Raw genomic sequence first — 461373 nt, 5'->3', positions numbered from 1 at the left:
AATTTTGCCGCTTTCAATAGCGCTGGTCATGGCGCTTTCGCTATTGGCTTCGCGCGCATTGTCATCGTCGCCATAGGCGGTGCGGACAGCCTTGAATGTGTTTGGCAGGCGTCGGGCAGACAGCGCGCCGACTTCGATGCCGGGCATACGGGCGACCTGTGTGACGATATCCGTGCCCATTTCACCCGCACCGATAAGACCGATGCGGATTGGTTTTCCGGTTTCGGCGCGTAATTGTAAGTCTCGCGCCAATCCAACCAGTGCCACATTCGTCGTCATGAGAGTCTCCGCAAATTACTTAATTATCTATTCCGCGATAATTTTGTCACGCTTATATTGTTATAGATGCGCAATGGACGAACAGTCTCTATATCAACACTGACAGACGCGCACCCCCAAACTGCGCGACAAAATATGCATGCCACTGGAGCCTTTATGAGCAACGCATCCCCCTTCGATCTCGTTATCTTCGATTGTGACGGTGTTCTCGTCGATAGCGAGCCGCTTTCCTGCCGCGCGTTTGAACAGGTATATGCCAATCACGGTATGATGCTGCCGCAAGGCACCGTTGCCAAAGGCATCGGCATGAAGCAGGCAGATATTCTAGAAATGATCGCCGGTTTGACTGGCCATCGCCTGCCAGAAGAAGCTTTGAGCCAGTTCTGGCCGGAAACGAAGGTTCTGTTTGCCGAACATCTGCAGCCTGCGGTCGGCATTGCTGATTTTCTGAAAGTCCTGCCGCACAAGCGTTGCGTTGCATCCTCCTCGCAACCGGAGCGCATCGCATTCAGCCTGGAGAAGACCGGTATCAATCATTATTTCGGCGATGCAGTCTATTCATCGAGCATGGTCAAGCGCGGTAAGCCTGCACCCGATCTTTTCCTCTTTGCGGCTGACAAAATGGGTGTTGATCCGGCGCGCTGTGTGGTTATCGAAGATTCGCCTTTTGGCGTTGAAGGTGCAATTGCAGCCGGCATGACGGCTTTTGGTTATACGGGTGGCGGTCATACTTATGAAGGCCATGCTGAACGCTTGTCTTCCAAAGGTGCGAGCCACGTTTTCGGCCATTGGGATGATATTGCACGTGAAATACTGGTCGCAGCCTGATCAGCGGCCTTGCGTCTTGTGATCAGAGTGGTTCCAGTTAAGATCGAATCGTTGGAGCCACTCTAATTGTTTGTTTTTACGCACTATCCCACGCAAAACCGCTTCGCACTTTTGGCTCAAATGCTTTAATGGATAACAAGAGAGTATCAGTTCAGCAGAAAGTTTCATGGAATGAAAGACGCAATTACGCTCGACCAGTTGCGCGAAGCAATCGGTACGGAAGTTGGATGCTCCGAGTGGCGTGAAGTCACGCAGGCGATGATTGATCAATTCGCAGATGCGACGGACGATCATCAGTTCATTCATGTTGATCCAGAGCGCGCAGCCAAGGAAACGCCTTTTGGCGGCACGATTGCGCATGGCTTTCTGACGCTGTCGCTGCTTTCAACCCTGGCATTTGAAGCGCTGCCGATGCTGCAGGGTGCCACTATGGGCATCAATTATGGCTTCGACAAAGTGCGCTTCATGTCACCGGTGAAGACTGGCGCACGCGTGCGCGCCCGGTTCAAGCTGGCAAATGCTGATATTCGTCCATCGGGCCGCGTGGTCAACCATTACGAAGTGACGCTGGAAGTTGAGAATATGGTCAAGCCAGCACTGACAGCGACGTGGCTTACCATCGCAGTGGTAGAGCTACCGCAAGCATAACAGCTTCGTGTATTACGAAATTAGGAGCCGTCCTTCTTCATCAAGAGGGGCGGCTTTGTCTTTATACGTCGTCATCAGTTCGCGGAAAAAGAACGGGCCGTGCAGAAACATGCCAAAGTCGTAAAAGTTCTTTTTCTCCGCACCGCGCATATAAAGCAGATGCATCAGGAAGAAATTGCCCTTTGAACGTTTATAGCGGTTTTCGCTATGAACATTTTTGAAGCGGATACGGTGGATCAGCGGCGGATTTGTGGTCTTGATTTTGAGCGTTTTCGCAGGATCAGAACCGTAGAAGTGGATGATGTCCGTTAAAACCTGGAATTCAGACCAAAGAACCGGGCTTTCTTCCATCACCACACGCACATCTTCGCGCAAACTGCGCGCCTTGGGGTGTAAAGCAATCATCAGGAGGCATGAGCCGATGCCGAGCAAAGAGACAGGTTGCTTGCGCAACAGGTCTGGACGCTCGCGCTGAACGTCGGCAAGAGCTTCTGCAGCAGGAACCGTGCCCAGACTATGCGCGACGATGATGACCTCATCGGCGCCACTTTCTTCGATTTTCTTTTTCAGCGCTTCAGCAAAAGCTTTGCGGCGTCGCACGAGCTTTTCATTGCGATTATGGATGCGGTCGTAGGCTGCCGACCAGTCATCGAGCAGATAGGACATGAAAAAGCGATCGCCCGGCCAGCGCACGAGCAATGTCGCGATAACAGCAGCCAGTGGAAGCGACCAGACGAAATTCCACAATGGGAAGCCCGCAAGCATGGGCGCAGAGGCAATCAGGGCTGCGGTTGCTATGATGACGATGGACAATAGAAATGGCCACATGAAGAACATCACGAAGCGCCAGCTTGTCCGCAGATAGCGCAGCAGGGTGCCGGTGAAGACTATGTTCATGAAGGCATAAAAGCCTGTCAGCATCCGCTTCGGTGTCGAACGGGCAGCATAGTCATCGAAGATATCAGCGGTGCCGAACTGGCAGAACTCTGTCTCGGTTTGCCAGCCGTTGCCCTGCGTTGTCGCGATCAGCGTTCCACAATCATTCGGCTCGTCGATCATGGGCGAGAGCTTCGTCTTGGCTTTCCATAACCGGTCAAAATCCTTCAGCGCTTGCGCATGGCGTATGCGCACGGCTTTGGGGTGCAGGCCCTCATAGCCTGTGAACTGAATAACGAGTCGTTTGCGTAGGGACATGAATCTTGAGCGATGGAATCAATCGAAAGGGGAAAATGGCTGTGAATTGCCTGACTGCTCCTATGCTGGAGCAATGAGGCTGAATTGTGCGGAACGCGCGTGGCAGATAGCGTATTCGAGACCTGTCAGTCATTATAAATCGATATAAGACCATTATTTATCTGCAACGGTGGGCAAAGTTGCATCTGGAGGTGGACAGGGGGTGGGCTATCTGGTAATAGCCACCACCAATTTGCAGCGTTTAAGCTGCGAAGCTTGGGAGCCTTTGGGCGTTTACCGGTTGACTCGATTAGCTGGAACTCGTTAAGAGACGCCCTTAATGCCTCAGGCTCAATCGAAATTCTAACCGATACGGGATTACACGTGCAGGTACTCGTCCGCGATAACAATGTTGATCAGGCTCTCCGCGCTCTCAAGAAAAAGATGCAGCGCGAAGGTATCTTCCGCGAAATGAAGATGCGTGGCCACTATGAAAAGCCATCTGAAAAGCGCGCCCGTGAAAAGGCTGAAGCCGTTCGCCGCGCACGCAAGCTGGCTCGCAAGCGCGCGCAGCGTGAAGGTCTCATCGGCGGCGGTCGTCCTGCTGCTCGTTGATTGATCTGAAATTGGCGCTGCCTGTGCGGCGCCTTTTTGCATTCCGGTGCGGCTTATGGCTTGCGCCGGTTTTTGCATGTCTGGAGGTCGAAGAGTAATCTTGGTTTGTTTCACGAGATAAAACAAGCCGATTTGATTAGTCAGCGGACTGCCATATACAGACCTTTATTGTAGCGTTGATCCATCCGGAGCGAAGATCCGATAGCATCAGATCTATGCTTCAATGAGTTGAATTAACGCGTATCTTATCCGAAGGACGTTTTCGGTTTTCGGATGCGTTTGAGGGCGCAGTTTTTCTGCTGCCTTTTGCTGTGCTATAGAAGCAATTATAGTATTGTGGCTGTTGTATCAGTCGGGGACAAAGTTGACGGAAGTTTTGGGTTTCAAATCCCTCGCTCCGATCAAGCAGAAAGGAACGCTGTCGTTGCCAAAACGCTTTAAGGTGATGCATTCGTCCGGGAACTTTGTTGTGAGGGCCGGAAAGTCAGCAAGCTCTCATTTTGCACGAAACAGCCTGTTGGCGGCCACGGCGTTTCTGGCACTTGCTGTCGCCGGTTGCCAAAGCTCCAGCACCCATAGTGCGTTGAGTACGGTCGATCGTGCGCAGGGCTCGAGCGAAAACATCAGCTCGCTCACCAGCGTTATCCAGAGCAACCCACGCGACCCTGAAGCTTACAACGTGCGCGGATCGGCTTACGGTAAGGCCCGTCGTTATAAGGAAGCGCTGCGTGATTTCGATCAGGCTATTGCGCTTAACCCGAACTTCTATCAGGCCTATGCAAACCGCGCGCTGATTTATCGCTATATGGGCGACAGCGGCAAGGCAGCTCAGGATTATAGCCGCGCGATCCAGATCAATCCGCAATATGATGCGGCTTATGTCGGGCGCGGCAACGTCTATCGTCTGGCCGGACGTCTCGATCAGGCGCTTAGTGACTTCAATCAGGCGATTTCGCTGCAGACGACCGATGGGCGCGCTTATCACAATCGTGGTCTGATCTATCAGGCTAAAGGCCAGCATCAACAGGCGATTGAAGATTTCTCGAAAGCGATTTCGCTCAATTCGACGGCGCCTGAGCCTTATAATGGTCGTGGCATTTCCTATGTCGCTCTTGGCGACTATGACAATGCGTTTGACGATTTTAATACGGCTATCACCCTTGATGGGAACATTGCTGAGAGCTGGTCCAATCAGGCGCTGGTTTATGAACAGCGTGGCGACAAGGCGAAGGCTGCAAATTCCTATTCGCGCGCGCTTCAGCTCGATGCAAATTACCAGCCAGCCAAGACGGGTCTGGCACGCACACGCGGCTGATTTTGACGTTCCAATAATAATAAAGGCGGCGCTCTCCAAAATTGGGAGTGCCGCTTTCCTTTATCCAAAGCCGACATATAATAGACCCTATGTCGCTCTTCGATCACATCGGCTTTCAAAGCAGAAATCTCCACCGCAGCCTTTCTTTCTATGAAAGCTGTATGCCCAAGCTTGGGTTGGCCGTTATTGCCCATTCGGACAGCGGTTTCTTTGTCAGTGGTGGGGAGAGGGCACCTGTACCGTTTCTATGGATACATAGCGGCCCAAAACCGGGCGCTGACGAGCCTGGCGGCAAGCCGGGCAATCATCTGCATCTGATGTTCAATGCGAGCAGCCGTGACGATGTGGAAGCGTTTCACCGTGCGGCTCTTCAGGGCGGCGGCAGTGAAAGCGGAGCGCCAGCTTACCAGGGGCCGGAAGAGATGGGCTATTATGCAGCCCTTGTCTTTGATCCAGACGGTAATACGCTGGAAGCGGGCTTTCGTCAGAGGGTAAGATAAGAGCGGCATCGAGCCGCTCTGATTATTTGTTTTTACGTATTACCCCGCTTTTCGGGATGCGCTTTAGGCTCTCGAACGCAGATTACGCTTGTCGAGACGGTTGACCAAACGATCACCGATCCACTGAACACCACAAACCATAATGATCAGAATGATCACAACTGCGATCATGATGGTGGTTTCGAAGCGCTGATACCCGTAGCGGATTGCAAGATCGCCGAGGCCGCCTGCACCAATTGCGCCAGCCATTGCGGAAGCGCCAACAAGTGTGATGATGGTGACGGTGAAGCCTGCAACGATTCCTGGCAGCGCTTCCGGCACCAGCACTTCGCGAACGATTGTCCAGCGGTTTGCGCCCATGGAGCGTGCAGCTTCAATAAGACCGTTATCCACTTCGCGCAGCGAAACTTCCGCAATACGCGCATAATAAGGAATAGCGGCAATCGACAGTGGTACGATGGATGCCCATGTGCCGATGGACGTGCCAACGATAAAGCGTGTGACCGGAATAAGCGCCACCAGCAGGATGATGAATGGTACTGAACGGAAACCGTTGATGATTGCACCCAGAATGGTGTTGAGCGTCAGGTTCTGCGCCAGTCCGCCACGTTCAGTCAGGATCATGATGAGCGCGAGCGGCAAGCCAACCACCAGAGAGATCAGGCTCGAAAAGCCTGTCATGATGATGGTTTCCCAGAAGGAGCGCCAAAGAAGATCAAGCATCGCCTGAGACATAACCAAGTACCTCCGTGGCGTCTGCGTGGGTTTTGATGTAGCTGATGGCGGCGTCGAGTTTTGCCTTGTCCAGTGCGGGCAGGGCAACGAAAAGTGTGCCAACCGGCTCACCCTGAATGGTATCCATACCACCGTGAATAAGGCGAGTCTCAAGACCCGTTGCGGCCGTGATCTCGTTGAAGAAGGCGCTTTTTGCCGCCTGGCCGGAAAGTCTGATTTTAATGACTGCCTGATCGCCTTTTTCACTGACCAGTTGTTCGCGCCAGGAGGCAGGCAGTTCCGGCGTCAGCACATGCAACAGACTTTGCGTGACCGGTGCCTGTGGCCTTGCAAAAACCTGCCAGACCGGACCTTCCTCAGCAATTGCGCCGTGATCAAGCACGATCACGCGATCGGCGATACGGCGGATTACGTCCATTTCGTGGGTAATCAGCAGGATCGTGAGGCCGAGCTTTGTATTGATGTCTTTGAGCAAAGCCAGAATGGATTGTGTCGTTTCCGGATCAAGCGCAGACGTCGCTTCATCGGAAAGGAGTACTGCCGGTTCTGCCGCCAATGCGCGCGCGATACCGACGCGCTGCTTTTGACCGCCTGAAAGCTGGGCTGGATAATGGTTGGCCTTGTCGGACAGGCCGACCAGTTCCAACAGTTCTGCAACACGTTTCACGCGTTGGGCTTTCGGCTGGCCTGCGATTTTCAACGGCAAAGCAATATTCTGTGCAACGGTCTTTGCCGACAACAGATTGAAGTGCTGGAAAACCATGCCGATGCGGCGACGCACCGGCTGCAGGCTGTTTTCCGTAAGCGCAGTAATTTCGCGGCCTTCGATTTTGATTGAACCGGCATCGGGCTTTTCAAGACCATTAATGCAGCGGATCAGCGTGGATTTACCAGCGCCGCTGCGACCGATGATGCCGAGGATCTCGCCGCGCGCAACCGAAAGAGAAACGCCGTTAATAGCTGGCGTTTCACCGAACATTCGGCGCACGTCTTTCATTTCGACGATGGGCGCTAAAGCGGCGGTTTGCGGTTGAGTGGTCACGATCGTATCTTCTGCTTCTTGTGCCGCGGAGAACCGCGACTTTCTAATCGGTAAGGCTTCAATGAAAATGATGCCAGAGGGGCTCATATGGGCAATGCCGCATTGTATGTGAGCCATCGCCGATGCTTTTGGGCAATTTTTTCACACACGTCAATAAAAGCCGCGCCGGAAATGCTTCCCGGCGCGGTCTTTCAAACACTAAAAGTGCCTTAACACCTTATTTCTACACATGTATTAATTCCAGGCTGGAATGCCTGTGCCTTTGTAAACACGGTCGAGTTCGGCCTTCACAGCGTCGTTCTGGAACGAAGCTACGAGATTCTTGACCCACTCAGCGTTTTCATCTTCGGTGCGGATCGCGATGAAGTTGTTGTATGGGTTGTTTTCCTTCGATTCCCAACCGATCGCTTCTTCTTTCTTGAGACCGGCCTTGCCTGCCCAATCGTTGTTAACGATTGCCACATCAAGATCATCAATCGAACGACCGACAACACCGGCGTCGAGTTCCTTGATTTCGATCTTCTTTGGATTTTCAATGACATCGATTGGCGTTGCAAGGATGCCTGCTTCCGGCTTCAGCTTGATGAGGCCGCTTGCTTCGAGAACGCGGAGCGCACGGCCTTCGTTCGATGGATCGTTCGGAACGCCAACAACTGCGCCTTCTTTCAGTTCATCAAGGCTTTTGATCTTGCGTGAATAGATGCCGATTGGCCAGACTGCGGTGTAACCGGCAACGCCGATCTTGTAGCCGTGCTGCTTGATCTGTTCGTCGAGATAAGGCTTGTGCTGGAAAGCGTTTGCGTCGATTTCCTTGCGTTCCAGCGCTTCATTCGGCTGGTTATAATCATTGAAGGTCACGCGCTCAATGTTGAGGCCGTGCTTCTTGCCTTCTTCGGCAACAACCTTCCAGACGTCTTCGTCTTCGCCGCCCATGATGCCGACCTTGATGGTCTTGTCTTCGGCGTGGCTTGGTGCGCTCGCAAAACCCACGGTGAGGGCTGCTGCGGTGAAGAGGGCAGCTTTCAGACCGGCACGGCGGGTCAATGAATAGCGGGAAAGGACTGACGACATTCTTATTTTCCTTGTCTAAAGTTTTTTGGAGAGCCGGTCCCGGAAAGCGATCATGTTAGATGATCTTTCTCCCCCTGCCCACCTTGATGCCGATAATTCCCGTTTGCACGGCAATAAACAAGGAAAATTATTTCAGTTTAATAAGATTCGACGATTGCGAAATTGCGTTCACAGAAGGGTGAGCGGATTGCCATTTCCGCTCATGGGGTTGATCAGAATCTGGTTCTAACGATTGTCCGAAATTATCATCTGGGCCGCCTTCTCTGCGATCATCAAAGTCGGTGAATTGGTATTGCCGGAAGTGATTCCCGGCATGATAGACGCATCTGCCACCCGCAGCCCCTGAATGCCGTTTACCCGCAAACGTGGATCAACCACAGCATCGGTATCCGATCCCATGCGACAGGTGCCGACAGGGTGGAAAATTGTTGTGCCGATATCGCCAGCCGCCTTTTCCAGCTGCTCCTGCGTTTCATAGCTCGGGCCTGGCTTGAATTCCTCAGGGCGATACTTTTGCAGAGGTGCCTGCGCCACGATATTGCGGGTCAGACGAATGGCATCAGCAGCAACGCGACGGTCGCTCTCAGTTGCCAGATAATTGGGTCTGATTGCGGGTTGCGAACGATGATCTGGTGATTTCAGATGTATCGATCCGCGACTGTCAGGGCGGAGATTGCAGACACTGGCAGTGAATGCCGGGAAGGGATGAACCGCATCGCCGAATTTTTCCAGACTCAGTGGCTGCACATGATATTGCAGATTGGCGGTTTCGTAGGACGGATCAGAACGCGTAAATACCCCAAGCTGGCTTGGCGCCATCGACATGGGCCCTGACCGGCGCACCAGATATTCAAGCCCGATCATCGCCTTGCCGGTAAGTTTGCTGGCTTTTTCGTTGAGCGTCGGAATACCTGTAACCTTATAAGCGCAACGCAATTGCAGATGATCCTGCAGGTTCTCGCCAACTTGCCTGCGTTCCAGAACAACCTGAATGTCTGCCTGTTGCAGAACATCACCGCGTCCGATGCCCGACAATTCGAGGATGTGCGGCGATCCGACTGCGCCTGCGGCAAGGATGACCTCGCGTTTCGCTTTCACTGTGCGGGTGATGCCGTTCTGATCGAAGGTTACGCCGGTGGCGCGCAGCTCTTCGATCTCGACACGGCGCACATGCGCGCCAGTTTGGACGGTCAGGTTCTTGCGATCGAGTGCCGGGCGCAGAAAGGCCTTGGCCGTGTTCCAGCGGATGCCGCGCTTCTGGTTGACCTTGAAATAAGACACGCCTTCATTGTCGCCGCGATTAAAATCATCGGTCGCGGGGATGCCCGCAGCGACGGCAGCATCACGAAACGCATCGAGAATGTCCCAGTGCAGGCGAGCGGTCTCCACGCGCCATTCACCGCCTGCTCCATGCAGATCATCGGCGCCTGCATAATTGTCCTCGGATTTTTTGAAGAGGGGCAGGACATCGTCCCAGCCCCAGCCGTAGCAACCCGCCTGACGCCACAGATCGTAATCGCGCGCCTGTCCGCGCATGTAGATCATGCCATTGATTGACGAGCAGCCGCCGAGCACTTTGCCGCGCGGATAGCCAAGTGCGCGCCCATTCAGACCTGGCTCTGCTTCGGTTGTGAAGCACCAGTCGGTGCGCGGATTGCCGATGCAATAGAGATAGCCGACGGGGATATGAATCCACGCGTAGTTGTCTTTGCCGCCTGCTTCGAGGAGGAGCACGGAGTGGTCCGGATTGGCCGAAAGGCGGTTCGCAAGGGCGCAGCCAGCCGTGCCCGCGCCAACCACGATGTAATCGTAGGTGTCGGTCATGATTTTATATCCAGTAAAAAGGTGGAGCCGCTATCGTATGAACATGCGGCTCCGTCGGTTATCCGAACAGTTTCTTTCCAAGCCGCGATGCATAGAACTCACCTACGATGCCTTTACGGAAGAGCAGAACGCAGGCCATGAAGATGACGCCGGTGACAATTGTCACGGGGAAGTCTGAGGTTGCAAGGTAGTTCTGCAGAGCCACCACAAAGGCTGCACCGACGATGGGGCCGATCAGTGTCCCGATGCCGCCGAGCAGAGTCATGAGGATCACTTCGCCCGACATCTGCCAGCCCACATCGGTCAAGGTTGCGAACTGGAAGACGAGCGCCTTCATGCCACCCGCAAGCCCCGCAAGCGCCGCCGACATGACGAAGGCGGCAAGCTTATAGTGATTGACGGAATAGCCCAGCGAAACGGCACGGCTTTCATTTTCACGCACGGATTTGAGGATCATGCCGAAGGGCGAGTTGATAATGCGCCAGATCGCAAAGACCCCGATTACAAACACTGCCAGCACAAAATAATACATATTCATCGGCTGGTTGAGATCGATGATGCCGAAGAGATAGCCACGTGGCACACCCTGAAGACCATCTTCGCCATGGGTGAAAGCCGCTTGCAGACAGAAGAAGAAGAACATCTGTGCCAGTGCCAGCGTAATCATCGTCGAATAAATGCCCTGACGACGAATGGCGAGATAGCCAATGACGAGGCCGAGTGCTGCAGCGGTTAACATGCCAAGCAGGATGCCAATTTCAGGCGTCACCCCCCAAACCTTGACGGCATGGGCCGTCACATAGGCCGCACCGCCAAAGAAGGCTGCATGGCCAAAGGACAGAATGCCGGTATAGCCGAGCAGCAGGTTGAAGGCGGAGGCAAACAGCGCAAAGCACAGCATCTTCATCAGAAAGATCGGGTAGACCATGAAGGGCGCTGCGATTAATCCGATAACGGCGATGACGAGGATGACAGCAGAAAAGCTGTTGAGAGCAGGTGCCCTAGCTTCGTGCGGCACTGCGGTTGCTTTAAGAGCGGTATCAGCCATATCAGGCCTCCTTCCCGAACAGTCCGGCGGGTCGCACCAGAAGGACGATAGCCATGATGACGAAGATGACGATGCTGGAAGCTTCCGGGTAGAAGACCTTGGTCAGACCTTCGGCCAGCCCCAGCACATAGCCGGTGATGATGGCGCCCAGGATTGACCCCATGCCGCCGACGACCACCACGGCAAAGACCACAATGATGATGTTGGACCCCATCAGCGGGCTGACCTGATAGATGGGCGCTGCCAGAATACCGGCAAAACCTGCAAGAGCTGCGCCCAGAGCATAGGTGAAGGTGAGGAGCAGTGGCACATTGATGCCGAAGGCTTTCACAAGGGTTGGGTTTTCCGTGGCAGCACGCAAGTAAGCGCCAAGCTTGGTCTTCTCGATCAGTAACCATGTGCCGATGCAGACGATGAGTGAGGCGACGACCACCCAGGCGCGATAGTTGGGCAGGAACATGAAACCGAGATTGCTGCCACCTGCAAGCGATGGCGGGACGGCATAAGGCTGACCGGCAGCGCCATAATAATAGCGGAACGTGCCTTCGATCACGAGTGCTAAGCCAAAGGTGAAGAGCAGGCCATAGAGCGGGTCGAGATTATAGAGCCTCGAAAGCGCTACGCGTTCGATGATCGCGCCGCCGAGGCCCACGATCAGCGGAGCGAGAATAAGGGCTGGCCAATAGCCGATGCCGAGCGTGCTCAACAACAGATAGCCGACAAAAGCGCCGAGCATATATTGTGCACCATGGGCAAAGTTGATGATGCGCAGAAGGCCGAAAATGATGGCAAGGCCAAGGCTCAACATGGCATAGAAAGAACCATTGATCAGGCCGACGAGCAATTGCCCGAGAAGCGCCTGCAAAGGGATGCCGAAAATCATTGTCATTGTTTCAGACCCCCAATGCTTCGTTCAGCTCTGCCATGCGGGCAGGCAGTTCAGTGGTTGGGAAGTTTTCCGTTACCACGCCATGATCCATCAGATAGAAGCGATCAGCGACCTTGGCGGCAAAGCGGAAATTCTGTTCGACAAGAAGCACGGTCATGCCGCGTTTTTTCAGCTCTACCAGCACATCACCGATACGCTGGATGATAACGGGCGCTAGGCCCTCAGTCGGTTCGTCAAGCAGTAGCACCTTGACCCCGGTGCGCAGGATACGGGCAATGGCCAGCATCTGCTGTTCGCCACCCGAAAGTTTGGTGCCGGGGCTGTTACGGCGCTCGTAGAGATTGGGGAAGAGTTCGTAAATCTCATTGAGCGACATTGCCCCACCACCTTTGGCAACAACCGGTGGAAGCAGCAGATTTTCATGCACATTGAGCGTCGCGAAGATACCGCGCTCTTCTGGCACAAAGCCAAGCCCTGTCCGGGCAATGCGATGTAGCGGCACGCGCAGAAGGTCTTTGCCGTCAAGCGTGATGGAACCGGTACGCTTGCGAATGATACCCATAATGGCGCGCAGAGTTGTGGTCTTGCCGACGCCATTGCGGCCAATCAGCGTGATTGTCTCGCCGGGCCAGATGTCGAGGTCGACGCCATGCAGGGCATGGCTTTCGCCATACCAGGCATTGAGCCCGCGCACGGATAGCAAGGGTTGGCCTCTATTCATGTTCGGTTCCCATATAAGCGGTGCGCACGCGCTCGTCTTTGGAGACGGTGGCATAATTGCCCGACGCGAGGATCTCGCCGCGTTGCAGCACCGTGACGTGATGGGCGATATCGGCCACCACTTTGAGATTGTGTTCGACCATCAGCACCGCACGATCCCTGGCCACATCGGTGATGAGGGCTGCAATGATGTGCACGTCTTCGTGCCCCATACCGGCCATCGGCTCATCAAGCAGCAGCACTTTTGGGTCGAGTGCCAGTGTGGTGGCAATTTCGAGCGCACGCTTGCGGCCATAAGACAGGTCAGCCGCCAGAGCATGACGGGCATCAGCCAGACCGACGCGCTCCAGAAGCTCAATCGCTTTTACGTCAAGCTGATCGAGTGCGGACAACGAACGCCAGAACTGCGTTGCAAGACCGCTGGGGCGTTGCAGGGCGACTTTCACATTTTCCAGCACCGTCAGATGGGGGAAGGTGGCCGAAATCTGAAAAGAGCGCACCAGCCCCATGCGTGCAACCTTGGCCGGATCAGTTTTGGTGATGTTCTCACCAAGCAGTGTGATCTCGCCGCTTGTCGGCTGGAGAAATTTTGTAAGCAGGTTGAAGACGGTCGTCTTGCCCGCGCCATTGGGGCCAATCAGCGCATGAACCCGCGCATGATCCACATCAAGATCGACATTCTTTACCGCATGAAAGCCGCCAAATGATTTGCCGAGCCCACGTGCCGACAGAACCGTCTGCGTGCTTGTTTGCGCCACATCTGGCCCTGCTTCACGCAGGGCCGTAACGGTTTGAGTGTTATTCGCCATTAAATTACACCCTTACTGCGTGACCAGAGGGCAGCCGCTTTCTTCGGGCTTCATGTAAGCCTGATCGCCGGGGATGGTGGCCAGCACTTTGTAGTAATCCCAAGGTGCCTTGCTCTCGTCAGGCTTCTTCACTTCCATCAGATACATGTCATAGATCATGCGTCCGTTGGCGCCGACCTTACCGTGACGGGCAAAGACATCTTCGACAGGCATTTCATGCAGCTTCTTGGCAACCGCTTCTGTTTCGTCGGTTCCAGCTTCCTTGATCGCCTTCAGATACTGAAGAACCGCAGAGTAAGTGCCTGCCTGAACCATGTTCGGCATGCGGCCCGTCCGGTCGAAGAAACGCTTGCCGAATTCACGCGATTCATCGTCGCGATCCCAGTAGAAGCCTTCCGTCAGCGTCAGGCCCTGTGCGGCATCAAGGCCAAGGCCATGAACTTCTGCAAGCGTGAAGAGCAATGCTGCAAGACGCTGACCACCAGCCACGATACCGAATTCAGCGGCCTGTTTGATGGCGTTGGACGTATCAAGACCGGCATTGGCAAGGCCGACAACTTTGGCACCTGAAGACTGCGCCTGCAGCAAGAAGGATGAATAATCGGTCGTGCTCAAAGGATGACGAACGGAGCCGAGAACTTTACCGCCTTTTGATTCGACGAATTTCGAAGTCTGTTCTTCCAGCGAATAGCCGAAAGCATAGTCGGCGGTCAGGAAGTACCATGTGTCGCCGCCCTGTTCGACGAGCGAACCGCCGGTGCCGACAGCAAGGGCATGGGTATCATAAGCCCAATGGAAGCCGTAAGGCGTGCATTGCTTGCCCGTCAGTTCAGATGTTGCGGCACCAGTATTGATGGTGATTTTCTTCTTGTCTTTGGAGAGAGCCTGCACTGCCAAGCCGACAGAAGAACTGGTCAGTTCCATGATGGCATCGACCTGCTCTGTATCATACCACTGGCGTGCAATGTTCGAAGCCACGTCAGGCTTGTTCTGATGGTCGGCAGTGATAATCTCGATGGGTGCATCAAGCACCTTGCCGCCGAAATCTTCTGCAGCCATTTTTGCAGCTTCGAACGACCACTTGCCACCGAAGTCGGCATAGACGCCGGATTGGTCGTTCAGGATGCCGATCTTGACCTTACCGTCCGATATTTCTGCTGCAGATGAAATTGCGGTTGCAGCAAAAAGTGCAGCCGTTGCAAGTGCGAAAAGTTTCATTCAGTGCTCCTCCCAATAAGCCCATAAACCACCACGAAAAATCGGGCGGCAACCTCCAGTAAATATGCCTTTCGGATCGGGTCGATGGCTTTCCTCTAAGCCATTTCCCCCTCTGCTTCTGCCCGATCTGTTCCTCCACTCGGGCAATTAATTAGGACGGTAGCATTGACAAATGCGTACACGAACAACAATTTTTGAACACAGTCTGTACAAAAATGCACAGACAGAGGCAGGGAGGAACAGTTGCGCCAATTTACCTGGGATGACCTGCAATATTTTCTGGCTGTCGCACGGACAGGCCAGCTTTCGACCGCGGCGAGACAATTGCGGACAAGCCATGTCACGGTTCTGCGCCGGATTGATCGGCTGGAGCAGTCGCTGGCGACCAAACTCTTTGAGAGAAACCCGCGCGGCTATCTTTTGACGCCGGTCGGGGAGCGGCTTGTCGAGTCGGCCGAGGTGATGGAGCGCGAGGCCATGAAATTCCGAACAGAGGCGACCGGCAATCTTTCCGCGCTCTCGGGCGTGGTGCGGCTTTCCACACTTGAGGGGTTCGGCAACTTCTTTTTAGCCGACCGCCTGCCGGTGCTGGCGCAATCTTATCCCAGTCTGTCAGTCGAAGTGGTTACAATCCAGCAGATCATGTCGCTCTCGCGCCGCGAAGCGGAATTATCCATTACATTGCATATGCCGCGTACCGGTCCCTATCACAGCGAACGGCTCACGCCTTATCGACTGTTCATCTATGGGCACCGTGATTATCTGAACGCTCATCCGCCGATCAAGTCGCGTGAAGATCTGACGGGGCATCCATTCATTGGCTATATCGATGATATGGTGTTCACACCCGGTCTCGATTACATGCGCGAAATATTGCCGGGGCAGCGCTGCAGTTATCAGAGTTCCAGTATTCATGCACAGCTGACAGCCACGCTGACTGGTTATGGGCTTTGTGTTCTGCCGTATTACATTGCCAGCCTGCACTCAGAACTGGCGCCAGTACTACCTAAAGAAATGCATCTTGAACGCGAATATTGGATGAATTGCCATGTTGATGTCATGGCCGCGCCGCGTATCAGAGTGATTAGCGATTTTATGCTTGGTGCGGTGCGCGAGGCTTCAGCAAGCTTTTTGGGTGAGGAGCTTCTTCGATCCTGATTATGAGTTCAGATCAATCCGCCGCCAATGGCGTAGATGCACGTTATGACAAGTGCGCTGAAGCCAAAACCAATGATGAATAGATTAAGTGTTCGCAATTTACCCTCCCATTTGCAACCCGGGCGGGTTATCTGCGACTTGCACGGGAATGTCTACCCTAAATTGTATTCGACTCAACTAAAGTTGTATTGGTCGGATTTGAGGCCATTTCACGCACGACATCGCGGTGAAGCTCCATGATTTTAGGGAGATTCTCTAAATTTAAATGGATTGAAATCACCTCAAACGAGGAGCGCCGGGTTCTCACGAGGGTGAAAACCCGGCCTGAAGCAGAAAGTAAACAGAACCGTTAAACCGGCCCCACTTTGGGAGACACGCTTTAACGCTGCTTGGCCAGTCCCTGTTCACGCATCTGGCTCAGTGTCATTTTGGGTGAAAGCGCTTCCGGATCGATACGGATTTCAATGAGACCCGGTTTGCCAGATTGCTCGCACCGCTTGAAAGCTTCCGCAAAATCTGCGGTTTTTTCCACCGTTTCCCCATGCAGGCCATAGGCGCGGGCAAGTGCTGCAAAGTCAGGGTTTGCAAGGCCTGTGCCTGAAACACGGCCCGGATAAGTACGCTCCTGATGCATACGGATCGTGCCATACATACCGTTATTGACGACAATGAAAATCGCGTCGGCACCATATTGGGCAGCCGTTGCGAGTTCCTGACCGTTCATCAGGAAACAGCCGTCACCAGCGAAACAGACGACGGTTCGCTCCGGTGCCGTCAGCTTGGCAGAAACCGCTGCAGGCACACCATAGCCCATGGAGCCATTGGTTGGCGCTAACTGGCTGCGATAGGTGCGGTACTGATAGAAGCGGTGCGGCCATGCCGAATAATTGCCTGCGCCATTGGTGATGATGGCATCATCAGGCAGATGTGCGCGCAACCATTCCATGATCTCGCCCATCTGAACATTGCCGGGAATGGTGGGCGTTTTCAGATTGTCGCGATAGTCGGCATTGGCGCTTTCCGCCCATGCTTTGAATCCGGGATTGGTGATAGGCTCAAGTTCTGCCGCTGCTTTTGTGAAAGCGGGCATGCTGGCATTGATCGGAATATCTGCATGATAGACGCGACCAAGCTCTTCGGCTCCCGAATGGACGTGGATGAGCTTCTGCTTGGGGACCGGAATGTTGACCAGCTCATAGCCTTGTGTGGTCATTTCGCCAAGGCGTGCACCGACGACCAGCAAAAGGTCCGAGTCTTTGACACGGGCTGCAAGTTTCGGGCTGATCGATGTTCCCATTTCACCGGCATAGAGCGGGTGGGTATTGTCGAACATATCCTGACAGCGGAACGAGGCTGCAACGGGCAAGGACATGTTTTCCGCAAATCTTTGCAGGTCGTGGACGGCTTGCGGGTTCCAGCCGCCACCACCGACGATCATCAGCGGACGTTCGGCTTTTTCGAGAAGCGTTCTCATGTCCTGTAACTGCTCAAAGCCCGGATGCATCTCGACATGCTTGTATGCCGGTGTATCACTGACCGTTGCGTGTGATGTCAGCATATCTTCCGGCAGGGCGATGACCACAGGGCCGGGGCGTCCATTGACTGCGCGGTGGAAAGCCTGACTGACCAGTTCCGGGATACGGGCGGCATCATCGATCTGCACTACCCATTTAGCCATCTGGCCGAACATGCGACGGTAATCAACTTCCTGAAATGCCTCGCGTTCCACCTGATCGCTCGCGACCTGCCCGATGAACAGAAGCATCGGCGTGGAATCCTGAAAGGCTGTATGAACGCCTACGGAGGCGTTGGTTGCGCCGGGACCGCGCGTGACAAAGCAGATGCCGGGTTTTCCGGTCAGCTTGCCGTAGGCATCAGCCATGTAAGCAGCTCCACCTTCCTGACGGCAGACGATGAGGTCAATCTCGTCGCTGACATCGTGAAAGGCATCAAGTGCTGCAAGATAGCTTTCGCCAGGCACGCAGAAAACGCGGTCGACGCCGTGAATGCCAAGTGCATCCACCAATATCTGACCACCCGTCCGCATGTTGCTGTTGGTTGTGGATTTGTGCATTTCCCTACTCTCAAAATGTCTGAAAGACTTTGGCGCATATGCGCTCTATTTCGGAGGCATACGCAGCGCACCATCGAGCCTTATGGTTTCGCCATTGAGCATGCTGTTTTCGATAATATGCAGTGCGAGCGCCGCATATTCGTCTGGCCGACCCAGACGTGGGGGGAAAGGAACCATTTTCCCAAGCGCATCCTGTGCCGGTTGCGGCAGGCCTTTGAGCATTGGGGTTTCAAAAATACCGGGTGCGATGGCGCACACGCGAATGCCGAGTGGCGCAAGTTCACGCGCGGCAGGCAGTGTCAGGCCGACAACGCCGCATTTAGACGCTGCATAGGCCGTCTGGCCAATCTGACCGTCAAAAGCCGCAACAGAGGCGGTATTGATCACAACGCCGCGCTCGCCGGTTGGCAGAGCTTCGCTTTTGGATGCGACATCTGCAAATAGCCGCAACAGATTGAATGAACCGATGAGGTTGATTTCAACAGCACGGCGGAAATCATCGAGCGGCATAACGCTGCCATCGCGAGCGAGCATTTTCTTTGCCGGGGCAACGCCTGCACAATTCACCAGAATATATGGTGTTCCAAGCTTTTGGCCGATTGTCTGAAACGCCGCTTCAGCACTTGCCGCATCCGAGACGTCGCATTGAACGGCGATGCCACCAATCTCAGAAGCGACAGTATTGGCACCATCGATGTTGAAGTCGAGGAGCGCAATTTTTGCGCCTTTGGCAGCCAATGCCCGCGCTGTCGCAGCACCCAGACCCGATGCACCACCGCTGACGATGGCGATTTTTCCTTCAATATCCATAATGCCCCCTCAGATTGTCTCAACTGCAATGGCAGTTGCTTCGCCGCCACCGATACAGACTGAAGCCATGCCGCGTTTGAGATCGTTCTGCTTCATGGCATGAAGCAGCGTGACGATGATGCGCGCGCCAGAGCAGCCAATCGGATGGCCCATAGCGCAGGCACCACCATGGATATTCACCTTGTCGGCGGGAAGGTCGAGTTCCTGCATTGCAGCCATAACAACAACGGCGAAAGCTTCATTGATTTCAAACAAATCAACGTCGCGTGCATTCCAACCGGTTTTCTCGAAGAGTTTCTTCATCGCAAAAATCGGTGCCGTGGTGAATAAAGCAGGCTGTTGCGCATGGCTTGCATGACCGCGAATAATGGCAAGCGGTTCTATGCCAAGCTTTTCAGCTTTGGACAGGCGCATCAGGGTGAGGGATGCGGCACCATCCGAAATCGAGGAAGAATTGGCAGCGGTGATAGTGCCGCCTTCACGAAAGGCAGGCTTGAGATTCGGTATCTTTTCAGGCTTGGCGCGGGTTGGCTGCTCATCGCGGTCAAGCTCTGCAACACTGACCAGCTCATTCGCGAAATAGCCTGCCTCGGTAGCTTTGAGTGCGCGCGACAGCGAGCGCAGAGCAAACTCGTCCTGCTGCTGACGCGTGAACTGGTAATGGTCTGCGGTTTCTTCCGCGAATGTTCCCATGGCGCGGCCTTTGTCATAAGCGTCTTCAAGGCCGTCGAGGAACATGTGATCGTAGATTTTGCCGTGGCCCATGCGATAGCCACCGCGTGCTTTTTCAAGCAGATAAGGTGCATTGGTCATGCTTTCCATGCCGCCAGCAACCACGATTTCCGCACTTCCTGCGGAAATGAGATCGGCGCCCAGCATGACGGTCTTCATGCCCGATCCGCAAACCTTGTTGATGGTCGAGCAGGGCACATCCTGCGGGAGGCCAGCATGAATTGAGGCCTGACGCCCAGGTGCCTGTCCCAGCCCTGCGGGCAATACGCAGCCCATAAGCACTTCGTCAATTTGATCCGGGTTGAGCTTGGCGCGGCTGACTGCTTCCCTGATCGTAACAGCGCCCAGTGCTGTTGCAGCCTCTCCCTTGAGCGCTCCCTGAAAACTTCCGATCGGTGTTCGTACCGCACTGGCGATAACGATCGGATCTTTTGTTTCTGACATTTGTTTCCTCCTCACAAACGCATTAGAGATAACAGCATAGTGGACGATGTGAATACAGCGTAAACATGATGAGCAACGCTCATGAACTCATGTCGTGGAGGTATGGATAAAATGCGTGAGACAAATTCAGGCAAAATCCGCGTGGGTATTGGCGGCTGGGCTTTTGAGGAATGGGACAAGAGTTTTTATCCAGAAAAGCTCTCCAAAAAGCGCCAGCTCGAATACGCTTCAAGCAAGCTGACTTCTATCGAAATCAACAGCACCTATTATGGCCCGCAGAAACCTACGACTTTTGCCAAGTGGCATGACGAAACGCCGGATAATTTCGTTTTTTCGCTGAAAGCACCTCGCTTTTCGACCAATCGACGGGTGCTGGCCGAAGCAGGCGGGGGTATCGAGAAATTCGTGACCGGCGGCCTGCTTGAGCTGAAAAACAAGCTCGGAGTCATCAACTGGCAATTCATGGGCACGAAGAAGTTCGATCCAGTCGACTTTGAAGCTTTCCTCAAGCTTCTGCCAAAACGTGTTGATGGGCGTGATCTGCGCCATGCTGTCGAAGTGCGTCACGACAGTTTCAACTCGCCAGATTTCATTGCACTGCTGCGGGAATATGGGGTGGCGGTTGTGATTGCGGGTGACAGCAAATTTGTCGAAATTGCCGACATGACAGCGCCTTTTGCCTATCTGCGCATCATGGGTACGCAGGAAGACAAGAAGCTCGGTTACAGTGAAGCTGAACTTGATCATTGGGCAGAGCGAGCCAGAGCGATTGCGGTAGGACACGTACCCGACAGTCTTAAAACAATTAAGCCGCCAATGCCTGATAATGTGGCCCGCGATGTCTATCTCTATGTGATCAGCGGCCATAAGGCGCAGAATCCGCACGCGGCTATGGCCTTGATAGATCGGGTAAAATGATGCGTGTTTAGGCATCATTTTTATCTGAGTCGCCTCGTGAATCTTGAGTAAATCATGTCCAAGCTTGATACGTCTGCCCTTGAAGCCTTCGTTCGCCAAATTCCGCAAAACTACAAAGGACCGGGCGGTGTCGTTGCCGTCGTCAAGGATGGCGAGGTTGTTCTGCGACACGCTTGGGGCTTTGCCGATCTTACTACGCGGCAGGTGATGACCGCAGAAACGCGGATGCCGATTTGCTCGATCAGCAAGCAGTTCACTTGTGGCGTGTTGCTTGACGCTGTTGGTGAACCGGAATTGCTGGACGATGCTCTGGCAGCCTATCTCGACAAGTTCGAAGAAGAGCGCCCGAGCACTCGTGATCTTTGCAACAACCAGTCAGGTTTGCGCGATTATTGGGCGTTGACGGTTTTGTGCGGCGCGGATCCTGAAGCCGTGTTTTTGCCAGAACATGCGCAGAGCCTGCTGCGACGATTGAAAACCACGCATTTTGAACCGGGCTCGCACTATTCCTACTGCAATGGCAATTTCCGTATTTTGGCGGACCTCATCGAAGCCCATACCGGACGCACGCTGGTCGATCTTCTGTCCGAGCGTATTTTCAAGCCGGCGGGCATGAAGACAGCCGAGTTGATCCCGGATACAGCGCTTTTCAATGAATGCACCGGATATGAGGGCGATACTGTTCGCGGCTTTCTGCCCGCGATCAATCGTCTTCACTGGATGGGGGACGCAGGCATCTGTGCGTCCCTTGATGACATGATCGCCTGGGAACAATTTATCGATGCAACGCGGGGCGATGAGACCGGCTTGTATCGCCGTTTGAGTGGGCCGCAAACATTCATCGATGGTGCGAATGCGCCTTATGGCTTCGGTCTCAAATTTGAGGAAACAGGTGGTAAGAGGCTGACTGGCCATGGCGGCGCTCTTCGCGGTTGGCGTTGTCAGCGCTGGCATTGTGCTGATGAGCGGTTATCGACGATTGCCATGTTCAACTTCGAGGGCGGAGCTTCGGACGTTGCCTTCAAATTGATGAATATCGCGTTGGGCGTATCGACTTCTGAATCACAGCGCGCGGAAGCGGATGCAGCCTGGTTCGGTTCATGGTTGTGTCAGGACACTGGTCTTGTTCTGAGCCTAGAAGATGCTGGACTTGGCCGCTTGAAGGCACGTTTTGGCACAGGATCGGAAATGATGGATGTGGAGAGCGCGAATGAAGCGCGTTCGTCCATGACAACGATCCGGCGCGATGGCGATGTGATTGAGCTTTTGCGCGACGACGAGAACCTACGCCTCATGATGAACCGCATCAAGGGAGAGGCCAGGCAGGACATTATTGGTTGCTATCATAGTGACGAGCTCAATGCCGATATTTTGCTCGTCTCTGAAGGCAATACGATCTATGGCGCTTTTGAAGGTTTCCTTGGCAAGAGCGATATGTACCCGCTTTATAGTGCCGGGGCGGATGTCTGGCTGTTGCCGGTGCAACGCTCACTGGATGCGCCGTCGCCCGGTGAGTGGAAACTTGTTTTCCGTCGTGATGACAAGGGTGCGATAACAGATGTGAGCGTTGGCTGCTGGCTTGCGCGCGGTGTCGAATACAGGAGAGTTCTGGCATGAGTGAGTTGAAGGTTAGAACCCGTGAAACCGGTGCAGTTGCGGACATGCCGCACGGCAAGCTTCCAACGATCACCACGCCGACAGGCGGCACGGTGGAGCTTGTAACGAGCGTCAGTCAGGCGGGCTTTAATCCGCTTGACCTGATCTATGCATCCGTTGCTGCCTGCATGGCGCTGAGTGCGCGCATTGCTGCCACCAAACTCGAATTGCGTGAAAAGCTCACCGATGTTCGGGTGGAAGTAAAAGGCGATAAGGCACATGAAGGCCCGTCACGCATCGAACGGTTCGATATAACGTTCCATTTTGATGGTGATCTCACAGCAGATGAAAAGCATCGTCTTGCGGAGATGGCCGAGGAAATCTGCACTGTCAGCAATACGTTACGCGGCGATCCGAAGTTTGATCTGAAGGTTTCGTAACAAGCTGATTATATCGCAACGCGGATGCGTTCGACGCCAAGAGTGATGACACTTTCCATGGCTGCGCGCGCTTTCTGGCGATCGCGTGACGCGATTGCGTGAGCAATGCGCAGGTGGTTGGCGGCGCACTCCGCAATGCCTTCAGGGGACGTTGCTGGTGAGGATAGCTGAAACGAGATGGCGAGAGCTGCCTCGATCAAGCTGCTGACTGAGCGCATGAATGGATTACCAGACATGCGCGCAATGGCGAGATGAAATTCGAGATCGACCTTGGCAATCGATTCCGGTGTATGTGTTGGGTCATCGAATTTTGCGGCCAAGGCATAGAGCTCAATGAGTTCATCGCTCGTTGCATGCACTGCGGCTGCGGCTGCGGCTGCAGGTTCGAGCGCCATACGCATTTCTGCAAGGTGATCGACAAAGACTTCATCAAAACCCGCCTCAAAGCGCCATGTCAGCACATCGGGATCAAAGAAGTTCCAGCTTGCGCGACCTAGAACGCGGGTGCCGACCTTAGCTTTGGCTTCAATGAGACGCTTTGCGGCAAGGGTCTTCATCGCTTCACGCAGAACAGTGCGGGAAACGCCAAAACGCAACGAGAGTTCGTTGTCGCCCGGCAGGATCGAGCCTTCGGGGATGGTACCTGCCACGATGCCACGACCAAGCTCACCCACGACAACCGAGTGGCTGTTATGGCGTTTACGCCCCGTTATAGCCGTTTCCAGCAATCCCAATTCAGGCCTCCTTCATACGTTGGCGAGCTAGCCTCAAATCCGCAAACCAGACAAGTCCCCGCTGTAGCGCAATGAACAGGAACAGCAATATACCGATTGCGATTTTCGTCCACCAGGAAGACAGCGTGCCGTCGAAAACAATATAGGTCTGTATCAGACCCTGTATCAGAATGCCCACAAAAGTACCCGCCACAAGTCCTGCGCCGCCGGTCAGAAGTGTTCCACCGATAACCACAGAAGCAATGGCGTCAAGCTCTACACCGACGGTTGCCAGCGAATAGCCAGAAGAAGTGTAGAGCGTATAGACAATGCCAGCGAGACCCGAAAGCACACCGGACATCGTATAGATGCCGATTGTTGTGCGACCGACGGGTACGCCCATCAGTTCTGCTGATTGCTGATTGCCGCCAAGTGCATAAATATTAGCACCAAAGCGAGTGCGATGCGCGATAATACCGCCGATGATAAAGACGGCCAGCATCACCATTGCGATGAATGTCAGTCTGCCGCCGCCTGGAAGTCGGAAATAAAGCCCCTGAAGCGTATCGAGGAATGGGTGTGAGATCGGCACGGATTGTGTCGAGATGAGGAAGGCCGCGCCACGTGCCAAAAACATGCCTGCCAGCGTTGCCACGAAAGGCGGGATTCCAAGGTAATGGATCATCATGCCCATCCACGCACCGAAAAGAGCGGCAAGCACCAGAACAAGGCCGAAGGCCACAAGAGGATGTACGCCTAGCTGACCGACAAGGACCGCCACAAAAACGCTGGTGAAAGCGATAACTGATCCAACGGACAGGTCGATCCCACCGGAGATGATAACAAAAGTCATCCCAACCGCAGCAATGCCGAGAAAGGCATTATCTGTCAGCAGATTTCCAATGACCCGCGTTGAAAGCATGTTTGGAAACTGGATGACACAAATCGCATAGGCGAGCAGAAAAATGCCGACTGTGGTCAGAAATGGAAGATTGCGAAGCACTCTCATTATTGTGCTCCCTGCTGGTTGTGATGTGTCGCTTTGGCGGTATTGCCTTTGCGTTCAGAACGCAGGAAAGCGATCAGGTTGACAATCGCCGGTGACTGGAATGTCAGCACGACAATGATGATGCCCGCCTTGATGATCAGGTTGAATTCCGGTGGGAAACCCGCCATCAGAATGCCGGTATTGATCGACTGGATGATGAGCGCGCCAAGCAGCGAGGCCATGATCGAGAAACGCCCGCCATTCAACGATGTGCCGCCGATGACGACAGCCAGAATGGCGTCGAGTTCAAGCCAGAGGCCTGCATTGTTGGCATCTGCGCCCCGAATATCGGCAGTTGCGATCAGACCTGCGAGTGCTGCACCGACACCTGAAACAGCATAGACACTGAATAGAAGAAAACGCGCTTTTACTCCGGCGAGCATCGCTGCGCGGCGATTGATGCCGGTTGCCTCGATAAGAAATCCGAGCGCACTTGAACGCACTGCGATGCCGACGACGATGCCAGCAAGTAACCAGATCAGCACTGGAATGGGGACACCAAGCAGCGAGCCTGAACCGAGCGCCGCGAATGAATCATTATTGAAGGTGAGGATCGCACCTTCAGTGATGAGCTGCGCGATGCCGCGCCCTGCAACCATCAGAATGAGTGTCGCGATGATGGGTTGGATGTCGAAGACCGCTACCAGAAAACCGTTCCACAACCCGCATAGAAGGCCAACGCCGAGTGCTACGGGAATGACAATTGCGAGCGGATAGCCAGAGACGACGAGTGAAGCGGCACAGGCGCCGCTTATCGCCATCACTGCGCCCACGGATAGATCAATGCCACGCGTGGCGATCACCAGTGTCATGCCGATGGCGAGAATGGCAACAGGCGCTGCGCGTACCAAAATATCGATCAGGCTTCCATAGAGGCGCCCATTTTGAAATGAAATATCCAGAAATCCCGGCGAAATGATTGTGTTTATGGCAAGGATCACAGCAAGGGCCGCAAGCTGGGGCGCTAGTCTTTTGAGTTTTTTGAGCAGGCGAGCGATCATGCTGCAGCTTCCTTTTCGCTCACATGACCGGTCTCGGCAATCGCGCGAACGATATTGTCGGCGGTGATTTCTTCGCCTTTAAGTTCTGCGACATGGCGTCGGTCGGAAAGCACGATGACACGATTGGCGACGGCAGCCAGTTCTTCGAACTCCGAAGAGATGATGACAAGTGACATGCCTTCAGTACAGAGTTCGCCAATCAGTTTCAGAATTTCCGCATGTGCGCCGATGTCGATGCCGCGCGTCGGCTCATCGAGGATCAACAGGCGTGGATCGGTTGCGAGCCAGCGCGCCAGAATGGCTTTCTGCTGGTTGCCGCCGGACAAAAATTTGATCGGCTTGTTGGGGTCAGGCGGTCGGATATCGAGCGCCTTGATATAGCGCTGGGCGAGGGCATCTTTTTCACGGGAGGAGATTGGCTTTGACCAGCCGCGCTTTGCTTGTATGGCGAGCGCGATATTCTCCGCCACAGAAAAATCGCCGATGATGCCATCCGTCTTGCGCTCTTCAGGGCAAAATGCAAAGCGTTCAGCGATGGCTGCCACGGGTGTCGGCAGTTTTGTGTCTTGGCCGTCCACCGTCAGTCCGCCGCTGTCGGCTTGATCGACGCCGAACATCAGAAGTGCGGTTTCGGTGCGTCCAGAGCCGAGCAATCCGGCAATTCCGACGGCTTCGCCCGGTTTGATCGCAAGATCGAAAGGCGCAACGCTACCCTTTTTGCCAAAATCCGAAAAGCGAATGGGCGCAGTTGTGTCATCGTTTATTTCTTCAGTGAGCTGTCGGCGCACGGTCTCTTGCAGCTGATGGCCGAGCATCATCGAAATGAGATCGGTTCGCGGCAATTCCGACAAGTTGCGGCTGCCAACCAGCCGTCCGTTGCGCAATACGGTGGCGCAATCGGCAATAGCATAGACCTGATCCAGAAAGTGGGTGATGACGATAATGCCGAGGCCTTCGGCTTTCAATTGCCGCAACACCCCGAACAGCATTTCGACTTCCCGCGCGTCAAGGCTGGCGGTGGGTTCATCGAGTACCAGAACCTTGCCGGAAAGATCGACTGCGCGGGCGATCGCGATGATCTGGCGTATGGCGACAGAATAGGCTGAAAGGGGCGCGCTGACATCAATCGTCAGGCCGTAGCGTGCGAGAAGCGCACTTGAATCCCGTTCCATCTGGCGGCGATCGACAAAGCCGAACCGGCTTGGCTGGCGACCGAGGAAAAGGTTTTCGGCGACCGTCAGGTTTTCGAGAAGATTGACTTCCTGATAGACCGTGCCAATGCCAAGTTTTTGCGCATCCGTAACGGAGGCTGGGGCAATCGACTGCCCTTCGAGCAGGATCGTACCGTCAAAATTATGATAAGCGCCGGTCAATATCTTGATCAGTGTCGATTTGCCTGCGCCGTTCTCGCCAAGCAAAGCGTGGATTTCACCATTCGCGAGGGCAAAGTCGACATGATCAAGCGCTGTGACGCCGAAAAATGATTTTGTTATTCCACGAGCTTCAAGCAGCGGTGTCGCCAGTGCCGACGCCGCGTTGGTATCAGAGCGAGCCATATTGTTTTCCGCCTGCTGATTTGCGAATTCTATCCGGGCTACGCCTCTGCGTAGCCCGGATCAGATGATGCGATCAGTAGCCGAGACCCTTCTTGGCCTCATACACAGCCTTCGGATCGTCAGCCTGCGTGTAAAGCTTGGATTCGGTCTGGATCCATTTTGGTGGAACGGTGCCCTTCTCCTTGAAAGCTTCGATGGCATCGAATGCCGGGCCTGCCATATTTGGCGTCAGTTCGACGGTTGCGTTGGCTTCACCACTGGCCATTGCCTGGAAAATATCCGGCACTGAATCGATGGAGACAATCTTGATGTCGGTGCCTGGCTTGAGACCAGCTTCCTTGATTGCCTGAATTGCGCCTACAGCCATGTCGTCATTATGTGCGTAGACGGCGCAGATATCCTTGCCGCCGCCTTCGGCCTTGATAAAGCTTTCCATGACTTCCTTACCCTTGGTACGGGTGAAGTCACCGGTCTGCGACCGGGAAATCTTGATATTGTCGTGACCTGCAAGTGCTTCTTCGAAGCCCTTCTTGCGGTTGATTGCAGGGGACGAACCCGTGGTGCCCTGAAGCTCGACCACATTGCACGGCTTGTCGCCCACGTCTTTCACCAGCCACTCGCCAGCGACTTTGCCTTCATGGACCTGATCCGAGGTAACGGCGGTAAGATAAAGGTCTTCCGGCGCATCAATCTGACGATCGAGAAGCACGACAGGAATTTCAGCTTCCTTTGCTTCTTTCAGAACAGCATCCCAGCCGGTTGCGACAACGGGCGCGATCAGGATGGCATCGACGCCCTGCGCGATGAAGCCACGAACGGCCTTGATCTGATTTTCCTGCTTCTGCTGTGCGTCGGCAAACTTGAGGGTGTGGCCACGCTTTTCAGCTTCCTGCTTTGTTACGCTTGTTTCGGCGGCGCGCCAGCCCGATTCCGAACCGATCTGCGAAAAGCCGACAGTCAATGAGGCTGCAGATACGCTTGAAATCAGGGCAAAAGAAAATGCGGCCGTCAGGGCCGTCAAACTGCGTTTCATAATAGTTCCTCCCAATAAAAGGCCCTCCCGGCCTTGGCGATTATGAAGCATATAATATTACTTTATGGCAAGCGCATTTCGGTTGTTCGCTGAAAATTGGGGGTGCGACAAACGTGCATATCCGTCAATTCCATATGCAAATCATAGGTTTAACTGTCCAGTGGGGGTGGCGTCTCTTGGAGGGTGATCTGAGCTGTGTTTCGCTTGCTTGACAAGTGGGTGTTTGACAAAATAGTCATATTAATAAGAAGGAACCGTTGATTGACACATCAGTGCTTTTCAACGGTTGGGAAGAATGTTTCGCGTGAGTTTCGCGGAAAATGGGAGGTTCAATGTTACGTCTGATACAGTTCCGCGATCTGCGCGGAGAAACACGTGTGGCTGCTTGCGATGATGAGGGTGCTGCACATGTCGTCAATGGCGTGACTACGACTTACGAACTGGCATGGGCTGCAATTTCGGCAGGCATCAGTCTCACCGAACAGGTAGAGCGCAATGGCAAGGGCGAGGCTGTCGATATTCATGCAGCACTTGCAGGCGGTCAGGTTGGCCTGCCGATTACGCATGAAGATCCAGCACATCTGATTGTTGCAGGCACGGGCCTCACACATCTTGGCTCTGCTGACGGTCGCGATAAGATGCACAAGGCAGCACAAGCTGCTGAAAAGCCGACTGACTCCATGCGTATGTTTCTGATGGGTGTTGAAGGCGGCAAGCCAAAGCCCGGCGAAACCGGCGTGCAGCCGGAATGGTTCTATAAGGGCGATGGTTCGGCGCTGGTTGAAACAGGTGGTGATCTTGTTTCGCCATCTTTTGCCGAAGATGGTGGTGAAGAGCCGGAACTCGCAGGCATTTATTTGATCGGCCCGGATGGTACGCCGTTCCGCCTTGGCTTCTGCCTTGCCAACGAGTTTTCCGATCATGTGACGGAAAAGCAGAATTATCTCTGGCTGGCGCATTCCAAGCTGCGTCAGGCATCGCTTGGTCCTGAGCTTTATGTGGGCGCTCTGCCGGATCATGTGGAAGGTGTTTCGCGTATTCGTCGCGGCGATCAGGTGATCTTTGAAAAGCCGTTTCTTTCAGGCGAAGCGAACATGTCGCACACGATCGCCAATCTGGAACATCATCATTTTAAATATGAACTGTTCCGTCGTCCGGGCGACATTCATGTGCATTTCTTTGGCACCGCGACACTGTCCTTCTCGGAAGGTGTGAAGACGGAAAATGGCGACCAGTTCGAAATTTCGGCAAAGCCTTTCCGTTATCCGCTGGTCAACAGGCTGGCGCAGGCGAAAGCCGCAGACATTGCCGTGAAGGCGCTCTGAAATGGCGACCGCATCCAATATCAATCTGGCAATTGTTGGTCTCGGCAAGATTGCCCGCGATCAGCATCTGCCATCGATTAAAGCTGTTGATGGCATTGAGCTCAAAGCCATTGCCAGCCGCAATGCTGGTCTTGATGGTGTGCCATCGTTTCACGATATCGACCAGCTGTTAGGGAGCGATGTCGCCATTGACGCGGTGTCGCTTTGCACGCCGCCGCAGGGGCGATTTCAGCAAGCCTATGCAGCACTTAAGGCGCGCAAGCATGTGATGCTGGAGAAGCCTCCGGGTGCGACGATTTCGGAAGTGCAGGCGCTGATGCGTTTTGCTGAAAAGCAGGGCGTTACGCTTTATGCGACATGGCATTCACGCGAAGCCGCAGCGGTTGAACCTGCCCGCGAATTTCTGAAAGGCGCTGCAATCAAGTCCGTTGTGGTCGTCTGGAAAGAAGATGTGCGCCATTGGCATCCGGGTCAGCAGTGGATTTGGGAGCCTGGTGGTCTTGGTGTGTTTGATCCGGGCATCAATGCGCTGTCGATTGTCACGCATATTTTGCCGGAACGGTTTTTCCTGACGAAGTCCGATCTCTATTTCCCTGAAAATCGTGCGGCACCGATTGCAGCTGATCTCGCGTTTGAGACGGAAAGCGGTGTTCCGGTTTCCTTTGAACTCGACTGGCGCCAGACTGGTCCGCAGACATGGGATATTCGTGTCGAGACCGATAAAGGAATGCTGCTGTTGAGCCATGGCGGCAGCCGTCTGACCATTGCAGGCACGGAGAAAATGGCCGAGCCTGATCGTGAATATCAGCGTCTTTACCAGAATTTTGTGAAGCTGGTTGGCGAAGGGCAGAGCGATGTTGACCTGGCACCTCTGACCCATGTTGCCGATGCCTTCCTTCTGGGACAGCGGCATGTGGTTGAAGAATTTATAGACTAGGAATTGGGACCGCCCGGCGGTCTCTTACCCACGCAGGACAGTGAAATGAATAAGCCCGTTACTCCTCAGACGCCAAAGTTCCGTTCACGCGCATGGTTCGATAATCCAGACAATGTGGATATGACCGCGCTCTATCTTGAGCGCTACATGAATTACGGTCTCAGTCAGGAAGAGCTGCAATCCGGTCGGCCGATCATCGGCATTGCGCAGACGGGCTCGGACCTCTCACCTTGCAACCGTCACCATCTGGAACTGGCCAATCGCGTGCGTGAAGGTGTGCGTGAAGCGGGCGGTATCGTGATCGAATTTCCGGTCCATCCAATTCAGGAAACCGGCAAACGTCCGACTGCGGGCCTTGACCGAAACCTCGCTTATCTCGGCCTTGTCGAAGTGCTTTATGGCTATCCGCTCGATGGCGTTGTGCTGACGATTGGTTGTGACAAGACCACGCCTGCCTGCCTGATGGCTGCTGCAACCGTCAATATTCCGGCGATTGCGCTGTCGGTTGGGCCGATGCTCAATGGCTGGTTCCGTGGCGAACGCACGGGTTCGGGCACCATCGTCTGGAAGGCGCGTGAACTGCTCGCCAAGGGCGAAATCGACTATGCGGGCTTTATCAAGCTGGTTGCGTCTTCCGCTCCGTCGACCGGCTATTGCAACACGATGGGTACGGCGACCACGATGAACTCGCTTGCCGAAGCACTCGGTATGCAGCTGCCGGGTTCGGCTGCAATTCCGGCACCTTACCGTGATCGTCAGGAAGTGTCTTATCTGACCGGTCGCCGTATTGTGGAAATGGTCTATGAAGATCTGAAGCCGACAGACATCATGACCAAGGAAGCCTTCATCAATGCAATTCGAGTCAATTCCGCGATTGGCGGCTCGACCAATGCGCCGATCCATCTGAATGCACTGGCGCGTCATGTGGGCGTCGATCTGACGATTGATGACTGGCAGAAATATGGTGAGGAAATTCCGCTTCTGGTCAATCTCCAGCCAGCGGGTGAATACCTTGGCGAAGATTATTATCATGCAGGCGGTGTGCCAGCGGTCGTTAATCAGCTGATGGGGCAGGGCCTCATTCATGAAGACGCGCTGACTGTTAACGGCAAAACCATCGGTGAAAACTGCAAGAACGCGACCATTGAAGACAGCAATGTCATCAAAACCTACGACCAGCCATTGAAGAGCCATGCCGGGTTCCGCGTGCTGCGCGGCAATCTGTTCTCGTCGGCGATTATGAAGCTGAGCGTTATTTCGGAAGAGTTCCGCAATCGCTATCTGACGGATGAGAAAGACCCGAATGCCTTTGAAGGCAAGGCAATCGTCTTTGATGGTCCGGAAGATTATCATCATCGCATCGACGATCCGTCGCTGGAAATCGATGAGCGTTCGGTGCTGTTCATGCGTGGTGCTGGCCCGATTGGTTATCCGGGTGCGGCGGAAGTGGTAAACATGCGCGCTCCTGATTACCTTCTCAAGAAGGGCATCAGCTCGCTGCCTTGCATTGGCGATGGGCGTCAGTCGGGCACGTCGGGTTCACCATCAATTCTCAATGCATCGCCGGAAGCTGCTGCTGGCGGCGGTCTGGCGCTGCTCAGAATGGGTGATCGCGTGCGCATTGATCTTGGTCGCGGCACGGCAGATATTCTGATCTCTGACGAAGAACTGGCAGAGCGCCGCAAAACACTGGAGGCTGCTGGCGGTTACAAATATCCGGAAAGCCAGACGCCGTGGCAGGAAATTCAGCGCGCCGTTGTTGGCCAGATGGAAACCGGTGCGGTTCTCGAAAATGCGGTCAAGTATCAGGACATTGCGCATACGCGTGGCCTGCCGCGAGATAACCATTGATGTCCGGCGCTCAGATACCGTTTGCGGCAGTTGCGGACTGGGGAACAACCCGGTTCCGCCTCTGGACGTTAGATGCGGCTGGTAATGTGCTTAATGAAAGCCGTGGTGACGACGGGCTGCTGCACGCAAAAGAAGCCGGCTTTGAGGTAACACTCGAACGGCATCTGGATTCCGTTGAGGCGCCGGATGATCTCCCGGTTGTGATCTGCGGCATGGCGGGTTCACGCACGGGCTGGATCGAAGCACCCTATATGAGCTTGCCTGCCGGTCTGACAAGTATCGTTGCTGCTGCGGTTCGCGTGCCTGCACGACGGCATGTCATCATGCTGCCGGGTGTTGCACGGCGCAGCGAGGACGCGCCTGATGTGATGCGCGGCGAGGAAACCAAGCTTCTTGGACTTGTGCATCGCGGAACACGGGATGCTGTAGTGGTGATGCCTGGCACTCATGCCAAATGGGTGCGAATTGCCGATGGCGGTCTCGCCGATTACCGAACCTTCATGACCGGCGAAATGTTCGCTCTTTTGAAGGACAAATCGGTGCTGGCGGGAGCGCTGGAAGGTGCAGCGGTGGTAGATCCGAATGGTGCGGCTTTTGCTGCCGGGGTCAGAGCTTCACTCGAAAACCCGGCGCTGATTTCCAATGCTCTTTTTTCCATTCGCGCGGGCTGGCTCGTCCATGATCGCAAGCCGACCGACCAGCTGGCTCGTTTGTCGGGCTTGTTGATCGGGCTGGAAGTCGCAGGCGGGCGTACGCTTTACGGCAAACCCGAAGAAGTACTGCTCCTCTCGGACGACACGATGGGCGCGCTCTATGCCAGCGCGCTTGAAATCGCCGGGCTAAAGGTCAGGCGCGTTGCAGCCGATGAGCTGGTGCGCGACGGCCTGTTCATGGCTGCAAAACACGCTTTCGGAGGAGCGGCACGATGAGCGACCGCATCGCATGGCCAAAGCTGCGTTATCCGTTGGTGGCAATCCTGCGCGGCATTCGGCCAGAAGAAACGGAAGGTGTTGTCTCCGCTCTGATCGAGGTGGGTTTTGAGGCGATTGAAATTCCACTCAATTCGCCGGAGCCTTTCGTTTCAATTGAGAAGGCGGCGAAGCTTGCACCTGCGGGCGTGTTGATTGGTGCTGGCACTGTGCTTTCGGTCGAGAATGTGGACCGTCTGCATGATGTTGGCGGCAGGCTTCTGGTCAGCCCCAATGTCGAGCCTGATGTCATTCGCCGCGCGAGCAGACATGGCATGGTGACTATGCCCGGCGTGTTTACACCGACCGAGGCTTTCAGCGCCATTCATGCAGGTGCATCGGCGCTGAAATTCTTTCCGGCCAGCGTGCTGGGCGCGGATGGCATCAAGGCTATATACGCCGTCTTGCCCAAGGATATTCCGGTGGGCGCCGTGGGTGGTGTCTCGGAAACTGATTTTGCAACTTATCGGGCAGCGGGAGTGAGCTGCTTCGGGCTTGGTTCCAGTCTTTACAAGGCTGGATTGACTGTCGCTGACGTGCGCGAACGCGCGCAGCGTGCGGTTGAGGCATGGGACAAGATCGCAGGCTGAGGCTCATTAAGACCTTTGCTGGGCGACTTGTTTTTGGAGGAATTCCGCAGGGCCTAATGGCGGGGGCGGAAATTTTGGGAGAACGACAGGCAGAAAAGCCTGTCCCAATTTGGGAGTGAGACAATGGCAGGCATGAAATCATTAACACTGGCAGTCGCGATGGCCGCGCTTGCCTTTACCGGCTTTGCACAGGCAGAGGACAAAGGTCTTGTGGGTGTAGCAATGCCAACCAAGTCGTCGGCGCGCTGGATTGCAGACGGCGACAACATGGTAAAAGTGCTTCAGGAGCGCGGTTATCAAACCGATCTTCAATATGCTGAAGACGATGTACCGAACCAGCTGGCACAGATCGAAAACATGGTCACCAAGGGTGCCAAGGTTCTGGTTGTGGCATCTATCGACGGCACTACGCTTTCCGACGTTTTGGCCAAGGCCAATGAAGCAGGCATCAAGGTCATCGCCTATGATCGCCTGATCCGCGATACACCGAATGTGTCCTATTATGCGACCTTCGACAATTTCCAGGTCGGTGTGCTGCAAGCGCAGTCGATTGAAAAAGCGCTTGATCTTAAGAACAAGGAAGGCCCGTTCAATATCGAGCTCTTCGGCGGCTCGCCTGACGATAACAATGCCTATTTCTTCTACAATGGCGCAATGTCCGTTCTGCAGCCATATATTGATAGCGGTAAGGTCGTCGTTGCCAGTGGCCAGACTGGTATGGATAAGGTAGCAACCCTGCGCTGGGATGGTGCAACGGCTCAGGCGCGTATGGATTCGATCCTTTCGGCCTTCTATTCAGACAAGAAACTCGACGCCGTGCTTTCGCCTTATGACGGCATTTCCATCGGTATCCTGTCGTCGCTGAAGGGTGTAGGTTATGGCAGTGGTGACATGCCTATGCCGGCTGTTTCCGGTCAGGATGCGGAAGTGCCTTCGGTCAAGTCGATCCTTGCTGGTGAGCAGAACTCGACCATCTTCAAGGATACGCGCGAACTCGCCAAGGTCACGGTCGATATGGTTGACGCGCTGATGACTGGAAAAGAACCAGAAGTGAACGACACCAAGACCTATGACAATGGCGTCAAGGTTGTGCCGTCCTATCTGCTCAAGCCGGTAATCGTCGACAAGTCGAACTGGAAAGAAGTTCTGGTCGATAGCGGTTACTACAAAGAAGACCAGATCCAGTAAATTTGTGCCCGGACGCGTGCTGAAAAGCGCGTCCGGAATGCCTGCTCATTGTCATCATCCCCGCCGCCCAGTTTTCGAACTGGGTTAGGCTAACAGATTGACAGCGTTGTCTTTTTGAGAGCTGAGGGTTCGCAGAATGGTGGCATGGCAGGCTTGTAATGGGAGCGAGCGATGAATGTAGCCAATCCTGTCCCGCTTGAGCAGAACAGCGGCCAGCCGGATATCACCGGTAAACCACTCCTGGAGATGCGCGGCATCAGCAAATCCTTCGGTGTTGTAAAAGCGCTGAGTGATGTCAATTTTACCGTGATGCCGGGCGAGATTCATGCCTTTGTCGGCGAAAATGGTGCGGGCAAATCCACGCTGATGAAAGTGCTGTCGGGTGTTTATCCCTCTGGCAGCTATGAAGGTTCGATCTTCTTCGACGGAGAAGAACGGCACTTCCGCGATATCAATGATTCCGAAGCGCTTGGCATTGTCATCATCCATCAGGAGTTGGCGTTGGTACCGCTCATGACGATTGCCGAGAATATTTTTCTCGTCAATCCGCCGGCAAGCTATGGTGTTATTGACCGCAGCGAAGTGCATCAACGCACCAAGGCGCTTTTGAAGAAAGTCGGCCTGACGGAATCCCCTGATACGCTGGTGACGGATATCGGCGTTGGCAAGCAGCAGCTTGTGGAAATTGCGAAAGCACTTTCCAAGCGTGTGCGACTTCTGATCCTTGATGAGCCGACAGCCAGCCTCAACGAAACGGATAGTGCGGCCTTGCTGGCATTGCTGCGCGAGTTTCGCGCGCAGGGCATTACGTCGATCTTGATTTCGCACAAGCTCAATGAAATTCGCGAAGTGGCCGACAAGATCACTGTGCTGCGTGACGGTAAGGCTGTAGCGACACTTGATTGTCATGCGGGCGAGGTGGAGGAAGACGATATCATCCGCAAGATGGTCGATCGTGATCTCGAAAGTCGTTATCCAAAGCGCGACCCGAAGATTGGTGATGTGATTTTCGAAGTCGATAACTGGTCCGTTTACCATCCGCTGCATCCGGAGCGCCACTCGGTCAAGAACGTTTCGTTTAAAGTACGTGCCGGTGAGATCGTTGGCATTGCGGGCTTGATGGGCGCTGGCCGCACCGAATTTGCCATGAGCCTGTTCGGGCGCTCATGGGGCACGAATATTTCCGGTGAAGCTCGTATGAACGGCACTCCGGTTGATATTTCCACGGTCGCCCGCGCCATCAAATCGGGACTCGCCTATGTGACTGAGGACCGTAAAAAGCTGGGCCTTGTTCTTGGCGAGAATATCTCTCGCAACATATCGCTTGCACATTTGCGCGGTGTCAGCCCCAAGGGCGTGATCGACAGTATTCGCGAAATGAAGGTTGCGAACAGCTATCGCGATCAGATGAGCATCCGCTGTCACAATGTCTATCAGGAAACCGGCACGCTTTCAGGCGGCAACCAGCAGAAGGTGGTGCTGTCGAAATGGCTCTTCACCGGGCCGGATGTACTCATCCTTGATGAACCGACGCGCGGCATCGATGTGGGCGCGAAATACGACATTTACACAATCATCAATTCACTGGCTGACAGCGGCAAGGGCGTGGTCGTCATTTCATCCGAAATGCCGGAACTGATCGGTATCTGCGACCGCATTGTCGTCATGCATGAGGGAGCTTTCGTTGGCGAGGTGGCTGGCGAAGGAGCGACGCAGGAGAACATCATGCGCGCCATCATGCGGAACAAGGGAAAACAATAATGAGCGAGAACGTAATTCAGAGCGGCCCGAAAGCGCCGAGCGGTGTGGGGCGTTATCTCAAAAACAATCTGCGTGAATCGGGAATGTTGCTCTCGCTCATCGCGATCATGATCTTTTTCCAGATCGTAACCGGCGGTGTGCTGATGAAGCCGCTGAACCTGACCAATCTCGTGTTGCAGAACAGCTATATCGTCATTATGGCGCTCGGCATGTTGCTGGTAATTGTGACGGGGCATATCGATCTGTCGGTCGGCTCTGTCTGTGGCTTCATCGGGGCGCTTGCAGCCGTGATGATGGTTAAATGGGGTATTCCGTTCCCGATTGCTGCCATTTTGTGCCTGCTAGCGGGTGGTATTATTGGTGCGATGCAGGGCTTCTGGGTCGCTTATTTCAACATTCCTTCTTTTATCGTTACGCTTGCAGGTATGCTGGTCTTCAAAGGCTTGATGCTGGCAGTGCTGGGCGGTCAGTCAGTTGGTCCGTTTCCGCAGGTCTTCCAGAAGCTTTCGTCCGGCTTCATTCCTGAATTTCTGGGAACAACGTCAGGCGGTATCTATCTCACATCGCTGATACTGGGCGTGATCATTGCGGCATTTCTTGTTTGGCAAAGTGCCAAATCGCGCGCCCGCCACATCGCGCATGAGGTGGAGACAGAGCCTTTCGGCCTTTTTGTCATCAAGAACATACTGTTCTTTGCAGGTATTGCTTATCTCGCGCTGCTGATTTCATCGCATCGGGGTATGCCGAATGTGCTGATCATTATGGCGGTATTGATTGCAGCTTACGCGTTTCTCACCAACCGCACGGTGATAGGACGCCAGATTTATGCGGTTGGCGGCAATCGTCACGCGGCCAAGCTTTCGGGCGTTAAAACCGAGCGGCTGACATTTCTTGTATTCGTGAATATGGGCGTGTTGGCTGCTCTTGCAGGTCTCGTTTTTGCAGCGCGTCTTAATACTGCGACACCAAAGGCCGGCCTTGGCTTTGAGCTCGATGTGATTGCGGCCTGCTTTATCGGTGGCGCATCGGCTTATGGTGGCGTTGGGCGCGTAACAGGTGCTGTGATCGGTGCGCTCATCATGGGTGTAATGAACAACGGCATGTCGATTCTTGGCATCGGCATTGACTACCAGCAAGTGATCAAGGGGATTGTTCTGTTGGGTGCTGTCTGCATCGACGTCTATAATCAGCGCCGATGAAAGTTTGATTTTTCGCCTGGTGGGAGAGGCAGGCGAAAGCAATCGGGTCGGAACTTTGTTCCGGCCCGATTTGTATTTTTAGATGGCTGTGCGGCGGGCGTGGTCAAGATAAATCTGGCGCAAACGCGCTGCGACCGGACCGGGTTTGCCATCTGCGATCGGCTTACTGTCGATCACGGTGATCGGCGTCACAAAGGTGCCAGCACTGGTGAGGAAAGCCTCCTTTGCGGCATAAGCCTCATCGATGGTGAAAGCGCGTTCTTCAAGCTTGATGCCGGTCTCGGCGATCAGTTGCAGGAGCGACAGGCGCGTGCAGCCGGGCAGAATGGAATTGCTGTTTGGGCGCGTGACGATGACATCGTCCTGCGTCACGATGTAGGCAGTCGATGAGGCACCCTCGGTCACATAGCCGTCTTCAATCATCCATGCTTCTTCGCAGCCAGCATTTTTGGCGATTTCCTTGGCGAGCGCTTGCGGCAGGAGGCAGACGGTTTTGATGTCGCGACGCTTCCAACGCAGGTCTTCAAGCGAAAGCACGCGGGCACCGGTTTTCAGCACAGGCTTGTCGAGAAGCGATACCGACTGTGTGAAAAGAACCACGGAAGGTTTCATGTCTTTTGAAGGAACAAAGTCACGGTCGCGACCATCGCCGCGTGTCACCTGAAGATAGACCAGCCCCTCTGTCAGATTGTTGCGGCGGATCAGTTCGCGCTCGATCGTGACGATTTCGTCTTCGCTCATCGGCATCGGAATACCGATTTCACCGGTCGAGCGGCGCAGACGCCTCATATGTGGCTCGCTGTCGATAAGCTTGCCTTCAAGCACGGCGGTTACTTCGTAAATACCGTCGCCGAACAGGAAGCCACGGTCAAAGATGGAAATGCGCGCATCGCGGGCGGTGATATAGTCGCCATTGACATAGACGATGCGATTTTCAAGTTCTTCTGCTGAAACGGCCATGATGGGATAAGTCCTGAAATGAAAGGGCCGCGACAAAGGTCGCGGCCCTTTCATAATTCACTCGATATTCTCAAGGAACCATTAATTTCAGGCGGCCTGATTGGCCGCCGTGATTGCCTCACCGCGGATTTCCTCGGTCAGTTTCAGGCGGAGTTCGGAAAATTCCGGGCTGGCTTTGACCTGATAAGAACGCGGATGCTCGATATCGACCGGTGTGATCGATTTGATCTTGCCGGGGCGTGCCGTCATCGTGACCACGCGTGTTGCCATGAAGATCGCTTCTTCAATGTCATGGGTGACGAAGATCACGGTCTTCTGCTCACGTTCCCATATGCCGAGCAAAAGCTCCTGCATCAGTCCGCGCGTCTGATTGTCGAGCGCGCCGAATGGTTCATCGAGAAGCAGAATTTTGGGATCGTTTGCGAGTGCGCGGGCAATCGCCGTGCGCTGCTGCATGCCGCCCGAAAGCTGCTTGGGCCAATGATTTTCAAAACCACGCAGGCCGACCTTGTCGATGTAATTATCGACGATTTCGCGCGCCTGCTTTTCCGGCACACCTTTTTCACGAAGCCCGAAGCCGACATTCTGCCGGATGGTGAGCCATGGAAAAAGTGTGTAGGACTGAAACACCATGCCGCGATCAGCACCGGGACCTTTGACGGATTGACCTTCGAGCGTCACCGTGCCGGTGCTTGGCTTGTCGAGGCCCGCAATGATGCGCAGAAGCGTGGACTTTCCACAGCCTGAAGGGCCCAGAATGGTGACGAAATCATTTTTTGGAATGATGAGATCGGTTGCCTGTAGCGCCAGTGTCGGCTTGCCACCGTGTACGCCCGGGAATGTGCGGCTCACACCCTTAATAACGAGTTCCTGTTCGGTTTTCGTAACCATTACGCAAACCTCCATGCGAAGAGCCAGCGGTTGAAATATTTGAAGGCGAGATCAGAAATCAGGCCAATGACACCAATCACGATGATGCCGAAGATGATCTGGCCAGTGGCCATCAGCGCCTGCGAATTGATGATCATGTAGCCGATGCCGGACGATGCGCCGATGAGTTCTGCGACGATCACATAAGTCCAGGCCCAGCCGAGTACCAGACGTAGCGTTTCGGCGATATCTGGTGCACTTGCAGGCATCAATACGCGGCGAATGATACCGCTGTCTTTCGCACCGAGTGTGTACGCGGCCTCAACGAGATCGCGACGCGTATTGGATACAGTGACCGCGATCATGAGAATGATCTGGAAGACGGCACCAATGAAAATGACCAATAGTTTCTGAGTTTCTCCGATGCCGGACCAGAGGATCAACAGCGGAACGAAGGCGGATGCCGGCAGATAGCGGGCGAAAGAAACGAACGGCTCCAGCAGCGCTTCAATCGGCTTATATGCACCCATCGCAATGCCGAGCGGAATGGCGACGAGGCTCGCGAGAATAAAACCGCCGAGCACGCGCCAGACTGTCATTCCTATATCGGACATAAAGCCTTGATTGGCGATGAGATCCCATCCGTCTCTGACCATAGTGATCGGGTCCGCAAGGAAGGTGGACGAGACAAAACCGCCAAGTGTGGCAACGCCCCAGAAGAGGAAGAAAAGCACGAAGAACAGAATTCCCAGAAAAATCCGGGCTCCGTTTCCGATGGGTTGCATAGGCTGCATAGACATATCCGTTCAGTCAGACGGTTGCCTCAAGGGGGAGGCGGAAATGAAACAGACCCGGAGCCAACTCCGAGTCTGCGTTGTGAGCTCATTTACTTGATAAAGCTGATATCGACAATCTCGTCGAGATTTGGCTTCGTCTTGATTACACCAGCGTCAAGCAGGAGCTTTGCTGCTTCTTCCGAAAACTCCTTGAACTCGCCTTCAAAGAACTTCTGGTTGGCGGCTTTGTCCTGCCAACGCAGATAGGCTGCCGATTTGCCAAATTCCTCACCCGACTGCTTCACGTCCTTGCCCATGATTTCATAGGATTTGGCTGGGTCAGCAGCGATCATTTCAAGCGCTTCAAAATAGCTGGTGGCGAGTGCCTTTGCAGCTTCCGGGTTCTTTTCGAGGAAGTCTGGTGTGCAGCCAACCGTATCCATCACTGCCGGATATTCGAGCGTGGTGGCGAGAATTTTGCCTTTGTCTGGTGCTGCGCGAACTGTCGAAAGATAAGGCTCGTAGGTCATGGCCGCATCGTTCTGGCCTGCAACGAAAGCCTGTGCTGCTGGTCCCGGCTCCATGTTGACGATCTTCACGTCCTTGGTCGTCATGCCGTTCTTGGCCAGCATATAGGCCAGGAAGAAATAGGGCGATGTGCCGGGGGCCGAAGCTGCGATCGTCTTGCCCTTGAGATCAGCGAAGGAATTCACATCGCCGCGCACGGCAATACCGTCCGCGCCATAGGACTTGTCCATCTGGAAAATCTGCTTGGTTTTGACGCCAGCGGAGTTCCAGATAATCCATGTTTCAACGGTGGTCGCTGCACACTGAATGTCGCCGGACGCCAGCGCGAGATGGCGGCTTGCTTGCGGAATTTTATTGAGCGTGACGTCGAGGCCGTTCTTCTTGAAGATGCCTGCTTCTTTAGCAAGTGTCAGCGGACCAAAACCAGTCCAGCCCGAAAAGCCGATTGCGACTTTTGTTTCTGCCTGTGCGGCAGAAGCGAAGGTGAGAGCTGCGAGTGCTGCACCTGCCAGCCATGAAGTTTTCATATGTGAACCCCTTTTTTGTTTTAAGCATATACATATTCTTGCAGACAAATTAGCAGGACCATGATTTCTGTCCAGAGAGATATGCAAAGAAGCCTTTGCTTTGTCGTCTGGTAAAATACAACATAAGACGTTGATTATAGTTGTATAATCGAAATCTTATAGACGATCCCCTTACCAATAAGTTCTACAGAAAACTGAGCCTCTCCCGATAGGATCAGGCAGTCATGCTGGCCGAGATGTGCGATTCTGCTGTCGCTTTTTAGCTCAAAATTTCCTTCTGCACAGAAAACAAGCATAGTGCCGCGATCTGATGCAATGACCGCCGAATCATTTGTGACAATACGTTCGACCTGATGCGTGAAGCGCCCGCGTCGTGTCATGACGTTGAGATCGGTGATTGTTCCGTCGATGAGGCGGGCACCAGAGCTGGCGTCGGCGGCAAAAGCAAAGGGTGCTGTCTCGCGGCTGAGAGTCGTTTCTAAACCTTCAACGTCGAGAACAATGCCGATGCCTTCCAGCACCGACAATGTGCGATCAATGTCGGGAAAGACCGAAAACGGGCCGTCATTGGCAACGGTTGCAGTGGAAATGCGCCAGTCGAAATTATCGACTGACGCATTGATCGGATGGATTGCGATTTCGACCGTGACACCGCCGCCGTTTTTCCACGGCATGCGGCGATGATCCTGCGCTTTAAGGACTTTGAATTCCATTAATTCAGCCAGCCGTTTGATACTGCCCAGAAAGCAACGGGTGCGGTGAGCAGAATGCTCAAAGCCGTGCGAATGTACCAGATGACGATCAAATCACGGAATTTGAGCGGTACTGATGTCGCCAGAACGCATGGGATAGAAGCGGACAGGAAGAGAACCTGACTGACCGAAACCACAGCAGCAACAAACTTCAAGGCGACGTCTGCATCTTTCAGAAGAATGGCGGGTAGGAACATTTCAGCAAGACTGGATGCCATGGATTTCGCAGCAAGCATTGGATCGGAAAACTGCGCGAGCCATGTGAACGGATAAAGCGCAAGGCCGAGGACGTCGAAAATCGGCGTATATTTTGCTGCAAGCAGGCCAAGAAGGCCGACGGCCATGATGCTTGGCAAAATCATCGATGCCATGCGCAGACCATCAAGGAAAGTTGCCCAGAGCAGAGGTAAAAGCTTTGGTGCGCTCTGTGCCTGAGTAATGCCCGCATCAATCGCAGTTTCAATGCGACCTTTGCCTGCTGGCAGCGGCACGTCGCGGTCTTCTGGATGATCCATACGGCTTAGCGGCCACAGGCGCGCTGCAATCGCTGAGACGATGAATGTGACGAAGAAGGTCGTCCAGAAATACAGATTCCATGACTCCATCAGACCAAGCGTCCGTGCGACGATAATCATGAAGGTTGCAGAAACTGTCGAAAATCCCGTTGCAACGATTGCAGCTTCTCGTGCTGTGTATTTGCCTTCTTTATAAACGCGGTCAGTGATCAGAAGTGCCAGCGAATAGCTTCCAACGAATGAAGCCACAGCATCAATTGCCGACCAGCCCGGTGTGCGCCAGATGGGGCGCATCACAGGTTGCACAATAACGCCGGTGAATTCGAGCAGGCCGTAACCGATCAGAAAAGCGAGCGCCAGTGCACCGATTGGCACAATCAGGCCGACGGAAAGCACCAGTTTGTCAAACAGGAAAGGCAGCATGTCTGGAGTGAACAGCAATGCCGGACCGACATTTGCCAGATACATGGCCGTTGCAACAAGTCCGAGCAAACGCAATACCGAGAAGATTTTTTCCGTCAGGTTTTTCTTCCATGTGCCCGTGACGAACGGTCCAAACGCACCATAAGCAATAAGCAGGCAGACAAACACCAGAGCGACAGGGCGTAGTTCTGTTGCCAGTGCCGTTGCGGCATGATCGAGCAGAATGGTGGATTTGCCGCCAATAGTAACAGGAACGAAGAAGAAAAAGATTCCTATGAAGCTGTATATCACCAGCTTTAGTGCCGCCGTTCCGCGTGAGGGTTCCTGGCCGCTAAGCGTTGTGTCCGTCATCGATATTCCCCGGTATTACGTGTATTTTTGAACATGAAAAAAAGGCGGCCCCATAAGGGCCGCCTTTGATTGGGTTCTTAGTTTCCAAGGATCGCCGGAAGGCGAAGACCCTGCTGCTTTGCCCAGTCGAGCGCTTCTTCATAGCCCGCATCGGCATGACGCATAACGCCGGTAGCCGGATCATTCCACAGCACGCGACCGATGCGCTGGTCGGCATCTTCCGAACCGTCGCAGCAGATGACCATGCCCGAATGTTGGGAGAAGCCCATGCCGACGCCGCCACCATGATGGAGCGATACCCATGTCGCACCCGATGCGGTGTTGAGCAACGCATTGAGCAGCGGCCAGTCGGAGACTGCGTCCGAGCCGTCTTTCATGGATTCGGTTTCACGGTTTGGCGAAGCGACGGAGCCGCTATCCAGATGATCGCGACCAATGACGATAGGTGCTTTCAACTCGCCGTTGCGAACCATTTCGTTGAAGGCAAGGCCGAGGCGGTGACGATCTCCAAGGCCAACCCAGCAGATGCGGGCTGGCAGGCCCTGAAATGCGATGCGTTCTTTCGCCATGTCGAGCCAGTTGTGCAGGTGCTTGTTGTCTGGCAGCAGCTCTTTCACCTTGGCATCGGTCTTTGCAATATCCTCTGGATCGCCGGAAAGCGCTGCCCAGCGGAAAGGTCCAATGCCGCGGCAGAACAATGGGCGGATATAGGCCGGAACGAAACCGGGGAAATCGAAGGCGTTTTCAAGACCTTCTTCGAGCGCCATCTGGCGGATATTGTTGCCGTAATCGACCGTTGGAATGCCCTGATTGTGGAAGTCGAGCATGGCCTGAACCTGCACCTTCATCGAAGCGCGGGCAGCTTTTGCGACAGCCTTCGGGTCGCTTTCCTGCTTGGCGCGCCATTCAGCGACGCTCCAGCCGATTGGCAGATAGCCATGCACCGGATCATGCGCCGAGGTCTGGTCCGTCACGATGTCAGGGCGCACGCCGCGCTTGACGAGTTCCGGGAAAATTTCGGCAGCATTGCCGATCAGCGCAATGGACTTGGCTTCGCCTGCCTTGGTCCATTCGTCGATCTTTGCCAGAGCTTCATCGAGGCTATGGGTCTTTTCATCGACATAGCGGGTGCGCAGGCGGAAATCAGCGCGGGTTTCGTCGCACTCGACTGCGAGGCAGCAAGCGCCAGCCATGACGGCTGCGAGAGGCTGTGCGCCGCCCATGCCGCCCAGACCGCCGGTCAGAATCCACTTGCCCTTGAGGTTGCCGTTATAATGCTGGCGACCGGCTTCCACGAAGGTTTCATAGGTGCCCTGAACAATGCCCTGTGCACCGATGTAAATCCACGAACCGGCGGTCATCTGGCCATACATGGCGAGACCCTTCTTATCCAGTTCGTTGAAATGATCCCAGGTCGCCCAATGCGGCACGAGATTGGAATTGGCGATGAGAACGCGCGGTGCATCCTTGTGGGTGCGGAACACGCCCACCGGCTTGCCCGACTGCACCAGCAAGGTTTCGTCTTCATTGAGCGTCTTGAGGGTCGCGACAATCTTGTCGAAATCATCCCATGTGCGCGCAGCGCGGCCAATGCCGCCATAGACGACCAGCTCATGCGGGCGTTCGGCGACATCCGGGTCAAGGTTGTTCATCAACATGCGCAGGGGGGCTTCGGTGAGCCAGCTCTTGGCGTTGAGTTCGGTGCCGCGTGGAGCGCGTACATCGCGCTCATTATGACGTGGGTTGGACATGGTGTTCTCCTCAGGATTTCAGTTCTGCGGCAATGTTTTCGAGCCGCTCAAGAATGGTTTTGAGATGTACGCGAAGCTTGTCCGCCTTGGCCTCGTCGTAGGCGAAGGGAACCGCTTCGGTCGCAAGATGAGTCGATTGCGCCAGTTCCATCTGGATAGCGTGGACGCCGTTTTCGGGCTTGCCATAGTGGCGGGTCGTCCAGCCGCCTTTGAAACGTCCATTGAGAATGGATGTGTAGTCGGTGGCGTTTTGGGTCGCTTCCACGGCTGCTGCTTCGATTTCCGGTGCGCAGGTCTTGCCCAAATCTGTGCCGATGTTGAAGTCCGGCAGCTTGCCTTCAAACAGGAACGGGATATGCGAGCGGATCGAGTGGCAATCATAAAGGATCGCCACGCCATGGATCGCCTTCACGCGCTCGATTTCGGCTGTAAGTGCATCGTGATACGGCTTGTGAAAACGGGTGATGCGATCGGTGATGTCAGCTTCTTTCGGCGCTTCGCCGCCTTTCCAGATGGCAAGGCCGTCAAAGTCTGTGTCCGGGATCAACGTCGTTGTGTTCTGACCCGGATAGAGGCTGACGCCTGCCGGATCGCGATTGGCATCGATGCAATAGCGATGAAAGGTTGCGCGGACGGTCGTTACATTGTCCAGCAGCCCGTCATAGAGCTGATGGATGTGCCAGTCGGTGTCGGCGAGAATACGACCATTGTCATTGAGCCGTGACCAGATATCGTCGGGAACATCCGTGCCCGTGTGGGGAAGGCCGAGAATGACGGGCGACGTGCCCTGCCTGACTTCAAAGACGCTCATATCAGGCCTCCAGTGCAGGCAGGATATTGGCGCTGATGCTGCCGGTGAACGAGCCGTCGGCGATGATGGTGCTTGCGGCTGCAAGATCGTTGGCCATGTAGCGGTCGACATCCAGCGTCGAAACTTTGGCGCGCAGAACGGCGATGGCGCTTTTCAGTTCTGGACTGGTTTCAAGCGGGCCGCGCAGCTCGACGCCGAGCGCGCCGGTCAATGCTTCAATGCCGATGATTGCGTTGAGGTTTTCGGTCATCTGTAACAGGCGGCGTGCACCATGGCAGGCCATGGAAACATGGTCTTCCTGATTGGCAGACGTTGGTGTGGAATCAACCGATGCCGGATGCGCCATCTGCTTGTTTTCGCTCATCAGCGCTGCCGAAGTGACTTCCGCAATCATAAGACCCGAATTGAGGCCCGGCTTTTTTGCAAGGAAGGCAGGCAGGCCGAAGGAAAGCGCAGGGTCAACCAAAAGAGCAATGCGGCGCTGGGCGATTGCACCGATTTCGCAGACAGCAAGCGCGATCTGGTCGGCTGCGAAAGCAACTGGTTCGGCATGGAAGTTGCCGCCTGAAACCACACTGTCATCGGAGAGGACAAGCGGGTTATCGGTAACGGCATTGGCTTCGATTTCAAGTGTGCGTGCAGCTTGGCGTAGAATGTCGAGACAGGCACCATCGACCTGTGGCTGACAGCGAATGCAATAAGGGTCTTGTACGCGCTGGTCGCCTTCAAGATGGCTTTCACGAATGACCGAACCGGAAAGGAGATTGCGCAGTGCTGCGGCCGTATCGATCTGGCCCTGATGGCCGCGCAGGGTGTGAATATCGGGATGGAACGGGGCAGTTGAACCCATGGCCGCATCGGTCGACAATGCGCCGGTGATGAGGGCTGCCTGCAATGCGCGATGCGCGCGGAACAGGCCGGCTAATGCCAGTGCAGTCGAGGTCTGTGTGCCGTTGATGAGGGCGAGACCTTCCTTCGCAGCTAGAACGACGGGCTTGAGGCCAGCCTTCTTAAGCGCATCAGCGCCCGAAAGGCGCTCACCCTGATAGAAGGCTTCGCCTTCGCCGATCATGGCCGCGGCCATATGAGCGAGCGGTGCGAGATCGCCAGAAGCGCCAACCGAACCCTTGGCCGGGATCATCGGGATCACGCCTTTTTCGAGCATGGCTTCGATGAGGATAATGAGTTCGAGCCGCACACCCGATGCCCCGCGACCAAGCGAAATGAGCTTCAGCGCCATGATGAGGCGCACGATGTCTTCGCTCAACGGTTCGCCAACGCCGCAGCAATGCGACAGGATCAGATTGCGCTGAAGCGTTGCCACATCTTCGGGCGCGATACGGATTGAGGCGAGCTTACCAAAGCCGGTATTGATGCCATAAACCGGTGCATCGCCCGCGGCTATTTCGGCAATGCGTGCTGCTGCTTTTTCAACGCCGGCATGAAAGGACGGATCAATACGGACGGCGAGGTTTTCACGATAAATCTGTTCCAGCGTGCTCAGTGCAACGCTGCCGGGCTTCAATATGAGGGTCATGGAAAGCTCCATTGAGATATGAACTAAATGTGGCCTTTGAAAACCCGCTTCCAGAGCGGGTTGAAGCCAATACGGTAAACGAGCTCTGCCGGATGCTCGACGCTCCAGATGGCAAGGTCAGCATCCTTGCCCACTTCCAGCGTTCCAGTGTGGTCAAGCACGCCAAGGGCACGGGCTGCTTCGCGGGTGACGCCCGCAATGCATTCATCGACCGTCATGCGGAACAGGGTTGCGCCCATGTTCATGGTGAGCAGAAGCGAGGTCAGCGGCGAGGTGCCGGGATTGTTGTCGGTGGCCAGTGCCATCTTTGTGCCAGCCGCACGGAAAAGATCGACCGGCGGCTTTTGCGTTTCGCGGATGAAATAATAAGCGCCGGGAAGCAGAACTGCGACGGTTCCGGCCTTGGCCATCGCGGCAGCACCATCCGCATCGGTATATTCCAGATGATCGGCTGAAAGCGCATTGTAAGAAGCGGCAAGAGCTGCGCCATGCAGATTGGAAAGCTGGTCTGCGTGGAGTTTGACCTGAAGGCCGTGCGCCTTTGCAGCATCGAAAACGCGGGCGATTTCATCCGGCAGGAAGGCTATGCCTTCGCAAAAACCGTCAACCGCATCGGCCAGATTTTCAGCGGCGATAGCCGGAAGCATATCGTTGATGACGCGGTCGATATAGGCGGCCTTGTCGCCATTCATTTCCGGCGGCAGGGCATGCGCGCCAAGGAAGGTGGTGCGGACCGTCACGTCACGTTCTTCGCCAAGACGGCGGGCGGCTTTCAGCGACTTGATCTCGCTGTCACGGTCGAGGCCATAGCCCGACTTGACTTCAACGGTGGTGACGCCTTCGGCAATCAGCGCATCAAGGCGGGGCAGGGTTTCACGCACCAGATCATCTTCGCTGGCCGCACGCAGGTTTTTAACGGAGGAAACAATGCCGCCGCCCGCCCGCGCAACTTCTTCGTAAGTGGCACCATTCAGGCGCAGCTCAAATTCATGCGCGCGATTGCCTGCGTGGACCAGATGCGTGTGACAGTCGATCAGGCCGGGCGTGATCAGGCGGTTTTCGCAGTCGATTTTCTCGAAGGATGCGTATTCGGCGGGGAGAGCATTTTCCGGACCGACATAAGCGATCTTGCCGTCTTTCACGGCGAGCGCTGCATTGTCGATGAGCCCCAGACCTTCGGCGTTTTCATCCAAGGTGGCGATGCGTGCCTGCGTTAAAACGAAGTTGGTTTTCTGTGTCATGAGCGTTTTCTCGCTTCCCCTGTTTTTCGATAATGTATATACATAATAGCGAAGTCGCCAAGAGAAAAAATGCATCCGATTGCGATCTGTTGAAAAGTGATGCAGCAAAATGGGCGGAAAGAGGAGCGGAACATAATGTCAGCCACGGTCGAAAAAACGCAATTTATCCATGCCGGACAGGCGCTTCTGCAAACGGGGTGGGCGGATGATGTGCGGCTTGGCATTGTCGATGGAAAAATCGCATCTGTGGAAACTGGCGCCAGCGCGCAGTCGGGCGACGAACATCATGCAGTGATTGTTTCTGGCATGCCAAATCTGCACAGCCATGCGTTCCAATATGGCATGGCGGGACTTGCCGAACGGCGTGGACCTTCCGCGGACAGCTTCTGGAGCTGGCGCGAGATCATGTACAAGTTCGCGCTGACCATGACGCCGGAACAGGCGGAAGCGGTCGCGTTGCGGCTTTATGTCGATATGCTGGAAGCCGGTTTCACGCGCGTCGGTGAGTTTCATTATCTGCACCATGATTGCGATGGCACGCCTTACAGCAATATCTCGGAAATGGCAGATCGTATTGTCTCGGCAGCGCAAACTGCTGGTATCGGGCTGACATTGTTGCCGGTGCTTTACGCACATTCGACATTCGGCGGTGCCGATCCGAATGAAGGCCAGCGCCGTTTCATCAATGATGAAGCAAGCTTTGCGCGCCTAATCGAAGGCTGCCAGAAGGCGCTTGCCGGTTTCGATGGTGCCGTACTTGGCGTAGCCCCGCACAGTCTGCGTGCTGTCACCCCGGATGAATTGACATTTGCGGCAAAGCTTTTGCCGGATGCGCCTGTGCATATTCATATTGCCGAACAGGTCAAGGAGGTGGAGGACTGCATTGCGTGGTCCGGACAGCGACCTGTTGAATGGCTGCTTGACCATCAGGAATTGTCGTCGCGCTGGTGCCTCATCCACGCGACCCATATGACCGACGCGGAAACCATGCGCATGGCTGAGACGGGCGCGATTGCTGGTCTTTGCCCGGTCACGGAAGCCAATCTGGGTGACGGAACCTTCAATGCTACGGTCTTTCACAAGGCAGGCGGCAAGTTCGGCGTTGGCTCGGATTCGAATGTGCTGATCGGTATCAGCGATGAGTTGCGCCAGTATGAATATTCGCAGCGTCTCCTGCACCGCGCGCGTAATGTTCTGGCCGAGAACGAGGGATCGACAGGCCGCGCACTTTTCGATGGCGGGGTGACCGGCGGCAATATCGCTATGGGACGCGCAGGCGATGGCTTGAAAGTGGGGGCTTCGGCCGATTTTGTATCGCTTGATGTTGAGCGTCTGCCCCATGCAAAAAGGGATGCGGCTCTCGATGGCTGGATTTTTGCCGGTCGTGCGCGTGCCTCTGATGTGTGGGTGCGTGGCGTGAAACAGGTGGAGGGTGGACATCACCGCTTGCGCGATGAAGCCGAGCGTGCTTTCCAGAAAGTGATCGGCGAATTGTTGGATTAAAAGGGGCGTATGATGCAGGACAATTCATCCAGAAATGGCGATCCGACCATATCGCTGCACCAGCGCATTCTGGATGATATCGAAACACGCATCATTTCCGGCGAATGGCAGCCGGGGCATCGCATCCCGTTTGAACATGAACTGACTGAGCACTATAATTGCTCACGTATGACCGTGAACAAGGCGCTGACGCAGCTGGCAAAGGCCGGTCTGATTGAGCGCAAGCGCCGTTCGGGCAGTTTCGTGTCTTTTCCGCAATCGCAGGCAGCGATCCTCGAAATCCACGATATTCGCGATGAAGTGGCAGCGCTTGGCGTTCCCTATCGCTATGAACTACTGACACGACGCGACCGTCTGAGTGGCCCAGCGGATGCCAAACATATCGATATGCCGCGCCATACGCCGTTAATCGAACTCGTCTGTCGACACTATGCAGGCAAGCGTGTGTTTGCGTTGGAAGAACGCTTCATCAGTCTCGATGCTGTGCCGAGTGCAGATACTACCAATTTTGCAGAGCAATCGCCTGGACCTTGGCTGGTTGCCTGCGTGCCATGGAGCAGTGCACAGCATTCGATTCGGGCAGTTGTGGCCACACAGGATAATGCTGCAACGCTCGGTGTCGCGGCTGGATCGCCCTGTCTTGTGGTCGAACGCCAGACATGGAATGCCGATCAACCGGTCACGCATGTGCGCTTCACCTATCCCGGTGACAGCCACGCGCTGGTGGCGAAGTTCACCCCTTCGCAGAGTTGATTTTTGCAATGTAACGTAACGTTATTACGCTTTTGGTTGCCTCGCGCTTAGTGGCCGCTAAAATGATAATGCGCAGAATCCTTTGCGCGACATTCTAGATAATGCGATTCATAAAAAAGCCGCCGCAAGGGAAGAAGCGGCGGCCAAGTTGCGGCGTCTCTGGGTGGTGATCACGCCGCGCGTTTGAGAGCATCTCCGATCATGGAAACGATGGTGTCGATCTGTTCTTTTTCCACGATCAAAGGTGGCGAAAGAGCAATCACATCGCCAGTCACGCGGATCAGAAGGCCTTTCTTGAAGCAATCGGTAAACACGTCATAAGCGCGTGCGCCGACGGCGCCTTCGCGTGACGAAAGTTCGATTGCACCAACGAGGCCGAGGTTGCGGATGTCGATGACATTTGGTGCATCTTTGAGCGAATGAAGAGCATTCTGCCAATGCTCAGCTAGTTCAGCACCACGGGTCAGAAGCCCTTCTTCAGCGTAGATTTCAAGTGTTGCGAGACCGGCAGCGCAAGCGACCGGATGACCGGAATAGGTGTAGCCGTGGAAGAGCTCGATGGCGTTTTCCGGACCGGTCATCAGCGCGTCGTGCACTGCGCGGCTTGCAAAGACTGCACCCATCGGGATTGCGCCGTTGGTGAGGCCCTTGGCGGTTGTGACGAGGTCAGGTTTTACGCCGAAATAATCAACTGCGAATGGTGTTCCGAGACGACCGAAGCCGGTGATGACTTCGTCATAGATCACCAGAATGCCGTGCTTGTCAGCGGTTGCGCGGATGCGTTCGAGATAGCCCTTCGGCGGGAGAACGACACCGGCAGAACCGGACATTGGTTCGACTATGACGGCGGCAATCTTTTCTGCGCCGTGCAGCTGAACCAGACGTTCCAGATCATCAGCCAGTTCAATGCCGTGTGCTGGCAAGCCCTTGGAGAATGCATTGCGGCCAATATCAAGCGTATGACGCATATGGTCGGCAGGAATCTGCGGGAAGACGCGGCGGTTGTTGACGAGGCCACCGACAGAAATACCGCCAAAGCCAACGCCGTGATAGCCTTTTTCACGGCCAATCACGAGGGTACGGGTGCCCTGACCGATTGCACGCTGATAAGCGATGGCGATCTTGAGCGCCGTATCGACCGATTCCGAACCGGAATTGGTGAAGAACACGCGGTCGAGTTTGGCATCCGGGCCGCCGGGCGCAATGGCTGCGAGCTTTTCTGCAAAGTCGAATGCAACATTGTGGCCCATCTGAAAGGTCGGCGCGAAGTCCATGGTCGAGATCTGGCGTTCAACAGCCTGTGTGATCTGTTTGCGGCCATGACCGGCATTACAGCACCAAAGACCAGCCGTGCCATCCAGAACCTGCTTGCCGTCGACATCGGTGTAATACATGCCCGAAGCGCTTGCGAGCAGGCGTGGAGCGGCCTTGAACTGGCGGTTCGCAGTGAACGGCATCCAGAAGTTATCAAGGCTTGGCGCGTTGGTGTTATTCAGCATTAGGACCTCCTATTTTGAGAACAGGAGGACACGCTTTGCCGAAGGCAACAAGTCCTTTTCTCTATAAATTTAACTCATTGAAATCACGTGGTTTGGAATTGTAGTTTGTGCTATATCGAACATCATAAACAGTATGGGGGACTGTCGATGAGCATCGATATTGGCGGCCGACTTCGCTATGTGCGTATGCGGCAGAATCTGTCGCAGCGAGAGCTGGCAAAACGGGCTGGTGTGACCAACTCTACCATATCGCTGATCGAGGCCAACCAGTCCAATCCATCCGTTGGCGCATTAAAACGCATTCTTGACGGTATTCCTATTGGTATGGCTGAGTTTTTTGCGCTTGAGCCGGATGCGCCGCACAAGGTCTTCTATCAGGCGGACGAGCTGGTGGAGATCGGAAAGGGACCTATTTCCTATCGTCAGGTGGGCGATCATCTCTTTTCGCGATCGTTGCAAATTCTCAAAGAACGCTATGAGCCGGGTTCAGACACGGGCAAGGTTCTGCTCATGCATGAGGGCGAGGAGGGGGGCATCGTCATGTCTGGCCGCATTGAAGTGACGGTCGGAAGTGAGCGCCGGATCCTGGGGCCGGGGGATGCTTATTATTTCTCAAGCAAGCTGCCGCACCGTTTTCGCTGTGTCGGTCCGGTCGCCTGCGAAATTGTCAGCGCCTGTACCCCGCCAAGTTTCTAACTATTTGTTCTAACAGATTATTTTAAGAAAATTTGGTTCCCGATTTTTCTGGAAATGCTCTATATCGGCACGACCCACGAGCGTTTGATCTGCTGCATTGGAATTTCGGATTTGATATTCCGAACGCCCTTTATCTTGCCGATATATTCCATCTGGAATTTTCTAAAGCCTTCAAGATCCGGTGTGATAACACGCAGCAGAAAGTCGCAATCGCCCGCCATCAGGTGGCATTCAACGATCTGTGGCAGCTTCTCAATTGCTTTGACGAAAGTCGTGACGGTTTCCTCATCCTGTCCCGTCAGCCATATGCGGACATAGACCGTAAACCCCATACCGAGCCTGGCTGCATCGACCAGTGCAACATAGCGTTCGATGAAGCCAGCATCTTCCAATTGCTTCACCCTGCGCAGACAAGGCGAAGGTGACAAGCCAACACGCTCGGCAAGCTCGGTGTTGTTAATCTTACCTTCCTGCTGGAGCACTCGGAGAATCGCACGGTCGATTGCGTCAATTGATATTGGCATTTTAATGCGCCTAATTAATTATTGTTGGCATTATCCATCAATATACTGTGCATCGAGAGCGTAAAAGCAACAAAAATCTGTGTGGGTTGGCGTATTTTCCCGGTTCAGAATGAGCGACATTGCCGCTCTTTCCAGAAGGAAATAATTGATGCGTAGTATGGATTTTGTCGAGGGACAGAGCGGCATCTCCCGGCAATCAGAGGCCTTGCGTGGCTTGCGGGAAGCCGTTCCTGTGTTTTTAAGTTTCGTTCCGTTTGCTCTGCTGCTCGGTGCGCAAGCAACCCAGAAGGGACTGAGCCCGGTTGAAGTGCCGATGATGACGGGCCTGAATTTTGGTGGTGGTTCCGAGTTTGCGGCCATTGGTTTGTGGACATCGCCGCCGCATATTCTGCTGATTGTTGCGATAACATTTCTGGTCAATAGCCGACATTTTCTGATGGGTGCAGCCCTTGCGCCTCTCATCAAGCATTTGCCGAAACGCAAGGCGTTTCTAACGCTGTTCTTCATGTGTGACGAGAGCTGGGCCATGGGGCTAGCCGATGCACGCAAGTCTGGTGGAAACTTCAGCATTCGTTATTATTTTGGCGCGGCCCTTGGCCTTTATGTGACGTGGATTTTCTTCACCACCGTCGGCGCACTCGTTGGCCCGGTATTGGGTGACGTCAAGCGCTTTGGCTTTGATATGGCGTTTCCTGCCGTCTTCATCGTGATCCTCGCCGGTATGTGGAAAGGGCCTGTTGCGGCACTTCCCTGGCTGGTCAGCCTCATTGTGGCAGGCATAACCTATCTCACTATTCCGGGCGCCTGGTATGTGCCAGCAGGTGTAATCGCTGGACTTATGGTTGCATGGCGGCAGGCGAAACCAGAATGACGATTGAACCTTCACACGCGATCACGATCCTGCTCATGGCTTCCGTGACCTATATGACGCGCATTGGCGGATATATTTTTCTACGCAATCGTACACTGAGCCCGCGGGCCCTGCTATTGCTGGAAAGTGCGCCGGGCTGTGTTCTGATCAGCGTTATTGCGCCGGAGTTTTTCACCGGCAAGCCTGCTGATATGATTGCTCTCGCGCTGACGATTGCCGCTGCAACCCGGTTCCCCATGCTGGTAACTGTGGCCGTGGCCATCACTTCCGCTGGGTTGCTACGCCATCTCATCGGCTAAAAGCGAAGCGGAGGGGTTTACTCCGCTTCCTCGACGCCGTCGATTTATGCGTAACGCGCAATGCTGAGATCGTCTGCTTTGATATCTGGTGTGTTACCGGAGATGAGATCGGCCAGCAGCTTGCCCGACCCCGGACCCATGGTCCATCCAAGTGTGCCGTGGCCCGCATTGATAAACACATTGTCGAAGCGGGTCGCGCCGATGATCGGCGTTGAATCAGGCGTCATCGGGCGTAGGCCTGACCAGAAGGTTGCAGCCTTGAGATCACCGCCGGGGAACAGATCGCTCACCGAGAGATCGAGCGTTGCACGACGCGCTGCGGGCAGATCCTTGGTGAAACCTGAGACTTCGGCCATGCCGCCCACACGGATACGGTCGCCAAGGCGGGTGATAGCAATTTTGTAGCTTTCATCCAGCACGGTCGAGACTGGAGCCAGATCTTCATTGATGATTGGTGCGGTGATCGAATAGCCTTTGACCGGATAGATCGGCGCATTGAGGCCGAGCGACTTGACCAGAGCAGGTGTGTAGCTGCCGAGTGCCACGACATAGCGATCAGCCGTCAGAATGCCTTCCGAGGTTTCGACGCCGGAAACCTTGCCACCAGTCATCAACAGCGATTTGATGTCGACACCAAAGCGGAATTTTACGCCGAGTCCTTCGGCGATTTTTGCCAGTGCATTGGTGAATTTGAAGCAGTCGCCGGTTTCATCATGCGGCAGACGCAGGCCACCGACGAATTTATCTCTGGCGCGAGCAAGCGCAGGCTCAACGCGCACGCAATCTTCGCGGTCGAGAACTTCAAACGGCACGCCATCCTGACGCAGTACTTCAATATCTTTGCCAATACCGTCGAGCTGGTACTGCTCGCGGAACAGTTGCAAAGTGCCCTGCGTGCGCTGGTCATATTGAATGCCGGTTTCTTCGCGCAGGGCGACAAGGCAATCGCGGCTATATTCTGCCACCCGAACCATGCGGGTTTTATTGACCTTGTAGCGGCTCTCAGTGCAGTTCGCGAGCATCTGCAAGAGCCAGCTGTACTGCTTTGGATCGGACGTCAGGCGCAGAACCAGCGGCGCATGCTTCTGAAACAGCCACTTGGCGGCTTTCAGAGGCACACCGGGTGCAGCCCATGGCGATGCATAGCCGGGTGAAACTTGCCCTGCATTGGCGAAGCTTGTTTCCAGTGCAGGGCCTTCCTCGCGATCAACGACAGTGACTTCATGGCCAAGCTTGGCCAGATAATACGCCGTGGTGACGCCGATAACGCCGCTGCCTAGGATGGTGATCTGCATGTTCGCCTCTTATAATTATGCTTGTTTGTCTGCCGCCAGACTATCCACGTAAACACGGGCATAGCGGTGGCCTAACGAAGTCAGGATTTCATAAGGAATGGTGTCGCAATCACGCGCCACATCTTCGAGCCGCTGATGCGGACCAATGAGTTCGACCAGACTGCCGAGCTTGAGTGTGCCTTCCGGCAGGGCTGTTACATCGAGCGTGATCGAATCCATTGAAACACGGCCGACAATCGGCAGACGCGTATCGCCGTAAAAGGCCGAGCCTTTGTTGCTCAAAGCGCGGAACCAGCCATCGGCATAACCGACTGCAATTGTTGCGACCCGCATTGGCTTGCTTGCAACGAATGTGCCGCCATAACCGACGGCCGCACCTTTATCGATGTCACGCACCTGAATGACACGCGCGGATAGCTCCAGCACCGGCTTGATTGGGCTTTCAGTCCCTTCCGGACCGACGCCATAGAGAACAACGCCCGGACGTGCGAGATTGAAATGATAAGTATTGTCGAGGAAGCAACCACCGGAATTCGAAAAAGCCACCGGCATTTTTGGCAGACGTGTGAGCGCTGCGTTCATGGCCGCAAGCTGGCGGGCATTGGCCGGATTTTTCGGTTCATCGCCGCTCGCCAGATGACTGATGACGAATTTTACATCGATATGGTCGAGCAGATGCTGGTTATCGACCAGTTGGTCGAGTTCTTTGGCTGACAGGCCAAGGCGTGACATGCCGGTATCGATCTGAAGCAGAGCGGGCAGCTTTTCATTCAGGCTTATAGCAAGTGCCGACCAGTTTTCGATTTGTTCCAGCGAGTTGAGAACGGGCAGAATTTTTTCGCGTGCACAGGCAGCTTCCGTGCCGGGTTGCAGGCCGTTCAGCGCGTAAAGCGTTGCATCAGGATTGAGAAAAGGGCGCAGAGAAATTGCTTCGCCAAGATGGGCGACGAAGAAATCGCGGCAGCCTGCTTCATAAAAAGCCGGTGCGACACGGTTTGCACCCAAGCCATAGGAATCGGCTTTGACAACAGCAGCTGCGCGGGTCGGCGCAATGCGTTTTGCGATAGTTGAATAATTGTGGCGCAAAGCTGCCAGGTCGATGGTGAGCACGCCGCCTGCGGCGAGGTCACGTTCAGTTTGAGAAAAATGCATCGACATATCGGTCATTTCCAGCGCACTCGGTTTGTTCGTGGGAGTGACTGGACTCTAATCCGCTTCCTCCCAAAAGCACATTGCTCTGGTGGTGCGGATCACAATTCCTTGCCCCCAAAGCGTTAGACACAATGATAATCGAAGACTATTCGAATGTTTTTGCATTTTGTCGTAGATTATGCGAATTTTAGCATGATTTACGCACTTATTAGCTCATAATTCGAAGAATATTCATGGCGACACTGGATAGCATCGACCGCAATATCATCCGTTCCCTAAGGCGCGATGGCCGTATGACGAACAGTCAGCTTGCAGCGGAAGTCGGCCTTTCGCAGTCGGCCTGTCTGCGGCGTGTACAGATACTCGAAGAAAGTGGCGTTATTCGGGGGTATACAGCGATTGTCGGCTCATCCGGCGGGGATGAACGGCTGGTTGCGATCGTTCGCATCACGCTGGACCGACAGACGGAAGAATATCTCAACCGCTTTGAGGAAGCCGTGCGCAGGCACCCGGAAGTACAGGAGTGCTATCTGATGACCGGAGATGCTGACTATATTCTGCGGGTCGAGGCGGAGAATGCGGCTTCCTATGAAATTATTCATAAGGAAATTCTGTCGCGGCTGCCTGGCGTCGCGCGCATTCATTCGAGCTTTGCAATCCGCACCGTGCTTCTCTCAAAAGCACCGCCGCCACGCGCATAAAAAACCCGGCAGATGCCGGGCTTTTAGTTCATAGCAGGGCTGTTGCTTAGCGGAATTCGTAGCGAAGACCGGCACGAACAGTGTGGATGTTGAAACCGTTGTCTTTGGCTTGTGTTCCGGTTGCACCCGGACCTTCAGCGTTACCAAACGGGTTTGTGCTGCGATCTGCTGCATCGTAGCCATAGGCCTTGCCGCCATTGACGCGCAGATAGCGATAACCCAGGTCAAGCTTGAGCTGATCGGTCAGATCGTAGCTGACACCAGCCATCAGAGCCATGGCGAAGCGCCAGCTGTCGAGGCCATCCTTGTCACTGGTATAGGTGCATATCGAGCAGACTTCCTGAGTCTTCCACGTGTCGTACTTCACGTAAGCTGCACCCAATCCGGCGCCGAGATAAGGTGTCACCATACCCATTTTCGGCAGGTCGACATAGGCATTGGCCATTGCCGTCCAGACATTTGCCGTTGACGAGTCTTCATAGTGGCAATTGTCTTCAACCGGGTTGAAGCCGAGCGAGGATTTTATATAGCTTGGGCAATCGGTCCTGCCCTTGATGCCAGCGCGGAAAAAGTCCAGCGTTGCGTCTGTGCGGAACATTTCATTGAAACGATAGCCGACACCCACGCCATAGGATGCACCGCCTTTGAGCTTGAAGTTGTCATAACGTAAGGTGTCGTCGATACCACGATACGGCGGATCAAACTGATTCCAGAAAGCCCAGTCGCCGTCTGTGTTCGACTTGAAATTATAGCCAATATCGCCTCGAATGTACCAGCCTGAGGCGAGAGGGACAGGTGCAACCGCGACCGGCTCTTCAAAAATAATGTCAGCTGCGTGCGCGCCATTTGCACCGATCAACATGCCACATGCCATGAGCGCAATCGCGGAAACATATTTCATCTACCCAACTCCAACCGAAAATGATCGCGGTTCCCGAACCGTTGGCTGAAGGTAGTAAATGAATATGCTTAAGCTATCGTTACTTCTTATTAGCGAGCACTAAACTTGCGGTAGTAATTTTGGGCAATAACGCCACGTTACAGGCAATGAAAAACCCGGCCTGAGCCGGGTTCTGCAATTCTTACTTGAAATCGACCGAGTGGATGATTGACTGGTCGATATCGTTAATATTGCGCTTGCCGCAAAGCGCCATGGTGATATCGAGTTCTTTGCGGATGATCTCCAGCGCCAGTGTCACGCCTTCCTTACCCATCGCACCAAGGCCGTAAAGGAATGGACGACCGATGAACACGCCCTGTGCACCAAGAGCACGGGCTTTCAGCACGTCCTGACCCGAACGGATGCCCCCATCCATATGCACTTCGATTTTATCGCCAACAGCATCAACAATTGGCTTGAGCATCGAAATCGAAGAGACTGCACCATCAAGCTGACGGCCGCCATGGTTGGACACGATAATCGCATCGGCGCCGGATTTGGCTGCCATCCGGGCATCTTCTTCATCGAGAATGCCTTTGAGGATCAGCTTGCCGCCCCATTGTTCCTTGATCCACGCGACATCGTTCCAGTTGAGCTGAGGATCGAACTGTTCCGCTGTCCATGATGAGAGCGAAGAAAGGTCGGTTACATTTTTCGCGTGACCGGCAATGTTACGGAATGTGCGGCGCTGCGTACCCATCATGCCCAGGCACCAGCCGGGACGGGTCGCCATTTGCCAGATATGCTTCGGTGTGAATTTTGGTGGGGCCGAAAGTCCGTTACGCAGATCCTTATGGCGCTGGCCCAGAATCTGAAGGTCAAGCGTGAGGACCAATGCCGAGCAACCCGCAGCTTTGGCGCGGCTGATCAGGTTTTTTACGAACTCACGGTCTTTCATCACGTAAAGCTGGAACCAGAATGGCTTCTTGGTCACTGATGCAACATCTTCAATGGAGCAGATGCTCATCGTCGAGAGCGTGAAGGGAACACCAAACGCCTCTGCGGCCTGGGCTGCGAGCATTTCACCGTCTGCATGCTGCATGCCGGTGAGCCCGGTCGGGGCGAGGGCAACTGGCATTGCGACCTTTTCGCCGATCATCGTTGTTTCAAGCGAACGATTGGTCATATCGACCAGCACGCGCTGACGCAATTTGATCTTGGCGAAGTCGGCTTCGTTTGCCCGATAAGTAGACTCAGTCCAAGCGCCGGAATCTGCATAATCGAAGAACATTTTCGGGACACGGCGTTGTGCAAGCCGTTTCAGATCGGCGATCTCAACGATGTTGGGCATTCTCCCACCCCTTGTGGTCAGTTTTCTTTACCAATCGCATGACGGATTGTGGGCCTGAAATCAAGTGCGAACCGATAGCGCAACTGCAATGTTTTGATTCACTGGGCATCTCTCCGAAACCTGTTTCATGCTTTTGGGGGAGTGCTTTATTTAATTATTTGATTAATTCAACTACACTATAAACCGATTTCTATGGTTGGTATTTTCATATCATCAGGAGCGGGCAAAAGTATTTTTGCGACAGCGACGGGCCATTTTTGGCGCATAGTGGATGCTGAAAGTGTGAAAAATATTGCATAGTTATGTAATGCTTGTTGAGCGTGAAAAGCTATGCAATTGAGGATGATAACATGAGCAAAGCTTCCGGAACCAAGTTCATCGGCAAGCGGTCAAGTGCCGCAGGTGGATGGGGCGCATTGAAGAGCTGCGGCAAGCAATTGCTGGCCAGCGGCGCACCGCTCACTGGTGCACGTGCTCTTCTCAAGGCTAACCAGCCCGACGGTTTTGATTGTCCCGGTTGCGCATGGGGTGACCCGGAGCATGGCTCATCGTTCGAGTTCTGCGAGAATGGTGTGAAGGCGGTGGCTTGGGAGGCAACCGAGCGACGCACAACGCCGAAGTTCTTCACGGAGCACACGGTTTCTGAACTACAGTCCTGGACCGATTATGCGCTGGAAAATACCGGGCGGCTAACGCATCCGATGCGTTACAATGCGTCAACCGACAAATATGAAGCGGTTGAGTGGGATGAAGCTTTTGACGCTATTGGCGACATATTGAAGAGCTTCGATACGCCGGATCGTGTGGAGTTTTATACCTCGGGCCGCGCATCTAATGAAGCGGCATTTCTCTATCAGCTTTTCGTGCGCGCTTATGGCACAAACAATTTTCCTGACTGTTCGAACATGTGCCATGAGGCCAGCGGTGTGGCGCTCAAACAATCGGTAGGGGTTGGCAAGGGAACTGTTCTGCTTGAGGATTTCGAGCAGGCTGACGCGATTTTCGTCGTTGGGCAAAATCCTGGCACCAATCATCCCCGCATGTTGGGTGATTTACGTCGCGCTGCGGAACGCGGTGCCCAAATTGTTGTTTTCAACCCGGTCCGCGAACGCGGACTTGAGCGCTTCGCGGATCCTCAGAACAAGCTCGAAATGATGCATGGCGGCAGTGAAGCTATCGCCAGCGATTATTATCAACCACGTCTGGGAGGCGATCTTGCCGCGTTCCGTGGCATGGCCAAAGCGGTGTTCGCCGCTGATGATGCAGCTCTTGCTGCCGGAGAGCCGTCTGTACTCGATAGAGCGTTTCTGGCCGAACATACGGCAGAATTTGAAGCCTATCGGGCTGCAGTCGATGCAACTTCATGGGACGAAATTGAAGATCAGTCCGGGCTGTTGCGTCAGTCGCTGGAACATGCTGCGCGTATTTACATGAAGGCGGGCCGCGTTATCTGCACGTGGGCGATGGGCATAACCCAGCATCGCCATTCGGTGATCACGATTCGCGAGATAACCAATTTCATGCTGCTGCGCGGCAATATTGGAAAGCCCGGCGCGGGGCTGTGTCCTGTCCGCGGTCATTCCAATGTGCAGGGCGATCGCACGGTCGGGATCAACGAACGTCCGTCAGCTGCGTTTCTTGACGCGCTGGAAAAGGAATTCGCTTTCAAAGCGCCGCGCGAGCCGGGCCATAATGTGCTTGGTGCAATTGGAGCCATGCTTGACGGATCGGCAAAAGCCTTCATCGGTCTGGGCGGCAATTTCGCCCGTGCGACGCCTGACAGTCCGATGATTATCAAGGCACTTTCCAGCCAGAGACTGACCGTTCACATCGCAACGAAACTCAACCATTCGCATCTTTTGCCGGGGCAGGATTCGTTCATTCTGCCATGTCTGGGGCGCACCGAGATTGATCTGAATTCCAAAGGCGTGGCGCAGATTGTAACGGTCGAAGATTCCATGAGCATGGTTCATGGATCAGGCGGTATCAATCATCCGGCTTCGGCGTTGCTCCGCTCGGAAGTTGCAATCATTGCTGGCATGGCAAATGCAACATTGGGCCCAAATCCAGTCGATTGGTTGGAACTGGCGGATGACTACGACCTCATCCGCGATCATATTTCGCGGGTCCTGCCCGATTTCTATGACTTTAATGTACGTGTCCGCGTGCCGCGTGGTTTCCACTTGCGTAATACCGCGCGCGAACTGGAATGGGTAACGCCAAACGGTAAAGCAACCTTCTGGAGCGGGGCAATGCCAGAGGCCGTCGAGCATCAACAGGCACGCGGAAAGCCGGGCCACTATGTCTTGCAGACCTTCCGCAGTCATGATCAGTACAACACGACGATTTATGGTATGGATGACCGTTATCGTGGTGTTTATGGCGAGCGGCAGGTGGTTTTCATGAACCCTGCCGATATGTCAGACATTGGTGTTGAAGCAGGTGATCGAGCCGATGTTGTCGGTGATTTTGCAGACGGTGTTGAGCGTGTTGCGCGTGATTTCCGCTTTGTTCCCTATGATATTCCGCGTGGTTGTATTGCCGGTTATTACCCGGAAATGAATGTGTTGGTGCCGCTTGGTAGTGCCGGTGATGAGAGCTACACCCCAACCTCAAAATCGGTGATTGTTTCATTCCGCCCGGTTCAGGCGGTCAACGCCTGATGGAAGAAGCCGAGTATATGGCATTGGTGGATGCGCTTGAGGCAGCATCGGGTAAGATCTCGCGGCTTGGTGCCGGTATTATTGCTGCGCTCGCGCTCGATATAGCATCGGACAGCCGCAGTTTTTCACGAATACTGGGTATTGCTCACGCTCTTGTGTTGCGGGAGGTTGTAGTTCTTAGTGCTGAGGGGGGCTATATCCGCATCCGACAGCGAGATGAACGGACGCAACGCACACGTTATGAGCTGAGTGCAACAGGTCATCGGCTTGTTGAAGAAATGCGGCTATAAATTATTCTGATTTGTTATTTAGATTTCAGTGTTTTCCCAAAGTCTGTTTTGAGCGCGCGTTTTATATGTGAGCATGACGATTAATGATGTTTTTAAAGCATGCTTTTCGCGGCATTATTTTGGTTGCATTGTGCTCTCCAGGAAAAGAGCGAGAATCGTATAGATGGCCACAAAATTTTATCCTCTTGTGAACGTGCTACATAGTGCGCTTCAAGCGATTATCGGCGTTCTCGTTGTAACGACAGCGGTTATGACTTCAGCGTTCTATGCACATGCTGAAACCAGCGGCGTCGTTGCTGTTGCCGTGACAGAAAGCAAGTTGATCGACTATCAGCCAAAGCTCACGCTATCGGGTGCGATTGCGGCCAGATCACTTGTCAATGTATCATTCCGTGTCAATGGGCAGGTTGTGGAACGTATGGTTGAAATCGGCCAGCACGTTGAAAAAGGCGCAATCCTTGCACGGATCGACAATGCCGAGCAGCAGTCCAATATGCGCGTTGCGCTGGCGTCCAAAGATGCTGCACAGGCTCAGCTTGTGCAGGCTGAGGCCAGCTTCAAACGCCAGCAAGCCTTGCTTGCGCAAGGATTTACGACGCGGTCTCAATACGATCAGTCCGAGCAAGTCTACCGTACGGCGCAAAGCACGCTCATGAATGCTGAAAGCCAGCTTGGCAATGCGCGTGACGAGCTTTCCTATACTGAACTCCATGCCCCGGTTTCTGGTGTGCTCACAGCTCGCAATATTGAAACCGGGCAGGTGGTGCAGGCTGCGCAAACGGCGTTTTCGATTGCCGAAGACGGTCCCCGTGACGCGATCTTCGACGTTCAGGAAACACTCGTCAATTATGCCAAGATTGGCATGGACGTTACTCTGGCTTTGTTGTCGGACGATAAGGTTCAGGCGGAAGGTAAAATAAGGGAAATTTCGCCGGTGGTTGATGCACAGACCGGTACTGTGCGGGTGAAGGTTGGTATCGCCAATACGCCTGAACAGATGGCGCTCGGCGCGACGGTGACAGGCACCGTCCATATGGACAATCAGAAAGTTGTCATCCTGCCTTGGAGTGCCATGACGTCCGATTCAGGCCGTACAGCTGTCTGGCGCGTGGCGAAGGACACACAAGTCGCAACCCTCGTGCCGGTCAAAGTGCTCGCCTATGAAAAAGAACGAGTGATCGTTGCTTCCGGTTTGGGTGTTGGAGAACTGATCGTCACCAAAGGCGCGCAAATGCTTCGTTCAGGTGCTCAAACAGAGATTGTTACGGGTCTTGAAGGAGCGGGCGCACAATGAAGCCGACCATGAAGCTCTTAAGCTGCCTTGCTATTGCTGGTTCGCTTGTAACACTTACGGCATGTGGCAAGGATGATGACAAATCATCTGAAGCGGAGCCAATTCGCCCTGTGCTTTACACGATTGTAACGCCTAAGCCCGCCATTCAAACCAGTTTCGCCGGTACGATCGAACCGCGATATTCAACGGATCTTGCCTTCCGCGTTCTTGGTCGCATCATAGCGCGTCCGGTTAACGTGGGCGATCTCGTCAAGAAAGACGAAATGGTAGCGATGCTCGATCCTTCCACGCTTGATCTTTCGGTGCAGTCCGCAAAGGCTGACCTTTCAAGTGCTGGAGCGCAATATGCCAACGCAGCTGCCAGTGAGGAGCGTCTGCATATCTTGCTTGAAGGCAACAACATCTCACAAGCTGATTATGATGCTGCAAAGCAGGCGCGTGACAGTGCTCAGGCCGGACTTGAAAAGGCACAGGCTGGTTTGCGTAAAGCTGAAGATCAGCGCGGCTATGCTGTTTTGAGCCCGGATTTCGATGGCGTCATTTCAGCAACCAATGCTGAAGTTGGTCAGGTCGTGGCCGCAGGGCAGGCGGTGATGACGGTCGCAAGGCCAGACATTCGTGAAGCTGTTCTCGATATCCCCGACAGCATGACGGAATATTTCGTGGCGGGAACGCCATTTTATGTGCAGCTGCAAGCTGATCCTGCGGTGACTGGAAATGGCACTGTGCGCGAGGTCGCGCCCCAGGCAGATGCTCAAACCCGTACACGTCGGGTTCGGATTGCACTTGAGAACCCGCCGGAAGGTTTCCGACTTGGCGCGACCATCAGGGCGGGGCTTGCAAGAGCGGAGAAAGACCACGTGATTTTGCCGATACAGGCCTTGCTTGAAAAAGACGGCAAAACTGAAATCTGGGTCATTGATCCAAAAACACAGACCGTAAGCCTCCAGGACATTCAGGTTGTCGAACGTCGCAGTGAGAATTTTGTTGCCGATAACGTTGAAGTCGGCAGCTATGTGGCGATTGCCGGAGTGAACGAACTCAAGCAAGGGCAAAAAGTCCGTCTGGATGCGAAGGGAAGCAGCCTATGAAAAAAGGTTTCAATCTTTCTGATTGGGCTTTGAACCACCGGTCGCTCGTCTGGTATTTCATGCTTGTCTTTCTGGTCGCAGGGTTTGTCTCCTATCTCGATCTCGGCCGTGCGGAAGATCCGGAATTCACCGTGAAGACGATGGTGGTGCAGGCCAACTGGCCGGGCGCATCCATCGACGAAACAATGAATCAGGTTACAGATCGTATCGAGAAGAAACTCGAAGAACTCGACACACTCGACTATACGCGCAGTGTCACTACAGCAGGTAAGTCGGTCGTATTTGTTTTTTTGAAGGATACGGTTCGCAAGGAACAGGTCACAAAGGCCTGGTCCGAAGTGCGTCATATGCTTGATGATATCAAGCCGAACATGCCGGAAGGCGTCTACGGTCCTTATTACAACGACAAGTTTGGCGATGTTTTTGGGAATATCTTTGCCTTCACCGCAGATGGACTGTCGATGCGACAGCTGCGTGATTATGCGGAAGATGTACGCACAAAAATTCTGACCATCCCCAATGCTGGTAAGGTTGAACTGATCGGCGCGCAGGATGAGGCAATCTATCTCGAGTTCTCGACCCGGCAGGTGGCAGCCCTTGGCCTCGACCAGCAGGCTATTCTGAAGGCGTTGCAGGACCAGAACGCCATCACGCCATCAGGTGTTGTGCAGGCGGGACCTGAACGCATCAGCGTTCGCGTAAGCGGTCAGTTTGACTCGGAAGCTGATCTTCGTGCGGTCAACCTTCGTGTGAATGATCGCTTCTTCCGCCTGTCGGATGTCGCAACAATCACGCGCGGTTATGTCGATCCACCATCATCGATTTTTCGGGTCAATGGCCATGATGCGATTGGTCTTGGCATCGGCATGAAGCCTAACGGCAATCTGCTTGAGTTTGGCGAGAAGCTGGACACACTGATGCAGCAGGTGAAGGCCGAACTGCCGGTCGGCGTTAATGTATTTAAAGTGGCCGATCAGCCAGAAGTGGTTCAGGACGCGGTCTCAGGCTTCACAAAGGCACTCTTTGAAGCGGTTGTAATCGTTCTGGCAGTGAGCTTCATCAGTCTTGGTTTGCGCGCAGGCTTCGTGGTGTCGTTGTCGATCCCGCTGGTGCTGGCAATCACCTTCCTCGCCATGTCGCTCATGGATATTTCGCTGCAACGTGTGTCTCTCGGTGCACTGATTATTTCGCTTGGGCTTCTGGTCGATGATGCGATGATCGCGGTTGAAATGATGGTTGCCCGGCTCGAGCAAGGGGACCCCATCAACAAGGCTGCGACCTATGTCTATTCGCACACCGCCTTTCCGATGTTGACGGGTACGCTTGTCACGATTGCGGGCTTCATTCCGATTGGACTGAACTCGAGTCAGGCCGGCGAATATACATTCACGCTTTTTGTGGTGATTGCTGTTTCGCTGATTGTTTCGTGGATCGTGGCCGTGTTGTTTGCACCACTCCTCGGCGTGACAGTGCTTCCTAAGAAAATGAAGCATCATGAGGAAAAGCGCAGTCGCTTTTTCCAGGCCTTTTCGAGAACACTGCTTCTTGCGATGCGGCACAAATGGATTACGATTGTCACGACGATCGCTCTGTTTGTGGTCTCAGTTTTCGGTATGGGTTTGATTGAACGGCAGTTTTTCCCTCAGTCCGACCGTCCGGAACTGGTAATCGACTGGACTCTGCCGCAAAACAGTTCCATCGCCGATACGAAGGCACAGATGGAGCGTTTTGAACAGACGATGCTCAAGGATAATCCAGATATCGAGCATTGGAGCACCTATGTCGGCCAGAGCGCGATCCGTTTTATTCTGTCTTTTGATGTGCAGCCAGCCAATCCCTATTTCGGGCAGATGGTTGTGGTGGCTAAAGACGTCGAAGCGCGTGATCGCCTGAAGGTGAAATTCGATGAAGTCCTGCGTAAGGATTATGTCGGCACAGATACGTTTGTGAAATTCCTTGAACTTGGACCGCCGGTCGGACGCCCGGTCCAGTACCGCATTTCAGGCCCGAATATTCAGAAGCTGCGCGGTATTGCGCAGGATTTTGCAGGCATCATGAGTGCGGATAAGCGGCTCGGTGTTGTCAACTACAACTGGAATGAACCGGGACGTGTTATCCGTGTGGATGTGATGCAGGACAAGGCGCGCAAGCTTGGCATTTCATCGAAGGATATTGCGACAACACTGAATGGCGTGGTCGGCGGCATCAATATCACCCAGGTTCGGGATTCGATCTATCTGATCGATGTGATCGTGCGGGCACAGAAGCATGAACGCGATTCCATTAACACGCTGCAGAGCCTGCAGATCGCAACCGGCAACGGCAGTTCTGTGCCGCTCGCAGCCATCGCCAATTTCCGCTATGAGCTTGAACAGCCGGTTATTTATCGCCGCTCACGCATTCCAACCATAACTGTTGCTGCCGGTATCGTTGATAAAACGATGCCGGACACGATTGTTAAGGAGCTTGAACCTGCGGTGAAGGCATTTGTCGATAAGCTTCCGGCAGGTTATTCCATCGCGACAGCCGGCACGGTTGAAGAAAGCGGCAAGAGCCAGGGACCGATTGCAGCTGTCGTGCCGCTGATGCTGTTCGTGATGGCAACCGTTCTGATGCTGCAATTGCAGAGCTTCCAGCGCCTGTTCCTCGTGGTTGCCGTGGCACCTTTGGGGCTGATCGGTGTGGTAGCGGCACTGCTTCCGAGTGGCAAACCGCTCGGCTTCGTGGCTATTCTCGGTGTGCTGGCACTGATCGGTATTCTTATCCGAAACTCGGTCATTCTGATTGTGCAGGTCGAAGAGCATATCACCGAGGGAATGCATCCATGGGATGCAGTTGTTCAGGCAAGTCAGCATCGTATGCGGCCGATTGCATTGACGGCAGCGGCTGCAAGTCTGGCGCTGATCCCGATTGCGCGCGAAGTGTTCTGGGGGCCGATGGCCTATGCCATGATGGGCGGTATCATTGCCGGTACGGGCATCACCTTGCTTTTCCTTCCAGCACTTTACGTGGCCTGGTTCCGCATTAAGGAACCTGATGCTGAAAAGAATGAAACAGCGGTGGAGCCACAGCCACAACATTGATAAGAAGAAGGCCTGCTTTATGCGGGCCTTTATTTTGGTTTTGGAGAATGAACATGCAAACCGCTCCATCGCTTATGCTGCAAGAAACCGAACAGTCACCTTCTGTTGTGGCAAAACTTCTTGAAGCAGAAGTCGGAACATTTGCTGAAATTGGGCGCTTGTTTGAAAAATCGCCATCAGTGATTACCACGGCTGCGCGCGGCTCGTCTGACCATGCTGCGACCTTTTTCAAATATCTGATGGAGATCGCCACCGGTATTCCGGTTGCCTCCATCGGTCCATCGGTGGCTTCCGTTTATGGTGCCGAGCTCAAACTGAAAGGTGGTCTGCATTTCACGGTGTCGCAATCGGGTGCAAGCCCGGACATTATTGCGGTGCAGGATGCGGCAAAGCGTGGCGGGGCTGTGACGGTTGCCGTTGTTAACGTGACCGATAGTCCGCTTGCGAAGGGTGCCGATATTGTGCTCGCCCTTCATGCAGGCGAAGAGAAAAGCGTTGCCGCTACCAAGTCTTTCATTGCGTCTGTCGCAGCGCTTTCAGGCGTGGTGGCTGCAGCCAGCAACGACCCGAAACTGAAAGATGGTTTGATCCGCTTGCCAGAAGCGTTGACCGCAACAAGGCCGGAAGGCCGTGAGGTGGCGGAAGACCTGTTGGTCGAGGCAAAGTCGCTGTTCACGGGCGGACGTGGCACCGCCTATGCCATTTCACTTGAAGCTGCACTCAAGGCCAAAGAAACTGCCAATATTCATGCGGAAGCATTCTCGCTTGCCGAGCTGATGCATGGACCGATGCGGCTGGTGGAAACCGGCTTCCCAATTCTGTCGTTCATACCGCAGGATGAGGCGCTTGAAACAAGCATTCAGGCGCTTAACAGGCTTGGATCGTTTGGCGCAAACCTGGTGTCGTTTGGTGATGCGGAGGTGCCGGGACATCGGGTGCCATCAGCAAGCACAGGAAATGGTCATCTCGACCCGCTGGTTGCGCTCATCAACTATTATCGGATCATCGAAACAGTAACGCGCTGCAAGGGCTATGATCCCGATAAACCACGTCATTTGAACAAGGTCACATCGACGGTCTGACGAATTAACCTACAATTCCATTCTTCACGCATTATCGACTTGATAGCGCAATCCGGTCAGTGCATTACGCATTCTGGCATGGTTGGCGCTGCATCGTAGAGTAAAAAATCACGATGTAGCTGCGCCTGCGTAATAGAGGAAGTTCGATGCATAATTTTGTCCTGACCGTCACCTGCAAATCCACCCGCGGTATTGTTGCCGCCATTTCGGGTTATCTTGCGGGCAAGGGTTGCAACATCATCGATAGCGCCCAGTTCGATGATCTGGACACCGGTCGCTTCTTCATGCGCGTCAGCTTCATTTCGGAAGACGGCGTGGCGCTTGATGTCCTGCGCGAAGGCTTTGAGCCAATCGCGGCACCGTTCGAAATGGATTTCGATTTCCACGACAATGCCCATCGCACGAAGACGCTGCTTATGGTGTCGCGTTTTGGTCATTGCCTGAATGATCTTCTTTATCGCTGGAAGATCGGTGCTCTGCCAATCGATATCGTTGGTGTTGTATCGAACCACTTCGATTATCAGAAGGTTGTCGTCAATCACGACATTCCGTTCCATCATGTGGCCGTCACCAAGGCGAATAAGCCGGAAGCCGAACAGCGTCTTCTGGATATTGTCGATAATACGGGCACCGAGCTGGTGGTTCTTGCGCGTTACATGCAGGTTCTGTCCGATCAGCTCTGCCAGAAAATGTCGGGCCGCATCATCAATATCCATCACTCGTTCCTGCCGTCTTTCAAAGGGGCAAACCCTTACAAGCAGGCTTATGAGCGTGGTGTGAAGCTGATTGGCGCCACGGCGCATTATGTGACCGCCGATCTCGATGAAGGTCCGATCATCGAACAGGATGTTGCTCGCATCACCCACGCGCAGAGTGCGGCGGATTATGTGTCGATTGGCCGTGATGTTGAAGCGCAAGTTCTGGCGCGCGCCGTTCACGCGCATATCCATCACCGTTCATTCCTCAACGGAAATCGCACCGTCGTATTCCCGGCTTCGCCCGGTTCATTCGCCTCCGAACGCATGGGCTGATATTGCGGTTCTGACGGCCTGCAAATCGCGTCTTTTTGCGCTTCCGGTGCTCACGTACTCAAGTACGCTGCGCGCCGGTTCTCAAAAGCCACGATTTTCGGCATGTCATAACCACAATCTCGCTAATCGCAAATGTTGAGATAATAAAAAAACCCCGCTGAAAAGCGGGGTTTTCTTTTAGTCTTTATAAAGTTAGTCGATGTCGAAGGAAACGCCCTGTGCGAGCGGCAGAGCCTTCGAGTAGTTCACAGTGTTGGTTGCGCGGCGCATATAGCCCTTCCACGCATCCGAACCCGATTCACGGCCGCCGCCGGTTTCCTTTTCGCCGCCGAATGCGCCGCCAATTTCAGCACCCGAAGTACCGATATTGACGTTTGCAATGCCGCAATCCGAACCTTCAACCGAAAGGAAGCGTTCTGCTTCCTGCAGGTTGAGCGTGAAGATCGACGAGGACAGGCCTGCGCCAACTTCGTTGTGGCTCGCCAGCACGTCGTCGAAGTCGGAATACTTCATGACGTAAAGGATCGGTGCGAAGGTTTCTTCGAGAACCGGGCCTTCTTGGCGTGGCATTTCGACAATAGCCGGACGCACGTAGTAAGCGTTTTCATGGCCAGCGTCGACGCGTTCACCGCCCTGTACCTTACCGCCGTGAGCGGCTGCTTCCTTGAGTGCCTTCTGCATGTTGTCGAAAGCAACCTTGTCGATCAATGGACCAACCAGAGCTGTGGTTTCGAGTGGCGAACCAACGGTAACGCTGGCATATGCCTTCTGCAGACGTGGAACGAGAGCGTCGTAAACGCTTTCATGCACGAACAGACGACGGAGCGTGGTGCAACGCTGACCAGCGGTGCCCATTGCACCGAAAGCGATTGCGCGCAGCGCCATGTCGAGATCGGCCGATGGGCAGACGATACCGGCATTGTTGCCGCCGAGTTCGAGGATTGCGCGCGCAAAACGCTTTGCAAGACGTGGACCACTTCGCGGCCCATGCGGGTCGAACCGGTTGCCGAAAGAACAGGAACCTTCGGGCTGTCAACGAGAACTTCACCAACCGTACGGTCGCCGAGAACGACTTCAGCCAGACCTTCTGGAGCATCGCCAAAACGCTTGATGGCGCGCTTCAGGATCGCGTCACATGCAATAGCGGTGAGCAGGGTCTTTTCCGATGGCTTCCAGACAACCGAGTTGCCGCAAACGATAGCGAGAGCGGAGTTCCATGCCCAGACAGCAACAGGGAAGTTGAAGGCCGAGATAACGCCGACAACGCCAAGCGGATGCCAGGTTTCCATCATACGATGGCCAGCGCGTTCGGTAGCGATTGTGAGGCCGTAAAGCTGACGCGACAGACCAACTGCAAAATCGCAGATGTCGATCATTTCCTGAACTTCGCCGAGGCCTTCCGAAGGAATCTTGCCAGCTTCGAGCGAAACGAGACGGCCGAGATCTTCCTTGGAAGCACGCAGTTCTTCACCCAAGAGACGGATCAGTTCGCCACGCTTTGGTGCTGGAACAGTGCGCCAAGCACGGAAAGCTTCATCAGCCTTGTCGATGATCTTGGCTGCATCTTCCTTGCTGTGGGTCTTGACCGAAGCAATCTGCTCGCCGGAAACCGGGCTGAAACCAGCAAGGTCGCCCGATGTGTAGATCGAGGCGTCAACGCCAAGCTTGGACAGAAGATTTGCAGCTTCCTGCTTCACGTCGAGTTTTTTAACAGCGGTGTTCATGGTTTTCCTCTTAAGTCAGTATTGGTTTATTCGGCTGCTTCAAGACCGCTCAAGCGGGCAAGTACAGCTTCAATAGATTCGCGTTCGATGCGAGCATAATGCTCGAATTCATTGAGAACCTTGGCGCCAAGGTCTTCCTCGAAACGCTTCTGGTTCGGGCTTTCCACAAAATCCTGTGCGTCGTCGTCGCCCAGATTGGACTGGAAGATACCAGCAGCACTAACCGGCAGGAAGTCTTCATAGATAATCGGATCGAACTGGACTGCGCCGCCTTCGATCAGAGTTTCAATATCGGTATTAGCCGGGAAGGCTGCAAGACGTGCAGCATCCTTCACCGAATAGGCGAAATAGCCAAGGGCTTCTTCGCGCACGCCAGCCCATGTGTCAGGGAAAGCGGCAAAGGTGTCGCTTAGTGCCTTCACATATTCAGCCGAGTTTGAGCCATCCGGAGCAGGGCGGGCAACTGCACGGGTGTCGTTGAGCAGCTTGTCATAGAGCGCACGGCCCTTTGGTGTTAACGCTACGCCACGCTGTTCGATTTCACCGAAACGGGCAGTGTGGGAGCCTGGTGTCCAGGTGCCGTCTGCGCTGACAAACGAAACTTCTTCTTCCAGTGCCTTGAACGAGGTCTGGCGCAGAAGGATCGGGCATTTGCGGGTTGGCGGACCTTCGACAACTGCCTTCGGGTTGATGCCGCGATCTGGCATCTGAACCTGCACGGCGTCGATGTCGAGCGTGCGTGGTGTCAGATGGTTGATGTGCGGACCCTTGAAGGAAACAACGTCGGCGATCAGGCGATGCGCATCGTGGAGGCGATGGTAAAGCTCGGCGCTGACATTGGCATGATCATGCCAGCGGAAAGTCTCCAACACTTCTGCAACGAAGATCTTCGCATCACCTTCATCAAGGCCACCATCGGCTTCTGCCTTTTCGACAAGCGCAATTGCGCCCGGCGTGAAGATTTGGCGCTTCGCGAGAACCTCTTCCGATTCTGCACGCAGCTTTTCGTCCGAAATCAGGTCAAGGCGCAGGAGCGACGTGAACACACGGAATGGATTGTGCTTGAGTGCTGCATCGTCGATCGGGCGGAAGGCGGTGGAATGCACTGGCACGCCAGCCGCACTCAAATCGTAGTAACCAACCGGAAACATGCCCATGACGGAGAAAACGCGGCGCATCATCGAGAGTTCAGCAGCAGTGCCGAGACGGATTGCACCGTGACGTTCTTCGGAAATGCGTTCAAGCGAATCTGTTTCCGTCAGACGCTCATGCAGATGCGCATCGTCTGCCAGAACTTTCGCGTTCACATCGGAGACGAGTTCCATCAATGTGCCATAAGCAGGCACTTCTTCCTTATACATGGCCGACATGGCTGCCGAAAAGGCAGAGCGAATGGCGTCCGGCGAAATGAATTTATGCTCGTTCATTGCGAAAGCTTCCGTAGAACTTGTGTCATCTTGGGGACGGACATGTTATTTGCGGGAGGAACATGCCTGGATTATGATGAAAATGTATCATATCAGCCGTTTTGCCGTTATGATTGCGACGAACGCAACTATGTTAATGCGAGATTGGAATGAAGCTTAGCAGGAGACTGATCCCCGACATTGCCACGCTACAGGCGTTTGAATGTGCGGCCCGGCATGGCAGTTTCACGCAAGCCGCCAATGAACTTAATCTCACGCAGAGTGCTGTCAGCCGTCAAATCAAGGATCTTGAAAGCCAACTTGGCGTGCTGCTGTTTGAGCGCATCCGTCAACGCATTCTTTTGTCTGATGCCGGGCGTAAGTTCCTGCCGGAAGTGCGGCGTTTGCTCAACCAGACGGAAGACACGATGCTGCGTGCAATGGCGTCGGCACAATCGACCTCTTCATTCAGTGTTGCAACCCTGCCGACCTTTGGCACACGCTGGCTGATGCCGCGTATTCCGGATTTTATTGAAAAGCATCCCGGGATTGCAATCAATGTCGCCTCGCGGTCCGGCGTTTTCGACTTTGAAGAACAGCCATTCGATCTCGCTATTCACTATGGCCAGCCGGTCTGGGCACATGCGACATGCACATTTCTGTGCAGTGAAGTCATTGTGCCGGTGGCCAGCCCAAGTCTACTCAAAGCACGACATCCCGCCAATCCCGAAGAACTTGAAAACGAGCCGCTGCTGCATCTCGCGACCCGCCCGAAAATGTGGGCGCAATGGTTTGAAAGCTGTGGCATTGAAGGCAAGTCCGCCTATCGCGGCCATCGGTTCGATCAGTTTTCCATGGTAATTGGCGCTGCGCTTGCGGGGCTCGGCTTCGCTTTACTGCCGCTTTATCTGATTGAGCAAGAGCTGCGTAACGGCGAACTGGTCATGCTTTTCGAGCAGCCGATGCGGACCGAGAATGACTATTATCTGGTGGTTCCGGAAGGCAAACTTGAGAACCCGCTGACGCAGGTTTTCTGTCAGTGGATCGCAGGGCAGGTGGGGAACGTTGTCCTATAGGGTAAGTTCATTCCCAACCGGCATGAATTGTTGCATAAATATTGCTGTCATTGAGACTTCCAGCGCGTGAAATAGTTTTGGCGGTAAAAGCCGTCTGTTTTTCATTCTATGAAATGGTTGCCGTTCATGCTCAACGATCCACGCTCTCATGGCCTTTGGGAAAAGACCGCTCCAGCTGCACCAAAAACAACTGCTCTTAAAGGCGATCTGACTGCCGATGTGGTGATTGTTGGTGGTGGTTTCACCGGGCTTTCCACTGCGTTGCATCTCGCGGAAAAGGGCACGAAAGCAATCGTGCTGGAAGGTATCGAAATCGGCTATGGCGGTTCGGGCCGTAATGTTGGTCTGGTCAATGCGGGCATGTGGGTCATGCCTGACGATCTGCCGGGTGTTCTGGGCCAGAAGCACGGCGACCGTTTGCTCGACGTTCTCGGTAATGCGCCGAAGCTGGTTTTTGAACTGATCGAAAAACACAAGATTGCTTGCGAAGTTGAAAAGCAGGGAACGCTGCATTGTGCCGTTGGCAAGAACGGTCTCAAGGAACTTGAAGATCGCTATGAGCAATGGGCACGTCGCGGCGCCAATGTGAAGCTGCTCGACGCCAGGGAAACTGAAGCCAAGGTTGGCACCAAGGCTTATGCCGGATCTCTGCTCGATCTGCGTGCTGGTACAATTCAGCCACTTGCTTATGTGCGCGGTCTGGCACATGCGGCGGTTGCTGCAGGTGCACAAATCTTTACGGCAAGCCCTGTAACGGGTGCCAGCGAGCAGAACGGCAAGTGGGTGGTGAAGACCGCTGCCGGTACTGTGACAGCTGACTGGGTTGTGGTCGCAACCAACGCCTATACCAATGTACCATGGGCAGAGGTGCGCGCGGAACTGGTGCATCTGCCTTATTTCAACATGGCGACCAAGCCGCTTTCTGACAATTTGAAAAAGAGCATTCTGCCAGAACGTCAGGGTGCGTGGGATACGAAGGAAGTTCTCTCTTCTTTCCGCTTCGATCAGCAGGGCCGTCTCGTGTTTGGTAGTGTTGGTGCGTTGCGCAATACTGGTGCTGCCGTTCATACGGTATGGGCTAAAAAATCATTGAAGCGCCTGTTCCCGCAGATCGGAAATGTCGAGTTTGAAGCCGAATGGTATGGCAAGATCGGCATGACCAATGACAGCCTGCCGAAGTTCCATCGTCTTGGACGTAATGTCGTTGGCTTCTCTGGCTATAATGGCCGTGGCATTGCGCCGGGTACGGTATTCGGGCGCTTATTGGCACAACTCGTTTCAGGCGTAATTTCCGAAGACGATCTGCCGTTGCCTGTCACTGATCCAAAGGCGCAGAATTTCCGCGGCTTGCGCGAGGCTTATTATGAAGCCGGAGCACAGGTAGCGCACGCGGCTGAGATAATCATCTGAAGCTGGCTCACACTGTCATATAATTGAAGCTAAAGCCCGTTATGGCATCCGCGTCGCTTCCGAATGGAAGAGATGCGGAAGGTAAAACGATCAAGTGATCAATGCCCTTCTGCGGATCAAAAATCTGCCGGAGGGCATTTTGCTTTCTGAAATCAGTTCCGATTTTCTGGCGGATGTTTTAGAGATTTGTTTGACAGGTGAGTCATGAACAGGAATGATCGCGCTTCTCGATATGACAGTATCTGCGCCATTTCAGCTCGCATGCAGCGTAATCACGCCGGAGCAGCGGCACATACTGCCGAAAACCACACAGAAATTCGAGGAGCCAACTCCATGACCAAGATGCTGAAGCGGGCCAGTGCTATTCCTGCTCTTCTTGCTCTTTCCATCGCCGTGGCGCAGGCCGATACGCTGACGCTCTATACGTCGCAACCGGAAGCGGATGCGACCAAAACGGTTGAAGCTTTCCGCAAAGCCAATCCTGATACGGATGTGCAGATTTTCCGTTCGGGAACGAGCGAACTCCTCACCAAGCTTGCCGCCGAGTTTTCCGCTGGCGCGCCACAGCCTGACGTTCTACTGATCGCTGATGCGGTGACAATGGAAGGTCTCAAGAAGGACAAGCGCCTGCTTCCTTATACGGATGCCAAGGTTGATGGTTTTTCTGCTGATAGCTACGACGCAGACAAGACCTATTTCGGCTCCAAGCTGATCACCACCGGCATTGCCTACAACACGGGCGCGTCCCAAAAGCCTGAACATTGGGCCGATCTCGCCAAGGCTGATTATAAGGGTCAGGTGGTCATGCCAAGCCCGCTTTATTCGGGTGCTGCCGCCTATCTCCTGAGCGGTTTTGCGCTCGATAAGGATCTTGGCTGGGATTATTTCAAGAACCTCAAGACCAACGAACTCGCAAGCGTCAAGGGCAACGGCGCCGTGCTGAAGTCGGTTGCGAGCGGCGAAAAGCCTTACGGCATTTTGGTTGATTTCATGGCGCTCAATGCCAAGGCCAAGGGTTCGCCGATTGAGTTCGTCTTCCCGTCGGAAGGCGTGCCTGCAGTGACTGAACCGGTTGCGATCATGGCAACCGCCAAGAACGTTGATGGCGCAAAGAAGTTCGTCGATTTCATCCTGTCGGATGATGGTCAGAAGCTGGCACTTGAGCAGGGCTATCTGCCTGCCAAGGACGGCGTTGGTCGCCCTGCGTGGCTGCCAGAAGGCACCAAGATCAGCATCATGTCTATCGACACCCAGAAGGTTCTCGATCAGACTGATGCCGACAAGAAGCAGTTCTCCGAGCTGTTTGGTGGATAAGGCATTTTAATGCGCATGTTTCGAGATATTCAGGGCCGTGATGCGGCCCTGATTGTTGGTGTAACGCTGATTGTTGCAGTGCTTTCGCTTCTGCCGATGGCGCGTCTGCTCGTTGAACTTGTTGCGCCGCAGGGACAGTTTTCGATATCGGTGCTCACTGAAACGCTGAGCAGCCGCTCGACATGGATTGCCACATGGCATTCGCTTCAGATCGGTATTGGCGGCACGCTGCTGGCGCTGGCGTTTGGCATTGTGGCGGCGTTGCTCGTCGGCCTCACCGATATGCGCGGGCGCAATGTCTTCGTTCTTTTCTATGTGACTCCGCTGCTGATCGCCCCGCAGGTAACAGCGCTGGCGTGGCTCCAGCTTTTCGGGCCTTCCAGCCAGTTCCTCAAGATCATCGGCATGGCGCCGCCGCTGGGAAGCCGTAATCCGCTTTATTCCGTCTGGGGCATCATCTCTCTGCTTGGCGTGCAATATGGACCGCTGGTCTTTCTGATTGTACGGGCGGGCCTGCGCAAACTCCCACGCGAGCTGGTGGAAGCCGGTCTGAGTGCCGGTGCCAGCAAATGGACCGTTCTGCGCACCATCATTCTGCCGCTGATGACGCCGTCTATCATCGGTGCCGCCGCCTTGGCCTTTGTTTCCTGCGTCGGCAATTTCGGCATCCCGGCATTTCTGGGGATTCCATCGAATTATCTTGTTCTGCCAACGTTGATTTATCAGCGCCTTGCGGGCGGTGGGCCTGCTGTACTGTCGAGCGTCGCCGTGCTTTCAGTGCTGATTGGTCTGATCGCCATGGCAGGGATCGCAGCACAGGATTATGCTTCGCGCCGCCGCGATTTTCGCATTGTTTCAACGTCGCTGCCCGCTGCACCTTTTGCGCTTGGCGTATGGCGCATGTGGGCGGAGCTGGCTGCATGGCTGTTGATCGTGGTGGTGCTATTCTTGCCCTTGATTGGTTTGACCCTTTCAGCACTGGTTCCAGCCTATGGCGTGCCGCTTACGTTTGCCACGGCAACGCTTGAAAATTTCCGCTTTGTCATGCTTGAACATGCGGGTTCGGCGCGCGCCTTTGGTAATAGCCTGATGCTGTCCTTTGCTGCGGCAGTGTTTGCGGTGCTGATAGCCGTTCCGCTTGCCTATATGCTGGCATGGCGCAAACGGCGCTGGACGCCGATCCTGAATTTTGCAGCCGAGATGCCTTATGCGTTACCGGGCGTGGTGCTGGCCATCGCCTGTCTGCTGATGTTCTTAAAGCCGCTGCCGCTGGTGGGTTTCAGTCTCTACAACACGCTGTGGATCATCCTGTTTGCCTATCTTGCACGCTTCTTCGTGCTGGCATTGCGGCCAACGGTTGCGGGTCTCCACCAGATTGACCGTGCGCTGGAAGAAGCCGCGCGAATTGCGGGTGCGGGGCTTTTCTATCGGCTCAGGACCATTATATTTCCTCTTGTCGCACCAGCGACGCTTGCAGGCGGCGTGCTCATTTTCATGACCGCATTCTGTGAGCTGACGGTTTCAGCGCTTCTCTGGGCGTCTGGATCGGAAACGCTGGGCGTGGTGATGTTTTCTTTTGAACAGGCGGGCGATTCCGCCTATGCGGCTGCCATATCCATTTTGGCCGTTGCGGTGACATTCATGCTGATGCTTGCAACAAATCTGTTTGCGCGGCGTCTTCCAAACGGGGTGCTGCCATGGCGCGACTGAAAATCGCTTCTGTTTCCAAGGCCTTCAACGAGTTTCAGGCCCTGTCTGAAGTGTCGCTCGATGTGAAGGACGGCGAGTTTGTTGCCATTCTCGGACCATCGGGCTGCGGCAAGACCACGCTTCTGCGGATGATTGCAGGTTTTGAAGAACTTGACGGCGGCGAAATCCATATTGGTGACAGCCGCGTTTCCCATGTGGATGGCAATGTGCCACCGGAAAAGCGTCAGGTCGGTATCGTTTTCCAGAATTATGCGCTCTGGCCGCATATGACCGTGGCGGAAAATGTCGGCTATAGTCTGCGGGTGGCAAAGGTTGCCAAAGCGGAGCGTGAGGCCCGTGTGAAGCAAGCGCTTGCGCTGGTGGATCTTGACGGCTTTGGTGATCGTCGCCCGGCCAATCTTTCGGGTGGTCAGCGGCAGCGTGTGGCTTTGGCCCGCTGTCTGGTGGCAGCGCCGTCACTGGTGCTGTTTGACGAGCCGTTAGCCAATCTCGATGTGCACCTGCGGGCTTCGATGGAAGACGAGTTTGCGGCTTTCCACAAGCGCACCGGCACGACGATTATTTACATTACGCATGATCAGGCGGAGGCCATGGCGCTTGCTGACCGGATTGCGGTGCTTGATCATGGCAAGCTTCAGCAGTTTGATACGCCGCGCAAACTCTATGAGGAACCAGCCAGCGAAATGGTCGCGTCCTTCATCGCGCATGGCATGGTGTTGCCTGCGGAGGTTGTGTCCTTTGCGCAAGCGGGACATTGCGAGGCGCTGGTGCTTGGAAGCCGTGCGCAAGTGCGTTGTTCCGGTATTGAAATGCCGCGTGCCAATGCGCAGCTCTGCGTTCGGGCAGAGGATTTGCAGCTGACTGAAACAGGCGGCATTGCGGTGCGGGTTAAGCGGTCCGTCTATCGGGGTGGCGGTTCGCGCATTGAAGCGCATCCGGTGGCAAAGCCGGATATTCACCTGCATTTTGAAGTGCGTGATCCGGTACGACTGGAAGAAGGCGATGAGGTTCGCGTCACCATTCACAATGGCTGGATCATTCCCACCGATGAAATGCCGGTGAGAAAAGTCTCAACCGGCTTTCCAATTGGCAACAAGATTTGATTGTGAAAAGGGCGGCTTTTGTAGCCGCCCTTTTTGCTTATTTCTTCTTCATCGCTTCGAGAAGGGCTGCACCAAAACCGCCGGTTGACGGCTGCTCCTGCTTGCGTGGCGTGAAATTCTGTTTCGGCGCAGGTTTCGCGTCGCGCTGCGCATTGTTGCGCGGGGCAGGGGCTTCTCCGCCGTCTTTGCGCATTGTGAGGCCGATGCGCTTGCGTGGCACATCCACTTCCGTCACGCGCACTTTCACTACGTCGCCAGCCTTGACCACTTCATGCGGGTCTTTGATAAATTTATCAGCAAGCTGCGAAACATGCACAAGTCCGTCCTGATGCACGCCGATATCGACAAAGGCACCAAAGGCCGCAACATTGGTCACTGTGCCTTCCAGCACCATGCCGGGTTTGAGGTCTTTGATGTCATCAATGCCATCGGCGAAGGTCGCGGTTTTAAAGCCCGGACGCGGATCGCGGCCCGGCTTATCAAGCTCGGCAATGATGTCGCGCACGGTTGGCAGACCAAAACGCTCATCGACAAAGACGCGCGGATCGAGGCTTTTAAGCGCAGCGCTATCGCCCATGAGGCTGCGTACATCACGGCCACAGGCAGAAACAATCTTTTTTGCAACGCCATAGGCTTCCGGGTGAACGGAGGACGCATCAAGCGGCTCGGTGCCGTTGGCGATACGCAGAAAGCCTGCGCATTGTTCAAAAGCGCGGTTGCCGAGGCGAGCGACTTTCAGAAGCTCCTTGCGGTTCTTGAAAGCGCCGACTTCGTCACGATGTGCGACGATTGCTTCGGCGAGAGAATTTCCAAGACCGGACACACGCGCGAGGAGCGGCGCGGATGCCATGTTGAGATCGACGCCAACAGCGTTCACAGCGTCTTCGACCACAGCGTCCAGCGAGCGGGCAAGGCGGACTTGATCGACGTCATGCTGATACTGGCCGACGCCGATAGATTTCGGTTCGATCTTCACGAGTTCCGCCAACGGGTCCTGCAAGCGGCGGGCGATGGAAACGGCACCGCGCAGCGACACATCAAGTTGCGGGAATTCAGCCGCAGCGGTTGCTGAGGCTGAATAGACCGATGCACCTGCTTCCGACACGATGACTTTGAGCGGCTTTGGCGCTGGCAGCTCGTTGAGCATATCCACGACGAGGCGTTCGGTCTCGCGGCTGCCTGTGCCATTGCCGATGGCAATCAATTCGATCTTGTGTTTGCGGATCAGGCTTGCGAGCTCGGCCTGGGTACCACGCACATCGTTCTTTGGCGGAAACGGATAGACCGTCGTTGTGTCGAGCAGCTTGCCGGTGTCATCAACGATTGCGACCTTCACGCCGGTGCGGATGCCCGGATCGAGACCCATGGTGGCGCGCGAACCGGCAGGGGCGGCGAGCAACAGGTCTTTGAGGTTGCGGGCGAAGACGTTGATGGCTTCTTCCTCGGCGCGTTCACGCAGGTCGCGCATGAGGTCGAGCGACAGGGAGAGCGAAAGTTTGACGCGCCAAGCCCAGCCTGCAACTTCCATCAGCCAGCGGTCGCCGGGCAGGGTTGCGCCGATATTATAGGCGGCTGCAATTTTGCGTTCGACCGGCTTTACCGGTGATGTGTCGTCGGCGTCGATTTCAATATCGAGCGACAGAAAATCCTCGTTGCGACCGCGCAGCATAGCGAGAGCGCGGTGGCCCGCAACATTTGCCCAGCGTTCGGAATGGTTGAAATAATCCGAGAATTTTGCGCCAGCTTCCTGTTTGCCATCGACAACGCGCGAGCGCAGCACGGCGCGATCTTTGAGATAGTTACGCAGATTGCCGATCAGTTCGGCATTTTCGGCAAAGCCTTCGGCAATGATGTCGCGTGCGCCTTCAAGGGCTGCCTTCACATCGGCAACTTCACCGGTGACATATTGCGCAGCAATCCCTGTGGGAACCAGCCTGCGGTCGGTCAGAATGGCTTCGGCAAGTGGTCCAAGACCGCGCTCGCGAGCGATTTCCGCTTTGGTGCGGCGCTTTGGTTTATACGGCAGGTACAGGTCTTCAAGTTCGGCCTTGGTCTGAACGCCAGCGATTTTCAGTTCGAGTTCCGGCGTCAGTTTTTCCTGCCCGCGGATCGATTCCAGAATTGAAGTGCGTCGCGCTTCAAGCTCGCGCAAATAGGAGAGGCGCTCGTCCAGCATGCGCAACTGGGTGTCGTCAAGCCCGCCGGTGACCTCCTTGCGGTAACGCGCAACGAAAGGCACGGTTGAGCCTTCATCCAGCAGACCAATGGCGGCGATTGCCTGTTCCGGCTTTGCGTTGATTTCCGCTGCAATGATTGCGGCAATGCGCTTGATGTCGTTGGCCATTAATTATTCCAATCCAAAATATCTGCTGCGAACATAGTCGGATAGTGCTTTGACGCAATCAAGGCGGGCATATTGGTCCACAGGAAAGGCGTGAGTTGGAGCGGTTCCAGCTAGGAATGAATTGTCGGAACCGCTCTAATTATTTGCTTTACGCATTATCCAACGCAAAACCGCTTCGCACTTTTGCTGGAAATGCTTTTTACCTGCTCACGCGCATGTGAACGACCTCCCTCTTTTCAAATCGAATACAAACGATACTTATATCGTGAAATGACGATATGAACGAAGATCAGCGAGGTGAACGTGATGTCGGACATTCAAACCATAGCATTAGCTATGCCTTTGGACGAAATACTCAAGGCGCTCGCTCATCCTGTTCGTCTCGACATTTTGAGCTGGCTCAAGGAACCGGAGAATCATTTCTCCGATCAGCACATGCCTCTGGAGATGGGTGTGTGTGCGGGCCAGTTCGAACGGTGTGGTCTCTCCCAGTCCACCGTTTCTGCTCATTTGTCCGTGCTGACGAAAGCGGGGCTGATCATGCCCCATCGTGTTGGCCAATGGACCTTCTACAAGCGCGATGAGGAGGCGATTGCCGCCTTGCTCAAATCGCTGTCCGATCTTTAATCCCATTTGCCCAATCGTTCCCACTTGAAGGAAATGTATCTATGGCCACATTGTTCGATCCAGTTACAGTCGGCGATCTCAAGCTTGCCAACCGTATCGTTATGGCACCGCTGACGCGCAATCGCTCGCCCCGCGCTGTGCCAAACGACCTCAACGTCACCTATTATGAACAGCGCGCAAGTGCTGGTCTCATCATCACCGAGGCAACGCCGATCAGCCATCAGGGACAGGGCTATGCCGATGTGCCGGGCCTTTATTCCGATGAGCAGCTCGCCGGCTGGAAGCGCGTGACCGACGCAGTTCACACCGCGGGCGGCAAGATCGTCGTGCAGATGTGGCATGTGGGCCGTATTTCGCACAACACGTTGCAGCCAAATGGCGGCAAGCCGGTTGCGCCTTCGGCCATTACGGCCAAGTCGAAGACCTATCTCGTGCATCCGGACGGCACCGGCGAGTTTGCGCCAACATCCGAGCCGCGCGCGCTTGAAAAGAGCGAGCTGCCGGAAATCGTTGCGACCTATGCTAAGGCCGCGAAGGATGCTGTTGAAGTGGCTGGTTTTGACGGCGTCGAAATCCACGCAGCAAACGGTTATCTGATTGATCAGTTCCTCCGTTCGGACAGTAATCACCGCACTGATGAATATGGTGGCTCTATCGAAAACCGCGCGCGTTTCCTGTTTGAAGTGGTGGATGCAATCACCAAGTCGGTTGCACCGGGCAAAGTTGGTATTCGTCTTTCGCCGGTAACGCCTGCCAATGACGCGTCAGATTCCGATCCGCAGCCACTGTTTGACTATGTGATTGAGAAGCTTGCCTCTTACGGTCTTGCATATGTTCACATCATCGAAGGTGCGACCGGCGGCCCACGCGATTTCCAGCAGGGTCCGCAGCCGTTCGATTATGCTCGTCTCAAGCAGGTTTATCGCGATGCCGGTGGCGAAGCTGCCTGGATGGTCAATAATGGCTATGATCGCGAGCTGGCTGAACAGGAAATCGAAAGCGGCCGCGCTGATGTGGTTGCCTTTGGCAAACCATTCATCTCAAACCCCGATCTCGTTCGCCGTTTGAAGGATAATTCGTCGCTCAATGAGCTGGATCAGCAGCATATGTATGGCGGTGGCGCCAAGGGATATACGGATTATCCGATCCTTGCCTAACCGCGAAAACAAACAAGCCCGGCAAATTGCCGGGCTTTTTTTATTACAGACGCGCCCGTGTTGAGCGTGGGGTAGCAAGCAGTAGATTGGTTTCGCTGGCCTTGATGCCTGGCACCAATCGGATGCGACGGAGCACGGCATCGAAATCGGTCAGTGTTGCAGCACCCAGTTCCACCACCAGATCGAAACGACCATTGGTGGTGTGGATGGCTGAAATTTCGGAGAAGCCGCCAAGTGCCTTGACCACACGGTCGGCGACATGGCCTTCGATTTCAATCATCATGATACCGCGCACCGGCAGATCTACCGCATCAGACCGCAGGATCACCGTATAGCCAATGATGTCGCCGGACTGTTCCAACCGTTCCATGCGCGAGCGAACAGTCGCACGCGAAACACCAAGATCAATTGCCACGTCCGAAATGCTGCGTCGGCCATTGTGACGTAAAAGCGTGATTAGCTTTTCATCCAGATCGTCCATGTTTTCTCCATTTTGAAAAGCCAAACCGACATTATGATAAACCAAACCGTTAAAATTGCCAATCCGGTTGCTTCACATCGCCAAGCGTAAATGGTCAATCTAAGAGAATAATTTCTCAGGAGTAGCACTTTATGCATTGCAAGATTTTGGGATTGCCTGTTCAGGAAGGCACTGGTCGTCTGGGCTGCAATATGGGCCCCGACGGTTATCGCGCCGCGGGCATTGCGGAGGCGATTCGCGAACTCGGCCACGAGTTTACCGATCTGGGCAATCTGGTGCCGGCCGAACTGCGCCCTTTGACCCATCCCAATCCTGCGATCAAGGCTTTGCCGCAGGCTGTCGCCTGGATCGAAGCAATCAGCGAAGCTGCTTATCGTGAGAGCGAAGACGGTTTTCCGATCTTTCTCGGTGGCGATCATCTGCTTGCAGCAGGCACTGTTCCCGGCATCGCGCGCCGCGCGGCAGAAAAGGGTCGCAAGCAATTTGTGCTGTGGCTTGATGCTCATACGGATTTCCACACGCTGGAAACAACAGGCAGCGGCAATCTGCATGGCACGCCTGTCGCCTATTACACCGGCCAGAAGGGCTTCGAAGGCTATTTCCCGGAACTGGCGGCACCGATTGATCCTGCCAATGTCTGCATGATGGGTATTCGCAGTGTTGATCCGGCAGAACGCGCCGCGATCAAGCAGACGGATGTTGCCGTCTATGACATGCGCCTCATCGATGAGCATGGTGTGGCAGCCCTGTTGCGACGTTTCCTGCAGCGCGTAAAGGACGAAAACGGCCTTCTGCATGTGAGCCTTGATGTCGATTTCCTTGAGCCTTCGATTGCGCCAGCTGTCGGCACTACGGTTCCGGGGGGCGCGACCTTCCGTGAAGCACATCTCATCATGGAAATGCTGCATGACAGCGATCTGGTGACGAGCCTCGATCTCGTCGAGCTCAATCCATTTCTCGATGAACGCGGACGTACCGCAACTGTGATGGTCGACCTGATGGCGAGCCTTTTGGGCCGCAGCGTCATGGACCGCCCAACCATCAACTATTGATTTCAAAACTGCATTCACTGCTGGCGGGATCAAATGGTCTGCCGCTGAATGTTAAGGAGCAAGAATGACCCAACCGAACCTGAATATCGTCCCTTTCGTCAGTGTCGATCACATGATGAAGCTGGTGCTTTCCGTCGGCGTCGAGACCTTCCTCAAGGAACTTGCCGATTACGTGGAAGAGGACTTCCGCCGTTGGGAAAGTTTCGACAAGACGCCACGCGTGGCTTCGCATTCCGATGAAGGCGTGATCGAGCTGATGCCGACAAGCGACGGTACGATGTACGGCTTCAAATATGTGAACGGCCATCCGAAGAATACGCGTGACGGCCTGCAGACAGTGACGGCTTTCGGTGTTCTTTCGGATGTTGGCAGTGGCTATCCGATGCTTCTGACCGAAATGACCATCCTGACGGCGTTGCGCACGGCTGCGACCTCAGCAGTTGCCGCAAAGCATCTTGCGCCAAAGAATGCGCGCACGATGGCGATTATCGGCAACGGCGCACAGAGCGAGTTTCAGGCCTTAGCGTTCAAGGCAATTCTCGGTATCGACAAGCTGCGTCTTTACGATATTGACCGCACGGCTTCAGAAAAATGCGCGCGCAATCTCGAAGGCGCAGGCATTGATATCGTGATCTGCAAAGATGTTGAAGAAGTGGTCGAGGGTGCGGACATCATCACGACCGTAACGGCCGACAAGCTCAATGCGACGATCCTGACCGACAACATGGTTGGTGCTGGTGTGCATATCAACGCGGTCGGCGGTGATTGCCCTGGAAAGACCGAACTGCACGGCGATATCCTTCGCCGTTCGGACATTTTTGTCGAGTACCCGCCGCAGACTCGCATTGAAGGTGAAATCCAGCAGCTGCCGGAAGATTATCCTGTCAATGAACTGTGGGAAGTGATCACCGGCAAGACTGAAGGCCGCAAGGATGCGCGTCAGATTACGCTGTTTGACTCGGTCGGCTTTGCAACGGAAGACTTCTCGGCCCTGCGCTACGTTCGCGACAAGCTGAAGGATACAGGCTTCTATGAGCAGCTGGATCTTCTTGCTGATCCGGATGAGCCGCGCGATCTCTATGGCATGTTGCTGCGACACAAGCAGCAGCTTCAGGCAGAAAAGTCTAAACCTGCTGCATAAAAGCGCGCGTTCCGAAAAGTGTTTATAGCGGTTTTCGGATAAGACGCGCGTTGAAAACTATTGAACCGCCTGCTTCTGTTATCAGAGGCAGGCGGTTTCTTTTATAACGGCTTGCGTGAATGGCGTGGTGCTGCGATCTGCCCGGAATGCGTGGCGATTGCCATTTCAAAACTATCGGCAATCCGGCGGGCGCGATCAATGAAAACAATTGCTCCGTCAGGTGGGAAAATGTCCCGCGCTGTCTGCTCAAACAATTGCAACCAACGATCAAAATGTTCGTTTTTAAGGCCCAGGCGAATGTGTGGGGGCATAGGCCGCCCATCGTAACGTCCGGTTTTCAGGATAACGGATGACCAGAATTCGCTGATGCGTTCAATATGGTGATCCCAGTCATCCACTGCCTCTGAAAAGATTGGGCCGATAACGTCGTCTTCGCGGGCTCTTCCATAAAAAGTGCTGACCAATTTGTCGATGGACGCTCTGTCTATGGATGGGTGGGGCTGATTGATAAGAACGGTCATTCTCTCTTGCCAGTTTGCGTTGCGCCAAGGGTGCGCAACCAACTCTGATATAGTCCGGCGCCACGGTTCTATCCAGTGAAGCATTGCCGCATCATTGTGTTGAAACAAGTGGTTCATCGCTGCAGGTGGTGACTAAGCTAAAAGCCGCTCGCACCGCGCGCGTTCAACATAGAGACAAATAGGGGGGAGATTAGGCTTCCAGAGCCTGAAGTAGCTGAAACACTGTTGCTGGGTGCTGTTGGTAGCGGAGGACGGATTCGAACCGCCGACACAAGGATTATGATTCCTCTGCTCTAACCTACTGAGCTACTCCGCCACACATTGCAGTGAAACAGTTTTCGGCGCTGTCTCCAGCGTTTCACGAACCGCGTTCATGCAAGGAATGGCGGCGGTATATGTGGGGAACGGGACCCTGTCAAGCACTCTTCGCATAGCTTTCGTCTTGTTTTCCACGATTTGCGTAGATAAGTAACTAGCGGAAAGCAAAGGCTTAGTTTTATGGCACCTCGTATTGCGGTTTTGGGTTGTGGCTATTGGGGCGGCAACCATATTCGTACCTTGAAGAGCCTCGGGGCCCTTCATGGTGTTTCTGACGCCAATCCACAGAATGCGGAACGATTCGCTTCTGAGTTCGGTGTTCCCAACATTCCGGTCGACGAACTTTTCTCGCGCGCCGATATTGATGGCATCGTTTTGGCGCTGCCTGCGCAGTTTCACGCGCAATACGCAATTGAAGCAGTGAAGAACGGCAAGGACGTTCTGGTTGAAAAGCCGATCGCGCTGGAAGTTGCCGATGCAGAAGCAGAAGTTGCGGCTGCACGCGAAAATGGTCGCGTGTTCATGGTTGGGCATATCCTGCGTTTCCATCCGGCATTTGAGAAGCTGCTCGACATGGTGAAGAGCGGTGAGCTCGGCGATATTCGCTACGTGCATTCACACCGCGTCGGTTTCGGTAAGTTCCACGACAAGTTCGATGCGCTCTGGGACCTTGCACCGCACGATCTTTCGATGGTTCTTGCCATCACCGGCGAAGAGCCTTCAGCTGTTCGCGGTGAGGGCACGGCAATCATCGATAAGATCAGCGATTTCGCCCATGTGCATCTCGAATTCCCAAGCGGCATTCGCGGCCATCTCTTCGCTTCCCGAATGAATTCCTATCGTGAGCGTCGCCTGAGTGTGACCGGGACCAAGGGTATGCTTGTCTTTGACGATGCCGAGCCTTGGGATCGCAAGCTTGCATTCTACAAGCACGAAGTATGGCGCGAGAATGATCAGTGGGCTTTCAAATCGGTCGATCCGATCTATATCCCCGTCGAAGAAGGAATGCCGCTGACACGCGAGTTGCAGCATTTCCTGCACTGCATCGAAACACGCGAAAATCCGCGCACCGATGGGCAGGAAGCAATCAACGTCTTGCGTATTCTGACCGAAGGATCGGTCAATCATTCCAGATAATCCGCTTTTGACAGAAGTTTCTGTCAAGCGGTGTTACGGGAATAGCAAAACTTTGAACGCTCCACCCATGGCAGGGCGGGGCGTGAAGGAATAAACAGGTTGCCGTGGATTCGCTTTTGATAGGGCGAACCAGATAAATTGGAGCCAACATGCAGTTCATTGATCTTGGAGCGCAACGCGCGCGTATCGAAGACCGTCTTAATGCCGCCGTTTCCAAGGTAGTTGCGGAAGGCCGTTATATTCTCGGTCCTGAAGTCGCTGAGTTCGAAAAGAAGCTCGGTGAATATCTGGGCGTGGAACATGTGATCGCCTGCGCTAACGGCACCGACGCTTTGCAGATGCCTTTGATGGCGCGCGGCATCGGCCCGGGCCATGCGGTTTTCGTTCCGTCGTTCACGTTCGCTGCGACCGCTGAAGTCGTTGCCCTTGTTGGCGCAGAGCCGGTTTTCGTTGATGTCGATGCCGACACCTACAACATGAATATTGAACAGCTGGAAGCCGCTATTGCCGCCGTCCGCAAGGAAGGTCGTCTTGAACCAAAGGCAATCATTCCCGTCGATCTGTTCGGTCTCGCTGCCGATTACAACCGTATTAGTGCAGTTGCAGATCGCGAAGGTCTGTTCGTGATTGAAGACGCGGCTCAGTCGATTGGTGGCAAGCGCGACAACGTCATGTGCGGTGCTTTCGGTCATGTCGGCGCAACGAGCTTCTACCCTGCCAAGCCGCTTGGTTGCTATGGCGACGGCGGTGCAATGTTCACCAACGACGCTGAACTGGCCGACACGCTACGCTCCGTGCTGTTCCACGGCAAGGGCGAAACGCAGTATGATAATGTTCGCATTGGCCTCAACTCGCGTCTCGACACGATCCAGGCAGCTATTCTTCTGGAAAAGCTGGCGATCCTTGAAGACGAAATGGAAGCGCGCGACCGTATTGCCAAGCGCTACAATGAGCTGCTCAAGGACGTGGTCAAAGTTCCGGGCCTCCCTGCTGGCAATCGTTCAGCCTGGGCACAGTATTCGATTGAAAGCGAAAACCGCGACGGTCTGAAGGCATATCTTCAGGCAGCCGGTATTCCATCGGTCATCTACTATGTGAAGCCGCTGCATTTGCAGACCGCATACAAGCATTATCCGATTGCACCGGGCGGTCTGCCTGTTTCGGAAGCGCTGCCTGCACGCATTTTGAGCCTGCCGATGCATCCTTACCTTTCGGAAGAAGATCAGGACAAGATCATCGGCGCGATTCGTGGTTTCCACGGCAAGTAAGCCTGATTTATCAGTGATTGTGAAAGGCCCGGCGAAAGCCGGGTTTTTTATTTTTGCCTTTTGGCAATGCGCGAAGCGACAAAGCGGGCAATTGCCGGGCCTGCAAGCAGCACAATGAAAAAGCGGCTGGTTTGCATGGCGATGATAAAGGGCAGATCGACATTGCTTGATGCTGCAATAATGGCCACGGTATCTGCGCCGCCGGGGCTGGTGGCGAGATAAGCGGTGAGGGGATCAAGACCCAGCACATGACCGAGCGTCATGCCGAACAGGCCACAAACGGCAATCAGAATAAGCGCTGATGCAAGCACTGCCGGGAAGGCGCGTGCCGCATGTGCAATGATCGCACGGGTAAAGCCAAGGCCAATGCGCCAGCCGATGAAGATGTAGCTTGCAGCCAGCAGCCATGGTGGCAGGTCAATGACCATAAGGCCCAAATCCTGCAACAATGCTCCGAGTGCGAGTGGCACGAGCATCGCTCCCGTTGGAATGCGAGATAATTCGCCCAGAAAGGCGCCACAGACGATCAAAGCGAGGGTCGGGCCCAGAGTGTGCCAGTTTATCGTTGGAAACCACTCTACGGCCGCTGGAGCGACTGTTTGGATATCGGCGGTAAACATCACCACAAGCGAAGCGGTGGTTGCGACAAGCACCACGCGCAAATATTGCATGAAGGCGATGAGCCGTGCGTCAGATCCGAAGGATTCGGCCATCAGCACAATTGCTGTTGCAGCCCCCGGTGAGACACCCCATACGGCAGTTGTTCCGGGCAAAACGCGAAAGCGTGCCAGAAGATAGCCGATCGTCGTGCTGGCGAGCAGCGTGAAGCCTGTCGAAAACAGGATTATCGGCAGATGTTGGCCCATATTGCTGAAGAATTCAGCCGTCATTGCCCGCGCGATCAGCAGGCCGACGATTGCCTGCGCGAGCAGTGAGAAATTTTTGTGAACTCTGATCGTGCTTTCACGAGAAGCAAGGATGATCGCTCCAAGCATAGCGCCGAGAAGCAGTGCGGCTGGCAGTCCCAGCTTCTCTCCGATGAAGATAAGAAATGCAGATATGATCAGCAGCACACCCCATTGAATGGGCTTAGGCGTCTTGCTGAAATTGAATTTATTGTGGGCTTCTTCTTGCCCTGAGGAGACGAGTTTCTGCATCGCGCTTCTTCCCTACAACTGTGTATGGGAAAAAGGCAAACCAAGAATTTGTGTCGAAAGCCAAAAAAGAGCCACAGCCTTCTGACGGGCTAAGCTGCGAATATTACTTCATTGCGACGCGAAGCGCCGACGGATCGGCGCTCCAAGCCCATTTTTCCAATCACAATCTGATCGGTACGCGTTTCGCGCTGGTCAGATTATGCTTTAGCCGATCATCGCGCGTCGCTGGTTCACCGGGCGCTCGACGATTTCACGAGGCGCTTTACCGCCGTCACGTTCTTCGAGTGCTTCAGCCTTTGACAGCTCGGTTTCCGCATAGACCAGTTCTGCTTCTGCAGCTTCTTTCTGAGACATCAAATCGCGAATCGATCCGAACAGGTTGTCGCGTCGCTGACGTGCAGCCTTCGCGAAGGTCGGGTAGGCGAAATGATTGATGTCAGTGATGCCTGCCTTCTTCTCTTCCGATAGAATCTGAGCGTCGAGTTCTCCCGCCATACGTTCGAACTCGCCGATCATCAGGTCGAGCTGGCCCAGCTGACGGCGCTTTTCCTTCACCTGGAACAGTTTAAGCCTGACGAGGCTTTCACGTGGCTTCATACGCAATACTCCTTGAACACCAACCAGCTTTATCAGAGCTCCTCTCGATCTGATTTGACCAGATCGGCGCCCTAACATTTTGTATTAACGCGCATCTTATCCGAAAACCGGCTCGCCCTTTCCGGGATGCGCTCTAATGTTGGGGCGTTCCCCCCGACTTTATTAACAGGCATATATGCTGGCGATTTTCCTGCAATATGCCGCGAAATCCGTTGCAATGCCTTGCTTTTCAGGGCTTCGGCTTTGCCGCCAAACATAAGAACAGTCTCCATAAGCGAAACAAAAAGTTAAGATTTTGCTCTTTTGGTAACCATTCCTTTACCGGCAACGTTAATCATACGCGTTAGGAATTAAGGCTCGGTAAATCTTGTGTGGTTTTTGGGTAACAGGTGAAACATAGAGTCGAATGAATCACTTAAGAGGACTTCTTAATGTGATTCATAAGGGTCAATCGAATTGAATAATCACATATGATTCAGTTGGATAAGAGTTTTTTCTAAACAGGATAGAATTATGCTTGCCAACAGGAATCATATTTTGTTAACCATTTGCAGGCACCTTCATGCTAAGGCAACGACAGTTCCGTCAGCTGCCGTGAGGGAAAACTGGTCAGCGGCGGAAAGGGGATAAGATATGCGCGTCCTTTTAATTGAAGACGACAGTGCTATCGCACAGAGCATTGAGTTGATGCTGAAGTCCGAGAGCTTCAATGTCTACACCACCGATCTGGGTGAAGAAGGCATCGATCTCGGCAAGCTTTATGATTACGACATCATCTTGCTGGACCTGAACTTGCCGGATATGTCCGGTTACGAAGTTCTGCGTACCTTGCGCCTCTCGAAGGTCAAGACGCCAATCCTGATCCTTTCCGGTATGGCCGGTATTGAGGATAAGGTTCGCGGTCTGGGCTTTGGCGCAGATGACTATATGACGAAGCCGTTCCACAAGGACGAGTTGATCGCCCGTATTCATGCGATTGTTCGTCGTTCCAAGGGCCATGCCCAGTCGGTCATTACCACTGGCGACCTGATTGTTAACCTCGACGCCAAGACGGTTGAGGTTGGTGGTCAGCGCGTTCACCTGACCGGCAAAGAATATCAGATGCTCGAGCTTCTCTCGCTCCGCAAGGGCACGACGCTCACCAAGGAAATGTTCCTCAACCACCTTTATGGCGGCATGGACGAGCCTGAGCTGAAGATCATCGACGTGTTTATCTGCAAGCTGCGCAAGAAGCTTGATGCCGTTTCCGGCAGCCAGAGCTACATCGAAACCGTTTGGGGCCGTGGCTATGTGCTGCGTGAACCGGATGGCAGCGAGCTGCGTGAAAGCGCGTAAGCGTTTTTCAGGTGATGAAATGAAAAAGGCTCCGTTTGTGCGGGGCCTTTTCTTTTGGAACTGAGCCAGCAAAAAAAAGGCGCAGGTTTTATCCTGCGCCTTTCTTGTGTTTGATCGGAAAGGGTTATTCAGCGGCGAAAACGATGTCTTCTGCAGTCGCGTGAATAGAAATCTTCATGCCAGCTTCTTCGGCTAGCAGCAGCGTATAATATGGCTGCACCGAATGCGCATCAATCGGCTCTTCTGGTTCTGCACCTGAATGCAGTTCCAGGAATTTCGGTGGTACGCGGAGCATACGACCCTTCACAGTAATGACGAAGCGCGGGTCGGTATCACCATTTTCAAGACGAACGGCCAGCGAACCACCGCGCGGGATAGCGGCATTGCCGATCAGCAGCATATTGAGCAGAAGCTTGACCTTGTTCTTTGGCAGCAGGACGCGTGAGCCTTCCCAAGTCAGTTCAGGCTTTTCATTTGCGAAATATTGTGTGGCAACATGCTGGGCATCACCGGTATCGATCTGCACACCAGCCGATCCGGCTGCACCAAAAGCGATACGGGCAAATTGCAGGCGGGCCGAAGCATTGCGCGCGCTCGATTTGATAAGCGCCATCGCGTCTTCGTCTGCACCGCCTTCTTCCAGCAGCTCGAGACCGTTGTTGATCGCGCCGACCGGCGAGATGATGTCATGACAGATCCTGCTGCACAGAAGCGCACCGAGGTCGAGTGCGGAAAGGGTAACGGGCAATGGCATGGTGATTTCTCCAGGCACGAACCGACCCTGAAAATCGACATTCAAGTCGAATGACGGGCCGCTATCAGTTGGTGAGCGTAAACCCCGACGAATCATCGTCAGGAACCTTGGGAATCTGGATACACGCGACATCCGGTTGCCGCAACAAAGCTGTTTTTTGCCGCCATTCTAAAGCCAATTTCGCGGCATAAAGATTTAGACAATAAATTCGCGGTTAGAATAAGCGCGATTCGGCCAAAGCGTTCGCAAGAGACGTAGTAGCCAGGCTTTTAACAGGGCCGTCAGACAGAGAAGCTGGTAGGCAAAAGGAATTATAAATGGCCATACCGTCCCTGTCGCAGATCAGGTTCCGCAACGCGGCGTATTTTGTAGCGTTTTTTGCGGCATTTCTGATTTCCATTATCGTCGTGCCGCACAAAGCGCAGGCACAGAGCAGCAACGCATACACAGCCGAGGAAGTCGTTGAATCGGGGCACCGGTTCTTTGGTTCGACGTCTGGTGGAATAGCCAGTGCCGTCGAAAAAGCATTTCAGAGTTTTGGTCTTCCGAACGGATATATTCTGGGCGAGGAAGGTTCCGGCGCGTTCATAGGCGGTCTCACCTATGGTGAAGGCACGCTCTATACGAAGAATGCCGGTGATCATCGCACATTCTGGCAGGGTCCATCGCTGGGCTGGGATTTTGGCGGGCAAGGCTCACGCGTGATGATGCTTGTCTATAATCTCGACGACATCCAGAGCCTTTACGGTCGTTATGCAGGTGTTGCAGGCTCGGCCTATGTGATCGCGGGTGCAGGCTTTAACGTGCTCAAGCGTCAGAACATCATGCTGGTGCCTATCCGTACGGGTGTTGGCGCAAGGTTGGGTGTCAATATCGGGTATCTTAAGCTTTCGGCTGCGCCGACCTGGAACCCATTCTGATACGTGTTGCGCGATATGAGTCGCATGGGCGGAGTGGTTCCCCATTGAAACCGCTCTGCCGGTCTGTTTTGAAACATTCATCTCGCGCAAAACCGCTTCGCACTTTTGCTGAAAATGTTCTAGCATCGCGGGTGACGATCTATGAATAGTTGCCAGCCATTATCCTTTGGCTGGTCCTTTTTCCTTTTTGTGACAAAGTCGTGATCCAGTCTGCGCTCATTTTCATACTTGGCGTTCTCGTGGCGGTTTTCGTCGTGGTTCTGCTTGGCCCTTCGGTTTGGCGCCGTGCCTTTTTTCTGGCACGACGGCAGGTGCATGCCGAACTTCCGGTAACGCTTGCCGAAATAAGAGCGGATCGTGACGGTTTACGTGCCGAGCATGCCGTGGCTTTCAGCAAACTTGAACGGCAACTCAAGCAGGAACGGGAAAAATCGTCCGAGCAACTGATCAAGCTTGGAAAGCAGCATGACGAACTCAGGCGCTTCGCATCGCTTGAGAACGACATCGCCCAACTGAGAAAGACGTTGGACGAACGGGAAAAGGCCGTTGAAGAGACGGTTGTCGAACGCGATAATGCTGCGGAAAAAGCCGAAATCGTCGAGGCTGAAGTGGAACGACTTCAGAAACATCTTTCATCTCTGCAAGATCTGGCCGATACGCTTCGTATCGAGATAAGCGCCAAGGAGGTCGAACACGGCCGTCTGGTGAATGAGATGAGCGAGATGCGTCGGGAACGTAAAGATGCATCTGCCCGCTATAATGAGGTTTCGACGCAATTGACTGCAGCACAAACTGAACTGAAAAGCGAAAGACGCCGCAACACAGAGCTCCAGCAAAGATTGGATAAGCTGATTTCCGATTTTTCTGACGCGCAGGAGAGGCTGGAGCGTTATACGCGTAACGGCTCGACCTTTGTTGCAGGGGGCGTGCAGTCTGCAGAGCTCTCAAAGGAAAATGCTGCACTCCGAGAGGAAATGGCGGCCCTGGCTGCTCGGATGGTTGCTGCGACTGCCGAAAAAGAGGGCGAAGATTCGCCCATCGACGCTCTCGTGAATGCCGACAGATCGGAAGGCAGAGACGAGGTCAATGAAGGGCGCCCTCAAAGCCTCGCAAGCCGGATTCGCGACTTGCGCTAGAGCGCATCCCGAAAAGTGGGAACCGGTTTTCGGAACAAGATGCGCGTAAAAACAAAGAGATAGAGCATTTCCAATGATTCAATTTAAACTGGAAATGCTCTAAAGCCTGAAAACCAAAGGCGCACTTCAGAACTGCACTACCTATTCTGTCTCTATGACATCGGACCAGTCGGAATGCCGTTTGACCTGTGCCTGCATGAAGCTGCAGCGCGGCACAATCTTCCAGCCGGTTTTGCGAGCATCTTCAACAGCATTCAACGCCAGGGCCTGTGCGACACCTTTGCCGCGCATCGAATCAGGCACGAATGTGTGATCGATGGAAATCAGCGCTGGACCCAGCTTCGTGTAGGTCATTTCTGCTTCGTCGCCGTTGATGACGACAAAGTAACGTCCGCTATCCGTATTGTCACTTTTCCGAATCTGGATGTTTTCGCTCATCTGAGAACTCCATCAAAAGGCTTGGCTGCTCTCTTCATATAGGTGGGATTGATCAAAGAAAAACCCCGGCCGATTGACCCGGCCGGGGCTTAATTTGCGTATCTGATGTTTCCGAAGAAACCGGCAGAATCTTAGTGTCTATACTGCTGGATACGTGTGGTCCTTAGACCGGCGAGACCATGCTCATCGATCGAGGACTGCCAGCCAAGAAATTCCTCCACCGTCAACGTGTAACGCTGGCATGCCTCCTCAAGGCTGAGAAGGCCACCGCGTACAGCGGCGACTACTTCAGCCTTTCGGCGAATGACCCAGCGCCTCGTAGTGGCGGGGGGGAGGTCTGCGATGGTCAGCGGACTGCCATCAGGACCAATAACATATTTTATACGCGGTCTTGTCAGATCGGTCATTGTACTCTCTACACAACACTCAAGGACCTAATCGAGACCGAGACTAGCGCCACAGCTTTAAGAATTACCTAAACAGCCGGTAACTCTCTGGTAACACTTGCAAAAAAATGCCTCATTTAGAGAGAAAGTCATAAAAAAACCCGCTTATGCCGATATTTTTCTGAATGTCTCACGCGAAATTGTGACTGCAACGCTACAAAATGCGCGTTGTTTTTGCTGCGACATCTTGGCAATCACCCTTTGTGTGACCTATATAGGGCGCAAACCTAAACTTTGAGAAGCAGGGCATTTGCCCGGAAGCTGGAATCAATCATGAGCCTGAACAGCCTCGATCTGCCGGGAAAGCCGGAAGACACGCGCGTTGTCGTCGCCATGTCGGGCGGCGTCGATTCATCCGTTGTGGCGGGGATACTCAAACGTGAAGGCTATGATGTCGTTGGCGTGACGCTGCAGCTTTACGATCATGGTGCGGCTGTGCATCGCGCTGGTTCGTGCTGCGCTGGCCAGGACATCGAAGATGCCCGCCGTGTTTCTGAAAGCCTCGGCATCCCGCATTATGTACTGGATTACGAAGCGCGCTTCCGTGAAGCTGTTATTGATCCATTTGCAAATTCCTATGTGAGCGGTGAGACGCCGATTCCTTGCGTTTCCTGCAATCAGACCGTCAAGTTTGCTGATCTTTTGCAGACGGCGCGCGAGCTTGGTGCGGATGCGCTGGCAACCGGACATTATATCCGCAGTCGGCTGAATGGCGCGCATCGTGCGATGTTCCGCCCGGAAGATTCCGATCGTGATCAGAGCTATTTCCTGTTTGCGACCACGCAGGATCAGGTTGATTATCTGCGCTTTCCGCTCGGGCATCTGCCAAAGGCGCAGGTGCGTGAAATTGCCGAAGAAATGGGACTGACCGTTGCTAAGAAGCAGGACAGTCAGGACATTTGTTTCGTGCCGCAGGGGAAATATTCCGACATCATTTCCAAGCTGAAGCCGGAAGCAGCGACCCCGGGCGACATCGTGCATATCGATGGTCGCGTACTGGGCCGCCATGACGGCATCGTGCATTATACGGTTGGTCAGCGTCGCGGCATTGGTGTTGCAACGGGTGAGCCGCTTTATGTGGTGCATCTTGATGCCGCCAATACGCGCGTTATCGTCGGTCCGCGTGAAGCGCTCGAAACGCACAAGGTGTTCCTGCGCGACGTGAACTGGCTGGGTGATGGTTCTCTTGATGCGCTGCCAGAAGGCGGGGTCGAGGTCTTCGCCAAGGTTCGCTCGACGCGTCCGCCACGTCCTGCTGTTCTGCATCATGCTGATGGAAAGACATGGGTAGAGCTCGTTGACGGTGAAAGCGGCATCGCGCCCGGACAGGCTTGTGTTCTTTATTCTGATGACAGCAATACGGCACGCGTGTTTGGCGGCGGATTTATCGGGCGCTCAGAGCGCGAACCGCAGGCTGAAGAAATGCTCCGTCGTCTGGTTGCCAATACGTCGAAGGAATCTGCAGCCTAAACAGCGCTACATGAGTTTGAATTTTGAAGCCTTCGGACATTGTTCGGAGGCTTTTTATTTTAGAGTTTATTTTAGAGCGCGTTTCGACCTGATTGGATCAGATCGGCGCTCTAAATATTTGTTTTAACGCGCATCTTTGTCCGAAAACCGTTTCACACTTTTCGGAATGCGCTCTAATCGAACCGGCTGAAGTGGGATAATGCGATGCCGGAAGCGGTCGCCACATTCAGGCTGTCGAACTCTTTGGACATAGGGATACGGGCTCCGGTCAGTCGCTTCAGCAGATGAGCCGGAAGGCCTTCTCCTTCCGTGCCGAGCAGCAGAGCTTGGCGCCTATGGTGCGACGCCTGATAAATGCTCATCGAAGAAGAAGGGCTCAATGCCAATATGTCAAAATCGGATGACTGCAATGTGCTGATAATGTCTTCGATGGCTGAGCCGTGGAAATAGGGCATCTTTAGCGTGGCACCTACAGAAACGCGGATTGCTTTTCGATAAAGCGGGTCGCAGCAGGTTTCGTCAAGGAGGACGCAGTCAGCTTCGAATGCAGCAGCATTGCGAAAGATGGATCCCACATTATCATGGTTGGAAATGCCGCACAAAACCACCACGAGCGCCGTTTCCGGTAGGCGGCTGATCATCTCGGAAAGTGTGGGCTGGGCTTTTCGTCGTCCAACGGCAAGAATTCCGCGATGGACATGGAATCCCGCAACCTCATCCATGACGGATTGAGGCACGGAATAAACCGTAACTCCCGCAGGCAAATGCCTGAATTGCTCTTTTAACCCACTCAGGCGATTTTCGAGGACGAGCAGTGACTCTGTCTCGAACCGGGCATGAGCCGAAAATAGGACATTCAGGACAACCTTGCCTTCAGCAATGAAGCGCTGTTGGCGGCCTACCAGGTCTTTTTCGCGAATATTCGTATAGGGGGATAAACGACTATCGCCAGAATCGGAAATTCTTACGACAACGCCGTGCGATCCGGTTTCTTCTTCCTTCATCGCACGACGTATGCCTCATGGATGTGCGTTACTGATGTACGACCGCCGCCAATTCACGTCGGCGTGGAACAGGACTCATATAGAGACTTGAAAGCGTAGACAACATCAACTCAATGTGGGGTGAAGATACCATATAATAAATTGTCTGCGCATCACGTCGCGTGGATACGAGGTCAAGTGCCCGTAGTTTTGCGAGGTGCTGGGACAGCGCCGATTGGCTAAGATCAATTGCTTTTGCTAAAGCACCAACAGACATTTCATTGTGAAGTAACTTGCACAAAATGAGTAGTCTTTTGTTGTTGGCAAGAGCTGAAAGAAAATCAGCTGCTTCATCAACATTTTCTATTAAATCAAAAAAATTATTTTCATTGGTCATTTGCAGTCATACCCCCGTAAGACAGCATTAGGTTAAAAAATGCCCATACAACATTTGTCGAAGGCATCTCAAAATTAATACTATACGGAGAAATTGAAAAGGGCTTGCTTATATTTACCGGCTAAAAAAACTGGAAATTTGTCCCAAAACTATCGGGGTTTTGTTTCAGTCGTCGGTTTTAAGCGCACCTGTCAACATTTTCAGTGCTACGTCGCCAGAATCGGCTTGTACTGGAAAATGAGATCGAATGATGTGGTCCCCATTGGACAGATTGAAGCCATCGGGATCGAGGCTCGTTATTTTCCAGCGACCCGCCGCTTCATTGTGACGTTTCGCATGCAGGCCGATCTCGGTTTCGAGTTTGCCGTTGAGGTCATCAATGTCGTCTTGCTCCGACAAGGCAATGACACTCGCCATTTCTGGCGAATTTATAAGGTCGGCGTGACTAAGATTGAAGGCCTTGCCGAAGCCGCCATTGAGGCTGGCAGACTCTACAGCCAGTCGGAAAAAAACGAAGTCGCCCAAGTTTACATAGAGCGAACCCTTGGGATTGTGATTCAGATAACGTCGTCTTGTATGCGAGTAATCTGCCGAGTTCCGCTCAACCTTGCGAGCCGTGCAATGGAGCGTAATGCGCGGATGAGCAAGAGGGTCTCCCTTTCCTGCCTCTCCAAGTAACAACGAGCAGGCCGGATGAGCGATCAGAGCTGGTGTATGTGCTGCCAGTCCGGAAACAAGAATGATGGGTGTCCCGTTAACATCAGTGGCGACAGCGACGCGACTGGCCAGAGGTCTGCCCGTCAATGAATCAAGTACGGCGAGTGCACCATAGCGGGAGGTGCGCATCAGTGCTTTCGCCAGCTGGATTGCTTCCGGAGTGGTGGGGCGGATGGGGCTTTTGTCTTCTGACATGAAAACCGGCTCAAATATGAGGGTGGTTCACCAGTTAATAGCTGGTGAGGATGCAGGAGTACAGCGCTATATCAATTTTTGTTTATCCTGGACCGGAATCTGGCCGGGGTACAATCGTCGCGCTGCATTGGATGAGACAGTTTTGTATATATTTTAAGCATGAAGATTATTATAATTTGACGGCAGTTAGCGCAATTTTCTAAAACATACCGATGTCGCGGAATAAAAATCTAATAATTTCGGGCAAAATCGGTTGAGAATATGACGGGATTCTAAAGATTGCGCTTGCAATGTGACATGGCAAGCGTTTCGATAAGGGCAGGTTGCGCGCTTAGGGTGCGCGCAATATTATTTCCGTGGAGGCGGGCACTAAATGAAATTCTATAAAACACTTCTGGCGGCAACGGCAGTTGTCGCTCTGATGAGCGGCGCGGCATCGGCAAAGACCTTTGTATATTGCTCGCCAGCATCTCCTGAGGGTTTCGATCCAGCAGCTTATACCGGCGGTGACACGTTCGATGCATCGGCGCATCCGGTCTATAACCGCCTTGCAGAATTCAAGAACGGCACGACGGAAGTTGTACCGGGCCTTGCAGAAAGCTGGGAAGTTTCGGAAGACGGTAAGGAATATACCTTCCATCTGCGTAAGGGCGTAAAGTTCCATTCGAGCGACTATTTCACGCCAACCCGTGATTTCAACGCCGATGACGTGATCCTTTCCTTCGACCGTATGGGCAACAAGGAAAATCCTTGGCACGAATACACCGCTGGCATCACCTACGAATATTTCGATTCGATGGAAATGGGCACGCTGATCAAGGAAATCCAGAAGGTTGACGACAACACCGTCAAGTTCATTCTGAACCGTTCAGAAGCTGCGTTCCTCGCCAACATCTCGATGCCTTTCGCTTCGATCATCTCGAAGGAATATACCGACAAGCTCGCAGCTGACGGTAAGAAGGACGATCTCAATCAGGTTCCAGTTGGCACCGGTCCTTTCCAGTTCGTAGCCTACCAGAAGGACGCCGTCGTCCGCTTCAAGGCTAACCAGGACTATTGGGGCGATAAGCCGAAGATCGACGATCTGGTTTTCGCAATCACGACCGATCCTGCAGTCCGCGCGCAGAAGCTCAAGGCTGGCGAATGCCACCTGATGTCTTATCCTGCTCCAGCAGACATTAAAGATCTTCAGGCCGATTCCAACCTCAAGGTTGACGAACAGGCTGGTCTGAACATTGCTTACTTCGCTTACAACACGACTGTCGCTCCATACGACAAGCCAGAAGTTCGTAAGGCTCTCAATCAGGCTGTGAACAAGCAGGCAATCGTTGATGCAGTGTTCCAGGGTCAAGGACAGGTTGCCAAGAACCCAATCCCACCGACAATGTGGAGCTACAACGACAAGATCGAGGACGACAAGTACGATCCGGAAGCCGCCAAGAAGGCTCTCGAAGCCGCTGGCGTCAAGGATCTGAAGATGAAGCTCTGGGCTATGCCTGTCAGCCGTCCTTACATGCCAAACGCACGTCGTACTGCTGAACTCATGCAGTCTGATTTTGCCAAGGTTGGCGTAAACGCTGAAATCGTTTCGATGGAATGGGGTGAATATCTCAAGAAGTCCGGCGAAAAGGACCGCGATGGTGCAGTTATTCTTGGCTGGACCGGTGACAATGGTGATCCGGACAACTTCCTCGGCACGCTTCTCGGCTGCGCCGGCGTTGGTTCGAACAACCGCGCACAGTGGTGCTACCAGCCATTCGAAGACCTGATCCAGAAGGCAAAGGTTTCGACCAACCACGAAGAACGCGTCAAGCTTTATGAAGAAGCTCAGGTGATCTTCAAGGAACAGGCGCCATGGAACACCATTGCTCACTCGACTGTCTTCGTGCCGATGTCTGCAAAGGTTACGGGCTTCAAGCAGAGCCCGCTTGGTGATTATCGCTTCGAAGATGTCGATATCTCCGAGTAAAATCTGACAACACCAGCGGCCGGGTGTGGAGGTTTCCTCCGCACCCGGTCGGAGTTTTTGTATGTTTCGTTTTATTTTAAACAAACTCCTCTATCTGATACCGACTTTCATCGGCATCACGATCGTTGCTTTCGCCTTCGTCCGCGTATTGCCGGGCGACCCGGTGCTATTGATGGCAGGTGAACGCGGCGTCAGCCCCGAGCGCCATGCGCAGCTATTGGCCCAGCTCGGATTTGATCGTCCGTTGTGGGAGCAATATATCAACTATGTCTGGAACCTTCTGCATGGCGATTTCGGCCAGTCTCTGGTCACGAAAAAGCCGGTGCTTGTGGAATTCTTCACACTGTTCCCAGCAACGATTGAGCTTGCTGTCTGCGCCATCATCGTAGCGATTCTGTTGGGTATTCCGGCAGGTGTTCTTGCCGCTGTAAAGCGCGGCTCATGGTTCGATCAGGGTCTTATGGGCATCTCGCTCGTTGGCTATTCGATGCCGATCTTCTGGTGGGCCTTGTTGCTGATCATCATGTTCTCAGGCGTTCTGCAATGGACGCCGGTTTCAGGTCGCATCTCGCTGCTTTATTATTTCCCACCGGTAACGGGTTTCATGCTGATTGACAGCCTTCTGTCGGGGCAGAAGGGCGCGTTCGCTTCTGCGGCTTCGCATCTCATCCTGCCGACCATCGTGCTTGCAACGATCCCGCTTGCGGTGATTGCGCGTCAGACACGTTCGGCGATGCTGGAAGTGCTCGGTGAAGATTATGTGCGTACTGCACGCGCGAAAGGCCTGCCGGTTCGCCGCGTTATCGGTCTTCATGCGCTGCGCAATGCGATGATCCCTGTCATCACCACAATCGGCCTCCAGGTCGGCGTGCTTATGGCGGGTGCAATCCTGACCGAGACGATCTTCTCATGGCCTGGAATCGGCAAATGGATGCTCGATTCCATTTCGCGTCGCGACTATCCGGTCGTGCAGAGCGGACTGCTGATTATCGCGTTCATCATCATGATCGTGAATCTGGTCGTCGATCTGCTTTACGGTCTGATCAATCCGCGTATCCGGCATAAGTGAGGGTATCATGACACACTCAGCAATTCAGCCGGAAGCCGTAAACGAAGTCGGAAAAATCCGTGCTTTGAAAGATTTCTGGTTCTATTTCAGCGTCAATCGTGGCGCTGTCATCGGTCTTTTCGTATTCCTGGCGCTTGTCATCGTTGCAGTTCTCGCGCCACTTATCGCTCCGCACAACCCTTCGGAGCAGTTCCGTGACTTCATGTTGGCTCCTCCTTTCTGGGAAGAGGGCGGTTCAACGCAGTTTCTGCTTGGCACAGATGCCGTCGGACGCGATATGCTCTCTCGCCTCGTCTATGGCGCTCAGTATTCACTACTCGTGGGCTTTGTCATCGTCATCATTTCGATGTGCCTGGGCATCACTATTGGTCTCATCTCCGGCTATTTCGGCGGTGGTGTCGATACGATTTTCATGCGTATCATGGACGTTATTCTGGCGTTCCCGTCGCTGTTGCTCGCACTGGTTCTGGTGGCGATTCTGGGGCCAGGCCTCATCAACGCCGTTCTCGCAATCACGCTGGTTCTGCTTCCGCACTTCTCGCGTCTGACCCGTGCAGCTGTGATGGCCGAAAAGGAACGTGAATATGTGACAGCTGCCAAGCTTGCCGGTGCAAGCAAGCTGCGTCTCATGTTCAAGACCATTCTGCCAAACTGCCTTGCACCGCTGGTTGTTCAGGCAACCATGTCGTTCTCCAACGCTATTCTCGACGTTGCAGCACTTGGCTTCCTTGGCATGGGTGCGCAGCCGCCGACACCGGAATGGGGCACAATGCTTGCAGAAGCGCGTGAGTTCATCATGCGTGCATGGTGGGTTGTGACTTTCCCGGGTCTTGCGATCCTGATCACTGTTCTCGCGATCAATCTGGTCGGCGATGGTCTGCGCGATGCGCTTGACCCGAAATTGAAGAGGAGCTGATCGATGGCTCTGCTTGAAATCAAGAACCTCACGGTTTCGTTCGATACCTCGACTGGTCCTTTCAAGGCGGTCGATGGCATCGATATCTCGGTGGACAAGGGCGAAGTACTTGCCATCGTGGGTGAGTCGGGCTCTGGCAAATCGGTCGGTATGCTTGCAGTCATGGGCTTGTTGCCTAAGACCGCAACAGTGACTGCCGATAGCATGATGTTTGACGGACAGGACCTGAAAGGGATGTCCGACAAGGAACGTCGCAAGATTATCGGACGCGATATTTCGATGATCTTCCAGGAACCGGTTGCCAGCCTCAATCCGTGCTTCACGGTGGGGTATCAGCTCGAAGAAGTTCTTAAACGCCATCTGGGGCTTAAGGGTTCTGCGAGTCGTGCCCGCGCGATTGAACTGTTGGAGCTGGTTGGTATCCGCGATGCCGGTGAACGCCTGTCGAGCTTCCCGCATCAGATGTCGGGTGGCCAGTGCCAGCGCGTGATGATCGCGATTGCGATTGCGTGTAACCCGAAGCTGCTGATTGCTGACGAGCCGACAACGGCGCTTGATGTGACGATCCAGAAGCAGATTCTGGATCTGCTGATGAACCTGCAGGTTGAGCACGGCATGGGGCTTATCATGATCACTCATGATATGGGTGTTGTTGCTGAAACAGCCGACCGCGTGATCGTGCAGTATAAGGGCCACAAGATGGAGGACTCCGACGTGTTGTCGCTGTTCTCTGCACCAAAGCATCCTTATACGCGTGCGCTGCTTTCGGCCTTGCCGGAAAATGCGACCGGTGATCGTCTGCCGACGGTATCCGATTTCGTTTATCAAAACAGTGCCGCAGGAGAAGCGTGATGAGCGAGATCGTTCTCGAAGCGCGCGATATCAAGCGCGATTACCATGTTGGTGGCGGTCTTTTTGGCAAGCCAAAGGTTGTTCATGCCGTCAAGGGCGTGAGCTTCAAGCTTGAAAAAGGCAAGACGCTGGCAATCGTCGGTGAATCGGGTTGTGGCAAGTCAACACTCGCCCGCATTCTGACCATGATCGACCCGCAGACATCCGGCAATCTGATGATTGGCGGCAAAGATGTGAACATTGCCCGTGACGGTCTGACAGCCGAAATGCGCCAGAAGGTGCAGATCGTGTTCCAGAACCCTTACGGTTCGCTCAATCCGCGTCAGAAGATTGGCGACGTGCTGGCTGAGCCTCTGTTGCTCAACACCAATATGTCTGCTGCTGAGCGCCGCGAAAAGTCGATGGAAATGTTGCTCAAGGTTGGTCTTGGCAAGGAGCATTTCAATCGTTACCCGCATATGTTCTCGGGCGGTCAGCGCCAGCGTATCGCGATTGCGCGCGCGCTGATGCTCAATCCGAAGCTGCTCATTCTCGATGAGCCGGTTTCGGCGCTTGATCTTTCCGTGCAGGCGCAGGTGCTCAACATTCTTGCTGATCTGCAGGAAGAGTTCGGCCTGACTTACGTTTTCATCAGCCACGATCTTTCGGTCGTGCGTTACATCGCTGACGATGTGATGGTGATGTATTTCGGTGAAGTTGTTGAATATGGCTCGCGTGACGACGTGTTCAACAACCCGCAGCACGACTATACGAAGAAGCTTTTTGCAGCCACGCCGCGTGCGGATGTGGATGCGATCCGCGCCCGTGTTGAAGCACGTGCCGCAGCGAGACAGGCAGCACATAGCTGACCCCTATCTATAAGTAGCCTGAAAACATAAAAACCGCACATGAAGATGTGCGGTTTTTGTTTGTAAAGCGGAAATATTGCGATCCGTACCTTTATGAAGTATAGGTGTGATTGTTTTGATCACTCAATTTATCGGTACTGCAATGCTTTTTTATTTAATTGTTTCTTTTGTTAGTGTGTTGTTGTCAGCTATTTTTTGGGTAACAAACTCTACTCCAGCGTCTTTTGTTTAAGTAGATGTTCCGCGTTGCTGATGCCAGGCGAGCGCCCGCACGATGTCGTCGGCGGCAATTTTGCCGATGATGGCACCGTTCTCGACAATGCCCACATCGCCGCTGCTGTCTGCAATAACACCCATCAGTTCACGGATAAGCGTTTCGCGTCGAGCAGTTGCCGCAAACGGCCGAGGCGCGGCATTTCGATCAAAGGGCATCATGATATCGCCTGCGCACAAAACGCCCAGCGGGTTCATATGCGCCACGAAATCGGCGACATATTTATCCGCCGGCTGCAGAAGAATTTCCTGCGGGGTACCGCATTGAACAATGCGCCCGCCTTCCATGATGGCAATGCGATTGCCTATTTTCATAGCTTCGTCGAGATCATGACTCACGAAAACGATTGTTTTCTTGAGCCGCGACTGAAAAGCCAGTAGTTCGTCCTGCAAACGCGTGCGGATGAGCGGATCGAGCGCTGAAAACGGCTCATCCATGAGCAGGATAGGTGCGCCGGTTGCAAAGGCACGAGCCAGGCCGACGCGCTGCTGCATGCCGCCGGAAAGTTCGCCGACCTTGCGCTTGGCCCAGTCCTGCAGGCCTACAAGTTCAAGCTGCTTGCGTGCCTGTGCGAGCCGCTCTTCCTTGCGCATGCCGGAAATTTCCAGCCCGAATGCCACGTTCTCTTCAACCGTGCGCCATGGCAGCAGACCAAATTGCTGAAACACCATCGAGACGAGTTCGGTGCGCAGATGACGAAGCGTTCCCCGATCGGCTTTGCCGACATCGATTGTCCGCTCACCGTCACGCACCAGAACGCGGCCGCGTGAAATTGGATTGAGCCGGTTGATGGCGCGCAGCAGTGTTGATTTTCCGGAACCAGAGAGGCCCATCAGGACGAGAATCTCGCCTTCCTGAATATTGAGCGCGCAGTCATGCACGCCCAGAACGAGATCGGTTTCAGCCTGAATTTCCGAACGTGAAGCGCCACGATCTGCCAGTTCCAGCGCACTATCGACATTCTCGCCGAAAATGATGCTGACATCTTCCAGTGCGATGATCGTCATGGTCGTGTCTCCTATTTCTCGCGTCCGGCGCGGAAGATGCGGTCAAGCACAATGGCGACCACGACAATGACGAAACCTGACTCAAAACCCAGTGCGGTATTGACCGAGTTCAGGGCTCGGACCACCGGCACGCCAAGACCATCAGCCCCCACGAGCGCTGCAATCACCACCATGGATAGCGACAGCATGATCGTCTGTGTCAAGCCGGCAAGAATTTGCGGCATGGCATAAGGCAGCTCGATTTTCCAGAGAAGCTGTGTGCGGGATGCGCCGAAAGCTTCACCGGCTTCTATGAGCGAGGAAGGCGTCGATGAAATGCCAAGATGGGTAAGTCGCACCGGCGCGGGCAGCACGAAGATCGCTGTTGCCAGCAAGCCCGGCACCATACCGATGCCAAAGAAGACGATAGCCGGGATCAGATACACAAAGGTCGGCAATGTCTGCATCAGATCGAGAATCGGCCTCAGGACTGCATAAAGCGTAGGGCGATGGGCGGCTGCAATGCCGAGCGGTACGCCTATTGCCATGCAGAGGAAGCAGGCTGACAAAACCAGCGTCAGCGTTTTGAGCGTGCCGTCCCAATAGCCTTGATTGATGATGAACAGAAAGCCGATGACGGTGAGGATCACCACCGAAATGCGGCGCTGGATGAACCAGGCGATCACGGCAAAAATGGCGATCAGGATGAGGGGATGGGGGAACTGCAATAAGTATAACAACCCATCGATGAGCCACTGCATGATCGCAGCAAGCGTATCGAAAAAACCACCCATATTGTTCGTAAGCCAATCGACCACCGACTTCGCGGTTGGTCCGACTGGAATCTTATAGTCCGTCAGCCAGTTCAACGATCATGTCTCCTGCTGCGTGCTTTTTGTTTATCTTAACGCGCATCCTGTCCGAAAACCGCTTCACCCTTTTCGGGATGCGCTCCGATAGTTTACTCACAAAAGAGTAGGCCGCGGTGATCCGCGGCCTGTGGCTTTAAAGATTACAAGCCGAGTTCCGACTTTACGGCTGGCAGACCTTCCTTGCCATCGGCGGTGGTCACACCGTCGAGCCATTTGTCGAGAACAGCAGGATTTGCCTTGAGCCAAGCAGTTGCAGCCTTCGCTGGGTCTTCGCCGTCGTCAAGAATCTTGCCCATGATCTCGTTTTCCATTTCGAGCTGGAATTCGAGATTGGTAAGGAATTTGCCGACGTTCGGGCATTCCTGCGCATAGCCTGCACGGACATTGGTTTCGACTGTCGCGCCGCCGAGGTTCGGGCCGAAGAAATCGTCGCCACCGGTCAGATAGGCGATTTCAAAGCGCTTGTTCATCGGATGCGGCTCCCAGGCGAGGAAGACGATCGGCTCTTTGCCGCGGACGTTCTTGCCAACCTGTGCAAGCATGCCCTGTTCGGACGATTCAGCGAGTTCAAACGACTTCAAACCAAAAGCATCCTTGCTGATCATGTCGAGGATCAGACGATTGCCATCATTGCCGGGTTCGATGCCGTAGATCTTGCCGCCAAGCTTGTCCTTGAAAGTGGCAATATCTTTGAAGTCCTTGAGGCCTTCATCATAGGCATATTTTGGTACGGCGAGGGTGTATTTCGCGCCCGTCAGATTGGTGCGGAGCGTTTCGACGGTCTTGTCATCCAGATAAGGCTTGAGATCGGCGCTCATGGACGGGTTCCAGTAGCCGAGGAACACGTCGATGTCCTTCTTACTGAGCGACGCATAGGTCACCGGCACAGAAAGAACCTTGATGTCGGTCTTGTAGCCGAGGCCTTTCAGAATTTCGGTGGCTACCGCTGTGGTGGAGGTGATGTCGGTCCAGCCCACATCGGAAAAGCGAACGGTGGAGCAGCTTGCCGGTTCGGCCGCAAAGCTGGTACCGGGCAATGCAACAATAGCTGTCGTGAAGGCTAGCGTGCTCAATGCAAACTTGAGTGTGGACGTCGATGTGGACTTCATTTCTCTCTCCATTAACCGGGCCGTTTTGACGGTTGATTGTTTTTCCGGTTCCGGCTGTTAGCAAACACCAAAGATTTCGCCGATCAAGTACCATTGCGGCGAAAATATTTCTGATTGCGACTTTGGGGTGTGTTGTACTCGTTTTTCTGGACCGTCAGTCAAAAAGGTTCTGCAGATGAGGCTTTTAAAGCCGAAGCAGTGCGAAGTGGCGCCATGTTACGCAAGGGGCATCTTGTTTCAACCCTTGAGCGCTGAAAACACGCGATAAAGTCGGAGACAGACTGGTTCAAGGTTGTCGAAAAGCTTGCCGCACTCTATTTGAGATGTGTGAAGCTCATCAGAATATGCTGATCATTGGTCAGTGGCTTTTCGGGCCAGTTGCCCGGATAGATCAAAGTGTCGGATAGCCTGCAATTGCAGGCAAGAGGAAGGAATTTTTACGGTGTGGAATGCAGTACGGGGCGTTTTCTCCTTCCTTGGTCGATTTATCGCGGCATTGGCCCGCTTGATAGCAGTACCGCTCGGCGGTTTATGGGGGCTTTTTCTTAAATTGGGAAATTTGTGGAAAGTTGCGATTGCCGTCATCGTGATCGGACTTGGCGGCCTTTATATTTATTTTATCTGGCAAACGCAGGTCTGGACTAATTTCAATCCCGACTATCCCGCCAAGTACAGCTACCAAACGGCGGTAACACCCGGCGAAGCAGTTCAGACGACGCCTGTGCCGCTCGCGGCAACGCCCGAACCTGCAACGTCAACACCTTCCGAAAAAAGCTCTGGCGGCACGGATACGACACCTGCTGCTGGTAACGGCGACACAAGCACGCAATCCGAAACCCCGACAGAATCACAGGCGCAGCCGATGCAGGCCGCGCAGATTCCATCGACTGCGCGTAAGTGTTCGCCTTCTGCAATTGCCGAAGTTGCGGCTGATCTCACTGATTTCAACGTGAACCAGAATGCGTGGATTTCCTCCATGCTGCTCTACAAGGTTGGCTTCTTTGGAATCGATTGGGATCGCACGCCTTTCCTCGACAACAAGGCGTCGTTCCAGCGCGGCATCAATGCAGCTGTGCGCCGCACGGCAATCGAGTTGGTGGACAATATCGGCCGTCTGCGCGGCACCTCGCAAATCGATGGCGATCTTCAAAAGGCACGCGGTAATCTGCAGTTTGCCGAAGATGCCTGGTATTTCGGCCTGAGCCCGTTTGGTCCTAAGACCCCGACGCCAAGCTATTATCGCTCGGCCATCAAGGACCTGCGTTCGTTCAACACGCGTCTTGAAAACTGTCAGGCCACGTTTGATGCGCGCGCCGACAATCTGATTCAGTTTGTCGACCGTATTGCCAGCGATCTGGGTTCGACCTCAGCAATCCTCAAGGATCGTGCCGAAAACTATCATGCCGGTTGGTTCGATACGCGTGCCGATGATCGCTTCTGGTTCGCCTATGGCCAACTCTATGCCTATTACGGTCTGCTGCGTGCTGCCCATTCGGATTTCCGCGGTGTTCTGGCTGAAAAGCATCTTGATGGTGTGTGGGACGAAATGGAGCGGCAGTTGCGCTCGGCGCTCGATATGCAGCCATTCATCGTTTCCAATGGAAGCCCTGATGCTTGGTTTACGCCATCGCATCTGACGACAATGGGCTTTTATATCCTGCGTGTTCGGTCCAATCTGGTCGACGTAAAGCAGGTTCTGGAGCGCTGATCTGCGATGGAATTGCCGTCACTATTGCGTCAGGCTGTGGACGCGTCGCTTGAAGGGGTAGCTCTGGCTGACCTCAAGCGTGCGTCTGAGGTTCTTTCGCGGCGCTATCGCGCGGAAACGCGCGATGGACGTCTGCATATTTCTGATGAACTTGCGGCCAAGGCTTATCTTGCTGCACGACTGCCTGCGACCTATGCCGCAGTGCGCGCAAGCCTTGAGAGTGTTGCAGAAGTGTGCCCGTATTTCACACCTCAGACTATGCTTGATGTTGGCTGTGGGCCGGGGACTGCACTTTGGGCTGCGCGCGAATGCTGGTCTGATCTCAAGTCTGCGACCATGATCGAAGCAAGCCCGGCGATCCGTGCTGTGGGCAGCAAGCTTGCAGAAAATGTGGGGTTTCAAACCGAGTGGCGCGCAGGCGATCTGGTCAAGGAAAAGCTTGATTTGCCGCAGGCGGATCTCGTGACGATTGCCTATGTTCTTGATGAGCTCGCTCCCCTTGATCGCAAGGTGCTTGTCGAGCGGCTATGGGCCTCGGCCCGTCATTTGTTTGTGATTGTCGAACCGGGAACACCTGCAGGCTGGCAACGTATTCTCGATGCACGCGCAGCGCTCATTGAACAGGGCGCGCATATTGCGGCGCCATGCCCGCATCAGCTCGAGTGCCCGTTGGTTGCACCTGACTGGTGCCATTTTTCGCGTCGTGTTGCCCGTTCGCGTATTCATCGTCTGACCAAGGATGCCGAGGTGCCATGGGAAGACGAGAAGTTCATCTATCTGGCTGCAACACGTGATCCGTCGCTTGCTGTATCAGCGCGGGTGATTGCGCCAACGCGTATCGGTGGCGGCAAGGTCGCATTGAAGCTGTGCAATGAAGATGGAAGTGCTGAAGAACGTCTTGTCACCAAGCGGGATGGCGAGTTTTTCCGCTGGGCGCGTCGTGCCGATTGGGGCGATGCGGCACTTGGAAGTTAGGCTATGAAAATCAGTCTCGTCCAGTTGCGCTTGCTCGAAGCAGTAGCCGAAACCGGCAGCGTGGGCGCGGCAGCGCGCAAGCTTGGCCTCACTCAATCGGGTGCCAGTCAGGCGCTGGCGACGCTGGAAAAAATCCTCGGACTGGATCTGCTTGCCCGCAAACGTGATGGTGCGATGCTGACTGCTTTCGGGCAGACTATTCTTGATGATGCGCGCAGTGCTTTATCGGCTGTGGACCGGATCGAAGCGCAGGCACGCAAGATGGTAACGAATGTGCCAGACAGGCTGCGCGTGGCGGCTATTCCCAGCCAGCTTGAATATGTTGTGCCTGATCTGCGTAAAACGTTTCTGCGGCTTCATCCGCGTGTGGAGTTAAGCACCTTTGAAGGTGGTCATGACGATGTGAGTCTCTGGGTCAGCGAAGGTATCGCCGATTTGGGTATTACCTCGTTACCGGCTTCAGGTCTTGAAGCAACAGAAGTGGGGCAGGAGGAGCTGGTCGCCGTGGGGCGCCGTGATGATCCATTCATGCGGCGTGATCTGGTTGCTCCAGGTGATTTGCGTGATCGACAGCTGATTGCGGCTGCTGGATGCGAGCTGATCATCGATCGTATCATTCATGCGGATAGTGGCGCACGCAGCGAGCAGGTCAGAACGAGGGACGTCGCTACCGTGCTCGAAATGGTGCGGCATGGCATCGGTATGACACTGCTATCGGAAATCAGTCTTCCGGGTTCCGATCTGCATGATCTGCGGGCGATCAGGCTCGATCCACCAACGTTCAGGACGGTCTATATCGTTTATCGTGCGGATAGCCCGGTAAAGCACTTGATCGACAGTTTCTGTGCGGTTGCCAAAGAAGCAAATATCAAAGCGGCATAAGAATTTCTAATATCTCATATTTGGCTTATCCGTGCCGTCTGCATTTCGGGTTTCTGCAATAGTCGCCCCACTATTCACGAAGCAGGGCACAGCAGATATGACGGCCACCACAGATACGACTATCTCGGTTTCAACATCCAATACGATAAGGGGCTTGGTCTGGGGGCTTTCGGGCGTCCTCGTCTGGTCAGGTTCATTCGTGCTGACCCGCTTTGGTTTTAAAACAGCACTCATGCCATCGGACATCATTGCATTACGCTTTGGCGTGGCAGGGTTGGTGCTGTTGCCGGTGGTCTTCGCGAAAGGGTTTGGCTTCCGGCAATTGGGGCCGCTTGGCTTCGTGCTGCTCGCGTCCGGCGCAGGCTTTCCCTATGCGCTTCTGACGGTTTATGGGCTGCAATTCGCGCCTGCATCGCACGCGGCAGCGCTTATCCCTGGCCTGATGACAGCACTCGTCGCTATCCTGGGTGTTCTTTTGCTTCAGGAACGGCTGGCGCTGTCGCGTTGGGTCGGGGTGGTGCTGATCCTGATTGGAAGCGGGTTGATCGCAGGCCTTTCACAATTGGGCGGGCAGGAGATGATGGGGCATCTCTCCTTTTTTGCAGCTGCGCTGGTCTGGTCGATCTACGTGATGGTCTTTCGCCGGAAAGGCATGGATGGTCTTCATGCTACGGCGATTGCAGCCGTTGCCTCTGCTCTGGTGTTCCTGCCGATTTACGTGCTTTTTCTTAACAAGGGCATTAGCGAAACCGCTTGGGGCGACATCGCTCTGCAGGGCTTTTATCAGGGCGTTCTGACCTCGGCCTTCGGTGTCTTTGCTTTCAATCGTGCAGTCGTGCTGTTGGGAACAGCGGCAGGAGCAGCCCTGTCCGCTCTCATCCCGGTTGCGACGTTGGTATTGGGGCTTTTGCTGCTTGGTGAGGTGCCGGGATGGACCGACACTGCTGCTGCCCTTCTGATCAGCCTCGGTGTGCTGGCGCTGAACAGAAAGGGCAGGAGACGATCCGAGTGCTGACCTGATTTCAATCAGATCGGCACTCGGATCATTTTTCTTTAGCGCGCATCTTTTCCGAAAACCGCTTCACACTTTTCGGAATGCGCTCGAGTGGATTGAATTTGACGTTTGAATCCCGACTGACATCAATGCCGTTTCAAACGTCAAATTCGAAAAATCCACTAGATTCATAAAGTTGCTAGTGGTCTTCGCGATTCCGACATTTGTTCGGTGCTTGTAACTGCGGGATCCAAATGTCGGAATCGAACCACTAGCATCATGATGCCTGAAGCACAGCACGTCTCGACGGGCGATTGATGAGAAACACCATCGCAGCAGCAGCGAAACACATAGCACCTGCCAGAATAAGTGCTGGTGTGTAGCTATCGTAATCGGTGCGGACATAGCCTGCGAAAGCCGCAGCTGCAGCCGCGCCCACCTGATGGCCAGTGAATACCCAGCCAAACACCATGCCAGCCTTTTCAGGGCCGAACTGTTCAGCCGCAAGCTTTACGGTTGGTGGCACGGTGGCTACCCAGTCGAGGCCATAGAACACTGCGAAGAGTGCAAGCTCGTAGAGTGTGAAATCTGTGAACGTCAGATAGATGAGCGACAGGCCGCGCAGGGCATAGAACCAGAACAAGAGCCAGCGATTGTCGAAGCGGTCGGTAAGCCAACCAGACGCAATCGTGCCGATGAGATCGAAGGCACCGATGACCGCGAGAATGCCCGCTGCACCAACAGGAACAATTCCGAAGTCTCCGCAAAGCGCAATCCAGTGGGTCTGGATCAAGCCGTTTGTGGAAAAACCACAGACGAAGAATGTGATGAATAGCACCCAGAAGGTGGTTGTGGATGAGGCCTCACGCAACGTTACCAGAGGCGAGAGCAACATCGATGCAAAGCGCTTCTTTGGTTCTGCTGCAGGCATGGGCGCTGTACGACCATATGGCTTGAGGCCAATATCGGCCGGATTGTCGCGCATCAGCGCCAGAACCAGCAAAAGGGCTGCCAGCAGGAAGGAAATGACAATTGTAAGCGACATGCGCCAGCCGATGTTTTGGCTTACACTGGCCAGAATTGGCATGAAAATAAGCTGTCCGGTCGCGTTGCTGGCCGTCATCATGCCGACGACGAGGCCGCGGCGCTTTTCAAACCACCGTGCGGCAACGGTCGCGCCCAGCACGAGCGCGGTCATGCCTGTGCCAAGTCCGATGACGACGCCCCAAAGTGCCACCATCTGCCATTGCTCCGTCATGAAAATCGAGCCGACAAGGCCCAATGAAATCATGATCAATGCTGTCATGACCACCCGACGAAGACCAAACTGGTTCATGAAGGCAGCTGCAAATGGCCCCATCAGCCCGAACAGAACCAGACGCAGAGCCATGGCGAAGGAAATATCCGCGTTGGTCCAGCCGAACTCACTTTGAAGTGGCTCAATCAATATGCCTGCTGATCCCATCGCCGCAGCCGTTGCCAGCATGGTGAGGAAGGTGACAGCAGCGACGACCCATCCATAATGGATGTTTCGTTGCGCAAGAAAACTGGCAAGGCTGGCTGAAATCATTCTCGGCGCTTTCGGACACTGGCTGATTTTTGAACAGCCGCAAAGTTGAAAATCAACCCAGTTTGCCAGTTACAGGCTGAATGGGCTTTTGGTCATTGTTTTCAGTCAAAGGCGCGGAGAAGGGTAAGCAATTGCTCCACTCCCTCGCTCCCAAGTTTTGCTTCTATTTCTTCCTGTGCCTCATCCCATAGCGGTGCGCCGCGCTCGACAAGGTCGCGGCCCATCGCCGTCAAAGCGATGTGGGTCTCACGATGATCTTCACCCGGCGTCTGTTCGACGAGGTCCATACGCTGCAGCACCTTCGCATTGCGGCCCATGGTTGACCGATCAAGATCGGCAAGCCGGGCAAGTTCGGTCAATGAGATCGATTGCGCGCGCGAAATCTTTCGCAGCAGGCTGAACTGGGCAACATTGATGCCAAGCGGCGCCAGCGCTTGGTCGTAAACGCTGGAAGATTTTCTCGCCGCCTGGCGCAGAAGGATGCAGAAACATGGATTGGACATTATGCGGGTATATACCCGTAAATAATTATTGGCAAGCGGATATCGGCAACGTGCCGTCTCATACTGTCATCACGCTGGCAGTAGGTTTATACGGGTTGCCGATGATTCCAGTGTCACACAGCGATGTGCGACGTTTCTTTGACCTCTTCCATAACCGCGTAGGTGTGGGACTCTCGCACGCCGGGTAACGACAGCAGCGCCTCCGACAAAAACCGCCGATAATGATCCATATCGGATACGCGTGCTTTGATCAGATAATCGAAGCCACCTGCAACCATGTGGCACTCCAGAATGTCGGGATTGCCACGTGTGAAAGTAGAGAATGTTTCAAAGACTTCCGGTGTGGTGCGGTCGAGTTTGATCTCGATAAAGACCAACATTGAGCGATCGAGCATTTTGGGCGACAGATGCGCTGAATAGCCGAGAATATACCCCTCTCGCGTCAGGCGCTTGACGCGTTCTGCGGTTGCAGTCTGGGAAAGATTAATGCGATCAGCGAGTTCAGTGTTGGTCAGTCGGCCGTTTTCCTGAAGCGCGTGCAGAATACTCCTGTCCATCGCATCGATATTTTTCATCGTTGTCCCCATTTGACTGCCTGCTTCGGCGTCTTTTTATTGATTAATTATAAATGATTTGCTTGCGAAATGAATCCGAATTCTGCGTTTGGCGCAAGGTAAAACTTTTGACGCACACATAAGTTGGATCCCTTTCATGCGGTTGAAAAGAAGGGATCAACGATAGAACTAACAGTTGCCAGCTATATACAACCTATAGTAGTATGCGGGTATACTTAAAGTGATATTGCACGTATAAAGTCATGACGTCTGGCAGGTGTTATACCTACTGCTCGCCGGTAAAGGTACGCCGACCATAAGTCGAGTAGTCCTGAACAAGGGCGAAAGCAGTTTCAGTTGAGGCTGAAGCTGCTCTATCTATTTGTTTTGGCGCATTTGCGTCACGCAAAGTCGCTTTGCGTTTTCGGCTCAGGTCCTGGTGGATAGTCTCGACCGGTTCATATGTCCGGATTTTCTCCTCACCGTTCTATCCGGCATAGTCTGAAAAATTTCGTTCTGCAGCGAAACTGACAAGTATGACAGGAGTGGGATGACAGGAACGGGATGGCAGGCATGGTGTGCTCCGTTCAGGAGTTCAATTTTCCAGTTGCAAGCGATGCGAGGGAAGGCTAACAGTATCGCCATGAACATTTCGCGCATTGATACAAAAATCTGGTGGTGGGCTCGCTAAAAGCGGCCACGCAGGCGTTTGTGCATTTGCGTTTTAGATAAGGCCGCTGGGATTATCCGGGCGGCCTTTTTGTTTGGCTATCCGAATAATGCCGGGTTTTGGAAGTGCTCGATAACGTATAACACTTGGGAATTGCCAGTCATGAATGCGAAGATTGCGGATAGCGAGATATTCAGGCACGAGACAGCGGGCGGCGTTGTTGTCGAACGCGTGCGCCATCTGACTGCTTATAAGGGAGCCATCGAAACTTATATCGATGCTCTCAATGAGCGGCGGGGCGCGGTCTTTTCTTCCAACTACGAATATCCTGGCCGCTACACGCGATGGGACACGGCAATTGTCGATCCGCCAGTCGTGATCACCTCGCGTGCTCGCCAGATGCGTATCGAAGCGCTAAACAAGCGCGGCACGATCCTGCTGCGTCCGATCCTTAAGACGGTGCAGGCGCTTGCCGAAGTGAAGGTCGATAAGGCCGACGAAGATCTTATCGAGCTGACGATTGCTGAACCCACCGGCACCTTCACCGAAGAAGAACGCTCACGTATGCCGTCGGTCTTTACCGTGCTGCGTGCGATTGTCGGCCTGTTCTTCTCTGAAGAAGATGCAAATCTCGGCCTTTACGGTGCTTTCGGCTATGATCTCGCATTCCAGTTCGATCCAATCCAGTACAAGTTGAAGCGCCCGGACGATCAGCGTGATCTGGTGCTTTTCATTCCTGATGAAATCTTTGTGGCGGATCATTATTCGGCACGCGCCTGGGTAGATCGTTACGAGTTTGTTTGCGGCGGTTCATCCACACACGATCTTGATCGGGCCACACCAGTGCAAGCTTTCAAGCCTGCTGAACGGGACCTGGAGCGCGGTGATCACAATCCTGGCGAATATGCCAAGCTGGTCGAGCGTGCCAAGGCCAGCTTCCAGCGTGGTGATCTGTTCGAAGTTGTGCCGGGACAGACGTTCTATGAACGCTGCCACACGGCACCCTCCGAGATTTTCCGACGCCTGAAGACGATCAATCCATCTCCATATTCCTTCTTCATCAATCTCGGTGAGAACGAGTATCTGGTTGGCGCTTCGCCGGAAATGTTCGTGCGCGTCAATGGCCGTCGCATCGAGACCTGCCCGATTTCGGGCACAATCAAGCGCGGTGAAGACGCGATTTCAGATTCCGAGCAGATCCTGAAACTGCTCAATTCCAAGAAAGACGAGTCTGAGCTGACCATGTGCTCGGACGTGGATCGCAACGACAAGAGCCGCGTCTGCGAGCCGGGTTCTGTACGCGTTATCGGTCGTCGTCAGATCGAGATGTATTCGCGTCTGATCCACACGGTTGACCATATTGAAGGCCGTCTGCGCGATGGCATGGATGCGTTTGACGGCTTCCTCAGCCACGCATGGGCTGTAACGGTAACCGGTGCGCCGAAGCTCTGGGCTATGCGCTTCCTTGAAGAAAACGAACGCAGCCCCCGTGCATGGTATGGCGGTGCTATCGGCATGATGCATTTCAACGGCGACATGAATACCGGTCTCACGCTTCGCACGATCCGTGTGAAAGACGGCGTGGCTGAAATCCGTGCCGGTGCGACGCTGCTGTTTGATTCCAATCCGGAAGAGGAAGAAGCAGAAACCGAACTGAAAGCATCTGCAATGATTGCCGCCGTGCGTGAAGCGCAGAAGAGCAATCATGTGGTAGAAGAGCGGGTGGCGGCAAAAGTGGGCGAGGGGATTTCGATCCTGCTTGTGGATCACGAAGATTCTTTTGTGCACACACTCGCCAATTACTTCCGCCAGACCGGCGCAACAGTTGCGACCGTTCGTTCGCCGGTTGCTGAAGAAGTGTTCGATCGCATCAATCCTGATCTTGTCGTGCTGTCGCCCGGACCGGGTACGCCTCAGGATTTTGATTGTAAGGCGACCATCGACAAGGCGCGCAAGCGGGAACTGCCGATCTTCGGTGTCTGCCTTGGGCTTCAGGCGCTGGCCGAAGCCTATGGCGGTACGCTGCGCCAGCTGCGCATTCCGATGCATGGCAAGCCGTCGCGTATCCGGGTTTCAAAGCCGGAACGCATCTTCTCAGGCTTGCCGAAGGAAGTGACGGTTGGGCGCTACCACTCGATCTTTGCCGATCCTGAACGTCTGCCGGATGATTTTCTGGTAACGGCGGAGACGGAAGACGGCGTCATCATGGCATTCGAACATAAGAAAGAGCCTGTGGCAGCCGTTCAGTTCCATCCCGAATCCATCATGACGCTGGGGCATAATGCGGGGATGCGAATGATCGAAAATGTTGTGACGCATCTGGCAAGAAAGCATAAAGCGCGTCGTAGCAACTACTAACAGCATTTCTGTTCGACAAAACAATCAACCGGCCGTGGTGAAAACTGCGGCCGGTTTTGCATTTAGGGCCTTATAAAACCATAGTTTTCCGGAGCTGCTTTAGCGAACCATTTGCAACTGTAATGCCTTGCATTTGCAGGAGAAAATTAAATGCGATAAGTGCAGAAGAGGGGTTCGATACTTGAGCTTTCTAGGCTATAGAACGGCTATCGAAATGCTGCTGACTGGCTTGGCCAGAGTGAATGCGCAGTGAGCTTCATATTGAGCTCAACCCGCTGGTCGGGACAAGAATTTAAGTATCTGAAGGTTCGTGATGGACGCGAGTGTAAAAGTTCGGCGGCTCGCCGCTTGGTCGATTCCTGTTGCGCTGGGCGTAATGGGGCTGAAATATCTGGCCTATGCGCTGACTGGCTCCGTGGCACTCTATTCGGATGCTCTGGAATCGATCGTCAATGTCATTGCGGCACTCGGTGCATGGTGGGCAATCAGTGTCAGCTACAAGCCAGCCGACGAAAACCATCCGTTTGGTCATCATAAGGCAGAGTATATTTCGGCAGTTGTTGAAGGTGTGCTGATTACGATTGCAGCCCTTTTGATTGCAAAAGAAGCATGGTCTGCGCTTGAGAATCCGCGTCAGCTTGATGAGCCGTGGCTGGGTCTTGCGATCAATACGGGCGCTGCTGCGATAAATGCTTTCTGGGCTATGCTGCTCATTCGCACGGGTCGCAGTGCGCGTTCGCCTGCTTTAGAAGCAGATGGCCAGCATATTATGACTGACGTGTTTACGTCGGTCGGCGTTCTGGTTGGCCTTGTCGGTGCCGTCATTACGGGTTGGGCGATACTCGATCCGCTGCTCGCAATTCTGGTTGCGATCAACATTCTCTGGCAGGGCTGGGGCGTTATCAATAAATCAGTGCAGGGCTTGATGGATATTGGGGTCGAGCCTGCCGAGGAAATGCGCATTCGCGATGTGATTTCAGCGAATGCCGGTGGTGCGCTGGAAGTTCATGATCTCAAGACCCGCATTGCAGGCCGTGTCACCTTCATCGAGTTTCATCTGGTTGTGGTCGCCGATATGAGCGTGGGCGACGCACATATCATATGCGACCGAATCGAAGATGCACTGAAAGCGCAGATCGAAAGCGCGCGCGTCGTGATCCACGTTGAGCCGGAAGATGAGGCAAAACTGCCGCTGGGCACGAGTTCCGTGCCTTTTGCATAGAGCGCGTTTCGATCTGATTTTATCAGATCGGCGCTCTAATCTTTATATTTGATGCGCATCCCATCCGAAAACCGCTACGCACTTTTCGGGGTGCGCATAAAACAAATAGCAGCTTGCGCGTTTTGAACCTCGAGTGTAAAAGCGTCTCCATGGTTATGAAGAACGCAACATCTCTGGAACATTCCGCCGCCGCTTCCAGCGCGCGCGTAAATGTTTGCGTTCTAAACTCGCTTCTTACCCTCGGCCTTAGCGGCGATCGCCGGGCTCGTTGAAAGGAGCGTCCGGCGGTCGATTGAAGTCCCGCTGACGCATGCTCCTTTCTCAAAATCCACATTTGAATTTTAAGACGAGATATCCGTGTCGTTATGACAGTGCAGAACTGTTTGCGCCGGGAGGATGAGAAGACCATGAACCATAATCCAAATACGACTGTCTCCGCTGCAAAGCCTAAAGGCATGCCTGACGCGGCTGTAAAATATTCGCCGTTTCCATTTCCAAAGCTTGATGACCGTACATGGCCTGCAAAGCGCATCGAGAAGGCGCCAATCTGGTGCTCGGTCGATCTGCGCGACGGCAATCAGGCCTTGGTTGACCCAATGGGCCACGACCGCAAGGAGCGCATGTTCCGCCTGCTGGTCGATATGGGTTTCCCGGAAATCGAAATTGGCTTCCCATCGGCTTCGCAGACTGATTTCGACTTCTGCCGCTGGGCAATCGAACAGGGCGATACGCCTGACGAAGTTGATTTGCAGGTGCTGGTGCAGTGCCGCCCTGAACTGATCACGCGTACTTTTGAAGCGCTGGAAGGTGCGAAGACGCCAATCATCCACTTCTACAATTCGACCAGTGAATTGCAGCGTCGCGTCGTTTTCAACAAGGACGTCAAGGGCATCAAGCAGATTGCGACCGATGCTGCAAAGATGATCATGGATATGGCTGCGAAAGCAGCCAATGCTGAAGGGGGTGGCTATCGCTTCCAGTATTCGCCGGAAAGCTTCACCGGCACCGAGCTGGAAGTGGCGCTGGAAATCTGCAATGCGGTGACAGAAATTGTCAAACCGACTGCTGAGAACAAGCTGATCCTCAATCTGCCTTCAACAGTCGAAATGAACACGCCAAATGTTTATGCCGACCAGATTGAATGGATGTGCCGCAATCTCGATAATCGCGAAAACCTGATCATTTCGCTGCATCCGCATAATGACCGTGGCACGGGCATCGCTGCGACCGAACTGGGTCTGATGGCCGGTGCTGACCGTGTTGAAGGTACGCTGTTCGGCAATGGCGAACGCACCGGCAATGTCGATGTGGTGACGCTGGCGCTCAACATGTACACGCAGGGTATTGATCCTGAGCTGGATTGCACAGACATCAATCGCATGAAGGATGTGTACGAATATTCGAACCAGCTGAAGATTGCAGAGCGTCACCCTTATGTGGGCGAGTTGGTCTATACGGCTTTCTCAGGCTCGCATCAGGATGCGATCAACAAGGGCATGAAGGTTCGCAAGACTGCCAATTCACCGGTCTGGGAAGTGCCATATCTGCCAATCGATCCGCAGGATGTTGGCCGTTCCTATGAAGCGATCATCCGCATCAATTCGCAGTCGGGTAAGGGCGGTATCGCTTACATTCTCCAGGCCGATTACGGCCTGAATCTGCCACGCAATCTGCAGGTGGAGTTCCGCGAAATCATCCAGAACATTACGGATGAAGAAGGTAAAGAGTTGCCATCCAAGCGTATTCATGAAGAGTTTCAGAAGCTCTATGTGGAGCAGGCGGAAGGCCGCATCAAGTTCGTGGATCACCACACCTATCCTGATCCCGAGCAGAAAGGCCGTCGCATTCTGACCGCTGAAATCACTGATAATGGCGTGACCAAGAATATCGAAGGCAAGGGTACAGGCCCGATCGATGGCTTCATCGATGCGCTGTCGAAATATCTCGGCGTGAAAATGTCGGTTGTTGATTACTCCGAGCATTCACTCAAGCAGGGTTCGGACGCAGCGGCAATTTCTTATGTCGAAGTCGCATATCAAGACGGCAAATTGTTCGGTGCCGGTATCAACGACAATATCGTCAGCGCTTCACTGGAAGCCATTGTTTCGGCTGCCAATCGTGTGATCGGTAAGTGATCGAAGAAAAAGGCGGCAGAAATGCCGCCTTTTTCATTTATAGTGTCAGAGCGACCTTTGTGGGCCCAATTAGGCCCACGGCGCTCTAATAAAGCTTCTGCTCTGAAATTTTGATGATGCGCTCGCTCGCATCTTCGATACCGTGCTGTTCCCATAAACACAGCCAGCCACCTTCCGGCTTACGGTCGATATTGAAGATATTATACCGTGCAGGTGGCTTATGCCCACCGAAATTCTGGCTTGCCGATGGCACGCAAACCACAGGAACCTTGTTGCCATTCGGCCCATCAATGTCATAGCGCGTGGCGAGATGCGTGTGTCCATGAATGACCAGTTCTGCGCCATGTTGGCGAATGACTTTCTGGAAACGACGGATACCATAGAGCCGCTTATGCGTGGGCGTTGCACCGTGGATTGGCGGATGGTGGATCATCACAACACGGAAAAGACCCCGCGAACCAGCTTCGTCAAGCAGTTGCGCAAGGCGTTTGGCCTGAGCGGAGCGAAAATCGCCACTGGCCATAAAAGGTGCCGTGGCGCGTGCCGATGAAACGCCGATCATGGCGACCGGACCGCGCGCGCGCATGTACGGGAATACCGGTCGCTCGTCGTGGTTGTCGATGCCATCGCCACGCATCCATGGTTCCCATTTGCGGCAGGATCTATCGAGCGCGCCCGGAACATATGCATCGTGATTGCCGGGCACAACGGAAACATCGTCGGGGTTACCGAGGCCGGTAAGCCAATCGCGGGCGATGTCGATTTCCAGATTGAGCGCCAGATTGACAAGATCGCCGGTGACCGCAATATGATCAGGGTTCTGCGCCAGCATATCGGCAATCAGGCTGTCCAGCACTGTGCCATGCATTGCGTTCTTACGGTTTCGCAGCCAGTTGATGTAGCCGGTAATGCGTTTTGACGCTAACTCGCGATAGCGAATGCGTGGCAGAGGCGACAGATGGATGTCTGAGATATGGGCAAGCCGAAACATATAGTCGGTGTACTGTATTATTTTTTAAACTGAAACCGTGTTTAGCGACTTTTTGTTGAGGTCTTTGCTGCAATGATCTCATCAGGAATATTTGTTCAGGATCGACGGTATGCGCTTCCGCCATTTTTTGTTTCATACGTATTTCTTATTGAGGCGCCCCATGACCTTGGGTGTCAGGGCAATTGTATTTGATGAAAAGAAAAACTCCGTATTTCTGGTGAAGCATACTTATGTCCCCGGCTGGCAATTGCCGGGCGGTGGTGTTGATAGCGGAGAAACATTCGGGCAGGCGCTTGAAAAGGAATTGCGTGAGGAAGGCAATATTTACCTCACCGGTCGGCCCGAGCTTTTCGCCCTTTACAAGAATGCTCATGCGTCACCGCGAGATCATGTAGCGCTTTATGTCTGTCGGGCCTTTGAACAGACAGAGCCGAAAAAGCGTGACAGAGAAATTGCGCAGGCGGGCTTTTTTCCGCTCGATAACTTGCCCGAAGGCACAACACCTTCGACCAAGCGTCGCTTGCAGGAAGCGCTTCATGATCTCGATCCGCTTCCGACGTGGTAATGAAAAGGGCGCTTTCGCGCCCTTATTTATTAGAGCATTTCCAGCAAAAGTGCGAAGCGGTTTTGCGTCGGATAATGCGAAAAAACAAAGAGATAGAGCATTTCCAATGTTTCAAGAAAAACAGGAAATACTCTAAAGATCAGAAGCGGTATGTAATACCTGTACCGATCAGCCAGGGATTGAGCTTGGCCTTGCCGCTGACCTGAGTACCACCAGCCAGTGTGGCGTCGAATTTTGGTTCGAGGAAGAGCTTCTTGACGTCGAAGTTGATACCCCAGTGTTCATCAAGCATATAGTCGAAGCCGACCTGAAGCGCGCCGCCAAACGTGTTCTTGACCTTGAGATAGTCAACGCCTGCTGCATCCTGATTGTAGAAGATCGTGTAGTTTACGCCTGCACCGACATATGGCTTGAATGCGCCAAAATTGGTGAAATGATATTGCATGGTCAGGGTCGGAGGCAGCATCCAGACCTTGCCGATCTTGCCCAGACCTTCGATGGAACCAGTGCCATTGATATTGGCATAGGTCGTGCCGAGGATGAGTTCAGCAGCCAGATTGTCGGTAAAGTAATAGGTGATATCGAGTTCTGGGGTGATCGACTTCGAGTAATCAAGACCAGAGCCATCAACGCCGTTTACGTAACCCTTGTTTTCAGCGATGACGCCGAGAGCGCGCACACGGATCTGCCACGGTGACAGGGCCTGCGGAACGGCAACGATTTCGGTTGCTGGCTGGGCGACAATCGCATCGGCAGCAAATGCTGCTGGTACTGCAAAGCTGAGCGCGGTTGCAGCCAGAAGGCCTTTGGCAAAGCGGTTCATCATTCTCTCCTTCAAGTCTTGGGTAGTGATGCGCGCAATCTGGACTGCGCCGCAGGACGCCCCATTGATCTAGATCAAAGAGGCGCCCAAGATTTGAGGAAGTGCTGATGTTCTCGTCAGACTGTTGCAGGAAAGGCTCAGTTGCCTAGTCTATCCCGATCATGCGGGGCTGAGAAATCGATATCCGGGCCAAGCGGAACGATGCCTGTGGGATTGATCGTCTTGTGACTGCGGTAATAATGGCCCTTGATGTGCTCCATATCGACGGTCGAGGCTACACCCGGCACCTGATAGAGTTCACGTGTGTAGTTCCAGAGGTTCGGGTAGTCCGCGATACGACGCAGATTGCATTTGAAATGTCCGACATACACCGGATCAAAGCGTAAGAGCGTCGTGAACAGGCGCCAGTCGGCTTCGGTCAGGTTCGATCCGGTCAGATAGCGCTGTGTTGAAAGCTTATCTTCCAGTTTATCGAGTGTGTTGAACAGCTGACCGAAGGCTTCTTCATAGGCATCTTGCGTTGTGGCAAAGCCGGCACGATAGACGCCATTGTTGATGTTTGGGTAGATGAGGTCGTTGAGTGCATCGATCTCACCGCGCAATTGCTCCGGATAGAAATCAAGCGTTGCATCACCAAACTCATCAAAGGCGCTGTTGAGCATACGAATGATTTCAGCCGATTCGTTGGAAACGATTGTTTCGCGTTGCTTGTCCCACAGAACTGGCACCGTCACGCGACCGGAATAATGCGGGTCGGCGCGGGTATAGATTTCATGCAGGCGGTTTGACCCGTAGAGAGCGTCGCCAGTGCTGCCGGTTGTGCCGTAGAACGTCCAGCCTTCTTCGAGCATGAGATAATCGACAACCGAGACGGAGATGACGTCTTCAAGTTTCTTCAATGCGCGGAAGATCAGCGTACGATGTGCCCACGGGCAAGCGTAGGATACATAGAGATGATAGCGGCCGGGCTCAGCTTTGAAGCCACCTTCACCGCTCGGACCTGCGCTACCATCCTTCGTCACCCAGTTACGAAACTGCGATTTTGAGCGTTCAAAGCGGCCCTTTGTATTTGCGGTGTCATACCAGACATCATGCCACTTGCCGTCTACCAGAAGTCCCATGTGATTTCTCCTTTTGATAAGGAAAATAGTCCGAAAACTACCGTTTGACAGCCTCCCAAGCCGTGAACAGTGCGTAACGGTGCCAAAAAGGTAAGTTTAATCCGCCGTTTTGAAAGAAATTGTTTTACCTCTGACCAATTTGGTGTTAGGCAACTGTCAAATTGCGGCACTATCCATTTTTCCGCCGCGAAGGAGAGACCTATGACCGGAATGCGTTTCATCCGACGATGAAATTGAAACTGTGCTCAACGCGCACAGAATGCATTCCATTGGCTTCCTCTGGCCATCGACTTCTCTCTTCAGGCAATTCTCCCATGCAACAGCTTGAACTGACCTACGCGCAGGAAGATCCTGCGCACGACATCGAGATCGAGGATATGAATGCGGAAGCGTTCGGTCCCGGTCGTTTCACCCGTGCAGCGCATTTTATTCGGGAAGGTGGGCCACACGACTACAACCTGTCTTTTGTGGCACTGATGGGCGGTATCGTTATCGGGTCGCTGCGTATGACGCCGGTTGTGGCTGGTAAAACACCAGCTTTGTTGCTTGGCCCCCTTGCTGTGCGCCCTGATTGGAAAAAGCGCGGCATTGGTGGCACACTGATGCGGATGTCATTGGAAGCGGCCAGGAATGCCGGTCATAAGCTGGTCATTCTTGTTGGCGACCAGCCTTATTATGGTCCGTTCGGATTTAATATGGTGCAGCCGGGTTCGATGATTATGCCTGCGCCGGTCGATCAGCGCCGGATGCTCGCTTGCGAGCTTGTGCCCGGCGCATTGAGCGGCGTTGGCGGCGTCGTGCGCCACGCCAATAGAGCTTAGCAGTTATAATATGGTCTGCGTTCGCGAAGGCGCTTTACCGCCCTTCGCGATACCACATGCTGCCGAATATGAAGAGCAGGGCTGCGAGAGCAGCCAAACCAGAGAACAGCGGCAGGCGGTTTACGCTTTTGAGTTGAGTATCGGTTGTCTCACGCAAACCAATCCAGTCATTGCCACTTGCGGAACGACCAGCACCGACAGCTGTGATCGCAGGCACCTGAACTGCGCTGTTGGCACTCGCATGCACGCGATGGACTGAGCCGCCGGTTGCATCGGCAAGTGGCTTCAGACGATCTGGGGTCGAGATACTGTCCAAGAACTCAGGCGCGTCGACCGGACCTACATGGGCAAGTGTTTCATAGTCGCCGTTTTTAATGCGGAAGATGCCGATTTCATCCGTCTGCAATGTGCCGTCGAACAGGCCCGGTTTGTTTTGTGTGAGATTGATCTGCAGTTCTTTGCCGGATGGTGTGGTGACTGAGGCTGTGCCCGGATTATCGCCCATCGTCTGACGATGAATGGTCAGCGTACGACCATTTCCGCCAGCAGTAAGTGCTTCTTCTTCAAGCTCCGGTTCCTGCATCAGCCAGTGGGCGATGCGGCGATAAAGTGCTGCATAAGGACCGCCGCCTTCAAACCCGCGCGCCCAGAGCCAACCCTGATCCGAAAGGAACATGCCGACGCGACCCTTGCCGACACGGTCGAGTACCAGAAGTGGCTTGCCATCGGCCCCGCTCATGACGGTTTCACCTCGTGGCTGGCCGATATCGATCGTGCGGAACCAGCGGCTCCAATGTGGCGGCTCCTGCTCGCTGCCATCAAGGCCGCGTGTGACGGGGTGGCGTTTGCCAAGCTCAGTCAGGCGCGGATAGAAGGCTTTTTCCGTGAGCGTGCCGGTGGGCATGGCGGGCAGGGCGCTATAAAGCGGTGTGCGTGCAATCGACATGTCGCCCGCATATTCGGGACCGGCGGCAACCAGCAAAGCGCCGCCATTTTCCACATACTGCGCGATGTAATCATAATAAAGCAGCGGCAGCACATCGCGATGCTGATAGCGATCAAGAATGATGAGATCGAACTCATTGACCTTGTCGACGAAAAGCTCGCGCGTTGGGAAGGCGATCAGAGAAAGCTCGTTGATGGGTGTCCCGTCCTGCTTTTCAGGTGGGCGCAGAATGGTGAAATGGACGAGGTCTACGGCTGCGTCAGATTTCAAAAGATTGCGCCATGTGCGCTCGCCATTATGCGGTTCACCCGATACGAGCAATACACGCAGGTTCTCGCGAATACCGTCGACTGTAGCGACTGCACGATTGTTGGCATCCGTCACTTCGCCCGGAAGGGTCGGGGTGATTATCTCGACGATATTGACGCCTGCACGCGGCAGTTCGATGGTGACGGGGGTCTCCTGACCAACCTGTGCCTGCTCTTCACTAACAGCTTCTCCGTTGACACGGATTTCTACAGGTGCGGCCCTTCCAAGGCTCTTGCCTTCATCGATGACCGTGAAAGACATTTCCATCGGCTTGCCGCTGATGCCGTAGCGCGGAGCTTTGTTGAAGCGAATGCGGCGGTCGAATTCGTCCGGTTTGCCCGTAACCAATGCATGGACGGGTGCGTCGAAGCCAAGCGCATTTTTGTTGGCCGGAATGTCGTGCACCTGGCCATCTGTGATCATGATTGCGCCAGCCACGCGTGACGGCGGTACATCAAGCAATGTGCGAGCGAGCGGTCCGAACAGACGGGTCGCATAACCGTCTTCGTTCTCGCCCGGCTGAGCAGCTTCAACGACACGTGTCTCAAACTGCTGCATGGTTGCAAGCTGGTCCTGTACGGCCTTAAGGGCTGCATCCGTATCAGCGCGACGGTTGCCCAGTTCCTGGCTCTGGCTGCGGTCAACAACAATCGCGACGACGCTTTTCAGAGGTTCGCGTTCTTCACTGATGATGACCGGATTGAACAGCGCCAGGGCAAGGGCTGCGGCGGCAAGCAAACGGATCAGCCCGCCGCGCATGCGCAGCGCTATTGTTGCCAACACAAGCAGTGCCAGTGGGACCAGAATGCCAATGAGCCATGGTAGCGAGAGGAACGGTTCGAACTCTATATTCATGTCAGTTACCCAGCCGCTCAAGCAGGGCCGGAACATGGACCTGATCGGATTTGTAATTGCCGGTGAGCATATACATGACAATATTCACGCCGCCGCGGATCGCATAAATGCGCTGCATTGGATCATTCGGCACGGTTGGCAATAACGGGTTGCCTTGTTCGTCCACAGCCCATGCCCCTGCAAAATCATTTGCAGTGATCATGATCGGTGAAACACCGTCGCCGGTGCGCACAGGCCGGTCCTGTGCTGCATTGGTGGGCGCGGTTGCTTCTACCCAAAGCGGGCTGCCTTCATAACGACCGGGAAAATCCGGCATGATAAAGAAGGATTTGGTCAGCACGTGATCGTCTGGCACAGGCTCAAGTGGCGGTACATTCATGCCATTGAGAATGGCGCGGAGGCGCTGGTTGGCTGGTGAAGCAGCCGGATCAAGACTTGCTCCCGCCTGCAACTGGTCACGCGTATCGAACAAAACCGTGCCGCCCTGCTGCATATAGGCATCAACCTTGGCGATGGCCTCGGGATTTGGCATTTGGGCATCGGGATCAATCGGCCAATAGATCAGGGGATAGAATGCGAGTTCGTCCTTTGCAGGATCGACGCCGATCGGATCACCGGGTTCCAGTGCTGTTTTGTCCAGCAGGGCAAAGCTTAAACCGCGCAGGCCAGCCTTGCTGATATCATCGGTCGCGGCATTGCCGGTGATGATATAGGCAAGATGAGTCTTTGAGACGGAATTGATAATTGCCTCATCGCCCGGCTTACTGTCGTCGTGCGTTTGCGGTTCCTGCGCGTGGGCTGAAGGGATCGCTGGGGCCAAAAAGCTGATGGCAGAACTCGCGGCAATCAGAATAGCGATTCCGGCGACTTTCGAACGAATTTTCATGCGGCGGCGGAATGCGCCGCGCAGCCAGAGCATCAGCAATGTGTCGAGCGCCAGCAGCATGGCGGCTGCCGCAAAAAATGGGCCGCGCAGCGAAATGGATTGATCAGCATCGTAAGATGTCGGGATTATGCCGACAGATAGCGCGGGTTGGCTGATTGGTTGAAGCTCGATGTCATTATCCTCGAAAATATTGAGCGCTTTCAGACCGTCTTCATTGCCGTAAAAACCCGGTGGTGTGTTGATGCTGACGTCAGGCAGTTTGTCTTTTTCCACGATCAAGGGTTTTGCTTCCGATGATGGGGGCGCCAGTTCACCAGACGCCGAAAGGAGCTGGAATGGTGGCAACGAAATGGATTGCTGATTGTCCTGTGAGCCCATGCGCTGCGACAGCGACACGATACGGCGCAGCATCTCAACAAATGACCCGGAAATCGGCAGGCTCGACCATGTTGCATCAGGTGAAATGTGGAAGAGAACGACATTGCCGCGACCGCGGGTCTCGCCGGTGACAAGTGGCGTTCCGTCTGCCAGCGTCGCATAGGCCTTGTCGTTGAGATCAAAAGACGGTTCAGCGAGAACCTGCCGATTGACCGTCACGTCATCAGGAACAGAAAGGCCTGCAAAGGGACCCTTGTCGGAAAAAGAACGCAATTTCTGAGGCTCTGACCATGACAAGGTGCCGCCGAGTGCGCGTTCGCCCTTACGAAGACGGACAGGCAGAAGCGGATCATTTTCGCTGGCACCGGCCAGGCGAGGGCCTGCAAAACGGACCAGCGTTCCGCCGTCTTCGATCCAGCTCGAAAGCTGTTCTTCAACAGGCTTGGGCAAGGTGCCGATGTCCGCCATGATGAGGATCGACGGTTTGGCATCCAGCAATTCCGGTACGGTCTTCATCAAATCTGCAGAACGCGGTTCGATCAGATTGGCAAAGGGTGACAGCGCACGCGAAATATAATGAAGCGGGGACAGAAGCGGCTGTGCGAGATCTCCATCGCCACTGGCCAGAAGACCAATGGTGCGGCGCTCGGAACCGGCATCGATCAAACGCGTGGCACCAGCCTGTTGAATACCATCCACACGGATCAGGCGGAAATCGTTTCGCAACTCGACTGGCAGGCTAAAGCGGGCCGTCCCCTCATTGCTTCCTACCGCAAAGGATAGCGGCGCTTCCGCAATACGTCGGCCTTTGTCGTCATAAGCTGACGCCGTCAGCGTGCGTGGCATGGTTATGCCATCGGGGCGAATAGCTTTTGCTTCAAGACTATCGGCCTTGTTCTCGATGCCTGTCAGAGCAAGAACGCGGTCCAGATCGGCGGCATACCAAAGCACAGAAGTAAGGCGATCGTTCTGATCGAGCTTTATGAAGGCGTCTTTGTCATTGGCCTGTGCCAAACCATCATTCATGAAAGCCAGACGGATTTTTTCGCCCTGTGGTACAGTCGATGCGAGGCGGTCCAGTGTGGCTTTACGATCAACGGGAATCGGGCGTGGCTGCAAGGCCTGCAGACGTTCAGTTGCACGATTGCCGTCATAAGGGCCGATCTCAGCATTGGCAGGCTCTGCAGTGCCAAGCACATAAATTTGCGTGTTGGTGCCTTCCGCATCGGCAATCAATCTTTCTGCAGCAGTGACACGCTGTGTCCATTCTTCCGCCGACGCCCAACCATTATCAATGACGATTGCCAGCGGTTCATTGCCGGAAAGGGTGGTAGGGCGCGGGTTCCACACCGGCGAAGCAAGGGCGAGGATAACCAGTGCGGCGATCAGGAGACGAAGAAGCGTCATCCACCATGGGCTTTTGGACGGCACTTCTTCACGCTTGAAGACCTGTGCCAGAATCCGTAGCGGTGGGAATGTTTCTTCCTGTGGGCGCGGTGGCGTCATGCGCAGCAACCACCAGATAACCGGCAATGCGATAAGGCCAGCCAGAATCAACGGTGATCCGAATGCGAGCGGAAGAAAATTCATGAGCGCGAGCCTCCCCAAGAGGATACTTGTGAGGATGCGCTGAGAGCATCATGCAGTCGCGACAATGCCTGCGTGGCGGGTGTGTCCGTACGATGCACGATAAAGCTCCAACCAAGGCGTCTGCAAAAATCGGCCAGTGTATCCCGACGGGCTACATAAAGACGGCGATAGTCTTCGGCATAGGTTTCTGCGCGGCCCGCCACGAGGGTGACTCCCGTTTCAGGATCGCGAAATTCGGTGCGGCCGGAATAGGGGAAGGTTTCTTCTGCGGGGTCCGCCACTTCCACCAGATGTGCGCGCACACCACGACGCGCCAGACTATCGAGCAATTCCGTCAACTCATCGAGCGGATGCAGGAAATCGGAAACGAGCACCACTTCAGAGAAACGGCGTATCTGATCGATATCGGGCAAAGGGCGGGCAGAATTGTCATGCATTAAGGCACCCGCCAGACGTTCCGCACCATTGCGGGCCGAAAAGGGCTGCAACAAGGATGGGAAAGCGATGCGTTCGCCTGAGCGGGAGAGCAGTTCTGCCAGTGCCAGGGTGAGCACTAACGAACGCGCTTCTTTCGAAACAGGCGAGAGTTGTGAACGATAAAGCATGGAGGGCGAGAAATCGCACCATAGCCAGACTGTGTGTGCCGACTCCCATTCGCGGTCACGCACATAGGTATGATCGTCCCGCGCTGAACGTCGCCAGTCGATGTGGACGAGAGACTCGCCCTGCACATAGGGTCGGAATTGCCAGAAGTTTTCGCCGGGGCCGCGTTTGCGACGACCATGCCAGCCATTCATCACAGTGTTGACGACACGCTGCGCTTCGACCAGCAGATCAGGAATACTCGATGCCCGCGCACGTGCACGAGCCAGTGTATCCTTGTGATCTGATGATGAAACTTCCGCGCCGATCACCATCAGGCAGCAGCCTTCACCAAATTGGCAATGACATTGCGAACATGCATACCATCGGCACGTGCTGCAAAATTGAGCGCCATACGATGCTGCAGAACCGGTTCGGCCAGAGCCTTCACATCATCAATGGATGGCGCGAGGCGACCCTCGTAAAGTGCACGTGCGCGCGCACAGAGCATCAGCGCCTGACTGGCGCGTGGACCTGGACCCCAGGCGATGTGCTTCTTTGCATGATCATTGTCTGCATCCGGTCGTGCCGAGCGCACCAATTTCAAAATTGCATCAACCACGCTTTCGGAAACCGGCATGCGACGCACAAGTGCCTGCATCTGACGCAGTCGATCCGCATCGAGAATTGCATGAGCCTTGGCCTCGGTTACGCCTGTGGTTTCAAGCAGGATACGGCGCTCAGCATCCAGTTCAGGATAGAGGATATCGATCTGCATCAGAAAGCGATCAAGCTGGGCTTCGGGCAGAGGATAGGTGCCTTCCTGCTCCAGAGGGTTTTGCGTGGCAAGCACGTGGAATGGGGCGGGCAGATCATAACGCTGACCGGCAACGGTCACGTGATATTCCTGCATGGCCTGCAACAGCGCGGACTGGGTGCGCGGCGAGGCACGGTTGATTTCGTCGGCCATCAGAAGTTGGGTGAAGATTGGTCCCTTGAGATAGCGGAAGGAACGGCGACCGTCAGCGTCCTGCTCCATCACTTCCGAACCGATAATGTCCGATGGCATCAGGTCCGGCGTGAACTGAATACGCTGGCCCGACAGGCCAAGAACGGTTCCCAGAGTTTCGACAAGCTTTGTCTTGGCAAGGCCAGGCACGCCGACGAGCAGTGCATGACCACCTGCGAGAATCGCAACGAGCGCGCGTTCAATAACGCTTTCCTGCCCGAAGATAACGGTGCCGACATTCTCCTTGATGCGTGCGATGTCAGCGAGGGCGCGTTCGGCTTCGGCAACAATTTCATTGTAAGCTGTAGAGGAATTAGCGGCTTCGGGCGTAACAACAACGCTCATAGGGACCTCGCAATATTTCCGCATATGATTGGGCGGAGAACCGGACTGAAGGCGACTGCCTCTGAAACTTAAATCGCACTATAATGCTGACAAGCCGTGAAACGGTGACTATTTCATGACTCTATGCATTTTAATCACATTCGAGCAGGAATAACCGAGTCGGATGACAAAAAGCACCCCTAACGGCAAACATGAGCCGCAAAGTTCAATGAAGGCGGCTGCGAGTGCTGGCGGACTGGAAGCTCTGATTGCACGCGCCCACGCCGATGCCCATAGCGGACCGGCGACGAAAGAACGTGGAATTCCGCCTGTGGAACGCTGGAATCCAGAGTTTTGCGGCGATCTGGATATGGAAATCCGTGCTGACGGAACATGGTTCTATATGGGGACACCCATTGGACGCCCTCAGCTTGTGCGACTGTTCTCGACTGTGCTGCGCAAGGATGAAGACGGAAAAACCTATCTTGTAACGCCGGTGGAGAAAGTTGGGATTCGCGTGGAGGACGCGCATTTCATTGCCGTTGAAATGCAGGTTTCGGGCGAGGGAGAGGCGCAGAAGCTGACTTTGCGGACCAATGTCGGAGATGTGATCGAAGTGGGTGATGAGCATCCGCTACGCTTTATCATTGAAAAGAACAGTGGAGGCCTCAAGCCATATGTGCTCGTTCGCGGTCGACTGGAAGCATTGCTGACGCGGGCTGTGATGTATGATCTCGTCGCACTCGGCGAAGAGATTGCGGTTGATGGCGTGTCGATGTTTGCGGTGCGCTCAAATGGAGTGATTTTTCCAATCATGCCTACCGATGCACTGGAGGTCGCCCTTCAATGAATGAGCGTGCACCACATCTCTTTCCGGCTTTTTCTGCGAGTGATTTTGCCGAGCGCGTGCGCAACTGGCAGCCGGATCATGACGATCTGACCGGAGACTATTCGCTCAACCCGGAATTCACACAAGCCATGGTCACATCGAAAATGCGTGATGCTGCCGTGCTCGTACCGGTGGTGGATCGTGGACCGGAGGCGACGTTGCTGCTGACGCGGCGCACTGAAAAATTGCGCAAGCATTCTGGCCAGATTGCTTTTCCGGGCGGCGCGATCGACCCGGAAGACGGTACGGCTGAAAATGCAGCGCTACGCGAAGCCAACGAGGAAATCGGGCTTATCTCCGAACGGGCTGAAATCATCGGGCATATGCCGCGCTATCTGACGGGCAGCGGGTTTTCGATCACCCCTGTTCTGGCGGTCGTTAACACGCCTTTTGACGTGTATCCCAATCCGGACGAGGTGGCGGATATATTTGAAGTGCCGCTTTCATTCCTTATGAACCCGGCCAACCATCGGCGCGAAAGCCGACTGTTCAACGGTCAGGAACGTTTTTATTACGCAATGCCATATCACGAACGATTCATCTGGGGTGTGACCGCAGGGATCATTCGCGGACTTTATGAAAGGCTCTACGCTTGAGCGAGACACGCATTCATTCCATCAATATTTCTAGCCGTGCCGATTGGCTGAAGGCGAAGCCACTTCAGGCGCTTTTTGCAGCATTGAACCGTGATGGTGGCGAAGCGCGCGTGGTCGGCGGTGCTGTGCGCAACACGCTGCTGGGCACAAAAGTCAGTGATATCGATTTGGCTACCACGCATCTGCCGCAGGATACTGTACGACTTGCGCAGGAGGCAGGCTTCAAGCCCGTGCCGACCGGTATTGAGCATGGCACGGTGACGGTTGTCGTTCAGGGGCACCCCTTTGAAGTGACAACATTGCGCAAGGATATCGAAACCGATGGTCGCCATGCCAAAGTGGCTTTCGGTACGGACTGGAAAGCGGATGCCGAGCGACGTGATTTCACGATCAATGCGCTTTACGCAACGGTTGATGGCGCGGTGATCGATTTTGTTGGCGGGCTGGCCGATATTGAAACGCAGACACTGCGTTTCATCGGCGATGCCGAAGCGCGTATCCGGGAAGATTATTTACGTATCCTGCGGTTCTTCCGCTTCTTTGCCTGGTATGGTTCGGGTCGTCCCGAAACCGATGGCCTGCGCGCCAGTGCGCGTCTCAAGGATGGCCTCGATCAGCTTTCTGCCGAGCGCGTCTGGTCAGAACTCAAGAAGCTCCTTGCTGCCCCAGATCCTTCGCGTGCGCTTTTGTGGATGCGGCAGGCTGGTGTCCTCACCGCCATTCTGCCCGAAAGCGAAAAATGGGGCATCGATTCGATCCATGGCCTCGTGCGTACAGAAGGCGATCTTGGCTGGCCTGTGGATGCTTTGTTGCGGCTTGAAAGCATGATTCCGCCGGATACGGCTCGCGTCGATGCTATGGGCAAGCGGCTTAAAATGTCGAACGCAGAACGGGCACGGCTTGAAGCATGGGCGCGGGCTGATGCCATCAAGCCGGAAATGTCTGAACAGGCGCTGAAAAAGCTAGTCTATCGTGGCAGTAAGCAGGCAGTCCTGGATCGCATTCAACTCAGCTATGCCCAAGCACGCAATGAAGCGATCGGCAGTGATGAGGCCATGATCCGTGCAGGTGGTTACGCGCGTCTGCTTGAGGCTGTTCAAAGCTATGAAGCGCCGGTGTTCCCGGTTACGGGTGGCGATCTTCTTCGCCTTGGCGTCGAGAAAGGCCCCGTTTTGGGCGAAAAGCTGCGCGAGTTGGAAACTCTCTGGATTGACTCAGGTTTTAGTCTTGACCACGAAGCGCTTCTGGACAAACTTGATCGCAATAAAATGAACGATTGACGGTTGATTATACAAAATCACGCCGCGATTTTCTGAGTTTATATCGTAAGTTCCGTTTTAGAGCATAATCCGACCGGAGTGAAACGAGGATCGATAAGATTATGCTTCAATAAAAAGGGTTGAGGCGCACCGATCTGATTCAATCAAATCGGCGCGTCTCAAGCGCCTGATTTGAAAGAGCAAAGAATGTCCTCTTCCGATACATCGACTTCGCAGAATACGGCCACTGATCCCAAGCAGAATTTTGGTACTGACGGTATCGCGCCTATGGAGCGTCCGGGTGCGGTAACACGTTTCTTCATGGGGATCGTTGCCTGGGCAGAGCGGCTTAATCTCAAATATGCAAAGCTTGGCAATCCGCCTGTTTATGACAATGCCACCTTTCCTTGGGCAGCAGAGGTTGAGAAGGAATATCCGGCTATCCGTGCGGAGCTGGAAAAGGTTCTGCTGCGGCAGAGCGAACTGCCGTCCTTTCAGGATATTTCATCAGACGTAAAAACGATCTCGACGGATAATCACTGGAAGACGTTCTTCCTGCTCGGTTTTGGCGTGAAGTCTGAGCAGAACGTTCGCGCATGCCCCAATACATGGAATGCCGTGCAGAAAATTCCGGGCCTGACCACCGCCATGTTCTCGATCTTTGAGCCGGGCAAGCATCTGCCACCGCACCGTGGTCCTTATAACGGCGTGTTGCGTCTGCATATGGGCATGATCGTGCCGGAGCCTGCCGACAAACTTGCGATCCGCGTCGATAAGCAGATTTGTCACTGGCAGGAAGGTAAGGTTCTGATTTTCGACGATGCCTATGAGCATGAAGCGTGGAACCACACCGAGCATACGCGCGTGGTGCTGTTCGTCGACTTTGTGAAGCCGTTGAAATTCCCTGCGCGGTTCGTCAACTGGGCGCTGATGAATCTCGCGATCTTCACCCCCTTCATCAAGGAAGGGTTGGACAACCACAATGAGTGGGAAAAGAAGTTCTATGCGCAAGCTGAAAAGCTTCGCAACAAGCCAAAAGCCTGAGCGATTTGACTTCAAGCTACAGCACTCTTAAATAATCTTCCGGAGGGCTTTTGAGCCCTCCTGTCTTTTTTGTGACCCATCATTAGTCTGGGTCTGCGTTAATGGGAATTGTTGATGCTGGAGATTGTCGGAAGCCTCTGATCGTTCCGAACGATAACTGCGGGTTTTAGAGCGCGTTTCGATCTGATTGGATCAGATCGGCGCTCTAATCATTTGTTTTAACGCGCATCTTTGTCCGAAAACCGTTTCACACTTTTCGGGATGCGCTCTAATCCACGCAGATGTTCAGGGACGGAAACGGCATTGGCCGTGGGTAAACTTTTGTTTGTCCGCGAGAGCTGGTGCTTGTCATGGTTTCCATCCAGGCATTAACGACAATGAATATCTCACGCATTGAACAGCGCGTACTGCACGTGCTGGCGCAGGGGGGCTATATCCGCCACCTGCGCGAAGACGGACGTATCTGCGAAATCGAATGTTATACCCGCGAAGGTTATCTGCTTTCCGATTGCACAATGGCTGTCTTTCAGCAGTTGCGCCGGAAGCGGCTGATCGAATCCCGCGCAGGCGGCGCGTATCGCATTTCGCTTAAAGGACGCATCAACGTCCGTGCACAAGCCAATAATCGATGAAGGAGGGTATGATGCATATCCGCAAGGAGCAACCAGGGGACATCGCTGCAATTCGTCGCCTGACTGATGAGGCATTCCGCGGGGTGCCTTATAGCAATCAGAAAGAGGCTGCTATCATCGATGCACTTCGTTTGGCATCGGCACTGACTTTGTCACTGGTTGCTGAGGAAGAAGGGTCTCTTCTTGGTCACGTGGCTTTTTCGCCTGTGCTCATCGATGGTACTGATTGCAACTGGTACGGGCTTGGCCCCGTGTCGGTTCAGCCGGGCAGGCAAGGTGAGGGAATTGGTAGTACACTCATCCGAGAAGGTCTTTTGCGACTGCAAGAGGTGGGAGCCAAAGGCTGCGTATTGCTCGGTGACCCGGGCTACTATCAGCGTTTTGGTTTCAAGGTTGATGAAGGACTCAGACTTGACGGTGTTCCGCCTGAGTATTTCCAATGCCTTCTGATTGACGGTGAAATGCCGAAAGGCAAAGTGACCTATCACTCAGCATTCTATGCATAAATAAAAGGGCGGGAAATTCCCGCCCTTTTATTTAGTTCACTGTACCTGTTACGGCCACTTCACCACGGGTGGCATGGATGAGAGAATAGAATTCACGTTGCCGCCGGTCTTGAGACCGAAGATCGTGCCGCGATCATAAAGCAGGTTGAACTCGACATAGCGTCCGCGACGGATCAGCTGTTCTTCGCGCTCTTCCGGTGTCCATTCCTTGTTGAAGTTCTGGCGCACCAGATGCGGGTAGACCACCGAGAAACCACGACCGACATCGCGGGTATAAGCGAAGTCCTTATCCCAGCCGCCCTGTTCTTCGGTTGAATGCAGCCAGTCATAGAAGATGCCGCCAATGCCACGCGCTTCGTCACGGTGAGGCAGGAAGAAATACTCGTCGCACCATTCCTTGACGCGCTGATAATCAACGATATCCTTATGTTTTTCGCAGATGAAGCGGAACGCCTTGTGAAAGGCGAGGGTGTCCGGATCTTCCTGTGTGCGGCGGTTGTCGAGAACGGGTGTAAGGTCAGCGCCACCACCGAACCATTGGCGTGTGGTCACGACCATGCGGGTGTTCATATGGACGGCTGGCACATTCGGGTTCTGCGGATGCGCGATCAGTGAAATGCCGCTTGCCCAATAGCGTGGGTCTTCTTCGGCGCCCGGTATCTGCTTGCGGAACTCAGGAGAAAATTCGCCATAGACGGTCGAGACATGCACGCCGACCTTTTCAAAGACGCGGCCATGCATGATGGACATGACACCGCCACCGCCTTTGCCTTCATCCTTCTGCCATGGGGTGCGAACAAAGCGTCCTGGCTCCTGATCGGAAAGCTGGCCCTGCAAATCGTCTTCGAGCTGTTCGAAGCTCGCGCAGATACGGTCGCGCAGTTCTTCAAACCAGCTCTGAGCAGCTTGCTTTTTCTCTTCGATATCGTGCGGGATGATTGCCGGAATTTCGTCGCGCTGCATTTTGGATATCCTCTCACGCAATGTACCGAGCGACCGAAAGGCCGCAAAAATTCAAACGTCTATCTTCCTGACTTAGCAAAGTCCTGCAGTCTGGCAAAGCGCGAAGAGTGCGCGGCTTGCGGGTGCGAATTCCTCTCCCCAAGAAAAGACTCGTCATGAAGTCGTTGCTTCCCTATCTTAAGCTTCCAAGGGATTGGAAGTTTCGAGTTTTCCCTTGTTTCGGGAGGCAATTGCATGACCGCATCTTCGCCCCGCCCACCACTTGAAGGCTTGCGCAAGCAGCTTGAAAAAGGCCGCGCGAATAAAAGTCGTCTTCCGCGCGATGGCTTCATCCGCGAGACATTCGCTCTTCCGCGGCAGGCCGCACGCGATAAAGCGCGGGAATGGTTTGAGGCTTTCCCCAAGGCTGCCTATTGGACTGAAATCGAAAGCTGGTGTGAACGGCCTGATGATGTCATCGAATTTACGATGCGTCGCCTGCCGACATCGGATTAGAGATCTGAGTCAACGAGACGCTTTAAGCCATTGAAACCAGATTCAAATCAGGCATTTGCGAAAACGCCCTCCGGTTTTGCCGAAGGGCGTTTTCATTTCTGAGTCGTTATAGCATTACGAGACACTATTAACTCTTACGCGCATTTCTCCCGAAAACCGGTTTCCACTTTTCGGAATGCGCTATTTCGCTTCCGTCTGAGGTGCTTGCTCCCACGACTTCCAATCCTTGATGATGCTGTCAGCATATACCTTGCCAACGCGATAGGCATTGGTCGTTGCCAGCGGGAAACCACCCGACTTTGCCGCAAGGGATTCTGCAGCCGTCTGGTCTTTGCCCTGACGGTCGAAGTTGGAAGACGTACGCAGCAGCGCAATACGATCATAATCGAGCTTGCCTGCGTCGGCTGCGCGCTTAAGCGAGGTCAGCGTTGCATTGTCTTCCATCTGTGACGTGCAGTAGTTCGCTTTGCCATCGGTCAGGAGCTTTGCCCACTGTTCCATGGCTTCGCCGAGCTTGGTGCCGTGCCAGTATGTGTCGCCCGATGCGGTATCGCAGATTGTGACCTGAGGCGCGCCGGTGGCTGCTTCTTCCGTGTAATGCTTGCGATATTCCTTGGCATCGTCGCTGTCGAGAAGTTCAACGCCCTTGGTTGTTTTAAGAGCGTAATCGGCAAGCTTGCCATTGAGTTCGAAAACTTCCGTACCTGCAGCCCATTTTGGCTTTTCACCCGGCTTTTCAGCGCCGAGACCGAAGAAGTCGGTCGGCCAGCCTTCAGGTGCTTCGCGGATATCAATGCGATGGTTGAGGTTGGCATCGACTGCGTATTTTGCCCAATGCGCAGAACCGAGTGTGCCATGCTTCGGATCAACGCCTGCGATACCGGCGATGAGGAAATAGGTGTGGCTCAGATCAAGCTTGTCGCTCAGCGCCATTGCTGAGACAGCGCTTGCTGCATTTGCAAAACCCATGGCCGTGGTCATGTGGCAGAGGCCTTCAGCCGTGCAATCGATCTCGGGATATTCAGGGCTCAAGCCCGCAAGCTTCAGCTTCTGCGTGAATTTTTCACCTTCCAGCCAAGGCTTTGCTTCCTCACCGAACATGGTGATGACCATGACCTTTGGCGAAATGGTTTCAGCAGTTTGCGCAAACGCAGGAGCGGCAACTGCGGTTGCCAGAAGCGAGGCCGTAAGAACAGAGGTGCGGAACGATGGCTTCATCGGAGAAGAACCTTTTCTGACTGAATATTAAATCTGCTTCGGGAACTGATTCCGTTTGTTCGTCTATGCGATTGAAACGGAATCGTTTTTTAAATTTCGCTGGCGCATAGCTTCGCCTGCGGTCAGTGCCACGGAAACCGCAAGATTGAGGGATCGTGCGCCCGGCACCATGGGGATAATCAGCCGCGCATCCGCGATGTCCTGAATGCTGTCAGGAACGCCTGCGGACTCTCGCCCGAACAACAGGATGTCATTTTTCTGAAACTGATAATCCGTATAGGGGATCGCGGCCTTGGTCGACAGCAACACAAGGCGTTTGCCTGCCTGCTGACGCCAATCATTGAAATGCTGCCAGTCGGCATGGCGGGTGAGGGCCGCCTGTTCCAGATAGTCCATGCCCGCGCGCTTCAGTGATCGGTCGGAGATGTCGAAGCCCGCAGGCTCGATCAAGTCCACCGCGAAGCCGAGGCATGCGGCCATGCGCAGGATGGTTCCCGTGTTTCCGGGAATGTCAGGCTGGTAAAGAGCGACACGCAGTTCCATATGAGGCGGGTAACGCACAAATCCGATAGCCGCAAGTGTTCAGATCGGTTGCGTCTCTCGCGTCAACACATCAATTCGCGGATGGTGCCTGGTATGAGGATGAAAGTTCTCCTATCACAAAAATATTCCCTTTTTGTTCCTATTTTGCCTTGGCAATTTTTAAGGAGACACATAAAAGGATCGCCATGTTCAGATGGTTTGAAAAACGACTCGAAGCCTACCCCGAAGACCCCGCGCGCGAGCCTCCGCGCGGGCTGGTGGCCTTCTGCCTTTATTATACCCGTGGCGCATGGCCATGGATTATCGGCATGGCAATTTTCACAACGCTGATCGCGATCATCGAAGTGTCGCTCTTTGCCTTCATGGGCAATATTGTCGACTGGCTTTCGCATCAGTCGCGTGAGACATTCCTGAGCAACGAGGGCTGGCGGCTTGCGATGATTGCAGGCGTTGTGCTGGTTGGCTTGCCCGGTGTGGTGCTGATCCATTCGCTGCTCATTCACCAGACGTTGCTCGGCAACTATCCGATGCGCGTGCGCTGGCTGATGCATCGCTATCTGATCCGTCAGTCCATGTCGTTCTTTCAGGACGAGTTTGCCGGACGTATCTCGACCAAGCTGATGCAGACTGCTCTCGCCGTGCGCGAAACGGTGATGAAACTGCTCGACGTGCTGAACTATGTCATCGTCTATTTCGCTGGCACGCTGTTTATTGCGGCCTCGGCGGATATTGTTCTGATGATCCCGTTTGCTGTCTGGCTGATCGTTTACATTGTCCTGTTGCGCTTCTTCATTCCGCGTCTCAGGGTGATTTCCGAACAGCAGGCTGATGCACGCTCATCGATGACTGGACGTATTGTCGACAGCTATACCAATATCGCGACCGTGAAGCTGTTCTCGCATTCAAGCCGTGAAGAGTCTTATGTGAAGGAAAGCCTCGACGGCTTCCTTGGTACCGTGCATCGACAGATGCGGCTCATCACGATGTTTCATTTCACGCTCTATATGGCGAACTGCATTCTGTTGTTTGCCGTGGGTGCGATCGGCATCAAGCTCTGGATGAATGAAGCCATTTCCGTGGGTGCTGTTGCTGTCGGCATCGGCCTTGTGCTGCGCCTCAACGGCATGTCGCAGTGGATCATGTGGGAAATGTCCGCGCTGTTCGAAAATATAGGCACAGTAGAAGACGGCATCACAACAATTGCACGTGCACATGAAGTGGTGGATACGCCGAATGCGCCCGCGCTGCATGTCAGCAAGGGTGCGCTGGATTTTGACAAGATCGGTTTCCACTACGGCAAGGGCAAGGGTGTTATCGAAGGCCTGTCGCTCGACATCCAGGCTGGGCAGAAGATTGGCCTCGTCGGCCGTTCGGGTGCGGGTAAGTCCACGCTGGTCAATCTGTTGCTGCGCTTCTACGATCTCGAGAAGGGTCGCATCCTGATTGACGGGCAGGACATCGCCAGGGTCACGCAGGATTCGCTTCGCGCGAGCATCGGCATGGTCACGCAGGATACATCGCTTCTGCATCGCTCTGTACGTGAGAACATCATGTATGGTCGCCCGGATGCGACGGATGAAATGGTCGAGCGGGCAATCCGTCTGGCACAGGCTGATCAGTTCATTCCGCTGCTGACCGACGCGAAAGGTCGGCGCGGGCTTGATGCCCATGTCGGAGAGCGTGGTGTAAAGCTTTCCGGCGGTCAGCGTCAGCGTATCGCGATTGCGCGGGTTATGTTGAAGGATGCGCCTATCCTCATTCTGGACGAAGCAACGTCAGCGCTCGACTCGGAAGTGGAAGCAGCCATTCAGGACAGCCTGAATACGCTGATGGAAGGCAAGACCGTTATTGCGATCGCCCATCGTCTTTCGACCATTGCCGCCCTTGATCGTCTCGTCGTGATGGACAAGGGCCAGATCGTTGAAGATGGGACGCATGAGGAACTTGTTGCGCTTGGCGGCATTTATGCTGGACTATGGGCGCGGCAGTCGGGCGGCTTCCTGGGATTTGATGAACAGGCCGAAGCAGAGATGGCAAAGTAAGGATCACGCATTTGATGAAAGCGGTTTATAGCCTGTTCGAGCGCTGGGTTAACCCCTTCCGCGAACCGGACAAGCTCAGACCGCCTTCAACAACACTCGCCTTTCTCTGGCATTATGCACGCCAGGCTAAATGGCCACTTGCAGCCTCGTTGGCCGTCGGCGGCCTTTTGCCATTGGTGGAGGCAGGTCTCTTTTATTTCACAGGCAGGCTTGTCGATATTCTCGATCAGGCTGGCAAGGGCGGTGTCGAACGCAGTTGGTCGGCATTGTTTCAGGCTGCAGGTCCGGAACTTCTGTTCATGGGGATCACGGTTCTCGTCATCCGCTTTGTCGTTACCGCGATAAATACGCTGCTGGAAGGTCAGACGCTTTCACCCGGCTTCTACAATATGATCCGCTGGCAGGCGAACTCTTACGTTCAGCGGCAATCCTACGCGTTCTTTCAGAATGATTTTGCTGGACGCATTGCCACCAAGGTCTGGCAGGCGGGGCAGGCGGCTGGTGATCTTATTGAAAGTCTCATTCAAGTCGTCTGGTTTATGGCGATTTATAGCATCACAACTCTTTTTCTGGTCGGCCGCCTCGACTGGCGGTTGGCTGCAGCCGTTATCTTATGGATCGTTGCTTTCGGCCTGATCGCCCGACATTATCTGCCACGCATTCGCAAGAGTGCTGAAGCCTCCGCTGAAGCGGGCTCGATGATTAATGGCCGTATTGTCGATAGCTATTCCAACATTCAGACGATCAAGCTTAATACCGCTGATGATGACGAACGCTACATGCGCGAAGGCTTCATGCGGTATCTCGCTGCAATCTTGCCTTTCATGCGTTCATTGACTGGCGTGCGTCTTGCAATGACCGCGCTTTCTGGTGTGATGATCGTTACTGTAGCTGCAATTACCATCGATTTGTGGACCCGTGATGCGATCACCGTTGGACAGGTGTCCTTCACGCTTGGTCTGGTTTTGCGGTTGAACATGCTGCTTGGTCGCCTGATGATGCAGCTGAATGGTATGCTGCGTCAGCTTGGGCTGATCGAAAATTCGATGAAGCTTGTTTCCGAACCTTTGGGTCTGGAAGACAAGCGCGGTGCAAAACCATTGCAGATTACCGAAGCGCGCATCGATATCCAAAACGTCACGTTTCATTATGGCAAGGCGGCGGGTGTTCTCGATGGTATTAACTTCTCCATCAGGGGCGGGGAACGCGTGGGGCTCGTCGGCCATTCGGGCGCAGGTAAATCGACCCTCGTCAATCTGATCCTGCGCCTTTATGACGTCGAGAAAGGGGCGATCCTTGTTGACGGCCAGGACGTGCGCGATGTGACGCAAGCATCACTGCGCCGTGCCTTTGCGGTGGTCAGTCAGGAAACCGCACTTCTGCATCGCTCATTACGTGAGAATATCATGCTGGCGCGCGACGATGCGACGGATGAAGAGCTTGCGCAGGCTGCACGACAGGCGGAAGCAGATGAGTTTATTGCCAAGCTTGAGGACTTCAATGGACGCAAGTCTTTCGACGCTTTTGTCGGTGAGCGTGGTGTCAAGCTTTCTGGCGGCCAACGTCAGCGTATCGCGATCGCACGCGCTATTTTGAAGAATGCACCTATTCTTATTCTGGATGAGGCGACTTCTGCGCTCGACTCAGAAGTGGAAGCTTCGATCCAGGAGAACCTTCGTCAGCTTATGGACGGTAAGACCGTGATCGCTATTGCGCATCGTCTTTCGACCATTGCAGCACTTGACCGCCTTATTGTGATGGACAAAGGCCGGATTGTTGAAGAGGGCACTCATGATGAACTTATCGCACGAGGTGGCATTTATGCCGGTCTGTGGGCACGCCAGTCGGGCGGTTTCCTAGGCATTACCGGCTAATTCAAGACAATTTCGCGAGATGTTTCGCAAGCCGCTCAAAGTAAGATTTGAGCGGCTTGTTTTGTTCGGTCGCTTTTAAATCATCCCAATAAAGCACCCTGCGACATGGTGCCGTCCTATGAGGTTGGCGTCTGGACAAGGCTTTTCAACCTGCCTAAACCTCAATGTTGAGATGGAGGGAATTTCGTTCTGCAAGCAATTGTAGAACTGCTTTTTGCGTGAGCGCAAAAGGTTGGACTACTTTTGCCTAAGTGCAAAGGAACGAGGGGAGATTTCAATTGGATATCCAGGTTAAAAAGGAATTGGCACGTGAGCGCACACGACACGGCTGAGCCGACACGGCGTGATTTTTTGTATATTGCGACGGGAATGGCCGGTGTCGTCGGTATCGGCGGACTGGCATGGCCGTTTATCGACCAGATGCGCCCCGACGCTTCGACGCTTGCTGCAGCGTCCATTGAGGTTGATGTATCGTCTCTGGCAGAAGGTGCGTCACTCACCGTTAAATGGCGCGGGAAGCCAGTTTTCATCCGTAACCGTACGGCCAAAGAAATCGAAGATGCCAAGACGACTGCTCTTGGTGATCTGAAAGATATCGCGGCCCGCAATGCGAACCTTCCTGCTGATGCGGAGGCGACCGATGTCGCGCGTTCTGCTGGTGAAGGTAAGGAAAACTGGATCATCATGATCGGCGTTTGTACCCACCTTGGTTGCGTACCGCTCGGTGAATCGGGTTCTTTCGGTGGCTGGTTCTGCCCATGCCACGGTTCGACCTATGACACCGCAGGTCGTATCCGCAGCGGTCCAGCACCGGAAAACATGCACATTCCGGCATACGCATTTGCTTCCGATACGGTCATCAGGATCGGCTAAAACAGATCTTGGGGAGAGAAAACATGAGTGGTGGACACTCCACATATACGCCCTCGACCGGCATCGAAAAATGGGTCGACGAACGACTGCCTTTACCGCGCCTGGTCTATGATTCCTTTGTTGCCTATCCGACGCCACGTAACCTGAATTACATGTATACGTTTGGTGGCATTCTGAGCTTTATGCTCATTGCGCAGATCATTACTGGTATTGTGCTGGCAATGCATTATGCGGCTGATACGGGCATTGCGTTCAATTCCGTCGAAAAGATCATGCGCGATGTCAATTCCGGCTGGTTGCTGCGCTATATGCACGCCAATGGAGCATCCTTCTTCTTCATTGCGGTTTATCTGCATATTGCTCGTGGTCTGTATTATGGCTCCTACAAGGCGCCGCGCGAGCTTCTGTGGATTCTCGGTGTGGTGATCTTCCTTCTTATGATGGCAACAGCCTTCATGGGTTATGTGCTGCCATGGGGACAGATGTCCTTCTGGGGTGCGACGGTTATCACGGGCTTCTTCACCGCCTTTCCGGTGATAGGCGAACCGATCCAGCAATTGTTGCTTGGTGGCTTTGCTGTCGACAATCCGACGCTGAACCGCTTTTTCTCGCTGCATTATCTGCTGCCGTTCATGATTGCAGGTGTTGTTATCCTGCACGTCTGGGCACTGCACGTAACCGGCCAGACCAACCCGACAGGCATTGAAGTCAAGTCGAAGACAGACACACTGCCGTTCACGCCTTATGCGACCATCAAGGACGCTTTTGGCGCGCTCGTCTTCTTCATCTTCTTCGCGTATTTCGTCTTCTACTTGCCGAACTTCCTCGGTCATCCAGATAACTATATCCCGGCAGACTCGCTGAAGACGCCAGCTCACATCGTTCCGGAATGGTACTTCCTGCCGTTTTACGCGATGCTGCGCGCTATCACCTTCAACATCGGACCGATCGACTCGAAGCTCGGCGGCGTTCTGGCCATGTTTGGTTCAATCGCGATCCTCTTCGTGGTTCCCTGGCTCGATACGTCGAAGGTTCGTTCAGCGGTCTATCGCCCTTGGTTCAAGCTGTTCTTCTGGCTGTTCGTCATCAATGCCATCTTCCTTGGCTGGCTTGGTTCGCGTCCTGCGGAAGGCACTTATGTCTTCATGGCTCAGTTGGGTACGCTTTACTACTTCGCATTCTTCATCGTCATCATGCCGGTTCTTGGCCTGATCGAGACGCCAAAGCGTCTGCCGAACTCGATTACCGAGGCGGTACTGGAAAAGGGTGCAGGCAAAGCTGAGATCGCCCCAGTGGACATCAAGGCTTGAAGCAGCGAAAAATGAAGGACGTAACAATGAAAAACATCCTCAAGAGTTTCGCTGCCTTCGGTATTGCTCCGCTGGTTGCGCTGGGTGTGACGATGGGTGGTGCTTTTGCCGCCGGTGGTGAAGGGGAACCTGAACATTTTCCGATCCACCATCCAAAGCAGGAAAAATGGACCTTCTCTGGTCCGTTTGGAACCTATGACAAAGGGCAGCTTCAGCGCGGTCTCAAGGTCTATAAGGAAGTCTGCTCTGCTTGCCATTCGATGAACCTGGTAGCCTTCCGTACGCTGGAAGATCTTGGTTATTCGCCGGAGCAGGTGAAGGCATTTGCTGCGGAATATGAAGTGCAGGATGGTCCCAATGCGGACGGTGAAATGTTCACCCGCAAGGCAATCCCGACAGATCATTTTCCGTCGCCATTTGCGAACGCAAATGCAGCCGCTGCCGCCAATAATGGTGCAGCTCCGCCAGACTTTTCGCTGATTGCGAAAGCTCGTGCGGTTGAGCGTGGTTTCCCGACTTTCGTCTTCGATATATTCACACAATATGCCGAAGCAGGTCCGGATTACATTCACTCACTTCTGACCGGCTATGATGAACAGCCGCCAGCAGGCATGCATGTCCCGGAAGGCACGCACTACAACCCGTATTTTATCGCGGGCAAGTCGCTTGCCATGGCCAAGCCGCTGAGCGACGATCAGGTAACATATGATGATGGTTCACCCCAGACGGTGGATCAGTATGCGCGTGACGTTTCAGCATTCCTGATGTGGGCCGCAGAACCGCATCTGGAAGAACGCAAGAAAACAGGTTTCCGGGTCATTATTTTCCTGATCCTGTTCGCAGGCCTTGTCTACATTGCCAAGCGTTCGGTTTGGGCGAATGTGAAGCATTAGAGCGCCGTGCGCCCTATTGGGCGCGCAAAGGTCGCTCTAACACTTTAAAATAAGCGCATAGTTTACCTTAAACTGATCCAAGTTTAAGGAATTATGCTCTGGTCATTTGATCAAGTTGAACTGTTTCAAAGGGCGCCGTGAGGTGCCCTTTTCGTTGGAAAGAGCAGAAGCCGTTCAAAAATGTGCGAACGTGCTTGGCGTGGTGCGCATATCATGATTGAAGTGAGTTCAATATAATTGAGTCAGCCGACACCGCATTTATGACATCGCGTGGGCTTATCCTCTGAAAGGACTGAAAATGGAATCCGGACTCAAAGCGACGTTGAAGGACGCGATCAGAACGATTCCTGATTATCCGAAACCCGGTGTTCAGTTCCGTGATGTGACAACGCTCATGGGTGATGCGCAGGCTTTCCGTCGTGCTGTTGATGAACTGGTCTATCCTTATGCAGGCAATAAGGTGGACAAGGTTGCAGGTATTGAAGCACGCGGCTTCATTCTTGGCGGGGCGATTGCGCACCAGCTTTCCGCTGGTTTCGTGCCGATCCGCAAGAAGGGCAAACTGCCGCGCGATACCGTGCGCATTGCCTACAGTCTTGAATATGGCATTGATGAAATGGAAATGCACCGCGATGCTATCGTTCCGGGCGAGCGCATCATGCTGGTGGATGATCTGATTGCAACCGGCGGTACAGCGGAAGCTGCAGCGAAGTTGCTTCTTCAGATGGGTGCCGAGATTGTGGCGGCGTGCTTCATCATTGATTTGCCGGACCTTGGGGGTCGCAAGAAACTTGAAGCTCTTGGTGTGCCGGTGCGCACGCTTGTCGAGTTCGAAGGCGATTGAGCCCGAACAGATAGAAGAAAAAACGCCCGGATTGATCCGGGCGTTTTTGTTATGAAGGCAGCTTTACCATCGCAGCGTTGTCGAAGGACAGAACCTGCTGGCCGTCCTGATTAAAGGCACTGGTACTCATGCTCAACATCGACCAGCCTGGACGCGAGGTGAGAGGGCGTACTGCGTGCACGGTGCGCCTATAGGTGATCGTATCACCGGCATAGACCGGCCTCATCCATTTCAGGTTTTCAAAGCCGGGGGAGGGACCGAACGTCGGTGGAACTTCACCGCGCTTCATCACCTCCTTTGTAGCCGCTACGATGGACATGACGTTCAGCTTCATAAAGACCGCTGTCGTGTGCCAGCCAGAGGCACAGAGACCACCGAAGATGCTGTTCTTTGCAGCTTCCATATCCAGGTGAAATGGCTGTGGGTCATACTTTCTGGCGAAGTCGATGATTTCTTCGGCGGAGAAAGTATAGCTTCCGATGACAATATCCTGCCCGAGGTTTTCTTCAAGGAAACTCATGCTACATCTCCCGGGATCACATCATGATCGCGCCGCAGCATCATGCATGGATGCTGCATCTCACAGACGCTTTCGCCACGCTGATTGAACAGTTCATGATGGAACGTAATCAGGCCGATTGTCGGACGAGATTTAGAGATGCGTTTATCCTTAACCGTCGTCATGCCGTTCAGCGTATCTCCTGCAAGTACGGGGCGCTTCCATCGCGTGAATTCGACGCCAGGGCCGCCTTGCGAGGTGGAGTTTGTGAGAAAAGCATCGCAAACCATTCGCATGATCAAGGAAGCAGTCTGCCAGCCCGATGCGGCTAGCCCGCCCAGTACGCTTGCCTTGCCTGCTTCTTCATCCAGATGGAAAGGTTGTGGGTCGAACTCACGGGCGAATTCGATAATCTCTTCTTTGGTGATGGTGCGCGGCCCGAAGGGGAGCTTCAGCCCTTGCGTGAAATCTTCATAAGCATATTGGGGCGTCTTATCAGTCAATCCGGTCTCCTCCCGAATAAGAAAAAAGGCCACCGTTTTCACGGTGGCCTGATCGTATCAGGTATTGAAGCGGAACAGCATCACATCGCCGTCATGGACAATGTATTCTTTGCCTTCGTCCCGCGCTTTGCCTGCTTCCTTGGCGCCGACTTCACCGTTGAACTTGACGTAGTCTTCATAGGCGATGGTTTGCGCGCGAATGAAGCCGCGCTCGAAATCCGTATGGATAACGCCTGCAGCGCCCGGTGCCTTGGTGCCGCGCTTGATGGTCCATGCGCGTGTTTCCTTGGGGCCAGCCGTGAAATAGGTGATCAGGTCGAGCAGCTTGTAGCCTGCGCGAATGAGACGGTCGAGGCCGGGCTCTTCGAGGCCCATGGCATCGAGATATTCCTTGGCTTCTTCATCAGCGAGCTGGGCTACTTCTGCTTCGATTGCAGCAGAAATAATGACGCTCTCTGCGCCCTGTTCTGCAGCCATTTTCGCAACGGCCTCGCTATACTCATTGCCCTTGGCAGCATCGCCTTCGGCAACATTGCAGACATAAAGCACCGGCTTAGAGGTGAGTAGGTTCAGACCCTTGAGAATCAGGAGATCGTCTGGTGCAATGTCTTTCAGCATCAGGCGAACGGGCTTGCCATTCTGCAACAGCTCCAGCGCCTGTTCCATGATTGGCAGGACGGTGGTTGCTTCCTTGTCCTTGGATGCAGCGCGCTTACGGATCTGAATGATGCGGCGCTCGATGCTTTCGAGGTCCGACAGCATCAGTTCCGTTTCAACGGTTTCTGCGTCAGACACAGGATCGATACGGCCTTCAACATGGGTGATGTCGTCGTCTTCAAAGCAACGAAGAACATGCACGATCGCATCGACTTCGCGAATGTTGGCGAGGAACTGATTGCCCAGGCCTTCACCCTTGGATGCGCCGCGCACCAGACCTGCAATATCAACGAAGTTGATACGGGTCGGGATGATTTCCTTCGAGCCGGCGATTTTCGCAATGCCATTCTGGCGCGGATCAGGAACAGCCACTTCGCCAGTGTTTGGTTCGATGGTGCAGAACGGATAGTTTGCAGCCTGTGCTGCGGCCGTCTTGGTCAGCGCGTTGAAAAGCGTGGACTTGCCGACGTTAGGCAGGCCGACGATGCCGCATTTGAAACCCATGATATTCGTCCCTTATCGCTTGACGCGGTAAATTGAGCGCACGGCGCCATTATGAAGCGCATTGGCGGATTGCAAATCCAGCCAGTGGCGTGATGAATTTTTGAAAGCCGGTTTTCCGCTTCCCAGAATGACCGGAATAGTTCCTATATCGATGATGTCAAGCAGACCGGCATCGAGAAATTGCCGCGCCAGATCGCCCCCACCCATAAGCCATATGTGACCGGTTGCGCCCAAAGCTTTGAGCTGTGCAATCAACTCGTGCGGATTACCAGCCATTGCGACCGTGTTTGCAGGCAGATCATCAAATTTCTGATGCGTTGCAACAACAACGGGCATCGGTCCATAGGGCCATTCAGGAATGGAACATATGACATCATAGGTTTCGCGTCCCATAACGATTCCGGTGATGCCCGCCATGAACTCATCGAAACCAAAGCCGTCATCTGGCGGAAACTGTTCGAGCCAATCGAAACTGCCATCGTCATTGGCGATGAAGCCATCGAGGCTCATGGCAAACATATAAACGACTTCGCTCATGACTTAGTCTTTCTTACCCAGAAGCTTCTTGAGCATTTCAGCCATCGGGCCGCTTGCTGGAATGTTTGGCTTGGCTGCGCTCTGGCGCGCTTGCCGAATGTGGCTCTGAGCCTTGGCTGGAGCCTTTTCCAATTGTGCAGGATCAGCCTTGAAGCCGTTGGGGCGCTGGCTACCATCGCCCATGGCGATAGCCACACGGTTCATAAAGCTGTTGTCTTCCTTTTTGGCCAGCAAGCCAACATTATCGGCAATAGCGCCGAACAGCATGTCGAGCCATTCGCTGTCGACCTTGGCGAAATCGCCCAGAACATAATTGTGAACCAGCTCTTTTGCGCCCGGATGCCCAATGCCAAGCCGCATACGGCGATAGTCTTTGCCGCCGGGGAAGGCCTGCACATGGGCATCGATGGATTTGATACCGTTATGGCCGCCGGAGCTACCGCCTGTCTTGATGCGCAGCTTTGCAGGCGCAAGATCAAGTTCGTCATATATCACGACGAGATCGGCAGGGGTCAGCTTGTAGAAGCGCATGGCTTCCCCAATTGACTGGCCGGAGAGGTTCATGAAAGTCATCGGCTTGATGAGAAGTACCTTTTCACCGTCGATCACGCCATCGGCGATTTCGGCATGGAACTTCTTCTGCCAGTTGGAAAAGCGATGGCGGCGGAATATTTCATCCGCCGCCATGAAACCGATATTGTGTCGGTTATGCGCATATTTGGGGCCCGGATTGCCAAGTCCTGCGATGAGCAGCATGGATTTCAGACCCCTCAATACGGAAAGCGATTATTCGCCTTCGGTCTTTGCTTCTTCTGCGCCTTCTGCATTTTCTTCCGACTTCAGGCCGGCAGGTGCAGCAATGGTGGCGATCGTGAAGTCACGGTCCTGAATGGCTGCAGTTGCACCCTTCGGCAGCTTGATAGCCGAAATGTGAACCGAGTCGCCGATTTCAAGGCCGGTCAGATCGAATTCGAGAGCTTCTGGAATTGCATTCGCAGGAACGATCAGTTCAACGTCGTGACGAACGATGTTGAGAACGCCGCCGCGCTTGATGCCCGGTGATGCTTCTTCGTTCTTGAAGTGAACTGGAACGTTGACGTGAACAACCGACTTTGCGGAAACGCGCAGGAAGTCAACGTGCTGTGGGAAGTCACGAACTGGATCCAACTGGTAGTCCTTAGGAAGGACCTGAATCTTCTTGCCGTCTACTTCGATCGTTGCAACAGTGGTCTTGAAGCCACCGCCATGGATCTTGTAGAAGATTTCCTTATAAGGAACGGCGATTGCGAGGGGCTCCTGCTTGTCGCCATAGATGACTGCAGGAATCTGGCCGTTGCGGCGAAGTTCGCGGGAGGACCCCTTACCAACCCGGCTGCGCAGATCGGCCTTGAGCACGTAAGTATCGCTCATGGCATTACCTTTCAAAGTTACTGGAGTGTTGGTCGCAGTTTTTTATCTAAGCATGATCTAGTCTGAAAACCGGTTTCCACTTTTCGGGATCATGCTCCAGCGAACAACATGAAACAGCCCGTAATGTCTTCCACATTGTGAAAGACCGGACCGCCCCATTCCGCGTTGCCTCCAAGGGTGTCTACGCGGATGGCAGGCCTATAGCCCATAGCCTTTTCAAGCGCAAGTTTTTTGGTTGGAAAGACAGCTTCTGTGGGCTTTTGTCTTAACGGGTGGCATTGGCTGCGTCAAAAATGTTAAGCGGATGCCTGATCGATTGCAGGTTCTCCTGCCGAGTCGCCCCAATATTCATGAAACAAAAGGAAACGAGATGCAGGTCGGTATCGACATGGGTTCTGTTGCTGGAAGCGGTACTGCTGCGGCAGGTGCGCTTGGTGGTGGCAAGCAGGCCATGCTTGATCTTGAAGAGCTTCTCGCAACCCGTCTGCTGGTTCAGGGAAATTCCGGGTCGGGCAAGTCGCATCTCCTTCGTCGCCTGCTTGAACAGAGTGCGCAATGGGTGCAGCAATGCATCATTGATCCTGAGGGCGATTTCGTGACGCTTGCCGACATTCACGGCCATGTCGTTGTGGATGCTGCCCGCACCGAAGCTGAACTGACGCGTATTGCCGGACGTATTCGCCAACACCGGGTTTCCGTCGTGCTCAATCTCGAAGGTCTCGATGTCGAGCAACAGATGCGCGCTGCCGCAGCTTTTCTCGGTGGTCTGTTTGATGCCGAGCGCGACTATTGGTATCCCATGCTCGTGGTGGTCGATGAAGCGCAGCTCTTTGCGCCCGCTGCCGCAGGCGAAGTGTCTGATGAAGCGCGTAAGCTTTCGCTTGGCGCGATGACAAACCTCATGTGCCGTGGCCGTAAGCGCGGCCTTGCTGGTGTGATTGCCACACAGCGCTTGGCAAAGCTTGCGAAGAATGTGGCTGCGGAAGCATCGAATTTTTTGATGGGCCGTACATTCCTCGATATCGACATGGCGCGTGCCTCCGATCTGCTCGGGATGGAACGCAAGCAGGCGGAGATGTTCCGCGATTTGCAGCGCGGCCATTTCATCGCGCTGGGACCTGCTTTGTCACGTCGTCCGCTGCCGATCAAAATTGGCAAGGTTGAGACCTCGGCACGTTCGTCTTCGCCGAAACTGATGCCGTTACCGGATGCACCGGAAGATGCGCGCGATCTGATCTTCACGCCAGCACCTGAAGAAATTCGCACGGTTGTACGCCGCACACCACCACCGCCTCCGCCACCATCGACAGCGGAAATTCTGGCGCAGGTCGCCAAACCCAAGCCGGAAGCTGAACCTGTTGAAGCACCGTTGTTTCCTGGCATTGTGGAAGCCGAGCGTGACGGTCTTCTTGAAAAGGTGATGCGCGAAATTGTCGATGACCCGGAAGCATCCTTCCGTTCAGTTGCTGTGCTCTATCAGGATTTTCTGGTGCGTTGCCGCATCCATCGCGTTCCCGGAGAACCACTGGCTTTGCCTGCGTTCCGCCGACGTCTTGCTGTTGCGCAAGCCAGCATTGAGAGCGATGTAGCGACCGGCGAGACATGGCAGAAGGCATTGACGCTGTCCGAAAGTCTCACAGATGATGTGCAGGGGGTGTTCCTGATTGTCGCACAGGCTGCAGTGACGGGCGCGCCATGCCCTTCAGATGCCGCTCTCGCGCGTGCCTATGGCACGCATTCATTGAGCCGCGCGCGGCGTCTCCTGACCTATTTTGAAGAGCGCGGTCTTCTTGTATTGCGCAACGACTTCAAAGGTTTGCGCATCGTCAACTTCCCGGATCTCGAATGTGAAACTGCACCGGGCGATCCCAACGCACCGGATGATCAGGTCGATGAAAGCACTGCGGCTGAGTAATGGGCCTTCTGTGCAAATTGTCATGAACCTGTAATGATCCTCAGCAACTGCTTGGAGGATTATGCAGAGAGAGAACATGACAACAGAGCCGCAACCGGATTTCAGAGAATTATTCGCCACGTTTGGCAAGATCGGGTTGCTGTCGTTTGGTGGGCCTGCTGCGCAGATTGCCATGATGCAGCGAGTGATCGTCGATGAAAAGAAGTGGATGGATCAGGAGCGGCTGATCCATGCTCTGAACTTCTGCATGCTTTTACCGGGACCCGAAGCCATGCAACTTGCCACCTATTGCGGCTGGGCCGCCAAGGGTTGGCGTGGCGGGCTGCTTGCCGGGTTGCTCTTTGTTCTTCCCGGTGCTGCGGTCATGTTGGTGCTATCGGCGCTTTATGTGGCCTTCGGTCATGTTGATGTGGTCGCCGGTCTTTTGTTTGGGCTTAAAGCTGCAGTTTTGGCGATTGTCTTTGAGGCTCTTTATCGAATGGCCAGACGCACACTGGCGTCTGGATTTTCCTATGCAGTAGCGGTGCTGGCATTTATGGCCGTCGCGTTCCTTAAACTGCCGTTTCCTTTCGTGGTGGCGCTTGCGGCGCTGGCAGGTGGGGCGCGTTACTGGTTGCAGCGCGATGGGCATGAGATTGCACATGGTGCTGTTCGCCCGCATGCAATGTTTGTAGCGACACAGCAGGCGCTCATCTGGGGAGCGCTCTGGCTTCTGCCACTTTTAGCGCTTTATCTGGTGTTTGGCGGTCAGCACGTGTTCACGACAGAGGCCGCATTTTTCTCAAAGCTTGCAGCGGTGACATTTGGCGGTGCCTACGCTGCTCTCTCCTATACGGCACAGCAGGCCGTTGAGCATTTTGGCTGGATGAAGCCCGGTGAGATGCTGACAGGACTCGGGCTGGCTGAAACCACACCGGGGCCACTGATCCTTGTGCTGGTGTTTGTCGGCTTTGTAGGGGCGTCCAATCTATCGGGCCTGCCACCGCTCATTGGCGGCTTTTTCGGTGGCCTGATTGCGCTGTGGTTTACCTTCGTACCATGTTTTTTATGGATTTTTGCTGGCGCACCGTTTCTTGAGCGTTTGCGCAAAGTGCGCTGGTTATCCGCCATGCTGGGTGGGATAACAGCTGCAGTGGTTGGCGTGATTGCCAATCTCGCCCTGTGGTTCTCGCTGCATGTGCTGTTTGGAAAAGTGGTTGATCACCAGATCGGACCAGTAACTCTGCCACTGCCGGTGGTGAGCACAATAGACAATGCCGCCGTCCTGATTGCAGGCGCGGCGGCATTCTTACTTGTCGTTCTGAAGCTCAACATGCCGCTCGTGCTTCTGCTTGCGGCATGTTTCGGAATTATCTTTCGACTGGTCTTCTAATTATTTCGCGCATCTTTTCCGAAAACCGGTTCCCACTTTTCGGGATGCGCTCTTAGTCGAACAGGCTCGAAACCGACTCTTCAGCTGCAGTGCGTGCAACCGCTTCACCGATGAGGCTGGAGATCGACAGAACGCGAATATTCGGAGCGTCGTTGATTGCTGTTGTTGGCTGGATGGAGTCGGTGATGACCAGCTCTTTCAGCTTTGACGAAGCGATACGGGCAACAGCACCGCCGGAGAGAACGCCGTGCGTGATATAAGCGGTAACGCTCTTTGCGCCCTTGGCAAGCAGAGCTTCAGCTGCATTGCAGAGCGTGCCGCCGGAATCAACAATATCGTCAAACAGCAGACAATCTTTGCCGGTTACGTCACCGATAACGTTCATGACCTCCGATTCACCCGGACGCTCACGACGCTTGTCGACGATTGCGAGCTGCGCATCGATACGCTTTGCAAGCGAACGGGCGCGAACCACACCGCCAACGTCAGGCGAAACAACCATGCAGTTGCCGGTCGCATAGTTCGCCTTCACATCGCGTGCGATGACTGGAACGGCATAGAGGTTGTCCGTTGGGATATCGAAGAACCCTTGAATCTGACCGGCATGAAGATCAAGCGTCAGGACGCGGTTAGCACCCGCTTCAGTGATAAGGTTTGCGACGAGCTTTGCCGAAATTGGTGTGCGTGGGCCGGGTTTACGATCCTGACGCGCATAGCCGAAATAAGGAAGAACGGCTGTGATGCGGCGTGCCGATGAACGACGGAACGCATCAATCATGATGAGCAGTTCCATCAGATTGTCGTTTGCGGGATAGGATGTCGATTGCAGTACGAATACGTCTTCGCCGCGTACGTTTTCCTGAATCTCTACAAAGATTTCCTGATCGGCGAAACGGCGCACAGTAGCCTTGCCAAGCGGGATGTTGAGATATTGAGCAACGGATTCGGCAAGAACCCGGTTGGAGTTGCCTGCGAAAAGTTTCATTCTTTTTGCCTCTGAAGCCGGAGCAGTTTCGTTCTGTCGCAAAAAGTCCGTGAAACGGACGTAATCTCTGGTTTGAGCGAAACCCAACACAAATCCGGGTGCGCTCTGTCATTCTTGAAAAGCTTTAAAGCCGCAGGTTCTATGACAATTGGTCAAGTGCCGCAGCTTGCAAGGTTTTCTCGAATGTGCGGCCTATTGCAAAGAGTCACCGCTATTGCAAGGCCTGAGGGAAAACAATTGCAGTAAAAAGCCCTCGCAAAGTGCTTTCCCACAGGGCCAACACGCGATTCAGCAAAAGATTTCAGTCTTTTGCTGTCTCAGCTCGTTCTCATGCGCGATTTGCCGCAAGCCAGGTGGAATATTCCTGCATGGTCTTATCGGCGATAGATTGCATGGCAGACGGCGGAACGATGCTCCATGAGTCTGCGGACGCGCCCGGTACTTTTTCCTGACCCTGTATGCGGTGAAGGCGATTGCCGGAGGCATCCATCACGTCCCAGACGTAGAGGATCGTTGTCTGATTATCTTCAGACAAAACCGAGAAATAGCCCTTCATCACATAAGCGGCGTCGGTGCCGTTATTACCCGCAAGCTCGACACCCTTGGCGCGTGCATCATCATTGATGCGATGGGTAAGCGGAGTTACGACACTGACAGGTGCGCCGATGATCGGGGCTATGTAAAGCTTGCCCGGCTTGAGAGAGGCCGTACGTGCGGGCGGTGTCGCCGGTGTTGTTGTCTGTGCAGGTGTTGCAACTGGTGCAGTCGTCTGAACTGTAGATGCCTGGCCCGCAGGCGGCGTTGTGGTTTGTCCGGATTGTTGGTTGGTTCCCTGCACGTTCAATGCAGACTCGGTGCTGTTGCAGGCGGCAAGCAGTCCAGCAAGCAACAACATCATAGAAAGATGTGCCTTGTTCATGTTCGGCTTCATGCTCCTGAAAGCGCAGACCACTCCTGCGCTATGAACGGAGTTTATCGCTTATCCTGCGTCACTTGACAATAATGTCGAGTGAATGACGGGACAACGGTACGGCAGCGCCATTTGTCGTCAGGTAAGTCTGACCAAGCGTCATCGCCGTTTCGGTGTCAGAATCCATGATGATCATGTGCGCAAACAGCGTCATGTCCGGCTGGATGCTTTCCGGGTTTCCGGAATAGAACATCTGCGGGTCCATCCATGATGGTGTAAAGCGTGCGCCGACCGAATAGCCGCAAGCATTCAGGCGATGACGGGTGAGGCCATGCGCTTCCATTGTGCGGGAATGCGCGTCGAACACATCGCCAAAGGTCGATGCCGGCGTCATCGCTGTCTCGACGGCTTCCAGCGCCTCGCGTGCGGCATTGTAGAGCTTTAGATGCTCTGCCTTTGGCTGGCCGATGATGACGGTGCGCATCATGGGCGCATGGTAGTGACGGAAAACACCAGACCATTCCAGTGTAAGCTGATCATTCGCAGAAAGCGTGCGACGGCCTGCTTTGTAGCGGCACAAAAGTGCATCGGCGCCAGAGCCGATAATGTATTCATTGGCCGGATAATCGCCATCGCCCGCAAAGTTTGCGCTCATCATCGCGGCCAGAATGTCCGCCTCGCTTGCGCCTGCCTTGGTAAGTTTCAGTGCAGCGTCCAGCGCGTCATCACTTAGTTCAGCCGCACGCTTGGCATAGGCGATTTCTGCTGGGCTCTTGAGAAGACGCAAGCGGTCAACCATGCCGGAGGCGTCGAAAAGCTTGGCAAAGCTTTGCAGCTGTTCATCCAGCTTGCGCGCGTTAGCGCCGGTCAGGCCGTGGGTCTGATATTCGATGCCAATGCGTGTGCCGAGCAGATCGAGCTCCGTCAGGATGTTGCGCAGATCTATGGCCGGATTGGCATTGTCGCGGTCGGTCCAGACGGTAATATTGTCGATATTGGAGGTGTGACGCGCCTGCCTCAGATCGGCAGAGCGGGTCATCAGCACTGTCGATCCATCAGCCTTCACCACGAGACACTGGAAAAAGCAAAAGCCGAACGTGTCATAGCCAGTCAGCCAGTACATGCTTTCCTGCGCGAATAGCAGCAGAGCATCCAGCTTCTCTTCCTCCATCTTCAAGATCAGACGGTCGCGACGTGCAGCGAATTCTTCCGGCTCGAAGTGAAGGGCCATGTGGTTCTCCTAATCGTTTACGATAGCGATGGCGGCGATCTGACGACCGTAATCAGACTCGTTGCGGTGCGTGGTGCGCCGGTAGGAATAGAACTGATCTTCATTGGCATAAGTGCACTGACGCAATGCCTCGGCTTTCACATTCGCCTTGGTCAGGCGATCCGTGATAAAAGTCCAGAGATCGAATAGCTTGTGACCTTCCTTGGCCGAAGGCTGGAAATATTTGTCATAGCTTTCGTCTTTGCCGGTGAACTCGGCATAGAATTCCGGACCGACCTCGTAATTTTCAGGACCGATCGTTGGGCCAAGAACCGCAATGATATTCTCGCGCTTTGCGCCGAGTTCAATCATGGCATTGATGGTGTTTTCAAGAACGCCGGTAAACGCACCACGCCAGCCCGCATGGGCCGATCCAATGACACCAGCTTCATGATCGGCAAAAAGGACAGGGCCGCAATCCGCAGACAGAGCGCCGATAGCAATGCCCGGGACATTGGTGACCATAGCATCAGCCTTCGGGCGCGGACTGCTGAATGGTTCAGTGACGCGGAGCACGTCCGGCGAGTGCACTTGATGGACTGTCATCAGATGGTCGGATGCGACGCCAAGGGTTTCAGCAACACGACGGCGATTCTCTGTCACGAGTTCCGGCACATCATTTGACCCGCTGCCGACATTCAAACCGGCATAAATGCCATCTGAAACGCCGCCTTTGCGCGTGAAAAAACCATGCGCAATGCGCTTGCCGTTGTGTCCGGCAGGGCCATCCAATAGGGCGGAGCGAAGCGGTTGCGGCTTATCGGTCATTAGCTTTCTCTTTTCAAACGGCAGGATGTTGGGGGAGGCAAGTCGGCTTGTCAATCGCAGCTTTTTGACAGCGAGCTAGGCTGAGGGTGGATACGGGGTTGTTTCAAACGGGAAGATTGCGGTGGCGGGATCGCTGATCGCAAGGACCTTAAACAGTGTCCCCATCTGATCTGGTGCTGCGAGCCGCTCAACGTCGTCGCGAATTTTTTCCTGAGATGCCACATCGCGTCCGGTGCCGAGGCGACCCGCACGGTCGATGAGCCCCATCGCCAGTAGAAAATCGCCTTGCGTCATGGTTCCCGTCTTGCATCCGCAATTGCGGGCAGCTCTTTCCAACATGTCGAAATCGACGTGGCTGGTAAGATCTGCCTGACCCGGATGTGCAAATACATCGTCATAGGCGTGTTTCAACATGGCCTGCAGCGTATCTGCAAAGCCAGATTGAAGATGTCCATAATCGATTGTGAGTGCGGCTCCACGTGTTGTTGCAATTCGTTGCGCAATCTCCTGCATCAAAGCTGTGCGGGCAGGGGCTGCCTCAAATATAGTGCCATCGGAAGCGGACTGATGACCAACTGGCAATAGAGTCTCGTCAATGCCACCAGCGCCGCTGACAAACTGGAACTCGTCCTGCTCATCAAGCGCGATCATTCGTTCGACAAACCGGCCATTGGCTTTAATGAATTGTCGAAACGGTATTGCATCGAACAACTCGTTGGAAACGAGGATCAACGGGCCGTCGGGAATGCTCGGGAAGTTCTCGTACCATTCGATTGACCGGCCCAAACCAGAGAGCTTTTCTTTCTGCTTTTCGATCAGTCGCGGGCTGGTTTCGACCATGGCAACGCGCATTGTTGTGAACATTTTTGGCGCAAGCTGTCTGATTGTGCGCAGCATGTCGCTCATTAACGTCCCGCGGCCGGGGCCGACTTCGCACAGGACTGCATTGTCAGGGCGTCCGAGCGCATCCCATATACCGACGCACCATATGCCGATCAGTTCGCCGAACATCTGGCTGACCTCGGGCGCGGTGATGAAGTCACCCTCACGTCCGAATGGTTCGCGTGTTGTGTAGTAGCCTGATTCACGGTCGCCGAGGCACGCCGCCATGTAATCGGCGACGCTAATCGGCCCTGTGGTGCCAATCAGCCGTTTCAGCCGGTCTTTCAGTGTCGCCTCAGGCATTCTTTATGACGGCCCGATTTGCGCGCCACATGGCCCAAACGCCGATGAGAACCATTGGAAGGGAAAGGATCATTCCCATGGTCAGCCAGCCACCGAAGAGATAGCCAAGCTGGGCATCCGGTTCGCGGAAGAATTCGACGATAATGCGGCTGAGACCATAACCAAGGACGAATGTGCCAGCGATAAAGCCGGGGGCTTTCAGTTTTTTGCCAACCCATACGAGCAGAAGAAGAACGAAGAACAGCACAAAGCCTTCGAGGAATGCTTCATAGAGTTGGCTTGGGTGACGTGGTTCTGGTCCGCCATTTGGGAAATAGAAAGCCCATGGCACATCGCTGACACGGCCCCATAGTTCGGAATTGATGAAGTTTGCCACGCGCACGACGCCAAGCCCGACGGGGACGCCAGCTGCAATCACATCGAACATGCTCCAGACCTTGATGCCGCGTGAGCGCGCGAACAGGATCATAGCGACTGTGGTGCCGAGAATGCCGCCATGGAATGACATGCCGCCATCCCATACTGCCGGAATAGCCAGTGGATTGGAGAGGTAATAGGAGAAATTATAGAAGAGGACGTAGCCAATACGACCACCAAGTACGACGCCGAGTGCCGCCCAGATGACAAAGTCGTCGAGCGCTTCAGGCTTCATGGGTGGCTGGTTATTGGCCCAGAGACGATGGTTGCGCAGAAGCTTCTTGCCGTACCACCATGCGAACATGATGCCGACGACATAGCCGAGGCCGTACCAGTGAACGGCAAGCGGGCCGATGGAGAAAATCACCGGATCGATATTCGGAAAAGCCAGAGCCGAAACCGGCAGCAACGTCTCTATCATTCAATTACTCCATTTTCCGGCGGACCATGCGCGACGATATCTGAGTGGTCAAGTCATCACGTTTATACAGCTTTACTTGCATCAGAACCGAGACGGCCCTATTTCAAAATCAGGTTTTCAACAAGCCTGTATCGAAGATAGGGAATAATGCCATGACCAGCGGACAAAACCGGGTTCTTGATGAACTCGCCAAGCTTGTGACGGATGCGGCAGGCGCAGCCCAAGGCGTGCGCCGTGAGGTGGAGACGGCTTTGCGCTCGCAGAGCGAACGCGTACTGAATACGCTTGATGTGGTGCAGCGCGAGGACTTCGAAGCGGTGCGCGAAATGGCAATCAAGGCGCGTGCTGAAAACAGTGCTCTTCTTGTTAAAATTGAAGCTTTGGAAGCGCGCCTTGCCAAACTCGAAGTTGATTCGAGTGCCAAAACGGCAAAATCCTCTGCTTCGACTGCTAAATCCAAAGATAATTCATAATTTTTTATTAACAGGCCGCAAGTGCCAAAAACCCTTGTCTTAGAGTCGGTTAAGGCAAGGGTTGCGGCCCGCTCCAATCATATTTCCACATGCTTTAATGCCTCTTTTTAGAAAAGGGGCTGGCGTTCAGATTCAGCATCAATAGACTGAAAACACTACATGATTCGTAATGTGGTCATGTGGGCGGCGGCGAGGGGCTGTAGTTTTAGTTTTCGCGTCTTCAGGCTGCTTTCCAGTATCAGTTGCGTATGTGCGTGTGCCATTGAGGCGTTGCATGCTTTTCAAGCATGTCGGTTCCTCAACCGATCAATTCGTGCCTGTTTTTCTGCGCTTAGTCTTGCGTGGTGATGGGTGCGGGCGAGCAATAACTTGCGCGCCGGGAATTTGGAGGTGTCTTTCGAGGCGCTTCCCAGAACAGGAAACGGACATGAGCCTTCTTGAGCTTGAATTTGCACGCGAAGCGCATCCTGTGGATGTGATCGAGCACGTTGCGAATTCAAACGACTGGACGTTCGAGCGGACTGGCGACGATGAAATTGCAATTTCGGTAGCGGGTAACTGGACCGACTACCACATCTCGTTCTCCTGGATGGAGGACTTTGAAGCGTTGCACCTGGCTTGCGCCTTTGACATCAAGGTTGCAGAGCCGCGCGTTAATGAAGTGATGCGGCTGCTATCGCTGATCAATGAAAAGCTTCTGATGGGTCATTTTGATTTGTGGCAGCAGGAAGGTGCGATCATGTATCGCCAGTCGTTGCTGCTGGCCGGTGGTGCAGAGCCAACCAGCCGCCAGGTCGAGGTGCTGTTGTCGGCAGCACTTGAAGCTTGTGAAACTTATTTTCAGGCATTTCAGTTTGTTGTCTGGTCGGGTGTCAGCGCGCGTGAATCGCTTGAAAGCGTTGTCTTCGAGACAGTTGGGCGCGCATAAGAATTAGAGATCCCGGTAAACTGCCGGGATCTATTTCAGGGGATTGGTTATGAGTGAGACGGAAACGATCAGCTGGGGTGATTTCGAGAAAGTCGATATCCGCACGGGGACCATTGTTGAAGCTGTTCCATTTCCTGAAGCGCGTAAGCCTGCTTTTAAACTCAAAATCGATTTTGGTGACAAGTTCGGTATCAAAAAGTCATCCGCGCAGATAACAAAGCATTATCAGCCGGAAGATCTGGTTGGGCGTCAGGTGATGGCAGTGGTCAATTTCCCACCGCGTCAGATCGGCCCGTTTATGTCCGAAGTCCTGACACTCGGCTTTCCAGATGAGAATGGCGAGGTTGTTCTCGCTGCTATCGATAAGAAAGTACAAAACGGCGTCAAACTGTTCTGATCTTATAGCGGTGATTTGCGTCGGCTTTGCAAATTATGCAAATAGTCTGCGTGAGTAACGAATAGGAACGAGACAGATGCAGGGAACGATTGCCGTAGCTTTGGGCGGTGCGCTTGGAAGCGTTTTGCGCTACTGGTTTGCAATTTGGCTCGCGCCAGTCAGCCGTGAGCTGCCTTGGGGCACAATTGTCGTCAATATCATCGGGTCGTTTGCGATCGCTTTTTTTGGCGCATTGACGATGGCATCAAGCCGCTTTGGAGTGCCCGAAATCTGGCGTCTCGCCTTCATGGTCGGTATTTGCGGCGGTTTCACCACTTTTTCCTCGTTCAGCGTGCAAACTTTCGAATTATTGCGGCTGGGCATGCCGGGACGCGCGCTCATGAATGTGAGCATATCGCTTTTTGCCTGTCTCGCTGCGACAGCGCTTGGTTATGTTGCAGCGCAGGCGATCAATCGCGTTTAAGCCGGAATACGAATAGTTGCCCTTAGGCCGCCGGTCGGTGCGTCTTCAAGATCGATATCTCCGCCATGGCTTCTGGCTATGTCGCGGGCAATGGCGAGGCCAAGGCCGCCGGTGCCGCCGGAATCCTGCGTGCGTGCTTCATCAAGGCGCACGAAAGGTTTGAAGACGTCTTCGCGCCGATCTTCCGGGATGCCGGGACCATCATCATCAACGATGATTTTCAGCCAGCCATCATTGTGAGTGATCGAAAGCTCAACATTATCCGCATGGCGGAAGGCATTCGAGACAAGATTGCTGACGAGGCGTGAGAAGGCATTCGGGCGAACGTTGACCTCGCTGTCGCCTTCGATCGAATACTTGAAGCCACGCTCGCGCAGGCGCGCTTCATTCGCGAGCTTGTCACACAGTAGGCGCACATCGTAGGTCGCAGCTTCTTCCGAGCCTTCGCCACGCGCAAAGGCAAGATAGCCCTCAAGCATGGTCTGCATGTCGGCAATGTCCTGATTGAGCGGTTCTGTGTCGATTGCATTACCGGTCAGTGCCAGTTGCAGCTTGAAGCGGGTCAGAATCGTGCGCAGATCGTGGCTCACACCGGAAAGCATGGCTGTACGCTGCTCAATTTGCCGCTCGATACGCGAGCGCATCTGGATAAAGGCAATGCCTGCGCGGCGAACTTCTTCGGCACCATGGGGACGGAAGCCTTCCGGCATCGGTCGGCCCTTACCGAAACTTTCGGCTGCTTGCGAAAGCTGCTGGATCGGCTTGATCTGGTTGCGCAAAAAAGCGATGGCGATGATCAGCAGCACAAGTGCGGTGCCGATCATCCATGTGAGGAAGATGCCGGTATTGGAAGCATAGGCCTGACTGCGACGCGCAAAGACACGCAGGACTTTGTCATCGAGCTTGATGCGGATTTCGATGAGATCGGAATCACCGACCGTATCGACCCAGAACGGCCGGTTGATCTGGCGGGTGATTTCTTCACTCAGGAAGTAATCAAGAATGGCGAAGAAGGGTTTCGGTCCCGGCGGCGGCAGTGGATCGGGTGGCAGGATCGAGATATTCAGGCCAAGGCGCTGCTGCGAAATGCGGATCAGATTGTCGTAGCCCGGTTCCTGCGGATAGGTTTCCAGAATGTCGATGATCGCAGAGATATCGCGGACAACGGCCGTTGAAAGCCGCTCCGTCACCATCTGCCAGTGACGCTCCATGAATACATAGGCAATCACTGACTGAAGCAGCACCATCGGTGCAATGATAATGATAAGCGAACGCGCATAGAGCCCTTTGGGCATGCGGCGCGCAAACCAGCGCGTAAGTGTTTTCCAGAGCGACTTCATCGTCTCAGAATACTCCAGACGGTTCTGCAAACTGCATGTCTTCGGTCACGCTCTGAATTTTGCGAGGCTCCATTCTAATTGCTTGTTTTGACGCGCATCTTGTCCGAAAACCGCTTCACACTTTTCGGGACGCGCTCTAAATCTAAACGCTACTCAATGCTCAACTTGTAGCCGATGCCGCGAACGGTTTGCAGCCAGACGGGATTAGCCGGGTCCTGCTCGATCTTGCGACGCAGGCGGTTGATTTGCACATCAATCGTGCGTTCGCCAACATCGCCGTCCTGTCCGGTCAGTTCATGGCGCGGAATGGTTTCGCCGGCGCGCTCCGCGAAAATCGCCATAATATCCTGTTCACGATCCGTGAGCTTGATTGTTTCGGTGCCCTTTTTCAATTCGCGACGCGGAATGAAGAAAGTATAGGGTCCAAAAACAATCTGTTCGATCTTCGGCTGGGCCGGTGACGCACCACGGCGAAGGATATTATTGATACGCAGGATCAGTTCGCGCGGATCGAAAGGCTTTGGCAGATAGTCGTCTGCGCCTGCCGACAGACCATCGATACGGCTGTCGGTTTCTGACAAAGCAGTCAGCATCAGGATCGGCACGCTTTTCTGCTCACGCAACGAGCGGGTCAGCGAGACACCGGTTTCGCCGGGCATCATCACGTCAAGTATCAGGAGATCGAAGTCGATGCCTTCAAGCTTGCGACGCGCTTCTGCAGCGCTGGCCGCCATGGTGACGCGGAAGCCGCTGGTCGTCAGATATTGCGAAAGAAGGCTACGGATTCGCGTGTCATCATCGACAACAAGGAGATGTGGTGCGTCATCCGATAGGTTCGATTCTTCTACAGCCATGGCGTCGTTTGATCCCATCCTGTGCCAAATCACCGTGCAAAGGATGCTGCACGGCACTGGGCTTTTACTTCACGTATATGGAGGAAAACCAGATCGTGGTTTTCCATAACACACTACATCTTAGCCACTGCAAGACAGCGCGTCTATCTGAGGCTTGCGTTGTTGGCGATTAGCCCCCAGCCTTCTCGAGTTTCGGTTCGGACGCATTCCCGGCCGTTTCAGTTGCCGCGAAATCGTCAATCTGGGCGCGGCGCTCAGGATTGACCATATTATAAAGAAACCGCTCAATAACTTCGCGTTCTGCAGCGCCGGATTCTTCCAATGCCCGCGCGATGCGGCGCGACTGTGGCAAAGCGAGGGCGAGCGTGAGTTGTCGCCCACTTTTTGTGGGGTAAAGTTTGCGGTGACGACGATCGTGCAGCCCTGTGGCCTGCACAACATGGCCGGTATCGATCAGTTGCTTGAGAACGCGCGACAGACTCTGTTTGGTAATGCGCAGCACTTCAAGAAGTTCGGCTACCGTCATGCCGGGCTTGCGATTGATGAAATAGAGCACACGGTGATGGGCACGGCCAAATCCGATCTTCTCGAGGATCAGGTCCGGGTCAGCGGTGAAATCGCGATAAGAGAAGAACAGCAGTTCAATGACGTTGAGATCGTCAGCCTCCAGACACGTCAGAGGATTGCTGATATAGTTCACGTCGTTCGTCGAATTCACATCGAAGCTCCATCCTGTTGCGATAAATATGTCAGCATTGTTGACATAACTCAATCGCCAAGATAATTTTTGGTAAGTGCAGACCGCTTTTTTTGGAATAAAGTTTGCGCTGGTGCATGTTGGAGGAGAGATAATTACGCGGCTTGCTGTGTCAGACTGTCCAATAAGGACGGTAAAGCACAATGGCGAGCGTTATTTTCCGTAATTGTCGGAAATATCTTTGTTTTACATGCATTATTTGCCTGATCTCAGCGTAGTTGTTCGAGCTGACCTCAGCGCATTTGGTTGTAAAATGCCAGTGTTGGCGAAGAAAAACACGTCTTACTTACCAGTTATATCGATTTAACTGGCCAGAAAAGATTAGGGAAAGGCTCATCTGAGCCAAACGGCTTGCAGAAAAAGCGGGCTAATTTTGAGGAAGAGTGAAATGGCTGCGATTCCATTCGATCAACGCGACGGATTTATCTGGCAGGATGGCGAGTTTGTCTCCTGGAAGGATGCGAAGGTACATGTGCTGACTCACGGTCTGCACTATGCGAGCGCCGTATTCGAGGGCGAGCGTGCTTATGGCGGTGAAATTTTCAAGCTGACCGAGCATACTGAGCGCCTGCATGAATCCGCCCGAATTCTTGGCTTCGAGATTCCATATAGTGTCGAAGAAATCGACAATGCCTGTCGCGAACTGCTCAAGAAGCAGGGCTTCGTGGATGCATATGTTCGTCCGATTGCATGGCGTGGATCAGAGTCGCTTGGTGTTTCGGCTCAGAACAACCGCATTCATCTGGCTATCGCGATCTGGCAGTGGCCGAGCTATTTCTCGCCTGAAGAAAAGATGAAGGGCATTCGTCTCGACATTGCAGAATATTGCCGCCCCGATCCGCGCACTGCACCGTCGCGTTCCAAGGCTGCTGGCCTCTATATGATCTGCACCATTTCCAAGCATGCAGCAGAAGCAAAGGGCTATGCGGATGCGCTGATGCTGGACTGGCGCGGGCAAGTGGCTGAAGCCACTGGTGCGAATGTTTTCTTTGTCAAAGACGGCGCATTGCACACCCCAAAGCCTGATTGCTTCCTTGATGGCATCACGCGTCGCACGATCATTGATCTTGCCAAGCGTCGGGGTCTGGAAGTTATTGAACGGGTTATCATGCCGGAAGAAATGGCGACATTCACCGAATGCTTCCTGTGTGGAACGGCAGCAGAAGTGACGCCGGTTTCAGAAATTGGAAAATACCATTTTACACCCGGTGAAATCACCAACATGCTGATGAACGATTATGCTGCTGAAGTTCAGCCCAAGCGAATAGCAGCCGAGTAACAACGTTTTAAACAGAAAAAAGCGGCTTTTAAGCCGCTTTTTTACTATGTGACTGCTTAATGTTTGACTTTGGAAAGTTTCGGTCCAAGATTTTTCGGGTCGGATTCGCGTTATTCCGGCTTTTAACTCAGATGGGGTGACGATTATGGAATCTCTACTGCCTATCATTCTTCAACTTGTTTCAGGCGCAGTAGGCGGCAATATTGCTGGTGCTGTTAAGAATCTCAGCCTCGGAACTGCTGGCAATACAGTTGCCGGTGGCATCGGCGGCGTTATTCTTGGCCAGCTTCTGCCTATGCTGTCCGGTGGCGGATTGGACTCGGTTCTCAATGGTGTCGTTGGCCAGCTGGCTGGTGGCGGTGTGGGCGGTATCGTCCTCACAGCAATTATCGGACTGATCAAGAACTCAATGGCAAGCAAAGCCTGAGCTTAAGCGAATAGCGTGGTTGTGGGGACAACAACCGGCGATCTCATGGGGTGACATTGCTCTAAAAGTGGTTTCAGGCTTTTGGAGATGTGAACAAGTTTCGTGAGAGGGGATACGGGCGGCCTTGTGCCGCCCGTTTTACTATGATCAAGCCTTTGCAAACTGAATGTCGCGCATTATGTGAAGGTGCAAATAGTCTGCGACAGTCCGAAATTCGCCTCGGCCAACTTTTCCAACATGCTGACTGAATGGAGTATTCTATATGGGACAATTACAAGCCATCATCGTTCCAGTGACGCCATTTCAGCAGAACTGCACTGTCCTTTTCGATGGCGACACTAAAAAGGGTGTAGTGATTGATCCCGGCGGCGATTTTGATCGGATCAAAGAGGCAATTGCGTCTCAGAATGTTGACGTAGAAGCCATTTGGATCACGCATGGCCACATCGACCATGCAGGTGCAGCGCTGGACCTCAAGGAAGATCTGGGCGTTGAGATTATTGGTCCGCACAAGGACGACAAGTTTCTGCTCGATAACCTGGCAACTACCGGGCTTAAATACGGACTGACTGAGGGCGTGCGTAATGTCACACCCGACCGCTGGCTTGAAGAGGGTGATACGGTTTCAGTTGCCGGGCACACTTTCGATGTCTTCCATTGTCCCGGACATGCGCCGGGACATGTGGTGTTCTACAATCCTGAAGCGCGCTTTGCGATTGTCGGAGACGTTCTGTTCAACGGTTCAATCGGTCGTACTGATCTGCCGGGTGGTGATCATGCAGCGCTCATCCGCTCGATAAAAGAAAAGCTTCTGCCTTTGGGCGACGATATTGGCTTTTTATGTGGTCATGGTCCCGGCGGACGCTTTGGCGAAGAACGCCGCAACAATCCGTTTCTCAACGATATCGGATATGCATGAGCTGAACTGCTTGTGAAAAAAGCCGCCCTTGAGGCGGCTTTTCCAATTGCGGATTACCAGCGAGATTAGTTCGCCGAGCAGAAATGGTCGCGTCCATCATAACCGCGATAGGTTCCGGTATTGGCATTGAACGAGCGGTAACGGTCTGAACAATACTGATACCAGCCACGGCTCCATGGTTCATAGCCCACGCGATACTGCACGCTGCGTGCAGGGGGAGCCGGATAATATGCAGGCGGTGGTGGAGGCGGCGCGTAAACGGGCGCTGGCTGGACATAAGTCGGCTGCGGCTGGCTCAGAGCGCTACCGATGAGTGCACCGGCCGCAAGACCGATGACGCCAGCAGCAACCGCATCGCCGCTGCGGTCACGGTGACGATGATAAGGACGATCCCAACCGCCGCGGTTCCAGTCACCACCGCGATCCCAACCGCGACGTCCCCAGGAGTCAGCGGATGCTGAAGCCAGCGGTGCTGAGACTGCTGCTATGGCGGCGACTGCCAGAATAGCTGTTTTAATTAGTTTGTTCATTGTCCGCTCCTTCAGAAGCACAACTGCAATTTCGTCGATGTGCAGGGCCGCGATGGCGCACCGCATCAATCATGAATGACAAGTTAATAGTCTCGACATGAATGGAGGCTGAACAATGGTGAAGGGGCGGCTGAAACCACTATTATCCGGTAAATTAAATGCAGTGTTGGTAATATTTCGCGCACAGCCATCTGGAGCGCATTTGGAGCTGGCTGAATAGATCGGTACTCTTATTATTCGTTTTTATATGTGTCGCAATCAATAAAAAACCCCGGCGTTAGCCGGGGATCAAATTCTTGTTCTGTAAAATTTCGGACTTAGTCAGTAACCGAGATGTTTACAGCCTTAGGACCTTTGCCGCGACGATCCGGTTCAGTCTCGTAGGAAACCTTCTGGTTGTCAGCAAGTCCAGCCAAACCTGAAGCCTGTACGGCAGAGATATGGACAAAAATGTCTGCACCGCCATCATCAGGCTTGATAAATCCGAAACCTTTTTCGGAGTTGAAGAATTTGACCTGTCCGGTCTGTGCCATGGGATCCGTTCCTTTTCCTTGGCGCCACCGCTTTATTAAAAGACAGTGGAATTACAACTTCCGCCGAACGCACCACACACCCGGCAGAGGGTCATGCAGGCAGTTCTCGACATAGGAAAGGAACCGATCATTGCCAGAGACTAATCTCCGACCCGGAACTTCTAGCGGTTCCGGCACGCCGTTCTTCCAGTCTTCCGTTTGTACTCAAATTGCCCGGACGAACGAAGACTGATCTATGATGCGTAATTTGGCAAGCAAATTCTTCATGGAATATGAGATTGGTTATCTTCGTAACGGTATCGTCTCGAATCTTTACAAAAATTACGAGAATATCACTCATTCAATACCAAAATAGCACAGGCCAAACGCAATATATCGATTCATACTAAGGTATAGCATGCTCATTTGCTTACCGATTGCGCAAAACTATGCATGCACCGCCTGCTGCGCGAAGTTTAGAGCAAATGTTGTCGGCTTCGCCTCGGCTATCGGCTCCGATGCGTACTGCATAGATGCCACGCCGGGCCATTGGGGTGCGTACACGGCTAATGACTGGATTGTGGCCCGCGAGCACCGAGGAGAATTGCTTACGCAGCCTGCTCCACTGATTGACAGCAACGCTGCGCCGAAAATTGCCCGCGACCTGAATCCCCCAAGGCTTAGGCTTTATGCGTGACATGGGTATTGTAGCCGTGCGAATGATCGGCAGGCGCTGGCAAGCTTCTGCAAAACTGAGTTTTGCATCGAGGGGCTTGTTCGTGATCTCACTGCCGGACGCAAAATTGTCAGCCGGAGCGCCTGTGAGATCAAGAACGTAGTCTTCCGTCTCAAGAGGAAGAAATCCGCCCGAGCGCATCCAGTTGGAAACGCGGGTTGGGCCAGCATTATAAGCAGCAGCAGCCAGCCCCCAATTCCCGAAAGCGCGTTTGAGTTCGCCTAGAAATCCCGCAGATGCCGGGATAGCTTGCTCAATATCGAATGGATCGGCAAGGCCGCGCTCTTTGGCGGTATAAGGCATGAATTGAGCAATGCCCTGTGCGCCGACGGGACTGACGGCACGATGATCAAAGCGGCTTTCTTTCCAGATAAGCCGCGCGAAGAAGTCCTTCGGGATCCCTTGCGCTTCGGCATTGATTTCTATGAGTTCACAAATGCGACCGACAGTCGGCGTGATCTTTTCGGGCGGCATAGGCGGACCATAAATCAGAGATTCGGGATTGACCGCTGTCTGTGCTGCTGCGTTGAAGCTTTCAGGCCAGCAAAAGAGCTGCATAAATGCAAATGTCGCTATCTTTATATGCCGACGATTCATGCTGTTGATTCCGCCCTTTATCCCGCTCTGGGGATGTAGAGTAATGCATGTTTGCGACTTGTCGATATGTGGTTGCTGAGAACCATGCCGATTATCTTCCAATACCTCCTTGTTCTCGGAGGTTGTTGTGCCATTTTAGCATTCAGACATGAGAGGGAGAGAGCAATGCTTCTAAACAGAATCAGCCGTTTGGGTTTGATCGCGAGTGCTATGTTTCTGGCAGGGTGTGTTGCCGAAGGCGGCCCGGATTATAGACCTCCGGTACGGCCAGGTCCAACGCAACCACAGATGTGTCCGATGATTTATGCGCCGGTTTGTGGTGAACGTGGCCAATCACGCAAGACTTTTGGCAATGCCTGTCAGGCGCGTGCCGATGGCTATCGGGTTGTCGGCAACGGACAATGCACGTCAAGACCGGGACCGGGTTCCGGCTGGGGAGGGGAACGGCCGGGTCGCCCGCCACATCAGGGCAACAGGCCGGGGCGTCCAGGTGCAGGGGCTTGCACAAGGGAATATATGCCGGTTTGCGCGCGTCGTGGTGGTGACAGGCAGACATTCCCAAATCGCTGTGAAGCAGAACGTGCGGGTTATCGCATTACCGGCAGTGGTCAGTGCCGGTAATCCCGCCGCGGCCATTTTTTAATCCGGTTTGGTAGGAATATCAGGTTACTGGATGCCTGAAGAATTATCGGCCGCGAGGCATTTTTCTCGCGGCCGTTTTTTAATCGTCGCTAACGGTGCGAATCTTGCGCGCTGGATTTCCTCCCACAAGCGTGTTTGGAGGAACATCTTTGGTGACAACTGAACCCGCCGCAACAACAGAATTTTCGCCTATTTTCACGCCGCCAATGATTATTGCGCCGGCTGCGATCCAAACGTTTTTCTCTATTGTGATTGGCTTGGCGATCACGCCATCGCGTCGTTGTGAAGGCTCAATCGGATGTCCAGAGGTAATAATGCTTACATTTGGTCCGATCATGACGTCATCAGCAATAATCAGACCGCCGAGACCATAGAAAGTGCAGTTCTGGTTTACAAACACATTCCGACCGACCTGGATTCCATTTCCGTCAGCGCAGAAAAAGGGTGGGATCAAAAGAAAGCTGTCGTCCACCTTTGTTCCGATGAGTTCGCTGAATAAGGCTCGAACTTCGTCGGGATCGTTAAATGTCAAACGATTGATTTTGGCGGTGATAGCCATAGCCTTTCTAGTATTTGCGACCATAGCAGCCGATTCAGGCGTTCCCCTGTAAATTCTTATAACATCACCGTCATTCGTCATTTGCTGCGATCCTCAGTTGAGATTCCGCTGGGGCTGGGGAAAGCTTATTTATGCAGCTGTCTTTGTCTTGATGGACTTGCTGAAGCGCTCGATATTGGTATCACCCCAATCCTTCAGTGCCAGCAGGATTGGCTCGATGCTGCGACCAAGCGGGGAAAGGCTATATTCCACCTTGGGTGGAACCTGCGCATAGACTTTGCGATCGATCAGACCGTCTTCTTCAAGTTCGCGGAGCTGATTGGTCAGCATACGCTGCGTGACGCCCGGTATCTGTCGTCGCAATTCGTTGAACCGCAGCGTTCCATCCAGAAGATGAAACAGCACAACGCTTTTCCATTTGCCGTCGATGAGGCTGATGGCAGCTTCGACTGCGCAGCCGGGACTGCAATCGAAGCGCGAGTGTTTTGCTTTGGTCATTTCAGTAACCTTTATATACTAAGTACATAAATCGACACTATGGGCGATTTTTGTTCGTATTTCTATTTTCTGATAGTAGTCTAATATTTGATCCATAGCAAATGGAGCAAAGACTATGAAAGCTGTTGCCTATCAAACTGCCGGAAAGCTGGATCGGGCGGATTCGCTGGTTGATGTAGAACTGGACAAGCCTGTTGTGAAAGGCCGCGATCTGTTGGTGCAGGTTGAAGCCATCGCGGTTAATCCGGTCGACTACAAAATCCGTAAAGGTGTTTCACCAGAGCCGGGCCAGTGGAAGGTACTGGGCTGGGACGCGGTTGGTATTGTTGTTGAAACCGGCGAAGCGGTGCAGAATTTCAAGATTGGCGATAAGGTCTGGTATGCTGGTTCTTATATTCGACAGGGAGCCAATAGCGAATTCAATCTGGTCGATGAACGCATTGTGGGGACACCGCCATCGTCTCTTTCCAATAGTCAGGCCGCTGGCCTGCCGCTGACATCAATCACCGCCTGGGAAATGCTTTTTGACAGGCTCGACATTCGTAAACCGGTGCCGGGCGCGGCAAATGCTGTTCTCGTTATCGGTGGAGCAGGCGGGGTTGGCTCGATAGCAATTCAGCTGATACGCGCGTTGACTGATCTGACCGTGATTGCCACCGCCTCACGTCCTGAAACGCAGGATTGGGTGAAACAACTCGGCGCACATTATGTCATCGACCACAGCAAGCCGCTCGCGGAACAGGTGTCGGCTCTGGGTATCGGCGCACCGGCATTTGTTTTTTCCACCACGCAGACGATGGATCATTTCAACGAGGTAGTCTCATTGATCGCCCCACAGGGGAGGTTCGGTTTGATCGACGATTTCGATACATTTGATGTCGCGCCGCTGAAACGCAAGTCGGTCTCAATCCATTGGGAGATGATGTTCACGCGTCCTGTTTTTGAAACGGCGGATATGAATGAACAGGGCAAGCTTCTGAATGAAGTTGCGCGATTGATCGATGCAGGCAAAATCAAAACAACGGTGACGGAAGTTTTGTCGCCAATCAATGCTGCTAATCTTAAACAAGCGCATGGCGTGCTGGAAAGTGGCAAGGCCAAAGGCAAGATTGTGCTTGAAGGCTGGTAAGCAGCCTTCAGGCTTTGCGATATTACCGCCCCGGTCGGCCTGTCTTGCCGGGGCGACGCTTTTTGCGGGCCGTTTCAGCCGGATCTTCATAAGACCCAATGCCAGAACGTTCGCGACGGATGATGGCGTCGTCAGCGCCTGCTGGTTTTTCCGTCCGCTTAACGGTCATTTCATCCAGCGTGTTCTTGCGGAACAGCGGCTTTGCCGTATCCGTTCCCGGGCCCATATTGTCGAGTGAAGGCTTGGCGAACAGCGACTTCTTCGGCGCATCATCGACTGTGCGATGTACCTTGCGGCCCGCGTTGTGGCGACCTTTGGTGCGACCCGTCACAGGACTTTCAAGCTCGACTTCGCGAGCCAGCGGATCATCGGAAATTGCCAGTTCCATCTCGCGCAGGCGTTTGATCTCGTCGCGCATCCGTGCGGCCTTCTCAAAGTCGAGATCGGCGGCAGCATCGCGCATCTGCTTTTGCAGATGCTCGAGATGAGCGGTGAGATTGTTGCCCATCATAGCGCCTTCTTCTGCAAAGCCAGAAATATCGGCGCGGACATGATCCTGTTCGTAGACCGAATTCAGAATATCCGTGATGTTCTTCTTCACCGAGGCAGGCGTGATGCCATGTTCGAGGTTATAAGCTTCCTGCTTCTCGCGGCGGCGGCTGGTTTCATCCATCGCGCGCTGCATCGAGCCGGTGATGTTGTCGGCGTAAAGAATGACCTTGCCGTCAACGTTACGCGCCGCACGACCGATGGTCTGGACCAGCGAAGTTTCCGAACGCAGGAAGCCTTCCTTGTCGGCATCCAGAATGGCGACGAAACCGCATTCCGGAATATCGAGACCCTCGCGTAGCAGGTTGATACCAACCAATACGTCGAAAGCGCCAAGGCGCAGATCGCGGATGATTTCGATGCGTTCCAGCGTGTCGATGTCCGAGTGCATGTAACGTACGCGAACACCTTGTTCATGCAGATATTCGGTCAGGTCTTCTGCCATGCGCTTGGTCAGCACGGTGCAGAGCGTGCGATAGCCCTTGCGCGCGGTTTCGCGGATTTCGCCGAGAACATCGTCGACCTGATTTTTCGCTGGGCGGACTTCAACCGGCGGATCGATCAGGCCTGTCGGGCGGATGACTTGTTCGGCAAACACGCCGCCAGCTTCTTCCATTTCCCATTTGCCGGGCGTTGCCGAAACCGCGATAGTCTGCGGACGCATGGCGTCCCATTCCTCAAAGCGCAACGGGCGGTTGTCCATGCAGGATGGCAGGCGGAAACCATATTCGGCCAATGTTGCTTTGCGCCTAAAGTCGCCGCGATACATGCCGCCAATCTGCGGAACCGTGACGTGGCTCTCGTCGAGGAACACCAGTGCATTGTCCGGGATATATTCAAACAGGGTCGGTGGCGGCTCGCCGGGCTGACGTCCGGTCAGATAGCGTGAGTAGTTTTCGATGCCGTTGCACACGCCGGTTGCTTCGAGCATTTCAAGGTCGAAATTGGTGCGCTGCTCAAGGCGCTGTGCCTCAAGCAGTCGGCCTGCGCGGTTCAGTTCTGCAAGGCGATGCTGCAATTCTTCCTGAATAGACTTAATCGCTTGATTGAGCGTCGGGCGCGGTGTCACATAGTGCGAATTCGCGTAAATCTTGACCGATTGCAGATCGCCCGTCTTCTGGGCGGTCAGCGGATCAAATTCAACGATAGTCTCGATTTCATCGCCAAATAGCGAGATACGCCATGCGCGGTCTTCCAAGTGGGCCGGGAAGATTTCAATCGTATCACCACGCACCCGGAACGAGCCACGCACGAAATTGATGTCCTGCCGCTTATATTGCTGTGCCACGAGATCGGCGAGAAGCTGGCGCTGGTCGAGCCGGTCGCCGATTTTCATCTCGAAAGTCATGGCGGTATAGGTTTCGACCGAACCGATACCGTAAATACATGAAACCGATGCCACGATAATCACGTCATCGCGCTCGATCAGCGCACGCGTCGCCGCGTGGCGCATACGGTCTATCTGTTCGTTTACCGTCGATTCCTTTTCGATATAGGTATCGGACCGCGCTACATAGGCTTCGGGCTGATAGTAATCGTAGTAGGAAACGAAATACTCGACAGCATTGTTTGGGAAGAAATTTTTGAACTCACCGTAGAGCTGTGCGGCAAGCGTCTTGTTTGGAGCAAGAATGAGCGCAGGGCGCTGCGTTTCCTGAATGACCTTCGCCATGGTGAATGTTTTACCGGAGCCGGTAACACCAAGAAGAACCTGCGTGCGGTCCTGATCATCAAGGCCGCTTATCAGATCGCGAATGGCTGTTGGCTGATCGCCGGATGGCTCGAAACTCGATTCCATCTGGATCGCAATACCACCTTCGGATTTTTCCGGGCGGGCAGGACGGTGCGGGGTCCATAACTCGCCGTTCTTGAACAGCGGATTGCCGGATTCAATCAGATCGGAAAGCGCCTGAACCGTCGCGGTCGCGCCGGAGGGACTAAACTCGGCTGCATCTTCGAGGCTGATATCCAGTCCCGCCACGGGATTAAGGCCTGCTGCGGCACGTTCTTTGGCAGAGGCGGCACCACCCATCGACGTACCGCGTGCGCTACGTGATGATTCCTTGCTCCGTTCAGGCACCTTTTTGGGGGGCTTCGCGGCTTTGGCCGGTTTTGCCTTGGCTTGAGGCTTGACGGCCTCATCGCTGATCTCTTTTGCCCAATCGGAAATGGACCCGGACAGCGGTGCACCCGAGAAATCAGACTGAGGTGCCTCACCGAAACCGCCAGTCTGGCCGGTCAGCTTGCGCGAATCCTGAGAGTATTTATCTTTTGAGGAAGCCATGCTCCCAATATGGAATTTCGCAGCTCAAATGAAAAGGGTGCAGCGGCTAAATCCGCCGCACCGCATCGCAGTTTTCTGCGGCTCCTGACATCAGGCTGTCAGGAGGTGATATTTACCGTGGACGCCAGCGATTGCCGGGGCCATAGAAATTCGGGTGGAAACCCGGATAATCATTCCAGCCGGGTCGGTCGCTCCAATGTGGACGAGGCGGTCCCCATTGGCCCGGTCCACGCCAACCCGGACCCGGACGATATGGACCCGGACCCCATCCGGATCGATAAGGGCGAGGTCCCCAACCTGGACCCCAGTTCGGGCCGTCATCCCATCGATTGTTGTTGATTGCCGAACCGATCACTAACCCGGCGATCAGCGGTATGCCGATGGCTGCAGCGGTCGATCCAAAATTGTCATTGGTGGTGTAACCGCCACCGCCGGTCTGAACCGCGATGTAATTTGATGAAGCCCAGCCATCAAGGCCGCGATAATTGACGCGGCACCAGCCGTAGCCACTTGTGCAGCCAGCGACATCAAGCACAACCCCATTGGGGATGCTGCCCATCGATGGATATTGTGTGCCGGGACCGGTACGAAGATTAATATTTGCAGTTGCAAGTCCGGTTGAAGATTCTGCGTTGGTTGCAAATAAAAGTGCTAATGTAGTAATTGACGATGTAATAATTAATCTCATGCTATCCCCCGATGCTTATACCTTAGATCTGCATATAATGGATGATTGTTATTTTTACTTTAAAGTCTTACGAATGTTTCGATTGTGATTAATAATTAAGTTTTTAATATTTACAGCATTGCATCATGTTTGATTTGCATGGCTGCGGTGCGGATGTCGCACTTTCCCTTGATAAAGGCTTACAGCATACTCACTCTCGACTCATTTCAGATGATCGAAGGATTTATTGATGAACGATATCAATGCGCCCAAGGGCATGCTGACCGTGCGCACGCAGGCAATGCCGAAAGATACCAACTCGGCTGGCGATATTTTCGGCGGCTGGGTTATGGCGCAGATGGACACGGCCAGCGGCATCCGTGCTGCAGAGCGTGCCAAGGGCCGTGTCGTCACCGCAGCAGTACGTGAAATGGCTTTCGCCAAGCCCGTGAAAATCGGGGATATTCTTTGTGTTTATACCGAGATTACACGGGTTGGTCGCACGTCGATCACACTAAGGGTGGAAGCCTGGGCACAGCGCTATCTTGCCGATGATATGGATCTCGTGACGCATGGTGAGTTCGTGATGGTCGCACTCGACAAGAGTGGTCAGCCAACACCAGTTCCTGCTGAGTAGGCAGTTCGGGAATTGATTCAGCATGTTTCGTTAAGCGGATGAAACAGAATCAAAAAAGCCCGGTTGAGCCGGGCCTTTTTATTACTTGCAGGCGCGATAGCCGCTGCGACGCTGCATCAGATCGAAGTGGAAGTGATCGGCATGCTCGCGATTATAGCCGGGGCCGAGTACTGTGGTGAAGTAATCGCAAGCATCGGAACGGACGCTGTTGAGCAAGCCTTTTTCGCGAAAGGCGAAGAAACCGGGTTTGCGAACTGTAATGCTCTTGCCGTTGTTCAGCACGATTTTGGTGACGTCGATGGCATTGCCACGTGAATGCTCGGACATCTTGGCACCGCGGCGGTGATTCATCGTCCGGCATGAGTAGCCACCGGCATTGTAAATCGTATTGACGCCGGAGAGGTAGCGCAGGCGTGCCGATGGTTGCAGATCGCCTTTGATCCAGCGCGCAAAAGCTTCCGTGACCTGACAATTAAGTGTTGCTGCCGGCTTGAAAGCGATTGAACCACTGTTGAAGCCGCTGACCTCGATAGGATTGTCGATGCGGCAGCTGCCGCTCTGATTGATAGGCGACTTCTCGGTGAAGACAACACCCAGGCGCTTCAGGCGCGTCCGACAGGCCGCATCCGAATTGGACATCGCATAAATATTCTCGGCGGTGCTGACCGGGTTTTGAACAGGTGTCGCGAAGCCATAATCGCCGGTATAATGCGGCTGGCTCTGCGTTGTCATCTCATTGGCATTGTTTTCGATTTCTTCGGCCAGTCCAACAACGCGCTCTTCGTGCTGCGGATTGGCAGAGGCGGCTGGGCCAGAGGCGACAGGGGCCGGTGGCATCACATCAGCATTACCGATTTCGGCCTGCGGACGTGGCGGGCGCTCTCCGGAACAACCGGCAGCCAGGGTCAGCAAGGCAAGAGATGCCGGTATCAGATAGCGATGAAAGCGATTGGACAACGCAACACTCATGTCCCAGCCTTTCATTTTGGAACCTGCTCAGGCTCATATTAGCCGATAAGCGTAAACGAACAGTCAGTGAGTGCGTTAAGGGCTGTGGCGCAAATAAGGTGATTTCTCGCCAAATCAGTGGTCATAACTTTGGCGAAATCTTCATGCCTTTTTGCTATTCGTCTCCTGCGGTTTAGGGCCAAGCCGCGATAGTATCCTCCCGGTCCCCAAAAGTTCTTTTCATGTCAGCACTGATGTCGCCGAGTGTTCTGCCGATCCTGCTTTTGATCGGCTCCAATGTTTTCATGACCTTTGCCTGGTACGGGCATTTAAAGTTCACCAGCACACCGTTGGTGACAGTTATTTTCATCAGCTGGGGTATTGCGCTGATCGAATATTGTCTGGCTGTGCCAGCAAATCGTATCGGGCATGAAGTCTATTCAGCAGCGCAGCTCAAAACGATGCAGGAAGTTATCACACTTGTGATCTTCAGCCTGTTTTCGATCTTCTATCTGAAAGAAGCTTTCACCTGGAACCACGTGCTTGGCTTTGCATTGATCGCAGGCGGTGCAGCACTGATTTTCAGAGGTTAATTATTCCGCGGCTGCTGGAATTGGTTCCGCTTTATGCTTCCGGAACATGGGAACCAGTTCCACGGCGAGCATGGCTGTAAACAACAGACCGCAGCCGATGAAGCCAATAAATGTCAGACGGTCACCAAGGAAGATCGCACCAAACATCGCGGCAAAGATTGCTTCGGATGAGAGGAAGATTGCGGCTTGTGCTGATGTTGTGTAGCGCTGGCCGATGGCTTGCAGAGTGAATGCAACACCTGAGGAAAAGACGCCTGTAAACAGAAGCTCTTTCCATGTAAGGGCGATGATGTTCCAGTTGATGTCTTCGACGGCAAGAGCGATGGCCAGTCCTGCAACAGCAGCAGTGGCAAACTGCACGCAACTGAGTGTGATGGGACGCCCAGCACGATTGGCGCGGCTAATCAGCAGAACCTGCATCGCCCAGAACACTGCGCCAATGATCACAAGCCAGTCGCCTTGCTTGAATGCGCTTAATGCGCCACCTGACAAAAGAAAAATACCTGCAAGACATGCAACCGCACTTGGCCAAACGACGGGGTGGGGCCAGTTGCGGAAAATGATGACACCCAGCACCGGCACCATCACGACATAAAGTCCGGTGAGAAAACCAGCATTGGTGACTGATGTTGTGATCAGCCCAATCTGCTGCAGGGCAAGACCTATGAACAGAGTGGCTCCCACAAGCATGAAAAAGAAGTAGTTCTGGCTTTGCAGCTTGTGCGGTGAGCGTCTGCCTTCTGCTATCGAGAATGGCAAAACGGTGAGCGCTGCAATTGCGGAACGCACACCGATAAACAGGAACGGTCCGATGCTCGCCATGGCCGTGGATTGCGCCACGAAGCCCATGCCCCAAATGACACCGGCCAGAAGGAGGAGTAAATTCGCCTGTACGCGCGTCATTGTTGCTTCATCCCCAAGAAAAACGCCCGCAATGACTTGGATCATGTTTCCGGGGTGGTCATGCTATAGAAAATATCATGTGGGATCGGCAAGACAGTACTTTAAATACGACATGTTCGTTCATTGATATTTTAAATCTTATGGAGCGGGTTATGGTTTTTCGGAAGTTTGGGCTCAGAGCAATTTTGCTCACAGGATGGGCGGCGATTTCGTTGCTTTCACACACTGGCATATCACAGGCCGCCTACAAGCTGATCCGGAGTACTTCTGTTCTATGCGACTTTGCGCAAAACTGCACATTAAGCCTCACTCCGGTCGCAAGTGAGGGCGCGCCAGCGCTTGGTATATACAGGAGCCGCGCGATCGGATCGAAGCCGGAATTCCAGCTTTCCTATATTGATCCGTCCAAGGCTTCAGGGAAACTGGAACTGTTCGTCGACGGAAAGTTGGTGCTGGTGGTGGAAGCATCAGCAGCATGGCTCAAGGGCGATCAGCTCAATTATGGTGACGCGGCTGCCGTTACCAAACTGATTGATGCCATGAAGAATGGCCAGAAATTGCAGCTCAAGTTTGCAGGAAAAACCTCGAATTACTCGCTTTCCGGATTTGTTGGCGGTTTAATCTATGCCGATGAGCAGCAATCACGCGCTGGCACAGTCGATGCATTGCAGGCAAAGGGAAACAAGCCTGCGCCGTTGCCATCGGAGGTGAAAATCATTGCCTCAGTCGATCAGGTGCCGGAGCAGATTCGCAAGGACTTCACTGAAGAAAATGGTTTGTGCGGGACATCCAGTGGAAATTCTTTCAGCACCGGCGGAGGCTTTGACGCGAAAATCGCAGACGGCCTTCACCTGATCGGAATGCCGTGCGGTTCGCCGGGCGCTTATAATCAGCCCTACGTATTTTACAGCCAATATGAGAATCAGGTGGTTCCGATTTCACTGCCAACGATTTCGGATGATGGTCCAACCGTCACTGATCAGGCATGGAACATTGACTGGTCGCAGCAGAACAAGACGCTGACAGCTTTCTTCAAGGGCAGGGGCCTGGGCGATTGTGGCACCTATGATGTCTGGAAAGCCACGGATGCGGGCGAAGGACACGTGCGGTTTGTGCTTGTGCAAGAGCGCGTTAAGGACGACTGCGATGGCAATTACGATGGTGGTCCTGAGAAATGGCCTGCGAACTGGCCTATTCAGGCAAAATAGGAATGGTGTGCTGCAGAATTAACAGGCTTAAATTTTTCTTCGTGAAATGATTGATGAAAATGCTATAGTTACGGGAACATCACTTTGAACGGTTCCGAAGCATGTGTTTCGGGGACCGTTTTCTTTTTGTGTGCCGGCAGGCGATTTAGCCTTCCGGACGGGTGTCCTGAGCCAATTTTGGAGCAGGATCAGGCGGGCAATCAAACTGCCGTCGCGCTCATCCTGGAGGGAAGCGCGGCGGGCGATGGAAAGGACTGGACTGGGTATGGAAAAGTTCCCTATGACCCCTCGCGGTTTCGAAAACCTCAAGGAAGAACTCCGCACGCGTCAGCAAAGTGAACGTCCGCGGATCATTGAGGCAATTGCTGAGGCGCGTGCGCACGGCGATCTTTCGGAAAACGCAGAGTATCACGCTGCTAAGGAAGCCCAGAGCTTGAATGAAGGACGCATCAACGAGCTGGAAGAGCTGGTTGGTCGCGCCGAAGTTATTGATGTAACAAAGCTTTCTGGCGACAAGATCAAATTCGGTGCTACCGTCACGCTGATCGATGAAGATACCGAAGAAGAGAAGATCTATCAGATCGTTGGCGATCAGGAAGCCGACGTGAAGGAAGGCCGTATTTCGATTTCTTCGCCAATCGCGCGTGCGCTGATCGGCAAGGGTGAAGGCGATACCATTGAGGTCAATGCACCCGGCGGTTCGCGTTCATATGAGATTCTCGGTCTCAAGTTCATTTGAGGCGAAACGTGCCAGTTCCCATTGAACAGGTTGAAGTCGTAGCGCCCAATTTCAAGCGCCGCCTTTCCGGAGTGACTTCGACTATCGTGCAGCTAATCCCTTTGCAGCGTGCAAAGGGATTAGGAATTGCAACAATGGGGCCTGGATTGCCTGAAACTCTGCCACAACTCGGCTGGGGTGCTCTTCTTTCATTCTGGAAAAAGCCTGCCAAACGACGTTTTCGTATCTGGCATGCACGCCGGAATATCGAGATGCTTGCAGGTATTTTCATGCGCGATGTATTGCGCATGAAGTTGCGGCTGGTGTTCACTTCTGCCGCGCAACGTCATCACAAACCCTTCACCAAATGGCTGATCCGCCGCATGAATGCGGTGATCGCGACCAGCGGCCGTTCGGGCAGCTTTCTTGAAGTGCCGCATCAGGTCATCATGCATGGCGTTGACCTTGAGCGGTTTCATCCACCCGTTGATGAAGAAGACCAGTTCAGCGCATCGGGCCTGCCCGGGAAATATGCTATTGGCTGTTTTGGGCGTGTGCGTCATTCCAAAGGCACGGACCTGTTTGTCGATGCGATGATTGCGCTTTTGCCGAAATATCCGGAATGGACCGCAATCATCACAGGTAGGACGACTGCCGAACACCAGTCATTTGAAGATGATTTGAAAGCACGTATCGCTGCCGCCGGATTGCAGGATCGTATCCGCATTCTTGGCGAAGTGCCGGACGTGCGTATCTGGTATCGACGTCTCACGCTCTATGTCGCGCCGTCCCGAAATGAAGGCTTCGGGCTTACGCCGCTGGAAGCGATGGCTTCCAAAACTGCTGTCGTTGCAAGCGATGCCGGTGCCTATGCCGAAATGATTGTGGAAGGCACAGGTCGTTTTGTTGCAGCTGGCGATGGCGACGCATTGCGTGATGCAATAGAGCCTTACCTGGCCGACCCTGCTCTGGCTCAACGCGATGGCGAAAACGCGCTCGCGCATGTTCGCGAAGCCTTCCCGCTCGAAAAAGAAGCTGCAGCAATCAGCGCAGTCTATGAGTGCGTCTTTAACAGCTGAGTTTTTCCAAATAGAAAAGAGCGACCGCGCATGAACGCAGTCGCTCTCTCATTAATACTTCAATGAACTAAAGAATCATCAGCGGTTCGTCCTTCACAGGACGAATAGTCAGTGCCGTGCGTACCGAATCCACATTGGGAGCGGCGGTCAGCTCTTCGATGACGAAAGTCTGAAATGTGTTGAGGTCGCGCGCAACGCAATGGAGCAGGAAATCGGACTCGCCCGATACCATCCATGCGCGCCGCACCAGCGGCCACTGCTTTGACTTCTCAGCAAAAGCCTTGAGGTCGGCGTCTGCCTGACGATGCAGACCCACCGAACAAAATGCGACAAGATCCTGCCCGAGAGCATTGCCATTGAGGATAGCGCGGTAGCCACGAATGACACCACTTTCCTCCAGCTTGCGCACACGACGCAGGCAGGGAGGGGCAGAGATGCCGACACGTTCGGCTAGCTCAACATTGGTGATGCGCCCGTTATTCTGGAGCTCCCGAAGGATTTTCCAATCGATTTCGTCCAGATCAGCCTTGATCGGCATGCAAAACTCCGCGCGCAATGAAATTTCATTCAGGCGTAATTATAAAACACTCAGCGCTGCTATAGCGCAATCTAATCCTGCTCATACCAAAAGAAACGACAGGATGTAAACCGTCTAAAGCGTTGTTAGCGCATCCAGAAAGTACGTGTGAACAGGATAAATATGGTTACGAGTTCAAGACGGCCAGCCAGCATGAGAAACGAAAGTACCCAAAGTGCCGGATCGTGGATCGTTGAGAAATTTCCGGCAGGTCCGATCGTATCCCCGAATCCTGGGCCTACATTCGACAATGCGGTCAATGCGCCGGTGAAGGCGGAGACGAAATCGAGACCAAGGGAAGCCAGCAAAACAGCACCGATAATGAGCGATGCAATATAGAGGAACAGATAGAGCAATACGTTCTGGGCGATCTCCCCGGACACTTCAGAAGAGCCGTACCGGATTTTTATAACCGCATGAGGCATCACAAGGCGCGCGAGATTGGCTTGCGTCAGGCTCCATAGAATGATCAGGCGGTTCATTTTGATGCCGCCCGATGTCGATCCTGCGCAGCCTCCAAGAAACGATGCGAGGAAGAAAATGCCCAGAGCCGGTGGTCCCCACAGCGAATAATCTTCGGTCGTAAAGCCGGTTGTCGTAATGACGGAGACGAAATGGAACGATGCGGATATGAGCGCGTCGCCAAACGGAACATTCGAACCAAGCCTCAATACAATCGCAAGAAGGAAACTGAAGCCGATGACGAGGGCAAAAAACAGTTTTACCTGCGGATCGGCAAGCGACTCCAGTCGGCGTGGCATGAATGCCTTGATATAAAGGACGAACGGTAGGGCCGAAAGCGCCATAAAAACTGTTGATACGATGAGCAGCTTCTGGTTGCCTTCGTAAAAGCCGAATGAACTATCATGGGTCGAAAAGCCTGCGGTCGCAACCGTTGCCAAGCCATGATTGATTGCATCGAACATACTCATGCCGACTGCGAAATAGGCAATCATGCAAGCAGCTGTCAAAGTGAGATAGGCCATAACAATGCCGAGCGCGATCTGGTTCATGCGCGGCAGAATTTTTTCCGATTTATCGGAGTTTTCCATGTGAAAAAGTGCGAGACCGCCTGCGCGCAACGAAGGCAGCATCAATAGTGCCAAGCCGATGAAGCCGACGCCACCGATCCAACACAGAAGCGAGCGCCAGAGCAGAATTCCACGCTGCATTTCATCGAGGCCGGTCAATGCCGTTGCGCCGGTGGAAGTCACGCCTGACATGGCTTCAAAGAAAGCGGTCGCATAGCTGATCGGCAGATGCGAGAAATAAAGTGGGATTGAGCCAAGAAAACTGGCTGTCAGCCACAGGCACGCGGTCAGCAAAAAACCGAGGCGCGGCGTGAAGCGCGTGTTCTGGTTTTGGGTGGCAAACAGGATCAGAGCCGATAATGCACCGGTCGCTGCCGCAGAACGCACAAAAATAAGCCAGTCGTCGCTGCCATCGCGCAAGTCGATAGCGGCAGGCAACAGCATTGCCACCGCCATGACGAGGCCGAAACGCGCACAGATATTAGCAACGGTCTTATATATGGCCTTCGGCTCCAGCGATTTTGAAAGCTGCTTTATTGTCCTGTGTTTAACGCGGGAACTTGCCAGCCGCAATGTGGGGATGCCGCTTCATCGTGCTGAATGGCGACAAGCTGTGGCTAAAGCGCAGCAAATGCTGCTCCAACCTTGCAAACAACGGATCGCAGACCTACCTTGGCCACAATATCAGGGCATTGGCAAAGCTGGGCGCGAAAGCGATTCTGGTGAGCTGGAAGTCCGCTGTTTAAATCGATTTTTGGACCGGAGAACTATCCCCATGTCACAGCGTCATGCGCCCGTTATCGTAATCGGCTCTGGTCCGGCAGGCTATACTGCGGCGATTTACGCTGCGCGCGCGATGCTCAAGCCGATCATCATTACTGGTTTGCAGCAGGGCGGCCAGCTGATGATCACGACTGATGTGGAAAACTATCCGGGCTATGCCGAACCAGTGCAGGGTCCATGGATGATGGACCAGATGGCGACGCAGGCTCAGAATGTTGGCGCCGAAATTCTTTATGACATCATCACGGAAGTTGATACGACGTCGCGTCCTTTCCGCCTGATCGGCGATTCCGGCATGGTTTATACCTGTGATGCACTGATTATCGCCACCGGCGCTCAGGCCAAGTGGCTTGGTCTTGAAAGCGAGCAGACTTTCATGGGCGGAGGCGTTTCAGCTTGCGCGACCTGTGATGGCTTCTTCTATCGCGGCAAGGATGTGGTTGTGGTCGGCGGCGGCAATACGGCTGTCGAAGAAGCACTCTATCTGTCGCATATCGCCAAGAGCGTGACGGTCGTGCATCGCCGTGAAGGTTTCCGCGCTGAGAAGATCATGCAGGATCGCCTGATGTCGCGCGATAACGTCAAGGTTATCTGGAATAGCGTCATTGATGAAATCGTAGGCACCGAAGCCAAGCCCCCGATGGGCGCGACGGTTACAGGTGTTCGTCTCAAAAATATCGTGACAGGTGAATTGAGCGAGCATGAAACTCACGGGGTTTTCGTCGCTATTGGGCACGCACCTGCTGTTTCTTTGTTCGAGGGCAAGCTCAAGCAGAAGCCAAACGGCTATCTTTGGACTGCACCCGATTCGACCGCTACCAACGTGCCGGGCATTTTTGCCGCCGGTGACGTTACCGACGATATTTACCGGCAGGCAGTGACTGCCGCTGGTATGGGCTGCATGGCGGCGCTCGAATCCGAGCGCTGGTTGGCTGCACAGGAACCGCTGCACGAAGCTGCGGAGTAACGAGAGGGGGAGAAGGTGGTCGCACCGCTCGACTGGGACAAACTGCGCATTTTCCATGCTGCTGCGGAAGCCGGGTCCTTCACCCATGCCGCACAGACATTGCATCTGTCGCAATCAGCTATTTCGCGACAGGTAAGTGCATTGGAGCAGGACGTTGGTGTCCCGCTATTCCATCGCCATGCCCGCGGGCTCATTTTGACCGAGCAGGGCGAAACGCTCTACCGGACGGCGCACGACGTGCTGATGAAGCTCGAAAATGTCCGCTCGAAACTGGCCGAGAGCAAGGAAAAGCCGACAGGACGTCTGCGCGTGACGACGACCGTTGGTCTGGGTTCAGGCTGGCTGATCGAACGTATTCAGGAGTTTGTCGAGCTATACCCTGATGTGCAGCTTCAGCTCATTCTTGATAATGAAGAGCTGGATCTCACCATGCGTCATGCTGACTGCGCGATCCGTCTGCGTCAGCCACAGCAGCCTGATCTGATCCAGCGCCGTCTGTTCACCGTGCATATGCATGTCTATGCTTCGGCGGGCTATGTTTCCAAGTATGGCAAGTTGAACTCGATCGATGAAATTGATCAGCATCGCGTGGTGACTTTTGGTGAACCTGCTCCGAGCTATCTGACCGGGTTGAACTGGCTGGAGATCGCTGGTCGTTCCGATGGAAGTGCGCGCATTCCTGTTTTGCAGGTGAATAACCTGCTGTCCATTCGTCGTGCTGTTCAGCGCGGTGTCGGTATCGCAGTTCTGCCTGACTATATGGCGGACAAGGAATCCGGTCTGGTGCAGCTTCTGCCCGAGCTAGAGGAAATTCCGTCGTTCGATACATTCTTCTGCTATCCGGAAGCGTTGAAAAACTCTGCCAAGCTTCATGCCTTCCGTGACTTCCTGTTCTCGAAGGCACGTAACTGGACGTTCTGATTGTAGTCCTACGATGTGAAAAGGCCGCGCTGGATCATCCAGCGCGGCCTTTTCATTTTCATCAATGTTACTTGCGTGGCAACAGGCGCTGCACTTCCTTGGATGCATCGGCGAGAGCGTCTTCCGGCGTTGCCGACTGTTCAACAACGCGCGAGAGATTATCGACGATGGTCTGCGTTACCTTGACGCCATTTGAGCCGGGGAAAGCATACCAAGGGATCATCAGCGACATCTGGCTGAGACCAGCTTTAAACAGCGGGTTTTCCTCGTAGAACTTGCCGAGATACTCATCTGATTTGGCGGCCAGTTCGTTGTTCGGTACATAGCCAGTGCCGGGGACGACGACGGAAGCGCCATAAGGGCCAGCAGCGAACTTGGCGAATTTCCATGCTGCATCCTGCTTGGCCTGATCTTCGGTCAGGATCACAACCGCATTGCCGCCTGTTGGCAGCCGACCTTTTTCGGCGTTGAGAAGCGGGATCTTGGCGGTGCGCATGTCGAACTTGTCGCCGACATTCTTGATCGTGTTGCGCAGAGCGCCCGTTGTCTGGAATGAAAATCCAACTTTGCCAGCAGCAAATGACTGCTCGCCTGCAGCCTTGGTGAGAACCGGCATGCCGCCTTCCTTGACCATGCGATCGACCAGCTTGAAAGCTTCAAGACCTTCCGCTCCGTCGAAGGCAACCTTCTTCTCGTCTTCAGACAGCATGGTGCCACCAGCGCCGAACAGAAGGGCTGAGAACATCCAGTCATCGCCCTGCCAGCGGAAATCGATGCCTTCATTGCCGTTGCCAAGCGCTTTGATCTTACCACCAAGCTCAATCACTTCGTCCCAGGTGGTTGGAGGCGTGTCAGGATTGCCACCTGCTGCCTTTAGAAGATCGGCATTGTAATACATGATCGGGTTGGAGGTCGCGAAAGCAAGACCAACCTGACGGTCGCCAACGCGGGCGAGGCTCAGCAGATGGTCGGTGAAGCCCTGGGCTTCCAGATCGGCTTCCTTATCGACAAGCGGCTTCATGTCGACACCGATGTTGCGCTCGGCCAATACGCGCAAGCGGTTCAAACCGGTGAAAGTGATGTCTGGCATTTCCGATGTGCCAGCCTGACGCATGATCGTCTGGATGCCTTCTTCGTAAGTCGCGGAAGGGCTGACGAAGTTGATTTTGATGTCCGGGTTTTCTTCCATGAACTTCTTGGAGATGTCCGCCATGACATCCTTGAAGAAGCCCGGCATCGGGTAGTGTACGTTCAACGTCGTGTCGGCAAAGGCGGGCGAGCCGAGACCTGTTGCCATTGCCAGAGCGGCGAGTGCACTGGAAAAGCGTTTCATGATTGAACTCCTGTGGAGGATGGGAGGGAAGAATTCAGCCTTTGAGGCCGGTGAGGGTGATGCCTTCGATGAAGCGGCGCTGGGCGGCAAGAAATGCGAGGAGAAGTGGCAACGTAATGATGAGTGTCGCTGCCATCAGCGCGCCGTAATCATCGCCTGCTTCCGCAGCGCGGAAATAGAGAAGGCCAAGCGGCGGCGTGGCACGCTCCATGCCGTTGATGACGATCAGCGGCCAGAACAGGTCGTTCCAGTGCGCGACAACCGAGAAGATCGAGAAAGCGGTGATTGCGGGCCATGCGTTGGGAACGATCACCCGCATAACGATACCTGCTTCCGACATGCCGTCGAGACGGGCTGCGCTGATGAGATCATCCGGCAGGGCGCGGAAGAACTGCAGAAACAGGAAAATGCCGAAGACCGAGATGAAGAACGGAGCGCTGAGAGCAAAATAGCTGTTGAGCACACCAAGCTTGTTGAAACCAACATAGAATGGCAGTGCAGTTGCATGGATCGGCACTAGCAGACCCAGCATAACCAGCATCATCATGGTGCGTTGGCCGCGAAACTGCAGCTTTGCCATGGCATAAGCGCAAGGAATGGCGATGACGACCTGAACGACGAGAACCAAGCCACAGACAACAACGCCGTTGAACAGCAAAAGCCCCATCGGGACGCGTGTCAAAGCCTTGGTCAGATTTTCCCAGAGCGCCCAATTGTGAGGGATCAGCGACAGGGAGGACGAGAAAATATCTTGCTGGGACTTTGCGGCCGTCGACAGCATGAAGATGTAGGGCGCGAGAAACAACAACGCACCCAGCGACAGAAGTCCAAGACGGAAAGAACGAGCCAATGTCATCCGGGTTTCCTCAATAGTGGGTGCGACGGTCCAGCATGCGGAACTGCAACATCATCAGGATCACCAGAACCGCGAGAAAGATCACTGTCATTGCTGAGGCATAGCCGACGCGCAGATAGACGAAGCCTTCCTGATAGATGGTCCAGAGTAGCACTTCAGAGGCTTTGTTCGGGCCGCCTTCTGTGAGTGTTTTGACTGTCTCGAAAACCTTCACGGCATTGATGATGCTGATTGTTGTCACAAAAAGCGTGGTTGGTCCGAGTAAGGGCCATGTGACCAGACGGAAGCGTTCCCAGCTGCTTTTCACGCCATCGACTTCGGCAGCTGAATAAAGCTCGCGTGGAATGGCGGTAAGGCCTGCCAGAAACAGCACCATGTTAAAGCCAACGCTTTGCCATACCCCAATCATCGCAAGACTGGTCAGAACGGTGTCACTGGAACCAAGCCAATTGGGGCCAGTGATGCCGATCATGCCAAGTATGGCGTTGACGGGACCGAGCGTTGGGTGCAGCAAATATTGCCAGACGGTAGCCATGGCGACGAGGAGCGAGGCGACCGGCAGGAAATAGACCGTGCGGAAGAAGGATTTGCCGCGCACTTCGCTCTCGATGAGCAGCGCTACGCCAAGGCCGAGAAAGACAGAGGCTGGAGCTACAATAGCGGTGTAAACGGCAGTGTTTTTGAGCGAGATCAGGAATGTTCGATCACGGAAGAGTTCGGCATAATTATCAAATCCGATAAACTCGAAACCATCATAGCCAAGTTCGAAATTGGTGAAACTCCAGAAGATCACAGCAGCGGTTGGCAGCAGGATGAGGAGTACAGTCAGAAAAATCGCCGGGGAGGCTAGTTTCCATGCAAGACGTTCTTCACGGCGGCGGGCATTTTCTGCGGCCGTTCTTGCGTGACTTGTGCCCGAATGGGGAACAGCGGCGTCAGACATGGGCTGACGTCCTTTCGCGGGCCATAAGCGTCACTTTGCTATCGGCAGGCTGACGCAGGCGCAGACCGTCTTCGCCAAACAGATAGGCGTTGGCGGCGTCAAAGTGCAGGCCGACTGGCAGGCCCGTTATAATGTGCTGTGCATTGGCGGGGTCGAGCTTTGCCGTCAACTCCTGTGAAGTTCCGGGCGCTTTCATATAGATCAGCACTTCCGAGCCAAGAAATTCGATCCGTGAGACGGTCGCGCTGATGCCGGTCTTATCATGCGGAACGATACGGAAATGTTCGGGTCTGATGCCGATGCGAACTTGGGTGCCGAAATGGGCGGCAACGCCTTGCAGAATGGCGTGGCCTGCAAAATGAACAATGCCGTTATCGCTGATCACGGCATCAAGAATATTGATGCGGGGCGTGCCGATGAACTGCGCGACCTCGATATGGCGCGGATCGTTATAGATCGCGGTTGGCGTGTCGATCTGAAGCAGTTTGCCGCCCATCATGACTGCAACGCGGTCGGCCATGCTGAGTGCTTCTGCCTGATCGTGTGTAACGTAGATGGTTGGCACGCCTGCACGACGATGCAGTTCGACGATTTCCGCACGGGTGTGAACACGTAGATTGGCATCAAGATTGGAGAGTGGCTCGTCCATCAGGAACGCACCCGGCTGGCGGACGAGCGCGCGGGCGAGAGCCACACGTTGGCGCTGACCTCCAGACATCTGACCCGGCTTGCGATCAAGCAAATGGTCTATTTTCAAGCTGGTCGCAGTGGCTCTGACCTGTTTCTGAATAGAAGCTCGCTTTTTCCTCTGGCTGGGAATAAGTGGGCCAATGATCGGCATGCGCTCCATCGTTGTGAGATCGCGCATGGCGAGCGGTACAGCAATGTTCTGTGCTGCTGTCAGATGCGGATAAAGGGCGTATGACTGGAAGACCATCGCCATATTGCGGTCGGCTGGATGCGCTGCGGTAATGTCACGCCCAGCAATGGCGATGCTGCCTTCGTCTGCGTGGTCCAGCCCGGCCAGAATGCGCAGCAATGTGCTTTTGCCGCAGCCGGAAGGGCCAACGAGAGCGATGAATTCACCCTCCGCCGCTTCCAGGGAAATACCATCGAGAATGCGGTTGGCACCATAGGATTTGCTGATGTCTCGAAGGGTGAGCGTGCTCACTGGCTGGCCTCCGCAATGAGTTCTTCTGCTTCACCATCGCCGGTATGATGCGGATAGACTTCATGCACCACGTCATCGATGACGTAAGGGGTGAGCTCTTCGATGCGGACGATTTCGCTTGTTACGGTTTCACCGAGCTCGTGAATGGCAGCGCCGAGGATACGTTCGCCGGGCAGGTCGCGTTCCATTGGCCCGACGATGAAGGCGGCTGCGGGTGCCCAGATGTAGCTGATGCCGTCAGTGGTGCCTTCCCAGGCGCGGTGCAGATGACCACTGGCGTGAAGCTTCACATTATGGGCTTTGAAAAGATCGTAAAGACGCTGGCGAGGCGCCGGGCTAATACCCCAGTAACCCGTATCACCTTCGTTCGGCGCATCGACGAAAACAGGCTTGTGTGCAAAGACTGCAACCGGCTTGCCGTCGCTATTATTCAGTTCAGCTTCCAGCCACTGAAACTGCCCTTCTTCCTCAACCGAATTTGCGCCGATGATCAGGCTGTTGAGACCAATAATGCGCCAGTTTCCGAAATCTTTTGCCCAATAATCTGGGCCGAAATGCGTGCGCCAGCGTGCAAGGCGCAGCGGGTTAACGGGCTGGTGACTGCCGGGAAGATGACCGATGTCATGATTACCGGGCAGGCTCAACACAGGCGCAGGGAGCTCTGCAATACGATCGCGGCAGAAAATCAGGTCAGTTTCGACATCGGCTCCGTCGACGGTCAGGTCCCCGGTATGAATGATGAGATCCGGCTTCTGCTGTTCGACCCACGCGACCAGTGGGGACCAGTTGCTGTTGAAGTGCGATTTGGCAGGGCTGAGGTGAGTGTCTGTAATCTGAACGATCCGCAAGATGGCGCTCCTTCCTGAATAAGGGTGCGCGCAGCACGTGCCGTTTGGGCATTCATCGGGGATAGCTGCGGCCTTGCGAGGGCTTCTATGCCTCTTCTGTGACAGGTTCGATGCAGTGTGGTGATAGTTTAGTGACAGGCCCTGTGAATGTTGCCAGCGAAAGTGATTTGCTGTTTTTACAAGCAAGGCGGACTTGCATCTGCCTGCAGTTTAGGCTGCTCTTATATCGCTGATATAGAGTTTCGGTTCGGTGATAAATCTATAAAATATTGAATTTATTTATGTTTTTCTGATTTTCAAGCTATGCATAAAACGCATAGCTGCATTGCCATAAAGTTGCATTGCCAAAACAATAAGCAAAGTGCATATAAAGATCATCTCAGCGCTGCGTTTCCTCCTCCCATTTTACGCAGGCTGAGTGTTCCCCTCTGGAGGTTTGCCTCAAAGGCACCTTCAAAACTCAAAGCCAGACATTTGTCTGGCTTTTTTTTTGGCTTTTCGCCAGATCTTGGTTTTTCTCTTGAGGTGAAGATACGAAAAAGGGGCCTTTCGGCCCCTTCGTCATTTGTATTTTTAGCTTTTAACGCAGGCTTGCGCAGAAGCGCTGAATGCGTGAGCAGGCTTCTTCAAGCAGTTCATCAGATGTCGCATAGGAAATGCGGAAGTTTGGTCCAAGACCGAAAGCCGAGCCGTGAACGACGGCAACGCCTTCTGCTTCTAGCAGTTCGGTCACGAAGTCTTCGTCAGTCTCAATCACCTTGCCCGCTTCAGTCTTCTTACCGATGAGGCCAGCGCATGACGGATAAACGTAGAACGCACCCTCAGGTGTCGGGCAGTGAATGCCTTTGGCCTGGTTGAGCATGGAAACAACCAGATCGCGACGAGCCTGGAAGATTTCCTTGTTCTTCGGAATGAAGTCCTGTGTGCCGTTCAGCGCTTCAACAGCCGCCCACTGAGCGATGGAGCAAGCGCCAGAGGTCTGCTGACCCTGCACCATATCCATGGCCTTGATGAGCTGCAGCGGGCCCGCTGCGTAGCCGATGCGCCAGCCGGTCATGGCATAGGCCTTCGACACGCCGTTCATGGTGAGCGTGCGGTCATAAAGCGAAGGTTCAACCTGTGCGGGCGTCGTGAAGACGAAATCGCCATAGACCAGATGTTCATACATGTCGTCGGTCAGGATCCAGACCTGCGGATGACGAACGAGAACTTCGGTCAGGGCCTTCAGTTCTGCTTCGGTGTATGCCGAGCCGGTTGGGTTCGATGGCGAGTTGAAAATGAGCCACTTGGTCTTCGGCGTGATGGCCTTTTCAAGATCAGCAGCGGTGAGCTTGAAATTGTCTTCGATCTTCGTGTTGACGAAAACCGGGGTGCCGCCGTTGATCGCAACCATTTCCGGGTAGCTCACCCAGTATGGCGCAGGGACGATCACTTCATCGCCTGGGTTCAGCGTCGCCATGAAGGCGTTGAACAGGATCTGCTTGCCGCCGGTGCCGACGATAACCTGTTCTGGCTTATAGTCGAGGCCGTTTTCGCGCTTGAACTTGGCAACGATAGCCTGACGCAGCTCAGGGATACCAGCAACAGGGGTGTACTTGGTTTCGCCGCGATTGATCGCGTCGATGGCAGCTTGCTTGATATTGTCTGGAGTGTCGAAATCGGGCTCGCCCGCTCCGAGACCGATCACGTCCTTGCCCTTAGCTTTCAGTTCACGTGCTTTCTGGCTGACCGCAATGGTCGCAGATGGCTTTACACGAGAAAGGGCGTCGGCGAGAAATGCCATGATAGATCTCCATAGATGGCAGGATCAGATAACCGGCACCGGGCGCGGTCCGGTTTTGCGGACTTTCTATGTCGCATTGGCGCACGAATCGCAACAAAAGCTTTGCAGTTTCGCAATAAATTCCGGTTTCTCGCGAGAATGTGTTGCTGAAAAGTTCTGATCCATCAATGCCACGAACATATTGTTTCAATGAAACTGATTGGACAGCTTTCAATCTGATGGACATGTTATACCGGCACAGGAGAAGCAGATGCTTACAATCTATTCACAACCCGATTCCGGAAACTGCTATAAGCCACGGCTTTTGCTCGCCAAACTGGGAAAGACGTTCAAGCACGTCACTGTTTCGTCGCTCGACGGTTCGACGCGAACACCCGAATATCTGGCGAAAAATCCGAACGGCAAAGTTCCGCTGCTGGAACTTGATGATGGCCGGTTCATTGCCGAATCGAATGCGATGCTGCTCTATCTGGCTGAGAACACCCGCTACCTGCCGAAGGATGCCTATGAACGGGCACTCGTTTATCAATGGCTGTTCTTCGAACAATATAGCCATGAGCCCTATGTTGCTGTTCGTCGCGCCTTGATGGTCTATCCGGAGCGTGCACGTGATGCGACGCCTGAACGTCTTGCATCGACGCTTGTGGGTGGAGACAAAGCGCTGGCCGTGATGGAAGAGCAGCTGAAAAAGACACCGTTTCTAGTTGGTAATAGCCTGACGGTCGCTGATATTGCTCTTTATGCTTATACGCATGAGGCCCATCGGGGTGGTTTCAACATGGAGCGCTATCCGGCGGTCAATGCGTGGCTTGCTCGTGTAGTTGCGGATGAGGGCCATGTCTCGCTGGACTGGTTGCCGTAGGGGTTTAGAGCGGTTCCAGTTAAGATTGAACCGCTCTAACTATTTGTTTTACGCATTATCCAACGCAAAACTGCTTCACACTTTTGCTGGAAATGCTCTAATCCGCCATAAGGTCGCGCAAGCTGCGCGTGGCCATTAGTTTATAGGCCTCTATCAGCGCATTGCTTTCGTTCTCCGAAACGTCGACGGCGATGCGCATGGCGGATTCGCCAAAATGCATCAGCAGGAAGGCCGTTTCGTCCAGTTGCGCTGATACCTTGCCGGGGGCAATCCTGCGGATCGTATCTGCGAGCAACTTGCCGTTCTGCCTGCTTTCGGCAATTTCCAGCTTTGACAGGGACTTGTCGGTCTGCGTGGCCGACCAGATGTCGCGCATTGCCGGTTCCAGCCGCATCAACGCCAGATATTCGTCAATCAATGCATTGAATGCGACGATCAGTTCATCGACCGAATTCGCCGCTGCAAGGCCGTCCTCGATGCACTGGCGCGATTGCGCATTGCAGCTTTCAAACAGATAGCGGATCAGGGCGCTTTTATCGGGGAAGTATTGATAGAGCGCACCGATCGAAATGCCTGCCTGCTGTGCAATCTCGCTCATCTTGAGACTGTCGCTGCCTTTGGCGGCGATCAGCGCCGTGGCGCATTCCGTTATGCGCCGGATTTTTTCCTGTGCGCGGCTTTGACTAGGGGTGCGGCGCAGGACGGTCGCACCGATTGTTTCTGTTTCCGTATCTGAATTCTGCTTCATGACCGACTCACATTTTCATCTTGACAGAATATGAGGATTGCTCACATATTGCAAATATGAGAGTTACTCATATTTTGGGAGATGAAGATGAATACACATCGCAATGATCGTTATCTGGTGATTGGCGCTACCGGCAAAACCGGTAGGAGGGTTGCAGAAAAGCTGCGAGGGAAGGGGCTTTCGGTTCGCGCGGTATCGCGCAGTACCGGGATAGTTTTTGACTGGAACAATCAATCAACGTGGGCTGCGGCGCTTGATGGCATCACGAGTGCCTATGTCACATATCAGCCGGATCTGGCCTTGCCGGGTGCCGTGGATGTTATCCGCGCGTTCCTGTCTACGGCTAAGAAGGCAGGCGTGAACCATGTCGTGCTTCTTTCTGGGCGAGGAGAGGAGGAGGCCGAGGCTGCGGAACAGGTTCTTCAAACATCCGGGCTGGATTGGACCGTGCTGCGTGCCAGCTGGTTCATGCAGAACTTCAGCGAAAATTACATGCGTGACGAATTGCTTTCAGGCTCGCTGACCTTGCCGGTTGGTCCCACAAAAGAGCCGTTTATTGATGCCGATGATATCGCCGATGTCGCCGTTGCTGCCCTTACCGAAACGGGACATCGCAACAAGCTCTATGAACTCACCGGCTCGGAACTGTTCAGTTTCAGCGAGGCAATAAGCGAGATAGCCAAGGCGACAGGTAAAGAGCTGTCATTCAATCCGGTCTCGTTCGCCGATTATGAGACGGCGCTGCGTGAACAGGCATTGCCGGAAGATGTCATCACGCTTTTGCGCTATCTTTTCACCGAGCTTTTTGATGGTCGCAATGCCAGTGTGGCGCATGGCGTACAGGAAGCTCTTGGACGAAAGCCGCGTCGGTTTGCAGATTTCGCCCGCAAGGCGGCCATTGAAGGCACATGGGAGGGACAATCATGACTACGAGTTTTCAACTGCTTGTTCTGCTGACGGCATGGGGAAGCGCGATTACAGGCGGTATCTTCTATGCGTTCTCTAGTTTCGTGATGGCTGCACTAGCACGCATTCCGGCGAATGCGGGAATAACGGCGATGCAGTCGATCAATATCACTGTTATCAACGGCACGTTCTTTGTGGCCTTTTTCGGCACGGCGTTGCTATGTCTGGCAATTATTGCGCTGGGCTTAATGGGCTTCGGGAGCCTGTCGAAATGGGCGATGATTGGCGCTGCCGTCTATCTTGTCGGCACTATTGGCGTCACGATGGTTTTGAATGTGCCGCTGAACAACCAGCTCGCGGCGATGGATGCCAGTGCCGCCACGTCGGCTGATATCTGGCTTACTTATGTGCGCGACTGGACCCTATGGAATCACGTCCGCACCATTGCTGCGCTGATTGCGGCCCTTATTCTGGGCGCGAGCGCGATGGCGAGGGTGTAAGCAGAAAAGCGGACAAATAAAAAAGCGGGCCCGAGGACCCGCCTTTTCTCTGCCTTACGACAAAAATTATGCTGCGACGAGGTTGTCGGCAGACGAACGGCCCGAACGACGGTCCTGTACGATTTCGTACGTAACCTTCTGGCCTTCATCGAGCGTGGCCAGACCAGCGCGCTGAACAGCGGAAATGTGGACGAATACGTCCGTGCCGCCCTGATCAGGCTGAATGAAGCCGAAGCCCTTGGTCGTGTTGAACCACTTAACTGTTCCCGTAGCCATGGGAAATTCCTTTGTAACATTAGTAGTAGTTAGTCCGTATGCTTCGCACACGTCCCTGTGAATCGAATTTATGGACAGGAGATCGTCAGGAAGCACGGCAGGCCGGGCGGGTCGCAAAGTCACTTGACCGAAAAATCGATGACAAGACTATATGCGACAAATTTGACCAACACAAGACAGCCCGTGCTATCTCTAAAGGCCTATTTTTGTAATGCTTTTCCCCATTCCCAAGCCAATGCGAGCACTTGCTTCTATCAAAGGCAGCCAGAACAATTTGAAAAGAATTGGTTTGTTTCCATCACTGGGAAACATTTCATAATGGTGCCATTGATCGGGAAAACTGCCATCCAACGGTAGATGAAAGCAGTGACGATGATGTGTTTCGGTGTGGGTAGGCTCGATATATTCGTAGGTCACACTTTCAAGACTACGCATGCCGGAGGTCTTCAGGATACCGGTTTCTTCATGAAACTCACGATAGGCTGCAGCTTGGATTGCTTCGCCGTCATCGACAGTTCCGCCCGGAACCTGAAGCGGCATGTCTGGATTTTCCGGCTCGCTGAAGACGAGTAGCTTTTTGTTCCATGTGGCGTAAATCAGAACTTTATCAATTGCTTTGGCAGATGCGGTCATCGGAAGCCTTCGCGCGATTTGTACTTTGTACTATCGTGTCAGGATTAGGGGTCACGCAAAAGTTCCAAAATATTGCTATAGAGCGCTATTGGAATTGGTTAAGAAAACGCGATGAAGTCTTGCTTTTAGAGCTGGATTTTGCCCGCAACGTTTCACATCTGCCCAAACAATTTTGATGAGGAAAGACTTGGTGTCGAAGTCAAAGCAGAAAAAGCCGCAGGGGCTCGATAGCGCTAATCAGAAAGCTGATCGCGGCATGCAGGACGGCAGTGATCTCTTTTCGCAAGCGCGCATGATGATGAGCGCCTTCTGGGTCTCACCTGTTCGCAACCAGTTGATTGCGCTGGGAACTGGCATTTTTGTTCTGATCGTTTTGATCGCCGTAGGGCAGGTTGCAATCAATCGCTGGAACGTACCGTTCTATAATGCTTTGTCAGATCGCAATCTGAGCGCCTTCTTTCATCAGCTTCTGATCTTTTTTGCTATCGCCGGATCGGTCCTTCTTCTGAATGTCTCTCAGACCTGGCTGAACCAGATGTTCAAACTGAAGCTGCGAGAAGGGCTGGCGCGTGACTTGGTCGGCGAATGGTTGCAGCCGGGGCGAGCGTTCCGTCTTGCGAAGGCTGGCGAAATTGGCGTTAATCCCGATCAGCGATTGCAGGAGGATGCGCGTCATCTTGCTGAGACTACGAGCGATCTGGGCATCAATCTGCTGCAATCCACCGTCATTCTCGTAAGCTTCGTTGGCGTCCTGTGGTCTCTGTCGAGCGGCTTTGTATTCCACCTTTGGGGCTATAGTTTTTCCATACCGGGCTATATGGTTTGGGCGGCGGTTTTTTATGCGGGTTCTGCATCGCTGCTGTCATGGTTTGTGGGCCGTAGTCTCGTCAATCACAACGCCAATCGCTACGCGCGGGAGGCTGACTTCCGGTTCTCATTGATGCGGGTGAATGAGCACATCGATGCTGTCACATTGGCACGTGGCGAGGCTGATGAACGCCGCAGACTGGACCTTGATCTTGATGCAGTGCTTTTGGCTATCAAGCGAATTGTCATTGCAACGACCAATCTGACATGGGTTACGGCCGGCTATGGCTGGTTTACCATTGTGGCCCCGATCCTTGTTGCAGCACCTGTCTATTTTTCGGGCGGGCTGACGTTTGGCGGTTTGATGATGGCCGTCGGCGCTTTCACGCAGGTGCATAATTCGCTGCGCTGGTTTGTCGATAATTTCGGAGCGATTGCCGATTGGCGCGCAACATTGCTGCGCGTGGCGAGCTTTCGACAAGCCATATTGCGGATGGATGAAATTGGTCACATCGATCGGCAGATAGTTCTGGAAACCAACGAGGACGAGCGACTGACGGTTGATGCCCTGTCTATTGCCGTGCCTGATGGGTGTCTCAATCTGGTTGAGACGAATGTCAGCATCAATCCCGGTGAACGCCTGTTTGTGACTGGCGCAACTGAAACTGAACGCAGCCGGTTTTTCCGCGCGCTTGGTGGCTTGTGGCCTTGGGGGAGCGGGCGGATCGGATTGCCTGCTGGAGATCGCGTGGTGTTCATTCCGCATGCGCCCTATATCCCGCCCGGCAATCTCCACGATGCTGTGGTCTATCCGTTGAGTGCCGCTGATTTCTCAAAAAATCAGGTGGCGGACGTGTTGAAGCTCGCCGGATTGGAGCGACTTGTACCACAAATCGACCGTGTCCTGCGATGGGATCGCACGCTGACCGATGATGAACAACAGAGCCTCGCTCTGGCCCGGCTTGTGCTGCAAAATCCAAGCTGGATTGTGATTGATGGTACGCTGGATGGGATGGATGAAGAGGCGCGAAAGCGCGCTTATGCCATTCTGACAGGTCCGTTAAAGGAGGCTGCTGTCATTCATATTGGCAAAGGTCTGGGCCATAACGGTCTGTTCACGCGGCAATTGCATCTGGCAATGGACTTGCAAGCGGATCCGCTTCGGTTGCCCCATCAAGCGGAAGCGGCTGCATAAGAGCCGCCTGTAATATTTATCAAAAGCAAAAGGCCGCAGATTGTTGTCCGCGGCCTTTTTCATTCTCGTGTAATTATTTGCTTTTGCGCATTACCCTACGCAAAACCGTTTCACACTTTTCGGGATGCGCTCTAATCGCGGAAGTAATCCTGAAGTGGACGAACTTCCAGCGATCCTGCCTTAAGCGCTGCAATTGCTTCAGCGGCAGCTTCGGCACCGGCCATTGTCGTGTAGTAAGGCAGTTTCTGCATCAGCGTTGCACGGCGGATCGACTTTGAGTCGGACACTGCGCTAGCGCTGTCGGTCGTGTTGAAGACCAAATGGATCTGGCGGTTGCGGATCGCGTCTTCCACATGCGGGCGACCTTCGATGACCTTGTTGATCTTGGTCGATTCCACGCCATTCGCTTCAAGGAACTGTTGTGTTCCACCTGTCGCCATGACCTTGAAGCCGATGCTGACCAGTTTGCGTACAGCACCAAGTACACGTTCCTTGTCCTCATCGCGCACCGATACGAAGACGGTGCCTTCGCGTGGCAGTTCAACACCTGCACCGAGCTGCGCCTTGGCAAATGCCAGTGCGTAGTCGTAATCGAGGCCCATGACCTCGCCGGTCGAGCGCATTTCCGGTCCGAGCAAAGTGTCAACGCCGGGGAAGCGGGCGAATGGGAACACGGCTTCCTTGACTGCGATGTGCGGGCGTGCGGTTGGCTGAGGCTTGCCGCCATAAGCATTGAGTGCTGCATCGAGGCTTTCACCGGCCATGACGCGGGCTGCAACCTTGGCAATCGGCGTGCCGATGGTCTTGGCAACGAATGGAACCGTACGCGATGCACGCGGATTGACTTCAAGGATGAAGATTTCGTCGTCCTTGATGGCAAACTGCACGTTCATCAGGCCGCCGACATTGAGTGCCTTAGCAAGCAATGCTGTCTGGCGTTCGAGTTCAGCGACGATTTCTGGCGAAAGCGTATGAACCGGCAGTGAGCAGGCACTGTCGCCGGAGTGAATGCCAGCTTCTTCGATGTGCTCCATGATGCCGGAAACATAGCTTTCCTTGCCATCGCAGAGGCAGTCGACATCCACTTCGATAGCCTGCGTCAGATAGGTGTCGAACAAAAGTGGGTTCTTGCCGAGAAGCGTATTGATCTGGCCGGTCTTGTCGTTCGGATATTTGGCCTTGATGTCTTCCGGCACCAGTTCAGGAACGGTATCGAGAAGATAGGTCTGCAAGCCGCGCTCGTCATGAATGATCTGCATGGCGCGGCCACCAAGAACATAAGACGGGCGGACGACCAGAGGGAAGCCAAGATCAGCAACGATCAGGCGAGCTTGCTCTACCGAATAGGCAATGCCGTTCTTTGGCTGGTTGAGGCCGAGCTTGATCAGCAGCTTCTGGAAGCGATCACGATCTTCTGCAAGGTCGATTGCGTCAGGCGAAGTTCCGAGGATCGGAATGCCAGCCTTTTCCAGCGCATTGGCGAGCTTGAGCGGGGTCTGGCCGCCGAACTGAACGATGACGCCGTGCAGCGTGCCCTTTTCCTGCTCAACGCGCAGGATTTCCAGTACGTCTTCTGCCGTCAGCGGCTCGAAATAGAGGCGGTCGGACGTGTCATAATCAGTTGAAACCGTTTCCGGGTTGCAGTTGATCATGATGGCTTCATAGTCTGCATCATTGAGTGCGAAGGCCGCATGGCAGCAGCAATAGTCGAACTCGATGCCCTGACCAATACGGTTTGGACCGCCACCGAGAATGACGACCTTCTTGCGATCCGATACTTCGGCTTCCGAACGCGGCTGACCGACAAAAGGCGTTTCATAGGTCGAGTACATGTATGCGGTCGGCGATGCGAATTCCGCAGCGCAGGTATCAATGCGCTTATAAACCGGATGAACGTCGAGCTTGCTACGCAGCTTTGCCACATCTTCGGCATCTTTGCCGATCAGGCTCGCGAGACGTGCATCTGAGAAGCCCATGGCTTTCAGCATGCGCAGGTTTTCGGCATCCTGCGGCAGACCATGTTCGCGGATACGTGCTTCTGTGTTGACGATGGCTTCGATCTGCTCAAGGAACCAAGGATCGATCTTGGAGGCGTCATGAACCTGTTCTGTGGTCAGGCCGAGGCGCATTGCCTGTGCGACCATGCGCAGACGGTCTGGCGTTGGTGTGCCGATTGCGGCGCGGATAGCGTTCTTTTCGTCGCCGTCTTCAATGCCCGGAATGGTGATTTCGTCAAGACCTGTCAGGCCGGTTTCAAGACCGCGCAGCGCCTTCTGCAAGCTTTCCTGGAAAGTACGACCAATGGCCATGACTTCACCAACCGACTTCATGGCGGTGGTCAGGATTGGCGAGGAGCCAGGGAACTTTTCAAACGCAAAGCGTGGGATCTTGGTGACGACATAGTCAATCGACGGTTCGAACGATGCAGGCGTTGCGCCGCCGGTGATGTCGTTGTCGAGCTCGTCGAGTGTGTAGCCAACGGCAAGCTTGGCTGCAACCTTGGCAATCGGGAAACCGGTTGCCTTGGAAGCCAGAGCCGAGGAGCGCGATACGCGCGGGTTCATTTCAATCACGATCATACGGCCATTGGCCGGGTTGATCGCGAACTGCACGTTCGAACCACCGGTTTCAACGCCGATCTCGCGCAGTACCGCAATCGAGGCGTTACGCATGATCTGGTATTCTTTGTCGGTCAGCGTCAGGGCAGGGGCAACGGTGATACTGTCGCCTGTATGCACGCCCATTGGATCGAGGTTTTCAATCGAGCAGATGATAATGCAGTTGTCCGCCTTGTCGCGGACAACTTCCATTTCATATTCCTTCCAGCCGAGAACTGATTCTTCGATCAGCACTTCGGTGGTTGGCGACGCGTCGAGGCCGCGTTCGATGATTTCGAAGAATTCCTGACGGTTATAGGCAATGCCGCCGCCGGTGCCGCCGAGCGTGAAGCTCGGGCGGATGATCGCCGGTAGGCCAACCACATCCATTGCTTGCGCAGCCTTGGCAAGCGCGTGGCTCATGTAGCGTTGCTTGCGCTCGACTTCGCCGAGCTGCCATTCGGTTTCAAGCTTGTCGAGTGCCTTGTCCAGATCCTCACCGGAATACTGCGACTTCACTTCGTTGCGCTTGGTTTCGTGGCGCTTGCGATCTTCTTCTTTGATCTCGGTCGCGTTGGCGAGCATCGAGGTGGGTGTGTCGAGGCCAATTTTTTCCATGGCTTCGCGGAAAAGCGCGCGGTCTTCTGCCTTGTCGATGGCTTCTGCATGGGCGCCGATCATCTCGACGTTATAGCGCTCAAGTACACCCATACGGCGCAGCGAAAGTGCGGTATTGAGTGCGGTCTGTCCGCCCATTGTCGGCAAGAGCGCATCGGGGCGTTCCTTGGCGATAATCTTGGCGACAACTTCCGGCGTGATCGGTTCGATATAAGTCGCATCTGCCAAATCCGGATCGGTCATGATCGTCGCCGGATTGGAGTTAACGAGGATGATGCGGTAGCCTTCTTCTTTGAGCGCCTTACAAGCCTGCGTACCCGAATAATCGAACTCGCAAGCCTGACCGATAACAATGGGGCCCGCGCCGATAATCAGGATCGATTTGATATCTGTACGTTTCGGCATGGGGGCGTTTTCCTTGTTCTTAGCCTGCCAGAAAAGCCCGCACGGTTTACCGGCGGGTTGGCAGAGAGAAATTCTGTGGGCTAAGCTGGCCTTATAGGCAATGATGACCCAAAGCGGAACCCCACAAATGCCCTTATTTAAAAGAAAATGCGGGCATTCACGAAAATTCGCAAACAAGGCTCCGATTTGCAACCTTTCATCGCTTCATATGTTGCGATCATGTCTTTGTTTGTGATTGGTTTTGCCATTTACTTTTTATGTTGCCCTGCCAACTGTTTGTGCGACAATTGTATGCAATAGATTGCTGCTGTCTTTTAATGAGACGGCACTGTGAAGGGGAGTTGGTCAATGCGTTGGCAAGGCCGTAGACAAAGCGACAATGTGGAAGATGTTCGGGGACAACAAAGCGGCGGCCTTGGCGGTGGTTTTGGTCGCGGTGGCGGCATGGGCGGCGGGCCGGGCTTCCGGATCGTTCGCGGTGGCGGCATTTCCGGTATTCTCATTCTCGTTGTGATGTTTTTCGTGTTGCGTGCATTTGGCATTGATCCACTGCCATTCCTGTTCGGTGATGGCAGTATCAACTCCACGCAGACTCAGCAGAGCAGCGGCCGCACGGCGGCTGAAGGCGGTAAGGTTGCCAATGATGAGGCGACGCAGTTTGCACGCACTGTTCTGGCCGAAACAGAAGATGTCTGGAGCGGCATTTTCCAGTCGCGCGGGCAAACTTATACACCGCCAACAATGGTCCTGTTTTCCGATGGTGTGCGTTCAGCCTGCGGTATGGCTTCTTCGGCATCTGGCCCGTTCTATTGTCCCGGCGACCGTAAGCTTTATCTCGATCTGACCTTTTTCAATGAACTCGCCAATCGCTTTGGTGCTTCGGGCGATTTCGCCAATGCCTATGTGATTTCGCATGAAGTGGGGCACCACGTTCAGAATTTACTCGGCATTCTGCCGCGTTTTAACCAGATGCGTCAGCAGATGAACGAAGCACAGGCTAATCAGATGTCGGTGCGTGTTGAATTGCAGGCAGACTGCTTTGCAGGTGTCTGGGGCTACTACACGGATCGGAAGGGCATTCTGGAAGCGGGTGACCTCGAAGAAGCGATCAATGCTGCCCACCAGATTGGTGACGATACGCTGCAAAAGAGAAGTCAGGGTTATGTTGTACCTGAAAGCTTCAACCACGGCACATCGGCGCAGCGTGCCAAATGGTTCCAGCGTGGTTTTGAGAGCGGAAAGATCGAATCTTGCGACACGTTCAGCGGTGATATCTAACCAGTTCTTATAGTACGAAAGAAAGAAAGGCGGCTCAGGTCGCCTTTTTATATGGGCGATAGGCGACGGCCCGCATTAATTTTACTGAGCATCGGGCTTGCTGCGGAATAATTTCCCTTGTAAAATTTAACGGCAGCGCGGCCCTTTTCATAGCCATTCGTGACGCTCAGTTTTGAGCGGCGATTGCGCGCGATCATTTCCAACAATCATATCATTATGCTTTCTTGCGGCTTGTCCGCATGTGCATTTCAGGTGTTTCATGCATAATCCCCAGTTCGTGCGGCGGGGCCTGTTACTCGTCTTTATGACCCTTTTTCTCGATATTATCGGCATTGCGATCATCATGCCGGTACTACCGACTTATCTTGAAGAACTTACCGGCGCGGATATCAGCACTGCGGCTGTTGATGGCGGCTGGTTGTTGCTGGTTTATGCGGCAATGCAGTTTTTGTTTGCGCCGATGATCGGCAATCTCAGCGACCGCTTTGGCCGACGCCCAGTGTTGCTGGCTTCGATCTTCACCTTTGCGATCGATAATCTGATTTGCGCACTCGCAACCACCTATTGGATGCTGTTTATCGGCCGTGTACTGGCAGGTATCAGCGGGGCCAGTTTCGCTACGGCGTCCGCCTATATTGCCGATGTTAGCGATGACAGTAATCGTGCACGCAATTTCGGTCTTATCGGCATTGCCTTCGGGGTAGGTTTTGCACTTGGCCCGGTTCTCGGCGGGTTGCTCGGCGAATTTGGCCCACGTGTACCGTTTTATGGGGCAGCATTTCTGTCGTTCATCAATTTCATTTTGGCCTATTTTCTGTTGCCTGAAACATTGTCACAGGAAAACAGACGCACGTTCCAGATCGCTCGCGCTAATCCTTTGGGTGCGCTCAAACAGATGCAGACCTATCCGGGTATCGGCTGGGTGATATTGGTGTTCTTTCTGTTCTGGCTTGCCCATGCGGTCTATCCATCGGTTTGGGCATTTGTGGGTGCCTATCGCTACGACTGGAGCGAAGCGCAGATCGGTTTGTCGCTTGGCCTTTTTGGCATTGGAGCGGCTGTTGTCATGGCGCTTGTGCTTCCGAGGGTCCTGCCGGTTCTCGGCGAAAGGCGCACGGCAATTATTGGCGTGCTGTTTTCATGCTTCGGCATGATTGGTTACGCAATCGCCTGGCAAGGTTGGATGGTTTACGCGGTTATCTTTCTGACTGCACTGGAAGGTCTGGCCGATCCGCCATTGCGCAGTATTGCTGCGGGTAAGGTGCCGCCTTCCGCTCAGGGTGAGTTGCAGGGGGCGCTGACAAGTGTTTCGAGCATAACGACCATTATTGGTCCGCTTATCTTCACGCAGCTCTTCGCTGTGTTCACCGGCATGAATGCGCCGCTTGTCTTTGCTGGAATGCCTTATGCTGTTGGCGCCGGGCTGATCTTCCTCGCCCTTGTTATTGTCGTGGCAAGGGTGCGCCCAGCTGAATCGGTTAAGATCACAGACGTGTAAATGCTTCTGCGAGCAAAAAAGGCCGGAGCATCAGCTCCGGCCTTTCCTTTTATTAACAGAAGGTTAATTCGCTTTATTCAGATTGCGATTCACGCCGCCTGTTCGCGTTCTGGCAGAAGAGCTTCGCCCTTTTTTTCGCGGATCAGATTGATGAACCGGCGGAAGAGGTAGTGGCTGTCCTGTGGCCCCGGAGAGGCTTCCGGGTGATGCTGTACCGAGAAGACCGGCTTGCCGATAACACGCAGACCGCAATTGGTGCCGTCAAACAGCGAAACATGTGTTTCTTCGACATGCTCTGGCAGGCTGTCGGAATCGACCGCAAAGCCATGGTTCATCGATACGATTTCTACCTTGCCGGTGGTGTAGTCCTTGACCGGATGGTTTGCGCCATGATGGCCCTGATGCATCTTTTCGGTCTTGGCACCGAGCGCCAATGCCAGCATCTGATGACCGAGGCAGATGCCGAAGACTGGCAATTCGCTGTCTACGAGCTTCTGAATCGTTGGCACGGCATATTCGCCGGTTGCTGCCGGGTCGCCGGGACCATTGGAAAGGAAGATGCCGTCTGGATTATAGGCGAGAACGTCTTCTGCTGTGGCTGTGGCTGGCAATACAGTGACCTTGGCACCAAGGCCTGACAGCAGACGCAGAATGTTGCGCTTCACACCGAAGTCGAGCGCGACAACATGATATTGCGTGGCTGATTGCTCGCCGTAGCCGTCTTCCAGCGTCCACGGTGTCTGGTCCCAAGTGAGGCTCTGGCCGATGGTGACATCCTTTGCCAGATCGAGATTTTCCAGACCGCTCCAGTTTGCAGCGCGGGCCTTGAGCGCGTCGATGTCGAACTTGCCGTCAGGATCATGGGCGATGACCGCATTCTGCGCACCGCGCTCACGGATAAGCGAGGTGAGGGCGCGCGTATCGATGTCAGCCAGTGCGATGACGCCGCGGTGCTTCAGCCATGCATCGAGATTTTCCGAAGCGCGGAAATTGGATGGGTTGGTGATGTCGGCTTTGAAAATTGCGCCCACAGCGCCGTGACGATTGGCAGGGGTGAGGTCTTCCACGTCTTCCGCATTGGTGCCTACATTGCCGATATGCGGGAAGGTGAAAGTAACGATCTGTCCTGCATAGGATGGATCGGTCAGAATTTCCTCATAGCCGGTGAGAGCAGTGTTGAAGACCACTTCGGCTTCAATTGCTCCCGTTGCGCCTAGGCCTTTGCCTTCAATCACTGTGCCATCAGCAAGCACAAGAACGGCGGTTCGCTTTGCAGTCGTCCAGGGTGCTGTCTTCGATGTGGCTTCGGTCATGGCGTGCACTCCTGTCAGGTTTCGCGCTTGCCGTCTGGCGCGCGTTCTACGTTATCAGTCATGCGGCATGTATCCGTGTTTCAGCCGCCCGATGTCAGACAGCTTGAAAAATGGAGTTTATGGGGCCATATATGCGCCAAAAAGCAGCGGGGATTAAACTTCCCGCCGCGAGCACATGCCGATGTCCTGCTAAGCCCTGAGCAATAGAGAAACTTGGGCGCGGGGTCAATCGTTTGAACGCAAGCTTTTCAGGAAATTATGAGAGTGATGTCTCATAATTTCTATGATGGTTGTTCTGACAGGTCGGATTAGGCGTGTGATTGCTTTATGGCCCCGGTTCTGGATACAAGGGCTCTGATTTTTCATTATTACGCATGACGTCATTGGAAAGGCGAGTTTTTGCTTTTTCGGCGATATGCGCTAACACCGTCAGGAGAGACGTATGCTTCGCCAGGAGATTTCTCAGGCACTCACTCAGGCTATGAAGGCTCAGGATAAGCTGCGCCTGTCGACTTTGCGTCTGATCATGGCCGCGGTGAAGGACCGTGATATTGCCAATCGCGGTGCTGGAAAGGATCCGGTCGGCGATGAAGAGCTGCTCGGCATTTTGGGTAAGATGGTCAAGCAGCGTGAAGAATCTGCGCGCATTTATGAAGAAGGCAACCGTATTGAGCTTGCTGAAGGCGAGCGTGCGGAAATTGTTATCATCAGTGGTTTTCTGCCTGTGCAGATGAGCGATGATGAAGTCAAGAAAGCCTGTGCAGATGTGATCACCGAGATCGGTGCACAGGGTCTGCGCGATATGGGCAAGGTGATGGCAGTGCTCAAAGAGCGCTACGCTGGACAGATGGACTTCTCCAAGGCCAGCGCGCTGGTGAAAACGCTTCTTCAGTAAAAGCGTCTTAGTCTTCAAAGAAAAGGCCCCGCAGATGCGGGGCTTTTTTAGTTTTGTTTCACTGACTTCAAGCGTGTAGAGCCGAGCAATCCTTGTTCTTCAAGGACTGGATAGGCCATGGATGCGAGCAGCGAATTGATCTGCTTCAAATCGCGAATGGTATCGAGATGGATGGTGCTTGTCTCGATGCTGCGGGTTGAACCTTCGCGAAGCCGCGAGAAGTGACGCATACTCGTCTGCTTTTCCAGATCACGCAGATTGTCTTTTTCCTGCACGAGCAGACGTGCGGTGCGACCATCACGCGAGACGATGACGTTGAACGCCATATGCGCGTTGGCAAGCACCATGGCGTGGAAATGGCTCAGTTCCTTCCAGCCTTCCTCGGTGAATTCGAGGTTGTGATCCATCTTCTTCTGAACATGCGCCAGCATGTTGCGCACGATGATATCGCCAACCTGTTCGAGCTTCACACATGCACCCATCAGTTCCTGCATCCGCAAAGCTTCAAACTCATCAAGGTCTTTGGCTGCGAGCTTGGTAAGATAAAGCTTGATGGCTGCATGTTTCTTGTCGACCCGGTCGTCGAGGCTTGCCAGTTCGTTGATGCGCGCCTGATCCGGCTTTTCGTAGAGATCGATAATCCGGCGCAACATGACTTCAATCGTATCGCACACGCCGACGACTTCGCGCGTTGCATTGGCGAGCGCCTGCGAAGGACGATCAAGGACAGCATTATCGAGCGCGCTATACTCTTCGACTTCAAGCGGCTGGGTGGGTGCGTTTTTGTCTGAATTGAGATGAACCAGCGCTTCAGTCGCACGGAGCACCAGTCCAGACAATGGAATGCCTGCGACCATGACAATGACGTTGAACAGAATGTGGGCGTTGACTACCTGTGAAACCGGATCGCCACCAAGGAAGCCAATCGATGGCTTAAACGTTTCAAACAGGATCAACATGAGCAGCGAACCAGCACCGCGCATCAACAGATTGCCGAGCGGTACGACACGGGTTTCGGGCGGTGCGTTGCGGGTCAGGATCGGCGCGATGATGGAGGAGCCAAGATTGACGCCAAGCACCATGACGACCGCAAGTTCAGGCGTAATCAGTCCGCGTGACGCGAAAGTGGTCAGCAGGATGACACCCGCAATGCTGGAATGAAACAGCCAGGTCATCAAGGCTGCCAGAAGATAGGCAGTGACGGGGTCGTTGGAGAGATAATCCACGATGACAGGCAGAAGCTCGCTTTGACGCAGTGGCTCTGTCGCCTGTCCTGTCATTTCCAGTGACATGATGAGCAAACCGATGCCAACGAGAATGCGCCCGATCTGACGCCAGTCACGTCGCTCCGTGGTCATGAAAATAGCCGTGCCGGAAACAAGGCAGAGCGGAACCAGCAGTGTCAGATCGTAGCTCAGGATTTTTACGACGAGCGCTGAACCAAGTTCACCACCGCGCACCGCCATCAGGCCTGCGACACCGCTGACAATACCCGATCCGACGAAAGAGCCGACCAGAAGCGTCACGGCCGTCGAGCTCTGTAAGGCAATAGCCAGAATAAGGCCAAAGGCTATCGAAAGCAGCGGATTCTGCATCTGATTGCGCAAGCGGCGACGCAAACGATCACCATAGGCACGCTCCACTCCCGTTCGCACCATGCGCGTCGCCCATAATAGGAGCGCGACTGCACCGGCAAGATGCAAAAGGACCAGAGAACCGTTCACGGAAAAATCCTTTCAGGGTGTGAAGAGAGTTGGATCTCGATTGGGTTAAGCTTACGCAACAAATAAAGAAAAAATATGTTCCGGCTAACCATATTCGTCGGAAATATGAGCCGGAAATGCGCTTAAATCAAGCGTCGCAATTGTAATGTGACAATTATATGACAGTTTTATGAAGGTCGCGACTGTGTGCAATGATCGTAATTAAGAGGCCTGCAGCATGTGATTAGCGGGGAGGGCCGCTTGTGTGTGATGGACTGTCTGTCTGCGCGCGCCTATATATCATTGACTGGATACCATGCTTATTTGACCCGAAAGTGACAATCTTAATGCGTTTTCCGCCATCCTTTCTTGATGAGATCAGAGATCGCGTGCCGATCTCGACGCTGATCGGAACGCGCGTTTCGTTTGACCGAAAGAAGAGCAATCCGCCAAAAGGCGATTTCTGGGGCTGTTGCCCGTTTCATGGCGAGAAAACCCCAAGCTTTCACTGCGAGGACCGCAAAGGCCGTTATCACTGCTTTGGTTGTGGGGTGACGGGTGATCACTTCAAGTTCCTGACCGATCTGGAAGGTGCGAGTTTTCCCGAAGCTGTTGAGCGTGTTGCCGATATGGCTGGTGTGCCGATGCCAGCACGCGACCCGGAAATGGAAAAGCGTGAAGCGCAGCGTGCAACGCTCTATGATGTGATGGAGCTTGCGGCGCAGTTTTTTGAAAATCAGTTGCAAAGTGCGTCGGGCGCGAAGGCGCGCGCTTATTTGCGCGATCGCGGCCTTTCGAGTGCAACGCAACAGACATTCCGCATCGGCTATGGGCCGGAATCGCGCAATGCGCTCAAGGAATTTCTGGCGAGCAAAGGCATCTCAAAAGATCAGATCGAAGCCTGTGGTCTTGTCGTTCATGGAGAGGGCATTGCTGTTTCCTATGATCGCTTCCGTGACCGTATCATGTTCCCTATCGAGGACTTGCGTGGACGCATCATTGCGTTTGGCGGTCGTGCGCTTTCTGCTGACGCGCCTGCGAAATATTTAAATTCGCCTGAAACCGAGCTCTTTCATAAGGGCCGCGTGCTTTATAATGGCCTTCGTGCACGTAAAGCCTGCCAGCCGCAAGGCGGCGAGCCAGCCAAGCCGATCATTGCGGTTGAGGGCTATATGGATGTTATCGCGCTGGCGCAGGCGGGCATTCATCAGGCGGTGGCTCCGCTTGGAACAGCGCTGACCGAAGAGCAGCTTGAATTGTTGTGGCGGATCAGCCCTGAGCCGATCCTGTGTTTTGATGGTGACGGAGCAGGTGTTCGTGCGGCGCATCGTGCTGCCGATCTTGGACTGCCTACTTTGCAGCCGGGGAAATCCTTGCGCTTTGCGATGCTTCCCGAAGGACAGGACCCGGACGATCTGGTTAAGGCTGAAGGGGCTTCGGCTTTTTATTCTGTTTTGCGCGATGCCAAACCGTTGGTCGATATGGTCTGGACGCGTGAAACGGCAGCGGGTGTGTTCGATACACCTGAGCGCCGTGCGGAACTCGAAGCGCGCTTGCGCGAAATTACCAGCCGCATTGCGAATGAAGATATTCGTCGTCACTACAGCCAGGAAATGCGCGAGCGTGCGCAGGCTTTCTTTGGTCAGGGGCGGCAGAATGCACAACGCGGCGGCGCATTCAATCGCGGAAAAGACAAAGGTCGCGGTACCCAAGGTGGTCGCGGAGTAGGGCTGGTTGCTGGAGGCCGGTTAGCATACTCCGATAGCTTGACCCGCTCCAACATGGTCAAAAAACGCAATGCGCCTCTGCGTGAAACTGCAATCGTACTGATGCTGCTTAATCATCCGCGCCTGATCGAAGAAGACTTTGAAACAATGGCGGCACTCGATCTCGAGCATGAGGCTTTGAAGGTCTTGCATCTGGCGATGCTCGACGTTCTGGCATCGGATCATGTCGAAGATGGCTTCGCCATGCGCAAGGCGCTGGTTGCAGCCGGTCATGGCGAACTGATCGAAACGCTGGAAGCCGTTGTCCGGCGGACGCGGGAATGGACCGCCACATCGCAAGCAGCGGAAGACGACGTTCGAGAAGCATTAAAGCAGGCGCTTCACTTGCATCAGCGCGCGCGCACCCTACATAGGGAACTGCGCGCTGTTGAAGCATCGCTTGATAGCGATGAAACGGGTGAAATTTTCGCTCGGCTTATTGATATTCAAAAACAGATTGCTCAGGCAGAAGCAACCGAAGCCCTCATTGACGGTTTTGGACTTTCCTCAGGACGCGCATCCGGCGGTTCGTGACCGTACTCAAGTGAGATACTTGTGGTGTCCGAATCACTTTGAATCGCTTGAAGACTCGAAACTGCCGGAAATGGTGGGTTTCGCGAATCTTCGGCGGCTTAAGGGTGTGAGAACGCGCCGCGACAATAAATGATTCGCTTTTTAGACCCGAATCAGGTGAGTCGCTCTTGACGTGCGGCACAAATGACGGAATCACGACAGTTCGAGCAAGGATTAGAGCATAATCCGACCGGAGTGAAACGAGGATCGATAAGATTATGCTTTGAAAAAATCTTCAGAGCGTCGATCTGATTCAATCAGATCAAAACATGCTCTGGAGAACTGATATTGATAAACGTTCCCTAAGTGGACTCCTGAAATTAGCCTCGATGGGCAACAATCAAAAACCGGGCAGGGCCTTAAAGGCGACCATTATCCCGGATCTGCCCACAGGAATTTGGAGACGGTAGGATCGGTTAATGACGGCAGGGTTAATTCGGCATTAACGTGAAATCAGCTATTCGCAGAATCAACAGTTAAACGGCGCTCTCGCAAAACCGTTTGACCACTCTATATATCTTAGACGCGACCGGTGTCGCCTGGAGACGAGCAATATGGCAACGAAGGCTAAGGAAAACGAAGAAGCCGAAGTCGAGCGCGAAGGTGCGACCGACGGGCCGCTTCTCGACCTTTCTGACGATGCTGTCAAGAAGATGATCAAGGTTGCGAAGAAGCGCGGCTACGTCACTATGGACGAGCTGAATGCTGTGCTTCCTTCCGAAGAAGTGACATCTGAGCAGATCGAAGACACGATGGCTATGCTGTCGGATATGGGCATCAACGTAGTTGAAGACGACGAGCAGGAAGCTGATCGCGACGACAACAATGATGATGATGCTGAAGAAGGTGGCGATCTGGTCGAGGCGACCGGTACTGCTGTCGCCGCCACGACAACAAAGAAAGAACCGACCGACCGTACGGATGATCCGGTGCGCATGTATTTGCGCGAAATGGGTTCCGTCGAGCTTCTGTCGCGCGAGGGCGAAATTGCCATCGCAAAGCGTATCGAAGCTGGTCGCGAAACGATGATCGCTGGGCTTTGTGAAAGCCCACTGACCTTTCAGGCCATTATTATCTGGCGTGAACAGCTGAATGAATCAAACATTCTGCTGCGCGAAATCATCGATCTCGAAACCACGTATGCTGGTCCAGAAGCCAAGCAAGCGCCAATTGTTGAACGTGTGGAAGAAGAGAAGCCACGCGACGACAAAGGGCCGCGTCGTTCGCGTGACGATGACGACATTACCAATGTCGGCGGAGACATGCCTGCGGAAGAGGAAGAAGAAGACGAGGACGAAGCCAACCTGTCGCTGGCGGCTATGGAAGCCGAATTGCGCCCACAGGTCATGGAAACGCTCGATCTGATTGCTGATACTTACCGCAAGCTGCGCAAGCTGCAGGACCAGCAGGTTGAAAGCCGCCTGGCTGCTGCTGCTGATCTGTCTTCCAGCCAGGAGCGCCGCTACAAGGAACTGAAAGATCAGCTGATCAAGGCTGTGAAGTCGCTGTCGCTTAATCAGAACCGTATCGAGCAGCTGGTTGAGCAGCTTTACGACATCAACAAGCGCCTCGTTCAGAACGAAGGCAAGCTGTTGCGTCTGGCCGAATCCTTTGGCGTCCGTCGTGAAGAGTTCCTGAAGGAATATCAGGGTCACGAACTGGACCCGAAATGGGTTGACCGCGTCAGCACTCTGTCGGCTCGTGGCTGGAAGGAATTCGCAGTCAAGGAAGAACGTGCGATTGATCGTCTGCGTTCGGAAATTCAGATGCTTGCTACTGAAACCGCGATTTCGATCGGTGAATTCCGCCGCATCGTCAATCAGGTTCAGAAGGGTGAACGCGAAGCGACCATCGCCAAGAAGGAAATGGTGGAAGCCAACCTTCGTCTCGTTATCTCGATTGCCAAGAAGTACACCAACCGTGGCCTTCAGTTCCTCGATCTTATTCAGGAAGGCAATATCGGTCTGATGAAGGCGGTCGATAAGTTCGAATATCGTCGTGGTTACAAGTTCTCGACCTATGCGACATGGTGGATTCGTCAGGCAATCACCCGTTCGATTGCCGATCAGGCGCGCACCATCCGTATTCCGGTGCACATGATCGAAACGATCAACAAGATCGTTCGTACATCGCGCCAGATGCTGCATGAAATTGGTCGCGAACCAACGCCGGAAGAACTGGCTGAAAAGCTGGCCATGCCGCTTGAAAAAGTTCGCAAGGTCCTGAAAATTGCCAAGGAGCCAATTTCGCTTGAAACGCCAGTGGGTGATGAAGAAGATTCACATCTTGGTGATTTCATCGAAGACAAGAATGCGCTGTTGCCAATCGATGCAGCCATTCAGGCTAACCTTCGCGATACGACGACCCGTGTTCTGGCATCGTTGACCCCGCGTGAAGAACGCGTTCTGCGCATGCGTTTCGGTATCGGCATGAACACTGACCACACACTTGAAGAAGTCGGCCAGCAGTTCTCGGTAACGCGCGAACGTATTCGTCAGATCGAAGCGAAGGCGCTACGCAAGCTCAAGCATCCGAGCCGTTCGCGTAAGCTGCGTTCGTTCCTCGACAGCTAAGAACTTTTCGCCCGAGGCCGGATACGGCTTCGGGCGATTTTTATAGAAGAGAGGGAGCGTTATGTCTTTTTTGAAGCGCCTTTTTGGCGGTGGCTCAACGGAAGAAACGCCAGCAGCACCAAAAGAAGCCGGACGCCTTGAGCACAAGGACTTTCTTATTATCGCAACGCCTTACAGCGAAGGCGGGCAGTATCAGGTTTGTGGTGTTATCTCGAAGACGATCAATGGCGAGCTGAAAGAACACCGCTTTGTTCGCGCAGATCGTTGCCCTGGCATTGAAGATGCTGCCAGCATTTCGCTGAACAAGGGTCGCCAGATTGTCGATGAGCAGGGCGAAGCAATTTTCCGCTAAGCTACCGGCAACGGAATTGAGAAAGCCGCGCATCTTTGATGCGCGGCTTTTTATTTGCGCTTGTCAGTGTGGATGGCAGACGAAGCTGACCATTTTCCGGACGACTGGTAGGATGGCAAGCAGGACTGGAAAAGCAACGAGCCACGAAAGAGCCCACGAGGTCATCCAGCTTGATGCAAGTTCGGGATGCGTGAGGCCTAGGTTTTTTGTGGTCGCGATCAGTGAGACAATAAAAGTCATCATGATCGAGAGAATGAAAGGCATCACAATAGATGCATAACGCGCTGGCAGTTTTCTGCGGCGTGAACCGTTAAACTGAGACATGTGTATTCCTGAATATTATGCAGGGAACGTGCAACGAAACATCAAAACTGATAGCCGTTCCCAGCTAAATTGATGCGTTGCCTAACGTAAGACGCTTACGGCCATAAGGATGACAAGCGTTATCTAACCTAACAATGTGCAGCATTCAATAGTGAAGGGCGACGATTTGCCCGTGTTATTGCGGACGCAACCGCTACGCACATTTGCCGGAAATGCTCTATATGAAGCATCATGAACAAGAAACCTTTCTGGCAAACCAAATCGCTTGAGCAAATGAACCGACAGGAATGGGAAAGCCTGTGCGACGGTTGCGGCCAGTGTTGTCTGCATAAATTGCTGGATGATGATACAGAGGAAGTCTACTGGACGACAGTTGCCTGTACGCTTCTGGACGCAGATAGCTGCAAATGCAGTGATTATCCGAACCGTCGCAAAACTGTGCCCGATTGCGTGTTTCTGACGCCGGAAATCGTCTACGAGGTCAACTGGCTGCCGGCCACCTGCGCTTATCGGCTTGTTGCAGAAGGTGCCGATCTTTATTGGTGGCACCCGCTCGTTTCGGGTTCGCCCGATACAATCTACGAAGCCGGTGTTTCTGTTCGTGGCAAGGTGACGGCGTTCGACCATGAACTCAAGGATGAAGAAGAGTACATCCAGCACATGGTTCCATTGGATTAATCGCCCTATGGGGCACATTAATTAAGTTTAATGTTCACTCTTCTGTAGTGTCTGTTTGGCAGGAACTTCCATTTAAATAATTGTTTTATAACAATTTATTCAGAACATTGAGCGTGATTTTGTGGTGGTATTTACCAAACTGAATGCCATATGAACGCGAACCTGGCTTTGCGTTCATATTCGATGGACTACTTATCGGATGTCTCAGGTGAGGATCACCTGACAAAAGTTCGAAAGGGTTTTAAGATGTCTGCAATTTCGCTCAAGTCATTCGTTGTCACTGCTGCAATCGGTTTTGCTGCTGTCTTCACTGCTGGTGCTTCAGCAAATGCTGCATCGCCCGCGTCAGCTCCTGCGATGAGCACGGCAGCACATTCGCCTGTGGTCAATATCGACTATCGTGGCAATCGTCATCATGCCCGCCCGTCGCGCCGCGGTCCTGCCTGCTCGGTTGAAGGTGCCAAAATGAAGGCGCACCGTATGGGTATCCGTAACGCACGCGTTGTCTATCGCGGAAAATCGGTTCAGGTTCGTGGCTTCCGCCATGGTCGTCCGACCGGCGTTGTCTTCGCCAATGTGCGTGGTTGCCCGATTATCCGTTAATTGCATTTCATGATTAAATAAAAAGCCAGCCTGAAATTCAGGCTGGCTTTTTCGTTTTATTAAACCGGTCAATAAAGGGGCGCATAAACGCCCCTTTATGCTGTCGTTATTCCTTGATCTCGAAAACGACGTTAACAGAGACATCATAGCTGTTCTCGCCAGCAGCGACAGGAACCGAGTCCTGAGGTGCGGAGGCTGCCATCATCTTGGCCTGACGCGCGATAGGCATCGGCATAGGTGCGCGGCTCTGTTCGTTGATTTCAACAACACGACCTAGGCCAACGCCTGCTGCATCGGCAAGTGTCTTGGCCTTGGCAATCGCATCCGCTACGGCGCGCTTGCGCGCTTCGTTGATGGTGGCTGCCGGGTTGTCATTGACGAAGGTGAGATCGCCACCCTGATTGACGCCAAGTGTCACGGACTCATCAAGCACATTGCCAACCTTGTCCAGATCGCGCACGCGTACGGTCAGGCTGTTGGATACGCTGTAACCGCTGATCTTTGGTTCCTTCAGGCCGTTCTTATCGTCCGGGTAGACATAGCGAGGCTGAATGTTGATGCCGCTCGTCTGGAGATCACGCTCTTCGACGCCAGCTTTTTTCATTGCTTCCAGCACCTTGGCCATTGCTTCATTATTGGCCGTCATTGCGTCGCGCGCAGTTTCAGCATCGCGCAATACAGTGAGGTTGAGAATAGCCATGTCCGGGGCAGAGGTCATCTTGCCTTCACCGGTCACCGCAATACGCGGGGTCTGCTTCGTCATCTGATTCTCCTGCGCTGCAGCTGGCAGTGAAAATGCACCTGCAAGCACGATTGCCGAAAATGAAGTGGCAAGAAGGGTAGTAGCGCGGTTCTTCATAAAATCTCCTGTAGAGAATGTTGAGGCAGCTTGTGCAAAGCAGTCTCCATGATAGGCCATTTCTGCTTTGTCATTGAGTGTATTTAAGTTCCCTCTAAAGCAAAACGCCACAATATCTGGCCTGAAACACAGTTGAATTGCAACCAAAGGGTTCAATCCAGATGAATCGTGTCTTGGGTTGCATGCATGACAATCGAATATGTGCGCATTAGGGCAACTCGTGCAATTGACAGCTTGTGTCCCGTCTTTCTTTAGGGTAGGTGCTGTGTTGCGTGGGGCCTGTAGCTCAATTGGTTAGAGCCGGCGGCTCATAACCGCTTGGTTGGGGGTTCGAGTCCCTCCGGGCCCACCATTTCTTCCAGAAGTTTGTTCTGTTATTGCTGTCGTATGGATGGCTATTAAGCCTTTGGCCTCGACGTGCCATAGTGAAGAAAAAACATGCAGAAGCAGCATTTGCGACCTCTGCATTCCCGGTTTCAGAACATTTGAATAGTATCGGTCACAGCTCGTCTGGTTTGTCGTTTTAAACGCCGAATGGAAGCGCTTTTTCATGCGCGAAGTTCATCGAGCCGCGACCATTTTCCCTGTTCAACAAGTTTTTAGGAGCCTGTTAAGGAAATAGTAACGCAATGAAACAATTTTTTATGTCACGTGATTGGTGGCATTATGGAGGTTTCAGGCAATGACTAAAAAGACAACCACTGTTGCGTTGGCGCTTGCAGGGTTGGTGGCGAGTTCTCTCGCGGCTTCGGCTAAAACAAGTCACATTGGTGAGTTCAGGGATTGGGGTGTTTATCAGAACACGCAACTGCCCGGGAACAAGTGTTATGCCCTGACTGTGCCGTCGAGTTTCCTTCCGGCAGGCGTTCGGCATGGCGATAATTTCATTATTCTTTCCAAGTCTGGTGCGAGCTACAGCCCACAGCTCGTGATGGGCTATGATCTGAAAGCGGACAGCACTGTAAAGGTCATGATTGACGGAGCACAGTTTCCGTTCTTCAGCGAAGGGAACCGGGCATGGGCGCAGAATGTCGGCGATGAGGCACGCATTGTCAGCGCCATGCGGTCTGGTCGCACGGTCAATGTGCAGGCGACATCGGCACGTGGCACGCAAACGCGCTACACATTTTCACTGTTGGGATTGTCTGCTTCGCTTCAGCGCGTTGATCGCTGCTAGAGCACATCCCGAAAAGTGTGAAGCCGTTTTCGGAAAAAGATGCGCGTAAAAATAAATGGATAGAGAATTTCCAATGATTCAATCAAAACAGGAAATTCTCTAAGTGTAATAGAGATATAAAAATGAAGCCCTGCCGAGGGCAGGGCTTCATTCTGTCCGTCTGATTACAGAGATTTTTAGGAAAGCCACTGCTGGCGCTGGTACCAGTCATCGATGTCCGATTTTACACGGTCCTTGGCGATGCCGTAATGCTCCTGAATCTTGCCTTCCAACTGCTCGCGGCGGCCATTAATCTGGTCGAGATCATCATCAGTGAGTTTGCCCCACTGTTCCTTGATCTTACCCTTAGCCTGCTTCCAATTGCCTTCTACGCGATTCCAGTCCATTGGATTCCCTCCGTTCTGGTTGTTGTGACTAGTTAACGCGCGGGACACCGATTGGTTTCGTTTTTTTTGGCCTGGTTGAACGCAGTTGTTGGCAGGTGGCAGTTTCAGATTGTGCGAAACAGCCGTTAAAGCCCGAGGAATTTGAAGGGTTCTGCGTCCTTGAAATCCTTGTTCACAACACCGGAAAAAATATTGCGCTGATCCGGGCCAAGGTCAAGTTTCTGCACTTTTCCCTTGTCGGCAGAGAAGTCTACCGTGTTCAGATCGACCCAGAAAATATTCGGCGTCAGGGCAGATTCAAAGAAATAGAGTTTACGCTTCTGATCTGAAACTGTGCGCCAGCGTGTCGAGGAGATATTCGGTTCATCAGGTGTCGTGATGCCAAACGGGACTGATGCGTTGCGAATGACGCCGAAAACGCTCGCGAGAGCTTCAACTGGTTCTTCGGATTTTGGTACGGCGTTTATATAGAAAGCAGCGCGCGTGAAACGATCTGATGCCCGGTTTGTGCCCGGTAGCATGACGGTTCCGCCGATCTGCGACCAATAAGAGTGCAGTGCAAGCTGTTCGTCAAATGTCGGCGAATTGGTCATCACCTGATACTCACGGCTGTGATGGATAACTTGCTTGCCGTCGATATATTCGACGATCGCACTGTCTCCGGATGCATCCGATATGGAGAGATGCAGGGTCGCGAGCCGGTCTTGACCCGGTACATTATCCGTGACGATTGTGAACGGATTGGTGCTGAGTTCTTTGACCGCTTCGTCAACCGTAGCAAAGTTATCGAGCACATATTGCGCCCAGGCTGCGATGGAAAGGCCGGGTCCGGTTCCATCATATTTAGGGTATTCGGATTCCACTAACCAGAGCACGTTGGCAACGAGGCCTGCTTCGTTCATTCCGTCGGTTGTCGAAATATCGTAGCCGGAGGAAATGACACTGCCAAATTTGGACGTCCATTTTATGGAGTTGGGTCCAGCTTCGCCATTGCGCTCCATACCACGTGGGAAAATCCATAGATTGGTGCCAACATCGACCTTCCAGTCCATGGAACGCGCCGTAATCACCTGATCATTGGCTCCAAGATAAACGACACGCGTGCAGGCTTCAGCGACAGGTGCGGCAAGCATACTGAAAGCAACAAGAGCACTTGTGCACGCGGCTGCAAAAGACTTCTTCAGAATAACCATTGATAACCCCCTAGAGCGCATCCCGAAAAATGCGAAGCGGTTTTCGGATTAAGATGCGCGTAAAAACAAAGAGATAGAGCATTTCCTATAATTCAAGATAAACTGGAGATGCTCTAGGTGAAACGGCCTACACATATATCATGCCTGAACGCCTGCTTTTGATAAATCCATTAGAAGGTCTCTGAAGCGCTCAATCTGTATTTATCTTTCGCCGCCATAGCCGCGCCGCTTCCATTCAGCCAGTGGCATGATGTCGGGCGGACCGCCGCCTGCTTCATACCAGGAATCAACCGCCCAGCGCTCACCATCTTTGGCTTGGATAACTGCAGTCCAATGAGGATAGCGACCATCGAAAAAGCTTCCGCGTGCGGTTTTGCGCACAGGAGTATGATGTTTGAGCCAGCCGCGAGAATTCAGGTAGCGGATGAAGTTATCCGTATTGGTCGATTCATCGATGCAGTCCATCTGCCCTTTGATGCGTGCTTTGCCAAACTGCATGCGTGGCTTGTCACGAACACCGATTATCGCAGTGCTGCGTTGTTCAAATAGTGCAATCGCGGTTCTCAAGGCTTTGCGTTCGGCAGCTGGCGATTTAACGCCTTGCTGCATGAGATTCTGTATGCGGCGCAAATCTGGAGCGGATAGCGTTAGCTTGGTCTGATAGTAGCATTCATAGCCATGACAGACACGGAAGGCCTGAGTCTCAGCTTCAGCCTCGGCCTTTGGCAATGCTACGAAGAGCGTCAGTGCTGTGGTGGCTATCGAAAGAAATTTCATTCGAAAGATCAACCCGATTTCTGGTTTGTAAATAGCAGCGACGGTTCGAGCCGCTCTATTCCCTGATATGGATTGGCATGGATCGCGAGGATCCAAAGACAAAATGCAGCCGTGATCGAATAGATTGCCATGGCCTTGATGCCGGCACTTACTCTGTCTGCATGTGTGGCTGCGATAGTGATTATGGTCAGGACTGTCAGCGAAAACAGCAGATACCATTTGTACATGTCGACTGATGTTGAGCCAACAGAGAGGCGCGTGTTGCGCGCATCCTGTAATTCGTCGAAGTCGTGTACAAGTTGCGATATTATCGGTGACGGAATGTCTGTCTTAGCAAGCTTCACGATCTCGCGCCGTATATTCTGTAATGCAACTTCAACGGAATGGGCAGGCGAAATGTTGCTGTTTTCAAGCCATTCGTCTTTGACGACCGCCGTGCGATACTCGGAAAGAGATGCCACAAGTACGGGTGCATTCAGAATGTCTGGACTCGCGGCTCCGATCAACCGCGAAATGGACGATCTTTCTTCACTGGTCGCCTGATCAGCTTTTGAGTTGGCTGTCCAGATGTCTGCGGCAACAAATCCCAATGACAGCGCCCATGCCGTCGCAATGGTGCCGATGAAGGCACCAATCGGGATCGATAGAATGTCATGATTGGCATGGCGGGACAGGATGTGGAGCGCGAAGCGACCAACGAAATAGACGCCCACGCCGAGAACGGTGAAAGTCACAAAAGAAAGATAAACGGATAGTTCGAAAATATAATTCATCCCGCGCCCAACGCCCCACTAGAACGCGTTTCAATCGGATTGAATCAGATCGGCGCTCTAAACGTTTGTTTTTACGCGCATCTTATCCGAAAACCGTTTCACACTTTCCGGGATACGCTCTAGTGCAGACGGATGATGAATGCAGGTCCACATTTGCAAATGGATTCGGTCAAAATCATCAAGCCTGTTCAGATAGTTGAGGCCATATCGCCCAATCTTGCAAGCATGAAATAGTGGCAGATTATTTCTTACTAAATAAAGAGCTTCCACTTGATCAATTTGGGCAATGTCTTTTGTTGCGGAGGCAAAACAAAAGCCGCCGGAAAAATCCAGCGGCTTTAGAAGGCAGGAGCAGGATCAGAACTGAACGGAGAGGCCGATTACTGGTCCGTGCTGTGTTACATCATACTTGAACTTTTCGACGCCATCATTGTCCCGGTAATCCTGATAGAGCGCGCGATAACCAACACGCCATGTGGTTGGGACGTCGAATACCAGGGTGCGATAGCCGAGATAGATCTGGCCGTTCGCGCTGAGTTTGGTTCCTGCACCGAAGCCGCCGATATCGGCTTCAGCAAAGATGTTCCAACGGTCATTGATGTCGTAGAAGACGCGGGTGCCGATAAACGGATCGGTCCAGTCTGCTTTCCGAGATGCGCTGAACGGTCCCACATTGACCTGCGCCTTGAGCTCTGTCCAGCGTACGCCTACGGTCGGTTCAATGGCAAAAATCCGCTGACCGCCGAAAAGCGTCGTACCGTCCAGTTGCTGCTCATAGAGGCGATAATAGACGCCACCCGAAAGCGTCGTGGACTTGATATCCATGTCGAGCTGTTCGTCACGAATGTCGGCGTCCTGACTGGTTTTGGTATACTGGCCGTCAAAATAAACGCCGAACTTGCCGTTCGTCACTTCGATATTGCCCATAAGGCTCATGTCGAGATTGTCCAGAATGTCCCTGAAAGGTACGTCGACATTCGTGCTCAACCCAAGCAGACCGGCTTTGCCATTCAATGAAGCGCCCCACACATAAGGGCTGAAGATCACGCGCCAGCGTTGCTGATCCTGAATTTCTGTCTGCACAGGAGGAGGCGCGATAACGTCTGCTGCGTGGGATGCGCTTGCTGCCGCCATCATAAAAGAGGTAGCTAATATAATATTGCTAAAAGTAGTGTTCAGTAAATTTTTACTATCGGAGCGAGAATTGTTTCTGATCACGGCATTGTCCCCTCGGAACCTAATTTAGAAACATATAAAAGACCAGACCTATAAAGGCATGATCAATGTTTATGTTAATCATGGCAAGAAATAAATGGAAAAATGAAGGTAATGCAGAGGTTTTGTTGGTTGACTTTGCTATATTGTAGCCGTTCTATTCGCCTGCGATTGGATTAATGAATGTTTCTGGTTCCCAAATGTAGCCGGGCTCCCCAAGTGGCTGCATTTATCATTCCAGACATCTAATTTTGTGATGAGGTTGTCATGCAAAAGAACTGGTCTATCTGGAAGTCATCGTGCGGGGTGCTGGCTCGCGGTGCAGCGATTGCGGCGCTTGTTTCGGCACTCGTCATTCCTCAGGCAGCCCAAGCCTGCACGAGTTTTGTATTGCCTACTACGGATGGCAGTATCGTCTACGGACGCACCATGGAGTTTGCGTTTCCAATCGATTCACAAATGATCGTTCTTCCTCGCAACTTTGATATTGCGGCTACACCTGCAGACGGCAAAGTGGCCAAGACTTGGAAAGCCAAGTATGCGGCTGTTGGTATGAACGCTTTTGGCGTTACCGCGCTTGCTGACGGTATGAACGAGAAGGGTCTGACTGGTGGCGTTCTCTATTTTCCGGACTTTGCAGGCTATGCGGATCCGGCAGAAGCAAAGGCTGAAAACAGTCTTGCTCCGTGGGATGTCCTTACCTGGGCACTGACGAATTTTGCTACGGTTGCCGAAGTGAAAGAAGCTCTGAACGACATTTCCGTCGTGACTGTTATTCAGAAGAACATGGGCATTGCACCGCCGCTGCATTACACACTTCATGATGCAAGCGGCGCTTCGATTGTTATCGAACCAGTTGATGGCAAGCTGAAGATCTATGACAATCCGCTTGGCGTGATGACCAATGCGCCTTCATTTGATTGGCATATGACCAATCTGCGAAATTACGTCAAACTTTCCCCGAACAATGCCAAGCCAGTGAAAATTCTTGGCGCTGAAATCAAGCCGCTGGGCGAAGGTTCGGGAATGTTGGGCATCCCGGGCGATACCACGCCTCCGTCGCGTTTCGTAAGAGCCAGTGCATTTGTTCTTTCGGCCAAGCCTGTTGCAAGCGGCCCGGAAAGCGTACGGCTTGCAGAGCATATCGTAAACAATTTCGATATCCCGAAGGGCTGGATCGAAGAGCCGAACACGCCTGCTGAATATACCCAGTGGAGCACAATCGGCGATCTGAAGAATCAGGTTTATTATGTAAAGACGTATGACGATCCGGTTCTGCGCGGCGTCTCTTTCAAAGACCTTGATCTTGATGCCAAGGACATGGTCACTATTCAGATGCACCCGAAGCTTGAGCCTGCCTCACTTATTGAGAAAAAATAGGTCAAGTTATTCTTGAGACAAAGGGCGGCCTGCAAGGTCGCCCTTTTGCTTTTGTCAGGGGACATCGTCGTAACCAACGACGCCGCCTTCATTTTCCATGTTTGCAATACGCTTTGATTCTGAGCGGTTGAATTTCAGCCTCACGCCAAGTCCGCCGCCATTCTCCCATATGAACTGGGCGCCGACTTTTTCCAGCACCTCTTGCAGGGTTTGTATTTGCTCATCAGACGGAGAGCCGATCTTTCGTTCAAAATGCTCGATTGTCCCGGCATCAATGCCCGAGAGCTGGGCCAGCCGCTCCCGCGTGAATTCCACCAGTGCACGTGCAGCGCGGCATTGCGGTCCTGTAATCATGGCAATCGTCCTCATTATCCCAGATGGGTGCTGGCGATAAGTCTATGACAAATCGTGATAATTGCCATGGGACTTTTTACTGAAAAGTTGCTCCCTCCTGATCGATCACGTTATCTTGAGCTATGCTTTTTTTCGTGAACAAAATTTGGCCACGATCTTCCTTGTCCCCGGTGTTTCTACTTCTTACATAAGCTGTTGCGCCGCAGGAGAAGCGCCGTCGGCCCAGCGCATTGTCGGACCGGTAGTTCAGCCTGCCTCATAAACATAAAAAGCAATGGTTCGCGATGACCACTTATAAATATTTCATTTGGCCGGTATTTTTCACGGTCATTGGACTTCTCTGCGCTCTCTGGCTTGGATATTCGACGACTGGCACTATTGGAGGCATGGTTTCTGTCTTCATCATTTGTGCGGTGTTGAGCGTTCTCGAAATCTCCCTCTCATTCGATAATGCGATCGTTAATGCGCGCATTTTGCGTGATATGACGCCGGAGTGGCAGCATCGGTTTTTGACCTGGGGTATCATCATTGCCGTCTTCGGCATGCGCATCATTTTTCCGCTTGCAATCGTTGCGGTCGCCATGTGGACAGATCCGATTTCGGCGCTGAAACTCGCTATATGGCAGCCAGATGAATATGCGCGGGTGATCGCGGAATCCCATACGGGCATTGCAGCATTTGGCGGCACATTCCTGCTCATGGTCGGCATGAAATACTTTTTCGATGTCGAAAAGGATGTGCATTGGGTCAGGATTATTGAAAGCCGCATGTCGAAGTTCGCATCGGTTCAAGGTGTTGAAATCGGCGTTGCCATCGCGCTTATCCTGTTCTTCTCTTACCAGCTTGATGCTGAGCATTCGCATACATTCCTGGTAGCAGCACTGTTCGGTCTACTGACCTTTCTGGCTGTCGAAGGCTTAGGCGAGGTGCTGGACGCATCGCAGGAACAGGTGGATATGGTCCATCGCGGCGGTCTTGGTGCCTTCATTTATCTTGAAGTGCTCGATGCCAGCTTCTCATTCGACGGTGTTATCGGCGCCTTTGCGCTGACGACCAATCTGTTTGTCATTGCGATCGGCCTTGGTATCGGCGCGTTCTACGTACGCTCGCTCACCATCATGCTGGTCGAGCGCAAGACACTTGGTCAGTATCGTTATCTGGAGCATGGCGCGTTTTACGCCATTCTGGTGCTGGCTGTGATCATGTATGTGCAGACGCTGTTCCATATTCCGGAAGTCATCACTGGCCTGATCGGTGCTGTGCTAATCGGTCTCTCCTTGATGTCATCGATCCGCTTCAACAAGAATAATCCGGAGTGGCAGAAAGAGGCCGATGAGGCTGCGTTGCACTAAGCATCTGGAACAACTGCTAGTAAAAGGCGGCTTTGGCCGCCTTTTTTGTTGCCTATTGACCGAATCGAAAGAGTTAGCGAGCCTTGATGCGCTTATGGCGCTATCGCCAGAGCATATCAGCATAGGCCGCAGGTCTCGAAGAGGCTGCGGCTGCGACTTTTTTGGAGAGGGGTTTTCCATGGTCGTTACTCGTTTGAGCAAAACCGCATTCGTTGCGGCAATTGCCTTCTTCGCAACACTCGTTTCCTTTGGCAACATTACCGACTACGGCAGTAATTTCGCGTTCGTGCAGCACGTTTTGCTCATGGATACGATTTTTCCTGATGCGACGATCAAATATCGCGCCATAGACAGCAATGTCCTGCACAATGCCGGTTACATTCTGATCATTGCCGCAGAAACGCTGACAGCCGTTCTGTGTTGGATTGGCGCTTTCGCAATGTTCGGTCGTCTGAGCGGGGATGCAGGAAGCTTCAACCGTTCCAAGAAATGGGCCATTGCGGGTCTTTCGGTTGGCTTCCTCGTCTGGCAGGTCGGCTTTATGTCTATCGGTGGCGAATGGTTCGGCATGTGGATGTCATCCACATGGAACGGCATTGAATCTGCTTTCCGCTTCTTCATAACCATTATTGCTGTGCTGATCTATGTCGTTCTGCCTGATGGTGAATTGCAGAAATAATCAGAGCAAATGCGATGCAAGGGCGGGTTCGTTGATGAGTTCAACGCCCGCCTTTTGCATTTTTTCGAGCATGGTATTCATGGAGCCGCCGATGTCTATGCCGCGGCAGGCGTCCAGCCGAACACGCACTTGAAAGCCGTGTGAAACTGCATCAAGTGCTGAGTAAGCCACGCAGAAATCAGTAGCCAAACCGGCCAGTGTCAATGAACCGATGTTGCGTTCGCGCAGGTATCCCGCAAGGCCCGTAGGGGTCTGGTGATCGTTCTCGAACAGGGCCGAATAGCTGTCCACTCCTATGCGGAACCCCTTGCGGATAAGCATCTGCGCACGCGTCCATTGCAAATCTGGATGAAAATCCGCACCGTGTGTGCCCTGAACGCAGTGATCCGGCCATAATGTTTGCGGGCCATAGGGCATATGAATGGTATCGAAGGGCTTTTTTCCGGGATGGCTGGTTGCAAAGCTGGAATGTCCTGCCGGATGCCAGTCTTGTGTCAGAATGACATGCTCGCTCTCGTCAATCAGCCGGTTGATAGCCGGTAGAATTTCATCACCCTTATCGACGGCTAGCGCGCCACCAGGGCAGAAATCATTTTGCACATCAACGACGAGAAGGGCATGACCAATCATAAGATGCTCCTGACTGTTTTCATGTAATTATAGTCAGCGGCGCAGGCGCATACCAGTCAATATCAGCGTTCTGGTATTACATTGTCTTTGGTGCTAACGACCGGCTTTATCTATCTGGACAGGAGATGATCATGACTGATGAAATCACGCGCGACAGCAACGGGACGCAGCTCAACGACGGTGATTCCGTTACGCTCATCAAGGATTTGAAGGTCAAAGGAACGTCAACGACGCTCAAGCGTGGCACGCTGGTCAAAGGCATTCGGCTGACTGGCAATCCGGATGAAGTTGATTGCAGCACCAAGCAGGTCAAAGGCCTCGTGCTGCGTACTGAATTTCTGAAGAAGGCTTAAAGCATTTCCAGCAAAAAGTGCGAAGCGGTTTTGCGTAGGATAATGCGAAAAAACAAATAGTTGCAGCGGCTCCAACGATTCAGTCTTAACTGGAACCGCTGTAACGACTTCATAATTTAAACTGGTAGAGCGCACTGCGCTCTACGCATCAATTTCGACACGGCCACGCGGACGGCTGCAACAGGCAAGAATATAGCCGTCTGCGATTTCGTCGTCACGGATGCCGCCATTGTGGTTCATTTCCGTCTCGCCACCGATGCATTTAACCTTGCAGGTGCCGCAGATGCCGAACTCGCAGGCGCTTGGGATTTTAAGCCCACCATTGCGGGCTGCGAGCAAGATGGTGTCGTTCTCGGTGCATTCGACTTCGACGCCTGACAGGCTGAAGACGACGCTTGCGGGTGCGACAGCAGGTTTTGTTGGAGCCGCAGGTGTATCGACTTGCAGTGTCGAAGGTACTGGCACTGCGGAAATTTCAGTCGCAGGCTGAAAACTCTCCTGATGATAATTGGCCATGTTGAAGCCGGATTGCTCCAGAAGGCCACGCACGCCATTCATGAACGGCTCTGGCCCACAGCAGAATACCTTGCGATGCAGGAAGTCAGGTGCCAGCAGTTCAAGCCGTGCGCGGTCGATGCGGCCATGCAGACCCGGCCAGACATGGCGCGCCGATGATTGTTCCACAATGAAAGCAAGATGCATGGCTTCCATGCGTCCGGAGAGAAGCTCCAGTTCTTTGCGGAAGATGATGTCATCAGGTGTGCGTGCACAATTGATGAAGGCTACATCGGTTGCCGGTGCGCAATCGAAAAGCCAGCGCGTCATCGACACCATAGGTGTGATGCCTGAGCCAGCCGAGATGAACAGGTATTTCTCGCTCGGATGATTGGCGAGCGAGAAGTCGCCATTCGGGCCATAGGCCTTGATGGTCATCGGCGGACGCAGATTATCGAGCATCCAGCGGGTGCCGATGCTGTCTTTCTGTGCCTTGACCGTAACTGAGATATGGTATGGCCGTGAAGGTGTGGACGAGAGCGTATAGGTGCGCAACACCGGTCCAAGCCCATCGGATCGCTCGATTGGAAGTTCGAGCGTGATGAACTGTCCTGGCGTATAGCGAAACCAGTTGTCATCCTGAGTTTTGAAGGAGAAGGTCATGACGTCTGGCGCTTCTTCGATGGCCGAGATGCATTGCAGCATCTGCAACCTGTCGTTCCACGGCAGCATCTCATCCAGATATTTCAGAGGCTGCATGGCCTTCTCACTTCTCTATTTCAGTTTACTTCAGGCTACGCGGCTAAGCTTTGCGGCTTCGCCTTTCAGGCGAGGTGTGATGGTGTTGGTGTACCATTCGAGAAACTGCATCACACCGCCTTCGTGCTCGACCGAATAAGGGCCGGGCTGGTAGGCGGGTGAGCGAATACCGATCGCATTTTCTTCCACAATCTGACGGTCCTGATCATTGGTCTGAATCCAGACATGAGTCAGCTCATCAAGATCGTAATCAACGCCTTCAACTGCATCCTTGTGAACCAGCCATTTGGTCGTAACCATGGTTTCCTCAGCGCTGATCGGCAAAACGCGGAAGGAAATCGCGTGATCGACCATCAGGTGATTCCATGTGGACGGGTAGTTAAAGAGCAGCATTGCGCCGATATTGGTATTGCCCGACACCTGATCGCTCAGTGGCTTCTTCACGGCAGGTTTGCCCGACATGGTATAGCTCACGGCATCACGCAGCAGCGGAATGCGTGTGATGCGATAGCGGCCGTCTTCCGACATGTTGAATTCAGCAGGCAGGCCGATGGAAGCGCAGTTTTTCCAGAGCTGGTTGATTTCCGGATCTTCCATCACACCCTGAACGCCGGTTGCGCTTGGTGCTTCAGGATAGGTACGGCAGAGCTCTGGATGGTTGGCAGCGCAGTGGTAGCACTCGCGGTTGTTTTCCCATACCAGCTTCCAGTTGCCTTTCTCGATAATCGAGCTTTCAAAGGCAACCTTGGCTTCCTTGATATTGTGTGGGGCGAGGTATGGCTCGACCAGTGTACGGAAGCTGTTGAAGTCCGGTGCTTCGTCAGCGAGGCAAACATAGATGTAGCCAGCAACGCTCTCGCAATGAACCTGCTTCAGACCATATTCCGCAGGCTTGAAGTCCGGGCCGACCTGACGCGCGAAGAGAAGGCGACCGTCAAGTTCATAGGTCCACTGGTGATAAGGGCAGACGAGCTTTGCTGCGGTGCCTTTTTCCGCCGAACAGATGCGCGAACCGCGATGGCGGCAGGAATTGTGGAACGCACGGATGCCGCCTTGTGCATCGCGCACGATCACGACGGGATAGGCGCCAACCTGCACTGTCATGTAGGAGCCGGTCTTCGGCAGTTCGCAATCATGGCCGACAAATAGCCAGTCGCGGTAAAAGATGTTTTCCAGATCCAGCTTGTGATAGTCAGGATCAGTATAAAACTTCTGTTCAAGGCTGAAATTTGGGTCACGCCCGGTCAAAAGCCCCAGCATTTCGTTGCGAACGTCCATAGAATCGACCCTTTGTGCCGTATCAAGGTCGCGCTTGTGCTGTTCTCTCAGCGACGTTTGCTCGACCTACTGTTCCCGTTGTCTTCCGAAAGCACGGCTTTTCCCGTTATCTCAATGGCTTGTCCGTTCATTCGGTTCTGTTCAGACTGGCTTTCGTTGTCATGATTCAATCATTGAAATGTTCTAAACGCGCATTGGGATGCGACATGATTTTCGCGTAAAGACGACACGTCAAAATGACGCGCAGCATTTCGCAAATATGTGTGACTTACGCGCATGGGATTGCCAAAATGGCAGAAAGCCAGTTACCAAGCTGTCAAATATATCCTGTTTCATTCCATGGGAGGCTTAGAGGCCATGAAACGTTCAGAAATTAATGAGATTATCCGTGAGAGCGATGCTTTCATCCGCTCCTTTGGCTATATCATGCCTCCCTTTGCTTACTGGTCGCCAGAAGAGCTGAAAACGCGCACTTCGAGCGATGCAAAGGCAATTCTCGACGGTCGCCTTGGATGGGATATTACAGACTACGGCCAGGGCAAGTTTGCCGACCTCGGCCTGTTTCTTTTCACCACGCGCAATGGCAATGCTGAAGATCTCAAGCGCGGTGGCGGTATGCTTTATGCCGAAAAGATCATGATTTCGCGCAAGAACCAGATTTCGCCAATGCATCGCCATGTGGTGAAGGCAGAAGACATCATCAATCGTGGTGGTGGTACGCTGGTGCTTGAGCTTTTCAATTCGCGTGCCGACGGCAGCGTCGATGAAGAAACCGATGTCACGGTTGCGACGGACGGTCGTCTGGTTACGCAGAAGGCAGGTGCACATCTCAAGCTCGCGCCGGGCGAAAGTGTGACGCTTCTGCCGGGCAACTGGCATGCATTCTGGGGTGAGGGCGGCGATGTGCTGATCGGTGAAGTATCGACCGTAAATGATGATCTGACGGACAATATTTTCCGCGAGCCGATCGGGCGCTTCTCCAATATTGAAGAAAACGAGAGGCCACTACACCTCTTGGTGTCGGACTATGATAAATGGCTTTAAGCTAAATTGAAGGACTGAACATATGAAGCTGGCGATGATCGGAACGGGCTATGTGGGTCTGGTTTCGGGTGTGTGTTTTGCCGAATTTGGCTTTCACGTTACCTGTGTCGACAAGAATCCGTCGATCATCGAGCGGCTGACTGCGGGCAAGGTCACGATTTTTGAACCGGGGCTTGATGAGCTCATGGCGCGAAATATTCGTGACGGACGGCTTGAGTTCAGTACTGATCTTGCAACCAGCGTTGCAGATGCCGATGTGATCCTGATCGCTGTCGGCACACCATCGCGGCGCGGTGATGGCGAAGCGGATCTGCAATATATTGAGGCGGCTGCCGACGAAATTGCAGCAGCCATGAAGCCGGGTGCGGTAGTCGTCATCAAGTCGACGGTCGTAGTTGGTACCAATGCGCGTATTCGTGATCGTATTGCCGCAGCACGTCCGGGTGTTGAATTCTCGATGGTATCAAACCCGGAATTTCTGCGCGAAGGCTCCGCGATTGAAGATTTCATGCGCCCTGACCGTGTGGTGGTTGGCGTTGATGATGAGCGCGGCAAGGCTGCCATGCAGCGGCTTTATCGCCCGCTTTACCTGCGTGAGACGCCGATGGTTGTCACATCGCTGGAAAATGCCGAAATCATCAAATATGCGGCCAATGCATTTCTTGCGATGAAAGTAACCTTCATCAATCAGGTTGCTGATCTTTGCGAAAAGACCGGTGGCAATGTGCAGGAAGTTGCGCGCGCCATTGGCATGGATAACCGCATCGGCTCGAAATTCCTGCATGCAGGTCCGGGTTTCGGGGGCTCGTGCTTTCCGAAAGATACACGTGCGTTTGCTGCTACAGGCAAAAAATACGATGCACCGCAGTCTCTGATCGAAGAAGTAATTGCAGTCAACGAAGCACGCAAACAGTCGATGGCGGAGCGCATTGTTGCCGCTGCTCACGAGAGCGGCGCGAAGACAGTTGCTGTGCTTGGTGTCGCGTTCAAACCGAATACGGATGATATTCGTGAATCACCATCGCTCGACATTATTGCGGCTATCCAGAACGCAGGCATTTCTGTTCGTGCCCATGATCCTGAGGCAATGGATGCTGCCAAAATGGTCCTGCCGGATGTGATCTGGTGTAGTTCAGCTTATGAAGCAGCAAAAGGCGCTGGTGTCGTAGCACTGCTAACCGAGTGGAATGCTTATCGTGCACTTGATCTCAAGCGTATCGCGAGCGTGATGGAAGGCAATGTGCTGATCGATCTGCGCAATGTCTACAAATCTGAAGACATTGCTGGCTTGGATATCGATTACCGCTCTGTCGGACGCGGTAGGCTGACGGCGAAAGTGTAACGCTCAGTTTGGTGCACCGTAATATATTTCGCTGGTCCAACCACGGTCTATGTTTGTTTCAACGCCACATTTGCGATCAGCGATCAAAGACTCGGCTTGGCCCACGCCGGGATAACCATTCCTCCAGAATAGTTCTTTGGTCGCGAATTTTGTGTGTAATGTCGACAAATTACTCAGGAGACTTATCTGATCGCATGTTTCAGCGTCATAAGTCTCGTAAACGGCCTCGTCGAAACTCCTGTAATTGCTGTCGGGCAGCTCGACATTGAGATTTTGCGATCCCGCCTCTACACCGTTTCTCAGAACGGAGATGGTTATGAGCCATTTCTTCACGGACTGTGGATCGATTCCAACGGGTATATCTCGTGTGAGAGTTCCTCTTACGATGTCGCCGGGCTGAACCGTCGTATTGCCAGTTTTGCAATATCCGTTCGTGCATAGATTGGGGCCTACGGCCCAGCTGGCAATAGACCATTGAGGTCCCAGGGCCCCGCTCTGATTAAAGCCCAGGACAGGTTGAATTATGATGGGGCCGTAAGTCTGTATTGAATTAAACAAAAACAGAACTTGATGTCCGAATGACCGTGGATTGTGTGGAACGGTCCACTCTCCGACAATTTTCCGGACGCCGTTGTCACGCGGTAATTGATGGCTTATCGATGCCTCCCATCCTCCGATGGTCCGGTTGTTGAGATCAATGTCCAAATTGGAGGAGCTGATCTCTTTTCCGTATTTTGAATATTGAGTGTAATCGCAGTCTTTGATGTTTCTTTCCGATCCGTCTGCTTTTGCGATCTTTCCGTCGCTTTTAACAGTTTCACCCTCTTCGATGGTTACGATGCAATCCGGGTGTGCATATCCACGCGGTGTGGCCATGTAATCTTCAGGTATATTGGATGGTCTTCCGTCAAGTTTCATCGACGAGGAGGTTGTCTTGCTATAGGATATGTCTGTTCCTGCGACGATCAGGGAAATCAATGTGTATGAAACTAATTTGCAAATAAAACTCATCATATTTACCTCCATTTTGGAGGTAAATAAATACGATGCGAATGAGTTGGTTTATACTGTAACTATTTTCAAGTCTTCAATATTTCGCGTTCTGGCAGTTGATCATTCTTCTGCTGTAAGTTTCTTCTCGTTGGCGATGAGCCAGAGATTGCGGACATAGACAATCAGACCCAAGGCCTGACCGGCGATGAAAACCGGGTCTTTGCGCTGGATCGCATAGATCAGAAGAAGCGCGCCGCCAAACAACGAAAAGAACCAGAATGCCACCGGCATGACACTTTTCTTGGCTTTTTCCGAAGCCAGCCACTGCACGACGAAACGCATGGTAAAGCAGGCCTGTGCAACAAACCCCAGAATGATCCAGCCGTCCCATTGCGCCACGAATACATCGTGAAGCCATTGAACGAGACTGTTAAGAATGTCAGTCATGGGTAATCTCCGTCACGCGCGGCACAACCTTGCGGCGCTTGCGCAGCCACCAAACGCCATAAAGGTCGAGAATACCGCGCAGGCCGCGGTCCAGAATGCCGTAATTGGATTTTCCGTGGCGGCGTTCGCGGTCGGTGACATCGATATGTACGACATCAAAACCTTCGCGAAGAGCCAGCGCAGGCAGATAACGGTGCCAGCCGTCGAAGAACGGCAGCTGACGGAAAAGATCGGTATGCAGCGCTTTCAGGCCGCAGCCGGAATCGCGGGTCTTATCTTTCAGGATTGAACCACGCAGATTATTGGCAAAGCGTGATGAAAGCTGCTTGAGCTTGGTATCTGTACGCTTGAGGCGCTGTCCGGCGGCAATACCAAAGGCGGGGCCTGCATTAATGAGAGCATCTGCGAGCGCGGGCAAATAGGCCGGATTGTTCTGTCCATCGCCATCCATCGTGACAACAATCTGGCCGTGCGCTGCGAAAACGCCTGAACGCAGAGCAGCACTCTGTCCTGCAGAACGATCATGGCGGATATGGCGCAAAGGCTTGCCTGCATGAATGCGGCCCGCCAGTACGTCGCTCGTGGAATCTGTCGAGCCATCATCCACGACGATCACTTCATATGCGCGACCAAGCATTGCACTGTCGACTTCATCGAGCAGAAAAGCGAGATTGTCGGCTTCATTGCGGCAGGGGATGACCACAGAAATCGTTGGTGTTGCCAAGCGGAGCTTCCTTCATTCCTTGCGCATTTGCCGTAAAACCGGTGTGCTTAATGTTTATGTACAGATGCCCTGTAGCGCGCAAGGCGGGCTCCATAACATTGATTGCGAGGCAAACCAAGATGTTTCAAGAAATCGTGAGTTTGATCCGGTATTTGAATATCTGCAGGTTTTAGCCGGAGATGCGGCTGGACGGAAGTACCTCGGTGAGCCAATCCAGAAAATTCTGCGTCACCTCATCCCGATTGATCTCATTCAGGCTTTCATGGCGCGTGCCGGGATAGATGGTGCAGGTAACATTGCTAAAGCCCATCGCCTGCATTCTGTCGGCCAGTTTACGCGTGGCTTTGGCTTTATCCGTTGCCGGATCTTCCGTACCGCCGACGAGATTGAACGGCAGGTCTTTGCGGATTTTCGCAAAGTTGCTGTCGGTCGCGCCATTCTTCATCATGCGAAAGACGTCAATCCAGAGTGCCACACTTGCATCAAAGCCACAGAGAGGATCATTCACATAGGCTTCCACTTCTGTAGCATCGCGCGAGAGCCAGTCAAAAGCCGTGCGATGACCAGGAATGGAGTTACCCCATGCCCGGAACGTAAGCTTCGGCAGAAGTGCGCTTGGCACGTCCGAGCCTTTGAGCATGCGTTCGGCATGAAGCAATGCCATCGCTGCACTGTTCTCAATGCCGCCGTTGAAATTGGCGTTCCACACGGCGACAGCATCAATCGTATCCGAATGCGCAAGCGTGTAGTTCAGCGCGATAAGCCCGCCCATTGAATGACCGAATAACACCACCGGTAAGCCCGGATGCGTTGCATGAATATGGCGGTTCAGGGCCAGAACATCCCCGATAGCCACTCTATCGCCGTCTTTTGGTGTGAACATCCCTCTCGGTGCATGTGGACCGATATTGGCGCCGTGCCCGCGATGATCATGTGCATAAACATGATACCCAGCCTGGTTTAGCGCTGTGGCAAAACGTGCATAGCGGGCCGAATGTTCGGCAAGTCCATGACAGATATGCACGACAGCTTTCGGTGCCGCAGTGAGCGACTGCCTATAGGGCAGTGCGATTTCGCTTGTCAGAGGCAGGTGATGGATGGTTTCAAACGTCATGAGATCATCAGAATTTATGCCGCGCAAATAGTCAAATTCTCTTTTAGTTACGTCTCAAAAAAAGGCATCCAGGAGTTGAATGAATTAATTTTAGGCATTTGCAATTTTTGAGCAAATTCCGCTTGAAAACCGCAAAATCCTAGGCAAATCTATCTTTATCAGGGGATATGGACGGAGTTTTGAAGAGAATTCAGGGGCGTTGAATTCCAGTCTTTTGGGCATAACTAGCAGGCCATTCGGTGAAAGGGAGGAAACTTTCCCGAGTGGTGGCCAGAGGGGAAACCGGGTGACGGAAATATCCGCGCCCGGTTTCATTTATTTTGGGCCATGAGAAAATCGGTGCTTCGCTCTCGCAATGAGAGTGATCGGTGCAATCCGTGCGATGATGTTTGCTTCCGCGCTCTATTTCGCCTACATAGCCAGCAGCAATTTCCCGCGCTTCGGCATCAGGTCGAACCGCGCTTTCCAACCTGTGGAGACGACGCGCTTTATGGCACGCCAATTCATCTATCATATGTCCGGGCTGAATAAGGCCTACGGCGCCAAGAAGGTTATCGAAAATCTTCATCTGTCATTCTATCCAGATGCGAAGATTGGTATTCTCGGACCAAACGGCGCTGGTAAATCGACAATTCTCAAGATCATGGCTGGTCTCGACAAGGACTTCACCGGCGAAGCCTGGCTCGCAGACGGTGCGACTTGTGGTTACCTTGCGCAGGAACCGCATCTCGACCCTGAAAAGACCGTGCTCGGCAACGTGATGGAAGGTGTGGCTGCGAAGACCGCCATTCTCGACCGTTATAATGAGCTGATGATGAACTATTCTGATGAAACAGCTGACGAAGGTGCAGCACTTCAGGATCTCATCGACAGCCAGAACCTCTGGGATCTCGACAGCCAGGTCGAAATGGCGATGGAAGCTCTGCGCTGCCCGCCAGCGGATGCCGATGTCACCAAGCTTTCGGGTGGTGAGCGTCGTCGTGTAGCACTTTGCAAGCTTCTCCTGTCGAAGCCTGATCTGCTGCTGCTTGACGAACCGACCAACCATCTTGACGCTGAAACCACTGCCTGGCTGGAAAAGCACCTGCGTGAATATGAGGGCGCTGTCCTGCTTATCACGCACGATCGCTACTTCCTTGACAATGTAACAGGCTGGATTCTCGAACTCGATCGCGGTCGTGGTATTCCATATGAAGGCAACTATTCTGCCTATCTGGAAGCCAAGTCCAAGCGCATGATTCAGGAAGGCCGTGAAGACGACTCCCGTCAGAAAGCACTTGAGCGTGAGCGCCAGTGGATTGCAGCGAGCCCTAAAGCGCGTCAGTCGAAGTCGAAGGCTCGTATCAAGGCTTATGATCAGCTGGTTGAAGCTGCCAACAATCAGCGTCCGGGCGATGCCCAGATTCTGATCCCGGCTGGCGAGCGCCTTGGTCAGGTGGTTATTGAAGCCGAAGGTCTGACCAAGTCGTTTGGCGATCGTATGCTGATCGAGAACCTGACATTCAAGCTGCCTCCGGGTGGTATCGTCGGTGTTATCGGTCCAAACGGTGCGGGTAAGTCGACACTGTTCAAGATGATTACCGGGCAGGAAAAGCCGGATTCGGGTTCGATCCGTATCGGTGATACGGTTCATCTTGGTTATGTCGATCAGAGCCGCGATCACCTCGACCCGAACAAGAATGTCTGGGAAGAAATTTCCGGCGGTAACGACATTATCAAGCTCGGCAAATTTGAAATGAACTCCCGCGCTTATTGCGGTGCGTTCAACTTCAAGGGCGGCGATCAGCAGGCGAAAGTCGGCAATCTGTCCGGTGGTCAGCGTAATCGTGTGCATCTTGCCAAGATGTTGCAGGCAGGCGGCAACGTTCTGCTTCTCGACGAACCGACCAACGATCTTGATACGGAAACGCTGGCAGCGCTTGAAGATGCGCTTGAAAAATACGCTGGTTGCGCCGTTATCATCTCCCACGATCGTATGTTCCTCGATCGTCTGGCAACGCATATTCTGGCATTCGAAGGCGATAGCCATGTCGAATGGTTCGAAGGCAACTTCGAGGATTATGAAGCGGATAAGGTCCGTCGTCTTGGACCTGAAAGCGTCAATCCGAAGCGGGTTACTTACAAGCCGCTGACGCGCTAAAGAAATTGAGGCCGGTGCAATGCACCGGCCTTTTTATTTGGAAGGAGTGGAGAATGAAAGACTGGTCCGCAAAACAGTATCTGAAGTTTGAGGATGAACGCAGCCGCCCGGCAGCCGACCTTCTCGCACAGATAGCGATCGATAGTCCGCGCAAGGTGGTTGATATTGGTTGCGGTCCCGGAAACTCCACCGAACTTTTGGCTGAACGCTGGCCGGATGCCCAGATTTCGGGCTTTGACACATCGCCGGATATGATTGAGAAAGCCAGACAGCGCCTGCCACAGGTGGATTTCGCTCTGGGTGATCTGACAAAGTTTGAACCAGATGCGGAAACGCATGTGCTGTTTTCCAATGCAGTATTTCAGTGGATTCCGGATCATAAGGAGCAGATGCGACGACTTCTGTCACAGCTTCAAAACGGTGCTTATCTCGCTGTGCAGATGCCGGATAATATGGGTGAACCGACCCATATATTGATGCGTGAAGTTGCCAAAACTGCCCCCTTTAAGGCGAAGATTGGCGATAAGGGCAGGGCACCGCTGCCGCCTGCTGCCGATTATTATAATGCTTTGATCGATCAAGCTTCCCGCGTCGATATCTGGCATGTGGTTTATAACCATCAGCTAGCCGATGTAGACGCTATTATTGAGTGGGTGAAATCCACGGGGCTGCGTCCGTTTCTCGATCCATTGGACGATGACGAACAGCGCGAATTTTTGAAAGCCTACAAATCACGCCTTGAGGAATTCTATCCAACACTGAATGACGGTCGTGTATTGTCGCGCTTCCCACGAATTTTCATTGTTGCCAGAAAATAAGATAATCGTTTTCGCGAGGCCCGACGAGCTTAGGGGCGAGGGCTCTCTCACAAAGATTTTACCGGGTTGGCTAAATGATGATCCGGTAAAGTGTTTGATATTCAGATACTTGCATGATCGCGAAAGGCTTCCTCAGCCAATAGTAGTCTGTGGTAATAGATTGCATACAAACGATATTGATCCTATGATTTTGCGATGTCGGAGGTAATTCCAAATAAGTTTTGATGCCTGCAGGGATCGCTTGATTGGGAGTGGTGACATCTGTTTTCAAAGATGTTGCGTCAAGGTCAGCTTCAGAGACTGTCTGGCTTTCGGGCAGGGTCATGCGGGCTTGCAGACCAAAGTCTGAGGTCTGACCACCTGCCGAGTATATTGATTATGGGATTAACGATCACTGGTTTTGTCTCTCCCAGGCAAGGCGGGTGATCATGTAGTCGCTTCCCTTTTGCGGCTGCTTTCGGGAGTTTCAGAATGAGTAATGCAGAAATGCAGATTGATGCCAATGGCGAGATCGAAGAGAAACACGACGCTCACGATACGCGCCGCCGCATCTATGCGATTATTGCCAGTGCATCTGGTAATCTGGTCGAATGGTACGACTTCTATGTCTATTCATTCGGTGCACTTTATTTCGCGTCACAGTTTTTCCCGGCCGAAGATCAGACCAGTCAGCTGCTGAATGCAGCAGCAATCTTTGCAGCTGGTTTTCTTATGCGCCCTATCGGTGGGTGGGTGTTTGGTCGTCTCGCTGACAAGCTTGGTCGCCGCACCTCTATGCTGATTTCGGTCAGCATGATGTGTCTTGGTTCTTTTGCAATCGCTATCCTTCCGACCTACGAGTCCATCGGTCTCTGGGCGCCACTCCTGCTGCTGTTGGTTCGCCTGCTGCAGGGCCTGTCAGTTGGTGGCGAATACGGTACGACCGCCACGTATATGAGTGAGGTCGCTCTCGCTGGCCGTCGTGGTTTCTTCTCGTCGTTCCAATATGTAACTCTGATCGGCGGACAGCTTCTGGCTGTTCTGGTCCTGGTTATTTTGCAATTCTTCCTCACTTCAGAGCAACTGCACGAGTGGGGCTGGCGCATTCCGTTTGCTATCGGTGGTCTCGCGGCAATCGTGGCGCTTTATCTGCGCCGAACGTTGCATGAAACCTCGACTGAGGAATCCCGCAACAGCAAGGCTGCAGGTAGCTTCGCGACGATCTGGAAGCATCATCGCAAGGCATTTCTGGTTGTTGTCGGCTTCACTGCTGGCGGTTCGCTGACCTTCTATACGTTCACGACCTATATGCAGAAATATCTGGTCAATACGGCCGGTATGAACAAGGAAACAGCCAGCGAGGTTATGACCGTCGCGCTGTTTGCTTTCATGCTCATGCAGCCATTGTTTGGCTATATCTCCGACAAGGTGGGCCGCAAGCCGATGATGATCGCCTTTGGCGGTGTGTCGGTATTGACGACCATTCCGCTGCTGACGGTGCTTGGGTCGGTGCAAAGCCCGACCATGGCGTTTGTTTACATCGCAATCGCCTCGGCCATTGTGAGTATGTACACGTCAATCGGCGGTATCGTAAAATCGGAGTTGTTTCCCGCAGAAGTGCGCGCTTTGGGCGTCGGGTTCTCTTATGCGATTGCCAATGCGATCTTTGGCGGCACAGCAGAATATGTCGCGCTATGGTTCAAGAAGATCGGCTTTGAAAGCGGGTTCTTCTGGTATGTCACCATCATGATGGTGATCGTGTTTATCGTGGGACTTGTGATGCCAGATCCTCGCAAACATGGCTATCTGCAAGGGCATGGCACCCATTAAATTCCGAATGCATAAGCGCCGCCTTCGGGCGGCGGTTACATTGCCGCCGCTTCATCCTCATCTGCAGTGACGAGGCGTGTCGCGCGCCATTCCGTCAGTTTGGAGTTGATGGCATCCATTACAAAGAAGCGTGCGGAATCTTTGTCATAGCCATCATCACGCAGCATGTCGTAATCGGTATGCATGTGACGAACATGGGCTACAGTCGCGAGCCATACGGCAATTGATGGCGGAAGCGTTTTCATATGTGGTGCGAGAGCTGCCGCGCGAATTGGCTCTGAATCGGAATAGGGGACCGCAGGAAGCAAAAGCGTCAGAGATTTTGCGATTGCCTTCTGGCGTACAGTGCCTGCTCTCATAGCCGTCTTCCTTTCACGCTCATACGCTTGAAGCAAGATTCGCAATAATCATAACTCGGTTGTCCTCCAGCTCAAATGACTTCCCAAAAGGCCGGTATAGTTTTGCTGTGCATTGTATTGCGAAAATTCCTTGCGCCTGGTTTGCGCTTCATATAAACATATCTTTATATCTTTAGAAGCGTATGGAGATTGCGAATTGCGCTTGCAGCTCGATCAGATGGTGGATGTGTTAAAAGCAGTGGCAGAACCTAGCCGCTTGCGCATCCTTGCGCTTCTTTCCAAGGGTGATCTCACCGTTTCAGACCTGACCACAATTCTGGGTCAATCGCAGCCGCGTGTTTCGCGTCATCTCAAGCTGCTGGGCGAAGCCGATCTTATCGATCGCTATCAGGAAGGGGCCTGGGCCTATTTTCGTTTGTCGGACAATGCGCTGTGCGGTGAAGTCGCACGCAATCTTCTGCAGAGGCTCGATGCTGCCGATCCATTGATCGAACGCGATATGGAACGGTTGTCGCAGGTTAAATCCAGCCGTCAGGAAAAGGCTGCAGCTTATTTCAGTGCCAATGCTGGCAGCTGGGATGAAATCCGCAAGTTGCATGTTTCCGAAAATGCCGTGGAAGCGGCTCTCAAAGGCATCATTGGCGACAAGCATTTTCAGGCCATGCTTGATGTCGGTACGGGTACGGGCCGACTGTTAGAGCTGTTTTCGCCGCTCTATGTGCGTGGATTGGGTATCGATATCAATCGCGACATGCTCTCGGTTGCACGTGCCAATCTCGATCTCGCATCGGTCGGCAATGCGCAGGTTCGGCAGGGAGACGTCTATGCGCTGCCCGTCGAACGCGAAAATTTCGATTTGGTGACAATCCACCAGGTTCTGCACTTCCTCGATGATCCGCTCGCCGCAATCCGTGAGGCGGCGCGTGCGCTTCGCCCCGGTGGACGCTTGCTGATTGTTGACTTTGCACCGCACAGACTCGAGTTCCTGCGTGAGGAACATGCGCATCTAAGGCTCGGCTTTAGCGATGAGCAGATGCTGGGATGGTTGAAAGATGCAGGGCTTGAACCTGCCAGGACGACTGAATTGGGGCCAAAGGCTGCAAATGGTGACGACGGATTGACGGTCAAGCTTTGGCTTGCCAATGATCCGCGCTTGCTGATTGCCGATCCAGCGCCGCAAAATGCAAGCATAACGGAGACAGTCTAATGGGCTTTTACGGTCTTTCCCGCCGATCGGATATCGGCCAGACCACCCGCGTATCGTTCGAGTTTTTTCCGCCCAAGACGGAAGAAATGGAACAGCGTCTGTGGGAAACCGTGACGCGCCTTGCGCCGCTCAAGCCTGAATTCGTCTCTGTGACTTACGGTGCCGGCGGCTCTACCCGCGAGCGCACCATCCGTACGGTCGCGCGTATTCTTAAAGAAACCGATATTGAGCCTGCGGCTCACCTGACCTGTGTTGATGCGACGCGCGAGGAAGTGGATCGCGTTGCACAGGAATTTGCGGCCCTTGGCGTCAATCGCTTTGTCGCGCTGCGTGGCGACCCTGCCAGCGGTATTGGCGAGAAATATGTGCCGACGCAGGGTGGCTATCAGAATGGTGCCGATCTGGTTGGCGGTCTGCGCAAGCTTTCCGATTTCGACATTTCGGTTTCGGCTTATCCGGAAAAGCATCCTGAAAGCCCGGATTTCGCCACCGACATCGATATGCTCAAGCGTAAGGTCGATAATGGCGCGACACGTGCCATCACGCAGTTCTTCTTCGATAATGATCTTTATGAGCGTTATGTCGAGCGCGTGCGCCGTGCTGGTATATATATCCCGATTGTTCCGGGTGTTTTGCCGGTGCATAATTTCAAGCAGGTCAGCAACTTCTGTGCCCGCTCCGCGACGCATATCCCGGCATGGCTGGCCGAGCGTTTTGACGGGCTGGATAAAGATCCGCAGACCCATCAGCTTGTTGCAGCCGCGATTGCGGCCGAGCAGGTGATGGATCTGATCGAACGTGGCGTGCAGGATTTCCACTTCTACACGATGAACAGAGCCGATCTGCCGTTTGCGATCTGCCATATGATTGGCATAAGGCCTAAAACAGAGGCCGAACTGGCAGTCGCTTGAAATCAAAAAAAGCCCGGTTTGTAAACCGGGCTTTCTTTTAAGTAAAACGGATCGGTCTATCCTCAAGAACCGATGCCGCCGCAATGGCTTGGCTATCCCAATTCAGGGAATAACGCCTGCTATCAACGCTGCAACAAATGCGAATGCTGCACAGATCATGAGGACATTCAGAGATCGCGTAAGTCCCATTGGTCTGTCTCCTTATAAGCACCCGACAAAGCCGGGTACGCGCTGGTAGAGAACCGGAATCTAAGCGCAAATTGGCTTAAACAAAAGAACATTTCGTACTGCAATAAGGGGTGATAGGGAAAAAAGCCTTTTGTTTACCAGCTAAGTTATTGAAATTTTTAACTGTAAAAATTTGTTCACATTTCATGAAAATGCCACGAAAGCGCCAATTTTGACCCGGCTTCCGCCGTCCAGTCAGCCTTTTTGTGTCACCGTTTAGCGGATTAAAGCGAGGAATCCTGACAAGGTGAACACCGACAGAACGGTTGAATACAGTATGACATTCGACGTAATGGCGGCTTCCCGGCGATAATGTTCCGCAAGCATGAAAGGGCCTGTGCCAGCGGGTAGTGCAGCGAGCAGTGTTGCACTCTGCGCCAGATGCGGTGGAAGCCCGAAGACATAGACCGCAAGTAGCCATGTTGCCAAAGGCATGACGATGAGCTTGACCGAAACGAGGAAAGCGATTGCATTGACGCTGTCGCGTTCGATCTTGCGGGGCTGTGCAAGGAAAAGGCCGAGCGCCACGAGTGCGCAAGGTGAAGCCGCACCACCGAGCATTTTCAGAAAGGTTTCGGCGGGAGCAGGGATGGTGAGGCCTGAGAACGATACGAGCGTTCCCAGCGCTGGTGCAAAGAGAAGCGGATTGCGGATCAGAGATCGTGCGACTTTCCAGACAAGGCGCAGCGGCTTCTTTTCCGTCTGCATGCCGATCTCGATCAGGATGATAGCAAAGGCAAAGGTTACACAGACGGTGATGATGATGGAGATCGTTGTCGCAGCCAGAACACCTGATCCGAAAGCGATCATCGAAAGCGGGATGCCCATATAGCCGGTATTTGGATAGGCGGCGTTCAACCCATCAAGCGCATTGTCGGCTAAAGATAACTTGCCACGAAGACGGATAACGAAGGGCAGGGCAAAGGCGATAGCGCTGCTCAACAGGAAAACACTGATAAAGCCGGGCTGCCACAAATCGCTGCCGTGGGTATTGGCCATGATGTCGAAAAGCAGGGCAGGCAAGGCCAGATAAACAACGAAACGGTTGAGCTCAGCGATCGCGTGCGGCCCCAGTATCTTCAGCTTGAATGCTCCCCAACCTGAAAAGATGAGGGCGAAGACGGGCAGAACGATGATGAGGGTGGAGATCATGGCGCTTGAATAACTTGCAAAAGTTGAAAGGCGCGGAGGGTGGTCCGCGCCTTTGATTTACTTTGGTTTAGAGCTTTTCGAGCAGTTCAGGCGTTGGCCATGAATCGGCAGGCATTCCAAGTCGCAACTGTTCGGTGCGAACGGCATCGCGGGTCAGGATACCGAAAACGCCATCGATTTTGCCCATGTCATAGCCACGAGCCTGAAGCTTGGTCTGCAATTCCTTCATTTGCTCCTGCGTCAAACCCTGATCGGGATTGCCAGGATTGAAGGCTGGAGCACCAGCGAGGCGGGTGGCGAAATAGGCAGCCGTTGTCGCGTAAACAATCGACTTGTTCCATTCTACGAAAATATCAAAATTCGCATAGGACAGGAATGCAGGGCCTTTGCGACCCAGTGGCAGAAGCAGCGATGCATCGCCGTCATCTGGACCGAGTGGACCTTTAAGCCCAACTACGCCCTGCTCAGCCCACCATGAGTGTGGCTTGCGATTGGTGCGAATGGATTCCTCCCAAGGCAGATCCTTGGTGATGCGTACTTCTTCGAGCCATGGCTCGCCACGCTTCCAGCCGAGTTCGGAAATCATGCGGCCAGCGGTCATCATCGCATCAGGGACGCTGTTTTTCAGATCGACTTTGCCGTCGCCGTCACCATCAACGCCGCGCTCGAGATAATCCTTTGGCAGAAGCTGCATCATACCTATTTCGCCAGCCCATGCGCCAGTTGTGGCAGCATCGACAACGCCGGTATCGAACAGCTTGAGCAGAGCGATCAGCTGCGGACGGAACAGATCCGGACGGCGGCAGTCATAGGAGAGCGTCACGAGTGCATTGAGCGTGTCGAAATCGCCCTGAATCGCGCCGTAGTCGGTTTCAAGACCCCAGAAGGCGGCAAGTACAGGTCCCGGTACGCCATAAGTGTCTTCGACTTTCTTGAAGACATCGGCGTGCTTGACCAGGTTGTTCTGGCCGTTCTTAAGGCGCGCCTCAGAGATGAGTCGCTTGGAAAATTCGGTGAAGGTCAGGTTGAAGACAGTCTGCTTGCGGTCGCGATCAAGAACTTTCTGTTCGAGCGACGCCTTATGCAGTTCAGCAATCCCCTTTTCGCCAACGCCTGCTTCGCGTGCTTCCTTGGTCAGATTGTCCATCCACTGACCATAATCAGTTTCGCATTCGGGCTTTGGCAGGTTGACGGTGCTGTCGGCGCTGGCAGCCGGTGCGGGAGAACCGGAAGCCTTTGCGCCAGATTGGGCAACAGATATTACAGTCGATGCCAGCAAGGCGGTAGCCATCACTGAAGCTATAATTTTCATCGAGAAAACTCACAATTCAGAGGGGGAGGTCTCCCCGTCGGGTTTTTCAAGCTATTGCCCCATCACGCATCGGAAATGAAGCAAAACTTGGTGTGAGCACCCAATTAACGAAGAGTTAACGGACCTTGTTGCTTTCCAGCCACTTTTTCCATGCGCCTGCACTGCCCGCAAACACATTGATATCTGCATCGCCCTTGATGCCGGGAATGGTGCCCGTTCCGGTATATTGCCAGAATGTCCAGGGGTGTGGCCCATACTTTTCCGTCGGATGCCCCGCCGTCGAGCGCAACCAGAATGGATATTCACGCAGCTGGTTCAGATCATTTTCATCGAAGAAATCAACTGTCGTGTAAATGATAGGGCGCTTGCCGTAGTGCTTTTCGATCGCATCAAGGAAAATCTTCATTTCCTTGCGGACGATGACAGCATTTGGTCTCAGCTTGCAGCTTGGCGACTGTGCGTTCCATTCCATATCGAGAACGGGCGGCAAAGCATTTGGATCGCGCGGCACATTCTGGATGTACCAGCGCGCCTGTTCGATAGCCGGACGGCAGAAATAATAGAAGTGATAGGCGCTGCGTGGAATGCCCGCCTGTTTCGCGCCGTTCCAGTGTTCGGTGAAGCGGTCATCGAAACGATCGCCGCCTTCGGTTGCCTTGATGAATACAAAGGAAATTCCGCTGCGCCTTACTGCGTTCCAGTCGACATCGACCTGATATTTGGAAACGTCGGTTCCGTGGATCGGATAATGCCACGGTGTCCTGCCGGTCCATTCAAACGGCTTGCGATCACCAAAACGTGGTGCATTGACCGCTCCCGTTGGCCGCGCCATCTGCTGCATTGAGTTGCCGGACTTTTTTACATCGGAGAAGTCGTAATCCACTGTCGTACAGGCAGACAGAAGGAAAACACCAAGGGCAAGAATGCTGCGGTTGGCCAGACGGTTCATACAGTGGTCCCGATGTCGCGAATCAATCTTAACAACGGTTACGCGATCCGGGTCCTAACGTCATCAGTTATGCTGGCAAAACTTTGCGGGAAACAGATTGTGTCGCACCGACTGAGGGATAATCAAAAGAGCCGTCGGAAATCTATCCGGCGCGAATGACAGCTATCCACGCAAAGCCGCGATAAAGATTCATGCGTCTGGAGGTGGCGCCCTGTTCAACAGCCATAGTATCTGCAACGCTGAAGAGATTGCCGCGCGGTGACACATGGAACCATTCAAGCCATGTGAAGAGTGCCTTCTTAAACCATCGCGGTAGGCGTTGCTGATCGCCGAAGTCAACGATATGCAGTTCGCCGCCTGGCTTTAAATGTCTGATGCTTTCCCGAATGACTGATTGCCATTGCGGTATCATCGAAACCGCATAGGAAATGAAGATGCGATCAAAGCTATCCTGACCAAAAAGGGCAGCAGGATCGAAATGCGTGGCATCGGCACGTTCAAGTCTGGTGCGATCTGCAATCCCGGCGCGCTGTGCTGCCTGATGTGCTGTGTCCAGCATTTCAGCCGAAATATCGATGCCGAAGAGTGTCGCATCGGGGTAGTTCTGCGCTGTTTTGACAAGATTGCGTCCTGTGCCGCAGCCGATTTCAAGCACACTGCCGCCTTGAGGCACGTTTAGTCCCGCAATCATAGGGTCGCGACCCAAAAGATAATATTTGCGCGTGGCATCGTAGAAATGACGCTGCCGCTTATAAACCCGGTCCATCAGAGTAGCGTGATCGATACCCTTGATTTGCCCCTGAGTTCGCTGCGGATTGGTGCCCATATCACGCATCCTTCAAGACATAGAGGTGGAAGCCGCCATAGATAGAAGAGCGGTCGCGATCATGCAGCAGGCGGGATTCTTCTTCACGATAGTGCCAGTGTTCAAGAATCGATGGATCAACCCGGCTCGGCAATAGGCTTGGCTCTGCCGCTGTGCGGAAGATAACGCGCGCGCCCGCAGCAGCAGTACGGGTGATTTCGCTCCAGAGTGCATTGAGCTGGGCGTCGTTCATCCAGTCCTGTGCATCGAGCAAGATGTAGCGGTCTACCGATCCGGCTGGCTTTTGGCTGAGAAACTCTGTGTAGTTGGCATTTCGCACCGTCATGCGATCAACACGAGCGCGAACGGTGTCGAAATTTGCCCTTGAGAGATAGGGAGGCAGAGGGCCTGTTTCTTCATCGCCGCTATAGCCACGGCCAAAGGCCTGCCACGCGAAATAGTTTTCGGTCAGGGGGAAGGCGCAGGCGAGCTTTTCAAGCCGGGCGCGCAGGACAAAAGCCATGTCGCCATTTCCGGCTGTTGCCAGTGCGTCATATTGCTGAGGTGGAATGCCGAGGCCAAACAGAGACGATTTGCGTGCTGTTGCCCAACGCACCATGCGTTTTTCAAACAAGGGGGCGAGGGCGGTGTCGAAGAAGGTGCGCTGTTCTTCCATCGTGCGGGCTTTAAGGATGTCACGTGGGTCTATGCTATAAAGACGAGCGACGCGGTGGCCCATGCCGATAAAGACGCCCAGCAATCCGTGGCGGTAAAGATCCCTCGAGAAGATAGAGATACGTTGACGGCCGCTCCATTTGCGCTTTTCCCAATAGGCACGACTTTCACTATCAAGATGCGGACGGATGAAGCGTTGATAAGCTGCGAGATTGGCCTTGTCGTCGGCCTTGCCATAGAAGCGATAGAAGCTGGCATAGTCCGGCAGATGCTTCAAAGCGCCAAGTTTCAGGCGGTTGAAGGCAACATGAGCGCTGTTGAGATCAACAGCCTCGACCGAGGCCGGGTCAGCCGTCAGATAAGAAAGAGCATTACAGCCGCCTGAAGCGATGGTGACGATGCGGTGGCCGGGCTGAATGGCAAGGGCTGCCATATCCACTTCGGGGTCTTCCCATATCTGGGGATAGACCAGTCCTTTGAAGAGCCAGGCGAATAGTCTTTCGGATACGCCATCGCGCGAAAGCGCATGGTTTTGTGTGACTGCGCGCTTGAGGATTGTGCCGTTGGCATTTGGGCCCGTCATTCCATGCTCCCCGTATTTTTTTGAGCGCACTCCGAAAGTTCTGAATGATCTCGGGCAAGATGCGCGAAGGTTCCAAGGCGAATCCAGCCTTGTTTGGGAGAGTTAAGCATTCGCCGGTGACAGGGGCGTGACGGCTGTTTCAGGGACAAACTATGGTTAAAACTTTGTTATTATGGCGGTTTGTTACCAGCCGTAAGACTATTTGAGAGAACCTTTCCGCATCCTCGCCGTTTTCTGGTGTGACGTTGGCATCGTCGAAAAGCATCACCGGGGACTAAAGAGTGGTGTGACGACTGTCTTCGTAAGGTGATTGACCGGCCAGAACGGTCATACACGGAAAACCAAAGCAGCGTTGGCTATATCCCCGCAACGCTGGATTTTAGGGAAGGAGAGCCATCATGAAGAAATTTTTGATTACTTCGGTTGCTGCCGTATCGTTTTTGGGGCTTGCAGCTTGCAGCGACAATTCAAACGACGCCAGCAAGGCACCGGCATCGCCCTCGCCTGAAGCGCCTGCTGCCCCAGCAGCCCCTTCAAACAACGATACAACGACGCCGACAACACCAGCACCTGCGCCTTCGACGCCAGGCACGACTGGTTCACCGCCTGCAAACTAAGGCATGTCTCCCAAAAGTGGGAACCGGTTTTCGGATAAAGACATGCTTAAAATTGCAGATAGCGTGTTTTTCGAGCACTGATCTGATTGGATCAGATCGGTGCTCTAGTCATTTGTTTTCACGCGCATCTTGTCCGAAAACCGTTTCACACTTTTCGGGATGCGCTTTAATGCCAGAGCTTCTTACTGGTAAAAGAATGGCGGTCCGGTCAGCGGGCCGCCATTTGCTCCGAAAGGAGCAAAGTTGATGGATAATTATGCAGTGGTCGTCAATAAAGACAATATAACTGCGTTTTCCATGTTCAAACGCAGGCTTTCTTCGGTTATGGCTTTTGTTATGAGCCGTCATTTTCTGTTTCTTATTTCCGCTGTTGTTCTTGTTGCCCTTGCCGCTTGCGGCAGAGGGGAGGATGAACAGGCTGCTGCTCCAACTCAGCCAGAACAAACAACAGCTGCTCCAGCGCCTGACGCTGACAAGCAGGCTGGGCCTGATCTGATCAAAGCTTTGCAGGATAATTCCGGTGTTATGACACCAGAAGAGCAGAAAGCAGCCATCGAACGTGCACGCAACAATGCGGAGGCTGCAGCCAGGTCTGTGGGCCAAAGCGCTGAGCAGGTTCAGGCCGCCGGTGAGGCGGCAGTCGCTGCCGCACAGCGTTCGTTCGAGGCTCGTCAGACTGCGCAATAATTCTCTCTACAGAGAGCAATATTCTTCTAAATTATTGTTTTTTCGTCGATTGCAACGGGTTGCTGTTTCCAGCCTTTCCAGAATTATATAGAAACGATTCATGTCGATCTGGGTCCGCATCGGTGAGTTTGTCACCTCCGTCACGCTGAACGCTATTTCAAGCGTTATCGAGGCTGTGCGTACGGTTTTTGAAGGCGATGCGGATACGCGCAGGCGCGTTGCGTTCTCCATTGCGATGATTGCGCTTTCAGCCAAAATGGCCAAAGCCGATGGCGTGGTGACACAGGATGAGTTTCGCGCATTCCAGAACATTTTCTCAGTGCCACCAGAAGAGCATACCCATGTGGTTCGCTTGTATAATCTCGCTCAGCAGGACGTGGCGGGCTATGAGAGCTATGCGCGCCAGCTTGCTGGCCTATGTCGGGAAGGCGATGAGAATTGTCATCTGCTTGAAGATATTCTCGATGGTCTCTTTCATATCGCAACCGCTGACGGCTACGTACACGATAAGGAAATGGCTTTCCTGTCGAGCGTTGCCGAGATTTTCGGTTTCGATGAGGAAAGTTTCGAACGTATCGCATTGCGACATGTCAATCGCGGTGAGGGCGATCCTTACGCCATTCTCGGGCTGGTGCGCGGCGTTTCTTTTGAGGACGCGCGCAAGCGCTACCGTTCATTGGTGAAAGAACACCATCCGGATCGGCTTTATGCGGAAGGCCTTCCGCTGGAATTCATAAATATCGCGAATGCACGTCTTGCGGCCATCAACGCGGCTTGGGCAAGTGTCGAAAAACAATTGGAGGCCGCATGAGCAGCGTGGATGCTTCGCAGGAAGAATTGGTAGCGGAACTTTCGTTGGAAGCGCCCGATTATCCGACCGCTTCGCTGGATGCGTCACCAAATTTTGGTCCGCGTCGCGATGGCAAGACGCCGACCTATCTCATTCTGCATTATACAGGGCTTGCAACGGCTGAAGAAGCTTTGGACGTGCTTAAGTCGCCCGAGCGGGAAGTTTCTGCTCATTATCTCGTTCACGAAGATGGACGTGTGGTACAGATGGTGTCTGAAAAGGCACGCGCATGGCACGCAGGCCAAAGCTTCTGGAAGGGCGAGACCGATATCAATTCGGCCTCCATCGGCATTGAGATCGTTAATCCTGGCAATCTGGAAAACTATCCGCCATTCGCAGACCGTCAGATTGAATCCGTTATCGATCTGTGTCGCAGCATATGCGGGCGCTACGAAATTCGACCGGAAAACGTTCTTGCGCATTCCGACATCGCGCCGGAGCGCAAGACTGATCCCGGGCACAACTTCCCATGGAAGAAACTGCACCAGGCAGGCATTGGACACTATATCGAACCAACGCCGATCCGCGGCGGACGCTTCCTCGCGCGTGGTGAACAGGGCCAGCCAGTGGAGGCTTTGCAGTCCATGCTTGCCCTTTATGGCTATAAAATCGAGATCAATGGCGTGTTCGATGAGGCCACACAAACCGTGATTAAGGCCTTTCAGCGACATTTTCGGACACAAAATGTGGACGGTGTAGCCGACGTATCTACTATAGATACCCTCTACAGGCTGATTTTTTCGTTGCAAAATGTTACCGCTTGACCGCGCGTGGCTCCGTATGGTCGAGCAGAGCCCTACATTCATATTTCCATAATAATTTCATCAAATTAGAACAATTACAGCTTTAGGTGGTGGCTCTCTTCCACTGTGGCGCGCATCACGAAATGTGACAGCGTTTATTACAACCTGTAAGACTATTTTACTTCCCCGACCAATCTTCGGCTGCATTTCCCCAGCAAATGATCTGCCATTCCCAGCGGTGACGGGCGGGCAAAAATGCTTGTCGAGCGGGATCATAAATAAACGGCATTGCTGCCCCCAAGACCAGCAATGCCCCATAAAAACGATCCAAGACGGTAGGTTATGAAAATAAAATTTGTTGTTGTATGCGCTCTCATTGGCGCCATGAGTTCTTTTGGCCTTAATTCTGCGATGAGTGCTCCTGTTAATGAGCCAACCAATCTCGCAGACCTGCTCAAGGCACGGGCACAGAATAAGACTGCTGAAGCCAACAAGTCTGAAAAGACATCCCGCGCAGCCGCACGGGCAGAACAGAAACAAACTGCCAAGAAGGTTTCGGTCATCACCAAGCGTGCTGCACCAACAGCTAAAAGTGCAAAGCGTTCCAAGGCGCGTGGTGAGACTTCAAAGTCTGTGCAGAGCGGCAAGGGCTACTCCCAGATCATCAATCGTTATGCAGCAACTTACGGCGTATCGTCTTCGCTGGCTCATGCCGTTGTTCGTCACGAAAGCAATTTCCAGCCAAACGTTCGGGGTGCTGCCGGTGAAATTGGCCTGATGCAGATCAAGCTCTCAACGGCTCGCGGTCTGGGTTACACGGGTTCGGCAAAGGGTCTCTATGAACCATCGACCAATATCCAGTTCGGTATGAAGTATCTTGCTCAGGCACAGAAGCTCGGTGGCGGCAGCACCTGCGGCACGATCCTCAAATACAATGCCGGTCATGGCGCAAAGCGCATGAACCCAACCTCTGCAAAATATTGCAGCTCGGTTAAGTCCTATATGGCCGGATTTTAATATTCAGATTCGCCTTGTCGGCCGCGTAGTGTTTCAGGTCGATGATGTGAACGAAAAGCCGGTAGCGGTTTCGCTGCCGGCTTTTCTGTTGTGTATAGTTTTTTTCGAAACCCGGTTCCCACTTTCCGCGATCATGCTATATACGCGCCGTCAGTCGGTCGGGCAGCCGCGCTTGTCATATGCCGAAAGGCGGCAGGTGAGGAAAGTCCGGGCTCCATGGAAATACGGTGCCGGGTAACGCCCGGCGGGGGTGACCCCAGGGATAGTGCCACAGAAAGTAGACCGCCCCGTCTTCCGTACCGCTTTCAAGAAGCGGCAGGGATGACGGGGTAAGGGTGAAAGGTTGGGGTAAGAGCCCACCGCGCCGGTGGCAACACAGGCGGCACGGTAAACCCCACTGGGAGCAAAACCGAATAGGGACGGCGCATCAGCCCGAAAGAGCTGATAATCAATTTCCGGATCAGCCGTCCGGGTGGGTTGCAAGAGGCGGGTGGCGACATCCGTCCCAGATGAATGGCTGCCACGTTGGACGCAAGTCCGGCCATACAGAACCCGGCTTACAGACCGACTGACATTTTTTACTCTCCGTAATGGCTAACCGATATTTCCCTTTGAACGCAGGAAACGGATAGTTGTGATCTGATTGCACATCTATTGCGAAACCTCCCAACCAAGGAGGTTTCCATGTCGAGCTTAAAAGATAAAGTCGCAATCATCACTGGCGCATCATCGGGAATAGGTCGTGCTACGGCACTGTTGTTTGCTTCGGAAGGTGCTGCAGTTGTGTTGAATGCCCGCAATGAGGCCGGGCTTGAGCAAGTAGCACAGAATATCAGAGAACTTGGCGGGCAGGCCCATTGTGTGGCTGGGGATGTCTCTCAGATGGAGACACATGAAAGACTGGTGGCCGCTGCTCAAAGCGAATTTGGTCGCCTTGATATTGCTTTCAACAATGCGGGCACTGTTGGTCCGCTCGTCCCATTAACTGAGGCAAATCTTGATGACTGGAACAATGCGATTGCCGGCAATCTGACATCGGCCTTTCTTGGCACGAAGTTGCAGATACCATCGATGCTCAGGTCTGGCGGCGGTTCGATCATTTTCACGTCAACCTTTGTCGGCACCAGTGTCGGTATTCCGGGAATGTCGCTCTATGGCGCATCGAAAGCTGGGTTGATGGGGTTGGTCAAAGGCATTACCGCGGACTACGGATCGCGAGGCATTCGGGCCAACGCGCTTCTGCCGGGCGGTGTCGATACGCCAATGGCAGGCGGTGACGCTCAGAAAGAGTGGGCGGCGGGCCTCCATGCAATGAAGCGGATTGCGCAGCCTGAAGAAATTGCCCAAGCCGCACTCTTTCTTGCAGGGCCAATGGCGAGTTTTGTTTCTGGTTCAGCGCTTTACGCTGATGGTGGCAATTCAGCGGTCAAATAAAAAACAGCGGCTTTCCGTGTTGGAAAGCCGCTGTGCCGTCTCAAATCGGTACGCCTGTGAAGAAGTCGTAGATGAGTTTCATGTTCAACACGACGATGATGGCGGCGGTGATTGCTGCAAGGATTGTTACCCAGCGCGGCGCCACCAGAGCACCCATCTTTTTCTTTTCTGCCGTAAACATCACGAGCGGGATGATGGCAAAGGGTAGCTGAAGACTAAGCACCACCTGCGACAGGATCAGAAGTTCGGTCGTTCCCTGCGAGCCATACATGATCGTAACTATGGCCGCTGGCACGATAGCGACGAAGCGGGTGATTGCGCGACGCAACCAGGGTTTCAGTTTGATATCGATAAAGCCTTCCATCACGATCTGACCAGCCATGGTCGCCGTTATGGTCGAATTGAGTCCACAGCACAGAAGCGCAATTGCAAAGAGTGTTGGGGCAAGAGCGGAACCGAGCAGGGGATTGAGCAAAGCATGCGCTTTGTCGAGATCCTCTACCCCGGTATTGCCAGTCGCATTGAAGCTCGCTGCGGCGAGGATTAGGATTGAAGCATTGACCAGCAATGCAAAGGTGAGGGCAATGGTGGAGTCGAGCGTTGCAAAGCGGATCGCTTCGCGTTTTTCCGGCAGAGTGTGACCATAGTCGCGGGTCTGTATGATGCCTGAGTGCAGGTAGAGATTATGCGGCATCACCGTCGCGCCGATAATACCCAACGCTATATAAAGCATATCCGGATTGCGGAGAATTTCTGTCGTTGGTGCAAAGCCACGGATTACTTCGCCCCATTTGGGTTCTGCCATCAAAATCTGGATCAGGAAGCAGAGGGCAATTACGCCTAACAGCGTGATGATGAGCGCTTCGACGCGGCGAAAACCCTTGTTCTGTAAATAGAGAACGAGGAGTACATCGGCTGCGGTAATGATGACGCCGATTTCAAGCGGAATGCCGAAAAGAAGATTAAGGCCGATTGCCGTACCGATAACTTCAGCCAGGTCTGTCGCGCAAATGGCAAGCTCTGCCAAGAGCCACAAAGGCCAGGCAAGGAAACGCGGATAGGCATCCCGGCAGGCTTGCGCGAGATCGCGACCCGTCGCAACGGCAAGACGAGTACAGAGCGCCTGTAAAAGGACGGCCATGAGATTTGAAATAAGTACGACCGACAGCAACATGTAGCCGAAGCGGGAACCGCCAGCGAGCGATGTTGCCCAGTTGCCGGGGTCCATATAGCCAACGGCGACCAGATAGCCGGGGCCGAAAAAAGCCGTCGCGCGGCGAAGTTTAGAACCGGATCGGCTGACCCGGATTGACCGGTGGACGTCTGACATGGACGCTTCGCCCCGATCCCGACGCCAGCCTTCAAATGTAACGTCATGCTTTGCGGGGGGCGTGCTCGCCCGAGGGGCCATCTTAAATGCCATGCGTTAAGCTTTCAAAATGCAATTGCGAATTATTTGCAATTAATAGACCTGCGAAGCTTTCCCGTCAACGGCAGAGAATGGGGGGCTTTTCTCATAAATATGTGATCGTGCTGTTCGGATATTCGACGAATTGACACCTGCTCAGAAGCGCTGTTTACGGGCTGTGGATCATGCAAAATCGTACCAGAAAAACTTTTGTATAAGCCTCGGTTTTCTGAATGGGCGCGGCAAAGGATAACGGTTCATTAAGCTTAATATCCGATAACTGTTTGAACGAATCCGCCAAATAGAAGCTTGTCTACAATTGGCCGGAATCCACAAAGAAAACACAGGATAGCGGGACTTGATCCCGGGAAAGGATCGGGATGATGGCTAGCCTCGGCGGAGACCAATCTCAAGCCGAAGGGGCTCAGGTCCGTCACGTTCCGGTGCTTATTTCCGAAGTGATCGATGCCCTGAAGCCCGAATCCGGCAAAATAATCGTCGATGGCACATTCGGTGCAGGCGGTTATACCCGACGCATTCTGGAAGAGGGTGCGAACGTCATCGCTATTGACCGCGACCCGACCGCAATCGCAGCCGGTCGTGCCATGGAAAAGCAGTTCGAAGGCAAGCTCAATCTGGTTGAAAGCCGTTTCTCGGCGCTGGATAAAGCCGTTGAAAAAGTCGAGGGAGAAGGCGCGAAAGTGGATGGCGTTGTGCTCGATATCGGTGTCTCGTCGATGCAGATCGACGAAGCCGAGCGTGGCTTTTCCTTCCAGAAGGACGGGCCTCTCGACATGCGCATGTCCCGCAACGGCCCAAGTGCGGCTGATGTCGTGAATCGCCTGAAGATGGGCGATCTCGCACGCATCTTCAATTTTCTGGGTGAAGAACGCAATGCAGGTCGCATAGCCCGCATGATCGAAAAGCGTCGTGAATCTCAGCCTTTCACGCGCACGCTGGATCTCGCCAATGCGATTGAATCGCTGGTTGGTCGCAATCCGAAAGTGCCCATTCATCCTGCAACGCGTGTGTTTCAGGCGCTACGCATCTATGTGAATGACGAGCTGGGTGAACTGGCGCGAGCACTGCTTGCAGCCGAACGCGTGCTCAAGCCGGGCGGACGTCTGGTTGTTGTAACCTTCCATTCGCTGGAAGATCGCATGGTCAAGCGTTACTTTGCAGACCGCGCTGGTGGTAGTGCAGGTTCACGGCATTTGCCTGAGACACATGTGCGCCATCCGAGTTTTACACCTGCAGTGAAAGGTGCCGTTGGCCCAACTGCAGAAGAAGAAGAGCGCAATCCACGTGCCCGCTCCGCGAAATTGCGCGCTGGTCTGAGGACTGAGAATCCGCCTCTTGAAGATGATCTTTCGCTTTTCGGGCTGCCTAAATTGCCTGAAACGCATGAACTGGCCCGGAGTTGAACGAGTGCTGCGTACTTTTGAACTCATCATGATAGCGGCGATGCTGGTAGCAGCAACGATCACCTACACCATCAAATATGATGCGGAGAGGCAGATCGCGGTTATTTCCAAGCTCAAGCGCCAGATCGATTCCGAGAAAGATACGATTACGCTTCTGCGCGCGGATTGGGCATTGATGACCCAGCCGGGTCGCTTGCAGAGCCTTGTTGGCGTTTATTCTGATGAGCTGAAACTTGCACCCATTGAAGCGGAGCAGCTTGCGATGGGCGTGCAGGACATTCCAGAACGCCAGCTGGACGATATTCAGAAACTTATTTCAGGCAGCGATGAACTGGTGGCAAGCGGCGTTCTTGGACCCGATGCAACGACCACCGGCAGTATCAAGAAGAATGGAGCGAGGCACTGACCATGCGGCTGAAGCTCGGATTTTCCAAAAAGAACAAGCAGAACGGCGATGACGGTTTTGAGCCGGCTGGCAATGAAAAGCTGGTCGGCAATATGGCGTTTGTCGGTTCCCGTAAGAAGCATGGCAATCGTGCACGCAATCGTCTTTGGATGGCAATTGCGTGCTTTGTCGGCATTTACGGCGTGATTGGCGGCAAGCTCGTCTATTTCGGTGTAATTGGTGGTGAGGACGACGATTCCAACGGTCCTGCCGTGCATCAGCTTGCATCCCGACCTGATATTCTGGACCGTAACGGCGAAATTCTTGCGACCGATATCAAAACCTCTTCGCTCTTTGCCGAGCCACGCAAGATTGTCGATCCGGATGAAACCATCGAGCTGCTTTCGACGGTCATTCCTGATCTCGATTGGGAAGCGACCTATCGTCGTCTCAAGAGTGGTGCTGGCTTCGTCTGGATCAAGCGCGGTCTGACGCCACGCCAGCAGAGCCAGATCATGGCGCTTGGTGTGCCGGGCATCGGTTTCCGTACTGAAAAGCGCCGTTTTTATCCCGGTGGCCCGACGGCTTCCCATGTTCTCGGTCTGGTGAATGTCGATAATCAGGGCATTGCTGGCATGGAGAAGTATATCGATAGTCAGGGTCTGAGTGACCTGCGTGCTGTCGGTATGGCGACCGGACAGTCGCTTGAACCAGTCCGTCTTTCGATCGACATTCGCGTTCAGCACATCATGCGTGACGTGTTGGTCAAGGCAGTCGAACGCTATCGTGCAATTGCTGCGGGCGCAGTGGTACTGAATGTGAAGACCGGCGAGGTTATCGCCATGGCTTCTGTTCCGGATTTTGATCCGAACAATCCTGTGCATGCGCTCGACAAGGATCGTCTGAACCGTATGTCAGCGGGCACCTATGAAATGGGCTCGACGATCAAGAGCTTCACCACCGCAATGGCGCTCGATTCAGGTAAGTTCACTCTCAATTCCAGGATTGATGCATCGCGTCCGCTGGTGATTGGTCGTCAGACCATCCGCGACTTCCATGGTAAAGGCCGTGTGCTGACGCTGCCGGAAGTATTCATCTTCTCGTCCAACATTGGCTCGGGTCATGAGGCGAATGTGGTTGGTATCGAAGGTCACCGCGCATTCCTCAAGAAGATCGGCCTGCTTGATCGCATGCAGACGGAATTGCCGGAAGTTGCCCGTCCTGTCGAACCACGCGTCTGGAAGAAAGTTCATTCCATGACCATTTCGTTTGGCCACGGCATGATGACGACCCCGCTGCAAACCGCGGTGGGTGCTGCGGCTTTGATGAATGGCGGCAAGCTGATCGAACCGACCTTCCTTACACGTACACAGGCTCAGGCCGATCAGGTGGCGCAGCAGGTTATTCATCCGCAGGTTTCTGCCGATATGCGTTATCTCTATCGCCTGAACTCGACCGCTCAGGGTGGTTCGGGTAAGCGTGCTACGGTTCAGGGTTATCGCGTTGGCGGCAAAACCGGTACAGCGGAAAAGGTTGTTCATGGCCGCTATTCGAAAGATGTACGCTTCAACGCCTTCCTTGCATCCTTCCCGATGGACGATCCAACCTATGTTGTTTTGACGATCATCGATGAGCCAAAACCCGAAGAAGGTAAGTACAGCGCAACGGCTGGTCTTAATGCCGCCCCGATGGTTGCAGACATTATTAGACGCTCTGCCACCTTTTTGGGGGTAAAGCCCGATTTTAAACAGGAATTTGCGCCAGCAGCTGCAGAGATCGCTTCCGCTGATTCGATAAACGACTGATTCGTGCACTTCCGCTATTGGGAGCGGAAACTGCGCCACTGAACCTGGATTTGGTAAGACCATGAAGCTGAAGGAAATTACACTCTTTAAAGAACTGGCCTCCGGCGCTGCGGGCGAAGTGGACATTACCGGCGTCACGTCAGACTCGCGTAAAGTCGAAAACGGCTTCCTTTTTGCGGCCCTCAAGGGTGTAAAGGCTGATGGCTCCGCCTATGCCGCCGACGCAGTCAAGCGTGGCGCAGTTGCGATCATCGCTGGCAAAAATACGGTCCTGGAAAATCCAGGTGTGCCGGTACTGCATGTCGATGATCCGCGCCACGCCCTCGCAGTTGCGGCCGCCCAATTCTATGGCAAACAGCCTGAAGTCATGGTTGCCGTGACTGGTACGAGCGGCAAGACGTCGGTCGCGTCCTTCACCCGCCAGATCTGGGCTTATGCGGGCTTTCCTGCGGCCAATATTGGAACCACGGGCGTCTTTTCGCCAACGCGCAGCGACTATAATTCACTGACAACGCCTGATCCTGTTGAACTGCATCGTCTTCTCGCAGAGCTTACCGACGAAGGCGTGACCCATGCTGCGATGGAAGCCTCTTCGCATGGTCTCGACCAGCGACGCCTTGATGGCGTGAAGCTTGCTGCCGGTGCTTTCACCAATCTCGGTCGCGATCACATGGACTATCATGCGACGATTGAAGAGTATCTGCATGCCAAGATGCGCTTGTTCGATACACTTTTGCCAAAAGGGTCGCCTGCGATCATTTTTGCGGATGATCAGTTTTCGCCCCAGGCGATTGAAGCGGCAAAAGCTGCCGGCTGCGATGTTAAAACTGTCGGCCGTAAGGGCGATTTCATCACGATCAAGCGTGTGGAGCATGAGCGTTTCCGTCAGCATGTCGAGGTTCGTATTGCCGATGAAATCTTCGAAATTGCCTTGCCGCTGGCAGGTGATTTTCAGGTAGCCAATGCGCTCGTATCAGCAGGGCTGGCCATTGTGACGGGGGTTCCTGCTGCTGCTGCGATGCGTGCACTTGAGCGTCTTAAGGGCGCTCCGGGTCGCCTTGATCTGGTTGGTGCCACGGAAGAAGGCGCTCCTGCTTACGTTGACTATGCGCATAAGCCGGAAGCACTTGAAAATGTCCTGACGTCTGTCCGTCCGTTTACGACGGGCCGTGTGATCGTGGTGTTTGGCTGCGGCGGTGATCGCGACAAGGGTAAACGCCCGATCATGGGCGAAATTGCTGCGCGTCTGGCCGATGTTGCCATCGTAACTGACGACAATCCACGTTCGGAAGTGCCTGCGCAGATCCGTTCGGAAATTATGGCGGCAGCTCCCGGCGCCACCGAAATCGGCGATCGTCGCGAGGCAATTTTCACTGCAGTTTCCATGATGATGCCGGGCGACACACTGGTGGTTGCGGGCAAGGGACATGAAGAAGGTCAGATCGTTGGCAATATTACTTTGCCGTTTTCTGATCATACGGAAGTGGCGGCAGCATTGGCTGCCCGCCTTGAAGAGCATAAGGCTTGAGGAGCATAAGGGATGAGTGACTGGCTTTGGACATCTGCCGATATGGTGGAGGCCATGGAAGGCCGGCCTTTCGGTACGTTGCCTGCGGGTATCACCGGGATTTCCATCGATAGCCGCACGCTGAAGGACGGCGAAGCTTTCTTCGCAATCAAAGGCGATCTGTTTGATGGTCATGATTTTGCAACCGCTGCTATGGCCGCGGGTGCAGGTCTTCTGGTCGTCAATGAATCGCGCCTTCCGGCACTCGGTAATCTTAAAGTTCCGATGATTGTGGTTGAGGATGTGCTTGAAGCACTGACCAAGCTCGGTATTGCTTCGCGCGAACGCTCCACCGCGCAGATCATTGCCGTCACAGGTTCCGTCGGTAAAACGACAACAAAAGAAGCGCTGCGTCATGTGCTTGCCGATTCAGGCAAGGTCCATGCGTCGGTTGCTTCGTTCAACAATCATTGGGGCGTGCCACTGACGCTTGCCCGTATGCCTGCGGATACTGATTACGGCGTATTCGAAATCGGCATGAACCATCACGGCGAAATTCGCCCACTGGTTAAGATGGTCCGCCCGCATGTAGCGCTGGTCACGTTGATCGCGCCTGCGCATCTTGGTCATTTTGCGAATCTCGAAGAAATCGCAGTCGCGAAAGCTGAGATTTTTGAAGGTGTTGTACCGGGCGGCTATGCGCTAATCAATCGGGACGACAAGCGTTTCAAACAGCTTGAAGAGCTGGCTGAAAAGGCAGGCGTTGAGCACGTCGTGACCTTTGGCGAGAACGCCCGTTCCGATTATCGCCTGCGCGAATTAAAGATGCATCCGACCTGCTCATGCATGACAGTCAAGATCGGCAACGAAGAGGCAGTCGTAAAGGTTGGTATGCCCGGACGCCATATCGTGCAGAACATGCTTGCCGTTCTCGGAGCTGCACATCTCGTTGGTGCGGACATGGCAAAAGTTGCTATCGCCATGGCGACGCTTTCAGCTGAAGGCGGTCGTGGTGCGCGTCACGTGCTGGAACATCCTGATGGCGGTTCCTTCACGCTGATCGACGAAAGCTACAACGCAAACCCGACTTCGATGCGCGCATCGCTTTCGCTTCTTCAGGCCACCCCGCCGGAAGGACCGCGCGGTCGCCGCATCGCCGTTCTGGGTGATATGCTGGAGCTTGGGCGCCAGTCCGGAAAGCTCCATGCCGACCTCGCGCGCCCCATCGTCGATGCAGAAGTGAATGTGCTTTATATCGGCGGACGTGAAATGTCGGTGCTCAAAAATGCCTTGCCGGTTGAAATTCACGTCGAATACAGGCAGAGCACCGATGAATTGTTGCCGCTGGTGACGAAGGCTGTGCGCCCCGGCGATGTTGTTATGGTGAAGTCATCCAAGGGGATTGGCTTCTCCAGGATCGTCAAGGCGCTTACCAATCAGTTTCCACCAGTAGTGCCTGCCGAGTAGCAGTTTTTGAGGGATTTTTCTCCGCATGTTGATGCTTCTTTCAATCTTCGCCGAGCATGTGACACCGTTTAACGTGTTCCGCTACATCACGTTCCGCACTGGCGGTGCGATGATCACCTCGGCGTTGATCGTGTTCCTGTTTGGTCCTGCGATCATCAATTCGTTGCGCGCGCGGCAAGGAAAAGGTCAGCCGATCCGTGCTGACGGCCCTCAGACCCATTTCAAGAAAGCCGGGACGCCGACAATGGGCGGCCTGATGATCATGACCGGCATTCTCGTGTCATGTTTCTTCTGGGCCAATCTCTCCAGCGTGTATGTCTGGGTTGTGTTAATGGTCACCGTCGGCTTCGGCGCTATTGGCTTCTATGACGATTATCTCAAGGTCACGAAGCAGTCGGACAAAGGCTTTTCCGGCAAGTCGCGTCTCGCTATCGAGTTTCTGATCGCAGCAGTTGCGGCCTTTATCATCATGCGCGCGGGTCAGGAGCCGTTTTCCTCATCGCTGACGTTCCCGTTTGTAAAGCAGTTCGTTCTCAATCTCGGCTGGTTCTTCATTCCACTTGCGGCCTTCGTCATGGTTGGCGCCGGCAATGCGGTTAACCTCACCGATGGTCTTGATGGTCTCGCTATCGTGCCGGTGATGGTTGCGGCTGCTTCCTTCGGTTTCATCGCTTATCTTTCGGGTAATGCGATTTTCGCTGACTACCTGCAGATCCATTTCGTGCCTGGAACGGGTGAACTCGCCGTGGTGCTTGGTGCAGTCATTGGTGCAGGTCTTGGCTTCCTCTGGTTCAATGCGCCTCCTGCGGCTATCTTCATGGGTGACACTGGCTCGCTCGCCTTGGGCGGCATGCTTGGCACAGTGGCTGTTGCGACCAAGCACGAGATCGTTCTTGCGATCATTGGCGGTCTGTTTGTCGTTGAGGCGCTTTCGGTCATCATTCAGGTTGGTTCGTTCAAGCTCACCGGCAAGCGCGTGTTCCTGATGGCACCAATTCACCATCATTTTGAAAAGAAGGGCTGGACGGAGAGTCAGGTCGTGATCCGTTTCTGGATCGTGGCAATTATTCTCGCCATGATCGGCCTTTCCACACTGAAGCTGAGATAAGGCAGACGAATGATCCCGATCACTGCCCTTAAAGATAAGACTGTAGCCCTCTTCGGACTGGGCGGGTCGGGTATCGCAACGGCCAAGGCCATCGTGGCCGGTGGTGCAAAGATCATTGCCTGGGATGATAATCCCGACAGTGTGGCCCGCGCGCAGAGCGCAGGCATTGCAACAGGTGATCTGAGGCAGGCGGACTGGTCGCAGTTCGCCGCCTTTGTGCTTTCGCCTGGTGTGCCGCTGACGCATCCCAAGCCACACTGGACTGTTGATCTCGCTCATGCTGCCGGTGTCGAGATTATCGGCGATGTCGAACTCTTCGTGCGTGAACGCAATCACATCGCACCGGATTGTCCGTTTATCGCGATCACCGGCACCAACGGCAAATCCACCACGACCGCGCTGATTGCGCATATCATCAAGGCTTCAGGCCGCGACATGCAGCTCGGCGGCAATATTGGTACAGCGATCCTGACACTGGAAGCGCCTGCGCCGAACCGCTTCTATGTGGTTGAGTGCTCGTCCTACCAGATTGATCTGGCGCCGTCGCTCAATCCCACTGCTGGTATTCTTCTCAATCTTACGCCTGATCATCTTGACCGCCATGGCTCCATGGAAAACTATGCTGCGATTAAGCAGCGGCTAGTTGAGAAAAGCGGCGTGGCAATTATTGGTGTGGATGACGACTATTGCGCCAGCATTGCAGACCGTCTTGAAAGCAGTGGCGTAAAAGTCGCCCGTATCTCCAAGGATAAGCGCCTTGGGAATGGTGCTTTTGCAGATGGGGCGAAGCTTTATTCGACAACGAACGACAAGATTGAAGAACTGGCCTCACTTAACGGCATCGGTTCGCTGCGTGGCGCGCATAATGCGCAGAACGCGTTGGCTGCAATCACCGCCTGTTTGTCAGTTGGTCTTGCAATCGAAGAAATTCGTGCGGGTCTGAAAAGCTTTCCGGGTCTTGCGCATCGCATGGAACAGGTGGGCAATCGCGGTAAGGTTCTGTTCGTCAATGATTCCAAGGCGACGAATGCTGAAGCAACAGCACCTGCGCTGTCATCCTTTGTGAACCACATCTACTGGATCGCCGGTGGCGTGCCCAAGGCTGGTGGTATCAGCGCTTTGTCGGAATTCTTCCCCCGCATCACCAAAGCCTATCTGATAGGTGAAGCTGCGGCGCAATTTGCTGCCACACTTGGCGATGCCGTGGCGTTCGAAATTTCCGACACTTTGGCTGCGGCTGTTGAGCATGCAGCACGGGATGCGGGCAATAATGCAGCAAGCGAGCCGGTTGTCCTGCTTTCGCCCGCTTGCGCGAGTTTCGACCAGTTTCAGAATTTTGAAAAACGCGGTGATGCATTCCGCAACGCCGTTCTTGCGCTCCCGGGTGTCGAGCCGATTAGAGGGGAAAGCTGATGGTAAGTCGTGTTGACCGCGGTCCTGTCGCCAATTGGTGGTGGACAATCGACCGTTACTTTCTGGCTGCATGTCTGGCCCTGATGGGCCTTGGTGTGCTGTTGTCCTTTGCGGCAAGCCCTGCTGTTGCGCAGCGCATCGGTCTTGATAGCTTCCATTTTGTAGAGCGTCAGACCTTCTTCATGATACCGGCTGTGGCGGTGATGATTGGGGTGTCGTTCTTGTCACCACGTCAGATCAGACGTTTTGCACTGATCCTGTTGGGAGCTTCGCTGTTTCTGATGCTAGCGGCTTTGTTTGTCGGCATCGAGATTAAAGGTGCACGTCGCTGGGTCAGTCTTGCGGGTGTTTCCATTCAGCCATCCGAGTTTATGAAGCCAGCCTTTGTGGTTATTTGCGCGTGGCTTTTCTCTGAGCGGGAACGTGGCGGCCACATGCCGGGCTATTTTCTGGCGATGATGTTGTTTTGTGTGACTGCGGGATTGTTGATGCTGCAACCTGACTTTGGTCAGACAATGCTCACCACAGGCACATGGGGCGCAATGTTCTTCCTCGCGGGACTGCCGATGTTCTGGATTTTGGTCCTCGGCGGCATCGCGGTTGTCGGTGCGTTTGGTGCTTACATGACGCTCGATCACGTTGCGGGCCGTGTGAATCGCTTCATGACCGGCGAGGGTGATACGTTCCAGGTGGATGCGGGCCGCGAAGCCATTTTGCGCGGCGGTTGGTTTGGTCAGGGACCGGGCGAAGGAACGGTCAAACGCATCATTCCAGACAGCCATACCGATTTTATCTTCTCGGTTGCTGCAGAAGAATATGGAATCATCCTGTGCATGATCATCATGGCGCTTTTTGCGTTCATCGTGATCCGCGGGCTTTCGATTGCGCTTCGTGAGCGTGACGCGTTCACGCGATTGGCTGTATCCGGCATTGTGATCCTCTTCGGCTTTCAGTCGATTATCAACATGGCGGTTAACCTGCATCTGATGCCTGCCAAGGGCATGACCCTGCCGTTTATCTCCTATGGCGGTTCTTCGCTCGTTGCGATTGCGATCACCATGGGCATCCTGCTGGCGCTGACACGTCGCCGTCCGGAAGCGCGCATGACGCATACGGTCAGTATGGGTGAGCGCATTCCGGCTTTGTGAGGGGAATATGGGAAAAGGCATAATCGTACTGGCCGCCGGGGGAACGGGCGGCCATCTCTTCCCAGCGGAAGCGCTGGCGCATGAATTGAAGACGCGCGGTTGGGGCGTGCATCTGGCAACAGACGCGCGCGCGCAGCGTTTTGCCGGTGCATTTTCCGAAGATCATGTGCATGTGATCCGTTCGGCCACGATTTCAGGCCGTAACCCGATTGCACTTATCAAGACCTTTTGGTCACTGTGGCAGGGTAACCTCGATAGCCGTAGGCTGTTCCGCCGCTTGAAGCCGAAGCTCGTCGTTGGCTTTGGTGGTTATCCGACACTGCCGCCGCTTTATGCTGCGAGCAATATGGGTATCCCGACGATGGTACATGAGCAGAACGCTGTCATGGGCCGGGCCAATAAGGGGCTGGCTGGGCGTGTGAAGGCGATTGCCGGTGGTTTCTTGCCTGAGACAAGCGGCGCCTATGCGGACAAGATTATTGCGACTGGTAATCCGGTTCGTCCGCCAGTGCTTGCTGCTGCCAACACATCTTATAAGTCAGCCAAAGAAGGTCAGCGTTTTCGCCTTCTGGTGTTTGGTGGCAGTCAGGGCGCGCAGTTTTTCTCAAATGCGATCCCCGAAGCGATTGGGCTTTTGCCTGACAATGAACGTGCAAGGCTGCTGATCACTCAGCAAGCCCGCAAAGAAGACGAAGCTGCTGTTCGCGCAGCCTATCAGAGTTTGCGTGTTCCGGCAGATGTTGCGCCGTTCTTCAACGATATGCCTGCGCGCATTGCAGACGCGCATTTCGTGATCTCCCGTTCAGGCGCGTCAACGGTTTCGGAAATCGCAGCAATTGGTCGTCCGGCGATGCTCGTGCCATTCCCGCACGCACTTGATCATGATCAGGCAGCGAATGCAGCAGCCCTCGCAGCAGCCGGTGGTGGGCAGGTTGTTCGCCAGTCCGAGCTGACTGCGCAGCGGCTGGCTGAGATCATAAGTTCTGCCATGAATGAGCCTGAAAGGCTTGAACAACAGGCAAAAGCTGCAAAAAGCGTTGGTAAGCCGGATGCCGCGCAGTTGCTTGCTGATCTCGCAGAGGCTATTGCAGCGGGTAAATCAGTTCAGGAATTGAAAAAAGGAAACCGGCCATGAAAATGCCGCTGAATATCGGGCTTGTCCATTTTATCGGGATAGGCGGCATCGGCATGAGCGGTATTGCGGAAGTGCTGCACAATCTGGGCTACAAGGTTCAGGGTTCGGATCAGTCGGACAGCGCCAATGTGCAGCGTCTGCGCGAGAAGGGCATTGAGGTGTTTGTCGGCCATAAGGCTGAGAACCTTGGCGATGCGGAAGTGATTGTTGTCTCGACCGCGATCAAGAAAACCAATCCGGAACTTGCAGCAGCCCGTGAAAAGCTTTTGCCGATCGTTCGCCGTGCTGAAATGCTGGCCGAACTGATGCGTTTCCGTCGTGCTGTCGCCATTGGCGGTACTCACGGCAAGACCACCACGACTTCGATGGTCGCTGCCTTGCTGGATGCCGGGCATCTTGATCCGACTGTCATCAATGGTGGTATCATCAATGCGTATGGCACCAATGCTCGCATGGGCGATGGCGACTGGATGGTCGTTGAAGCCGATGAAAGTGACGGCACGTTCCTGAAACTGCCGGCCGATATTGCGGTTGTGACCAATATCGATCCGGAACATCTGGATCATTATGGCAATTTTGACAATGTGCGTGCAGCTTTTGCGCAGTTCGTCGAGAATGTACCGTTCTATGGCTTTGGTGTGATGTGCCTCGATCATCCGGAAGTGCAGGCTCTGGTGAGCCGCATCGAGGATCGCCGTATTGTGACCTATGGTCAGAATCCGCAGGCCGATGTGCGTTTTGTCAATCATCGCATGGAAGGTGCAGTCAGCCTGTTTGACGTGCTGATCCGCTCGCGCAAGGGTGAGACGACTGAGATCAAAGACCTGCGTCTGCCGATGCCGGGTCTGCACAATGTTTCCAACGCAACGGCTGCTATTGCCGTGGCACATGAGCTGGGTATTTCAGCCGATGATATCCGTCGCGGTCTTGGTGCATTTGGCGGTGTGAAGCGCCGCTTTACGCATACGGGTTCGTGGAATGGCGTCGAGATATTCGATGATTATGGACACCACCCCGTCGAAATCCGCGCTGTACTGAAAGCTGCGCGCGAAGCAACCAAAGGGCGAGTTGTCGGTATCGTGCAGCCGCATCGCTATACGCGTCTGCACAGCCTGTTTGATGAGTTTGCAGCGTGCTTTAACGACGCCGATACCGTTATCGTGATGCCGGTTTATACCGCTGGCGAGGACCCGATTGAGGGCGTGAATTCGGAAACGCTGGTTTCACGTATCAAGACGGCTGGTCATCGCGATGCACGTTATGCAAACGGACCTGAAGCCTTGGCGCCGCTCGTCGCATCTGTGGCTGAGCCGGGCGATTTCGTAGTTTTCCTCGGTGCAGGCAACATTACGCAATGGGCTTATGCGCTTCCCAAAGAACTGGCTGAACAGGGTAAGAAGTAATGGAAAGCGGCGAGACGCTTCTCAAGAAGCTCGACGGCAAGCTGTCGGGCCTGCGTGGCAAGCTTATGCCAGATACTGGCATGGACAAGATCACCTGGTTCCGTGCCGGTGGTCCTGCACAGGTTTTGTTCCAGCCCGCGGATGAAGAAGACTTGTCGGAATTTCTGAAAGCTGTGCCAGAAGAGATTCCGCTTCTGGTTGTAGGTATCGGCTCCAATCTGCTGGTACGTGACGGCGGTATCCCGGGCTTTGTGGTGCGCTTGTCGGCGAGGGGCTTCGGCGAGGTTCAGCAAGTTTCTGAAACGCAGCTCAGGGCAGGTACGGCAACGCCAGACAAGCGTGTAGCCGCAGCTGCCCTTGAAGCGGGGCTTGGTGGCTTTCATTTCTACCACGGCATTCCCGGCGGCATTGGCGGCGCTTTGCGCATGAATGCGGGCGCTAATGGTGTTGAAACGCGTGAGCGTGTCGTGGAAGTCCGCGCGCTCGACCGTAAGGGCGAGCTGCATATCCTCTCCAATGCCGACATGGGTTATGCCTATCGGCATTCCTCAGCGTCTCCTGATTTGATTTTCACCTCAGCGCTGTTTGAGGGTATTCCGGGCGACCGGGAAGAAATCAAGAAGGCAATGGACGAGGTGCAAAACCACCGCGAGACGGTACAGCCTGTGCGGGAAAAGACGGGTGGTTCAACCTTCAAAAATCCTGAAGGCACATCCGCCTGGAAAGAAATTGACAAGGCGGGCTGTCGTGGTCTGCGTGTCGGCGGTGCGCAGATGTCTGAGATGCACTGCAATTTCATGATCAATACCGGTAACGCGACCGGATATGACCTTGAAACGCTTGGCGAGACAGTTCGCGCTAAAGTTTATGAGAATTCAGGTATTCGCCTTCATTGGGAGATCAAGCGGCTCGGCTTGTTCCGCGAAGGTGAGGAAGTGAAAGAATTCTTACAAAAAGTCTAATTTTAAGAAGCCCGGATTTCCCACTGAAATTCCGGGCTTTTTTGCGCTTGTTGAGGCATGCGTAAGTTGCTCCCCTTTTGATAGGGGCTTGCCACGGAATCAACTCTCTGATTCTTTATGGTTAACCGTACAGTGATTTGATTCGTCAGGGTTTTCCTGACTTGGGTGTCTGCGGCTTGTGTCGCCGGACTATCCTGATTCTATTTTTGATTCGAGCGCAGGGAATGCGCAGAGGGGATGACTAACGTGGCTGGACAGAAAGCTGGAAAGCATGTTGCCGTTTTGATGGGCGGTTTCTCTTCGGAGCGTCCCGTCAGTCTGTCCTCTGGCGCTGCCTGTGCGAAGACGCTTGAAGAATGTGGCTACCGCGTTACGCGTATCGATGTTGATCGCAATGTCGCCAGCGTTCTTGCAGAGCTGAAGCCTGATGTAGCGTTCAACGCGCTTCATGGTCCTTTTGGTGAAGATGGTACTATTCAGGGTATCCTCGAATATCTTCAGATCCCTTACACACATTCCGGTGTGCTGGCCTCTGCGCTCGCCATGGACAAGGATCGTGCCAAGACGGTTGCGTCTGCTGCGGGTGTGGCTGTTGCGCCTTCGCGTTTGATGAACCGTTTTGATATCAGTTCCGAGCATCCGATGCAGCCGCCTTATGTGGTCAAGCCTGTACGTGAAGGCTCGAGCTTCGGTGTTGTCATCGTTCAGGAAGATCAGTCGCATCCGCCACAAATCATCAGCTCTGCCGAATGGAATTATGGTGCCGATGTTCTGGTCGAAAAATACATCGCCGGACGTGAGTTGACCTGCGCTGTGATGGGTGATCGCGCCATGGACGTGTGCGAGATCATTCCAGTGGGGCATCAGTTCTACGATTTTGATTCAAAATATGTGCCTGGCGCATCAACTCACGCATGTCCGGCAAAAATTTTACCAAATATTTACCAAAAAATACAAACAATGGCCCTTACGGCGCATCGGGCAATCGGGTGTCGGGGCGTAAGCAGATCAGACTTCCGTTTCGATGATCGTTTTTCCGAAGAAGGCGAAGTTATTTGGCTGGAAATTAACACCCAGCCGGGAATGACTCCTACCTCGCTCGTACCTGATATCGCGAAGGCGGCAGGTATCTCTTTTGGTGAATTGTTGAGTTGGATGGTGGAGGACGCGTCTTGTTTGCGGTAAACGGCAGATCTCAGGAATACAGGCGTTCGGGCGCGATGCGGGATGCATCGGGTGCAGCCTTTGTTCTGCCGCGCCTCCTGCGGAAGCCTTTCCGCTTTGCTGTCCGTCTGTTTCAGGGCAATATCAACGTTCCCCGCTATGCTGGCACGATTGGCATGCTCGGCTTTCTCGGTGCAACCGGCATCTACGGTATGGTGCTCGGCGGTCATTCCGAGAATATGATCAAGGCGACCGCTTCGACATTTGGCTTTGCGATTGAAGACGTAAAGGTCGTTGGTAACAACGAGACCTCGGACATCGATATTCTCGGTCAGCTTGAGCTGGACGGTGAGACGTCACTGGTTGGCCTGAGTGCCGAACAGGCGCGTCAGGCTATCGCCAAGCTGCCTTGGGTTGAAAGCACTGAAGTGCGCAAGGTTTATCCGGGCACGCTGCTTGTTTCTCTCGAAGAGCGCAAGGCATTTGCCGTCTGGCAGAATGGCCAGGAGCTTTCGCTGATTGATTCTGCTGGCGATACAATCGTTCCATTTCGTGCGGGCCGTTACAACGCTCTCCCGCTTGTCGTGGGTGAGGGCGCTGAAAAGCGCGTTAAGGGCTTCGTAGACGAGGTTGCGGCCTATCCGGGGCTGGCTGGCAAGGTTCGCGCCTATATCCGCGTTGCCGACCGTCGCTGGGATATTCTGCTTGAAAATGGTGTCCGCATCATGCTGCCGGAAGATGAGCCGATGAAGGCTCTCGCCGAAGTCGAGCGTCTCGATAGCGAAAACCAACTTCTGTCGCGCGATATCGCATCTGTCGATCTTCGTCTGGATGATCGCGTTACGGTTCAATTGACTGCGAGCGGCATGGAGCAACGCCAGAAGTTCTTGGCGGAGCGTAAAAAAGAATTATCCCGCACGGGGAAGCGCGTATGAGTATTCTTGGCGGAAAAGGTTCATCACAGGTCGGAACTTCAGGGCGCAAGGTGCGCCTTCTAACGGTTCTGGATGTTGGTTCAAGCAAGGTTTCCTGTGTGATCGCACGCTTGCGTCCACATGAAAGTGGCGCACTGCTGCCAGGCCGCACACATCGCATGGAAGTGCTTGGCATCGGTCATCAGCGTTCGCGCGGTGTGAAGTCCGGCGTCATTATCGATCTGGATGCGGCTGAACAGTCCATTCGCCTCGCAGTTGATGCTGCCGAGCGCATGGCTGGTCTGACGGTTGATAGCCTTATCGTCAATATTTCAGCTGGCCGCCTCAAGAGCGAAACCTTCACCGCGAGCGTCAATCTTGGCGGTCATGAAGTCGAGCAAACTGATATTCGCCGCGTGCTGGCCGCTGGTGCGAAGCAGGCGCTTGCAGCGGAACGTCACCTCGTTCATTCACTGCCGGTTGGCTACACGCTTGATGGCGAACGCGGTATTCGTGATCCGCTCGGCATGCTGGGCGATAGCCTCGGCGTCGATATGCACGTGCTGACCGCAGATGCTGCGCCACTGCGCAATCTCGAGCTCTGCGTCAATCGTTGCCACCTTTCGGTTGAAGCAATCGTTGCTACCCCTTATGCGAGCGGCCTTGCAGCGCTCGTGGGTGATGAAGCTGAAATGGGTGCTGCCTGCATCGATATGGGCGGTGGTACGACCACGATTTCGGTTTTCTCCGAAGGCAAATTCATTCACGCTGATGCAGTTGCCATCGGCGGCAATCACGTCACGATGGACGTGGCACGCGGCTTCTCCACGCGTATGGAAGACGCCGAGCGCCTCAAGGTCATGTACGGCTCGGCGCTGCCAAGCGCTGCCGATGATCGCGACCTCATTTCGGTTCCGCCAATCGGTGACGATGAGCGTGATGTACCCAATCAATATCCGCGCTCAGTGCTGACGCGGATCATCCGTGCAAGAGTGGAAGAGACACTGGAACTGGTTCGCGACAGGCTGAACCAGTCAGGCCTCGGACATATTGTCGGCAAGCGTGTAGTCCTGACAGGTGGCGCAAGTCAGCTGCCGGGCATGCCTGAAGCTGCGCGGCGGATTCTTGCAAGAAATGTACGTATCGGGCGTCCGCTAGGGATAGCGGGATTGCCTGAGGCGGCTAAGGGTGCGGCTTTCTCCGCGACCGTTGGTCTTCTGATCTACCCTCAGGTGGCAGGCATTGAAGAACGGTCCGTGAAGGCAGCCTCCTCCGGTCTTATGACTGGTACGGGCGGGCGGATTCAACGTGTCAGCCAATGGCTGAGAGAGAGTTTTTGAGTACACATTGAGTGATTTGATTGCGTGATGTGGGCGTAACCATCAGCGTAATAACCAATTAGCACCGCGGCGGCGAAGCGGTGAGAGGCTTAAGAGGAACGAGAACCATGACCATTAATCTGCAAAAGCCGGACATCACCGAGCTGAAGCCTCGCATCACCGTATTCGGTGTCGGCGGTGGCGGCGGCAACGCGGTAAACAACATGATCAATGCCGGTCTGCGCGGCGTGGATTTTGTCGTTGCCAACACCGACGCACAGGCTCTGACGATGTCGAAGTCTGAACGCATGATCCAGCTCGGCGCTGCCGTCACAGAAGGCCTCGGCGCTGGCTCTCAGCCAGAAGTTGGCCGCGCAGCCGCAGAAGAATGCATCGACGAAATCGTCGATCATCTTAACGGCACGCATATGTGCTTCGTAACGGCCGGCATGGGCGGCGGTACCGGTACTGGTGCTGCTCCAGTTGTGGCACGCGCTGCACGCGAACGCGGTATCCTCACCGTTGGCGTCGTTACCAAGCCTTTCCATTTCGAAGGTGCTCGCCGCATGAAGACGGCTGAGTACGGCATCGAAGAACTGCAGAAGAACGTCGATACCCTGATCGTCATTCCAAACCAGAATCTCTTCCGCATTGCCAACGACAAGACCACCTTCGCTGATGCCTTCGCAATGGCCGATCAGGTGCTTTATTCCGGTGTTGCCTGCATCACCGATCTGATGGTCAAGGAAGGCCTCATCAATCTCGACTTTGCTGACGTTCGCTCGGTCATGCGCGAAATGGGCAAGGCCATGATGGGCACTGGCGAAGCTTCGGGCGAAGGCCGCGCGATGGCTGCTGCTGAAGCTGCGATTGCTAACCCGCTGCTCGACGAAACTTCGATGCGCGGTGCAAAGGGTCTCCTGATCTCGATCACTGGTGGTCGTGATATGACCCTCTTTGAAGTCGATGAAGCTGCAACCCGTATCCGCGAAGAAGTTGATCCGGAAGCCAACATCATTCTCGGCGCGACCTTCGACGAAGGCCTTGAAGGCGTCATCCGTGTATCCGTTGTTGCAACCGGCATCGACAAGCAGATCGGAGATGCGGCCCCGGCGCCGCTGGAATTTCGCCAGCCAGTAAAGCCAGCCGCTCAGCAGGCAAAGCCAATGGCTCCGCATGGCGCTCTGCGTCTTCCGGTTACTGAACAGCCACGTCAGGCTGAGCCAGCTGCTCCGGTCGCTCAGTCGATCGAAAGCGAAATGCCAGCCGCGACCGCCGCGCCTGCAGCTTCAGCTGCTCCGGATTTCCGTCCGCAGAGCCGCATTTTCCAGGCTCCTGCTGCTGAGAGCTTTGAACGTGCACCTGTTGCCCGCCCTGCAGCCCCACAGCCGCAGATGATCAACAATCAGGCGACGGCCCATGCAATGCAGCCGCAGGCATACCAGCAGCCACAGCAGATGCATGCAGAACCGGCTCCACAGCCACGTCCTGCTCCGCGCATGCCGGCGGTGTCCGACTTTCCCCCAGTCGCTCAGGCAGAAATCAATGCACGTCGTGCAGCGCCTCAGCAGCCTGTTCAGGAAGAACGCGGACCGATGAGCCTCCTCAAGCGCCTGACCCATGGTCTGTCGTCGCGCCGTGAAGAAGAACAGCCAGCAGCTCGTCTGGAGCCTGCTCAGCATCGTGAGCCTGCAATGCGCCAGCCAGAACAGCGCCGCCCAATGCAGCAGGATAGCTCGATCTATGCTCCACGCCGTGGCCAGCTTGACGATCAGGGCCGTCCGCAGCCACGCGCTGCCTCGGAAGAAGATCAGCTCGAAATCCCGGCCTTCCTGCGCCGCCAGTCGAACTAATCATCTGATCCGACTTTGAAATAGAGAAAGCCGTGGGATTCTTCCCACGGCTTTTTTCGTGAGAACCTGTCTTGTTCGTAATTGCTGTATCACGTGCTTCAGCTCGTGGTTTTGAAGCATGTTGTTGCGGGAAAGCCGTCCTCTGCATTTCCATGATGGGCTTTAGTAGTCGTCGTTACATTTTGTAAGAAAGCGTGATTTTGAGCGGCTGCCGAGCATCACTATTTTCTGCGGGATGGCATGATAAGGTTCGCATATGGATGCGAGCCGCTTTTCGTGCGTTCGTCGCTATTTTCGTCATATCTATCTTATTATAGAAACACATGACGGAAGCTGGTGATTGCTTAGTACGGGCACTGCACGTTCGGTGGGGGCACCTCGGTAGAGGTTTCGCTCTTACTTCATATGATAATTAGATTGGACTGGTTTTGAGCGCTTATCAAAAAACAATCGGTCGCGCGGTTACGCTATCAGGCGTTGGCGTCCATGGCGGAGCGCCTGCTTCGGTGACGTTTTTACCGGCTGATGCGGATGCGGGAATCATTTTCCAGCGCTCGGACCTGGGGACTGCTTCGCGCGACATCCACGCCCATGTTTCGGAGATTGGCGCAACGGACCTGTCTACCGCACTGGGGCCGCAGGAAGAACGCGTCAATACCGTTGAGCACCTGATGGCCGCAATCGCTGCAGTTGGAATCGACAATCTGATTATCGAAGTGAATGGGCCTGAAGTTCCAATTCTTGACGGCACGTCAGCACGTTTCATCGAGGCTTTTGACGAAGCCGGTATTGTGGTGCAGGACGCAAAGCGCCGCTTTATTCGTATTCTGAAGACCGTGCGCGTGGAAGCCGGTGGTTCATGGGGTGAATTTCAGCCTTATTCGGGCACACGATTTGAGGTCGAGATTGACTTTGAATGTCCGCTGATCGGTCGACAGAAGTTTGCTGCCGACATGTCGGAAGAAACCTTTCGCAAGGAAATATCGACGGCACGTACCTTTGGTTTCATGAAGGATGTTGAGCGTCTCTGGGCGGCAGGTCTGGCACTTGGTTCCTCGCTCGACAATTCTCTTGTCATTGGCGACGATAATTCGGTGATCAATCCCGGCGGATTGCGTTTCAAGGATGAGTTCGTGCGTCACAAGACGCTGGATGCCGTGGGCGACATTTCGCTTGCCGGTCTGCCGTTTATTGGCTGCTTCCGTTCCTATCGCGGTGGTCACAGATTGAACGCTGAAACCGTGAAGGCACTTCTTGCCGACAAGTCGAATTACGATGTCGTCGAAGCAAGCGGTGTGCGCCGGAATGCAGATAGCTTGGACTTTGTAGCTGCACGGCCAAATATATCGGCGCCCTGGGCGCTTTAAAGTTCGTGCAGAAGGCTCGGGCGTTTATGGCCATAATTGGGCCGTGATCGCCGGGTCTTCTGCGCTTTGAGTCGGCGTATTCGTTGTGACTGACAGCCAAACCTCTGTATCGGATGAGGAAAAGCCATTGGTTTGCATAGATATAGCTTCGATGTAGCTTTGGGCCGGGGTATTCACGCCTTATGCGCGCATTTTCGGACGATTGATCAGCTTGACGATTGCCGATTTCGCCAGCATGTGGTTTATGAACTGCCAAAACAGCCTCGGCTATGTTTACCTATGCGCTGATGCTGATGTATTGGGAAGAATGGGGAAAGCCGTGAACTGAAGGGTTCACGTTGCTCCAGACAGAAAAGACGTTGCCAGATGGCCGGAGACCGCATGACGAGTTCGAAATTCCCGGTGAAGACGAAAACCGCGCTGATAGCCAGCGCTCTTGCCGTTTTTGTTCCGCTTGCGGGATGTGCCAGCAAAAACGACGATATCGATCTTTCCAAGTATGTGGAGACGATCGATCCGGCGGACAAGCTTTACAACGAAGGTCTTGCTAACCTCGATGCAGGTCGCCTTGGCGAAGCCGCAAAGAAGTTTGCTGCTGTTGATCGTCAGCATCCTTACACTGAATGGGCACGTAAGTCGCTCGTCATGGCTGCCTTCACGAATTACCGTCAGGGTAATTATGAAGAAGCAATCAGCATGGCCAAGCGTTACAACACGCTCTATCCAACTTCGCCTGAATCTGCTTACGCATACTACATCATCGGCTTGAGCTATTTCCGTCAGATTCCTGACGTGACCCGTGATCAGGCCGCAAGCCGCCGCGCCATTGCCGCGATGCAGGAAGTGGTCGATCGCTTCCCGGATTCGGAATATACCGACGACGCCAAGACCAAAATCCGCGTCGCTCGCGACCAGCTCGCTGGTAAGGAAATGCAGGTCGGTCGTTATTATCTTGAGCGCAAGGAATATCTGGCTGCGATCAAGCGCTTCCGTGGTGTGGTCGAGGAATATTCGAACACCCGTCAGGTTGAAGAAGCACTCGCCCGTCTGGTGGAAGCCTATTATGCGCTTGGCCTGACGTCTGAAGCGCAGATGGCTGCATCGGTGCTGGGCAAGAACTTCCCAGACAGCCGCTGGTATAAGGATTCTTACAAGCTCTTACAGAGCGGTGGTCTTGAGCCACGTGAGAATGGCGGTTCGTGGCTCGCCAAGGCCTCGGCACTCATCACGGGTGGCGGCGCCTAAGCCGATACCCGCATGCTGTCGCACCTGTCGATCCGCGATATTGTCCTGATTGAAAGGCTCGACATCGAGTTCAAGACCGGCTTGTCCGTACTTACGGGCGAGACCGGTGCGGGCAAATCCATCTTGCTCGATTCGTTGTCGCTGGCGCTTGGCGCACGCGGCGACGCTTCTCTGGTCCGTCATGGTGCCGATCAGGGGCAGGTGACTGCCGTGTTCGATGTTCCGGGCGTCCACCCTGCCAGAAATTTTCTCCGCGAAAATGGTTTTGACGATGACGGTGACGTTATCCTGCGTCGTCTCCAGATGGGTGATGGACGCACGCGCGTTTTCATCAACGATCAGGCTGCAAGCGTTGCGCTGCTGCGTGAGCTGGGCAAGCGGCTTGTGGAAATCCACGGTCAGCATGATGACCGTGCGCTGATCGATACCGATCTTCACCGTACATTGCTGGATGCCTTTGGCGGGCTTGATACCGAGACTGGTGTCGTTCGCGAACGATACAAGGCATGGCGCGATGCTGAAAACGCCTTGTCGAAACATCGTGCGCGCGTTGAGCAGGCGGAACGTGAAGGCGATTACCTGCGCTCATCTGTTGCAGAACTGACCAAGCTTGATCCGCAGCCCGGCGAGGAAGAAGAACTCGCAGAACGCCGCGCTATCATGATGAAATCGGAAAAAATCGCCGGTGATGTGAATGAAGCGGGTGAGCTTCTGTCGGGCAATGGTTCGCCAGTGCCCACACTTGCAAGCCTTGTGCGTCGTCTGGAGCGCAAAATTCCAGAAGCACCGCATCTTTTGGAGCCGGTCTGCAAGGCGATAGACGAGGCACTTAACAGTCTGGCGCTGGCGCAGGACGGTATTGACCACGCCATGCGTGAAATCGACTTTGATCCACGTGTGCTGGAACAGGTCGAAGAGCGGCTTTTTGCTCTCAGAGCCGCTGCGCGCAAATATTCTGTTGCGGTTGAAGGCTTGCCAGCACTGCGTGACAAGATGGACGCGGACCTCGCTGATCTCGATGCGGGCGCAGAAAAGCTGATCCAGCTGGAGGCGCAGGCAACCGAAACGCGTGCTTCTTACGATACTGCGGCGAAGGCTCTGTCTGAACGCCGCAAGGACACGGCTGATCATCTCAAAGCCGCTGTCATGGCAGAGCTTCCGGCACTCAAGCTGGAACGCGCCGAGTTTATCGTGGAAATGACGACCGATACCAATGCGCGTGCCACCGAAGGTATCGATACGGTCGAATATTGGGTTCGTACCAATCCGGGCACACGGGCTGGCCCGATGATGAAGGTTGCTTCAGGTGGCGAGCTTTCGCGCTTCCTGCTGGCGCTGAAAGTGGCGCTTGCAGATCGCGGTTCGGCTCCGACGCTTGTGTTTGACGAAATCGATACCGGTGTGGGCGGTGCGGTTGCCGATGCCATTGGTCAGCGCTTAGCGCGGCTTTCATCGCGTGTGCAGGTGCTTTCCGTCACCCATGCACCGCAAGTGGCCGCGCGTGCCTCTACGCATTTTCTGATTGCGAAATCCGCGACCAATGAAGATCGCATGTCGACATCGATCCGTTCGATTGGTGTCGATGAACGACAGGAAGAAATCGCGCGTATGCTCGCCGGTGCCAGCATCACCGATGAAGCGCGTGCAGCAGCCGAGCGTTTGCTGGCCGAGAACAGCGCATTGGCTAACTAATACGCTGTCAGCAGTCTGTGTGCGATTTGCTGTTTTCATAGGCGCAGCCTCATTTCTTGGTTATGTTGGGCAAAATTGAATCAGCAGGTTTTGCCACGCATATGTCCGATATCTCCGTTGAAAAACTGACCGACCTTGAAGCCGTAGCAGAACTGGAGCGGCTGGCGCGTGCAATTGCGCATCATGATGAGCTTTATCATGCCAATGACAGGCCGGAGATTTCGGATGCGGACTATGATGCACTGAAACGGCGCAATGATGCCATTGAAGAGCGCTTTCCACATTTGGTGCGGGCAGACAGTCCTTCCTTGCGCGTTGGCAGTACGCCTGTTTCCAAGTTCGCACAGGTTGTCCATGCGCGTCCGATGCTTTCGCTTGGCAACGCGTTTTCGGATGAAGATGTGCAGGATTTTGTCGGCAGCGTTTATCGCTTTCTCGGACAGTTGCCAGACAATTCCATTGCCTTTACGGCTGAGCCGAAGATTGACGGGCTTTCCATGTCGATCCGCTATGAGAATGGTATTCTCGTTAGTGCTGCTACACGTGGTGATGGCACGACCGGCGAAAATGTAACCGCCAATATCCGGACCATCGGCGAGATTCCGAATAAGCTTCCGGCGGGTGTTCCAGCGGTCGTGGAAGTTCGCGGTGAGGTCTATATGGCCAAGAGCGACTTTCTCGCGCTCAACGAGCAAATGGTGGCAGAAGGCAAGCAAACCTATGTCAATCCGCGTAACACCGCAGCGGGCTCGTTGCGCCAGCTGGATGCGAAGGTCACGGCAAGCCGTAAGCTGAGGTTTTTCGCTTATGCTTGGGGTGAGATGTCGGAAATGCCTGCCGACACACAGCACGGCATGGTCGAAGTGTTCGCCAAGTGGGGCTTCCCGGTAAATCCACTGACAAAACGTTTGCAGAGTGCGGACGAGCTGATTGCACATTATCGCGCCATTGGTCTCGAACGTGCCAGTCTCGATTATGATATCGACGGTGTGGTTTACAAAGTGGATCGGCTTGATCTGCAAACACGGCTCGGCTTCCGTTCGCGCAGCCCGCGCTGGGCCATTGCACATAAATTCCCGGCAGAGCAGGCAACCACGATCCTGCGCGGCATCGACATTCAGGTTGGACGTACAGGCGCGCTGACGCCGGTTGCCCGCCTTGAGCCTATTACCGTCGGCGGTGTGGTCGTAACCAACGCGACGCTGCACAATGAGGACTATATCAAGGGTATCGGCCTCAAGGGTGAGCGCATCCGTGACGACGAGCACGACATTCGCGTCGGCGATACGGTGATCGTGCAGCGCGCAGGGGACGTCATTCCGCAGATTGTCGATGTTGTGCTCGAAAAGCGTCCCGCTGATGCTGTGCCGTTCAATTTCCCGCATGAATGTCCGGTCTGTGGCAGCCATGCGGTGCGTGAGGAAGGCGAGGCGGTTTATCGCTGCACGGGTGGCCTGACCTGTGCGGCGCAAGCGGTCGAACGCATTCGCCATTTCGTATCGCGTAATGCTTTCGATATTGAGGGACTTGGCGAAAAGCAGGTCGAGTTCTTCTTCCATGCGGAAGATGACAGTCTGAAAATCAAATCGCCTGCCGATATTTTTACGTTGCAGGATCGTCAATCTGGCTCGCTTAAAAAGCTTGAGAACATTGAGGGCTTTGGCGCGACCTCCGTGAAGAAGCTCTACGATGCGATCAATGCTCGACGTGAGATTGCTTTGCATCGCTTCCTGTTTGGCCTTGGTATCCGTCATGTTGGTGAAGTGAATGCCAAGCGTTTTGCCAAGGCTTATCTGACCTATGACAAGTTTGCCGAAGCAGCGACAATGGCTGTCCCGCCGAAAGAAGGTGACCGCACTGACAAGGGCAACGAAGCCTGGCAGGATCTGATTGCCGTTGAAGGCATTGGCGGCATTGTAGCCGAAGCCGTGGTCGATTTTTATGCGGAGCCACACAATCGGGAAGTTCTGAAAGAATTACGCAAAAAAGTAACACCGCTCGATGAAGTGGCACGCATTGCAACCGGTTCGCCGGTTGAAGGCAAGACAGTTGTGTTCACTGGCAGTCTCGAGCGCATGTCGCGCGATGAGGCCAAGGCCATGGCTGAGCGCCATGGTGCTAAGACGGCGGGTTCTGTTTCCAAGAAGACCGATCTTGTGGTGGCTGGTCCTGGGGCAGGGTCGAAGCTTGCGAAAGCGTCGGAACTAGGCATCGACGTGATTGATGAAGATGCATGGCTCAAGCTGGTTGGAGAGGGTTGATGGCTCCGTTCAAAGGTTTCGGCGACAAGGCTATTCCGTTCCTCAAAGCGCTTGATTTTCATCAGAATCGCGAGTGGTTTGTTGAAAACAAGGACTTGTTTGAAGAGCACCTGAAAGAACCGCTTGGCGATCTGGTTGAGGAACTGACGGCGCGCTTTGAGAAAGCGGGGCTCCCCTTCAAGGGAGACCGTGTGAAAGCGCAGTTCCGTATCAAGCGGGATACGCGTTTTTCCAAGGATAAGGCTCCTTATAACCGGCATTTGTCAGCGCTTCTGTCGAACTCTGGCACCAAATGGGATGAGAGCGGTTGCTTTTATGTCTGCATCGGTTTGCCGGGCGTGCGTGATTGCTATGCTGGAGTGGCGTGGTGGGGACCGAAGAAAGAGCTGTTGCAGGCCATCCGCGAAGCAATTGTCGAAAAGCCGGATGAGTATCGCGCTGTTGTGGCAAAGCTCAGGAAAAGCGGCTTGCAGATCAGTGATAGTGATCGACTGAAGCGTACGCCGCGTGGCTTTGATACCGTGACCGATGAGGACCTTCTTGAAGCGATCCGCAACCGGCATTTTGCTGTTCGTCTGGAGATCGATCCAGAGAGCATCACCCATGCCGACCTTGCGGACAGGCTGGTGAAGTTTGCTGAACAGGCGCGTCCGCTGATCGACTGGATCAAGAAGATCGAAGGCACTGTTCCTCAAGCATCAGAATAATGCATTGATGCATCACGCATTTTAATAGGTGATGCTGAAATGCTGCTGATCACGGGCAATTTATTGCTTGAGATTCTTATAGTATGATTTTTCGCGAAAACTGATTTCAACTTGGTGCAAAATTTCCTAAGCCACTCTCATACCAAGGCACTGAGATGCTCACGCACCGCGCTTTGGTATGATTGAGGAGTGATTTTCGTGGATCAGGGTTTTCGGCCAGCACCGGCTTCAGCACGCAGCGACTTTTGGGTCGGTGTTAAACGCGGTCTGCCCATTGTTGCAGCTAGCGCGCCATTCGGCCTGCTGTTCGGTGCTGTGGCACTCGACAATGGCCTGTCGATCAGTGAAGCCGTGTTTATGAGCGCAATGCTCTATGCGGGCGCGAGCCAGATGGTCGGGCTTGATCTTTTCGGTCAGAATATTGCACCATGGATAATTGTTCTATCGATCTTTGCGGTCAATTTTCGCCATGTGCTTTATTCGGCGACCGTTGGTCGGCGTATCAGTCATTTCACATTCATGCAGAAGGCTGCTGCCTTCTTTCTGCTGGTCGATCCACAATATGCCGAAGTGGAAATTCGGGCTGAGGCGGGCCGGAAAATCAGTTTTGCCTGGTATATGGGCATGGGTCTAACGATCTATATCTGCTGGCTTCTTGAGACGCTCATCGGCGCGCTGTTCGGTAATCTGATTAGCAATCCCTATGCGCTTGGTATCGACTTCCTGTTGCCGATCTATTTTCTTGGCATGGTGATGAGCTTCCGCCACCGCGAGCATTGGTGGCCTGTGGTCATCGTCAGTGCGATTTGCGCGATCATTGCTTATAAGCTTGTCGGCTCGCCATGGCATGTGACGCTGGGTGCCATAGGTGGCGTTGTGCTTGCAGCCGTCCTCGCAAAGCCGCAAACAGGGGAGGCATAAGGCCATGTCTACAACGATCTGGATCATTCTTGCAGGCGCTGTTTGCACCTATCTCACCCGCGTCGGCGGACATCTTATTTTATCGCGATTTGAGCGTGTGCATTACCGTATCGAAGCAGCATTGAATGCAGTGCCTGCAGCAGTTTTGACGGCAATCGTTGCAGCACCTGCATCGGATCACGGCTGGCGCGAACTTCTTGTGCTTGTCTTCTGCGTGCTGCTCTCGCTGCGCGTGGGCATGATGACGATGTTTTTTGCAGGCGCAGCGCTGTTGATCGCGCTGCGCCACTTTTTTCCGGGTTAAAGAGCAGCCGTAGCTGCCTCCAGCCACTTGGCCTGTGTGCCATCGAGATGGCCGATAAGCTTCTCACGCACACTTGCATGATAGGCGTTCAGCCAATCGAGCTCTTCCTGCGTAAGCAGTGACTTGTCGATAAGGCGCCGGTCGATGGGGCAGAAGGTGAGCGTTTCAAAGCTCATCATCGGCAGTTCGCCGCCTGCCGGCACTTCCGCCTCCTTCACGATAATCAGGTTTTCGATGCGGATGCCGTAAGCGCCGGGCTTGTAATAGCCAGGTTCATTGGAAAGGATCATGCCGGGCAGAAGCTCGTGTGCGCCCTTCTTGGAAATGCTCTGTGGGCCTTCATGGACCGACAGGTAGCTACCGACGCCGTGACCGGTGCCGTGAGCATAGTCAAAGCCCTGTTTCCAGAGCGCGATACGCGCCAGCACGTCGATGTCCTGTCCGCGCGTGCCTTTCGGGAAGCGAGCGGTGGTGATCGCAATCATGCCTTTCAGAACGAGCGTGAAAGAGCGGATCGTTTCTGGAGTAATCGTACCAACGGCAACCGTGCGCGTGATGTCGGTCGTGCCGTCGCGATACTGTGCACCAGAATCAATAAGATAGAGCTCACCATCTTCGAGTTTGCGGTTTGTATCTGTGTTGACGCGGTAGTGGATGATTGCGCCGTCCGGACCTGCACCGGAAATCGAATCGAAGGAAAGCTCTTCGAGCGGCATCTGGAAATCGCGACCAGCCTTGTCGCGGCTTGCTTCAAGCTGCTGTGCGGCCGAGATTTCATCAACCGTGCCAGGTGTTTTGCCATCAAGCCAGGATAGGAAATTGACCATGGCCACGCCATCGCGCTCGTGGGCGGAGCGGGAGCCGTCGAGTTCAGCCTTGTTCTTAATTGCGCGGGGCAGGCGGGCAGGGTCCTTGCCATGGATCACGCTACCCCCTGCGGCTTCCACGGCAAGGCGCAGCTTTTCTGCAGCGAGCGCCGGATCGAGCAGGATGGTTTCGCCTTGTGCCGCACGCGCGCTCAGGTGGCCTTCAAGCTTGGCAGGTTCGCAGAGTTTGGCAAGCTGCGTGAGATAGGCGCGCGGTTCGATGGCAAGCTTACGCTCGTCGATGAACAGTTCTGGCTCGCCAGTCGCGGGGATAATCGCAAAGCTCAACGGTAGTGGAGTATTGGAGACGTCTTTGCCACGAATGTTGAACACCCATGCTACCGATGACGGATCGGTCAGTACAGTTGCGTTTGCGCCTGCACTTGCCACGGCCTTCTGCATGTCCTTGATTTTATCTTCGGCCTCATGACCAGCAAAGCGGGCAGGCTGAATAGTGACCGGTGCAAGAGGTGCCTCCGGCTGATCGTCCCATATGAGGTCCACCAGATTATGCGCAACCGGCACGAGCTTGCCGCCCTGATTTTCCAGAGCTTCTCGCAGTGCCGCCGCTTCGGAAATCGTGTGCAGCCATGGATCAAAACCAATCGTCAAGCCCTTGCCGTTTTCCGCGAGCCAGCTGGCAGGCGGATTGGTGACAAGGCTTTCATAAGAAAACACGTTGCCGTCGGTCTGATTGCGAACCTGCAGCTCGTAACGGCCGTCGATGAAAATATAGGCCTGCTTTTTCATGATCAGTGCAGCGCCAGCCGAGCCCGTAAAGCCTGTGAGCCAGCTCAGGCGCTGGGCGCGCGGCGGTACATATTCGCCCTGATGTTCATCGGCGCGCGGAACGAGAAAGCCATCAAGGCTCTGCTCGGCCAGCTTCGCGCGTAGCAAAGCTACACGCGGTGCACCGTTGGCCGGATTGGTGGTTACATCAAAAGTCTGAAAAGCCATGAGCGTAACTCGCAAAAAATAAGGAAAGCAGCGTGATTTCAGATGGCCACTATTTCAGATGGCCATTATTTTAGATGGATTGTGACCCAGCCTTCGCGATGAAAGGTTTTCTCGTGGGTAAGACCCTGCGCCTGATAGGCTGCAAGCACCATATCATGCTGGCTGTCGAGGATGCCCGAAAGGATGATCGAACCGCTTGGTGCGAGGTGCGATTTCAGCGAAGGCGCAAGTTCCATCAGAGGATTGGCAAGAATATTGGCGACGATCAGATCGAATGGTGTGTAGGAACGGAAGATCGGATGGTCGAAGCCTTCAGCCGTTGCTGTGACGACGTGTTCGCTCACACCATTGAGAACGGTGTTTTCGGCGGCAACGGTAACTGCAATCGGGTCGATATCGGTGGCAAGAACCGGGATCGGCGCAAGTTTCGCGATAGCGATTGCCAGCACCGCGCTTCCTGTTCCGAGATCAAGCGCATTGGTTGGATGCTCGCGCTCAACCACTTCCTCAATCATTTCAAGGCAGCCGGATGTGGTGCCATGGTGGCCAGTACCAAAAGCAAGTCCGGCATCGATCAAAATCGGAATTTCGTTTGGCTGCAGCTTGTCACGATCATGCGAGCCATGCACGAAGAAGCGGCCCGCACGAACAGGCTTCAGGCCTTCGAGCGAATGTGTCACCCAATCAATATCCGGCAGCTCTTCAGTTTCAAACTTGCCCGCGCCCACCAGTGCATCGATGCGTGCTGCAAGCTCTTCAGCACCATCTTCGGTATAGACGGAAACTTCGGAAATCTGGCGGTCTTCATCGATCTCGGTGATTGCGATCGGGAAGCCGTCATCCTCGAACGCGCGTTCGAGAATGTCATAGATTCGTTCGGCTTCCGTCTTGTCCACTGAGAAGAAGAGGCGTGATTGGGGCATGGATAAAAACTCTCTAAAAGATTCAGAGTAGTTCTTTAACCGTTTGCGCGGCCCTTTGCCAGATTCTTCAACTTTTGCAGGGCTGTATCTGCGTTCTCCTGATAAGCGATAGTGCCGCGGAAGCGTCCGCCCTTGTCGAGCAGAAACACGGAAGCCGTGTGATCCACGGTATATTCACCGTCTTCGGTTGGAACCTTCTTCGCATAAATGTGGTAGGACTTGACCACTTCGGCAACGTTTGCAGGCGTGCCGGTCACGCCAATGATGCGGTCAGACACGTTGCCGACATAGGTTTTCATGATTTCCTGCGTATCGCGTTCCGGATCTACAGAGATGAAATACGCTTTAATATCAGCGGCTTCTGGACCAAGCTGTTTCAGATAGCCATCAAGCTCATAAAGCGTGGTTGGGCATACATCCGGGCAATGGGTGAAGCCAAAGAAAACCAGAGATGGGGTGGCGCGCAGATCTTTTTCAGTAAAAGGCTGTCCATCCATCGCGACGAGATTAAACGACCCACCGAATGGCTCGTCGGCCGCATTGCGATCACGCAGCATGTTGAAGCCAGCCGCACCGACAATTACGATGATGAAGGCGAAGATGAAGATGGGCAGGAATTTTTTCATGTCCAGTCAGCCTTGAATTTTGTTTTGCGTTTATCGCACATAAGCGCGCTAATTAGAATTTACATCGATCTGCGACAGGAAGGCGCTTATATGCAAGCTCTAACTCGCTACTGCAAACGATGTTGGAACGATAAACTCAGTCTAGCAGAATACAAAGATTTCAGAAAGTTTTGAAATGACGCAGGGTGAAGACCTCCGTTTCCAGAATAGTGAACCGCGTATTCATTCAACAGCGCAGCTCAAAGCTTCCAAACTGGGCCGTTATGCCGACATTGGCGAGCGGGTGATCCTGCGTGAAGTGACCGTCGGCGATTTCACCTATTTTGAGCGAAATGGTGAGGGGATCTACGCCGATATTGGAAAATTCTGCTCGATTGCGGCCAATGTGCGTATCAACGCGCTTGAGCATCCGATGGAGCGGCTGACGACGCATAAGGTAAGTTACCGCCCGAACGAGTATTTCCGTTACCTGGGTGTTGATGGCGATTTTCGCGCAAGGCGGCAGGCGAAGCGTGTCACAATCGGCAATGATGTGTGGATCGGTCATGGTGCGGTGATCACACCCGGCGTGACAATTGGTCATGGCGCGGTGATCGGGGCGAATGCTGTGGTGACAAAAGATGTAGCGCCTTATCACGTCGTGGGTGGGGTTCCGGCACGCGTCATCCGCAAGCGCTTCGACGATAAGATCATCGAGAAACTGCTCAAACTTTGCTGGTGGGATTGGCCGGTGGAAAAGCTCTATGAGGCGGTGCCGGACATTCAGGCGCTTGAAATCGAAGCATTTCTGGAAAAATGGGGCGGTTAGGCACACTTCACTTGCGATGCCCGATTTGCTTCGCCATTTTACATATGGAAACTGCTGGAGATATCGAATGTCGAAAATGAACAAGCTCGCCGGACTGCTGGTTGCCCCAATGTTACTGCTCGGTGCCTCAGCTGCCGTGTCTGCCGAGGAGGTTGGTCAGGTTGGTGTGGACTGGCTTGGCAATGACATTGTGATCGATGCGGTGCCTGATCCGAAGGTGAAGGGTGTGACCTGTCATCTTGCGTCATTCTCTCGCGGAATGATTGACCGTTTGCAGAAGGGCAACTGGTTCGAAGATCCGTCCAATGCGTCGATTTCTTGCGAGCAAACGGGACCAATCAGTATTGGCGACATCAAGCTGGGCAAGGGCGGCGAGAGGGTCTTTTCTGAGCGAACAAGCCTGATTTGGAAGAAGCTGGTCATCACGCGTATCTATGATCAGAAAAACAATACGCTGCTCTATCTCGCGCATGCAACACAGGTGCAGGACGGCTCGGCTAAGACATCGCTGTCGACCGTTCCGCTGTTCAAAGGTGATGTGACCTGGGAAAATGGAAAGCCGGAGTAATCTCCGGCTATCACCGTTTTTATCGCTCAGGCGCGCTGAACAAAACTGTCGAGAACGCGCTTTTGTCCGGCCTTGTCGAAATCGATGGTCAGCTTGTTGCCATCGATTGTTGCGATTGTTCCATTGCCAAACTTGATGTGGAACACGCGGTCGCCGACGAAAAAGTCCGACGGCTTGTCGGCCACCGATTTCGCAACCAGTTCGCCATCAATCGTACGGCCTTTGACAGAACCACGACCGGCACCGAAACCGGAGTCCGTTTCGCCATAGCCGATGCGTTCTACATTGGCTCCGGAGCGTGAGCCCCAATTGTTGCGTGTCGCATCCGTGCGGTTCTGTTGTGCGCGTTGCCAGCCGGGCGTTGAATAGGTGTTCTGGAATGGATCGGCCTTGTCGAAGCGCGATTGTCCATAACCGCTATTGCCGTAGCCACCGTAATTGCCTTCCATCTCGGCCACTTCCACATGCGGCTCAGGAAGCTCTTCCAGAAAGCGTGATGGAATGGTCGACTGCCACATGCCGTGGATACGACGGTTGGAAACGAACCAGATATGCAGGTTCTTTTTGGCGCGCGTGACGCCGACATAGGCGAGGCGGCGCTCTTCTTCCAGGCCCGAACGCCCGCCTTCATCCAGCGCACGCTGGTGTGGGAACAGTCCTTCCTCCCAACCGGGCAGGAAGACGGTTTCAAATTCGAGACCTTTGGCGGAGTGGAGCGTCATGATGTTGACGGCATCCATATCTTCGTTCTTCTCAGCATCCATGACGAGCGCGACATGCTCAAGGAAACCACGCAGGCTCTCATATTCCTCCATGGAACGGATAAGTTCCTTAAGGTTTTCGAGGCGTCCCGGCGCTTCTGCCGATTTGTCGTTCTGCCACATGGCCGTATAGCCGGACTCATCCAGAATGTTTTCTGCCAGTTCCGTATGCGGCGTATTATCAATGAGCGATTGCCAGCGGCGGAAATTATCGACCACTTCACGCAGCGCCGAGCGCGGCATGGGCTTCAGCTCTTCGGTTTCAACCAGATCGCAGGCCGCTGCAAACATCGAAATGTCGCGCGCGCGGGCATAATCATGCACCTGACGAATTGCCGCTTCACCAAGGCCGCGTTTCGGCGTGTTGATGATGCGTTCAAGCGCCAGATCATCTGCGGGTTGGGCCACAACGCGCAAATAAGCCATGGCATCGCGGATTTCGAGGCGTTCATAGAAACGCGGACCACCGATAACCCGGTAATTGAGGCCGAGTGTCACAAAGCGATCTTCGAACTCGCGCATCTGGAACGATGCGCGCACAAGGATCGCCATGTTGTTGAGCAAATGGCCCTGACGTTGCGCCTGTTCGATCGCTTCGCCAACTGCGCGGGCTTCTTCTTCCGAATCCCATGCGGCATGGATTTTTACTTTAGGATCGTCGGGGTTCGGGGCTTCCGTGAACAGCGTCTTACCGAGGCGACCTTCGTTATGCGCGATCAGATGGGCGGCTGTACCCAGAATATGTGCGGTCGAGCGGTAGTTGCGCTCAAGCTTAATGACCACTGCGCCCGGAAAATCCTTGTCAAAGCGGAGAATATTATCCACTTCCGCACCGCGCCAGCCATAGATGGATTGATCGTCATCACCGACGCAGCACAGATTGACTTTGTTGTCGCCCGCGCCGAGTTCGCTATGCTCACCGGTTCCGCGTACTGAATTTCCTGCGGGCGCGGGTGCCGTCGTCCTTGATTTCGGACGCTGGGCAAGCAGACGCAGCCACATATATTGGGCGGTGTTGGTGTCCTGATACTCGTCCACCAGAATATAGCGGAACTTTGCATGATATTCGCGCAGGATATCCGGATGCGCACGGAAGATGCGGATCGGGTGCAGCAGCAGATCACCAAAATCGCAGGCGTTCAGCGTGCGCAAACGTTCCTGATAGGCATGATAAAGCTCGCGGCCTTTGCCATTGCCGAATGAACGTGCATCGCCTTCCGGAATATCTGCGGGACCAAAGCCCTTGTTCTTCCAGCCATCAATCATGTTGGCGAAAGTGCGGGCTGGCCAGCGCTTGTCGTCCAGACCTTCGGCCTGGATAAGCTGCTTGATCAACCGGATCACATCGTCGGTATCGAGAATGGTGAAATCGGAAGTGAGGTTCACCAGCTCCGCATGACGACGCAAAAGCTTCACGCCGATGGAGTGGAATGTTCCGAGCCACGGCATGCCTTCGACGGCGCCACCGACCAGATGGCCGATACGCTCTTTCATCTCGCGCGCAGCCTTGTTGGTGAAGGTCACGGCGAGGATCTGGCTCGGATAGGCCAGGCCGGTCGTCAGAATATGCGCGATGCGTGTGGTGAGCACGCGCGTCTTGCCGGTGCCTGCACCCGCAAGAACCAGAACCGGACCTTCGGTGGTTAGAACGGCCTGGCGCTGTTCAGGGTTCAGGCCCTGCAAATAATCAGGTTCACCACGTTGCTGGTTGCGTGCGGCCATGGCACGTGCTGCAATACTTCCGGCCGCTGGCGCTCGGTCAGCCGGTGCTTCATCGCCGAAGAACGGCATATCATCAGGGAAATCGGACATTGCTACCGAATGTAGTGATTCGCTGATGAAAAACCAGCGAAAGCGTTAAATTACTCAAGCTGCGTGACGCGGCGGTCGGTGAAATTGAGGCGGTGCGAAGCGAGAGCTTCGACCAGTCCACGCATTTCCGGCTCGCGGCTCAACAGGTCATCGAGTTCTGTCATCTGGTTCATGGCGATCAGACGAAGAATGTCATCGCGGATCGTGCCATCGGCTCGACGCGGCAAATGCGCGACCGGCTGGATGAGTTCGAGCTTGGTGCCCTTGAGCCGTACGCGCAGGCTCTTTTCATCTGCATCAAGCGTTTCAACGAAAGCATAGAGGCCAACGCCTTTCGCAGGCAGCGAATAAAGCGCCAGCGCCACATCTTTAACACGCGGATCGGATTTGAGGGCGGCCATGATGGTCGGGCCTTCATTGTCGATGCGGTCGCCTGTACCTTCACCGTCCGACCAATTGAATATGCCACGGGTGATGAAGTTGTAAACCTTCTTGCCAGTTGCCAGCCAGATACGTGACGGTAGTGAGCGGCGCGCCAGAATGCGCTTTTCAGTCGGCGTCATCAGATCGGCGGCAAAGGCGCGCTTCTGCTTAATGAGATGTCGAAAATCTTCGTAGGCCAACAGGCGATAGAGCGCACCACGACGACGATGCACGCTTGCAAGCTGAAAATCGATGACGGCTGCTTCGCCTTCCGGCGTCATTAGCCAGTTTTGCGGCTTGGCAAGGTCATTATGCGTGACACCAAGGCGACGCATGTCGCGTAGAATGCGATGTGCTGTACGATACCATTTTGGATCGGATGGACGCGCAAGATGCAACGGCGTGCCTTCTGTCCATGAACGATAGAGGCCGTCACGGTCGGTATAAAGAAGCTGTGGAACGCCTTCGATACCGCGCACGGTCTTCAGTCCACGGATTTCGCGCCGCGCCAGAATCCAGGCAAGCGGCTTCGACCACCATGGTGCAGCGCTGACCACGCGACGGATGATCCGCGTGTCCGGATCGCCTGCAAAATAGCCAGCGCGGGTTTCGGAAAACACGTCGCGTTTAAAGACGGCGGTTTCCACAAACTCCGGTATGCGGTCACCTTTTGCGGGTACATCAATATTTGGGTTCTGAGCCATAAAGTTCCACTAACCGCTTGTGTCCCATCAATCAAGTTTGATGGCATTGTTCAGCTGTTGCAATCATGTGAATGAGGGCGCAAAAGAACTCACATCGCGTTTAAAGCATGTCGTTATCGGGAAACCGGTTCCCACTTTTCCGCGACATGCACAGGGGAGAAGAAAAACATGGCGCAGAGTGACGATATCAAGCAGATCATCCGGCAGGAACAGGCGCTGATTTTCACGTCTTTCAATGAAAACGACGCGTTTTCACTGGGCCATCGGATACGTGATCTGGCTGTAAAGCAAAAGCTTGCAGTTGCCATTGATATATCGCTCTGGGATCGCCGCTTGTTCTTTGCTGCAACAGCAGGAACGACTGTGGACAATAGTGAATGGCTTCGCCGCAAGTTCAATGTCGTGCGCAGATTTCATGCTTCGAGCTATCGCCTCGTTTTGGAACAGAACCGCGACGACAAGATGTTCGCTGCACACAAGGCGCTGGATGTAGCAGATTATGCATTGGCGGGCGGTGGCTTCCCAATCCATGTGGCGGGAGCGGGTGTCATTGGAACGGCTATTGTTTCTGGTCTGCCGCAGCGTGAGGATCACAACCTTGTTGTGCGGGCTATTGCCGAGCATCTGGGGCAAGACCCGGTCGCGCTGGCTTTGGCTTCTGCTTGAACTTTGAAATACGGAGAATGAACGATGTCACTTCAGAATGTGGTTGCTCTTCAGCGAAATGAGGAGGGTATTGCTGCCGCAGTTGCAATCCTGAAACAGCGTTTCGGTGAACGCGCACAGACCGGACAGGCAATCCGCGAGCAGCATGGCCACACGACGACCTATGTGCCGACACAGGCACCTGACATCGTTATTTTTGCTCAGAATACACAAGACGTGCAGGATGTGGTTCGCACCTGCGCCGAGCATAAGGTGCCCGTGATCGCATTTGGTGCAGGCTCTTCGCTTGAGGGCCAGGTGAATGCGCCTGCGGGTGGTGTTTCGATTGATCTCACGCAGATGAACCGTGTTCTGTCGGTCCATGCGGAAGACCTCGATTGTGTGATCGAGCCGGGTATCACACGGCGTGAGCTCAACGAATATCTGCGCGATACGGGGCTGTTTTTTCCCATTGATCCGGGTGCGAATGCAACGCTTGGCGGTATGGCATCGACGCGCGCTTCCGGCACGAATGCTGTTCGCTATGGCACCATGCGTGAGAACGTACTGGCGCTGAAAGCCGTCATGCCAGATGGCAGGCTGATCGAGACATCGAAGCGCGTGAAAAAGACTGCTGCGGGCTACGATCTCACAAGGCTGCTGATCGGCTCGGAAGGTACACTCGGCATCATCACTGAACTCACATTGAAATTGCAGGGCATCCCGCAGGCAGTCTCGGGCGGTATCTGTCCATTCCCCGATGTTGAATCGGCCTGCCGCGCAGTGATCGAAACCATTCAGATGGGTATTCCGGTTGCGCGCATTGAGCTGGTCAATAAACTCCAGATGGAAGCGCTGATCTTGCATTCCAAACTGCCTTATGAAGCGCAGCCTTATTTGTTTGTCGAGTTTCACGGCACGGAAACCGGCGTTGCCGAGCAGGCGGAAATCTTTGGCGAAATCGCTGCGGAAAATGGCGGCGGAGAGTTCCGCTGGACCAATGATCCGGAGGAGCGCGATAGGCTCTGGCGTGCACGGCACGATGCCTATCTGGCGTCCTTCCTGTTGCGTCCGGGCGCCAAGGGTGTTTCAACGGATGTTTGCGTGCCGATCTCGCGCCTTGCCGATTGCATTGCAGAAACTGAAAAAGACCTGGCTGAAAGCGGATTGATCGCGCCAGTCGTTGGTCATGTCGGCGATGGCAATTTCCATCTTCTGCTTTTGCTCGATACGGATGACGCATCGGAGATGGAGCGTGCCGAAGATTTCATGGATCGACTGGTCAAACGTGCTCTGGCCATGGAAGGCACTTGCACGGGCGAGCACGGGATCGGACAGGGCAAGATGAAATATCTTCCCATGGAGCTTGGCGAAGCGACCGACTACATGCGGATGATCAAGAAAGCGATCGATCCGGACAACATCATGAACCCCGGAAAAATCCTTATTTCCTGATTCAAATCAGCCATTTGAATCGTCTTTTTGAGAAGGCGATTCAATATCGTTCATGAATCAGCCGTGAATCGCTTCGGCGAAAGGCAATTTGCCTTGTTATCGCCGGAACGATGCCGTTATGTTGCACCGATAAAGACCGCGTGATTCACCCTTTGTTTCATGCGGCGAGCATTTAGCATTTTATCGGAGCTTCGTTTGGGCCGCATATTCGTCATCGTGGGTGGATTGCTGGTGCTGCTTTTGACTGCAGCGCTCGTTGTGCCGCCATTTGTCGACTGGAGCGGCTATCGTGCCGATTTTGAACGTGAAGCAAGTCGGGTACTCGGTCGTCCGGTCCATGTGACAGGTGATGTGAGCGCGCGCTTGCTGCCTTTTCCTTCTGTGGCGTTTTCCGATGTTCGCGTGGGTGCCGATGCAGCTCATCCGGTGATGACTGTCGATACGTTTTCGATGGATGCCGAACTGATGCCGTTTCTGCGCGGGCAGCTCCTGATTTTTGATATGCGCGTCGAGCGTCCGCAGGCCATTATATCCCTTGATAAGGACGGTAAGGTGGATTGGGCAATTCGTCCTTCCACGCCAATTGACCCTTCCCATATCAAGGTCGAGCGGCTTTCAATCCTCGACGGCACAGCAACATTACACGATGAAGCAAGCGGACGTATTCTTACGGCCACCTCCATTAATGCGGTGATGTCTGCGAATAGCTTGTCGGGACCCTGGCAGGCAAACGGCACATTGGACATCGAAGGGCAGAAGCTCGCGCTTGATCTCAATAGCGGTGAAGCGAAACCTGATGGTTCGCTGCGGTTAAGAGCACGCATTTCCCCTGATGCAATTCCAGCATCCTTTGAAACGGATGGCGATATTACGCTCACGGATGGCCGCCTTAAGTACGCAGGAAACTTCTCGCTTCGTTCGGCGGATGCCGTTGCGCAGAACACCAGAAATCAGAAGACACCGACAGACAAGCCATTTTTTAGCGACTTGCGGGTATCGGGTAAGTTCGACGCGGACAGAAGCCGGTTTGATGCCAGCGAATTCCGTATGGAACAGGGGCCTGCGGATAACCCTTATGTAGTGAACGGCAAAGCATTCATTGATTACGGTGATACGCCCCGGTTTGATATCAGCGCCGATGGACAGCAGATTTTCTGGGGGCCCGTCGAAACAACAGAAGACCAGCAAGCGGCCACACCTGTGCCCCTCGGTGATCGTGTAGCGCTTGTCCGCCGTATGCTCGAACAATTGCCGATACCGGGAATGCCCGGCAATGTGGAACTGCGTTTGCCTGCGGTCATTGCTGGTGGCACCACAATTCGTTCGGTGACGATCAGCGCAGGGCCTGATGGTAATGGTTGGAATATTCGCCAGTTTGCAGCTGATCTGCCGGGACGCACGAAGGTTGAAGCGAAGGGCAGACTTTCGGTTGGTCGGGATTTTGGCTTTGCAGGTGATATGCTTGTGGCTTCGCGTCAGCCGTCCGGTCTCGCCTCGTGGCTCAATGAAACCGTCGATGAATCGATCCGCAAGCTTGATAGTGTCGGCTTCTCCGGCAAAGTTGATCTGCGCGATGGCATGCAGAGCATTGACGAACTTGAAGTCGGATTGGGTCAGACATCGCTGAAAGGCAGCTTCTTGCGGCAGGTTGCGGGTTCTGCCGAGCCCGCCATTACGCTGCGGCTGCACGGTGGCGCAGTAGAGAGCAATGCGTTGCTAGCATTTACCGGCTTTTTCTCGAGTGGTCATGGCATGGCTTCCCTTCAAGGACAGGCGCTTGATATCGGTTTCAAGGCTGGTCCGGTCCAGTATGAGGATATGGAAGCAGGTAGTGTCGATCTGGCCGTGCGCGTGCATGGTGGACGTTTTGATTTTGACCGCCTGATGGTCAACGATGTGGCCGGTACGACTTTAACGGCGACGGGTGCTTATGAGCCGTTCGCATCGGCACCATCAGGTTCGCTGGATGCTACGTTGCTGTCTGCCGATCTGTCGCATTTTCTGACGCTGGTCGCACATCGTCATCCACTGATCCCATTTTTCCGGTCGCTTTCAGCGCGCGCGGACAATTATCCGGGCCTGTTTGACGATACGGAGATTAATATTATCGCCAATGCGGTCGCAGCCCCTAATGGCAACGCTGCGCCAATGCCCGCTGCAGGGGAGAATGTTGGCAAGGACAAGAGTTCACGCACCAAAGAAGCGAACACAAAGACCCCCGCCGAGGGTGGTGAAGCATCTTTCAGCGTGACCGGCAAAGCGGGTGGAATGAAGCTCGATCTCTCAGGCACCACAAGTGGTGGGAGTTCCGAGAGTGATCCGATGCAAATGCAGTTGAACGGAACTGCCTCGTCGCAGAACGGAGAAACTGTTCTCGCTCTTCTGGGCGTGCCTTCATTGCCTCTCGGGCTTGCTGGTGAGTTGACTGCGGATTTGACGATGCAAGGCGCACCGAGCGCGGGTATGCGGACACAACTCAAGCTGACGGCCCCTGATGGGACAGCTGCCGCCGATGGCATCCTTTCGCTGGTGGGTGGCGATATTGCCGCAAGCGGTAAGGCGCAGGTGAAGTCTGCTGATTTGCAGCCGTTTATCGCAACTGCGGGTTATACGCTTCCGGGATTTGGCGAAGGACTGTCCGCCGATCTTTCCAGCGACTTCCAGTTTGCCAAAGGTCTTCTTCGCCTCCCAAATTTTCCGGGGAAGCTTGGTGGCGATGATGTTTCCGCGCGCATAGAGGCAAACTTTTCCGACAGCGGCCTGCCGCAGCTCAAAGGTGAAGCCAAGCTTACTTCTATTGAGCTGGGTAGTCTTGCAGCGATCATGCTGGGGCTTGAGGCTGTTGAGCCTGTTAAACCGTCTAAAGCGACAATCTGGCCAAAGACACCATTTGCAGTGCGACCATCCTTGCCTTTGCTCATTGATATGAAGCTTACCGCTGCACAGGCTCACATGGACGGGTTTGGGGCATTGAGCGATTTTTCCACCCGACTCCAGAAGGGCATGGATGATCTCACTCTCGGGGAGCTGACAGGCAACTGGGCTGGTGGTTATCTGGTTGGTAATGTTTCATTACGCAACACTGACAAAACCGCGCTTTTGACCTCCGATCTCAAATGGAGTGGTGCGGCGCTTCAGGATTTTTATCGTCTGCCAGATGGTAGCAGCCCCTTCGCAGGCACGGTTAAGGCAGCCTTGTCTTTGAATGGCAGCGGTACGAGCGTTGCTGATCTTGTTTCATCACTTGCAGGATCAGGCAGTGCGGATGTTGAGAGTTTTGCGATCAATGGCCTTGATCAAAACGCTTTCCCGGGCATGCTGTCAGCCGCTGATGCCATGGGCGATCAACCTGCTGGCACTTCGCAGCCGGATGCAAAGCAGTTTGCCGCGATTGCAGACAAAGCAGTTGGTCAGGGACGTTTTGTTGCAGGTAATGCGCGATTTGATTTCACAGTGGCTGGGGGTGTTGCCCGATTGGCACCGATTAGTCTCAATTCGGGTGACACGGTGCTGGCAGGGGATTTGCAGTTGGATCTCTCCACACTGCGTCTGAACGGAGAAGGCAGTTTCTCTTTCAAACAGGCTGAAGCCACGCAGTCCGGTAGCGCCGCCAATCTGCGATATTCAATCGGTGGGACTTATGAAGAACCATCGGTTCAGTTTGATCGTCAGCCTTTGGTTCAGTTTCTGACGCAGCGTGCGCTCGAGCGCGAGCAGGAACGGGTCGAGGCCATGCAGGCAGGCATCATGGAAAAGCAGCGCCTACGTCGCCAGCTTGATCTGCTTTCATCGGACGCGCAGGAGCGTGAACGTCTCAGGCTTGAAGAGGAAGCGCGACGCAAGGCCGAGGCTGAAGCGCGCGAGCAGGCTGCACGAAATGCTTTGGAAGCGCAGCGCCCTGCAATGGGTGGCAATCCGCCAGCTCAGCTGGATGGGCAGAGCGGACAGTCGTTGAATGAATTTCTGAAGGATTTGGAGCAATCGCCGAGTACGGCGCCAAGCCCTCAGCCTTAGAGCGCGTTTCTATCGGATTGAAACAGATCGGCGCTCTAACCCATTTGTTCGAAGCATAATCTTATCGATCCTCGTTTCACTCCGGTCGGATTATGCTCTAAATCTGAAGCCTCGATTTCAGCCAGTCGAGCACGTAGAGGCGTAGGGCAGATGAAAGGTTGATCGTGCGCTCACGCTGTCCATCGATCTCGGCAATCAGCGATGCCAAGGAAACCTGTCGGCTCTGGGCTATTTCTTCAAGGATTTCGAAGAAAGGTTCTTCAAGCGTATAGCTTGTGGCGTGGCCGCGGATAGTGACAGAGCGCTTTCTCAAGCGGGCTGACTGGTTCACGTGTTGTCGTCCGATTTATCGCGTGACTCGAGCTTGTTGTGTGCAAGAAAATTTTCTGCCTTACGGATTTCTGCCTGCGCGAAATCCTTCTCGGCCCTGGTCCTGCCAAACAGAACCCTGTTCTGCTCAGCCTGCTTTTCCTTGGAGGCACGCGCTTTGTTCTTTTTGAACTGGCGCAGATTGACGATCTCACTCATGAATGCCTGCCATAACAATAAGCCGCCAGAGGGATAACAGCCTCGATGCTCTTATTTACCTGGCTTTTTCGGGTTGGTGAACCACCATATCAGCAGTGAAAGTATCACGAGCAGAAGCAGTCCGAAAGTCATCTGCCACAGCGGAAAATTCGGCGCGTCTTTGGCGACAAAGAAGCCTGCAACGATGCCACTAAACCATAAGACAATCTGAGCAATTAAACGCAGCATATTATAACCGATCCAGATGAGTTGCCGTCGATCCAGAGCATTTCCAGTTTAAATTGAAACATTAGAAATGCTCTGTCTTTTGTTTTTGCCACATCTTGTTCCGAAAACCGGTTCCCACTTTTCGGGATGTGCTCCAGTATTTACAGTCTAATAGTCTGCACGCTTTGATTAAAGTCAATTGCCAAGCAGCTGCCGATGATAAGCGCTGAAATTTTAAGCCAAAAAAGCAAAACGCCGGGAGAAGGTTTTCTTCTGCCGGCGCATAGAGTGTTTCAGAATGGGAAGACTTACTTTTTGCGGAAGGAATCGAGCGAGACAACATCTGCAGACGGCTTGGGTTCCGTCTCTTCGTTGTCTGTAGCTTCTTTATCCTTGGCAGCAGCATCTTCCTTTTCAGTCGCAGTTTTACGCGGCCTGGATTTTGATTTTGGCGACTTTGCCGGAGCCTCCTCGGAGGAAATCAGCTCAATCGAAGAAATATTGCTGCCTTCATCGTTGTCGCTCGTTGGCTGGACAACGGACACATCGAACTCAAGTTCGAAATTCACTGACGGGTCATAGAAGCCGCGGATAGCGGCGAAGGGGATCGTCAGCTTTTCAGGCACATCACCGAAGGAAAGGCCGATTTCAAACAGCTGGTCCGTAACCAGCATATCCCAGAACTGGTGCTGTAACACGACTGTCATCTGCTCAGGATATTTTTCCTTGAGGCGCGATGAAATGCGCACACCAGGCGCTCCTGTAAGGAACGTGATGAAAAAATGGTGATTTCCAGGTAAGCCAGTCGCCGCCACTTCCGCAAGAACCTTGCGAATGACGCCACGGAGGGCTTCCTGAGCTAGAATATCATAACGGATCAGGTCCTGTACCATATTTTGCTTATCCCACGGATTCGCGGGTTGATGTCAAGTTTGTTCTCAAGGGAATTGAAAATTATATCGTGAAAAAGCTCAACTCCCACGTTGGTGGGGTCGAGAGCGCAATCAATGCGTGAATTTGAAAGTTCTAAAAGACAAAGCGTACAGCTTATGCACGCTTGCCGAATGCCATCAGAAATGTTCGGACGCCATTGATCGAACTTTGCTCAATGATGGAATCGTCGATGCTTTGACCTGTCAGGAGATGGTAGTGGATATCGGCATTGATCAGCGCCAGATAATGACGGGCAGCAAGATCGGGGTCTTCAATCACCAAATCGCCGGCGAGGGCAAGTCGTGCCAGATGGGCGGCGATGGCGGGCACACCTTGCGCCGGGCCTTTGGTGCTGCAAAGCTTTGAGCCCAGCGGAAGGGCGTCCTCGTCGGATTGAAATACTTTGCGTAAAAATGCGGTCGACGGATCATAAACGCAATTGCGACTCATTCTGATGGAGAAGGTGATCAGATCGTTCTCAAGATTTTCGCTCGATTGCGGAAAGGTTGCGAGTACCGCAAAAAGGCTCGACATCATTCTGTCGAAGGCGTCGTCAACAACTGCAGCAAGCAGTGCTTCCTTATCACGATAGTGATTATAGATCGTCTGGCGGGATACGCCGGCCTCACTGGCAATCAAATCGATACTCGCACCCTGAAAACCATCGCGATAAAAAACGCGGGCGGCAGCGCAAAGAATGAAGTCGCGCTTCATGCATTGCCCCGGTTTGATGGCCGTTGAACCCACCCCTTTGGGAAGGGTGGCGGGTCTATCCGATAGAACGGCTATATCGAGCATGTCAGTAGGTTTCATATCCTTAACATAAGACGACTTGACGATTTGGACAATGGTGTCTAATTTTACACTTGTGTCAAATCGGTTTTGACAATCCGTCCATTATGGCGATTGCTACACTATTTTTAAAGGCTGGGATATCCGGTTGGGGGCCGGGGGCGTCGCAGAAGTTGTTAAAAATATGCAGCATTAACATGTGGATAGAACTTCTGTTGCGATATTTGGACTTAGGCTTTCCCATCCTCCCAAGCGGTGCCGCGGGCCTGAATGGGTCCAAATTCGTAACAGGCGACTCACGAAACATTGATGAAAGCGCTCCTCCCCATGACTTCTGGTCTCGTGCGCAATGCGATTATTCTCGGCCTTTTGTCCGCTATTGGTCCGTTTGCAATAGATATGTATCTGCCTGCACTACCGACAATCGCTTCAGATCTCCACGCGGAGACGAGCGCGGTGCAGATGAGTCTGCTTGCGTTCTTTCTGGCGCTGGCTCTGGCGCAACTTTTCCTTGGGCCTCTTTCCGACATGATCGGTCGCAAGCTGCCGCTTTATGGCGGTCTGGTTCTGTTTTCGATTGGCAGCATCGGATCGGCCTTTGCAGCGGATATCGATATTCTGGTGCTGTTCCGCTTCGTGCAAGGTATCGGTGCTGCGTCCGGTTCCGTCATTCCACGTGCGATCGTTCGCGATCTGCACACGGGTGTGGATGCCGCGCGCCTCATGTCCCTGCTGATGCTGGTTTTCTCCATCTCGCCAATTCTGGCGCCACTGACCGGCTCGGTGCTGATCAGCTTCTTTGGCTGGCGCAGCGTGTTCTGGGCGGTGTTTATTGCAGCCCTCATCGGTATCGCCCTTATCGGATCGCTGCTCAAAGAGACGCGCGGTGCGGAAGCGAGGCTTGAGAGCAATATCAGCAGTGCGCTCAGCGGTTATGCGCGTCTGCTTAAGGATCGCTATTTCCTTGGTCTGGTAAGTATTGGCGGCTTTGGTATCTCGGCATTCTTCGTCTATCTGGCGAATTCATCCTTCGTGCTGATCGACCATTATGGTCTGACGCCGAGCCAATATGCGATCGCGTTCTCCGTCAATGCGGTGTCATTCTTCGCGGCTTCGCAGCTCAATGGTGTGCTTGGTGCGCGCTTTGGACTACGCCGTGTGGTCAAGATGGCAGTCACCGGCTTTGCTGTGTCGATGGTTGCGCTACTCGCAGTCATTCTGCTGGGCTACCAGTCGCTCTATGTGATGGCTGCATTCCTGTTCGTCGGATATGGATTTTTGGGTCTTGTCATTCCGACCACAGCGGTGCTTGCCCTCGAGGATTATGGCGAGATTGCCGGAACTGCGTCTGCGCTGATGGGGACACTGCAATTTGTCATCGGCGGTTTGGCTATTGCCGTGACGAGTGCTGTCTTTGATGGATCGCCCTTGCCGATGGTCGCTGGCATTGCGGCCTGCGCCGTCCTTGCATTCATCATCGCAATGATCGCTCTTTCGTCGAAAACACAACCGGCGGAGACTGCGCTAACGGAAACAAAAGTGGCTGAAACTGAGCCAGCAATAGTCTGACTTTTCTAAAGCGTGCCGCGTTTTATCATAACCATGCGGCACGCTTTAAATCTTGTCTTACGCATGTCTTTCTCCCAAAAACGAGCACCACTTTTGGAAGGCCACCCAGCTTTCACAATGGAATGACACCTGCCGAAAATCGTTTCGATTGTCGGACACGATCTGGTGGTCTGAATGCTAAGAATTCAATTAGTGAAGGAAAGTGGAGGCTTCCACTTGAACCCACCTTACTTATTGAAATTAAAGAGAATAGGTTTTCCAGCGAACTACAGGAAAACCATGAACATTATTGGAACAAACCGGCTTACTGTAAAGCGGTTGAACGCGGGCAAATAATTGCTGCCGCTGATGTATGTGAGGTGTCGATATGATGCCTGCACGTTATCATCGCTTACGAGATCGGGCCATGGCCGTTGTCGATCGGGCATTTGCTGAGCCGGTTCGATTGTCGTTTTTCACGGCTCAAGGCACTACCGATCCCAGCCGCCCTATAATCGAGATAGAAGCCGTTCTGCGCGTTGGTGGTGGCAAGTCCACTACGATTGGCGGTTCGAGCAAATCATCTTGGCGCACGCGTATCGTTGCCCAAAAATCAGAACTTCATATCGACCGTACCAAATACCCGACTGTCACAGTCAGGGCAAAGGACAAGGTGCGAGCTTTGGCACGTCCGGGCCAGCCTTGGTTTGAAGTTGCTGCGGTTGATGATCGTGGTGAAACTCGTTTAGTCTTGCAGCTTGGTGAGGCTTGATGATGGCTGATCAGCTTAATCCAGAAATTCTTGTTGCTGCGAAATGGCTGTTTGAATGCGGACAGCAATGCGTAGGCGCCAAAATACCTGTCCTACGTGAGCGTTTTGCTCTTACAGCGCTAGACGCTATCGAAGCGATGAAACAAGCGCGTATGCTGGCAAATTCAAGCAATACGGGGGATCGTAGCAATGAGCGATGATTTCACCCGTAGCCGCATGGCGTGGCTGGATCAGATTTACGATGATCAGCAGCTTACGACAGTATCACGCGATGCTGCCTTTCGTATTAGCCGCTATTTCAATCGCAGGGGCTTCGCCAGTAGCGGAAACCTGAATGCATGGCCGTCATATGAGACGCTTGCAAAAGAGGCTGGTTGCTCTCCAAAGACGATCCAGCGCGCTGTCTCATTATTGCGTGAGCGCGGCCATGTTGCGACGAATGGCAATGGCGGACGTTCGAAGGCGCTGACGTATTTTGCAGTTATCAAGGTAGGCACGAAAGCGGACGAAACGGGCGCTGATATAGCGTTTATCGCGCCTGATAAAGGTGGACAGAATTGTCCACGTTTAGTTGAAAAGGTGGACACGGCTGTCCCTAAAGGTGGACATTTGAATGCCGAAAAGGTGGACAAATATGTCCTACAAACCTCTTTGAATAAATCCCTGATTAAATCCTTGAGCGCGGCGCGTGTGCATGACGCTGCCGATGAACCATTCAAGGCGGCATGGTCGATAGCTGTTTTCGACAAATTGGCAAAAGGGCCGGGGGCATTGCCAAGGCCGGGAACCGCTTTGCTTCGAAACCTGATTGAGATTGAGAAAAGACCAGCCCTTGTTCTGGATCATCAAGCTAAGCATGGATGGCCTGAGATCAACAGCATGTTCGAACAGCCAAAGGCGCTTGAGCATGAAACGCTTGCGCCTTCGATCCGCAAGATGGCTTTCGAGATGGAAGCTGTCACATCGGGCAGCGCTCAATGGAACGATTGGCAGTGCGAGTTTGAGGCAAGGGGCTGGCCGTTTCCACGGGATGCCAAGGCTATGAGCTTCCCACGCGGTGGAGTGAAGGCACTACCAGCATTCATGGCTGCACTGGTGGCAAGGCAGGCAGGCGGCGGGAATGTGGTGCCAATGGCTGCAAGGGCAGTCGGGGCATGAGCGTTTGGGTCCTTCCGGGTATCTGTCTGCTGCGGGTGAGCGCGACTGCGGGATTTCGGTCTGTGCAGTTAAATTTTATAGCTAAAAACAATTGGTTAGATGGTGATACTCATGAATATTTCTCATGAAGTTTCAGCCGATCCGGCGTTAAAACAAGAGCCGCGCACCATTTCGAAAAGCGGTTTTTCCAAGCTGATCAATGTCTCTCCCGGTCGGGTTTCGCAGATGATCACTGCGGGAATGCCTGTGGAGCGCGATGGAAAAATTGACGTTGCGCGGTGCAAACTCTGGATCTCCGAGAATATCAATCCGACACGTGCAGCAAGTCAGGCGCAAGGTGCCACGCTGTTCGGTGAGGAAAAGCAGGCGATCTCACTGACGGCGGAACGCGCAAGGCTGGCAAAGGCACAAGCGGATGCTGTCGAACTGAAAAATGCGACCATTCGGCGTGAGTTGGTGTCTGCGAGCGAAGTGGAACGGCTTTGGTCGGGTGAGTGGATGCAGTTGCGTTCAAGCGTTCTCGCCGTGCCTTCGCGGCTGAGACAGCTTCTGCCACACCTGACGGCTGAGGATATTGAAGCCATAGACGGCGAACTGCGCCGGATGCTTACGGAGTTTGGCAATGATCAGTGAAACACTTATCGAAGTTCGTGAGCGTTCGCGCCGGTCGATTATTCCGCCTGCACGGTTGCAACTGTCGCAATGGATCGAGCGTGAAGTGCGGTTGCCTGCCGATGTGTCGGCCATGCGCGGCCCTATTCGGCTATATCCTTTTCAGCGTGGCATGGCCGATGCAATGAGCGATTCGAAGATTGAACGCATTACGGTCGTGAAATCTGCCCGTATTGGTTATACCACATTGCTGGTTGGTCTGCTTGGTTCGCACGTGGTGAACGAACCGGCACCCGTTTTGTTCGTGCTGCCAACTGAGGATGATTGCCGAACATTTGTTGTGTCGAATGTCGAGCCGACTTTTGAGGCTTCGCCATGTCTTGCGAATGCGCTGGCAAGCGATAAAGGCAGCGAGAAACGCAATACGCTTTTGTCACGGCGTTTTCCCGGGGGCAGTCTCAAAGTTATCGCGGCCAAAGCACCGCGCAATCTTCGCGCTCACAATGCCCGTATCCTGATCATGGACGAGACTGACGGCATGGAAATGACCAAGGAAGGCAGTCCTATCCCGATTGCCGAACGGCGCACCATGTCTTTTCCTGATCGGAAAATCATAATCGGCTCAACCCCGATCTATGAAGATAGCAGCCATGTGTTGAGCGCCTATGAGCGTTCAGACAAGCGAATTTATGAGGTGCCTTGTCCTGAATGTGGAGACTTCCACGAAATCGAATGGAAGGACATTCACTGGCCGGAAGGTGAGCCGGAAAAGGCTCATTGGGCTTGCCCTGGCTGCGGTTCTGTCGTCGAGGAAAGATACAAGGGCAGCATGGTTGCAGCCGGTCGCTGGCGTATCACAGCGCCGGAAGTGAAAGGCCATGCGGGGTTTCGTATCAACTCGCTAGTGTCGCCGCTGGAAAATGCAGCGTGGGGCATTCTCGCCAAAGAGTTTCTTGCAGCCAAAGACGATCCTGCTTTGCTGCAAACATTCATCAATCTTGTGCTGGGGCAGGGGTGGCGTGAAAGCGGCGAGGAAATGGACGATAGCGAACTGGCAAGCCGTGTCGAAGCGATCTCGCTTGATATGCTGCCAGAAAGCGTTCTTGCCCTCACAGCAGGAGTAGACACGCAACGCGACCGCCTTGAGGTTACAATTATCGGTTGGACGCGGGATGGCGAGGCTATGATCCTTGATCACAAGGTGATTTGGGGCTTGCCAGATGATGACGCAACATGGACCGAAATTGATGCTGTTCTAAAAATGCGATTTGATCATCCGCTCGGTGGCAAGCTAGGGCTGGATGCTGTTGCAATCGATAGTTCTGACGGCGAGACGATGGAAAACGTCTATTCGTTCTGCTTTCCGCGTTCTTCGCGTAAGGTTCTGGCAATCAAGGGCGTAAACGGAAATCGTCCATGGATTGAGAAATCCAAGTCGAAAGTGAAAGGTGGGGCGCTTTGGATTGTCGGCGTGGACGGTTTGAAATCTCACCTGACAGCGCGGCTATCGAGAGGGCGAACAATCCGTTTCTCTGATCGGTTGCCGTTGTCGTGGTTTGAACAGCTTGCCAGTGAGCGGGTTGTTGTGCGCTATACACGCGGCCAGCCACAACGCCGATTTGAGCGCATTCCCGGTCGTAGAGCCGAAGCGCTGGATTGTGTTGTGTATGGTTTCGCAGCACGCCAGATACTGAATATCAACTGGGATCAGCGCATTGATGATTTGCGGCTTGGTGTAGAAACAATCGCGCCAAAAGTGCAGGCCGTTACGAAGTCGAAGTGGCTGCGATAAGTAATATGGGGCTGCAAATTTGCAGGCCCGGACGGGCGACACGGTGTCACCCGTATTTCATGTGGCCAAGTTGGCCAGTTGATCAAGTCGCCAAGTTGGCGACTTGATTTAGCTATTTAGGCTCGGCTTGGGCGAGCGCCTGTTCAACTTTGACTGCATTCGCAAAGTTGTAACTTCCAGAATTGGCAGGGGTGTTTTCAAGGGAGTCAAGTTCCTGAACGCTTATGCCGGCGGAAGCTGCTAATTCCTCTTGGGTTAAGCCAAGTGTTTCTCTCCGCGATTTGAAGCCAGCTGGATGCCGCTCTTGTACATCGATTTTGACTGAGGTCATGATTTTTTCTTTCTCAAACATTTGGTTTTTCGCCGTGTTCAAATCTGGCTGAACTCGCCCCTTCAAGAGCGGCATTTATCCAAGATGCATATTGACCTAGCAAATATTTATCTCCTGACCGATCATTCTTATCAGGATCTAAGCAGATCCCGCGCTCTTGATTTTCTTCAAGTATCCAAAGAACCTTATCGACCTTTCTATCTTGACCAAATAGGTATTTTTCTCCAGAAAATGGAAAATCACTATTGGGCGATATGTATATGCCGTAGCCCTCTGGCGTAGGTTGTCCGAAGATTAGTAACGTAGTAAAATTAGTTACTTCGGCTAGTTCGTCACAAAGCACTTTTTCTTGATCTGATGGATAATCAGCTTTGATTTCAACCCACATTTGATATTTTGGGAGCCAAAAATCGGGAAGGTATGGACCAGAGTTAAGCTTGAAGCCCTCTTTTTCATATTCATACTTTATTCCAAGACCGGCGAAAAATACGGCCCATCTTGCTTCTGTCCGCGACCTAAATTTGTATCCGTTGTATTCTGTTTGGATTGCATTCATCTAGAATCCCCCAGTATTCCTTCTTCGGGTTATAATTATTATTGGCCGGATTTTTTTAATCTTACACCCGGCCCCTCACCATTTTCAGCGACGAAAATAACGCCTGCCTTTTCAAATGCAGTGCGAACTGCAGATTCGTTTGCATCTGTCATTCCATGGTCGCCGTCTTTTGCTTCCGCTCGCCTGACTGTAGCAACGCCGATTTTTGCTTCATTCGCTAAATCTTCTGCACGCCAACGCAACAATGCTCTGGCTGCGCGAATTTGCGATCCCGTGATATGTGACATATCTTTTGATAGCCTATTGATCAATTAAAAATCTGATGATATTACGCATATCACTTGATTTAAAATATATCAATGGAGGTACATTATGCCGAAATCTGCTATTCCGGCTAATCCCGAAGGCTTGTCTGAAATTGACGCGGAAATTTTGCTGTTGTGGTCAGGCTTAGATTCGAACCAAAAGCGCGAAGCCCTTGCGTATGCACGTCGTATTTGTGCTGAAAAGGGAGTTATTTTGCCATGATCGATAAAGATGAACTCAATCTTGCAATTGATGATGCATATGACGTTTCGGCGTTATTGCGCACTGCTATCGAATGTTTGGGAAATATCAGTGAAGACTTATCCCGACCATATAATAACATTCTTGGTGGCGTGAGCCGTGTTCTTGAGGTTGCGGACAAGAAGGCGCTCAATGCACTCGCAGCGTTGGAGGGCGTTGAAATGCGGGAGCACATGTCGCAATCACGCTCGTAGCTAAACTTATCCACACCGCAACGCTTGGCAAGTATATAAGTGGTAGCTTGAATAAATCATTTTTTCGAGCATTGACATGGGATCATCACACGGTATTATGTGTGTGACAATCACACGGATATTTAAGATGACTCGTTTAATCTCACCCTCGGAAGTTGAAGCAAGAACCGGCCTTTCACCTGATGTCTTGCGGGATTGGCGGCGGCGCGGACTTCTCCAGCTTGGTACTCAGCAGGATAATGGCCGATGGGGGTATGTCGTCGGCGATGTAGCTCAATTAGCCATTGTCAACCATTTCACGAAATGGCGCATAATCTCGGATCTCAGTGATGCATTCCATGTGGCTGGCTTCGCGGTTCCCTTCGTTTATGCCGCTGTAGCCGACGATCCAGTGTTCGCAAAGCAAGTAGGAGAATTGCCATATCTAGCAGCGTTCAATGTCAGGCAGGGTGAACGACTACAAGTTGAAACAGTATATAGCCTCGAAGAAACACTTCGCTTGCGTTTACCGGGTTTCGTTGTTGTCGATACGAGGGTTTTAGGCGAGCATCTCAGCGATCAGCTGGCAGGCTTGTTCGATAAAGCTTAGAGATTGGAGATCGAATAATGGCCCTGCCTTTCCCTAAACTTTTCTCGCGTTCGAACAAAGGGAATCCAAACCATAAACGTGCCGTGAACGCTGCAAGCGTAAACTGGCCGGATGATCCGCGTGTGATCTCTGGTTCGGCTGATATTCGACAGGCAGGCCAGACCGTTTCCCAGCGTGTTGCTGGGCTTTATGTGAATGATCCTGTTGTGCGTTCGGCGGTTAATCTGGTTGTATCGCAGATCGTGGGCAGTGGTGTTCGGTTGAATACACCTGATCAGATTGTTGGTGCCCGGTTCAATGCCACGCGCATTGACCCATCTGCGCTTATGTCGGTTACTGCCATGCAGCGTGCTTCGATCCGTTCGTGGGTGATCAGCGGTGAAATTCTTGGTTTGCATCGTGTCATTGATGGCCGATACGCTTTTCAGCTTCTCGACCCCGAACAGCTTGATCGTTCCAAGAATGAAGACTTGGGCGCGTCCGGCTCTATCGTTGCCGGTGTCGAGCGTGATGGCCTTGGCGTGATTGCTGGTTATTGGATATTGCCGAACTCTCCCGGCGATCCATTCGCCCGTAACACGCAATCGGTTCGATTTGATGCACCGGATGTTGTGCATGTGTTTGAGCATGAGTTTCCCGGACAAGTGCGCGGTATCAGTGCGCTTGTCGCAACTTTGCCGGTTCTCAACAATGCAAGCATCGCAATAGAAGCGCGGCTCAAGCAGTTGCAGGTTAGTGCGATGCTGACGGCAATCTTGACCAGTCCTGACGGAACAGATGCTTTTGACGGTGAGCCTAATCCATCTTTGGAACCCGGTGCTATTATTCGTGCACGTCCCGGTGAACAGGTTGAAGTTGTCAACGGTCCACAGTCGCCCGACTTCAACGCTTTTATCAAGGTGCTTTATCGCCAGATAGCGGCATCGGTTGGTGTGACCTATGAAGATCTGATCGGCGATCTTGAGGGCGTGAATTATTCCAGTTTTCGTGGCGGTGCATTGACAGCACGCCGCAAGGCGGAAGCCACTCGCAAAGTTACTTTGATCGAGGGCGTTCTCGATCCCGTGTTCACCCGCTGGCAGGCTATCGAGCGACTGGCAGGCCGGATTAGAGCCGATCTTGACCATGGTTGGATCGAACCAAGCTGGCCGGAAATCGACCGTCTCAAGGAAGCCAACGCCGATATTTCCCTGCTGAATGCTGGTTTAAAGTCCCGCAAGGAAATCATCGAGGCGCGGGGCCGAGAATACGAGACTGTGCAGTCAGAATTTGAAGCCGACAAAACCGTCAAAATTCAAGGAAATCAACAATGACAAATCTTGTTCGTCGGTTTCAGGCACAGTCTAAGCCGAACAGCTACGATCCAGAAACGCGATCCTTTACGGTTGTTGTCGCAACATCTGCACCCGTAAATTGTGGAAGCCATTTTGAAGTGCTGGACCTTGCATCGTTCGGCGCTAACGGCTGGCCGGACAGTCTGCCACTGCAAACAGATCATTCCATCAGTGTTCGGGACACGGTGGGCATTCTTAAAAACTTCCGCCTCGAAACAATCGAAGGCGACATTCAAGCCCTCGTAGCCGAAGGGCGCTTATCTTCGCGTGCTGATAATGACGCGCTCGCCGCCAATCTTAAAGATGGCGTGCAATCGAGCTTTTCCATTTCTTTTTCAGTTTCGAAATGGCGCGACAGCAAAGACCCCGCAACAGGCCGCAAGATCAGAACAGCCCTTTCGGGGAAGCTGATCGAGGGCAGCTTTGTGGTCAATCCTGCTGATCCCCATTCAAAAATCAGGAGCAGTCCTATGGACCCCGAAGATGTGATCGAAAACAACCGCATGTCGGTTGAGCAGTGGGACACGGTTTGCCGTGCTGCTGGCGTTCCAGACGCTGTGCGTGAAGCGCTGCGCAATTCCGACGCGCCAGACAGTGAGCGTACTGCCTTGGCGCTTGCAGCGGTAGAGCGCAGCGCTCCGCCTGTTCGCACAATCCGGCAGCATAATGATGAGACACTCGACAATCCTGTCATTCTGCGCAATGCCGTTGTGAATTTCTATGATGCTGTCAATCGTGGTGAACAGCCTAGCGGGCAGGCTGCGGAAGTGTTTGCACAAGGTGAACGTGCATTGGCTGAACGTCTTTGCCGCAATGCTGGTATTGCAACCATTGGCCTATCTGATGCGGAAGTTGTTCGCCGTGCTGCCACCACATCCGATTTCCCGCTGATTGCAGGCGGTACTTTCAATCTCGCTATGCGCCGGGAATTGGATGCAGCAGCTTCCCCTATGGCTGCTTTGTTTGGTCGCGATAGTGTTTCAACATTCAATGCAGAAACACGCGGCCTTGCTGATTGGACCAGTCTTGCAATCGCCGACAAATTAGAGAGTGGCGAATACAAGCATTCGTTTATTCACGAAACCGGCGAGACAGTCAGTGTTGCCGTGATCGGCGGCATTACCAGCAAGTCATATGAATTGACGATCAATGCTGGTTCGCGCCTTGGCAATGACGGCACGCAGTTTGGCAAGCGCATGGCTGCGGAAATTGCAGATCGTCAGGTTGCTTATGTGCAGCAGGGCAGTTTGTCCGGTCCGAAAATGAAGGACGGTCAAACGGTTTTCCATGCAAGCCGTGGCAATATTGTTGACCTCACACTGGATGGTCTGACGGAAGTCAAGCAGATTATGGGCGCACGCTCTGCCATGGCAAAGCGTAAGGGTGTGGGCGATGTAATGATCGGTGTTTATCCGACACATTGGCTTGTGCATTCCGATTTTGAGGAAACCGCACTTCGCCTTCTCGCCAGCATTCAGGCTTCCGCAATCGCTGACGTGAACCCGCTGGCAGGCAAGCTGCAAGTGGTCGTTGAGCCGCGCCTAAGTGATCCTGATGCATCGTGGTTGGTTGCAGCACCGTCGAAGATGGACGGCGCTGTGCGGGTTTATCTGCAAGGGCAGGAAGCGCCTTTCACTGACAGCCGTATCGATTTTAATACGGATGCAGTGCAGTTCAAGATACGCCACCCGTTCGGCCTTGGCTGGCTCGAATGGCGTAGCTGGACGCGCCTTGACCATAAGGCGGCTTAGCCATGAACGTAACCGAGATGCAGCAGCAGCTTGCAAACCTTCGAGCCTTACGGGCCGAAGGTGTTCGCAAGACCCGCTTTGGGGATGATGAAACCGAATATCGCAGTGACGCTGAATTGGCCGCTGCCATTGCTGATCTCGAAACCCGGATTGCGACGGCTTTAAAACCGTCGCGCCGGTTGATTTATCCTAGAGTTTCTAAGGGCTACTGATATGCGAAACTATGTGCAGCATGGCAATATTGTTGATCTCACCGCGCCTTTAGCCGGTGTTGTGTCAGGTGAAGGTTTCTTGACTGGTGATCTATTCGGCGTTGCCGCAACAGACGCCAGTGCAGGCCAGAAAGTATCAACCTATCTGGAAGGCGTTTTCAATCTTCCAAAAGTTACAGGTGCAGGGCTGATCGAAGGGCAGAAAGTCTTTTGGGATGCGACTGCGAAGAAAGTCACTGCCAGCGATACCGGAAATACATTGATCGGCCATGCGGTTGAAACAGCGGCTGCGGCTGCGGTTTCTGTCGCTGTTCGATTGGCTCGATAAGGGGGCGGAAATGGATATTCAGCTTCTTGGGATGCGGCTTTATAACGGTGCGGCAAAGCCTGACTTTGATTTGCTGGCCTATGCCGACCTTAGCGTTGCCGGTGGCCTCACCATTCGGGGTGCGGCTCTGGTATCGAGAGACGGTGAATACCGCGTTTGGCCGCCACTGAGTAAAGATGACCGCAAGGCCGTCAAATGGCGACATGACAGCCCATTCCATGAGGCTGCAATAAAGCTCGTTCTTCCTGCTTATAGGGCTATTTCCGGCAAAATGGAGGGCTGAGCGATGGCTAAACGTTCTGTACTCATGAAAAACGCTGAGGAATTTCCACGAATATTGTTGGGGGATCGTCCCCCTTCATATCTGGGCAAAGCACGTCTAGCCACTGAACTCGATATTAGCGAAACTACTGTTGATGATTATGTGCGGCGGGGCTTGCTTCCAAAACCTGTTAGGCTCGGTGGATCAGTGCGTTGGAGCTGGACGCAAGTGCAAGCTTTACTAGATGCAAATTCCTCCGGTGGACATTCCGATGATCCGTTCATGGCGGGGTTAGATAATGTCTCGCAAGCATCGTAGGCCGGCAACCGTATCGCTGCCAAAAGGTGTTCACCGTGTCGTTTCACGCGGCAAAGAGTATTTTTACTATCAGACAGGCCGGGGCACAAATCATGTTGGGGAGCGGGTTAAGCTTCCCAACGATCCACATTCTCCTGAGTTTTGGCAAGCTGTCCGGCAGGCACAAGGTATCAGCGGACCAGTTGTCGACGGTACCATAGGCGCATTGATTGATGCATATGAGGCTGCATGGCCCGGATTGCCGCGCAAATTAGCCGTCAGCACTACAGAACAGTATCGACGGCAATTGCGAATCGTCCGTAAGGTTTGGGGTGATTTGCAAGCTGAGGCTCTCAGGCCGTCTCATGTTCAAGCCTTAATGGAAAAGATTGGCGCAACTACGCCGGGTGCCGCAAACAACCTTCTCGACGCTTTGCGTGCAATGTGCCGATGGGCCAGCGGTCCGCGTGAATTGCTAGGCCGTGATCCAACGCAAGGTGTGGCTCATTTTCAGCAAGGCGAGGGGCATAAGCCGTGGACGCCTGATCAGCTTGCATTCGCGGACAAGAATTTCACAGGCATGTTGCACCGCGCTTACGTTCTCGCACGATATACCGGACAGAGAATAAGTGATGTTGTGCGGCTTGGCTGGAACGATATCGATGAGGGCGGCTTTAGCCTTCCACAAAAGAAGACCGGCGTTCGCCCTTGGTGTCCAATCTTCCCAGAACTGGAATCAGAAATGGCGAAATGGGAAAAAAGGCCCGGCCCATTTCTTTATCAAGACAACGGCAAACCGTTCACAACCAATCTTATGTGGAAGTGGTTGAATGACGCTCGAACAGGCCAGCCGGTGATCGAAGATGTAGTCTGGCACGGTTTGCGTGCCAATGCGGTCATTCGTTTGCGCCAAGATGGATTTAGTGCACCGCAGATATGTGATGCGGTCGGAATGAGTCCACAGATGGTCGAAAGATATAGCCGTTACGCTGATCGCAAGATGGGCGGACAGGCTATTTTGATCGATCTAAAAAAACGGAAACAGAACGAAACTGTAAAACAGTTGAAAACTGGAAAACTAAAATGACCAAAAATCAATCGGTTATGAGTAAGGAAACGAAGTGGAGGCTTCTGTTGCCAGGTGCCTCCGAACCCCGCCTTAAGGTGCTAACCCTAAGGGCTTTAGAGTGGGTTTCCCGCACCGCCATTAGGCAGCGAGAGCGTAACCCTGAGCTTTGTTGTCATTTGCAACTACTCAATTGACCCGATAACGGTGGTATCATGCCGAGCAAAAGAGCGATCTTTACACCCTTGTCGATCCTATTTCGCCCCCGCCACAGCACAACTTGCTTCTGAAGCATCTTGTGTTCTGGTGGAGGCGCCGGGTACCGCCCCCGGGTCCAATAGGTTTATTACATCGTCCATTTATCACCATAGTCAGCTTGCGCTGACATGCCGTATATAGGCGTCCTTCCTCGCGATTGGAAGAGGGTAGTTGTGATTTTACAGGTTGTTGGCGGTCGAAGGCCTTCGCTTTTTGCGTTCATTTTTAATTGACAGCCAGCTTCCGCTGGTCAATCCTCAGCACACTATCAGTGCATGCCTGATAGGGATCGAAATTCTCCGGTTCTGGCGGAGGTTTAAACGGGGCAAAGCCCAATCGAAGGAGAGTGGATATATGAGTGAATATCTCGCGGATGTACGTCGTTATGATGCTGGCGCTGATGAAGCCGTTGTCGGGAAGATCGTAAAGCATCTCGGTATTGCGCTGCGCAATCGCGATTCCTCTCTCGTTTCAGCGACGGACCCGGAAGAATTGAAGCGCGTTCGCGACAGCTGGGTGGCGAAAAAGCTCGGTGTTGCGGATGCTGCGAAAGCTGAAGAAGTGGTCAATCACGTGGCAGAAGTCATGAAGGGCGATCGCAACAAGCACCGCGTCACCTTCTATTATCTCGTGGCCAAACAGCTCGATAAGCTCGGCGATCTCTAATAATATCACTCCCTTGTGGAGTTTGAGACCTCGGTGCCTCGTCGCGCCGAGGTTTTTCTTTATAGTGGTGTTAAAACGAATCGGCCCGGAAAGTAATCCCTATGCGTACCTATCTCGACCTTCTCCAGCATGTGCTCGATAATGGTTCTGACCGTGGTGATCGGACCGGTACAGGCACGCGTTCGGTGTTCGGTTATCAGATGCGGTTTAATCTCGCCGAAGGCTTTCCGGTTTTGACGACGAAAAAGCTACATCTGCGCTCGATCATCCATGAGCTGCTGTGGTTCCTCAAAGGTGATACCAACATCGCGTATCTCAAGGAAAACGGCGTTTCGATCTGGGATGAGTGGGCTGATGAAAATGGTGATCTCGGTCCGGTCTATGGCTATCAGTGGCGCTCATGGCCTGCACCGGATGGCCGTCACATCGACCAGATAGCGAATCTTTTGAAGATGTTGCGGGAAAATCCTAATTCACGACGTTTGATCGTGTCCGCGTGGAATCCGGCACTGGTCGATGAAATGGCTCTGCCACCGTGCCATTGCCTGTTTCAGTTTTACGTGTCGGATGGCAAGCTATCCTGCCAGCTTTATCAGCGTTCGGCAGATATCTTCCTGGGTGTTCCATTCAACATTGCGTCCTATGCATTGCTAACGATGATGATTGCACAGGTTGCAGGGCTCGAGCCGGGTGATTTCGTTCACACGCTGGGTGACGCGCATATCTATTCGAACCATTTCGAACAGGCGCGTTTGCAACTGACCCGCACACCGAAGCAATTGCCGACAATGCGCATCAATCCGGATGTGAAGGACCTGTTTGATTTCCGCTTCGAGGATTTTGAACTTGTCGGCTACGAAGCCGACCCAACGATCAAAGCTCCGATTGCGGTGTAAGACATGACAACTCGGAAGCCGATTGTATCGATCATCGTAGCTGCTGCTGAAAACGGTGTCATTGGTCGTGACAATGACATGCCATGGAAGCTGTCGACTGATCTTAAGCGTTTCAAGGCACTGACATTGGGCAAACCTGTCATCATGGGGCGCCGTACGTGGGATTCCATCGGTCGTCCTTTGCCGGGGCGCCCCAATATCGTTGTGACACGCGATGCCGCATTTACTGCGGAAAGCGCACAGGTGGTTGGTTCGCTTGAAGATGCAATTGATCTGGGACGCAGGCTTGCGGCTGGGCTTAATGTTGATGAAGTCTGCATTATTGGTGGTGGCAACATCTATGCGCAGGGGCTACCATTGGCGGATGTGGTGCATCTCACCCGCGTCCTGGCCATGATCGATGGAGACACATATTTCCCTGAAATCGATTCGGAAGTCTGGCAGGCCGTTTCGACCGAGGATGTGCCTGCAGGCGAGAAAGACAGCCATCCAACACGCTATATTCGATATGAACGGCGTGTTGCGTAAATTATAACGCAGGAAATTTGCCGCCTCACGTTGAAAGCGGCCCTCGCGATGCCTATAAAACGGTAACATTAGTTGATGACGGGAGGTGGCGCTTGCTTTCCCGTCTCCCGGACGAGAGGTGAGGATGCCCTGGAGTAATCAGAACGGCGGCGGTGGCCCATGGGGTGGCGGCGGCGATAATAATAACAATAACAATAATAACGGCGGCAATGGCGGCCCATGGGGGCAGGGACCGAAAGGACCGCGCGGTGGTGGACAGAACACACCGCCTGATCTCGAGGATATTCTTCGCAAGGGCCAGGACCGTCTGAAGAAGGTTTTCCCAGGTGGCGGCGGTGGCAAAGGCGGCAGCAATCGCGGCGTATTTTTCCTCATCGGCGCAGCGGTGCTGGGTTTCTGGCTATTCCAATCCATCTATACCGTCCAGCCTGATGAACTTGCTGTAGAACTCCGCTTTGGTAAGCCAAAGGCTGAAGTTTCCGAGCCAGGCCTGCATTTCCATTTCTGGCCGATCGAAACCTATGAAAAGGCACAGATCGTCGAAAAGCAGATCAATATCGGTGGGCAGGGCTCGCGTAGCGCCACGCAAGGGCTGATGCTGACAGGCGATCAGAATATCGTCAATGTTCAGTTCTCGGTGCTTTACCGCGTTTCCGATCCGCGCGCTTATCTCTTCAATGTCGATAATCCGGACTCGATGGTCCAGCAGGTTTCTGAAAGTGCGATCCGTGAGATCGTCGGCCGCAGACCGGCTCAGGATGTTTTCCGTGACAACCGTGCTGCGATTGCACAGAGCGTTCGTGACATCGTTCAGGCGACGCTTGACCGCTACAATACCGGTATTCAGGTTAATGCCGTTTCTATCGAAGATGCAGCACCGCCTCGTGAAGTGGCCGATGCATTTGATGAAGTACAGCGTGCTGAACAGGACGAAGATCGCTTCGTAGAAGAATCCAACCAGTATTCCAACCAGCGTCTTGGTCAGGCACGCGGTGAAGCAGCCCAGCTTCGTGAAGAAGCAGCAGCTTACAAAAACCGTGTCGTTCAGGAAGCTGAAGGTGAAGCCCAGCGTTTTAGCTCGGTACTTGGTGAATATCTGAAGTCGCCGGAAGTTACCCGTAACCGTCTTTTCCTTGAAACGATGGAACAGGTACTGAAGAGCACGAAAAAAGTCATCGTGGAGCCTGGAAAAGAAGTTGTGCCTTATCTGCCTCTGAACGAACTTATGCGTCAGCAGCCGCGTCCCGGCGCGAACGCAACCACAACCGGCGGAGGTGCACAGTAATGTCTCAGAACAGGCTTCCGATTATTGGCGGTATCATCGCCGTCATCCTTTTCCTGGCATATTCGGCCACCTTCATCGTCACCGAACGCCAGCAGGCAATCGTTCTGCGCTTCGGTCAGATCGTTGCTGTAAAGACCGAACCGGGTATATATTTCAAGCTGCCTTTCGGCTTTCTTGATGCCGATACTGTGCAGTTGATTGATGACCGTCTTCTGCGCTTTGATCTCGACGATATCCGCGTTCAGGTTTCGGGCGGTAAGTTCTACGACGTGGATGCTTTCCTCGTTTATCGCATTACCGATGCTCGCAAGTTCCGTGAAACTGTTTCGGGCAGCACCCTGCTCGCCGAACAGCGCCTGCGTACGCGTCTCGATGCAGCATTGCGTGGTGTTTACGGCCAGCGTGGCTTTGAAGCTGCACTCTCCGAAGAGCGTGGCGACATGATGCGCGAAGTCGCTAACCAGATGCGCGCCGATGCGACTTCACTTGGTCTGACCATCGAAGATGTTCGTATTCGTCGTACCGATCTGACGGCTGAAGTCTCGCAGCAGACCTATGACCGCATGAAGGCAGAACGTCTTGCAGAAGCAGAACGTCTGCGTGCCCGTGGTCGGGAAGCAGCACAGCGTATCCGCGCTATTGCTGATCGTCAGGTTGTCGAAACGGTTGCCGAGGCACGCAAGGAATCTGAAATCCTTCGCGGTGAAGGCGAAGCACAACGGAGTGATATCTTCGCTCAATCTGCCTCGAAAGATCCAGGTTTCTTTGCCTTCTATCGTTCGATGGCAGCCTATCGTGAAGCTCTCCAGACGCCAGACACGACGCTTGTTCTCTCACCGGATTCGGAGTTCTTCAAGTTCTTCCGTGATGCTGGCGGGAAACTGGCAACGCCGTCGCAGTAAGAGAGATTATCGCAAATGAGCGATTTTCTGGCCGCCGTAGGACTTCTCTTCGTCTTTGAAGGGCTGCTCTACGGCGGCTTTCCTTTTTTCGCCAGGAAGCTTGCCCGCGATGCATCCGAGACGCCGGAAAGCATGCTTCGGATTGCAGGGCTTTCAGCGCTGGCAATCGGCGTCTTCATTGTCTGGCTTGTCAGGGGATAAGCCACTTCATCCATCATATTTCTGCTCACCGCTCTATGCGGGGCCGTAAACAGGCCGTATTTTGCAGCGATCTAATCTTCTCGATTTATCACCGCAGACAGAAACGGAGCAGAGCTTCATGGCAATTGCACCCAAGGCGGGATTTACTCGCACCCTTTTAGCAACCGTGGCTCTTGGAGCGATGAGTTTTACGGGGACAGTGGCGATTGGCATGCCGCCTGCAATTGCTCAGCAAGCCGGGGCGCAACAGACTGCGCCGGTACGCCAAGGACCGGGCTCGGTGGCCGATCTTGCTGAGGGGCTTCTGGATGCAGTCGTAAATATTTCGACATCGCAGACAGTCAAGGAAGACGGCGAAGGCGATGGCGGCGTACCAATGCCGCAGGTTCCGGAAGGTTCTCCATTTCAGGAGTTCTTCAATGACTTCTTCAATGACAAGGACGGCGGTAAAAACAACGATTCGCGCAAAGTGCAGTCGCTTGGTTCCGGTTTTGTAATAGATGCCGAAAAGGGCTATATCGTAACGAACAACCACGTCATTGCCGATGCCGATGAAATCGAAGTGAATTTCGTTGATGGCTCGAAGCTCAAGGCCGATCTTGTCGGCAAGGATACCAAAACCGATCTAGCTGTGCTGAAAGTTGATCCGACCAAACATAAGCTCACCGCAGTGCAGTTTGGTAATTCCGAAAAGGCGCGCATTGGTGACTGGGTTCTGGCGATCGGCAACCCCTTCGGTCTTGGTGGCACTGTGACAGCCGGTATTATTTCGGCCCGCAAGCGCGATATTCAGTCTGGGCCTTATGACGACTTCATCCAGACCGATGCGGCGATCAACCGGGGTAATTCCGGCGGTCCACTTTTCGATATGGATGGCAAGGTAATCGGCATCAATACGGCAATCTATTCGCCGTCGGGTGGTTCGATTGGTATTGGCTTTGCAATTCCAGCTGAAATGGCCGTCGGTGTCATCGATCAGCTGAAAGAATTTGGTGAAGTGCGCCGCGGCTGGCTTGGTGTACGTCTGCAGCCAGTTACCGAAGATATTGCGCAGAGCCTTGGTCTGAAAGACGCGAAAGGCGCTTTGATCGCCGGATTGATTGAAAATTCAGGCGTCGACAATACGGCTATCAAGGCGGGTGACGTGGTGATCCGCTACGATGGCAAGCCGGTTGAACGTGCTCGGGATCTGCCACGTCTTGTCGCTGAAAGTGCAGTCGGTGACGAGGTCGATGTTGTCGTCGTTCGTGACGGTGAAGAGAAAACCATAAAGGTCAAGCTCGGACGTCTGGTTGAAGACGATAAGAGCACTGAAGCGGCGGCCGAAGATCAGGCTCCTCCACCAGACATGGAAGAGGGCGAAGACGGTGCAGAAGCACCCGATGCGTCAAAGCCTGATACTCAGAAAAAAGAACAGAAGGAGCAGGCCGGCACAACTGTGATGGGCATGAAGCTTGCGGAGATCAGTGATGATGTTCGCGGTGAATTTGGCATCGCCGAAGATGTGCAAGGCGTTGCCGTGCTCTACGTTGCTCCGGGTTCTGCTGCCGGTGAGAAGCGCGTTGAAACCGGTGATGTTATTGTCGATATCGGTCAGGTCACGGTGAAAACACCTGCCGATGTGAAGAAGCGGATCGATGCCTTGCGCCGCGAGGGCCGCAAGAATGCACTTCTGATGCTTGCTTCGCGTTCGGGCGAGCTGCGTTTCGTGACAATCCGTATCGACTGAGCATTTCCAGCAAAAGTGCGAAGCGGTTTGCGTTGGATAATGCGATGAAACAAACACTTAGAGCGGTTCCAGCGACTCCGTGTTGACTGAAACCGCTCTAGGTTTTTGCCTTGTTAAAAGTAAAAGGCGTCGCAAAGTGTTGCGACGCCTTTTTTGTTTGTGTTCTGAATCACTTGCAGGAATTGGCTCTGAATGTGATTCAGTTCTTCGCAGGCGTGATGGTCCGATAGACGACATGGCGTTTGAGATGTGGCATCTCATCTGGTACGCGCGGATGATCGAAGTCGCTTGCTGCATCGCGAACCATGCCAATGCGCTGCATGACAGATGTCGAGCGGTCGTTGTTGGAGACTGCGAAGGACACGACTTCAGGCAATTCCAATGTTTCGAAGGCATAGGCGAGAAGCGCTTTGCCTGCTTCCGTCACATAGCCTTTGCCCCAGAATGGCCGTGCGAGTCGCCAGCCAATTTCGACAGTGCCGTTTGGAAAATGTGGTTCCAGATCAGTGCGCGCCAGCCCCGCAAAACCGATGCATTGTCCGCTTTGCTTTTCTTCGAGAGCATAAAAGCCAAAGCCGGTTTCTGAGATCATGATTTGAAGAAGCTCAAACAGTGCATCCGATTCCGCACGATTGCGGCGGAACGGAAAGAAACGCATCACTTCATCATCGGAGTTGATCACGTGAAGCAGTTCACGATCACGATCTTCCCAGTTGCGGATGATGAGGCGAGGCGTTTCCAGAATGATCATTCAACGAAATCCGATTTACGATAGCCTTGAATATAGAGAAGGGCGGTCAGGTCGCCATGGTCAATACGGACCTTGGCCTGGGCTGCGACTGCAGGTTTTGCATGAAGGGCCACGCCTGTCCCTGCAAGCTGGATCATGCCAAGGTCGTTGGCACCATCACCCACTGCAATCGCATCCTGCGGCGTAAGGCCGAGACGATCAGCGATTTCAACGAGCTTTTCAACCTTCGCTTCGCGTCCAAGGATAGGGTCTGAAACGGTGCCGCTTAAATGTGCGCCATCGTGAAGGAGCGTGTTGGCGCGGTCTTCATTGAAGCCAATCATTTCTGCAACGCGACGTGTAAACGAGGTGAAGCCACCGGACACCAAAGCGGTATATGCGCCGTGTTTGCGCATGGTACGCACAAGTTCAACGCCGCCCGGCATCAGCGAGATGCGCGTGGAGATAACCTTATCGATGACTGACAACGGCAGACCTTTAAGAAGAGCGACACGCTCTCGAAGTGCTGGCTCGAATTCAATTTCGCCGTTCATGGCGCGGGCTGTAATGGCTGCAACATGTTCGCGAAGGCCAGCTTCTTCGGCCAGTTCGTCAATGCATTCCTGCTGGATCATGGTGGAATCCATGTCTGCAATCAGAATTTTCTTGCGTCGGCTATCCTGTTCCTGCACCACCACATCGACAGGTGCACCATCGAGAGAAGCGCGCAGAGTGTTTTCTGCTTCTTCGTGGGAGATGCCAGAGGCAAGCGGTATGTCGCAGGCGATGCCGTCAGCCAGCCAATAAAGTCCGGTTGCATTCACTGCCGCCGAGGCTTTAATCCCCAGCGATGGAGCAAGCAGCGCTTTGGCCGGATTGGCAATCAGTGTAGCAATGAGGGAAACGGATCGGGACATGAGGAGCATTTCCTACGATGAGTGAGCATGCGGTGAAGGATGCAATCCTGATAGCTGGCCCAACGGCCAGCGGCAAGTCAGCTCTTGCCCTTCATATGGCAAAGAAGACTGGCGGCTTCATCGTGAACACCGATTCTATGCAGGTTTATGATGTGCTCGACCTGTTGAGCGCACGCCCGCAGCCTGATGAGTTGCGCGAGGCTGAGCATTATCTTTATGGGCATGTTCCCCCCTCTGTTTCCTATTCGACCGGCAAATGGTTCGCCGATGTGGAGGTCTTGCTTTCGCGTTCCAACCTTGAGGGGCGGGTACCAATTTTTGTCGGCGGTACGGGGCTTTATTTTAAGGCGCTGCTGGGTGGGCTGTCGCAAATGCCGGAGGTGCCTGTCGAGATACGTGAATATTGGCGCAATCGGATGGGCGAAGAGGGGGCGGAAGCTCTTCATGCAATGCTTATGGCGCGTGATCCTGAGATTGCAGCAACGCTTCGTCCAACCGACAGCCAGCGTATCGTTCGCGCATTGGAAGTGTTTGAAGGGACAGGCAAGTCTCTGCTGCATTGGCAGAAGGCAACGGGCACGGCGCTGGTAGATGATGCTAGCGCAACCAAGATCGTGCTGTTACCTGATCGCAAGTGGTTGGGCGAGCGGATTGCCCAGCGCTTCAATCTCATGTGGGACCATGGTGCGCTTGATGAAGTACGCGCATTGATGGGGCTTGATCTTGATCCGGCACTGCCCGCGATGAAGGCAATCGGCGTGCGGGAAATTGCTGCATTCTTTGCCAGCGAGATGACGCGGGAAGAGGCTATCGAACGTTCTGTAATTGCAACCCGCCAATATGCCAAACGCCAATCGACATGGTTCCGCAATCAGCTGGATCAAAGCTGGAATGTCTATTCCTCAGGTCATGAGGCCTTGTCAGGGCAATAATCTTATCGAACGCGGGTGTTTGACAGAAGAAAATATCGCGCCTGATGATTTTATGCGTTGACGGAGCGATTTTCGGTGATTAGTCTCCCGACCATGAACAGAACAGCTCTTATTCTTGTGGTACGAACGCGCATGGGCAGGATGGTGTAACCATCCGGCGAAAGCTCCCATGCGCGAAAGACAAGCTCCCTCGGGGGCCTTTTTTGTTATCTAAACACCAACGAAATTGAATATGTAAAGCAGACGGGAAGTGACGACGATGACGGCAGCAAAAAGCGAGGCGGCGACGATCTCCGCAGGGCAACGCGAAATGACCGGCGCAGAAATGGTGGTTCAGGCTATGATCGATCATGGCGTGGAACATCTTTTTGGTTATCCGGGTGGCGCTGTGCTGCCGATCTATGACGAACTCTTCCAGCAGGACAAGGTTCAGCACATTCTGGTTCGCCACGAGCAGGGCGCAGGCCACGCGGCTGAAGGTTACGCCCGTTCAACCGGCAAGGTTGGCGTCATGCTGGTTACATCCGGTCCCGGTGCCACCAATGCTGTGACGCCGTTGCAGGATGCGTTGATGGATTCCATCCCGCTGGTCTGTATTTCCGGTCAGGTTCCAACATCGCTCATCGGTTCTGATGGTTTTCAGGAAGCTGATACCGTTGGCATCACCCGTCCTTGCACCAAGCATAACTGGCTGGTTCGTGACGTTAACGACCTCTCGCGCGTTCTTCATGAAGCTTTCCATATCGCTTCTACGGGTCGTCCGGGTCCGGTTCTGGTCGATATTCCTAAGGATATTCAGTTTGCAACCGGCATCTATACGCCACCGCAAACAACTCCGCGCACCAGCTATCGCCCGACAGTTGAAGGCGACAAGTCGGCGATCGCACAAGCGGTTGAAATGCTGCTGACTGCCAAGAAGCCCATTATCTATTCGGGTGGCGGCGTTATCAATTCCGGTCCTGCGGCAACGAAGCTGCTGCGTGAACTGGTTGAAATCAGCAATTTCCCGATCACCTCGACCTTGATGGGGTTGGGTGCCTATCCGGCATCGGGCAAGAACTGGCTCGGCATGCTGGGCATGCATGGCACATACGAAGCCAACATGACCATGCATGATTGCGATGTCATGCTGTGTGTTGGTGCACGCTTCGACGACCGTATTACCGGTCGTCTTAACGCCTTTGCTCCGCATTCGCGCAAAATCCACATCGATATTGACCCATCGTCGATCAACAAGAACGTTCGCGTTGATGTTCCGATCATTGGTGATGTCGCGAATGTTCTGGAAGACATAGTTCGTCAGTTCCGCGCTTCTGAAAAGAAGCCGGAAAAGAAGGCAATCGGTGCCTGGTGGGAACAGATCGACCGCTGGCGCGCGCGAAACTCGCTGGCTTATGCACCGAACAAAGATGTCATCATGCCGCAATATGCGTTGCAGCGCCTGAATGAACTGACCAAGGGCCGCAATACCTACATCACTACTGAAGTCGGTCAGCATCAGATGTGGGCTGCTCAGTTCATGGATTTCGATGAACCGAACCGTTGGATGACATCGGGTGGTCTGGGTACCATGGGTTATGGCCTGCCTGCCGCGCTTGGTGTGCAGATTGCACATCCCGATGCGTTGGTTATCGATATTGCCGGTGATGCATCGATCCAGATGTGCATTCAGGAAATGTCGGCTGCAATCCAGTATGAAGCGCCGATCAAGATCTTCATCCTGAACAACCAGTATATGGGCATGGTTCGTCAATGGCAGCAGTTGTTGCACGGCAATCGCCTGTCGCATTCCTATACCGAAGCAATGCCTGACTTCGTGAAGCTTGCAGAGGCTTATGGTGCACATGGTATTCGTTGCGATAAACCAGCTCAGCTTGATGATGCGATCATGGAAATGATCGAGATCAAAAAGCCGGTTATCTTCGATTGCCGCGTTGCCAATCTCGCCAACTGCTTCCCGATGATCCCATCCGGCAAGGCACATAATGAAATGCTGTTGCCTGATGAAGCGACTGATGAAGCCGTTGCCAACGCCATTGATGCCAAGGGCCGCGCCCTAGTCTGATCCGGAGAAAAGAAAATGAACGCACAAAATCTAGCATCCGGCTCGGCATATTTCATTGCAGCGGATACCCAGACACCAGAAACGCATACGCTTTCGGTTCTCGTCGATAATGAGCCGGGCGTCCTAGCCCGCGTCATCGGCCTGTTTTCAGGTCGTGGCTACAATATTGAAAGCCTTACGGTTTCTGAAACCGAGCACGAGCAGCACTTGTCGCGGATTACGATTGTTACGCGCGGCACGCCAAATGTGCTTGATCAGATACGTCATCAGCTTGAGCGTATCGTACCGGTGCACCGCGTGGTTGATATGACCCATCGCGCTGTGGAACTTGGCCACGAGCGTCCAATTGAACGTGAGCTTGCGCTGATCAAGGTGGCTGGCAAGGGTGAGGCGCGTGCGGAAACATTGCGTTTGACCGATGCTTTCAATGCAAAGATCGTCGATGCAACGACAGAGCATTTCATTGTCGAGATTACGGGCAAGACCGCCAAGATCGACCAGTTTATTTTGCTGATGAAGCCGCTCGGTCTGGTGGAAATTTGCCGGACCGGTGTGGCAGCGATGAACCGCGGTCCTCAGGGGCTATAAAAAGCAAGCAAGATCGAGACAATATCGGCTAAAACCGGCACAATGTTTCGATTGTGCCGGTTTTTTATTGAGCTAATTTGTCTCTATAAATCAGGTCAAACCAATGTCTCTTGAAATATTCCTTGCGCTTCTCGTCTTTGCATTTGTCTCTTCAGTCACGCCCGGTCCCAACAATCTGATGCTACTCACATCAGGGGTGAATTTCGGTTTTCGGCGGACAATTCCGCATATGCTGGGAATAGGCGTGGGCTTTTTCATTCTGCTGCTGGCGGTTGGGTTCGGTCTCGGTGCGCTGATCGAAACGGTGCCGTCATTCTATACGTCGCTTAAGTTCGCTGGCGGCGCCTACATGCTTTATCTCGCCTGGAAAATTGCCACGTCGCGCTCGATTGGCGAGTCTAAAGGCAGCGATAGCGGCAAGCCGATGACATTTCTTCAGGCGGCTGCATTCCAGTGGGTAAACCCGAAAGCCTGGGTCATGGGGGTCACGGGCATCGCGACCTATGCCAACCATGACAATTACTATGTGGCCGTACTCCTGGTGAGCATCGCCTTCGCGATTGTAAACCTGCCGAGTGTATCAGTCTGGGCAGGTTTCGGCACCCTTCTGCGCAACTGGCTTTCCGATCCTGTCCGGTTGAAATGGTTCAATCTTACCATGGCCTTGCTGCTCATTCTGAGCCTGTGGCCGATGTTGAAATAATGAGTTGAAGGAATGAAAGATGTCTGCGCTTCCTACCTATGATGATGTGGTGTCTGCGGCTCAACTGATTGAGGGACATGCGCATCACACGCCAGTATTCACCTCTTCAACGATTGACCGTGAAACTGGTGCGCAGTTCTTTTTCAAATGCGAGAACTTTCAACGCATAGGCGCTTTCAAATTTCGAGGTGCGTTCAACGCTTTGTCTCGCTTCAATGATGAGCAGAAGAAACGCGGTGTTCTAGCGTTTTCTTCCGGCAATCACGCACAGGCAATCGCGCTTGCTGCCAAACTGTTGGGCATTAGCGCGACAATTATCATGCCAGAGGATGCTCCGGCGGCAAAACTCGAGGCCACGAGGGGCTATGGCGCAAAGGTTGTCACTTATAACCGCTACACCGAGGATCGCGATGCGCTCTCAAAGAAGCTTGCGGACGAAGGTGGACTGACGCTTATTCCGCCATTCAATCATCCCGACATTATTGCCGGGCAGGGAACGGCGACAAAGGAACTGATCGAAGAAGTTGGGCAACTGGATGCGCTGTTTGTTTGTCTGGGCGGCGGAGGTTTGCTTGCAGGGTCTGCTTTGGCTGCCAAGGCGCTTTCACCATCATGCCATGTTTATGGCGTCGAACCGCAGGCAGGTAATGATGGTCAGCAATCGTTCCGTTCGGGAAAAATCGTGCATATCGATGTGCCAAAGACATTGGCGGATGGCGCTCAGACACAGGCACTTGGCGATATGACCTTTGCTGTCATCCGCGACACAGTCCGGGACATCCTCGCCGTCAGCGACGATGAACTGGTACAGGGAATGAAGTTCTTCGCGAGCCGGATGAAAATGGTTGTTGAGCCGACTGGCTGCCTTGCTTTTGCGGGTGCGCTGCAAATGGCACCAATGCTGAAGGGTAAGCGAATTGGCGTTATTGTCAGCGGCGGTAACGTCGATCTCGATAAATTTGCTGCGCTGGTGAGCAAATAGGCAGGATCAGCGGCTCGTATAATTCCGAGCCGCTGTCTTTTTTCTATTTGAGAAGTGCGTAACCAAAAGTGTGGCATTCATTCACACCACACTGAACCCCGACCGAGATGAAGTTGATCACTCCAATTGCGATCACATAGAGGCTCAGAACTGTCGCAAGCGTGCGAAGCAGTGGAAATGCTGCCAAAGGCTTCTGCTGCCATTGGACATTGCTGCCCCAGACAATCAGCTGAAAAGCAAAAGCAATCAGAAGCGCCACCGCAATAAGAACCGACCAAACCGGCATATGAAGGCCGAAGACCGCGCTGCCGATATATTCATGTCCGGGACGTGGATAGATGTCGAGCAATGTCTGCCGTACCGATACAATCAGCAGGAACAACGAGAAAATCATGCTCAGGCCAGTATTGCGATACGAGAAGCCGTGACGGAACTGCAGGATGATACCAAAGCAGACGCCAAACATGGCAACACGTTGCAGGAGGCATAGCGGGCACGGTATTTCGCCATTAGCATATTGAAGCACCATTGCCGCAGTAAGAATAGCTGCAACGACCGCCATCATCCCGAGAAGATAAATATAGAGAAGCGCTGCAGGCAGTTTAGCGACAGCAGCATCATGATCTGAATTGAAAGTGCTCATGCCGCTTCTCCATGCACTTGTATGTTGGGCGTGAAGTCATATGCGAACTGGTGCGGCTGAGGCAGATCAATGATTTGCGTCTGGAGCCACGGCATCCGAAAGCCGTATTCAGGGCTGTATATTTCCCAGAGAAATTGTTTAACGCCCAATGCAAGGCAAACGATAACAAGAAAGATTGCGATGGACTGACGTCCAAACCACGCGAAAATCAATGAAAGTGCCAAAGCTGCAAAAACAACAAGCATCATGGCTATACTCCTTTAGGTAAATATTATTTGCCTCGAATAATTAAATTATAGTGAAAATTGATTCAAACTTATTCTTTCACCCTACTATTACTTGGTGATTTAGAATAAAGTTATTATGTATTAGGGCATGTTTATATATTCCAGATTTACGTGAAGCCGGGCAATGTCAAAGTTTTGATGCTGGTTTGTTCTCCTTCCCGCTTGCTCTTGTGCGGCGAATCCTGTCTGAACAACGGATGCAGTTTTCACCGGAGCAGGATCAGGCCTTGAAGGCCGTCGGAAAATGGCTGAAGGAAGGGCGCTCCCCGATCTTCAGGCTGTTTGGCTATGCAGGCACGGGCAAGACGACGCTCGCGCGTTATTTTGCCGAGCATGTCGATGGCGATGTGCAGTTTGCGGCATTCACCGGCAAAGCCGCGCAGGTTCTCCGTTCAAAGGGCGCGAACAATGCGCGCACGCTGCATTCGCTGATTTATCGCCCGCGTGGTGAAGAAGCAGTGGAAGATGAAACCACTGGCAAGACGTCGATATCACCGACCTTTTCGCTGAACCGCCAAAGCCCGGTTGCCAAGGCTGCACTTATCGTTGTGGATGAGTGCTCGATGGTTGATGAACAACTCGGTCGCGATCTGATGACCTTTGGTACACCTATTCTGGTGCTGGGTGATCCGGGGCAGTTGCCTCCGATTTCCGGCGGCGGGTTCTTTACCGAGCACGACCCTGATTTCCTGCTGACCGAAATTCACCGTCAGGCACGCGACAATCCTATCATTCGCATGGCGCTTGATGTGCGCGAGGGCAGGGAACTCGATTATTGTGACGAGGGACGGGCAAAGGTCATTTCCAAGTCAGAAGTTAATCAGGATCTGGTTCTTTCAGCCGATCAGGTGCTTGTGGGAACCAATCGCACCCGCAAGCGCTATAATCAGCGACTGCGCGAACTGAAAGGCTTTACCGCCGAATACCCGCAGGCCGGCGACAAGCTGGTTTGTCTGCGCAATGATCCGGCCAAGGGATTGTTGAATGGTTCGCTCTGGAAGGTGATGACTTCGTCCAAGGAAACGGTGAAGCCCGGTATTAATCTTCTGGTTTCGCCAGAAGATGAGGATCGTGGCGTCGCCAAGATCAAGCTGCTCAAGGCCCAGTTTGAGGACCCGGATGCCGAAATTCCTTGGCAAACCAAGAAGCGCTTTGACGATTTCGATTACGGTTATGCGTTGACTGTGCATAAGGCGCAGGGTTCGCAATGGGACAATGTCGTGCTTTTCGATGAAAGCTACGCCTTCCGTGATACACGCGAGCGTTGGCTTTACACTGCCATCACCCGAGCAGCCGAGCAGCTGACTATCGTCAAGTAATCATTGCGCAGCGGGTTCCGCATCGAGCCACGTCCAGGCTTCTTGTTCTTCATCGGCTTCAAATGTCCGCATTTCGATTGAAAGAAATGGCTGCATGAGAGTGACGCTGGCTTGTATCCACAAAGGTCCGCCGACGATCGCGTAACGGCGCAGGTGTCTCAGCGATTTTGCGCGCATGGACAGCATACTTTCTGAGAATGCTGAACCCCAATCAACCCCTTCATAACCGGTTAGCCGAATGAGCAGGTCGATTTCTTCAAACCCTTCATAGGCCGCATCAAGCAGGCCATAGAGGTTTTCAAGGGCTGCATCGTTGAGATGCCCCTCGATTGCGAAAGCAAATGCATCTTCACGATTGGTGGGAATGCGTCGAATGACAGGAATGTCTTCATTGCGCATCGTTGACCTCCACTTCCTGAATGTTTTGTTTGACCTGACGCATGTTTTAGAGCGGTTGCGGTTACTATTGAAAAGTTGGACCTGCTCTAACTATTTGTTTTTACGCACTATCCGACACAAAACCGCTACGCACTTTTGTTGGAAATGCTTTGTTTCCGGTATTCAAACGCTTTAGGATACCCAAAAGTTGCGGCAGGCTTACGAAATTTACAGCGATGACGCTGTTGGGGATTGCGCGCAGGGTGCGACCGGAAAACACTCACATTTTTTATGAGCAGGCGATATAAAGCCATATCCTGATTTGAGGGGACGAAGCTCTATGCCTGCAAAACTGTCCGTCAATCTCAACGCCATCGCCATGTTGCGCAACCGGCGTGATCTCCCTTGGCCAAGTGTCATCGGGCTTGGGCGCGCAGCCCTCGCAGCCGGCGCTGCGGGATTGACCGTGCATCCGCGCCCTGATCAGCGACATATCCGGTTCTCTGACCTTGGCGATATTCGTGCCTTGATCGATGATGAATATCCGCAGGCCGAGTTTAATATCGAAGGTTTTCCAACGGAAGCCTTTCTTGAACTCGTGGAAAAGCATCAGCCGGAGCAAGTAACATTGGTTCCGGATGATCCGATGCAGGCGACGTCTGATCATGGTTGGGATTTTGAAACCAAGTCTGATTTCCTTGCCCCAATCATCCAGCGTTTGAAATCAAACGGAATGCGTGTTTCGCTGTTTGCTGATCCTGATCCGCTTGGCTATGAGAAGGCGAAGGCTATCGGTGCAGACCGGATTGAGCTTTATACCGGCCCCTATGGCGCGACTTATGACGACCCGGCTGCCGCAACACGAGAGTTGAACCGTCTTGGCAAGGCTGCTGCTGCTGCCTCGGCGCTTGGGCTTGCAATTAATGCAGGGCATGATCTGACAGTTGAAAATCTGCCAGCGCTGGTCAAACATGTACCGCAGCTCAGTGAAGTTTCTATCGGTCATGGCCTCACGGCAGATGCATTGATGTACGGTATGCCGGTGACGGTTAGCCGTTATATTGCAGCTCTGGCTGGATAGGTGCTGCGTAAACGCATGGCTAGAAGTCGAGCCCTGCGAAATCTGCATTTGTGTGCGGGCGCGACAAGATATAGACCGCCCGCCTGATATTCCCGCGCTGGGGGGGCGCTGGATCGTTTGAGGGAAGCATACATGAAGTTTTCCGCAGTGCGTGTTCCGTGCCAGCGTGCCGGAGCAGATTACTTTTCTATAAAGAGTTTAACTTTGACACGTCAGACATAGGGCTGATCCTCAATTGGTGTGGGAAGTTTTTGCAGCTATCATGTATTCTTGGCTGTCGGTGATCTGTTTAATTCTCACACGCTCTTATATTCCATTCCGATACTTACGACCTTGCGAGGTGTCTGCATATGAGCAGCGAGCAACCAGATAAGAACGTGTCAGCTGCAGGGGATGCACTGGCAGGTTCTCAGAACACGCTGCCGGTTGGTGTTTCTCCTGAAAACGCTGTGATTTTGGAAGAAAACGACCACTCCCACGACAGCATGAAGACACTGGTTCTTGGCGCGCTGGGTGTTGTCTATGGCGATATCGGCACAAGCCCGATCTACGCCTTTCGTGAGGCACTGCATGCGGCGACCTCCGATGGCTTTCTCTCCAGAAGTGATATTCTAGGCGTTGTTTCGCTCATCTTCTGGGCGCTTTTACTCGTAGTTACGGTCAAATATGTGATCTTCGTGCTGCGCGCCGATAACAACGGCGAAGGCGGCATTCTCTCTCTGATGGCATTGGTTCGGGCTGCCCTGAAAGGGCGGCCCGACATAATTCTGGCTGCCGGTATTTGCGGTGCGGCTCTGTTTTTTGGCGATGCTGTCATCACGCCAGCAATTTCGGTGCTGTCAGCGGTCGAAGGCGTGCAGATTGTTGCGCCCCATATGACGCCGTTTGTGGTGCCCATCACGGTGGTCATTCTCGTTGTGCTGTTCTCTATTCAAAAGTACGGAACAGGCAAGGTTGCCATTGTTTTCGGTCCGATCATGGCGGTCTGGTTTCTGGCGCTCGGTGCATCGGGGCTTTGGCATATTTTTGATGACCCGACAGTGATGGCGGCGCTCAATCCTTATTATGCGCTGAGGTTTCTTGTCGTTAGCCCTGGTGTGGCGTTCATCACCGTAGGCGCGGTCTTCCTTGCCATGACTGGTGCAGAAGCGCTCTATGCAGACCTTGGCCATTTCGGGCGTACGCCCATTGTGCGGGCATGGTTATGGATTGTATTCCCGTGCCTGCTGCTCAACTATTTTGGGCAGGCAGCCTTCGTGCTTTCGCATGGCGAAGCTGCGGCACTACCATTCTTTGAGATGATGCCGGAATTTGCGCTCTGGCCTATGGTTTTGCTGGCAACAGCAGCAACCGTGATTGCCAGTCAGGCGGTTATCAGCGGTGCATTTTCGGTGGCGCGTCAGGCCGTGCAGCTCAATATTCTGCCACGCCTTGAAATCCAGCACACTTCGGAAAAGCTGCACGGGCAGATTTATATTCCGCGCGTCAATCTTCTGTTGGGTCTGACCGTTATCATTCTGGTGCTTGGCTTTGAGAAGTCGAATAATCTGGCGTCCGCATACGGTATCGCTGTGACAGGCAATATGCTGGTTACGACAGGGCTTCTTTACTTTGTCATGACCCGTATCTGGAACTGGCGTGTCAGCCGTGCACTGCCTTTGATCCTTGGCTTTCTTGTCATCGACATCATGTTCTTCAGCGCGAATATCATCAAGGTGCATGAAGGCGGCTGGGCGTCGATTACTTTTGCAGCCATTCTGGTCATCATCATGTGGACCTGGGTGCGCGGAACCCGTCACCTTTCCCAGAAAACCCGCAAGGCAGAAGTGCCGCTCGATCTCATTGTTGAGCAGATGACCAAGCGTCCACCGACCATTGTTCCGGGGACGGCAGTGTTTCTAACGGGTGATCCAAAGAGTGCGCCAACAGCACTTATGCATAGCCTCAAGCACTATAAGGTTCTGCACGAGAACAACGTCATCCTGACCGTGGTTACGGCTTCGAAGCCTTGGGTTTCGAGTGCGGATCGTGCGCGTGTTTCGCAATATAACGAGCGTTTCATGCAGGTCACACTGACGTTTGGCTATATGCAGCAGCCTAACATCCCGCGCGCGCTCGGGCTTTGCCGCAAGCTCGGCTGGAAGTTTGACATCATGACAACGTCTTTCTTCTTGTCGCGCCGCTGGTTGAAGGCATCGGCGCATTCGGGACTGCCGCTCTGGCAGGATAAACTCTTTATCCTGCTTGCACGTACCGCATCGGATGCGACGGAATATTTCCAGATACCGACTGGTCGTGTGGTTGAGATCGGAACACAGGTCAATCTCTGAGGCCGCGAGCCGCACTCTTGTTAAATTCTAAAGGGCGTCTTCTGAGAATCTGATTCTGGAAGGCGCCCTTTCTTTTTGAATTTGTTGGTTTCTTTCCTGTCGCTGATGGTGCGCTTGCCGCAACAGCCGGATCACATTTCTAAAATCTTCCATGGCAGTGAAAAATCCTGCTTGACGGTCTCTCAAGCAAGGATTAATAACGGAACCGTACCGTACGGTACAAGTTGGAGGGATTGATCCGTGACTGATAAAAGCGACGAATTGCAGGCTCAGAAGCAGCCGTCTTTTTCGCCGCGTCAGAACGATGTTCTGGAGCAGGCGTTGCGCCTTCTTGTTGAAGGTGGGGACCGCGCTTTGACAACGGCGAGCATTGCACGTGCTGCCAATTGCTCCAAGGAAAGCCTCTATAAATGGTTTGGTGACCGCGACGGTCTGCTCACCGCGATGGTGCGCTGGCAGGCATCGAAAGTTCGTGTCGTGCCGGTGGCGCGTGAGAAGCTCGATGCGGAATCGCTGTTCTCCAGTCTTGAACATTTTGCGCGTGACTGGCTGCTTGTGCTGTCGGGTCCGACATCGATCGCATTGAACCGTCTGGCTGTTAGCCACACGGCATCGGGAAAGTCGGCCTTGGGGGACATCGTTCTCGCCAATGGTCCGGTTGCGATGGCGAAGCGTCTTAAGCCGATCCTCGAGATGGGACAGGAAGCAAAGCTTCTGGCTTTTGACGATATTGACGAAGCATTTCGTGCATTTTTCGGGCTCGTCGTCCGGGACATGCAGATCCGGTTGTTGCTTGGCGACCGGCTGGAACTGACTGACGAAGTGGTTATCCGGGACGCCCGGCGTGCCACAAAGCAGTTTTTCGCTCTTTACGGGGCATAACCAAAGGCCAACGCGAGAAGGCCGCAGAGCAATCTGAAAAAACAATCTGAATGAAGGGAATATGGAAATGCGCGTATATTACGATCGCGATGCAGACGTTAATCTGATCAAGGCAAAGAAGGTCGTTATCGTCGGCTACGGCAGCCAGGGTCGCGCCCATGCGCTGAACCTCAAGGATTCCGGCGCTGCCAACGTGCGCATCGCTCTTCGTGAAGGTTCGGCGACGGTCAAGAAGGCCGAAGCTGACGGCTTTGAAGTCATGAATGTTGCTGATGCCGCCAAGTGGGGCGATCTCCTTATGATGGCAACTCCTGATGAACTTCAGGCTGACATCTACAAGGATCACATCCAGGATAACATCCGTGACGGCGCAGCGATTGCATTCGCACACGGCCTCAATGTTCACTTCGGCCTCATCGAGCCAAAGAAGTCCGTTGACGTTGTCATGATCGCACCAAAGGGCCCAGGCCATACGGTTCGCGGCGAATACCAGAAGGGCGGCGGCGTTCCTTGCCTTATCGCGATCCATCAGGATGCTTCGGGCAACGCACATGATCTCGCTCTGTCTTACGCTTCGGGCGTTGGTGGCGGTCGTTCGGGCGTTATTGAAACCACCTTCAAGGAAGAGTGCGAAACCGATCTGTTCGGTGAGCAGGCTGTTCTTTGCGGCGGCGTTGTTGAACTCATTCGCACTGGTTTTGAAGTTCTGGTCGAAGCTGGTTACGCACCAGAAATGGCTTACTTCGAGTGCCTGCACGAAATGAAGCTCATCGTAGACCTGATCTACGAAGGCGGCATTGCGAACATGAACTACTCGATCTCCAACACTGCTGAGTGGGGCGAATACGTCACCGGTCCACGCATCATCACTGCAGAAACCAAGGAAGAAATGAAGCGCGTTCTGAAGGACATTCAGACCGGCAAGTTCACTTCCGATTGGATGCAGGAATATCGTGCAGGTGCTGCTCGCTTCAAGGGTATCCGTCGCAACAACGACAGCCACCAGATCGAAGAAGTTGGCGAAAAGCTCCGCGGCATGATGCCTTGGATCGCAGCCAACAAGCTCGTAGACAAGGCACGCAACTAAAAATCTGCGATATTCAGGTTCTGGTCGTCTGCAAATGGCATTTTGTTTCACTTACCCAGGCTCACGTACCTAATGTACGCCCCGCTCCGGTTCTCACAAAACACCATTTTCGTATAGAGCGCCGTGCGCCCGATTGGGCGCACAAAGGTCGCTCTAATTGAAGATAGACGCATCGATCTATCCAAAAATCGAAAGCGATTTTTGGGTCGATGCGTCGGCCAGAACCAGAATTTCACCAGATTTTGTAGTGCTCTACGATTAGACAAAGAGAGGGGCGTTTCTTGCGCCCCTTTAATACATGGCAGTGACGTAACTTGAGTTGAGCGCGTTCTTGCGCACGAAAAGATCGTCAAATGCCCATAGGATTTATGTTTTGTGCGCAGTTAAGCCAAAACAATTCTGAATATCTTTATTCCATGTAAGCATGGAAAGAGGTGTTCTCGTAGGCTGAAATTTGCGCTATCGCTTCACCTTTATCTGGTGAAGTTTGAGGAGGCTTCGCCTTCAAACGAATTGAGGAGATTTCCGGTGCTGGACTGGGAAACTGTATTTGCAACGCGCTCGAAGCGTATGCGCGCTTCGGAAATCCGAGAACTTCTGAAATTGCTGGAACGCCCGGATATTATTTCCTTTGCTGGCGGCATTCCCGATCCTGCGTTGTTTCCGCATGACGAATTCCAGACTGCCTATAAGGACATCTTTGGCGGACCTGAAGCCAATGCAGCTCTGCAATATTCTGTGTCGGAAGGCTATAAGCCACTGCGCACATGGCTGGTGAGCGAGCTTGCCAAGATTGACATTCCCTGCACCGAGGACAATGTCTTTATCACATCTGGCTCACAGCAGGCGCTCGATTATCTGGGCAAGCTGTTCATCTCGCCAAATGACACGGCATTGGTGACAGCCCCGACCTATCTTGGCGCTCTGCAGGCATTCAATGCCTATGAGCCGACCTATGACATTCTTTCGCTCAACGGAAACCGCACACCGGATTCTTATAAGCAGCATGCAAAAGATGCTGGCGGTCAGGTTAAGTTTGCGTATCTTTCGGCAGATTTCAGTAATCCAACCGGTGAGACCGTTGATCTTGCAGGCCGTAAGAAGCTTATGGCCGATGCTGATGAGCTTGATATTCCAATTATCGAAGATGCTGCCTATCAGTATCTGCGTTACAATGGCGAGGCTATTGCGCCTATCCTGTCGCTCGACATCGCACGCAATGGTGGCGATATCGAAAAGACCCGCACCGTCTATTGCGGTTCATTCTCCAAGACGCTGGCGCCGGGTCTGCGCGTTGGCTACGTGGTTGCCTCGCAGTCGGTGATCCGCAAGCTGGTCCTGATGAAGCAGGCAGCTGATCTGCATTCGTCGACGATTAACCAGATTGCCATCTACCACGTGGCATCGCGTGGCTTCGACAAGCAGGTTGCGAAGCTTCATGGCGTTTACAAACATCGCCGTGACAAAATGCTGGAAGCTTTGGCCAAGCATATGCCGGAAGGCACGGATTGGACCAAGCCAGAAGGCGGCATGTTTATCTGGGTCACATTGCCGAAGGGCATGGATGGCGCAGCATTGCTCGCAGCATCGATTGAAAGCGAGAAAGTGGCGTTTGTTCCAGGCAAGGCATTCTTTGCTGATGGTACGGGCGCGAACACGCTGCGTCTGAGCTATTCCTGTGCAAATGACGAGATGATCGAAGAAGGCATTATGCGCCTTGGTCGCCTGATCCGCACCCATTCCAAATCGGAAGCTGCATAGAGCGCATCCCGAAAAGCGTGAAGCGGTTTTCGGATAAGATGCGTGTTCTAAAAGACAAAAAAGCCGGGCAATGCCCGGCTTTTTATTTTATTGGAATGGTGAATTGCAGCCTGAACGCGGCCCTGCAAGCGGCTGGTATGTGTTGTCCGAAGTACGATAGCTGCGATAGCGGTTCGAGCACCACTGAATATGGTTGCTGCTTGGACCAAAGGTAGTGACCGGCTTGCGATTGGATGGCCGCACCTGAAGCGGATCGCCATTTTTGTAGATCGGGATACCTTCGCGCGAGATGTAGTTGCCGCTGTCACGGCAGCCTACACCATAACACTTACTCGATCCTGCTTGCGGCAGATAAGTCCGCGGCATCCCGCCAGCGATAGGGGGAGTGCCTGGGCGCAAAGATGGTACGTAAGGCGTGTTCAAGTCAACAGCCGCAGCGCTGCCAACGAAGCTTGCTGCAAACAGACCCGAACAGAGCGTCAAACGCCAAATCTTACCCATCATTATGTTCCATCCTTATTGCTTCTTTTCATATGGGGATTGTTCGGCAGAAAATCATCAAGATCGCCAGATTTGGAAAAGAAGTTCTTGCCAATCATAACGCAAGTCGCGAGATTGCGCAGGCATGTTTACGATAGCTACATTTAATGTCGAAAATCTGATGCGCCGGTTTGATTATTCCGGCTTTCGCAATGAATTGCATCAGGATCGTTCGCTCAAATTGTTCGAAATTGGCGATGAAACGCAATATCGTTTGCTGGAGCAGGCACGTGCCGTCGCTCATGCGGATGATACGCGCCAGATGACAGCACTGGCTATCGCTGAAACCCGGGCAGATATTCTCTGTCTGCAGGAAGTCGATAATCTCGCCGCACTGAATGCCTTTGAATATGGCTATCTGTTCAAGATGATTGGTCAGGGCTATCGCAACAAATATCTGATCGACGGCAATGATAGCCGGGGTATCGATGTGGCCGTTATGGCGCGCGACACCACGCGTGATGGTCAGCCCATCGAGATCAGAGAGGTCACGAGCCACGCGCACCTGACGTATAACGATCTTGGACTTTATCAGCCGGTGCTGGCTGAACTGGGGCTCGAACCGCATGATCGTATCTTCAAGCGCGATTGTCTCAATCTCGATATGCGGATTGGCGGCAAACCTTTGTCATTGTTTGTAGTCCATCTCAAATCGATGGGTGGTGCGCGCAACGGTTTTGATGGACGCACGGCATCATTGCCTGTGCGGCAGGCCGAGACGCGAGCGATTCGGCAGATTATCGAAGACAAGTTCGGGGCAGGGCATACTGCTGACAAGCGCTGGCTTATTTGTGGTGATTTCAACGATTACCGCGAGCGGATCATCATCGACGGCGATGAGTGGAATGGGTATCAGTTTTCACCATTCTCTGAGGAAGTAAGCGCGCTCGATACGCTGCTCGATGATGGCTTTGCTGTCAATCTGGTTGAACGCCGCCCGGTCATGGATCGTTGGACGCTCTACCACACACGCGGGCCGCAGGAGCGGCACCTTTGTCAGCTGGACTATATTCTGGCCTCGCCGTCATTCGCGAACAAGAACGAGAGTGCCATTCCGCAGATCATTCGGCGTGGACAGCCATGGCGCACCATTTTTCCACCGGAACAGGATGTCGAGCGTTACCCACGCACCGGATGGGACCGGCCCAAGGCCAGTGATCATTGTCCTGTGTCCGTGACGTTGAACATCGTTTGAAAACGAGGCCGCTGATGCAGCACGTGAAAGAAAACACGGTCTATGAAATCGATCGTGTCGATGTCAGGGTTCTGCCTGATCCTCTTTCTTATACCGAGGACAACAAGTCTTTTATCGCCGCAAACTGGGAAAAAGCAGTTACTGCCAATCCAACGCTTTTCGATGGTGAGATTTATCTGGCACCGGAAGCACATCTTGACGGTCATGTTTTTGAAGCGAGTTTCAGGCGTACCAGCTTTGCAACGCTGATGTATTGGCGCGATGATAGAGCAGCCGAAAAGCCCTGGCATATTTTTGGCGTCGGCATCATGGTCTCTGCCGAGGGGCATCTGATTGCCGCGCGCATGAGTGCGCATAATGCAGTGGCAGGTCGCGTTTACTTTCCCGCCGGTTCTATCGATGACCACGATATTGTCGGGGCGCGCGCCGATTATGAAGCGAACATGGCGCGCGAGGTCTTTGAAGAGACCGGGATTGAGCTTGGCATAGCAAGGGCCGAAGCGAAAACCCATCTCGTGACGGCGGATGGTAGCATTGCGCTTTTCCGGCGTTACCATTTTGATATGTCGACGGCCGAATTGCTCAGGCGTATCGAAGATAATATTGCAAAGCAGGCCGAACCAGAGCTTTCTGAGATCATTCCGGTGAGGCGGGCAGGCGCCATGGGGGAGGCGACGCCGTCCTATGTTCGTGCATTTGCTGACTGGCATTTTGATAATCAACAATGAGGTTGGTTCTGACAGATGACAGCGCTGCGAAATTGACTATGCTCGCGAACTATCATCGACTGATGTGAGGGAGATTTGAAAGATGACCGAAGCTGCCAGTGCCGGCCGATATTACGAGATTTTCGACGTTTTCGCCGATAAGGCTCTGGCCGGAAATCCATTGGCTGTTGTTCACGACAGTGAGGGGCTGACGGACGCGCGCATGCAAGCCATTGCGCGTGAATTCAATTTGTCTGAAACGGTCTTCATCTTTCCACCCGAAAATCCGGTTCACGAAGCTGCTGTGCGCATTTTCACGCCGGATTATGAACTTCCCTTTGCTGGACATCCAACAGTGGGTGCTGCCGTATCATTGGCGCGACATCGCAGGACGGGCGATGAGTCTGATCGGCTGGTAACACTGGAAGAAAAGGTCGGTGTGGTTCGCTGCGGCGTTATTCTGGGCGAGAACAGCGCCTTTGCCGAGTTTGATCTGCCACGCCTGCCCGAAAAGCTCGACATCAAGATTGAGAAGGAGGAAGCAGCGGCTGCAATCGGACTGGGTACGCATGAAATAGGTTTCGAGAACCATGTGCCTGCCATTTGGAGCGCTGGCACGCCTTATCTTCTGGTTCCAGTGCATAATCTGATCGCTGCGGCAAAAGTTTCGATCGATCCTGTTTATGTCAGCGAGAGCCTGCCACATGTCGCGGAGCGCCCGCTGCCGATTTATGTTTATTGTCGCGAGACAATTTTGTTCGATAGCAATTATCATGCGCGCATGTTCGTGACGGGCGCGAATGTTTATGAAGATCCGGCGACAGGCTCTGCAGCTGCTGCTTTTGCCGGGATGATTTTGGCCAAGGACAAGCCCGTTGACGGCAGTTCGCAGTGGTGGATCGAGCAGGGCATGGAGATGGGGCGACCATCCAGCATCCGCCTTGAGCTTGATGTTTCCAAAGGGGTACTGACAGGTGCACGTATTGGCGGCACGGCAGTGAAGATCGCCGAAGGACGCTTATTCGTCTGAGTTTCTGGCTTTGATTGCAGTCAAAGCGTAATCGCTACCCTATAGTAATCTATCGACGGATTAGCCGAACGAGGGACGCTTGCCATGATAATCAAAGAAATGTCGGAACTTGATATCCGCGATATGATCCAGCACACCCAGATCGGGCGACTGGGTTATATTCTCGATAATCGGCCCTACGTAGTGCCACTTGGGTTTCGGTTCAGTGGCGGTTCGCTTTATTCATTTACGACTGACGGTCAGAAGACTGAGGCAATGCGGAAGAATGCAGCCGTCTGCATTCTCTTCGATCATATTGTTTCGCGCACCCAGTGGCGCAGTGTGGTGGTGAATGGGCATTACAGGGAAATCATCCGCGAAGAAGAGAAGGCGGCCATCGTCAATATGATGGCCAACGAGCCGACATGGTGGGAACCCGCCTATACCAAAACGATCACCAGCGGCGGCGAACAGCGCAAGCTGGAGCCCGTCTTTTTCCGCGTGGATATCGAAAGTGCCACTGGTCACCAGACAGGCTGAGTTTTAGCGAACTACCAGAACCGGAACCGTACTGTGCGTCACGACCTCATAAGTCTGGCTGCCAAGCAACATGCCCTTCAGTCCGCGACGGCCGTGTGAAGCCATGACGATCAGATCGTTACGCAGCTCTTTGGTCGTTTCAATGATGGATGTTGCGGGATGATGAGCAACGACGTGCAAAGTATGGATTTCAACCCCTGCTTCAACCGCCAGCTCGCGAGCACGTGCGAGCGCCTTATCTGCGTAATCATTCCATTCTTCTTCATATCGTTCGATAAATTCGGGGCTATCCGTAAAGCCACCGGGAAGGCCGGAAATTGAATAAGGGGCTGTTACCGTCAGCACGGTTACCTTGCTGCCCATGACTTTGGCTGTATCAAAACCGTGAATAAGCCCGCGTTCCGCAAATTCCGAACCATCAGTGGTGATCAGGATATTCTTATACATCGTGCCCTCGCTTTGACTTTATGCAAATTTAAAATAGGTAGTGAATTGATCATGTCAAACCGGATATGGCCTCACTATACGTATAGGACGGGAATTCAGTAATCCATGCCACTTGATTGCGATACGTTTCATGCAAGCTGGGTTGCGACTGTTCTTAATCTGGATTGGCCATCCAGAGCTTCAACACAGATTGAAGACGATTCCGAACGGGTAAAGCGTCAGAAAAAAGAGCTGGTGCGGATGTTCGATGAGGCGTCGGAGCATGGCATCAATGCCGTGATTTTTCAGGTCTCTCCTGCCGCCGATGCTTTTTACAAATCCGAATATCTTCCGTGGTCATCTTATCTCACGGGTACGCTCGGAAAAGATCCGGGCTTCGATCCACTTCGCTTTGCCATTGCTGAAGCGCATAAGCGTGGGATCGAGTTGCATGCATGGCTCAATCCTTATCGCGTTTCGATGGACGTGCGGCCAGGGACGCGAAAAGCACTGAAAAACTCGTCCAGCGATTCCCCGCCAAGCATCTATAAAACCAATCCAGGTTGGGTGGGCATATCAGCGGATCGCTATGTTCTTGATCCGGGTATTCCGGCCGTGCGTCAGTGGGTGACGAACATCACGGCTGAAGTTGTCCAGAAATACGATGTCGATGGTATCCAGTTCGACGACTATTTCTATTACGAAACGCAAGGGTCGCCTCTCAAGGATGAAAAGACGTTCAAGCGTTTTGGGACACGTTTCTCCAGCAAATATGACTGGCGGCGATACAACACCTATACGCTGGTGCAGGAAATTTCGCACAAGATCAAAGCGATCAAGCCGCATGTCCGTTTTGGCATCAGCCCCGGTGGTGTCTGGCGCAATCAGGTCGATAATCCGCTCGGTTCGCCAACACGGGCTGGGAAAACCAATTATGATGGTGACTTTGCCGATACACGTGCCTGGGTCAAAGATGGCCTGATCGATTATATAGCGCCGCAGGTCTATTGGTCGTCAGGCCGCAAAGATGTGCCTTATGGCCCAATCGTCAGATGGTGGGCTGATACAGTCAAAGGCACAAAAACCGATCTTTACATCGGCATGGCGCTTTATCGTGCCGGTACTTCGCCCAAGTCTGAGCCTGAATGGGGTGAGGGCAATGGCGTGGATGAAATCAAGCGTCAGCTCGATCTCAACCGCGCGATACCAGAGGTCAAGGGCAGTATTCTCTTCCGACAAGGCTTTCTGTCTGATCCGAAGCTCAAAAGCGTGTCGAACTATCTGAAAAAGAGCTGGGGCAAGTGTCGGCTTAAAAAATAGCGGCACATTCCAGTTATTTATTATCTGATTGATTTAAATCAAAGAAAGCCTCCGCTAGCGGGTGCTAGTGGTCGCGTGTTGTCGGGTTCCACCAGAACCGGCAATATCCGGGACGTCGAGGCCCAACCTAAAGCGACGTCCCGGCTAACTCAATCAATTCAAGGATCTGTCGAGCGCACCAGCGCGATCTTTTATGCAATGTTGTATGATCGACAGTCAGCGGGTGCTGTCAGCATTGCCCTCCATCTCACTAAATCGGCACCCGCGAATTTTCTTATATTTATTATTCTTTATCGCATGAAATTGCGGTGCATTTGAGTATAGTTGATTTTAATCAAGGCACGCACTCCCAAGTGAAAATACAGAATTCAGCCTGACTGAGTAATATCGTTTGCCGCGCAGCTATGTTGTGCAGGCCCGAAAGATGATGATGACGCAGAGGATGTTTCGGCATGGGGTTTAATCGCAAGCAGTGGATTGTAACCGGTGTGGTCGTAGTTTTGGCGGCCGGAGGCTATTATGCCTGGAAAGCACTGAGCGCGCCCGGATTACCGGAAGGCATTGCTGGCGGAAATGGCCGCATCGAAGCCGTCGAGATCGATGTTTCCACCAAGAGCCCCGGACGTATCCGCGAAATCCTGGCCGATGAAGGTCAATTCGTTGAAGCGAATGCCGTTCTGGCACGCATGGATACGGCTCAGCTCGAAAGCCAGCGCAAACAGGCAGAAGCACAATTGCGGCGGGCCGAAATAAGCATCGATACAGCGAAAAGCCTCGTCGCACAGCGTGAAGCCGAACAAACTGCTGCTGAAGCGACCGTTGCACAGCGCGAGGCACAGCTGGATGCCGCCAATCGTCGTCTGGCTCGTTCGCAGCAGCTGTCAGAGTCACGCACGGTTTCTCAGCAGGTCCTCGATGATGACCGGGCAACCGCGCAAGGCGCTGAAGCAGCCGTAGGGGCGGCGAAGGCGCAGCTGGCGGCGACCGCCGCTGCGATCAGTGCGGCCAAGGCACAGGTTGTCGATGCAGAAGCTGCCGTTGAAGCGGCAAAGGCCGCCATTGCCACCATCGACACGGATATCAACGATGCCACCTTGCGTTCGCCGAAGCCGGGCCGTGTGCAATATCGCGTTGCGCAACCGGGCGAGGTGCTGTCAGCCGGTGGTCGCGTGCTTAATCTGGTCGATGTCAGCGATGTCTATATGACCTTCTTCCTGCCGACTGCGCAGGCTGGTCGCGTAGCTATTGGGGCAGATGCGCGCATCGTGCTCGATGCGGCACCTCAGTATGTGATCCCGGCCACGATCAGCTTCGTGGCCGATGTGGCGCAGTTCACGCCGAAATCGGTTGAAACGGAAGAAGAGCGTCAGAAGCTCATGTTCCGCGTCAAAGCAAAGATCCCGCAGGATTTGCTTCAGAAATATATTCAGCAAGTCAAAACCGGACTTCCGGGAATGGCTTATGTGAAACTCGATCCCAATGCTGAATGGCCGAAGAACCTCGCGGAAACCGTAAAATGAGTGCGGCTTCGATAAAGGCTGGCGTGGGCGACGACAGCTTTGTCGTTCGCGCTGACAGCGTGAAGCTGTCTTATGGATCGACGGAAGCGTTGCGCGATATTTCGCTCAACGTGCCTGCCGGTTGCATGGTGGGGCTGATCGGTCCTGACGGTGTTGGTAAGTCGAGCCTTCTGTCGCTGATTGCTGGCGCACGCGTTATGCAGAAGGGCAGGATCGAAGTGCTGGGCGGCGATATTGCCGATAAGCGCCATCGCCAGTCGGCTTTTCCGCGTATTGCTTATATGCCGCAAGGGCTGGGAAAGAATCTCTATCCAACGCTCTCTGTCTTCGAGAACATCGAGTTCTTTGGACGGCTGTTTGGTCATGACAAGCACGAACGTGAGCGCCGCATCGCCGATCTTCTGGCTCGAACGGGGATGTCGCCCTTTGCGGATCGCCCGGCGGGTAAGCTTTCGGGCGGCATGAAGCAGAAGACGAGTCTCTGCTGTTCGCTGATCCATGATCCCGATTTGTTGATCCTCGATGAGCCGACAACGGGTGTTGATCCCTTGTCGCGTCGTCAGTTCTGGGAGCTGATCGACGATATCCGCAAGGATCGTCCGGGGATGAGCGTCATTGTTGCGACGGCCTATATGGAAGAAGCGGAGCGCTTCGACTGGCTGGTTGCAATGAATGATGGCCAGATTCTTGCGACCGGCACGCCACAGGAACTGCTTGAGAAAACCAAAACGCCCAATCTTGACGCGGCCTTCATTGCACTTTTGCCGGAAGAACTTCGTCGGGGGCATAGTGAAGTTGTCATGCCGCCGCGCAATGCGCAGGCAGATAGCGGCATCGCTATCGAGGCAGAGCATGTCACGGTGCGGTTTGGCAATTTTACTGCCGTCGATAATGTGAGTTTCCGTATTCCGCGCGGCGAGATTTTCGGTTTTCTCGGATCGAATGGCTGCGGCAAGTCCACGACCATGAAAGTGCTGACCGGGCTTTTGCCAGCGAGCGAAGGCACGGCGCGGCTGTTCGGACGTGAGGTCGATCCAAAGGATATCGATATACGTCGTCATGTCGGCTACATGTCACAGGCTTTCTCGCTCTATTCCGAGCTCACAGTTCATCAGAATCTTGAGCTTCATGCCAAGCTGTTTGGCATGGCAGAGGACGATACCAAACGCAGAATCAAGGAACTGGCCCAAAGGTTTGATTTGGCTGGTGTTATGGATGATTTGCCAGACTCGATGCCGCTTGGCATTCGCCAGCGTTTGTCGCTGGCTGTGGCACTGATCCATTCACCGGACATTCTCATTCTCGATGAGCCGACATCGGGCGTCGATCCGGTTGCGCGCGATGCATTCTGGCAGATACTTGCCGATCTTTCGCGCAAGGATAATGTGACGATCTTTGTCTCGACCCATTTCATGAATGAGGCCGAGCTTTGTGATCGCATTTCCCTTATGCATGCGGGTAAGGTGCTGATCAGCGACACGCCAAAAGCCATTACTGCAAGCCGCAATGCAGCAACGCTTGAAGATGCGTTTATTGCCTATCTCGAAGAAGCGATAGGTGAGACCACGCCACAGAAAAGCAATCAGGAAAAGGTCGATCCGATACCGGAAAAGAAGCCGGAGAAGAGAATAACGCCTTCATCGAGCTGGTTGCCAAACCCACGACGGATGCTGGCTTTTTCACGTCGCGAAGCGCTGGAGCTCAAGCGCGATCCGATCCGTGCGACACTCGCCATTCTTGGTACTGTCATTCTTATGTTCGTCATCGGCTATGGTATTAATCTTGACGTCGAAGACCTGACATTTGCGGTTCTTGATCGCGATGACACCACGATCAGCCGGGATTATACACAGCAGCTTGCCGGTTCGCGCTATTTCACCGAAAAGCCACCAATTACCGACTATGACGATCTCGACCGACGGATGCGAGAGGGTGAGATAAGTCTTGCGATTGAAATTCCGCCGAATTTTGGCAGCAATGTCGCGCATGGTCGTCCTGTTGAGGTGGCTGCCTGGATCGATGGTGCGATGCCAACGCGTGCCGAAACAGTACGTGGTTATGTGCAGGGGATGCATGCCAATTGGCTGACGCAGAAGGCGCGTGAGCTTTATGGAGATGCTGCCACCGTCGGCAATTTCAATCTCGAAATCCGCTATCGGTATAATCCGGACGTGCAGAGCCTTGTGGCTATGGTTCCAGCAGTCATCCCGCTTTTGCTTTTGATGATCCCGGCCATGCTCGCTGTGCTGAGCGTGGTACGCGAGAAGGAACTTGGCTCGATCATCAATTTCTACGTAACGCCGGTGACAAAATTCGAGTTTCTGCTTGGTAAGCAGTTGCCCTATATTGCGCTGGCCTTCCTCAATTTTTTGATGCTGACAGCCTTTGCGGTTTTCATATTCCGCGTGCCATTTACCGGAAGCTTCCTGACCTATGCCACAGCAGCGCTTCTCTATGTCATCATCACGACTGGCATGGGCTTAGTGATATCGACCTTTATCAACAGCCAGATTGCAGCGATTTTCGGCACAGCATTGCTGACGCTCATTCCTGCTGTGCAATATTCTGGCATTATTGATCCTGTCTCATCCTTGCAGGGAGCGGGTGCCTTTATCGGGAAAATTTATCCGACAACCTATTTCGTGACGATCTCGCGCGGGACTTTCTCTAAGGCGCTCGATTTTACCGATCTGGCGGGGTCGTTTCTGCCGCTGCTGATTGCAATCCCGGTGCTTACCGTTCTCGGCATTGTTCTCCTCAAGAAACAGGCGGGCTGAGATGCGGATTTCCAATATACTCCAGCTTGGTATCAAGGAACTGCGCGGACTGGCGCGCGATCCGATGCTTCTGCTGCTCATCGTCTATGCCTTCACGCTCGCAATCTACACGGCGGCGAAGGCTATGCCTGAAAACCTCAACAATGCGGCTATAGCCATTGTCGATGAGGATCAGTCGCCGGTTTCGGGTCGGATTACGACCGCGTTTTATCCGCCATATTTTGTGCCGCCCAAACTCATCTCGTCTCATGAGATGGATAAGCGCATGGATGCGGGGCTGGATACATTCGCACTCGATATTCCGCCGAATTTCCAGCGTGATCTTCTCGCCGGGCGTTCGCCAACAATCCAGCTGAATGTTGATGCAACACGCATGAGCCAGGCCTTTACGGGTGGTGGTTATGTGCAGTCGATTGTCTCGAGCGAAGTTTCCGAGTTTCTCAATCGCTATCGCGGGGACACGCAAACGCCGGTTGGCCTCAATTTGCGTGCAAGGTTCAATCAGGATCTGAACAAGGGGTGGTTCGGCGCGATCACCAATGTCATCTCGTCGGTGACGATGCTCTCAATTATTCTGACGGGTGCAGCCCTTATCCGTGAGCGCGAGCATGGCACCATCGAGCACCTTTTGGTGATGCCGGTAACGCCGCTTGAGATCATGATTTCCAAGGTCTGGTCTATGGGTATGGTGGTTCTGGTCGCTACGGCCTTTTCGCTGATCGTGGTGGTGCAGGGCGTTCTGGCGGTGCCGATCAACGGTTCACTGACACTGTTTCTGGCGGGAGCTGCATTGCAGCTTTTTGCAACCACCAGCCTTGGCATTTTTCTCGCAACGATTGCCGGTTCGATGCCGCAGTTTGGCCTTCTGCTAATGCTGGTTTTGCTGCCGCTTCAGGTTCTCTCAGGCGGTACAACGCCGCGTGAGAGTATGCCTGAAATTATCCAGAACATCATGCTGGCAGCACCCAACACACATTTCGTGATGCTCGCGCAATCGGTGTTGTTCCGGGGGGCAGGACTCAGCGTCGTGTGGCCGCAATTACTGGCCATGATTGTAATCGGAAGCGTTCTTTTCTTCTTTGCATTGCGTCGCTTCCGCGATTTCCTGAGATAGGAAAACCTTTGCAATTCAACCATCTGAATCACTTCGCTATGAATGTGATTCAGATGGGGCACATTGTTGCAGTTGATAATCTTCCTTCCCCTTGCTATCGCTCACTTCAGGAAACGGTTCTGCCCGAGAGGGTGGATGAAAAGGGAACACGGTGAAGCATTAAATTGCTGATGCCGAGACTGCCCCCGCAACTGTAACCGGAGAGTCATCCTCCCATGATCGTATCTCACGATCATAGCCACTGAGCATTCGTGTTCGGGAAGGCGGAGGACCGATGAAGACCCGGAAGTCAGGAGACCTGCCGTATCCAGTCACCCATGGCTGACACGAGGGGTGTTCAGTCGCGGCCGTCCGTAGCGGTGACATTGTGAAATGTTGCCGTGGGACAAAGACAGGGCGCTTGCGCCCTGATTTCTGACACCTGCGGTGAAGCAACGCTTGCGCGCAGGAAGTAGAAATAAATGCATATTCTCCGACTATCGGCATATCTTGCATCGACCGTTCTGGTGGCGGTGCCGTTGGATGCAATCGCACAGACAAACTTAAACGCGCAGGATGGCGTCGTGCTCGACACGATTGTTGTAACGCCGCTGCGCCGTGCAACATCGTTGCAGCGTTCGACGTCTTCGGTCACGGTGATTGATAAGGCCGAGATAGAGCGTTCTGCCTCACCGGATCTCCAGTCGCTGCTGCAATATTATCCGGGCATTTCGATCACCACGAATGGTGGGCAGGGATCATCTTCCAATCTCTATATTCGAGGAATGTCATCGAAACAGACAGTCGTTCTGGTGAATGGCGTGCGAACAGCTTCGGCGACGACCGGGGCGACTGCGCTTTCCAATATTCCGTTGAGCTCGATTGATCGTATTGAAATCGCCAAAGGCGCGCATTCCTCGCAATATGGTGCCGATGCCATGGGTGGCGTCATCAACATCATCACCAGGCAGGGCGGAGTTTGTGGCGAGCGCTCTTTCTGCGGGAGCGTGACAACAGGTGTAACGCATCCATGGGGCGGTTATGCATCCGGTTCGCTGCAGGGACGCAGCAAAGACGGTATCGATTATGCCTTCGGCGCGGCTGTCACAGGCACACGGGGTTATAATTTCACAACTCCTGAAGCTTTTGGTTATGAGCCTGATCGCGATGGTTTCCTGCAGGGATCGTTCAACTTCGCGCTGTCGAAGGATTTTGACTGGGGCAAGATTTATACCGATGGTCTTTTGAGCCGAGGGCGCAATCAATATGATGCAAAAGCGCCGTCAGCCAATGAAGCTTACACAACTGCATTCAGCGGCAAGCTTGGTGCGCGGATCGATCACACGTCAGACTGGTCTTCGACGATTGAACTCAGCTCTGGTCTCGACCACAGTAGAAATTTCCGCAAAGACGTCAGTGGCTCGGACCGCTTTGAAACCAAGCGCTATGGGGTATTTGCCTCCACAGAAAAGCAGTTCGATACCGGCAATGTCTCGCATGTCGTGACGGGCGGCCTTGAGGCTTATCGCGAAGAGGTGGATGCAACGACTGCTTATGCTGAGACGAGTCGCAATCTCGCTGCTGTGTTTGGCCAATATTCGCTTGAATATGATGCGCTGCGTTTTGATGGCGGTGTGCGCTATGACTACAATGAGCAATTCGGTGACGTCGTGACGTATAATCTCGGTACGAGTTACGAAATCCTGCCTGATCTCGTGCTGCGTTCGTCGTTTGGAACGGGCTTCCGTGCTCCTACTTTCAATGAGCTTTATTATCCCGGTTTTGCCAATGCCGACTTGCAACCGGAAAAATCACGCTCCTACGAGATTGGCTTCAACTGGCAGGCCAGCGCCAACACAAGCCTTGATATGGCTTTTTATCAAACATGGCTGCGCGATGCGATCTTGAGCACAGCACCTTCCTATCTGCCTTATAATATTGCGCGTGCGCAGGTTACGGGTTTTGAGGCGACACTTGCACATCGCTTTAACGACAGTTGGGGCGTCAAAGGCTCCATAGATCTGAAACGTCCGATAGACGAGGATACCGATAATGATCTGGCCTATCGTGAACGGGTGAAAGCGATGGCAGAGGTGAACTTCAAGCCGGTTGAAAAACTCGATTTAACGGCAAGGATGCGTTACGGCGGCTCGCGCTACACGAGCGCTGCGAACACGACCAAGCTCGATCCTTATGTGACGGCTGATTTCATCGCACTTTATGACATCGACACTCAGTCGCAGTTGAAGCTTTCGGTGGAGAATATTTTCGACAAGGATTACCAGACGACGTCTGGCTATAATGCGCCGGGGCGCAGCTTCAATATCGGGCTGACGCGGAATTTCTAACGAGATGCAGAACATGAAAACGCAGCCCGCATCACGGAAAATCAGGCTTAGTCTTTTGGCAGGCCTGTTTCTGGCTGCGTTTCATTCCGCTCACGCGGATGGATTGCCCAAGCGTGTGGTGTCGATCAATGTCTGCACAGATCAGCTGGCAATGTTGCTGGCAGATGCCACGCAACTACAGTCGGTGTCGTATCTTTCGCGTGATCCGCTTTTGTCGGTCATGACTGAGAAGGCCAGACAGCTTCCCGTCAATCATGGACAGGCAGAGGAAGTCTTTCTCATGAAGCCTGATCTGGTACTGGCAGGCACGTTCTCTGCGCGGGCTACCGTCGGACTGCTTCGTGATCTCGGTGTGCGTGTTGAGGAGTTTGCGCCTGCGCGTTCCTTTGAGGATATCAAGGTGCATATGAAGCGCATGGGTGAATTGTTGGGGCGCAACGAAGAAGCAGATCAACAAATTGCTGCGATGGACGCGGCACTATCAGTAATCAAACGGCCCGATCATAAGCGCACCGTCGCGCTTTATTACGCGAACAGCTACACGTCGGGGCGCGGTACGCTGATCGATGAAGCGATCCGTCTGGCCGGGCTTGATAATATTGCCGACAAAGCCGGTGCTCGCGGCTCGGCCATGCTGCCGCTGGAAATGCTGATAATGGAAAAACCGGATATTCTGGTGCGCGGATCGCGGGGGCGACCGCCCGCACTGGCCTTTGAGAATTTCGAGCATCCGGCATTGCGCGCGCTCGAAGGGCGCACGCGAAGCGTGGCGCTCAACGATAATCTGACAGTATGTGGCGGGCCGTTCAGCGTTGAAGCTGTTGCGAAGCTCGCGGAGGCTGCGCGTGACTGAATCAAGTCGCTTTTATCTTCTGCTTTTTGCACTTGGCCTGTTGGTGCTTGTGCTGTTTGCACTTTCGCTGCTGGTTGGCCCGGCATCGATTAGCATTGGTGACAGTATCCGGGCACTGCTGACCGGACAGGGCGACGCGATCGTGTTGGTCATGCGTGAAATCCGGCTGCCGCGCGCACTGCTCGCTCTTCTGATTGGCGCTTCGCTCGGCCTGTCAGGCGCTGCTCTTCAGGGTTATTTGCGCAATCCGCTGGCGGAACCGGGGCTGCTCGGTGTGAGCTCTTCTGCGTCGCTTGGTGCGGTGATTGCGATTTATACCGGGCTGTCGCAGGTTTTCCCGTTGGCCTTGCCATTGCTGGCGCTGGTCGGGGCGTTTGTATCTGTCTTTCTGGTGAAGGTGCTTGCGGGGCGCTATGCGGGAACACTGGCCGTCATTCTGGCGGGGGTTGCCGTAACCAGTCTTGCGGGTGCGATGACAGCTTTGGCACTCAATCTTTCACCCAATCCATTTGCTGCCATGGAAATCGTGTTCTGGATGCTCGGCTCACTGGCCGACCGTTCCATGACCCATGTTTGGCTTGCTGCCCCCTTCATCCTGATTGGCTGGGTGATGCTGTTTTCGCTGGGCCGTGCGCTGGACAGCCTTACATTGGGATCAGATGCTGCGGCCAGTATGGGCGTCGATCTTTCCCGCGTTCAGATTCTGGCGGTTCTTGGTACTGCGGCCAGTGTCGGGGCATCGACTGCCGTGGCGGGGGCAATCGGTTTCGTAGGACTGGTGGTGCCACATATTTTGCGTCCGCTGGTCGGCGCACGACCATCGCACCTGCTTGTCGCCAGCGCCTTTGGCGGTGCTGCATTGCTGCTCGCGGCTGATGTATTAGTCCGCGTCATCATGCCGGGGCGCGAATTAAAACTCGGCGTGCTGACGGCAATCATCGGCGCTCCGTTCTTCCTGTGGCTGGTCTTCAAATATCGGAGGCGGCTGGTATGAGCACTCTTTCAGTCCACAATCTTGATGTGTCGCTGGGGCGCAAAGCCGTGCTCGAAACTGTTGGTTTTGAGGCCGGTGAGGGCGAGTTTATCGGGCTGATCGGCCCCAATGGTGCAGGAAAGACCACGCTGTTGCGCGCGCTTCTGAACCTAATGGCTTCAACGGGCAATATTCTGCTTGATGGCTCGGACTTCAGAAGAATGCATGTAGCAGATCGTGCCAAAGTCATCGCTTATTTGCCGCAGGAGCGTGATGTTGCATGGCCGGTTACGGTCAGAATGCTGGTGTCACTTGGGCGTTCGGCGCTAAAACCTGTTTTTGCGGGGCTTGATGGTGACGATGAAACTATCGTTGAGACTGCAATGCAACGCATGGGCGTGGCTGAGCTTGCCTCGCGTCCCGCCAATGAACTTTCAGGTGGCGAAAGAGCGCGGGCCTTGATTGCGCGTGTGCTGGCACAGGATACGCCGGTCATTCTGGCCGACGAGCCAGTGGCGGGGTTGGACCCGGCACATCAGCTGGAACTGATGGAACTGTTTGCCGGGTTGGCAACCGAGAAGAAGACGGTGATCGCCTCGCTCCATGATCTTGGTTTAGCTGCGAAATATTGCACACGGCTGATTGTGCTGAATAAGGGCAGGCTGGTTGTGGATGGCGCGCCGGAGGATGTGTTAACCCCGGCACTCCTGAAAGATGTCTATGGCATCGACGCGCGGTTGTTGAAGATCGATGATGATTTCATCGTTCATACCCGCAAACGCCTCCGATAGTTCATACCTTCTTCCATTGCCGCTCGCGGCTCGAAGCGTAGATGGCTTCGATGGTTTTTTGTACCTCATAGCCTTCGCGGAAATCGGCATGGCCCGTATTTTGGCCTGCGATGCTCAACAGGAAGTCACGCACTTCTATGATTTTCAGATCATTGAAGCCAATCTGGTGCCCGCCAGCCACGCAGAAAGCACCATAAGGTTCGTGATCAGGACCAGCGAAAATCTTGCGGAAACCCTGATGCCCTTTCCTATCTGAGAAAAGAAACAGGTCGAGTTCGTTGAAGCGCTCCTGCGAAAAGAAGATCGAGCCCTTTGAGCCGGATATCTCGAAATCATGCTGCATCTTGCGACCGCTGGCGACCCAGTTCGCTTCCAGCGTTCCGGTAGCACCGTTCCCGAACGACACAAAAGCGTGGCAAATATCATCAACTTCCACCGCTTTCATCTGAGATGACTTGTTGTGGTCGGGACGTTCAGCGATTGCGGTTACGCTTTTGCCCATCACCTCGGCAATCGGGCCTACCAGATAGCGTGCTGCGGCAATGATATGACTGCCGATATCGGCAAGTGCTCCACCACCGCCTGCCGGATCAAGTCGCCAGGTCCATGGAATGCGGTGATCGGCCATGAAGTCTTCGGCGTGGATGCCACGGAAATTTCTGATTTCGCCGATTTCTCCGCTATCGATGATGTCTTTCGCAAGCTTGATCATCGGGTTCTTGAGATAGTTGAATCCGACGGCCGTTTTAACGCCCTTCCGTTCGGCAGCGAGTGTCATTTCAAGGCATTCGGCGGCAGTGGGAGCCAACGGTTTTTCACAATAGACGTGTTTGCCAGCATTAATTGCTGCGAGCGCCATTTCCTTATGAAAGCGGTTTGGCGTGGTGATGTCGACCAGATTGATGGCCGGATTAGCGATCAGGTCGTGCCAATTGCCTGTCGCATGCGCAAAGCCAAGCTGACGCGCTGCGCGTAAGGCAGTGTTTTCATCCACATCGGCCAGCGTATGTAGTTCGACCGTCATCGGCAGGTCGAAAATCCGGTTTACATTTGCAAGGGCGAGAGCATGAGTTTTACCCATGAAACCCGAGCCGATCAGGCCTGCTACAACTGCCATTCTCTCCTCCCAGAGTTAAATTGCATGTGCATTTCGACTGCTGCTTATGTGATTGACATGAGCTAACAGAAATGGAATTATAATTCCACGAGAAATTTCTAATGAATGTTTCATTCTATTAAGGATCGAAGGTCAGATCAAAATTGCCGGGATCAAATGCGTGGAGGCAGCCCCGGAATTAGTTCTGAACAAGGTGCAGACAAATTAACAAACCGGCGGGGAGTGCCGGATAGGAAGGAGTGAACATGAAATCGCTTTTGAAGTCGGCAGTTGCTGGAGTCGCGCTGATGGCGGCGTCGTTCGCAGCGCAGGCACAGGATGTCAGCATTGTGGTTGTGAGCCACGGTCAGGCATCTGATCCGTTCTGGTCGGTTGTGAAGAATGGCGTTGCAGAAGCCGCCAAGGATACGGGTGCAAAGGTCGATTATCGCGCGCCTGAAACATTCGACATGGTGCAGATGGCGCAGCTGATCGATGCTGCAATCAACCAGAATCCGCAGGGCATTGTTGTTTCGATCCCGGATGCGGATGCGCTGGGACCGTCGATTGAACGTGCTGTTGCTGCCGGTATTCCGGTTATTTCGATGAACGCAGGGTCTGATGCATCCAAGAAGCTTGGTGCGCTGCTGCATGTCGGTCAGGATGAGTTCGATGCTGGCAAGGTTGCCGGTGAAGCGCTTAAAAAGGCTGGTGGCAAGAAGGGGATCTGCGTTAATCAGGAAGTCGGCAATGTCTCGCTTGATCAGCGTTGCGCAGGGTTCAAGGAAGGCTTTGGGGACGTAACAGTTCTGCCAACCTCGGCTGATCCGACCGAAAACGAATCCAAGGTTCGTGCAGCGCTTGCGTCTGACACGACGGTCGATACGATCCTGACGCTGAATGCAACACTGGCTGGTGAGCCAGCAGTAAAGGCTGCTTCGGAAAGCGGTCGCGACGGCATTCATATTGCCACTTTCGATATGTCGGCTGGCTTCCTCGAAGCTGTCGAAAATGGGAAAGCAGATTTTGCGATTGACCAGCAGCAGTTCCTGCAGGGTTATCTGCCGGTCGCCTTCCTTGCGCTCAATGCAAAATATGGTCTGATGCCGGGCGGTAATGTGCCGTCGGGTCCGAACCTGATTACCAAGGATAAAGCCAAGCAGGTGGTTGAACTGTCTGCCAAGGGCATCCGCTAACTAGAAAAGCATAACTTTCGAATGCCTCACCCGCCCATGAAAATGGGCGGGAACGGGTATCCATACCCATAAAGCTCGTGACGCTTATGTCGCGTAGTCTGGAGCGCGTTTCTCTCAAGTTGAATCAAAACGGTGCTCTAATGGATTGTTTTAATGCGTATTTTCGCGGATACGTTTGAAGGAGTAAAGCATGAGTGAGCCAACTTCATCAGAGCCGCCCGCTCAGGCCGCCGCAAATGACCCGGCAATCGCTGCTGCGCATCGGGATGAACGGCTGAAGAATGCCAGCGCGCTCCAGCGGATGCTCAGTCGTCCTGAGCTGGGTGCGGTTTCAGGCCTCGTGCTCATCACGATCTTCTTCCTTTCTACAGCCAATCCGGCAATGTTTACGGCTGCCGGTATTATGAATTTCATGGCACCGGCATCGCAACTGGGCATTCTGGCTGTTGCTGCTGCTCTTCTCATGATTGGCGGCGAGTTCGATCTTTCTATCGGATCGATGATTGCGTTCGCCGGTCTCATATTTGCGGCAGCACTTGTTGTTTTGCAGGTGCCACTTGTCGTCGCAATCATTCTGACACTGGTTTTTGCGGCTCTTGTGGGCGCGGTGAATGCGCAAATTGTGCTTAAAACCGGACTGCCGTCCTTTATCGTAACACTTGCATTTCTCTTTATCCTGCGCGGACTTTCGCTCGTCGGCCTCAAATGGGCGACGGGCGGTGCAACGCAGCTGCGCGGTGTAAAGGAAGCAGTTGGCACGAGCTATCTTGCCGGATTGTTTTCGGGTGATGCTTTTCAGGGGCTGTTCGCATGGCTTGCCGAAAAAGACCTGATTGCGAAATTTCCCAATGGCCAGCCGACTGTCAAAGGCGTGCCTGTAGAAGTGCTTTGGTTTATCGGCATCGCATTACTGGCCACTTACGTTCTTGTGCGAACACGCTTTGGCAACTGGATTTTTGCTTCAGGCGGTGATGCGTTGGCGGCGCGCAATTCCGGTGTGCCGGTCCGTCGCGTGAAGACGATCCTGTTTATGTGCACAGCGATGGCTGCTGCACTGGTAGCAATTCTCACTGTGCTTGATGCCGGATCGACGGATGCGCGGCGCGGCTTTCAAAAGGAGTTCGAGGCGATCATCGCAGCGGTTATTGGCGGCTGTTTGCTGACGGGTGGTTATGGTTCAGCCATTGGCGCATTCTTCGGCTCGATCATTTTCGGCATGGTGCTGATCGGCCTGACTTACACGACGATTGATCAGGACTGGTATCTGGTGTTCCTTGGCGGGATGCTACTGATCGCCGTTCTCTTCAACAACTTCATCCGCAAGCGCGCCACTGGCGAGCGATAGGTTTCAGCATTCACGCAGTTTCGAACGGAAAACCGTTCCCACTTTTCCTGAAACTGTGTTGATAAAAGGGATTTGTCATGACAACCCCAATCATTGAAGTTCGTAATCTTGTCAAACACTTCGGCCCGGTTATTGCGCTGAACGGCGTTTCACTGAGCGTGGAACCAGGGCAGGTGCATTGTTTGCTTGGCGATAACGGTGCAGGAAAGTCGACACTGATCAAGACGCTTTCAGGCGTTCATAAACCGACCAGCGGTGAGTTCTTCGTTGATGGAAAGCAGGTTGTCTTCAACAGTCCACGCGATGCGCTGGATCACGGTATTGCGACGGTCTATCAGGATCTTGCTATGATCCCGCTGATGTCTGTGATGCGGAATTTCTTTCTCGGACGCGAACCGACCAAGGGGATTGGACCAGTTCGCTGGTTCGATGCACAGTTTGCCGAAGATGTGACGCGCGAAGAGATGAAGAAGATCGGCATTGATGTGCGCGATCCGCAGCAAGCGGTTGGAACGCTTTCGGGTGGTGAACGGCAATGTGTGGCGATTGCACGAGCGGTTTATTTTGGTGCTAAGGTGCTGATCCTCGATGAGCCGACGTCTGCTCTTGGTGTACGCCAGACCGCTATGGTGCTGAAATACATCAATCTCGTTCGCGAACGTGGGCTCGGCGTCATCTTCATCACCCATAATGTGCGCCATGCCCATGCCGTCGGTGACAAATTCACGGTTCTCAATCGCGGGGCCACGCTTGGAACACGCACCAGAAGCGATGTTGATATGGATGAGTTGCAAAGTTTGATGGCGGGCGGTCAGGAACTGGCTGATCTGTCGTCAGCACTTGGTGGACGTGTTTAAGCCAGTTATTGGAGTTAACAATGAGCGGACAATTGACCGGTAAGGTTGCTGTCATCACCGGCGGCACTCAGGGACTTGGTGCGGCCACCGCGCGGCTTTTCGCAGAACGGGGTGCAAAAGGCATCGTGATTTGCGGGCGTTCAGCGGAGAAGGGCAAGGCACAGGTAAGTGTCCTAGAAAAGCTGGGTGCGAAGGCCGTCTTTGTTCAGGCTGATCTCGAAAAGGTCGAAGATTGCCGCAAAGTAATTGCCGAGGCTGATCGGTCGTTTGGCAGGATTGATATCCTCGTTAATGCGGCAGGGCTGACAGATCGCGGTGATATACTCGACACCACGCCGGAATTGTTTGATCGGCTTTTTGCCGTCAACACGCGTGCGCCGTTCTTCCTCATTCAGGACGTAGTCAAGCTCTTCCGCCGGGACAAGGTAGAAGGCGCGATTGTCAATATATCCTCCATGTCTTCCATGGGAGGTCAGCCCTTCATTGCGGCTTACTGCGCTTCCAAGGGGGCGCTTGATACATTGACCCGCAATATCGCTTATTCGGTGTTGCGCAACCGTATCCGCGTCAACAGCCTCAATATCGGCTGGATGGCATCGGATGGCGAAGATCGTATCCAGCGCGAGTTCCATGGCGCGCCAGCCAACTGGCTTGATGAGGCCGTCAAGGCGCAGCCATTTGGTCGCTTGATCGATCCCGCCGAAGTTGCCCGTGCGATTGCGTTCCTGGCATCTGAAGAGTCCGGCCTGATGACCGGCGCTATCGTCAATTTTGATCAGTCGATCTGGGGCGCATACGATTCGTCACCACATCCTGAAAAGCCACTTTGATGTTCTTGCCAGATTATTCTGTGCAAAATCCTTCATAAATGTGCAGGATTTTTGCACCGGATGGTCAAAAAACTCAGATCTCTCGCGATCCTGCTTGCTCTTACAAATTCTTGTGATTAACCAATCAATCCTTAGATACCGTTGAAATTGCGCTAAAAGGATGAGAAATCGTGGAGCAGGCAACGAGCGGAAAACGCAAAGGCGGACGCAAAGCGCTTTGGGCAGCTGTAGCAGTCATCGCCATCGCCGCAGCAGGTGCTGTCGGATATAAGATCACTCTTGAGAAAACTATCAACGCTCAGCTTGAAAGACGTGGCGGTAAGGCTGCTTCGGTTTCTGCCGACTTTCTCGGTCGTATTCATCTGACCGATGTAGTTCTGCCACTGAAAGACGGAACGAATGTAACAATCGCTTCGATTGAAGGTCGCCCGAAAGTCCTGTTTCTGAATGGTATGTTGGATGCCAAGGGCATCAAGACCGAAATCGCTCAGTTCAAGATTGAGATGCCGAGCGTTCGTGTTGACGATGCGAATTTCGATATCCAGATGTTGCGCGACACCTTCGGTAATGGCGAGCTGAGCCTTGCTGAGCGCGTGGGACGCGTTTCGGCCAAGCGTATGTCAGTGCCGGAAATCAACATTGTTCAGATTCTGAACGATAAGGAACAGAAGACGTCTTATAAGGACGTCACTCTGGAAGACATCGTTCATGGCCATGTCGCGCGCTATTCTTCGAGCGGCGCAACCTTCGATCTTGACCTGTCATTGCCTGATGAAAACGGCACGATCAACGAAGAGCGTATGGCTGGCACGATCGGTGTTTCCGAGGGCAAGGATATCGACGGCGTGTTCATCGCGCGTCTTTATACGGAAAAGGCTGGCCCGAACGATACCGAAGCCAAGCCCGTTTACGGTCCTTTTTCGGCAAAAAATATTGTCGTGAAGAGCACGAAGACGAGCTTCAGCTACGATGAAGTTCGCAGCAATGGCTTTACCATGCGCCTGCCTGCAGAGCCGTTTACGGAAACACTGCAGAAGCTTGAAACTGTCAAGAATATCGAAGACCTTTCGCTAGAAGAGCGTAAAGAGTTCTTCACACGCCTGATCGGCCTCTTCGACACGATCGGCAAGGGCGATGTCGAACTCGTCGGCATGAAAATTCAGCCTGGCGAAGGCAAGGAAGGCGAAGGCAGCATCGACAAGATGGCGATGGCTTTCGACAACAAGAAGCTGGACATGTCGCTGAACGGCTTTTCGGCTGGCAATGGCACAGATTATGTAAAGCTGGAAGAGTTCTCGCTTAAAGGTTTCAACTGGGCGCCTTCGGCAGAAGCGGTGACGAAATTTGCCGGGTTGAGCGACGAGGAAATTGAGAACTTCCCGTTCACAACGATGCTGCCTGAATTTGGCACGTTGGTCGTCAAGGGTATTGATGCCGATTTGCCGGGCGACGAGCATGCCAATGATGACATCGATGTTGAACAGGATCAGGATAGTGCTGCGACACCACCAGCAACCGGTCTGCCTGAACGCATCAAGTTCAGCATGAAGAGCTATGAGCTTGCACTGAACAAGCCATATAACGGCATTCCGACCGATATACGCGTTGCATACGAAGACATGTCTTTGCCGGTGCCAGCGAACAGCAACGAAGAAATGTATCAGCAGCTGCGTAAGCTCGGTTATGATCGCGTGAGTATTTCTTCCAATCTGGAAGCCAATTGGAACGAAGCAGACCAGAGCCTCGTCATCAAGGACCTTTCGGTCAGTGGCAAGGATATGGGCAAGGTTTCCATGTCTGGTCTGATGGGCGGTTTCACCAAGGAGTTTTTCTCCGGTGATAAGGTGCTGGCACAGGTTGCGCTTCTGGGTCTGAAAGCCCGTGAAGTGAAGCTCAAGATCGAAGAGCAGGGCATTATTGCCAAGGGTCTTCAGTTCTATGCCGATGAAAACAACATGACGGTTGATGAAGCGCGCAGCACGCTAACGCTGATTGCGAGCGCAGTACTGCAGGAGCTTGCAGCTGATCAGCCGAAGCTTCAGGATGCGATTACGGCATTCTCCACTTTCATCGCAAAGCCGAACATTTTTGAGCTGACGATCAAGTCCAAGTCCGAAAAGGGTATTGGTGCATTGGAAATGGTTGCTGCATCGCAGGATCCACTCTTAATGCTCGACAAGGTCGATATCGAAGCGAAAGCTGAATAAGGGGCATTATTCCCTTTATCAAATGATCAACAGGAAACGCCGGCTTTGATCAGCCGGCGTTTGCTTTTTTTGAGCGCTTTCAGATAGGGTGGTAGAAGTAAAATCCTCCATCATTCGGATTCACCAAATGCTAAAAAACATAAACCCACTGCTCACCGGATCACTTCTCGAAGTGCTTGCAGATATGGGCCATGGCGACGATCTGGTTATTGTTGACGCCAATTATCCCGCACAGGCTTCTGGTGTGCAGGTTCTGGACTTTCCGGGCATCAGCGCGACTAATGTTGCAGAAGCTGTGCTCTCATTGCTGCCGCTCGACGACTTTGTCGATAAGCCAGCAGCCGTGATGGAAGCACCGAATGAAACGCCTGCGATTTTTGGTGAGTTCGAAGCCATCATCGAGAAGGCTGAAGGACGCAAGATCGCGGTCGATCCGATTGAACGCTTTGCATTCTACGATCGCGCGAGTGCTGCCTATGCAGTCATTCGCTCTGGCGAAAAGCGCCTTTACGGTAATATTATTTTCAAGAAGGGCGTTATTCGCTCGTAACTGAAATAAAATAAGCCCCGCAATGCGGGGCTTTTTCTTGGCGTGGATTTTTATTGCTGTGGCTTAGGCTCATGATGTCCCATCTTGCCCATGTCGCGGTGATGCTGACCTTTCGGACCATGGTGATTGAACTTCTTTGCGCCTCGCAATTCGTGGCGATCAAGTTTGCCGTCTTCGTTGCGGTCAAGGGCCGCAAATTCCTTCTGGCGCTGCTTTTCAATCGCTTCCAGCGTTATCTTGCCGTCGCCCTTCACGTCGAGGCGGCGCTCCATGCGGTCGGCTGCGCGGCTCACCATACGCTTAAGCGCAAGCGCTTCGATTTCATCGCGAGAGAGTACACCGTCGCCATTGGTGTCAGCGGCTTTCAATTCATCCATACGAGAGAATTTCTCAAGATCAATCGGGCCGCGTTTTCCCTTGGCTCCATCATTTTGCGTAATGGAAGTATCCGTCGCTGACTTGTCTGTATTTTCGCTCGATTTATCCTGCGCGAATGCAGGGGCGGATAGCAATGCCGATGCGATTACAGCGATATACAATGTCTTCGATTTCATAGTGCTTTGACTCCATCACTCTATACAAGGGCGCCGTTGATTGGCGTGTGAGTAATGTCGGCCATATTAGGTGAACCTGATATGAACAGGCCAATTAACAATTCGTAATGTTATGATGGATTCTTTGCGAGGCGTCTTTCCCTGAACATAGAGAAGAGGCCCGCAGCCACAACGATGCCCGCGCCGGTGATGACATTCCACGTCAGTTGTTCATGGAACACAAGCACAGCGATGAAAGCGCCGATGACGAGCTGCAAATATGTAAGTGGCTGTACTTCACCGGCTTCAAGAATGTCGTAGGCTCGAATGAGGCAGTAGTGGCTTGCAATTCCACAGGCGCAGAGCGCTGCCATCCACGGCCAATCGTGTGGGGCAATCGATTCCATATGAAACAAGCCGACGGCCGTGAGGACAACCGCGCCGCCGATGCCCGTATAGAAGAAGCTGGTCATTGCGCTGTCGTATTTGCTGACTGAACGCGTTGCGATGACATAAATGGCAAACATCGTTGTCGCAGTCAGCGGGAACAACAGGTTCCAGTCAAAATAAACATGCGTTGGGTCAATAATGAGCAAAACGCCGAACAAACCGACCACGATGGCGGTCCAGCGTCGCCAACCCACTTTTTCGCCAAGGAAGGGCACAGAGAGCATCGTGACGAGCAGAGGTCCAACCTGGAAGATTGATTGCGCCATCGCCATACCAACCCTGCTAAGGCCAAATACGAAGACAACAATTTCCGTTGCGAGCAGCACGCCACGAAAAATCTGCAATACGGGTTTCTTGGTTGCCGCTGCACGGGCAATTCCCCCGGACCGTATGGCAAGCAGAATCACGAAGACGGCAAAAGCCCAATACCGCACCATCGTGATGAAGATGGGCGAGTAATGCGATCCAAGATACTTCGAAATACCGTCCTGCGCAGCGAATATGGCGACGGCAACAAGTGTAAATGTGTAACCAAGGCTTTTGGGGGTCATGGGGCACTCATAATCCCACCGTGCCGGTTTCGCCATGTTTAATTATGCATGGCTGTCGCTAATTATGATCGAGATTATTAGGGAGTCAAAAGAACACTCATCGCCGAACGAACGAATTCTGCCGGATCATCCGGTCATCGTGTAATCAGCGGTAACTCTTTGAAAGAAGAGGAGAAAATGGTGGGTGATGTAGGGATCGAACCTACGACCCGCTGATTAAGAGTCAGCTGCTCTACCAACTGAGCTAATCACCCACTCGCTTCTCCGAGGCAGCGGCCCCGGTGAGGTGAGCGGTTCTATAAAGGCCGCTTTTCTGTCTGTCTAGCCTTCAATCGAAAAAAAACGAAAAAAAGTTTGAGTGATTTTGAAAAGCCCAGAAATGCGCAGTTTTCTGAAAGTGGCTTCTGCACGCATTTCGAGCATAAGCAGCGGCTAATCGTTTTAATTGCTGATGAATGACCATTTGAAAGGAATCAAATCATTCATGATTCTATTTTTGAATCATTTTTTCTGTTCGACGTTGTAACCAGCCTTGCGAATTTCCATATTTGCAAAGCTCGATCAGAATACGTCCAGGCCACGCAAGGCGGGGATTGGCATTGTTCGTTTGGGCTAAATCATCTGCGCTGCAAATGTCGCAGTCATGTCATCAATTTTTGATGCTTGTCTGAGATGCTTCGGCATATAAAAGACTTGATAAGCAAATATGAATTTTGCCATTGAGTAAAAATGCTGCAAGCGTTTGTAACGCGCAGGCAGGCGAGGGGTTCATGCACCGGATTGTCCTCGTTTCAGAAAACCCGAAGTCGCCTCAAATTTGGGGCTGCTTCATAATCCGGTTCGCGGCATTTTGAGGACGGAATGGAAAGCATAATTAGCGATCTCGGGCAGTTCATTTCCGATCATCGGACGTGGGCGGGCCCTATCGTGGGCGTTATCGCCTTCGGCGAGTCTCTCGCTATTATCGGAATGTTCATTCCAGCTACCCCGATCATGCTCGCGATTGGTGGTCTGGTGGGTGCCGGAATCGTGGAGCCCTGGCCAATCATCATCGGTGCGATCATCGGTGCAGTTATCGGCGATATCGTTTCTTATTTCCTTGGCTGGTGGCTTGGTCGCAGCATTATCCATAAGTGGCCGCTGAACAAACACCGTAGCGGTGTAGCGCGTGCGCGCCTGCTGTTCAGACGTTATGGTTTTTCCGCAGTCTTCCTTGGGCGTTTCTTCGGTCCAATACGTTGTACCGTGCCGATGGTCGCGGGTATGATGTCTATGGATCAGAAGCGTTTTCAGACAGCCAATATTCTCTCAGCCATGGTTTGGGCGCCTGTCATGTTCCTGCCAGGCTGGCTTGCTGGTCGCGGTTGGCTTGCTGGTCGCGATTCAGGCGTCTTCGCCAAAGTGAACGGTGACCACATGTTCTGGTTTGTCATCGGCATAACAGTTGTCACTATCGTGGTAACTGTTATCGGCATGCGCTTCTTCAAAGGCCGTCCGCGTCGCGAGCGCAAGCGTGGCGTGCATGTTTCTCCAGCTGAATAGCATATGGTCTTGCGCACGGGCTGCGCGTCTGCATAATGCAGCGATCATATGTTCATATGACAACATGGCATTCAGGAGCAGGCAGAGAGCCTGCTTCGTGTCTCTTTAAAAGGTTCATCGCGCTTTATGCCCGACGACAGTTCTGACGATTCGTCTTCACGAAGTCCCGCTCCCTGTATGGGAGCATCGGACTTAAAGGGCTTTGAGCTTTCTCACGCCGTTTGCAGTTTCTTTTGGCCGATCCGTGTTTCAACGGTTCGGGAGGGAAACGCATGCGGCGTTTTTTCTGTTTCCTTGTTCTTCTGATTCAGAACACCGACCTGCTGAAATCAGATCGGCGTTCTAATTGTTTGTTTTAATCCGCATCTTGTCCGAAAACCGTTCATACTTTCGGGATGCGCCCCTATAGGAGCCGACACATCATGGATTGGTCCATGGACTGGATTGCCGACCCCAATGCCTGGATAGGTCTCGTGACATTGGTGGTGCTGGAAATTGTTCTCGGCATCGACAATCTCGTCTTCATCGCAATTCTGGCCGATAAACTTCCGCCCCATCAGCGTAACCGTGCGCGTATAATTGGCCTTACCCTGGCCTTGCTGATGCGCCTTGTGCTGCTCGCATCCATCTCGTGGATTGTGACATTGCGCGAGCCGTTGATTACCGTGATGGAGCTTTCGTTCTCCGGCCGCGATATCATCATGCTGGTTGGTGGTCTGTTCCTGCTCGCCAAGGGTACGATGGAGCTGCACGAGCGTCTTGAAGGTGCACATGGGCCCAAGAACACCCGCGTTGCACATGCAATCTTCTGGCAGGTCATCGTTCAGATCGTGGTCCTTGATGCTGTCTTCTCGCTTGATAGCGTGATCACGGCTGTGGGCATGGTGCAGCATCTGCCGGTCATGATGATTGCTGTCATTATTGCTATCGCAGTGATGATGCTGGCTTCTCGTCCTCTGATGGATTTTGTCAACAAGCATCCGACGGTTGTTATCCTCTGTCTCGGCTTCCTGATGATGATCGGCTTCAGCCTTGTCGTTGAAGGTTTCGGCTTCCATATTCCGAAGGGCTATCTCTACGCAGCCATCGGCTTCTCGGTGTTGATCGAGGCTGCGAACCAGATGGCGCGCAAGAATCGCGAGAAACTGGTGACGACCAATGATCTGCGCGAAAGAACTGCGGGCGCGGTGCTTCGCCTGCTGGGCGGTTATCGCGACGATAATCCTTTGTCCGATACGGTCGATGTCATCGCACAGCAAACGGCTGCAAGTGACGTCTTCTTGCCAGAGGAGAAAGAAATGATCCGTGGCGTTCTCGATCTTGCAGATCGTCCCGTGCGCTCGATCATGTCGCCGCGAAACGAAATCGAATGGCTTGATCTGGATGAAGATGAAGCGGAGATTCATCAGGCGATCCGCAAGCTTTCCCATTCGCGCGTCATCATTGCCCGTCGTCAGGTTGATGAGTTTGTTGGCGTCGCTTCGGTCAAGGATCTGTTGCTTGATATGAGCGATAAGAAGCCGATTGATTGGGATAATGTCGTCAAGCAGCCGCTCGTCATCCACGAAAACGCGAACGTCCTTCGCGTCATGGAGCAGCTTCGTGTTTCGCCGGTACAGCTTGCTGTTGTGGTGGATGAGCATGGCTCGTTTGAAGGCGTGGTGACGCCGACCGACGTGCTTGAAGCGATTGCCGGTGAATTCCCGGATGAAGATGAAGAAGCTGCCGTCGCAGAATCAGATGGGCAGGGTGGTTATCTGGTTGATGGCTTCACCGATATTCGCCGTCTCAGCAGCATCCTGCAGCGCGATCTGGTCGACGATAGTGATCGTTACACGACACTTGCAGGCTATGCGCTCTGGCATCTCGGTCATCTGCCTTTGGGCGGTGAAAGCTTCATTGCAGATGGGTATCAGTTCACGATCGAAGCGATGAACGGTCGTCATGTCGAAAAGGTTCGCATCAGGCCTGTTGACGACTACGAAGTGTAAAATGGAATAATTTTGCGGGCAGCTATATGGTTGCTCGCAAAATATTTCCCTCTGTTAACTCCCATAAAATAAGTGGGATATTGACTTTATCGCAGAAGCCTTCAAAATTAACACATCGTTCATTGTTGCGGCGAAAGCGTGGCCCGAATGGCCCCCCTGAAATCGTAGCATTGACTGGTGATCGCGAAACGGGCGCGAACTGGAGGCATTTATGAACCGCAAACTTCTATTGCTGGCGCAAAGTGTAAAAGATGCTGTGCTTCGCATGACGGCTTATCTGGAGCAGCCTTGGCGTGGCATGAAGCTGAACGCCGAAGAAATCGCCGAGCGTCGTCGTAGCCGATTAGATCGCGGCGAGCAAAATTTTCTGTGGTGCTGGCAGCATCGTGGGTTTTGGTAACATCTATGTAATGAAAAAAGTTTTGAAAGCCGGGAGCGAAAGCTTCCGGCTTTCTCGTTTTTATTGCGCTTTTTTGCCTGTCTTTGGAAAAATATTCTCAGGCCAATTTTGCCGTTAGATGAGGTTTCCAAGAACGGCTATGAAAGTAGTTTATATATTTAAATCAATGATTTAGATTGATTCTTGCTTGTCTCTCTGTAGATTTGTTTCCCAACAGAAGTCGATTTACGGGCGCTTTGCGCAAGCAAAGTGAGAAGGGTGCGATCTATGAAGAAAATTATTCTATACGCGGCTGTTGCTCTCGGTTTGGGCGCAGCTCCGGTCAACGCGCAGGAGCCAAAGGAAATCCTCAACGTATCCTATGACATTGCGCGTGAGCTTTACGAGCAGGTCAACAAGGCGTTCGTGGCTGACTGGAAGGCCAAGACTGGCGAAGACCTCACCGTCAATCAGTCTCATGCCGGTTCATCCAAGCAGGCACGTTCCATTCTCGAAGGTCTGGAAGCCGACGTTGTTACCTTCAACCAGGTGACAGACGTTCAGGTCTTGCATGACAAGGGCGACCTGATCCCGGCCGATTGGCAGAAGCGTTTGCCGAATAATTCCTCGCCTTATTACTCGTTCCCGGCTTTCCTCGTGCGGGAAGGCAACCCGAAGGGCATCAAAAACTGGGATGATCTTGCTCGTGATGACGTAAAGGTCATTTTCCCTAACCCTAAGACATCGGGCAATGCGCGCTATACCTATCTGGCGGCTACCGCCTACGCCAATGAAGCTTTCAAAGGCGATCAGGAAAAGGTTCATGAGTTCATCGGCAAGATCTTCAAGAATGTGCCTGTGTTCGATACTGGCGGTCGTGGCGCGACGACAACCTTTGCAGAGCGCGGCATCGGTGATGTTCTCGTAACCTTTGAAGCCGAAACACGCGGCACCGAAAAGGTTCTGGGCGAAGACAAGTATGATGTCGTTGTGCCTGAAGTGAGCCTGCTTGCCGAGTTCCCCGTAACGGTGGTCGATAAGGTCGTCGATAAGCGCGGTTCACGCAAGATCGCAGAAGCTTATCTTAATTACCTCTATGCACCGGAAGGTCAGGAGATCCTTGCGCAGAACTTCAACCGCGTCCACGACAAGGATGTGATTGCCAAGCACAAGGATATTTATCCGGATGTACGCCTCGTAACCGTGGAAGATGCTTTCGGCGGCTGGGAGAAAGTGCAGAAAGATCACTTTGCCGAGGGCGGCGTACTTGATCAGCTCTTCACGGCTAAGTAAACAAGACTACCTGGCGAGAGCACCCAGCTCTCGCCTTTCTTTTGGAAAAATCCAGTGTCGCTTCTGAGCATGAAACGCAATTCGGTGCTGCCGGGGTTCGGCCTAACCCTTGGCTGCACTTTGCTTTATCTGGCTATCATCGTAGCCCTGCCTCTTCTGGCAATGATCCTTAAAACTGCAAGCCTTGGCTGGACGGATTTCTGGACCATCGTCACATCGGATCGCGCACTGGCAACCTATCGCATAACGTTAAGTGCCGCCGCCGTTGCCACGATTTTCAACGGACTGTTTGGCTTGCTGTTAGCTTGGGTGTTGTCGCGCTATCAGTTTCCGGGCAAGCGATTGATCGATGCAGCAGTTGATCTGCCATTTGCGCTTCCGACTGCAATTGCCGGTTTGGCGCTGGTGACATTGTTTGCGCCGAATGGCTGGTTCGGGCGCTATTTGGAGCCGTTGGGTATCAAGGTTGCTTATGCGCCGCTCGGCATCATGATCGCGATGTTCTTCACCAGCATTCCTTTTGTCATCCGTACAGTACAGCCGGTGCTGGAAGACATGAGTGCGGATGTAGAAGAGGCCGCCCGCAGTTTGGGCGCCAGTCCGTGGCAGATATTTTCACACATCATCTGGCCAACCATTTTCCCAGCTTTTCTGGCTGGCGCGTCGCTGTCATTTGCGCGCAGTCTGGGCGAGTTCGGATCAATTGTTTTCATCTCCGGCAATCTGCCCTTTGAAACAGAAGTGACGTCGCTGCTCGTCTTTATCCGACTTGACGAATATGACTATCCTGCCGCCGCAGCGTTGGCCTCCGTCATGTTGCTGATGGCGTTCTTCATGCTTCTCGTGACCAATCTCATTCAGGCAAGGCAGCTTCGTTATGCAGACCGTTAGTGCGAGCCTGCAGGCGCGCAATGCGCCCGGACCAGTGCGCAACCTGCTGATCTGGCTTGCGACCATTCTGTCGATCATTTGTATTGGTGCGCCGCTGGCACTTATTTTCTCCTATGCTTTCAGCAAAGGCGTTGGTGTCTTTTTCGGCGAAATCCTCAAACCCGATACGCTGCATGCCATTTGGCTTACTATTCTGACCGCAATTGTGGTCGTGCCGATCAATATGGCGTTCGGTGTCTGCGTTGCATGGCTCGTCACGAAGTTCCGCTTCCCGGGCCGCAGGTTGCTGATCACCTTCGTCGAAATCCCGTTCTCTGTTTCACCGATCGTTGCCGGCGTGACCTATCTCTTCCTCTATGGTTCGCAGGGGCTGCTTGGGCCGCTGCTCGAATCCTATGATGTGAAGATCATGTTCACGGTTCCGGCGATCTTTCTGGTGAGCCTGTTCGTGACATCGCCATTCGTGGCGCGCGAACTCATTCCGCTGATGGAAGTGCAGGGCAGCGATGAGGAAGAGGCGGCGCTTACGCTTGGCGCCAACGCGTGGCAGACATTTTTCTATGTCACGCTGCCCAATATCAAATGGGCGCTGCTCTATGGCGCTGTGCTTTGCAATGCGCGTGTCATGGGCGAATTTGGCGCCGTGTCGGTTGTATCGGGCGCTATTCGCGGGAAGACCAACACGCTACCGCTGCAGGTCGAGCTTCTGTTCAACGACTATAATGTTGCCGGCGCGTTTGCTGCCGCTTCAACACTGGCGGGCATTGCGCTTCTGACGCTCGTTCTTAAGATTTGGCTTGAACGCAAGCAGCATAGCTAAAAAGAAACCACCCGTTCTCTAGAGCGCCGGGCGTCCTATTGGACGCCCAAAGGTCGCTCTAACACTTTAAAACTAGAGCATTTTCTGTTTTTCTTGAATCATTAGAAATGCTCTATCTCTTTGTTTTTTAGCATTATCCGACGCAAAACCGCTTCGCACTTTTGCTGGAAATGCTCTAGTTGTCACGGGCGGTTCGCGGTCACGCTGCTTGGGAGAGCGTGTTTGTTATGGGCTCGCGGTGAAGCGAAGAGGCGAGGATTGAGCCTTCCGGCCAGCGGCTGAAACCGCTTTCCACATTGATGTGTCCGGCATGGCCAACATCAACGAAGCCTGAACCCCAGACATTTGCGAGCGCTTCTGCCTTGGCGAAGCTCATGTAATTGTCATTGCGGCTCGCAACGACGATCGACGGGAAAGCCAGCTCATGACGCGGCAGGGGAGCGAAACTCGCAAAGCGGCTGTCTCTGCGGGCCATGGTTTCAACGTCTGCTGGTGCGACCAGAAGAGCGCCTGCAACGTGAGCCGCAGCCGGACGGCTTGCGAGATGCGATACAAGAATACAACCAAGACTGTGGGCGACCAGAACTGCGCCGGGGTTTTCGGCGAGTTTGGCTTCGAGCGCGTGCATCCAGTCGGATAGCACCGGATAGTGCCAGTCGTCCTGTTCGACGAGCACTGCTGACGGATCGTCATGCAACCATTGGCGCTGCCAGTGGCCTGCTTCCGATCCCTTGTAACCGGGGATGATCAATGTCGCAGGCATGCGTTAGTTCCTCTTGGCAAAAGCCTTGGGAGGCTGGTTTCGCTCTGCATCGGGAGGGTATGCGAAGCAATTTCCAAGATAAGGGCTGTTTGATGCCATTTTAAGGAAGATTAATTCAATTTGAGGCGGGTAAGTGAAAATTATACCCGCCCCTCAGGCGCTATTTCTTTTGCTTGTCGTTCCAGCGGAGAACGAATTGTGACTTCTCGAAAACCAGAACTACGATCAGCGATATGGCGAATGGTATCAGAAGGTAGAGTAGGCGGAAGACGATAAGAGCTGCCAGAACGTCAGCCTGATCCATATCCGGCAAACCGGTCAGGAATACCAGTTCGAGAACGCCCAGCCCGCCAGGTGCGTGCGATATAAGGGCTGCTGAAAACGAGACGAGAAAGATGCCGAGAATGATCAGGAAGCCGGGATTGCCTGCTTCGGGAAGCGCGAAGTAAATAATGCCAGCAGCGCCGATAAGTTCGAGGGGAGCCACGATGAGTTGTTGGGTCACAACTGGCAGGCGCGGATATTCCAGACGAAACTTACCGATCTGCAATGGGCGCAGCTGTAACCAGCTACCGAATATATAGAGAAGAATGAAAGCCAGCATCAACAGCGCAATGACAATCGATACTGTCGGCGTGAGATCGGCATTGAACCGCATGAGAATATGCGGTTCCAGCAATAGGACGATGCTGGAGGTTATGATCACACCAAGAATAAATGTGAATGAGCAGAAGGCAATCAGTACCGCAATTTCACTGCCCGGCATACCTTGCGAGGAATAAGCGCGGTAGCGGACAACAGCGCCGGAGACGACTGATGCACCGATATTGTGCGACAATGCGTAGGTCGTAAACGAACAAAGTGCGATGAAGAGCCAGGATATTTTGCGGCGCAGGTGAAGAAGCGCGATGCGGTCGTAGCCTGCAAGCGAGCTATAAGCGAGAAGTGCTGCAGCGGTTGCAAGCAACCAATGATGAGCGCGGATCGCATAAAGACTGTCCAGAACGTCATCGAGAGAGATGCTGCGCAATTCCCGATAGAGAAGCCATGCCGAAATAACGACTGCGCAGATGCCTATTACCGGCCAGATATAATCCTTGAATTTCATTAAGTGGCCACCGCACATTCAATTCGCATGTTTTCCCCTTTTGCTCTTCTATCGTTCTGAACCTTCAGGTTGCTTTAGCTTCAACCGAGGGTTCGAATGGTGCGTGAGGTGCCTGAACGCTCTCGCTCCGCTTCTCATTTTTAATTGCTCTCTCCATGGCACCCGCGATTTCCGCTTCGCCAAGAATGACGGAATCTGCACCAAGATCGTGCAGATATTGTGCTTCAGCTGGCGAACAGGCACGCACAATGATGCGCAAGCTTGGGTTCGCCGCACGGGCGAGCGATGTAGCACGCCCCGCTTCAAATGCATTTGGTATAGCAATCACAAGATTGATTGCTTCCTCAGGATTCGCTGCTTTCCATATTTCAGCATCAGAGGCATTACCCGCAATAGCTTCAATGCCGATTTCTTTCAATCTGAAATAAATCTTGGGCGCGTCTTCGATGATGAGGAAAGGCATGTGCTTTTCCTGAAGGTTTGCGGCCACACGCTTGCCGATTTGGCCATAGCCGACAATGATCGTGTGTTGTTTGAGACCAGTCAGCGGCAACGGTGCAGGTTCAGATACGTCCACATTTGTTTCGTTCAATTCTGCCGAGGTTATGCCGCTGCCCATACGCTTCTCAATCCATGGTCGCATCCGTTCAGCGACGATGAACATGACTGGATTGAGGAAGATGGACAGGATTGCGCCGGCGAGAATCAAATCACGACCCTCGGGTGGTAGCAGATTGAGGCTGACACCGAGCCCGGCCAGAATGAACGAAAATTCGCCGATCTGTGCGAGGCTTGCCGAAATGGTCAGAGCAGTGCCGACCGGTCGGCGAAAAGCGCGGACGATGAAAAACGCAGCGACTGATTTTCCAACCAAAATGATGGCGAGGGTTGCAATCAGGGGCAGGGGATCGCGGATGAGGCTCATCGGATCAAACAACATACCCACGGAAATGAAGAACAGAACCGCGAAAGCATCACGCAGCGGCAGGGATTCTTCTGCAGCCCGATGACTGAGCTCGGACTCGCTCATAACCATGCCCGCGAAAAACGCACCAAGTGCGAAAGATACGCCAAACAGATGGGCCGCACCGAACGCGACACCGAGCGCAATGGCAAGAACACCCAGTCGGAAAAGTTCGCGTGAGCCAGTCTGAACAATAACGTTCAAGACCCATGGAATTACCTTGCGTCCAACTACCAGCATAAGCGCCACAAAAACGGCCACCTTTGCGATAGTGAAAAGAATGATACCGCCAATACCGAGGCCGAGCCATTCGACGATTGGATCGCTTGCTGCGGCGTGGTCGGTCTGGCCGCCGATGCTTGCAAGCGCAGGCAAAAGAACCAGCGCCATGACCATGGCCAGATCTTCGACAATCAGCCAACCAACGGCGATGCGCCCCCGCTCAGTATCGATGAGACGAAGATCCTGCATCGCGCGCAAAAGTACCACTGTACTTGCGGTCGAGAGTGCAAGACCAAAAACCAGCCCGGCTTTCACATCCCAACCAAGCGCCAGGCCAAGGGCTGTGCCCAATGCTGCTGCTGTCGCAATTTGCGCCAGCGCGCCGGGAACCGCAATGGCTTTCACTGAGAGAAGATCTTTAAGGGAGAAGTGAAGACCAACGCCGAACATCAGCAGAATAACGCCGATTTCAGCCAGTTGGAGAATGAGTTCCTGATCGGCGACGAAACCGGGCGTATGCGGACCAGCAATGACACCAGCAAGCAGATAGCCGACGAGGGGAGAGATTTTAAGACGGGTGGCAATGGTGCCGAAAATGAAGGCCAGACATAACCCAATGACGATTGTCGCAATTAAAGGCGTGTCATGGGGCATAGGGGTGCCTTCCCATTCTTCAGTCTTATAAAATTTTTATGGAAAGCCGGGCATGGTCGAAACCATGCCCGGCAATGAGATTACTTCTGCGCTGCCGCAGTGTCTTCAAGCGCCTTGTGCGCTTCCTGGCGGTGCTGCCACCAGTTACCCAACAGAAGCAGGATAGGTGCCGCAATGAAGATCGACGACGAGGTCGCAATGAAGATACCGAACAGCATCGGCACGGCAAAATTGTGAACGGCGCTGCCGCCCCAGATGGCCATTGGAAGCATACACAGGAATGTCGTGACCGATGTGTAGATACAGCGGACGAGCACCTGATTGATACTCATATCGACAATCTCGCGCAGTGGCTTCGATTTATAAAGACGCATGTTTTCACGCATGCGGTCATAAACCACGACCTTATCGTTTACCGAGTAACCGATAGCGGTCAGAAGTGCTGCGATGGCCGTCAGGTTGAAGTCGAGCTGGAACAGCGCGAAGAACCCAACCATTTTTGTAGTGTCGAGGATAAGCGTGATGATCGCGCCCATCGCAAAGAACCACTCAAAGCGCCACCAAAGATAGATGAGCATACCGAGCGCCGAAAGCACGACGGCGATGAAGCCGGAGCGAGCAAGTTCGCCGGAAACCTTCGGTCCGACTACTTCTGTGCGTTCGATCTTTACGCCAGCATCAAGTTCAGTCACGGCTTCGCGCATTTTGTTGACGGCAACCGTCTGCGCTTCCTCACCACCATCCTGACGCTGGATACGGATCAGGACATCATTTGGGCTACCTGCTGATTGGAGGGCAACTTCACCTAATCCCAATGTAGCAAGTTTCTCACGCAATTGCCCCAGATCGGCAGGCTGTGATGTAACGATTTCAGCCTGAATGCCGCCCTTGAAGTCGATGCCATAATTGAGGCCCGGCTTGAAGAACAGACCTATCGACAGGATCGACAGAACGATCGAAACACCAATGCCGACAAAGCGCGCGTTCATGAAGCTGATATTCGTCTTTTCTGGAACGAATTTCAGGAATGGCTCAATGATGAGTACTTTCAGCTTACGCTTACGAACGTACCAGGCCATCGCCATGCGGACGAGTGTGACGTCGGTGAACATGGAGATTGCAATACCGAGCATCATGGTGATCGCGAAACCGCGTACCGGACCTGTACCAAATGTAAAGAGCAACAGGGTAGAGATCAGCGAGGTAACATTCGCGTCCACGATGGTCGAGAAAGCCGCGTGGAAGCCCTTGTCGAGGGCGGCCATGGCGCCCAAGCCTCTTCGCGTTTCTTCGCGAATACGTTCGTTAATGAGAATGTTCGCATCAACCGCGATGCCGATGCCGAGAATGATACCAGCGATACCCGGCAATGTAAGCGTCGCTCCGATAAGGCTCAACGCGGAGAAGGTCAACAAGGTGTGCAGCAGAAGTGCGACGTTGGCAATCGTACCCCAGACCCCGTAGAGGAGCTGGATGAAGACGGCTACAAGAACGAAACCGATGATACCCGTAACAAGACCCATCTTGATGGCGTCGCCGCCAAGATCCGGTCCAACTGTACGTTCTTCGATAACGGTTAGCGGAGCAGGCAGGGCACCTGCGCGCAAGAGTGCCGAAAGCACAACACTGTCCTGAACTGTGAAGCTGCCGCTGATTTGGCCGTTACCACCCGTGATTGGCTCACGAATGACCGGTGCGCTCAGCACCTTGCCGTCAAGAACGATAGCAAAAGGACGATTGACGTTCTTGGTCGTAATATCCGCGAACTGACGTGCGCCGAGGCTGTCGAAACGGAACGAGACGATTGGCTCATTGGTACGCTGATCAAAGCCAGCGCGGGCATCAGTCAGGCGCTCGCCGGAGAGGGCGATCTGATCCTCAATAGGGTATTTGATGTTCGGATCTTTGGAATCCGGCAGGATGCTGACACCCGGAGGCGGCGCATCGTTCGGATTGGCGTCCGCTACCATGTGGAAGCTCATCTTCGCGGTACTTCCGAGAAGCTGACGAAGCTGCGCCGGGTCCTGAAGGCCTGGAAGCTGAACAACGATACGATCGGAACCGACGCGCTGAATCGATGGTTCGGCAACGCCGACCTGATCTACACGCTGGCGGATGATTTCAAGGCTCTGCTGAAGAGCCGAGTCCAGACGATAGTTGAAGCCCGCTTCTGTCAGCGTCAGACGAATCTGATTGTCACTGGAAGTGACGTCGATATCGTTGATCGCTGTACCGAAGCCGCTGGTATTGACCTGCGAAATCAGAGTGCGCAGCGCAATGTCGGCCTTTGCACGCTGATCGGCATCCGGGATGCTCACAATAACAGCATCACCGACAGCGCGGATCGATTGCGGTTGAATGCGCTCGGTGCGCAGCTTGCTGCGTGCGTCATCGAGCAAGGAGCGCAGGCGATCTTTCTTGAGAGTAGCCGCGTCCACTTCGAGAACGAGATAAGAGCCGCCACGCAAGTCGAGACCGAGCGTAACCTGTCGTTTGGGGAACCATGACGGCAACGCGTCGAGGTGCTGCTGTGTGAAGAAGTTGGGCAAGGCGATAATGACACCGATCAGAACGATCAGGCCATAAAGCACAGCGACCCATTTAGAAGTACGCATGAGTTGAAATTCCGGATATTGAGTACTTCAAATTTCGTATCAAATACAAAAGCTTAAAGCACATTTCTTCGTAAGTGATTCAGGACTGGCAGTGCCAGTCTCAAAGATGGTCTTTCAGGCGCGCAATGGTGGCGCACGAACCGAAGCATAAGTGCTTCGCGAAAGCCTCAGAAACCTGGTGGCGCTTGCGGCTTCGACATGCTTTGTGTCGAAGAAGGCCAGTTCATTTGGCGATGCCGAAAGGCCAGCGCCATTTCCGTCAGGATAAGTCGCTTTGATTTTTGCAGCAACTGCCTCGGCAAGGACCGCGCGCATTGGCTGGGGTGCAGGCGTCGATTGCTGACGAGCCGGTATTGCAGGTGCATCCGCGACCTGTTGTGCGGCCATGTTTTTAGGTGTGTTGCGGCAGGCTTCGTCACCGAGTGCAGAAAGGTCCACAGCAAACATAAAGGCTGCAAACGACAGGACGCACGTCACAAACAGCATGAAACCATGCTGACGATGACGATCAGTGTGCTGATCCCTGTTGTTCATGCCCTTAATCAAAACGCTCGGACTTTCCTCTACAGTCGTTCCGCAGAAATTAGCCAGTGCCAGAGCGGTTCTCTCAATGGTCTAACCCGCTCTAGTTATTCGATTTTATGCAAAGCCCGATAGGAAAAGTTCGTCATCTTATCGGTACTTAGCGTTGACACCTACAGCATCGATTCACAAATTGGAATCTATTTCTGTCGTGTTTCGCTTGTTGGTGAGAATGAAGCGGGTCGACATGGTTTTGAATCTCCGGTGCGGAAAAACAGATCCATCCTCGTCTGGGCACGCTCGATTATAAAACCGATTTCGATTTTCAGACCAATGTTGTAGGGGTTGTTTCCGCTTTAACGCGCTTTATGTTGAAACAGTGATCGTGAAATTGGCAGAGTTCAAATTGGCATATTTACCGACGTTCCGCGCCATTGCATTTGCAATGACCAGTTTTGCTGTGTCGCTTGGAGCGCTGGATGGTTCGTTTGCTCAGGATAGCAAACCTGCTCAGCCTGCTGCCGCGCAAGTGGCGCCAGCCCCAGCTGCGCCAGCGGGAACGGCCGTTCCTACCGCTCCTGCACCTGCTACGAATAGCGCGCCCGTATCAAGCGTGGTGCAGCAGCAAAAGCCGATTATCAACGATCTCAAGCAACAAACCAAAACCATCAACGATCAGTTGCAGAAGTCTGCAACCAGCGATGAAACGCTGGCCAATCTCAAGCTGCAGCTTGATAGCCTTTCCAAGAAGCTGCTTGATGCCGGTGTAGCGTTTCGTCCGCGTCTGACCGAAATCAACACGCGCCTTGAACAATTGGGTGCAGCCCCTTCGGGCGATCAACCGGCAGAGCCAACTATTGTCGCAGAAGAGCGTGCGCGATTGGCTGCTGAAAAGGCAGAAATCAATGCGGTCATTGGCGAAACCGAAGACGCATCGCTTTCAGTCAATCAAATGTCGGCAAGAATCGGCAATATGCGCCGTGATTTGTTCACACAGACGCTGTCACAGCGCGTCAGCCTCGACCTGACGCTTGGATCGGAAGTGACATCGGCCGCAGGCGACCAGATGGTTTCGCTATGGAGTGTCGTGAAGTCGTGGTGGCGCTTCGTTTTCACTTTCAAGCTGAACTCGTTTCTTGCAGCGGCCTTTTTCGCATTCGTTGCAGCACTGATCATCCAGCTTGGCGCGCGCCGTATGCTCGGTTCTCTTTATGAGCGTGATCCGACAATTGAAGCACCGTCCTATCTGAGCCGCTTGTCCGTGGCTTTCTGGTCAACAGCTATCCCATCGGGCGCGGTTGGGGTTTTCCTTGCCACAACATATTTCTTTCTTAACTACTTCAATGTCTTAAGGCCCGATATTGCAGCGCTTTTACAGTCGCTCTTTATCGTTCTGGGCATTGTTTTCTTCATCAGCCGGCTCGCATTTGCCTGTATCAGCCCCTACACGCCCGCGTGGCGACTGGTGCCTGTTGCCCCCCGTCCGGGACGGGTTCTTGTCTGGCTGATTACGGGTATGGCGCTGATCAACGGGCTCGACTCGTTCTTCGGCAAAGTCAATCAGATCCTTTCTTCACCGCTTTCGCTGACAATGGCGAAAAGCCTGCTCTCAACCGTAGTAATCGGCGTTTTGATATTAATCATCGCGTTGTTGAAGCCTATTGAGAGAAACGGTGAAGAGGGCGTCCGTCCCTGGCCTAAAGCATTTCGGATTTTCCTGATTATTATCGGGCTTTTGCCGATCTTTGCGGCAGGTTTCGGCTTTATCGGTCTTGCGCGTTTTGCGGCGCAGCAGATTGTCGTAACCGGCGCGTTCCTTGTCACGATGTATCTCGGCTTTCTGACGGGACGGGCGATTTCGGAAGAACAGGCTTTCGCTTCCAGCCCGATTGGGCGCGTGATGCGTGACCGCTTTCATTTTGATGAAGCGACTCTCGACCAGATCGGGCTTGCGGTTGGCATTCTGATCAATTTTGTCGTGGCATTGGTCGGCATACCGCTTGTGCTTATGCAGTTCGGTTTCCAGTGGTCGGAGCTGAAAAGCACATTCTACAATCTGATGACGGGCTTTCAGATCGGAAATATTTCCATCTCGCTGATGGGGATACTGACGGGTATAGCACTTTTCGTTCTTGTTTATCTGATGACGCGCTGGTTCCAGAACTGGCTCGACAATAGCGTCATGGCGCGCGGGCGCGTCGACTCAGGCGTGCGCAATTCGATCCGTACAGTGATCGGCTATGTCGGTTTGGTTCTTGCAGCACTTGTCGCGGTGTCTGCGGCTGGCTTCAATCTTTCCAGCCTGGCACTGATTGCCGGCGGTCTGTCACTTGGTATCGGTTTTGGTCTTCAGAATATCGTCCAGAACTTTGTTTCCGGTCTGATTCTGCTCGCTGAGCGGCCATTCAAGGTTGGTGACTGGGTTGAGGCGGGAACCGTCAGCGGTATCGTCAAAAAGATCAGTGTTCGCGCGACGGAAGTTGAGACGTTTCAGAAGCAATCGATTGTGGTTCCCAATTCCACGCTTATCAATGGCAATGTCGGTAACTGGACGCTTCGCAACAAGCTTGGCCGCATCGATATCAATGTGCAGGCAGCCTATACGGATGAGCCGCGTCGCGTTCACTCTTTGCTGCTTGAAATCATCCGCAGCCATCCGTCGATCTTGAAGAATCCGGAGCCGTTCGTTGCGTTTCAGAGCATGACTGACTCGCTGATGATTTTCGATGTCTATGCGCATGTTGCTGATATTACATCGACTGGTGGTATCAAAAACGAGCTGCGATTCCAGATTGTAGAGCGATTCCACGCGGAAGGTATCCAGCTCGCTTCGTCCTCAACCGATCTCGTACTTGGTGTTTCTGAAATCGAGAAGCTTTCGGAGCTGGTTAATAAGGATGTCTCACGCGCAGCAAAAACGCGGAAGGAAAAGCCAGCAGAGCCTGAAAAGGCTGAAAAGCCGGAACATGATGACAAGGTCTGAATAAACGGGTGTAATTTATGAACATGTCGTTCAGTTGCAGTTCAGTTTTGAAGCTTTATAAATGATCATGAAAAGGGGGCAGGTACACTGTCTCGGAGCAATGGGGCCGAATATCAGGCTTGTAGCGGGAGCGGCGGAAACGCTGAAACGATATGAACAGAACTCAGGTCAATTATGCTGGCAAGGTTGCGATTGGTGCGATTCTCGCTATTTCGTTCTCCATACCGAGCCTTTATGCTGCAACCGTTGCCAATAACGACAGCGCAGCGCAGACTATTGTCGTTACCGAAGGTGCTTCCAAGCGTGAAATGCTGGTTGCACCGGGTGAGACGGTAGATTTTTGCAATGGTGGCTGCTTCGTAACGTTCCCGAACGGTGATCGTGAGGCGCTGAAGGGTGACGAAACGATCACGATTTCAGGTGGCAAGGCGACTATTCAGTAAGCAACTGTGTGACATTGAAAAGCCGGGGTGTTCGCCCCGGCTTTTTGTTGCCTGTCATCAACTGCGCGGCTTGAGGTTTTCCGGATCGTAAAGCGGCTTGTAGCCAATTGATACGACTTCGACCGGATAGGTTTCGCCGAAATATTCCACGTTGAGCTTACGGCCTTCCTGGCAATAGGACCAAGGCAGATAAGCAAGTGCGATGTTTTTGCCGATTGTCGGGCCGTAAGCGATGGACGAAGTGAACGAACGGCGGCCGAGGTCATCGACCAATGTTTCGCCGGTTTCTGGATCCATAACTGGCAGGATGCCAACCGGATAACGAGCGACGCCTTTGGAATCGACATTCTCGCTCATAACCAGCGTGCAGAGCATGGCTGGCTGGTGCTCGCGAGCCTTGTATTCAAGGTGTTTGGCCTTGCCGCGGAAATCCGCTTCCTTGACCTTTGGGCGCGCGAGGTCTGCTTCGAGCAGATTATACTCGGTGAGCAGGTCCGCATTTTGGAGACGCAGGCTCTTTTCCATGCGGCGCGTATTCGCATAGGTTTCGACGCCCACGGCAATAGCACCAGTCGAGCGCAGCGCATCCCAGATGGCCAGGCCATCCTCATAGCGCATATGCAATTCCCAGCCCTGTTCGCCAACATACGAAATGCGGAACGCTGTCACGTCCTTGCCAGCAATACGGATCGGCTTGATGGCTGCAAATGCAAAATTCTCGACATTGAGACCATCGGGATCTTCAACGACTTTCTTGAGATTGTCGCGCGCATTTGGTCCCCAGATGCCAATGGTTACGTATTTTTCCGTGACATCGGTGATGGTGACGTCAAAGCCCTTATCTTCGGCTACGCGGCGCATGTAGTGGAAGTCGCGCGGACCAGCATCAGCGCCGTTGATCATACGGATGCGGTCAGCCATGCGGATTGCGGTGAAGTCAGCACGAACCATGCCTTCATCGTCGAGGAAGTGGGTGTAGATGCCTTTTCCGATATTGGCATCGCCGCCGATCTTGGCAGCACATAGCCATTCCATCAGCTCGACATGATCTGGGCCTTCAATATCGTACATGGCGAAGTGCGAGAGATTGATGATGCCGCAATCATCGCTCAGAGCCAGATGCTCGGCGTTGGATACGCGCCAGAAATGGCGGTTGTCCCATTCGTTCTCACGCACCGGGACGCGGTCGCCATATTTTTCCAGCAGGTGCTCGTTGGCCGCATAACCGTGCGCGCGCTCCCAGCCGCCGAGCTCCATGAAATGGCCACCTAGCTCCTTCTCGCGTTCATAGAATGGCGAGCGGCGAATATTCCTGCCCTTGGAGAATGGCTCACGCGGATGGACTGCTGGGTTATAGACCTTCATCGCGGTTTCAGTGCAGCGATCCCAGATGAACTGCTCAGTCATCTGATGCGGATAGAAGCGCGAATAGTCGATGGCATGGTGGTCGATGGAAGTACGGCCATCGGTCATCCAATCGGCGATGAGCTTGCCCATGCCGGGGCCATCCTTGACCCATATGGCAACTGCATACCAAAGCCCGCGCACCTTCTGACTTTCGCCCATGGATGGGCCACCATCGGTCGTGACCTGAAGAAAGCCATTGAAGGAGTGGCTTTCATTGTAGCCCAGTTCACCAAGGATCGGCGTCAGTTCGATGGCGCGTTCGAGCGGCTCAAGTACCTGTTCCATGTCGAGATCGCGCTGGGATGGTGAAAGACGGGCTTCATGCTTCTCCAGTAGATCACGCGGATGGCAAAGGCGCGGATTGGTTTCCTCGTAGTAGCCCCATTCGATCTGGCCGCCTTCAGCAGTCTTCGGATCGCCGGTGTCGCGCATATAGGCCGAGTTGCCCTGATCACGCAGAAGCGGCCAGCCGATTTCCTTGCCGGTGCCGGCAAATTCATTGTAGGGGCCGAAGAATGTGAGCGGATGGTCAATTGGCATCACCGGCAGGTCTTCGCCAACCATTTCGGCAATCAGACGACCCCATAGCCCCGCACAAATGACCACATAATCGGCTTCAATCGTACCGCGATGGGTGACAACACCCTTGATGCGACCGTTCTCAACAACAAGCGACTGCGCCGGGGTATTGGCAAAGCTTTGCAGTTTGCCTGCAGCTTCGGCCTGATCGATCAGCTTGCCAGCAACCGTCTGCGAGCGAGGGATGACAAGACCCGCATCTGGGTCCCACAAGCCGCCCTGAACGAGGCTCTCTTCAATAAGCGGAAACTTTTCTTTGACCTCGGATGGTTCCATCAGGCGGGCGCGGGTGCCAAAGGCTTTCCCAGACGCCACTTTGCGCTTCAACTCATCCATACGGGAATCGTCACCGACGCGGGCAACTTCAATGCCGCCAACGCGGGCGTAATGGCCCATCTTTTCGTAGAAATCGATGGAGTAGAGCGTCGTCCAGCACGACAGGAAGTCATGGCTGGTGGCGTAGCAGAAGTCGGATGCGTGCGCTGTCGAGCCAATATCGGTGGGGATGCCGGATTTATCGATACCGACAATATCGTCCCAGCCACGTTCAATCAGGTGGTGGACGACCGACGCACCAACGATGCCGCCGAGCCCGACAATGACTACTTTCGCCTTCTTAGGAAACTCTGCCATTTTATGCGATCCCATTTTGTATTTGATGGAATCATAGTGATTGGCATGGACCGACAATTGTCATTCTACGACATAATCACGGCGTGGGGCGACCGAAGCTTATTGGTTGCTGCACGTCGGTGCGTATGCGCATGGTCTGACCATGTATCAAGCTGATGATTTGATTCAGGGGTTAGGCTTATCAATATGATTTTAAAAGAAAAGCCGCACCGTGAGAGATGCGGCTTGTGAGGCAGGAATAGCGGTTAAGCCGCGATGAGCATTTTACGATCAGCGCGCTCCTGCTGTGGCGAACGTCCGTAAAGTTCACGATAGCACTTGGAAAAATGCGACGCGGAAACGAAGCCACACGCGACGGCCACTTCGACCACTGGCATGGATGATTGCAGCAGCAGATGCCGCGCTCTGTCGAGGCGTATTTCGAGATAGTAGCGCGCGGGCGAGCGCCCCATCTCCTGGCGGAAGAGACGTTCGACCTGACGACGCGACAGGCCAATATTATGGGCTACGTCGATGAGTGCTTCTGGTTCAGAAAGATTAGCCTCCATCATTTCGATGATGGTGAGTATCTTCGAGTTCTGAATGCCGAGACGTGCGCGTAATGGCAGACGCTGACGATCATGTGGATTGCGAACCCTGTCGGTGAGGGCCTGTTCGCAAATTCGATTGACCAGATTATCGTCAAAATCGTCGCCGATGAGCTTTAGCATCATATCGAGCGATGCCGTTCCGCCTGCGCAGGTATAGATGTTGCTGTCTACCTCAAAGAGATCGGCATACACCTCCGCCTTTGGAAAGGCTTCCGAAAAACCTGGCAGGTTTTCCCAGTGAATGGCACAGCGTTTGCCAGATAGAAGGCCTGCTGCCGCCAGAATATGCGCGCCGGTACAAAGACCGCCAACCGCGACCCCGCGATTGTATTCCTCGCGGAGCCACGCAAAGACGGACTTGTTGCGGAAGTCTTCGACATAGACACCGGAGCAGACAAACACCATAGATGGGCGCTGTTCGCGCTGCAGAAAGCGGCGCTCGTCTTCCAGCGACGCATTGACCGCGCATTCCACGCCATTTGACGCTTTAACCGGCTTGCCATCAGTGGAGGTGAGCCGCCAGCGATAGGCCTCATAACCCAGCATTCGATTAGCAATGCGCAGCGGTTCGATCGCTGTCGCAAATGCGATCATCGAGAAGTCAGGGACCAGAAAAAAAACAATAGACCGCTTAATCGATGAAGCTTGATTCATAGCCTGATCGTTCCCATTCTCGAAAGCCTTTACTGCGGTTCCCGACGCAATTCAGGCTTTGTGCCTCCGTCATGACATGGGGACCTCATTCAGGCCCAGTCATCCGGTCGCATTTTGACCGGTTATCCTGTTGCAACAGCCCGGATTTATAGGGGGTAGGCTATGACGCAAACAGGACAGACATATTGAGACATAGAACTTTCAGATTGAATAGTGCGGCTAAATGCCTGCCGTATAATGGCATCTATATGTCGCTAAATTGAGGGCAAGGCTTATCCTGCCCTCAATTGTCTTTTTGCATTGTTACTATTTTGGGTTTCTGGTGATGCCCGGGAGGCGATCATCCACGCAAGGCCAGCCAATATCGTGCAAGATATGCTCCGGTAAAGCTTCCAGCATTCTGCGGCTTTTCCTGATGCGCCGCTGATACGCCCAGTAAGAATAATACGAGACTACTGATGCAATCTTATCTTGCAACCAGTACGGGATCATCGTTGGGCGCGAACCGCATTCGCTTTTCAGTGCTTCACATTGAATGCTCATTTTCGTTCTCCTGACAAAAAGTGAGACCAAGTGGTTGAGTTGAGATGCTCTGATCTCGATGTTGACAGCTTGCGACCATCTTGACGTTCAATCAAATGAAATATAGAAAGGTATAACATCAGAAAAATTGAACTAATAAAATGCGGAGTCCACTATGACAGCGCCGGTTCAGCATCCTCTGCCAATGCTCGATATTGATGTGCTGCGTACATTTGCAGCCATTGCAGATACGGGTAGCTTTTCGGCGGCGGCAAATGTGGTGTTTCGCACGCCTTCAGCCGTTTCGATGCAAATCAAGAAGCTTGAGGAGCAGCTCGGTGTCGCCGTCTTTGAACGCGACGCCCGGTCTGTGACACTGACCAGCGATGGTGAAGTGCTGCTTGGCTATGCACGGCGTTTGCTCGCTCTCAATCGCGAAGCAGTAGCAAAATTTGTGGCCCCGACCGTTACAGGCGTGGTTCGGCTCGGTTCGCCGGATGACATTGGTGAATGCGTTTTGCCTCTTGTCTTGAAGCGCTTTGCTGAAACCCATCCGGGTGTAACTGTTGATGTGGTGATCGATCAGAGCAGCAATTTACGTAAGCGATTGGATGAACGTCGTCTGGATGTGACGCTCATAAATCTCTCGCATACGGTCCCGAGCAAAGGCGATGTTGAGATATTGCTCGATGAAGAGCTGGTGTGGGCGGGAGCCAAATGCGGCACCGCCTATCGCCGTGATCCGCTGCCACTTTCAATATGGGAAGAGGGCTGCGCCTGGCGGGGAAATGCGCTTGAGGCCCTTGAGAAGTCAGGACGTCCTTACCGCATCGCCTATATGAGCTCTCATTCAACAGGCCAGCGCGCTGCGATCATGGCTGATCTCGCCATTGCACCTTTCGGTAAAACCTTGCTTGGTGAAGGGATCGTCGCTCTTGGTGCGGAACATGATCTCCCGCAGCTTGGGCGTTATCAGCTTGGGATGATTATCAAGCCTGATGCGCGGCAGCATATTCAGGTTGTCGCTGAACATTTGCGCAATGTTTTCGAAGCCTATCGGCGTAGCGGTCGTTTCGATACTTTTCGTAATGCGTGAGCGAGCAAGCAAAATCTTGGGAAGTTTTACTCATTCCCTCTCTTGCCAGCAAATAAAGCTGCTCTAGATTTCATATGTGACAGCCGACTAACGGCTTCACCGCCAGAATGCCCGGCAGCGCGCGTCAGGTAGTTTGGGAGGCATATTTGGTTGAATTGAACATCTCAATGGAGAGACTGTTATGAAGTTATCCCGTATTGTCCCCGTTGCCATCGTTCTGTGTGCTTTCACGCTAGCATCTTGCGCGAATACGGTGCGTGGCGTCGGACGTGATGTCAAAGGCACTGCGCACGCTGTGCAGGAAACTGTTGAATAAACTAAAATGGTCCGGGCTCGTTACCCGGGCCATTTTTTTGAGCAATTCCAATTTAGAGCGCCGATCTGATTGTATCAGATTGGCGCTCTAAATATTTGTTTTAATGCGCATCTTTGTCCGAAAACCGCTTCACGCTTTTGCTGGAAGTGCTTTAATTTTGCAGGAAATAACTTACTTTCATACTCATGTCTGGACGGGTTTTATACGCGATTGTGGTCGTGGTGATACCCGTCTCAGGAACCGTGATTTGCGCCTCATTGATAAGCGCAGTTATACGCTCGTTGGGCGTTGCTTCTCCAAACCACATGACCAGAGTGGGTCTGGCAGCATTTGCCGCACCAAAAGGCGTTTCGGGGTGAATGACCTGAAGCGACGGATCAAATAAGCGGAAATTCCCCGGGATCTGTGCATTGTCTGTGAGGATAGTCTTAAACTCACCGTGCTGCTTCACTTCATCATAAAGCCGCTGATATTCCAGTTGCCCATAAGGCGGTGTGCTTGAGCCATATGTCAGATAATAACCAAGAATAGGCGGTACGATCAGTGCCGCAAAAATGCTGACCCTCGCGAAATCGCGTAGAGCATTACTACCAGCGCGATAATGCGAAAACCAGGCAGCGGTCGCTGCAGGCAACAAGAATAGTACTGGCTGCAACCAACGATCCTTAATATTGTTCACGCCTGCAGCAACGACGCCAAAAAATACGATCAGCATACCGATCACCAGCAGGTGACGCATGAATGTTTCGCCGGGTGAGAACGGCTTTGGCGGCGATGTACGTTCTTTGAAATGAATGAGTGCGATAATTCCGGCAATCGCAAGTACAACGATCGAAAACAGAAATGCCGCTTCAACGAAGCTTCCCACGCCGTTCAAACGATCTGCAAAAAGATTACCGGAAGCGCCAATTTGCAGCTTGGCAGATCGGGCGATGACGCTTGATTTATGCGCCAACATCCACGAACCGGTTGGTGCGAATGAAGCGCCGAAGGCAAGAATGGTAACCAGCGAGAGCTTGGAAAGAAGGATTCTTCTATATTCTGGAACAGACAGGCCGGTGGCGATCAGCATGATAACGAAGATCGATGCGTTGAATTTACCCAGAATGGCCGCCGTCATGGTAATTCCAAGTACGGCTGCCGAACCCACATGACGGGAACGCATGTGCCAGGCGAAAGCCAGGAAGGCCCAACCACATCCTGCTGTACCTGCGATGGAATGCGTCAGCGCTCGTTGTGATTCCCAGCCGATTTGCGGCACGAGAAACAGCCCCAGCATCGATGTGGATGCAACAATGCGCGAGAAACCGAGCAAACGCATTGCGCCAAACACGCTCAGGAACAAGCTTGCAAGCATGCCGAATTTGACGATTTGCAGCGTCAGCATTGAGGTGCCAAGCACCGAGGCGGCGATATTTGTTATCCATGTATAGAGCGGGGGCTGCGAGCCGCCATATCCCCAATCGAGATAGCCGATATTGGCGAGCTGCTCGGCATCATCAAGGCCAGCACCATTTGATACAAGCGTGACAAAAACTGCCTGGAAGGCGAAATAGCAAAGGACAAAAAGCACTGCCGCCGGCAGACCGAAGGTATTTTTTTCGGCTGAAGGCGCCGTTATTGGTCTTGTTGTATTCAAAATCTATTGGCCCCAGAAAGAATTAGGTTTTGTTCGGCTAGCAAGCAGCGGCTAGCTTTCACAGGATTGTGGCCTTAATTCAATCGCAGCAGCTAATTCTTATGCAAAAATCACGGATAAGTTATAATTATAACAACGGCAAAAACCGCGCTGCCTCGTCAGGTGCACGGTCTTGCCAAAAACGCATGGCGTTCCCGCCAAACAATACACAGGCGGGAGAGACTGAAGCTCCGGTACGCAGTACCAGATCCGGAGCAACGAGAGGGTTTGACCCGTCTCTTGCTCCCTTTTAGCGCAACATCGTTACCGGACGGTTATCAGATACTTAAGCAAATCTAAACAAAGCAAGTTTTTTCACTTTTCTGGAGAAAAAATCCTTAGAGCGGTTCCAGTTACAGTTGAAACGTCAGAACAGCTCTAAATCTTCGTGCATTTACCTCAGGCATAACGACATCGTATTTTTTACCCAGAAGTTTTAGTCCCCCGCTTTGGTTGCGCGTAGAAAATTGATAATGCCCGAAAAATCTTCTCCGCCATGGCCGTCACTGTCGAAGCGGCTGTAAAGTTCTTCCGCATGTGCTCCCAACGGTGTTGCTGCGCCAGCACTTTTAGCGGCTTCCTGCGAAAGCTTCAGGTCTTTCAACATCAGGGCTGCTGCAAATCCGGGTTTGTAATCACGATTGGCGGGCGAAGTTGGCACTGGGCCTGGTACGGGGCAATAGGTGGTCAGTGACCAGCATTGGCCGGAGGATGTTGAGGCTACATCGAACAGCGCCTGATGAGAGAGGCCCAGTTTTTCGGCCAGTACAAACGCCTCACTGACGCCAATCATGGAAATGCCCAGAATCATGTTGTTACAGATTTTCGCGGCCTGTCCCGCACCATCGCCACCGCAATGGACGATTTTGCCAGCCATAGGCTTGAGAATTGAATCTGCTTTGCCAAATGCGTCATCGCTGCCGCCCGCCATGAAGGTGAGCGTGCCTGCGGCAGCGCCGCCTGTCCCGCCAGATACAGGCGCGTCGATCGAAAGGTGACCGTATCTGGCCGCGATCTCGTGTGCCTTGCGTGCCGAATCAACATCGATTGTCGAGCAATCGATGAAAACTGAATCTTTTCTGGCTTTAGGCGCAATGTCTTCATAAACCGAAAGAACATGTCTACCTGCGGGCAGCATGGTGATGACTGCATCCGTATCGCTGACAGCTTCCGCAGCACTTGCAGCAATCTGGAGGCCGTTGGCTTTCGCTTCCTCAAGATGAGCAGGCAACAAATCGAAACCTATGACCTTATGCCCGGCTTTTACCAGATTGGCGGCCATTGGGCCGCCCATATTGCCGAGGCCGATAAATGCGATAGTGGCCATGATTTTCTCCCATTCAATATGTGTATCAGCGTCCGATCAGCTGGCGTGCAATGATGACGCGCATAATCTCGTTTGTACCTTCAAGGATCTGGTGAACGCGCAGATCGCGGACAAGCTTTTCGATGCCGTAATCGTGCAGATAGCCGTAGCCGCCAAGAAGTTGTAAAGCGTCGTTGGCGACATCAAAACCTGTGTCTGTCACAAAACGCTTGGCCATAGCAGACCATTTGCCTGCGTCGTGGGTTTTGCGGTCGAGCTTGCTTGCGGCCGTGTAAAGGAGCTGGCGTGCCGCCGAAAGCTCGGTTTCCATGTCGGCGAGGCGGAACTGCAAAGCCTGAAAACGATCAATCGTCTGGCCGAAAGCTTTGCGCTGCCCGCAATACTCCAGCGCTTTGTTAAGTGCTGATTGCGCACCGCCCATTGAACATGCGGCGATGTTCAGCCTTCCGCCATCAAGTCCGGCCATTGCAATCTTGAAGCCAGTACCTTCGTCACCCAAACGATTGGCAACTGGAACGCGGCAATTGTCGAAAATGACTGTGCGAGTTGGCTGCATATTCCAGCCCATCTTGTGTTCATTGGCTCCAAAAGACAGTCCGGGTGCATCTTTCGGCACAACGAGAGTAGAAATTCCTTTTGAGCCGTCCTCGCCGGTACGCACCATGGTAACGTAAAGATCAGTCGCGCCAGCGCCGGAAATGAATTGCTTGGTTCCGTTGATGACATAGTGTTCGCCATCACGCTCAGCGCGCGTACGAAGGGCTGCCGCGTCGGAGCCGGAGCCAGGCTCGGTAAGACAGTAGCTTGCGAGGGTTTCCATAGATGTCAGTTTGGGCAGGAACATCTGGCGCTGGTTTTCATCGCCAAATGTGTCGATCATCCACGCAGCCATATTGTGAATGGAAATAAACGCCGAAAAAGCCGGACAGGCTTCGGCCAGTGCCTCAAAAATAAGGACTGCATCCGAGCGCTTGAGCGCTGAGCCGCCGACATCGTCGCGCACATAAATACCACCCATCCCCAGTGGGCCGGTTTCTTTAATGACATCTATCGGAAAGTGTTTGTCGCGATCCCACTGCAGCGCGTGAGGCGCTACAAAATCGGCAGCAAAACCACGCGCCATCTCCTGAATAGCGAGTTGGTCTTCGTTGAGTTCGAATTGATTCTGGTCCGCCGTATCCATGGTTTCCTCCCTATGAGCACCGCGCCTCCTAGCCCGACTAGATCACAATGGCGCGTTGCTGCCAACGCTCCATTGGAATAATGTTGCTCACTTTTGTAATAATCGGATGCGCATTTTTGCATATAAGCTTGCGGAAAGGTGCAGCGATTGCCAGTCGCAGAAACTTGGGATAGGCACGGGACATGACACGCGCGATCATGTTTCAGGGAACGGGTTCGGATGTCGGCAAAAGCGTGCTTGTTGCAGGTCTTTGCCGGGTTGCCCGCAATCGCGGACTGAAAGTCCGGCCATTTAAACCGCAAAATATGTCCAACAATGCAGCCGTCAGTGACGATGGCGGCGAAATTGGCCGCGCGCAGTGGCTGCAGGCATTGGCTTGCGGTGTGCCATCATCTTTTCATATGAATCCGGTTCTTTTGAAGCCGCAAACCGATATGGGCAGTCAGGTGATTGTTCAGGGGCAAGTGCGGGGAGAGGCCCGCGGGCGCTATTATCAGCAGTTGAAGCCGCAACTTATGGCGGCGGTGATGGAATCTTTTGGCATTGTCAGTGACGGCGCTGATCTTGTACTGATCGAAGGAGCCGGTTCGCCTGCAGAGATCAATCTGCGCGCTGGCGACATTGCCAATATGGGCTTTGCCACGCAAGCCAATGTGCCGGTGGTGCTGGTGGGAGATATTGACCGGGGCGGTGTTATTGCATCGCTGGTCGGTACGCACACAATTTTGTCGGAAGAAGATCGCGCGATGGTGCGTGGTTTTCTTATCAATAAGTTTCGCGGTGATATTTCGCTGTTTGATGATGGCTTGACTGCGATCACAGACTTCACGGGTTGGCGGTCTTTCGGCGTCGTTCCGTGGCTCAAAGCAGTTTCACGTTTGCCTGCAGAAGATTCGGTCGTGCTGGAGCGGGCAACGCGCGGTGATGCCAAAGCTTTAAAAGTGGCAGTACCAATGCTGCCGCGTATAGCAAATTTTGATGATCTCGATCCATTGAAAACAGAGCGCCAAGTCGAGGTCGTCATGGTTCCACCGGGGCAGCCATTGCCACATGATGCGGGCCTTGTCGTTCTGCCGGGAACCAAATCCACGATAGCTGATCTGATTGCCTTCCGTGAAAACGGTTGGGAGCGAGATTTACGGGCCCATGTGCGGCGCGGCGGGCATGTGCTTGGCATTTGTGGTGGGTTTCAGATGCTCGGAAGCCGCATCAGTGATCCTGAAGGCATCGAAGGGCAGGTTCACGAGATTGAAGGACTTGGATTGCTCGACGTTGAGACTGTGATGGAGCCGGAGAAAGTTGTGCGTAACGTCGCGGCCCGCTCGGTGCTCTTTGATACAGCTCTTGAAGGTTATGAAATTCACATCGGTCGCACTGGGGGGGCAGATGTTATTCGCCCGTTTGCCCGCATTGGCGATCATGATGATGGAGCCATGTCAGCGAATGGCCGGATCATAGGGACATATCTGCATGGTGTTTTTGGAGCAGATGATTTTCGGCAGCATTTTCTCGCAGCACTCGGCGTAAGCAGCTCAGGCGGGAATTATCGTGCTGGCATCGAAGCGGCACTTGATGAGTTGGCTGAAGGTTTGGAAAGCTGTCTGCATATCGACGATCTATTTAGTTTGTCCTGATTTTAAGTCAGACGTTATGAAACCCCAAAGAATTTATTGAAAAATTCATTCTGTAATAAATTATTTCTAGCAATTTTTGCGACAAAATTTATTGCGATTTATAGTTTAGTATTTATGTATTAAATATAGAATAATATTTACTTGAATTGATATTTTATTTGTATTGTTTTTAGAGGTAATTGTGAAGTCTGATTCAATTTTATTAGAAAATACTAATAATAATTATACGGATTTGAATAAGAGGTTTTTGTATTTTTTTATTGCCTTCACAGGTGTATTTATAATTTTTCCGCAAATTGATCTTGCTGTATCAAGATATTTTTTCAGGTCAGGTTCTTTCTTTATTTCTGAGAATTTTTTCTGGACTTTTCTAAGAGATATGCATCGGTCAAGTCAGTGGTTTTTTTTGATCGCTGTGTTGGTCTTGCCGGTATTGTATGCGGTGTGGCGATGCCCGCTTCCTTCAATTGCACCGCATAAAATTCTCTATGTCAGTTTGACCTTTATCCTTGGGTCGGGGGCCTTGGTTCAAGGCTTGAAGATACTCATAGGGAGAGCGCGGCCAAGGCATTTGATCGAGTTTGGCGGTTTGTCCGATTTTACGCCTGCATGGCAATTGGCGGGCATATGTCGCAACAACTGCTCATTTCCATCAGGAGAATCGTCTGCAGCAGCAGTGATGTTATCTCTGCTCGTTTTTGTTCCTGCCCGCAGACGTAAGGTTGCCGCGTTTATCCTTGTACCATTGTTGGTGCTCATTTCGTTGAATCGTGTGTTTATGGGTGCGCATTTTCTATCGGATGTGGTTATTGCCTGGACGCTGATCGTTGGTCTTATGCTTTGGCTGCGGCCTAGAGTTTCGCGTAATGCGGATGCAATTGACAACTGGGTAAGGCTTCGAGGAGAGACTGCCCGCAAGCGTCTATACCCGATAGGCTGATTGACGCCGCATTGGCGAAGGCCTAGTGTCAATTTATGCAACAGGTTTTGCCGGGACGAAGCCCCGGCGATACCAAAAGGGAATGCGACGGACGGACCCAATCCGGGCGTCTTTATCGCAGCCGACCCCGCGACTGTAGAGCGGAGAGGGATGAGGCAAGCCGGTTAACCGGCAGCCACTGGAAACCATCAGCGTTTCTGGGAAGGCAGCTTCAGACCCTGCGACCCGTGAGCCAGGAGACCTGCCTGTTGCGTGAAGGGCATTATGCCCGCACCTGATGGGAGGTTTTCCCTGCTGCCTGCACGGAGGTTGTCATGGCTGCGCATAAAGAAAATTCACTTTCAACTACACTCCCTCTGCCACTTGCTGCCCGTCTTGGTACTGCGGTGGTTTCGCTCATGCTCGGCGCTTTCCTGATCTACGGCGTCGGTCTCGCGCATTCGGATACGCTGCATGATTCGGCGCATGACACGCGTCACTCTTACGGTTTTCCTTGTCACTGAGCAGTTAAAGCATCTGTTTTAGGATTTGGTGCTTTGCAGCGCCCGATGGTGAATGGCCGTCGGCGCGAGTTTTTTGTTGAGGGACAAGAATGTTAATCCGTTATCTTCTGGCCACGCTTGCTGCTGGCCTTCTGGCAGGGCTTCTCGTGACGCCTGCCATGTATTTGAAAACTGTTCCGCTCATCATTCAGGCGGAAACTTATGAAGACGCTGGTGGTGGCCACAGCCATGGTGAAGCAGAAGCTGCCGCGCCACATGATCATGCCGCTGCTGCAACTGCTGCTAGTGAAGGTGAAGAAGCTGGAGCCGAACTGCCGTTTGGTCGTCTTGGCAATACATTGCTTGCCAATCTCGTGGCCGGTGCAGGTTTTGCGCTTCTGCTCGGCGGTGTAGCGTTGCTGCTCGGTCGTCGCATCACCCCGCAGAACGGTATTCTCTGGGGTATGGCTGGTTTTTTTACGGTCGCTTTCCTGCCAGCTTTAGGGCTTTCGCCGGAATTGCCTGCGATGCCCGCTGCGGATTTGGCTGAACGTCAGCTTTGGTGGCTTTCCACGGTGGTCTTGAGCGGTGTTGGTATTTATCTGCTGGTTCTGCGTGGAGAAGTGGTTTCCAAGATCCTTGGTCTGGTGCTGATCGTTGCACCACATCTTTATGGCGCGCCGCATCCGGAAGATATTTCCTCGCCAATTCCATCGCTGCTGGCCTCGCAATATGCTGTCGCATCTCTGGCAACCAACCTCTTTATGTGGGCTGTGATCGGTCTGGCACTAGGCTGGTTCATTCAGACTTACGCAAAGTCGGAAGTGGAAGGCTGATAGGAATGGCTTCGTCAGGAAAAATTACATTCGTTCTCGGCGGAGCCCGTTCCGGTAAGTCGTCTTATGCAGAGAAACTGGTTGAAGACTCAGGACTTCAGCCAGTCTATCTGGCAACTGGACGCGCATTCGACGAGGAAATGGAAAGCCGCATCTCCATTCATCGCCATCGTCGGGGAAGCGAATGGCAGACGGTGGAGGAACCGCTTGATCTTGTTGGAATGCTCGAAAAACATGCAAGGCATGACCGCTTTGTGCTGGTCGATTGCCTGACACTCTGGATCACCAATCTGATGATGGCAGAGCAGAATATCGCTGCTGAAACTAAGACACTGATAGCGGCGTTGCGCCAGCTTTCAGGTCCGGTTGTATTCGTTTCGAACGAAGTTGGACTTGGCATTGTGCCGGAAAATCGGATGGCGCGGGAGTTTCGCGATCATGCCGGTTTTTTGCATCAGGCCGTGGCATCAGTGGCGGATGAAGTTTATTTCATGGCGGCAGGTCTGTCGCTCAAAATGAAGGGATAATTCGATGCAGGGACAAAAGATTCCAGCAACCGTGATCACCGGCTTTTTAGGTTCGGGCAAGACCACGATGATCCGCAATTTGCTGGAAAACGCCAATGGCAAGCGTATTGCGCTCATCATCAACGAGTTCGGCGATCTGGGCGTCGATGGCGGAATTCTGAAAGGTTGTGGTATCGAAAGCTGCCGTGAGGAAGACGTGATCGAACTCAACAATGGTTGCATTTGCTGCACTGTTGCCGATGATTTCATTCCGACCATGACCAAGCTTCTCGACCGTGCGGATCGTCCTGATCATATCGTGATTGAAACGTCGGGTCTGGCGCTGCCACAGCCCCTGGTCGCAGCCTTCAACTGGCCTGAAATCAAGACGCAGGTTACGGTTGACGGTGTGGTGACTGTGATTGATGCAGCCGCCGTTGCTGAAGGCCGTTTTGCCGATGATCACGACAAGGTGGATGCACAGCGTGCAGCGGACGAATCTCTTGATCATGAAAGCCCTTTAGAGGAACTTTTTGAGGATCAGATTCATGCGGCCGACCTTATCGTTCTGAATAAGGCCGATCTCGTTGATCCATCGAAACTCGATAGCGTGAAGGCCGATGTGGCTGAGCGCTCAACGCGCCGCGTCAATATGGTGTCGGCAAGTTTTGGCAAGCTTGGTGCCGATGTACTGCTCGGTCTTGGCGTGGGTACGGAAGACGATATTGCCAACCGCAAGTCGCATCATGAAATCCATCATGCTGATGGCCATGAGCATGATCACGACGAGTTTGAAAGCTTTGTTGTTGAAGCAGGCTCTGTTGCCGATCCGAAGGCATTTACCGAGAAGCTTATGGCCGTGATTGCGGAACATGATGTTCTGCGTCTCAAGGGCTTTGTCGACGTACCGGGTAAGCCGATGCGTCTGGTTGTGCAGGCCGTTGGTCCGCGTATTGAGCATTATTTCGACCGCCCATGGGGCAAAGATGAAGTGCGCAATACGCGTCTTGTCGTCATTGGTCTGCATGAGATCGATGAGCAGGCAATCACCAAAGCCGTGAAAGACGCTGTTTCATAATGCACTTATTGCTTGCCCAGAAAGGAACGATCAGCGACGGCAACGAGGCCATCGATCTTGGCCAGACGCCGGGCGAAATATTGTTCCTTTCCGCTGCTGACACCGAATTGGCCAGCCTTGCCCAAGCTCATAAGCTTGTGCAGGGCGGGCCAAGTCTGAGGCCAAGTCTAAGACTCGCCAATTTTCTAAGCCTTACCCATCCGATGTCAGTGGATACCTATGTGGAGCGCACGGCGCGTCACGCGAAGCTGATCGTGGTGCGTATCATTGGTGGTGAAACCTACTGGCCTTATGGGCTGGAGGCACTGCATGCTTCTGCGCTTGCGCATGGGGCAAAGATAGCCGTGCTGCCGGGCGACGACAAACCGGATCATGGTCTGGACAGATTTTCCAATGTGCCTGTCAGCGAGCGCGAGGCGCTTTGGCAGTATCTGATCGAAGGCGGAGCGGCGAATACGAGCGCTTTCCTCAGCTATTGCGCTGCAATGATTTCTGGTTTGGAAAAGCCGGAAGAAGCAGCGCCCCTATTGAAGGCTGGTTTGTGGTGGCCGGGTGATGCGGTGTCATCGCTTGATAGTATTAAAAATCATTGGCCGAATGCAGACGCGCCAGTTGCTGCAATAATCTTCTATCGTGCTCTGGTGCAAAGCGGTCAGACGCAACCGGTAGAAGCGTTGATTGATGGCTTGAAGGCTCAGGGTCTCAACTCGCTGCCGATTTTCGTTTCAAGTCTCAAGGACCGGCTTTCTGCTGCCGTAGTCGACGGTGTGTTTGAAGATTGCACGCCGGATATCGTGCTGAATGCTACCGGTTTTGCTATTTCCTCACCAGGAGCAGAACGCAAACCGACTGTGCTTGATAAACGCGGCAACATGGTTCTGCAGGTGATTTTCTCAGGCACGCCAAAGGCTGTATGGGAAACATCACAGCAGGGTCTGCTCGCACGTGATCTCGCGATGAATGTGGCACTTCCGGAAGTCGACGGGCGTGTGCTGTCTCGCGCTGTGTCGTTCAAATCGGCAAAGCAGTTTGATGCTTCCGTTGAAGCCAATATCGTTACTCATGAGCCGGATGAGGGCCGCGTGGCTTTTGTGGCAAAGCTTGCCGCGCGTTGGGTGCGGCTGAGGCGCAAGAAATCGCCGGAGCGCCGTATTGGGCTGATCCTTGCCAATTATCCAAATCGCGACGGGCGGCTAGGTAATGGGGTTGGGCTCGATACGCCAGCCGGTACTGTCGAAGTGCTGCGTGCTATGAAAGTTGAGGGCTATGTAGTCGGTGATATTCCAGCCGATAGCGATGCCCTGATGCGCCAACTTATGGCTGGGCCAACCAATGCCGCACGCGATGGACGCGAAATCCGAGAAACCATTTCCCTGAATCAATACAAGCGCTTCTTTGAAATGCTTCCCAGTGTGATTCAAGGTGAAGTGAACGCACGCTGGGGTGCTCCGGAGAACGATCCTTATTTTGCGAACGAGCTTGATGCCTTCGCATTGCCGCTCATGCGCCTTGGTGAAACGCATGTTGGTATTCAGCCTGCGCGCGGGTACAATATCGATCCGAAAGAAACCTATCACTCGCCTGATCTGGTGCCGCCGCACGGCTATATCGCCTTCTACGCTTACTTGCGTGATGTGGCAGAGGTCGATGCAATTGTGCATATGGGCAAGCACGGTAATCTGGAATGGTTGCCTGGCAAGGCGCTGGCTTTGTCGGAAAACTGTTATCCAGAAGCGGTCTTCGGGCCCACACCGCATGTCTATCCTTTTATTGTCAATGATCCCGGTGAGGGTACGCAGGCCAAGCGCCGTGCGGGTGCTGTGATCATTGATCATCTGACGCCGCCGCTGACACGTGCGGAAAGCTACGGACCCCTCAAAGATCTCGAAGCGCTGGTCGATGAATATTACGAGGCGTCGGGTGTTGATCCGCGCCGCCTGTTGCGGCTCAAAGGTCAGATACTCGATCTGGTGCGCGATATCGGTCTTGATCGTGATGCGGGCATCCATGCCCATGACGATGAAGACATGGCGCTGCAAAAGCTCGATGCATATCTCTGCGATCTCAAGGAAATGCAGATCCGTGATGGCCTGCATATTTTTGGACTGGCGCCCGAGGGGCGATTGCTCACCGATCTGCTGGTCGCACTTGCACGCGTCCCGCGTGGCATCCCTGTTTCGCTGGGTGGTCTGCCCGGCGATCAGAGCCTGCAACGGGCTATCGCCAGAGATGCGGGGCTTGGTGATGAGTTCGATCCGCTCGATTGCGCAATGGCCGAACCGTGGACCGGGCTGAAACCTCGATTGCTTGAGGCTGTAAGTCCGGCAAGCTGGCGCATTGTTGGCGATACGGTTGAACGGATCGAATTGCTTGCGGCGCAATTTGTTGAAGGCTCGGCGAGTTGCCCTGATGATTGGGTACAGACGACTGCTGTGCTGCAATCCATCAACGACCATTTGCGGCTCATGGTGACATCATGCGGTCCGTCGGAGATTGAGGGCTTTCTGTCTGCTATTTCGGGGCGTTTTGTGCCTCCGGGACCATCCGGCGCGCCGACGCGTGGACGACCCGATGTTCTGCCGACTGGGCGCAATTTCTTCTCGACAGATAGCCGTGCTGTGCCGACACCGGCAGCGTGGGAGCTGGGTTGTAAATCAGCAGAACTGTTGATTACGCGTTACACGCAGGATCATGGCGAATGGCCAACCTCGTTTGGTTTGACTGCATGGGGTACATCCAACATGCGCACGGGCGGCGACGATATTGCGCAGGCCCTGGCGCTCATCGGCGTGAAGCCGGTCTGGGATATGGCCTCACGTCGGGTCACGGGCTACGAGATCGTGCCAATCGCTAAGCTTGGTCGCCCACGCGTTGATGTGACGCTGCGCATCTCCGGCTTTTTCCGCGATGCCTTCCCGGAGCAGATTGCTCTGTTTGACAAAGCTGTTCGCGCTATCGGTGCACTTGATGAAGAGGTGGAAGACAATCCGATTGCCGCACGCATCAAAGCCGAGCAGGCGCGACTCATCGCAACGGGTGCCGATGAAAAGACCGCCGAACGCCGTGCCGGTTATCGCGTATTCGGCTCAAAACCCGGCGCCTATGGCGCAGGTTTGCAAGCTCTTATCGATGAAAAAGGCTGGGCCGGTCGTAATGATCTTGCCGAAGCATGGCTTGTTTGGGGCGGCTATGCCTATGGCGCTGGCGAGGAAGGGCAGGCCGAGCGCGGACTTCTTGAAGAGCGGCTTCGTTCCGTGCAGGCCGTGGTGCAGAATCAGGACAATCGCGAGCACGATCTGCTCGACAGCGACGACTATTACCAGTTTGAGGGCGGCATGGCCGCAACCGTCGAGAAGCTGACTGGCTCAATGCCGGAGGTTTATCATAATGACCATTCGCGGCCTGAAAAGCCGGTGATCCGCACGCTGGAAGAAGAGCTTTCGCGTGTGGTGCGTGGACGCGCCGCGAATCCCAAATGGATCGCTGGCGTGATGCGTCATGGCTATAAGGGCGCAGCTGAAATTGCGGCTACTGTTGATTATCTCTTTGCCTTTGCGGCCACGACCGGCAAAGTCGGCAATCATCATTTCGAAATGGTCTATCAGGCTTATATCGCTGATAAGGCGGTGCATGATTTCATGCTTGATAAAAACCCCGCCGCACTGAGCGAAACCGCATCGAAGCTCTATGAGGCCATCGAGCGTGGCTTCTGGGTGCCGCGTTCCAATTCAGCACGTTTTGAGCTGGAAAATCTTATGAAACTGATTCCGGGCGCTTGATCCCGAAAAGTTGCAGACTTTTCGGATAAGATCACGCGTTAACAAGGAGGCATTAAATGGCTGAGAAATCTGCAAAACTTCTTTCGATGACGGAAGAGGAACTGAATGCCCGCCACGCGGATAAAATGCGCAAGAAGAAGGTCGCACGCGACAAGATACAGGCCACCAAGACCGAGGAAAAAGGGCTTGTGATTGTCAATACCGGCAAGGGCAAGGGCAAGTCGACCGCAGGTTTCGGCATGGTTTTCCGCGCGCTCGGTCATGGTATGAAGATTGGCATTGTTCAGTTTGTCAAAGGTTCATGGGATACTGGCGAACGCTGGGTGTTGGAGAAGTTTCCTGAACAGGTGACGATTTCTGCACTTGGCGAAGGCTTCACCTGGGAAACGCAGGACCGTGCCCGCGACATTGAAATGGCGCGCGGTGCCTGGGAGCAGGCCAAGGCGATGATCATGGACGAGAGCTATGACATGGTGCTGTGCGACGAGCTCAACATCGTGCTGCGTTATGATTATCTGCCCGTCGAGGAAGTGATAGAAGTACTAAACGCCAAGCCGGAAATGAAGCATGTCATCATTACCGGCCGCAATGCCAAGGATGAGCTTATCGAAGCCGCAGACCTTGTCACCGAGATGGAAATGATCAAACATCCTTTCCGTTCGGGCGTGAGAGCACAAAAGGGTATCGAGTTCTGATCATGGTGGCGAGCTGGCAATTCTGGGCATTGATGTCGGCGGTCTTCGCCGCCCTGACCGCGATTTTTGCGAAAATTGGTATTCAGGGCATCAATTCGGACTTTGCCACGCTGGTCCGCACACTGGTCATTATCGGTGCATTGTGCCTGTTCCTGACCATCACCGGGCAATGGCAAAGGCCGGGCGATATTTCCGCAAGATCATGGCTGTTTCTTGTGCTGTCGGGCCTTGCCACCGGGGCGTCGTGGCTGGCTTATTTTCGCGCGTTGCAGATTGGCGATGCGGCGCGCGTTGCCCCCGTCGACAAGCTTTCGGTGGTGCTGGTGGCCTTGTTTGGTGCAGCATTTCTCGGCGAGCGCATGTCTGCCATCAACTGGTTTGGCATTGTGCTGATTGGCTGTGGCGTGGTGCTGGTGGCGTTGCGTGTTTAAAAACCAATCCACTGGCGTAGCGGATTGGTTCCGTCCATCAGCAGACGAACCGCGAGTGCCAAACTAACAACAATCAGCAACGGCTTGATGATGCGGGAGCCGATCTTCATGGCAAGGCTTGCGCCGATCTGCGCGCCTATGAACTGCGCGATGCCCATGCAGATGCCGATTTTCCAGTTGATGACGCCAACAAGCGCAAAAGTGGCGAAACCCCCGACATTGGACGCGCAGTTGAGCAACTTGGTGTGGGCCGTAGCTTTCAGGACGCCGAAACCTGCCAGCGCGACAAAAGCTAGCATGAAGAATGAGCCGGTGCCGGGACCGAACAGGCCGTCATAAAAGCCGATTAGCGGAACGATTGTGACGCCAAACAGAAATGGACCGATGCGGCGGGTGCGGTCAACGTCGCCAAGGCTTGGCTTCACGGCAAAATAGACGGCAATTGCAATGAGAAGCATTGGCAGTGCTGCGCGCATAATATCGACCGGTAGCACAGTCGCCAGCAACGCGCCAAATACAGAACCGATGAGCGAAGCGAGCGCTTCCGGCCATTGTTCTTTGATATTCACATGGCCTTTGCGAGCATAGGCGATTGTTGCGGAGGAAGAACCGAAAAGCCCTTGCAGCTTGTTTGTACCGAGCGCCTCCACTGGGGGAATGCCCGCAAGAAGCAGAGCGGGGATTGTAATCATTCCGCCGCCACCCGCGATGGAATCAATGATCCCGGCAATGAAAGCGGCCATAGTCAGAAGGAGCGTTAAGGTGTCGAAGAATTCAAGCATGGAGGGGGATTCCGGGATGAGATGGCGCAACATAGAGCAGACAGTCCCGTTACGCCAGCCGGGGTGCGACTTAGAGTATTTCTGGATTAAGTTTACTCATTTTGTTTGACGCAGATCTTGGTCCGAAAACCGGTTCCTACTTTTCGGGATTTGCTCCAGCGCTTCCGAAAATCCTTAGCTGTTGCATTGTGGCGCTTGCGTTGTTTACTGGTTAGGGCATCATTGGAAAAAGTTGCTAACACAACACAGGAGAGGGTAGCCCATGAGTGAAAGCATTTTCGAACGCATCTCTGCGTTTCTCAGCAAAAAAAGCGCTGTGCAGCGTGTTGCCGAAGATCCGGCCCTCGCTTCGGAATTGCTTCTCCTGCTTCATGTGGTCTTCGCAGACGGCGACCGTCACCCGGCTGAAATTGCTGCTTTCAAAGCGATTGCTTCAGAGAGCTTTGGGATTTCGGCAGAGGAATTGCCAGAAGTGACTGAGTATCTGAAGGATTTCGGATATGAAACCACGACGAAGCAGGCAGCCAGCATGTTGGCTGAAATGGCACCTGAGCGCCGTGCTTCCTTGCTACGCGATTTGATGAGAGTTGCTTGCGCGGACAACCATATCGATCAGTCTGAAACCGCAATGATCAAGCGTATCGCTGATGTGCTCGGCGTAACGGCTGACGATTTGCGTCAGGCGCAGCAAGCATCGCCCTGTGGTCTCTGACGCAACGCGCATTGTTTTGGGAATGGGCAGCTCCTCAGGCGTATACCTTGAGGAGCTTGTTTCATTGGCGGATAAGGTGCTAGCGGGTGTGGGTGTTATAAAGCCCGATATGATCGCAACACTGGACACGAAACAAGGTGAGCCGGTCTGGCTGGCTCTTGCCGAGCATTATGGGTGCAGCTTGCGCTTCTTTGCTGCGGAACGGCTTGAGCAGGAAACATTTCGCATCAAGAACCCGTCGGAGGCGGTTTTCGCAACAATCGGTTGTCATGGTGTCGCGGAATCTGCCGCGCTGGCGGCAGCAGGACCGGCAGCTTTTCTAAGGGTAGAAAAGACTTTGGGCGGTCGTGTCACCGCAGCATTGGCGGTGACATGAGTTTGATTATTGGGCCGTTTCAGTTTTGCGGCGTTGCACAATGTAAGTTGCAATGGTCGCAAAGATTAGCAGTAGAGCCGTGGCTACGATCACTGCGACATAAGCATTCTCAAAAGAGGATGCGGCAAGTTTGGTCAATAGGCTGGCATCTTCCGGCGGCAATGATTGCGCTGCCAGCAATGCTTCATCAAGACTGTCACGAGCAATGATCGGGATATTCCGTCCCGCCGGTAGCACGAGGCTTGCCGTGTAGAAGGCCGACAGGATGGTGCCGAAAATCGTTACACCCAGCGCATTGCCAAGTTCGAATGATACTTCCTCGACAGACGCTGCCATGCCAGCCTTCTCTGCAGGCGCATTTCCCATGATCGAGGACGATGCGCCCGTCATCGCACAGCCAACACCAAAGCCGAGCACTGCCAGTCCCGCAAGATAGAACGGGGCAGAGAGCTTATAGGTCAGAATGTAGATCACGACGCCAAGCGCTGTAATTGCGAGCGATGCCCATAGCACCTTGCCTGCGCCAAGGCGCGGCAATTGCATGCCAGCGATTGGACCAGCAACGAATGCAGCCAGCGGGATAGGCAGGATTACAAGACCGGCCTGCAAAGGTGACATGCCTTCGATCAACTGCATGCGCTGGCTGAAAACAAGTTCCATACCGGTCATGGATCCTGATGCGACAAGGGCTGCAAACACGCCCATTGAGAACAGTCTCGTCTTGAACAGCGAGAAATCGATGAGCGGTTCAGTGCTTGCAAGCTGCCTGCGGACGAAGATCGTCGTGGCAATAAGGCCGATGACGAGCACCACTGCGAAAATGGTCATGGATGCATCGCGCTTGGCGAGTTCCTTGACGGCATAGGTGAGCGCGATCAGACCGATCATGATTTGGATCGAGCCGACGAGGTCCCATTTGCGTTTTGAGCCGAGTGGGCGGTTTTCAAGGTTGATGGCAGATAAAGCCAAAGCCACCAGAACAACTGGCACGTTGATCAGGAATACCGAACCCCACCAGAAATATTCAAGCAACACACCGCCCGCAACTGGACCGATTGCGGCACCGCCGGAAGCGATTGCGGCCCAAATACCAATAGCAAGTGAGCGTTCTTTCTCATCGGTGAAGGTGAGGCGGATGATCGACAATGTGGCAGGCATCATCATTGCGGCACCGCAGGCAAGGAATGCACGGGCTGCGATCAAGATTTCAGGATTGGGCGAATAGGCTGCGCAAAGCGACGCAAGGCCAAACACGGCCAGACCATTCATGAACATGCGCTTGTGGCCGAGCTTATCGCCCAGTGTGCCGAGGCCCGGCAGAAGACCTGCCACAACCAGCGGATAAATATTCATGATCCAGAGCTTTTCCGAAGCGCTGGCTGCCAGATCATGGGTGAGACGTGGCAATGCCGTGTAGAGGACCGTCATATCCACAACGATCAGGAACAACGCGCTGGAAACGATTGCGAGAACGAGCCAGCGATTTTGCGGCAACATCGAATTATACCTTTTCAATACGAGCGTATTCAAACTTGTCAGGGTGGCTGACATAATATAAATCCGTTCGTATGGAAAGTAAGAAATTGCAGAAAACTGGCCGTCCACGTTCGATTGATCGCGATCATGTGCTCGATATGGCCGAAAAAATCGTGACAGAAGGCGGGATCGTCGCGCTGACCATGGATGCCGTTGCGCAGGCCTCCGGTGTTACCAAGGGCGGCGTACAATATTGTTTCGGCAATAAGGACGGACTTCTGAAAGCGATGATCGAACGCTGGGGCGACCGGTTTGATGATCAGGTTACAGCGCGCAAGCAGAATAAAAGTGACGCGATTTCCCATATTGCTGCGCATATCGGCATAACCCGCCAAAGCAATGCTGAAGACGATTCCCGCTTCGCGGCGATGATGGCCAGCCTTATTCCAAATACTGAATATCTCAATGAAACCCGTATCTGGTATCGCAAGCAATGGGATGGTCTGGATGTGTCCACACCGGAAGGACGCAAAGCCCGCCTTGCTTTCATCGCCAATGAGGGCGCGTTTTTGCTCAGAAGCTTCAACTTCTTCGAACTAACGCAGGACGAATGGCAGTCGATCTTCAATGATATTGAAGGGCTTTTGCCCAAAAGCGCCTGAAAGCAATTGACTTGCCCGTTACCAAACAGGCATTCGGAATTCCTGAATTGAGGAAAAAAGCGTGACAGTTCATTTCATTGGAGCCGGTCCGGGTGCTGCCGATCTTATTACCGTGCGCGGTCTTCGATTGATCGAAAGCTGTCCGGTCTGCATCTATGCGGGGTCGCTGGTGCCGAAAGAAGTGGTTGCCTCAGCTCCAACAGATACGCTTCTGATCGATAGCTCCGCGCTTACGCTCAATGAAATTATCGCTGAAATCGAAGCGGCACATGCGAAAGGCTATGATGTTGCACGGGTGCATTCGGGCGATCCGTCGATATACGGCGCAATGGCTGAACAGATGCGCAGGCTCGATGCACTTGGGATTCCCTATGATGTGACGCCGGGTGTGCCAGCCTTTGTTGCGGCTGCGGCTGCCATGAAGCAGGAATTGACTATTCCAGAAATCAATCAGAGCATTATTCTCACTCGCACATCAGTGAAGTCGTCTGCCATGCCGGAAGGCGAAGACCTCGCAACGCTTGGCAAATCGGGTGCGACGCTGGTTATCCATCTTTCGATCCGCAATGTTGCGAAGATCAGAACCGAACTCACCCCACTTTATGGTGCGGATTGCCCTGTGGTGGTCGCTTACCGCGTGGGATGGTCGGATGAGCAGATTTTGCGTGGTACCTTGTCGGATATCGAGGCCAAGATTGAAGCGACTGATCTCAAACGCACCGCGATGATTTTCGTTGGCCGGGGACTTGATCCAAAGAATTTTCGGGATTCAGCGCTTTATCATGAAGCGCACAGCCATGTTGCGCGATCAAAGCTTGAGGGCTAAGCGGGTAAAAGCCATAGCTTCTTCTACTGTCGCAACAACGGTTTTTGCTGCGACTGGCGGACGGGCTATCATCATGACGGGAATGGCGAGATCGCGCGCAGCCTCGATTTTGGCATAAGATATGCTGCCACCCGAATTGCGGCTGATAATCAGACCGATTCTGCGTGCCGAGAGGAAATGCTTTTCAGATTCACAATTTCCCGGTTTTGCCAGAACAATTTCGCAATCTTGCGGCAGTTTTACGTGTGGCGGATCGATCATCCGGATGACAAAATGCACATCGTTCCGCTCTGCAAATGGTTCGATGTGTTGTCGTCCCAATGCGAGAAACACACACTCGCCTGCCGGGATTAAAGCGGCTGCCTGCGCTTCGCTTGAAATATCAATCCAGTTATCGTCACTCTGTTTTTGCCAGGTAGGGCGTTCCAGCCGCAGCAGCGGAATATCTGCTGCCTGAGAGGCTATAACTGCGTTTTGCGAAATACGCGTCGCATAGGGATGCGTTGCATCGATAATGAGGTCAATCTGTTCCGTGACGAGATAGTCCGCAAGACCTTCTGCGCCGCCGAAGCCACCAATTCGAACCGCGCCGTTGATTGCAGCGGGATTAGCCGTGCGGCCCGCCAATGATGTTATGGCATCGACGGGGAGGGGCTGTAATGCGAAAGCAAGCTTTGAAGCTTCCGCTGTGCCGCCAAGGATTAGTATCTTTGGCTTAGAGGCGGGCAAGAATCGTCCCCTTGCGGTCCGTTACGATAATTTCGACTTCAACGGGCGCGCCGCGCAAGGTTTCGAGTGCTGTTTCTTTGGCTTTCTGTGCAATTGGTGTCGCCATGTCGATGCCAATGCTTTGAGTCAATTCAAGCACTTCCATTGCCGTGTTGGCAAAAAGAATCCGGTCCTTCATGTCGTCTGGTGCGCCTGCTTTTTCGGCGATAGCCCAGAGAAAACCTTTGTCGACCTGCGAGCGCGAAGAATGAAGATCGAGTGCACCTTGCGCAAGCTTTGTAAGCTTGGCGAAGCCGCCTGCAATGGTGAGTTTATCGATTGGGTGTTCGCGCAGATATTTGAGTACGCCGCCTGCAAAGTCGCCCATGTCGAGAATGGCGAAGTCCGGTAAATCGTAAATGGCTTGCGCTGCATCTTCCGACGTTGAGCCTGTCGCACCCAGAACGTGTTTCTGCCCTGCCGCACGTGCGACATCAATGCCGCGATGGATCGAATGAATCCAGGCTGAGCAGGAGAATGGATGAACGACGCCGGTTGTGCCGAGGATGGAAATGCCGCCAACGATACCAAGACGAGGGTTCCACGTCTTTTGTGCGATCTCCTCACCACCCGGAACTGAAATCGTAATGACGAGATCGGCTGGCAGGCCATATTCGGCGCAAATCTGCTCACAGATTTCTGTCATCATGCGGCGCGGAACAGGATTGATTGCCGCTTCACCAGGAGGGATTTGCAGACCGGGCCGCGTAACGGTGCCAACACCTTCGCCCGCCTGAAATACAATGCCTGTGCCGGGAGGGGCGGGGAAAACAGTTGAAATGATCGTGGCACCATGAGTTACGTCCGGGTCGTCGCCCGCGTCCTTCACGATGCCTGCCATCGCATAGCCTTCGCCAAGACCTTCATAGGCAAGCTGAAAATAGGGCACATCGCCTTTGGGCAGGATAATACCAACCGGGTCGGGGAATTCGCCGGTGATGAGCGCAGTCAGTGCTGCCTTGGTTGCGGCTGTGGCGCAGGCACCTGTGGTCCAGCCGCGACGTAAGGGTTCTTGTCCGCTATTTTGCGCTTTTTCCTTGCGGGCTGTAGTTTCGTCGTTCATGGATGCCTGCGGATTTATCTGGTGACACATTTCAAAATGACTGAAAATATTCAACCGAACATTACCCCATCTGGCACCGGCAGAATAGCTTTGCCTGCAATGGAGCCCGGACATGTCTGGTTGGTGGGCGCTGGGCCCGGCGATCCGGGTTTGCTAACGCTTCATGCGGTCAATGCCTTAGGTCAGGCGGATGTGATTGTCTATGATGCTCTGGTCGATGAATCGTGTCTTTCGCTGAGAAATGCCACGGCGACACTCGAATATGCCGGAAAACGCGGCGGCAAACCTTCACCGAAACAGCGTGATATTTCGTTGCGACTGGTTGAACTTGCCAAAGAGGGCAAGAAGGTTTTGCGCCTCAAGGGTGGGGATCCATTTGTCTTCGGGCGCGGAGCCGAAGAAGCGCTGACGCTCGTTGAACATGGCGTTCCATTTCGCATTGTTCCGGGCATTACGGCGGGCATAGGTGGTCTTGCCTATGCAGGCATTGCTGCCACGCATCGCGATGTCAACCAATCCGTCACCTTTCTGACAGGGCATGACGCAACCGGATTGGTGCCTGACCGCATTAATTGGGAGGGCATTGCACAGTCTTCTCCGGTTATTGTGATGTATATGGCGATGAAGCATATCGATCTTATCACATCGCGGCTGATGGCTGCCGGGCGCTCACCCGATGAGCCGGTAGCCTTTGTTTGTAATGCCAGCTTGCCGGAACAGGTGGTTCTGGAGACAACATTGGCACGCGCCGTTTCAGATGTGGAGGCGGCTGGCCTCAATCCGCCTGCAATCGTCGTTGTGGGTGAGGTTGTACGGTTGCGCTCTGGCCTCGATTGGCTGGGTGCCGAGGGTGGACGGCAGCTCATAAGTGATCCGCTACATCTCAATCAGAAAGAGCGTGGAGTGCAAAGCGCATGAATGGCTTTATGATTGCAGCCCCGGCATCGGGATCTGGTAAAACAACTATCACGCTTGGTCTGCTGCGGGCGCTCAAGCGTCGTGGTGTAACACTTGCTCCAGTCAAGGCAGGGCCGGATTACATCGATCCCGCTTATCATAAGGCTGCGAGCGGGGCAGAATGCTTCAACCTCGATCCATGGGGCATGCGGCCTGAACTTATCAGCGCGCTTTCTTCGCGTATGACCGAAGGCGGTAAACTGCTTGTTGCCGAAGGCATGATGGGTCTGTTCGACGGGGCCATGAATGGCAAAGGCTCGTCGGCTGATCTTGCAAAGGTGCTTGATCTGCCGGTGGTGCTGGTCGTGGATTGTGCAAAGCAGTCGCAGTCTATTGCAGCGCTCGTTTCTGGATTTAGCCAGTTTCGCAAGGATGTGTTGATAGCCGGTATTGTACTGAACCGTGTGGGCAGTGCGCGTCATGAAATGATGCTGCGCGAAGCATTGAAGCCGCTCGGCATTACCGTTCTGGGTGCGATCCCACGCGACGAGGAACTCGTCTTGCCCGAGCGTCATCTGGGGCTTGTGCAGGCCGGTGAACATGCTGATCTGGAAAGGTTTCTCGATCACGCAGCCGATGTTTTAGAAGAGCGGTTCGATTTTGCAGCACTTGCGCATATCTGGTCGGGGCCGAAGCGTCATACGGCGATGGCCAATGTGCCGCGTCTCAAGCCATTGGGTGACCGCATTGCGGTGGCGCGTGATGACGCGTTTGCTTTTGCCTATACGCATCTTTTTGAAGGCTGGCGCAGGCGTGGGGCTGAGATTTCGTTCTTCTCGCCGCTGGCCGATGAAGCACCGGATGAAAATGCCGATGCGATTTATCTGCCCGGTGGGTATCCCGAACTTTTTGCGGGCAAACTGGCTTTTGCCAAAAAATTCCAGTTGGGCATGAAGGCTGCTGCATCAAAGGGTATTGTCATCTATGGCGAATGCGGTGGCTATATGGTGCTTGGTGAAGCGCTGGAAGATGCGGAGGGCATAAACCACCCGATGCTGGGGCTTCTGCCGCTTGAGACAAGCTTTGCCAAAAGAAAGCTTCATCTTGGCTATCGGTCGCTCACGCCACTTGCTGGTGTGCCATGGCAAATGCTGCTCAAGGCACATGAATTTCACTATGCGACGATTGTGCGTGAAGGGGATGCCGAACGACTTTTCAAAGTACGCGATGCAATGGGCGAAGAGTGCGGTGAAGCCGGCCTGCGTGTTGGCTCTGTTTCCGGCTCATTCATGCATGTGATTGATTTCAGCGGAGAAGATGCGTGAACACGCATATTGAACATGGTGGTGCGCTGGATCGTGCTATGGCCCGATTTGGCGGGAAGGCGGAAGAGTGGCTCGACCTTTCAACGGGCATCAATCCTGAACACTTTCCTCTGCCGGATTTCACGCCAGCACTTTGGAACCGATTACCCGATGAGGGGCTTCTGAAGCGGGTTCTTGTCTCAGCACGGCGATATTACAACGTTGCCGATGATGCCTCTATTGTGGCCGCACCCGGAACCCAGTCGCTTATTCAGCTTATCCCGACGCTGGCCAAACCTTCTACCGTCGCTATTTTAAGCCCAACCTATCAGGAACATGCTGCATCTTTTGCGAGCGCGGGCTGGAACGTGGTCGAATGTGCGACGCTTGAAGATATTCCGCAAGATGCGCGCGTTGTCACAATCGTTAATCCGAACAATCCGGATGGGCGAATTATCGCGCGTCCTGATCTGCTTGAGTTGGCGATGACACTTGGCGAGCGTGGCGGTTTTCTCGTTGTTGATGAAGCCTTTGCTGATCCGCATGTCGAGGTGAGTGTTGCGGCCCAGGCTGCCACAGCACCGATGATTGTGCTGAAGTCTTTTGGCAAGTTTTTTGGTCTTGCAGGCGTCCGTCTTGGTTTCCTGCTTGCAAGCACGGAAATCGTGGAGGAAGTAACTAAGCGTCTTGGCCCATGGGCCGTGTCTGGACCTGCCTTGGCGATAGCCGAACATGCCTTTGAAGATGATACGGAATTACAAAGGTTTCGTGAAAGCATCGATTGGCGGCGGGCGGAACTCGCAACGGTTCTGACGCGATGCGGCTTGCGGGAAGTGGGTGGCACGGCACTCTTCACTTTGGTCGCGCACCGCGATTCTCATGCGATATATGATGCGCTTTGTGAAAAACACATTCTGGTGCGAAAATTCGCCTATGCGCCGCAATGGCTGCGCATTGGACTTGCTGCCGATCAAGCGGCCTTTGCGCGTCTTGAGCAGGCGTTGCGTGATATTCTGCGCTTGAAAGATTGATTCAGGGAAATCTGGCAAGGCTATGGAAATAAAGCTGATTGTTCTTTCATTAGCGCTTGTTCTGGATCGCGTCGTTGGCGACCCACCATTGCTTTGGCAAAGATTTCCGCACCCGGTCGTACTGTTTGGAAAAGCAATCAGCTGGGGTGAAAAGCGTTTCAACAACAATGAGCTTTCGGTTCAAACGCTGCGCCGCAATGGCATGTGGCTCACCATCGGACTGGTCGCCCTTTGCGTATTTATCGGACTGGCTATCGAAAATCTTCTACCGTTCCTCGGCTCGGCTGGCGCGCTGATTGAGATCGTCATCGTCGCGGTCTTTCTGGCACAAAAGAGCCTCGCCGATCACGTGAAGGCGGTGGCGAATGGTCTGCGTGAAGAGGGGGTTGAAGGTGGCCGCAAAGCAGTTTCGATGATTGTTGGGCGCAACCCCGAACAGCTTGACGAAGGCGGAGTCAGTCGGGCGGCAGTTGAAAGCCTCGCTGAAAATGCGTCGGATGGCATTGTTGCGCCTGCGTTTTGGTTCCTCATCGGCGGATTGCCGGGCCTGTTTGCCTATAAGCTCATCAATACCGCCGATTCGATGATAGGTCACCTGAATGAACGCTATCGTCATTTTGGACGGTTCGCAGCGCGCCTTGATGACGTGGTGAACTATATTCCCGCGCGCCTGACCGGGTTGCTGGCTGCTCTGGCTGCTGCTTTCACTCATAATAAGGAGACGGGAAAGCGTGCATTTGCTGTGATGTGGCGCGATGCGCGTCTGCATCGTTCGCCCAATGCCGGCTGGCCGGAATCGGCGTTTGCTGGCGCACTTGGACTGGCACTTGCCGGTCCCCGCCAATATGGAACAGAGAAGGTCGAAGGACCTATGCTTAACAGCGACGGCAAGCGCGATGTGAATGCCGAAGATATTGACGCAGCAATTCAATTATTCTGGACATTGATGAGCCTGATGACAGGGATATTGATCGTCGCGAGCCTGATAGGGCTTATCAGTCAGCCGATATAAACTGCGTTCCATCAAAGCGTTGCAGACGATTTGGATTGTCTGTGCGCGTACCATTGCCATCGAATTTGAGCGTACCAAGCGATGTCTCGAAAGAATTGTCGCGCAGAATATCGATCAAAGGCTGTTTCTGATCCGTCGCCTGTCTGATAGCCGCTTCCGCCAGTTCAATCGTGGCAAATCCGATGACTGAGTAGGCCTCTGGCAATTTTCCGGCCTGATTGATTGCATCAACGGCAGGCTTTGCAGTTGAAAGATCCTGTGGCTTTAACGGCGCGATCATCAGCGTGTCTGCGCTTAATGGCTGTGTGCCCGGCGCTGCATTCAAAACGCTGCCACCTGCGATCACCAGCGGATATTTGAGTGTCGCAGCACTCGCGCCAATTGCCGCGATATCATCGCGCTCTCCACCGACATAGACATGTGTTGCGCCTGCACGGCGCAGGCGGGCAACAAGCGCATTCTGGTTTTCTAGGCCCGGTCGATAAGTATCGGTGAAGACCGGCCGAAGTTGCTGTTCTTTGAGGTTGGCCAAAACATGCGATGCGCGCTCACGGCCCTCAATCGTACCGTCGTCAATGACAGCGAAGGGCTGGGAACGCCAGAGACTGCCCAAAAAGCTACCCGTAGCGAGTGTTTCTTTATCAAGGCCGGTTGTAAGACGAAACACAGGGAGCGGGGTGGCAGAACGCTTTTCTGTCAGCGTCGGGTCACTGACGCCCGAAGTAATGACCGGAATATTGCGCTGGTTCAATAAAGGCAGAGCAGCTTCCAGTGCTTCGGAACATAGAAAGCCTGTAGCTATCTGTACATTGCCAGCGATGAAGCTTTCTGCAGCTGCTTTGCCCCCTTCGGCATTGCAGCGATCGTCCGCGACGATAAGTTCAGCGTTCTTCGCGGTTGCCGCCACGAGTGCACCATCGATAAGCTGATTGCCGAGTGGGACAAATCCACCGCTCAAAGGTGCTGCAATTCCTATACGTATTCCGGTTGGGTTTTCCTGCGCTATGGTCGGCAGGCAAAGCATCGTGAAAACCGACAGTGCGGCGACAAATATCTTCGTGATGTTGTGCACGCGTAATTCCGGGCAGAGAGCCGCTTTATGTCGTCCCGGCAATGGCACTGGTTTGATCACGCGATTTATCTTCATCAAACATTTCATGGCTAATTGAACGAAAAGTGGGTAGCGGTTTCCTCGCCTTTGTGCAATGCCCGTATATGTATACAGGTAAACAGATATTGGTCTGTGGAAGCCTGTCAGACAATACGGATGCTTGCTGACGTGCAAACAGATAAAAACATCACCTCAAATACTGTGCCGGTAGAACCGAAGACTTATCGTGATGCGATGAGCCATTATGCGGGTGCGGTACAGGTTGTAACCACAGCCGGTTCTGCTGGAAGACGTGGACTTACTCTCACAGCTTCTTGCTCGGTCTCGGATAATCCTCCGACTCTGCTGATCTGCTTGCAGAAAATGCATGAGGATAACCTGCTTTTCATCAAGAATGCGGTTTTTGCGGTCAATACGCTGGCAGGATCACACCAGCAGCTTGCGGATGCCTTTTCGGGCCGTATCGGCCTTACACAGGATGAGCGCTTTGAACTCGCCGCGTGGGACGTGCTTGCGACAGGTGCGCCGACGCTGAGAGGCGCGTTGGCGGTTTTCGATTGTCGGGTTGTCAGTGTGCAGGATCATTCCACACACCACGTTTTGTTTGGTGAAGTGGTGGGATTGCGCTCCAATGCAGATGAAGAGGCACTGATCTATCTCAATCGTCGTTATCATACGCTTGAGCTTTGAATGTGCTTTTGGGAGGGGTGATGCACAAACGGATTGGATTAATTGCAGGACTTTTGCTGACATTCGGCAGTTCAGCCCTCGCACAAGGGCCACTTCTACCTTTCAAAGACAGTTATTTTGCCTATCCGGGTGTTTTGAGCAGCGCTGACAATGGCGATTATAAAGTCATTGATTACAATGAAATGCGTGACATCAATGGCCGCGATGCTGTGCCCGAAAAGCGCGTTAAAGACGCCTATGTTTCGCTGAAAGCGCGTGCTTACCAGAAAGATGTCGTCTTTCAGACAGCAGCAGGACCAGTAAAGGCCATGGCTGCTGGAAAGCAGCAAGGGGCGGCTTTTATCGTCATCTATCTGCATGGGCGCGGTGGTAACCGCCTGCAGGGCATGAATGATTTTACTTTCGGCGGCAATTTTAATCGCGTGAAGAATTTAGCCGCGCTCAATGGCGGGCTTTATCTGACCCCGGACTTCAAGGATTTTGCGACGACAGGTGAAGCGCAGATTGCGGGACTTATTGAAGCTGCGAAGGCAACGTCGCCATCGGCCCCGCTCGTCCTTGCTTGTGGGTCGCAGGGTGGTGCTCTCTGCTGGCGTATTGCTTCGAATGAGAAGGCGGCCAATCAGCTTGCAGGTCTGATCTTGTTGGGATCATTATGGGATAGTGATTTTTTCAAATCACCTGCGTTCAAGAAACGCGTGCCGGTATTTTTCGGGCATGGCAGTCGTGATCCGGTTTTCGCAATTGACAAGCAGGAAGCCTTTTATCGCGACATACGCAAGAATGTTCCCGGATATCCTGTTCAGTTCCGACGCTTCGAAAGCGGTAATCATGGAACGCCGATACGGATGAGTGACTGGCGGGAGATGCTGAACTGGATATTCACGAAGCAATGATGATGCTTTTGTGGATGTGAATCGAAAAACTGGCAATGTGGCCTTCCTGCCACTCGACAATCCGTCAAAAGCGAATAGTTATCTCAGTTAAAATTTTACCTAATCAGCAGATCGTAAGAGGTTGATCATGTACGGACGCACCCGCATCGGAGCCCGTTTTTTTGTCATTGCCATGCTGGCTCCATTGGCTGCCGCTTGTACGACAACCACGCAAAATGCGACGGTTCCCGGCAAGTCCGAGGCACCGGTCACTGCGTCGACCATATCGCTGCCACGTTTCGTTCCGACCGCAACGGTTGATTCTTCGCTGGCCCAGCCTTGCATTACCGCTGCTGCCAACAAGTATTTCTTGCCTGAACGTGTCATCAGCGCGGTTAACTCCCGTCCGGGCGCTGGCGGCGGTACAGATGTTGATCTGAAGGTCGATCTGCGCACAGCAGTTTGTCAGGTTTCTGCAAACGGCTCGGTTCGCTCAGTTATCGATACTTCGCCAAAGAGCGCAGATCAGGTCGCTGCTGAAGCTGCTGCTGCTCAGGCCGCATCGGCTGCGCCAGCTGCACCGAAGAAGTCGAAGAAGAAGTGATTCAATAAAACTTCATAACATACGAAAAAGGCAGGGATTTTCCTGCCTTTTTCGTTTCTGTTCATTTGTCCGGTTTTTCGCCATACCATCGCGGCGTATAGACCCATTCTCCGCCCTCCGCTCGCGGAAAACGAACAGTATGGGACGAGCCAACAATTACTACAGTTCGCATGTCTACATCATCGGGCGTGAGTTGCGACAGTGAAAGAACGCGGGTTGTTTCCGCAGGCCTGCCAATATCGCGGCTAAGCACGACGGGTGTTTCAGCATCACGATATTGCCGGAGAATTTCCAGTGCACGGCCGAGCTGATGCGGGCGAGCTTTGGAAATAGGATTGTAGAAAGCCATGGCCAGATCGGCTTGTGCTGCCAGCGCCAGACGTTTCTCGATCACATTCCACGGCTTGAGATTGTCGGAAAGCGAGATGATGCAGAAATCGTGCCCAAGGGGGGCGCCGATGCGGGAAGCCGCAGCCATCGCCGCCGAAATGCCGGGCTGGATGACCAGCTCAACACCATGCCATGCTGGATTGGATGATTCATGCAGTGCTTCGACAACCGCTGCTGCCATGGCAAATACACCCGGATCGCCTGACGATACCATCACCACATCACGGCCTGAAGCCGCGAGTTCAAATGCATGGCGTGCGCGCTGCATTTCCTCGCGATTGTCGGTCATGTGGATGATCTGGTCGTCCCGGAACGGGCCAGCCATGCGCACATAGGTTTCATAACCAAGCACATCTTCGGCCTGTTCCAGATCGCGCTGGACAGCGGGTGTCATCAGGTCTCGCGCGCCGGGGCCAAGGCCAACCACAGTCAGCTTGCCACGCTTGCGCCCGATGAAGAGAACATCGGCCGGTGAAGGTGCGACAGCCAGTGTCAGTTTTTCGTCCCTGATGCACTGAACAGGGTTTTCGACAGAGGCCATCGCAAGATCGGCATTGCCTGTCACAAAGCGCATTGGTGTTTTGAGTGCCTGTGCTACCTGATGAATATGCAGTGACTCGCAATCTCTTTCGTGAGCGAGAAGCAAGGCGAGGGAATCTCTGGACAGGCCAGCATGATCAAGTGCTTGCCCGATCAGGCTTGTCAGGTCTTCTGTCGGCTTTTCGATTGCAATAGCAATTGTTCGGGGATGATAGACCAGCTCATTTGCCTGCGGCGCGCGCGTTTCAGGCGTGATGCTGATTGTGAGTTGCCCATTATCAGAGAACGGTAATTTTGATGTTGTGAGCCAGCGAGACTGCCCATTGAGGCATAGAGTTTTTCCAGCCAGCAGATCGGACATGAAGGTCTTGACGGATTCAGGATTGGCGAGAGTCAATTCTGCGGGCGGGTGTAACAGATTGATACCAAAGCGGAGCTCGCCCGTCGTGGTGATTGCAGGGGCTACTGCGAGCGCGTGAGCGATTGTTCGCGCCACATCATTGACGCCAGAAAGGCCACCAAGCAACGGCACGACAGCACTGCCGTCTTCTGCAACGGCCAGAACCGGCGGCTCTATCCGTTTGTTTTGCAGAAGGGATGCAAGCGCGCGGATAACGATGCCAGCGGCGCACAATGCGATGATTGGACGGCCTTCCTCGTAAAGCATACGTATCGTGTCGCCGAAATGCGTGAAACGCTTGTCCGCACAGGTAACGCGACTTTCCAGCCCGAGAACTTCCGCATTTCCAAGCGCAGACTGTATTTTGCGCGCGGTAGAAATTGCAGCTTCACCTAGAACGACAATGGCCGCTTTCATGCGCCGTTCCACTTGCTGCCCGGAACGAGAATGATCGAGAAATAAGGGCAATCGCTGCCGCTGACTTCCGCCAAGGGCGCAATGCGCTGGTTCTGCATAGTTGCGCGCTCGATATAGAGCGCGCGATCCATCAGCCCAAGCTCAGTCAGGACGTTGCGAACCTTGTCGAGATTTTTGCCGAGTTTCATGATGGCTGCGGCCTCGGTGCCAGCAAGACGTTTTTTGAGTTCTTCCGCGCTCATGACTCCGGAGAGGATCGAAAGCGTCTGATTGCGATAGACGAGCGGTGCACCAAGTACGGCGGCGGCACCCAAGACCGAGCAAACACCGGGCACGACTTCCGTTTCGTATTTTTCGGCCAGTCGGTCGTGAATATACATGAACGAGCCGTAGAAGAACGGATCGCCCTCGGCAATCACCGCCACGTCACGACCCGCATCGAGATGGCTTGCGATTGTGGTCGTGATCTCGCTGTAGAAATCGCTGACTATCTGCTCGTAATCCATATGAGCGGGCAGTTTCTCTGTCGTCACCGGATAGATAAGTGGAACCAAAGTCTGTTCTGAAGACAGATAGGTTTCGACAATCGTCAGTGCGTTGCCCTTTTTGCCCTTGGCTGCGTGGTAGGCGACCACAGGGGCAGATTTGAGCAGTCGAAGCGCTTTGAGCGTGATGAGTTCAGGATCGCCGGGACCGACGCCCAGACCATAAAGCTTACCTTTTTGCGCCATTATTCGCGCTCCGAAGCAAGTGCATTGACGGCAGCTGCGGTCATGGCGCTGCCACCACGACGTCCGCGCACGATGACGAAAGGGACACCACGGCTGTTTTCAGCCAGTTCGTCTTTGGATTCGGCAGCGCCCACAAAGCCGACCGGCATGCCGATGATAAGCGCAGGTTTCGGCGCGCCATTGTCGAGCATTTCAAACAGGCGGAAGAGGGAGGTCGGTGCATTGCCGATTGCAACTATGCTGCCTTCAAGATGTGGAAGCCAGAGATCAAGTGCGGCTGCAGAGCGCGTGTTGCCGATCCTCGCTGCCAGTTCCGGCACGGATGGATCGTTCAGTGTGCAGATGACTTCATTATTGGCTGGCAGACGCGACCGGGTGATGCCTTCTGCGACCATGCGTGCATCGCAGAGGATTGGCGCGCCTCTGAGAAGAGCATCTCGCCCGGCGTGCCCTGCGTCACTCGAAAAGACGAGGTCTTCAACAATGTCAACCATACCGGATGCGTGGGCAACGCGTACGGCAAGCTTTTCGAGATCGGCGGGAATGCGGCTCAGATCGGCCTCAGAACGGATGATGGCGAAGGAGCGGTCGTAAATGGCCTGTCCATCGCGGATATACTCTGTCATGGCGTCCGCTCTACCTGTTGTTTAATGCGCATCTTACCCGAAAACTGTTTCGCACTGTTCGGGATACACTCTTATAGATTCCGGGCGTTCAAAATAAACGCAGCCTCGTCAATAGTGACGTTTGAGGCCAATAGCTGCCCGAAACGCGATGGTCCAGCACTGTCTTGCGAAAAGAGATCATAATGACCATGCGAACGCGCCAAAAGCGTATGTGGCAGAGGAGAAAGCGCTGCGCAGGATTTGGCGCAACCCGTAACATGGACCTGTTTGTTGCCGGCAATCAGCAAATCTGCGAGATGTTGAGCGTCGGTCAAAGTGTCCGCAAGGGCGGAAGCACAGCCGGTTGAACCGGAACATGCCCGAAGGCGTGCTTGTGGGGCTTCTGGTGACGTTGCCAATCCCAGTTCGTTCAATCTGGCTGAGGCCCGGTTGCAGTCTGCTTGCCCGATGTTTGGCAGGAGAATGCCTTGCCATGGTGTGAGGCGAATTTCGCCGCCATTCACGCTCTCCGCAAGCCGGGCCAGCTTATGCAATTGTTCCGTCTGCAATCTTCCGAGAAGTGGCATTGCGCCTACATAAAATCGTCCGTCATTCTGCAAGTGTGTCCCGAGCCATGAGAAGGGTTTTGTCGGCTTTCGTTCCCAAATCGGTGCGGGAGAGAACTCAAAAGGCAGCTCTCGCAAGAATTGATCCTGCGGCAAGGTTTCTAAAAGGTGCTTCATCCGTGCCACGCCTGCTCCGGCGCGGCTTTGAAACAGATCAAGCAGGGCTTTGATCAACGAGAGCGCTTGCGTTTGTTTGATCATGCCGACAGGCTGGGTATCCGGCGACGACGCCAGGCCGAACACGTAATGTGTGCCATCATCCATTGCCGAGAGCCAGATATCGCCCGAATGTGAAATCATCGCGCAATTTTCGCCGCCATCAATCTGGAAAGAAAATTTTGGCGATAGCGCGTGATATTTTTCAGTGCCTTCAAGCATTGTCAGCAACGAAGTCGCAAGGCCGGAGGTATCGGCAAGCTGTGACTGATCGACTGATGCGGTGGGGCTTACCATCACATTGCGAATGTCATCGGCAGACGGATTGTCTGCACCAAAACCAGCATCATAGAGCGCTGTAATTGCTTTAGCCCAATTGGCGGGCGCGATGCCGCGTATTTGTACGTTTGAGCGAATCGAAAGTTCGATCGTGCAGTTTCCAAACTCTTGAGCAATTTCGGCCAAAACACGTGCTTTGGAAGCACTGATCCTTCCCAAGGGAAGCTTGATGCGGGCAATTGCCCCATCTTTTGCCATGACCATGCGTGACAAGCCGGGGCAGGCATTGCGCCGGTCGGGTCTGCTCGCGTCGGTTTGGCTGCTTTGCTGGCTCAACATATTGGCCTTATACGCCTTCGTGCTTGCACTTACTACTGTGCCGCCATACGAACGGGAAAAAGGAGCAACGCTTATGAGCTGCTGGCTGACAGTTATCGGTATTGGTGAAGATGGATTGGCGGGCCTTGGTAAAAATGCCCGCAACGCGCTCGTCAATGCGGACGTCATTTTCGGCGGCAAGCGTCATCTGGCTTTTCTCGATGATGAGGCCAAAGCCGAGCGAGTTTCATGGCCATCTCCGTTCGACAATTCGTTTCCGATGATCGAGGCGCAGCGCGGCAGGCAGGTTGTGGTTCTGGCAAGCGGCGATCCGATGTTTTTTGGCATGGGCGCATCTCTGAGCCGTCATTTCTCGTCACAAGATATGCAGATCATCCCGTTTCCATCCTCAATTTCGCTGGCGGCGAGCCGTATGGCATGGGCATTGCAAGAGGTGCGTACGGTCAGCGTGCATGGGCGTCCGTTAGAATTGCTGGCACCACATGTTCTGCCGGGAGAGAAAATTCTTGTGCTCAGCAATGATGGCACAACACCTGCAAAAGCCGCCAAGCTTCTGAAGGGCAAAGGGTTCGGTCAAAGCCGCCTGACCGTGCTTGAACATTTGGGCGGGCCAAAGGAAAAGTGCATCAGCGGTCGGGCGGAAGACTGGTCACAGGAGAACTGCGCCGATCTCAATGTTCTGGCAATTGAATGCATCGCTGCGTCAGATTCTGTTGTTTTCTCACCCGTCAGCGGATTGCGCGATGCAGCTTTTGAAAATGACGGTCAGCTGACCAAACGCGATATTCGTGCCGTGACGCTCTCGCGGTTGCAGCCCCTTCCGAGGCAACTTCTCTGGGATGTCGGCGCAGGTTGCGGTTCTATCGGCATAGAATGGATGCGTGTGCATCCATCGTGCCGCGCCATTTCTATTGAGGCCGATGAAAATCGGCAAGGCATGATTGAGCGCAATGCGCGCGCGCTGGGCGTGCCCGGCTTACAGCTGATAAAAGGCGAAGCGCCCGGAGCCCTAAATGGCCTTGAAGCGCCTGACACGATTTTCATCGGTGGCGGTGTTACGGATGAAGGTGTGATCGAGGCCTGCTGGGCGGCGCTGAAGCCCGGCGGCCGACTTATTGCCAATGCGGTGACATTGCAGAGCGAAATGCAGCTTTTCAACTGGCGACAACAGCATGAGGGGGAGCTTACGCGGCTGCAGGTCGCACAAGCAGGCGCTCTTGGTTCTTTTGATGCATGGCGCCAGGCTTTACCCGTCACAATTTATTGCGGCATCAAACCGCGCTGATCGAGAAAAGATGACTTGAATTGTCATCTTACATTCAGATAAAGCTTGTTCACCGTTTAAATATAGGAGAGCAGGCATGTCTGATCTGGGCCTGAACGCCAATACCCGTATTGCACTCAATAATCCTGATCGCATCGTTAATCAGTTGCTGGATCATTTTGTTGAACATGCTGATGTGCAACGGCAGGAGAGCAGCGCAAAGCTGATTTTGAGTTTTGGTCAGGCAGATGTGCAGTGGGACGATGAGATCGTCAGCGTTGACGTAAAGAGCGGTGATGAAACCGGTCTCGCCTATATGAAATATTCCATCGCCGAACATGTGCTCGAGTTTCTCGATAAGGGAAGCCCGAAGCCAAAGATCATCTGGGAAGGTGACGGTGCCGCTGGTTTGCCGCTGCCTTATTTCCGTGAAATGCAGGTCGTTGCCGTCAGCAATGTAACGCCGCATATGCGTCGCGTACGCTTAAAGGGTAACGAGCTTGTTCGCTTCGCCCATACAGGTCTGCATATTCGTCTGCTGTTTCCGCCAAAGGGCCTCGCTGAACCGCAATGGCCCGTATCGGGCGAAGATGGTCGCCCTGTCTGGCCAGATGGTGATGCCAAGCTTGCGACACGTGTTTATACGATCCGCCAGATCGATCCCAAGGCAGGTTGGGTAGATATCGACATGGTTGTTCATGGCGATGACTGCAATGCCCCGGGTTCCGGCTGGGCGATCAGCGCCAAGCCCGGCGATATTGTCGGTATGACAGGCCCCGGCGGCGGTGATGCTGCTGATGATGCGAATTGGTATCTGCTGGCTGGTGATGAGACCGCTCTTCCGGCGATTGGCCGTATTCTGGAGCGTCTTCCGGAAGGTGCCAAGGCGGTCGTCCGTGTCGAGATCGACAGTGAGGCGGAAGAACAGGCCATTCAGTCCCGCGCCGATGTGGACCTGCAATGGCTGCATCGCAAGGGAGCCGAAGCAGGCACAACGACGCTTCTGCAGGATGCGGTCCGCGCCGTGGAGCTACCAGAAGGCGAAGAGAGCATCTATGTTTGGGTGGGGTGCGAGTTCAACGCGTTCCGTTCGATCCGCACCTATATGCGCAAAGAACGAAATATCCCGAAGGACAAGCAATTGATTGTCGCTTATTGGCGGCGCGGTCAGGATGGCGACAATGCGCGCCGCGGCTCGGATGATTAGAGCGTGTCCCGAAAAGTGTGAAACGGTTTTCGGACAAGATGTGCGTTAAAATAAACAGTCAGAGCGCGTTTCACTCCGGTCGGATTCTGCTCCAATAAAAAGGGGACCTTTTGGCCCCCTTCATTTTAGCGTTTGAAGCCTTCGCTGGCTCGCATCAGGTTCTTTGTATAATCGGCGTTGATATTGCCGTTTACGAGGTCTGATGCCTCAAGCTGTTCCACAACTTCGCCATTGCGCATAACGGCGAGCCGATCACACATATGGGTGACGACTCCCAGATCGTGGCTCACCATTACAAAGGTCAGCTTGCGATCACGGCGTACTTGTTCAAGCAGGTTTAGCACTTCCGCCTGAACGGAAGCATCAAGCGCCGAGGTTGGTTCATCGAGAAGTAGGATGCTTGGTTCGACAATCAATGCGCGTGCAATAGCGATACGCTGTCGTTGGCCACCCGACAGCTGATGCGGATAGCGGAAGCGGAAGCCTGAACCCAGGCCCACTTCATCCAGTGCGCGGACAATACGCTTTTCGCTGTCTTCCACGCCATGAATGGCGAGTGGTTCGAGCAAAAGGCGGTCGACTGTCTGGCGCGGGTGAAGGGAGCCATAAGGGTCCTGAAACACCATTTGCACAGTGCGGTAAAACGCCTTGTCACGCGGTGTCTTGAGCATATTCCCATCGATGCGAACTTCGCCGTCATCAATGGGTGCAAGCCCCGCCACTGCGCGCAGTAGTGTGGATTTTCCGGAACCGGATTCGCCAACGAGCCCATAGGACTCGCCCCGCGCCACTTCGATGCTGACTGATTTCAATGCATGGAAATGATCGAAAAATACGTCAACCTTATCAACGCTGAGTGCTGATGCTGTACTCATAGCCGCCATGCCTCCTGACGCTGCAAGGTGGGCAGGGGATGTTGATCCGCTCCGATCTTGGGCATGCAATTCAGCAGTCCTTGCGTATAGGGGTGTTTCGCATTGGCGAGATCGCTTGCTGCAATCTCTTCAACGATCTTGCCTGCATACATGACGATAACGCGGTCGCAGAAGGATGACACGAGACGCAGATCATGGCTGATGAAAATCAGCCCCATACCGCGTTCCGCTACCAGCTTGTCGAGAATGCCAAGCACTTCGAGCTGAACCGTCACGTCAAGTGCCGATGTCGGTTCATCGGCAATCAGCAATTCAGGTTCTGCAACGAGCATCATGGCAATCATGACGCGTTGTCCCATGCCGCCTGAAACTTCGTGCGGATAGAGCTTCATCACGCGCTCAGCATCACGGATTTGTACAGCTTCAAGCATTGAAATCGAACGCTTGCGAATTTCACCGCTGCTATACTTACCGTGAGCCTTGAGCGTCTCGGCAACTTGCCTGCCGATAGTCATGACCGGATTGAGAGAGTATTTCGGGTCCTGAAGCACCATGGCGACGCGACCGCCGCGCAATGCGCGGCGTTCACGTGCAGAGATGTTCAGCAGATCGATACCGTCGAACTGCAACGTCTTCGCAGTGATCTGCGCGTGTGGAGGTGTGAGTCCCATGATCGCACGCCCGGTTTGCGATTTGCCCGAACCGGATTCACCCACGATGCCCAGACGTTCGCGGCCAAGCGTAAAGCTCACGCCGCGCACGGCTTCAATAGCACCGGTACGGGTGGGGAAGGTGACGCGGAGATCATCAACTGTCAGAAGTGGCTTCATTGGTTGTTACCCCGCGGATCGAGTGCATCGCGCAGGCCATCACCGAGGAAGTTGAAGCCAAGGCTGACGATGAGGATCGCGATACCTGGCATGGCCGCAACCCACCACTGGTCGAGAATGAAACGGCGACCTGATGCAATCATTGCACCCCATTCCGGTAGTGGCGGCTGAGCACCGAGACCAAGAAACCCGAGGCCTGCCGCAGTCAGGATGATACCTGCCATATCTAGCGTCACACGGACGATCAGCGAAGAGGTGCAGAGCGGCATGATGTGACGCAGAACGATACGGAAAGGTGAAGCACCCATCAGACGAACAGCGGAGATGTAATCGGAATTGCGCACGGTCAGCGTTTCTGCACGTGCAATACGTGCATAAGGCGGCCAAGAGGTAATCGCGATTGCAATGATGGCGTTTTCAATGCCCGGTCCCAATGCTGCAACGAAGGCGAGCGCCAGAATAAGCTTCGGGAAGGCAAGGAAAATATCGGTTATGCGCATCAGAACGGCATCGACCCAACCACCTGCATAGCCTGCAACCGTACCGACCAGAAGGCCGATAGGCGCTGCAATGACAGCAACCAGCAGCACCACATAAAGTGTGATGCGGGAGCCGAAAATCAGGCGGGAGAGAATGTCACGTCCCTGATCGTCAGTACCAAGCAGATAACCCGGTGTGCCGGGCGGGAGGAGACGCGCATTGGCGAGATCGCCTTGCGTCGGCGAATGCGGTGCGAGCACGTTTGCAAAAGCTGCAACCAGAACCAGTGCGATGATAATCATCAGGCCGATCACTGCGAGTTTATTCGCGGTGAAACGACGCCAGATCATGTAGGAGCGGCCCATGCGGGCTTGCATGCGGGACTGTGGACGCTCGGAAAGCAGCCATTCGCGCCATGAAAGATTTGAAGTGTCTGTCATTTGACTCATCTTACGCGCGTCCTCGGATCAAGGAGCCGATACAGGAGATCGGACACAAGGTTGAGCGCGATAAAGACCGAACCGATGATAATAGTACCACCCAGAACGGCATTCATATCGGCGTTTTGCAGCGAGTTGGTGATGTAAAGACCAAGGCCGGGCCACGCAAAGATCGTTTCGGTCAGGACCGAACCTTCAAGCAGGCCAGCATAGGAAAGCACAATCACAGTCACGAGCGGCACGGCTGCATTGCGCAGAGCGTGGCCCCAGATGATCCGCGTTTCAGAAATGCCCTTGGCACGTGCTGCAATAATATACTCCTGCTCAAGCTCATTGAGCATGAATGAGCGTGTCATGCGGCTGATATAGGCGAGGCTGAAATAGCCAAGCAGCGCCGATGGCAGAACAAGGTGCGAGATGATGTTGCGCAGGGCTTCCCAATCGCGCTGGATGATAGCGTCGATTACGTAAAATCCGGTAATCGGCGTAAACGTATATTCAAAGGTGATGTCGATACGGCCCGGCCCTGACGTCCAGCCAAGGCGGGCATAGAAAATCAGCAAGGCCAGCATGCCGAGCCAGAAAATCGGCACTGAATAGCCAACAAGGCCAATGATGCGCACGATCTGGTCGATGATACTGCCGCGCTTGACTGCCGCCAGAACACCCAGTGGAATGCCGAACAGCGCGCCGATAATCGTGCCGATGGTTGCAAGCTCCATGGTCGCCGGGAAAACGCGGCGAATATCGGTCATGACCGGATTTGTGGTCAGAACAGATGTTCCGAAGTCGCCTTGCAGCACACCTTTCACATAGAGGTAAAACTGCTGGTAATAGGGCAGGTTGAAGCCCATTTCCTGACGCACACGTTCAACCACATGCGCAGGTGCGCGATCGCCGACGATTGCCAGAACAGGATCAATCGGGACAACGCGCCCAATGAAGAATGTCACGGCCAGAAGGCCAAGATAAGTTGTTGCTACGATCACCAGAAAACTGGCGATCGCTAAAGCGATGGAAGAGGAGCGCCGTCGGGCGCCCCTCTTTTTAGTTGCGGTTGTTGTCGTGCTCAATTGTCTGACCGTTCTTCAGATCAGTCTTTGCTGATCGGTGCGAGGAAGTTCGAGTCGAATGTTGGGCCGAGCTTGTAGCCCTTCACGCTGCCACTAACGCCGGCAACTTCGGTCTGCTGAAAGAGCATCACGAATGGGCTCTGATCAAGGGCTTCCTGCTGAAGCTTCTGATAGATCGCGGCACGCTTATCGTTGTCGCGTTCCAGAAGCGCAGACTTGGTTTCTTCGGTCAGCGCTGGAATGTCCCAGGCATTGCGCCATGCAAGCGTTTTGTTGGAAGCATCGTCGCCATTGTCCGGGTTCGACGTGAAGGCTTCAGCATTGGAGTTTGGATCCCAATAGTCCATGCCCCACTGGCCGATATAGAGATCGTGGTTACGTGCACGATACTTGGTCAGCGTCTGCTTGCCATCGCCCGGAATGATGTCGATCTTTACGCCAGCTTTGGCAGCAGACTGCTGGAAGGATTCAGCAATACCGGTGACAGGCTGCGTGTTGCGAACGTCGAAGGTAATTGAGAGGCCGTCCTTAAGACCTGCCTTTTCGAGCAGTTCCTTCGCCTTTTCAACGTCGAGCTTGTATGGTGCAGCTTCGAGAGCGCCGAGAACACCCTTTGCCTGATAGGTCTGGCGAACTTCGCCAATACCCTTGATCAGGGTTGCGCCGATCGCATCGTAATCAACCAGATACTTGAAGGCTTCGCGAACTTCCGGCTTGGCCAGGTTCGGGTTTTTCTGGTTGAGCGAAATGTAATAGACGGTGCCCTTCGGAGCGCTGGCGACAGCCAGATCCTTGTTCTTCTGAACGGCTTCCAGATCACCCGGTTCGAGATTGCGTGCGACATCGACGTCACCCGATTCAAGCATCAGGCGCTGTGTGGCGCTTTCCTTGACGTGACGATAGAACACGCGGGCAAGCTTCGCTTTTTCGCCATAGTAATTGTCGTTGCGTTCCAGAACGACGACTTCGTTTGCACGCCAGTCACGAATCTTGAATGGCCCCGAACCTGCATAGCCAGTCTTGAGCCATGCTGCAGCATAGTCGGTTTCGTACTTATAATCGTCGGTTGGAGTGACCTTTACGGAATGCTCTTCGAGCAGCTTCTGGTCGACAACAGCGCCAATGGTGGCGGTGAGGCAGTTCAGCACAAAGCTAGGAGCATAAGCCTTGTCGACCTTCAGAACGAAAGTAGCATCGTCAACTGCCTTGGCATTTTCCGTGACATTTTCGCCATTGAGACCGAACTGGGTCAGAATGAACGCCGGGCTCTTGTCGAGGCGTACGGCGCGTTCGAACGAGTAAGCCACGTCTTTTGCGGTCAGCGGATTGCCAGAAGCGAACTTGATGCCCGGCTTCATCTTGAATGTGTAAGTGAGACCATCATCCGAAATGGTCCAGCTTTCTGCAACGCCCGGCACAACTTTGGATGTATCGTTGATGTCGAGGCGCACCAGCATGTCATAGGCGTTGCCGATGAATTCTGCTGGCGTCAGCTCAAAGGATTCAGCAGGGTCGAGCGTGATGGTGTCATCAATGGCCCAAGCCTGAACGAGCGTATCGGCAGGTGTTGCCGACAAAGCCGGATTTGCAGCCATAACTGCAGCAAGAGCTGCACCCGCTGCGAGAATACGAAAACGTCCGAAATGCATCATTTTAGTTCCCTTTCGTTGATTTTGTTTGGGATTTTGTTATCGAGCGATCAGGCTGCTTCGTGCCACGCCTGCTTCAAGACCCTTATCCAGTTTTCGCGACAGAGTTTCGCGAGTTCTTGTTCACTATAGCCTGCATCGCGCAGGGCAGTGACGAGATTCTGCGTGCCGGCGGCATCACCGATTTCATTCGGAATGGTCGCGCCGTCGTAGTCGGAGCCAAGTGCTACGCAGTCGATGCCCATGCGCTCGACCATGTAATCAACATGGCGAACCATATCGGAAAGCGGTGTGTTGGCGTTTTCTTTGCCATCGCTGCGCAGCATGGTGGTCGCATAGTTGAGGCCAGCAAGACCTTTGCTCTCACGGATTGCATCCAGCTGGCGGTCGGTCAGATTGCGCGCAACAGGGGTGAGGGCGTGCACGTTTGAATGGCTGGCAATCAATGGCTGATCGCTCAGTTTAGCCACGTCCCAGAAGCCTTTTTCCGTGATGTGCGCAAGATCGATCAGAATGCCTTTGCGATTGCATTCCGTAACGAGCCGCTTGCCTGCTTCAGTAAGGCCGGGGCCGGTATCAGGGCTCATTGGATAGGCAAATGGCACGCCATGCGCAAAAATGTTATTCCGGCTCCAGACGGGGCCGAGCGAGCGAAGGCCGGCAGCATAGAATACGTCGAGGGCTGCAAGATCTGCGTCGATGGCTTCGCAGCCTTCCATATGCAGTACGGCGGCAAATGTGTCGCTGTTGAGCGTTTCATCCAGCTCTTTACCGTTACGGCAAAGCTTCCAACCACCCGCCTCTTCGAGGCGCAACGCCAACGAGGCAAACTCAAGGGCAATGTCCAGCGATGGAGTGCGCTCCAGCGGCTGTGAAAGCGGCGTTTCATAGTGGCCATTTTCATCGGCCTTGCCGAGTTCGATATGGTGGCCTGCCGGAATATAGATCGCACAGATACCGCCAGCCAGGCCGCCCTTTAGCGACCGGGGCAGATCGATGTGACCAATCTTTGTGCCGTCGATGAATTCCTTGATCGGGTCACCGCCATTACGCTGGTTTTCCCAAAGACGCAGAAGGACATCATTGTGTCCGTCAAAAACGCGCTGCATTTTACATTCCTAGCTGAACGGCTGGGTAAGCTCGCCGCCCAATTCAAAGCCCGCCCGCAACAGGGTGTCAACACAAACGGAATTCATTCAGAATTGCGGATGATGAGCGCCCCACTCGAACTCGTGATATATAAGATGTTGCCCGCTAAAGGAGTCAAGCTCTCTGCTATCGAAGGTGGTATTTCTCGATTGGGAAACGGTGCAAAAACAAAAGGCTGCACGGGGAGTGCAGCCTTTTATGCAAAAATAGCATATACCGATGCTTAAACGGAATGAACTCCGCCTAAAAGCTATCAGAAGCGGTAGTTCACGCCTGCTTTGATCGAATGATTCTTCAGGTTATTGTACTGGGTAACGCCGTTTACCTTGGATTTCACGTCGTTGAAGCGCTGGAAATCGTATTCGGCCTTAATCGAGATCGGGCCGGAAATTGCCTGCTCGACACCTGCACCAATCAATGCGCCGCCTTCCCAGCCGGGAGCCGAAGTGGTTGCATCCTTGGCTTTGAATTTGGTTACGCCGTAACCTGCTGTGCCGTAAACGAGGGTCTTGTCGAACGCGTAGCCGACTTTGCCTTTTGCATTGCCGTTCCATGACTGCTGAAGGCTGCCACCGTTACCAATGCGGTGTTCGGCTTCTGCAAAATTGCCTTCCAGCTCGCCGCCGAAAACGACGTTGCCGCTCTGCATGTTCTTACCGACGACTGCGCCACCGAGGAAGCCAGTGCGGTTCGTGAATGGGCCTGGAACGCGGGACGAAGAAGCGCCAATCTGAGCACCAACATAATTGCCGGACCAGTCGTGTGGGCCTGACGCAACAGGTTCATTGTAGGTGTAGTCGGATCCGCCCATCATGTCGGCCGCAAAGGATGGGCCAGCAAAGGCGACAATTGCGGCACCGAACGCCGCGGCGATGTATGAACGCTTCAACATTTTTTACTCCAGTTTTCCCGTCAAAAACGCTGGCGGGAAATATGCTTGAACTCTTCTTTGAGGGGGCGATTTGGCTAGCCCTCATGCTGTTTGCTTCGTCGCTTGTGAATGTGTCCAAATTTAAGAAAATTCGAGCTAATTCGCAGGGGCAGGCCCGCGTTTTCGCTCATATGCTTAATGAAAGGTAACGATCCACAGAGCCTAGAGCATAATTCCTTAAACTTGGATCAGTTTAAGGTAAAATTATGCTCTAATTTTAAAGTGCTAGAGCGACCTTTGCGCGCCCAATAGGGCGCCCGGCGCTCTAGAGCATTTCCTGTTTTTTTGAATCATTGGAAATGCTCTATCTCTTTGTTTTTTCGCATTATCCAACGCAAAACCGCTTCGCACTTTTGCTGGAAATGCTCTAAATCAGTTTCAGCCCGCGCATGCTGATATGGCCGTGTTTGCCGACGATGATGTGGTCATGCACGGCAATGCTTAACGCTTTCGCAGCATCAATCAGCAGCTTGGTCATGTCGATGTCGGCGCGTGATGGTGTGGGGTCGCCCGATGGGTGATTGTGGACGACAATAATTGCTGTGGCTGAAAGCTCGAGCGCGCGGCGCACGACTTCGCGCGGATAGACCGGGGTATGATCGACTGTCCCTTGTTGTTGCACTTCGTCTGCGATGAGGCGGTTCTTTTTGTCGAGAAACAGCACCCGGAATTGTTCGCGCGTCTCATAGGCCATCGCTGTCGTGCAATATTGCACGACCTGGCTCCAGGAGCCGAGCACTTCACGTTCCATCACCATGCTTCGGGCAGACCGTTTGGCAATCGCTTCGACGATTTTAAGTTCCATAGCAATGGAAGGGCCGACACCAGGTGTTTCGGCAATCAGTTTTTCAGGCGCACCAAGAACTTCGGCGAGAGAGCCAAAGCGGGTGAGCAAGGACTTTGCAAGCGGCTTGGTATCAGCACGCGGTATGACCCGGAAAAGAAGAAGTTCAAGCAGTTCATAGTCTGCGAGTGCATCGGGAGCGTTCTTGAAGCGCTGACGCAACCGGTCACGATGACCCAAATGGTGCGGCTTCTCCAGCGAAGCCGCCATTTGTATGCCTTCATTGAAGCCGGGAATGTCGATGCTTCCCGGTTTTTTGTCGTTTGATGCCATTCTGTTTAAACCCCCGCAGAAACAGACAGACAGACAGTATGGAAAACTTTTTACCGCATGGATGGCGGGCCGAAAACATTCTTTGGTGACAGCGTGAAGATTTCACAGCCGTCTTTGGTGACGCCGACAGTATGCTCATATTGGGCAGTAAGCGAGCGGTCGCGGGTCACTGCGGTCCAGCCATCGGCCAAAACCTTCACGCCCGGTTTACCGAGGTTGATCATTGGCTCGATCGTGAAGATCATGCCTTCCTTGATCTCAACGCCTTCATTGACAGTGCCGTAATGCAGAATGTTCGGTGCATCGTGGAAAAGCTGGCCGACGCCATGGCCACAGAAATCGCGAACCACGGAACAACGCTCACCTTCCGCATAGGTCTGGATAGCCGCGCCAATCGCACCGGTTTTAGCACCTGGTTTGACTGCAGCAATGCCGCGCAGAAGGCTTTCGTATGTTACCTCAAGCAGACGCTCAGCAGCGCGCTTGATATCGCCAACCGCATACATGCGGCTTGAGTCACCATGCCAGCCATCGAGCAGATAGGTGACGTCGATATTGACGATATCGCCTTCGCGTAATGGCTTGTCGTCAGGAATGCCGTGGCAGACCACGTGATTGATCGATGTGCAGGTTGATTTGGTATAGCCGCGATAGTTCAACGTTGCCGGGAAAGCGCCGTTATCCATGCCAAACTCAAACACGAAGCGATCAATCTCGTTGGTCGTGACACCGGGCTTTACAATATCATTGAGTGCATCGAGGCAACGGGCGGTGAGGTTGCAGACCTTGCGCATACCTTCAAAGGCGTCCGGGCCATAAAGCCTGATCTGCCCCGTGTATTTCATCGGTGCGCTTGTCGCTTCGATATAAGTCACCATCTCAATCCGTCTTTCCAGAGCGTGTTTTGATCTGATGGGATCAGATCAGCGCCCTATCGTTTATTTTGACACGCATCTTAGTCCGAAAAACATTCCGTACTTTTCGGTGCGCGCTCTAATACTCTATCGGCACTACAGTTTCAGCATCGATGCCGTTTTCCGTTATTTGGCATCGAATAGCACAAGCCTCAACCCCAGCGGCCCTTGCTCGATCAAATGCGCGTGCATAAGCAGGGTCGAGATCGCCTGAGATGCTGAATCTGTTGCAATCGCTTCGCTGGATAATAAACACCATCACGCCCCGATAGCCAGCGGATACCATATCAACGAGCTCATCGAGATGTTTCGCACCGCGCGCAGTGACGGTATCGGGAAACTCGGCAAGGGTAGGCGTGCGGATGAAGTGAACATTCTTCACCTCCACATAGGCACGAGGTCGATCACCTTCATCGAGAAGAATATCAATACGGGAATTTCGGCCATATTTCTGTTCGCGTTTGAGAAGTCCATAATTTTTCAAATCCGGAATCATTCCCGATAGAATGGCTTCTTCCGCGATTTTGTTGGGCAGACCCGTATTCACGCCAACAAGCGTGTTGTCAGCTTCAACAATCTGGAGCGTATGCGGGTATTTGCGATGAGGGGCATCCGACACACTCAACCAGACGCGGGAGCCGGGAGCAGTCAGGCCGAGCATGGAGCCGGTATTGGGAACCGAGGCGGTAATAAAGCTTCCATCGTCAAGCGTAACGTCGGCGAGGAATCTTTTATAGCGCCGTTCTAAGCGACCGGTAACAAGGGGAGTGGGGAAAAGCATGAGCCGATGTAGGCTCATGAATGCTCTGTTGCAAGTAGGTTGATCGGATGGATCAGAACAGAACCCTGGCCATGTCTGCCCAGCTCATATCTGCTCCAAGGACCAGCATTGCTGCGATGAGCCCCGCGCTGAGCAAGGTGAGCGTTGTTCTCGTTTCACTGGTCATCTTCATCACCACCAAATCAATCATGAGTTGGTGGGAATTTTGCGCGGGATTTAGCCTGTAATGTGATGTGAAGATGGCTATTCGGGGTATTTTGCGGGCAATTTATCGGAGGAATAAAGGGGCGCCAAAGCGCCTATTCCTTCACCCAGTTGAAAACCAGCTCTTCACGGAATGCAAAGCGCACGATGTGGCTTGCGACGACGTCTTCCATCTGTGAAAGGCTTTCTTCGGGTGCTTCAACCGTTGTAACGAGATTATCCGGTTTAGCATCCATCAACACGATGCGATTCTCGCCAAGGTCGATTCGACCATGTTCGGGCGTGAACTCAACAGTGAACTTATGCGCCCAATGTTTGCATAGTTGTTGCAAATAGCGGCTGGCGTGTGTGGTTGGTACGATTGCTGTCGTTTTAGCCATAATCTTGCTGTCCATTTTCAAGTTTTACGGACAGTGCGTAACATTGCAATCGAAGCGATGTCACTGAAGAAGATATCAATTTTTCGGGAGAAAAATAAAAACCAGCAAGTGGTACGCCCAAGGGGAATCGAACCCCTGTCTGCGCCGTGAAAGGGCGCTGTCCTAACCGCTAGACGATGGGCGCCTGTTGCTGGTGTGGGTCGGCTTATAGGCAGGAAAATTCTGACGCGCAAGCCCTTTTTTAGAAATTATCCAATAAAAATTCATCTGCACAGTTCAGGCGAGGTTTCCAGCGAAAACAAGGAGATAGTCAGGATCTTGAAAGGTGTGCATGTCGAAAATCTGACGGCAAGCCTGGCAGTGGAGCGGCTCGTCTTTACATACAGTCAGCGATGTTTCTGGAAAGGAAAAACCAGCAAGTGGTACGCCCAAGGGGAATCGAACCCCTGTCTGCGCCGTGAAAGGGCGCTGTCCTAACCGCTAGACGATGGGCGCCTGTTGCTGGTGTGAGTGGGCTTATATTCAGGAAGAACCTGACTCGCAAGTCCTTAATCTAACTTTTCTAAAAAAAACTCAGATTAGGTCGAATTTACGTACTGCTGCATTGTGGATGATGTGCTCAACCCTTTGTAAAACAACAAAAAAGCCGGGATTTTATATCCGGCTTTTCTTCCTTATGATTTACGGCAGCTCCAGTTCCAATCACGTTCCGGCCCCACATCCACGTGAACTGACGTGGTATGGCAATAGGTGCCAACGCCGCCACGTCCCGGCATATTGCGGGCGAAACGGGCGATTTCGTGCTTTGAAACGCCATCGATCTGAATATCGGCTGCGGCACAAATCATATGAAGTGATTTGCGAGCGCCATTGACCTTGCGATTGTAAGATGGACTACGGTAGCCCGATGTAACCATGACAGGCTTACGGAAGCGCCGTTCCATGGTTTTTAGCATGCTAACAAGTTGTGGCTTGAGACAGGCTACATCCACTGTTTCGCGCTGCACCTTAAGGCCGTTTGGCGTAAGGCGTGCGAGGCCGGGAGCCGATGCCAACTGGACGCCAGCGTAATCATCATACTCGTTGGCATCGATATCGCTGTCGTCATAGATGCTTTTGCGATGCTTGATTTCGAACCCACCATTGGGGCGCACGCCAGGCAGCGAATAATTATATTCATGCTTTGATTTGGCGCCCGGTCTTACGACAGCAAGTTTCTTATTTTGTGAGGTGCCTGAACCGCTTGCAGCTTCATCGTTAAAGAGGCGCGCAATGCTACCTTGACCTGCGGTAGTAGGACGTTGTGGCGAGGCAAAGGCGTTGGCATTTTTGGCTGAGCCAAAGAGCGAGGTGACCTGCGTCGGTTTTTCTGATTCGGCGGGCTTAGGCGATTCAGCCTGTTTGGTTTCTTCTGCCGCAGGCTTGGTCTCAGCGGCAGCAGCCTGCTCTTTTGTCTGTTCCGGCTTTGCAGCTTCTGTCGCTTCAGGGGTAGGTTCGGGCGTTGCAGCTGCTGGAGATTCGCTCGATTTCTTGCCAAACATGCCAAACAGGGAAGTCGACTTCGTCTGCGGGGCGAGGGCTGCGACCTGAATCGATCCGTCTTGAGCTGATTCTGCTTCAGTTGCTGCGACTGTTGTCGGCTTTTGTTCTTTATCGGCTGGCTTTGCTTCAGCGACAGTGGTTTTCGCTGTGTTGGCCGTTGCAACGGTCTTTTGTGCTTCGCTCTTACCGGCTTCGCCTGACGCTTCGGCTGCGACCGTCTGATCGGCTGCACTCTGAAGCGTGTCGGCAATCATGGAACCATCGGCGCTGTTCGTCATTTGTAAAGGTGACGTGCCGTTGCCAGTAGACGTGCAGGATGACAGAACGAGCGCAAGGAGGGCTACGCTACCTGAAAGTAGTCTTCTGGTTGTCCGATGCGATGGTTCTGCGAATTTCAATGTCTGCTCCAGATCGACGTTTCAGCTTTTCGGCCTGCACCAGCCTGATAATCCGAAAAAAAATCGGCGTCCTGCTGATTTCGGGAGAGTAGTTCTCCCGTGTGAAACCCGCGACAATCAATCGATGGCGAGCTTACTCACAGAAACCGGTCGTCTGGACCGGGGTAGATAAACCAAGAGTTTCAGCGCTTTATTACGAATACATCATATTTGTAATCGCGTTGACGCGTGAATGTATAAATCACTGACTGATCATTTGTAACCAATTTTTAGGATTTTTAACTGCCAAACGCAACTATTGAAAGCACTATGTGTTTCATGTGGGAATAAACTACACGCATATTACAGCGATATAACAGAATGTTACTAATTGTAATTTTTGTTTATACTTGACGATGGTCGCCGTTTCAGACGGTGAGGAATGTCCCAATTTCAACTCGCTTGTTGACATGACACATCGAGTTGGTGCTATCCCTTTCACATTATATTATCTGTGTTGAGCTAGGTAACCCTCCTGGCGCATTCAGAACATCAAGATCGGACCGGAAACATGACCAAGAGCACGCGGCAGATTGCCAATCTTATGCTGGCAGCAACGGCCGTGGCGTTTCTTGCGGGCTGTGCCGGTGGTCCTGAATTTCAGGGTACGCCGCAGGAAGGTGCCAAGCGTTCGGATACCTATCCAACCTTTGGCCGCATGCCAAAGGCCGCGACCACTCAGATCACCCCGGAAGAAAAAGCACAACTTACTTCCAAGCTTGATTCTGACCGCACACGTCTTGCGGCCACTCGTTCTTCCAATGCAGCGATGACGCCTGCTCAGGCTGCTGCCTTGCGCAAACAGGCGCAGGAAGAAACAGATGCCACCCTCAAGCAGATCGAATCCGGAGCAGAGTAGCCTTTTTCAACGGAAAAAAGCTTCATTTCAGGACTGTAACAAGTCTCGACCCGATTCGATAACAGGTGTATAGCTCCTAACCCGGTGCATACGCGCCGTTTCATTCAACCCCCCTTCTGGAACAGGATCATGTCGGAAGAATTTCATAAAGTCCGTCGTTTGCCACCTTATGTCTTTGAACAGGTTAATCGCCTGAAGGCATCGGCGCGAGCGGCCGGCGCCGACATCATAGATCTCGGAATGGGTAATCCTGATCTGCCGACGCCAAAAAATATCGTCGACAAGCTTTGCGAAGCTGTTCAGGATCCACGTGCGCATCGCTATTCATCGTCGAAGGGTATTCCCGGCCTTCGTCGTGCACAGGCACAATATTATGCGCGCCGTTTCGGAGTGAAGCTCAATCCGGATACACAGGTTGTTGCGACGCTAGGTTCCAAGGAAGGCTTCGCCAATATGGCGCAGGCCATCACGGCGCCGGGTGATGTCGTGCTTTGCCCGGACCCGACTTATCCGATTCACTCATTCGGCTTCATCATGTCGGGCGGCGTGATCCGTTCGATCCCTGCAAAGCCGGATGAAGAATTCATTCGTGCGCTGGATCGTGCGGTAAAGCACTCCATTCCAAAGCCGCTCGCGCTGATCCTGAACTTCCCTTCGAACCCGACAGCTTATACCGCGACGTTGGATTTCTATAAGGACGTGGTCGATTTCGCGCGAAAGAATGACCTGATCATTCTGTCGGATCTCGCTTATTCGGAAATCTATTTCGACGACAACAATCCACCACCATCGGTTCTTGAAGTGCCGGGTGCGATGGATGTTGCGGTCGAATTCACGTCGATGTCGAAAACATTCTCGATGCCGGGCTGGCGTATGGGCTTTGCAGTGGGCAATGAGCGCCTGATTGCGGCACTTACCCGTGTGAAGTCTTACCTCGATTATGGCGCGTTCACACCTATTCAGGTTGCGGCAACCGCTGCACTCAATGGTGACGGCTCTGACATTGCCTATGTGCGTAATGTCTATAAGCAGCGTCGTGATGTGTTGGTGGATAGCTTTGGCCGGGCAGGCTGGGATGTACCTCCGCCAGCTGCAACGATGTTCGCATGGGTTCCGATTCCAGAGCGCTTCCGCGCGCTGGGCTCGCTCGAATTCTCGAAGCTGCTGGTTGAGATGGCCGATGTGGCTGTTGCTCCGGGTGTCGGCTTTGGCGAACATGGCGACGAGTATGTTCGTATCGCACTGGTTGAGAACGAGCATCGCATCCGTCAGGCTGCACGCAACATCAAGCGTTTCCTGTCCGCCAAGGACGAGAATCTGCAGAATGTCATTCCGCTTGAAGGCCGCCGTTAAGCGGTTTTAACCAAGCAAAGCAGGGGCCGCATGTTATCGGCCCTTGTTTCCCACCACGTACAAATTCAACAGTTCAGAAAGACAGAACAATGAGTGATGCATTGCGGATCGGCGTTGCCGGACTGGGCACCGTTGGTGCTTCGGTGTTGCGTATTCTACGTGACAAGGCCGAAATGCTCACTCGTCAGTGCGGTAAGCAAGTTACGATTACAGCGGTGAGCGCACGCGACCGAACTCGGGATCGCGGCGTTGATCTCGATGGAATTGAATGGTTTGACGATCCGATTGAATTGGCGAAAAGCGCCGACATTGATGTGTTCGTTGAACTGATCGGCGGCGATGAAGGTCCGGCCAAAGCATCCGTAGAAGCTGCATTGCGTGCAAGCCGTCATGTTGTGACCGCCAACAAGGCGCTTCTCGCAAAACATGGCGTGGCATTGGCCAAGATCGCTGAAGAAAAGGGCGTGCTTCTCAATTTTGAAGCAGCCGTTGCTGGCGGTATTCCCGTCATCAAGGCGATGCGTGAATCGCTGACCGGCAATACGGTTTCGCGCGTTTACGGTATCATGAACGGTACCTGTAACTACATCCTTACCCGGATGTGGGAAGAGGGTATTTCGTTCGAGGATTGCCTCGCGGATGCACAGCGCCTTGGCTATGCTGAAGCTGATCCCACTTTTGATATTGAAGGTAATGACACGGCTCACAAGCTTGCGCTGCTCACAAGCCTAGCGTTCGGCACGCAGATTGCTGCCGACGATATTTATCTCGAAGGCATCAGCAATATTTCTCTGGCCGATATTCGTGCGGCCGATGAGCTTGGCTATCGTATCAAGCTGCTCGGTGTTGCGCAGAAGACCGATACCGGCATCGAACAGCGTGTGCATCCGACCATGGTTCCGACTTCGTCGGTGATTGCTCAGGTGCATGGCGTGACCAATGCGGTTGCCATTGAGACCGATCTTCTCGGCGAACTGCTGCTTTCTGGTCCGGGCGCTGGTGGCAACGCGACTGCATCGGCTGTCATCGGTGATCTGGCAGATATTGCCAAGAGCCGCCCCGGCTTCCAGCATGGTCCGGTTTTCGGCACGCCTGCGAAGGCCTTGCAGCCTTATAAGCGTGCAAAAATGCGCAAACATGCCGGTGGCTATTTCATTCGCCTGACAGTCTATGATCGCATCGGTGCATTTGCGGCAATTGCCAAGCGCATGGCCGAGAATGACATTTCGCTTGAATCAATCGTTCAGCGTCCTCTGATGGACAGTGACGTGAGTGACGGTATCAAGACGGTTATTCTCGTCACGCATGAGACGACTGAAGCTGCAGTGAAGAAGGCGCTTGAAGCGATCTTCAAGGACGATCATCTGGTGAGCAAGCCACAGATGATCCGCATCGAACGTGCAGGCTGATATAATCTGACAAGGTTGCCGCTCTTGAAGGGCGGCAACGATTTTGCTAGAAAGCACCCATCGGAATAGTCCGATTTAGAGACAAACACGGAAAAGGAGGGCTGTAGGATGGAAGTGACACGTCATGATCGTCATCGTCAGTATGGCCCTGATTTTGCCCTGCAGCATTAAATTGTGCAGGGCCGATTAAGACTGAAATCAAAGTCTTTTTCTGCCTTTTTCTGAAGGCGCAGCTTGAATTGCTGTAGCCGAAAATTTGCTAGCACTTCGATCGAAGCTATTTGGACGCTGTTCATCAGTGCTTGGGCCAAATTGGGCTTATTGCCATGTCTCTTATCTCTGTTCAGAATCTTTCACTCACGCTCCATGAAACCCTGTTCGCAAACCTTGATTTCGTCCTTGGTGAAGGTGAGCGGCTGGGAGTCGTTGCCGCCAATGGTCGCGGAAAGACCAGCCTTTTGCGCCTTATTGTGGGTGAGGGGGAGCCGACCAGCGGTGCTATAACCCGCTCGCGTGGACTGAAGGTTGGCTATGTAAGCCAGTATGTCTCCGATGATCTGATGGATCTGTCTTTCTATGACGTTGTACTCGGCGGACTGGACGAAGATGCGCGCGACTATGAAAGCTGGCGCGCTGATATTGTACTCGACGATCTCAACGTTCCTGCTGAATTGCGTGAGCTTACCATTCGTCAGCTCAGTGGCGGCTGGCAGCGGCTTGCGCTTCTGGCACGCACATGGGTTTCCGAGCCTGACGTGCTTTTGCTGGACGAGCCGACCAACCATCTCGACCTTGAGAAAGTGCATCTGCTGGAAAACTGGCTTGATGCGCTCCCGCGTTCAGTAGCCGTCATTGTTTGCAGTCACGACCGTGCCTTTCTCGATGTGGTGACGAAACGCACGCTTTTCCTGCGCGCGGAGAAGTCGGTTGTCTTTGCTTTGCCTTATAGTCAGGCGCGTGTGGCGCTTGACGAGATTGATGCGGCCGATGCCCGTCAGTTTGAAAAGGACATGAAGACTGTTCAGCAATTGCGCAGACAAGCAGCCAAGCTCAATAATATAGGCATCAATTCCGGCAGTGACTTGCTGGTGGTAAAGACCAAGCAACTGCGTGCGCGGGCTGAGAAGATAGAGGAAAGTGCGAAAGCCGCGCATGTCGAGCGCTCTGCGGGCAAGATTAAGCTCGACGGTCGCGGCAGTCATGCCAAGGCACTGATCGTGATCGATCAGGCCGAGATTGCAACGCCGGATAACCGGTCACTTTATAAAACCGGTCAATTCTGGATCAATCCCGGCGATAGAATAGTAGTGCTTGGTGCTAATGGTACAGGCAAGACTCGGCTCCTGACACTGGTTCGCGAAGCGATACTAAATCCGGAAGGGTCACTTGCAGGCATCAAGGCGACGCCGTCGCTGGTGCTGGGCTATAGTGATCAGGCTTTGTCCGAGCTGAATGGTTACTGGACGCCGTTTGAAACGATCATGAAGCGTTTCGATGTTGGCGATCAACGTGCTCGATCTTTGCTGGCCGGAGCGGGTATGACACTGGAAATGCAAGCCAAACCTTTGTCCCGGCTTTCGGGCGGGCAGAAGGCGCGTCTTGCCATGCTGGTTCTGCGTCTGACCAAGCCGAATTTCTACATTCTCGATGAGCCAACCAACCATTTGGACATTGATGGCCAGGAAGCGCTCGAAGCCGAATTGCTGAGCGATGAAACTGCGAGCCTCATCGTATCGCATGATCGCAGTTTTGTGCGCAATGTGGGCAATCGTTTCTGGGTGATCGACAGAAAAAAGCTGCTCGAAGTGGATAGCCCGGAGGTTTTCTTTGAAACAATTGCAGGTTGATCAATAGGTAATTCTTCTGGTTGCTTTCGCGCTTTCTGGTAACATTTATCGGGTGTGTTGGTTCACGCCCGATCAGGACATGAAACCAAGCGTGTAGAGCTAAATCGATTAAGAGCTTGAGAGCAAAATATTTTTACCGTTCTTTCTGTTGCAGGAACCGCTTTCTCTTGCAGAGAACCGGGGACTTTGACAAAAGATTTGCATAATGTCGCTATAAGCAGCGACACTGGCGTTAAACGAACGCATCAACGTAATTCGAATTCAGGACTTTGTTCACATGGCCAAGACTGCAGAACAGCAACCGCACGGACTGGATCGCATTCTCACACTGGAACTCGTTCGTGTGGCCGAACGCGCGGCAGTGGCTGCAGCACGCCTTCGTGGACGTGGCGATGAAATGGCTGCTGATCAGGCTGCCGTTGATGCCATGCGTCAGGAACTGAATCGCCTTCCGATTGCTGGCACGGTCGTGATCGGTGAAGGCGAACGCGATGAAGCGCCGATGCTTTATATCGGCGAAGAAGTCGGCACCAAACAGGGGCCGGACGTTGATATCGCTCTCGATCCGCTGGAAGGCACGACGATCTGCGCCAAGAACCTGCCAAATTCGCTGGCTGTTATTGCCATTGCCGAAAAAGGCAATCTGCTCTACGCGCCAGATGTTTACATGGAAAAGATTGCGGTTGGTCCGGGCTATCCTAGGGGCGTCGTCGATCTCGATGCAACGCCGACTGACAACATTCATGCTATTGCCAAGGCAAAGGGCGTGAAGCCGCATGAAATTACGGCCTGCATCATGGATCGCCCGCGCCACGCGCGTCTGATTGAAGAAGTGCGGGCAACCGGCGCTTCCATTCGGCTGATCGGCGATGGCGACGTTGCAGGTGTGATGCACACGACCAACCCGGATGAAACCGGCATCGACATTTACATCGGTATTGGCGGGGCGCCAGAGGGCGTGCTGGCCGCTGCAGCACTGCGTTGCATTGGCGGCCAGATGCAGGGCCGTCTTCAGCTCAATTCCGATGAGAAGATCGCGCGCGCGGCCAAGATGGGCATTTCGGACCCTAAAAAGATTTATACGATGGAAGAAATGGCAAAGGGCGACGTGTTGTTCGCAGCAACCGGCGTAACCGATGGCAATATGCTTTCCGGCGTCAAGTTCGCTCGTGACTATATCCAGACGCATACAATCGTCATGCGCTCAAGCTCACAGACTGTTCGTGAGATTAAGGCTAGGCATCAGGACTTGTCCAAATTTTAGAACCATCGATATTTCGGCTCTGGCTGCCTGCAAATGGCGTTGTTCTGCGCTTCCGGTGCTCATGTACCCATAAGTACATTCCGCTCCGGTTCTCGAACTCCACCATTTTCGGTACGCCATAACCATAATCTCTTCTGGTTCCCGGCTTATGATCGGGCGGCGGCATTGCAAAAATGCCGCCTTTTGTGTCTTTAAGAAACCATGACAACAGAACGCTTTTTTCTTGGTATCCGGAATTCTGTCACTGGCCAAAAGTGGATGGACCGTCTTGGTCCGCGTGAGGCTAACACGGCATTGGCGATAGCCCAGCATCACGGTATTTCTGATCTGGTATCGCGCGTGCTTGCCGGACGTGGTGTGACGGTAGAAGGTGCGCCGGAATTCATCGATCCAAGCTTGCGCAATCTGATGCCAGATCCGGCAACGCTGACTGATATGGATAAGGCGGCCAACCGGATTGCCGATGCTATCATGCGCCGCGAAACTGTAGCGATTTTTGGTGACTACGATGTGGATGGGGCATGCTCATCCGCTTTGATGGCGCGTTTTCTGAAACATTACGGCATCGCGCATTCGATCTATATCCCGGATCGCATTTTTGAAGGCTATGGGCCTAATCCAGATGCCATGCGCGAACTGGTCGCAAAGGGTGCTTCGCTGATTGTGACGGTCGATTGCGGTACTAATAGCGCACCGTCAATCACCGCTGCGAAAGACGCCGGTGCCGATGTTGTGGTCCTTGATCACCATCAGGTTGGCGGTGACCTGCCGGATGATGCGGTGGCAATCGTCAATCCCAACCGCGAAGACGACATTTCACAGCAGGAGCACCTTTGTGCGGCAGGCGTTGTTTTCCTGACGCTTGTTCAGGTCACCAAAATTCTGCGTGAACGTGGAAAAGGTGCAGGACCGGATCTGCTCGGTATGCTCGATCTGGTCGCACTTGCAACGGTTTGTGATGTGGTGCCGCTTAAAGGCGTCAACCGTGCCTTTGTGGTCAAGGGCCTGCTGGTAGCGCGCAGTCAAAGCAATGCAGGGCTTGCAGCGCTTGGTCGTGTTTCGCGCATTGGCGAACCGCTCAACGTTTTTCATCTCGGTTATCTGATCGGTCCGCGTATCAATGCGGGTGGCCGTATTGGTGATGCAGGACTGGGCGCCCGCCTGCTGACACTTGATGATTCTACTGCTGCTGACCCGATTGCTGTTGAGCTCGACCGGCTCAATCAGGAACGGCAGGCGATGGAAGCCGAAATGCTGATGGAGGCAGAAGCGGAGGCTTCGCTGGAGATTTCCGGCGGGGCGGGTGCTTCCGTAATCGTGACCGCGAGTGACCATTGGCATCCCGGTATTGTTGGACTCCTCGCCTCGCGCCTTAAGGAAAAGGCACGTCGTCCGGCTTTTGCCATCGCCTTCAACGCCAACGGAACTGGCTCTGGTTCGGGGCGCTCGATCACAGGATTCGATCTCGGCAGGCTTGTTCGCAATGCTGTCGATAAGGGATTGTTGATCAAGGGTGGCGGTCATGCCATGGCGGCGGGGATTACCATTGAGCGCGGCAAACTTGGTGCGCTTCGGGCGTTTCTGGAAGAAGAATCTGCGGATATCGTCTCACGGCTGCGTCAAAATCAGAGTCTTTCCATCGACGGTGCGGTTGCCGCTTCAGGGGCAACAGTCTCGCTTTATGAATCGTTGCAGAAGGCAGGGCCTTTCGGGTCGGCGCATCCGCAGCCGGTGTTGGCATTGCCACATCATGTGCTGGCAGATGTGCGTGGCGTAGGACGTGATCATGTTCGTGTTGCTTTGCGTGGTGCAGACGGCAAACGCGTCAATGCCATAGCATTCCGGGCGGCGGAGGGCGATTTAGGGCGCTTTTTGTTCAATAATATCGGCCAGAGCGTACACGTGGTTGGCAATCTGTCGCTCAATCACTGGAATGGTTCGGTGACGCCTCAGATTCAGATTCTGGATGCGGCTGTGCCTATTTGAATTTTCTCAACTTTTTTGTCTTCACGCTCTTGTGAAAGTGGGGGGTGAATTCCCATATGATCACGGAATAAAATAATCTGTGATTACTCTATTGGGAGATACTTATGCCGGGTTCCGGAAACCGCCTGACCAAACTGACCGCTGCAATGGTCCTTGGGCTTATAGCCTCTTTTGCCGCTGTTGATTTCGCCGAGGCTCGCCGTGCTGGCGGGGGCGGTTTTGGTAGCCGTGGTGCGCGTACTTATCAGGCGCCAGCGCCGACACGTACCGCGCCAAACAATGCGGCTCCGATGGAACGTTCAATGACGCCGAACACAGGCACCAACACGCAGGCTAATCGCCCAGCAGCTGGTGCTCAGAATGCGGCGGCTGCACAGCGTTCGGGCGGTATGTTCGGCAATTTCGGCCGCTCCATGCTTGGTGGCCTGCTTGTCGGTGGTTTGATTGGCATGATGCTCGGTAATGGCCTTGGTGGTCTTGCCGGTATGTTTGGTCTTCTTCTGCAGGTTGCTGTCATTGCGTTGATTGCGATGTTTGTCATGCGCATGTTTGCTAACCGTCGTCAGACGGCAGCGGCAGGTGCGGGCAACACTGGTGCGCAGCCTTTCGGCGCTGCGAAGAGTGCAACACCACAGGCAGGCTTCGGTAGCCGTACCCCTTCGGTTAATCCATTTGAGGCCAAACAAGCTGAAACTCCGGCAGCACCTGTCGTTGAAGAAGAGCCAATGGATGTCGGTCAGGAAGAGCTCGACCGTTTCGAACAAATGCTTTCGGAAATCCAGACCGCTTATGGCCGCGAGGATTATGCAGCCCTTCGCAAGCTCGCAACTCCAGAAGCCATGTCTTACCTTGCTGAAGAGCTGGGCGAGATTGCTTCCAGCGGTATGCGTAATGAAGTCAAGGACGTAAAGCTGCTTCAGGGCGATGTTTCCGAAGCATGGCGTGAAGGCAATGTCGAATATGCGACTGTCGCCATCCGCTACTCGGCTATCGACGTTATGCTCGACCGCAACACAGGTGCAGTCGTCGAAGGCAATCCTGATGAGCCGGTTGAAAGCGTCGAAGTCTGGACATTCACTCGCGTTGACGGTGGCGATTGGTTGCTCGCAGCCATTCAGGGCACCGAATAAACTTAACTATTGCAAAGAAAAGGCCCGGTCGAAAGACCGGGCCTTTTTCATAGTTACCAGCTGCCAATATTCTCGGCTGAAGCCCATGGCTCCTGTGGAGCAAGGCGCTCGCCCTTCTGGATCAGCTCGATGGAAATTCCGTCAGGCGACTTGATGAAAGCCATATGGCCATCGCGTGGTGGCCGGTTGATGGTGACGCCTGCATCTTTCAGTTTCTGACAAGCCTCATAGATATCATCGACCGCGTAGGCGAGATGGCCGAAATTACGACCACCACTATAGGTTTCAGGGTCCCAGTTATAAGTAAGTTCCAGCTCCGGCGCGCGTTCTGCTTGCGCTTTGTCCTTATCTGCTGGAGCGGCAAGGAAAATCAGCGTGAAACGGCCTTTTTCGTTTTCGGTACGACGAATTTCTTCAAGGCCGAACTTGTTCACGTAAAAGTCCAGCGATTCATCAATATCGCGAACTCTAACCATCGTGTGCAGATAGCGCATAGTCTTCTCCTGTTTTGCAGATAGGCCGGTTACAGAACTTAACACTTTCCCAAAAGAATGGTTCAGTGCGTTTTCCGTGACCGCTTTAAAGAGCTGTTATCGTGGATAAGTGGCCGTCGTAAAAACGCAAGTAAACAAGTTGTCGAATGATCATGCTGCCTTATGTTTTCGACAGACCAGTTTCTGATTGAGAAATTTAGGAATTAACGATGAACGCATAAAGCCTGTGGTCATCTTCAATTCAACAAAAGATAGGGCTTGCCGCCTACGGTTAAGGAAGTGTTATTCTTTGAGCAAGAATCAGGTCAGAATCGCAACGGAACACAAAGAGGAGGGACGAGCGCATGGCAGACAAATCTGTGTCAAATGACCAGTTTCGCAGTCAGGCCTCCTCAGAAGAGATTGGCGAACTCGTTGAGCTTTCGGGCCATATTAAATGGTTCGACGTTGCAAAAGGCTATGGTTTTATCGTTCCTGACCAGCCCGGTTTTTCTGATATTCTGCTACATGTGACCACACTTCGTCGCGATGGCTTCCAGACTGCCCTCGAAGGTGCGCGTATTGTTTGTGAAGTTCGCAATGGTGACCGAGGCATGCAATGCTTTCGTGTTCTCTCCATGGATACGTCGACTGCTGTGCATCCAGCGCAGATGCCGCCGCAGCGCACCCATGTTACCGTTACGCCGTCCAGCGGTCTGGAACGAGTTATCGTCAAGTGGTTCAACCGCACCAAGGGCTTTGGCTTTTTGACGCGCGGCGAGGGCACTGAGGATATTTTCATTCATATGGAAACGCTACGCCGTTTCGGAATGATGGAACTACGCCCCGGTCAGGTCGTCCTCATTCGCTTCGGCAACGGGGACAAAGGCCTTATGGCCGCTGAAATCCATCCGGATATCGGTACGGCGATTCCTGTTTCGCACTGATTTGGTTCTTTGCGAGGATCTCACAAGCCGGTGATGCCAGTGACAATGCAGTGACTGGGCCTTGCCGCATTAAGCTCCCGTTGATAGTCTCCGCCGCTCAAACGCACCATTCGTGATTGCCCGCCTTATAGCGGTCCCAATCAAGACTGAATCGTTGAAACCGCTAAAGCTATTTACCTTATGCAAAACGCTTCGCGCTTTTGCTGGAAATGCTATAGGGCATTCAACGCGAGTACGCAGGACAAGAGCAGGTAATGGGTCGCATTCTTCTCGCATTTGCATTTATTTTCTTTGCGTTTTCCGCCCAGGCGCAGGAAACCAAGCCCATGCTTTTACCAATGGACAAAGAACCGCTCACTTTCACAACATCGAATGGCAAAGTTTCATTTGGATTGGAAGTTGCTGCGACTGATGAAGCGCGTATGCGCGGGCTGATGTGGCGCACGGACTTCCCAAAGGATAGAGCCATGCTCTTTGTATTCGGTGAAATGCGCAGTGTTATGATGTGGATGCAGAACACGCCTTCGCCGCTGGATATGGTTTTCCTTGATGACACAGGTCACGTATCTGCAATTCATGAAAACGCGGTCCCGTTTTCGGAAGACATTATTTCTTCGCAAGGTCCGGCGGCTTACGTCGTTGAACTTCTTGCCGGTACTGTTAAGCGGACCGGAATCAAGCGTGGTGACAGAGCGATCCACAGAGCAATTTGTGGCGAGTGTCGCAACTGATCTGTCAAAAACCCACAGTCTGAAAAATCAAAAGGAATACAAAATTGAGTGCGCTCGATATCGAATATTTCGAACATGATGGTTTGCGCCTTGCGTATCGTCAGGACGGAGAAGGCGATCCGATCCTGCTCATTCACGGTTTCGCGTCCTCAAGCCTTGTCAATTGGGTGTCGCCCGGTTGGTTCCGGACACTGACCGAAGCTGGCTATCGTGTGATTGCGATCGATAATCGTGGACATGGTTTTTCTGCGAAAAGTCACAATGCCGATGATTATACGCCGAGCGCCATGGCTGGTGATGCCGCAGCGCTGCTTGATCATCTGGGTATCGAAAAAGCGCATGTGATGGGATATTCGATGGGAGCGCGCATCAGCGCGTTTCTTACAATCGAACATCCTGATCGTGTTCGTAGCGCTGTATTTGGCGGTCTTGGAATCGGAATAGTGACAGGTGCGGGTGACTGGGAGCCGATTGGAGAAGCATTGCTTGCTGAAGATCCGTCGACGATCACGCATCCACGTGGACTGATGTTCCGTAAATTTGCTGATCAGACCAAAAGTGATCGTATAGCGCTGGCCGCTTGTGTCATTACCTCCAAGGAACTGGTTTCTGCCGAGGCAATTGCGCGCATAATGCAGCCGGTCCTTGTCGCCGTCGGTACAACTGACGATATTGCAGGAAGTGCACAGGAACTGGCAGACATGCTGCCAAATGGCCAGGCACTCGATATTCCTGACCGCGATCATATGTTGGCAGTCGGTGATAAGGTTTACAAGAAAGGCGTTTTGGCCTTTCTGGAAGAAAACCCTCTCTGAGTTCGCGCGAGCTGGATTTCATTCAGTTACGCGAAACGCAGCTATAAGATTTATGCGGTGTAAAGGCACGGTATTTTGCGATATGTTGTTCGCTGAACTCACGTCGCGTTTAGAAAAATTGGAGCGTGCATAATGTCGGTTCGTACGAACGCGAAAGTATCCCCATCTTTGGGGCAGGTTGATCCGATCTGGCATTCCGTCCGCGCTGAAGCGGAAGAAGCAGCCAAGAACGATCCCGTGCTTGGAACGTTTCTTTATGCAACGATTATCAACCAGTCGACACTGGAAGATGCCGTGATGCATCGTATTGCGGAGCGTCTGGGACATGCTGACGTGAGCGCAGATATTCTGCGCCAGACCTTCGATGCAATGTTAGAGGCAAACCCCGAATGGTCGCATATCATGCGGGTCGATATTCAGGCGGTTTATGATCGTGATCCGGCCTATAACCGTTTCATGGACCCGGTTCTTTATCTCAAGGGTTTTCATGCGATTCAGACCCATCGTCTGGCGCATTGGCTCTATAAAGAAGGGCGTAAGGACTTTGCCTATTATCTGCAAAGTCGCTCCTCTTCGATTTTTCAGACCGACATCCACCCAGCAGCAAGGTTCGGCAGTGGATTGTTCCTCGATCATGCCACCGGGCTTGTGGTCGGCGAGACAGCAGTGATCGAAGACAACGTCTCCATCCTGCATGGTGTGACCCTTGGCGGCACCGGCAAAGCCAGTGGTGATCGCCATCCAAAAATCCGTCACGGTGTGCTGATCGGTGCAGGTGCCAAAATTCTTGGCAATATCGAAGTGGGGAACTGCTCAAAGATTGCGGCAGGCTCTGTTGTGCTGAAATCGGTTCCACATAATGCTACTGTAGCAGGTGTGCCTGCGAAGGTGGTCGGTGAAAGTGGTTGCTCTGAGCCTTCGCGTGTCATGGATCAGATGTTGAGCGAAGCTGCGTTCGGTGAACACATGTTCGGAGAAGGCATCTGATCGTCTTATCGCTCTAAAAAACGCGAATAGTGCTGCGTTCTGGTTTTTTATTTTGGACGGCCTATATGACGCTTAGAGCGGTCCCAGTTATGAGTGAATCGTTGAAACTGAGTCTCGCTATTTGGTTTAAGCATTTTCCAGCGCAAAGCCGGTTCCCACTTTTGCTGGAAATGCTTTAACGGTTCAGAACTATTCGCGCGTGCGTGCATCAACGCATGTGTTAATGCTTTACATCGCATAAGGGCGGGTGCATTAAACCGGCCTCAAATCAATATCAGGAGAAGCCGGTTGAAACCCGAAGAACTCAAGAAACTCGACGCCTATTTCAAGCGGACTTTCAACAATCCGGGCCTTCAGGTGAAGGCGCGTCCACGCAAGAACGATTCCGCTGAGGTGTATTTGGAAGACGAGTTCCTGGGTCTTGTCTACAAGGATGAGGACGAAGGCGAACTCTCCTATAATTTCTCGATGGCTATTCTCGACGTCGATCTCTGAGATCCGTTGCGATGAACAACAACGCCCTTCCTGCTTTACAGGGAGGGCGTTTTTTAATGGCTTGATGGTCCCTGACGCCTTCTCTAAAAAACAACTGATTGAATGCATGGCGGGAGAAATCATGACACGTTCATTTGCGAGCCATATTACAGTTGTGGCGCTATGTTTGAGCTGCGCTACATTCTCAGCTGTAGCGCAAACAATTGATGATGATGGAACGTGCCCGGAACTGGCCCAGAAAATGAGTAAAATCTATTTTGGCTTTCCAGAAATTGTTGATGGCTCCATTGAACGCTTCGCAAGCTGGAAAGCGTCCTGCGCGACAAAAGCACCAGCCGGACAGGGCAATGTTGTTGCTCTGTGTCAGGGCAAACTCAAGGGCGACGGAAATGTTTTTTACTGGATAAAGGCGGCAGTCGAAGCGGAAAGCAGCGGCTATGAAATCTGTGATTATCCTTGACCATGGCGCAAGGCGATGACGACAAGCGGCTTCCTTCCTGGCTCGACATACGCAAACGCGAAACGCGCGATGTAGAGCCCGACCCTGAGAACCGACCTCTTGGGGAAATGCGAGCTTTTTCAAGGGGTTCGCTGTGGGCAAGCACGATATTAGGCGCGTTGGTGGCGTATTTTCTGATCCGCAGCGCATTTCACAACATATCGACCGGCAAAATGACAGTCTCGTCCCAGATGGGGCGACTACGCAGCACCTATCGCTGGCCGGACGATTGGGGATTCTTTTCAACGCTCGTCGGTTTCAAATTATTAGCGGGCGCTATCTTCCTGATTGCGGCGATCTCTTGTCTGAAAGCCGCATTCCGTTCCCACGATAAATAACGCATCTTGTTTCGAGACTTTGTGATGGAGGAAAGCTCATGCCAATTTACGTGTACAATGGTCACCAGCCGGAATTTGCTGATCGTGCCAGCAATTGGATCGCTCCAGATGCAACGCTGATTGGCAAGCTTGTGATTGGAGCGAATGCGAGTTTCTGGTTTGGAGCTGTTCTGCGCGGCGATAATGAGCCGATCACAGTTGGTGCGAACACCAATGTGCAGGAACATACCATCATGCATACCGATATTGGCTTTCCGCTTACGATTGGCAAAGGCTGCACCATCGGCCACCGTGCTATCCTGCATGGCTGCACGATTGGCGAAAACACACTGATTGGCATGGGTGCAATTATTCTCAATGGGGCAAAGATCGGGAACAATTGCCTGATTGGTGCCGGCGCACTTGTGACAGAAGGTAAAGAGTTTCCGGATAATTCGCTGATCGTCGGATCGCCTGCGCGCGTCATTCGCGAACTTGATTCTTCGGCGATTGAGAAATTGAAACTGTCTGCGCAGCATTATGTTGAGAAGGGGCAGTCTTTTATGCGTGGTTTGGAGCCCGCATAAAAAGGGACGGGGAATGACGACCCGTCCTTTTCTTCATTAGAGCATTTCCTGTTTTTCTTGAATCATTGGAAATGCTCTATCTCTTTGTTTTTTCGCATTCTCCAACGCAAAACCGCTTCGCACTTTTGCTGGAAATGCTCCAGATTTATCGAAATCAGTTGCGAATGCTGCTGACGAACTGATCGCGACCATTCTTGATCGATACCCATGCACCGGTATTGGTCGTCGATTGGCGCTTCAGGAATGTGTAATCGGTTTCGTTCCAGATGCGCACACGCTTATCGAGATTGTCGAGAATGAAATCGCCGCGATCCGTACGCAGGGTCAGAACCGCATGCCCTTCACCATTTGGCTGACGAACAACGGTCATCAACAGCGTGTTGGCAGGAACGCCGAGGGCCATCAATTCGCGGCGCTTGAGCAGCATATAGTCATCGCAATCGCCAGCAGTGGTTGGGTATTCCCAATATTCCTCTTGTCCCCAAACTTCCATGTCGGTACGCGGCGCGATCCGTTCGTTTACGCTGGCGTTAACGGCGACAATTTCCTGCCAGATGTTCTGATTAAGTGTTAGAGGTGCACTGTTGGTGCTGCTGATTTTGCACTCGGCTGCATGACGTTCGCAGAACTCATAATGCCCGATTGGCTGCGAAGTGCGTTCGCCAGTTGGCATCCAATGCGAGTTTGATGCCGGGTTTGCGGCTTGTGCGAAAGCTGTTCCCAGAAGGATCAGCATTGCTGCGATGATCGTCTGCTTTGTCATTCTTTTTGTCTCCCTGTTGGAAACAAGAATGCGTGCAAGACTTTGAGAGCGGGGAAATTCAGACGCGAAAATGCGAATCAAATTTGAATAAAACTGCGCGAAATTCAGCAATGTTTTGTTCAGAAATAGCGCAATAAGAGCCATAATAGCACGATTTATGGCGTTTTGATGCCCAATATGGCTCTTAACTCAATTTGCCAATCCGTAACCTTAGTGCGCGTTTACCTTTTAAAATATGCCACTGAAAGCCGGTTCAGGCTTTGCCGCCGGGAATGACGCGAAGAGCGGGCATATCGCGAGTTGGCACAGGTGTGGCCCAGCGACGGGTGCTGTTTGCGGCGTTCGCCCCGTTCATGGTGACAATCGAAGGCTTGCGGATTTCCTGTGTCACGACAAGATCAGGGGCCAGCGGTTCAATTCTGTTGAGGTTACCGAGCACCAGCGGATCAGCACCGGCCCAGGCGACGTCATTGAGCACAGAGATACTGCCAAGCAGATTGAGCCTTCCGTCTTCGCCTGATTCAAGTGGAGCGAGCAGCATTTCAAAAGACAGGCTGCGCCCGGAAAGGCTTATTCCATCATTCTGGCTCAATGCAGGAACCAGATGAGAATTGATGTTTCGCGCCAGTTCATTCAGGGCAGGGCGGTTGCGCTCTGGCCAAAGGGACAGGAAACGGGTGGTCTTCAGTTCACGCCCGAACAGAGCACAGATGCGGGTGCCAGCAAGACGAAAGATCAGCTCGCCGTTCTGGTCTTCTTCAAGAAAGAACAGATCGGACAGGTGACGTCCGAGTTTACGCGGCTGGATCGATTCGCGCTGCGGTGCAAACAAGCTGCCGCTCTGACCCAAAGCCAGTCGCTGCCATTCGCTGAAGATTGCGATCGTGCTGCGGTTTTTCATTGTGCGCTGCTTGTTGCTCTCTGGCCGTTCATCTGAATTTGCGGGCAGTGCCCGTCGGTCCGCGCATTAAAATAGTATTAACAGACGGGATGCCAGCTTAACCCTTTATTCATCCACGACACGTGCTTGTTAAGGTTAATAAGAAGTAATAGTTGCAAATTTTCTTTTATAGCAGTTTGATGAGTTATCAGAAGAAGCCATTGTCTTGGTTGGCTTTTTCCTGATCTCCAGATTTTGTCTCGCAAATATCAGACATTTGCGACAAGGCCGTGCGGGACCCTCCGGCGGCCTTTATTTTTAACGAATTGTCACTTATCAAGAATCCTTATCTCTGGGGTGTGCAATCGGCACACCCGGTCTCTAGAGCATTTCCAGTTTAAGTTGAGTCATTGGAAATGCTCTATATCTTTGTGTTTCCGCGCATCTTGTTCCGAAAAGCGTTTCACACTTTTCGGGATGCGCTCTAGCAGATGGAAAGCGGCAATTTATGAATACGCCTCAGCCTGAAATGCGCAGAAATGCCAATGATTCGAGACGGCCGGGCGGTGGAGAGCCGATATTCAACATACCGAGCGTCGTTCTTGCGCTGATGGCAATTTGTGCGGGCGTTTATATTTATCAGAACTATATTATCAGCGAGCAGCAGAACTATGAGTTCATGCTGAACTTCGCTTTGATTCCAGCGCGGTTCTCATTGGCGGGTGGCTTTTCGGATCCGGCGGCACTGTTCACGCTCATCAGTTACTCTTTCATGCATGGTGGATTTGCCCATATAGCGGTCAACATGATCTGGTTCGCCGCTTTCGGTTCCCCACTGGCGGGACGTATTGGCACCGGACGAATGATCATTTTCTGGATTTTGACATCGGTGATTGCGGGACTGACGCATTATGCCATTTATCCCGAAAGCGTGACGCCCCTTGTCGGGGCTTCCGGAGCTATTTCCGGCATGATGGGCGCTGCTGCGCGTTACGGTTTCCGCCGCGTCGGTGCTGGACGCCGATCTGAATTTGCCGGACCGGTATTGCCGATTGGCCTTACGCTGACATTAAAGCCTGTACTGACCTTCGTGGGTATATGGTTTCTGATCAATATCTTTACGGGATTGTATTCCACTGGCGGGGCTGATTTGTCGGGTATCGCCTGGGAAGCCCATATTGGCGGATTTATTGCCGGGTTCTTTGGCATTTCACTGCTGGATAAGCCGCGCAGCTATGACGCAGTCATAAGGCGCTGACCTGATCCTTCCCTATTTAGTCCGCTTGCAAAGCGGGCATTGAAAGCGCACCATCTTGGGAACACAGCTTGAGGAAGCTGCGTTAGAGCGCCGTGCGCCCTCTTGGGCGCTACACACGGACGCTCTAAACTATTGAATCTACGCATCGTGCTTTCCAAAAATCGATTCCGATTTTTGGGCCGATGCTGTAGAATCATGCGGCAGAGCCGCAAGATTGATTGCTGAACCTTGGGAGGGATTTTGGCATGACCGTTAGATCGATTCTCGAAAACAAGGGCAGGGATGTCGTTGTCATCAAACCTGATGATACGCTTTCACACGCCATTGCCATTCTCGTCCAATATAAAATCGGTGCGATTGTGGCCTGCGATGAGGCAGGGCACATCAAAGGTATTCTTTCCGAGCGCGATGTTGTTCGGGCATTGGCAGCACTGGATACAGGAATCGGGGCACGTCCGGTTTCTGAATTTATGACGTCTAAAGTGCAAGTTTGCCGTGAGCATCATACGATTAACCAGGTAATGGAAATCATGACGCATAATCGCTTCCGTCATATGCCGGTGGAAGAAAACGGGAAGCTTGCAGGAATCATTTCGATTGGTGACGTTGTGAAACGGCGCATCGAGGATGTGGAGCGCGAGGCGGAAGATATTCGCACCTATATCGCGACTGCGTGACTAAACGCGCATCCCGGAATGCATTTGGCCGTTTTCGGAAAAGATGCGCGCTGGGAAACGTCAGAGCGACGAATCATTGTCTGGAGCGGATGAAACGCTCCAGATGTTGGAGTTGAGCTGATTCTTTACAAAGGACGACGCGCACGCAGATAACGCTCGGCAGCGTAAAGCGAAATCGCCGCTGCGTTTGAGACGTTGAGTGATTTGATCTCGCCCGGCATGTCGAGCCGTGCCAAAGCAGTCACTGTTTCGCGAGTCTTCTGACGCAATCCCTTGCCTTCAGCACCGAGAACAATGGCTACCCGATCACCGGTCAGTGTCGATTCCATTTCCTGCGGACCTTCCGAATCAAGACCAATGGTCATGAAGCCGAGGGAGTGAAGCTCTTCGATTGCTTCAGCCAGATTGCGCACTTCGATATGGGGAATCAGTTCAAGCGCACCGGATGCAGCTTTCGCCAGAACGCCACTTTCCTGTGGGCTATGGCGGCTCGTCGCAATCAATGCGCCTGCACCAAAAGCCACTGCCGAACGAATGATAGCGCCGACATTATGCGGATCGGTTACCTGATCGAGAACCAGCAATAGCGGGCTTTCTTTCAGTTCCGATAGCTTTTTGGGGCGAAGCGGCTGCGCTTCGATCATGACGCCCTGATGCACGGCATCCGAGCCTGTCTCTTTGTCGATATCTTTCGGTTCGACGATTTCAACAGGGAAGGGCAGAGCTTCCGCTTCACCAATTTCGAGGCGAGCGAAGCCGTTGCGTGTGGCGCGCATGCGCAGAATCTTGCGCGCGGGGTTCTCTACTGCAGCGCGTACGGTGTGCAGGCCGTAAAGACGGACTGTTCCTTCCGCTACACGACCTGCAGGAATCGGAGCACGCTGCGGCTTATGCGGAGCTTTGCCTTCCGACACGGCCTTTTGATCGCGATGTTCGCGACGCAGACGCGCATAGTGAGAATCTTTTGGGGTACGGGGAGAATTTTGATCGTTCATGGGGCGCTTATATCCTGTCCACAGCAGGGAAGATAGCTGGATAGCAGTTAAATGAACCCTGAAATTTTGATGCTCAACCGGCTATAAGCCCTGATTTCCGGCGGTTCCGCCGAAACCTCGATAGGTCACCACCTGCAACTATTGGAAGGATATGCATTCTTTTCACTTTTACCCTGTTGACAGGAGGAGCGCATATCGGCATAAGCCCCCTCGCAGAACGACGGCGGGTTCAACAGCCAACCAGACATTCTGCAGAAAATGCCTAGTTACTCGACTCTGCTGATAGTGATATTAGGAGGAATGCCCGAGCGGTTAAAGGGGACGGACTGTAAATCCGTTGGCTAAGCCTACGTTGGTTCAAATCCAACTTCCTCCACCACTGTCGGATCAGAGTTTAGAGTATGCGGGTATAGCTCAATGGTAGAGCAGCAGCCTTCCAAGCTGAATACACGGGTTCGATTCCCGTTACCCGCTCCAGTTTTCAAGAGCGGATAGGCGTGTAAGGAATCATCGACGGGCGGTTCGCCGTTCCGTTTTGGCATAAATGTCGGCCTGAAAGTCTGATGGATTTTCGTGCTGGCGCTCGAGCGGTTCTAGAACAAAGAGAACAACGGCGATGGCAAAAAGCAAGTTTGAACGTAATAAGCCCCACGTAAACATCGGCACGATTGGTCACGTTGACCATGGCAAGACGTCGCTGACAGCAGCAATCACGAAGTTCTTCGGTGAGTTCAAGGCATACGACCAGATCGATGCTGCACCGGAAGAACGCGCTCGCGGTATCACCATTTCGACGGCACACGTTGAATATGAAACTGCAGCTCGTCACTATGCACGTCGACTGCCCAGGCCACGCTGACTATGTTAAGAACATGATCACCGGTGCTGCACAGATGGACGGCGCGATCCTGGTTGTTTCGGCAGCTGACGGCCCGATGCCACAGACCCGTGAGCACATCCTGCTCGCTCGTCAGGTTGGCGTTCCTGCGATCGTCGTGTTCCTGAACAAGTGCGATCAGGTTGACGATGCTGAACTTCTCGAACTCGTAGAACTCGAAGTTCGCGAACTGCTTTCGAAGTACGACTTCCCAGGCGACGAAGTTCCAATCATCAAGGGTTCGGCTCTTGCTGCTCTGGAAGATTCTTCGAAGGAACTCGGCGAAGACGCAATCCGCAACCTGATGTCTGCTGTTGACGATTATATCCCAACGCCAGAACGTCCGATCGACCAGCCATTCCTGATGCCAATCGAAGACGTGTTCTCGATCTCGGGTCGTGGTACTGTTGTTACCGGTCGTGTTGAGCGCGGTATCGTCAAGGTTGGCGAAGAAGTCGAAATCGTTGGCATCAAGGCCACTGGCAAGACGACTGTTACCGGCGTTGAAATGTTCCGCAAGCTGCTCGATCAGGGCCAGGCTGGCGACAACATCGGCGCACTGGTTCGCGGTGTAGGCCGTGACGACGTTGAACGTGGTCAGGTTCTCTGCAAGCCAGGTTCGGTTAAGCCACACACCAAGTTCAAGGCAGAAGCATACATTCTGACCAAGGACGAAGGTGGCCGTCATACGCCATTCTTCACTAACTACCGTCCACAGTTCTACTTCCGTACGACTGACGTGACCGGTGTTGTTACCCTGCCAGAAGGCACGGAAATGGTTATGCCTGGCGACAACGTTACCGTTGACGTTACGCTGATCGTCCCGATCGCAATGGAAGAGAAGCTCCGCTTCGCTATCCGTGAAGGTGGCCGCACCGTCGGTGCAGGCATCGTCGCTTCGATCATCGAGTAATGAATTTGACTGGCGGTAACGCCGCCAGTCTGGCATCTTGGATGCCGCATAGGGGTATAGCTCAGTTGGTAGAGCGACGGTCTCCAAAACCGTAGGTCGCGGGTTCGAGCCCTGCTGCCCCTGCCATTTTAAACGAGTGCTCATAGCTTGACTATGGGCGCTCGTTTTCTGTATTCTATCTGGGTGGGCTTTTGCTCATTCATCCGATATGCGCCCGTAGTTCAGCGATGCGAGATCGGCGAAGATAACTTCCTGCCGGAATTTGTTGGCCGGGCAGGGATGGTCGCTACCGTCAAAATTGTGCTGCCGCCGGTGGGCTGGGCATGATTGAATGGTCGGTTAAGCGAATTTAGCAAGGATCGGTTATCTCCGATAAGCCTGTATGGTATTCTTTTAACCAATGGGCTTGTTTTTTTTGAGAATCGATTCTATGTAACGTCAACAGACACGCGGTGCGTGGGGCTGAATCTTCAGCTTTGCGTACCGTATACGCGTGGGTTCCCGTTTTTGATTCGCTTTTGGGTCAGGGACGGTGGTTCACCAAGCAAACAGAGTGGCAGATGGCATCCAAGACGAATCCGATCACCTTTTTCCAGCA

434 protein-coding genes, 8 tRNA genes, 2 other RNA genes, 3 pseudogenes and 2 riboswitches (2 of these 449 running past the window's edge) are annotated in these 461373 nt (G+C 53.6%); of the genes and pseudogenes, 257 read left to right on the top strand and 190 right to left on the bottom strand.

What is annotated here, in order from left to right; genetic code table 11:
• On the bottom strand, positions 1-279 hold the start of the coding sequence (locus tag C9380_RS09640) for a 1-deoxy-D-ribulose 5-phosphate reductoisomerase (protein ID WP_024899285.1). It extends 1038 nt beyond the left edge of the window; only the first 279 of its 1317 coding nucleotides appear in the window; it begins with the start codon at positions 277-279; its stop codon lies beyond the left edge, outside the window.
• Between the two features lie 156 nt (positions 280-435).
• Between C9380_RS09640 and C9380_RS09635 the strand changes: the two genes are divergently transcribed.
• Positions 436-1107, top strand: coding sequence for an HAD family hydrolase (locus tag C9380_RS09635; protein ID WP_024899286.1), 672 nt, complete (start codon positions 436-438; stop codon positions 1105-1107).
• A 171-nt stretch (positions 1108-1278) separates the two neighbouring features.
• The gene (locus tag C9380_RS09630; RefSeq protein ID WP_024899287.1) at positions 1279-1755 is read left to right on the top strand and encodes a MaoC family dehydratase; all 477 of its coding nucleotides are present in this window, start codon (positions 1279-1281) and stop codon (positions 1753-1755) included.
• Between the two features lie 12 nt (positions 1756-1767).
• Here C9380_RS09630 and C9380_RS09625 read toward each other — a convergent pair whose 3' ends face one another.
• Entirely contained in the window at positions 1768-2949 is a 1182-nt protein-coding gene (locus C9380_RS09625) for an alpha/beta hydrolase (protein ID WP_128093447.1), read from the bottom strand.
• 363 nt (positions 2950-3312) lie between these two features.
• Here C9380_RS09625 and rpsU point away from each other — a divergent pair, with 363 nt between their 5' ends.
• The 3 genes from rpsU (at position 3313) to C9380_RS09610 (ending at position 5358) form a co-directional block, all read left to right on the top strand.
• The gene (rpsU, locus tag C9380_RS09620) at positions 3313-3543 is read left to right on the top strand and encodes a 30S ribosomal protein S21 (RefSeq protein ID WP_024899289.1); all 231 of its coding nucleotides are present in this window, start codon (positions 3313-3315) and stop codon (positions 3541-3543) included.
• Positions 3544-3988: 445 nt separating this feature from the next.
• Positions 3989-4858, top strand: a complete 870-nt coding sequence (locus C9380_RS09615; RefSeq protein ID WP_036568002.1) for a tetratricopeptide repeat protein — start codon at positions 3989-3991, stop codon at positions 4856-4858.
• A gap of 89 nt (positions 4859-4947) precedes the next feature.
• Positions 4948-5358: a VOC family protein gene (locus C9380_RS09610; RefSeq protein WP_128093446.1), complete on the top strand. Its 411-nt coding sequence runs from the start codon at positions 4948-4950 to the stop codon at positions 5356-5358.
• Positions 5359-5421: 63 nt separating this feature from the next.
• On the opposite strand, the gene C9380_RS09605 is transcribed toward C9380_RS09610, so the two are convergent.
• The 9 genes from C9380_RS09605 to C9380_RS09565 form a co-directional block, all read right to left on the bottom strand.
• On the bottom strand, positions 5422-6093 hold the full coding sequence (locus tag C9380_RS09605; RefSeq protein WP_024899292.1) for a methionine ABC transporter permease: 672 nt from the start codon (positions 6091-6093) through the stop codon (positions 5422-5424).
• Positions 6074-7090 (bottom strand): methionine ABC transporter ATP-binding protein, encoded by a 1017-nt coding sequence (locus C9380_RS09600; RefSeq protein ID WP_128093649.1) that lies wholly within the window; start codon positions 7088-7090, stop codon positions 6074-6076. The genes C9380_RS09605 and C9380_RS09600 overlap by 20 nt, the downstream gene beginning before the upstream one ends.
• A gap of 279 nt (positions 7091-7369) precedes the next feature.
• The gene (locus tag C9380_RS09595; RefSeq protein ID WP_128093445.1) at positions 7370-8206 is read right to left on the bottom strand and encodes a MetQ/NlpA family ABC transporter substrate-binding protein; all 837 of its coding nucleotides are present in this window, start codon (positions 8204-8206) and stop codon (positions 7370-7372) included.
• 225 nt (positions 8207-8431) lie between these two features.
• Positions 8432-10030, bottom strand: coding sequence for a GMC family oxidoreductase (locus C9380_RS09590; protein WP_128093444.1), 1599 nt, complete (start codon positions 10028-10030; stop codon positions 8432-8434).
• 58 nt (positions 10031-10088) lie between these two features.
• Positions 10089-11078: a branched-chain amino acid ABC transporter permease gene (locus C9380_RS09585; protein WP_128093443.1), complete on the bottom strand. Its 990-nt coding sequence runs from the start codon at positions 11076-11078 to the stop codon at positions 10089-10091.
• Position 11079: 1 nt separating this feature from the next.
• Positions 11080-11967, bottom strand: coding sequence for a branched-chain amino acid ABC transporter permease (locus C9380_RS09580; protein ID WP_024899297.1), 888 nt, complete (start codon positions 11965-11967; stop codon positions 11080-11082).
• 4 nt (positions 11968-11971) lie between these two features.
• Positions 11972-12688, bottom strand: coding sequence for an ABC transporter ATP-binding protein (locus tag C9380_RS09575; protein WP_024899298.1), 717 nt, complete (start codon positions 12686-12688; stop codon positions 11972-11974).
• Entirely contained in the window at positions 12681-13496 is an 816-nt protein-coding gene (locus C9380_RS09570; RefSeq protein WP_024899299.1) for an ABC transporter ATP-binding protein, read from the bottom strand. The genes C9380_RS09575 and C9380_RS09570 overlap by 8 nt, the downstream gene beginning before the upstream one ends.
• 12 nt (positions 13497-13508) lie before the next feature.
• A complete protein-coding gene (locus tag C9380_RS09565) occupies positions 13509-14714 on the bottom strand; it encodes an ABC transporter substrate-binding protein (protein WP_024899300.1) in 1206 nt (401 codons plus the stop codon).
• A 243-nt stretch (positions 14715-14957) separates the two neighbouring features.
• On the opposite strand from C9380_RS09565, the gene C9380_RS09560 reads away from it, so the two are divergent.
• Entirely contained in the window at positions 14958-15872 is a 915-nt protein-coding gene (locus tag C9380_RS09560; protein ID WP_024899301.1) for a LysR family transcriptional regulator, read from the top strand.
• Between the two features lie 379 nt (positions 15873-16251).
• Here C9380_RS09560 and C9380_RS09555 read toward each other — a convergent pair whose 3' ends face one another.
• From C9380_RS09555 to C9380_RS09545, 3 genes are read right to left on the bottom strand one after another with little or no spacing between them, the layout of a single operon-like run.
• Positions 16252-17946 (bottom strand): thiamine pyrophosphate-binding protein, encoded by a 1695-nt coding sequence (locus C9380_RS09555; RefSeq protein ID WP_128093442.1) that lies wholly within the window; start codon positions 17944-17946, stop codon positions 16252-16254.
• Between the two features lie 45 nt (positions 17947-17991).
• Entirely contained in the window at positions 17992-18756 is a 765-nt protein-coding gene (locus C9380_RS09550; protein WP_128093441.1) for an SDR family NAD(P)-dependent oxidoreductase, read from the bottom strand.
• A 9-nt stretch (positions 18757-18765) separates the two neighbouring features.
• A complete protein-coding gene (locus tag C9380_RS09545; RefSeq protein ID WP_128093440.1) occupies positions 18766-19932 on the bottom strand; it encodes an acetyl-CoA C-acyltransferase in 1167 nt (388 codons plus the stop codon).
• A gap of 111 nt (positions 19933-20043) precedes the next feature.
• On the opposite strand from C9380_RS09545, the gene C9380_RS09540 reads away from it, so the two are divergent.
• From C9380_RS09540 to C9380_RS09530, 3 genes are read left to right on the top strand one after another with little or no spacing between them, the layout of a single operon-like run.
• Positions 20044-20850 carry a DUF72 domain-containing protein gene (locus tag C9380_RS09540; protein ID WP_128093439.1) on the top strand — a complete coding sequence of 269 codons (807 nt, stop codon included), beginning with the start codon at positions 20044-20046 and terminating at the stop codon, positions 20848-20850.
• Between the two features lie 54 nt (positions 20851-20904).
• Positions 20905-22467, top strand: coding sequence for a D-aminopeptidase (locus C9380_RS09535; RefSeq protein WP_128093438.1), 1563 nt, complete (start codon positions 20905-20907; stop codon positions 22465-22467).
• Complete coding sequence (locus C9380_RS09530; protein WP_100558660.1) at positions 22464-22886, top strand: OsmC family protein; 423 nt, start codon at positions 22464-22466, stop codon at positions 22884-22886. Before C9380_RS09535 ends, C9380_RS09530 begins: the two co-directional genes overlap by 4 nt.
• An 8-nt stretch (positions 22887-22894) precedes the next feature.
• Here the strand turns inward: C9380_RS09530 and C9380_RS09525 are convergent, their stop codons facing one another.
• The 5 genes from C9380_RS09525 to ytfQ form a co-directional block, all read right to left on the bottom strand.
• Positions 22895-23620: a FadR/GntR family transcriptional regulator gene (locus tag C9380_RS09525; RefSeq protein WP_024899308.1), complete on the bottom strand. Its 726-nt coding sequence runs from the start codon at positions 23618-23620 to the stop codon at positions 22895-22897.
• 1 nt (position 23621) lies between these two features.
• Positions 23622-24608 (bottom strand): galactofuranose ABC transporter, permease protein YjfF, encoded by a 987-nt coding sequence (yjfF, locus tag C9380_RS09520; RefSeq protein WP_024899309.1) that lies wholly within the window; start codon positions 24606-24608, stop codon positions 23622-23624.
• Positions 24608-25648, bottom strand: coding sequence for an ABC transporter permease (locus C9380_RS09515; RefSeq protein ID WP_024899310.1), 1041 nt, complete (start codon positions 25646-25648; stop codon positions 24608-24610). The genes yjfF and C9380_RS09515 overlap by 1 nt, the downstream gene beginning before the upstream one ends.
• Positions 25645-27204, bottom strand: coding sequence for a sugar ABC transporter ATP-binding protein (locus C9380_RS09510; protein WP_100558661.1), 1560 nt, complete (start codon positions 27202-27204; stop codon positions 25645-25647). The genes C9380_RS09515 and C9380_RS09510 overlap by 4 nt, the downstream gene beginning before the upstream one ends.
• Before the next feature lie 73 nt (positions 27205-27277).
• Entirely contained in the window at positions 27278-28237 is a 960-nt protein-coding gene (gene ytfQ / locus C9380_RS09505) for a galactofuranose ABC transporter, galactofuranose-binding protein YtfQ (RefSeq protein ID WP_024899312.1), read from the bottom strand.
• 332 nt (positions 28238-28569) lie between these two features.
• On the opposite strand from ytfQ, the gene araD1 reads away from it, so the two are divergent.
• From araD1 to mmsB (C9380_RS09465), 8 genes are all read left to right on the top strand, one after another.
• The gene (gene araD1, locus C9380_RS09500) at positions 28570-29562 is read left to right on the top strand and encodes an AraD1 family protein (protein WP_128093437.1); all 993 of its coding nucleotides are present in this window, start codon (positions 28570-28572) and stop codon (positions 29560-29562) included.
• 1 nt (position 29563) lies between these two features.
• Positions 29564-30499: a Gfo/Idh/MocA family protein gene (locus tag C9380_RS09495; RefSeq protein WP_128093436.1), complete on the top strand. Its 936-nt coding sequence runs from the start codon at positions 29564-29566 to the stop codon at positions 30497-30499.
• A 45-nt stretch (positions 30500-30544) separates the two neighbouring features.
• A complete protein-coding gene (locus tag C9380_RS09490; protein ID WP_128093435.1) occupies positions 30545-32350 on the top strand; it encodes an IlvD/Edd family dehydratase in 1806 nt (601 codons plus the stop codon).
• Positions 32350-33279: a 2-dehydro-3-deoxygalactonokinase gene (locus C9380_RS09485; RefSeq protein WP_111786169.1), complete on the top strand. Its 930-nt coding sequence runs from the start codon at positions 32350-32352 to the stop codon at positions 33277-33279. The genes C9380_RS09490 and C9380_RS09485 overlap by 1 nt, the downstream gene beginning before the upstream one ends.
• The gene (locus tag C9380_RS09480; protein WP_128093434.1) at positions 33276-33908 is read left to right on the top strand and encodes a 2-dehydro-3-deoxy-6-phosphogalactonate aldolase; all 633 of its coding nucleotides are present in this window, start codon (positions 33276-33278) and stop codon (positions 33906-33908) included. The genes C9380_RS09485 and C9380_RS09480 overlap by 4 nt, the downstream gene beginning before the upstream one ends.
• Positions 33909-34031: 123 nt before the next feature.
• Positions 34032-35096: a multiple monosaccharide ABC transporter substrate-binding protein gene (chvE, locus tag C9380_RS09475; RefSeq protein ID WP_024899318.1), complete on the top strand. Its 1065-nt coding sequence runs from the start codon at positions 34032-34034 to the stop codon at positions 35094-35096.
• Between the two features lie 171 nt (positions 35097-35267).
• A complete protein-coding gene (mmsA, locus tag C9380_RS09470) occupies positions 35268-36857 on the top strand; it encodes a multiple monosaccharide ABC transporter ATP-binding protein (protein ID WP_105705677.1) in 1590 nt (529 codons plus the stop codon).
• A complete protein-coding gene (gene mmsB / locus C9380_RS09465; RefSeq protein ID WP_024899320.1) occupies positions 36857-38056 on the top strand; it encodes a multiple monosaccharide ABC transporter permease in 1200 nt (399 codons plus the stop codon). The genes mmsA and mmsB (C9380_RS09465) overlap by 1 nt, the downstream gene beginning before the upstream one ends.
• 78 nt (positions 38057-38134) lie before the next feature.
• On the opposite strand, the gene C9380_RS09460 is transcribed toward mmsB (C9380_RS09465), so the two are convergent.
• From C9380_RS09460 to hutI, 10 genes are all read right to left on the bottom strand, one after another.
• Positions 38135-39016: a D-amino-acid transaminase gene (locus C9380_RS09460; protein WP_128093433.1), complete on the bottom strand. Its 882-nt coding sequence runs from the start codon at positions 39014-39016 to the stop codon at positions 38135-38137.
• An 87-nt stretch (positions 39017-39103) separates the two neighbouring features.
• Complete coding sequence (locus C9380_RS09455; protein ID WP_024899322.1) at positions 39104-39907, bottom strand: ABC transporter ATP-binding protein; 804 nt, start codon at positions 39905-39907, stop codon at positions 39104-39106.
• On the bottom strand, positions 39907-40680 hold the full coding sequence (locus C9380_RS09450) for an ABC transporter permease (protein WP_024899323.1): 774 nt from the start codon (positions 40678-40680) through the stop codon (positions 39907-39909). The genes C9380_RS09455 and C9380_RS09450 overlap by 1 nt, the downstream gene beginning before the upstream one ends.
• 92 nt (positions 40681-40772) lie before the next feature.
• Positions 40773-41717 carry an ABC transporter substrate-binding protein gene (locus C9380_RS09445; protein ID WP_024899324.1) on the bottom strand — a complete coding sequence of 315 codons (945 nt, stop codon included), beginning with the start codon at positions 41715-41717 and terminating at the stop codon, positions 40773-40775.
• Between the two features lie 134 nt (positions 41718-41851).
• Complete coding sequence (locus C9380_RS09440) at positions 41852-42430, bottom strand: HutD/Ves family protein (RefSeq protein WP_128093432.1); 579 nt, start codon at positions 42428-42430, stop codon at positions 41852-41854.
• Positions 42430-43758 carry a YjiH family protein gene (locus C9380_RS09435; RefSeq protein ID WP_128093431.1) on the bottom strand — a complete coding sequence of 443 codons (1329 nt, stop codon included), beginning with the start codon at positions 43756-43758 and terminating at the stop codon, positions 42430-42432. The genes C9380_RS09440 and C9380_RS09435 overlap by 1 nt, the downstream gene beginning before the upstream one ends.
• 77 nt (positions 43759-43835) lie before the next feature.
• On the bottom strand, positions 43836-45509 hold the full coding sequence (hutU, locus tag C9380_RS09430; protein ID WP_128093430.1) for a urocanate hydratase: 1674 nt from the start codon (positions 45507-45509) through the stop codon (positions 43836-43838).
• 10 nt (positions 45510-45519) lie between these two features.
• Complete coding sequence (hutG, locus tag C9380_RS09425) at positions 45520-46320, bottom strand: N-formylglutamate deformylase (protein WP_128093429.1); 801 nt, start codon at positions 46318-46320, stop codon at positions 45520-45522.
• Between the two features lies 1 nt (position 46321).
• Positions 46322-47857 carry a histidine ammonia-lyase gene (gene hutH / locus C9380_RS09420; protein ID WP_128093428.1) on the bottom strand — a complete coding sequence of 512 codons (1536 nt, stop codon included), beginning with the start codon at positions 47855-47857 and terminating at the stop codon, positions 46322-46324.
• Positions 47858-47880: 23 nt separating this feature from the next.
• Positions 47881-49098, bottom strand: a complete 1218-nt coding sequence (gene hutI / locus C9380_RS09415; RefSeq protein ID WP_100558674.1) for an imidazolonepropionase — start codon at positions 49096-49098, stop codon at positions 47881-47883.
• 135 nt (positions 49099-49233) lie between these two features.
• Between hutI and C9380_RS09410 the strand changes: the two genes are divergently transcribed.
• A complete protein-coding gene (locus C9380_RS09410; RefSeq protein ID WP_128093427.1) occupies positions 49234-50601 on the top strand; it encodes a formimidoylglutamate deiminase in 1368 nt (455 codons plus the stop codon).
• 12 nt (positions 50602-50613) lie between these two features.
• Entirely contained in the window at positions 50614-51354 is a 741-nt protein-coding gene (gene hutC, locus C9380_RS09405; protein WP_105534567.1) for a histidine utilization transcriptional repressor HutC, read from the top strand.
• 170 nt (positions 51355-51524) lie between these two features.
• Here the strand turns inward: hutC and aptA are convergent, their stop codons facing one another.
• The gene (aptA, locus tag C9380_RS09400; RefSeq protein ID WP_024899333.1) at positions 51525-52853 is read right to left on the bottom strand and encodes an omega-aminotransferase AptA; all 1329 of its coding nucleotides are present in this window, start codon (positions 52851-52853) and stop codon (positions 51525-51527) included.
• 147 nt (positions 52854-53000) lie between these two features.
• Between aptA and C9380_RS09395 the strand changes: the two genes are divergently transcribed.
• Entirely contained in the window at positions 53001-53549 is a 549-nt protein-coding gene (locus C9380_RS09395; RefSeq protein ID WP_024899334.1) for a cupin domain-containing protein, read from the top strand.
• A gap of 59 nt (positions 53550-53608) precedes the next feature.
• On the opposite strand, the gene C9380_RS09390 is transcribed toward C9380_RS09395, so the two are convergent.
• Entirely contained in the window at positions 53609-54073 is a 465-nt protein-coding gene (locus C9380_RS09390; protein WP_024899335.1) for an Lrp/AsnC family transcriptional regulator, read from the bottom strand.
• A 157-nt stretch (positions 54074-54230) separates the two neighbouring features.
• On the opposite strand from C9380_RS09390, the gene C9380_RS09385 reads away from it, so the two are divergent.
• Positions 54231-54944: an AzlC family ABC transporter permease gene (locus C9380_RS09385; RefSeq protein WP_024899336.1), complete on the top strand. Its 714-nt coding sequence runs from the start codon at positions 54231-54233 to the stop codon at positions 54942-54944.
• The gene (locus C9380_RS09380) at positions 54941-55243 is read left to right on the top strand and encodes an AzlD family protein (protein WP_128093426.1); all 303 of its coding nucleotides are present in this window, start codon (positions 54941-54943) and stop codon (positions 55241-55243) included. Before C9380_RS09385 ends, C9380_RS09380 begins: the two co-directional genes overlap by 4 nt.
• Before the next feature lie 44 nt (positions 55244-55287).
• Here the strand turns inward: C9380_RS09380 and C9380_RS09375 are convergent, their stop codons facing one another.
• Both C9380_RS09375 and alr read right to left on the bottom strand, forming a co-directional pair.
• Positions 55288-56538 carry a D-amino acid dehydrogenase gene (locus C9380_RS09375; RefSeq protein ID WP_024899338.1) on the bottom strand — a complete coding sequence of 417 codons (1251 nt, stop codon included), beginning with the start codon at positions 56536-56538 and terminating at the stop codon, positions 55288-55290.
• A gap of 15 nt (positions 56539-56553) precedes the next feature.
• Positions 56554-57705, bottom strand: coding sequence for an alanine racemase (gene alr / locus C9380_RS09370; protein WP_100558676.1), 1152 nt, complete (start codon positions 57703-57705; stop codon positions 56554-56556).
• A gap of 218 nt (positions 57706-57923) precedes the next feature.
• On the opposite strand from alr, the gene C9380_RS09365 reads away from it, so the two are divergent.
• Positions 57924-58391: an Lrp/AsnC family transcriptional regulator gene (locus C9380_RS09365; protein WP_024899340.1), complete on the top strand. Its 468-nt coding sequence runs from the start codon at positions 57924-57926 to the stop codon at positions 58389-58391.
• A 46-nt stretch (positions 58392-58437) separates the two neighbouring features.
• On the opposite strand, the gene C9380_RS09360 is transcribed toward C9380_RS09365, so the two are convergent.
• Both C9380_RS09360 and C9380_RS09355 read right to left on the bottom strand, forming a co-directional pair.
• Positions 58438-59292, bottom strand: coding sequence for an outer membrane protein (locus tag C9380_RS09360; protein ID WP_024899341.1), 855 nt, complete (start codon positions 59290-59292; stop codon positions 58438-58440).
• A gap of 181 nt (positions 59293-59473) precedes the next feature.
• Positions 59474-60622 (bottom strand): alpha-hydroxy acid oxidase, encoded by a 1149-nt coding sequence (locus C9380_RS09355; protein WP_024899342.1) that lies wholly within the window; start codon positions 60620-60622, stop codon positions 59474-59476.
• 350 nt (positions 60623-60972) lie between these two features.
• Here C9380_RS09355 and C9380_RS09350 point away from each other — a divergent pair, with 350 nt between their 5' ends.
• The 7 genes from C9380_RS09350 (at position 60973) to purU (ending at position 71156) form a co-directional block, all read left to right on the top strand.
• Positions 60973-63285 (top strand): FdhF/YdeP family oxidoreductase, encoded by a 2313-nt coding sequence (locus C9380_RS09350; RefSeq protein WP_128093425.1) that lies wholly within the window; start codon positions 60973-60975, stop codon positions 63283-63285.
• Positions 63285-63575: a hypothetical protein gene (locus C9380_RS09345; RefSeq protein ID WP_374844463.1), complete on the top strand. Its 291-nt coding sequence runs from the start codon at positions 63285-63287 to the stop codon at positions 63573-63575. Before C9380_RS09350 ends, C9380_RS09345 begins: the two co-directional genes overlap by 1 nt.
• A gap of 250 nt (positions 63576-63825) precedes the next feature.
• Positions 63826-64869: an efflux RND transporter periplasmic adaptor subunit gene (locus C9380_RS09340; protein ID WP_247877571.1), complete on the top strand. Its 1044-nt coding sequence runs from the start codon at positions 63826-63828 to the stop codon at positions 64867-64869.
• The gene (locus C9380_RS09335) at positions 64866-65960 is read left to right on the top strand and encodes an efflux RND transporter periplasmic adaptor subunit (RefSeq protein WP_024899346.1); all 1095 of its coding nucleotides are present in this window, start codon (positions 64866-64868) and stop codon (positions 65958-65960) included. The genes C9380_RS09340 and C9380_RS09335 overlap by 4 nt, the downstream gene beginning before the upstream one ends.
• A complete protein-coding gene (locus C9380_RS09330) occupies positions 65957-69043 on the top strand; it encodes an efflux RND transporter permease subunit (RefSeq protein WP_128093423.1) in 3087 nt (1028 codons plus the stop codon). The genes C9380_RS09335 and C9380_RS09330 overlap by 4 nt, the downstream gene beginning before the upstream one ends.
• A gap of 53 nt (positions 69044-69096) precedes the next feature.
• The gene (locus C9380_RS09325) at positions 69097-70125 is read left to right on the top strand and encodes an SIS domain-containing protein (protein WP_100558684.1); all 1029 of its coding nucleotides are present in this window, start codon (positions 69097-69099) and stop codon (positions 70123-70125) included.
• Positions 70126-70271: 146 nt separating this feature from the next.
• Positions 70272-71156 carry a formyltetrahydrofolate deformylase gene (purU, locus tag C9380_RS09320; protein WP_024899349.1) on the top strand — a complete coding sequence of 295 codons (885 nt, stop codon included), beginning with the start codon at positions 70272-70274 and terminating at the stop codon, positions 71154-71156.
• Between the two features lie 192 nt (positions 71157-71348).
• Here the strand turns inward: purU and amaB are convergent.
• Both amaB and hglS read right to left on the bottom strand, forming a co-directional pair.
• Positions 71349-72880, bottom strand: a pseudogene (gene amaB / locus C9380_RS09310) (L-piperidine-6-carboxylate dehydrogenase).
• 26 nt (positions 72881-72906) lie between these two features.
• Positions 72907-74307, bottom strand: a complete 1401-nt coding sequence (gene hglS / locus C9380_RS09305; protein ID WP_128093422.1) for a 2-oxoadipate dioxygenase/decarboxylase HglS — start codon at positions 74305-74307, stop codon at positions 72907-72909.
• Between the two features lie 149 nt (positions 74308-74456).
• On the opposite strand from hglS, the gene C9380_RS09300 reads away from it, so the two are divergent.
• The 5 genes from C9380_RS09300 (at position 74457) to C9380_RS09280 (ending at position 80899) form a co-directional block, all read left to right on the top strand.
• The gene (locus C9380_RS09300) at positions 74457-75362 is read left to right on the top strand and encodes a LysR family transcriptional regulator (RefSeq protein ID WP_100558686.1); all 906 of its coding nucleotides are present in this window, start codon (positions 74457-74459) and stop codon (positions 75360-75362) included.
• A gap of 126 nt (positions 75363-75488) precedes the next feature.
• Positions 75489-76772 (top strand): NAD(P)/FAD-dependent oxidoreductase, encoded by a 1284-nt coding sequence (locus C9380_RS09295; RefSeq protein WP_128093421.1) that lies wholly within the window; start codon positions 75489-75491, stop codon positions 76770-76772.
• A 333-nt stretch (positions 76773-77105) separates the two neighbouring features.
• Positions 77106-78086 (top strand): ABC transporter substrate-binding protein, encoded by a 981-nt coding sequence (locus tag C9380_RS09290; protein ID WP_128093420.1) that lies wholly within the window; start codon positions 77106-77108, stop codon positions 78084-78086.
• A 9-nt stretch (positions 78087-78095) separates the two neighbouring features.
• Positions 78096-79796, top strand: coding sequence for an ABC transporter permease (locus C9380_RS09285; RefSeq protein WP_128093419.1), 1701 nt, complete (start codon positions 78096-78098; stop codon positions 79794-79796).
• Complete coding sequence (locus tag C9380_RS09280) at positions 79784-80899, top strand: ABC transporter ATP-binding protein (RefSeq protein ID WP_128093418.1); 1116 nt, start codon at positions 79784-79786, stop codon at positions 80897-80899. The genes C9380_RS09285 and C9380_RS09280 overlap by 13 nt, the downstream gene beginning before the upstream one ends.
• A gap of 37 nt (positions 80900-80936) precedes the next feature.
• On the opposite strand, the gene C9380_RS09275 is transcribed toward C9380_RS09280, so the two are convergent.
• Positions 80937-83243 (bottom strand): Tex family protein, encoded by a 2307-nt coding sequence (locus C9380_RS09275; protein WP_128093417.1) that lies wholly within the window; start codon positions 83241-83243, stop codon positions 80937-80939.
• A gap of 306 nt (positions 83244-83549) precedes the next feature.
• Between C9380_RS09275 and C9380_RS09265 the strand changes: the two genes are divergently transcribed.
• Together C9380_RS09265 and C9380_RS09260 are read left to right on the top strand one after the other, a co-directional pair.
• Positions 83550-83870, top strand: coding sequence for an ArsR/SmtB family transcription factor (locus tag C9380_RS09265; protein ID WP_024899358.1), 321 nt, complete (start codon positions 83550-83552; stop codon positions 83868-83870).
• A 41-nt stretch (positions 83871-83911) separates the two neighbouring features.
• Positions 83912-85027: an alkene reductase gene (locus tag C9380_RS09260; RefSeq protein ID WP_024899359.1), complete on the top strand. Its 1116-nt coding sequence runs from the start codon at positions 83912-83914 to the stop codon at positions 85025-85027.
• A gap of 43 nt (positions 85028-85070) precedes the next feature.
• On the opposite strand, the gene C9380_RS09255 is transcribed toward C9380_RS09260, so the two are convergent.
• Complete coding sequence (locus tag C9380_RS09255; protein WP_007876167.1) at positions 85071-85508, bottom strand: Lrp/AsnC family transcriptional regulator; 438 nt, start codon at positions 85506-85508, stop codon at positions 85071-85073.
• Between the two features lie 131 nt (positions 85509-85639).
• Between C9380_RS09255 and rocF the strand changes: the two genes are divergently transcribed.
• Positions 85640-86560 carry an arginase gene (rocF, locus tag C9380_RS09250; RefSeq protein ID WP_024899360.1) on the top strand — a complete coding sequence of 307 codons (921 nt, stop codon included), beginning with the start codon at positions 85640-85642 and terminating at the stop codon, positions 86558-86560.
• 64 nt (positions 86561-86624) lie between these two features.
• The gene (gene ocd, locus C9380_RS09245) at positions 86625-87701 is read left to right on the top strand and encodes an ornithine cyclodeaminase (RefSeq protein ID WP_024899361.1); all 1077 of its coding nucleotides are present in this window, start codon (positions 86625-86627) and stop codon (positions 87699-87701) included.
• 101 nt (positions 87702-87802) lie between these two features.
• On the opposite strand, the gene C9380_RS09240 is transcribed toward ocd, so the two are convergent.
• Both C9380_RS09240 and C9380_RS09235 read right to left on the bottom strand, forming a co-directional pair.
• The gene (locus C9380_RS09240; RefSeq protein WP_024899362.1) at positions 87803-88222 is read right to left on the bottom strand and encodes a group III truncated hemoglobin; all 420 of its coding nucleotides are present in this window, start codon (positions 88220-88222) and stop codon (positions 87803-87805) included.
• A gap of 239 nt (positions 88223-88461) precedes the next feature.
• Positions 88462-88538: transfer RNA gene (locus tag C9380_RS09235), tRNA-Met, on the bottom strand.
• A gap of 182 nt (positions 88539-88720) precedes the next feature.
• On the opposite strand from C9380_RS09235, the gene C9380_RS09230 reads away from it, so the two are divergent.
• Complete coding sequence (locus C9380_RS09230; protein ID WP_024899363.1) at positions 88721-89677, top strand: Gfo/Idh/MocA family protein; 957 nt, start codon at positions 88721-88723, stop codon at positions 89675-89677.
• A 149-nt stretch (positions 89678-89826) separates the two neighbouring features.
• Complete coding sequence (locus tag C9380_RS09225) at positions 89827-90945, top strand: DegT/DnrJ/EryC1/StrS family aminotransferase (protein ID WP_128093416.1); 1119 nt, start codon at positions 89827-89829, stop codon at positions 90943-90945.
• Between the two features lie 47 nt (positions 90946-90992).
• Here C9380_RS09225 and C9380_RS09220 read toward each other — a convergent pair whose 3' ends face one another.
• Both C9380_RS09220 and C9380_RS09215 read right to left on the bottom strand, forming a co-directional pair.
• Positions 90993-92102, bottom strand: coding sequence for an AbrB family transcriptional regulator (locus tag C9380_RS09220; RefSeq protein WP_100558692.1), 1110 nt, complete (start codon positions 92100-92102; stop codon positions 90993-90995).
• Between the two features lie 204 nt (positions 92103-92306).
• Positions 92307-92699, bottom strand: coding sequence for a hypothetical protein (locus tag C9380_RS09215; RefSeq protein ID WP_024899365.1), 393 nt, complete (start codon positions 92697-92699; stop codon positions 92307-92309).
• A 633-nt stretch (positions 92700-93332) separates the two neighbouring features.
• Here C9380_RS09215 and ctrA point away from each other — a divergent pair.
• Positions 93333-94034: a response regulator transcription factor CtrA gene (gene ctrA, locus C9380_RS09210; protein ID WP_024899367.1), complete on the top strand. Its 702-nt coding sequence runs from the start codon at positions 93333-93335 to the stop codon at positions 94032-94034.
• Between the two features lie 124 nt (positions 94035-94158).
• Here the strand turns inward: ctrA and chpT are convergent, their stop codons facing one another.
• Positions 94159-94788, bottom strand: coding sequence for a histidine phosphotransferase ChpT (chpT, locus tag C9380_RS09205; RefSeq protein WP_024899368.1), 630 nt, complete (start codon positions 94786-94788; stop codon positions 94159-94161).
• A gap of 317 nt (positions 94789-95105) precedes the next feature.
• On the opposite strand from chpT, the gene C9380_RS09200 reads away from it, so the two are divergent.
• Both C9380_RS09200 and C9380_RS09195 read left to right on the top strand, forming a co-directional pair.
• The gene (locus C9380_RS09200; protein WP_024899369.1) at positions 95106-95708 is read left to right on the top strand and encodes a DUF1134 domain-containing protein; all 603 of its coding nucleotides are present in this window, start codon (positions 95106-95108) and stop codon (positions 95706-95708) included.
• A gap of 224 nt (positions 95709-95932) precedes the next feature.
• On the top strand, positions 95933-96844 hold the full coding sequence (locus C9380_RS09195; protein WP_210249757.1) for a coiled-coil domain-containing protein: 912 nt from the start codon (positions 95933-95935) through the stop codon (positions 96842-96844).
• Positions 96845-96985: 141 nt separating this feature from the next.
• Here C9380_RS09195 and C9380_RS09190 read toward each other — a convergent pair whose 3' ends face one another.
• Positions 96986-97282, bottom strand: a complete 297-nt coding sequence (locus C9380_RS09190) for a GNAT family N-acetyltransferase (protein ID WP_100558694.1) — start codon at positions 97280-97282, stop codon at positions 96986-96988.
• 131 nt (positions 97283-97413) lie between these two features.
• On the bottom strand, positions 97414-97689 hold the full coding sequence (sciP, locus tag C9380_RS09185) for a CtrA inhibitor SciP (RefSeq protein ID WP_007876112.1): 276 nt from the start codon (positions 97687-97689) through the stop codon (positions 97414-97416).
• Positions 97690-98001: 312 nt separating this feature from the next.
• On the opposite strand from sciP, the gene mnmA reads away from it, so the two are divergent.
• Positions 98002-99198 carry a tRNA 2-thiouridine(34) synthase MnmA gene (gene mnmA / locus C9380_RS09180; RefSeq protein WP_162693528.1) on the top strand — a complete coding sequence of 399 codons (1197 nt, stop codon included), beginning with the start codon at positions 98002-98004 and terminating at the stop codon, positions 99196-99198.
• A gap of 173 nt (positions 99199-99371) precedes the next feature.
• Here the strand turns inward: mnmA and C9380_RS09175 are convergent, their stop codons facing one another.
• From C9380_RS09175 to C9380_RS09165, 3 genes are all read right to left on the bottom strand, one after another.
• Positions 99372-100202: a TrmH family RNA methyltransferase gene (locus C9380_RS09175; protein ID WP_100558695.1), complete on the bottom strand. Its 831-nt coding sequence runs from the start codon at positions 100200-100202 to the stop codon at positions 99372-99374.
• Between the two features lie 28 nt (positions 100203-100230).
• Entirely contained in the window at positions 100231-100578 is a 348-nt protein-coding gene (locus C9380_RS09170) for an ArsR/SmtB family transcription factor (protein ID WP_024899375.1), read from the bottom strand.
• Positions 100579-100743: 165 nt separating this feature from the next.
• On the bottom strand, positions 100744-101490 hold the full coding sequence (locus C9380_RS09165; RefSeq protein ID WP_128093414.1) for a HugZ family pyridoxamine 5'-phosphate oxidase: 747 nt from the start codon (positions 101488-101490) through the stop codon (positions 100744-100746).
• Positions 101491-101863: 373 nt separating this feature from the next.
• Between C9380_RS09165 and C9380_RS09160 the strand changes: the two genes are divergently transcribed.
• The 5 genes from C9380_RS09160 to C9380_RS09140 all read left to right on the top strand — a co-directional run bounded on the left by C9380_RS09160 (position 101864) and on the right by C9380_RS09140 (position 107144).
• Positions 101864-103459, top strand: a complete 1596-nt coding sequence (locus C9380_RS09160) for an ABC transporter substrate-binding protein (protein ID WP_128093413.1) — start codon at positions 101864-101866, stop codon at positions 103457-103459.
• A 61-nt stretch (positions 103460-103520) separates the two neighbouring features.
• On the top strand, positions 103521-104528 hold the full coding sequence (locus C9380_RS09155; RefSeq protein ID WP_024899378.1) for an ABC transporter permease subunit: 1008 nt from the start codon (positions 103521-103523) through the stop codon (positions 104526-104528).
• A gap of 7 nt (positions 104529-104535) precedes the next feature.
• A complete protein-coding gene (locus C9380_RS09150) occupies positions 104536-105444 on the top strand; it encodes an ABC transporter permease subunit (protein WP_024899379.1) in 909 nt (302 codons plus the stop codon).
• A gap of 3 nt (positions 105445-105447) precedes the next feature.
• Positions 105448-106296, top strand: a complete 849-nt coding sequence (locus C9380_RS09145) for an ABC transporter ATP-binding protein (RefSeq protein WP_024899380.1) — start codon at positions 105448-105450, stop codon at positions 106294-106296.
• The gene (locus C9380_RS09140) at positions 106296-107144 is read left to right on the top strand and encodes a dipeptide ABC transporter ATP-binding protein (protein WP_111786195.1); all 849 of its coding nucleotides are present in this window, start codon (positions 106296-106298) and stop codon (positions 107142-107144) included. The genes C9380_RS09145 and C9380_RS09140 overlap by 1 nt, the downstream gene beginning before the upstream one ends.
• A 228-nt stretch (positions 107145-107372) precedes the next feature.
• Here the strand turns inward: C9380_RS09140 and choV are convergent, their stop codons facing one another.
• From choV to C9380_RS09125, 3 genes are all read right to left on the bottom strand, one after another.
• The gene (gene choV / locus C9380_RS09135) at positions 107373-108425 is read right to left on the bottom strand and encodes a choline ABC transporter ATP-binding protein (protein ID WP_100558699.1); all 1053 of its coding nucleotides are present in this window, start codon (positions 108423-108425) and stop codon (positions 107373-107375) included.
• Positions 108426-108436: 11 nt separating this feature from the next.
• Positions 108437-109273 (bottom strand): choline ABC transporter permease subunit, encoded by an 837-nt coding sequence (choW, locus tag C9380_RS09130; protein WP_111786196.1) that lies wholly within the window; start codon positions 109271-109273, stop codon positions 108437-108439.
• 143 nt (positions 109274-109416) lie between these two features.
• A complete protein-coding gene (locus C9380_RS09125; protein ID WP_024899384.1) occupies positions 109417-110385 on the bottom strand; it encodes a choline ABC transporter substrate-binding protein in 969 nt (322 codons plus the stop codon).
• Between the two features lie 442 nt (positions 110386-110827).
• Between C9380_RS09125 and C9380_RS09120 the strand changes: the two genes are divergently transcribed.
• From C9380_RS09120 to C9380_RS09105, 4 genes are all read left to right on the top strand, one after another.
• The gene (locus C9380_RS09120; protein ID WP_128093412.1) at positions 110828-112093 is read left to right on the top strand and encodes a DUF2333 family protein; all 1266 of its coding nucleotides are present in this window, start codon (positions 110828-110830) and stop codon (positions 112091-112093) included.
• Positions 112094-112099: 6 nt separating this feature from the next.
• On the top strand, positions 112100-113068 hold the full coding sequence (locus C9380_RS09115; protein ID WP_128093411.1) for a small ribosomal subunit Rsm22 family protein: 969 nt from the start codon (positions 112100-112102) through the stop codon (positions 113066-113068).
• Between the two features lie 3 nt (positions 113069-113071).
• The gene (locus C9380_RS09110) at positions 113072-113950 is read left to right on the top strand and encodes a LysR family transcriptional regulator (protein WP_128093410.1); all 879 of its coding nucleotides are present in this window, start codon (positions 113072-113074) and stop codon (positions 113948-113950) included.
• A gap of 97 nt (positions 113951-114047) precedes the next feature.
• Entirely contained in the window at positions 114048-114965 is a 918-nt protein-coding gene (locus C9380_RS09105) for a DMT family transporter (RefSeq protein ID WP_128093409.1), read from the top strand.
• Positions 114966-115221: 256 nt separating this feature from the next.
• Here C9380_RS09105 and C9380_RS09100 read toward each other — a convergent pair whose 3' ends face one another.
• The 3 genes from C9380_RS09100 to C9380_RS09090 all read right to left on the bottom strand — a co-directional run bounded on the left by C9380_RS09100 (position 115222) and on the right by C9380_RS09090 (position 117592).
• Positions 115222-116514, bottom strand: a complete 1293-nt coding sequence (locus tag C9380_RS09100) for an MFS transporter (protein WP_024899389.1) — start codon at positions 116512-116514, stop codon at positions 115222-115224.
• A gap of 101 nt (positions 116515-116615) precedes the next feature.
• Positions 116616-117017, bottom strand: a complete 402-nt coding sequence (locus C9380_RS09095; protein ID WP_024899390.1) for a MarR family winged helix-turn-helix transcriptional regulator — start codon at positions 117015-117017, stop codon at positions 116616-116618.
• Positions 117018-117130: 113 nt separating this feature from the next.
• Positions 117131-117592, bottom strand: coding sequence for an Lrp/AsnC ligand binding domain-containing protein (locus C9380_RS09090; RefSeq protein ID WP_024899391.1), 462 nt, complete (start codon positions 117590-117592; stop codon positions 117131-117133).
• Positions 117593-118403: 811 nt separating this feature from the next.
• On the opposite strand from C9380_RS09090, the gene C9380_RS09080 reads away from it, so the two are divergent.
• From C9380_RS09080 to leuA, 3 genes are all read left to right on the top strand, one after another.
• The gene (locus tag C9380_RS09080) at positions 118404-120599 is read left to right on the top strand and encodes an anthranilate synthase component I (protein ID WP_100558705.1); all 2196 of its coding nucleotides are present in this window, start codon (positions 118404-118406) and stop codon (positions 120597-120599) included.
• 313 nt (positions 120600-120912) lie between these two features.
• Complete coding sequence (locus tag C9380_RS09075) at positions 120913-121821, top strand: cation diffusion facilitator family transporter (RefSeq protein WP_024899393.1); 909 nt, start codon at positions 120913-120915, stop codon at positions 121819-121821.
• Between the two features lie 407 nt (positions 121822-122228).
• On the top strand, positions 122229-123956 hold the full coding sequence (gene leuA, locus C9380_RS09070; protein WP_024899394.1) for a 2-isopropylmalate synthase: 1728 nt from the start codon (positions 122229-122231) through the stop codon (positions 123954-123956).
• A gap of 85 nt (positions 123957-124041) precedes the next feature.
• Here leuA and C9380_RS09065 read toward each other — a convergent pair whose 3' ends face one another.
• Positions 124042-124947 carry a metallophosphoesterase family protein gene (locus tag C9380_RS09065; RefSeq protein WP_128093408.1) on the bottom strand — a complete coding sequence of 302 codons (906 nt, stop codon included), beginning with the start codon at positions 124945-124947 and terminating at the stop codon, positions 124042-124044.
• Positions 124948-125056: 109 nt separating this feature from the next.
• On the opposite strand from C9380_RS09065, the gene C9380_RS09060 reads away from it, so the two are divergent.
• Positions 125057-125512: an NUDIX domain-containing protein gene (locus tag C9380_RS09060; protein ID WP_128093407.1), complete on the top strand. Its 456-nt coding sequence runs from the start codon at positions 125057-125059 to the stop codon at positions 125510-125512.
• A 139-nt stretch (positions 125513-125651) separates the two neighbouring features.
• Here the strand turns inward: C9380_RS09060 and C9380_RS09055 are convergent, their stop codons facing one another.
• Together C9380_RS09055 and C9380_RS09050 are read right to left on the bottom strand one after the other, a co-directional pair.
• Complete coding sequence (locus C9380_RS09055; RefSeq protein ID WP_100558706.1) at positions 125652-126335, bottom strand: OmpW/AlkL family protein; 684 nt, start codon at positions 126333-126335, stop codon at positions 125652-125654.
• A 137-nt stretch (positions 126336-126472) separates the two neighbouring features.
• The gene (locus C9380_RS09050; RefSeq protein ID WP_128093406.1) at positions 126473-127456 is read right to left on the bottom strand and encodes a glutathione S-transferase family protein; all 984 of its coding nucleotides are present in this window, start codon (positions 127454-127456) and stop codon (positions 126473-126475) included.
• A 314-nt stretch (positions 127457-127770) separates the two neighbouring features.
• On the opposite strand from C9380_RS09050, the gene C9380_RS09045 reads away from it, so the two are divergent.
• The gene (locus C9380_RS09045) at positions 127771-128277 is read left to right on the top strand and encodes a GNAT family N-acetyltransferase (RefSeq protein ID WP_128093405.1); all 507 of its coding nucleotides are present in this window, start codon (positions 127771-127773) and stop codon (positions 128275-128277) included.
• Between the two features lie 34 nt (positions 128278-128311).
• On the opposite strand, the gene C9380_RS09040 is transcribed toward C9380_RS09045, so the two are convergent.
• From C9380_RS09040 to C9380_RS09025, 4 genes are read right to left on the bottom strand one after another with little or no spacing between them, the layout of a single operon-like run.
• Entirely contained in the window at positions 128312-130387 is a 2076-nt protein-coding gene (locus C9380_RS09040; protein ID WP_128093404.1) for a hypothetical protein, read from the bottom strand.
• Position 130388: 1 nt separating this feature from the next.
• Positions 130389-133241 (bottom strand): DUF4159 domain-containing protein, encoded by a 2853-nt coding sequence (locus tag C9380_RS09035; RefSeq protein ID WP_128093403.1) that lies wholly within the window; start codon positions 133239-133241, stop codon positions 130389-130391.
• Positions 133238-134158, bottom strand: coding sequence for a DUF58 domain-containing protein (locus C9380_RS09030; protein ID WP_128093402.1), 921 nt, complete (start codon positions 134156-134158; stop codon positions 133238-133240). Before C9380_RS09030 ends, C9380_RS09035 begins: the two co-directional genes overlap by 4 nt.
• Positions 134158-135177 carry an AAA family ATPase gene (locus tag C9380_RS09025; RefSeq protein WP_128093401.1) on the bottom strand — a complete coding sequence of 340 codons (1020 nt, stop codon included), beginning with the start codon at positions 135175-135177 and terminating at the stop codon, positions 134158-134160. The genes C9380_RS09030 and C9380_RS09025 overlap by 1 nt, the downstream gene beginning before the upstream one ends.
• 163 nt (positions 135178-135340) lie before the next feature.
• Between C9380_RS09025 and C9380_RS09020 the strand changes: the two genes are divergently transcribed.
• The 6 genes from C9380_RS09020 (at position 135341) to C9380_RS08995 (ending at position 140082) form a co-directional block, all read left to right on the top strand.
• Positions 135341-136006: a DUF1285 domain-containing protein gene (locus C9380_RS09020; protein ID WP_128093400.1), complete on the top strand. Its 666-nt coding sequence runs from the start codon at positions 135341-135343 to the stop codon at positions 136004-136006.
• Positions 136003-136641: a CoA pyrophosphatase gene (locus C9380_RS09015; protein WP_024899405.1), complete on the top strand. Its 639-nt coding sequence runs from the start codon at positions 136003-136005 to the stop codon at positions 136639-136641. The genes C9380_RS09020 and C9380_RS09015 overlap by 4 nt, the downstream gene beginning before the upstream one ends.
• Before the next feature lie 11 nt (positions 136642-136652).
• Complete coding sequence (locus C9380_RS09010) at positions 136653-137921, top strand: CCA tRNA nucleotidyltransferase (RefSeq protein ID WP_245872455.1); 1269 nt, start codon at positions 136653-136655, stop codon at positions 137919-137921.
• Positions 137922-138107: 186 nt separating this feature from the next.
• Complete coding sequence (gene olsC, locus C9380_RS09005) at positions 138108-138944, top strand: ornithine lipid ester-linked acyl 2-hydroxylase OlsC (RefSeq protein WP_128093399.1); 837 nt, start codon at positions 138108-138110, stop codon at positions 138942-138944.
• Positions 138945-139321: 377 nt separating this feature from the next.
• Positions 139322-139576: a YjhX family toxin gene (locus C9380_RS09000; RefSeq protein ID WP_024899408.1), complete on the top strand. Its 255-nt coding sequence runs from the start codon at positions 139322-139324 to the stop codon at positions 139574-139576.
• Between the two features lie 11 nt (positions 139577-139587).
• Positions 139588-140082: a GNAT family N-acetyltransferase gene (locus tag C9380_RS08995; protein WP_128093398.1), complete on the top strand. Its 495-nt coding sequence runs from the start codon at positions 139588-139590 to the stop codon at positions 140080-140082.
• Between the two features lie 48 nt (positions 140083-140130).
• Here C9380_RS08995 and hemF read toward each other — a convergent pair whose 3' ends face one another.
• Positions 140131-141045 (bottom strand): oxygen-dependent coproporphyrinogen oxidase, encoded by a 915-nt coding sequence (gene hemF / locus C9380_RS08990; protein WP_128093397.1) that lies wholly within the window; start codon positions 141043-141045, stop codon positions 140131-140133.
• Positions 141046-141279: 234 nt separating this feature from the next.
• Here hemF and C9380_RS08985 point away from each other — a divergent pair, with 234 nt between their 5' ends.
• Entirely contained in the window at positions 141280-141540 is a 261-nt protein-coding gene (locus C9380_RS08985; RefSeq protein ID WP_128093396.1) for a hypothetical protein, read from the top strand.
• Positions 141541-141720: 180 nt separating this feature from the next.
• Here the strand turns inward: C9380_RS08985 and C9380_RS08980 are convergent, their stop codons facing one another.
• Together C9380_RS08980 and C9380_RS08975 are read right to left on the bottom strand one after the other, a co-directional pair.
• Positions 141721-142758, bottom strand: a complete 1038-nt coding sequence (locus C9380_RS08980) for a purine-nucleoside phosphorylase (protein WP_128093395.1) — start codon at positions 142756-142758, stop codon at positions 141721-141723.
• Between the two features lie 63 nt (positions 142759-142821).
• Positions 142822-143301: a tRNA (cytidine(34)-2'-O)-methyltransferase gene (locus C9380_RS08975; protein ID WP_024899413.1), complete on the bottom strand. Its 480-nt coding sequence runs from the start codon at positions 143299-143301 to the stop codon at positions 142822-142824.
• A gap of 185 nt (positions 143302-143486) precedes the next feature.
• Here C9380_RS08975 and C9380_RS08970 point away from each other — a divergent pair, with 185 nt between their 5' ends.
• From C9380_RS08970 to C9380_RS08945, 6 genes are all read left to right on the top strand, one after another.
• Positions 143487-145343 carry an ABC transporter ATP-binding protein gene (locus C9380_RS08970; protein ID WP_128093394.1) on the top strand — a complete coding sequence of 619 codons (1857 nt, stop codon included), beginning with the start codon at positions 143487-143489 and terminating at the stop codon, positions 145341-145343.
• 14 nt (positions 145344-145357) lie between these two features.
• Positions 145358-147217, top strand: coding sequence for an ABC transporter ATP-binding protein (locus tag C9380_RS08965; RefSeq protein ID WP_024899415.1), 1860 nt, complete (start codon positions 145358-145360; stop codon positions 147215-147217).
• Between the two features lie 309 nt (positions 147218-147526).
• A complete protein-coding gene (petA, locus tag C9380_RS08960) occupies positions 147527-148090 on the top strand; it encodes a ubiquinol-cytochrome c reductase iron-sulfur subunit (protein WP_024899416.1) in 564 nt (187 codons plus the stop codon).
• Positions 148091-148113: 23 nt separating this feature from the next.
• Positions 148114-149400, top strand: coding sequence for a cytochrome b (locus C9380_RS08955; RefSeq protein ID WP_024899417.1), 1287 nt, complete (start codon positions 148114-148116; stop codon positions 149398-149400).
• Between the two features lie 26 nt (positions 149401-149426).
• The gene (locus C9380_RS08950; RefSeq protein WP_207488369.1) at positions 149427-150293 is read left to right on the top strand and encodes a cytochrome c1; all 867 of its coding nucleotides are present in this window, start codon (positions 149427-149429) and stop codon (positions 150291-150293) included.
• Between the two features lie 298 nt (positions 150294-150591).
• Entirely contained in the window at positions 150592-151137 is a 546-nt protein-coding gene (locus tag C9380_RS08945) for an adenine phosphoribosyltransferase (protein ID WP_024899419.1), read from the top strand.
• Positions 151138-151186: 49 nt separating this feature from the next.
• Here the strand turns inward: C9380_RS08945 and C9380_RS08940 are convergent, their stop codons facing one another.
• From C9380_RS08940 to C9380_RS08915, 6 genes are read right to left on the bottom strand one after another with little or no spacing between them, the layout of a single operon-like run.
• The gene (locus tag C9380_RS08940) at positions 151187-151657 is read right to left on the bottom strand and encodes a MaoC family dehydratase (RefSeq protein WP_100558716.1); all 471 of its coding nucleotides are present in this window, start codon (positions 151655-151657) and stop codon (positions 151187-151189) included.
• A complete protein-coding gene (locus tag C9380_RS08935) occupies positions 151654-152139 on the bottom strand; it encodes a MaoC family dehydratase (RefSeq protein WP_128093392.1) in 486 nt (161 codons plus the stop codon). Before C9380_RS08935 ends, C9380_RS08940 begins: the two co-directional genes overlap by 4 nt.
• Positions 152140-152196: 57 nt before the next feature.
• Positions 152197-153300: a redox-regulated ATPase YchF gene (gene ychF, locus C9380_RS08930; protein WP_024899422.1), complete on the bottom strand. Its 1104-nt coding sequence runs from the start codon at positions 153298-153300 to the stop codon at positions 152197-152199.
• 12 nt (positions 153301-153312) lie between these two features.
• Positions 153313-153837, bottom strand: coding sequence for a dihydrofolate reductase family protein (locus tag C9380_RS08925; protein WP_128093391.1), 525 nt, complete (start codon positions 153835-153837; stop codon positions 153313-153315).
• A 3-nt stretch (positions 153838-153840) separates the two neighbouring features.
• Complete coding sequence (gene pth, locus C9380_RS08920) at positions 153841-154593, bottom strand: aminoacyl-tRNA hydrolase (protein WP_100558720.1); 753 nt, start codon at positions 154591-154593, stop codon at positions 153841-153843.
• A gap of 30 nt (positions 154594-154623) precedes the next feature.
• Positions 154624-155247, bottom strand: coding sequence for a 50S ribosomal protein L25/general stress protein Ctc (locus C9380_RS08915; protein ID WP_024899425.1), 624 nt, complete (start codon positions 155245-155247; stop codon positions 154624-154626).
• A 370-nt stretch (positions 155248-155617) separates the two neighbouring features.
• Here C9380_RS08915 and C9380_RS08910 point away from each other — a divergent pair, with 370 nt between their 5' ends.
• Complete coding sequence (locus C9380_RS08910) at positions 155618-157162, top strand: helicase HerA domain-containing protein (protein ID WP_024899426.1); 1545 nt, start codon at positions 155618-155620, stop codon at positions 157160-157162.
• Positions 157163-157238: 76 nt separating this feature from the next.
• Positions 157239-158534, top strand: a complete 1296-nt coding sequence (chrA, locus tag C9380_RS08905) for a chromate efflux transporter (RefSeq protein WP_128093390.1) — start codon at positions 157239-157241, stop codon at positions 158532-158534.
• A 52-nt stretch (positions 158535-158586) separates the two neighbouring features.
• Here chrA and C9380_RS08900 read toward each other — a convergent pair whose 3' ends face one another.
• The 6 genes from C9380_RS08900 to lgt all read right to left on the bottom strand — a co-directional run bounded on the left by C9380_RS08900 (position 158587) and on the right by lgt (position 164490).
• Positions 158587-159519, bottom strand: coding sequence for a ribose-phosphate pyrophosphokinase (locus tag C9380_RS08900; RefSeq protein ID WP_024899428.1), 933 nt, complete (start codon positions 159517-159519; stop codon positions 158587-158589).
• Positions 159520-159847: 328 nt separating this feature from the next.
• Positions 159848-160450 carry a hypothetical protein gene (locus C9380_RS08895; protein ID WP_100558723.1) on the bottom strand — a complete coding sequence of 201 codons (603 nt, stop codon included), beginning with the start codon at positions 160448-160450 and terminating at the stop codon, positions 159848-159850.
• A 58-nt stretch (positions 160451-160508) separates the two neighbouring features.
• Positions 160509-161660, bottom strand: coding sequence for a M24 family metallopeptidase (locus C9380_RS08890; protein ID WP_105705705.1), 1152 nt, complete (start codon positions 161658-161660; stop codon positions 160509-160511).
• 9 nt (positions 161661-161669) lie between these two features.
• A complete protein-coding gene (gene pgeF / locus C9380_RS08885; protein ID WP_128093389.1) occupies positions 161670-162467 on the bottom strand; it encodes a peptidoglycan editing factor PgeF in 798 nt (265 codons plus the stop codon).
• A 75-nt stretch (positions 162468-162542) separates the two neighbouring features.
• A complete protein-coding gene (locus C9380_RS08880) occupies positions 162543-163652 on the bottom strand; it encodes a class I SAM-dependent methyltransferase (RefSeq protein ID WP_100558725.1) in 1110 nt (369 codons plus the stop codon).
• A complete protein-coding gene (lgt, locus tag C9380_RS08875; RefSeq protein WP_100558726.1) occupies positions 163645-164490 on the bottom strand; it encodes a prolipoprotein diacylglyceryl transferase in 846 nt (281 codons plus the stop codon). Before lgt ends, C9380_RS08880 begins: the two co-directional genes overlap by 8 nt.
• A gap of 152 nt (positions 164491-164642) precedes the next feature.
• On the opposite strand from lgt, the gene C9380_RS08870 reads away from it, so the two are divergent.
• The 4 genes from C9380_RS08870 to crcB all read left to right on the top strand — a co-directional run bounded on the left by C9380_RS08870 (position 164643) and on the right by crcB (position 166751).
• Positions 164643-164963, top strand: a complete 321-nt coding sequence (locus C9380_RS08870; protein WP_024899434.1) for an accessory factor UbiK family protein — start codon at positions 164643-164645, stop codon at positions 164961-164963.
• 427 nt (positions 164964-165390) lie between these two features.
• Positions 165391-165891 carry a type III secretion system chaperone family protein gene (locus C9380_RS08865; RefSeq protein ID WP_024899435.1) on the top strand — a complete coding sequence of 167 codons (501 nt, stop codon included), beginning with the start codon at positions 165391-165393 and terminating at the stop codon, positions 165889-165891.
• Between the two features lie 49 nt (positions 165892-165940).
• Positions 165941-166288 carry a tRNA-binding protein gene (locus C9380_RS08860; protein ID WP_024899436.1) on the top strand — a complete coding sequence of 116 codons (348 nt, stop codon included), beginning with the start codon at positions 165941-165943 and terminating at the stop codon, positions 166286-166288.
• Positions 166289-166364: 76 nt separating this feature from the next.
• Positions 166365-166751 carry a fluoride efflux transporter CrcB gene (gene crcB / locus C9380_RS08855; RefSeq protein ID WP_128093388.1) on the top strand — a complete coding sequence of 129 codons (387 nt, stop codon included), beginning with the start codon at positions 166365-166367 and terminating at the stop codon, positions 166749-166751.
• On the opposite strand, the gene C9380_RS08850 is transcribed toward crcB, so the two are convergent.
• The 3 genes from C9380_RS08850 to C9380_RS08840 form a co-directional block, all read right to left on the bottom strand.
• A complete protein-coding gene (locus C9380_RS08850) occupies positions 166748-168091 on the bottom strand; it encodes an ATP-binding protein (protein WP_024899438.1) in 1344 nt (447 codons plus the stop codon). The two genes, crcB and C9380_RS08850, sit on opposite strands and share 4 nt — an antisense overlap.
• A 149-nt stretch (positions 168092-168240) precedes the next feature.
• Entirely contained in the window at positions 168241-168963 is a 723-nt protein-coding gene (locus C9380_RS08845) for a response regulator (protein ID WP_036567985.1), read from the bottom strand.
• A gap of 151 nt (positions 168964-169114) precedes the next feature.
• Complete coding sequence (locus C9380_RS08840) at positions 169115-169663, bottom strand: MarR family winged helix-turn-helix transcriptional regulator (RefSeq protein ID WP_024899440.1); 549 nt, start codon at positions 169661-169663, stop codon at positions 169115-169117.
• 427 nt (positions 169664-170090) lie between these two features.
• Here C9380_RS08840 and C9380_RS08835 point away from each other — a divergent pair, with 427 nt between their 5' ends.
• From C9380_RS08835 to C9380_RS08825, 3 genes are all read left to right on the top strand, one after another.
• Positions 170091-170981 (top strand): branched-chain amino acid aminotransferase, encoded by an 891-nt coding sequence (locus C9380_RS08835; protein ID WP_024899441.1) that lies wholly within the window; start codon positions 170091-170093, stop codon positions 170979-170981.
• Between the two features lie 145 nt (positions 170982-171126).
• A complete protein-coding gene (locus C9380_RS08830; RefSeq protein WP_024899442.1) occupies positions 171127-171408 on the top strand; it encodes a hypothetical protein in 282 nt (93 codons plus the stop codon).
• Between the two features lie 262 nt (positions 171409-171670).
• Positions 171671-172327: an MBL fold metallo-hydrolase gene (locus C9380_RS08825; RefSeq protein WP_024899443.1), complete on the top strand. Its 657-nt coding sequence runs from the start codon at positions 171671-171673 to the stop codon at positions 172325-172327.
• 65 nt (positions 172328-172392) lie between these two features.
• On the opposite strand, the gene C9380_RS08820 is transcribed toward C9380_RS08825, so the two are convergent.
• The 3 genes from C9380_RS08820 to C9380_RS08810 all read right to left on the bottom strand — a co-directional run bounded on the left by C9380_RS08820 (position 172393) and on the right by C9380_RS08810 (position 174702).
• Entirely contained in the window at positions 172393-172857 is a 465-nt protein-coding gene (locus tag C9380_RS08820; RefSeq protein ID WP_024899444.1) for a BA14K family protein, read from the bottom strand.
• Between the two features lie 317 nt (positions 172858-173174).
• Positions 173175-173390, bottom strand: a complete 216-nt coding sequence (locus tag C9380_RS08815; protein WP_024899445.1) for a cold-shock protein — start codon at positions 173388-173390, stop codon at positions 173175-173177.
• A 409-nt stretch (positions 173391-173799) separates the two neighbouring features.
• Positions 173800-174702: a lytic transglycosylase domain-containing protein gene (locus C9380_RS08810; protein WP_111786469.1), complete on the bottom strand. Its 903-nt coding sequence runs from the start codon at positions 174700-174702 to the stop codon at positions 173800-173802.
• A gap of 165 nt (positions 174703-174867) precedes the next feature.
• Here C9380_RS08810 and C9380_RS08805 point away from each other — a divergent pair, with 165 nt between their 5' ends.
• Positions 174868-175323 (top strand): Kazal-type serine protease inhibitor family protein, encoded by a 456-nt coding sequence (locus tag C9380_RS08805; protein ID WP_100558728.1) that lies wholly within the window; start codon positions 174868-174870, stop codon positions 175321-175323.
• Between the two features lie 100 nt (positions 175324-175423).
• Here C9380_RS08805 and C9380_RS08800 read toward each other — a convergent pair whose 3' ends face one another.
• Both C9380_RS08800 and C9380_RS08795 read right to left on the bottom strand, forming a co-directional pair.
• On the bottom strand, positions 175424-175984 hold the full coding sequence (locus C9380_RS08800; protein WP_024899448.1) for a DapH/DapD/GlmU-related protein: 561 nt from the start codon (positions 175982-175984) through the stop codon (positions 175424-175426).
• 48 nt (positions 175985-176032) lie between these two features.
• Entirely contained in the window at positions 176033-176401 is a 369-nt protein-coding gene (locus C9380_RS08795) for a winged helix-turn-helix transcriptional regulator (RefSeq protein ID WP_024899449.1), read from the bottom strand.
• 115 nt (positions 176402-176516) lie between these two features.
• Between C9380_RS08795 and C9380_RS08790 the strand changes: the two genes are divergently transcribed.
• Entirely contained in the window at positions 176517-177530 is a 1014-nt protein-coding gene (locus C9380_RS08790) for a zinc-binding alcohol dehydrogenase family protein (protein ID WP_105705711.1), read from the top strand.
• Positions 177531-177552: 22 nt separating this feature from the next.
• Here the strand turns inward: C9380_RS08790 and uvrB are convergent, their stop codons facing one another.
• Positions 177553-180363 (bottom strand): excinuclease ABC subunit UvrB, encoded by a 2811-nt coding sequence (gene uvrB / locus C9380_RS08785; protein WP_128093387.1) that lies wholly within the window; start codon positions 180361-180363, stop codon positions 177553-177555.
• A gap of 112 nt (positions 180364-180475) precedes the next feature.
• Positions 180476-181051, bottom strand: a complete 576-nt coding sequence (locus C9380_RS08780; RefSeq protein WP_128093386.1) for an SH3 domain-containing protein — start codon at positions 181049-181051, stop codon at positions 180476-180478.
• A gap of 229 nt (positions 181052-181280) precedes the next feature.
• Here C9380_RS08780 and C9380_RS08775 point away from each other — a divergent pair, with 229 nt between their 5' ends.
• On the top strand, positions 181281-181667 hold the full coding sequence (locus C9380_RS08775) for an acyl-CoA thioesterase (RefSeq protein ID WP_024899453.1): 387 nt from the start codon (positions 181281-181283) through the stop codon (positions 181665-181667).
• A gap of 81 nt (positions 181668-181748) precedes the next feature.
• Here the strand turns inward: C9380_RS08775 and C9380_RS08770 are convergent, their stop codons facing one another.
• Positions 181749-182636 (bottom strand): extensin-like domain-containing protein, encoded by an 888-nt coding sequence (locus C9380_RS08770; RefSeq protein ID WP_024899454.1) that lies wholly within the window; start codon positions 182634-182636, stop codon positions 181749-181751.
• 221 nt (positions 182637-182857) lie between these two features.
• Between C9380_RS08770 and C9380_RS08765 the strand changes: the two genes are divergently transcribed.
• Positions 182858-183208: a DMT family protein gene (locus C9380_RS08765; protein WP_007875953.1), complete on the top strand. Its 351-nt coding sequence runs from the start codon at positions 182858-182860 to the stop codon at positions 183206-183208.
• Here the strand turns inward: C9380_RS08765 and C9380_RS08760 are convergent, their stop codons facing one another.
• Positions 183209-184111 (bottom strand): DMT family transporter, encoded by a 903-nt coding sequence (locus C9380_RS08760; protein ID WP_128093648.1) that lies wholly within the window; start codon positions 184109-184111, stop codon positions 183209-183211. It abuts the gene before it with no gap.
• Positions 184112-184263: 152 nt separating this feature from the next.
• Between C9380_RS08760 and C9380_RS08755 the strand changes: the two genes are divergently transcribed.
• From C9380_RS08755 to C9380_RS08745, 3 genes are all read left to right on the top strand, one after another.
• Positions 184264-185319, top strand: a complete 1056-nt coding sequence (locus tag C9380_RS08755) for a DUF1176 domain-containing protein (protein ID WP_128093385.1) — start codon at positions 184264-184266, stop codon at positions 185317-185319.
• A 265-nt stretch (positions 185320-185584) separates the two neighbouring features.
• Positions 185585-186058, top strand: coding sequence for a transcription elongation factor GreA (greA, locus tag C9380_RS08750; RefSeq protein ID WP_024899457.1), 474 nt, complete (start codon positions 185585-185587; stop codon positions 186056-186058).
• A gap of 8 nt (positions 186059-186066) precedes the next feature.
• On the top strand, positions 186067-187116 hold the full coding sequence (locus tag C9380_RS08745; protein WP_128093384.1) for a glycosyltransferase family 4 protein: 1050 nt from the start codon (positions 186067-186069) through the stop codon (positions 187114-187116).
• 67 nt (positions 187117-187183) lie between these two features.
• On the opposite strand, the gene C9380_RS08740 is transcribed toward C9380_RS08745, so the two are convergent.
• Together C9380_RS08740 and C9380_RS08735 are read right to left on the bottom strand one after the other, a co-directional pair.
• Positions 187184-187654 carry an Lrp/AsnC family transcriptional regulator gene (locus tag C9380_RS08740; RefSeq protein WP_024899459.1) on the bottom strand — a complete coding sequence of 157 codons (471 nt, stop codon included), beginning with the start codon at positions 187652-187654 and terminating at the stop codon, positions 187184-187186.
• Positions 187655-187779: 125 nt separating this feature from the next.
• Positions 187780-189180 (bottom strand): TrkH family potassium uptake protein, encoded by a 1401-nt coding sequence (locus tag C9380_RS08735; protein WP_111786517.1) that lies wholly within the window; start codon positions 189178-189180, stop codon positions 187780-187782.
• Between the two features lie 116 nt (positions 189181-189296).
• On the opposite strand from C9380_RS08735, the gene C9380_RS26795 reads away from it, so the two are divergent.
• The 3 genes from C9380_RS26795 to C9380_RS08725 are packed head-to-tail and all read left to right on the top strand — an operon-like array spanning position 189297 to position 191395.
• Complete coding sequence (locus tag C9380_RS26795) at positions 189297-189470, top strand: hypothetical protein (protein WP_161662562.1); 174 nt, start codon at positions 189297-189299, stop codon at positions 189468-189470.
• A 29-nt stretch (positions 189471-189499) separates the two neighbouring features.
• Positions 189500-190474, top strand: a complete 975-nt coding sequence (trxB, locus tag C9380_RS08730; protein ID WP_128093383.1) for a thioredoxin-disulfide reductase — start codon at positions 189500-189502, stop codon at positions 190472-190474.
• A gap of 15 nt (positions 190475-190489) precedes the next feature.
• Positions 190490-191395 (top strand): LysR family transcriptional regulator, encoded by a 906-nt coding sequence (locus C9380_RS08725; RefSeq protein ID WP_024899462.1) that lies wholly within the window; start codon positions 190490-190492, stop codon positions 191393-191395.
• Positions 191396-191462: 67 nt separating this feature from the next.
• On the opposite strand, the gene C9380_RS08720 is transcribed toward C9380_RS08725, so the two are convergent.
• From C9380_RS08720 to C9380_RS08690, 7 genes and pseudogenes are all read right to left on the bottom strand, one after another.
• Positions 191463-192728, bottom strand: coding sequence for an ABC transporter substrate-binding protein (locus C9380_RS08720; protein WP_128093382.1), 1266 nt, complete (start codon positions 192726-192728; stop codon positions 191463-191465).
• A gap of 34 nt (positions 192729-192762) precedes the next feature.
• Entirely contained in the window at positions 192763-193584 is an 822-nt protein-coding gene (locus C9380_RS08715) for a carbohydrate ABC transporter permease (protein ID WP_100558739.1), read from the bottom strand.
• Positions 193585-193594: 10 nt separating this feature from the next.
• Entirely contained in the window at positions 193595-194527 is a 933-nt protein-coding gene (locus C9380_RS08710; RefSeq protein ID WP_128093381.1) for a carbohydrate ABC transporter permease, read from the bottom strand.
• A complete protein-coding gene (locus C9380_RS08705; RefSeq protein ID WP_128093380.1) occupies positions 194520-195698 on the bottom strand; it encodes an ABC transporter ATP-binding protein in 1179 nt (392 codons plus the stop codon). Before C9380_RS08705 ends, C9380_RS08710 begins: the two co-directional genes overlap by 8 nt.
• Positions 195695-196546 carry a metallophosphoesterase family protein gene (locus C9380_RS08700; protein ID WP_128093379.1) on the bottom strand — a complete coding sequence of 284 codons (852 nt, stop codon included), beginning with the start codon at positions 196544-196546 and terminating at the stop codon, positions 195695-195697. Before C9380_RS08700 ends, C9380_RS08705 begins: the two co-directional genes overlap by 4 nt.
• Before the next feature lie 374 nt (positions 196547-196920).
• Positions 196921-197111, bottom strand: a pseudogene (locus C9380_RS08695) (hypothetical protein).
• A gap of 15 nt (positions 197112-197126) precedes the next feature.
• On the bottom strand, positions 197127-198329 hold the full coding sequence (locus tag C9380_RS08690; protein WP_024899468.1) for a pyridoxal phosphate-dependent aminotransferase: 1203 nt from the start codon (positions 198327-198329) through the stop codon (positions 197127-197129).
• Between the two features lie 250 nt (positions 198330-198579).
• Between C9380_RS08690 and C9380_RS08685 the strand changes: the two genes are divergently transcribed.
• Positions 198580-199191: a glutathione S-transferase family protein gene (locus C9380_RS08685; protein ID WP_100558744.1), complete on the top strand. Its 612-nt coding sequence runs from the start codon at positions 198580-198582 to the stop codon at positions 199189-199191.
• A 97-nt stretch (positions 199192-199288) separates the two neighbouring features.
• Here the strand turns inward: C9380_RS08685 and C9380_RS08680 are convergent, their stop codons facing one another.
• Positions 199289-199939, bottom strand: coding sequence for a TetR/AcrR family transcriptional regulator (locus tag C9380_RS08680; protein WP_100558745.1), 651 nt, complete (start codon positions 199937-199939; stop codon positions 199289-199291).
• Positions 199940-200026: 87 nt separating this feature from the next.
• On the opposite strand from C9380_RS08680, the gene C9380_RS08675 reads away from it, so the two are divergent.
• The gene (locus C9380_RS08675; protein ID WP_128093378.1) at positions 200027-200866 is read left to right on the top strand and encodes an NAD(P)H-binding protein; all 840 of its coding nucleotides are present in this window, start codon (positions 200027-200029) and stop codon (positions 200864-200866) included.
• On the top strand, positions 200863-201345 hold the full coding sequence (locus C9380_RS08670; protein WP_128093377.1) for an anthrone oxygenase family protein: 483 nt from the start codon (positions 200863-200865) through the stop codon (positions 201343-201345). Before C9380_RS08675 ends, C9380_RS08670 begins: the two co-directional genes overlap by 4 nt.
• Before the next feature lie 66 nt (positions 201346-201411).
• Here the strand turns inward: C9380_RS08670 and C9380_RS08665 are convergent, their stop codons facing one another.
• Complete coding sequence (locus tag C9380_RS08665) at positions 201412-201621, bottom strand: cold-shock protein (protein WP_007875924.1); 210 nt, start codon at positions 201619-201621, stop codon at positions 201412-201414.
• A gap of 192 nt (positions 201622-201813) precedes the next feature.
• The gene (locus tag C9380_RS08660) at positions 201814-202254 is read right to left on the bottom strand and encodes an NUDIX hydrolase (RefSeq protein ID WP_024899473.1); all 441 of its coding nucleotides are present in this window, start codon (positions 202252-202254) and stop codon (positions 201814-201816) included.
• Between the two features lie 175 nt (positions 202255-202429).
• Here C9380_RS08660 and C9380_RS08655 point away from each other — a divergent pair, with 175 nt between their 5' ends.
• A complete protein-coding gene (locus C9380_RS08655) occupies positions 202430-204256 on the top strand; it encodes an ABC transporter ATP-binding protein/permease (RefSeq protein ID WP_210347951.1) in 1827 nt (608 codons plus the stop codon).
• Between the two features lie 131 nt (positions 204257-204387).
• On the opposite strand, the gene carB is transcribed toward C9380_RS08655, so the two are convergent.
• Positions 204388-207876 (bottom strand): carbamoyl-phosphate synthase large subunit, encoded by a 3489-nt coding sequence (gene carB, locus C9380_RS08650; protein ID WP_024899475.1) that lies wholly within the window; start codon positions 207874-207876, stop codon positions 204388-204390.
• 348 nt (positions 207877-208224) lie between these two features.
• Between carB and ypfJ the strand changes: the two genes are divergently transcribed.
• Positions 208225-209154, top strand: a complete 930-nt coding sequence (ypfJ, locus tag C9380_RS08645) for a KPN_02809 family neutral zinc metallopeptidase (RefSeq protein ID WP_128093375.1) — start codon at positions 208225-208227, stop codon at positions 209152-209154.
• Between the two features lie 259 nt (positions 209155-209413).
• Positions 209414-210652, top strand: a complete 1239-nt coding sequence (locus C9380_RS08640) for a TCR/Tet family MFS transporter (protein WP_128093374.1) — start codon at positions 209414-209416, stop codon at positions 210650-210652.
• A gap of 89 nt (positions 210653-210741) precedes the next feature.
• Here the strand turns inward: C9380_RS08640 and carA are convergent, their stop codons facing one another.
• Positions 210742-211965: a glutamine-hydrolyzing carbamoyl-phosphate synthase small subunit gene (carA, locus tag C9380_RS08635; RefSeq protein ID WP_024899478.1), complete on the bottom strand. Its 1224-nt coding sequence runs from the start codon at positions 211963-211965 to the stop codon at positions 210742-210744.
• Positions 211966-212407: 442 nt separating this feature from the next.
• On the opposite strand from carA, the gene C9380_RS08630 reads away from it, so the two are divergent.
• The gene (locus C9380_RS08630; RefSeq protein WP_024899479.1) at positions 212408-212860 is read left to right on the top strand and encodes a GatB/YqeY domain-containing protein; all 453 of its coding nucleotides are present in this window, start codon (positions 212408-212410) and stop codon (positions 212858-212860) included.
• 47 nt (positions 212861-212907) lie between these two features.
• Here C9380_RS08630 and C9380_RS08625 read toward each other — a convergent pair whose 3' ends face one another.
• Entirely contained in the window at positions 212908-214584 is a 1677-nt protein-coding gene (locus C9380_RS08625) for a Na/Pi cotransporter family protein (protein WP_024899480.1), read from the bottom strand.
• A 326-nt stretch (positions 214585-214910) separates the two neighbouring features.
• Between C9380_RS08625 and dnaG the strand changes: the two genes are divergently transcribed.
• The 3 genes from dnaG to C9380_RS08610 all read left to right on the top strand — a co-directional run bounded on the left by dnaG (position 214911) and on the right by C9380_RS08610 (position 219827).
• The gene (dnaG, locus tag C9380_RS08620) at positions 214911-216863 is read left to right on the top strand and encodes a DNA primase (RefSeq protein WP_128093373.1); all 1953 of its coding nucleotides are present in this window, start codon (positions 214911-214913) and stop codon (positions 216861-216863) included.
• 593 nt (positions 216864-217456) lie between these two features.
• Positions 217457-219475 carry an RNA polymerase sigma factor RpoD gene (rpoD, locus tag C9380_RS08615; RefSeq protein ID WP_024899482.1) on the top strand — a complete coding sequence of 673 codons (2019 nt, stop codon included), beginning with the start codon at positions 217457-217459 and terminating at the stop codon, positions 219473-219475.
• A 61-nt stretch (positions 219476-219536) separates the two neighbouring features.
• Entirely contained in the window at positions 219537-219827 is a 291-nt protein-coding gene (locus C9380_RS08610; protein WP_024899483.1) for an HlyU family transcriptional regulator, read from the top strand.
• 63 nt (positions 219828-219890) lie between these two features.
• Here the strand turns inward: C9380_RS08610 and C9380_RS08605 are convergent, their stop codons facing one another.
• On the bottom strand, positions 219891-220151 hold the full coding sequence (locus tag C9380_RS08605) for a DUF2798 domain-containing protein (protein ID WP_024899484.1): 261 nt from the start codon (positions 220149-220151) through the stop codon (positions 219891-219893).
• A 231-nt stretch (positions 220152-220382) separates the two neighbouring features.
• Here C9380_RS08605 and C9380_RS08600 point away from each other — a divergent pair, with 231 nt between their 5' ends.
• Positions 220383-220829: a YcgN family cysteine cluster protein gene (locus C9380_RS08600; RefSeq protein ID WP_024899485.1), complete on the top strand. Its 447-nt coding sequence runs from the start codon at positions 220383-220385 to the stop codon at positions 220827-220829.
• 246 nt (positions 220830-221075) lie between these two features.
• Positions 221076-221432, top strand: a complete 357-nt coding sequence (locus C9380_RS08595; protein WP_128093372.1) for an antifreeze protein — start codon at positions 221076-221078, stop codon at positions 221430-221432.
• Between the two features lie 106 nt (positions 221433-221538).
• On the opposite strand, the gene C9380_RS08590 is transcribed toward C9380_RS08595, so the two are convergent.
• Positions 221539-222291, bottom strand: coding sequence for an SIMPL domain-containing protein (locus tag C9380_RS08590; protein WP_024899487.1), 753 nt, complete (start codon positions 222289-222291; stop codon positions 221539-221541).
• Positions 222292-222566: 275 nt separating this feature from the next.
• Between C9380_RS08590 and C9380_RS08585 the strand changes: the two genes are divergently transcribed.
• A tRNA-Ile gene (locus tag C9380_RS08585) sits at positions 222567-222643 on the top strand.
• Between the two features lie 330 nt (positions 222644-222973).
• Positions 222974-223468 carry an invasion associated locus B family protein gene (locus C9380_RS08580; protein ID WP_024899545.1) on the top strand — a complete coding sequence of 165 codons (495 nt, stop codon included), beginning with the start codon at positions 222974-222976 and terminating at the stop codon, positions 223466-223468.
• Positions 223469-223644: 176 nt separating this feature from the next.
• Here the strand turns inward: C9380_RS08580 and C9380_RS08575 are convergent, their stop codons facing one another.
• The 5 genes from C9380_RS08575 to C9380_RS08550 form a co-directional block, all read right to left on the bottom strand.
• Positions 223645-223854: a CsbD family protein gene (locus C9380_RS08575; RefSeq protein WP_024899546.1), complete on the bottom strand. Its 210-nt coding sequence runs from the start codon at positions 223852-223854 to the stop codon at positions 223645-223647.
• Between the two features lie 125 nt (positions 223855-223979).
• Positions 223980-225047, bottom strand: a complete 1068-nt coding sequence (locus tag C9380_RS08570) for a linear amide C-N hydrolase (RefSeq protein ID WP_128093371.1) — start codon at positions 225045-225047, stop codon at positions 223980-223982.
• A 201-nt stretch (positions 225048-225248) separates the two neighbouring features.
• Positions 225249-225824, bottom strand: a complete 576-nt coding sequence (locus C9380_RS08565) for a hypothetical protein (protein WP_210249754.1) — start codon at positions 225822-225824, stop codon at positions 225249-225251.
• A gap of 8 nt (positions 225825-225832) precedes the next feature.
• Positions 225833-226597, bottom strand: coding sequence for a bestrophin-like domain (locus C9380_RS08560; protein WP_100558754.1), 765 nt, complete (start codon positions 226595-226597; stop codon positions 225833-225835).
• Positions 226598-226954: 357 nt separating this feature from the next.
• Positions 226955-227815 (bottom strand): hypothetical protein, encoded by an 861-nt coding sequence (locus C9380_RS08550; RefSeq protein WP_024899550.1) that lies wholly within the window; start codon positions 227813-227815, stop codon positions 226955-226957.
• A 264-nt stretch (positions 227816-228079) separates the two neighbouring features.
• Between C9380_RS08550 and C9380_RS08545 the strand changes: the two genes are divergently transcribed.
• Entirely contained in the window at positions 228080-229192 is a 1113-nt protein-coding gene (locus tag C9380_RS08545; RefSeq protein WP_100558755.1) for a linear amide C-N hydrolase, read from the top strand.
• A 54-nt stretch (positions 229193-229246) separates the two neighbouring features.
• On the opposite strand, the gene C9380_RS08540 is transcribed toward C9380_RS08545, so the two are convergent.
• Entirely contained in the window at positions 229247-229546 is a 300-nt protein-coding gene (locus tag C9380_RS08540) for a helix-turn-helix domain-containing protein (protein WP_024899552.1), read from the bottom strand.
• A gap of 284 nt (positions 229547-229830) precedes the next feature.
• Here C9380_RS08540 and C9380_RS08535 point away from each other — a divergent pair, with 284 nt between their 5' ends.
• Both C9380_RS08535 and C9380_RS08530 read left to right on the top strand, forming a co-directional pair.
• Positions 229831-230898, top strand: a complete 1068-nt coding sequence (locus C9380_RS08535; RefSeq protein WP_024899553.1) for a DUF475 domain-containing protein — start codon at positions 229831-229833, stop codon at positions 230896-230898.
• Between the two features lie 178 nt (positions 230899-231076).
• Positions 231077-231577 (top strand): DUF2165 family protein, encoded by a 501-nt coding sequence (locus C9380_RS08530; RefSeq protein WP_024899554.1) that lies wholly within the window; start codon positions 231077-231079, stop codon positions 231575-231577.
• Here C9380_RS08530 and pncA read toward each other — a convergent pair whose 3' ends face one another.
• Entirely contained in the window at positions 231578-232207 is a 630-nt protein-coding gene (pncA, locus tag C9380_RS08525; protein ID WP_100558756.1) for a bifunctional nicotinamidase/pyrazinamidase, read from the bottom strand.
• 131 nt (positions 232208-232338) lie between these two features.
• Here pncA and C9380_RS08520 point away from each other — a divergent pair, with 131 nt between their 5' ends.
• A complete protein-coding gene (locus C9380_RS08520) occupies positions 232339-232560 on the top strand; it encodes an alkylphosphonate utilization protein (protein ID WP_007875876.1) in 222 nt (73 codons plus the stop codon).
• Between the two features lie 141 nt (positions 232561-232701).
• Here C9380_RS08520 and C9380_RS08515 read toward each other — a convergent pair whose 3' ends face one another.
• Together C9380_RS08515 and C9380_RS08510 are read right to left on the bottom strand one after the other, a co-directional pair.
• Positions 232702-233814 (bottom strand): FAD-binding oxidoreductase, encoded by a 1113-nt coding sequence (locus C9380_RS08515; RefSeq protein WP_024899556.1) that lies wholly within the window; start codon positions 233812-233814, stop codon positions 232702-232704.
• 30 nt (positions 233815-233844) lie between these two features.
• Complete coding sequence (locus C9380_RS08510; protein ID WP_024899557.1) at positions 233845-235092, bottom strand: aromatic ring-hydroxylating oxygenase subunit alpha; 1248 nt, start codon at positions 235090-235092, stop codon at positions 233845-233847.
• Positions 235093-235449: 357 nt separating this feature from the next.
• On the opposite strand from C9380_RS08510, the gene C9380_RS08505 reads away from it, so the two are divergent.
• Together C9380_RS08505 and C9380_RS08500 are read left to right on the top strand one after the other, a co-directional pair.
• Complete coding sequence (locus C9380_RS08505) at positions 235450-236136, top strand: D-lyxose/D-mannose family sugar isomerase (protein ID WP_128093369.1); 687 nt, start codon at positions 235450-235452, stop codon at positions 236134-236136.
• Between the two features lie 22 nt (positions 236137-236158).
• The gene (locus C9380_RS08500) at positions 236159-237478 is read left to right on the top strand and encodes a UDP-glucose dehydrogenase family protein (protein WP_105705746.1); all 1320 of its coding nucleotides are present in this window, start codon (positions 236159-236161) and stop codon (positions 237476-237478) included.
• A gap of 3 nt (positions 237479-237481) precedes the next feature.
• On the opposite strand, the gene C9380_RS08495 is transcribed toward C9380_RS08500, so the two are convergent.
• From C9380_RS08495 to C9380_RS08480, 4 genes are all read right to left on the bottom strand, one after another.
• On the bottom strand, positions 237482-238492 hold the full coding sequence (locus tag C9380_RS08495) for a hypothetical protein (RefSeq protein ID WP_100558759.1): 1011 nt from the start codon (positions 238490-238492) through the stop codon (positions 237482-237484).
• A 99-nt stretch (positions 238493-238591) separates the two neighbouring features.
• Positions 238592-238918, bottom strand: coding sequence for a lipid-A-disaccharide synthase N-terminal domain-containing protein (locus tag C9380_RS08490; RefSeq protein WP_024899561.1), 327 nt, complete (start codon positions 238916-238918; stop codon positions 238592-238594).
• Positions 238911-239642, bottom strand: coding sequence for a glycosyltransferase family 2 protein (locus C9380_RS08485; protein ID WP_024899562.1), 732 nt, complete (start codon positions 239640-239642; stop codon positions 238911-238913). The genes C9380_RS08490 and C9380_RS08485 overlap by 8 nt, the downstream gene beginning before the upstream one ends.
• 169 nt (positions 239643-239811) lie before the next feature.
• Positions 239812-240756, bottom strand: coding sequence for an alpha/beta hydrolase (locus C9380_RS08480; protein ID WP_024899563.1), 945 nt, complete (start codon positions 240754-240756; stop codon positions 239812-239814).
• A gap of 490 nt (positions 240757-241246) precedes the next feature.
• Here C9380_RS08480 and ettA point away from each other — a divergent pair, with 490 nt between their 5' ends.
• Both ettA and tam read left to right on the top strand, forming a co-directional pair.
• Positions 241247-242896 (top strand): energy-dependent translational throttle protein EttA, encoded by a 1650-nt coding sequence (ettA, locus tag C9380_RS08470; protein WP_024899564.1) that lies wholly within the window; start codon positions 241247-241249, stop codon positions 242894-242896.
• Positions 242897-242949: 53 nt separating this feature from the next.
• The gene (gene tam / locus C9380_RS08465) at positions 242950-243714 is read left to right on the top strand and encodes a trans-aconitate 2-methyltransferase (RefSeq protein ID WP_128093368.1); all 765 of its coding nucleotides are present in this window, start codon (positions 242950-242952) and stop codon (positions 243712-243714) included.
• 70 nt (positions 243715-243784) lie between these two features.
• Here the strand turns inward: tam and C9380_RS08460 are convergent, their stop codons facing one another.
• Complete coding sequence (locus tag C9380_RS08460; protein ID WP_111786487.1) at positions 243785-244039, bottom strand: hypothetical protein; 255 nt, start codon at positions 244037-244039, stop codon at positions 243785-243787.
• A 146-nt stretch (positions 244040-244185) separates the two neighbouring features.
• Here C9380_RS08460 and C9380_RS08455 point away from each other — a divergent pair, with 146 nt between their 5' ends.
• Positions 244186-245523 carry an MFS family transporter gene (locus tag C9380_RS08455; protein WP_128093367.1) on the top strand — a complete coding sequence of 446 codons (1338 nt, stop codon included), beginning with the start codon at positions 244186-244188 and terminating at the stop codon, positions 245521-245523.
• 35 nt (positions 245524-245558) lie between these two features.
• On the opposite strand, the gene C9380_RS08450 is transcribed toward C9380_RS08455, so the two are convergent.
• A complete protein-coding gene (locus C9380_RS08450) occupies positions 245559-245882 on the bottom strand; it encodes a DUF2293 domain-containing protein (protein WP_100558763.1) in 324 nt (107 codons plus the stop codon).
• Positions 245883-246099: 217 nt separating this feature from the next.
• Between C9380_RS08450 and C9380_RS08445 the strand changes: the two genes are divergently transcribed.
• The gene (locus tag C9380_RS08445; protein WP_036568070.1) at positions 246100-247089 is read left to right on the top strand and encodes an ArsR/SmtB family transcription factor; all 990 of its coding nucleotides are present in this window, start codon (positions 246100-246102) and stop codon (positions 247087-247089) included.
• Positions 247089-248000 (top strand): methylenetetrahydrofolate reductase [NAD(P)H], encoded by a 912-nt coding sequence (gene metF / locus C9380_RS08440; protein WP_024899569.1) that lies wholly within the window; start codon positions 247089-247091, stop codon positions 247998-248000. Before C9380_RS08445 ends, metF begins: the two co-directional genes overlap by 1 nt.
• A gap of 444 nt (positions 248001-248444) precedes the next feature.
• On the opposite strand, the gene C9380_RS08435 is transcribed toward metF, so the two are convergent.
• The 6 genes from C9380_RS08435 to C9380_RS26790 all read right to left on the bottom strand — a co-directional run bounded on the left by C9380_RS08435 (position 248445) and on the right by C9380_RS26790 (position 254296).
• Positions 248445-249380, bottom strand: coding sequence for an AEC family transporter (locus C9380_RS08435; protein ID WP_024899570.1), 936 nt, complete (start codon positions 249378-249380; stop codon positions 248445-248447).
• 67 nt (positions 249381-249447) lie between these two features.
• Positions 249448-250692, bottom strand: coding sequence for a lytic murein transglycosylase (locus C9380_RS08430; protein ID WP_024899571.1), 1245 nt, complete (start codon positions 250690-250692; stop codon positions 249448-249450).
• Positions 250693-250807: 115 nt separating this feature from the next.
• Positions 250808-251641 carry a glycoside hydrolase family 25 protein gene (locus C9380_RS08425; RefSeq protein ID WP_024899572.1) on the bottom strand — a complete coding sequence of 278 codons (834 nt, stop codon included), beginning with the start codon at positions 251639-251641 and terminating at the stop codon, positions 250808-250810.
• Positions 251642-251783: 142 nt separating this feature from the next.
• Entirely contained in the window at positions 251784-252467 is a 684-nt protein-coding gene (locus C9380_RS08420) for a class I SAM-dependent methyltransferase (protein ID WP_128093366.1), read from the bottom strand.
• Between the two features lies 1 nt (position 252468).
• The gene (locus C9380_RS08415; protein WP_128093365.1) at positions 252469-253704 is read right to left on the bottom strand and encodes a BtaA family protein; all 1236 of its coding nucleotides are present in this window, start codon (positions 253702-253704) and stop codon (positions 252469-252471) included.
• Between the two features lie 379 nt (positions 253705-254083).
• Positions 254084-254296, bottom strand: coding sequence for a hypothetical protein (locus tag C9380_RS26790; RefSeq protein WP_024899575.1), 213 nt, complete (start codon positions 254294-254296; stop codon positions 254084-254086).
• A 271-nt stretch (positions 254297-254567) separates the two neighbouring features.
• Here C9380_RS26790 and C9380_RS08405 point away from each other — a divergent pair, with 271 nt between their 5' ends.
• The 6 genes from C9380_RS08405 (at position 254568) to C9380_RS08380 (ending at position 259052) form a co-directional block, all read left to right on the top strand.
• A complete protein-coding gene (locus C9380_RS08405) occupies positions 254568-255008 on the top strand; it encodes a flagellar basal body-associated FliL family protein (RefSeq protein WP_024899576.1) in 441 nt (146 codons plus the stop codon).
• A gap of 100 nt (positions 255009-255108) precedes the next feature.
• Entirely contained in the window at positions 255109-255819 is a 711-nt protein-coding gene (locus tag C9380_RS08400) for a J domain-containing protein (protein WP_128093364.1), read from the top strand.
• Entirely contained in the window at positions 255816-256622 is an 807-nt protein-coding gene (locus C9380_RS08395) for an N-acetylmuramoyl-L-alanine amidase (protein ID WP_128093363.1), read from the top strand. Before C9380_RS08400 ends, C9380_RS08395 begins: the two co-directional genes overlap by 4 nt.
• A 321-nt stretch (positions 256623-256943) precedes the next feature.
• A complete protein-coding gene (locus C9380_RS08390; RefSeq protein WP_128093362.1) occupies positions 256944-257618 on the top strand; it encodes a lytic transglycosylase domain-containing protein in 675 nt (224 codons plus the stop codon).
• A gap of 150 nt (positions 257619-257768) precedes the next feature.
• Positions 257769-258194, top strand: an RNA gene (rnpB, locus tag C9380_RS08385) — RNase P RNA component class A.
• A gap of 108 nt (positions 258195-258302) precedes the next feature.
• On the top strand, positions 258303-259052 hold the full coding sequence (locus C9380_RS08380) for an SDR family oxidoreductase (protein ID WP_128093361.1): 750 nt from the start codon (positions 258303-258305) through the stop codon (positions 259050-259052).
• A 40-nt stretch (positions 259053-259092) separates the two neighbouring features.
• Here C9380_RS08380 and C9380_RS08375 read toward each other — a convergent pair whose 3' ends face one another.
• On the bottom strand, positions 259093-260463 hold the full coding sequence (locus C9380_RS08375) for an Nramp family divalent metal transporter (RefSeq protein WP_036568072.1): 1371 nt from the start codon (positions 260461-260463) through the stop codon (positions 259093-259095).
• A gap of 377 nt (positions 260464-260840) precedes the next feature.
• On the opposite strand from C9380_RS08375, the gene rsmH reads away from it, so the two are divergent.
• From rsmH to C9380_RS08260, 22 genes are all read left to right on the top strand, one after another.
• Positions 260841-261884, top strand: coding sequence for a 16S rRNA (cytosine(1402)-N(4))-methyltransferase RsmH (gene rsmH / locus C9380_RS08365; protein WP_024899582.1), 1044 nt, complete (start codon positions 260841-260843; stop codon positions 261882-261884).
• A gap of 4 nt (positions 261885-261888) precedes the next feature.
• Positions 261889-262290 (top strand): cell division protein FtsL, encoded by a 402-nt coding sequence (gene ftsL / locus C9380_RS08360; protein WP_024899583.1) that lies wholly within the window; start codon positions 261889-261891, stop codon positions 262288-262290.
• 2 nt (positions 262291-262292) lie between these two features.
• Positions 262293-264074, top strand: a complete 1782-nt coding sequence (locus C9380_RS08355; protein WP_024899584.1) for a peptidoglycan D,D-transpeptidase FtsI family protein — start codon at positions 262293-262295, stop codon at positions 264072-264074.
• Positions 264075-264135: 61 nt separating this feature from the next.
• The gene (locus C9380_RS08350) at positions 264136-265602 is read left to right on the top strand and encodes a UDP-N-acetylmuramoyl-L-alanyl-D-glutamate--2,6-diaminopimelate ligase (RefSeq protein ID WP_111786494.1); all 1467 of its coding nucleotides are present in this window, start codon (positions 264136-264138) and stop codon (positions 265600-265602) included.
• Between the two features lie 12 nt (positions 265603-265614).
• Positions 265615-267048, top strand: coding sequence for a UDP-N-acetylmuramoylalanyl-D-glutamyl-2,6-diaminopimelate--D-alanyl-D-alanine ligase (locus tag C9380_RS08345; RefSeq protein WP_024899586.1), 1434 nt, complete (start codon positions 265615-265617; stop codon positions 267046-267048).
• 25 nt (positions 267049-267073) lie between these two features.
• Positions 267074-268156 carry a phospho-N-acetylmuramoyl-pentapeptide-transferase gene (gene mraY, locus C9380_RS08340; RefSeq protein WP_024899587.1) on the top strand — a complete coding sequence of 361 codons (1083 nt, stop codon included), beginning with the start codon at positions 267074-267076 and terminating at the stop codon, positions 268154-268156.
• 9 nt (positions 268157-268165) lie between these two features.
• On the top strand, positions 268166-269569 hold the full coding sequence (gene murD / locus C9380_RS08335) for a UDP-N-acetylmuramoyl-L-alanine--D-glutamate ligase (protein ID WP_100558772.1): 1404 nt from the start codon (positions 268166-268168) through the stop codon (positions 269567-269569).
• Positions 269569-270717, top strand: a complete 1149-nt coding sequence (gene ftsW, locus C9380_RS08330; protein WP_128093360.1) for a putative lipid II flippase FtsW — start codon at positions 269569-269571, stop codon at positions 270715-270717. Before murD ends, ftsW begins: the two co-directional genes overlap by 1 nt.
• A 7-nt stretch (positions 270718-270724) precedes the next feature.
• The gene (murG, locus tag C9380_RS08325) at positions 270725-271852 is read left to right on the top strand and encodes an undecaprenyldiphospho-muramoylpentapeptide beta-N-acetylglucosaminyltransferase (RefSeq protein WP_128093359.1); all 1128 of its coding nucleotides are present in this window, start codon (positions 270725-270727) and stop codon (positions 271850-271852) included.
• On the top strand, positions 271849-273255 hold the full coding sequence (gene murC / locus C9380_RS08320; protein WP_024899591.1) for a UDP-N-acetylmuramate--L-alanine ligase: 1407 nt from the start codon (positions 271849-271851) through the stop codon (positions 273253-273255). The genes murG and murC overlap by 4 nt, the downstream gene beginning before the upstream one ends.
• The gene (murB, locus tag C9380_RS08315) at positions 273255-274217 is read left to right on the top strand and encodes a UDP-N-acetylmuramate dehydrogenase (protein ID WP_111786496.1); all 963 of its coding nucleotides are present in this window, start codon (positions 273255-273257) and stop codon (positions 274215-274217) included. The genes murC and murB overlap by 1 nt, the downstream gene beginning before the upstream one ends.
• Positions 274218-274502: 285 nt before the next feature.
• Positions 274503-275402 carry a D-alanine--D-alanine ligase gene (locus tag C9380_RS08310; protein ID WP_235822361.1) on the top strand — a complete coding sequence of 300 codons (900 nt, stop codon included), beginning with the start codon at positions 274503-274505 and terminating at the stop codon, positions 275400-275402.
• Positions 275390-276316, top strand: coding sequence for a cell division protein FtsQ/DivIB (locus C9380_RS08305; RefSeq protein ID WP_024899594.1), 927 nt, complete (start codon positions 275390-275392; stop codon positions 276314-276316). Before C9380_RS08310 ends, C9380_RS08305 begins: the two co-directional genes overlap by 13 nt.
• Entirely contained in the window at positions 276313-277635 is a 1323-nt protein-coding gene (gene ftsA / locus C9380_RS08300) for a cell division protein FtsA (RefSeq protein ID WP_024899595.1), read from the top strand. Before C9380_RS08305 ends, ftsA begins: the two co-directional genes overlap by 4 nt.
• Positions 277636-277742: 107 nt before the next feature.
• A complete protein-coding gene (ftsZ, locus tag C9380_RS08295) occupies positions 277743-279467 on the top strand; it encodes a cell division protein FtsZ (protein WP_024899596.1) in 1725 nt (574 codons plus the stop codon).
• A gap of 428 nt (positions 279468-279895) precedes the next feature.
• Complete coding sequence (gene lpxC, locus C9380_RS08290; RefSeq protein WP_128093358.1) at positions 279896-280834, top strand: UDP-3-O-acyl-N-acetylglucosamine deacetylase; 939 nt, start codon at positions 279896-279898, stop codon at positions 280832-280834.
• Between the two features lie 381 nt (positions 280835-281215).
• On the top strand, positions 281216-282079 hold the full coding sequence (locus C9380_RS08285) for an outer membrane protein assembly factor BamD (protein WP_024899598.1): 864 nt from the start codon (positions 281216-281218) through the stop codon (positions 282077-282079).
• A 12-nt stretch (positions 282080-282091) separates the two neighbouring features.
• Positions 282092-283771 (top strand): DNA repair protein RecN, encoded by a 1680-nt coding sequence (gene recN / locus C9380_RS08280; RefSeq protein WP_128093357.1) that lies wholly within the window; start codon positions 282092-282094, stop codon positions 283769-283771.
• A 101-nt stretch (positions 283772-283872) separates the two neighbouring features.
• On the top strand, positions 283873-286032 hold the full coding sequence (gene ligA, locus C9380_RS08275; protein WP_128093356.1) for an NAD-dependent DNA ligase LigA: 2160 nt from the start codon (positions 283873-283875) through the stop codon (positions 286030-286032).
• Positions 286032-286739: a DUF2461 domain-containing protein gene (locus C9380_RS08270; protein ID WP_128093355.1), complete on the top strand. Its 708-nt coding sequence runs from the start codon at positions 286032-286034 to the stop codon at positions 286737-286739. The genes ligA and C9380_RS08270 overlap by 1 nt, the downstream gene beginning before the upstream one ends.
• Before the next feature lie 198 nt (positions 286740-286937).
• Complete coding sequence (locus C9380_RS08265; RefSeq protein WP_128093354.1) at positions 286938-287660, top strand: AzlC family ABC transporter permease; 723 nt, start codon at positions 286938-286940, stop codon at positions 287658-287660.
• A gap of 4 nt (positions 287661-287664) precedes the next feature.
• Complete coding sequence (locus C9380_RS08260) at positions 287665-287964, top strand: AzlD family protein (protein WP_024899603.1); 300 nt, start codon at positions 287665-287667, stop codon at positions 287962-287964.
• Here the strand turns inward: C9380_RS08260 and C9380_RS08255 are convergent.
• The 3 genes from C9380_RS08255 to C9380_RS08245 form a co-directional block, all read right to left on the bottom strand.
• Entirely contained in the window at positions 287961-289787 is a 1827-nt protein-coding gene (locus C9380_RS08255) for an aminopeptidase P family protein (protein ID WP_105705760.1), read from the bottom strand. The two genes, C9380_RS08260 and C9380_RS08255, sit on opposite strands and share 4 nt — an antisense overlap.
• 65 nt (positions 289788-289852) lie before the next feature.
• Positions 289853-290710, bottom strand: coding sequence for a 50S ribosomal protein L11 methyltransferase (locus tag C9380_RS08250; protein ID WP_024899605.1), 858 nt, complete (start codon positions 290708-290710; stop codon positions 289853-289855).
• A gap of 35 nt (positions 290711-290745) precedes the next feature.
• Positions 290746-291336 carry an SCO family protein gene (locus tag C9380_RS08245; protein WP_024899606.1) on the bottom strand — a complete coding sequence of 197 codons (591 nt, stop codon included), beginning with the start codon at positions 291334-291336 and terminating at the stop codon, positions 290746-290748.
• Positions 291337-291511: 175 nt separating this feature from the next.
• Between C9380_RS08245 and C9380_RS08240 the strand changes: the two genes are divergently transcribed.
• Both C9380_RS08240 and C9380_RS08235 read left to right on the top strand, forming a co-directional pair.
• The gene (locus C9380_RS08240) at positions 291512-292144 is read left to right on the top strand and encodes a DapH/DapD/GlmU-related protein (RefSeq protein ID WP_111786505.1); all 633 of its coding nucleotides are present in this window, start codon (positions 291512-291514) and stop codon (positions 292142-292144) included.
• Between the two features lie 67 nt (positions 292145-292211).
• Positions 292212-292712 (top strand): CreA family protein, encoded by a 501-nt coding sequence (locus C9380_RS08235; RefSeq protein WP_024899608.1) that lies wholly within the window; start codon positions 292212-292214, stop codon positions 292710-292712.
• Positions 292713-292738: 26 nt separating this feature from the next.
• Here the strand turns inward: C9380_RS08235 and C9380_RS08230 are convergent, their stop codons facing one another.
• Positions 292739-295285 (bottom strand): ATP-dependent helicase, encoded by a 2547-nt coding sequence (locus C9380_RS08230; protein ID WP_128093353.1) that lies wholly within the window; start codon positions 295283-295285, stop codon positions 292739-292741.
• Between the two features lie 50 nt (positions 295286-295335).
• Complete coding sequence (locus tag C9380_RS08225) at positions 295336-296412, bottom strand: serine/threonine protein kinase (protein ID WP_128093352.1); 1077 nt, start codon at positions 296410-296412, stop codon at positions 295336-295338.
• A 168-nt stretch (positions 296413-296580) separates the two neighbouring features.
• On the opposite strand from C9380_RS08225, the gene C9380_RS08220 reads away from it, so the two are divergent.
• From C9380_RS08220 to C9380_RS08210, 3 genes are all read left to right on the top strand, one after another.
• Positions 296581-297078 carry a heme-degrading domain-containing protein gene (locus C9380_RS08220; RefSeq protein ID WP_105705764.1) on the top strand — a complete coding sequence of 166 codons (498 nt, stop codon included), beginning with the start codon at positions 296581-296583 and terminating at the stop codon, positions 297076-297078.
• A 24-nt stretch (positions 297079-297102) separates the two neighbouring features.
• Positions 297103-298512, top strand: a complete 1410-nt coding sequence (locus tag C9380_RS08215) for an FAD-binding oxidoreductase (RefSeq protein ID WP_128093351.1) — start codon at positions 297103-297105, stop codon at positions 298510-298512.
• Positions 298513-298707: 195 nt separating this feature from the next.
• Entirely contained in the window at positions 298708-302526 is a 3819-nt protein-coding gene (locus C9380_RS08210; protein WP_128093350.1) for an AsmA family protein, read from the top strand.
• A 97-nt stretch (positions 302527-302623) separates the two neighbouring features.
• Here the strand turns inward: C9380_RS08210 and C9380_RS08205 are convergent, their stop codons facing one another.
• The 5 genes from C9380_RS08205 to C9380_RS08190 all read right to left on the bottom strand — a co-directional run bounded on the left by C9380_RS08205 (position 302624) and on the right by C9380_RS08190 (position 305007).
• Positions 302624-302857 (bottom strand): ribbon-helix-helix domain-containing protein, encoded by a 234-nt coding sequence (locus C9380_RS08205; RefSeq protein WP_024899614.1) that lies wholly within the window; start codon positions 302855-302857, stop codon positions 302624-302626.
• Positions 302854-303054 carry a DUF4169 family protein gene (locus tag C9380_RS08200; protein WP_024899615.1) on the bottom strand — a complete coding sequence of 67 codons (201 nt, stop codon included), beginning with the start codon at positions 303052-303054 and terminating at the stop codon, positions 302854-302856. The genes C9380_RS08205 and C9380_RS08200 overlap by 4 nt, the downstream gene beginning before the upstream one ends.
• A 51-nt stretch (positions 303055-303105) precedes the next feature.
• Positions 303106-303282 carry a hypothetical protein gene (locus C9380_RS26785; protein ID WP_164844639.1) on the bottom strand — a complete coding sequence of 59 codons (177 nt, stop codon included), beginning with the start codon at positions 303280-303282 and terminating at the stop codon, positions 303106-303108.
• 287 nt (positions 303283-303569) lie between these two features.
• Positions 303570-304154, bottom strand: coding sequence for an SspB family protein (locus C9380_RS08195; protein WP_111786509.1), 585 nt, complete (start codon positions 304152-304154; stop codon positions 303570-303572).
• A gap of 154 nt (positions 304155-304308) precedes the next feature.
• The gene (locus C9380_RS08190) at positions 304309-305007 is read right to left on the bottom strand and encodes a TetR/AcrR family transcriptional regulator (protein ID WP_128093349.1); all 699 of its coding nucleotides are present in this window, start codon (positions 305005-305007) and stop codon (positions 304309-304311) included.
• A gap of 306 nt (positions 305008-305313) precedes the next feature.
• Here C9380_RS08190 and C9380_RS08185 point away from each other — a divergent pair, with 306 nt between their 5' ends.
• The 6 genes from C9380_RS08185 (at position 305314) to C9380_RS08160 (ending at position 310868) form a co-directional block, all read left to right on the top strand.
• A complete protein-coding gene (locus C9380_RS08185; protein WP_100560130.1) occupies positions 305314-306555 on the top strand; it encodes a multidrug effflux MFS transporter in 1242 nt (413 codons plus the stop codon).
• 367 nt (positions 306556-306922) lie between these two features.
• Positions 306923-307306: a hypothetical protein gene (locus tag C9380_RS08180; RefSeq protein WP_012091776.1), complete on the top strand. Its 384-nt coding sequence runs from the start codon at positions 306923-306925 to the stop codon at positions 307304-307306.
• Positions 307306-307506, top strand: a complete 201-nt coding sequence (locus tag C9380_RS08175) for a hypothetical protein (RefSeq protein ID WP_040129192.1) — start codon at positions 307306-307308, stop codon at positions 307504-307506. The genes C9380_RS08180 and C9380_RS08175 overlap by 1 nt, the downstream gene beginning before the upstream one ends.
• Positions 307496-308464: a helix-turn-helix domain-containing protein gene (locus tag C9380_RS08170; RefSeq protein ID WP_012091777.1), complete on the top strand. Its 969-nt coding sequence runs from the start codon at positions 307496-307498 to the stop codon at positions 308462-308464. Before C9380_RS08175 ends, C9380_RS08170 begins: the two co-directional genes overlap by 11 nt.
• Before the next feature lie 111 nt (positions 308465-308575).
• On the top strand, positions 308576-309097 hold the full coding sequence (locus C9380_RS08165; protein WP_012091778.1) for a DNA packaging protein: 522 nt from the start codon (positions 308576-308578) through the stop codon (positions 309095-309097).
• Positions 309087-310868 (top strand): phage terminase large subunit family protein, encoded by a 1782-nt coding sequence (locus C9380_RS08160; RefSeq protein WP_012091779.1) that lies wholly within the window; start codon positions 309087-309089, stop codon positions 310866-310868. Before C9380_RS08165 ends, C9380_RS08160 begins: the two co-directional genes overlap by 11 nt.
• A gap of 112 nt (positions 310869-310980) precedes the next feature.
• On the opposite strand, the gene C9380_RS08155 is transcribed toward C9380_RS08160, so the two are convergent.
• The 3 genes from C9380_RS08155 to C9380_RS08145 are packed head-to-tail and all read right to left on the bottom strand — an operon-like array spanning position 310981 to position 311997.
• Entirely contained in the window at positions 310981-311220 is a 240-nt protein-coding gene (locus tag C9380_RS08155; protein ID WP_012091780.1) for a helix-turn-helix domain-containing protein, read from the bottom strand.
• On the bottom strand, positions 311213-311755 hold the full coding sequence (locus tag C9380_RS08150; RefSeq protein WP_012091781.1) for a PDDEXK family nuclease: 543 nt from the start codon (positions 311753-311755) through the stop codon (positions 311213-311215). The genes C9380_RS08155 and C9380_RS08150 overlap by 8 nt, the downstream gene beginning before the upstream one ends.
• A 38-nt stretch (positions 311756-311793) precedes the next feature.
• Positions 311794-311997, bottom strand: a complete 204-nt coding sequence (locus C9380_RS08145; RefSeq protein ID WP_353954639.1) for a transcriptional regulator — start codon at positions 311995-311997, stop codon at positions 311794-311796.
• 130 nt (positions 311998-312127) lie between these two features.
• Between C9380_RS08145 and C9380_RS26780 the strand changes: the two genes are divergently transcribed.
• The 10 genes from C9380_RS26780 (at position 312128) to C9380_RS08100 (ending at position 318376) form a co-directional block, all read left to right on the top strand.
• Entirely contained in the window at positions 312128-312283 is a 156-nt protein-coding gene (locus C9380_RS26780; protein WP_158304326.1) for a hypothetical protein, read from the top strand.
• On the top strand, positions 312280-312516 hold the full coding sequence (locus C9380_RS08140; protein WP_040129194.1) for a hypothetical protein: 237 nt from the start codon (positions 312280-312282) through the stop codon (positions 312514-312516). Before C9380_RS26780 ends, C9380_RS08140 begins: the two co-directional genes overlap by 4 nt.
• Positions 312517-312643: 127 nt before the next feature.
• Positions 312644-313105: a MerR family transcriptional regulator gene (locus tag C9380_RS08135; protein WP_041545116.1), complete on the top strand. Its 462-nt coding sequence runs from the start codon at positions 312644-312646 to the stop codon at positions 313103-313105.
• Positions 313106-313122: 17 nt separating this feature from the next.
• Positions 313123-314418 (top strand): phage portal protein, encoded by a 1296-nt coding sequence (locus C9380_RS08130; RefSeq protein WP_128093348.1) that lies wholly within the window; start codon positions 313123-313125, stop codon positions 314416-314418.
• The gene (locus C9380_RS08125; protein ID WP_012091785.1) at positions 314415-316190 is read left to right on the top strand and encodes a phage major capsid protein; all 1776 of its coding nucleotides are present in this window, start codon (positions 314415-314417) and stop codon (positions 316188-316190) included. The genes C9380_RS08130 and C9380_RS08125 overlap by 4 nt, the downstream gene beginning before the upstream one ends.
• Before the next feature lie 2 nt (positions 316191-316192).
• Positions 316193-316402 (top strand): phage head-tail joining protein, encoded by a 210-nt coding sequence (locus C9380_RS08120; protein WP_012091786.1) that lies wholly within the window; start codon positions 316193-316195, stop codon positions 316400-316402.
• 1 nt (position 316403) lies between these two features.
• Entirely contained in the window at positions 316404-316730 is a 327-nt protein-coding gene (locus C9380_RS08115) for a DUF2190 family protein (protein WP_012091787.1), read from the top strand.
• A gap of 10 nt (positions 316731-316740) precedes the next feature.
• Entirely contained in the window at positions 316741-317013 is a 273-nt protein-coding gene (locus C9380_RS08110) for a hypothetical protein (protein WP_012091788.1), read from the top strand.
• Between the two features lie 3 nt (positions 317014-317016).
• On the top strand, positions 317017-317310 hold the full coding sequence (locus tag C9380_RS08105; protein ID WP_197539947.1) for a helix-turn-helix transcriptional regulator: 294 nt from the start codon (positions 317017-317019) through the stop codon (positions 317308-317310).
• Positions 317291-318376, top strand: a complete 1086-nt coding sequence (locus tag C9380_RS08100) for a tyrosine-type recombinase/integrase (protein WP_012091789.1) — start codon at positions 317291-317293, stop codon at positions 318374-318376. The genes C9380_RS08105 and C9380_RS08100 overlap by 20 nt, the downstream gene beginning before the upstream one ends.
• Positions 318377-318409: 33 nt before the next feature.
• Here the strand turns inward: C9380_RS08100 and ssrA are convergent.
• Positions 318410-318780: a transfer-messenger RNA gene (gene ssrA, locus C9380_RS08095) on the bottom strand.
• Between the two features lie 187 nt (positions 318781-318967).
• Here ssrA and C9380_RS08090 point away from each other — a divergent pair.
• From C9380_RS08090 to C9380_RS08060, 7 genes are all read left to right on the top strand, one after another.
• Positions 318968-319279 carry a DUF2853 family protein gene (locus C9380_RS08090; RefSeq protein WP_024899619.1) on the top strand — a complete coding sequence of 104 codons (312 nt, stop codon included), beginning with the start codon at positions 318968-318970 and terminating at the stop codon, positions 319277-319279.
• A 101-nt stretch (positions 319280-319380) separates the two neighbouring features.
• Positions 319381-320175, top strand: a complete 795-nt coding sequence (locus C9380_RS08085; protein WP_100558787.1) for a thymidylate synthase — start codon at positions 319381-319383, stop codon at positions 320173-320175.
• A gap of 3 nt (positions 320176-320178) precedes the next feature.
• Entirely contained in the window at positions 320179-320703 is a 525-nt protein-coding gene (locus C9380_RS08080; RefSeq protein ID WP_128093347.1) for a dihydrofolate reductase, read from the top strand.
• A 124-nt stretch (positions 320704-320827) separates the two neighbouring features.
• Positions 320828-321988, top strand: a complete 1161-nt coding sequence (gene hflK, locus C9380_RS08075; RefSeq protein ID WP_024897558.1) for an FtsH protease activity modulator HflK — start codon at positions 320828-320830, stop codon at positions 321986-321988.
• Positions 321988-322890, top strand: a complete 903-nt coding sequence (hflC, locus tag C9380_RS08070) for a protease modulator HflC (RefSeq protein WP_024897557.1) — start codon at positions 321988-321990, stop codon at positions 322888-322890. Before hflK ends, hflC begins: the two co-directional genes overlap by 1 nt.
• Before the next feature lie 15 nt (positions 322891-322905).
• Positions 322906-323091, top strand: a complete 186-nt coding sequence (locus C9380_RS08065; RefSeq protein ID WP_024897556.1) for a DUF2065 domain-containing protein — start codon at positions 322906-322908, stop codon at positions 323089-323091.
• 118 nt (positions 323092-323209) lie between these two features.
• Positions 323210-324820: a Do family serine endopeptidase gene (locus tag C9380_RS08060; protein ID WP_100558789.1), complete on the top strand. Its 1611-nt coding sequence runs from the start codon at positions 323210-323212 to the stop codon at positions 324818-324820.
• A 199-nt stretch (positions 324821-325019) separates the two neighbouring features.
• On the opposite strand, the gene C9380_RS08055 is transcribed toward C9380_RS08060, so the two are convergent.
• Together C9380_RS08055 and serB are read right to left on the bottom strand one after the other, a co-directional pair.
• Positions 325020-325571 (bottom strand): GNAT family N-acetyltransferase, encoded by a 552-nt coding sequence (locus tag C9380_RS08055; protein ID WP_128093346.1) that lies wholly within the window; start codon positions 325569-325571, stop codon positions 325020-325022.
• Positions 325568-326467 carry a phosphoserine phosphatase SerB gene (gene serB, locus C9380_RS08050; protein ID WP_100558791.1) on the bottom strand — a complete coding sequence of 300 codons (900 nt, stop codon included), beginning with the start codon at positions 326465-326467 and terminating at the stop codon, positions 325568-325570. The genes C9380_RS08055 and serB overlap by 4 nt, the downstream gene beginning before the upstream one ends.
• Before the next feature lie 17 nt (positions 326468-326484).
• Here serB and miaA point away from each other — a divergent pair, with 17 nt between their 5' ends.
• The 5 genes from miaA (at position 326485) to C9380_RS08020 (ending at position 331737) form a co-directional block, all read left to right on the top strand.
• Positions 326485-327399: a tRNA (adenosine(37)-N6)-dimethylallyltransferase MiaA gene (gene miaA, locus C9380_RS08045; protein ID WP_024897552.1), complete on the top strand. Its 915-nt coding sequence runs from the start codon at positions 326485-326487 to the stop codon at positions 327397-327399.
• 259 nt (positions 327400-327658) lie between these two features.
• Positions 327659-329464, top strand: a complete 1806-nt coding sequence (locus C9380_RS08035) for an acetolactate synthase 3 large subunit (RefSeq protein ID WP_024897551.1) — start codon at positions 327659-327661, stop codon at positions 329462-329464.
• A gap of 15 nt (positions 329465-329479) precedes the next feature.
• Positions 329480-330052, top strand: a complete 573-nt coding sequence (ilvN, locus tag C9380_RS08030; RefSeq protein WP_024897550.1) for an acetolactate synthase small subunit — start codon at positions 329480-329482, stop codon at positions 330050-330052.
• A 103-nt stretch (positions 330053-330155) separates the two neighbouring features.
• Complete coding sequence (locus C9380_RS08025) at positions 330156-330755, top strand: LysE family translocator (protein ID WP_128093345.1); 600 nt, start codon at positions 330156-330158, stop codon at positions 330753-330755.
• 19 nt (positions 330756-330774) lie between these two features.
• Complete coding sequence (locus C9380_RS08020; protein ID WP_128093344.1) at positions 330775-331737, top strand: threo-3-hydroxy-L-aspartate ammonia-lyase; 963 nt, start codon at positions 330775-330777, stop codon at positions 331735-331737.
• 43 nt (positions 331738-331780) lie between these two features.
• Here C9380_RS08020 and C9380_RS08015 read toward each other — a convergent pair whose 3' ends face one another.
• A complete protein-coding gene (locus C9380_RS08015) occupies positions 331781-332380 on the bottom strand; it encodes a disulfide bond formation protein B (RefSeq protein ID WP_024897547.1) in 600 nt (199 codons plus the stop codon).
• Positions 332377-332628: a hypothetical protein gene (locus C9380_RS08010; RefSeq protein ID WP_128093343.1), complete on the bottom strand. Its 252-nt coding sequence runs from the start codon at positions 332626-332628 to the stop codon at positions 332377-332379. The genes C9380_RS08015 and C9380_RS08010 overlap by 4 nt, the downstream gene beginning before the upstream one ends.
• 236 nt (positions 332629-332864) lie before the next feature.
• Between C9380_RS08010 and C9380_RS08005 the strand changes: the two genes are divergently transcribed.
• Positions 332865-333986 carry an ATP-dependent DNA helicase gene (locus C9380_RS08005; RefSeq protein WP_094577604.1) on the top strand — a complete coding sequence of 374 codons (1122 nt, stop codon included), beginning with the start codon at positions 332865-332867 and terminating at the stop codon, positions 333984-333986.
• Here C9380_RS08005 and C9380_RS08000 read toward each other — a convergent pair whose 3' ends face one another.
• The gene (locus C9380_RS08000) at positions 333987-334385 is read right to left on the bottom strand and encodes a SpoIIAA family protein (RefSeq protein WP_024897544.1); all 399 of its coding nucleotides are present in this window, start codon (positions 334383-334385) and stop codon (positions 333987-333989) included.
• Positions 334386-334704: 319 nt separating this feature from the next.
• Between C9380_RS08000 and C9380_RS07995 the strand changes: the two genes are divergently transcribed.
• The 5 genes from C9380_RS07995 (at position 334705) to C9380_RS07975 (ending at position 341505) form a co-directional block, all read left to right on the top strand.
• Positions 334705-335445, top strand: a complete 741-nt coding sequence (locus tag C9380_RS07995; RefSeq protein WP_128093342.1) for a pyridoxine 5'-phosphate synthase — start codon at positions 334705-334707, stop codon at positions 335443-335445.
• A 350-nt stretch (positions 335446-335795) separates the two neighbouring features.
• Complete coding sequence (locus tag C9380_RS07990; RefSeq protein ID WP_128093341.1) at positions 335796-337775, top strand: potassium transporter Kup; 1980 nt, start codon at positions 335796-335798, stop codon at positions 337773-337775.
• 240 nt (positions 337776-338015) lie between these two features.
• Positions 338016-338657 carry a TetR/AcrR family transcriptional regulator gene (locus tag C9380_RS07985; RefSeq protein ID WP_007875688.1) on the top strand — a complete coding sequence of 214 codons (642 nt, stop codon included), beginning with the start codon at positions 338016-338018 and terminating at the stop codon, positions 338655-338657.
• Between the two features lie 67 nt (positions 338658-338724).
• Positions 338725-339744, top strand: coding sequence for a ketol-acid reductoisomerase (gene ilvC, locus C9380_RS07980; protein ID WP_024897541.1), 1020 nt, complete (start codon positions 338725-338727; stop codon positions 339742-339744).
• Positions 339745-340272: 528 nt separating this feature from the next.
• Positions 340273-341505 carry an aminotransferase-like domain-containing protein gene (locus C9380_RS07975; protein ID WP_128093340.1) on the top strand — a complete coding sequence of 411 codons (1233 nt, stop codon included), beginning with the start codon at positions 340273-340275 and terminating at the stop codon, positions 341503-341505.
• An 87-nt stretch (positions 341506-341592) separates the two neighbouring features.
• Here C9380_RS07975 and C9380_RS07970 read toward each other — a convergent pair whose 3' ends face one another.
• On the bottom strand, positions 341593-342009 hold the full coding sequence (locus C9380_RS07970) for a BA14K family protein (RefSeq protein WP_024897539.1): 417 nt from the start codon (positions 342007-342009) through the stop codon (positions 341593-341595).
• 121 nt (positions 342010-342130) lie between these two features.
• Between C9380_RS07970 and C9380_RS07965 the strand changes: the two genes are divergently transcribed.
• The 4 genes from C9380_RS07965 to C9380_RS07950 all read left to right on the top strand — a co-directional run bounded on the left by C9380_RS07965 (position 342131) and on the right by C9380_RS07950 (position 345496).
• The gene (locus C9380_RS07965; RefSeq protein WP_024897538.1) at positions 342131-343240 is read left to right on the top strand and encodes an endonuclease/exonuclease/phosphatase family protein; all 1110 of its coding nucleotides are present in this window, start codon (positions 342131-342133) and stop codon (positions 343238-343240) included.
• Between the two features lie 14 nt (positions 343241-343254).
• Positions 343255-343968: an NUDIX hydrolase gene (locus C9380_RS07960; RefSeq protein ID WP_128093339.1), complete on the top strand. Its 714-nt coding sequence runs from the start codon at positions 343255-343257 to the stop codon at positions 343966-343968.
• A gap of 82 nt (positions 343969-344050) precedes the next feature.
• Entirely contained in the window at positions 344051-344977 is a 927-nt protein-coding gene (locus C9380_RS07955) for a PhzF family phenazine biosynthesis protein (RefSeq protein WP_024897536.1), read from the top strand.
• Positions 344978-345061: 84 nt separating this feature from the next.
• Positions 345062-345496, top strand: coding sequence for a pyridoxamine 5'-phosphate oxidase family protein (locus C9380_RS07950; protein WP_024897535.1), 435 nt, complete (start codon positions 345062-345064; stop codon positions 345494-345496).
• A 3-nt stretch (positions 345497-345499) separates the two neighbouring features.
• On the opposite strand, the gene C9380_RS07945 is transcribed toward C9380_RS07950, so the two are convergent.
• Entirely contained in the window at positions 345500-345943 is a 444-nt protein-coding gene (locus C9380_RS07945) for a universal stress protein (protein ID WP_024897534.1), read from the bottom strand.
• Between the two features lie 105 nt (positions 345944-346048).
• On the opposite strand from C9380_RS07945, the gene C9380_RS07940 reads away from it, so the two are divergent.
• The 8 genes from C9380_RS07940 (at position 346049) to C9380_RS07905 (ending at position 357597) form a co-directional block, all read left to right on the top strand.
• Positions 346049-347242 carry a glycoside hydrolase family 10-like protein gene (locus C9380_RS07940; protein ID WP_128093338.1) on the top strand — a complete coding sequence of 398 codons (1194 nt, stop codon included), beginning with the start codon at positions 346049-346051 and terminating at the stop codon, positions 347240-347242.
• A 452-nt stretch (positions 347243-347694) separates the two neighbouring features.
• A complete protein-coding gene (locus C9380_RS07935; protein WP_024897532.1) occupies positions 347695-348762 on the top strand; it encodes an HlyD family secretion protein in 1068 nt (355 codons plus the stop codon).
• On the top strand, positions 348729-351539 hold the full coding sequence (rbbA, locus tag C9380_RS07930; RefSeq protein ID WP_374844399.1) for a ribosome-associated ATPase/putative transporter RbbA: 2811 nt from the start codon (positions 348729-348731) through the stop codon (positions 351537-351539). The genes C9380_RS07935 and rbbA overlap by 34 nt, the downstream gene beginning before the upstream one ends.
• Before the next feature lies 1 nt (position 351540).
• The gene (locus C9380_RS07925; RefSeq protein WP_100558800.1) at positions 351541-352653 is read left to right on the top strand and encodes an ABC transporter permease; all 1113 of its coding nucleotides are present in this window, start codon (positions 351541-351543) and stop codon (positions 352651-352653) included.
• Positions 352654-352750: 97 nt separating this feature from the next.
• Positions 352751-352973: riboswitch (cobalamin riboswitch) on the top strand.
• Positions 352974-353114: 141 nt separating this feature from the next.
• Entirely contained in the window at positions 353115-354980 is a 1866-nt protein-coding gene (locus C9380_RS07920) for a TonB-dependent receptor domain-containing protein (RefSeq protein WP_128093336.1), read from the top strand.
• Positions 354981-354993: 13 nt separating this feature from the next.
• Entirely contained in the window at positions 354994-355833 is an 840-nt protein-coding gene (locus C9380_RS07915; RefSeq protein WP_128093335.1) for an ABC transporter substrate-binding protein, read from the top strand.
• Positions 355826-356827, top strand: coding sequence for a FecCD family ABC transporter permease (locus tag C9380_RS07910; RefSeq protein ID WP_128093334.1), 1002 nt, complete (start codon positions 355826-355828; stop codon positions 356825-356827). Before C9380_RS07915 ends, C9380_RS07910 begins: the two co-directional genes overlap by 8 nt.
• On the top strand, positions 356824-357597 hold the full coding sequence (locus tag C9380_RS07905; protein ID WP_128093333.1) for an ABC transporter ATP-binding protein: 774 nt from the start codon (positions 356824-356826) through the stop codon (positions 357595-357597). Before C9380_RS07910 ends, C9380_RS07905 begins: the two co-directional genes overlap by 4 nt.
• A 1-nt stretch (position 357598) precedes the next feature.
• On the opposite strand, the gene C9380_RS07900 is transcribed toward C9380_RS07905, so the two are convergent.
• Complete coding sequence (locus tag C9380_RS07900; protein WP_128093332.1) at positions 357599-358714, bottom strand: Gfo/Idh/MocA family protein; 1116 nt, start codon at positions 358712-358714, stop codon at positions 357599-357601.
• A gap of 245 nt (positions 358715-358959) precedes the next feature.
• On the opposite strand from C9380_RS07900, the gene C9380_RS07895 reads away from it, so the two are divergent.
• The 6 genes from C9380_RS07895 (at position 358960) to C9380_RS07870 (ending at position 365678) form a co-directional block, all read left to right on the top strand.
• On the top strand, positions 358960-359889 hold the full coding sequence (locus tag C9380_RS07895; protein ID WP_100558806.1) for a sugar ABC transporter substrate-binding protein: 930 nt from the start codon (positions 358960-358962) through the stop codon (positions 359887-359889).
• A gap of 190 nt (positions 359890-360079) precedes the next feature.
• On the top strand, positions 360080-361234 hold the full coding sequence (locus tag C9380_RS07890; protein ID WP_210249755.1) for an ABC transporter permease: 1155 nt from the start codon (positions 360080-360082) through the stop codon (positions 361232-361234).
• A gap of 77 nt (positions 361235-361311) precedes the next feature.
• Positions 361312-362091 carry an ATP-binding cassette domain-containing protein gene (locus C9380_RS07885; RefSeq protein WP_100558807.1) on the top strand — a complete coding sequence of 260 codons (780 nt, stop codon included), beginning with the start codon at positions 361312-361314 and terminating at the stop codon, positions 362089-362091.
• Positions 362092-362111: 20 nt separating this feature from the next.
• Positions 362112-362921: an SDR family oxidoreductase gene (locus C9380_RS07880; RefSeq protein ID WP_128093331.1), complete on the top strand. Its 810-nt coding sequence runs from the start codon at positions 362112-362114 to the stop codon at positions 362919-362921.
• Between the two features lie 170 nt (positions 362922-363091).
• Positions 363092-365128, top strand: coding sequence for an aq_1923 C-terminal domain (locus C9380_RS07875; protein WP_128093330.1), 2037 nt, complete (start codon positions 363092-363094; stop codon positions 365126-365128).
• A 127-nt stretch (positions 365129-365255) separates the two neighbouring features.
• A complete protein-coding gene (locus C9380_RS07870) occupies positions 365256-365678 on the top strand; it encodes an RbsD/FucU family protein (protein ID WP_128093329.1) in 423 nt (140 codons plus the stop codon).
• 50 nt (positions 365679-365728) lie between these two features.
• Here the strand turns inward: C9380_RS07870 and C9380_RS07865 are convergent, their stop codons facing one another.
• The 3 genes from C9380_RS07865 to C9380_RS07855 form a co-directional block, all read right to left on the bottom strand.
• Complete coding sequence (locus C9380_RS07865; protein WP_100558811.1) at positions 365729-366232, bottom strand: EF-hand domain-containing protein; 504 nt, start codon at positions 366230-366232, stop codon at positions 365729-365731.
• Between the two features lie 110 nt (positions 366233-366342).
• On the bottom strand, positions 366343-367212 hold the full coding sequence (locus C9380_RS07860; RefSeq protein WP_128093328.1) for a DMT family transporter: 870 nt from the start codon (positions 367210-367212) through the stop codon (positions 366343-366345).
• A 178-nt stretch (positions 367213-367390) separates the two neighbouring features.
• Positions 367391-367466 (bottom strand) — tRNA-Lys (locus C9380_RS07855).
• A gap of 607 nt (positions 367467-368073) precedes the next feature.
• On the opposite strand from C9380_RS07855, the gene C9380_RS07845 reads away from it, so the two are divergent.
• From C9380_RS07845 to cysW, 6 genes are all read left to right on the top strand, one after another.
• Complete coding sequence (locus tag C9380_RS07845) at positions 368074-368754, top strand: DedA family protein (protein ID WP_024898897.1); 681 nt, start codon at positions 368074-368076, stop codon at positions 368752-368754.
• Between the two features lie 422 nt (positions 368755-369176).
• Positions 369177-370745, top strand: a complete 1569-nt coding sequence (locus C9380_RS07840; RefSeq protein ID WP_128093327.1) for a TerC family protein — start codon at positions 369177-369179, stop codon at positions 370743-370745.
• 211 nt (positions 370746-370956) lie between these two features.
• Positions 370957-371145, top strand: a complete 189-nt coding sequence (locus C9380_RS07835; RefSeq protein WP_024898899.1) for a hypothetical protein — start codon at positions 370957-370959, stop codon at positions 371143-371145.
• Positions 371146-371412: 267 nt separating this feature from the next.
• The gene (locus tag C9380_RS07830; RefSeq protein WP_024898900.1) at positions 371413-372417 is read left to right on the top strand and encodes a sulfate ABC transporter substrate-binding protein; all 1005 of its coding nucleotides are present in this window, start codon (positions 371413-371415) and stop codon (positions 372415-372417) included.
• 69 nt (positions 372418-372486) lie between these two features.
• Positions 372487-373308, top strand: a complete 822-nt coding sequence (gene cysT, locus C9380_RS07825; protein ID WP_024898901.1) for a sulfate ABC transporter permease subunit CysT — start codon at positions 372487-372489, stop codon at positions 373306-373308.
• Entirely contained in the window at positions 373295-374128 is an 834-nt protein-coding gene (gene cysW, locus C9380_RS07820) for a sulfate ABC transporter permease subunit CysW (RefSeq protein WP_024898902.1), read from the top strand. Before cysT ends, cysW begins: the two co-directional genes overlap by 14 nt.
• 199 nt (positions 374129-374327) lie before the next feature.
• Here the strand turns inward: cysW and C9380_RS07815 are convergent, their stop codons facing one another.
• From C9380_RS07815 to C9380_RS07795, 5 genes are all read right to left on the bottom strand, one after another.
• Complete coding sequence (locus C9380_RS07815; RefSeq protein WP_100558814.1) at positions 374328-374891, bottom strand: alpha/beta hydrolase; 564 nt, start codon at positions 374889-374891, stop codon at positions 374328-374330.
• A 160-nt stretch (positions 374892-375051) separates the two neighbouring features.
• Positions 375052-375999 (bottom strand): lysylphosphatidylglycerol synthase domain-containing protein, encoded by a 948-nt coding sequence (locus C9380_RS07810; RefSeq protein ID WP_024898904.1) that lies wholly within the window; start codon positions 375997-375999, stop codon positions 375052-375054.
• A 64-nt stretch (positions 376000-376063) separates the two neighbouring features.
• Entirely contained in the window at positions 376064-377839 is a 1776-nt protein-coding gene (locus tag C9380_RS07805) for a cation:proton antiporter domain-containing protein (RefSeq protein ID WP_128093326.1), read from the bottom strand.
• An 80-nt stretch (positions 377840-377919) separates the two neighbouring features.
• Positions 377920-380454 carry a protein translocase subunit SecD gene (gene secD, locus C9380_RS07800; RefSeq protein ID WP_128093325.1) on the bottom strand — a complete coding sequence of 845 codons (2535 nt, stop codon included), beginning with the start codon at positions 380452-380454 and terminating at the stop codon, positions 377920-377922.
• Between the two features lie 114 nt (positions 380455-380568).
• Complete coding sequence (locus C9380_RS07795; RefSeq protein WP_024898907.1) at positions 380569-380988, bottom strand: hypothetical protein; 420 nt, start codon at positions 380986-380988, stop codon at positions 380569-380571.
• A 433-nt stretch (positions 380989-381421) separates the two neighbouring features.
• Here C9380_RS07795 and C9380_RS07790 point away from each other — a divergent pair, with 433 nt between their 5' ends.
• Entirely contained in the window at positions 381422-383959 is a 2538-nt protein-coding gene (locus C9380_RS07790; protein ID WP_374844402.1) for a mechanosensitive ion channel domain-containing protein, read from the top strand.
• Positions 383960-384111: 152 nt separating this feature from the next.
• Positions 384112-384402: a hypothetical protein gene (locus tag C9380_RS07785; RefSeq protein WP_024898909.1), complete on the top strand. Its 291-nt coding sequence runs from the start codon at positions 384112-384114 to the stop codon at positions 384400-384402.
• Between the two features lie 57 nt (positions 384403-384459).
• Here the strand turns inward: C9380_RS07785 and C9380_RS07780 are convergent, their stop codons facing one another.
• Positions 384460-387021, bottom strand: a complete 2562-nt coding sequence (locus tag C9380_RS07780) for a GcvT family protein (protein WP_128093323.1) — start codon at positions 387019-387021, stop codon at positions 384460-384462.
• Between the two features lie 245 nt (positions 387022-387266).
• On the bottom strand, positions 387267-388265 hold the full coding sequence (locus tag C9380_RS07775) for a GlxA family transcriptional regulator (protein ID WP_024898911.1): 999 nt from the start codon (positions 388263-388265) through the stop codon (positions 387267-387269).
• A gap of 697 nt (positions 388266-388962) precedes the next feature.
• On the opposite strand from C9380_RS07775, the gene C9380_RS07765 reads away from it, so the two are divergent.
• Both C9380_RS07765 and C9380_RS07760 read left to right on the top strand, forming a co-directional pair.
• A complete protein-coding gene (locus C9380_RS07765) occupies positions 388963-389883 on the top strand; it encodes a LysR family transcriptional regulator (protein WP_024898912.1) in 921 nt (306 codons plus the stop codon).
• A 181-nt stretch (positions 389884-390064) separates the two neighbouring features.
• The gene (locus C9380_RS07760) at positions 390065-390199 is read left to right on the top strand and encodes an entericidin A/B family lipoprotein (protein WP_007875604.1); all 135 of its coding nucleotides are present in this window, start codon (positions 390065-390067) and stop codon (positions 390197-390199) included.
• A 151-nt stretch (positions 390200-390350) separates the two neighbouring features.
• On the opposite strand, the gene C9380_RS07755 is transcribed toward C9380_RS07760, so the two are convergent.
• From C9380_RS07755 to C9380_RS07745, 3 genes are all read right to left on the bottom strand, one after another.
• Positions 390351-391772, bottom strand: coding sequence for an ArnT family glycosyltransferase (locus tag C9380_RS07755; protein WP_235822346.1), 1422 nt, complete (start codon positions 391770-391772; stop codon positions 390351-390353).
• A 541-nt stretch (positions 391773-392313) separates the two neighbouring features.
• Positions 392314-393204, bottom strand: coding sequence for a 3-hydroxyisobutyrate dehydrogenase (gene mmsB, locus C9380_RS07750; RefSeq protein WP_128093322.1), 891 nt, complete (start codon positions 393202-393204; stop codon positions 392314-392316).
• A 25-nt stretch (positions 393205-393229) separates the two neighbouring features.
• Positions 393230-394387 (bottom strand): isobutyryl-CoA dehydrogenase, encoded by a 1158-nt coding sequence (locus C9380_RS07745; protein WP_128093321.1) that lies wholly within the window; start codon positions 394385-394387, stop codon positions 393230-393232.
• Between the two features lie 182 nt (positions 394388-394569).
• Between C9380_RS07745 and C9380_RS07740 the strand changes: the two genes are divergently transcribed.
• The 9 genes from C9380_RS07740 (at position 394570) to C9380_RS07700 (ending at position 404768) form a co-directional block, all read left to right on the top strand.
• Positions 394570-396021 (top strand): cobyric acid synthase, encoded by a 1452-nt coding sequence (locus C9380_RS07740; protein ID WP_105705805.1) that lies wholly within the window; start codon positions 394570-394572, stop codon positions 396019-396021.
• A 181-nt stretch (positions 396022-396202) separates the two neighbouring features.
• Entirely contained in the window at positions 396203-396961 is a 759-nt protein-coding gene (locus C9380_RS07735) for a phosphatase PAP2 family protein (RefSeq protein WP_210249756.1), read from the top strand.
• 25 nt (positions 396962-396986) lie between these two features.
• Positions 396987-397224, top strand: a riboswitch (cobalamin riboswitch).
• 51 nt (positions 397225-397275) lie between these two features.
• Entirely contained in the window at positions 397276-397464 is a 189-nt protein-coding gene (locus C9380_RS07730) for a CbtB domain-containing protein (RefSeq protein WP_024898918.1), read from the top strand.
• Between the two features lie 89 nt (positions 397465-397553).
• Positions 397554-398279 (top strand): CbtA family protein, encoded by a 726-nt coding sequence (locus C9380_RS07725; RefSeq protein WP_100558822.1) that lies wholly within the window; start codon positions 397554-397556, stop codon positions 398277-398279.
• Positions 398280-398284: 5 nt separating this feature from the next.
• Complete coding sequence (cobU, locus tag C9380_RS07720) at positions 398285-398806, top strand: bifunctional adenosylcobinamide kinase/adenosylcobinamide-phosphate guanylyltransferase (RefSeq protein WP_100558823.1); 522 nt, start codon at positions 398285-398287, stop codon at positions 398804-398806.
• A gap of 4 nt (positions 398807-398810) precedes the next feature.
• Positions 398811-399863, top strand: a complete 1053-nt coding sequence (gene cobW / locus C9380_RS07715; RefSeq protein WP_128093320.1) for a cobalamin biosynthesis protein CobW — start codon at positions 398811-398813, stop codon at positions 399861-399863.
• Complete coding sequence (gene cobN, locus C9380_RS07710) at positions 399863-403642, top strand: cobaltochelatase subunit CobN (protein WP_128093319.1); 3780 nt, start codon at positions 399863-399865, stop codon at positions 403640-403642. Before cobW ends, cobN begins: the two co-directional genes overlap by 1 nt.
• Positions 403643-403698: 56 nt before the next feature.
• Positions 403699-404337 (top strand): cob(I)yrinic acid a,c-diamide adenosyltransferase, encoded by a 639-nt coding sequence (cobO, locus tag C9380_RS07705; RefSeq protein ID WP_024898923.1) that lies wholly within the window; start codon positions 403699-403701, stop codon positions 404335-404337.
• A gap of 2 nt (positions 404338-404339) precedes the next feature.
• Positions 404340-404768: an EamA family transporter gene (locus C9380_RS07700; RefSeq protein ID WP_024898924.1), complete on the top strand. Its 429-nt coding sequence runs from the start codon at positions 404340-404342 to the stop codon at positions 404766-404768.
• Here C9380_RS07700 and C9380_RS07695 read toward each other — a convergent pair.
• On the bottom strand, positions 404765-405550 hold the full coding sequence (locus tag C9380_RS07695) for a TSUP family transporter (protein ID WP_024898925.1): 786 nt from the start codon (positions 405548-405550) through the stop codon (positions 404765-404767). The two genes, C9380_RS07700 and C9380_RS07695, sit on opposite strands and share 4 nt — an antisense overlap.
• Positions 405551-405812: 262 nt before the next feature.
• On the opposite strand from C9380_RS07695, the gene C9380_RS07690 reads away from it, so the two are divergent.
• Both C9380_RS07690 and C9380_RS07685 read left to right on the top strand, forming a co-directional pair.
• Positions 405813-406262 (top strand): tellurite resistance TerB family protein, encoded by a 450-nt coding sequence (locus C9380_RS07690; RefSeq protein WP_024898926.1) that lies wholly within the window; start codon positions 405813-405815, stop codon positions 406260-406262.
• A 22-nt stretch (positions 406263-406284) separates the two neighbouring features.
• Positions 406285-406638 carry a cobalamin biosynthesis protein gene (locus tag C9380_RS07685; protein WP_128093645.1) on the top strand — a complete coding sequence of 118 codons (354 nt, stop codon included), beginning with the start codon at positions 406285-406287 and terminating at the stop codon, positions 406636-406638.
• Between the two features lie 6 nt (positions 406639-406644).
• Here C9380_RS07685 and C9380_RS07680 read toward each other — a convergent pair whose 3' ends face one another.
• Positions 406645-408189 carry an MFS transporter gene (locus C9380_RS07680; RefSeq protein WP_282183924.1) on the bottom strand — a complete coding sequence of 515 codons (1545 nt, stop codon included), beginning with the start codon at positions 408187-408189 and terminating at the stop codon, positions 406645-406647.
• A gap of 32 nt (positions 408190-408221) precedes the next feature.
• Between C9380_RS07680 and C9380_RS07675 the strand changes: the two genes are divergently transcribed.
• Both C9380_RS07675 and cobM read left to right on the top strand, forming a co-directional pair.
• Positions 408222-408776, top strand: coding sequence for a TetR/AcrR family transcriptional regulator (locus tag C9380_RS07675; protein ID WP_024898928.1), 555 nt, complete (start codon positions 408222-408224; stop codon positions 408774-408776).
• 61 nt (positions 408777-408837) lie between these two features.
• Positions 408838-409602, top strand: a complete 765-nt coding sequence (cobM, locus tag C9380_RS07670; protein ID WP_024898929.1) for a precorrin-4 C(11)-methyltransferase — start codon at positions 408838-408840, stop codon at positions 409600-409602.
• On the opposite strand, the gene C9380_RS07665 is transcribed toward cobM, so the two are convergent.
• Together C9380_RS07665 and C9380_RS07660 are read right to left on the bottom strand one after the other, a co-directional pair.
• Complete coding sequence (locus C9380_RS07665) at positions 409585-410331, bottom strand: cobalt-precorrin-6A reductase (RefSeq protein WP_128093318.1); 747 nt, start codon at positions 410329-410331, stop codon at positions 409585-409587. The genes cobM and C9380_RS07665 overlap by 18 nt on opposite strands.
• Positions 410318-411433 (bottom strand): cobalt-precorrin-5B (C(1))-methyltransferase, encoded by a 1116-nt coding sequence (locus tag C9380_RS07660; protein ID WP_024898931.1) that lies wholly within the window; start codon positions 411431-411433, stop codon positions 410318-410320. The genes C9380_RS07665 and C9380_RS07660 overlap by 14 nt, the downstream gene beginning before the upstream one ends.
• A 36-nt stretch (positions 411434-411469) precedes the next feature.
• Between C9380_RS07660 and cobA the strand changes: the two genes are divergently transcribed.
• From cobA to cbiB, 4 genes are read left to right on the top strand one after another with little or no spacing between them, the layout of a single operon-like run.
• Positions 411470-412351: a uroporphyrinogen-III C-methyltransferase gene (cobA, locus tag C9380_RS07655; RefSeq protein WP_128093317.1), complete on the top strand. Its 882-nt coding sequence runs from the start codon at positions 411470-411472 to the stop codon at positions 412349-412351.
• Positions 412348-413655 carry a cobyrinic acid a,c-diamide synthase CobB gene (locus tag C9380_RS07650; protein ID WP_128093316.1) on the top strand — a complete coding sequence of 436 codons (1308 nt, stop codon included), beginning with the start codon at positions 412348-412350 and terminating at the stop codon, positions 413653-413655. Before cobA ends, C9380_RS07650 begins: the two co-directional genes overlap by 4 nt.
• Positions 413652-414665 (top strand): threonine-phosphate decarboxylase CobD, encoded by a 1014-nt coding sequence (gene cobD, locus C9380_RS07645; protein ID WP_024898934.1) that lies wholly within the window; start codon positions 413652-413654, stop codon positions 414663-414665. Before C9380_RS07650 ends, cobD begins: the two co-directional genes overlap by 4 nt.
• Positions 414666-414687: 22 nt before the next feature.
• Positions 414688-415677 (top strand): adenosylcobinamide-phosphate synthase CbiB, encoded by a 990-nt coding sequence (gene cbiB / locus C9380_RS07640; protein ID WP_128093315.1) that lies wholly within the window; start codon positions 414688-414690, stop codon positions 415675-415677.
• Here the strand turns inward: cbiB and C9380_RS07635 are convergent.
• Positions 415661-416701, bottom strand: a complete 1041-nt coding sequence (locus C9380_RS07635; protein ID WP_247877573.1) for a branched-chain amino acid ABC transporter substrate-binding protein — start codon at positions 416699-416701, stop codon at positions 415661-415663. The genes cbiB and C9380_RS07635 overlap by 17 nt on opposite strands.
• A 255-nt stretch (positions 416702-416956) precedes the next feature.
• Here C9380_RS07635 and C9380_RS07630 point away from each other — a divergent pair, with 255 nt between their 5' ends.
• The 3 genes from C9380_RS07630 (at position 416957) to C9380_RS07620 (ending at position 418957) form a co-directional block, all read left to right on the top strand.
• Entirely contained in the window at positions 416957-417478 is a 522-nt protein-coding gene (locus tag C9380_RS07630; RefSeq protein WP_024898937.1) for a flavin reductase, read from the top strand.
• Positions 417479-417498: 20 nt separating this feature from the next.
• Positions 417499-418374 (top strand): alpha/beta hydrolase, encoded by an 876-nt coding sequence (locus C9380_RS07625; protein ID WP_128093313.1) that lies wholly within the window; start codon positions 417499-417501, stop codon positions 418372-418374.
• A gap of 127 nt (positions 418375-418501) precedes the next feature.
• Complete coding sequence (locus C9380_RS07620; protein WP_128093312.1) at positions 418502-418957, top strand: hypothetical protein; 456 nt, start codon at positions 418502-418504, stop codon at positions 418955-418957.
• Between the two features lie 61 nt (positions 418958-419018).
• Here the strand turns inward: C9380_RS07620 and cobJ are convergent, their stop codons facing one another.
• The 4 genes from cobJ to cobG all read right to left on the bottom strand — a co-directional run bounded on the left by cobJ (position 419019) and on the right by cobG (position 423440).
• Positions 419019-420704 carry a precorrin-3B C(17)-methyltransferase gene (gene cobJ, locus C9380_RS07615; protein ID WP_128093311.1) on the bottom strand — a complete coding sequence of 562 codons (1686 nt, stop codon included), beginning with the start codon at positions 420702-420704 and terminating at the stop codon, positions 419019-419021.
• Positions 420701-421435, bottom strand: coding sequence for a precorrin-2 C(20)-methyltransferase (locus C9380_RS07610; RefSeq protein WP_128093310.1), 735 nt, complete (start codon positions 421433-421435; stop codon positions 420701-420703). The genes cobJ and C9380_RS07610 overlap by 4 nt, the downstream gene beginning before the upstream one ends.
• Positions 421435-422061, bottom strand: a complete 627-nt coding sequence (locus tag C9380_RS07605) for a precorrin-8X methylmutase (RefSeq protein ID WP_128093309.1) — start codon at positions 422059-422061, stop codon at positions 421435-421437. Before C9380_RS07605 ends, C9380_RS07610 begins: the two co-directional genes overlap by 1 nt.
• Before the next feature lie 71 nt (positions 422062-422132).
• Entirely contained in the window at positions 422133-423440 is a 1308-nt protein-coding gene (gene cobG, locus C9380_RS07600; RefSeq protein WP_128093308.1) for a precorrin-3B synthase, read from the bottom strand.
• Between the two features lie 73 nt (positions 423441-423513).
• Between cobG and cbiE the strand changes: the two genes are divergently transcribed.
• Positions 423514-424725: a precorrin-6y C5,15-methyltransferase (decarboxylating) subunit CbiE gene (gene cbiE, locus C9380_RS07595; RefSeq protein WP_128093307.1), complete on the top strand. Its 1212-nt coding sequence runs from the start codon at positions 423514-423516 to the stop codon at positions 424723-424725.
• 76 nt (positions 424726-424801) lie between these two features.
• Positions 424802-425911, top strand: a complete 1110-nt coding sequence (locus tag C9380_RS07590) for a siderophore-interacting protein (RefSeq protein ID WP_128093306.1) — start codon at positions 424802-424804, stop codon at positions 425909-425911.
• 125 nt (positions 425912-426036) lie between these two features.
• On the opposite strand, the gene C9380_RS07585 is transcribed toward C9380_RS07590, so the two are convergent.
• The 6 genes from C9380_RS07585 to C9380_RS07560 are packed head-to-tail and all read right to left on the bottom strand — an operon-like array spanning position 426037 to position 432367.
• Positions 426037-426786 carry an ABC transporter ATP-binding protein gene (locus C9380_RS07585; RefSeq protein WP_024898946.1) on the bottom strand — a complete coding sequence of 250 codons (750 nt, stop codon included), beginning with the start codon at positions 426784-426786 and terminating at the stop codon, positions 426037-426039.
• The gene (locus tag C9380_RS07580) at positions 426783-427616 is read right to left on the bottom strand and encodes an ABC transporter ATP-binding protein (protein ID WP_024898947.1); all 834 of its coding nucleotides are present in this window, start codon (positions 427614-427616) and stop codon (positions 426783-426785) included. Before C9380_RS07580 ends, C9380_RS07585 begins: the two co-directional genes overlap by 4 nt.
• A complete protein-coding gene (locus C9380_RS07575) occupies positions 427613-428545 on the bottom strand; it encodes an ABC transporter permease (protein WP_024898948.1) in 933 nt (310 codons plus the stop codon). Before C9380_RS07575 ends, C9380_RS07580 begins: the two co-directional genes overlap by 4 nt.
• Positions 428542-429609, bottom strand: coding sequence for an ABC transporter permease (locus C9380_RS07570; RefSeq protein ID WP_024898949.1), 1068 nt, complete (start codon positions 429607-429609; stop codon positions 428542-428544). Before C9380_RS07570 ends, C9380_RS07575 begins: the two co-directional genes overlap by 4 nt.
• Before the next feature lie 20 nt (positions 429610-429629).
• A complete protein-coding gene (locus C9380_RS07565) occupies positions 429630-431261 on the bottom strand; it encodes an ABC transporter substrate-binding protein (protein ID WP_128093305.1) in 1632 nt (543 codons plus the stop codon).
• A gap of 47 nt (positions 431262-431308) precedes the next feature.
• Positions 431309-432367 (bottom strand): dipeptidase, encoded by a 1059-nt coding sequence (locus C9380_RS07560; protein WP_128093304.1) that lies wholly within the window; start codon positions 432365-432367, stop codon positions 431309-431311.
• Between C9380_RS07560 and C9380_RS07555 the strand changes: the two genes are divergently transcribed.
• The gene (locus tag C9380_RS07555; RefSeq protein ID WP_105642854.1) at positions 432344-432634 is read left to right on the top strand and encodes a hypothetical protein; all 291 of its coding nucleotides are present in this window, start codon (positions 432344-432346) and stop codon (positions 432632-432634) included. The genes C9380_RS07560 and C9380_RS07555 overlap by 24 nt on opposite strands.
• 26 nt (positions 432635-432660) lie before the next feature.
• On the opposite strand, the gene C9380_RS07550 is transcribed toward C9380_RS07555, so the two are convergent.
• From C9380_RS07550 to sfsA, 4 genes are all read right to left on the bottom strand, one after another.
• Positions 432661-433299: an outer membrane protein gene (locus tag C9380_RS07550; protein ID WP_024898952.1), complete on the bottom strand. Its 639-nt coding sequence runs from the start codon at positions 433297-433299 to the stop codon at positions 432661-432663.
• Between the two features lie 406 nt (positions 433300-433705).
• Complete coding sequence (gene radC, locus C9380_RS07545; RefSeq protein ID WP_094539795.1) at positions 433706-434455, bottom strand: RadC family protein; 750 nt, start codon at positions 434453-434455, stop codon at positions 433706-433708.
• A 50-nt stretch (positions 434456-434505) separates the two neighbouring features.
• Positions 434506-435333 carry a type I methionyl aminopeptidase gene (map, locus tag C9380_RS07540; protein ID WP_024899035.1) on the bottom strand — a complete coding sequence of 276 codons (828 nt, stop codon included), beginning with the start codon at positions 435331-435333 and terminating at the stop codon, positions 434506-434508.
• A gap of 115 nt (positions 435334-435448) precedes the next feature.
• The gene (gene sfsA / locus C9380_RS07535) at positions 435449-436150 is read right to left on the bottom strand and encodes a DNA/RNA nuclease SfsA (RefSeq protein WP_024899036.1); all 702 of its coding nucleotides are present in this window, start codon (positions 436148-436150) and stop codon (positions 435449-435451) included.
• A 47-nt stretch (positions 436151-436197) separates the two neighbouring features.
• Here sfsA and C9380_RS26775 point away from each other — a divergent pair, with 47 nt between their 5' ends.
• Entirely contained in the window at positions 436198-436377 is a 180-nt protein-coding gene (locus C9380_RS26775; protein WP_161662556.1) for a hypothetical protein, read from the top strand.
• A gap of 72 nt (positions 436378-436449) precedes the next feature.
• Here the strand turns inward: C9380_RS26775 and C9380_RS07530 are convergent, their stop codons facing one another.
• The 4 genes from C9380_RS07530 to C9380_RS07515 all read right to left on the bottom strand — a co-directional run bounded on the left by C9380_RS07530 (position 436450) and on the right by C9380_RS07515 (position 438674).
• Complete coding sequence (locus C9380_RS07530; protein ID WP_024899037.1) at positions 436450-436734, bottom strand: DUF2218 domain-containing protein; 285 nt, start codon at positions 436732-436734, stop codon at positions 436450-436452.
• A 109-nt stretch (positions 436735-436843) separates the two neighbouring features.
• Positions 436844-436918: transfer RNA gene (locus C9380_RS07525), tRNA-Glu, on the bottom strand.
• Between the two features lie 236 nt (positions 436919-437154).
• A tRNA-Glu gene (locus tag C9380_RS07520) sits at positions 437155-437229 on the bottom strand.
• Between the two features lie 179 nt (positions 437230-437408).
• On the bottom strand, positions 437409-438674 hold the full coding sequence (locus tag C9380_RS07515; RefSeq protein WP_128093303.1) for a D-Ala-D-Ala carboxypeptidase family metallohydrolase: 1266 nt from the start codon (positions 438672-438674) through the stop codon (positions 437409-437411).
• Between the two features lie 550 nt (positions 438675-439224).
• Here C9380_RS07515 and C9380_RS07510 point away from each other — a divergent pair.
• From C9380_RS07510 to C9380_RS07480, 7 genes are all read left to right on the top strand, one after another.
• A complete protein-coding gene (locus C9380_RS07510) occupies positions 439225-439572 on the top strand; it encodes a hypothetical protein (RefSeq protein WP_024899039.1) in 348 nt (115 codons plus the stop codon).
• Between the two features lie 129 nt (positions 439573-439701).
• The gene (locus tag C9380_RS07505; RefSeq protein ID WP_024899040.1) at positions 439702-440925 is read left to right on the top strand and encodes an LL-diaminopimelate aminotransferase; all 1224 of its coding nucleotides are present in this window, start codon (positions 439702-439704) and stop codon (positions 440923-440925) included.
• An 89-nt stretch (positions 440926-441014) separates the two neighbouring features.
• A complete protein-coding gene (locus tag C9380_RS07500) occupies positions 441015-442334 on the top strand; it encodes a homoserine dehydrogenase (RefSeq protein ID WP_111788151.1) in 1320 nt (439 codons plus the stop codon).
• A 326-nt stretch (positions 442335-442660) separates the two neighbouring features.
• Positions 442661-444181, top strand: coding sequence for an ABC-F family ATP-binding cassette domain-containing protein (locus C9380_RS07495; RefSeq protein WP_128093302.1), 1521 nt, complete (start codon positions 442661-442663; stop codon positions 444179-444181).
• 277 nt (positions 444182-444458) lie between these two features.
• The gene (gene glpX / locus C9380_RS07490) at positions 444459-445445 is read left to right on the top strand and encodes a class II fructose-bisphosphatase (RefSeq protein WP_024899043.1); all 987 of its coding nucleotides are present in this window, start codon (positions 444459-444461) and stop codon (positions 445443-445445) included.
• Between the two features lie 201 nt (positions 445446-445646).
• Positions 445647-447431 carry a single-stranded-DNA-specific exonuclease RecJ gene (gene recJ / locus C9380_RS07485; RefSeq protein ID WP_024899044.1) on the top strand — a complete coding sequence of 595 codons (1785 nt, stop codon included), beginning with the start codon at positions 445647-445649 and terminating at the stop codon, positions 447429-447431.
• Between the two features lie 104 nt (positions 447432-447535).
• Complete coding sequence (locus C9380_RS07480; RefSeq protein WP_128093301.1) at positions 447536-448561, top strand: Tim44 domain-containing protein; 1026 nt, start codon at positions 447536-447538, stop codon at positions 448559-448561.
• 53 nt (positions 448562-448614) lie between these two features.
• Here C9380_RS07480 and gloA read toward each other — a convergent pair whose 3' ends face one another.
• The gene (gloA, locus tag C9380_RS07475) at positions 448615-449055 is read right to left on the bottom strand and encodes a lactoylglutathione lyase (RefSeq protein ID WP_024899046.1); all 441 of its coding nucleotides are present in this window, start codon (positions 449053-449055) and stop codon (positions 448615-448617) included.
• Positions 449056-449399: 344 nt separating this feature from the next.
• On the opposite strand from gloA, the gene C9380_RS07470 reads away from it, so the two are divergent.
• The 8 genes from C9380_RS07470 (at position 449400) to C9380_RS07435 (ending at position 454412) form a co-directional block, all read left to right on the top strand.
• Positions 449400-449981 (top strand): cold-shock protein, encoded by a 582-nt coding sequence (locus C9380_RS07470; RefSeq protein ID WP_024899047.1) that lies wholly within the window; start codon positions 449400-449402, stop codon positions 449979-449981.
• A 254-nt stretch (positions 449982-450235) separates the two neighbouring features.
• Positions 450236-450712, top strand: coding sequence for a DUF192 domain-containing protein (locus C9380_RS07465; protein ID WP_128093300.1), 477 nt, complete (start codon positions 450236-450238; stop codon positions 450710-450712).
• Positions 450713-450756: 44 nt separating this feature from the next.
• Complete coding sequence (locus C9380_RS07460; RefSeq protein ID WP_128093299.1) at positions 450757-451527, top strand: alpha/beta fold hydrolase; 771 nt, start codon at positions 450757-450759, stop codon at positions 451525-451527.
• Between the two features lie 132 nt (positions 451528-451659).
• A complete protein-coding gene (gene cysE / locus C9380_RS07455; RefSeq protein ID WP_128093298.1) occupies positions 451660-452514 on the top strand; it encodes a serine O-acetyltransferase in 855 nt (284 codons plus the stop codon).
• Between the two features lie 288 nt (positions 452515-452802).
• Positions 452803-453009 carry a DUF3126 family protein gene (locus tag C9380_RS07450; protein WP_024899051.1) on the top strand — a complete coding sequence of 69 codons (207 nt, stop codon included), beginning with the start codon at positions 452803-452805 and terminating at the stop codon, positions 453007-453009.
• Between the two features lie 64 nt (positions 453010-453073).
• Positions 453074-453469 carry a hypothetical protein gene (locus C9380_RS07445; protein WP_244430474.1) on the top strand — a complete coding sequence of 132 codons (396 nt, stop codon included), beginning with the start codon at positions 453074-453076 and terminating at the stop codon, positions 453467-453469.
• Entirely contained in the window at positions 453466-453846 is a 381-nt protein-coding gene (locus C9380_RS07440; RefSeq protein ID WP_128093297.1) for a hypothetical protein, read from the top strand. Before C9380_RS07445 ends, C9380_RS07440 begins: the two co-directional genes overlap by 4 nt.
• A gap of 38 nt (positions 453847-453884) precedes the next feature.
• Entirely contained in the window at positions 453885-454412 is a 528-nt protein-coding gene (locus C9380_RS07435) for a gamma carbonic anhydrase family protein (protein WP_111788147.1), read from the top strand.
• Between the two features lie 154 nt (positions 454413-454566).
• Here C9380_RS07435 and C9380_RS07430 read toward each other — a convergent pair whose 3' ends face one another.
• Together C9380_RS07430 and C9380_RS07425 are read right to left on the bottom strand one after the other, a co-directional pair.
• Positions 454567-455175 (bottom strand): transglutaminase-like cysteine peptidase, encoded by a 609-nt coding sequence (locus C9380_RS07430; protein ID WP_128093296.1) that lies wholly within the window; start codon positions 455173-455175, stop codon positions 454567-454569.
• Positions 455176-455428: 253 nt separating this feature from the next.
• A complete protein-coding gene (locus C9380_RS07425) occupies positions 455429-456076 on the bottom strand; it encodes a PAS domain-containing protein (RefSeq protein ID WP_024899056.1) in 648 nt (215 codons plus the stop codon).
• A 487-nt stretch (positions 456077-456563) separates the two neighbouring features.
• Between C9380_RS07425 and C9380_RS07420 the strand changes: the two genes are divergently transcribed.
• Both C9380_RS07420 and C9380_RS07415 read left to right on the top strand, forming a co-directional pair.
• Complete coding sequence (locus tag C9380_RS07420; RefSeq protein WP_128093295.1) at positions 456564-457313, top strand: rhomboid family intramembrane serine protease; 750 nt, start codon at positions 456564-456566, stop codon at positions 457311-457313.
• 245 nt (positions 457314-457558) lie between these two features.
• A complete protein-coding gene (locus C9380_RS07415) occupies positions 457559-457990 on the top strand; it encodes a CBS domain-containing protein (RefSeq protein WP_024899058.1) in 432 nt (143 codons plus the stop codon).
• A 125-nt stretch (positions 457991-458115) separates the two neighbouring features.
• Here C9380_RS07415 and rlmB read toward each other — a convergent pair whose 3' ends face one another.
• Positions 458116-458985 carry a 23S rRNA (guanosine(2251)-2'-O)-methyltransferase RlmB gene (gene rlmB / locus C9380_RS07410; RefSeq protein WP_128093294.1) on the bottom strand — a complete coding sequence of 290 codons (870 nt, stop codon included), beginning with the start codon at positions 458983-458985 and terminating at the stop codon, positions 458116-458118.
• A gap of 294 nt (positions 458986-459279) precedes the next feature.
• On the opposite strand from rlmB, the gene C9380_RS07405 reads away from it, so the two are divergent.
• The 5 genes and pseudogenes from C9380_RS07405 to secE form a co-directional block, all read left to right on the top strand.
• Positions 459280-459364 (top strand) — tRNA-Tyr (locus C9380_RS07405).
• Between the two features lie 24 nt (positions 459365-459388).
• A tRNA-Gly gene (locus tag C9380_RS07400) sits at positions 459389-459462 on the top strand.
• A gap of 139 nt (positions 459463-459601) precedes the next feature.
• Positions 459602-460775 (top strand): annotated as a pseudogene (gene tuf, locus C9380_RS07390) (elongation factor Tu).
• Positions 460776-460825: 50 nt separating this feature from the next.
• Positions 460826-460901 (top strand) — tRNA-Trp (locus C9380_RS07385).
• Between the two features lie 434 nt (positions 460902-461335).
• On the top strand, positions 461336-461373 hold the 5' end (the start) of the coding sequence (gene secE, locus C9380_RS07380) for a preprotein translocase subunit SecE (protein WP_024898620.1). It continues 163 nt past the right edge of the window; only the first 38 of its 201 coding nucleotides appear in the window; the start codon lies at positions 461336-461338; its stop codon lies off the right edge, out of view.

It is taken from the genome of Brucella pituitosa, assembly GCF_003049685.1.
Taxonomy (GTDB): Bacteria; Pseudomonadota; Alphaproteobacteria; order Rhizobiales; family Rhizobiaceae; genus Brucella; species Brucella pituitosa.
The sequence above is the reverse complement of the archived record's forward strand: the minus strand, read 5'-3'. Positions and strand labels throughout refer to the sequence as shown.

Bases quoted from the DNA above. Each gene is read 5' to 3' on its own strand.
- C9380_RS09635 (WP_024899286.1), top strand. From the start codon at position 436: ATGAGCAACGCATCCCCCTTCGATCTCGTTATCTTCGATTGTGACGGT.
- C9380_RS09630 (WP_024899287.1), top strand. From the start codon at position 1,279: ATGAAAGACGCAATTACGCTCGACCAGTTGCGCGAAGCAATCGGTACG.
- C9380_RS09625 (WP_128093447.1), bottom strand. From the start codon at position 2,949: ATGTCCCTACGCAAACGACTCGTTATTCAGTTCACAGGCTATGAGGGC.
- C9380_RS09615 (WP_036568002.1), top strand. From the start codon at position 3,989: ATGCATTCGTCCGGGAACTTTGTTGTGAGGGCCGGAAAGTCAGCAAGC.
- C9380_RS09610 (WP_128093446.1), top strand. From the start codon at position 4,948: ATGTCGCTCTTCGATCACATCGGCTTTCAAAGCAGAAATCTCCACCGC.
- C9380_RS09605 (WP_024899292.1), bottom strand. From the start codon at position 6,093: ATGTCTCAGGCGATGCTTGATCTTCTTTGGCGCTCCTTCTGGGAAACC.
- C9380_RS09600 (WP_128093649.1), bottom strand. From the start codon at position 7,090: ATGAAAGACGTGCGCCGAATGTTCGGTGAAACGCCAGCTATTAACGGC.
- C9380_RS09595 (WP_128093445.1), bottom strand. From the start codon at position 8,206: ATGTCGTCAGTCCTTTCCCGCTATTCATTGACCCGCCGTGCCGGTCTG.
- C9380_RS09590 (WP_128093444.1), bottom strand. From the start codon at position 10,030: ATGACCGACACCTACGATTACATCGTGGTTGGCGCGGGCACGGCTGGC.
- C9380_RS09585 (WP_128093443.1), bottom strand. From the start codon at position 11,078: ATGGCTGATACCGCTCTTAAAGCAACCGCAGTGCCGCACGAAGCTAGG.
- C9380_RS09580 (WP_024899297.1), bottom strand. From the start codon at position 11,967: ATGACAATGATTTTCGGCATCCCTTTGCAGGCGCTTCTCGGGCAATTG.
- C9380_RS09575 (WP_024899298.1), bottom strand. From the start codon at position 12,688: ATGAATAGAGGCCAACCCTTGCTATCCGTGCGCGGGCTCAATGCCTGG.
- C9380_RS09570 (WP_024899299.1), bottom strand. From the start codon at position 13,496: ATGGCGAATAACACTCAAACCGTTACGGCCCTGCGTGAAGCAGGGCCA.
- C9380_RS09565 (WP_024899300.1), bottom strand. From the start codon at position 14,714: ATGAAACTTTTCGCACTTGCAACGGCTGCACTTTTTGCTGCAACCGCA.
- C9380_RS09555 (WP_128093442.1), bottom strand. From the start codon at position 17,946: ATGCACAAATCCACAACCAACAGCAACATGCGGACGGGTGGTCAGATA.
- C9380_RS09550 (WP_128093441.1), bottom strand. From the start codon at position 18,756: ATGGATATTGAAGGAAAAATCGCCATCGTCAGCGGTGGTGCATCGGGT.
- C9380_RS09545 (WP_128093440.1), bottom strand. From the start codon at position 19,932: ATGTCAGAAACAAAAGATCCGATCGTTATCGCCAGTGCGGTACGAACA.
- C9380_RS09540 (WP_128093439.1), top strand. From the start codon at position 20,044: ATGCGTGAGACAAATTCAGGCAAAATCCGCGTGGGTATTGGCGGCTGG.
- C9380_RS09535 (WP_128093438.1), top strand. From the start codon at position 20,905: ATGTCCAAGCTTGATACGTCTGCCCTTGAAGCCTTCGTTCGCCAAATT.
- C9380_RS09530 (WP_100558660.1), top strand. From the start codon at position 22,464: ATGAGTGAGTTGAAGGTTAGAACCCGTGAAACCGGTGCAGTTGCGGAC.
- yjfF (WP_024899309.1), bottom strand. From the start codon at position 24,608: ATGAGAGTGCTTCGCAATCTTCCATTTCTGACCACAGTCGGCATTTTT.
- C9380_RS09515 (WP_024899310.1), bottom strand. From the start codon at position 25,648: ATGATCGCTCGCCTGCTCAAAAAACTCAAAAGACTAGCGCCCCAGCTT.
- C9380_RS09510 (WP_100558661.1), bottom strand. From the start codon at position 27,204: ATGGCTCGCTCTGATACCAACGCGGCGTCGGCACTGGCGACACCGCTG.
- ytfQ (WP_024899312.1), bottom strand. From the start codon at position 28,237: ATGAAACGCAGTTTGACGGCCCTGACGGCCGCATTTTCTTTTGCCCTG.
- araD1 (WP_128093437.1), top strand. From the start codon at position 28,570: ATGTTACGTCTGATACAGTTCCGCGATCTGCGCGGAGAAACACGTGTG.
- C9380_RS09495 (WP_128093436.1), top strand. From the start codon at position 29,564: ATGGCGACCGCATCCAATATCAATCTGGCAATTGTTGGTCTCGGCAAG.
- C9380_RS09490 (WP_128093435.1), top strand. From the start codon at position 30,545: ATGAATAAGCCCGTTACTCCTCAGACGCCAAAGTTCCGTTCACGCGCA.
- C9380_RS09485 (WP_111786169.1), top strand. From the start codon at position 32,350: ATGTCCGGCGCTCAGATACCGTTTGCGGCAGTTGCGGACTGGGGAACA.
- C9380_RS09480 (WP_128093434.1), top strand. From the start codon at position 33,276: ATGAGCGACCGCATCGCATGGCCAAAGCTGCGTTATCCGTTGGTGGCA.
- chvE (WP_024899318.1), top strand. From the start codon at position 34,032: ATGGCAGGCATGAAATCATTAACACTGGCAGTCGCGATGGCCGCGCTT.
- mmsA (WP_105705677.1), top strand. From the start codon at position 35,268: ATGAATGTAGCCAATCCTGTCCCGCTTGAGCAGAACAGCGGCCAGCCG.
- mmsB (WP_024899320.1), top strand. From the start codon at position 36,857: ATGAGCGAGAACGTAATTCAGAGCGGCCCGAAAGCGCCGAGCGGTGTG.
- C9380_RS09460 (WP_128093433.1), bottom strand. From the start codon at position 39,016: ATGGCCGTTTCAGCAGAAGAACTTGAAAATCGCATCGTCTATGTCAAT.
- C9380_RS09455 (WP_024899322.1), bottom strand. From the start codon at position 39,907: ATGGTTACGAAAACCGAACAGGAACTCGTTATTAAGGGTGTGAGCCGC.
- C9380_RS09450 (WP_024899323.1), bottom strand. From the start codon at position 40,680: ATGCAGCCTATGCAACCCATCGGAAACGGAGCCCGGATTTTTCTGGGA.
- C9380_RS09445 (WP_024899324.1), bottom strand. From the start codon at position 41,717: ATGAAAACTTCATGGCTGGCAGGTGCAGCACTCGCAGCTCTCACCTTC.
- C9380_RS09440 (WP_128093432.1), bottom strand. From the start codon at position 42,430: ATGGAATTCAAAGTCCTTAAAGCGCAGGATCATCGCCGCATGCCGTGG.
- C9380_RS09435 (WP_128093431.1), bottom strand. From the start codon at position 43,758: ATGACGGACACAACGCTTAGCGGCCAGGAACCCTCACGCGGAACGGCG.
- hutU (WP_128093430.1), bottom strand. From the start codon at position 45,509: ATGTCCAACCCACGTCATAATGAGCGCGATGTACGCGCTCCACGCGGC.
- hutG (WP_128093429.1), bottom strand. From the start codon at position 46,320: ATGAGCGTCTTTGAAGTCAGGCAGGGCACGTCGCCCGTCATTCTCGGC.
- hutH (WP_128093428.1), bottom strand. From the start codon at position 47,857: ATGACCCTCATATTGAAGCCCGGCAGCGTTGCACTGAGCACGCTGGAA.
- hutI (WP_100558674.1), bottom strand. From the start codon at position 49,098: ATGACACAGAAAACCAACTTCGTTTTAACGCAGGCACGCATCGCCACC.
- C9380_RS09410 (WP_128093427.1), top strand. From the start codon at position 49,234: ATGTCAGCCACGGTCGAAAAAACGCAATTTATCCATGCCGGACAGGCG.
- hutC (WP_105534567.1), top strand. From the start codon at position 50,614: ATGCAGGACAATTCATCCAGAAATGGCGATCCGACCATATCGCTGCAC.
- aptA (WP_024899333.1), bottom strand. From the start codon at position 52,853: ATGCTGAATAACACCAACGCGCCAAGCCTTGATAACTTCTGGATGCCG.
- C9380_RS09395 (WP_024899334.1), top strand. From the start codon at position 53,001: ATGAGCATCGATATTGGCGGCCGACTTCGCTATGTGCGTATGCGGCAG.
- C9380_RS09390 (WP_024899335.1), bottom strand. From the start codon at position 54,073: ATGCCAATATCAATTGACGCAATCGACCGTGCGATTCTCCGAGTGCTC.
- C9380_RS09385 (WP_024899336.1), top strand. From the start codon at position 54,231: ATGGATTTTGTCGAGGGACAGAGCGGCATCTCCCGGCAATCAGAGGCC.
- C9380_RS09380 (WP_128093426.1), top strand. From the start codon at position 54,941: ATGACGATTGAACCTTCACACGCGATCACGATCCTGCTCATGGCTTCC.
- C9380_RS09375 (WP_024899338.1), bottom strand. From the start codon at position 56,538: ATGCAGATCACCATCCTAGGCAGCGGCGTTATCGGCGTCACCACGGCG.
- alr (WP_100558676.1), bottom strand. From the start codon at position 57,705: ATGACCGATATGTCGATGCATTTTTCTCAAACTGAACGTGACCTCGCC.
- C9380_RS09365 (WP_024899340.1), top strand. From the start codon at position 57,924: ATGGCGACACTGGATAGCATCGACCGCAATATCATCCGTTCCCTAAGG.
- C9380_RS09360 (WP_024899341.1), bottom strand. From the start codon at position 59,292: ATGAAATATGTTTCCGCGATTGCGCTCATGGCATGTGGCATGTTGATC.
- C9380_RS09355 (WP_024899342.1), bottom strand. From the start codon at position 60,622: ATGCCCAACATCGTTGAGATCGCCGATCTGAAACGGCTTGCACAACGC.
- C9380_RS09350 (WP_128093425.1), top strand. From the start codon at position 60,973: ATGAGCAAAGCTTCCGGAACCAAGTTCATCGGCAAGCGGTCAAGTGCC.
- C9380_RS09345 (WP_374844463.1), top strand. From the start codon at position 63,285: ATGGAAGAAGCCGAGTATATGGCATTGGTGGATGCGCTTGAGGCAGCA.
- C9380_RS09340 (WP_247877571.1), top strand. From the start codon at position 63,826: ATGACTTCAGCGTTCTATGCACATGCTGAAACCAGCGGCGTCGTTGCT.
- C9380_RS09335 (WP_024899346.1), top strand. From the start codon at position 64,866: ATGAAGCCGACCATGAAGCTCTTAAGCTGCCTTGCTATTGCTGGTTCG.
- C9380_RS09330 (WP_128093423.1), top strand. From the start codon at position 65,957: ATGAAAAAAGGTTTCAATCTTTCTGATTGGGCTTTGAACCACCGGTCG.
- C9380_RS09325 (WP_100558684.1), top strand. From the start codon at position 69,097: ATGCAAACCGCTCCATCGCTTATGCTGCAAGAAACCGAACAGTCACCT.
- purU (WP_024899349.1), top strand. From the start codon at position 70,272: ATGCATAATTTTGTCCTGACCGTCACCTGCAAATCCACCCGCGGTATT.
- hglS (WP_128093422.1), bottom strand. From the start codon at position 74,307: ATGAACGAGCATAAATTCATTTCGCCGGACGCCATTCGCTCTGCCTTT.
- C9380_RS09300 (WP_100558686.1), top strand. From the start codon at position 74,457: ATGAAGCTTAGCAGGAGACTGATCCCCGACATTGCCACGCTACAGGCG.
- C9380_RS09295 (WP_128093421.1), top strand. From the start codon at position 75,489: ATGCTCAACGATCCACGCTCTCATGGCCTTTGGGAAAAGACCGCTCCA.
- C9380_RS09290 (WP_128093420.1), top strand. From the start codon at position 77,106: ATGACCAAGATGCTGAAGCGGGCCAGTGCTATTCCTGCTCTTCTTGCT.
- C9380_RS09285 (WP_128093419.1), top strand. From the start codon at position 78,096: ATGCGCATGTTTCGAGATATTCAGGGCCGTGATGCGGCCCTGATTGTT.
- C9380_RS09280 (WP_128093418.1), top strand. From the start codon at position 79,784: ATGGCGCGACTGAAAATCGCTTCTGTTTCCAAGGCCTTCAACGAGTTT.
- C9380_RS09275 (WP_128093417.1), bottom strand. From the start codon at position 83,243: ATGGCCAACGACATCAAGCGCATTGCCGCAATCATTGCAGCGGAAATC.
- C9380_RS09265 (WP_024899358.1), top strand. From the start codon at position 83,550: ATGTCGGACATTCAAACCATAGCATTAGCTATGCCTTTGGACGAAATA.
- C9380_RS09260 (WP_024899359.1), top strand. From the start codon at position 83,912: ATGGCCACATTGTTCGATCCAGTTACAGTCGGCGATCTCAAGCTTGCC.
- C9380_RS09255 (WP_007876167.1), bottom strand. From the start codon at position 85,508: ATGGACGATCTGGATGAAAAGCTAATCACGCTTTTACGTCACAATGGC.
- rocF (WP_024899360.1), top strand. From the start codon at position 85,640: ATGCATTGCAAGATTTTGGGATTGCCTGTTCAGGAAGGCACTGGTCGT.
- ocd (WP_024899361.1), top strand. From the start codon at position 86,625: ATGACCCAACCGAACCTGAATATCGTCCCTTTCGTCAGTGTCGATCAC.
- C9380_RS09240 (WP_024899362.1), bottom strand. From the start codon at position 88,222: ATGACCGTTCTTATCAATCAGCCCCACCCATCCATAGACAGAGCGTCC.
- C9380_RS09230 (WP_024899363.1), top strand. From the start codon at position 88,721: ATGGCACCTCGTATTGCGGTTTTGGGTTGTGGCTATTGGGGCGGCAAC.
- C9380_RS09225 (WP_128093416.1), top strand. From the start codon at position 89,827: ATGCAGTTCATTGATCTTGGAGCGCAACGCGCGCGTATCGAAGACCGT.
- C9380_RS09220 (WP_100558692.1), bottom strand. From the start codon at position 92,102: ATGCAGAAACTCGTCTCCTCAGGGCAAGAAGAAGCCCACAATAAATTC.
- C9380_RS09215 (WP_024899365.1), bottom strand. From the start codon at position 92,699: ATGAAGCCACGTGAAAGCCTCGTCAGGCTTAAACTGTTCCAGGTGAAG.
- ctrA (WP_024899367.1), top strand. From the start codon at position 93,333: ATGCGCGTCCTTTTAATTGAAGACGACAGTGCTATCGCACAGAGCATT.
- chpT (WP_024899368.1), bottom strand. From the start codon at position 94,788: ATGCCATTGCCCGTTACCCTTTCCGCACTCGACCTCGGTGCGCTTCTG.
- C9380_RS09200 (WP_024899369.1), top strand. From the start codon at position 95,106: ATGGCCATACCGTCCCTGTCGCAGATCAGGTTCCGCAACGCGGCGTAT.
- C9380_RS09190 (WP_100558694.1), bottom strand. From the start codon at position 97,282: ATGAGCGAAAACATCCAGATTCGGAAAAGTGACAATACGGATAGCGGA.
- sciP (WP_007876112.1), bottom strand. From the start codon at position 97,689: ATGACCGATCTGACAAGACCGCGTATAAAATATGTTATTGGTCCTGAT.
- mnmA (WP_162693528.1), top strand. From the start codon at position 98,002: ATGAGCCTGAACAGCCTCGATCTGCCGGGAAAGCCGGAAGACACGCGC.
- C9380_RS09175 (WP_100558695.1), bottom strand. From the start codon at position 100,202: ATGAAGGAAGAAGAAACCGGATCGCACGGCGTTGTCGTAAGAATTTCC.
- C9380_RS09170 (WP_024899375.1), bottom strand. From the start codon at position 100,578: ATGACCAATGAAAATAATTTTTTTGATTTAATAGAAAATGTTGATGAA.
- C9380_RS09165 (WP_128093414.1), bottom strand. From the start codon at position 101,490: ATGTCAGAAGACAAAAGCCCCATCCGCCCCACCACTCCGGAAGCAATC.
- C9380_RS09160 (WP_128093413.1), top strand. From the start codon at position 101,864: ATGAAATTCTATAAAACACTTCTGGCGGCAACGGCAGTTGTCGCTCTG.
- C9380_RS09155 (WP_024899378.1), top strand. From the start codon at position 103,521: ATGTTTCGTTTTATTTTAAACAAACTCCTCTATCTGATACCGACTTTC.
- C9380_RS09150 (WP_024899379.1), top strand. From the start codon at position 104,536: ATGACACACTCAGCAATTCAGCCGGAAGCCGTAAACGAAGTCGGAAAA.
- C9380_RS09145 (WP_024899380.1), top strand. From the start codon at position 105,448: ATGGCTCTGCTTGAAATCAAGAACCTCACGGTTTCGTTCGATACCTCG.
- C9380_RS09140 (WP_111786195.1), top strand. From the start codon at position 106,296: ATGAGCGAGATCGTTCTCGAAGCGCGCGATATCAAGCGCGATTACCAT.
- choV (WP_100558699.1), bottom strand. From the start codon at position 108,425: ATGACGATCATCGCACTGGAAGATGTCAGCATCATTTTCGGCGAGAAT.
- C9380_RS09125 (WP_024899384.1), bottom strand. From the start codon at position 110,385: ATGAAGTCCACATCGACGTCCACACTCAAGTTTGCATTGAGCACGCTA.
- C9380_RS09115 (WP_128093411.1), top strand. From the start codon at position 112,100: ATGGAATTGCCGTCACTATTGCGTCAGGCTGTGGACGCGTCGCTTGAA.
- C9380_RS09110 (WP_128093410.1), top strand. From the start codon at position 113,072: ATGAAAATCAGTCTCGTCCAGTTGCGCTTGCTCGAAGCAGTAGCCGAA.
- C9380_RS09105 (WP_128093409.1), top strand. From the start codon at position 114,048: ATGACGGCCACCACAGATACGACTATCTCGGTTTCAACATCCAATACG.
- C9380_RS09100 (WP_024899389.1), bottom strand. From the start codon at position 116,514: ATGATTTCAGCCAGCCTTGCCAGTTTTCTTGCGCAACGAAACATCCAT.
- C9380_RS09095 (WP_024899390.1), bottom strand. From the start codon at position 117,017: ATGTCCAATCCATGTTTCTGCATCCTTCTGCGCCAGGCGGCGAGAAAA.
- C9380_RS09090 (WP_024899391.1), bottom strand. From the start codon at position 117,592: ATGAAAAATATCGATGCGATGGACAGGAGTATTCTGCACGCGCTTCAG.
- C9380_RS09080 (WP_100558705.1), top strand. From the start codon at position 118,404: ATGAATGCGAAGATTGCGGATAGCGAGATATTCAGGCACGAGACAGCG.
- C9380_RS09075 (WP_024899393.1), top strand. From the start codon at position 120,913: ATGGACGCGAGTGTAAAAGTTCGGCGGCTCGCCGCTTGGTCGATTCCT.
- leuA (WP_024899394.1), top strand. From the start codon at position 122,229: ATGAACCATAATCCAAATACGACTGTCTCCGCTGCAAAGCCTAAAGGC.
- C9380_RS09065 (WP_128093408.1), bottom strand. From the start codon at position 124,947: ATGTTTCGGCTTGCCCATATCTCAGACATCCATCTGTCGCCTCTGCCA.
- C9380_RS09060 (WP_128093407.1), top strand. From the start codon at position 125,057: ATGCGCTTCCGCCATTTTTTGTTTCATACGTATTTCTTATTGAGGCGC.
- C9380_RS09055 (WP_100558706.1), bottom strand. From the start codon at position 126,335: ATGAACCGCTTTGCCAAAGGCCTTCTGGCTGCAACCGCGCTCAGCTTT.
- C9380_RS09050 (WP_128093406.1), bottom strand. From the start codon at position 127,456: ATGGGACTTCTGGTAGACGGCAAGTGGCATGATGTCTGGTATGACACC.
- C9380_RS09045 (WP_128093405.1), top strand. From the start codon at position 127,771: ATGCAACAGCTTGAACTGACCTACGCGCAGGAAGATCCTGCGCACGAC.
- C9380_RS09040 (WP_128093404.1), bottom strand. From the start codon at position 130,387: ATGAATATAGAGTTCGAACCGTTCCTCTCGCTACCATGGCTCATTGGC.
- C9380_RS09035 (WP_128093403.1), bottom strand. From the start codon at position 133,241: ATGAATTTTCTTCCGCTCGCATTCGGATCACCGTTGATTCTGGCTGGC.
- C9380_RS09030 (WP_128093402.1), bottom strand. From the start codon at position 134,158: ATGGTGATCGGCGCGGAAGTTTCATCATCAGATCACAAGGATACACTG.
- C9380_RS09025 (WP_128093401.1), bottom strand. From the start codon at position 135,177: ATGAGCGTTGTTGTTACGCCCGAAGCCGCTAATTCCTCTACAGCTTAC.
- C9380_RS09020 (WP_128093400.1), top strand. From the start codon at position 135,341: ATGACAAAAAGCACCCCTAACGGCAAACATGAGCCGCAAAGTTCAATG.
- C9380_RS09015 (WP_024899405.1), top strand. From the start codon at position 136,003: ATGAATGAGCGTGCACCACATCTCTTTCCGGCTTTTTCTGCGAGTGAT.
- olsC (WP_128093399.1), top strand. From the start codon at position 138,108: ATGTCCTCTTCCGATACATCGACTTCGCAGAATACGGCCACTGATCCC.
- C9380_RS09000 (WP_024899408.1), top strand. From the start codon at position 139,322: ATGAATATCTCACGCATTGAACAGCGCGTACTGCACGTGCTGGCGCAG.
- C9380_RS08995 (WP_128093398.1), top strand. From the start codon at position 139,588: ATGCATATCCGCAAGGAGCAACCAGGGGACATCGCTGCAATTCGTCGC.
- hemF (WP_128093397.1), bottom strand. From the start codon at position 141,045: ATGCAGCGCGACGAAATTCCGGCAATCATCCCGCACGATATCGAAGAG.
- C9380_RS08985 (WP_128093396.1), top strand. From the start codon at position 141,280: ATGACCGCATCTTCGCCCCGCCCACCACTTGAAGGCTTGCGCAAGCAG.
- C9380_RS08980 (WP_128093395.1), bottom strand. From the start codon at position 142,758: ATGAAGCCATCGTTCCGCACCTCTGTTCTTACGGCCTCGCTTCTGGCA.
- C9380_RS08975 (WP_024899413.1), bottom strand. From the start codon at position 143,301: ATGGAACTGCGTGTCGCTCTTTACCAGCCTGACATTCCCGGAAACACG.
- C9380_RS08970 (WP_128093394.1), top strand. From the start codon at position 143,487: ATGTTCAGATGGTTTGAAAAACGACTCGAAGCCTACCCCGAAGACCCC.
- C9380_RS08965 (WP_024899415.1), top strand. From the start codon at position 145,358: ATGAAAGCGGTTTATAGCCTGTTCGAGCGCTGGGTTAACCCCTTCCGC.
- C9380_RS08955 (WP_024899417.1), top strand. From the start codon at position 148,114: ATGAGTGGTGGACACTCCACATATACGCCCTCGACCGGCATCGAAAAA.
- C9380_RS08950 (WP_207488369.1), top strand. From the start codon at position 149,427: ATGAAAAACATCCTCAAGAGTTTCGCTGCCTTCGGTATTGCTCCGCTG.
- C9380_RS08945 (WP_024899419.1), top strand. From the start codon at position 150,592: ATGGAATCCGGACTCAAAGCGACGTTGAAGGACGCGATCAGAACGATT.
- C9380_RS08940 (WP_100558716.1), bottom strand. From the start codon at position 151,657: ATGAGTTTCCTTGAAGAAAACCTCGGGCAGGATATTGTCATCGGAAGC.
- ychF (WP_024899422.1), bottom strand. From the start codon at position 153,300: ATGGGTTTCAAATGCGGCATCGTCGGCCTGCCTAACGTCGGCAAGTCC.
- C9380_RS08925 (WP_128093391.1), bottom strand. From the start codon at position 153,837: ATGAGCGAAGTCGTTTATATGTTTGCCATGAGCCTCGATGGCTTCATC.
- pth (WP_100558720.1), bottom strand. From the start codon at position 154,593: ATGCTGCTCATCGCAGGACTTGGCAATCCGGGCCCCAAATATGCGCAT.
- C9380_RS08915 (WP_024899425.1), bottom strand. From the start codon at position 155,247: ATGAGCGATACTTACGTGCTCAAGGCCGATCTGCGCAGCCGGGTTGGT.
- C9380_RS08910 (WP_024899426.1), top strand. From the start codon at position 155,618: ATGCAGGTCGGTATCGACATGGGTTCTGTTGCTGGAAGCGGTACTGCT.
- chrA (WP_128093390.1), top strand. From the start codon at position 157,239: ATGACAACAGAGCCGCAACCGGATTTCAGAGAATTATTCGCCACGTTT.
- C9380_RS08900 (WP_024899428.1), bottom strand. From the start codon at position 159,519: ATGAAACTTTTCGCAGGCAACTCCAACCGGGTTCTTGCCGAATCCGTT.
- C9380_RS08895 (WP_100558723.1), bottom strand. From the start codon at position 160,450: ATGAAGCCGAACATGAACAAGGCACATCTTTCTATGATGTTGTTGCTT.
- C9380_RS08890 (WP_105705705.1), bottom strand. From the start codon at position 161,660: ATGGCCCTTCACTTCGAGCCGGAAGAATTCGCTGCACGTCGCGACCGT.
- pgeF (WP_128093389.1), bottom strand. From the start codon at position 162,467: ATGACCGATAAGCCGCAACCGCTTCGCTCCGCCCTATTGGATGGCCCT.
- C9380_RS08880 (WP_100558725.1), bottom strand. From the start codon at position 163,652: ATGCCTGAGGCGACACTGAAAGACCGGCTGAAACGGCTGATTGGCACC.
- lgt (WP_100558726.1), bottom strand. From the start codon at position 164,490: ATGATAGAGACGTTGCTGCCGGTTTCGGCTCTGGCTTTTCCGAATATC.
- C9380_RS08870 (WP_024899434.1), top strand. From the start codon at position 164,643: ATGACCAGCGGACAAAACCGGGTTCTTGATGAACTCGCCAAGCTTGTG.
- C9380_RS08865 (WP_024899435.1), top strand. From the start codon at position 165,391: ATGAGCCTTCTTGAGCTTGAATTTGCACGCGAAGCGCATCCTGTGGAT.
- C9380_RS08860 (WP_024899436.1), top strand. From the start codon at position 165,941: ATGAGTGAGACGGAAACGATCAGCTGGGGTGATTTCGAGAAAGTCGAT.
- crcB (WP_128093388.1), top strand. From the start codon at position 166,365: ATGCAGGGAACGATTGCCGTAGCTTTGGGCGGTGCGCTTGGAAGCGTT.
- C9380_RS08850 (WP_024899438.1), bottom strand. From the start codon at position 168,091: ATGAAGTCGCTCTGGAAAACACTTACGCGCTGGTTTGCGCGCCGCATG.
- C9380_RS08845 (WP_036567985.1), bottom strand. From the start codon at position 168,963: ATGGGATCAAACGACGCCATGGCTGTAGAAGAATCGAACCTATCGGAT.
- C9380_RS08835 (WP_024899441.1), top strand. From the start codon at position 170,091: ATGGCTGCGATTCCATTCGATCAACGCGACGGATTTATCTGGCAGGAT.
- C9380_RS08830 (WP_024899442.1), top strand. From the start codon at position 171,127: ATGGAATCTCTACTGCCTATCATTCTTCAACTTGTTTCAGGCGCAGTA.
- C9380_RS08825 (WP_024899443.1), top strand. From the start codon at position 171,671: ATGGGACAATTACAAGCCATCATCGTTCCAGTGACGCCATTTCAGCAG.
- C9380_RS08820 (WP_024899444.1), bottom strand. From the start codon at position 172,857: ATGAACAAACTAATTAAAACAGCTATTCTGGCAGTCGCCGCCATAGCA.
- C9380_RS08815 (WP_024899445.1), bottom strand. From the start codon at position 173,390: ATGGCACAGACCGGACAGGTCAAATTCTTCAACTCCGAAAAAGGTTTC.
- C9380_RS08810 (WP_111786469.1), bottom strand. From the start codon at position 174,702: ATGAATCGTCGGCATATAAAGATAGCGACATTTGCATTTATGCAGCTC.
- C9380_RS08805 (WP_100558728.1), top strand. From the start codon at position 174,868: ATGCTTCTAAACAGAATCAGCCGTTTGGGTTTGATCGCGAGTGCTATG.
- C9380_RS08800 (WP_024899448.1), bottom strand. From the start codon at position 175,984: ATGACGAATGACGGTGATGTTATAAGAATTTACAGGGGAACGCCTGAA.
- C9380_RS08795 (WP_024899449.1), bottom strand. From the start codon at position 176,401: ATGACCAAAGCAAAACACTCGCGCTTCGATTGCAGTCCCGGCTGCGCA.
- C9380_RS08790 (WP_105705711.1), top strand. From the start codon at position 176,517: ATGAAAGCTGTTGCCTATCAAACTGCCGGAAAGCTGGATCGGGCGGAT.
- uvrB (WP_128093387.1), bottom strand. From the start codon at position 180,363: ATGGCTTCCTCAAAAGATAAATACTCTCAGGATTCGCGCAAGCTGACC.
- C9380_RS08780 (WP_128093386.1), bottom strand. From the start codon at position 181,051: ATGAGATTAATTATTACATCGTCAATTACTACATTAGCACTTTTATTT.
- C9380_RS08775 (WP_024899453.1), top strand. From the start codon at position 181,281: ATGAACGATATCAATGCGCCCAAGGGCATGCTGACCGTGCGCACGCAG.
- C9380_RS08770 (WP_024899454.1), bottom strand. From the start codon at position 182,636: ATGAGTGTTGCGTTGTCCAATCGCTTTCATCGCTATCTGATACCGGCA.
- C9380_RS08765 (WP_007875953.1), top strand. From the start codon at position 182,858: ATGTCAGCACTGATGTCGCCGAGTGTTCTGCCGATCCTGCTTTTGATC.
- C9380_RS08760 (WP_128093648.1), bottom strand. From the start codon at position 184,111: ATGACGCGCGTACAGGCGAATTTACTCCTCCTTCTGGCCGGTGTCATT.
- C9380_RS08755 (WP_128093385.1), top strand. From the start codon at position 184,264: ATGGTTTTTCGGAAGTTTGGGCTCAGAGCAATTTTGCTCACAGGATGG.
- greA (WP_024899457.1), top strand. From the start codon at position 185,585: ATGGAAAAGTTCCCTATGACCCCTCGCGGTTTCGAAAACCTCAAGGAA.
- C9380_RS08740 (WP_024899459.1), bottom strand. From the start codon at position 187,654: ATGCCGATCAAGGCTGATCTGGACGAAATCGATTGGAAAATCCTTCGG.
- C9380_RS08735 (WP_111786517.1), bottom strand. From the start codon at position 189,180: ATGGCGGTGGCAATGCTGTTGCCTGCCGCTATCGACTTGCGCGATGGC.
- C9380_RS26795 (WP_161662562.1), top strand. From the start codon at position 189,297: ATGTGGGGATGCCGCTTCATCGTGCTGAATGGCGACAAGCTGTGGCTA.
- trxB (WP_128093383.1), top strand. From the start codon at position 189,500: ATGTCACAGCGTCATGCGCCCGTTATCGTAATCGGCTCTGGTCCGGCA.
- C9380_RS08720 (WP_128093382.1), bottom strand. From the start codon at position 192,728: ATGAAACGCTTTTCCAGTGCACTCGCCGCTCTGGCAATGGCAACAGGT.
- C9380_RS08715 (WP_100558739.1), bottom strand. From the start codon at position 193,584: ATGACATTGGCTCGTTCTTTCCGTCTTGGACTTCTGTCGCTGGGTGCG.
- C9380_RS08710 (WP_128093381.1), bottom strand. From the start codon at position 194,527: ATGTCTGACGCCGCTGTTCCCCATTCGGGCACAAGTCACGCAAGAACG.
- C9380_RS08690 (WP_024899468.1), bottom strand. From the start codon at position 198,329: ATGGCATTTCTCGCCGACGCCCTTTCTCGTGTAAAGCCATCTGCGACC.
- C9380_RS08685 (WP_100558744.1), top strand. From the start codon at position 198,580: ATGCTTACAATCTATTCACAACCCGATTCCGGAAACTGCTATAAGCCA.
- C9380_RS08680 (WP_100558745.1), bottom strand. From the start codon at position 199,939: ATGAAGCAGAATTCAGATACGGAAACAGAAACAATCGGTGCGACCGTC.
- C9380_RS08675 (WP_128093378.1), top strand. From the start codon at position 200,027: ATGAATACACATCGCAATGATCGTTATCTGGTGATTGGCGCTACCGGC.
- C9380_RS08670 (WP_128093377.1), top strand. From the start codon at position 200,863: ATGACTACGAGTTTTCAACTGCTTGTTCTGCTGACGGCATGGGGAAGC.
- C9380_RS08665 (WP_007875924.1), bottom strand. From the start codon at position 201,621: ATGGCTACGGGAACAGTTAAGTGGTTCAACACGACCAAGGGCTTCGGC.
- C9380_RS08660 (WP_024899473.1), bottom strand. From the start codon at position 202,254: ATGACCGCATCTGCCAAAGCAATTGATAAAGTTCTGATTTACGCCACA.
- C9380_RS08655 (WP_210347951.1), top strand. From the start codon at position 202,430: ATGAGGAAAGACTTGGTGTCGAAGTCAAAGCAGAAAAAGCCGCAGGGG.
- carB (WP_024899475.1), bottom strand. From the start codon at position 207,876: ATGCCGAAACGTACAGATATCAAATCGATCCTGATTATCGGCGCGGGC.
- ypfJ (WP_128093375.1), top strand. From the start codon at position 208,225: ATGCGTTGGCAAGGCCGTAGACAAAGCGACAATGTGGAAGATGTTCGG.
- C9380_RS08640 (WP_128093374.1), top strand. From the start codon at position 209,414: ATGCATAATCCCCAGTTCGTGCGGCGGGGCCTGTTACTCGTCTTTATG.
- carA (WP_024899478.1), bottom strand. From the start codon at position 211,965: ATGACCGAAGCCACATCGAAGACAGCACCCTGGACGACTGCAAAGCGA.
- C9380_RS08630 (WP_024899479.1), top strand. From the start codon at position 212,408: ATGCTTCGCCAGGAGATTTCTCAGGCACTCACTCAGGCTATGAAGGCT.
- dnaG (WP_128093373.1), top strand. From the start codon at position 214,911: ATGCGTTTTCCGCCATCCTTTCTTGATGAGATCAGAGATCGCGTGCCG.
- rpoD (WP_024899482.1), top strand. From the start codon at position 217,457: ATGGCAACGAAGGCTAAGGAAAACGAAGAAGCCGAAGTCGAGCGCGAA.
- C9380_RS08610 (WP_024899483.1), top strand. From the start codon at position 219,537: ATGTCTTTTTTGAAGCGCCTTTTTGGCGGTGGCTCAACGGAAGAAACG.
- C9380_RS08605 (WP_024899484.1), bottom strand. From the start codon at position 220,151: ATGTCTCAGTTTAACGGTTCACGCCGCAGAAAACTGCCAGCGCGTTAT.
- C9380_RS08600 (WP_024899485.1), top strand. From the start codon at position 220,383: ATGAACAAGAAACCTTTCTGGCAAACCAAATCGCTTGAGCAAATGAAC.
- C9380_RS08595 (WP_128093372.1), top strand. From the start codon at position 221,076: ATGTCTGCAATTTCGCTCAAGTCATTCGTTGTCACTGCTGCAATCGGT.
- C9380_RS08590 (WP_024899487.1), bottom strand. From the start codon at position 222,291: ATGAAGAACCGCGCTACTACCCTTCTTGCCACTTCATTTTCGGCAATC.
- C9380_RS08580 (WP_024899545.1), top strand. From the start codon at position 222,974: ATGACTAAAAAGACAACCACTGTTGCGTTGGCGCTTGCAGGGTTGGTG.
- C9380_RS08575 (WP_024899546.1), bottom strand. From the start codon at position 223,854: ATGGACTGGAATCGCGTAGAAGGCAATTGGAAGCAGGCTAAGGGTAAG.
- C9380_RS08570 (WP_128093371.1), bottom strand. From the start codon at position 225,047: ATGGTTATTCTGAAGAAGTCTTTTGCAGCCGCGTGCACAAGTGCTCTT.
- C9380_RS08565 (WP_210249754.1), bottom strand. From the start codon at position 225,824: ATGAAATTTCTTTCGATAGCCACCACAGCACTGACGCTCTTCGTAGCA.
- C9380_RS08560 (WP_100558754.1), bottom strand. From the start codon at position 226,597: ATGAATTATATTTTCGAACTATCCGTTTATCTTTCTTTTGTGACTTTC.
- C9380_RS08545 (WP_100558755.1), top strand. From the start codon at position 228,080: ATGCAAAAGAACTGGTCTATCTGGAAGTCATCGTGCGGGGTGCTGGCT.
- C9380_RS08540 (WP_024899552.1), bottom strand. From the start codon at position 229,546: ATGATTACAGGACCGCAATGCCGCGCTGCACGTGCACTGGTGGAATTC.
- C9380_RS08535 (WP_024899553.1), top strand. From the start codon at position 229,831: ATGACCACTTATAAATATTTCATTTGGCCGGTATTTTTCACGGTCATT.
- C9380_RS08530 (WP_024899554.1), top strand. From the start codon at position 231,077: ATGGTCGTTACTCGTTTGAGCAAAACCGCATTCGTTGCGGCAATTGCC.
- pncA (WP_100558756.1), bottom strand. From the start codon at position 232,207: ATGATTGGTCATGCCCTTCTCGTCGTTGATGTGCAAAATGATTTCTGC.
- C9380_RS08520 (WP_007875876.1), top strand. From the start codon at position 232,339: ATGACTGATGAAATCACGCGCGACAGCAACGGGACGCAGCTCAACGAC.
- C9380_RS08515 (WP_024899556.1), bottom strand. From the start codon at position 233,814: ATGCAGCCTCTGAAATATCTGGATGAGATGCTGCCGTGGAACGACAGG.
- C9380_RS08510 (WP_024899557.1), bottom strand. From the start codon at position 235,092: ATGGACGTTCGCAACGAAATGCTGGGGCTTTTGACCGGGCGTGACCCA.
- C9380_RS08505 (WP_128093369.1), top strand. From the start codon at position 235,450: ATGAAACGTTCAGAAATTAATGAGATTATCCGTGAGAGCGATGCTTTC.
- C9380_RS08500 (WP_105705746.1), top strand. From the start codon at position 236,159: ATGAAGCTGGCGATGATCGGAACGGGCTATGTGGGTCTGGTTTCGGGT.
- C9380_RS08495 (WP_100558759.1), bottom strand. From the start codon at position 238,492: ATGATGAGTTTTATTTGCAAATTAGTTTCATACACATTGATTTCCCTG.
- C9380_RS08490 (WP_024899561.1), bottom strand. From the start codon at position 238,918: ATGACTGACATTCTTAACAGTCTCGTTCAATGGCTTCACGATGTATTC.
- C9380_RS08480 (WP_024899563.1), bottom strand. From the start codon at position 240,756: ATGACGTTTGAAACCATCCATCACCTGCCTCTGACAAGCGAAATCGCA.
- ettA (WP_024899564.1), top strand. From the start codon at position 241,247: ATGGCACGCCAATTCATCTATCATATGTCCGGGCTGAATAAGGCCTAC.
- tam (WP_128093368.1), top strand. From the start codon at position 242,950: ATGAAAGACTGGTCCGCAAAACAGTATCTGAAGTTTGAGGATGAACGC.
- C9380_RS08460 (WP_111786487.1), bottom strand. From the start codon at position 244,039: ATGACCCTGCCCGAAAGCCAGACAGTCTCTGAAGCTGACCTTGACGCA.
- C9380_RS08455 (WP_128093367.1), top strand. From the start codon at position 244,186: ATGAGTAATGCAGAAATGCAGATTGATGCCAATGGCGAGATCGAAGAG.
- C9380_RS08450 (WP_100558763.1), bottom strand. From the start codon at position 245,882: ATGAGAGCAGGCACTGTACGCCAGAAGGCAATCGCAAAATCTCTGACG.
- C9380_RS08445 (WP_036568070.1), top strand. From the start codon at position 246,100: ATGGTGGATGTGTTAAAAGCAGTGGCAGAACCTAGCCGCTTGCGCATC.
- metF (WP_024899569.1), top strand. From the start codon at position 247,089: ATGGGCTTTTACGGTCTTTCCCGCCGATCGGATATCGGCCAGACCACC.
- C9380_RS08435 (WP_024899570.1), bottom strand. From the start codon at position 249,380: ATGATCTCCACCCTCATCATCGTTCTGCCCGTCTTCGCCCTCATCTTT.
- C9380_RS08430 (WP_024899571.1), bottom strand. From the start codon at position 250,692: ATGAAAATTATAGCTTCAGTGATGGCTACCGCCTTGCTGGCATCGACT.
- C9380_RS08425 (WP_024899572.1), bottom strand. From the start codon at position 251,641: ATGAACCGTCTGGCCAACCGCAGCATTCTTGCCCTTGGTGTTTTCCTT.
- C9380_RS08420 (WP_128093366.1), bottom strand. From the start codon at position 252,467: ATGGGCACCAATCCGCAGCGAACTCAGGGGCAAATCAAGGGTATCGAT.
- C9380_RS08415 (WP_128093365.1), bottom strand. From the start codon at position 253,704: ATGACGGGCCCAAATGCCAACGGCACAATCCTCAAGCGCGCAGTCACA.
- C9380_RS08405 (WP_024899576.1), top strand. From the start codon at position 254,568: ATGGATAATTATGCAGTGGTCGTCAATAAAGACAATATAACTGCGTTT.
- C9380_RS08400 (WP_128093364.1), top strand. From the start codon at position 255,109: ATGTCGATCTGGGTCCGCATCGGTGAGTTTGTCACCTCCGTCACGCTG.
- C9380_RS08395 (WP_128093363.1), top strand. From the start codon at position 255,816: ATGAGCAGCGTGGATGCTTCGCAGGAAGAATTGGTAGCGGAACTTTCG.
- C9380_RS08390 (WP_128093362.1), top strand. From the start codon at position 256,944: ATGAAAATAAAATTTGTTGTTGTATGCGCTCTCATTGGCGCCATGAGT.
- C9380_RS08380 (WP_128093361.1), top strand. From the start codon at position 258,303: ATGTCGAGCTTAAAAGATAAAGTCGCAATCATCACTGGCGCATCATCG.
- C9380_RS08375 (WP_036568072.1), bottom strand. From the start codon at position 260,463: ATGGCCCCTCGGGCGAGCACGCCCCCCGCAAAGCATGACGTTACATTT.
- rsmH (WP_024899582.1), top strand. From the start codon at position 260,841: ATGATGGCTAGCCTCGGCGGAGACCAATCTCAAGCCGAAGGGGCTCAG.
- C9380_RS08355 (WP_024899584.1), top strand. From the start codon at position 262,293: ATGCGGCTGAAGCTCGGATTTTCCAAAAAGAACAAGCAGAACGGCGAT.
- C9380_RS08350 (WP_111786494.1), top strand. From the start codon at position 264,136: ATGAAGCTGAAGGAAATTACACTCTTTAAAGAACTGGCCTCCGGCGCT.
- C9380_RS08345 (WP_024899586.1), top strand. From the start codon at position 265,615: ATGAGTGACTGGCTTTGGACATCTGCCGATATGGTGGAGGCCATGGAA.
- mraY (WP_024899587.1), top strand. From the start codon at position 267,074: ATGTTGATGCTTCTTTCAATCTTCGCCGAGCATGTGACACCGTTTAAC.
- murD (WP_100558772.1), top strand. From the start codon at position 268,166: ATGATCCCGATCACTGCCCTTAAAGATAAGACTGTAGCCCTCTTCGGA.
- ftsW (WP_128093360.1), top strand. From the start codon at position 269,569: ATGGTAAGTCGTGTTGACCGCGGTCCTGTCGCCAATTGGTGGTGGACA.
- murG (WP_128093359.1), top strand. From the start codon at position 270,725: ATGGGAAAAGGCATAATCGTACTGGCCGCCGGGGGAACGGGCGGCCAT.
- murC (WP_024899591.1), top strand. From the start codon at position 271,849: ATGAAAATGCCGCTGAATATCGGGCTTGTCCATTTTATCGGGATAGGC.
- murB (WP_111786496.1), top strand. From the start codon at position 273,255: ATGGAAAGCGGCGAGACGCTTCTCAAGAAGCTCGACGGCAAGCTGTCG.
- C9380_RS08310 (WP_235822361.1), top strand. From the start codon at position 274,503: ATGGGCGGTTTCTCTTCGGAGCGTCCCGTCAGTCTGTCCTCTGGCGCT.
- ftsA (WP_024899595.1), top strand. From the start codon at position 276,313: ATGAGTATTCTTGGCGGAAAAGGTTCATCACAGGTCGGAACTTCAGGG.
- ftsZ (WP_024899596.1), top strand. From the start codon at position 277,743: ATGACCATTAATCTGCAAAAGCCGGACATCACCGAGCTGAAGCCTCGC.
- C9380_RS08285 (WP_024899598.1), top strand. From the start codon at position 281,216: ATGACGAGTTCGAAATTCCCGGTGAAGACGAAAACCGCGCTGATAGCC.
- recN (WP_128093357.1), top strand. From the start codon at position 282,092: ATGCTGTCGCACCTGTCGATCCGCGATATTGTCCTGATTGAAAGGCTC.
- ligA (WP_128093356.1), top strand. From the start codon at position 283,873: ATGTCCGATATCTCCGTTGAAAAACTGACCGACCTTGAAGCCGTAGCA.
- C9380_RS08270 (WP_128093355.1), top strand. From the start codon at position 286,032: ATGGCTCCGTTCAAAGGTTTCGGCGACAAGGCTATTCCGTTCCTCAAA.
- C9380_RS08260 (WP_024899603.1), top strand. From the start codon at position 287,665: ATGTCTACAACGATCTGGATCATTCTTGCAGGCGCTGTTTGCACCTAT.
- C9380_RS08255 (WP_105705760.1), bottom strand. From the start codon at position 289,787: ATGGCTTTTCAGACTTTTGATGTAACCACCAATCCGGCCAACGGTGCA.
- C9380_RS08250 (WP_024899605.1), bottom strand. From the start codon at position 290,710: ATGCCCCAATCACGCCTCTTCTTCTCAGTGGACAAGACGGAAGCCGAA.
- C9380_RS08245 (WP_024899606.1), bottom strand. From the start codon at position 291,336: ATGAAAAAATTCCTGCCCATCTTCATCTTCGCCTTCATCATCGTAATT.
- C9380_RS08240 (WP_111786505.1), top strand. From the start codon at position 291,512: ATGACGCAGGGTGAAGACCTCCGTTTCCAGAATAGTGAACCGCGTATT.
- C9380_RS08235 (WP_024899608.1), top strand. From the start codon at position 292,212: ATGTCGAAAATGAACAAGCTCGCCGGACTGCTGGTTGCCCCAATGTTA.
- C9380_RS08230 (WP_128093353.1), bottom strand. From the start codon at position 295,285: ATGTCCGATTTCCCTGATGATATGCCGTTCTTCGGCGATGAAGCACCG.
- C9380_RS08225 (WP_128093352.1), bottom strand. From the start codon at position 296,412: ATGGCTCAGAACCCAAATATTGATGTACCCGCAAAAGGTGACCGCATA.
- C9380_RS08220 (WP_105705764.1), top strand. From the start codon at position 296,581: ATGGCGCAGAGTGACGATATCAAGCAGATCATCCGGCAGGAACAGGCG.
- C9380_RS08215 (WP_128093351.1), top strand. From the start codon at position 297,103: ATGTCACTTCAGAATGTGGTTGCTCTTCAGCGAAATGAGGAGGGTATT.
- C9380_RS08200 (WP_024899615.1), bottom strand. From the start codon at position 303,054: ATGAGTGAGATCGTCAATCTGCGCCAGTTCAAAAAGAACAAAGCGCGT.
- C9380_RS26785 (WP_164844639.1), bottom strand. From the start codon at position 303,282: ATGCTGCGTTTAATTGCTCAGATTGTCTTATGGTTTAGTGGCATCGTT.
- C9380_RS08195 (WP_111786509.1), bottom strand. From the start codon at position 304,154: ATGGTACAGGACCTGATCCGTTATGATATTCTAGCTCAGGAAGCCCTC.
- C9380_RS08190 (WP_128093349.1), bottom strand. From the start codon at position 305,007: ATGAAACCTACTGACATGCTCGATATAGCCGTTCTATCGGATAGACCC.
- C9380_RS08185 (WP_100560130.1), top strand. From the start codon at position 305,314: ATGACTTCTGGTCTCGTGCGCAATGCGATTATTCTCGGCCTTTTGTCC.
- C9380_RS08180 (WP_012091776.1), top strand. From the start codon at position 306,923: ATGATGCCTGCACGTTATCATCGCTTACGAGATCGGGCCATGGCCGTT.
- C9380_RS08175 (WP_040129192.1), top strand. From the start codon at position 307,306: ATGATGGCTGATCAGCTTAATCCAGAAATTCTTGTTGCTGCGAAATGG.
- C9380_RS08170 (WP_012091777.1), top strand. From the start codon at position 307,496: ATGAGCGATGATTTCACCCGTAGCCGCATGGCGTGGCTGGATCAGATT.
- C9380_RS08165 (WP_012091778.1), top strand. From the start codon at position 308,576: ATGAATATTTCTCATGAAGTTTCAGCCGATCCGGCGTTAAAACAAGAG.
- C9380_RS08160 (WP_012091779.1), top strand. From the start codon at position 309,087: ATGATCAGTGAAACACTTATCGAAGTTCGTGAGCGTTCGCGCCGGTCG.
- C9380_RS08155 (WP_012091780.1), bottom strand. From the start codon at position 311,220: ATGTTTGAGAAAGAAAAAATCATGACCTCAGTCAAAATCGATGTACAA.
- C9380_RS08150 (WP_012091781.1), bottom strand. From the start codon at position 311,755: ATGAATGCAATCCAAACAGAATACAACGGATACAAATTTAGGTCGCGG.
- C9380_RS26780 (WP_158304326.1), top strand. From the start codon at position 312,128: ATGCCGAAATCTGCTATTCCGGCTAATCCCGAAGGCTTGTCTGAAATT.
- C9380_RS08140 (WP_040129194.1), top strand. From the start codon at position 312,280: ATGATCGATAAAGATGAACTCAATCTTGCAATTGATGATGCATATGAC.
- C9380_RS08135 (WP_041545116.1), top strand. From the start codon at position 312,644: ATGACTCGTTTAATCTCACCCTCGGAAGTTGAAGCAAGAACCGGCCTT.
- C9380_RS08130 (WP_128093348.1), top strand. From the start codon at position 313,123: ATGGCCCTGCCTTTCCCTAAACTTTTCTCGCGTTCGAACAAAGGGAAT.
- C9380_RS08125 (WP_012091785.1), top strand. From the start codon at position 314,415: ATGACAAATCTTGTTCGTCGGTTTCAGGCACAGTCTAAGCCGAACAGC.
- C9380_RS08120 (WP_012091786.1), top strand. From the start codon at position 316,193: ATGAACGTAACCGAGATGCAGCAGCAGCTTGCAAACCTTCGAGCCTTA.
- C9380_RS08115 (WP_012091787.1), top strand. From the start codon at position 316,404: ATGCGAAACTATGTGCAGCATGGCAATATTGTTGATCTCACCGCGCCT.
- C9380_RS08110 (WP_012091788.1), top strand. From the start codon at position 316,741: ATGGATATTCAGCTTCTTGGGATGCGGCTTTATAACGGTGCGGCAAAG.
- C9380_RS08105 (WP_197539947.1), top strand. From the start codon at position 317,017: ATGGCTAAACGTTCTGTACTCATGAAAAACGCTGAGGAATTTCCACGA.
- C9380_RS08100 (WP_012091789.1), top strand. From the start codon at position 317,291: ATGTCTCGCAAGCATCGTAGGCCGGCAACCGTATCGCTGCCAAAAGGT.
- C9380_RS08090 (WP_024899619.1), top strand. From the start codon at position 318,968: ATGAGTGAATATCTCGCGGATGTACGTCGTTATGATGCTGGCGCTGAT.
- C9380_RS08085 (WP_100558787.1), top strand. From the start codon at position 319,381: ATGCGTACCTATCTCGACCTTCTCCAGCATGTGCTCGATAATGGTTCT.
- C9380_RS08080 (WP_128093347.1), top strand. From the start codon at position 320,179: ATGACAACTCGGAAGCCGATTGTATCGATCATCGTAGCTGCTGCTGAA.
- hflK (WP_024897558.1), top strand. From the start codon at position 320,828: ATGCCCTGGAGTAATCAGAACGGCGGCGGTGGCCCATGGGGTGGCGGC.
- hflC (WP_024897557.1), top strand. From the start codon at position 321,988: ATGTCTCAGAACAGGCTTCCGATTATTGGCGGTATCATCGCCGTCATC.
- C9380_RS08065 (WP_024897556.1), top strand. From the start codon at position 322,906: ATGAGCGATTTTCTGGCCGCCGTAGGACTTCTCTTCGTCTTTGAAGGG.
- C9380_RS08060 (WP_100558789.1), top strand. From the start codon at position 323,210: ATGGCAATTGCACCCAAGGCGGGATTTACTCGCACCCTTTTAGCAACC.
- C9380_RS08055 (WP_128093346.1), bottom strand. From the start codon at position 325,571: ATGATCATTCTGGAAACGCCTCGCCTCATCATCCGCAACTGGGAAGAT.
- serB (WP_100558791.1), bottom strand. From the start codon at position 326,467: ATGTCCCGATCCGTTTCCCTCATTGCTACACTGATTGCCAATCCGGCC.
- miaA (WP_024897552.1), top strand. From the start codon at position 326,485: ATGAGTGAGCATGCGGTGAAGGATGCAATCCTGATAGCTGGCCCAACG.
- C9380_RS08035 (WP_024897551.1), top strand. From the start codon at position 327,659: ATGACGGCAGCAAAAAGCGAGGCGGCGACGATCTCCGCAGGGCAACGC.
- ilvN (WP_024897550.1), top strand. From the start codon at position 329,480: ATGAACGCACAAAATCTAGCATCCGGCTCGGCATATTTCATTGCAGCG.
- C9380_RS08025 (WP_128093345.1), top strand. From the start codon at position 330,156: ATGTCTCTTGAAATATTCCTTGCGCTTCTCGTCTTTGCATTTGTCTCT.
- C9380_RS08020 (WP_128093344.1), top strand. From the start codon at position 330,775: ATGTCTGCGCTTCCTACCTATGATGATGTGGTGTCTGCGGCTCAACTG.
- C9380_RS08015 (WP_024897547.1), bottom strand. From the start codon at position 332,380: ATGAGCACTTTCAATTCAGATCATGATGCTGCTGTCGCTAAACTGCCT.
- C9380_RS08010 (WP_128093343.1), bottom strand. From the start codon at position 332,628: ATGATGCTTGTTGTTTTTGCAGCTTTGGCACTTTCATTGATTTTCGCG.
- C9380_RS08005 (WP_094577604.1), top strand. From the start codon at position 332,865: ATGCAGTTTTCACCGGAGCAGGATCAGGCCTTGAAGGCCGTCGGAAAA.
- C9380_RS08000 (WP_024897544.1), bottom strand. From the start codon at position 334,385: ATGCGCAATGAAGACATTCCTGTCATTCGACGCATTCCCACCAATCGT.
- C9380_RS07995 (WP_128093342.1), top strand. From the start codon at position 334,705: ATGCCTGCAAAACTGTCCGTCAATCTCAACGCCATCGCCATGTTGCGC.
- C9380_RS07990 (WP_128093341.1), top strand. From the start codon at position 335,796: ATGAGCAGCGAGCAACCAGATAAGAACGTGTCAGCTGCAGGGGATGCA.
- ilvC (WP_024897541.1), top strand. From the start codon at position 338,725: ATGCGCGTATATTACGATCGCGATGCAGACGTTAATCTGATCAAGGCA.
- C9380_RS07970 (WP_024897539.1), bottom strand. From the start codon at position 342,009: ATGATGGGTAAGATTTGGCGTTTGACGCTCTGTTCGGGTCTGTTTGCA.
- C9380_RS07965 (WP_024897538.1), top strand. From the start codon at position 342,131: ATGTTTACGATAGCTACATTTAATGTCGAAAATCTGATGCGCCGGTTT.
- C9380_RS07960 (WP_128093339.1), top strand. From the start codon at position 343,255: ATGCAGCACGTGAAAGAAAACACGGTCTATGAAATCGATCGTGTCGAT.
- C9380_RS07955 (WP_024897536.1), top strand. From the start codon at position 344,051: ATGACCGAAGCTGCCAGTGCCGGCCGATATTACGAGATTTTCGACGTT.
- C9380_RS07950 (WP_024897535.1), top strand. From the start codon at position 345,062: ATGATAATCAAAGAAATGTCGGAACTTGATATCCGCGATATGATCCAG.
- C9380_RS07945 (WP_024897534.1), bottom strand. From the start codon at position 345,943: ATGTATAAGAATATCCTGATCACCACTGATGGTTCGGAATTTGCGGAA.
- C9380_RS07940 (WP_128093338.1), top strand. From the start codon at position 346,049: ATGCCACTTGATTGCGATACGTTTCATGCAAGCTGGGTTGCGACTGTT.
- C9380_RS07935 (WP_024897532.1), top strand. From the start codon at position 347,695: ATGGGGTTTAATCGCAAGCAGTGGATTGTAACCGGTGTGGTCGTAGTT.
- rbbA (WP_374844399.1), top strand. From the start codon at position 348,729: ATGGCCGAAGAACCTCGCGGAAACCGTAAAATGAGTGCGGCTTCGATA.
- C9380_RS07925 (WP_100558800.1), top strand. From the start codon at position 351,541: ATGCGGATTTCCAATATACTCCAGCTTGGTATCAAGGAACTGCGCGGA.
- C9380_RS07920 (WP_128093336.1), top strand. From the start codon at position 353,115: ATGCATATTCTCCGACTATCGGCATATCTTGCATCGACCGTTCTGGTG.
- C9380_RS07915 (WP_128093335.1), top strand. From the start codon at position 354,994: ATGAAAACGCAGCCCGCATCACGGAAAATCAGGCTTAGTCTTTTGGCA.
- C9380_RS07905 (WP_128093333.1), top strand. From the start codon at position 356,824: ATGAGCACTCTTTCAGTCCACAATCTTGATGTGTCGCTGGGGCGCAAA.
- C9380_RS07900 (WP_128093332.1), bottom strand. From the start codon at position 358,714: ATGGCAGTTGTAGCAGGCCTGATCGGCTCGGGTTTCATGGGTAAAACT.
- C9380_RS07895 (WP_100558806.1), top strand. From the start codon at position 358,960: ATGAAATCGCTTTTGAAGTCGGCAGTTGCTGGAGTCGCGCTGATGGCG.
- C9380_RS07890 (WP_210249755.1), top strand. From the start codon at position 360,080: ATGAGTGAGCCAACTTCATCAGAGCCGCCCGCTCAGGCCGCCGCAAAT.
- C9380_RS07885 (WP_100558807.1), top strand. From the start codon at position 361,312: ATGACAACCCCAATCATTGAAGTTCGTAATCTTGTCAAACACTTCGGC.
- C9380_RS07880 (WP_128093331.1), top strand. From the start codon at position 362,112: ATGAGCGGACAATTGACCGGTAAGGTTGCTGTCATCACCGGCGGCACT.
- C9380_RS07870 (WP_128093329.1), top strand. From the start codon at position 365,256: ATGCTAAAAAACATAAACCCACTGCTCACCGGATCACTTCTCGAAGTG.
- C9380_RS07865 (WP_100558811.1), bottom strand. From the start codon at position 366,232: ATGAAATCGAAGACATTGTATATCGCTGTAATCGCATCGGCATTGCTA.
- C9380_RS07860 (WP_128093328.1), bottom strand. From the start codon at position 367,212: ATGACCCCCAAAAGCCTTGGTTACACATTTACACTTGTTGCCGTCGCC.
- C9380_RS07845 (WP_024898897.1), top strand. From the start codon at position 368,074: ATGGAAAGCATAATTAGCGATCTCGGGCAGTTCATTTCCGATCATCGG.
- C9380_RS07840 (WP_128093327.1), top strand. From the start codon at position 369,177: ATGGATTGGTCCATGGACTGGATTGCCGACCCCAATGCCTGGATAGGT.
- C9380_RS07835 (WP_024898899.1), top strand. From the start codon at position 370,957: ATGAACCGCAAACTTCTATTGCTGGCGCAAAGTGTAAAAGATGCTGTG.
- C9380_RS07830 (WP_024898900.1), top strand. From the start codon at position 371,413: ATGAAGAAAATTATTCTATACGCGGCTGTTGCTCTCGGTTTGGGCGCA.
- cysT (WP_024898901.1), top strand. From the start codon at position 372,487: ATGAAACGCAATTCGGTGCTGCCGGGGTTCGGCCTAACCCTTGGCTGC.
- cysW (WP_024898902.1), top strand. From the start codon at position 373,295: ATGCAGACCGTTAGTGCGAGCCTGCAGGCGCGCAATGCGCCCGGACCA.
- C9380_RS07815 (WP_100558814.1), bottom strand. From the start codon at position 374,891: ATGCCTGCGACATTGATCATCCCCGGTTACAAGGGATCGGAAGCAGGC.
- C9380_RS07810 (WP_024898904.1), bottom strand. From the start codon at position 375,999: ATGAAATTCAAGGATTATATCTGGCCGGTAATAGGCATCTGCGCAGTC.
- C9380_RS07805 (WP_128093326.1), bottom strand. From the start codon at position 377,839: ATGCCCCATGACACGCCTTTAATTGCGACAATCGTCATTGGGTTATGT.
- secD (WP_128093325.1), bottom strand. From the start codon at position 380,454: ATGCGTACTTCTAAATGGGTCGCTGTGCTTTATGGCCTGATCGTTCTG.
- C9380_RS07795 (WP_024898907.1), bottom strand. From the start codon at position 380,988: ATGAACAACAGGGATCAGCACACTGATCGTCATCGTCAGCATGGTTTC.
- C9380_RS07790 (WP_374844402.1), top strand. From the start codon at position 381,422: ATGACCAGTTTTGCTGTGTCGCTTGGAGCGCTGGATGGTTCGTTTGCT.
- C9380_RS07785 (WP_024898909.1), top strand. From the start codon at position 384,112: ATGAACAGAACTCAGGTCAATTATGCTGGCAAGGTTGCGATTGGTGCG.
- C9380_RS07780 (WP_128093323.1), bottom strand. From the start codon at position 387,021: ATGGCAGAGTTTCCTAAGAAGGCGAAAGTAGTCATTGTCGGGCTCGGC.
- C9380_RS07775 (WP_024898911.1), bottom strand. From the start codon at position 388,265: ATGAATCAAGCTTCATCGATTAAGCGGTCTATTGTTTTTTTTCTGGTC.
- C9380_RS07765 (WP_024898912.1), top strand. From the start codon at position 388,963: ATGACAGCGCCGGTTCAGCATCCTCTGCCAATGCTCGATATTGATGTG.
- C9380_RS07760 (WP_007875604.1), top strand. From the start codon at position 390,065: ATGAAGTTATCCCGTATTGTCCCCGTTGCCATCGTTCTGTGTGCTTTC.
- mmsB (WP_128093322.1), bottom strand. From the start codon at position 393,204: ATGGCCACTATCGCATTTATCGGCCTCGGCAATATGGGCGGCCCAATG.
- C9380_RS07745 (WP_128093321.1), bottom strand. From the start codon at position 394,387: ATGGATACGGCGGACCAGAATCAATTCGAACTCAACGAAGACCAACTC.
- C9380_RS07740 (WP_105705805.1), top strand. From the start codon at position 394,570: ATGACACGCGCGATCATGTTTCAGGGAACGGGTTCGGATGTCGGCAAA.
- C9380_RS07730 (WP_024898918.1), top strand. From the start codon at position 397,276: ATGGCTGCGCATAAAGAAAATTCACTTTCAACTACACTCCCTCTGCCA.
- C9380_RS07725 (WP_100558822.1), top strand. From the start codon at position 397,554: ATGTTAATCCGTTATCTTCTGGCCACGCTTGCTGCTGGCCTTCTGGCA.
- cobU (WP_100558823.1), top strand. From the start codon at position 398,285: ATGGCTTCGTCAGGAAAAATTACATTCGTTCTCGGCGGAGCCCGTTCC.
- cobW (WP_128093320.1), top strand. From the start codon at position 398,811: ATGCAGGGACAAAAGATTCCAGCAACCGTGATCACCGGCTTTTTAGGT.
- cobN (WP_128093319.1), top strand. From the start codon at position 399,863: ATGCACTTATTGCTTGCCCAGAAAGGAACGATCAGCGACGGCAACGAG.
- cobO (WP_024898923.1), top strand. From the start codon at position 403,699: ATGGCTGAGAAATCTGCAAAACTTCTTTCGATGACGGAAGAGGAACTG.
- C9380_RS07700 (WP_024898924.1), top strand. From the start codon at position 404,340: ATGGTGGCGAGCTGGCAATTCTGGGCATTGATGTCGGCGGTCTTCGCC.
- C9380_RS07695 (WP_024898925.1), bottom strand. From the start codon at position 405,550: ATGCTTGAATTCTTCGACACCTTAACGCTCCTTCTGACTATGGCCGCT.
- C9380_RS07690 (WP_024898926.1), top strand. From the start codon at position 405,813: ATGAGTGAAAGCATTTTCGAACGCATCTCTGCGTTTCTCAGCAAAAAA.
- C9380_RS07685 (WP_128093645.1), top strand. From the start codon at position 406,285: ATGGGCAGCTCCTCAGGCGTATACCTTGAGGAGCTTGTTTCATTGGCG.
- C9380_RS07680 (WP_282183924.1), bottom strand. From the start codon at position 408,189: ATGTCAGCCACCCTGACAAGTTTGAATACGCTCGTATTGAAAAGGTAT.
- C9380_RS07660 (WP_024898931.1), bottom strand. From the start codon at position 411,433: ATGAACGACGAAACTACAGCCCGCAAGGAAAAAGCGCAAAATAGCGGA.
- cobA (WP_128093317.1), top strand. From the start codon at position 411,470: ATGACTGAAAATATTCAACCGAACATTACCCCATCTGGCACCGGCAGA.
- C9380_RS07650 (WP_128093316.1), top strand. From the start codon at position 412,348: ATGAATGGCTTTATGATTGCAGCCCCGGCATCGGGATCTGGTAAAACA.
- cbiB (WP_128093315.1), top strand. From the start codon at position 414,688: ATGGAAATAAAGCTGATTGTTCTTTCATTAGCGCTTGTTCTGGATCGC.
- C9380_RS07635 (WP_247877573.1), bottom strand. From the start codon at position 416,701: ATGCTTTGCCTGCCGACCATAGCGCAGGAAAACCCAACCGGAATACGT.
- C9380_RS07625 (WP_128093313.1), top strand. From the start codon at position 417,499: ATGCACAAACGGATTGGATTAATTGCAGGACTTTTGCTGACATTCGGC.
- C9380_RS07620 (WP_128093312.1), top strand. From the start codon at position 418,502: ATGTACGGACGCACCCGCATCGGAGCCCGTTTTTTTGTCATTGCCATG.
- cobJ (WP_128093311.1), bottom strand. From the start codon at position 420,704: ATGAAAGCGGCCATTGTCGTTCTAGGTGAAGCTGCAATTTCTACCGCG.
- C9380_RS07610 (WP_128093310.1), bottom strand. From the start codon at position 421,435: ATGGCGCAAAAAGGTAAGCTTTATGGTCTGGGCGTCGGTCCCGGCGAT.
- C9380_RS07605 (WP_128093309.1), bottom strand. From the start codon at position 422,061: ATGACAGAGTATATCCGCGATGGACAGGCCATTTACGACCGCTCCTTC.
- cobG (WP_128093308.1), bottom strand. From the start codon at position 423,440: ATGTTGAGCCAGCAAAGCAGCCAAACCGACGCGAGCAGACCCGACCGG.
- cbiE (WP_128093307.1), top strand. From the start codon at position 423,514: ATGAGCTGCTGGCTGACAGTTATCGGTATTGGTGAAGATGGATTGGCG.
- C9380_RS07590 (WP_128093306.1), top strand. From the start codon at position 424,802: ATGTCTGATCTGGGCCTGAACGCCAATACCCGTATTGCACTCAATAAT.
- C9380_RS07585 (WP_024898946.1), bottom strand. From the start codon at position 426,786: ATGAGTACAGCATCAGCACTCAGCGTTGATAAGGTTGACGTATTTTTC.
- C9380_RS07580 (WP_024898947.1), bottom strand. From the start codon at position 427,616: ATGAAGCCACTTCTGACAGTTGATGATCTCCGCGTCACCTTCCCCACC.
- C9380_RS07575 (WP_024898948.1), bottom strand. From the start codon at position 428,545: ATGAGTCAAATGACAGACACTTCAAATCTTTCATGGCGCGAATGGCTG.
- C9380_RS07565 (WP_128093305.1), bottom strand. From the start codon at position 431,261: ATGATGCATTTCGGACGTTTTCGTATTCTCGCAGCGGGTGCAGCTCTT.
- C9380_RS07560 (WP_128093304.1), bottom strand. From the start codon at position 432,367: ATGCAGCGCGTTTTTGACGGACACAATGATGTCCTTCTGCGTCTTTGG.
- C9380_RS07550 (WP_024898952.1), bottom strand. From the start codon at position 433,299: ATGTTGAAGCGTTCATACATCGCCGCGGCGTTCGGTGCCGCAATTGTC.
- radC (WP_094539795.1), bottom strand. From the start codon at position 434,455: ATGGCATCAAACGACAAAAAACCGGGAAGCATCGACATTCCCGGCTTC.
- map (WP_024899035.1), bottom strand. From the start codon at position 435,333: ATGGTGACTTATATCGAAGCGACAAGCGCACCGATGAAATACACGGGG.
- sfsA (WP_024899036.1), bottom strand. From the start codon at position 436,150: ATGCTTTTCCCCACTCCCCTTGTTACCGGTCGCTTAGAACGGCGCTAT.
- C9380_RS26775 (WP_161662556.1), top strand. From the start codon at position 436,198: ATGGATCAGAACAGAACCCTGGCCATGTCTGCCCAGCTCATATCTGCT.
- C9380_RS07530 (WP_024899037.1), bottom strand. From the start codon at position 436,734: ATGGCTAAAACGACAGCAATCGTACCAACCACACACGCCAGCCGCTAT.
- C9380_RS07510 (WP_024899039.1), top strand. From the start codon at position 439,225: ATGACCAAGAGCACGCGGCAGATTGCCAATCTTATGCTGGCAGCAACG.
- C9380_RS07505 (WP_024899040.1), top strand. From the start codon at position 439,702: ATGTCGGAAGAATTTCATAAAGTCCGTCGTTTGCCACCTTATGTCTTT.
- C9380_RS07500 (WP_111788151.1), top strand. From the start codon at position 441,015: ATGAGTGATGCATTGCGGATCGGCGTTGCCGGACTGGGCACCGTTGGT.
- C9380_RS07495 (WP_128093302.1), top strand. From the start codon at position 442,661: ATGTCTCTTATCTCTGTTCAGAATCTTTCACTCACGCTCCATGAAACC.
- glpX (WP_024899043.1), top strand. From the start codon at position 444,459: ATGGCCAAGACTGCAGAACAGCAACCGCACGGACTGGATCGCATTCTC.
- recJ (WP_024899044.1), top strand. From the start codon at position 445,647: ATGACAACAGAACGCTTTTTTCTTGGTATCCGGAATTCTGTCACTGGC.
- C9380_RS07480 (WP_128093301.1), top strand. From the start codon at position 447,536: ATGCCGGGTTCCGGAAACCGCCTGACCAAACTGACCGCTGCAATGGTC.
- gloA (WP_024899046.1), bottom strand. From the start codon at position 449,055: ATGCGCTATCTGCACACGATGGTTAGAGTTCGCGATATTGATGAATCG.
- C9380_RS07470 (WP_024899047.1), top strand. From the start codon at position 449,400: ATGGCAGACAAATCTGTGTCAAATGACCAGTTTCGCAGTCAGGCCTCC.
- C9380_RS07465 (WP_128093300.1), top strand. From the start codon at position 450,236: ATGGGTCGCATTCTTCTCGCATTTGCATTTATTTTCTTTGCGTTTTCC.
- cysE (WP_128093298.1), top strand. From the start codon at position 451,660: ATGTCGGTTCGTACGAACGCGAAAGTATCCCCATCTTTGGGGCAGGTT.
- C9380_RS07445 (WP_244430474.1), top strand. From the start codon at position 453,074: ATGGTCCCTGACGCCTTCTCTAAAAAACAACTGATTGAATGCATGGCG.
- C9380_RS07435 (WP_111788147.1), top strand. From the start codon at position 453,885: ATGCCAATTTACGTGTACAATGGTCACCAGCCGGAATTTGCTGATCGT.
- C9380_RS07430 (WP_128093296.1), bottom strand. From the start codon at position 455,175: ATGACAAAGCAGACGATCATCGCAGCAATGCTGATCCTTCTGGGAACA.
- C9380_RS07425 (WP_024899056.1), bottom strand. From the start codon at position 456,076: ATGAAAAACCGCAGCACGATCGCAATCTTCAGCGAATGGCAGCGACTG.
- C9380_RS07420 (WP_128093295.1), top strand. From the start codon at position 456,564: ATGAATACGCCTCAGCCTGAAATGCGCAGAAATGCCAATGATTCGAGA.
- C9380_RS07415 (WP_024899058.1), top strand. From the start codon at position 457,559: ATGACCGTTAGATCGATTCTCGAAAACAAGGGCAGGGATGTCGTTGTC.
- rlmB (WP_128093294.1), bottom strand. From the start codon at position 458,985: ATGAACGATCAAAATTCTCCCCGTACCCCAAAAGATTCTCACTATGCG.